406 protein-coding genes, 4 tRNA genes, 4 rRNA genes and 31 pseudogenes (2 of these 445 cut by a window edge) are annotated in these 460,422 nt (G+C 63.5%); 217 read left to right on the top strand and 228 right to left on the bottom strand.

Going from position 1 to position 460,422, the window contains the following annotated elements; genetic code table 11:
- Together K6I40_RS21350 and K6I40_RS21345 are read left to right on the top strand one after the other, a co-directional pair.
- Positions 1-934: the 3' portion of a glucose-6-phosphate isomerase gene (locus K6I40_RS21350; protein WP_222916338.1), read on the top strand. Its footprint begins 362 nt before the window's first position; 934 of the gene's 1,296 nt are visible here — the last part of the coding sequence; the start codon falls outside the window, past its left edge; its stop codon occupies positions 932-934.
- A 103-nt stretch (positions 935-1,037) separates the two neighbouring features.
- Positions 1,038-2,158, top strand: a pseudogene (locus K6I40_RS21345) (CPBP family intramembrane glutamic endopeptidase).
- A gap of 68 nt (positions 2,159-2,226) precedes the next feature.
- Here K6I40_RS21345 and K6I40_RS21340 read toward each other — a convergent pair.
- Positions 2,227-2,685 (bottom strand): NOB1 family endonuclease, encoded by a 459-nt coding sequence (locus K6I40_RS21340; protein WP_222916336.1) that lies wholly within the window; start codon positions 2,683-2,685, stop codon positions 2,227-2,229.
- Between the two features lie 4 nt (positions 2,686-2,689).
- Positions 2,690-2,935 (bottom strand): PRC-barrel domain-containing protein, encoded by a 246-nt coding sequence (locus tag K6I40_RS21335; protein ID WP_222916334.1) that lies wholly within the window; start codon positions 2,933-2,935, stop codon positions 2,690-2,692.
- 355 nt (positions 2,936-3,290) lie between these two features.
- Between K6I40_RS21335 and infB the strand changes: the two genes are divergently transcribed.
- A complete protein-coding gene (infB, locus tag K6I40_RS21330) occupies positions 3,291-5,090 on the top strand; it encodes a translation initiation factor IF-2 (protein ID WP_222916332.1) in 1,800 nt (599 codons plus the stop codon).
- A 41-nt stretch (positions 5,091-5,131) separates the two neighbouring features.
- Here infB and K6I40_RS21325 read toward each other — a convergent pair whose 3' ends face one another.
- Positions 5,132-5,509 (bottom strand): cyclophilin-like family protein, encoded by a 378-nt coding sequence (locus K6I40_RS21325; protein WP_222916330.1) that lies wholly within the window; start codon positions 5,507-5,509, stop codon positions 5,132-5,134.
- Between the two features lie 61 nt (positions 5,510-5,570).
- Positions 5,571-6,497: a PH domain-containing protein gene (locus K6I40_RS21320; protein ID WP_222916328.1), complete on the bottom strand. Its 927-nt coding sequence runs from the start codon at positions 6,495-6,497 to the stop codon at positions 5,571-5,573.
- A gap of 136 nt (positions 6,498-6,633) precedes the next feature.
- On the opposite strand from K6I40_RS21320, the gene K6I40_RS21315 reads away from it, so the two are divergent.
- From K6I40_RS21315 to K6I40_RS21300, 4 genes are all read left to right on the top strand, one after another.
- Entirely contained in the window at positions 6,634-7,056 is a 423-nt protein-coding gene (locus K6I40_RS21315; protein ID WP_222916326.1) for a hypothetical protein, read from the top strand.
- Positions 7,057-7,209: 153 nt separating this feature from the next.
- Positions 7,210-8,895 carry a CTP synthase (glutamine hydrolyzing) gene (gene pyrG, locus K6I40_RS21310; protein WP_222916324.1) on the top strand — a complete coding sequence of 562 codons (1,686 nt, stop codon included), beginning with the start codon at positions 7,210-7,212 and terminating at the stop codon, positions 8,893-8,895.
- Positions 8,895-9,812, top strand: coding sequence for a glutamine-hydrolyzing GMP synthase (gene guaA / locus K6I40_RS21305; protein WP_222916322.1), 918 nt, complete (start codon positions 8,895-8,897; stop codon positions 9,810-9,812). The genes pyrG and guaA overlap by 1 nt, the downstream gene beginning before the upstream one ends.
- Entirely contained in the window at positions 9,809-10,141 is a 333-nt protein-coding gene (locus K6I40_RS21300; protein WP_222916313.1) for a CTP synthetase, read from the top strand. Before guaA ends, K6I40_RS21300 begins: the two co-directional genes overlap by 4 nt.
- 493 nt (positions 10,142-10,634) lie before the next feature.
- On the opposite strand, the gene K6I40_RS21295 is transcribed toward K6I40_RS21300, so the two are convergent.
- The 6 genes and pseudogenes from K6I40_RS21295 to K6I40_RS21270 all read right to left on the bottom strand — a co-directional run bounded on the left by K6I40_RS21295 (position 10,635) and on the right by K6I40_RS21270 (position 14,848).
- Positions 10,635-11,426, bottom strand: coding sequence for a 5-formyltetrahydrofolate cyclo-ligase (locus K6I40_RS21295; RefSeq protein WP_222916311.1), 792 nt, complete (start codon positions 11,424-11,426; stop codon positions 10,635-10,637).
- Entirely contained in the window at positions 11,380-11,946 is a 567-nt protein-coding gene (locus tag K6I40_RS21290) for a molybdopterin-binding protein (protein ID WP_222916309.1), read from the bottom strand. The genes K6I40_RS21295 and K6I40_RS21290 overlap by 47 nt, the downstream gene beginning before the upstream one ends.
- A gap of 144 nt (positions 11,947-12,090) precedes the next feature.
- Positions 12,091-12,378, bottom strand: a pseudogene (locus tag K6I40_RS21285) (transcriptional regulator); the annotation flags it as partial.
- Between the two features lies 1 nt (position 12,379).
- Entirely contained in the window at positions 12,380-12,946 is a 567-nt protein-coding gene (locus tag K6I40_RS21280) for a hypothetical protein (protein ID WP_255682157.1), read from the bottom strand.
- Positions 12,885-13,994, bottom strand: a complete 1,110-nt coding sequence (locus tag K6I40_RS21275; protein WP_255681823.1) for an ABC transporter ATP-binding protein — start codon at positions 13,992-13,994, stop codon at positions 12,885-12,887. The genes K6I40_RS21280 and K6I40_RS21275 overlap by 62 nt, the downstream gene beginning before the upstream one ends.
- Positions 13,991-14,848, bottom strand: a complete 858-nt coding sequence (locus K6I40_RS21270) for an ABC transporter permease (protein WP_222916303.1) — start codon at positions 14,846-14,848, stop codon at positions 13,991-13,993. Before K6I40_RS21270 ends, K6I40_RS21275 begins: the two co-directional genes overlap by 4 nt.
- Before the next feature lie 140 nt (positions 14,849-14,988).
- Here K6I40_RS21270 and K6I40_RS21265 point away from each other — a divergent pair, with 140 nt between their 5' ends.
- Positions 14,989-16,014, top strand: a complete 1,026-nt coding sequence (locus K6I40_RS21265; protein ID WP_222916301.1) for a zinc-binding dehydrogenase — start codon at positions 14,989-14,991, stop codon at positions 16,012-16,014.
- A gap of 94 nt (positions 16,015-16,108) precedes the next feature.
- Positions 16,109-16,440, top strand: a pseudogene (locus K6I40_RS21260) (hypothetical protein).
- A gap of 84 nt (positions 16,441-16,524) precedes the next feature.
- On the opposite strand, the gene K6I40_RS21255 reads toward K6I40_RS21260, so the two are convergent.
- Positions 16,525-16,842 (bottom strand): hypothetical protein, encoded by a 318-nt coding sequence (locus K6I40_RS21255; protein WP_222916299.1) that lies wholly within the window; start codon positions 16,840-16,842, stop codon positions 16,525-16,527.
- Positions 16,843-17,070: 228 nt separating this feature from the next.
- Between K6I40_RS21255 and K6I40_RS29050 the strand changes: the two are divergent.
- Positions 17,071-18,146: pseudogene (locus K6I40_RS29050) on the top strand (hypothetical protein).
- Between the two features lie 13 nt (positions 18,147-18,159).
- Positions 18,160-18,921 (top strand): class I SAM-dependent methyltransferase, encoded by a 762-nt coding sequence (locus K6I40_RS21245; RefSeq protein ID WP_222916297.1) that lies wholly within the window; start codon positions 18,160-18,162, stop codon positions 18,919-18,921.
- 206 nt (positions 18,922-19,127) lie between these two features.
- Here the strand turns inward: K6I40_RS21245 and K6I40_RS21240 are convergent, their stop codons facing one another.
- Entirely contained in the window at positions 19,128-19,517 is a 390-nt protein-coding gene (locus tag K6I40_RS21240) for a PadR family transcriptional regulator (protein WP_222916295.1), read from the bottom strand.
- Between the two features lie 230 nt (positions 19,518-19,747).
- Between K6I40_RS21240 and K6I40_RS21235 the strand changes: the two genes are divergently transcribed.
- Together K6I40_RS21235 and K6I40_RS21230 are read left to right on the top strand one after the other, a co-directional pair.
- The gene (locus tag K6I40_RS21235) at positions 19,748-20,011 is read left to right on the top strand and encodes an ArsR family transcriptional regulator (RefSeq protein ID WP_222916293.1); all 264 of its coding nucleotides are present in this window, start codon (positions 19,748-19,750) and stop codon (positions 20,009-20,011) included.
- A 352-nt stretch (positions 20,012-20,363) separates the two neighbouring features.
- Entirely contained in the window at positions 20,364-20,735 is a 372-nt protein-coding gene (locus K6I40_RS21230; protein ID WP_222916291.1) for a hypothetical protein, read from the top strand.
- A 195-nt stretch (positions 20,736-20,930) separates the two neighbouring features.
- Here the strand turns inward: K6I40_RS21230 and K6I40_RS21225 are convergent, their stop codons facing one another.
- The 5 genes and pseudogenes from K6I40_RS21225 to K6I40_RS21205 all read right to left on the bottom strand — a co-directional run bounded on the left by K6I40_RS21225 (position 20,931) and on the right by K6I40_RS21205 (position 25,937).
- Positions 20,931-21,992: a prenyltransferase gene (locus K6I40_RS21225; RefSeq protein ID WP_222916289.1), complete on the bottom strand. Its 1,062-nt coding sequence runs from the start codon at positions 21,990-21,992 to the stop codon at positions 20,931-20,933.
- Positions 21,989-22,711, bottom strand: coding sequence for a class I SAM-dependent methyltransferase (locus K6I40_RS21220; protein ID WP_222916287.1), 723 nt, complete (start codon positions 22,709-22,711; stop codon positions 21,989-21,991). The genes K6I40_RS21225 and K6I40_RS21220 overlap by 4 nt, the downstream gene beginning before the upstream one ends.
- A 1-nt stretch (position 22,712) precedes the next feature.
- A pseudogene (locus tag K6I40_RS21215) lies at positions 22,713-24,082 on the bottom strand (glycosyltransferase family 4 protein).
- Positions 24,083-24,329: 247 nt separating this feature from the next.
- A complete protein-coding gene (locus K6I40_RS21210; RefSeq protein WP_222916285.1) occupies positions 24,330-24,890 on the bottom strand; it encodes an NUDIX domain-containing protein in 561 nt (186 codons plus the stop codon).
- A gap of 75 nt (positions 24,891-24,965) precedes the next feature.
- Positions 24,966-25,937 (bottom strand): diacylglycerol kinase family protein, encoded by a 972-nt coding sequence (locus K6I40_RS21205; RefSeq protein ID WP_222920425.1) that lies wholly within the window; start codon positions 25,935-25,937, stop codon positions 24,966-24,968.
- A gap of 42 nt (positions 25,938-25,979) precedes the next feature.
- On the opposite strand from K6I40_RS21205, the gene K6I40_RS21200 reads away from it, so the two are divergent.
- On the top strand, positions 25,980-26,738 hold the full coding sequence (locus tag K6I40_RS21200) for a CehA/McbA family metallohydrolase (protein WP_222916283.1): 759 nt from the start codon (positions 25,980-25,982) through the stop codon (positions 26,736-26,738).
- 84 nt (positions 26,739-26,822) lie between these two features.
- On the opposite strand, the gene K6I40_RS21195 is transcribed toward K6I40_RS21200, so the two are convergent.
- Positions 26,823-27,101, bottom strand: coding sequence for a hypothetical protein (locus K6I40_RS21195; protein WP_222916281.1), 279 nt, complete (start codon positions 27,099-27,101; stop codon positions 26,823-26,825).
- A gap of 92 nt (positions 27,102-27,193) precedes the next feature.
- Here K6I40_RS21195 and K6I40_RS21190 point away from each other — a divergent pair, with 92 nt between their 5' ends.
- Positions 27,194-28,705, top strand: a complete 1,512-nt coding sequence (locus tag K6I40_RS21190) for an amidase family protein (RefSeq protein WP_222916279.1) — start codon at positions 27,194-27,196, stop codon at positions 28,703-28,705.
- Between the two features lie 18 nt (positions 28,706-28,723).
- On the opposite strand, the gene K6I40_RS21185 is transcribed toward K6I40_RS21190, so the two are convergent.
- Complete coding sequence (locus K6I40_RS21185) at positions 28,724-29,137, bottom strand: Lrp/AsnC family transcriptional regulator (protein ID WP_006430489.1); 414 nt, start codon at positions 29,135-29,137, stop codon at positions 28,724-28,726.
- Between the two features lie 102 nt (positions 29,138-29,239).
- Here K6I40_RS21185 and carA point away from each other — a divergent pair, with 102 nt between their 5' ends.
- Both carA and K6I40_RS21175 read left to right on the top strand, forming a co-directional pair.
- Positions 29,240-30,316 carry a glutamine-hydrolyzing carbamoyl-phosphate synthase small subunit gene (gene carA, locus K6I40_RS21180; protein WP_222916277.1) on the top strand — a complete coding sequence of 359 codons (1,077 nt, stop codon included), beginning with the start codon at positions 29,240-29,242 and terminating at the stop codon, positions 30,314-30,316.
- A 189-nt stretch (positions 30,317-30,505) separates the two neighbouring features.
- Positions 30,506-30,877 carry a DUF5518 domain-containing protein gene (locus tag K6I40_RS21175; RefSeq protein WP_222920424.1) on the top strand — a complete coding sequence of 124 codons (372 nt, stop codon included), beginning with the start codon at positions 30,506-30,508 and terminating at the stop codon, positions 30,875-30,877.
- A 266-nt stretch (positions 30,878-31,143) separates the two neighbouring features.
- Here the strand turns inward: K6I40_RS21175 and K6I40_RS21170 are convergent, their stop codons facing one another.
- The 3 genes from K6I40_RS21170 to K6I40_RS21160 form a co-directional block, all read right to left on the bottom strand.
- A complete protein-coding gene (locus tag K6I40_RS21170) occupies positions 31,144-32,130 on the bottom strand; it encodes an FAD-dependent monooxygenase (protein ID WP_222916275.1) in 987 nt (328 codons plus the stop codon).
- Between the two features lies 1 nt (position 32,131).
- On the bottom strand, positions 32,132-33,307 hold the full coding sequence (locus K6I40_RS21165; RefSeq protein ID WP_222916273.1) for an ABC transporter substrate-binding protein: 1,176 nt from the start codon (positions 33,305-33,307) through the stop codon (positions 32,132-32,134).
- 137 nt (positions 33,308-33,444) lie between these two features.
- Positions 33,445-34,206, bottom strand: coding sequence for an SIMPL domain-containing protein (locus K6I40_RS21160; protein ID WP_222916271.1), 762 nt, complete (start codon positions 34,204-34,206; stop codon positions 33,445-33,447).
- A gap of 244 nt (positions 34,207-34,450) precedes the next feature.
- Here K6I40_RS21160 and K6I40_RS21155 point away from each other — a divergent pair, with 244 nt between their 5' ends.
- Positions 34,451-34,780, top strand: coding sequence for a hypothetical protein (locus K6I40_RS21155; protein ID WP_222916269.1), 330 nt, complete (start codon positions 34,451-34,453; stop codon positions 34,778-34,780).
- 218 nt (positions 34,781-34,998) lie between these two features.
- On the top strand, positions 34,999-35,313 hold the full coding sequence (locus K6I40_RS21150) for a HalOD1 output domain-containing protein (RefSeq protein WP_222916267.1): 315 nt from the start codon (positions 34,999-35,001) through the stop codon (positions 35,311-35,313).
- A gap of 59 nt (positions 35,314-35,372) precedes the next feature.
- Here K6I40_RS21150 and K6I40_RS21145 read toward each other — a convergent pair whose 3' ends face one another.
- Positions 35,373-36,125, bottom strand: coding sequence for a hypothetical protein (locus tag K6I40_RS21145; RefSeq protein WP_222916265.1), 753 nt, complete (start codon positions 36,123-36,125; stop codon positions 35,373-35,375).
- A gap of 413 nt (positions 36,126-36,538) precedes the next feature.
- Between K6I40_RS21145 and thsB the strand changes: the two genes are divergently transcribed.
- Complete coding sequence (gene thsB / locus K6I40_RS21140; protein WP_222920423.1) at positions 36,539-38,197, top strand: thermosome subunit beta; 1,659 nt, start codon at positions 36,539-36,541, stop codon at positions 38,195-38,197.
- Positions 38,198-38,549: 352 nt separating this feature from the next.
- On the opposite strand, the gene lrp is transcribed toward thsB, so the two are convergent.
- Entirely contained in the window at positions 38,550-38,984 is a 435-nt protein-coding gene (lrp, locus tag K6I40_RS21135) for an HTH-type transcriptional regulator Lrp (protein WP_222916263.1), read from the bottom strand.
- A gap of 155 nt (positions 38,985-39,139) precedes the next feature.
- Here lrp and K6I40_RS21130 point away from each other — a divergent pair, with 155 nt between their 5' ends.
- The gene (locus tag K6I40_RS21130) at positions 39,140-40,495 is read left to right on the top strand and encodes a glutamine synthetase family protein (protein WP_222916261.1); all 1,356 of its coding nucleotides are present in this window, start codon (positions 39,140-39,142) and stop codon (positions 40,493-40,495) included.
- A 48-nt stretch (positions 40,496-40,543) separates the two neighbouring features.
- Here K6I40_RS21130 and K6I40_RS21125 read toward each other — a convergent pair whose 3' ends face one another.
- Positions 40,544-41,188, bottom strand: coding sequence for a metallophosphoesterase (locus K6I40_RS21125; protein ID WP_222916259.1), 645 nt, complete (start codon positions 41,186-41,188; stop codon positions 40,544-40,546).
- A 157-nt stretch (positions 41,189-41,345) separates the two neighbouring features.
- Here K6I40_RS21125 and K6I40_RS21120 point away from each other — a divergent pair, with 157 nt between their 5' ends.
- The gene (locus K6I40_RS21120; RefSeq protein WP_222916257.1) at positions 41,346-41,615 is read left to right on the top strand and encodes a hypothetical protein; all 270 of its coding nucleotides are present in this window, start codon (positions 41,346-41,348) and stop codon (positions 41,613-41,615) included.
- Between the two features lie 110 nt (positions 41,616-41,725).
- On the opposite strand, the gene K6I40_RS21115 is transcribed toward K6I40_RS21120, so the two are convergent.
- The gene (locus K6I40_RS21115) at positions 41,726-42,571 is read right to left on the bottom strand and encodes a helix-hairpin-helix domain-containing protein (protein ID WP_255681822.1); all 846 of its coding nucleotides are present in this window, start codon (positions 42,569-42,571) and stop codon (positions 41,726-41,728) included.
- Positions 42,572-42,767: 196 nt separating this feature from the next.
- On the opposite strand from K6I40_RS21115, the gene K6I40_RS21110 reads away from it, so the two are divergent.
- Entirely contained in the window at positions 42,768-43,286 is a 519-nt protein-coding gene (locus K6I40_RS21110; RefSeq protein WP_222916255.1) for a gamma carbonic anhydrase family protein, read from the top strand.
- Between the two features lie 481 nt (positions 43,287-43,767).
- Here K6I40_RS21110 and K6I40_RS21105 read toward each other — a convergent pair.
- A pseudogene (locus tag K6I40_RS21105) lies at positions 43,768-44,260 on the bottom strand (hypothetical protein).
- A gap of 1,046 nt (positions 44,261-45,306) precedes the next feature.
- On the opposite strand from K6I40_RS21105, the gene K6I40_RS21100 reads away from it, so the two are divergent.
- Positions 45,307-46,122: a helix-turn-helix domain-containing protein gene (locus tag K6I40_RS21100; protein ID WP_222916254.1), complete on the top strand. Its 816-nt coding sequence runs from the start codon at positions 45,307-45,309 to the stop codon at positions 46,120-46,122.
- Between the two features lie 52 nt (positions 46,123-46,174).
- Here K6I40_RS21100 and K6I40_RS21095 read toward each other — a convergent pair whose 3' ends face one another.
- A complete protein-coding gene (locus tag K6I40_RS21095) occupies positions 46,175-47,266 on the bottom strand; it encodes an aminomethyltransferase family protein (protein WP_222916252.1) in 1,092 nt (363 codons plus the stop codon).
- A gap of 39 nt (positions 47,267-47,305) precedes the next feature.
- Positions 47,306-47,602 carry a DUF6432 family protein gene (locus tag K6I40_RS21090; RefSeq protein WP_222920421.1) on the bottom strand — a complete coding sequence of 99 codons (297 nt, stop codon included), beginning with the start codon at positions 47,600-47,602 and terminating at the stop codon, positions 47,306-47,308.
- 212 nt (positions 47,603-47,814) lie between these two features.
- On the opposite strand from K6I40_RS21090, the gene K6I40_RS21085 reads away from it, so the two are divergent.
- The 4 genes from K6I40_RS21085 (at position 47,815) to K6I40_RS21065 (ending at position 51,532) form a co-directional block, all read left to right on the top strand.
- The gene (locus K6I40_RS21085) at positions 47,815-48,891 is read left to right on the top strand and encodes an MSCRAMM family adhesin SdrC (protein WP_222916250.1); all 1,077 of its coding nucleotides are present in this window, start codon (positions 47,815-47,817) and stop codon (positions 48,889-48,891) included.
- Positions 48,892-49,104: 213 nt separating this feature from the next.
- Complete coding sequence (locus K6I40_RS21080; RefSeq protein WP_222916248.1) at positions 49,105-49,488, top strand: DUF5611 family protein; 384 nt, start codon at positions 49,105-49,107, stop codon at positions 49,486-49,488.
- A 415-nt stretch (positions 49,489-49,903) separates the two neighbouring features.
- The gene (locus K6I40_RS21075) at positions 49,904-50,077 is read left to right on the top strand and encodes a hypothetical protein (protein ID WP_222916246.1); all 174 of its coding nucleotides are present in this window, start codon (positions 49,904-49,906) and stop codon (positions 50,075-50,077) included.
- 441 nt (positions 50,078-50,518) lie between these two features.
- Complete coding sequence (locus tag K6I40_RS21065; RefSeq protein WP_255682154.1) at positions 50,519-51,532, top strand: FG-GAP repeat protein; 1,014 nt, start codon at positions 50,519-50,521, stop codon at positions 51,530-51,532.
- Positions 51,533-51,637: 105 nt separating this feature from the next.
- On the opposite strand, the gene K6I40_RS21060 is transcribed toward K6I40_RS21065, so the two are convergent.
- Positions 51,638-53,245, bottom strand: coding sequence for a heme-binding protein (locus K6I40_RS21060; RefSeq protein WP_222916240.1), 1,608 nt, complete (start codon positions 53,243-53,245; stop codon positions 51,638-51,640).
- 177 nt (positions 53,246-53,422) lie between these two features.
- Here K6I40_RS21060 and K6I40_RS21055 point away from each other — a divergent pair, with 177 nt between their 5' ends.
- On the top strand, positions 53,423-53,950 hold the full coding sequence (locus K6I40_RS21055) for a PadR family transcriptional regulator (RefSeq protein ID WP_222916238.1): 528 nt from the start codon (positions 53,423-53,425) through the stop codon (positions 53,948-53,950).
- A gap of 20 nt (positions 53,951-53,970) precedes the next feature.
- Here K6I40_RS21055 and K6I40_RS21050 read toward each other — a convergent pair.
- From K6I40_RS21050 to K6I40_RS21035, 4 genes and pseudogenes are all read right to left on the bottom strand, one after another.
- Positions 53,971-55,808, bottom strand: a pseudogene (locus K6I40_RS21050) (site-2 protease family protein).
- 65 nt (positions 55,809-55,873) lie between these two features.
- On the bottom strand, positions 55,874-57,589 hold the full coding sequence (lysS, locus tag K6I40_RS21045; protein ID WP_222916236.1) for a lysine--tRNA ligase: 1,716 nt from the start codon (positions 57,587-57,589) through the stop codon (positions 55,874-55,876).
- Complete coding sequence (gene pyrH / locus K6I40_RS21040; protein WP_222916234.1) at positions 57,586-58,311, bottom strand: UMP kinase; 726 nt, start codon at positions 58,309-58,311, stop codon at positions 57,586-57,588. The genes lysS and pyrH overlap by 4 nt, the downstream gene beginning before the upstream one ends.
- 121 nt (positions 58,312-58,432) lie before the next feature.
- A complete protein-coding gene (locus tag K6I40_RS21035) occupies positions 58,433-59,473 on the bottom strand; it encodes a CapA family protein (protein ID WP_222916232.1) in 1,041 nt (346 codons plus the stop codon).
- Between the two features lie 350 nt (positions 59,474-59,823).
- Here K6I40_RS21035 and K6I40_RS21030 point away from each other — a divergent pair, with 350 nt between their 5' ends.
- The 3 genes from K6I40_RS21030 (at position 59,824) to K6I40_RS21020 (ending at position 62,671) form a co-directional block, all read left to right on the top strand.
- The gene (locus tag K6I40_RS21030; protein WP_222916230.1) at positions 59,824-60,657 is read left to right on the top strand and encodes a molybdopterin synthase; all 834 of its coding nucleotides are present in this window, start codon (positions 59,824-59,826) and stop codon (positions 60,655-60,657) included.
- A 248-nt stretch (positions 60,658-60,905) separates the two neighbouring features.
- Positions 60,906-61,151, top strand: coding sequence for a hypothetical protein (locus tag K6I40_RS21025; protein WP_222916228.1), 246 nt, complete (start codon positions 60,906-60,908; stop codon positions 61,149-61,151).
- Positions 61,152-61,513: 362 nt separating this feature from the next.
- Complete coding sequence (locus K6I40_RS21020; protein WP_222916226.1) at positions 61,514-62,671, top strand: site-2 protease family protein; 1,158 nt, start codon at positions 61,514-61,516, stop codon at positions 62,669-62,671.
- Between the two features lie 16 nt (positions 62,672-62,687).
- Here K6I40_RS21020 and thiL read toward each other — a convergent pair whose 3' ends face one another.
- On the bottom strand, positions 62,688-63,584 hold the full coding sequence (thiL, locus tag K6I40_RS21015) for a thiamine-phosphate kinase (RefSeq protein WP_222916224.1): 897 nt from the start codon (positions 63,582-63,584) through the stop codon (positions 62,688-62,690).
- A gap of 97 nt (positions 63,585-63,681) precedes the next feature.
- Here thiL and K6I40_RS21010 point away from each other — a divergent pair, with 97 nt between their 5' ends.
- The 4 genes from K6I40_RS21010 (at position 63,682) to hisS (ending at position 66,703) form a co-directional block, all read left to right on the top strand.
- Entirely contained in the window at positions 63,682-64,137 is a 456-nt protein-coding gene (locus K6I40_RS21010) for a 30S ribosomal protein S19e (protein ID WP_222916222.1), read from the top strand.
- A 95-nt stretch (positions 64,138-64,232) separates the two neighbouring features.
- Positions 64,233-64,577, top strand: a complete 345-nt coding sequence (locus K6I40_RS21005; protein ID WP_222916220.1) for a DNA-binding protein — start codon at positions 64,233-64,235, stop codon at positions 64,575-64,577.
- The gene (locus K6I40_RS21000; protein WP_222916218.1) at positions 64,577-65,179 is read left to right on the top strand and encodes an alpha hydrolase; all 603 of its coding nucleotides are present in this window, start codon (positions 64,577-64,579) and stop codon (positions 65,177-65,179) included. Before K6I40_RS21005 ends, K6I40_RS21000 begins: the two co-directional genes overlap by 1 nt.
- A gap of 225 nt (positions 65,180-65,404) precedes the next feature.
- Positions 65,405-66,703 (top strand): histidine--tRNA ligase, encoded by a 1,299-nt coding sequence (hisS, locus tag K6I40_RS20995; protein ID WP_222916216.1) that lies wholly within the window; start codon positions 65,405-65,407, stop codon positions 66,701-66,703.
- A 1-nt stretch (position 66,704) separates the two neighbouring features.
- On the opposite strand, the gene K6I40_RS20990 is transcribed toward hisS, so the two are convergent.
- The gene (locus tag K6I40_RS20990) at positions 66,705-66,935 is read right to left on the bottom strand and encodes a hypothetical protein (protein ID WP_222916214.1); all 231 of its coding nucleotides are present in this window, start codon (positions 66,933-66,935) and stop codon (positions 66,705-66,707) included.
- Between the two features lie 127 nt (positions 66,936-67,062).
- On the opposite strand from K6I40_RS20990, the gene K6I40_RS20985 reads away from it, so the two are divergent.
- A complete protein-coding gene (locus K6I40_RS20985) occupies positions 67,063-68,547 on the top strand; it encodes a sulfatase-like hydrolase/transferase (protein WP_222916212.1) in 1,485 nt (494 codons plus the stop codon).
- Between the two features lie 303 nt (positions 68,548-68,850).
- Here the strand turns inward: K6I40_RS20985 and K6I40_RS20980 are convergent, their stop codons facing one another.
- Genes K6I40_RS20980 through K6I40_RS28665 form a run of 3 tightly spaced genes read right to left on the bottom strand, consistent with a single transcriptional unit; the run spans position 68,851 to position 71,218 of the window.
- Positions 68,851-69,747, bottom strand: coding sequence for a hypothetical protein (locus K6I40_RS20980; protein ID WP_222916203.1), 897 nt, complete (start codon positions 69,745-69,747; stop codon positions 68,851-68,853).
- On the bottom strand, positions 69,747-70,034 hold the full coding sequence (locus tag K6I40_RS20975) for a hypothetical protein (RefSeq protein WP_222916201.1): 288 nt from the start codon (positions 70,032-70,034) through the stop codon (positions 69,747-69,749). Before K6I40_RS20975 ends, K6I40_RS20980 begins: the two co-directional genes overlap by 1 nt.
- Positions 70,010-71,218, bottom strand: a complete 1,209-nt coding sequence (locus tag K6I40_RS28665) for a DUF4157 domain-containing protein (protein ID WP_255681821.1) — start codon at positions 71,216-71,218, stop codon at positions 70,010-70,012. Before K6I40_RS28665 ends, K6I40_RS20975 begins: the two co-directional genes overlap by 25 nt.
- Before the next feature lie 213 nt (positions 71,219-71,431).
- Here K6I40_RS28665 and K6I40_RS20965 point away from each other — a divergent pair, with 213 nt between their 5' ends.
- The 11 genes from K6I40_RS20965 to K6I40_RS20925 all read left to right on the top strand — a co-directional run bounded on the left by K6I40_RS20965 (position 71,432) and on the right by K6I40_RS20925 (position 83,147).
- The gene (locus K6I40_RS20965; protein WP_222916199.1) at positions 71,432-73,882 is read left to right on the top strand and encodes an ATP-binding protein; all 2,451 of its coding nucleotides are present in this window, start codon (positions 71,432-71,434) and stop codon (positions 73,880-73,882) included.
- Positions 73,883-74,006: 124 nt separating this feature from the next.
- Complete coding sequence (locus K6I40_RS20960; RefSeq protein ID WP_222916197.1) at positions 74,007-74,474, top strand: bifunctional nuclease family protein; 468 nt, start codon at positions 74,007-74,009, stop codon at positions 74,472-74,474.
- Positions 74,475-74,759 (top strand): phosphoribosyl-ATP diphosphatase, encoded by a 285-nt coding sequence (hisE, locus tag K6I40_RS20955; protein ID WP_222916196.1) that lies wholly within the window; start codon positions 74,475-74,477, stop codon positions 74,757-74,759.
- Positions 74,760-74,993: 234 nt separating this feature from the next.
- Positions 74,994-76,967, top strand: a complete 1,974-nt coding sequence (locus K6I40_RS20950; protein ID WP_255681820.1) for a hypothetical protein — start codon at positions 74,994-74,996, stop codon at positions 76,965-76,967.
- On the top strand, positions 76,967-77,434 hold the full coding sequence (locus tag K6I40_RS28660) for a DUF4129 domain-containing protein (protein ID WP_255681819.1): 468 nt from the start codon (positions 76,967-76,969) through the stop codon (positions 77,432-77,434). The genes K6I40_RS20950 and K6I40_RS28660 overlap by 1 nt, the downstream gene beginning before the upstream one ends.
- A complete protein-coding gene (locus tag K6I40_RS28655; RefSeq protein ID WP_255681818.1) occupies positions 77,431-77,718 on the top strand; it encodes a hypothetical protein in 288 nt (95 codons plus the stop codon). Before K6I40_RS28660 ends, K6I40_RS28655 begins: the two co-directional genes overlap by 4 nt.
- Positions 77,715-78,302 (top strand): hypothetical protein, encoded by a 588-nt coding sequence (locus K6I40_RS20945; protein ID WP_255681817.1) that lies wholly within the window; start codon positions 77,715-77,717, stop codon positions 78,300-78,302. The genes K6I40_RS28655 and K6I40_RS20945 overlap by 4 nt, the downstream gene beginning before the upstream one ends.
- On the top strand, positions 78,299-79,987 hold the full coding sequence (locus K6I40_RS20940) for a DUF58 domain-containing protein (RefSeq protein ID WP_255681816.1): 1,689 nt from the start codon (positions 78,299-78,301) through the stop codon (positions 79,985-79,987). Before K6I40_RS20945 ends, K6I40_RS20940 begins: the two co-directional genes overlap by 4 nt.
- Complete coding sequence (locus K6I40_RS20935; protein ID WP_222916193.1) at positions 79,897-81,345, top strand: hypothetical protein; 1,449 nt, start codon at positions 79,897-79,899, stop codon at positions 81,343-81,345. The genes K6I40_RS20940 and K6I40_RS20935 overlap by 91 nt, the downstream gene beginning before the upstream one ends.
- Before the next feature lie 83 nt (positions 81,346-81,428).
- Entirely contained in the window at positions 81,429-82,712 is a 1,284-nt protein-coding gene (locus K6I40_RS20930) for an AAA family ATPase (protein ID WP_255681815.1), read from the top strand.
- An 87-nt stretch (positions 82,713-82,799) separates the two neighbouring features.
- A complete protein-coding gene (locus K6I40_RS20925) occupies positions 82,800-83,147 on the top strand; it encodes a four-helix bundle copper-binding protein (protein WP_222916191.1) in 348 nt (115 codons plus the stop codon).
- Positions 83,148-83,309: 162 nt separating this feature from the next.
- Here the strand turns inward: K6I40_RS20925 and K6I40_RS20920 are convergent.
- Both K6I40_RS20920 and K6I40_RS20915 read right to left on the bottom strand, forming a co-directional pair.
- Positions 83,310-83,522 (bottom strand): annotated as a pseudogene (locus K6I40_RS20920) (citrate/2-methylcitrate synthase); the annotation flags it as partial.
- 81 nt (positions 83,523-83,603) lie between these two features.
- Positions 83,604-83,975 (bottom strand): DUF5518 domain-containing protein, encoded by a 372-nt coding sequence (locus K6I40_RS20915; RefSeq protein WP_222916189.1) that lies wholly within the window; start codon positions 83,973-83,975, stop codon positions 83,604-83,606.
- A gap of 149 nt (positions 83,976-84,124) precedes the next feature.
- Here K6I40_RS20915 and K6I40_RS20910 point away from each other — a divergent pair.
- A pseudogene (locus K6I40_RS20910) lies at positions 84,125-85,113 on the top strand (GTPase).
- Between the two features lie 78 nt (positions 85,114-85,191).
- Positions 85,192-85,500, top strand: a complete 309-nt coding sequence (locus K6I40_RS20905) for a hypothetical protein (RefSeq protein ID WP_222916187.1) — start codon at positions 85,192-85,194, stop codon at positions 85,498-85,500.
- A 92-nt stretch (positions 85,501-85,592) separates the two neighbouring features.
- Here K6I40_RS20905 and K6I40_RS20900 read toward each other — a convergent pair whose 3' ends face one another.
- A complete protein-coding gene (locus tag K6I40_RS20900) occupies positions 85,593-86,894 on the bottom strand; it encodes a TIGR00341 family protein (protein ID WP_222916185.1) in 1,302 nt (433 codons plus the stop codon).
- Positions 86,895-87,022: 128 nt separating this feature from the next.
- Here K6I40_RS20900 and K6I40_RS20895 point away from each other — a divergent pair, with 128 nt between their 5' ends.
- The 3 genes from K6I40_RS20895 to K6I40_RS20885 all read left to right on the top strand — a co-directional run bounded on the left by K6I40_RS20895 (position 87,023) and on the right by K6I40_RS20885 (position 89,116).
- The gene (locus K6I40_RS20895; protein WP_222916183.1) at positions 87,023-87,496 is read left to right on the top strand and encodes a hypothetical protein; all 474 of its coding nucleotides are present in this window, start codon (positions 87,023-87,025) and stop codon (positions 87,494-87,496) included.
- A gap of 100 nt (positions 87,497-87,596) precedes the next feature.
- Positions 87,597-88,220 (top strand): GTP-binding protein EngB, encoded by a 624-nt coding sequence (gene engB, locus K6I40_RS20890; RefSeq protein WP_222916181.1) that lies wholly within the window; start codon positions 87,597-87,599, stop codon positions 88,218-88,220.
- A gap of 422 nt (positions 88,221-88,642) precedes the next feature.
- The gene (locus K6I40_RS20885; protein WP_222916179.1) at positions 88,643-89,116 is read left to right on the top strand and encodes an Hsp20/alpha crystallin family protein; all 474 of its coding nucleotides are present in this window, start codon (positions 88,643-88,645) and stop codon (positions 89,114-89,116) included.
- A 1-nt stretch (position 89,117) separates the two neighbouring features.
- On the opposite strand, the gene K6I40_RS20880 is transcribed toward K6I40_RS20885, so the two are convergent.
- Entirely contained in the window at positions 89,118-90,302 is a 1,185-nt protein-coding gene (locus K6I40_RS20880; RefSeq protein ID WP_222916177.1) for an FAD-binding oxidoreductase, read from the bottom strand.
- A gap of 404 nt (positions 90,303-90,706) precedes the next feature.
- Positions 90,707-91,000 carry a hypothetical protein gene (locus K6I40_RS20875; RefSeq protein WP_222916175.1) on the bottom strand — a complete coding sequence of 98 codons (294 nt, stop codon included), beginning with the start codon at positions 90,998-91,000 and terminating at the stop codon, positions 90,707-90,709.
- A gap of 254 nt (positions 91,001-91,254) precedes the next feature.
- On the opposite strand from K6I40_RS20875, the gene K6I40_RS20870 reads away from it, so the two are divergent.
- On the top strand, positions 91,255-91,494 hold the full coding sequence (locus K6I40_RS20870) for a CDGSH iron-sulfur domain-containing protein (protein ID WP_222916173.1): 240 nt from the start codon (positions 91,255-91,257) through the stop codon (positions 91,492-91,494).
- A 161-nt stretch (positions 91,495-91,655) separates the two neighbouring features.
- On the opposite strand, the gene K6I40_RS20865 is transcribed toward K6I40_RS20870, so the two are convergent.
- Both K6I40_RS20865 and K6I40_RS20860 read right to left on the bottom strand, forming a co-directional pair.
- Positions 91,656-92,693, bottom strand: coding sequence for a sugar phosphate nucleotidyltransferase (locus K6I40_RS20865; RefSeq protein WP_222916171.1), 1,038 nt, complete (start codon positions 92,691-92,693; stop codon positions 91,656-91,658).
- Position 92,694: 1 nt separating this feature from the next.
- Positions 92,695-93,006, bottom strand: a complete 312-nt coding sequence (locus K6I40_RS20860; RefSeq protein WP_222916169.1) for a hypothetical protein — start codon at positions 93,004-93,006, stop codon at positions 92,695-92,697.
- Between the two features lie 126 nt (positions 93,007-93,132).
- Here K6I40_RS20860 and K6I40_RS20855 point away from each other — a divergent pair.
- The 3 genes and pseudogenes from K6I40_RS20855 (at position 93,133) to K6I40_RS20845 (ending at position 95,778) form a co-directional block, all read left to right on the top strand.
- A pseudogene (locus K6I40_RS20855) lies at positions 93,133-94,022 on the top strand (dihydrodipicolinate synthase family protein).
- A 180-nt stretch (positions 94,023-94,202) separates the two neighbouring features.
- Positions 94,203-95,132, top strand: coding sequence for a replication factor A (locus K6I40_RS20850; RefSeq protein ID WP_222916167.1), 930 nt, complete (start codon positions 94,203-94,205; stop codon positions 95,130-95,132).
- Between the two features lies 1 nt (position 95,133).
- Entirely contained in the window at positions 95,134-95,778 is a 645-nt protein-coding gene (locus tag K6I40_RS20845; RefSeq protein WP_222916165.1) for a DNA-binding protein, read from the top strand.
- A 70-nt stretch (positions 95,779-95,848) separates the two neighbouring features.
- Here K6I40_RS20845 and K6I40_RS20840 read toward each other — a convergent pair whose 3' ends face one another.
- Both K6I40_RS20840 and K6I40_RS20835 read right to left on the bottom strand, forming a co-directional pair.
- Positions 95,849-96,526 (bottom strand): PHB depolymerase family esterase, encoded by a 678-nt coding sequence (locus K6I40_RS20840; RefSeq protein ID WP_222916163.1) that lies wholly within the window; start codon positions 96,524-96,526, stop codon positions 95,849-95,851.
- Positions 96,523-97,503 carry a VOC family protein gene (locus K6I40_RS20835; protein WP_222916161.1) on the bottom strand — a complete coding sequence of 327 codons (981 nt, stop codon included), beginning with the start codon at positions 97,501-97,503 and terminating at the stop codon, positions 96,523-96,525. The genes K6I40_RS20840 and K6I40_RS20835 overlap by 4 nt, the downstream gene beginning before the upstream one ends.
- Positions 97,504-97,662: 159 nt before the next feature.
- Here K6I40_RS20835 and K6I40_RS20830 point away from each other — a divergent pair, with 159 nt between their 5' ends.
- On the top strand, positions 97,663-98,076 hold the full coding sequence (locus K6I40_RS20830; protein ID WP_222916159.1) for a ribbon-helix-helix protein, CopG family: 414 nt from the start codon (positions 97,663-97,665) through the stop codon (positions 98,074-98,076).
- On the opposite strand, the gene K6I40_RS20825 is transcribed toward K6I40_RS20830, so the two are convergent.
- On the bottom strand, positions 98,061-98,435 hold the full coding sequence (locus K6I40_RS20825) for a hypothetical protein (protein WP_222916157.1): 375 nt from the start codon (positions 98,433-98,435) through the stop codon (positions 98,061-98,063). The two genes, K6I40_RS20830 and K6I40_RS20825, sit on opposite strands and share 16 nt — an antisense overlap.
- Positions 98,436-98,581: 146 nt before the next feature.
- Positions 98,582-99,037 (bottom strand): DUF5814 domain-containing protein, encoded by a 456-nt coding sequence (locus K6I40_RS20820; protein WP_222916155.1) that lies wholly within the window; start codon positions 99,035-99,037, stop codon positions 98,582-98,584.
- 179 nt (positions 99,038-99,216) lie between these two features.
- On the opposite strand from K6I40_RS20820, the gene K6I40_RS20815 reads away from it, so the two are divergent.
- Positions 99,217-99,288 (top strand) — tRNA-His (locus tag K6I40_RS20815).
- Between the two features lie 222 nt (positions 99,289-99,510).
- Complete coding sequence (locus tag K6I40_RS20810) at positions 99,511-99,864, top strand: hypothetical protein (protein WP_222916153.1); 354 nt, start codon at positions 99,511-99,513, stop codon at positions 99,862-99,864.
- Between the two features lie 36 nt (positions 99,865-99,900).
- Here the strand turns inward: K6I40_RS20810 and K6I40_RS20805 are convergent, their stop codons facing one another.
- Positions 99,901-100,749 (bottom strand): alpha/beta hydrolase, encoded by an 849-nt coding sequence (locus K6I40_RS20805; protein WP_222916151.1) that lies wholly within the window; start codon positions 100,747-100,749, stop codon positions 99,901-99,903.
- Between the two features lie 114 nt (positions 100,750-100,863).
- On the opposite strand from K6I40_RS20805, the gene K6I40_RS20800 reads away from it, so the two are divergent.
- On the top strand, positions 100,864-101,031 hold the full coding sequence (locus K6I40_RS20800) for a hypothetical protein (protein ID WP_222916149.1): 168 nt from the start codon (positions 100,864-100,866) through the stop codon (positions 101,029-101,031).
- A gap of 103 nt (positions 101,032-101,134) precedes the next feature.
- Positions 101,135-102,418, top strand: a complete 1,284-nt coding sequence (locus K6I40_RS20795; protein WP_222916147.1) for a hypothetical protein — start codon at positions 101,135-101,137, stop codon at positions 102,416-102,418.
- A gap of 39 nt (positions 102,419-102,457) precedes the next feature.
- On the opposite strand, the gene K6I40_RS20790 is transcribed toward K6I40_RS20795, so the two are convergent.
- From K6I40_RS20790 to K6I40_RS20775, 4 genes and pseudogenes are all read right to left on the bottom strand, one after another.
- Positions 102,458-103,318, bottom strand: a complete 861-nt coding sequence (locus K6I40_RS20790; protein WP_222916145.1) for an aldo/keto reductase — start codon at positions 103,316-103,318, stop codon at positions 102,458-102,460.
- Between the two features lie 190 nt (positions 103,319-103,508).
- Positions 103,509-103,736 (bottom strand): hypothetical protein, encoded by a 228-nt coding sequence (locus K6I40_RS20785; protein WP_222916143.1) that lies wholly within the window; start codon positions 103,734-103,736, stop codon positions 103,509-103,511.
- Positions 103,737-104,222: 486 nt separating this feature from the next.
- A pseudogene (locus K6I40_RS20780) lies at positions 104,223-105,497 on the bottom strand (transposase).
- A gap of 454 nt (positions 105,498-105,951) precedes the next feature.
- A tRNA-Phe gene (locus K6I40_RS20775) sits at positions 105,952-106,025 on the bottom strand.
- Positions 106,026-106,246: 221 nt separating this feature from the next.
- On the opposite strand from K6I40_RS20775, the gene K6I40_RS20770 reads away from it, so the two are divergent.
- Positions 106,247-106,693: a hypothetical protein gene (locus K6I40_RS20770; RefSeq protein ID WP_222916141.1), complete on the top strand. Its 447-nt coding sequence runs from the start codon at positions 106,247-106,249 to the stop codon at positions 106,691-106,693.
- 251 nt (positions 106,694-106,944) lie between these two features.
- On the opposite strand, the gene K6I40_RS20765 is transcribed toward K6I40_RS20770, so the two are convergent.
- Positions 106,945-107,018 (bottom strand) — tRNA-Val (locus K6I40_RS20765).
- 362 nt (positions 107,019-107,380) lie between these two features.
- Here K6I40_RS20765 and K6I40_RS29045 point away from each other — a divergent pair.
- Together K6I40_RS29045 and K6I40_RS20750 are read left to right on the top strand one after the other, a co-directional pair.
- Positions 107,381-107,863, top strand: a pseudogene (locus K6I40_RS29045) (DUF192 domain-containing protein); the annotation flags it as partial.
- A 33-nt stretch (positions 107,864-107,896) separates the two neighbouring features.
- Entirely contained in the window at positions 107,897-109,834 is a 1,938-nt protein-coding gene (locus K6I40_RS20750) for an ABC transporter ATP-binding protein (RefSeq protein WP_222916139.1), read from the top strand.
- 47 nt (positions 109,835-109,881) lie between these two features.
- On the opposite strand, the gene K6I40_RS20745 is transcribed toward K6I40_RS20750, so the two are convergent.
- Positions 109,882-110,226 carry a hypothetical protein gene (locus K6I40_RS20745; protein WP_222916137.1) on the bottom strand — a complete coding sequence of 115 codons (345 nt, stop codon included), beginning with the start codon at positions 110,224-110,226 and terminating at the stop codon, positions 109,882-109,884.
- A gap of 90 nt (positions 110,227-110,316) precedes the next feature.
- Complete coding sequence (locus K6I40_RS20740; RefSeq protein WP_255681812.1) at positions 110,317-111,240, bottom strand: phosphatase PAP2 family protein; 924 nt, start codon at positions 111,238-111,240, stop codon at positions 110,317-110,319.
- A 131-nt stretch (positions 111,241-111,371) separates the two neighbouring features.
- On the opposite strand from K6I40_RS20740, the gene K6I40_RS20735 reads away from it, so the two are divergent.
- Positions 111,372-112,109: a creatininase family protein gene (locus K6I40_RS20735; protein ID WP_222916135.1), complete on the top strand. Its 738-nt coding sequence runs from the start codon at positions 111,372-111,374 to the stop codon at positions 112,107-112,109.
- 40 nt (positions 112,110-112,149) lie between these two features.
- Here K6I40_RS20735 and K6I40_RS20730 read toward each other — a convergent pair whose 3' ends face one another.
- From K6I40_RS20730 to K6I40_RS20720, 3 genes are all read right to left on the bottom strand, one after another.
- The gene (locus tag K6I40_RS20730) at positions 112,150-112,611 is read right to left on the bottom strand and encodes a DUF5790 family protein (protein ID WP_222916133.1); all 462 of its coding nucleotides are present in this window, start codon (positions 112,609-112,611) and stop codon (positions 112,150-112,152) included.
- A gap of 284 nt (positions 112,612-112,895) precedes the next feature.
- Complete coding sequence (locus K6I40_RS20725) at positions 112,896-114,386, bottom strand: aldehyde dehydrogenase family protein (protein WP_222916131.1); 1,491 nt, start codon at positions 114,384-114,386, stop codon at positions 112,896-112,898.
- A gap of 89 nt (positions 114,387-114,475) precedes the next feature.
- Positions 114,476-114,835, bottom strand: coding sequence for a dihydroneopterin aldolase family protein (locus K6I40_RS20720; protein WP_222916129.1), 360 nt, complete (start codon positions 114,833-114,835; stop codon positions 114,476-114,478).
- Positions 114,836-115,148: 313 nt separating this feature from the next.
- On the opposite strand from K6I40_RS20720, the gene azf reads away from it, so the two are divergent.
- Positions 115,149-115,892 carry an NAD-dependent glucose-6-phosphate dehydrogenase Azf gene (azf, locus tag K6I40_RS20715; protein WP_222916127.1) on the top strand — a complete coding sequence of 248 codons (744 nt, stop codon included), beginning with the start codon at positions 115,149-115,151 and terminating at the stop codon, positions 115,890-115,892.
- Positions 115,893-115,993: 101 nt separating this feature from the next.
- Entirely contained in the window at positions 115,994-116,965 is a 972-nt protein-coding gene (locus K6I40_RS20710) for an aldo/keto reductase (RefSeq protein ID WP_222916125.1), read from the top strand.
- Positions 116,966-116,991: 26 nt separating this feature from the next.
- Here K6I40_RS20710 and K6I40_RS20705 read toward each other — a convergent pair whose 3' ends face one another.
- From K6I40_RS20705 to K6I40_RS20690, 4 genes are all read right to left on the bottom strand, one after another.
- Positions 116,992-117,864 (bottom strand): LLM class F420-dependent oxidoreductase, encoded by an 873-nt coding sequence (locus tag K6I40_RS20705; protein WP_222916123.1) that lies wholly within the window; start codon positions 117,862-117,864, stop codon positions 116,992-116,994.
- Between the two features lie 143 nt (positions 117,865-118,007).
- Entirely contained in the window at positions 118,008-118,622 is a 615-nt protein-coding gene (locus K6I40_RS20700) for a DUF309 domain-containing protein (RefSeq protein WP_222916121.1), read from the bottom strand.
- 371 nt (positions 118,623-118,993) lie between these two features.
- Positions 118,994-120,094 carry an aminopeptidase gene (locus K6I40_RS20695; RefSeq protein WP_222916119.1) on the bottom strand — a complete coding sequence of 367 codons (1,101 nt, stop codon included), beginning with the start codon at positions 120,092-120,094 and terminating at the stop codon, positions 118,994-118,996.
- 99 nt (positions 120,095-120,193) lie between these two features.
- Positions 120,194-120,919 carry a queuosine precursor transporter gene (locus K6I40_RS20690; protein WP_222916116.1) on the bottom strand — a complete coding sequence of 242 codons (726 nt, stop codon included), beginning with the start codon at positions 120,917-120,919 and terminating at the stop codon, positions 120,194-120,196.
- A 491-nt stretch (positions 120,920-121,410) separates the two neighbouring features.
- On the opposite strand from K6I40_RS20690, the gene K6I40_RS20685 reads away from it, so the two are divergent.
- From K6I40_RS20685 to K6I40_RS20675, 3 genes are all read left to right on the top strand, one after another.
- Positions 121,411-121,605, top strand: a complete 195-nt coding sequence (locus K6I40_RS20685) for a cold shock domain-containing protein (protein WP_006187181.1) — start codon at positions 121,411-121,413, stop codon at positions 121,603-121,605.
- A 404-nt stretch (positions 121,606-122,009) separates the two neighbouring features.
- On the top strand, positions 122,010-122,285 hold the full coding sequence (locus K6I40_RS20680) for a helix-turn-helix transcriptional regulator (protein WP_222916114.1): 276 nt from the start codon (positions 122,010-122,012) through the stop codon (positions 122,283-122,285).
- Positions 122,286-123,218: 933 nt separating this feature from the next.
- On the top strand, positions 123,219-124,559 hold the full coding sequence (locus K6I40_RS20675; RefSeq protein ID WP_222916112.1) for a ribonuclease J: 1,341 nt from the start codon (positions 123,219-123,221) through the stop codon (positions 124,557-124,559).
- A 120-nt stretch (positions 124,560-124,679) separates the two neighbouring features.
- On the opposite strand, the gene rrf (K6I40_RS20670) is transcribed toward K6I40_RS20675, so the two are convergent.
- From rrf (K6I40_RS20670) to K6I40_RS20645, 6 genes are all read right to left on the bottom strand, one after another.
- Positions 124,680-124,801, bottom strand: a 5S ribosomal RNA gene (gene rrf, locus K6I40_RS20670).
- Positions 124,802-124,872: 71 nt separating this feature from the next.
- Positions 124,873-124,994: ribosomal RNA gene (rrf, locus tag K6I40_RS20665) — 5S ribosomal RNA — on the bottom strand.
- Positions 124,995-125,121: 127 nt separating this feature from the next.
- Positions 125,122-128,042 (bottom strand): 23S ribosomal RNA (locus K6I40_RS20660).
- Between the two features lie 218 nt (positions 128,043-128,260).
- A tRNA-Ala gene (locus K6I40_RS20655) sits at positions 128,261-128,332 on the bottom strand.
- Between the two features lie 142 nt (positions 128,333-128,474).
- A 16S ribosomal RNA gene (locus K6I40_RS20650) occupies positions 128,475-129,948 on the bottom strand.
- Together the 16S, 23S and 5S rRNA genes with 1 tRNA gene alongside form the textbook arrangement of a ribosomal RNA operon.
- A gap of 135 nt (positions 129,949-130,083) precedes the next feature.
- Positions 130,084-130,242, bottom strand: coding sequence for a hypothetical protein (locus tag K6I40_RS20645; RefSeq protein ID WP_222916110.1), 159 nt, complete (start codon positions 130,240-130,242; stop codon positions 130,084-130,086).
- 612 nt (positions 130,243-130,854) lie between these two features.
- Here K6I40_RS20645 and K6I40_RS20640 point away from each other — a divergent pair.
- Together K6I40_RS20640 and K6I40_RS20635 are read left to right on the top strand one after the other, a co-directional pair.
- Positions 130,855-131,232, top strand: a complete 378-nt coding sequence (locus tag K6I40_RS20640; protein ID WP_222916108.1) for a helix-turn-helix domain-containing protein — start codon at positions 130,855-130,857, stop codon at positions 131,230-131,232.
- Positions 131,229-131,525 (top strand): hypothetical protein, encoded by a 297-nt coding sequence (locus K6I40_RS20635; RefSeq protein WP_222916106.1) that lies wholly within the window; start codon positions 131,229-131,231, stop codon positions 131,523-131,525. The genes K6I40_RS20640 and K6I40_RS20635 overlap by 4 nt, the downstream gene beginning before the upstream one ends.
- 575 nt (positions 131,526-132,100) lie before the next feature.
- Here the strand turns inward: K6I40_RS20635 and lpdA are convergent.
- From lpdA to K6I40_RS20590, 9 genes are all read right to left on the bottom strand, one after another.
- Entirely contained in the window at positions 132,101-133,570 is a 1,470-nt protein-coding gene (gene lpdA, locus K6I40_RS20630; protein WP_222916104.1) for a dihydrolipoyl dehydrogenase, read from the bottom strand.
- Between the two features lie 63 nt (positions 133,571-133,633).
- Positions 133,634-135,853, bottom strand: coding sequence for a phage tail protein (locus K6I40_RS20625; protein ID WP_222916102.1), 2,220 nt, complete (start codon positions 135,851-135,853; stop codon positions 133,634-133,636).
- 3 nt (positions 135,854-135,856) lie between these two features.
- Positions 135,857-137,830, bottom strand: coding sequence for a putative baseplate assembly protein (locus K6I40_RS20620; RefSeq protein WP_222916100.1), 1,974 nt, complete (start codon positions 137,828-137,830; stop codon positions 135,857-135,859).
- Between the two features lie 45 nt (positions 137,831-137,875).
- The gene (locus K6I40_RS20615; RefSeq protein WP_222916098.1) at positions 137,876-141,067 is read right to left on the bottom strand and encodes a putative baseplate assembly protein; all 3,192 of its coding nucleotides are present in this window, start codon (positions 141,065-141,067) and stop codon (positions 137,876-137,878) included.
- Complete coding sequence (locus K6I40_RS20610; protein ID WP_222916096.1) at positions 141,064-141,462, bottom strand: GPW/gp25 family protein; 399 nt, start codon at positions 141,460-141,462, stop codon at positions 141,064-141,066. Before K6I40_RS20610 ends, K6I40_RS20615 begins: the two co-directional genes overlap by 4 nt.
- A 3-nt stretch (positions 141,463-141,465) precedes the next feature.
- Positions 141,466-141,756: a PAAR domain-containing protein gene (locus tag K6I40_RS20605; protein WP_222916094.1), complete on the bottom strand. Its 291-nt coding sequence runs from the start codon at positions 141,754-141,756 to the stop codon at positions 141,466-141,468.
- Between the two features lie 11 nt (positions 141,757-141,767).
- Positions 141,768-142,505: a phage baseplate assembly protein V gene (locus tag K6I40_RS20600; RefSeq protein WP_222916092.1), complete on the bottom strand. Its 738-nt coding sequence runs from the start codon at positions 142,503-142,505 to the stop codon at positions 141,768-141,770.
- A complete protein-coding gene (locus K6I40_RS20595) occupies positions 142,502-143,530 on the bottom strand; it encodes a contractile injection system protein, VgrG/Pvc8 family (protein ID WP_222916090.1) in 1,029 nt (342 codons plus the stop codon). Before K6I40_RS20595 ends, K6I40_RS20600 begins: the two co-directional genes overlap by 4 nt.
- A gap of 2 nt (positions 143,531-143,532) precedes the next feature.
- A complete protein-coding gene (locus tag K6I40_RS20590) occupies positions 143,533-144,207 on the bottom strand; it encodes a LysM peptidoglycan-binding domain-containing protein (protein WP_222916088.1) in 675 nt (224 codons plus the stop codon).
- Positions 144,208-146,113: 1,906 nt separating this feature from the next.
- Here K6I40_RS20590 and K6I40_RS20585 point away from each other — a divergent pair.
- The 3 genes from K6I40_RS20585 to K6I40_RS20575 all read left to right on the top strand — a co-directional run bounded on the left by K6I40_RS20585 (position 146,114) and on the right by K6I40_RS20575 (position 148,697).
- The gene (locus K6I40_RS20585) at positions 146,114-146,515 is read left to right on the top strand and encodes a hypothetical protein (protein ID WP_222916086.1); all 402 of its coding nucleotides are present in this window, start codon (positions 146,114-146,116) and stop codon (positions 146,513-146,515) included.
- 1,066 nt (positions 146,516-147,581) lie between these two features.
- Positions 147,582-147,758, top strand: a complete 177-nt coding sequence (locus tag K6I40_RS20580) for a hypothetical protein (RefSeq protein ID WP_222916084.1) — start codon at positions 147,582-147,584, stop codon at positions 147,756-147,758.
- A 789-nt stretch (positions 147,759-148,547) separates the two neighbouring features.
- A complete protein-coding gene (locus K6I40_RS20575) occupies positions 148,548-148,697 on the top strand; it encodes a hypothetical protein (protein WP_222916082.1) in 150 nt (49 codons plus the stop codon).
- 1,114 nt (positions 148,698-149,811) lie between these two features.
- Here the strand turns inward: K6I40_RS20575 and K6I40_RS20570 are convergent.
- The 3 genes from K6I40_RS20570 to K6I40_RS20560 are packed head-to-tail and all read right to left on the bottom strand — an operon-like array spanning position 149,812 to position 152,396.
- A complete protein-coding gene (locus tag K6I40_RS20570; RefSeq protein ID WP_222916080.1) occupies positions 149,812-149,952 on the bottom strand; it encodes a hypothetical protein in 141 nt (46 codons plus the stop codon).
- A gap of 44 nt (positions 149,953-149,996) precedes the next feature.
- Complete coding sequence (locus tag K6I40_RS20565; RefSeq protein WP_222916078.1) at positions 149,997-150,941, bottom strand: hypothetical protein; 945 nt, start codon at positions 150,939-150,941, stop codon at positions 149,997-149,999.
- A 6-nt stretch (positions 150,942-150,947) separates the two neighbouring features.
- Positions 150,948-152,396 (bottom strand): DUF4157 domain-containing protein, encoded by a 1,449-nt coding sequence (locus K6I40_RS20560; protein ID WP_222916076.1) that lies wholly within the window; start codon positions 152,394-152,396, stop codon positions 150,948-150,950.
- Positions 152,397-152,531: 135 nt separating this feature from the next.
- Here K6I40_RS20560 and K6I40_RS20555 point away from each other — a divergent pair, with 135 nt between their 5' ends.
- Both K6I40_RS20555 and K6I40_RS20550 read left to right on the top strand, forming a co-directional pair.
- Positions 152,532-154,655, top strand: a complete 2,124-nt coding sequence (locus K6I40_RS20555) for an ATP-binding protein (RefSeq protein ID WP_222916074.1) — start codon at positions 152,532-152,534, stop codon at positions 154,653-154,655.
- 213 nt (positions 154,656-154,868) lie between these two features.
- On the top strand, positions 154,869-155,480 hold the full coding sequence (locus K6I40_RS20550) for a DUF4255 domain-containing protein (protein WP_255681811.1): 612 nt from the start codon (positions 154,869-154,871) through the stop codon (positions 155,478-155,480).
- Between the two features lie 39 nt (positions 155,481-155,519).
- Here the strand turns inward: K6I40_RS20550 and K6I40_RS20545 are convergent, their stop codons facing one another.
- The 7 genes from K6I40_RS20545 to K6I40_RS20515 all read right to left on the bottom strand — a co-directional run bounded on the left by K6I40_RS20545 (position 155,520) and on the right by K6I40_RS20515 (position 160,707).
- Entirely contained in the window at positions 155,520-156,650 is a 1,131-nt protein-coding gene (locus K6I40_RS20545; protein ID WP_255681810.1) for a hypothetical protein, read from the bottom strand.
- Between the two features lie 331 nt (positions 156,651-156,981).
- Positions 156,982-157,437, bottom strand: a complete 456-nt coding sequence (locus K6I40_RS20540; RefSeq protein ID WP_222916070.1) for a phage tail protein — start codon at positions 157,435-157,437, stop codon at positions 156,982-156,984.
- Between the two features lie 48 nt (positions 157,438-157,485).
- On the bottom strand, positions 157,486-157,743 hold the full coding sequence (locus K6I40_RS20535) for a DUF6760 family protein (RefSeq protein ID WP_255682153.1): 258 nt from the start codon (positions 157,741-157,743) through the stop codon (positions 157,486-157,488).
- On the bottom strand, positions 157,740-158,300 hold the full coding sequence (locus K6I40_RS20530; RefSeq protein WP_222916068.1) for a hypothetical protein: 561 nt from the start codon (positions 158,298-158,300) through the stop codon (positions 157,740-157,742). Before K6I40_RS20530 ends, K6I40_RS20535 begins: the two co-directional genes overlap by 4 nt.
- Positions 158,297-158,461: a hypothetical protein gene (locus K6I40_RS20525; RefSeq protein ID WP_222916066.1), complete on the bottom strand. Its 165-nt coding sequence runs from the start codon at positions 158,459-158,461 to the stop codon at positions 158,297-158,299. Before K6I40_RS20525 ends, K6I40_RS20530 begins: the two co-directional genes overlap by 4 nt.
- Positions 158,458-158,916, bottom strand: a complete 459-nt coding sequence (locus tag K6I40_RS20520) for a phage tail protein (protein WP_222916064.1) — start codon at positions 158,914-158,916, stop codon at positions 158,458-158,460. Before K6I40_RS20520 ends, K6I40_RS20525 begins: the two co-directional genes overlap by 4 nt.
- A gap of 54 nt (positions 158,917-158,970) precedes the next feature.
- Positions 158,971-160,707, bottom strand: a complete 1,737-nt coding sequence (locus K6I40_RS20515) for a phage tail sheath subtilisin-like domain-containing protein (RefSeq protein ID WP_222916062.1) — start codon at positions 160,705-160,707, stop codon at positions 158,971-158,973.
- Between the two features lie 333 nt (positions 160,708-161,040).
- Between K6I40_RS20515 and K6I40_RS20510 the strand changes: the two genes are divergently transcribed.
- Positions 161,041-162,285, top strand: coding sequence for a hypothetical protein (locus tag K6I40_RS20510; RefSeq protein ID WP_222916060.1), 1,245 nt, complete (start codon positions 161,041-161,043; stop codon positions 162,283-162,285).
- Between the two features lie 59 nt (positions 162,286-162,344).
- Here K6I40_RS20510 and K6I40_RS20505 read toward each other — a convergent pair whose 3' ends face one another.
- The 4 genes and pseudogenes from K6I40_RS20505 to lipA form a co-directional block, all read right to left on the bottom strand.
- Positions 162,345-164,024, bottom strand: coding sequence for a dihydrolipoamide acetyltransferase family protein (locus tag K6I40_RS20505; RefSeq protein ID WP_222916057.1), 1,680 nt, complete (start codon positions 164,022-164,024; stop codon positions 162,345-162,347).
- 1 nt (position 164,025) lies between these two features.
- Positions 164,026-165,020: pseudogene (locus K6I40_RS20500) on the bottom strand (alpha-ketoacid dehydrogenase subunit beta).
- Between the two features lie 4 nt (positions 165,021-165,024).
- Positions 165,025-166,131, bottom strand: coding sequence for a pyruvate dehydrogenase (acetyl-transferring) E1 component subunit alpha (gene pdhA / locus K6I40_RS20495; RefSeq protein WP_222916055.1), 1,107 nt, complete (start codon positions 166,129-166,131; stop codon positions 165,025-165,027).
- Positions 166,132-166,434: 303 nt separating this feature from the next.
- A complete protein-coding gene (lipA, locus tag K6I40_RS20490; RefSeq protein ID WP_222916053.1) occupies positions 166,435-167,418 on the bottom strand; it encodes a lipoyl synthase in 984 nt (327 codons plus the stop codon).
- A gap of 165 nt (positions 167,419-167,583) precedes the next feature.
- On the opposite strand from lipA, the gene K6I40_RS20485 reads away from it, so the two are divergent.
- The 3 genes and pseudogenes from K6I40_RS20485 to K6I40_RS20475 all read left to right on the top strand — a co-directional run bounded on the left by K6I40_RS20485 (position 167,584) and on the right by K6I40_RS20475 (position 170,723).
- Entirely contained in the window at positions 167,584-168,099 is a 516-nt protein-coding gene (locus tag K6I40_RS20485; RefSeq protein WP_222916051.1) for a PH domain-containing protein, read from the top strand.
- Positions 168,099-168,293, top strand: a pseudogene (locus K6I40_RS20480) (hypothetical protein); the annotation flags it as partial. The gene K6I40_RS20485 and the pseudogene K6I40_RS20480, both read left to right, overlap by 1 nt.
- Before the next feature lie 51 nt (positions 168,294-168,344).
- Positions 168,345-170,723, top strand: coding sequence for a DEAD/DEAH box helicase (locus K6I40_RS20475; protein WP_222920417.1), 2,379 nt, complete (start codon positions 168,345-168,347; stop codon positions 170,721-170,723).
- 33 nt (positions 170,724-170,756) lie between these two features.
- Here K6I40_RS20475 and K6I40_RS20470 read toward each other — a convergent pair whose 3' ends face one another.
- From K6I40_RS20470 to K6I40_RS20460, 3 genes are all read right to left on the bottom strand, one after another.
- Positions 170,757-170,975: a hypothetical protein gene (locus K6I40_RS20470; protein ID WP_255681809.1), complete on the bottom strand. Its 219-nt coding sequence runs from the start codon at positions 170,973-170,975 to the stop codon at positions 170,757-170,759.
- A gap of 165 nt (positions 170,976-171,140) precedes the next feature.
- Complete coding sequence (locus K6I40_RS20465) at positions 171,141-171,791, bottom strand: HAD family phosphatase (protein WP_222916049.1); 651 nt, start codon at positions 171,789-171,791, stop codon at positions 171,141-171,143.
- 58 nt (positions 171,792-171,849) lie between these two features.
- Entirely contained in the window at positions 171,850-172,443 is a 594-nt protein-coding gene (locus K6I40_RS20460; protein WP_222916047.1) for a DJ-1/PfpI family protein, read from the bottom strand.
- A gap of 307 nt (positions 172,444-172,750) precedes the next feature.
- Between K6I40_RS20460 and K6I40_RS20455 the strand changes: the two genes are divergently transcribed.
- The 9 genes from K6I40_RS20455 to K6I40_RS20415 all read left to right on the top strand — a co-directional run bounded on the left by K6I40_RS20455 (position 172,751) and on the right by K6I40_RS20415 (position 181,106).
- A complete protein-coding gene (locus K6I40_RS20455) occupies positions 172,751-173,299 on the top strand; it encodes a hypothetical protein (protein WP_222916045.1) in 549 nt (182 codons plus the stop codon).
- An 11-nt stretch (positions 173,300-173,310) separates the two neighbouring features.
- The gene (locus K6I40_RS20450) at positions 173,311-173,685 is read left to right on the top strand and encodes a hypothetical protein (RefSeq protein ID WP_222916044.1); all 375 of its coding nucleotides are present in this window, start codon (positions 173,311-173,313) and stop codon (positions 173,683-173,685) included.
- A gap of 288 nt (positions 173,686-173,973) precedes the next feature.
- Positions 173,974-174,324, top strand: a complete 351-nt coding sequence (locus K6I40_RS20445) for a hypothetical protein (protein WP_222916042.1) — start codon at positions 173,974-173,976, stop codon at positions 174,322-174,324.
- A gap of 333 nt (positions 174,325-174,657) precedes the next feature.
- Positions 174,658-175,800, top strand: a complete 1,143-nt coding sequence (locus tag K6I40_RS20440) for a hypothetical protein (RefSeq protein ID WP_222916040.1) — start codon at positions 174,658-174,660, stop codon at positions 175,798-175,800.
- Between the two features lie 180 nt (positions 175,801-175,980).
- Positions 175,981-176,673: a hypothetical protein gene (locus tag K6I40_RS20435; protein WP_222916038.1), complete on the top strand. Its 693-nt coding sequence runs from the start codon at positions 175,981-175,983 to the stop codon at positions 176,671-176,673.
- Between the two features lie 345 nt (positions 176,674-177,018).
- Complete coding sequence (locus tag K6I40_RS20430) at positions 177,019-177,249, top strand: Lrp/AsnC ligand binding domain-containing protein (RefSeq protein WP_222916036.1); 231 nt, start codon at positions 177,019-177,021, stop codon at positions 177,247-177,249.
- Between the two features lie 381 nt (positions 177,250-177,630).
- A complete protein-coding gene (locus K6I40_RS20425) occupies positions 177,631-178,407 on the top strand; it encodes a DUF91 domain-containing protein (RefSeq protein WP_222916034.1) in 777 nt (258 codons plus the stop codon).
- 332 nt (positions 178,408-178,739) lie between these two features.
- On the top strand, positions 178,740-179,816 hold the full coding sequence (endA, locus tag K6I40_RS20420; RefSeq protein ID WP_222916032.1) for a tRNA-intron lyase: 1,077 nt from the start codon (positions 178,740-178,742) through the stop codon (positions 179,814-179,816).
- A gap of 126 nt (positions 179,817-179,942) precedes the next feature.
- Positions 179,943-181,106, top strand: coding sequence for a cell division protein FtsZ (locus tag K6I40_RS20415; RefSeq protein ID WP_222916030.1), 1,164 nt, complete (start codon positions 179,943-179,945; stop codon positions 181,104-181,106).
- Positions 181,107-181,162: 56 nt separating this feature from the next.
- On the opposite strand, the gene K6I40_RS20410 is transcribed toward K6I40_RS20415, so the two are convergent.
- Together K6I40_RS20410 and K6I40_RS20405 are read right to left on the bottom strand one after the other, a co-directional pair.
- On the bottom strand, positions 181,163-182,092 hold the full coding sequence (locus K6I40_RS20410; protein ID WP_222916028.1) for an ornithine cyclodeaminase family protein: 930 nt from the start codon (positions 182,090-182,092) through the stop codon (positions 181,163-181,165).
- A 65-nt stretch (positions 182,093-182,157) separates the two neighbouring features.
- Positions 182,158-182,553, bottom strand: coding sequence for a methylated-DNA--[protein]-cysteine S-methyltransferase (locus K6I40_RS20405; protein WP_222916026.1), 396 nt, complete (start codon positions 182,551-182,553; stop codon positions 182,158-182,160).
- Positions 182,554-182,658: 105 nt separating this feature from the next.
- On the opposite strand from K6I40_RS20405, the gene K6I40_RS20400 reads away from it, so the two are divergent.
- The 4 genes from K6I40_RS20400 (at position 182,659) to pheT (ending at position 189,381) form a co-directional block, all read left to right on the top strand.
- The gene (locus K6I40_RS20400) at positions 182,659-184,239 is read left to right on the top strand and encodes a tryptophan--tRNA ligase (RefSeq protein ID WP_222916024.1); all 1,581 of its coding nucleotides are present in this window, start codon (positions 182,659-182,661) and stop codon (positions 184,237-184,239) included.
- Positions 184,240-184,357: 118 nt separating this feature from the next.
- The gene (locus K6I40_RS20395; RefSeq protein WP_222916022.1) at positions 184,358-185,737 is read left to right on the top strand and encodes a hypothetical protein; all 1,380 of its coding nucleotides are present in this window, start codon (positions 184,358-184,360) and stop codon (positions 185,735-185,737) included.
- Between the two features lie 354 nt (positions 185,738-186,091).
- The gene (locus K6I40_RS20390; RefSeq protein ID WP_222916020.1) at positions 186,092-187,618 is read left to right on the top strand and encodes a phenylalanine--tRNA ligase subunit alpha; all 1,527 of its coding nucleotides are present in this window, start codon (positions 186,092-186,094) and stop codon (positions 187,616-187,618) included.
- Positions 187,618-189,381, top strand: a complete 1,764-nt coding sequence (gene pheT, locus K6I40_RS20385) for a phenylalanine--tRNA ligase subunit beta (protein WP_222916018.1) — start codon at positions 187,618-187,620, stop codon at positions 189,379-189,381. Before K6I40_RS20390 ends, pheT begins: the two co-directional genes overlap by 1 nt.
- 168 nt (positions 189,382-189,549) lie before the next feature.
- Here pheT and K6I40_RS20380 read toward each other — a convergent pair whose 3' ends face one another.
- Together K6I40_RS20380 and K6I40_RS20375 are read right to left on the bottom strand one after the other, a co-directional pair.
- Positions 189,550-192,351, bottom strand: coding sequence for a M14 family metallopeptidase (locus tag K6I40_RS20380; protein ID WP_222916016.1), 2,802 nt, complete (start codon positions 192,349-192,351; stop codon positions 189,550-189,552).
- 269 nt (positions 192,352-192,620) lie between these two features.
- Positions 192,621-192,818 (bottom strand): hypothetical protein, encoded by a 198-nt coding sequence (locus tag K6I40_RS20375; RefSeq protein WP_006185211.1) that lies wholly within the window; start codon positions 192,816-192,818, stop codon positions 192,621-192,623.
- 238 nt (positions 192,819-193,056) lie between these two features.
- Between K6I40_RS20375 and K6I40_RS20370 the strand changes: the two genes are divergently transcribed.
- From K6I40_RS20370 to K6I40_RS20350, 5 genes and pseudogenes are all read left to right on the top strand, one after another.
- Positions 193,057-193,365 carry a non-histone chromosomal MC1 family protein gene (locus K6I40_RS20370; RefSeq protein WP_222916013.1) on the top strand — a complete coding sequence of 103 codons (309 nt, stop codon included), beginning with the start codon at positions 193,057-193,059 and terminating at the stop codon, positions 193,363-193,365.
- A gap of 545 nt (positions 193,366-193,910) precedes the next feature.
- Positions 193,911-195,223: pseudogene (locus tag K6I40_RS20365) on the top strand (MFS transporter).
- Between the two features lie 84 nt (positions 195,224-195,307).
- Positions 195,308-196,120, top strand: coding sequence for a prephenate dehydratase (pheA, locus tag K6I40_RS20360; protein ID WP_222916010.1), 813 nt, complete (start codon positions 195,308-195,310; stop codon positions 196,118-196,120).
- A gap of 321 nt (positions 196,121-196,441) precedes the next feature.
- Positions 196,442-196,897 (top strand): peroxiredoxin, encoded by a 456-nt coding sequence (locus K6I40_RS20355; protein ID WP_222916007.1) that lies wholly within the window; start codon positions 196,442-196,444, stop codon positions 196,895-196,897.
- 62 nt (positions 196,898-196,959) lie between these two features.
- Complete coding sequence (locus tag K6I40_RS20350) at positions 196,960-197,379, top strand: Hsp20/alpha crystallin family protein (RefSeq protein WP_222916003.1); 420 nt, start codon at positions 196,960-196,962, stop codon at positions 197,377-197,379.
- Between the two features lie 49 nt (positions 197,380-197,428).
- Here K6I40_RS20350 and K6I40_RS20345 read toward each other — a convergent pair whose 3' ends face one another.
- Positions 197,429-198,199: an SDR family oxidoreductase gene (locus K6I40_RS20345; RefSeq protein WP_222916001.1), complete on the bottom strand. Its 771-nt coding sequence runs from the start codon at positions 198,197-198,199 to the stop codon at positions 197,429-197,431.
- Positions 198,200-198,281: 82 nt separating this feature from the next.
- On the opposite strand from K6I40_RS20345, the gene K6I40_RS20340 reads away from it, so the two are divergent.
- The 6 genes from K6I40_RS20340 (at position 198,282) to K6I40_RS20315 (ending at position 207,368) form a co-directional block, all read left to right on the top strand.
- A complete protein-coding gene (locus K6I40_RS20340; RefSeq protein ID WP_222915998.1) occupies positions 198,282-198,689 on the top strand; it encodes a hypothetical protein in 408 nt (135 codons plus the stop codon).
- A 179-nt stretch (positions 198,690-198,868) separates the two neighbouring features.
- Entirely contained in the window at positions 198,869-201,571 is a 2,703-nt protein-coding gene (gene leuS / locus K6I40_RS20335; RefSeq protein WP_222915994.1) for a leucine--tRNA ligase, read from the top strand.
- Positions 201,572-201,877: 306 nt separating this feature from the next.
- Complete coding sequence (locus K6I40_RS20330; protein ID WP_222915991.1) at positions 201,878-204,133, top strand: HAMP domain-containing methyl-accepting chemotaxis protein; 2,256 nt, start codon at positions 201,878-201,880, stop codon at positions 204,131-204,133.
- The gene (locus K6I40_RS20325; protein WP_222915987.1) at positions 204,130-204,894 is read left to right on the top strand and encodes a bacteriorhodopsin; all 765 of its coding nucleotides are present in this window, start codon (positions 204,130-204,132) and stop codon (positions 204,892-204,894) included. The genes K6I40_RS20330 and K6I40_RS20325 overlap by 4 nt, the downstream gene beginning before the upstream one ends.
- A 98-nt stretch (positions 204,895-204,992) precedes the next feature.
- Positions 204,993-205,748 (top strand): DUF2071 domain-containing protein, encoded by a 756-nt coding sequence (locus tag K6I40_RS20320; RefSeq protein ID WP_222915977.1) that lies wholly within the window; start codon positions 204,993-204,995, stop codon positions 205,746-205,748.
- A gap of 180 nt (positions 205,749-205,928) precedes the next feature.
- Positions 205,929-207,368: a sugar porter family MFS transporter gene (locus K6I40_RS20315; RefSeq protein WP_222915975.1), complete on the top strand. Its 1,440-nt coding sequence runs from the start codon at positions 205,929-205,931 to the stop codon at positions 207,366-207,368.
- Positions 207,369-207,447: 79 nt separating this feature from the next.
- On the opposite strand, the gene K6I40_RS20310 is transcribed toward K6I40_RS20315, so the two are convergent.
- From K6I40_RS20310 to K6I40_RS28645, 3 genes and pseudogenes are all read right to left on the bottom strand, one after another.
- Positions 207,448-208,440 carry an ornithine cyclodeaminase family protein gene (locus tag K6I40_RS20310; protein WP_222915973.1) on the bottom strand — a complete coding sequence of 331 codons (993 nt, stop codon included), beginning with the start codon at positions 208,438-208,440 and terminating at the stop codon, positions 207,448-207,450.
- 132 nt (positions 208,441-208,572) lie between these two features.
- Positions 208,573-209,070, bottom strand: coding sequence for a class I SAM-dependent methyltransferase (locus tag K6I40_RS28650; protein WP_255681808.1), 498 nt, complete (start codon positions 209,068-209,070; stop codon positions 208,573-208,575).
- 69 nt (positions 209,071-209,139) lie between these two features.
- Positions 209,140-209,198: pseudogene (locus K6I40_RS28645) on the bottom strand (hypothetical protein); the annotation flags it as partial.
- Here K6I40_RS28645 and K6I40_RS28640 point away from each other — a divergent pair.
- Positions 209,178-209,363, top strand: coding sequence for a hypothetical protein (locus K6I40_RS28640; RefSeq protein WP_255682180.1), 186 nt, complete (start codon positions 209,178-209,180; stop codon positions 209,361-209,363). The pseudogene K6I40_RS28645 and the gene K6I40_RS28640 overlap by 21 nt on opposite strands.
- Before the next feature lie 451 nt (positions 209,364-209,814).
- Here the strand turns inward: K6I40_RS28640 and thsA are convergent, their stop codons facing one another.
- Complete coding sequence (gene thsA, locus K6I40_RS20300; RefSeq protein ID WP_222920416.1) at positions 209,815-211,479, bottom strand: thermosome subunit alpha; 1,665 nt, start codon at positions 211,477-211,479, stop codon at positions 209,815-209,817.
- A 94-nt stretch (positions 211,480-211,573) separates the two neighbouring features.
- On the bottom strand, positions 211,574-212,998 hold the full coding sequence (locus K6I40_RS20295) for a HAMP domain-containing sensor histidine kinase (protein ID WP_222915971.1): 1,425 nt from the start codon (positions 212,996-212,998) through the stop codon (positions 211,574-211,576).
- Between the two features lie 185 nt (positions 212,999-213,183).
- Here K6I40_RS20295 and K6I40_RS20290 point away from each other — a divergent pair, with 185 nt between their 5' ends.
- Positions 213,184-214,434: an FIST N-terminal domain-containing protein gene (locus K6I40_RS20290; protein WP_222915969.1), complete on the top strand. Its 1,251-nt coding sequence runs from the start codon at positions 213,184-213,186 to the stop codon at positions 214,432-214,434.
- Positions 214,435-214,477: 43 nt separating this feature from the next.
- On the top strand, positions 214,478-214,777 hold the full coding sequence (locus K6I40_RS20285) for a hypothetical protein (RefSeq protein ID WP_255681807.1): 300 nt from the start codon (positions 214,478-214,480) through the stop codon (positions 214,775-214,777).
- Between the two features lie 95 nt (positions 214,778-214,872).
- On the opposite strand, the gene K6I40_RS20280 is transcribed toward K6I40_RS20285, so the two are convergent.
- Positions 214,873-215,421, bottom strand: a complete 549-nt coding sequence (locus K6I40_RS20280) for a KH domain-containing protein (RefSeq protein ID WP_222915965.1) — start codon at positions 215,419-215,421, stop codon at positions 214,873-214,875.
- A gap of 109 nt (positions 215,422-215,530) precedes the next feature.
- Complete coding sequence (locus K6I40_RS20275; protein WP_222915955.1) at positions 215,531-216,034, bottom strand: metallophosphoesterase; 504 nt, start codon at positions 216,032-216,034, stop codon at positions 215,531-215,533.
- A gap of 233 nt (positions 216,035-216,267) precedes the next feature.
- Here K6I40_RS20275 and K6I40_RS20270 point away from each other — a divergent pair, with 233 nt between their 5' ends.
- Positions 216,268-217,908, top strand: coding sequence for a hypothetical protein (locus K6I40_RS20270; protein WP_222915953.1), 1,641 nt, complete (start codon positions 216,268-216,270; stop codon positions 217,906-217,908).
- A gap of 23 nt (positions 217,909-217,931) precedes the next feature.
- Here the strand turns inward: K6I40_RS20270 and K6I40_RS20265 are convergent, their stop codons facing one another.
- Positions 217,932-219,149, bottom strand: a complete 1,218-nt coding sequence (locus tag K6I40_RS20265; protein WP_222915951.1) for a tryptophan--tRNA ligase — start codon at positions 219,147-219,149, stop codon at positions 217,932-217,934.
- A gap of 388 nt (positions 219,150-219,537) precedes the next feature.
- On the opposite strand from K6I40_RS20265, the gene K6I40_RS20260 reads away from it, so the two are divergent.
- Positions 219,538-221,175: a 5'-nucleotidase C-terminal domain-containing protein gene (locus K6I40_RS20260; protein WP_222915949.1), complete on the top strand. Its 1,638-nt coding sequence runs from the start codon at positions 219,538-219,540 to the stop codon at positions 221,173-221,175.
- A gap of 50 nt (positions 221,176-221,225) precedes the next feature.
- Here the strand turns inward: K6I40_RS20260 and rio1 are convergent, their stop codons facing one another.
- Positions 221,226-222,101 (bottom strand): serine/threonine-protein kinase Rio1, encoded by an 876-nt coding sequence (gene rio1 / locus K6I40_RS20255; protein ID WP_222915947.1) that lies wholly within the window; start codon positions 222,099-222,101, stop codon positions 221,226-221,228.
- Between the two features lie 179 nt (positions 222,102-222,280).
- Here rio1 and K6I40_RS20250 point away from each other — a divergent pair, with 179 nt between their 5' ends.
- From K6I40_RS20250 to ligA, 4 genes and pseudogenes are all read left to right on the top strand, one after another.
- On the top strand, positions 222,281-222,661 hold the full coding sequence (locus K6I40_RS20250; protein ID WP_222915945.1) for a 2Fe-2S iron-sulfur cluster-binding protein: 381 nt from the start codon (positions 222,281-222,283) through the stop codon (positions 222,659-222,661).
- A gap of 75 nt (positions 222,662-222,736) precedes the next feature.
- Positions 222,737-224,151 (top strand): annotated as a pseudogene (locus tag K6I40_RS20245) (selenium-binding protein SBP56-related protein).
- Positions 224,152-224,182: 31 nt separating this feature from the next.
- Complete coding sequence (locus K6I40_RS20240; RefSeq protein ID WP_222915943.1) at positions 224,183-224,560, top strand: 2Fe-2S iron-sulfur cluster-binding protein; 378 nt, start codon at positions 224,183-224,185, stop codon at positions 224,558-224,560.
- Positions 224,561-224,654: 94 nt separating this feature from the next.
- A complete protein-coding gene (ligA, locus tag K6I40_RS20235) occupies positions 224,655-226,739 on the top strand; it encodes an NAD-dependent DNA ligase LigA (RefSeq protein WP_222915941.1) in 2,085 nt (694 codons plus the stop codon).
- Between the two features lie 410 nt (positions 226,740-227,149).
- On the opposite strand, the gene K6I40_RS20230 is transcribed toward ligA, so the two are convergent.
- The 5 genes and pseudogenes from K6I40_RS20230 to K6I40_RS20210 form a co-directional block, all read right to left on the bottom strand.
- On the bottom strand, positions 227,150-227,338 hold the full coding sequence (locus K6I40_RS20230; protein ID WP_222915939.1) for a multidrug transporter: 189 nt from the start codon (positions 227,336-227,338) through the stop codon (positions 227,150-227,152).
- Positions 227,339-227,394: 56 nt separating this feature from the next.
- Positions 227,395-228,371 (bottom strand): annotated as a pseudogene (locus tag K6I40_RS20225) (TRC40/GET3/ArsA family transport-energizing ATPase).
- Between the two features lie 83 nt (positions 228,372-228,454).
- Positions 228,455-229,414 (bottom strand): ABC transporter permease, encoded by a 960-nt coding sequence (locus K6I40_RS20220; protein ID WP_222915937.1) that lies wholly within the window; start codon positions 229,412-229,414, stop codon positions 228,455-228,457.
- Positions 229,411-230,337, bottom strand: a complete 927-nt coding sequence (locus tag K6I40_RS20215; protein ID WP_222915935.1) for an ABC transporter ATP-binding protein — start codon at positions 230,335-230,337, stop codon at positions 229,411-229,413. The genes K6I40_RS20220 and K6I40_RS20215 overlap by 4 nt, the downstream gene beginning before the upstream one ends.
- A 125-nt stretch (positions 230,338-230,462) precedes the next feature.
- Entirely contained in the window at positions 230,463-230,732 is a 270-nt protein-coding gene (locus tag K6I40_RS20210; RefSeq protein WP_222915933.1) for a hypothetical protein, read from the bottom strand.
- A gap of 125 nt (positions 230,733-230,857) precedes the next feature.
- On the opposite strand from K6I40_RS20210, the gene K6I40_RS20205 reads away from it, so the two are divergent.
- The 8 genes and pseudogenes from K6I40_RS20205 (at position 230,858) to K6I40_RS20170 (ending at position 238,610) form a co-directional block, all read left to right on the top strand.
- Entirely contained in the window at positions 230,858-231,550 is a 693-nt protein-coding gene (locus tag K6I40_RS20205) for a hypothetical protein (protein ID WP_255681806.1), read from the top strand.
- A gap of 26 nt (positions 231,551-231,576) precedes the next feature.
- The gene (locus K6I40_RS20200; RefSeq protein WP_222915931.1) at positions 231,577-233,394 is read left to right on the top strand and encodes an excinuclease ABC subunit C; all 1,818 of its coding nucleotides are present in this window, start codon (positions 231,577-231,579) and stop codon (positions 233,392-233,394) included.
- Between the two features lie 105 nt (positions 233,395-233,499).
- On the top strand, positions 233,500-234,099 hold the full coding sequence (locus K6I40_RS20195) for a DUF192 domain-containing protein (RefSeq protein ID WP_222915929.1): 600 nt from the start codon (positions 233,500-233,502) through the stop codon (positions 234,097-234,099).
- A gap of 84 nt (positions 234,100-234,183) precedes the next feature.
- Positions 234,184-234,480: a translation initiation factor gene (locus K6I40_RS20190; RefSeq protein WP_222915927.1), complete on the top strand. Its 297-nt coding sequence runs from the start codon at positions 234,184-234,186 to the stop codon at positions 234,478-234,480.
- A 156-nt stretch (positions 234,481-234,636) separates the two neighbouring features.
- Complete coding sequence (locus K6I40_RS20185) at positions 234,637-235,113, top strand: GNAT family N-acetyltransferase (RefSeq protein ID WP_222915925.1); 477 nt, start codon at positions 234,637-234,639, stop codon at positions 235,111-235,113.
- A gap of 77 nt (positions 235,114-235,190) precedes the next feature.
- The gene (locus K6I40_RS20180; protein WP_222915923.1) at positions 235,191-235,673 is read left to right on the top strand and encodes a GNAT family N-acetyltransferase; all 483 of its coding nucleotides are present in this window, start codon (positions 235,191-235,193) and stop codon (positions 235,671-235,673) included.
- 128 nt (positions 235,674-235,801) lie between these two features.
- The gene (gene nrfD / locus K6I40_RS20175) at positions 235,802-237,118 is read left to right on the top strand and encodes an NrfD/PsrC family molybdoenzyme membrane anchor subunit (RefSeq protein WP_222915921.1); all 1,317 of its coding nucleotides are present in this window, start codon (positions 235,802-235,804) and stop codon (positions 237,116-237,118) included.
- Positions 237,119-237,384: 266 nt separating this feature from the next.
- Positions 237,385-238,610 (top strand): annotated as a pseudogene (locus K6I40_RS20170) (putative manganese transporter).
- Between the two features lie 186 nt (positions 238,611-238,796).
- Here the strand turns inward: K6I40_RS20170 and K6I40_RS20165 are convergent.
- From K6I40_RS20165 to K6I40_RS20155, 3 genes are all read right to left on the bottom strand, one after another.
- A complete protein-coding gene (locus tag K6I40_RS20165) occupies positions 238,797-239,297 on the bottom strand; it encodes a hypothetical protein (RefSeq protein ID WP_222915918.1) in 501 nt (166 codons plus the stop codon).
- A 4-nt stretch (positions 239,298-239,301) separates the two neighbouring features.
- Positions 239,302-240,294, bottom strand: a complete 993-nt coding sequence (locus tag K6I40_RS20160) for a hypothetical protein (protein WP_222915916.1) — start codon at positions 240,292-240,294, stop codon at positions 239,302-239,304.
- Positions 240,295-240,380: 86 nt separating this feature from the next.
- On the bottom strand, positions 240,381-240,686 hold the full coding sequence (locus K6I40_RS20155) for a hypothetical protein (RefSeq protein ID WP_222915914.1): 306 nt from the start codon (positions 240,684-240,686) through the stop codon (positions 240,381-240,383).
- Here K6I40_RS20155 and K6I40_RS20150 point away from each other — a divergent pair.
- Positions 240,660-241,163, top strand: coding sequence for a hypothetical protein (locus K6I40_RS20150; RefSeq protein WP_222915912.1), 504 nt, complete (start codon positions 240,660-240,662; stop codon positions 241,161-241,163). The two genes, K6I40_RS20155 and K6I40_RS20150, sit on opposite strands and share 27 nt — an antisense overlap.
- 948 nt (positions 241,164-242,111) lie before the next feature.
- Here K6I40_RS20150 and uvrB read toward each other — a convergent pair.
- Entirely contained in the window at positions 242,112-244,172 is a 2,061-nt protein-coding gene (uvrB, locus tag K6I40_RS20145) for an excinuclease ABC subunit UvrB (RefSeq protein ID WP_222915910.1), read from the bottom strand.
- Between the two features lie 278 nt (positions 244,173-244,450).
- Here uvrB and K6I40_RS20140 point away from each other — a divergent pair, with 278 nt between their 5' ends.
- Positions 244,451-244,720 (top strand): hypothetical protein, encoded by a 270-nt coding sequence (locus K6I40_RS20140; RefSeq protein ID WP_222915908.1) that lies wholly within the window; start codon positions 244,451-244,453, stop codon positions 244,718-244,720.
- A 20-nt stretch (positions 244,721-244,740) separates the two neighbouring features.
- On the opposite strand, the gene K6I40_RS20135 is transcribed toward K6I40_RS20140, so the two are convergent.
- The 5 genes from K6I40_RS20135 to K6I40_RS20115 form a co-directional block, all read right to left on the bottom strand.
- Positions 244,741-245,157, bottom strand: coding sequence for a DUF2267 domain-containing protein (locus tag K6I40_RS20135; protein ID WP_222915906.1), 417 nt, complete (start codon positions 245,155-245,157; stop codon positions 244,741-244,743).
- A 72-nt stretch (positions 245,158-245,229) separates the two neighbouring features.
- A complete protein-coding gene (locus K6I40_RS20130; RefSeq protein ID WP_222915904.1) occupies positions 245,230-245,628 on the bottom strand; it encodes a DUF2267 domain-containing protein in 399 nt (132 codons plus the stop codon).
- A 91-nt stretch (positions 245,629-245,719) separates the two neighbouring features.
- The gene (locus K6I40_RS20125; protein WP_222915902.1) at positions 245,720-246,496 is read right to left on the bottom strand and encodes a TrkA C-terminal domain-containing protein; all 777 of its coding nucleotides are present in this window, start codon (positions 246,494-246,496) and stop codon (positions 245,720-245,722) included.
- 108 nt (positions 246,497-246,604) lie between these two features.
- A complete protein-coding gene (locus tag K6I40_RS20120) occupies positions 246,605-247,696 on the bottom strand; it encodes a saccharopine dehydrogenase NADP-binding domain-containing protein (RefSeq protein ID WP_222915900.1) in 1,092 nt (363 codons plus the stop codon).
- A 101-nt stretch (positions 247,697-247,797) separates the two neighbouring features.
- Complete coding sequence (locus tag K6I40_RS20115) at positions 247,798-248,928, bottom strand: ORC1-type DNA replication protein (protein WP_222915898.1); 1,131 nt, start codon at positions 248,926-248,928, stop codon at positions 247,798-247,800.
- Positions 248,929-249,059: 131 nt separating this feature from the next.
- On the opposite strand from K6I40_RS20115, the gene K6I40_RS20110 reads away from it, so the two are divergent.
- A complete protein-coding gene (locus tag K6I40_RS20110; protein WP_222915896.1) occupies positions 249,060-249,380 on the top strand; it encodes a hypothetical protein in 321 nt (106 codons plus the stop codon).
- A 309-nt stretch (positions 249,381-249,689) separates the two neighbouring features.
- Here the strand turns inward: K6I40_RS20110 and K6I40_RS20105 are convergent, their stop codons facing one another.
- Both K6I40_RS20105 and K6I40_RS20100 read right to left on the bottom strand, forming a co-directional pair.
- Positions 249,690-249,857 (bottom strand): DUF1059 domain-containing protein, encoded by a 168-nt coding sequence (locus tag K6I40_RS20105; protein WP_222915894.1) that lies wholly within the window; start codon positions 249,855-249,857, stop codon positions 249,690-249,692.
- Positions 249,858-249,940: 83 nt separating this feature from the next.
- Positions 249,941-251,997 (bottom strand): annotated as a pseudogene (locus tag K6I40_RS20100) (endonuclease MutS2).
- A 79-nt stretch (positions 251,998-252,076) separates the two neighbouring features.
- Between K6I40_RS20100 and K6I40_RS20095 the strand changes: the two are divergent.
- The 3 genes from K6I40_RS20095 (at position 252,077) to K6I40_RS20085 (ending at position 255,113) form a co-directional block, all read left to right on the top strand.
- Positions 252,077-253,648 (top strand): SagB family peptide dehydrogenase, encoded by a 1,572-nt coding sequence (locus K6I40_RS20095; protein WP_222915892.1) that lies wholly within the window; start codon positions 252,077-252,079, stop codon positions 253,646-253,648.
- A 192-nt stretch (positions 253,649-253,840) separates the two neighbouring features.
- Complete coding sequence (locus K6I40_RS20090; RefSeq protein ID WP_222915881.1) at positions 253,841-254,800, top strand: DUF368 domain-containing protein; 960 nt, start codon at positions 253,841-253,843, stop codon at positions 254,798-254,800.
- 97 nt (positions 254,801-254,897) lie between these two features.
- Positions 254,898-255,113: a hypothetical protein gene (locus K6I40_RS20085; protein WP_222915874.1), complete on the top strand. Its 216-nt coding sequence runs from the start codon at positions 254,898-254,900 to the stop codon at positions 255,111-255,113.
- Here K6I40_RS20085 and K6I40_RS28635 read toward each other — a convergent pair.
- On the bottom strand, positions 255,110-255,280 hold the full coding sequence (locus tag K6I40_RS28635; protein ID WP_255681805.1) for a hypothetical protein: 171 nt from the start codon (positions 255,278-255,280) through the stop codon (positions 255,110-255,112). The two genes, K6I40_RS20085 and K6I40_RS28635, sit on opposite strands and share 4 nt — an antisense overlap.
- Positions 255,281-255,681: 401 nt before the next feature.
- Here K6I40_RS28635 and K6I40_RS20075 point away from each other — a divergent pair, with 401 nt between their 5' ends.
- Positions 255,682-256,410, top strand: a complete 729-nt coding sequence (locus K6I40_RS20075; RefSeq protein WP_222915872.1) for a YIP1 family protein — start codon at positions 255,682-255,684, stop codon at positions 256,408-256,410.
- 52 nt (positions 256,411-256,462) lie between these two features.
- Here K6I40_RS20075 and K6I40_RS20070 read toward each other — a convergent pair whose 3' ends face one another.
- Positions 256,463-257,452, bottom strand: a complete 990-nt coding sequence (locus tag K6I40_RS20070) for an aldo/keto reductase (RefSeq protein ID WP_222915870.1) — start codon at positions 257,450-257,452, stop codon at positions 256,463-256,465.
- A 200-nt stretch (positions 257,453-257,652) separates the two neighbouring features.
- On the opposite strand from K6I40_RS20070, the gene K6I40_RS20065 reads away from it, so the two are divergent.
- The 4 genes from K6I40_RS20065 (at position 257,653) to K6I40_RS20050 (ending at position 260,757) form a co-directional block, all read left to right on the top strand.
- Positions 257,653-257,982, top strand: coding sequence for a hypothetical protein (locus K6I40_RS20065; RefSeq protein ID WP_222915868.1), 330 nt, complete (start codon positions 257,653-257,655; stop codon positions 257,980-257,982).
- Positions 257,983-258,017: 35 nt separating this feature from the next.
- Positions 258,018-258,605 (top strand): DUF892 family protein, encoded by a 588-nt coding sequence (locus tag K6I40_RS20060; RefSeq protein WP_222915866.1) that lies wholly within the window; start codon positions 258,018-258,020, stop codon positions 258,603-258,605.
- A 16-nt stretch (positions 258,606-258,621) separates the two neighbouring features.
- The gene (locus tag K6I40_RS20055; protein WP_222915864.1) at positions 258,622-259,122 is read left to right on the top strand and encodes a DUF892 family protein; all 501 of its coding nucleotides are present in this window, start codon (positions 258,622-258,624) and stop codon (positions 259,120-259,122) included.
- A 471-nt stretch (positions 259,123-259,593) separates the two neighbouring features.
- Positions 259,594-260,757 carry a glutamate-cysteine ligase family protein gene (locus K6I40_RS20050; RefSeq protein ID WP_222915862.1) on the top strand — a complete coding sequence of 388 codons (1,164 nt, stop codon included), beginning with the start codon at positions 259,594-259,596 and terminating at the stop codon, positions 260,755-260,757.
- Here the strand turns inward: K6I40_RS20050 and K6I40_RS20045 are convergent.
- On the bottom strand, positions 260,754-261,323 hold the full coding sequence (locus K6I40_RS20045) for a DUF6789 family protein (RefSeq protein ID WP_222915860.1): 570 nt from the start codon (positions 261,321-261,323) through the stop codon (positions 260,754-260,756). The genes K6I40_RS20050 and K6I40_RS20045 overlap by 4 nt on opposite strands.
- A 206-nt stretch (positions 261,324-261,529) precedes the next feature.
- On the opposite strand from K6I40_RS20045, the gene K6I40_RS20040 reads away from it, so the two are divergent.
- From K6I40_RS20040 to K6I40_RS20030, 3 genes are all read left to right on the top strand, one after another.
- A complete protein-coding gene (locus tag K6I40_RS20040) occupies positions 261,530-262,498 on the top strand; it encodes a Gfo/Idh/MocA family oxidoreductase (RefSeq protein ID WP_222915858.1) in 969 nt (322 codons plus the stop codon).
- Positions 262,499-262,562: 64 nt separating this feature from the next.
- Positions 262,563-263,417, top strand: a complete 855-nt coding sequence (larE, locus tag K6I40_RS20035) for an ATP-dependent sacrificial sulfur transferase LarE (RefSeq protein WP_222915856.1) — start codon at positions 262,563-262,565, stop codon at positions 263,415-263,417.
- Between the two features lie 674 nt (positions 263,418-264,091).
- Complete coding sequence (locus tag K6I40_RS20030) at positions 264,092-264,448, top strand: hypothetical protein (protein ID WP_222915854.1); 357 nt, start codon at positions 264,092-264,094, stop codon at positions 264,446-264,448.
- A gap of 67 nt (positions 264,449-264,515) precedes the next feature.
- Here K6I40_RS20030 and K6I40_RS20025 read toward each other — a convergent pair whose 3' ends face one another.
- The 5 genes and pseudogenes from K6I40_RS20025 to K6I40_RS20005 form a co-directional block, all read right to left on the bottom strand.
- Positions 264,516-264,800, bottom strand: coding sequence for an amphi-Trp domain-containing protein (locus tag K6I40_RS20025; protein WP_222920415.1), 285 nt, complete (start codon positions 264,798-264,800; stop codon positions 264,516-264,518).
- A 99-nt stretch (positions 264,801-264,899) separates the two neighbouring features.
- Positions 264,900-266,650: pseudogene (locus tag K6I40_RS20020) on the bottom strand (ferredoxin--nitrite reductase); the annotation flags it as partial.
- Between the two features lie 394 nt (positions 266,651-267,044).
- Positions 267,045-268,394, bottom strand: coding sequence for an MFS transporter (locus K6I40_RS20015; RefSeq protein ID WP_222915852.1), 1,350 nt, complete (start codon positions 268,392-268,394; stop codon positions 267,045-267,047).
- Positions 268,395-268,400: 6 nt separating this feature from the next.
- On the bottom strand, positions 268,401-270,527 hold the full coding sequence (gene nasA, locus K6I40_RS20010; protein WP_255682152.1) for an assimilatory nitrate reductase NasA: 2,127 nt from the start codon (positions 270,525-270,527) through the stop codon (positions 268,401-268,403).
- A gap of 352 nt (positions 270,528-270,879) precedes the next feature.
- On the bottom strand, positions 270,880-271,851 hold the full coding sequence (locus K6I40_RS20005) for a twin-arginine translocase subunit TatC (protein WP_222915848.1): 972 nt from the start codon (positions 271,849-271,851) through the stop codon (positions 270,880-270,882).
- 141 nt (positions 271,852-271,992) lie between these two features.
- Here K6I40_RS20005 and K6I40_RS20000 point away from each other — a divergent pair, with 141 nt between their 5' ends.
- Both K6I40_RS20000 and K6I40_RS19995 read left to right on the top strand, forming a co-directional pair.
- Positions 271,993-274,326 (top strand): twin-arginine translocase subunit TatC, encoded by a 2,334-nt coding sequence (locus tag K6I40_RS20000; RefSeq protein ID WP_222915845.1) that lies wholly within the window; start codon positions 271,993-271,995, stop codon positions 274,324-274,326.
- 446 nt (positions 274,327-274,772) lie between these two features.
- Positions 274,773-274,949, top strand: coding sequence for a CopG family transcriptional regulator (locus K6I40_RS19995; RefSeq protein WP_222915843.1), 177 nt, complete (start codon positions 274,773-274,775; stop codon positions 274,947-274,949).
- A gap of 75 nt (positions 274,950-275,024) precedes the next feature.
- Here the strand turns inward: K6I40_RS19995 and K6I40_RS19990 are convergent, their stop codons facing one another.
- Together K6I40_RS19990 and K6I40_RS19985 are read right to left on the bottom strand one after the other, a co-directional pair.
- Positions 275,025-275,798 carry a 23S rRNA (uridine(2552)-2'-O)-methyltransferase gene (locus K6I40_RS19990; RefSeq protein WP_222915841.1) on the bottom strand — a complete coding sequence of 258 codons (774 nt, stop codon included), beginning with the start codon at positions 275,796-275,798 and terminating at the stop codon, positions 275,025-275,027.
- A gap of 184 nt (positions 275,799-275,982) precedes the next feature.
- A complete protein-coding gene (locus tag K6I40_RS19985) occupies positions 275,983-276,144 on the bottom strand; it encodes a hypothetical protein (protein WP_222915839.1) in 162 nt (53 codons plus the stop codon).
- A 194-nt stretch (positions 276,145-276,338) separates the two neighbouring features.
- Between K6I40_RS19985 and K6I40_RS19980 the strand changes: the two genes are divergently transcribed.
- Together K6I40_RS19980 and K6I40_RS19975 are read left to right on the top strand one after the other, a co-directional pair.
- Complete coding sequence (locus tag K6I40_RS19980) at positions 276,339-277,082, top strand: DNA polymerase sliding clamp (protein WP_222915837.1); 744 nt, start codon at positions 276,339-276,341, stop codon at positions 277,080-277,082.
- 80 nt (positions 277,083-277,162) lie between these two features.
- On the top strand, positions 277,163-277,480 hold the full coding sequence (locus K6I40_RS19975) for a HalOD1 output domain-containing protein (RefSeq protein WP_222915835.1): 318 nt from the start codon (positions 277,163-277,165) through the stop codon (positions 277,478-277,480).
- Between the two features lie 87 nt (positions 277,481-277,567).
- Here K6I40_RS19975 and K6I40_RS19970 read toward each other — a convergent pair whose 3' ends face one another.
- Complete coding sequence (locus K6I40_RS19970) at positions 277,568-278,437, bottom strand: alpha/beta hydrolase (protein WP_222920414.1); 870 nt, start codon at positions 278,435-278,437, stop codon at positions 277,568-277,570.
- A gap of 239 nt (positions 278,438-278,676) precedes the next feature.
- Here K6I40_RS19970 and priL point away from each other — a divergent pair, with 239 nt between their 5' ends.
- A complete protein-coding gene (priL, locus tag K6I40_RS19965; RefSeq protein ID WP_222915833.1) occupies positions 278,677-279,759 on the top strand; it encodes a DNA primase regulatory subunit PriL in 1,083 nt (360 codons plus the stop codon).
- A 72-nt stretch (positions 279,760-279,831) separates the two neighbouring features.
- Here priL and K6I40_RS19960 read toward each other — a convergent pair whose 3' ends face one another.
- Complete coding sequence (locus K6I40_RS19960) at positions 279,832-280,104, bottom strand: hypothetical protein (protein ID WP_222915831.1); 273 nt, start codon at positions 280,102-280,104, stop codon at positions 279,832-279,834.
- A 195-nt stretch (positions 280,105-280,299) separates the two neighbouring features.
- Between K6I40_RS19960 and K6I40_RS19955 the strand changes: the two genes are divergently transcribed.
- Entirely contained in the window at positions 280,300-280,932 is a 633-nt protein-coding gene (locus K6I40_RS19955; protein WP_222915829.1) for an SWIM zinc finger family protein, read from the top strand.
- Between the two features lie 39 nt (positions 280,933-280,971).
- Here K6I40_RS19955 and K6I40_RS19950 read toward each other — a convergent pair whose 3' ends face one another.
- The 5 genes and pseudogenes from K6I40_RS19950 to K6I40_RS19930 form a co-directional block, all read right to left on the bottom strand.
- On the bottom strand, positions 280,972-281,139 hold the full coding sequence (locus K6I40_RS19950) for a hypothetical protein (protein ID WP_222915827.1): 168 nt from the start codon (positions 281,137-281,139) through the stop codon (positions 280,972-280,974).
- A gap of 113 nt (positions 281,140-281,252) precedes the next feature.
- Positions 281,253-282,791, bottom strand: a complete 1,539-nt coding sequence (locus tag K6I40_RS19945; protein ID WP_222915825.1) for a M48 family metalloprotease — start codon at positions 282,789-282,791, stop codon at positions 281,253-281,255.
- Positions 282,792-282,902: 111 nt separating this feature from the next.
- A complete protein-coding gene (gene hjc, locus K6I40_RS19940; protein ID WP_222915823.1) occupies positions 282,903-283,421 on the bottom strand; it encodes a Holliday junction resolvase Hjc in 519 nt (172 codons plus the stop codon).
- A 56-nt stretch (positions 283,422-283,477) separates the two neighbouring features.
- Positions 283,478-284,290 (bottom strand): CPBP family intramembrane glutamic endopeptidase, encoded by an 813-nt coding sequence (locus K6I40_RS19935; protein ID WP_222915821.1) that lies wholly within the window; start codon positions 284,288-284,290, stop codon positions 283,478-283,480.
- 82 nt (positions 284,291-284,372) lie between these two features.
- A pseudogene (locus K6I40_RS19930) lies at positions 284,373-288,958 on the bottom strand (PAS domain S-box protein).
- A gap of 270 nt (positions 288,959-289,228) precedes the next feature.
- On the opposite strand from K6I40_RS19930, the gene K6I40_RS19920 reads away from it, so the two are divergent.
- Positions 289,229-289,486 (top strand): HalOD1 output domain-containing protein, encoded by a 258-nt coding sequence (locus K6I40_RS19920; protein WP_222915809.1) that lies wholly within the window; start codon positions 289,229-289,231, stop codon positions 289,484-289,486.
- 120 nt (positions 289,487-289,606) lie between these two features.
- Positions 289,607-290,425: a PAS domain-containing protein gene (locus tag K6I40_RS19915; RefSeq protein ID WP_222915807.1), complete on the top strand. Its 819-nt coding sequence runs from the start codon at positions 289,607-289,609 to the stop codon at positions 290,423-290,425.
- A gap of 102 nt (positions 290,426-290,527) precedes the next feature.
- Here K6I40_RS19915 and K6I40_RS19910 read toward each other — a convergent pair whose 3' ends face one another.
- The 3 genes from K6I40_RS19910 to K6I40_RS19900 all read right to left on the bottom strand — a co-directional run bounded on the left by K6I40_RS19910 (position 290,528) and on the right by K6I40_RS19900 (position 294,683).
- On the bottom strand, positions 290,528-291,817 hold the full coding sequence (locus K6I40_RS19910; RefSeq protein WP_222915805.1) for an adenosylhomocysteinase: 1,290 nt from the start codon (positions 291,815-291,817) through the stop codon (positions 290,528-290,530).
- Between the two features lie 252 nt (positions 291,818-292,069).
- Positions 292,070-293,197, bottom strand: a complete 1,128-nt coding sequence (locus K6I40_RS19905; protein ID WP_255681804.1) for a hypothetical protein — start codon at positions 293,195-293,197, stop codon at positions 292,070-292,072.
- Positions 293,198-293,384: 187 nt separating this feature from the next.
- Positions 293,385-294,683, bottom strand: a complete 1,299-nt coding sequence (locus K6I40_RS19900; protein ID WP_222915801.1) for an amidohydrolase — start codon at positions 294,681-294,683, stop codon at positions 293,385-293,387.
- Positions 294,684-294,783: 100 nt separating this feature from the next.
- Between K6I40_RS19900 and K6I40_RS19895 the strand changes: the two are divergent.
- Positions 294,784-295,454 (top strand): annotated as a pseudogene (locus tag K6I40_RS19895) (stage II sporulation protein M).
- Between the two features lie 116 nt (positions 295,455-295,570).
- Positions 295,571-296,269, top strand: a complete 699-nt coding sequence (locus tag K6I40_RS19890; protein WP_222915799.1) for a DUF4382 domain-containing protein — start codon at positions 295,571-295,573, stop codon at positions 296,267-296,269.
- 649 nt (positions 296,270-296,918) lie between these two features.
- Here the strand turns inward: K6I40_RS19890 and K6I40_RS19885 are convergent.
- The 3 genes and pseudogenes from K6I40_RS19885 to K6I40_RS19875 all read right to left on the bottom strand — a co-directional run bounded on the left by K6I40_RS19885 (position 296,919) and on the right by K6I40_RS19875 (position 300,835).
- Entirely contained in the window at positions 296,919-297,311 is a 393-nt protein-coding gene (locus K6I40_RS19885) for a hypothetical protein (RefSeq protein ID WP_255681803.1), read from the bottom strand.
- Between the two features lie 258 nt (positions 297,312-297,569).
- Positions 297,570-300,160 (bottom strand): annotated as a pseudogene (locus tag K6I40_RS19880) (heavy metal translocating P-type ATPase).
- Positions 300,161-300,244: 84 nt separating this feature from the next.
- The gene (locus tag K6I40_RS19875) at positions 300,245-300,835 is read right to left on the bottom strand and encodes an AsnC family transcriptional regulator (RefSeq protein WP_222915797.1); all 591 of its coding nucleotides are present in this window, start codon (positions 300,833-300,835) and stop codon (positions 300,245-300,247) included.
- Positions 300,836-300,961: 126 nt separating this feature from the next.
- Here K6I40_RS19875 and K6I40_RS19870 point away from each other — a divergent pair, with 126 nt between their 5' ends.
- Positions 300,962-301,159, top strand: a complete 198-nt coding sequence (locus tag K6I40_RS19870) for a heavy metal-associated domain-containing protein (RefSeq protein WP_222915795.1) — start codon at positions 300,962-300,964, stop codon at positions 301,157-301,159.
- A 52-nt stretch (positions 301,160-301,211) separates the two neighbouring features.
- Here K6I40_RS19870 and K6I40_RS19865 read toward each other — a convergent pair whose 3' ends face one another.
- Both K6I40_RS19865 and K6I40_RS19860 read right to left on the bottom strand, forming a co-directional pair.
- Positions 301,212-302,108 carry an ABC transporter permease subunit gene (locus K6I40_RS19865; protein WP_222915793.1) on the bottom strand — a complete coding sequence of 299 codons (897 nt, stop codon included), beginning with the start codon at positions 302,106-302,108 and terminating at the stop codon, positions 301,212-301,214.
- A complete protein-coding gene (locus K6I40_RS19860) occupies positions 302,105-303,061 on the bottom strand; it encodes an ABC transporter ATP-binding protein (RefSeq protein ID WP_222915791.1) in 957 nt (318 codons plus the stop codon). Before K6I40_RS19860 ends, K6I40_RS19865 begins: the two co-directional genes overlap by 4 nt.
- Before the next feature lie 187 nt (positions 303,062-303,248).
- Here K6I40_RS19860 and K6I40_RS19855 point away from each other — a divergent pair, with 187 nt between their 5' ends.
- Positions 303,249-303,866, top strand: coding sequence for a helix-turn-helix domain-containing protein (locus K6I40_RS19855; RefSeq protein WP_345779406.1), 618 nt, complete (start codon positions 303,249-303,251; stop codon positions 303,864-303,866).
- A 42-nt stretch (positions 303,867-303,908) separates the two neighbouring features.
- Here K6I40_RS19855 and merB read toward each other — a convergent pair whose 3' ends face one another.
- Together merB and K6I40_RS19845 are read right to left on the bottom strand one after the other, a co-directional pair.
- A complete protein-coding gene (merB, locus tag K6I40_RS28630) occupies positions 303,909-304,247 on the bottom strand; it encodes an organomercurial lyase (protein WP_255681802.1) in 339 nt (112 codons plus the stop codon).
- Positions 304,248-304,274: 27 nt separating this feature from the next.
- Positions 304,275-306,668, bottom strand: a complete 2,394-nt coding sequence (locus K6I40_RS19845; protein ID WP_255682151.1) for a copper-translocating P-type ATPase — start codon at positions 306,666-306,668, stop codon at positions 304,275-304,277.
- A gap of 411 nt (positions 306,669-307,079) precedes the next feature.
- Here K6I40_RS19845 and hisG point away from each other — a divergent pair, with 411 nt between their 5' ends.
- A complete protein-coding gene (gene hisG, locus K6I40_RS19840) occupies positions 307,080-307,940 on the top strand; it encodes an ATP phosphoribosyltransferase (protein WP_222915787.1) in 861 nt (286 codons plus the stop codon).
- Between the two features lie 106 nt (positions 307,941-308,046).
- Here the strand turns inward: hisG and K6I40_RS19835 are convergent, their stop codons facing one another.
- Entirely contained in the window at positions 308,047-308,466 is a 420-nt protein-coding gene (locus K6I40_RS19835; protein ID WP_222915771.1) for a hypothetical protein, read from the bottom strand.
- Between the two features lie 366 nt (positions 308,467-308,832).
- Positions 308,833-309,392, bottom strand: a pseudogene (locus K6I40_RS19830) (TATA-box-binding protein).
- A 204-nt stretch (positions 309,393-309,596) separates the two neighbouring features.
- On the opposite strand from K6I40_RS19830, the gene K6I40_RS19825 reads away from it, so the two are divergent.
- Positions 309,597-310,712: a methyltransferase domain-containing protein gene (locus K6I40_RS19825; RefSeq protein WP_255681793.1), complete on the top strand. Its 1,116-nt coding sequence runs from the start codon at positions 309,597-309,599 to the stop codon at positions 310,710-310,712.
- 263 nt (positions 310,713-310,975) lie between these two features.
- On the opposite strand, the gene K6I40_RS19820 is transcribed toward K6I40_RS19825, so the two are convergent.
- The 4 genes and pseudogenes from K6I40_RS19820 to K6I40_RS19805 form a co-directional block, all read right to left on the bottom strand.
- A complete protein-coding gene (locus K6I40_RS19820) occupies positions 310,976-311,413 on the bottom strand; it encodes an acyl-CoA thioesterase (protein WP_222915767.1) in 438 nt (145 codons plus the stop codon).
- A 187-nt stretch (positions 311,414-311,600) separates the two neighbouring features.
- Positions 311,601-312,062, bottom strand: a complete 462-nt coding sequence (locus K6I40_RS19815) for a hypothetical protein (RefSeq protein ID WP_222915766.1) — start codon at positions 312,060-312,062, stop codon at positions 311,601-311,603.
- Between the two features lie 30 nt (positions 312,063-312,092).
- Positions 312,093-313,095, bottom strand: a pseudogene (locus K6I40_RS19810) (AAA family ATPase).
- Between the two features lie 39 nt (positions 313,096-313,134).
- The gene (locus K6I40_RS19805) at positions 313,135-314,268 is read right to left on the bottom strand and encodes a CARDB domain-containing protein (RefSeq protein WP_222915764.1); all 1,134 of its coding nucleotides are present in this window, start codon (positions 314,266-314,268) and stop codon (positions 313,135-313,137) included.
- 295 nt (positions 314,269-314,563) lie between these two features.
- Between K6I40_RS19805 and rnz the strand changes: the two genes are divergently transcribed.
- On the top strand, positions 314,564-315,499 hold the full coding sequence (gene rnz / locus K6I40_RS19800) for a ribonuclease Z (protein ID WP_222915762.1): 936 nt from the start codon (positions 314,564-314,566) through the stop codon (positions 315,497-315,499).
- Between the two features lie 111 nt (positions 315,500-315,610).
- Here rnz and K6I40_RS19795 read toward each other — a convergent pair whose 3' ends face one another.
- The 7 genes from K6I40_RS19795 to K6I40_RS19765 form a co-directional block, all read right to left on the bottom strand.
- Complete coding sequence (locus tag K6I40_RS19795; protein WP_222915760.1) at positions 315,611-317,098, bottom strand: cellulase family glycosylhydrolase; 1,488 nt, start codon at positions 317,096-317,098, stop codon at positions 315,611-315,613.
- A 94-nt stretch (positions 317,099-317,192) separates the two neighbouring features.
- On the bottom strand, positions 317,193-318,701 hold the full coding sequence (locus K6I40_RS19790) for a cellulase family glycosylhydrolase (RefSeq protein ID WP_222915758.1): 1,509 nt from the start codon (positions 318,699-318,701) through the stop codon (positions 317,193-317,195).
- 159 nt (positions 318,702-318,860) lie between these two features.
- Positions 318,861-320,399, bottom strand: a complete 1,539-nt coding sequence (locus K6I40_RS19785) for a cellulase family glycosylhydrolase (protein WP_222915756.1) — start codon at positions 320,397-320,399, stop codon at positions 318,861-318,863.
- Between the two features lie 69 nt (positions 320,400-320,468).
- Positions 320,469-322,625 (bottom strand): endo-1,4-beta-xylanase, encoded by a 2,157-nt coding sequence (locus tag K6I40_RS19780; RefSeq protein WP_222915754.1) that lies wholly within the window; start codon positions 322,623-322,625, stop codon positions 320,469-320,471.
- A 182-nt stretch (positions 322,626-322,807) separates the two neighbouring features.
- Entirely contained in the window at positions 322,808-324,922 is a 2,115-nt protein-coding gene (locus K6I40_RS19775) for a cellulase family glycosylhydrolase (RefSeq protein WP_222915751.1), read from the bottom strand.
- 229 nt (positions 324,923-325,151) lie between these two features.
- The gene (locus K6I40_RS19770; RefSeq protein WP_222915749.1) at positions 325,152-327,401 is read right to left on the bottom strand and encodes a fibronectin type III domain-containing protein; all 2,250 of its coding nucleotides are present in this window, start codon (positions 327,399-327,401) and stop codon (positions 325,152-325,154) included.
- A gap of 165 nt (positions 327,402-327,566) precedes the next feature.
- Positions 327,567-329,426: a cellulase family glycosylhydrolase gene (locus tag K6I40_RS19765; RefSeq protein WP_222915747.1), complete on the bottom strand. Its 1,860-nt coding sequence runs from the start codon at positions 329,424-329,426 to the stop codon at positions 327,567-327,569.
- A 641-nt stretch (positions 329,427-330,067) separates the two neighbouring features.
- Between K6I40_RS19765 and K6I40_RS19760 the strand changes: the two genes are divergently transcribed.
- Positions 330,068-332,041 carry a DUF460 domain-containing protein gene (locus K6I40_RS19760; RefSeq protein ID WP_222915745.1) on the top strand — a complete coding sequence of 658 codons (1,974 nt, stop codon included), beginning with the start codon at positions 330,068-330,070 and terminating at the stop codon, positions 332,039-332,041.
- 9 nt (positions 332,042-332,050) lie between these two features.
- On the opposite strand, the gene K6I40_RS19755 is transcribed toward K6I40_RS19760, so the two are convergent.
- Positions 332,051-332,311, bottom strand: a complete 261-nt coding sequence (locus tag K6I40_RS19755) for a hypothetical protein (RefSeq protein WP_222915743.1) — start codon at positions 332,309-332,311, stop codon at positions 332,051-332,053.
- A 65-nt stretch (positions 332,312-332,376) separates the two neighbouring features.
- A complete protein-coding gene (locus tag K6I40_RS19750) occupies positions 332,377-332,556 on the bottom strand; it encodes a hypothetical protein (RefSeq protein WP_222915741.1) in 180 nt (59 codons plus the stop codon).
- Positions 332,557-332,687: 131 nt separating this feature from the next.
- Here K6I40_RS19750 and eif1A point away from each other — a divergent pair, with 131 nt between their 5' ends.
- Positions 332,688-332,978 (top strand): translation initiation factor eIF-1A, encoded by a 291-nt coding sequence (gene eif1A / locus K6I40_RS19745; RefSeq protein ID WP_222915740.1) that lies wholly within the window; start codon positions 332,688-332,690, stop codon positions 332,976-332,978.
- Positions 332,979-333,479: 501 nt separating this feature from the next.
- Here eif1A and K6I40_RS19740 read toward each other — a convergent pair.
- The 3 genes from K6I40_RS19740 to K6I40_RS19730 all read right to left on the bottom strand — a co-directional run bounded on the left by K6I40_RS19740 (position 333,480) and on the right by K6I40_RS19730 (position 336,706).
- On the bottom strand, positions 333,480-334,592 hold the full coding sequence (locus K6I40_RS19740; protein WP_222915738.1) for an alanine--glyoxylate aminotransferase family protein: 1,113 nt from the start codon (positions 334,590-334,592) through the stop codon (positions 333,480-333,482).
- 231 nt (positions 334,593-334,823) lie between these two features.
- Complete coding sequence (locus K6I40_RS19735) at positions 334,824-335,363, bottom strand: plastocyanin/azurin family copper-binding protein (RefSeq protein ID WP_222915736.1); 540 nt, start codon at positions 335,361-335,363, stop codon at positions 334,824-334,826.
- 113 nt (positions 335,364-335,476) lie between these two features.
- Entirely contained in the window at positions 335,477-336,706 is a 1,230-nt protein-coding gene (locus tag K6I40_RS19730; RefSeq protein WP_222920412.1) for an MFS transporter, read from the bottom strand.
- Positions 336,707-336,833: 127 nt separating this feature from the next.
- On the opposite strand from K6I40_RS19730, the gene K6I40_RS19725 reads away from it, so the two are divergent.
- Complete coding sequence (locus K6I40_RS19725) at positions 336,834-337,490, top strand: DUF6517 family protein (protein WP_222915734.1); 657 nt, start codon at positions 336,834-336,836, stop codon at positions 337,488-337,490.
- Positions 337,491-337,841: 351 nt separating this feature from the next.
- Here K6I40_RS19725 and K6I40_RS19720 read toward each other — a convergent pair whose 3' ends face one another.
- Positions 337,842-338,180, bottom strand: a complete 339-nt coding sequence (locus K6I40_RS19720) for a DsrE family protein (RefSeq protein ID WP_222915732.1) — start codon at positions 338,178-338,180, stop codon at positions 337,842-337,844.
- A gap of 168 nt (positions 338,181-338,348) precedes the next feature.
- On the opposite strand from K6I40_RS19720, the gene K6I40_RS19715 reads away from it, so the two are divergent.
- The 3 genes from K6I40_RS19715 (at position 338,349) to K6I40_RS19705 (ending at position 341,845) form a co-directional block, all read left to right on the top strand.
- Complete coding sequence (locus tag K6I40_RS19715) at positions 338,349-339,689, top strand: O-acetylhomoserine aminocarboxypropyltransferase/cysteine synthase family protein (RefSeq protein ID WP_222915730.1); 1,341 nt, start codon at positions 338,349-338,351, stop codon at positions 339,687-339,689.
- A complete protein-coding gene (gene metX / locus K6I40_RS19710; protein WP_222915728.1) occupies positions 339,686-340,891 on the top strand; it encodes a homoserine O-acetyltransferase in 1,206 nt (401 codons plus the stop codon). The genes K6I40_RS19715 and metX overlap by 4 nt, the downstream gene beginning before the upstream one ends.
- 138 nt (positions 340,892-341,029) lie before the next feature.
- Positions 341,030-341,845 carry a hypothetical protein gene (locus K6I40_RS19705; RefSeq protein ID WP_222915726.1) on the top strand — a complete coding sequence of 272 codons (816 nt, stop codon included), beginning with the start codon at positions 341,030-341,032 and terminating at the stop codon, positions 341,843-341,845.
- Positions 341,846-341,957: 112 nt separating this feature from the next.
- Here the strand turns inward: K6I40_RS19705 and K6I40_RS19700 are convergent, their stop codons facing one another.
- Both K6I40_RS19700 and serB read right to left on the bottom strand, forming a co-directional pair.
- A complete protein-coding gene (locus K6I40_RS19700) occupies positions 341,958-342,338 on the bottom strand; it encodes a hypothetical protein (protein ID WP_222915724.1) in 381 nt (126 codons plus the stop codon).
- Between the two features lie 198 nt (positions 342,339-342,536).
- On the bottom strand, positions 342,537-343,181 hold the full coding sequence (serB, locus tag K6I40_RS19695; RefSeq protein ID WP_222915722.1) for a phosphoserine phosphatase SerB: 645 nt from the start codon (positions 343,179-343,181) through the stop codon (positions 342,537-342,539).
- Between the two features lie 153 nt (positions 343,182-343,334).
- Here serB and K6I40_RS19690 point away from each other — a divergent pair, with 153 nt between their 5' ends.
- The gene (locus K6I40_RS19690) at positions 343,335-344,003 is read left to right on the top strand and encodes a hypothetical protein (protein WP_222915720.1); all 669 of its coding nucleotides are present in this window, start codon (positions 343,335-343,337) and stop codon (positions 344,001-344,003) included.
- 48 nt (positions 344,004-344,051) lie between these two features.
- Here K6I40_RS19690 and K6I40_RS19685 read toward each other — a convergent pair whose 3' ends face one another.
- Positions 344,052-344,507, bottom strand: coding sequence for a universal stress protein (locus tag K6I40_RS19685; protein WP_222915718.1), 456 nt, complete (start codon positions 344,505-344,507; stop codon positions 344,052-344,054).
- 308 nt (positions 344,508-344,815) lie between these two features.
- Between K6I40_RS19685 and serA the strand changes: the two genes are divergently transcribed.
- From serA to K6I40_RS19660, 5 genes are all read left to right on the top strand, one after another.
- Complete coding sequence (serA, locus tag K6I40_RS19680) at positions 344,816-346,402, top strand: phosphoglycerate dehydrogenase (RefSeq protein ID WP_222915716.1); 1,587 nt, start codon at positions 344,816-344,818, stop codon at positions 346,400-346,402.
- 173 nt (positions 346,403-346,575) lie between these two features.
- Positions 346,576-346,833, top strand: a complete 258-nt coding sequence (locus tag K6I40_RS19675; protein ID WP_222915714.1) for a hypothetical protein — start codon at positions 346,576-346,578, stop codon at positions 346,831-346,833.
- Between the two features lie 106 nt (positions 346,834-346,939).
- Positions 346,940-347,308 carry a phosphoribosyl-AMP cyclohydrolase gene (hisI, locus tag K6I40_RS19670; RefSeq protein ID WP_222915713.1) on the top strand — a complete coding sequence of 123 codons (369 nt, stop codon included), beginning with the start codon at positions 346,940-346,942 and terminating at the stop codon, positions 347,306-347,308.
- 1 nt (position 347,309) lies between these two features.
- The gene (locus K6I40_RS19665) at positions 347,310-348,491 is read left to right on the top strand and encodes a hypothetical protein (protein WP_222915711.1); all 1,182 of its coding nucleotides are present in this window, start codon (positions 347,310-347,312) and stop codon (positions 348,489-348,491) included.
- A gap of 80 nt (positions 348,492-348,571) precedes the next feature.
- Entirely contained in the window at positions 348,572-348,979 is a 408-nt protein-coding gene (locus tag K6I40_RS19660; protein WP_222915709.1) for a universal stress protein, read from the top strand.
- 377 nt (positions 348,980-349,356) lie between these two features.
- Here the strand turns inward: K6I40_RS19660 and glmM are convergent, their stop codons facing one another.
- On the bottom strand, positions 349,357-350,733 hold the full coding sequence (glmM, locus tag K6I40_RS19655; protein ID WP_222915700.1) for a phosphoglucosamine mutase: 1,377 nt from the start codon (positions 350,731-350,733) through the stop codon (positions 349,357-349,359).
- 104 nt (positions 350,734-350,837) lie between these two features.
- Here glmM and K6I40_RS19650 point away from each other — a divergent pair, with 104 nt between their 5' ends.
- The 4 genes from K6I40_RS19650 (at position 350,838) to K6I40_RS19635 (ending at position 354,072) form a co-directional block, all read left to right on the top strand.
- Complete coding sequence (locus K6I40_RS19650) at positions 350,838-351,725, top strand: hypothetical protein (protein ID WP_222915698.1); 888 nt, start codon at positions 350,838-350,840, stop codon at positions 351,723-351,725.
- A gap of 63 nt (positions 351,726-351,788) precedes the next feature.
- Positions 351,789-352,313, top strand: a complete 525-nt coding sequence (locus K6I40_RS19645; protein WP_222915694.1) for a hypothetical protein — start codon at positions 351,789-351,791, stop codon at positions 352,311-352,313.
- A 258-nt stretch (positions 352,314-352,571) separates the two neighbouring features.
- Positions 352,572-353,429, top strand: a complete 858-nt coding sequence (locus K6I40_RS19640; RefSeq protein ID WP_222915691.1) for a ribose-phosphate diphosphokinase — start codon at positions 352,572-352,574, stop codon at positions 353,427-353,429.
- Positions 353,430-353,532: 103 nt separating this feature from the next.
- The gene (locus tag K6I40_RS19635) at positions 353,533-354,072 is read left to right on the top strand and encodes a heme NO-binding domain-containing protein (RefSeq protein ID WP_222915688.1); all 540 of its coding nucleotides are present in this window, start codon (positions 353,533-353,535) and stop codon (positions 354,070-354,072) included.
- A gap of 82 nt (positions 354,073-354,154) precedes the next feature.
- Here K6I40_RS19635 and K6I40_RS19630 read toward each other — a convergent pair whose 3' ends face one another.
- The 4 genes from K6I40_RS19630 to K6I40_RS19615 all read right to left on the bottom strand — a co-directional run bounded on the left by K6I40_RS19630 (position 354,155) and on the right by K6I40_RS19615 (position 361,363).
- Entirely contained in the window at positions 354,155-354,835 is a 681-nt protein-coding gene (locus K6I40_RS19630) for a class I SAM-dependent methyltransferase (protein WP_222915686.1), read from the bottom strand.
- Positions 354,836-354,957: 122 nt separating this feature from the next.
- Complete coding sequence (locus K6I40_RS19625) at positions 354,958-357,060, bottom strand: hypothetical protein (RefSeq protein WP_222915683.1); 2,103 nt, start codon at positions 357,058-357,060, stop codon at positions 354,958-354,960.
- Between the two features lie 736 nt (positions 357,061-357,796).
- Complete coding sequence (ileS, locus tag K6I40_RS19620) at positions 357,797-361,003, bottom strand: isoleucine--tRNA ligase (protein ID WP_222915679.1); 3,207 nt, start codon at positions 361,001-361,003, stop codon at positions 357,797-357,799.
- A 129-nt stretch (positions 361,004-361,132) separates the two neighbouring features.
- Complete coding sequence (locus K6I40_RS19615; protein WP_222915669.1) at positions 361,133-361,363, bottom strand: hypothetical protein; 231 nt, start codon at positions 361,361-361,363, stop codon at positions 361,133-361,135.
- A 116-nt stretch (positions 361,364-361,479) separates the two neighbouring features.
- On the opposite strand from K6I40_RS19615, the gene K6I40_RS19610 reads away from it, so the two are divergent.
- The gene (locus tag K6I40_RS19610) at positions 361,480-362,178 is read left to right on the top strand and encodes a uracil-DNA glycosylase family protein (protein ID WP_222915667.1); all 699 of its coding nucleotides are present in this window, start codon (positions 361,480-361,482) and stop codon (positions 362,176-362,178) included.
- A gap of 62 nt (positions 362,179-362,240) precedes the next feature.
- On the opposite strand, the gene K6I40_RS19605 is transcribed toward K6I40_RS19610, so the two are convergent.
- The 3 genes from K6I40_RS19605 to K6I40_RS19595 all read right to left on the bottom strand — a co-directional run bounded on the left by K6I40_RS19605 (position 362,241) and on the right by K6I40_RS19595 (position 364,786).
- Entirely contained in the window at positions 362,241-362,942 is a 702-nt protein-coding gene (locus K6I40_RS19605) for a glycerophosphodiester phosphodiesterase (protein ID WP_222915665.1), read from the bottom strand.
- 189 nt (positions 362,943-363,131) lie between these two features.
- Positions 363,132-363,812, bottom strand: coding sequence for an NTP transferase domain-containing protein (locus K6I40_RS19600; protein WP_222915663.1), 681 nt, complete (start codon positions 363,810-363,812; stop codon positions 363,132-363,134).
- Positions 363,800-364,786 (bottom strand): hypothetical protein, encoded by a 987-nt coding sequence (locus K6I40_RS19595; protein WP_222915661.1) that lies wholly within the window; start codon positions 364,784-364,786, stop codon positions 363,800-363,802. The genes K6I40_RS19600 and K6I40_RS19595 overlap by 13 nt, the downstream gene beginning before the upstream one ends.
- A 320-nt stretch (positions 364,787-365,106) precedes the next feature.
- On the opposite strand from K6I40_RS19595, the gene K6I40_RS19590 reads away from it, so the two are divergent.
- Together K6I40_RS19590 and K6I40_RS19585 are read left to right on the top strand one after the other, a co-directional pair.
- Positions 365,107-365,526 carry an HIT family protein gene (locus tag K6I40_RS19590; RefSeq protein ID WP_222915659.1) on the top strand — a complete coding sequence of 140 codons (420 nt, stop codon included), beginning with the start codon at positions 365,107-365,109 and terminating at the stop codon, positions 365,524-365,526.
- A 192-nt stretch (positions 365,527-365,718) separates the two neighbouring features.
- A complete protein-coding gene (locus tag K6I40_RS19585; RefSeq protein ID WP_222915657.1) occupies positions 365,719-365,946 on the top strand; it encodes a hypothetical protein in 228 nt (75 codons plus the stop codon).
- 378 nt (positions 365,947-366,324) lie between these two features.
- Here the strand turns inward: K6I40_RS19585 and K6I40_RS19580 are convergent, their stop codons facing one another.
- On the bottom strand, positions 366,325-367,350 hold the full coding sequence (locus K6I40_RS19580) for an A24 family peptidase (protein ID WP_222915655.1): 1,026 nt from the start codon (positions 367,348-367,350) through the stop codon (positions 366,325-366,327).
- Between the two features lie 186 nt (positions 367,351-367,536).
- Here K6I40_RS19580 and K6I40_RS19575 point away from each other — a divergent pair, with 186 nt between their 5' ends.
- The 3 genes from K6I40_RS19575 (at position 367,537) to K6I40_RS19565 (ending at position 369,934) form a co-directional block, all read left to right on the top strand.
- Entirely contained in the window at positions 367,537-368,043 is a 507-nt protein-coding gene (locus K6I40_RS19575; RefSeq protein WP_222915652.1) for an HPP family protein, read from the top strand.
- 150 nt (positions 368,044-368,193) lie between these two features.
- Complete coding sequence (locus K6I40_RS19570) at positions 368,194-368,616, top strand: universal stress protein (RefSeq protein WP_222915649.1); 423 nt, start codon at positions 368,194-368,196, stop codon at positions 368,614-368,616.
- A 70-nt stretch (positions 368,617-368,686) separates the two neighbouring features.
- On the top strand, positions 368,687-369,934 hold the full coding sequence (locus K6I40_RS19565; RefSeq protein WP_222915647.1) for a chloride channel protein: 1,248 nt from the start codon (positions 368,687-368,689) through the stop codon (positions 369,932-369,934).
- Between the two features lie 91 nt (positions 369,935-370,025).
- Here K6I40_RS19565 and K6I40_RS19560 read toward each other — a convergent pair whose 3' ends face one another.
- The 5 genes from K6I40_RS19560 to K6I40_RS19540 form a co-directional block, all read right to left on the bottom strand.
- Positions 370,026-370,472, bottom strand: coding sequence for a low molecular weight phosphatase family protein (locus K6I40_RS19560; RefSeq protein WP_222915645.1), 447 nt, complete (start codon positions 370,470-370,472; stop codon positions 370,026-370,028).
- A gap of 18 nt (positions 370,473-370,490) precedes the next feature.
- A complete protein-coding gene (gene arsB, locus K6I40_RS19555; RefSeq protein WP_222915643.1) occupies positions 370,491-371,651 on the bottom strand; it encodes an ACR3 family arsenite efflux transporter in 1,161 nt (386 codons plus the stop codon).
- Entirely contained in the window at positions 371,644-372,054 is a 411-nt protein-coding gene (locus tag K6I40_RS19550) for a metalloregulator ArsR/SmtB family transcription factor (RefSeq protein ID WP_222915641.1), read from the bottom strand. Before K6I40_RS19550 ends, arsB begins: the two co-directional genes overlap by 8 nt.
- Before the next feature lie 394 nt (positions 372,055-372,448).
- Entirely contained in the window at positions 372,449-372,838 is a 390-nt protein-coding gene (gene fer, locus K6I40_RS19545) for a ferredoxin Fer (RefSeq protein ID WP_222915639.1), read from the bottom strand.
- A 247-nt stretch (positions 372,839-373,085) separates the two neighbouring features.
- Entirely contained in the window at positions 373,086-373,367 is a 282-nt protein-coding gene (locus tag K6I40_RS19540; protein WP_255681781.1) for a hypothetical protein, read from the bottom strand.
- 168 nt (positions 373,368-373,535) lie between these two features.
- Between K6I40_RS19540 and K6I40_RS19535 the strand changes: the two genes are divergently transcribed.
- Positions 373,536-373,853, top strand: coding sequence for a hypothetical protein (locus K6I40_RS19535; RefSeq protein WP_222915637.1), 318 nt, complete (start codon positions 373,536-373,538; stop codon positions 373,851-373,853).
- A 70-nt stretch (positions 373,854-373,923) separates the two neighbouring features.
- On the opposite strand, the pseudogene K6I40_RS19530 reads toward K6I40_RS19535, so the two are convergent.
- Both K6I40_RS19530 and K6I40_RS19525 read right to left on the bottom strand, forming a co-directional pair.
- Positions 373,924-375,104 (bottom strand): annotated as a pseudogene (locus K6I40_RS19530) (inorganic phosphate transporter).
- Between the two features lie 173 nt (positions 375,105-375,277).
- Positions 375,278-377,137: an SLC13 family permease gene (locus K6I40_RS19525; RefSeq protein WP_222915635.1), complete on the bottom strand. Its 1,860-nt coding sequence runs from the start codon at positions 377,135-377,137 to the stop codon at positions 375,278-375,280.
- 118 nt (positions 377,138-377,255) lie between these two features.
- Between K6I40_RS19525 and hisA the strand changes: the two genes are divergently transcribed.
- Both hisA and K6I40_RS19515 read left to right on the top strand, forming a co-directional pair.
- Complete coding sequence (gene hisA / locus K6I40_RS19520; RefSeq protein ID WP_222915633.1) at positions 377,256-378,008, top strand: 1-(5-phosphoribosyl)-5-[(5-phosphoribosylamino)methylideneamino]imidazole-4-carboxamide isomerase; 753 nt, start codon at positions 377,256-377,258, stop codon at positions 378,006-378,008.
- A 53-nt stretch (positions 378,009-378,061) separates the two neighbouring features.
- A complete protein-coding gene (locus tag K6I40_RS19515) occupies positions 378,062-378,235 on the top strand; it encodes a hypothetical protein (protein WP_222915630.1) in 174 nt (57 codons plus the stop codon).
- 175 nt (positions 378,236-378,410) lie between these two features.
- Here the strand turns inward: K6I40_RS19515 and K6I40_RS28625 are convergent.
- Positions 378,411-378,676: pseudogene (locus K6I40_RS28625) on the bottom strand (hypothetical protein).
- Between the two features lie 275 nt (positions 378,677-378,951).
- Between K6I40_RS28625 and hisB the strand changes: the two are divergent.
- Entirely contained in the window at positions 378,952-379,539 is a 588-nt protein-coding gene (hisB, locus tag K6I40_RS19505; RefSeq protein WP_222915626.1) for an imidazoleglycerol-phosphate dehydratase HisB, read from the top strand.
- Positions 379,540-379,610: 71 nt separating this feature from the next.
- Here the strand turns inward: hisB and K6I40_RS19500 are convergent, their stop codons facing one another.
- Complete coding sequence (locus tag K6I40_RS19500) at positions 379,611-380,441, bottom strand: MSCRAMM family adhesin SdrC (protein WP_222915624.1); 831 nt, start codon at positions 380,439-380,441, stop codon at positions 379,611-379,613.
- 150 nt (positions 380,442-380,591) lie between these two features.
- Between K6I40_RS19500 and K6I40_RS19495 the strand changes: the two genes are divergently transcribed.
- Positions 380,592-381,095 (top strand): amino acid-binding protein, encoded by a 504-nt coding sequence (locus tag K6I40_RS19495; protein WP_222915622.1) that lies wholly within the window; start codon positions 380,592-380,594, stop codon positions 381,093-381,095.
- A 7-nt stretch (positions 381,096-381,102) separates the two neighbouring features.
- Here K6I40_RS19495 and K6I40_RS19490 read toward each other — a convergent pair whose 3' ends face one another.
- A complete protein-coding gene (locus K6I40_RS19490) occupies positions 381,103-381,522 on the bottom strand; it encodes a hypothetical protein (protein WP_222915620.1) in 420 nt (139 codons plus the stop codon).
- Between the two features lie 199 nt (positions 381,523-381,721).
- Between K6I40_RS19490 and K6I40_RS19485 the strand changes: the two genes are divergently transcribed.
- Positions 381,722-382,339: a YigZ family protein gene (locus K6I40_RS19485; RefSeq protein WP_222915618.1), complete on the top strand. Its 618-nt coding sequence runs from the start codon at positions 381,722-381,724 to the stop codon at positions 382,337-382,339.
- Positions 382,340-382,384: 45 nt separating this feature from the next.
- Here K6I40_RS19485 and K6I40_RS19480 read toward each other — a convergent pair whose 3' ends face one another.
- The 4 genes from K6I40_RS19480 to K6I40_RS19465 are packed head-to-tail and all read right to left on the bottom strand — an operon-like array spanning position 382,385 to position 387,555.
- Positions 382,385-383,266, bottom strand: a complete 882-nt coding sequence (locus tag K6I40_RS19480) for a hypothetical protein (protein WP_222915616.1) — start codon at positions 383,264-383,266, stop codon at positions 382,385-382,387.
- Between the two features lie 60 nt (positions 383,267-383,326).
- Positions 383,327-386,032, bottom strand: a complete 2,706-nt coding sequence (locus K6I40_RS19475) for a TRAP transporter fused permease subunit (protein ID WP_222915614.1) — start codon at positions 386,030-386,032, stop codon at positions 383,327-383,329.
- A complete protein-coding gene (locus K6I40_RS19470) occupies positions 386,029-386,580 on the bottom strand; it encodes a DUF1850 domain-containing protein (protein WP_222915612.1) in 552 nt (183 codons plus the stop codon). Before K6I40_RS19470 ends, K6I40_RS19475 begins: the two co-directional genes overlap by 4 nt.
- A gap of 27 nt (positions 386,581-386,607) precedes the next feature.
- Complete coding sequence (locus tag K6I40_RS19465) at positions 386,608-387,555, bottom strand: TAXI family TRAP transporter solute-binding subunit (RefSeq protein ID WP_222915604.1); 948 nt, start codon at positions 387,553-387,555, stop codon at positions 386,608-386,610.
- Positions 387,556-387,790: 235 nt separating this feature from the next.
- Here K6I40_RS19465 and K6I40_RS19460 point away from each other — a divergent pair, with 235 nt between their 5' ends.
- Positions 387,791-387,994: a DUF2892 domain-containing protein gene (locus K6I40_RS19460; protein WP_222920410.1), complete on the top strand. Its 204-nt coding sequence runs from the start codon at positions 387,791-387,793 to the stop codon at positions 387,992-387,994.
- A gap of 70 nt (positions 387,995-388,064) precedes the next feature.
- On the opposite strand, the gene K6I40_RS19455 is transcribed toward K6I40_RS19460, so the two are convergent.
- Together K6I40_RS19455 and upp are read right to left on the bottom strand one after the other, a co-directional pair.
- Complete coding sequence (locus K6I40_RS19455) at positions 388,065-388,439, bottom strand: cupin domain-containing protein (RefSeq protein ID WP_222915603.1); 375 nt, start codon at positions 388,437-388,439, stop codon at positions 388,065-388,067.
- A 76-nt stretch (positions 388,440-388,515) separates the two neighbouring features.
- Entirely contained in the window at positions 388,516-389,193 is a 678-nt protein-coding gene (gene upp, locus K6I40_RS19450; RefSeq protein ID WP_222915601.1) for a uracil phosphoribosyltransferase, read from the bottom strand.
- 478 nt (positions 389,194-389,671) lie between these two features.
- Between upp and K6I40_RS19445 the strand changes: the two genes are divergently transcribed.
- The 5 genes from K6I40_RS19445 (at position 389,672) to K6I40_RS19425 (ending at position 393,803) form a co-directional block, all read left to right on the top strand.
- A complete protein-coding gene (locus K6I40_RS19445) occupies positions 389,672-390,169 on the top strand; it encodes a hypothetical protein (RefSeq protein WP_255681780.1) in 498 nt (165 codons plus the stop codon).
- Positions 390,170-390,327: 158 nt separating this feature from the next.
- Positions 390,328-391,050 carry a DUF5828 family protein gene (locus K6I40_RS19440; protein WP_222915599.1) on the top strand — a complete coding sequence of 241 codons (723 nt, stop codon included), beginning with the start codon at positions 390,328-390,330 and terminating at the stop codon, positions 391,048-391,050.
- A gap of 89 nt (positions 391,051-391,139) precedes the next feature.
- Positions 391,140-391,571, top strand: coding sequence for a hypothetical protein (locus tag K6I40_RS19435; RefSeq protein ID WP_222915597.1), 432 nt, complete (start codon positions 391,140-391,142; stop codon positions 391,569-391,571).
- 176 nt (positions 391,572-391,747) lie between these two features.
- Complete coding sequence (locus K6I40_RS19430) at positions 391,748-392,941, top strand: inorganic phosphate transporter (RefSeq protein ID WP_222915595.1); 1,194 nt, start codon at positions 391,748-391,750, stop codon at positions 392,939-392,941.
- Positions 392,942-392,990: 49 nt separating this feature from the next.
- Positions 392,991-393,803 (top strand): hypothetical protein, encoded by an 813-nt coding sequence (locus tag K6I40_RS19425; RefSeq protein WP_222915593.1) that lies wholly within the window; start codon positions 392,991-392,993, stop codon positions 393,801-393,803.
- 116 nt (positions 393,804-393,919) lie between these two features.
- Here the strand turns inward: K6I40_RS19425 and K6I40_RS19420 are convergent, their stop codons facing one another.
- The gene (locus tag K6I40_RS19420) at positions 393,920-395,335 is read right to left on the bottom strand and encodes a hemolysin family protein (RefSeq protein WP_222915591.1); all 1,416 of its coding nucleotides are present in this window, start codon (positions 395,333-395,335) and stop codon (positions 393,920-393,922) included.
- A gap of 111 nt (positions 395,336-395,446) precedes the next feature.
- On the opposite strand from K6I40_RS19420, the gene K6I40_RS19415 reads away from it, so the two are divergent.
- Genes K6I40_RS19415 through K6I40_RS19405 form a run of 3 tightly spaced genes read left to right on the top strand, consistent with a single transcriptional unit; the run spans position 395,447 to position 396,951 of the window.
- Entirely contained in the window at positions 395,447-395,752 is a 306-nt protein-coding gene (locus K6I40_RS19415; RefSeq protein WP_222915589.1) for a glutathione S-transferase N-terminal domain-containing protein, read from the top strand.
- Complete coding sequence (locus K6I40_RS19410; protein WP_222915587.1) at positions 395,752-396,267, top strand: redoxin domain-containing protein; 516 nt, start codon at positions 395,752-395,754, stop codon at positions 396,265-396,267. Before K6I40_RS19415 ends, K6I40_RS19410 begins: the two co-directional genes overlap by 1 nt.
- A 54-nt stretch (positions 396,268-396,321) precedes the next feature.
- Positions 396,322-396,951: an L-threonylcarbamoyladenylate synthase gene (locus K6I40_RS19405; protein WP_222915585.1), complete on the top strand. Its 630-nt coding sequence runs from the start codon at positions 396,322-396,324 to the stop codon at positions 396,949-396,951.
- 285 nt (positions 396,952-397,236) lie between these two features.
- Here the strand turns inward: K6I40_RS19405 and K6I40_RS19400 are convergent, their stop codons facing one another.
- Both K6I40_RS19400 and K6I40_RS19395 read right to left on the bottom strand, forming a co-directional pair.
- On the bottom strand, positions 397,237-397,926 hold the full coding sequence (locus K6I40_RS19400) for a hypothetical protein (protein ID WP_222915583.1): 690 nt from the start codon (positions 397,924-397,926) through the stop codon (positions 397,237-397,239).
- 136 nt (positions 397,927-398,062) lie between these two features.
- Positions 398,063-398,653, bottom strand: a complete 591-nt coding sequence (locus tag K6I40_RS19395; protein WP_222915581.1) for a conditioned medium-induced protein 4 — start codon at positions 398,651-398,653, stop codon at positions 398,063-398,065.
- A 180-nt stretch (positions 398,654-398,833) separates the two neighbouring features.
- Between K6I40_RS19395 and K6I40_RS19390 the strand changes: the two genes are divergently transcribed.
- On the top strand, positions 398,834-401,020 hold the full coding sequence (locus K6I40_RS19390) for a (Fe-S)-binding protein (protein ID WP_222915579.1): 2,187 nt from the start codon (positions 398,834-398,836) through the stop codon (positions 401,018-401,020).
- Between the two features lie 296 nt (positions 401,021-401,316).
- Here the strand turns inward: K6I40_RS19390 and K6I40_RS19385 are convergent, their stop codons facing one another.
- Both K6I40_RS19385 and K6I40_RS19380 read right to left on the bottom strand, forming a co-directional pair.
- Complete coding sequence (locus K6I40_RS19385) at positions 401,317-402,042, bottom strand: type 1 glutamine amidotransferase (RefSeq protein WP_222915577.1); 726 nt, start codon at positions 402,040-402,042, stop codon at positions 401,317-401,319.
- A gap of 132 nt (positions 402,043-402,174) precedes the next feature.
- Positions 402,175-403,422, bottom strand: a complete 1,248-nt coding sequence (locus tag K6I40_RS19380; protein WP_222915574.1) for a class I adenylate-forming enzyme family protein — start codon at positions 403,420-403,422, stop codon at positions 402,175-402,177.
- 117 nt (positions 403,423-403,539) lie between these two features.
- On the opposite strand from K6I40_RS19380, the pseudogene K6I40_RS19375 reads away from it, so the two are divergent.
- Positions 403,540-404,249: pseudogene (locus K6I40_RS19375) on the top strand (DUF2270 domain-containing protein).
- Between the two features lie 140 nt (positions 404,250-404,389).
- Positions 404,390-406,470 (top strand): annotated as a pseudogene (locus K6I40_RS19370) (cation:proton antiporter).
- A gap of 104 nt (positions 406,471-406,574) precedes the next feature.
- Here the strand turns inward: K6I40_RS19370 and K6I40_RS19365 are convergent.
- Positions 406,575-407,357 carry an alpha/beta hydrolase gene (locus K6I40_RS19365; RefSeq protein WP_222915572.1) on the bottom strand — a complete coding sequence of 261 codons (783 nt, stop codon included), beginning with the start codon at positions 407,355-407,357 and terminating at the stop codon, positions 406,575-406,577.
- Between the two features lie 75 nt (positions 407,358-407,432).
- Positions 407,433-410,210: an alanine--tRNA ligase gene (alaS, locus tag K6I40_RS19360; RefSeq protein ID WP_222915570.1), complete on the bottom strand. Its 2,778-nt coding sequence runs from the start codon at positions 410,208-410,210 to the stop codon at positions 407,433-407,435.
- Between the two features lie 531 nt (positions 410,211-410,741).
- Here alaS and K6I40_RS28620 point away from each other — a divergent pair.
- From K6I40_RS28620 to K6I40_RS19345, 3 genes are all read left to right on the top strand, one after another.
- The gene (locus K6I40_RS28620; protein ID WP_255681779.1) at positions 410,742-411,149 is read left to right on the top strand and encodes a hypothetical protein; all 408 of its coding nucleotides are present in this window, start codon (positions 410,742-410,744) and stop codon (positions 411,147-411,149) included.
- Positions 411,146-411,841 (top strand): hypothetical protein, encoded by a 696-nt coding sequence (locus tag K6I40_RS19350; protein WP_222915568.1) that lies wholly within the window; start codon positions 411,146-411,148, stop codon positions 411,839-411,841. Before K6I40_RS28620 ends, K6I40_RS19350 begins: the two co-directional genes overlap by 4 nt.
- Before the next feature lie 129 nt (positions 411,842-411,970).
- A complete protein-coding gene (locus K6I40_RS19345) occupies positions 411,971-414,115 on the top strand; it encodes a GAF domain-containing protein (protein WP_222915566.1) in 2,145 nt (714 codons plus the stop codon).
- 18 nt (positions 414,116-414,133) lie between these two features.
- Here K6I40_RS19345 and K6I40_RS19340 read toward each other — a convergent pair whose 3' ends face one another.
- Positions 414,134-415,126 (bottom strand): replication factor C small subunit, encoded by a 993-nt coding sequence (locus tag K6I40_RS19340; RefSeq protein ID WP_222915564.1) that lies wholly within the window; start codon positions 415,124-415,126, stop codon positions 414,134-414,136.
- A gap of 195 nt (positions 415,127-415,321) precedes the next feature.
- Between K6I40_RS19340 and K6I40_RS19335 the strand changes: the two genes are divergently transcribed.
- Positions 415,322-416,428: a polymer-forming cytoskeletal protein gene (locus K6I40_RS19335; protein WP_222915562.1), complete on the top strand. Its 1,107-nt coding sequence runs from the start codon at positions 415,322-415,324 to the stop codon at positions 416,426-416,428.
- A gap of 62 nt (positions 416,429-416,490) precedes the next feature.
- Entirely contained in the window at positions 416,491-416,745 is a 255-nt protein-coding gene (locus K6I40_RS19330) for a ubiquitin-like small modifier protein 2 (protein WP_222915560.1), read from the top strand.
- 18 nt (positions 416,746-416,763) lie between these two features.
- Here the strand turns inward: K6I40_RS19330 and K6I40_RS19325 are convergent, their stop codons facing one another.
- The gene (locus K6I40_RS19325) at positions 416,764-417,144 is read right to left on the bottom strand and encodes a Rid family detoxifying hydrolase (protein WP_222915558.1); all 381 of its coding nucleotides are present in this window, start codon (positions 417,142-417,144) and stop codon (positions 416,764-416,766) included.
- A gap of 209 nt (positions 417,145-417,353) precedes the next feature.
- On the opposite strand from K6I40_RS19325, the gene glyA reads away from it, so the two are divergent.
- Entirely contained in the window at positions 417,354-418,598 is a 1,245-nt protein-coding gene (glyA, locus tag K6I40_RS19320) for a serine hydroxymethyltransferase (protein ID WP_222915555.1), read from the top strand.
- A 41-nt stretch (positions 418,599-418,639) separates the two neighbouring features.
- Here the strand turns inward: glyA and K6I40_RS19315 are convergent, their stop codons facing one another.
- The 5 genes from K6I40_RS19315 to K6I40_RS19295 form a co-directional block, all read right to left on the bottom strand.
- Entirely contained in the window at positions 418,640-418,906 is a 267-nt protein-coding gene (locus K6I40_RS19315; RefSeq protein ID WP_222915553.1) for a hypothetical protein, read from the bottom strand.
- 238 nt (positions 418,907-419,144) lie between these two features.
- Positions 419,145-420,770, bottom strand: coding sequence for a BCCT family transporter (locus tag K6I40_RS19310; RefSeq protein WP_222915551.1), 1,626 nt, complete (start codon positions 420,768-420,770; stop codon positions 419,145-419,147).
- Complete coding sequence (locus K6I40_RS19305) at positions 420,763-420,900, bottom strand: hypothetical protein (RefSeq protein ID WP_222915549.1); 138 nt, start codon at positions 420,898-420,900, stop codon at positions 420,763-420,765. Before K6I40_RS19305 ends, K6I40_RS19310 begins: the two co-directional genes overlap by 8 nt.
- Before the next feature lie 113 nt (positions 420,901-421,013).
- Positions 421,014-422,249: a threonine ammonia-lyase gene (gene ilvA, locus K6I40_RS19300; RefSeq protein WP_222915547.1), complete on the bottom strand. Its 1,236-nt coding sequence runs from the start codon at positions 422,247-422,249 to the stop codon at positions 421,014-421,016.
- Positions 422,250-422,254: 5 nt separating this feature from the next.
- Positions 422,255-424,771 (bottom strand): FAD-dependent oxidoreductase, encoded by a 2,517-nt coding sequence (locus K6I40_RS19295; protein ID WP_222915545.1) that lies wholly within the window; start codon positions 424,769-424,771, stop codon positions 422,255-422,257.
- Between the two features lie 337 nt (positions 424,772-425,108).
- Here K6I40_RS19295 and K6I40_RS19290 point away from each other — a divergent pair, with 337 nt between their 5' ends.
- Positions 425,109-426,341 carry a cytochrome P450 gene (locus tag K6I40_RS19290; RefSeq protein ID WP_222915543.1) on the top strand — a complete coding sequence of 411 codons (1,233 nt, stop codon included), beginning with the start codon at positions 425,109-425,111 and terminating at the stop codon, positions 426,339-426,341.
- 135 nt (positions 426,342-426,476) lie between these two features.
- Here K6I40_RS19290 and solA read toward each other — a convergent pair whose 3' ends face one another.
- Positions 426,477-427,622, bottom strand: a complete 1,146-nt coding sequence (solA, locus tag K6I40_RS19285; protein WP_222915542.1) for an N-methyl-L-tryptophan oxidase — start codon at positions 427,620-427,622, stop codon at positions 426,477-426,479.
- Between the two features lie 260 nt (positions 427,623-427,882).
- Between solA and K6I40_RS19280 the strand changes: the two genes are divergently transcribed.
- Together K6I40_RS19280 and K6I40_RS19275 are read left to right on the top strand one after the other, a co-directional pair.
- Positions 427,883-429,022: an SRPBCC family protein gene (locus K6I40_RS19280; RefSeq protein ID WP_222915540.1), complete on the top strand. Its 1,140-nt coding sequence runs from the start codon at positions 427,883-427,885 to the stop codon at positions 429,020-429,022.
- A gap of 27 nt (positions 429,023-429,049) precedes the next feature.
- Positions 429,050-429,406, top strand: a complete 357-nt coding sequence (locus K6I40_RS19275; protein WP_222915538.1) for a hypothetical protein — start codon at positions 429,050-429,052, stop codon at positions 429,404-429,406.
- 47 nt (positions 429,407-429,453) lie between these two features.
- On the opposite strand, the gene K6I40_RS19270 is transcribed toward K6I40_RS19275, so the two are convergent.
- On the bottom strand, positions 429,454-430,098 hold the full coding sequence (locus K6I40_RS19270) for a helix-turn-helix domain-containing protein (protein WP_222915528.1): 645 nt from the start codon (positions 430,096-430,098) through the stop codon (positions 429,454-429,456).
- Positions 430,099-430,412: 314 nt separating this feature from the next.
- Here K6I40_RS19270 and K6I40_RS19265 point away from each other — a divergent pair, with 314 nt between their 5' ends.
- The 3 genes from K6I40_RS19265 to K6I40_RS19255 all read left to right on the top strand — a co-directional run bounded on the left by K6I40_RS19265 (position 430,413) and on the right by K6I40_RS19255 (position 431,847).
- The gene (locus K6I40_RS19265; protein ID WP_222915525.1) at positions 430,413-430,955 is read left to right on the top strand and encodes a redoxin domain-containing protein; all 543 of its coding nucleotides are present in this window, start codon (positions 430,413-430,415) and stop codon (positions 430,953-430,955) included.
- Between the two features lie 3 nt (positions 430,956-430,958).
- Positions 430,959-431,387: a GNAT family N-acetyltransferase gene (locus K6I40_RS19260; protein ID WP_222915523.1), complete on the top strand. Its 429-nt coding sequence runs from the start codon at positions 430,959-430,961 to the stop codon at positions 431,385-431,387.
- Positions 431,388-431,481: 94 nt separating this feature from the next.
- Entirely contained in the window at positions 431,482-431,847 is a 366-nt protein-coding gene (locus K6I40_RS19255) for a hypothetical protein (RefSeq protein WP_222915521.1), read from the top strand.
- Between the two features lie 30 nt (positions 431,848-431,877).
- On the opposite strand, the gene K6I40_RS19250 is transcribed toward K6I40_RS19255, so the two are convergent.
- The 3 genes from K6I40_RS19250 to K6I40_RS19240 all read right to left on the bottom strand — a co-directional run bounded on the left by K6I40_RS19250 (position 431,878) and on the right by K6I40_RS19240 (position 435,392).
- Positions 431,878-433,257: a tryptophanase gene (locus tag K6I40_RS19250; RefSeq protein ID WP_222915519.1), complete on the bottom strand. Its 1,380-nt coding sequence runs from the start codon at positions 433,255-433,257 to the stop codon at positions 431,878-431,880.
- 172 nt (positions 433,258-433,429) lie between these two features.
- Positions 433,430-434,035, bottom strand: a complete 606-nt coding sequence (locus tag K6I40_RS19245) for a hypothetical protein (protein ID WP_222915517.1) — start codon at positions 434,033-434,035, stop codon at positions 433,430-433,432.
- A gap of 178 nt (positions 434,036-434,213) precedes the next feature.
- Positions 434,214-435,392 (bottom strand): aspartate kinase, encoded by a 1,179-nt coding sequence (locus K6I40_RS19240; RefSeq protein ID WP_222915515.1) that lies wholly within the window; start codon positions 435,390-435,392, stop codon positions 434,214-434,216.
- A 219-nt stretch (positions 435,393-435,611) separates the two neighbouring features.
- Here K6I40_RS19240 and K6I40_RS19235 point away from each other — a divergent pair, with 219 nt between their 5' ends.
- Complete coding sequence (locus K6I40_RS19235; protein WP_222915513.1) at positions 435,612-436,049, top strand: hypothetical protein; 438 nt, start codon at positions 435,612-435,614, stop codon at positions 436,047-436,049.
- A gap of 241 nt (positions 436,050-436,290) precedes the next feature.
- The gene (locus tag K6I40_RS19230; RefSeq protein ID WP_222915511.1) at positions 436,291-436,725 is read left to right on the top strand and encodes a hypothetical protein; all 435 of its coding nucleotides are present in this window, start codon (positions 436,291-436,293) and stop codon (positions 436,723-436,725) included.
- Between the two features lie 66 nt (positions 436,726-436,791).
- Here the strand turns inward: K6I40_RS19230 and K6I40_RS19225 are convergent, their stop codons facing one another.
- Positions 436,792-437,709, bottom strand: a complete 918-nt coding sequence (locus K6I40_RS19225; RefSeq protein WP_222915509.1) for an ABC transporter permease — start codon at positions 437,707-437,709, stop codon at positions 436,792-436,794.
- Complete coding sequence (locus K6I40_RS19220; protein WP_222920409.1) at positions 437,706-438,725, bottom strand: ATP-binding cassette domain-containing protein; 1,020 nt, start codon at positions 438,723-438,725, stop codon at positions 437,706-437,708. The genes K6I40_RS19225 and K6I40_RS19220 overlap by 4 nt, the downstream gene beginning before the upstream one ends.
- Before the next feature lie 63 nt (positions 438,726-438,788).
- Between K6I40_RS19220 and K6I40_RS19215 the strand changes: the two genes are divergently transcribed.
- Both K6I40_RS19215 and K6I40_RS19210 read left to right on the top strand, forming a co-directional pair.
- The gene (locus K6I40_RS19215; protein ID WP_222915507.1) at positions 438,789-439,415 is read left to right on the top strand and encodes a TetR/AcrR family transcriptional regulator; all 627 of its coding nucleotides are present in this window, start codon (positions 438,789-438,791) and stop codon (positions 439,413-439,415) included.
- Positions 439,416-439,506: 91 nt separating this feature from the next.
- Positions 439,507-441,189: an AMP-binding protein gene (locus K6I40_RS19210; protein WP_222915505.1), complete on the top strand. Its 1,683-nt coding sequence runs from the start codon at positions 439,507-439,509 to the stop codon at positions 441,187-441,189.
- A gap of 227 nt (positions 441,190-441,416) precedes the next feature.
- On the opposite strand, the gene K6I40_RS19205 is transcribed toward K6I40_RS19210, so the two are convergent.
- Positions 441,417-442,997 carry a DNA-directed DNA polymerase II small subunit gene (locus K6I40_RS19205; RefSeq protein WP_222915503.1) on the bottom strand — a complete coding sequence of 527 codons (1,581 nt, stop codon included), beginning with the start codon at positions 442,995-442,997 and terminating at the stop codon, positions 441,417-441,419.
- A gap of 157 nt (positions 442,998-443,154) precedes the next feature.
- On the opposite strand from K6I40_RS19205, the gene K6I40_RS19200 reads away from it, so the two are divergent.
- Both K6I40_RS19200 and K6I40_RS19195 read left to right on the top strand, forming a co-directional pair.
- Positions 443,155-444,102 (top strand): S26 family signal peptidase, encoded by a 948-nt coding sequence (locus K6I40_RS19200; RefSeq protein WP_222915501.1) that lies wholly within the window; start codon positions 443,155-443,157, stop codon positions 444,100-444,102.
- 67 nt (positions 444,103-444,169) lie between these two features.
- Entirely contained in the window at positions 444,170-445,129 is a 960-nt protein-coding gene (locus tag K6I40_RS19195; RefSeq protein ID WP_222915499.1) for a S26 family signal peptidase, read from the top strand.
- Between the two features lie 252 nt (positions 445,130-445,381).
- Here the strand turns inward: K6I40_RS19195 and K6I40_RS19190 are convergent, their stop codons facing one another.
- A complete protein-coding gene (locus tag K6I40_RS19190) occupies positions 445,382-447,166 on the bottom strand; it encodes an ORC1-type DNA replication protein (protein WP_222915497.1) in 1,785 nt (594 codons plus the stop codon).
- Positions 447,167-448,636: 1,470 nt separating this feature from the next.
- Here K6I40_RS19190 and K6I40_RS19185 point away from each other — a divergent pair.
- The 4 genes and pseudogenes from K6I40_RS19185 (at position 448,637) to K6I40_RS19170 (ending at position 451,956) form a co-directional block, all read left to right on the top strand.
- Complete coding sequence (locus K6I40_RS19185; RefSeq protein ID WP_222915495.1) at positions 448,637-449,275, top strand: Era-like GTP-binding protein; 639 nt, start codon at positions 448,637-448,639, stop codon at positions 449,273-449,275.
- 5 nt (positions 449,276-449,280) lie between these two features.
- Positions 449,281-449,681: pseudogene (locus tag K6I40_RS19180) on the top strand (DUF2073 domain-containing protein).
- Positions 449,681-450,679 (top strand): Zn-ribbon containing protein, encoded by a 999-nt coding sequence (locus K6I40_RS19175; RefSeq protein ID WP_222915493.1) that lies wholly within the window; start codon positions 449,681-449,683, stop codon positions 450,677-450,679. The pseudogene K6I40_RS19180 and the gene K6I40_RS19175 overlap by 1 nt, the downstream one beginning before the upstream one ends.
- A gap of 494 nt (positions 450,680-451,173) precedes the next feature.
- Complete coding sequence (locus K6I40_RS19170; protein WP_222915491.1) at positions 451,174-451,956, top strand: hypothetical protein; 783 nt, start codon at positions 451,174-451,176, stop codon at positions 451,954-451,956.
- Between the two features lie 660 nt (positions 451,957-452,616).
- Here the strand turns inward: K6I40_RS19170 and K6I40_RS19165 are convergent.
- Positions 452,617-453,195, bottom strand: a complete 579-nt coding sequence (locus tag K6I40_RS19165; protein ID WP_222915489.1) for a hypothetical protein — start codon at positions 453,193-453,195, stop codon at positions 452,617-452,619.
- 319 nt (positions 453,196-453,514) lie between these two features.
- On the opposite strand from K6I40_RS19165, the gene K6I40_RS19160 reads away from it, so the two are divergent.
- On the top strand, positions 453,515-454,195 hold the full coding sequence (locus K6I40_RS19160; protein WP_222915487.1) for a class I SAM-dependent methyltransferase: 681 nt from the start codon (positions 453,515-453,517) through the stop codon (positions 454,193-454,195).
- A gap of 295 nt (positions 454,196-454,490) precedes the next feature.
- On the opposite strand, the gene K6I40_RS19155 is transcribed toward K6I40_RS19160, so the two are convergent.
- Positions 454,491-455,066: a DUF1684 domain-containing protein gene (locus K6I40_RS19155; RefSeq protein ID WP_222915486.1), complete on the bottom strand. Its 576-nt coding sequence runs from the start codon at positions 455,064-455,066 to the stop codon at positions 454,491-454,493.
- A 162-nt stretch (positions 455,067-455,228) separates the two neighbouring features.
- Complete coding sequence (locus K6I40_RS19150; RefSeq protein ID WP_222915484.1) at positions 455,229-455,465, bottom strand: hypothetical protein; 237 nt, start codon at positions 455,463-455,465, stop codon at positions 455,229-455,231.
- A 279-nt stretch (positions 455,466-455,744) separates the two neighbouring features.
- Here K6I40_RS19150 and K6I40_RS19145 point away from each other — a divergent pair, with 279 nt between their 5' ends.
- Together K6I40_RS19145 and K6I40_RS19140 are read left to right on the top strand one after the other, a co-directional pair.
- Entirely contained in the window at positions 455,745-458,120 is a 2,376-nt protein-coding gene (locus K6I40_RS19145; RefSeq protein WP_222920408.1) for an ATP-dependent DNA helicase, read from the top strand.
- A gap of 299 nt (positions 458,121-458,419) precedes the next feature.
- The gene (locus K6I40_RS19140) at positions 458,420-460,291 is read left to right on the top strand and encodes an SLC13 family permease (protein WP_222915482.1); all 1,872 of its coding nucleotides are present in this window, start codon (positions 458,420-458,422) and stop codon (positions 460,289-460,291) included.
- Positions 460,292-460,297: 6 nt separating this feature from the next.
- Here K6I40_RS19140 and K6I40_RS19135 read toward each other — a convergent pair whose 3' ends face one another.
- Positions 460,298-460,422, bottom strand: partial view of a hypothetical protein gene (locus tag K6I40_RS19135; protein ID WP_222915480.1) — the 3' portion only. 67 nt of this gene lie beyond the right edge of the window; only the last 125 of its 192 coding nucleotides appear in the window; the start codon falls outside the window, past its right edge; the stop codon is at positions 460,298-460,300.

Genomic DNA, 460,422 nt, shown 5'->3' with positions numbered 1-460,422 from the left:
CACGGCGATCAACGTTGTGTCCCGATCGGGGACGACTGCGGAGACGCTGGCGAACTTCCTCGTCGTCCGCGAGGCCTTTGAGTCGGCCGGCGTCGACTGGACCGAGCGGACGATCGTCACGACCGGCGAGTCCGGCCCGCTCCGAGATCTCGCAAAGCGTCACGACCTGCCGTCGCTGAAAGTTCCCGACGGCGTCCCGGGTCGCTTCTCCGCGCTGTCGGCGGTCGGAATGGTCGCAGCCGCGGTCTGTGGCCACGACCTCGAAGCGCTGCTCGCCGGCGCGGCCGCTGAGCGCGAGACGCTGTCGGGGTCGCTGTTCGACTGTCCAGCCTATGCCTACGGTGCGACGACGTATGCGTTAGATCAGCGGGGTGCTGGGATCAATGCGATGATGCCCTACGCGGAGTCACTCGAGACGTCCGCGGAGTGGTTCGCCCAGCTGTGGGCCGAGAGTCTGGGAAAGGACGACCTCGGCCAGACGCCGGTGCGGGCGCTCGGCGTCACCGACCAGCACTCGCAACTGCAACTCTACCGCGCAGGCCCGCGGGACAAGCTCGTCACCTTCGTCACGACCGAGGAGAGCACGGACCGATCGATTCCTGACACCGATGTCGAGGACCTGGCGTACCTGGGCGACGCGACGCTCGGCGAACTACTCGAGGCCGAGTTCGAGGCCACGGAGGCCAGCCTCGCGGCCGCCGGCCGGCCGAACGTCCGCGTCGAACTCGAGCGCATCGACGAGTACGAACTCGGCGGGCTGCTCTACGGGATGGAGGCCGCTTGCGTGCTCGCGGGGGAACTCTACGGCGTGAACACGTTCGAACAGCCGGCTGTCGAGTGGGCGAAAAAGGCGACGCGCGGCCTGCTTGGTGGCGGCGACTTCGAAGAGGCCGAGGCCGTCGCCGAGAAGACCGAGCTTCGAGTCGAGCGGTAGTCGACGACTGAGCTCCGATCACCCGGCCCGAGTCGGCGCGGTTGGAACGGGTCCCCTCGTCCGGTTGCGGTGTGCCTATGAGTCCGCGCACGAATAGTAGAATATGAGCGAGACTGCACGGGCCGACGACGCCCGCCCGGTCGCGTCCGACGTGGTTCCCGGCATCGGAACCGTCCTCTCGGCAGTCACGATGGCTGCCATGCTCGCCCCCGTTCGCAGCGGCGTCGACAATCCGGTCGTCTGGGCCGGGGTCGGATTCGCCCTCGCCGCCGTCCTCGCGTTTCTGGCCCAGCGTCACGGCGGTCTCGAGGGTCGAATCGCTGGCTCGATCGCCGCCGCCTCGAGCATCGCCGTCGTCCTGCTCGCTGGCTACGCGTTGAATCAGGGGGTCACCGCACCGGCTACGCTGCCGACGAGTTCAGTGTCGATACCGATTGTTTTCGTCGCGTTCGTCACCGGTGGACTCACCGCCGCCGCCGGGGTCGCCGACTACTACGGGATCAGTGGCACAGGGCTCAAGCGACGGAGCCTGCAAGTGGTCGTGCTCTCCGGAGTCGGTCTCGCGGGACTCCTCGTCACGCCCTTCGTCGTCGCCATCCTCGCGATTCCGGTCCGCCCGCTGCTCGAGCCGCTCTCGCAGATCGAGAACACCGTTTTCACCCAGGTCTGCATGGCCATCGGGACGATGCTCGTCGCAGGGGGTATCTCGCGATGACCGACCGAGACCTGTCCTTTATCGATCTCCGATGGCCGACGCTACGAGACATCGGCTGGACCCTCGGGGGACTGCTCGTCCTCTTCGGGGCGCTCTTCGCGATCTCTGCGCTCATGCAGTCGACCGGCGTCGAGAGCGCCGAGCACTCGACGACCCAGCAGGCCCAAGAGAGTCCGCAACTCATGCTCATCTTGGTGCCACTCGCCATCCTGATTATCGGCCCATTCGAGGAACTGCTCTATCGGAACGTCATCCAGAAGTCGCTGTACGACACGTTCTCGCGGTTCGGTGCCGTCGCCGTGGCCAGCGTCATCTTCGCGCTGGTACACGCGCTCGCGTACGCGACTGCGGGTCTGGGCGAAGTGATTGCCAGTCTCGGAACCATCTTCGGACTCGCACTCGTCCTCGGGACGATCTACGAGCGAACCGACAACCTCCTCGTGCCGGCGCTGATCCACGGGCTGTACAATGCGCTCCTCTTCGCGAATCTCTATTACGTCTACGGCTAATCGAGTAATCGACCTCGCCGACGGCTACCGAATCGAACGATCCAACGGAAACAGAACGTGATCGCGAGCTACGAGGGGTTCTTCCGTGCCAGCTCCGACCCGCAGATCGGACACCGGTCTTTCTCCTCGTCGAACTCGCGGCCACAGCCCTGACACTGATACTTCCAGTGGCGCTGTTCGTCGATTCCCTCCCGGGCGATCACCTCAACCGCGACGTTGAGCTTCTCCGCGACGTTTTGCATCGCGTAGTCGTCGGTCACCAAGGTGGCGTCGAGTTCGAAACTCGCCGCGACGAGGCGAACGTCGGTGTCCGAGAGGACCTCGAGGTCGCCGGATTCCCGGGCCGCGCGCTCGACCTTCTCAGTGGTATCGTCGTTGGGAATGTGAATGTGCATCCCGGAGCCTTCCATCGCGTCGTAGCGATAGGCGCTCTCGTCCTTGAGTTCCTCGCGGACGAGTGGGATGGTTGCAGTCTGTTCTGTTGTATGGAAGTCGTGGATAAAAGCGGAGGAGTCGAGAACGTACATACCGTTAGCGCTGGACGACGATGTAGTCTTTCACCGCTTGGACGCGGTTAACGGGAACGAGAAAGTGGCCGGCGTCGTCGAGTTCGAAGTCGACTGCACGCCGCGACAGTTCCTCGTCGGGCTCGATAACGAGATCGTGAAGTTTGCCGGATTTCAGATCCATCGTGATGTTATAGAGCAGTCCGAGCTCGGTGCCGTCAGACCCCATGACGGACTTCCCCGAGAGGTTTTCAGCGAGTATATCGCTCATACATGCCCGTACTTACTAATCGGTATTAAACAATGGGGACCGGGACCGAGCGCGAGGGTAACCGGACCCGGTCGCGACCGCCGAGGCCGGCCGTGGTGGAGGATCGCTACATGAGTCAGAGGAGGACACCGGTATAGTAGCCACTGAAACGAGTAACACGCTGCTCCCACAGCGATCATGCGAGCAGGTGTGCATCAACTGTCACTGGCTACTATCGGAAGGGCAATCCGCCTCGAGTCGGCGATTCAGACCATAGTGACGGTGGCTCTCGCTGTGGCATTCGGAGCGCGGATGACGATGGGTTTAACTACGGTGCTACGGACGAATTAGGTAAGACCTTCTCGGGTGGTTCATCATGTCGGACACGGATACACGCGACCCCACATCTCTCAGAACGCCGATCGTCGCCGTCCTCGGACACGTCGATCACGGCAAGACAAGTCTCCTCGATAAAATCCGCGGCTCCGCGGTCATCGAGGGCGAAGCAGGCGCGATTACCCAGCACATCGGCGCGACCGCCGTCCCGCTGGACATCATCTCCACGATCGCGGGCGAACTCGTCGACCCGGACGACTTCGACCTCCCTGGCCTCCTCTTCATCGACACGCCGGGTCATCACTCCTTTACCACGCTGCGCTCCCGCGGGGGCGCGCTGGCCGACATCGCTATCCTCGTCGTCGACGTCAACGACGGCTTCCAGCCCCAGACGCTCGAGGCCCTGGACATCCTCCGGCGCTCTGAAACCCCGTTCATCGTCGCGGCGAACAAGATTGACACCGTTCCCGGCTGGAACCCCAACGAGGACTCGCCGATCAACGATACGTACGAGTCCCAATCCGAGCGCGTGCGCGAGCGACTCGACGAGAGCCTCTACGAGATCATTGGCAACCTCTCCGATGAGGGCTTCTCCGCCGACCTCTACTGGCGGGTTCAGAACTTCCAGCGCAACGTCGGCGTCGTCCCCGTTTCGGCGATGACTGGCGAGGGGGTCCCTGACCTCCTGACCGTCATGATGGGCCTCTCCCAGCGCTATATGAAAGAGGAGATGGAGATCGACGTCGCCGGCCCCGGCGTCGGCACCGTCCTCGAGGTCAAAGAGGAGAAAGGGTTCGGGACGACGATCGACATGGTCCTCTACGACGGGACGATCCAGTCGGACGATCAGATCGTCGTCGGCGGACAGAACGAGCCCATCGTTACCGACGTGCGCGCGCTGCTCCAGCCGCGTCCGCTGGCCGAAATCCGAACCGAGAGCCGGTTCGAGAAAGTCGACGAAGTATCGGCGGCAACCGGGATCAAGGTCGCCGCGCCCGAGCTCGCCGACGCGATGGCCGGTGCGCCGGTCCGGGTCGTCCGTGACCGCGACGTCGACGAGGTCGTCGAGGAAGTCCAGGCCGAACTCGCAGACATCGCCGTCGACACTGCCGAAGAGGGCGTCGTCGTCAAGGCAGATACGCTGGGCAGTCTTGAGGCGATGGCTGACGCCCTTGGCGACGCCGAGGTGCCGATCGTCCGCGCGGAGGTCGGCGACATTGCACCGCGGGACGTCTCGGTCGCCTCGACAGCCGAGGACGGGAAACAGAAGGCCATTCTCGGATTCAATGTCGACATCCTCGACGACGCCGAGCAGCGCGCGGAGATGGAGGACGTGACGATCTTCGCGGACGAGGTCATCTACCAGCTCATCGAGGAGTACGAGGAGTACGTCGAGGGGATCGAACGGGCCCAGCAGGACACCATCCTCGAGAACATCACGCGACCCGCTCGGTTCCGGATCCTGCCGGATCACACCTTCCGACAGAACGACCCCGCAGTCGTCGGTGTCGAGGTGAACTCAGGGACGATCCAGAACAACGCGAACGTGGTCTCGTTCGAGGGCAACAAGCCCGACCGCGTCGGCCAGGTGAAGGGGATCCAGGAGCAGGGCGAGGACGTCGATGAGGCCCGCGCGGGCAATCGCGTCTCGGTCGCCATCGACGGTCCCACCGTCGGCCGCCAGATCGAGGAGGACGACGAACTCTGGATCGAGATTCCCGAGAAACACGCGAAGATTCTCGAGCAGGAACTGGCGAGCGAGATTCCCGGCGACGAACTCGAGGCGCTAAACATGTACCTCGACAAGCAACGCAGTCGGGACCCCTTCTGGGGCAAGTAGTCGCTACGTCGACTCTGTTTTCTTCTCGATTTCGAGTCGCTTCACTCACCGCTCCGCTCGAGGCGAACCCGTCCCCCGCTCTCGAGATTCTCGAGCGGTTCTCTCTCGGTAACGCGCGCGACGACGGTCACAGGTGCGGCGGCGCGTGGCTCGTCGCCCTCACTGGCCGGCGTCTCGCCCCAGAACAGACACAGTTTCTCTCCGACCGGCCAGTAGGCGATCGCGCCCTCGGGGACGACTTCGCAGGCGTTCTCGGGCGGTGCGTCGAGCGAGAGATCGAAGTAGAGTTCGTCGCCCCAGCGCGTCGACTCTCCCGAGGCGGACAATGCGTCCTCGAGTGCGGCCCTTGTTTCGGGCGCGTTATCGGTCCAGACGGCCTCGAGGTCGCGGTCGTCGACGGTCACGCGTAGCTCGGTCATAGCTGGTGCCACGAACAGGGGACATTTCTCGGTGACGGCCGTGTCGATATCGGCTCGCGCCTCAGTCCGCGGTATCGGCGGACGCCGTCGGATAGGTACCGGCTCGGTTTCGGAGTTGCTCGAGCGTCTCGCGGACGTCCTCGGGGTCCTCGATTCCCGATCGGCTACAACGGATATCGGACCAGCCGCGGACGAGGCCGGACCGGCGGCGCTCGAGGACGAGCGCTTCGTCGGTCACCTGGACGGCTTCGATTTCGTCCCAGGGGATGAACGTTTTCGCGACCGACTTGTCGATGACGAGGCCGGCTTCGTGTGCGTGGATCTGCGGTGGGTTCCACGGGTCGTTCGGGTCGAACGACCAGTCTTCGTCTATGTCGAGATACGTCGAGGCGAGCATGATGATCCCGTACAGCGCCCAGAACACACCGTATATACTTCCCATCCACGCGACCACGAGCCCGGTTACGACTACCAGCCCCATCATCGCGTTCATAACGTGTTCGCTGTTCCGAAGCCCAATCCTGTGCCACGTCCAGATCGCGGCCGGCTCGTCGGCGGTGATCGCATCGACATACCGGTTTTTCGCCATCCGCTCGAGGCCGAACCCTGATACGCCGGCCAGTGCGGCTAGGACGATCGTGACGATGACGAAGCGGCCGGTTACGTCGATCGGAGCGAGTGTGGGGAGGGACAGCGCCGCCGCGAACGCCGCCGCTGGGACGTAACAGGCGAGGCGTCGCCACCGGCTCCGGCCGATTCGCTCGGGGAGTCCCTGCACCCGCTTCGCGAGGATATGGCCGACAATCGCAACGGCCGTCACCATACTCGGAAGGACGCCGAGCAGCGTCGCGGTGGCCACGTCGCCGAGCAGCCCCGCGATCGCCACGATTCCGGTGACGACAATTCCGAGGTAGAACCCGAAGCCGGCCTGAAAGCCGATGTCAGGCTCACTCACCTCGAGGGCCACCTGCCGTTCGTGAGATACCACAGTGTTCCGCTCTTTGGCTTCGGAGTATAAAATAAATGCGGTGATATTACTCCGCTGACACTCGCCGGCGGCTCGAGACGAGGGCCCCAGCGACTTCCGGTGTGAGAGTTAACATGCTGCACGTGGTGATGCCGGTATGCTGGTACAGCTCCGTCAGTATAAACACGAGGAGGTACAGTTCGACGACAACAGAACGACCGGCGAGTCCCAGACCGAAGACACGGTCAACCCGGATTCAGAGGACTACTTCGGCAAAGACATGGACGAACTCGACGTCGAAACATGGGAGACGATCAAGCATGAGGGCGATCCGATCCAGCGCCGCTCCGTCACGATCGGCGGAGTGACTGCCGTGTCCGTCCCAAAGGAACCGACCGAGGAGGACGACCCGGACCTGCCCGGGCAGACGATCCAGTTGCGGATGGGTGGGGGCATCGAGAACCTCGCGCAGGCCGAGATCGTCGAAGTCCAAGACTTGGAAGTCGAGGACCCGGCCGAGGGGAAGGTATCCAAGGAGGACGAACCCCACGGCAAGGCTTCCATGGACGAGGAACCCTAGTCAGCACATTCGCTTCCTGGGACTCCTTTTTTGGCCGAATGTGGACTCGAATCACGTATCCTCGAGCGGGGGCCGCACTGACGAGGGTGACAACCTCTGTCGGAGGCAATGCAGTCCCGAAATCGTTTTCAAGCGGTCGCGCGCACACTCGGTATGCCGACGGAATCGGACACTCATTATGACCCCTCGCTGGGGAACAAGTTCATCTTCGTCACCGGCGGCGTCATGTCGGGGCTCGGCAAGGGGATTACGGCCGCGAGCACCGGCCGTCTCCTGAAAAACGCCGGGTTCGACGTCACCGCGGTGAAGATCGATCCATACCTGAACGTCGACGCAGGAACGATGAACCCCTACCAGCACGGGGAGGTCTACGTCCTCGAGGACGGCGGCGAGGTCGACCTCGATCTCGGGAACTATGAACGGTTCCTCGACATCGATATGACCTCGGATCACAATATTACCACGGGGAAGACCTACCAGCACGTCATCGAGAAGGAACGGGCCGGCGACTATCTGGGCAAGACGGTCCAGATCATCCCGCATATTACTGACGACATCAAGCGCCGCATTCGCGAGGCCGCCGAGGGCACCGACGTCTGTATCATCGAAGTCGGTGGCACCGTGGGGGACATCGAGGGGATGCCCTACCTCGAGGCGCTGCGCCAGTTCGCCCACGAGGAACCCGAAGAGAACGTCCTCTTCACCCACGTCACGCTCGTTCCGTACTCGAAAAACGGCGAGCAGAAGACGAAGCCGACCCAGCACTCGGTCAAGGAGGTCCGTTCGATCGGCCTCCAGCCCGATGTGATCGTCGGCCGCTGCGAGGACCGCCTCGACCCCGAGACCAAGGAGAAGATCGCGCTGTTCTGTGACATTCCCACGGACGCGGTGTTCTCCAATCCCGACGTCGAGGACGTCTATCACGTCCCGCTGATGGTCGAAGACGAAGGACTCGACCAGTACGTTCTCGAGCGCTTCGGGCTGGCCGACGAGGCCCTGCCGGAGGGCGAGCGCGCCAACGAGTGGCGCGAGATCGTCACGACCGAGAAAAACGGCGATATCGACATCGCGCTGGTCGGCAAGTACGACCTCGAGGACGCGTACATGTCGATTCACGAGTCGCTCAAACACGCCGGCTTCGAGGTCGGCAGCGACGTCACCGTCCACTGGGTCGCGGCCGACGAATTGAGCGAGGGCCACGACGGCCAACTCGAGGGAATGGACGGTGTCATCGTCCCCGGTGGCTTCGGGATGCGCGGCTCTGAAGGCAAGATCCAGGCGGTCCGGTACGCCCGCGAGAACGACGTTCCCTTCCTGGGCCTGTGTTTGGGCTTCCAGATGGCCGTCGTCGAGTATGCCCGGAACGTGCTCGATTTCGAGGACGCCCACTCCGCGGAGATGGAAGCGGACACGCCGCATCCGGTCATCGACATCCTGCCCGAACAGTACGAGGTCGAAGACATGGGTGGGACAATGCGATTGGGCGAGCACACGACCGTAATCGAACCCGAGACGTTGGCCTACGAGCTTTACGGTGACACGTCCTGTTCCGAGCGTCACCGCCACCGCTACGAGGTCAACCCCGAGTACTTTGACGAGTTCGCGGACGAACCGCTCGTCTTCTCCGGCACCGCGGGCAACCGGATGGAAATCCTCGAACTCGAGGACCACCCGTTCTTCTTCGGGACGCAGTTCCACCCCGAGTACACGTCCCGACCCGGACAGCCGAGTCCGCCCTTCCTCGGGCTGGTCGAGGCCGTCCTCGAGCGGACCGACGGCGAGGCCGAGAGCGAACCCGACGACGCGGACACCGACACCGAAACGGAGGTAACCCACTGATGGTAGAAACCGAGACGTTTGTCCCCGACGCAGTCGCAGAGATTAACGAGGAAATCGACGATGCGAACGCCGTCATCGCCCTCTCGGGCGGCGTCGACTCCTCGGTCGCCGCCGCCCTGGCCTACGAGGCCATCGGCGACCGACTTACGCCCGTCTACGTCGACACCGGCCTGATGCGGAAAGGCGAGACCGACCAGATCCGCGAGACCTTCGACTACATGGAGTCGCTCCGGATCGTCGACGCGAAGGATCGGTTCCTCGACGCGCTCGAGGGAACCACCGATCCCGAAGAGAAGCGCGAAATTATTGGTGAGCAGTTCATCCGGGAGTTCGAGCGCGAAGCGACGGACGCCGATGCGGACTACCTCGTTCAGGGAACGATCTACCCCGACCGCATCGAGAGCGAGGGCGGGATCAAGTCCCACCACAACGTCGGCGGCCTCCCCGAAGTCGTCGACTTCGAGGGGATCGTCGAACCAGTCCGCGACCTCTACAAGGACGAGGTCCGCGAGGTCGCCCACCACCTCGGCCTCGACGAACTCGTCGCCGAGCGGATGCCGTTCCCCGGCCCGGGCCTCGCCGTGCGGATCATCGGCGAGATCACCGAGGAGAAACTCGAGGTGGCCCGCGAGGCCAACCACGTCGTCGAGGAGGAACTCGAGGAGTACGAGCCCTGGCAGGCGCTCGCGGCCGTCATCGGGAAGGCGACGGGCGTCAAGGGTGATAACCGCGTCCACGGCTGGGTTGTCTCCGTCCGCTCGGTCGAATCGCGCGACGGGATGACCGCTCGCGCCCAGGAGATCGATTGGGAGACGCTCCAGCGCATTCAGTCCCGGATTACGGGCTCTCATGAGAACGTCGCCCGCGTCGTCTATGACGTGACCCACAAACCGCCCGCGACCATCGAGTACGAATGAGTTCCAGCACGACCGCCGTCGTCGCCGGTTCCGACGAGGACGGCATCGCGGCGGCACTCGAGAGTGAAGGCGTCGATGTGACTCGAATCGACGGCGTCATCTCCCGCCCGCAACTCGAGGAGGCGGGTGTCGTTTCGGCCGATCTGTACGTCTTGACGGACGTCGGCCAAGCGACGACGATTCCGATCGTCTGCGATCTGAACGACGACATTCGGACCGTCGTCTACGCCCGCCGAACCGTCCCCGAGTTCGTCAAGGGACAACTCGACATCGCGATCGATCCGCAGTTAATGGACGCGAGCGTCGTCGCTGACGAACTCGTCGACTGATACCCACGGGGCCGCCGCTGGCCGCTCCGAACCGGCGCTTACAGGACCGGTTCGGCCGCCGAAATCGTCTATTCATTCCGTACAGTGACCCAGACGGCTATGGCCGTCGTATGAACTTTCTCGAGGAGATTTCGGCCGAATAAAATCGGATTGAATTCGATGGAATTCGGCGTAAGATCGGTATACCATCACCTCCGTTCAAGTGGCATCGGCCGCTACGTCTCGATGGAGGTCGACGGGCAGACTCCACCGATGGCACCCACCACCTGCTCCCGCGACTTCCAGCAACCCCACCACAGCACCCTTCCCCCACCACTGCCAACCGATTCTCGCTGACGCGGGCCCATCCCACCGGCTCGCGTCACACCCTGCGATTCTGGCATCGGGACGCGGCGTTTTCGCCGCGTTCCGGGGATGGATCCCCTTCTGTCGACGCGTTCCGCTCCCGATAGATCAATCACCAGCGACTGCACCTCGAGCCACAGAGCCCGCGCTATGAATTTCGAAGCCGTTCCAAGACCGGAATCTCTGCGAGCCGCTCGTCCGTGAGCAGGTCCCAGTCGATACCGGTCGGCTGTGCGCTCCTGTCCGGTCGAAACACCCGCTCGGGTGTGACGACGAGCGTCATCGCGACGTCGTGGGCTCCGACGGCGACTGACTCCTCGATCAGCTGTCGCTCGTGGACCGTCGTCGCGACGGGCGTCGCGTCGTCGACGAGGCCGAGATCGCGGAGCACGGCGTACTCGAGGTCGCTGTAGCCCTCTCCCTTTCCGATTCGACCGCCATCCTCGGTGATCCCAACGCTCCCGGAGACGATCAGGTCGATGCGGTCGACCGCTTCCGGGCCGACCCGTTCGCCGTGGTCCGACGAGCCGGAGACGGTGGTCGCCGCGTCGTAGTCCTCGAGCTCGTCCGGATCGAGTTTCAGGAAACACCGCTCATCGGCGAGCCGCGGCACGGCCATGTAGACCGTCTTTCCCTCGCGCAGCGCCCGCCGCCGGACGGGCAGTTGCGGCGCGTCGGGGTTGGCTTTGATCGTCGTCGCCTCCTTCCATTCCGGTTGCTCGGCCAGCCGGTCGGCGGCCTCGCTCGCCCCGGCGAAATTCGGAATCCGCCCGTGTGGCGGGAACGGAAACCGGGCCTCGCCGCTCTCCTCTAAGTCGTCCCAGACGCGCTCGCGGACGGATTCCTTGTCGATGCCGTTGGTATCGTCACCGTCGCCGTCGACGGATCCCACGTCAGGCACCTCCGTCGACCACGTCGGCGCCGGTCGGTTCGCCGTCATCGTCCGGCTCTTCCTCCCGTGCGAGTTCGATGATTTCGGGCGTTTCCGACAGGACGATCTCCGTAAGCGCGAGGCGGACCGCGTCGGCGTTGCCGGGCAAGCAGAAGACCGGCGTTCCGTCGGCGACGCCGGCGAGTGTTCGCGCCGCGACGATTTTCGTCCCGACACGTTCGTACGCCAAGAGGGTGAACAGCTCGCTGAACGCGGTCAGTTCCTTCTCGAGCAATGGCTCGACGGCGTCGATAGTGATGTCGGTCGGTTCGACGCTGGTCGCACCGGCGGTGATCACGACGTCGACGTCGTCGCGGTCGATCAGTCGCGAGACGATCGACTGGACCTTGTCGTGGTCCGCGCCGACGTGTTCTCGCACCGTGATCTCGTTGCCGCCGTCCTCGAGCGCCACGGTGATCGCCTCGCCGGCCTCGTCGGTATTGAGGCTCTGACTCGAGGAGATCGTGACGACGCCGGTACAGAGCGTTCCGTCACCGGACTCGGCGGCGTTCGTATCCGTCTCGTTCATACGTCGCCTTCGAAAGCCGGCGGGTAAAACTACGCACACGCGCTATGCACTGGGGTCCGGCCCCGGACCGAGATCCGAATCAGTGTCGCGGCTCGGGCCCGATCCGGGGTCGTACGCCGGGTCCAGGTCCGACTCCGACGACGAGTCGGTATCGAGGTCGTCGATGAGCGACTCGAGCGTCTCGATGTGATCTTCGAACAGTTCCTCGCCGTGCTCGGTGAGTCGGTACGTCGTCCGGGGCGTTCCGTCTACGAACGCCTTGTCGACGGCGACGCAGTCCGCCGCTTCCATGCGATCGATGTGGCTGGCGAGGTTCCCCTCGGTGACCTCGAGCGTCGACGTGAGTTCGGTAAACCCCGTCGCGCCGTTGGCGTAGAGGTGGGCGAAGATACGAAGTCGCGTGGGCTGGTGAACGAGTTTGTCGAATTCCATCTTAGTAGCGTGAGAGGATAGCGTAGGTTCCAACGTGGTGCAGTGCGATTCCGGCTCCGAGGGCGGCGTACTCCCAGCCCTCGAGGAGGGGGACGTACGGAATCGCCGCGGAGAGGGCCATGATCCATACGCCGCCGCCGATGAACGCGTACTGATCGACGGCCCTGATATCGTAGGCTGCAAGCAACTGGCCCATGAGGACGTAGCCGACGCCGACGACGGCCCCCGCAGAGACGAGCGCCAGGCGAACCGAGTTCGTCGCGTCGAGCGCGTCGAACACTGGCCGGAGTCCGACGATCAGGACGCCGAGACCGGCTAGCACGGCGAGGAACCAGCGCTGCTGGCTCGGCAGCCCCGTGGTCGGCGGCTCGTCGCTCGACTTGAGGCGTCGCTTCGCGAGTTCACCGCAGCCGATCACGCCGGCGAACGCGACGGCGATCCACGGCCGGAACCCCTCGCGGAGCCAGAACTGGACGACGGCGAAGAGGAGCCCGGTACAGATCCCCTCAACGATCCAGAACCGCCACCAGTAGGGATGCTCCGACGCGAGCCCCATCGCTCCCTTGATCGCCGTGAGTTCGGTCTGAAGCGCGTCCGCGTCGACGTCCTCGGATAGTTCTCGACTCATCGTGGATCGGCGGCAGTCGTTGTCGACACACCGTTCGTGTAGTACGTAAGAGGTCGGTGTAGGTCGGTTCGACGATCGAGAGCGCCGTCCGATCGATCCCTGCCGCGTCCGCGAGCGCCTCGAGCGACGGTTCTAGGTCCGTGGCCTCCTCGAGCAATGGGGCCGCGTCTGTGGGAGTCGCGACCGACGGCTCCGTGTCAGCGTCGTCCCCGGTCGCATCCCCGTCTCGCGGCGGGACGAAGCCGCGGACGTTCCCGGCTACTGCGAACGGCTCCCCGGCAACGATGTCGGCGAGCGCGCTCGCGTTCGATGCGCCCGTCTCGAGGACGGGTGGAACCGATGCGAGCAGTTCGTCGGGCGGTCCGGTCGCGACGATCCGGCCGTCCGCGAGGAAGGCGATCCGGTCCGCGATGTCGGCGTTCATCGGTCGGTGGCTGGCGACGACGATCGTCTTCCCTTCCGCCCGTTTCTCGCGGAACAGTTCGTGGACCGTCGGGATCGTTCCGAGATCCAGCGCCGCGGTCGGCTCGTCGAACAGGTACAGCGGAGCGTCGATGCTGGCGGCGATGGCGAGCTCGAGTTTCCGAACCATGCCGCCGGAGTAGTCGGCGACGGATTTCTCGAGGTCGTCAGCGATTCCGAGCCGCTCGACGTGTGCTCGCCAGTCGTCGGTAAACGCCGGATGGAGCCGGCGGTAGAAATCGACGTTCTCGCGGCCAGTGAGGGACTCGAGTGCGAGCGCGTCCTGTAAGAGGAAACTCGTCGTATCGGCGCGGGCCGTCGCCGGCTCGCCGAAGACGTCGACGCTGCCCGCGGAGGGACGCTCGCTGCCGGCGAAACAGGAGAGCAGGACCGACTTCCCGACCCCGTTCGGTCCCATGAGAACCAGCAGTTCACCCTCCTCGACCGTGAGGTCGACACTCTCGAGGACGCCCTCCTCGCCGAAGGACTTGCAGACCCCATCGGCAATCGCGACCGGATCGCTCACGGCGACCACCCCTGATCGTAGAGCGTCCGATTTACGAGTATCGTCCCAGCGAGGACCGCGAGGGCGGCGTAGCCGGCAAGCAATGCGAGGAACGTCGGGTCTGTCGGCATCGCGGGCGGCGCGACGCCGAGTTCGGTCCAGCTCTCGGCCGGAACGAGGTGAGACACGAGCAGCCGCGTCGGGAGCGTGTTCGGGAGGTAGTTCAGCACCGGGCCATCGATCGCCGACTGCGCCGGGACGGCCCCGTTGAGCCCGGTGAGGACGAACGTCATGACGGCGACGAGCGTGGTCGCCAGCGACGCGATCCGTTTGTTCCCGGCGGCAACCACGAACGGGATCGCCACGACCATCCAGAAGAGGCAGGTCAGCACGCCGGCGGCCAGAACGATCGGTACCGATTCGGGACCGCGGAGGCCGTAGGACGCGCCGGTAGCCAGGCCAGCGACGATCGTCACGGCGAACGCGCCCGCCGCGAGGACCAGTCCGGCGGCCATTCGGCCGATCAGATCGGCCGACGACGAGATTGGCATCGAGCGATAGGCTTCGTAGCGTCTGTCCTCGAGATCGGTCGCGAGCTGATTCCCGAAGACGAAGAGACAGACGAGCATCGATCCGAAGATCCCGATTCCGATGGAGACGGTTGCGTCGGACACGGCTGACCCACTGGCCCCCTGTGTCGTCTGGAGCAGGTACATGATCGCCGGGAACGCGATCACCCACGCCAGCATGAGCCGACTGTTTCGAACCTCCTGTAGACTCCGCCGAGTGAACGCACCGGCCTGCTCGAGCCACACCCGCCGCCCGTCACTCGACTCGCGTTCCGCCCCGTACCCCTCCTGTATCTCGGCTGACATCGTCTCGGTCGTCCCGACGAGACGCTAACACATAATAGTTTGTGCTACAAAGTCACTTTCCGTCACAAACCGCTCGCCTCTCGAACGTCGAATGCTGGTAGCCCAACTGTTATGGACGGCGTTTCCGTTGGCCTGCGTATATGCAGGCAGTCCAATTCGCGGAACACGGCGACACGGACGTCATCGAATACGGCGAGTATCCCGATCCCGAGATCGACCGGGACGAGGTACTGGTCGACATCAAGGCGGCCGCGCTCAACCACCTGGACATCTGGACGCGACGGGGAATGCCGGGGATCGACCTCGACATGCCACACATTCCGGGGAGCGACGGTGCCGGTGTCGTCGAAGATGTCGGCGAGGACGTGACTCGCTTCGAGGAAGGCGACCACGTTGCGCTCTCAGCCGGCGTCGGCGACCTGCGGATGGACGACCCGACACTCGACCCGCGCTTCCACATCATCGGCGAGCACGTCACCGGCGTCCACTCCGAGTACGCCGCGATCCCCGAGGACAACCTGATCCCCGTCCCCGAGCACGTCGACTGGGAGGTCGCCGGCTCGAGCTGTCTGGTCTTCCAGACCGCCTGGCGGATGCTCATCGAGCGCGCCGACCTCGAGGCCGGCGAAACGGTGCTCGTGTTGGGCGCAAGCGGTGGGGTCGGCCACGCCGCCCTCCAGATCGCCGACTACGCGGGCGCAGAGGTATACGCGACCGGCAGCACCGAGGAGAAGCTCGACTACGCCGAGGAACACGGCGCGGACCACGTCTGTAACTACGAGGAAGAGGACTTCGCGGACTGGGTCCTCGAGGAGACGGGCGGCCGCGGCGTCGATGTCGTCGTCGAACACGTCGGCGCGCCAACCTGGCAGAACTCCCTGAAGAGTCTGACCAAGGGCGGGCGGCTCGTCACCTGCGGCGGCACCGGCGGCGGCAACCCCGAAACGGACATTCCGCGCATCTTCTGGAACCAGCTCCAGATCATCGGCTCGACGATGGCCACGCCCGGCCAGATCGACGACGTGATGGAACTCGTCTGGGACGGCACCTTCCAGCCCGCGATCCGCGAGGAACTGCCAATGAGTGAGACCGCACGCGCCCACGAAATCATCCAGAACCGGGAAGGATTCGGCAAGGTCGTCGTCCGGCCTGATAGCAAGCTCTGACCGACGGCGAACTCCGAGCGGGCGCGATCGCTCCCGATTGATCGGCCGATCACGGTCGAACCTGTCAGGTCGGCCAACCGTGAGGGCTTTTACGATGCGGGCGAACGATCTGATAGTGAGCTCGAGCGACGACAACGGCTACGTCCACGATCCAGCGGCGTTCGATGCCGATGCGGACAGCGAACAGGGTGGCGAGCCGGTCGTTGAGGGGGACGAACCGCCCCATCCCGCGACGGTCGACCGCGAATTTGACTGGCGCGGCTGGATCCTCATCGGTGTCCTGTGCTTCGCCTTCCTCGTCGCTCCGACCGCGATCTACCTCGTCCCGCCGGGTGCGGAGGGTATCGCTTCGCGCTGTTGATTCTCCCGCTTGCACCCGCACTCTTGCTCGCGATCACCGCCGTCTGGGCGACGACGCGGCCCTGAACGCGGTCGACGGCGAGCCTGATTGGCTGATTGACTGGGCGACGAGAATATCCGGCGAAAACGAAACGGAGAGCGATGCGTAGGCTACGCCTGAGCGTCTTGGACACTCTCAAGTCGCTCGAGGACGACCATGCCGTGGTCGATGTCCCGGTCAGGCGTCTCCTCGTGATCGACGTACGCGGCGAGCGCGTCATAGATACGATTGGCCTGGGAGGCAGTGAATCGATCCGTGTCGCCGTCGGTCTCGAGCGTCTCGACTGCCTTGAGTACCCATTCGGGTGGCCGTTCGTCCGCGTCGAGTGCCTCGTCGAGGCGGTTCGCGAGGACGTGATGGACGACCCATTGTTCGTCTCTAGAGAGCGTGACTTCGTACGTCTCGGTTTCCGGTGGTGAGGAGCTCATTTCGTCAGACGGGACCGGATTTGTCGGTCCTCAGTCAACGCTACGAACACCTGCATAATAAGCCTTGTTACCGCATGGCATAGTTGCTGCCTTCAGTCGATACGTGCCGAGGGTGGGAAACTCGAGTGCTCAATCCGACTCTCCTGTGTCGCTGTTACTGACAGTCCGTTCGGCGATCAAAAGCTACTAACAGAATCGCGACCAGAGAACAGACAGGAGCCGACGCTGATGGACCTCGCGACGTTATCCGGGAAGATCGCGACTGGACGCATCGGATACACGCTCTCACGGCTCGTCCCCGCCACGCCGATCTGGGAGCGCGAGTGGGACGTCTGTTGTATCCTCGACGGCTGCCGGCTCGATCTCATGCGCGAGACGGCCGCGACCGGTCACGAGACGCTTCCCGACCCCGATTCGGTTGGTTCGCTGTGGTCGGTTGGGTCCCAATCCGCCGAGTGGATGGACCGGACCTTCGCCCCCGAGTACCGCGAGGAGATGGCCCGCACCGCCTACGTGACCGGCAACCCCTTCTCTTCGCAGTCCTGCGAACACATCCTTGTCACCTCCGACGAGGTTCTGCCGCTCGAGACCGACGATTTCGGCGTCTTTCACGAAGCCTGGCGGGACGGCTGGGTCGACGACGACATCTCGACGATCCCGCCCGATCCCCTGACCGACGCCGCGATCGCGATCTGGCGCAACCGCCAGGAGTTAGAGATCGACCGCATCGTGGTCCACTACATGCAACCCCACGCCCCGTTCCGGTCGCAGCCCGGCTGGTTCTTCGGCTCGGCAGATATCAAACACTGGGGGCAGTTCACCGACGGAGAGGACGACGACGATGTCGACCTTGAGGACCTCACTCCCGCGGAGCGCGAGGCGCTCGAGGTGTTGGCCGAGGCCGAGGCCGAAGCCGAGAACGACGACGAGACGGACTCAATGAACGATCCCTGGATGCGCCTGCGCGACGGCGACCTCTCCTACGAGGCAGTCTGGACGGCCTACCAGGATAACCTTGAGTGGGTCCTCGACGACGTCGCGCGACTGCTCGCGAACTGCGACGGACGGGTCGCGATGACCAGCGATCACGGCAACGCAATCGGCGAGTTCGGCGTCTGGTCGCACCCGCCCGGAACGCCGGTTCCCGCGCTCCGCCGGGTCCCTGGGCGGTCCGCGAGGGGCGAGACCGAGGGAGCTTCGATCCCGCCCTTCCCGAGGGAATTCGTGAGGATGGGGCGAACGGTGCGGACGACGCGGACAGCGGCGAAATCGAATCGCGCCTCGAGGCGCTGGGCTACCGGTGACGGTGGTCGATTGATGCCGTCCGCGACCCTGCGGGACGCGGTCTACGCTCTACGGAAGGCCCGATTGGGGCTCGAGCGCCGCCGACTCGATTACGGCGCGGAGACCCGCGAGCGGGCCGACCGGCTGGCCGCGGTGCTTCCGGCGTCGGCCGCCGAACTTCGCGAGTACGAGCGGGAGTACGACGACCTCGAGTGGTTTCACGACAGCTACGCCGATCGTGTCGCCGAGATTCACGACGCCGGCGTCGCCACCGACACCACCCACTGGCGCGACGGGGTGACGATCTACGTGGTCTGTCGCGCACTGGGGGTTGAGACGGTTGTGGAGACCGGCGTACTGTTCGGCTCGTTCGACGCGCACATTTTGGCAGCGATGGAGGAGAACGGCGGCGGAACGCTGCACGCGGTAGATCTCCTCGGCGGGCCGCCCGGTCCCTTCGAGTACGGCCACCTGATTCCGGATCGCTGTCGGGACCGCTGGCGGCTTCATCAGGGGGACGCACGGGAGGTGCTTCCGGCCCTGCTCGAGTGCGTCGGTCCGCTCGATCTGTTCTTACACGACTCGGACCACCGGCTGCCCCACATGCGATTCGAGTACGAGACGGCGCTTCCGCGGATCGCGTCGGGTGGTGTCTTGGCGAGTCACGACGTGCGACTCTCGAGGCTATTCGATCAGTTTGCGGAAACCAACGGGCTTCAGTCGTGCGTGGTCTGCGACACGGGGATCGGTCGACTCCCGTCCTCGAGCGCCCGGCGGGACTCGAGACGGTCGTGAGGGCTGGTTGGTCCGAACAGCCACACCCCTACTCGACGACGACCGCGCCTTTCATCCCCTAGCGATGGGGCTCGCAGACGTAGAGGTACGTCCCAGTATCCTCGAACCGGTGTTCGAAGGTAAATCCCTCCTCGCCGTCGAATTGGGTTACTCCGTGCGAGACTCAGGAAATAGATTGCCCTCGCCTCAAACGGCCGTATCGCTCCTTATCGGCCGTGTCGGAGGTCACAGAGGACTGCCAGTCGTTCGGCCCGCTGGATGAGCAGCGCGCGCCCGGCACCTGTGAGACGGTAGGTGGGGACGTGGCCGGCGGGTTCGTCGCGTGTCGTGACGAGACCGCGTCCGACGAGCGCGCGCAGGTTCGGCTCGAGTCGGACCCGGCTGACGCGGGGATAGCGGCGCTCGAGGGTCCACGTGATCCCCGACGGGGAGCAGGGCTTGCCATCGTGCTCGCGCCGGGTGATGGCCTCGAGACAGTCCCGTTGGAATCCGGTGAGTTCGACCCACGCGCGCCGGCCATCTGTTATTGGTTTATTTGGGGGTGATGCATCTGCTCGAGCGGGAGGTTCAAGGTCCCGCGAATCGTCGTCGTGCATGGCTTTCAGTGGATGACGGAAGCCACGCGGGCCGGTGGTTGGGTCACCGGGTCCGCGTTCTCTCGAGGACCAATTCGGGTAGCTATGGGTCCGTCTAGCTTCCGTGCGATGAACTGATGATTGGCTCTGACTTAAAATTTGATCCTATATAGCATCATAAGTTCACTGTTGGAGATCATCATCCAAGAGAGCACCCCCAGTTATAGCGGCACATGGAGATTCGCTACTGAATGCGCCCGCTGGTTTCGTGGATGACGAAATCCGATCCTGCGCTGCTTGAGTTCTTTGAGGAAACGGGGATAGCGATGCCACCAGCGGTGGTCTCGTACAACATCGACGGCGTCTCTCATCCGACAGTGAAACGCCGTCTTCCGATCTTGGAAGAACACGGACTCCTTCGAAAAGTCGACGACGATCGTGGCTATTACCGAATTACGGATTGGGGTCGTGCCTATCTTGAGGGAGAATTAGAGAGCGAAGATCTTGAACCATGATAGCGAGATGAACCGCGCGAGCGACCACTCGTTGCTCCACATACTCCTACTCACGACCACGGAAAATTCTATTTTTCTACATACTGAATCGCCTCTTTCGCGCCATAACCGGCGGAACGTGCCGCCCTTCAGAGAAGAGAGGCGGATCAACCGATAGATAGACTCGCGAGATGTACACGACGAGTCACAGCTTGTGTGCACATACGGGAATCTGATTCCGTTCACGTGCAACCCTATGGGATCTTAGAAAGTCAGAAAGATATAAATAAGGTTGGACATATAATCAATTGTTTAACTATATTCAGGACGATGTCGGGTAACATTTAACAGTGTGGGGGAGTTATTTCTCTTAATGGCTATTACCGAAGTCGTTCTGGGTTCACTTATTGCGATAGTTGTGACGCTAATATTCGATTATAAGAGATTAAGAGATCAACGAAATCGTCTTCGCGAAGCGCTTTTGACCGAAATAGATATAATCGATTCTGATCTCAATTGGATCTGGGACAATGTTCAAATATATAATGATTTTGAGGGATTTATTGAAGGAGATAGAGAGCTAACTTATGAATATTATCCGGAGGGAAAAGAAGACTATATTCAATATTTCTCGGATAATCCTGACCGTATCGAAACCATCCCAGATTTGACTAGGAAGCGCATTGAATCGGTGATGGAAAGTCACCCAATATTCGATAATAATCTATCAGTTATAATATATTAAATAAAGAAGAAATGTCTGTAATTGTCAGGTTTTATCGAACTCTAACCAGATTCAGCGATTCTTCAGATTTTTCAGACATGAGAAATCACCGGGGTTGGATATTAGTGGCTCAAGATCGCTCCAAGGATGCTCAAACAGTATTGTCTTAACTTGAGCCGCCTTTTAGCATATCTGGGCACTCTCACCTAAATCAGTTCATTCGAATAGCGGATCAGTAAACAGATCCGCGGCCCCCGACACCCCTGACAGCGCATCCGCGGCCAGCACCGCCGCACCCGCAGTCCACGTCGGCCGGTCACCCGGCCAGAACGCCTCGTCCTCGAACTGATAGCCCGTCCAGAAGACGCCCTCGTCGTCGGTCCACTGAAAGAGCCACTCGAGGACCTCGCGGGCGCGTTCCGTCCGACCGACCGCGGCCAGCGAGACGACGAGTTCGCATGACTCGGCGACGGTCACCCAGGGTTCGTCCGCGACGCAGCGACAGCCCAGTCCTTCTTCGAGAAAGCGATCCATGCCGGCCTCGAGGCGCTCCCGTGCCGGCCCGCCGGTCACCACGCCACAGAGGACGGGATAGAACCAGTCCATTGCGTACCGAGACTTGCTCTCCCAGGTGCGGTCGAAGCGGTCGGGGCGAGTCCGGATCGCCTCGCCGAGGTGGGTGCGGGCTGCGAGCCAGCGGTCATGCGCGTCGGTATGACCGAGTTCGCCTGCAATCGCTGCGCCACAGGCCAGACTCTTGTAGATTGAGGCACAGCCAGAGATCAGTGCGTCCTCGTAGACCTCGCCGTCCGCGCCGACGGTCCAGTAGATTTCGCCGGACGGAGCCTGCTGGTCGCACGCGAACGCGACGGCGTCCCGGACGGTCGGCCAGAGCTCCTCAAGGAACTCCCGATCGCCGGTACAGAGGTAGTGGTGCCAGGTACCGACGGCAACGTAGGCGCTACGGTGGGTTTCCTTGCGCGGCTCGTCGCCAGCGTGGGCCCCGTCGTTGCCGTCACTGTCGGTCTCGCCGTAGGTCGCCCACAGTGCGCCGTCGTCGTGTTGTGCGTCGGCCACCCAGCGGTACGCGCGGCGAGCGGCCCCGTAGCGGCCGGCGACCGACAACCCCATCGCGCTCTCGACGTGGTCCCAAGGGTCGGCCGGCCCGTCGGGATACCACAGGATGAGCCCGTCCGACCGCTGCACGCGCTCGATATAGTCGACCGCGGGCTCGAGCCCCCAATCCTCCAGTGACTTCCCCGATGAAACGTTACTCACGCTCTTGCCTCCAGCTCGAAGTAGTAGACGACGCTCTTGCCGACGATGGGATCGAGCGCCTCCTCGAGCAGCCGCACTGGCCGGGGCGACTCGAGGACGTCCCACTCGAGGAAGCGGTCGTAGGCCCGCAGCGGAAGCGGCGGCTCGCCCTGCTCGTCGCGGTCCCACCAGAGACACTTGAGCCACCAGTAGGGCGCGTGCAGGGCGTGAGCGAAGTGGCCGTCGACCCGTTCGAATCCGCGTCGTTCGATGGCTGCCTGTAACTCCTCGCGGTCGAAGATACGGACGTGTCCGCCCTCGACGTTGTGATAGTCATCTGACAGCGCCCAGCAGACCCGTTCGGGCCCCGCTCTGGGAACGCTCACCGCGAGCGTGCCGTCGGGCGCACAGACGCGTCGAAGCTCGTCGATGGCCGACTCGTAGTCGGGCAGGTGCTCTAAGACCTCGGTACAGCAGACGACGTCGAACGCGCCGTCCCCGAAGGGAAGCCTGAGCGCGTCCCCCGAGAGAAAGGTGACCGGCACGTCCGACTCCGGGGCGATGTACTCCGCGTGATCATCGCGGGCCGCTTTCAGGTTCTCCCGCTCGAGGTCCAAACCGACGACTTCGGCGACGTTCTCGAGGGCAGCGGCGTGGACGTGACGGCCCTCGCCGCAGCCGACGTCGAGGACGCGCATTCCCGGGGTCAGTGTCAGCCGGTCGAAATCGATCGTCTCCATATCAGGCACCCTGTGACCGCGTTTCGATGGCGTTGCGATACGTGTGCACCGTCTCGCGGGCGGCCCGCTTCCAATCGAACTCCTCGACGATACGCTCCCGTCCCCGCTCGCCGAGTCGACGGCGGCGCTGGTCGTCCGCAAGCAGGTCCCGGACGGCGTCGGCCAGCGCGTTGGCGTCGCCCGGGTCAACGAGGACGCCGGCGTCGCCAACCACTTCGGGGAGCCCCCCGCCGGTTGTGGCCACGACCGGAACGCCACAGGCCAGCGCCTCACCCGCCGGGAGCCCGAATCCCTCGTAGATCGAGGGGACGACCGCGACGTCGGCGGTCCCGTAGAGTTCGACCATTCGCTCGTAGCTGATCTCGCTGTGGGTCTCGATCGCGTCCCCGATTCCCAATGTCGAGATCAATTGATCGCAGTCACCGCCCTCGTCGAACTCGCCGACAACGACGAGTTCGGCGTCGATCTCCTCGCGGACGGCCGCGAACGCCTCGAGCAGATATCGGGTTCCCTTGAGAGGAACATCGGCGCTAACGGTCGTCATCACGCGCGGACGATTGGCGCTCCGATTGACAGGTTCGAACAGGTCCGTGTCGATGCCGTTGTGGACGACGCGGATCGACTCGGGGTCGGCTCCGAAGTCGGTGACAGTGCGGTGTTTGGCCGACTCGGAAACGGTCAGAATGTGGGGAGTTCCTGAACGACCTCGCGTTGCATCCGGAGGAATCGATACCAGCGCCGGATCAACAGCCGCTCCCCCCAGTCGTCGGCCGCCTTGAGCGCGGCGTCGCGGTCGACGGTGATCGGATGGTGAACGGTCGCCACGACCGGGTGGCCCCGCTTGCGGAGGGCACGAAGTCCGTGACAGAGCGACTGGTTGTCGTGGACGACATCATATGCGGGCTGGTGCTCCTCGAAGTAGTCGACGACCTGCCGGCCGAAGACGTAGGGATCCGGAAACCCGCCGGTGAGTGCACTCAGCCATTCGTACAGGGCCAGTGGATCGCGGAGATAGGACGAGTCGAACTGTCCCAGCCGGTCGAGTTCATCGACGATGTTCTCGCCGGGCAGTTTCACGAGCCCGACATCATCGTCGAGTTCGGGATACGGTTTCCCCGAAATGACGTCGACAGAGTGACCGAGGTCGGTCAACGCACGGCTCAGATATTTGACGTAGACGCCCTGTCCCCCAGAATACGGGTTCGATCGATAACTCAATAGACAGATATCGAGCGGCTCGTCGGCAAGCCGCTCCACGCCGGCCGACGGCTCCGACTCCGCCGTCGCTTCCGCGGCGGTCGACCCCCTTACCGACGCGGACGACGTAATCACACTCCCCCGAAGAAGACGTCTGAGCGTACCAATGACCATCGCAGTCTATCCTGCATGTGTGGGCACTCCCCCATAAACCTCCCGCTCGTGTACTGTTTCCGGACAGTGTTCGGTCGCGAGAAGTAGCTCCGTTCGGCGTCGTCTTTCGATCACGAAACCACCGTTCGTACGCTCGAGTGGCCAGCTTCGCCTGGACTCATCTCCGACGAACGCCGTTCTCGAGTCGGGTAGTTTGACCTCGTGTCGAGCGTATTACTGGTTCGGTGTGAGTCGATCTGTCGCCGTCTTACCGGACATCCCGGCGCATGGCGATCTCGAACCACGGGCAGAGTCGCAGCTGTCGGTACCACTCCGGGTTCGAGTGGAGTCGCTCGTAGGGAACCCACAGCAGGCCGGCGACCTCCTCCTCGTCGGGGTCGAGGCTGCGATCGGACAGCGTCACCTGCAGGACGGCACAGACCTCGTGCTCGACGCCCGCGTTCTCGAAGTAGCGCTTGTACTCGAAGCGGTCGGTCACCTCCAGGTCGTCGTATTGGTCGGGCGTGATCCCCAACTCCTCCTCGAGTCGCTGGCGGGTCGCCTCCTTCTGACTCTGGCCCTCGACGGGGTGGGAGGCGACGGTGCCGTCCCAGTGGGTGCCCCACAGGCGCTTATCCGGCGCTCGCTGGGCGAGCAGGACGTTCCCCTCGCCGTCGAAGACGAGCGAGGTGAACGCCCGGTGGCGAATGCCATCGCCCGTGTGAGCGTCGAGACGGTTGACTAACTCGAGTTCGTTGTCGTCAGCGTCGACAGCGATCACGTCCTGTCCTGCGTTCTCGTGTTGCAGGTCCTCTTCCGGCGTGCTCATACCCGCACAATTACGGCGGCTCTTGAAACCAGTATCGTCTCGCCTCGGCTGTTTCGAATCGATAGCGTCGGTGAACTACTGATTCGCAGGCGTCCCGATGGGCCACCGCTCCTCCTCGTCGGGATTCGGCCGATAGCCGTCGCCGACGGGGAGCGTGAGCGCGCCAGGGTCCGTCTCGAGCCGGACAGTTTCGGTCTCGAGCATCTCGCCGTCGAGGCTGTACTCGATCGAGTCCTTGCGGCTCTCGATCACCAGCGACGGCGTTCGGCGGCGGACGATGTGGGTGCTTTCCTGCCCGAACAACCCTTCGAGGGCCGCGCCGCCGAGCAGATCGGTCGCCGCGGCGTCCTCGACGATCGTGACCTCGAGCAGGCCATCCTCAACGTTCGCCTGTGCCGTTCGCACGCCGGTGAACCGTCGGCAGTTCCCGATGAGGACGAATAGGGCCTCGCCCTCCCAGGCCTGGGCCGTCTCGCCGTTCGGACCCGTAGCCGTCTCCACCCGCAGGGGGAGCGAGTCGAACTTGCCGACCGTCTCGACGGTGTTCTTCACGTACGCGAGCACGCCGAGATCCGCCTTGCTCTCCGGAGTCGTCTCGCTGCTCGCCTCGGCGGTGATCCCGCCGACACAGGAGTTGACGAAGATTCGATCGTTCGCTGTCGCGATATCGATCGACCGCCGTCGGCCGTTTTCGATCACCGTAAACGCGTGCTCGAGCCCCTGAATCCCGATGTTGGTCGCGAAGTTGTTCCCCGTTCCCGCGGGGACGACGGCGACGGTCGTCGTCTCGAGGGCGTCCGCGGCGGCGACGCCGTTGACGACGGCGTTGAGGGTGCCGTCGCCGCCGGCCGCGGCGACGAGATCGGCATCGGGTGCAACGTCGTGGGCGAACCGCTTCGCGTCGCCGCCCTCCTCGGTCTTTCGAATCTCGAAGCCGTGGTCGTCCGCGAGTTCGACGACGTCGTCGACGTGATCCCCGCTCCCGCTCACGGGGTTGAGGACGAGAACACGCTCGCTCGCCTCCGCAGGTGTCATACTGCAGTGCATGCCGGCCGCATGCAAAAGGGTCTGCCCGGCGTTTGCTCTCCTATGTACGCGGTCGATCTCCATACGCACACGCGATTCTTCCACGGTCGGCGGTCGCTCGGCGACCGATACGACCCGCTCGGCGTTCGACTGCTCACCGAGATGGCCGAGCGACGTGGTCTCGACGGCGTCGCGACAACTAACCACGATTACTACACGGCGTTCGATCCGTCGCCGGACGTCGAAACGTTGCCGGGGATCGAGATCACGACCGACCGCGGTCACGTCCTCGTCGTCGGGCCCGACCCGCCGGTGGCAACGAAACCCGGCGCACTCTCCCCCAAGGAGGCGGTCGCGCTGGCACACGACCGCGACTGTGCTGCGATCGTCGCCCATCCATTCCGGAACAGTACAGTCCGGGAACTCGAGGACGTCCCCTTCGATGCGATCGAAGTCAACGGCAAACACCCGCGCTCGCAGCCGCTCGTCGAGGAGTTAGCGAACGGGCGTGACCTCCCGCTAGTCGGCGGGAGCGACGCTCACTACCCCTTCGAGGTTGGGCGGGCGTACACGGTCGTCGAGGCTGATCGGCTCACGCCTGCGTCGATCGTCGACGCAATCCGCGATGGCGACGTCAGCGCGCGCGTCTCCCGCACCGGATTCGATCGCTTGCTTCGGCGCGGCTATCGGGCGATCCACAACCGGAAACAGGTGATCGACGCGATCGAACGGCCGACGCCCGGCGTGGGGAGGCCGCCCGGTGAGGAGGAAGCACCGCCCGGTGAGGAGGAAGCACCGCCCGGTGAGAAGGAAGCTGACTGAGAGACCGACGCGTTACAGCCGCCTGATAAACCCCTCTGCGGTGGCGCGCGGCAGTACGCGGGGATTGATGGAGCAACGACGCCGTCACCCGCTGGGTCGCCTGAACGTGTAGACTACGTCGTCAGCGTCGATCGTGAGGGATCCCGCGCCGTGATCCACAACGAGATCGACCTCTCCTTGTTGCTCGAAGTCGTGGAGCGGCATCCCCGTGCTGACGCGTCCGGTCCGCGAGACCTCGAGGTGTGCGGAGCCGAAGTCGATCCGTATCCGATCGTCGCCGGTGGTCACGTCTCCGGTCTCGCCGAACCGGTGCAGTTCGTCGATCACCGTGTCCCAGTCACTGAGCTGGATCCGGTTTGCCATCGGTTTGTAGACGACGACTGCGAACTAATACCGCCGGGCGACAGATTCAGGTCCCTGGTTCGGGACTACCCTGTACGGATTCGAACCATCTCATGTCCACATCGCCTACTGACTCGTTCGATCTCGTCGAGGCGACCATCGCCGACATTCACGCGGCCATGGCAGACGAACGCGTCACCGCCGAAGCGCTCGTCGACCGCTATCTGGCGCGTATCGACGCCTACGACGGCGATCTGAACGCGATTCTGACGATAAACGACGACGCTCGCCGGCGTGCTCGTCGGCTCGATGCGCGGTTCGAGAGCGACGGGTTCGTCGGCCCCCTCCACGGCGTTCCGGTCGTCCTCAAAGACAACCAGAACACCCACGACATGCCGACTACGGCGGGGTCGGCAGCGCTCGCAGAGTCCACGCCGTCACGCGACGCGTTCGCCGTCAAGTGGCTCCGTGACGCCGGCGTCGTCATCATCGCGAAGGCGAACCTGCAGGAGCTGTCGTTCGGCGTCGACACGATCAGCTCGCTCGGCGGTGCGACGCGGAACGCCTACGACCTCGATCGACGGCCGGCGGGGTCCAGCGGCGGCACTGCGGCGGCTATCGCCGCGAATCTCGGCGCTATCGGAACGGGGACCGACACCTGCTCGTCCGTCCGGTCACCGCCCGCATTCAACGATGTCGTCGGTGTCCGCCCGACCAGAGGGTTGGTTAGCCGGACGGGCATCGTCCCGCTGAGCGAGACGCAGGACACGCTGGGTCCCATCACCCGGACCGTCGCGGACGCTGCGCGGCTGCTCGAGGTCGTGGCCGGCTACGACCCCGAAGACCCGGTCACGGCCAGGGGCGCGGGACAGGTTCCGGCGGACGGCTACGTCTCCCACCTCGACGATGGCGGTCTCGACGGTGCACGCATCGGCATCGCCCGGCAGTTCTTCGGTCTCCAGAACGAGGAGAACGCGTCCGCGGCCGACGCCGAGGCGGTCACTACCGTCGTTGAGGATGCTATCGAGGCGATGGAAGCGGCCGGTGCGACGATCGTCGACCCCGTTGAGGTTGTCGACGTCGACCGCCTCGCGAGCGCTCGAGTGCTTCAGTACGAGTTCGCGCGTGACTTCGACGAGTACCTGTCGGAACTCGGGGACGCGACGCCCCACGACTCGTTGACCGAGGTCGTCGACACGGGAACGGTCGCCCCATCGATCGAATCCCGGTTGGGGGAGGCCGGTATCCTCGACGTGGACACCGAGTCGCTGGACAAGAACGTCGGGTACCTCCGGCGACTCCGGCGGCGACGGCGACTCGCGGAGACGACGCTCTCGAGGCTGGTTGAGCACGACCTCGACGCCATCCTGTATCCGCCATCGACGATTCCTCCCGTCGAGATTCCCGAACACCAGCCGTTCGAAGAGATGAACTGCGAGCTGTCCGCGCATACGGGACTGCCCGCTATTGTCGTGCCGGCCGGCTTCACGGACGACGGGCTCCCGGTCGGTATCGAACTGCTCGGCAGGGCGTTCACTGAATCCCGCCTGTTCGAACTGGCGTACGCCTTCGAGCAAGCGACCGACAACCGGCGGCCACCCGATCGGTTCGGGGAACTCGACTAACACGTTTGACCGCTCGTCCTAGCCGAGCTCTTCGTCCAGAATCAGACGCGTTTTCGTGCTCACGACCTCCTCTTGATCGCGCGCTTTCGTGATGAGATCGTTGACCCCGCGTGTGTCCGCGGCGTCGACCACGAGCACGACGTCCTGCTCGCCCGAGACCATCCAGACGAAGTCGACCTCATCCCATTCAGCCATCCGCTCGGAGACACCCTTGGTGTCGACGTCGACTGCGACGCTGATCTCGAGCATCGCCTGGACGTTGCCGGTCCGGGTCGAAATGGTGAAGCGTTCGATGACGTCGTCGTCCATCATCCGCTCGACGCGGTTGCGGACGGTCCCCTCGCTCGTTCCGACCTCGTCGGCGATCTCGGTGTACGGCGTTCGGCTGTCCCGCCGGAGGATATCGAGGATCTGTCGGTCCAGGTCGTCCATGAAGATGCGTACCTACGTGTGACTTGCACTTACCGATTACGAAAATCGTAACTGAGCTTCGAAGACAACACTTATGACGGTCCATCCGATACGTAGATCGTAATGACGGAAGCCTACGTCGCACTGGAAGGCGGCCACGTACTCGAGGGGCGTGGTCGTGCGTCAGGAACGGCTCGCGGTGAAATTGTTTTCACGACAGCATACACCGGCTACGAGGAGAGTCTGACCGACCCCTCCTACGAGGAGCAGATTCTCACGTTCTCGTATCCGCTGATCGGTAACTACGGCGTCCGCGAGGAGCGTTTCGAGGACGAGCGCGTCCACCCCCGCGGCGTCGTCGCGAAGGAACTCACCGAGGACGTCGTCGACTGGCTCGAGAGTGAGGGCGTTCCTGCGGTTGACCACCTTGATACCCGCAACATCGTCACCGATATCCGCGACGGCGGTGCGATGAAGTGCGGCATCGCCGTCGGCGAGGACGTCACCGAGGACGACGCCTTAGAGCAACTCGAGCAGTGCAAGGCCATGAGCGACCACACCGACATCGGCGCGCAGGTCAGCGTCGACGAACCCACGGTCTACGGCGAGGACAACGACGGCGAGACCGTCGCCCTGATCGACTGCGGCGCGAAGGGTTCGATCGTCGACTCACTGGTCGCACGCGACGCGACCGTCCACGTGCTACCCTACGACACGAGCGTCGCCGATGTCGAGGCCGTCGACCCCGACCTCCTGTTCGTCTCGAACGGCCCCGGCGACCCGGTCAACTTCGAGCAGGCAATCACCCTCGTCGAGGAATTCGTTGAGGACACCCCCGTCGCCGGCATCTGTCTCGGCCAGCAGATCGTCGCCGAAGCGCTTGGCGGCACCACCGAGAAGATGACCTTCGGTCACCGCGGTGTCAACCAGCCCGTCCTCGATCTCGAATCCGGGCAGGTCGTCATGACCACCCAGAACCACGGCTATACCGTCGCCGACCCCGGTGAGCACCTCGAGATCACCCAGATCAACGTCAACGACGACACGCCGGAGGGGATCGACGGCATCGAGTACGACGTCATCACCCGCCAGTACCACCCCGAAGCGAACCCCGGTCCCGAAGACACCCTCGACTTCTTCGACGACGTGCTCGCGATGGCCGAATCCCAGACCGAGCAGGCCGTTCCCGCCGACGACTGATCGCCGCACGCGAGTTTCGTCTTCTCTCGTTCCAACCGTCCTCCCGTAGCGACTGCACCGACGCGACCGTGACTCGAGCCGGAACCGTATCGGTCGGTCGCCCGCGGGATAGTAGCACTCGTGTCGCTACACAATAGTTATATTTCCACCAACACTATCGGCACGTATGGCTCGTGATCGCAGTCTCCGATCCCCTTAGCGGACGATAGCTGGCGGTACGCGATCGTCGGCGGTCTCGTTGCGTTCCCGTTTACGACGGTTGCCTACTGGCAGACCGGGAGCGAAATCGGCCTCTGGCCGGTGGTGTTCGGCGGACTCCTCGCCGGCTATCTCTACGAAGGACCGTCGGCCGTCCGCTCTCGAGTCGGTTTTCGGGCCGGGCTCATCGGTGCGCTACCGATGCTGTGGTTCCTGGGTGACGCGCTGTGGCTCGTCCACGTCGAAATCGGCGGGTCGATAGCGTTGCGGTCGTTCCAGACCGCCATCGCGGTCGTGATCGTCGCAGCGATGTTCGCATTCACCGGTCTGGCGGCGATGGTCGGGTCGCGAGTCGGGGACTAGCTGAGCGGGAAAGTCGGGCGCTACCGACCCCCCGTCGTCGCCCGGTAACGACTTGCTGTGAAGAGTCAACCGGCGCACCAGCGCGACCGCTGTGGTCCGCGACGACTCAGAACTCGCCGGTAACGATCTCCGTGACACGCTCGCGGTCGAACAGGGTCGCATCATCGAACGCGTCGGGGAAATCAACTGAAAAGACACGGACTCCGTTGGTAGATCCATCGCAGGCGAGATGGAACCGAAGCCGACGAACTCGGAGCGAAGATTCGCTATTCGGATCGCTCGAGCGCCGCCGCCCGCTCGAGGATCGCCGCGTCGTCGACGGCCTCGAGTAGCACCTCGTCGTCGAGGATGTCCGCGAGCCGCCGCTGGCCGCGCTCGGCTCGCCGCGACGCGGTCTCGGTGTCGATGTAGGTCTCGTCGCGATCGGCGACGTAGGATTCGGCGAGCCGTCTGATCTCGTCGGCGTCGCGGTCATCGGGTGCGGTCGCCGCGAGCCGGTCGACCCACCGCTCGGGATCGGCCCACTCCTCCTGTCGGTCCTCACGGTCCCGACGCCAGTCGTACTGCGTTGCGAACGTCCCCCAGTACCCCTCTCTCTGGCGCAGGTCCCGGAGCAGCGCCCGAGCGACCGTTGCGCCGTGGCCCGCCGTGATGATCGCCTGATCGCCGCACCCGGCCAGCGGGCCGGCGACGTAGAGCCCGTCGACCGGCGTCCGTCCCTCGTCATCGGGATACGCGCGGTCGAACCGCTCGATGCTCCCGTCGGCGCCGTCCTCGGTGACGAACAGCGCCCCGTCGTCGTCCAGTCCGCGAAGGTACTCGCCGTCGTACTTCGTCGCGGCGACGACGAATCGGGCCGTGAGGGGGTCGCCCTCTTGGGGCTCGAGTCGGAACCCCTCGCGCTCCGCCGCGCCCTCGGGTTCGCCGTCGTCCTCTTCGAACTCGTCGTCCGTGAGCGCAGCGACCGATTCCACGAGGTCCTCGCGGAGGCGACACCCTGCCTCTACGGCGTGGGTCTGCGCTAACTCGAGGAATGTCTCGACGTCGATTCCGCAGGGGAAGCCGAGGTAGTTCTCGAGGCAGGCACACCGGCGCAGCGAAGAGGAGCCGCGATCGAAGACGACCGTCTCGAGGCCGTACCGCGCGGTGAAGACGCCGGCCGAGCAGCCCGCCGGGCCGCCGCCAACGATGGCGACATCGGCGTCAAACGCGCGGTCCGCGTCACCGTCGCCGCTGGGGGTCTCGCCCGTCATCTTACGCTCCGTCGGTGACGATCTCTGCGACTCGGTCGCGATCGAACAGTTGCTCGTCGGCCGGAATCTCCGGATACGGGTCGCCCGACGCGTAGCCGGGCCACTCACCGAACTGCTCGGGATAGAGCTGTTTGGCCGTCATCTCGAGCTGGAACAGGTTCATGATCGGCCCTTGGTACCGCATACCGCTGGCGAGGACTCGATCGTTCTGTACCGCGGTCAGTTCGCTGCCGGCAGCGTCGTTTTTCAACCGCTCACGGACGTTCTCGATGGCATACCGCGGCGTGATACCCCAGAGGTGGAGGACGACATCCGGGTCGGCCTCGAGCATCGTTTCGTAGTCGACTTCGCCCCAGTCGCCCGACCACTCGACGTCGGCGAGGGCGTCGTGAGCGCCGAGCGGTCGCGTTTCGGCCTGCCAGAAGCCGGGCGTGTTGAGGTGATACGCATAGAACACGCCGTCTCCCAGCGTGACTCTGGCGACAGTCGGTCGCTCGCTCTCGGGCGGGAGGTTTGACTCGATGTGCGACCGTGTCTCCGCGTAGAGATCGGCGAGCGCCTCGTACCGTTCGCGTTCCTGAAAGACGGCCGCCACTTTTTCGAAGAGTTCCCAGAGGGTGTAGTATTCGTAGCTGTCGGCGTAGGCCGGTGCCGGCTCGCTGTGGACCCCGCTGTGAAAGTTCCCGATCCACGGGCCGATCGTCTCGGCAATATCCGCGATATCGGACGCGGTCCAGTTGTCGTCGGTCTTTACCACGTACGACGGATCGAGAAAGTGGACGTCGCTGTCGAGGGCGTACAACTGCTCCTCACTGAGCCCGTCTTTGAGGGGGTTCTGTAAGCCCTCCCACTCGAAGGAGACGCCCTCGAGTCGCTCATAGAACGCGTTCATCGTTGTCCCGGACATCTCGGGGGCGAAGAGCGTCTCCACCGCGTCACCGTGGCCGAGCGCGACCGCCATGTCCGCGTACTGGGGGAAGGTGACGAACGCCGTCTCGGGGACGTCGTCGAACCCGACTTCGCCCATCGGGGCCATCGTTACGGTATACGAGCCGGTTCCGTTCTCCGAGCCACCGCTGCTCTCGCTGATACAGCCGGCAAACGCCGCGCTCCCGGCCGCGATCCCCGTCGCGACGAACGATCGGCGACTTCGATCAGACTGCCGTGTCGAGCCCATACGGTTTAGGCTCGCCTAATAATTCAAAAGCCGTTCGGTTTTGGGGCAGCCAACGTATTCCGACGGTGAGACGGTCGCCACTTCAGCGCCGGTCGAGACTGGTCGATTCGGTTCAGGCGACACTCGGTCCGGCGGAGTCACTCGGGGAACGAATACGTCACCGTCGCGCTGGCGCTGACGGTGACGGGATCCGCATCGATCTCCGTCGGCGGCGCTGCGCCGCTCGCCGCGTCGTCGGCGGCCATGGTCTCGCGTCGAACCGAATGCACCTGCACGTCACCGGTCGTGACGGCCGTCGTCCCCTCGAGTTCGACCTCGCGGTTGTCGGCGATATGGCTCGCCTCCTCGTCGGCGTTCGCCAGTGCAGCATCGATCGCGTCCTTTCGGAGTTCGGACCGGGTCTCCTCTTGAAGCGTGAAGTTCACCCGGCCGACGGTGTCGGCACCGGCGTCGACCGATGCGTCGATGACCTCGCCGACACGGTCGGTGTCGGTAAGCGTCACTTCGAACGAGTGAACGCCCCGGAATCCCTCGCTTTCGCCGTCGCGTCCGCGTCTCGGGTAGACCCGGTACTGTCCTTCTTCGACGTTCTCATCGGGAATGCCGAGGTCATCGAACGCGGTGCGAAGCTGCTCGGCACCGGTCGAGAGCGCTTCGGTCACTTCGTCGGCGGTCTCGCCGGACGCTTCGACGCCGACGTCGGCGATTGCCTTGTCCGGGGCCGTCTCGACCTCGCCGCTGGCGCTGACCGTGATCTCGCCGTCATTGCTGGCCTCATCAGCTGCCGATCCGGGGTCCGTCGAGTCGGTCTCGTCGCTACTGAGTGGGCTTCCGGTACAGCCCGCGGCCGCTGCCGCGAGTCCGACGCTTGATGCCGCAAGGAACTGTCTTCGATCCATAGGTGATCGATGGGACGGGGGTGAAAAGAACCTACCCCAAGCTCAAATGGGCCTTTGAGTCTCGAGGATCACCGAGTGCCGAAGACGTTCGGGGAACTGGTAGTGCAGTCGTCGCGCATGGCCGAACTAATGGACGGAACTGTCGAATCAGTGGCCGACGGCGACGAACGTTCCCGTCATCCTGACACTCTCCGTCCCAAAAATCAGGGAATACCCAAGTGCCTCGAGAACGTACCACACAGTGATGGAGCTCTGGGGCTGGCTCATCGGCTATATCATGTTGTTCGCCCTGTTACATCTGCTACTGTATTACCTGTATGCCCGCCGTGACGACGGAGACGGTGAGCGCGCGCCGTCGCTCGCCGATCCCAATCGCGCGAGCATGCGGTCCTCACCCGGCCCGGATCGCTACCCTCGTGCGTCCGAGGATATCGGTGATCCTGACCACGTTGACGACGACCGCGAACCCGATTTCGACGGGGAGACGATCCGGTGTCCCCACTGCGGGGCACGAAATGAGGCCGACCAGACGTTTACGTACTGCTGGAACTGTATTTCTGGACTGCGACAGTGACGAGCACTCGAGCGAACGCAGTCGACGACGGAACCGAGCACTCTTGAGTTCCCATCGACTGCGATCGGACTGTTGTTGCCCGCTTCGTCCGACCTGTCTCATACTCAACGAAATTCTCCGAAAATGACCAGTGTCTCTGTTTGATTCGACGGGTTCGCCCAGTAATGAACGATTACGCTTTTGGTCTCCAAACAGAGAGTGGGAAGGGACGAACAGTTATGAACGGATATGCACCCTCCACCTCGCAGTCTCGCTCTCCATCCCTGTATCGCGCCACGCACGACCCGAACGGGCCGGCGGCGCTCAGTACGACCGTCATCCACGCGTTGGCCGACTGCATGGGCGTCGACGTGACTGACAGCCGCATCTCGCTGTACGATACCGTTGATCCGGACGCTCTGAACGAACTCTTTCGACCGCGCCACGACGGCACGCCACGAACCGGCGGCACGCTCACCTTCGTTGTCGACGGCCACCACGTCACGGTCAGAGGCGACGGCGAAATCCAGATCGAACCACCTGCGCGACGCTAACACCGGTCGTTTTCTGTTGGCGCAAGACCGCATCGATCACTACTGAGAACGCATCGATCCTATGCCGAGAGTGCCGTCGCGAGTTGCTCGAGGTGATCGACGCCCACGACGGCGACGACGTCACCCGGCTCTGATCGGATTTTCTCGAGGCGCTCGATCATGCAGTGTTCGCGCGTGTCGTCTCGGTAGTCTAACGCGGAGCCGTCCGTCTCGACGCTGCCGAGCAGCGCCTGCACGCTGGCGACGTGCGAGCGCTCGTGGGCGGCCTGCTGGTCCGGCGCATCGTCCGGCTCGCAGTCGTACTCGACTCGATCGCCGGGGACGACGGTCATCGAGGTCGCGTGGTTCAGCGTCGCGGCGACTCGACACGCCAGTGCCTCACGGGTCGCACCGCCGACACTCGAGAGGACGCGTCGAGCTGTCCCGGGGGAGACGCGGTCGGAGACCAATCGGCGCACGAGTCGCCGGAGAAAGGAGACGTTCGGTGCATCGATGCCGACGGGATCGGCGTCGGGGGTAGCGCGGATCGCCGCGCTCATTTCGCCACCGAACCGCGGCGATGCCGGGCCGTCCGCGTCGCTCTTGTGAGCGTACGCGCGATACAGCGGTAACGCGACGGGCGGTAATTCGAGTGCGAGCGTCTCCGGCTCGACACGCTCGAGGACGCGTTTGACGCGCGCGATACTCGCGGGATGGTCGTGGACGACGCCGAGGAGAACGAGATCGCCAGCAGTGCCGGAGAGCCGATGACAGAACTTGGCGGTGATCCGCGGGTCATCAAACGATTCGGGAAAGGACGGGGACTCGTCCATTGCTCGAATGGTAATACGGGACTACCGGGATAACCCTTCTGTTGTGTTGACTCGGATTCAAGTTATGATTTCTACTACCGCTCAATGCATGACTGAGAACCGTTACAGCCGAGCAAATCGCTCGTTATTGTGCTGTCGGGAGCAGCGCTTCCGCCAACGAGCGCAGCAATGGAGTGCAGCGATGGAGTACTGGCAGAAACTGCCACAACATCCTCATATATAAAAACACCGTCCCGGCGTTCGGCTGACAACGACTGCCGGACGAATTCTGACGGCAGAAACTGCGGTGATGGTCCCGCACTACGGTGGTTTTTGTCCCCAAACCGGACCGAGTACCGCTGCTGCTGTTCGGCCTTATTAGAAAGATTTATGTAGAATCACAATCAATCATCCGCTCGACTATGAGTCAGCGAATGCAGCAGGGGCAGCCGATGATCGTAATGAGCGAGGACTCCCAGCGCGTCAAGGACAAGGACGCCCAGGATTACAACATCAGCGCCGCCCGTGCGGTCGCTGAAGCCGTCCAGTCGACGCTCGGCCCGAAGGGGATGGACAAGATGCTCGTCGACTCCATGGGATCGGTGACGATCACTAACGACGGCGTCACCATCCTCAAGGAGATGGACATCGACAACCCGACGGCCGAGATGATCATCGAGGTCGCCGAAACGCAGGAAGACGAAGCTGGCGACGGCACCACGACGGCCGTCGCGATCGCCGGCGAACTCCTCAAGAACGCCGAGGATCTCCTCGAGCAGGACATCCACCCGACGGCGATCATCAAGGGCTTCCACCTCGCCAGCGAGCAGGCCCGCGAGGAGATCGATGACATCGCAACCGACATCGACACCGACGACGAGGAACTCCTCCGGAAGACCGCCGAGACCTCGATGACCGGCAAGGGCACCGAGGTCAACAAAGAGCACCTCGCCCAGCTGATCGTCGAAGCCATCCGTCAGGTCACCGTCGAGGACGAGAACGGCAACAACGTTGTCGACCTCGAGTTCCTCAACATCGAGACCCAGACCGGTCGCAGTGCCGGCGAATCCGACCTCCTCGAAGGCGGCATCATCGACAAGGACCCCGCCCACGACAACATGCCCCGCTCGGCGGAAGACGCCGACATTCTGCTCCTGAACGAGGCCATCGAGGTCGAGGAGACCGACGTCGACACCGAAGTCTCCGTCACGGATCCGGACCAGCTCCAGAAGTTCCTCGACCGCGAGGAGAAACAGCTCCGCGAGAAGGTCGACAAAATCGCCGACCTCGGTGCTGACGTCGTCTTCTGTCAGAAGGGCATCGACGACCTCGCCCAGCACTACCTCGCCAAGGAAGGCATCCTCGCCGTGCGCCGCGCCAAGAAGTCCGACCTCGAGTTCCTCCAGGAGGTCGTCGGCGCATCGACCGTCTCCGACCTCGAGAACGCGACCGAGGCTAACCTCGGCTTCGGCGACGTGACTCGCGACGAGGAAGACGAGCTGTTCTACGTCGAGGGCGAGGACGCCCACGGCGTTACCCTCCTGCTTCGCGGCTCGACCGACCACGTCGTTGACGAACTCGAACGCGGCGTCAACGATGCGCTCGATGTCGTCGCACAGACCGTTTCCGACGGCCGCGTCCTCGCGGGTGGCGGTGCAATCGAAGTCGAACTCGCCTCCCGACTGCGTGACTTCGCTGACTCCGTCTCCGGCCGCGAGCAACTGGCCGTCGAGGCCTTCGCCGACTCGCTCGAGCTCGTTCCGCGCGTCCTCGCCGGGAACGCGGGTCTCGACTCGATCGACACGCTGGTCGACCTGCGTGCGGCCCACGACGACGGCGACGTCACGGCCGGCCTGAACGTCTTCTCGGGCGACGTCGAGGACACCTTCGAGGCCGGCGTCGTCGAACCGGCCCACGCCAAGGAACAGGCCGTCACCTCCGCTGCCGAAGCGGCCAACCTCGTGCTCAAAATCGACGACATCATCTCCGCCGGCGATCTGTCGACCGACAAGGGCGACGACGAGGCTGGTGGCCCCGGCGGTGCCCCTGGCGGCATGGGCGGCATGGGCGGTGGCATGGGCGGCATGATGTAGGAACGAAGTTTTGCTCTGCGGGTGCGCCGTAGGCGCACCCTCGGCAAAAATTCGATTAAAAGCACTCCTCCCTCCGTTCGGGGGCGCGTTGCGCCCCCTCACATCAGTCGTCGGCCCGAGCGCTGCACGCTCACGGGCTTCGCCCGTTCACGTTCCGCGGTTCGGAGCCCGAAGGGCGAGAACCGCGTTTCGCTCGGTGAACGGCGTCGCTCGGGTTCTTCGAACCACTCGCTCGCCGACATCCGGTCGAGAGGATAATCATCATTCGTTAGCTACTCTTTTTGTTCGCTCCAGTGGTTTGATTGGCGTCGCCACTGCTCGCAATGTATCGTATCCGAAAAGGATCGACCAATTATTCGTTCTCGTCGACCTCGAGCTCGAACTGTTCGTTCTCGCTGACGGCGTTAAGAACGACGCTGGTATTCGAGGCCTTGATATCGGGATCGGTCAGCAGCTGTTTGATCTGGTCGTTCATCCCATCAGTATCTTCGAACTTGCCGATGGCAATCACGTCATAGTCGCCGGTGACCTCGTAGACGCTGGTCATCTGGCGGTGCTCGCGCAGCGTGTCGGTGACATCGGGTAAGGCGTTCCCCTCGACTTGCAGTTGAATCACGGCGGTCACGTCGTAGCCGACCGCATCGTAATCGACTTTTGGCGTATAGCCGTCGATTACGCCCTGCTCCTCGAGATTGGAGAGGTGATTCGAGACGGTCGTGACGGAGACGTCCAGTTCCTCGGCAAGGCTCCGCAGGCTCGCTCGGCCGTCGCCGAGAAGTGAATTCACTAATTTTGCATCGAGATTTCGTACGTCATCACATCTACCCTCGCACTGGGGCCTTTAGAAATTTACGAATATGCAGTTTACCGGTGGAGAGAGAAGATTTGCACGGAACAGTAGGGTTTTAGTAGCAGAGTTACGAGGATAGCACGACGAGAAAAATGACAAGCGGCAACCTTACTGACACTGAACGGGCGGTATTGGACGAAATCGAGGAGCAAGACGTTGACTTCCTCCGACTGCAGTTCACTGACATTCTGGGGACGGTCAAGAACGTTTCCGTGCCGGCCCGGCAGGCTGAGAAGGCATTTACTGAAGGTATCTACTTCGACGGTTCTTCTATCGAAGGTTTCGTTCGCATTCAGGAATCGGACATGCGACTCAAGCCCGACCCGGACACCTTCGCGATTCTCCCGTGGCGCCAGAAGGAGGAGAGCGCCGCCGCCCGAATGATTTGTGACGTCTATGATACCTACACGGGCGAACCCTTCGAGGGCGACCCGCGCCGCGTTCTCAAGAACGCGCTCGAGCGCGCTGACGAGATGGGCTACACCGTCAACGCCGCGCCCGAACCGGAGTTCTTCCTCTTCGAAGAGGACGAGGACGGCCGCGCAACGACCAAGACCAACGACGCCGGTGGCTACTTCGACCTCGCGCCGAAAGACCTCGCGAGTGATGTTCGTCGTGACATCATCTACGGTCTCGAGAACATGGGCTTCGAGGTCGAGGCGAGCCACCACGAGGTCGCCGAAGGCCAACACGAGATCAACTTCACCTATGACGACGCCCTGACGACGGCTGACAACGTCGGCACCTTCCGCACCGTCGTCCGCGCGATCGCCGCACAGCACGACCTCCACGCGACGTTCATGCCGAAACCGATCCCGCGAATCAACGGCTCGGGGATGCACACCCACCTCTCGCTGTTCACCGAAGACGGCGAGAACGCCTTCCACGACGAGGACGACGAGTTCAACCTGAGCGACGAGGCCCACGCCTTTACTGCCGGCATCCTCAAGCACGCGCCGGCAATTACGGCAATCGCGAACCCGACGGTCAACAGCTACAAGCGACTGGTGCCGGGCTACGAGGCGCCGGTCTACGTCGCCTGGTCTGACCGCAACCGCTCGTCACTGATCCGCAAGCCGGCGGCACGCACGCCTGCGGCCTCGCGCGTCGAACTACGCTCGCCGGATCCGTCCTGTAACGCCTACCTCGCACTCGCCGTCATGATCCACGCCGGACTCAACGGCATCGAGAAGGATCTCGACTGTCCCGACCCGGTTCGCGAGAACATCTATGACTTCGACGAGGCAAAGCGCGAGGAGTACGGCATCGACACGCTGCCGTCGAACCTCGGCGAAGCCGTTGACGCGCTCGAGGAAGACGAAGCGATCTACAACGCGCTCGGCGACCACGTCAGCTCCAAGTTCGTCGAGGCCAAGCGCCAGGAGTTCGAGGACTACCTCGTTGACGTCTCCGACTGGGAGCTCGACCGCTACCTCGAGACGTTCTAACGCGGATCCACCGCCGTCTGCGTCAGTTCTTTCTCTCTGCGCCGCTTTTCAGTCGCTCCCCGAGAGGTCGTGTTCGTGACTCTCGAGTGCGAGTGTCTCCGGCTCGAGCGTGTAGTAGCGCTCCCACGCGGGCGCGAGACTGACGACCCTGGTGCCTGCGATCTCGGCCTCGCGGTGGCGATGGTGGTGGCCGACCAGACAGAGCTCGGGCGAGATCGTCTCGAGCAGATCGTCGACGTACTCGCAGCCGGGGTCGTAGCCATAGGATAGCAGACCGTTCGGCGCTTCGTGCGTGAGAAGGACGTCGATGTCCTCGAGTTCGGCGGCCCGCTCGATGTCCTCGCGGGTAAAGTGGCGGCGGCGCTCGCCGACAAGGTCGTCTCGCGATCGATCGTACCGCGTGGGTGCGAAGTTGCCCGAGAGACCGGCCACGCGGAGGCCGTCGACCGTCGCCGCTGTGCTCGCGAGAAGGTGGACGTTGTTCGTTTCTGCGGGGTCGTTGCCCGCCCGCAGCGCCTCGATCACGTCGAAATCCTCGTTGTTGCCCGCGATGAACCACGTCGGTGCCGGGAGGTCGTACCGCTCGAGATCACCGAGTTGGAGCACGCGATCGGGATCGAGGGTTCGATAGAGTTCAAGCAGGGTCGCACACCGGTCGGGGTCTGACGCGTGGGCGTCGCCGAGGACGAGCATGGGAGCACGTAGGAACCCGATTCGGATAGTGTCCGCGCCGAATCCTGCCGGTTCGTGCGGTGTCGATCGCAAGAGGGTATCGCCACTGTATCGGCCGAGACGCGACCGAGGCACATTCAGGGTCGTGATTTAGAGGTACTGCCGTCGAAAATCCCCTATGGCCGACACGCCAGATATCAATAAAGTCGAAACAGAGGACGACTACATTCACGTTCGGTTTCGCGATCCCGATCAGTACGACGAGATACGGACCCCGGACTGGGCGGAGCAGCCGGCAGAGTCGGTTTCCGAAGGCAGCGAGGTCCGGACCGGCAAGGTCGAAGGGGAGGACGACTGGGAGGTCACCAGCGTTCTGATCGACAAGCACGTCGGCGAGGACAAAGCGAAAGAGCAGGCTCGCGAAATCGTCGACAAGATCGAGTCCTGAGCGGCTGTCGGTCGTTTCGATCCCTCGAAATGAACAAAGAAGCGTCGAGCTCCGTGCTCTCGTCCCTCTGATACCGGGAGGGCGACAGTTGCGACTCGCTGTGAGCCGGCTTACGCTTCGGCCTGCTCGATCCAGTCTTCGGCCTGGTCCTCCGAGATATCGGCGGCCTCGGCGACGGCCTCGGGACCGGCGCGCGTGAGGTCGTCGATAGTCGTGATGCCGGCTTCCGAGAGCTGTTCGCGGGTATCCGTGTCGATTCCCTCGACGGACTCGAGGGTATGCTCCGGATCGGTTTCGATCTTCGTGTGGGGCTCGTCAGTCCCCTGTACCGGGATCTCCTGGGTGACCGCCTCGGTCTGCTCCTCGAGTTGCTGCTGGAACTGCTCGACCTGTTCGGCCTGCCGTTCGAGGAGTGCCTCGACATCACCGGTCTGGCGCTCGAGTTGGTCCTCGAGCCGATCCTGAAGCTCCTGGGTCTGGTCGAGTTGCTCGCGGAGCTGTCCCGAGAGTTCGTCGACGTTCTGGACCGTCTGGTCCTCGACGGCCTCCGTGATTTCGAGGAGCTGGTCGGTCTGCTCATCGAGGGCATCGACGAACTCTCCGGAGAGTTCGTCAGCGGAGTCGACGCCTCGTTCGAGTTCGCGCTCGAGCGCCTCGTAAACCTCCGCGTGAGTCGTTTTGAGCTGGTCGAAGGTCTCGTCGATGGTCCGATGGGCCTCAGGGTCGTCGTCGCTCGGTAGCATCGCCGCCGTTGCGCTGAGGTAGCCGTGTGTCGCCGCCTGCGCGAGCTCGAGTTGCTGGCGCTGGAGGGACTCCTGACCTTTGATCCCGGTCAGGGCCATTGTGTCGACGTTTCGTTGGGTGGCCACGCTGTGCTTGAACAGCTGCTGACTTTGTTTGACTGCGGTTCGCTGTGCATCGAACATCGCTCGAATGGGGGAATTTGACTGGGGCATGTGTTCGACTAGTAATCCGACTCGATACGGGATAAGTAGTGGGCTTGCAAACCATTAGATGGTATCTGATGGTTTCAATCGGTCTCGAAATCTGAATGATGCTGACTCCGATTCGGGCCGGCCGACTTCCGCTCGAGCGTGACTGTCACGAGTATCGTGATTCGGTATTATGCACGCATTCGTGGTCCGTTCATGCATGGTCGACAGCAGACGCTACGAGTTCGAGGGGGACCGACCGATGGTTGACGACACGGCACGGGTAAGCCGAGAGGCGATCCTCGTCGGCGACGTCGAGATCGGCGCGGACGCAAGTATCTGGCCCGGCGTCGTCTGCCGCGGTGACATCGGTCCCGTCCACATCGGTCGAGAGACACACGTCGGAGACAACGCTACGATTCATGCGTCGCGACTCGCCGACGAAGTAATGGTCGGCCACGGGGCCGTCCTCAACGAGACGACCGTCGAGGAGCGGGCGCTGATCGGATTCAACGCGACGATCAACACTGACGTAACGATCGGCAGCGGGAGCATCGTTGCCGCCGGGACCGTCGTCCCCGACGAGTACGCTATCCCGCCGGAGTCGTTCGTCCGCGGCGTTCCCGCCGAGATCACGCCGCTCGAGGAGACGGGGATCGATGCGGGGGAAATCCTTGCGGAGTTCTCCGCAGGCGAATATACGAATCTGGCACAGCGCCACGAGGAGTTATTCGAGTGATGGTCCAGGTAGTCACGGGTGGTAGGTAGCGAGACCGGCGGAACGGACTCACGGGGCGTCTCCGCCGTCGGTGAACCTCCCGCCGTCCCATTCCCGGAGTCGGGAGTGGACCAGTGACTCGAGTGGCCACGCGATCGCACGGATGACGGTGAAAGGGAGGAGCCGGTGGGGTGGTGTGGGGTGGGGCTTCGTCGTGGGTGGCCGACGTGAGGGCGGAGTGCGTGACGCCGACCAACAGCGCAACGACGCCGACTGCGGTGGAGACCGGTCGGACGTGAGCGTGAGCGGCGGTCGCTAGCGGGACGAGTCCGAACCCAAACGCGACGACCATGAGTGTGGCGGCTTCGAGAGTCGAGTCGACCACCGGATAGCCGGCAGAGACGAATTGTCGAGCGTTCGCGGCGATTGAGCGCGGAGACGCTGAACTGATTACCACGACCGAACACACTGTCGAACAAAATACCGGTCAGGAGACGACGGCTTACCGATTCGAATCGAACTCGAAGATTTCCCGGTAGAGGCTCTCGGCGAGCCGGTCAATGTTCGCCGCCGCCTCGCTGGCGGCCATCGTATCGCCGATACCCCGCCACTCGACGGATAATTGAGTGATCGGGACCAGCGCGATACCGCCGATGACGATCTCGCCTTCGGGGTGTGGACGCGCCACTCCGTCTGCATCCCGTTCGACGATCGGGTGACGGCCTCGATCTCCCCGCCGGCCGTGCTCCACCGCTCGACGAGGTCGTCGGTGAGTCGCCGGAGTTTCCGTTCGCCGAGCAGGTGGCAGGCGACGCCGCCGCCCGCCAGCAGCGCGAATGCGGCGGCCGCCATCGGGAGGCCACCGTAGGGACGTTTATCGACGCGGCGAGACCGGCCGTCACGACGACCAGCCCGAGGACGCGTGCGTCGACTGCGTTCGGCACCGTGCCGTTCCAGGCTGTCGATGCGCTCTGGGACGGCTGCTCGAGTTGCATATCGACTACACGTCGCGGTGACGACCGGGTAGCCGCTGGCCTGTCCCACTGTCGGCATTATATACTCGTCTCGACGTTTACTCGTCCTCGAGTAACGCGTCGTCGCCGTGGCGCTCCCGCAACTCGGCGAGGGACTCGCGCTGATCCTCGAGTCGCGGAGTCGGCTCGGCATATAGTACCAACTGAACCGATTTACACGCCGATCGCACGACGGTAGCGCGGTTCGGAGCGAGCGACGTGAGCGGGAACCGCGGACTATGCGATCGGCGTGTAAATCGGTTCAGTTGTTACTATAACGGTAGCTCCGGCTGTCGATTCGCAGGCTCAGAGGTGAGCCGACGATGTCTACTACCGTCCACCAGAGCTAACCTCATTCACTCACTTAATCAAAAATTACCTCAGCGTGAAAATGTCTCGACTTCAAGAAGACTGCCGCCCGATTCTACCAGATAAATGTCGAAAGGACAAAATCTCTTATTCGAAGTGTTAGAAGTTGAACAACGGCGGCACATTCTGTTCGCGCTCGTCGACCAAAGTCCACAGAATGAGTCATCAGCCTCCATCGATGTGTCACCGGCTGCGACCGACGGCGATACTGCGGCTCTCATCGAACGGTACCACGTTACCCTCCCCAAATTAGATGATTACGGCTTTATCGACTGGGATCGGCGCACGAATACTGTGAGGCCGGGGGACCGTTTCGCGGAAGTCAGACCGGTCCTGGAACTGCTTCGCGAGCGAGAAGACGATTCCACGGTCGAGTGAGTAGAAGCGACTGCCGTCGCTCGTCGATCGTATTCGCTTGGCGGCGAACCGGGATCGATCGTATCGAAAACAGCGAGCCCCATTGTGGTTGGGCCAAACAGGACTCGCCACTCACTTATACCGAGCCGATACCCAAGTAGCTTGTGTGATAATCTGAGTGAAAAACTCTCCGATAGAGAGGGTCCCGAACGGCTATTTGTGAAAGGGAACGAATACGCGAATCCTTTTCCATCCGCATACCCTATTCTGGATGTTCGGACACCCGAATTCGTGGTTGGGCCATGACAAAGGACGACACTACCAGAGAGGCGATCAGCCTGTTGCAAGACCTCGGGCTACAGGAGTACGAAGCGCGCTGCTTTATGGCGTTGAATAAACTTCCCAGTGGAACGGCAAAGGAGATACACGAAATCTCCGACGTGCCCCGGACGAGAGTATACGATGCCATTCGCGTCCTCGAGTCCCAGGGACTGGTCGAAGTTCAACACACGAGTCCGCAGGTGTATCGCGCCGTCGACATCGACGAGGCGACACAGACCCTTCGACAGAAGTACGACAACCGGATCGAAACGCTCGAGACACATCTCAAGAACACGGAGGTTCAGGACATCGAGGAGAACGAACACGTCCAGGAAGTCTGGTCGCTCACCGGTCACGAAGCGATCGAGTCGCGAACAATCGAACTCATCGACGAGGCGGAGTCCGAGATCGCGTTCCTCGTCGTCGATGAGGACATTCTGTCCGAGACGCTGTTCGACGGCCTGCAGGAGGCGGTCGATCGAGAGCTCTCGATGATTCTGGGCGGGCAGACGGACGCGATCACGGCGGCGCTCGGGACGGAACTGCCTAACACCCGCGTGTTCGAGACCGGCCTCGACTGGCTCACCGGAATCGAGAGCGACGACGAAGTCGCGATCAGTCGGATCCTGCTCGTCGACCGGGAGACGCTGCTGATCGGGTCGTACTATCCGAACGCCGCCGGGGAAAACGCGAACGAGCAAGCGATCTTCGCCCGCGGCCTCGAGAACGGGATCGTCGTGTTGCTCCGTCGATTAGTAACAGCGGGATTACCCGCTATAAAGGATCCCGGGAGCTGACGACGTTTTTCGAGAATCGACTGCAGGAATTGACGACCAATTAATACGTACCCTACTGATATTCCGGAAGTCGATCGGATCGATCCGAACCCTCGACGAAGGGCAGTTCGGTTCGAGTTGCAGCCACCTCCTCGCCACCGACTCGGATCGTTACCTCGTCGCTCTCGAGGTCGTAATCGACGATCGCGAGCGCAATGACGTCTCCGAGCATCGGGCTCTCGCCAGCGCGGGCCACCTCGCCGACCGACGCGTCACCATCGAAGACCGCCGCGCCGGACTCGGGCACGGCCTCGCCCTCGAGCGTGAAGCCGACGAGTCGCCGGCTGGGTTGGCCGCGATTCTCGACGCGGGAGACGACCTCCTGGCCGACGTAACAGCCCTTCTCGAAGTCCAGTGCGTTCCGCAGGCCGAGCACGTTCGGGAGCGTCCCCTTGAGCTCGGTGTGAAAGAGCGGCGATCCGGCCTCGAGTGCGAGGCTCTCGACGGTCTGATAGCCGAAGGGAGCTGCGTTGAGCCCCTGATTGAGCAGCGTGTCGTGGACGGCAGCGGCGTCGTCCGCGGCACAGATCACTTCGTAGCTCTCCTCGCCGGTGAGTGCGTCGGTCCGGATGACGGAGACGCCTTCGTCGCCCATCGTCCCACGAACGAAGGTGTAGCGTTCGTCGGGCGAGCCGGCACCGTTGAGGACGCTCGCGATCTTCTCGGTCGCCTGCGGTCCGTGAATGCCAAAGACGGCGTAGTCATCGGTCGCGACGCGGATGTCGACGTCCTGGATGAATACCTTCTCGGACCATTCCTCGGCGAGCGGCTCAGCGGTCTCGGGTTGGGTAAAGAGTAGCAGCCGCTCGCCCGCGTTGTAAATGTAGAGTTCTACGTCGATCCCGCCCTGCGGATCGAGGACGAGCGCGTAACACCCTTTCCCGTCTTCCGCCGGAACCCGGTTCGAGACGACGTTGTCGACGTACTCGACGCGATCGTCGCCCTCTACGACGATCACACCATAGGCCTGTTCGAGCAGGCCGACGCCGTTGCGAACCGCTCGATGGGTGCGCTCCGGCCGTCCATAGTGTTCGACGATCCGTCGATCGGCGCGCTCGCCGAACGTGGCACCGTGATCCTCGTGGATAGACTCGATGACGGTCATGCGTATCCCCTGGGGCCTGAGCGTATCAGGCGTTTCGATTCAAAAAGGTAGTCGCTCGCGAAGCCAGTCCCCGATCGATTGCTCCTCGTCTTCCTCGGTCGGTTCGTCGGGGACCACGCGCTCGGCGGGCTTGATCACCGTCTCCGAGCCCGAGTCGACGACGATCAGGTTGTCCTCCTTCAGCGTCGAGAGGGCATCCTCGAGTTCGTCGATGTCGACCTCGACGGCCGCGCGGAGCTCGAAGACGGTCATCCCGTCGTCGGCGCGATCGACCAGCGCGTCGAGTACCGCCACCTCCGTCCCCTCACGGTTCCGGTACTCCCGCTTTGCTCTCATCTGTCTATCCATTCGACCACCCGGGATTTGACGTTTGCCGTTCCGTCCACGCTATGCGATCACTGTTCGCTCGAGTACGGCCTCGATATCGACTGGACGGGCTGTCAGCGATTCCTGTTACGACGTCGCCGATCGAACCGCTCGCGTGACTGTCACTAATACGCGACTATCAGGCAGTACGTTTTTGTGTGCTGGGTCGGTACGGTGGGACAATGGCCCTGCGATGTTCGCTGCTCGGACACGACTTCGACGAGTCCGAAGTCGAACGCGAGCGCGAAGAACGGGGGAGCGAAGTCGTCGTTACCGTCCAGGAGTACGAGGAGTGTCTCCGCTGTGGCGAGCGATCCGTCATCAGCGAGAACACCGAAGTAACCAGCCTCACCGCTGGGACGGCCGCCGACTCGGTCCCCGACGAGCCCGATGCCGAACCGCCCGAACCACCACTCGAGTCCGATGCGACCGAGACAGCATCCGCCTCGGATTCCGAATTCGTCGACGCGGACGACATCGTCGAGACGGCCGGCGACGACGACGCCGAACTCATCGATGCCGACGACACCGCGTCGGACGCGCTCGAGACGGAGACGCCGGAGCCGTCCGCGAATCCGACGGCGAGCCCGGCCGGTCCGGAACCGGAGGCGGCGGCCACTGAGACGCCGGCCGGTGTCGACGTCGACGCCACCGGCGACGCGGACGATATTGATCTCCCGACCGACGAGAACGGTGAGCCCGTTACCGACGACGGCGAGATTCTCGACGACGAGCCCTCGAACGACCGAGACCAGGACCGCGACCGCGGCGAATGGCCCGATTCGGACGATGTCGGCCCGCCGGTCGACGCCGAATCCGACCCGAGCGGCTGGCCGGACGACTCAGACGACGGCGAGACCGGCGGCGACCGCAGTGCCGATGGCCCCGATCCGAGCGCGATCGACGACGACGCCGTCCTCCTCGAGAGTGACGGGTCGTCCGACGTCGAGACCGGCGGCGACCACAGTACCGACGGCACGACTACGGCCGCGGCCGACGCCCGCTCGGTGACTGCAGACCCCCCGACCGATGCACGGGGTGAGTCCGAGTCCGACCCCGGTCCGGAGACCGGGATCGAGCGCGCCGCGTCCGCGCCGACGCCCGCCGAGAGCGCCAGCACGTCCGACGACGACGTTCCGACCGAGTTCTACTGTCCACGGTGTGACTACGTCGCCGCCGGCGATCGAGGGTCGCTTCGAACCGGCGACATCTGCCCCGACTGCCGGAAGGGGTATCTCAGCGAGCGCGAGCAACAATAGGAACACCGGTCGGGACGCGATCGACCGATTCTCTGCGTTCATTCTTCGGATTCGCCCGGTCGGCTCGAACGCTCTCCGATAGTCCCACTCCGTTCCGATCGACTCCCGACCGACAGCGGACGATATCGGCGGTCTCCGCGTTCAAGGACGCATCAGACACCCGAAACGTCGGCTATGAAAAGAGGTAAACACTCCGCCGTGTTTTTTCGATCCATGAAGGAGTACAAGATGCGTCGCGGCGAATATCTCGAGGAACGAATCCCGGATATGGAGTCCACCGTCGAGGACTACTTCGGCCCCATCACCACCACACAGGAATACAAGGGAAGTGACCTCTACGTCATCGGCGAGCCCGACAACCCTGTCTTCGAGAAGATCGTCGCTGGAACCATCGAATACTCCGGCAAGAAGGATAAGCTCGGCGTCGAGTTCCACGAGCGCGACCCCACCGAACTCGGTCCCGACGAACTCGAGGCCGCCGGCGACGCCGTCGACGCGAAAAACGACTTCCTGCTCGAGGCGACCGGCCGTGACGCCAAGTCCCGTCGCGAGTCGATGAAGCGCACAGTCGAAGACGATCCGGATCACGACTTCTAGAACCGACCGTTTGCTCTGCAGTCTATCGCGCTGTCGGTAGCATTGCCGCCAGCGCGATGCCCCTCGGCAAACGGTCGATCAAAAGCACCGGAAAACGGTCCTGCTCGCTCTCGCTCGCGGTGTGTCGGGTAACCGTCTGCCCTCCCCCGTTGAGCGGACGCTTTGCGTCCGCGAGGTCGTCGGCGCGAAGTCGTTCGAAACGGCTTCGCCGTTTCGTGATGCCACAAATCTTCGATTTGTGAGCACGCCGACTGCTTGAGGGACCAGAGGTCCCTCGCCGCTCGGAAGTGCTTGCTCTTCTGTCGGGTCAGGCGGCTCACCGCATTCGCTGGGAGCCGCCTTCTCGGCCACGCACTGATGAGGCCGACGAGTAGCTTCGTAACGGCTTTTATCTGGACGCGGAATCACTCGAGTAATGGAAGCACAGGCGTTTCTCGCCGCGACGTTCGTCGCCCACGTCGGCTTCGCAATCTTCGTGACCGTCCACGCGTTCGCGACGGGTCGTGATGCCGGCAAGTGGCCGTTCGTGACGCTCGCGTTCGGACTGGCTGGGATCGTTGCCTATTTCTTCTACGACGAATCGCAATAGCGACTCGCGGCAGTCGCTGGACGTGTTCCTCGAGAGTGTCAGCCGGTAGAAATATCAATGCCGTCTACTCGCTGTATCAAGCGGAGGCTGTATCTCCGCCTTACTCGCTCCCTTCAGTCGCGCCGTGAGGACGGGGACTTAGCCTGCAAGCGTTACAATCGGTGAGCGGATATTCTATCTCAGATATCGCTACGAATGATAATTACATCACAGAACGATACGTCAGCGTATGGCCAACGATACTGACTGTCGGCGGAGATTCCTGTATGAGAGCGGAGCCGCGCTCGCCGTCGGACTGGCCGGCTGTTCGAGCCGTATTCGGAACACGAGCGACGACGCCGCTAAACTCGTCCCTCGCTATGATCCGGACGACGAACATCAACTGATTCGGGTCGCCGTGTCGGAGGAGACCGTCGTCGCGAGTACGATCCCGGAGCCGGAATCGTCCCCGACGGTCCGGGGTCGGCGTACGTCTTCGAGCGGTCGAGCGAAACGTGGGGTCAGGAGGCAGAACTCTCCCTTCCCGAGAACACACCGGAAGACGAGTTCGGGGATCCAGTAGCGATAGACGGCGATACCGTGCTCATCGGAGCGTGGTACGAGGACACGTCGGAAGAATGGCTCTCCGGAACGGCGTACGTCTTCGATCGGTCAGACGACGGAGGGTGGAACCAACGGGCACGACTCGTTCCCGATGTCGACGACTCGGAAGAGAATCCGTCTAGACACGTACACGCAATCGCTATCGACGGTGACACTGCGATTCTGGGGTGTCCAGCCACTTCCGCCAACAGCGGCGAGTGGCAGGGATCGGCGTTCGCGTACCGGCGGACGGACGAGGGCTGGCACCAACAGGCCAAACTCGTCCCCGACGACAGTGACGGCGGGAACGAGTACGGCCACTCGGTGGCACTGGCCGGCGATATCGCGTTGATCGGGGCGCCGACGAGCGACACGGCGGCCGGTGCGAACGCGGGGGCGGTGTCCGCGTTCGAGCGGTCGAACGGCGAGTGGATTCGCCGGGAGAGACTCGTCGCGGACGACGGTACCGCCGGCGACAAGTTCGGCTCCACCGTCGCGCTCTCGGAACGGACTGCTCTCGTCGCCGGTAATGACGATACCGATACCGCGGGATCAGTGTCCGTCTTCGAGCGAGACGGGGACGCGGGCTGGAGCCAGCGGACGACGCTCCTCACCGGCGATGAATTCAGCTGTATCGGGGCGGTCGCCCTAGAGGGAGAGACGGCACTCGTCGGCGATGCCTGTCAGTCTTCGACTGCCGTCTTCGTCCGCTCGGACGACGGTTGGGACCGGCGGGATACGCTCGTCGCACCCAATGGTTCGGGGCAGACCTTCGGAAACGCCGTCTCGTTGTCCGGCGATACCGCCGTCGTGGCGGACTGGCGGCAAGACGTCGATGGTGGTCACGGCGCAGCGTACGTGTTCTCAGTGTAGCGATCGGTCGATTCCGAAGGACAGTTCGCTCGAGTCCCCGTTCTGAACGCAGATGGCCGTCTCAAAAACGGATCCGGACGAAAAAAGACGCGGCGAATCGGACGATCAGGCCAGGAAGACGTGTCGCGGTCGGTCCGCGAGGACGTCCCGACCGAACTCAACGGTCTCCGAGAAGGCGTCACTCCGGAAGAACTGCATGGCGTCCTCACGGGAGTCCCAGCGACTGGCGATGAACATGTCGTTCTCGTCCTCGCGGTTGACTAGGAGGTCGGTCTTGCGGTGGCCGTCCATGTCGGCGAGTATCCCGGCGACGTCCTCGAAGGTCCCGACGAAGTCCCCGCGGCGGTCGGGCTCGACGGTGTAGAACATCCCCATCGTCCCCCAGGAATCGCCGTCGCCGCTCGCGGGGCTGTCGCCCCGCTTCCCATCGGCGTCTGTCGACGCCCGGTCCCCCGCCTGCCGGACGATTTCGGGGAGATCGGCGAGGAATCCGGCGGCCGTGCTCGCGGCGCGCTCGGTGTCCCAGAGGCTGACGACCGCGGTCTCCGCGTCGTCGCCCTCGTGCTCACGGGTTCCCTGCTCGCGCGGCTCGTAGACAGCTGTCTTCACGTGCGTATCGTAGTGGTCGAAGTTGCCTCGCAGCCCATCGACCTCCTCAAACAGCTCGTCGGGGTCGGCCGCGGAGTAGAGGACGACCGCGTGGACGTCCTCGCCGTGGGGCTGACCGGCATAAACGCCGATATCCTCGAGTTCACTTCGCAGGTCCTCGTCGTCATCGTCGTGCGGGCCGCCGGAACCACCCTCGTCGTCGTGGCCGCCCGACTCCGCGTCACCGCCGTGATGATGATCGCCGGAGTCACCGTGATGGTGTCCGTCGGCGTCGCCACCCGCGTGAGCGTGGCCGTGACCGCCGTGTGCCTCGCTCTCTTGGGGAATCGTCTCGCCGGCGAGGAAGGCTCCGAGGTTCTCAGGCGGGAACCGGCGGCCCGAGAGGAACCGGCCGAACTCGGCGAAACGGGAGCTCGAGGGATCGAAGCGCATCTCGTAGAGCAGTTCCTTCACGTCGGTGGGGTCGTCGCCGAACAGCGTTACGCCCCACTCGAAGTCGTCGAGACCGATGCTGCCGGAGATGATCTGGGTGACGCGGCCGGCGTAGTCCCGCCCGATGTCGCCGTGGGAGGACAAGTGCTCTGCGCGCTCGTCGAAGGGTAGGTCGTACCAGTTGTCCTCCGGTCCGCGGCGCTTGTCCATTGGATAGAACGTCACGAACTCGCTGTCCGGAATCTCGGGTTCGAGCCGGGATTCGATGTAACGCGCGAGGCCGGTGTCCTCAACCTCGCTATCCTCGTCGAAGTAGTCCTCAGACATGTAGCCCGAGACCTCCGTCACCGAGAGATAGGAGTCGGCCCGTTCAGTGAACTCGGCGAGCGCGGTGTGCTCGAACTGCCGCTCGAGCGTGTCGATGTCGGCGAGCGTCGGCCGGAGGTGGAGAACGAGCAGGTCGGCCTTGTGGCCCAGTACTGAGAACGTGGCCGACTCGCCCGCGTCGGCGTCGTCGACGGCCTCGGCGGACGCGAGGTAGTCGATACCCTCGTCGATCGCCTGTGAACGGCGTCGCTCGGGTGCGCGTCGCCAGGCGTCCCAGTCGATCGATCGGAAATCGTGCAGGACGTACCAGCCCTCGTCGGTCTGTGGCGGTCGCCGTCGTTCCATAGTTGCGGGTTGGGACGGGGACGCTAAGAAGGGCCGGGTTTCGCCCCGATCCCGGCCACACTGACGGGGTCGACTCGTTGCACGGGGAGTCACCGAACCCGTCTCGTTCGGTTACCAATTCGCCGTTTCGGACGTGACCGAAACCCTTTACCTCTATCCGTTTAACTCACCAGCCGTATGCGGAAAAGTGGGCCGCCGAAAGGACTCATCGCCTACCTCGTCCTCGAACTCCTCGAGGAGAAGCCCCGATACGGCTACGAGATTCTCAAGGAAATCCGCGAGATCAGCGGCGGGCACTGGGAGCCGTCCTACGGTTCGGTCTATCCGATCCTCTACAAGTTCGAGGAGAAGGGATGGGCCGAGCGCATCGAACGGAAGGACGAACCCGACCGGAAGTATTTCGAGCTCACGGACGACGGTCGCGCGGAACTCGAGGAGCGCCGCGAGAGCGGCTCGGAGAAGGCTCGGGACTTCGCGGACGTCATCCTCGGCTTCTTCCACGTCTACGCGGCCTTTTCAACGGACGATCGGTTCGAAATCCCGGAAATGGAGGGGGAGTGGTGTTTCGACGAGGAGTTCAGCCGGTGGGTCGTCGAACAGGTCGTGCGCCACTACGAACACTACTTCGAGACTGAGTTCGAGCGCATCGAGGAGACGCCCGAAGAGTTCGCCGACCGCCACGGGATCGATCCCGACGACTCGTAAGCCGCTGCCGAGGCCAATTCTCAGCCCAGCAGTTGCGGTCCGAACAGCAGGAGGACGAAGCTCACGAGCATCGTCACCCCAATCGCCGTCGTCACCATGCGGACCATTCCGCGGGTCGCGTCGACCGGTAACCGAGAGACGATCGCTTCAGTGCTCGTCCGGAGAATGTGCCCGCCATCGAGTGGGAACGCCGGGATGCAGTTGAAAAAGCCGAGCTGGATGTTGATCCAGCCGGTCCAGAACAACAGGTTCGCGAGGAGGAAGACAGTCCCGTCCCCGAACGCACTGAGCGCCCCCTGAACTTCGTAGAAGTTCTGAACCCCGCCGGTGAAGCCGGCGAAATTGAACGGCATCGCGCCGCTGACACCGATGACCGGCAACATGAGCGCGATCCCGATCTTTCCGAGGAAGCTCTCAGTAATGGAACCGAACCGCGTCTCGCCGTCGCCGCCGAGCAGTCCTAGATACTCGCTCGCGGGATAGAGCTGAACGCCGATATCGTTCACCGCGACGCCAGACATCCCCTGATTGCCCTGAATCCCGAGGAACCCGCTATCAGATCGCGGATGCTCGTCAAGGGTTACGGTGTATGTCTCGCGTTCGTTGCCGAAGTAGCCCACCACATCGACCTGCTGGTCGGGCTCGCTGTTCTCGAGCAGGTCAGCGAGGTCCCCGTAGTTCTGTACCCGTTCGCCGTCGAAGCGGGTGATAACGAAGGTCTCGTCGGTCGGGCCGGTTTCGCTCTCGAGGGCCCGTCAGCGGCGACCGAGACCGCTGCGCCGACCGCCACATCGCGCTCGATCCGGTCGTTGCCGTCTGCGGGCTCGATCGCCAGCGTGACCTGCTCACTGTCGCCGACGGCATTGTAGAAGCCGCGTTCGGTCGCGACGGTCTGGCCGTCGACCGCGCGGATCTTGTCACCGACGTCGAGCCCTGTCGGCCCGTTTTCCAGCGCCGTCGTCACGAGCAGCGACCGATCGACGGGTACCGTCCGCTCGCCGTTGAGTTCGACAGCCACCTGCTCGCCGTCGACGGCCTCGAGCCGGTCCGCGAGGTCGTCATTGCCATCGACTGCAGTGCCGTTGATCGCCGTAATACGATCATTCGGTTCGATCCCGGCGTCGGCGGCGGGGGAATCGGGTGCAACGCCGCCGACGGCTGCTCCAGGCGCGACGCCGATTGCACCGACGACCGGGCCGAACAGGAGGGCGAAGGCTAACAGAGTGATCGCGAAGTTGTTCGTAACGCCGGCGGCGAACATCCGCGTTTGGCCGCCCCGCGAGGCTGACTTGCTGCTCTCCTGGTCGGGTTCGACGAACGCGCCGATGGGAAGGAACGCGAGCATCGCGACACCCATCGAGTCGATATCGATGTCCTCGACGCGACAGAGCAGCCCGTGGCCCCCCTCGTGGACGACGAGTCCGACGAGCAACCCGAAGATGATGCCGGGCGTCGCCGACAGCGGCAGAAAGTCATTGACACCAGGAATGACGAGGACGTTGTGGGGCTGTCTGGCGGGTGAACTCGCCGGTTGCGGTGAGGTAAGCGCGACCATCGCTACGCGAATCAGGACAGCAAACATGCTGACCATCACGACGAGTGCGATCCCGACGCCGAAGTTCGACCACGCCCGCCAGAAGCGCTTCGGTCGTGCGAGTCGATCGAGAAGCACCCGCCCGCGTTTCGTGTGGAACGTGAGAATCGGTCCTTGCGTGCCGATATAGTCGGGGAGATACCCCCCGTTTCGGAGACCGACGACCGCGATCCAGTAGAGAAGAAGGCCAATCAGAACCCACGTGAGGAGTTCCGATCCGTAGATTGCGGGTGGCGAGACGACAGCGAAGGAGCCGTGATCCATCGATACTATCTCCGGGCGGCGTTCTCAAATGACTTTTGTCTATTCGGCCGGCCGTTCGATTCCGCTCAGCGCTCCCGGCGCAGTCGTCCGACAACGAACTCCCGGTCGACCTTCGCGAGGAACGGACCGAGCTTCGGCCCCTGCTCCTCGTCGAAGAACAGCCGGTAGCCCGCCGCGAAGAAGTCGCCGACATCGACGTCATTTCGCTTCGCGGTCTCGTAGATCTCGCCCTGAATCGCCTCGGGGTCGTGACCGTCCTCGATGAAGTCGGCCAGTTCCGCGAGCGCGGCCTCGGTGTCGGCATCGAAGTCGTGATCCGGAATCTCACTGCGTTTGAGTTCGTAATCGAACTCGTTGCCTGTCCGGCGCGCCCAGTTGCGGGCCTGTTCGACCCGCTCTAAGGCACCCTCGACGGCCCACTTGGGCGCATCGTCGGGAATATGTCCCTCGCGGCGCGCGATCTCTTCGCGCAGGTCGGGATCGTCGGTCATCCCGAGCACCGCGGCGAACGTGTAGGGAAGCCGGATCCGATCCGCTCGCGGTTCATCGACGATGAACGGATAGACCCGATCTGCGAACGCCTGCTCGTCCTCGCTTGCCTCGATCTCGCCGAAGTAGGTCGCCTCGAGCCGGTCGAACTCGTCGACCAGTTGATCGAGCCGTTCGATGCTGAAGTCCCGGGCCTTCACAGGGTCCTTCGCGAAGAAGTACCGCAGGACCTCGGGCTCGAGCAGTTCGAGGACATCCGAGACCAGAATCACGTTTCCTTCGGAGGAGGAGAACGGCTCACCCTCGAGGGTGAACCACTCGTAGACCATCGGGACCGGTGGCTCAATCTCGAGGACGTTGCGGGCGACGTCCTGGCCGCTGGGCCAGGAACCCTCGGCGTGGTCCTTCCCGAAGGGTTCGAAGTCGACGCCCAGCAGCTGCCACTGAGCGGGCCACTCGAAGCGCCAGGGGAGTTTCCCCTCGCGCAGCGTCGCGGTGCCCTCGTGACCGCAGCCGTCGATCGTCTGATCGCCGGCATCCATGTCGGTGCACTCGTAGTCGACGGTCGCCGCATCGCCAGCGTCTAAGTCGACGCTCGTCACCGTCTCGGTGATCTTGCCACACTCCTCGCAGATTGGGTTGAACGGCACGTAATCGCCGTTCTTGTCGACCTTGTCCTGATACTGCGAGAGGACCTCGCGTGCGCGCTCTCGGTGCTTGAGGACGAAGCGGGTCACATCCTCGAACTCACCGGACTCGTACAGTTCGGTGTTCGAGACCATGTCGATCGGGACGTCGACCGCGTCGGCGCTGTCCTGGATGATGGTCGAGAAGTGGTCGCCATAGGAGTCACAGCAGCCGAAGGGGTCCGGAATGTCGGTATAGGGCGCGCCGAGGTTGCGACCGAGCGCGCCGGCATCGACCTCGCCGAGATCGACGAGGTTCCCCTCGAGATCACAGAGAGTCCGCGGCAGTTTTCGAAGGGGATCGCGATCGTCGGCGGTGAAGACCTGCCGGACCTCGTATCCGCGGTCGCGAAGGACTTCGGCGACGAAGTAGCCGCGCATGATCTCGTTGACGTTGCCCAGATGGGGGACGCCCGACGGCGAGATGCCGCCCTTGACGACGATTGGCTCCTCGGGATTTCGCTCTGTGACGCGATCTGCGACCGTATCCGCCCAGAACGCGTGTCGCGTTTCGCTCGCTTCCTCGCGCTGGAGGGTGTAAGGGCTGATCGCATCCGACTCCGAGACGTCTTTCGTCTCTTCGTTTGCGTCGCCGTCGGCGCTCATTGCTCGTCGCTCGCCCAGTAGGTCGGTTCTTCGCCGGCACCCTCCGGAACGATGTCCGTCCCTTCGTGATCGCCGAATCGGACCGCTCGCGCGATTCGGTCGGGATCGGTGCCGTCGAGGACGATGGTGCGCATCCCCGAGCGCTCGATGATCTTGGCCGCCAGCAGGTCGACGGGTGCCGAGGCCCCCGCGTTCATTTCGAGGCCGGCGATGGCGTCGACCAGGTCCGCGGCAGAGAGGTGGTCATACTTGGTCGCATCGTCGTCCTTGTTCGGATCAGCGCTGTAGACGCCGGGGACGCTCGTTGCGTAGACAAGCAAGTCGGCGTCGATGTACTCCGCGAGGGCAGCCCCGACTGCGTCGGTCGTCTGCGCCGGCGCGACCCCACCCATGATGCAGATATCGTCCCGGCGGAGCGCCTCGCTGGCCTCCTCGTAATCCAGCGCCGGCGCGGTCACGGACTCCTCGCTCAGCGCGGCGATGAGCAGGCGGGCGTTGAGTCGCGTGACGTCGATGCCCAACTGATCGAGTTCAATTTCGTTCGCCCCGAGATCTCGAGCGGCCCCGATATACTCGCGAGCGACGCCGCCGCCCCCGACGACGGCACCGATCCGACACCCCTCCGCGATGAGGTCTTCAATGACGGCCGCGTGCTCGGCCACCCGATCCGCGCCGGGCTCGGGCACGAGGACGCTTCCGCCGATAGAGACGACCACTTTCATACTACACCGGTGTAGCGGAGTTGCTATCTTAAGGGTTGTCAACTGCCCGGACGGCATGGTGACACACCTCTCGAGCCACTGTCGAGAGCTCGATCCTGCCTCCGCGAAACAGCATCTTCTCTCACTCCTCAAGCGAGAAGACGAGCGCGTCACCGTCACGGTCGAACTCGGTGCCGAACGGCTCGGAGAGATCGCGCATTCGCTTGCGGGACCACGCGGCGGCCTCCGGGTCCGCCCCGTGGACCGCACAGCCGTCGATCTCGGTCGGCTGCAATCGGAGTTCGGTCGGCCGGCCGTCGGGCGTCACTGCAAGGACGAACAGGAAGCTCCGATCGTTGTGCAACTGCTTGTCGACCCGGTAGTCGTCGACGAAGTCACCCGCATCGTAGATAATCGGACTCCCTTTGTGAACCTCGATCCCCTGGAAGACGTGGGCGCTGTGTCCGTGAATCACGTCGACGCCGTCCTCGACCAGCCAGCGGCCAAATTCCTGGAACGACTCTGGCGGCTCGGTGACCATGTTCGGTCCCCAGTGCAGCGAGGCGACCAGCAGATCCGGGTTCGTCTCGCGTGCGTGCTCGAGCGCCTCCCGAACGCGCCGTCTCGTTTCCAAGTCGTCGGTATCGATCTCGATTCGTGCCGTGCCCGGAGAGTCATTATCAGCCGCATACTCCGGCGTGTTGTCCGTCAGCGAGACGACTGCCACGTCGAGTTCGCCGTCGTCGCCCGCGTTCGACCCATCGGCGTCCGCGTCCAAGTCACCGATCGTCCGCACTGCCGGCTCGAGCGCTTCGCCGATCGTCGCTCCCGCACCCGCGTGAGCGATTCCGGCGCCGTCGAGCGCATCGATCGTGTCCCGCAGCGCCACTTCCTCGTAGTCGAGTACGTGGTTGTTCGCCAGCGCACAGACGTCGACGCCGGCTTCCTCGAGGGCGGGTATCGCCCAGTCGGGATCCGCTCGGAAGTGAAACGGCCGGCGGGTGCGCTGCCACTCTCGCCCGCGGGTCGAGAGCACGCACTCGAGGTTGATCACCAGCCCGTCGAGTGCCTGCAGTCGCTCGAGCACGTTCCCCCAGACGGCGTCGACCGACCGGCTGCGCTGGCGGTCGTCGACGAGCCGCCCGAGCATCACATCGCCCGTGAAGCCGATTCGGAGGGACATATGCGAGCGTTCGTGGTGCAACTGCAAAACTCCGGTTCATGGTTTCCGAGCCGCTGCTCCGACAGCGATGGCCGGCCGCCGGCGGAACCGCTTAACAGGACGGATGCACGCAATGCCAGTTGAGATTGGAGGCGCGCGGTGCCGATGAGACTGGAAACATGCGGTGCCAGATGGGGTGGGAAATGTGCGGTGCCAGATGGGGCGGGAGATGTGCGGTGTCGGGTAGGACTGGAGGCGTGCGGTGCCGGGTGGGACTGAAAGGGGCGCGGCCGAGCGGGAGCATCGCGACCGCTCGGTCGCGGGGCTTTCCTGGCGACAGCTACAAAGTCCGACCCGACCATAGCTCGCACATGCACGTACTCGGTGTTCGCGAAGCCGGAGCCGACGACGGCGCGCTCGAGTCGGTCGTCGACCGAGTCGTCGATCAGCTCGCCGAACGGGGACGCGTCGGCGTCGTCAGATACGATGCGACGATCGCAGACGGGACGCACGCGCGCGAATCGATGACGCTCGGGGGCGACGTCACCTACGACCTCGGCGTCGACGGCGACTGGACCGCGTCCGGAACGGGGATGACCGTCGGAAACGCGCTCGATAGTCTGGCGACCGACTGCGAGTACGCGGTCGTTGTCGGCGTACCGTCGCTCCAGTACCCCTCAATCGCCGTCGGATCGGCCGCCGAGGACGAGGCAGGGGAGACGGTCATCGCTGCCGTCGACGGCCCCGGCGACCTCGAGTTCGACGACCTCGTGACGGCCCTCGAGGCGGCCGAGCCCCACCAGAGCCTCGAATCACTGGTGGCTCGCGTCAAACAATCGCCGCGCGCCGACCGGGCCGGCGCGATCGCGACCTTCACCGGCCGGGTGCGCGCGAAGGACAGCGCGGACGACGCGCCCACCCAGCACCTCGAATTCGAGAAGTACGAGGGCGTCGCCGACGAGCGAATGGCGGCCCTGAAAACCGACCTCGAGGCTCGAGACGGCGTATTCGAGGTCGAACTCTACCACCGGACGGGGATCGTCGAAGACGGCGAGGACATCGTCTTCGTCGTCGTGCTCGCGGGCCACCGCGAGGAGGCGTTTCGAACCGTCGAAGACGGGATCAACCGGCTGAAAGATGAGGTCCCGTTATTCAAAAAGGAAGTGACAGTCGATGATGAGTTCTGGGTCCACGAACGATACTGACTGTTACATTCAATTCCACTATTGTCGAAAATATCGAAACAGTCGAGAATGGCAATAGTGTATATACCCTAACTATTTCACCGACAATAATGAATTAGATGGTATTTTAAAACGTCTACGCCCCTCTCAGAGATTTATAAATTATTTTTAATAGAGTATAAAAGATCTATTACCCCCAAATAGCTGAAGACAATCGAAACGCCGCTAATCATCCTCTCTTTATAACAGATAGCCCCTCCAAGGGGTTGATGTCGATGAGCACGACAGCCCAATCCTCCACCGAAAGCAAGGAACGCCGCCTAAAATGCTATCTGCGCGAACGTGCCGAAGACGGTGAGATGTACTTCAAAGGCAAGTTCATCGCGGACGATGTCGGGATGTCTCCCAAAGAGATCGGCGCGATGATGGTCAAACTCTCGGATTCGGTCAGCGACCTCGAGATCGAGAAGTGGTCGTACACAAGCGCGACTACGTGGCGTGTCGCACCCGCCTGATCGCCGTTCGCGGTCACGCGTTGATTCACTCGGACGACAGTCCCCGCTCCCTCCTCGTGCCGGTGCGTCACTGACGCTATCCGGCACGACCGCCCATGGGACGTATCCACACTGACGCTGTTCCGGTTTCAGTTCTTCACTGACAGAGATCGTACCAATTGAACGTCACTGCACATCCGATCGCGGGAGCACGGCGATCGGTGTGTGAATCATTCGGTGTAGGAATCGTTTCAAGTGGTCCGATAGTTCGTCGCTTCCTGGCCGTGAGTTCGTACCGCTGCGTCGCAGTCGCTCGTTCTCGAGAAACGGCCGGCCCTGCCGACGGCAGTCGATTTATACCCGGTGACGGTGAACCTCCGGTGATGGAGGATATCGATCGGTCCGGATTCGGCACGGCGGGACGCGACGGGCCCTTGCTCGAAGACGGGCCGCCGATCGATCGCATCGAATCGGTGTTTGCGGTCTATGAGGTAGAGCGAAAAGACGGCCAGCTGGTGTACTACGGCGACCCGTTGGCCCGCCCGGAGCGGGTGATGCGAGAGCTCTGGTCGACGTTCCACGAGCACGGATACGACGTCGAACTCGAGACGCGCCACGGCGAGTACGTGCTCGTCGCTGAACCGACCAGCATCGGGATCAATAGGATTCCGTGGACGAATCTCGTACTCTTGCTCGCAACGGTGTGTTCGACGCTGTTCGCCGGCGCGTTCTGGTATCAGATCGATCCGTTCGCGGATCCGGCCACGATCTGGCAGGCCTGGCCGTTCACGGCAGCAATTCTGGGCGTCCTCGGCGTCCACGAGATGGGTCACTACGTCATGAGTCGGTATCATCAGGTCGACGCCTCGTTACCCTATTTCATTCCGGTCCCGACGCTCATCGGGACCATGGGTGCTGTTATCAAGATGAAAGGCCGGATGCCCGACCGAAAGGCGCTGTTCGACATCGGCGTCTCCGGGCCGCTAGCCGGCCTCGTCGCGACAGTCGTCGTGACGGTCATCGGGCTCCACCTGCCGCCCGTGACCGTCCCCGAGGCAGTGGTTCAGGATCCCGATGCCATCCGGATCGAGTTGGGATACCCGCTGTTGCTCGAGTTGCTCGCAGCGGGGTTCGATCAGCCGCTGTACCGGAACGATCCAGCCACCGGGGTGAACCCGGTCGTTATCGGGGCCTGGGTCGGCATGTTCGTCACCTTTCTCAACCTGATTCCGGTAGGCCAACTTGACGGGGGTCACATCCTCCGTGCGATGGTCGGCGAGTTTCAGGAGACCATCGCGGCGCTCGTGCCGGGCGCACTGTTCGCGCTGGCCGGCTATCTCTATTACTTTCAGGACTACAGCATCAATACCGTCTTCGTCTGGATTCTCTGGGGGCTGTTGACGACGCTGTTTGCGTCGATGGGAGCGGCGACCCCGGTTCAAGACGACCAGCTGGGTGCCGGCCGGATCCTCCTCGGAATCGTCACGTTCGGGTTCGGCCTGCTCTGTTTCATGCCGGTCCCAGTCATGGTCACCGGCTGACCGCTCGGAATTCGGCTCACGTCGTGCCGTGGCCGTAGCCGTGCGTGTAGCCGCGATCCGCGAGCGCCTCGCCGTCCATCGTTATCCCGTCGTCGGCGTCGCAGACGGACCCGATCACCGCCAGCGACGCGTTGGTCGCGTCTCGAACCGCCGGGAGCGCGTCTTCGGGAAGCGTCGCGACGAGTTCGAAGTCCTCGCCGAAGGTCGTCGCGAGTTCGAGGGCTTCCTCGTCGCTGTCAGCAACGTCACAAACGGCGTCGGCGATCGGGATCCGATTGGATTCGATCGCGAAGCCGCAGTCGCTGGCTTCGGCGAGCTGATGGAGCGAGCGGGCGAGTCCGTCGCTCGAGTCCATCATCGCGCTCGCGCCCTGCGCGAGCGTCCGGCCGGTCGCGATTCGAGGGTCGAATTGAAAGAGATCGTTCGCTCGGTCCGTGTGGCCGTGCTCGAACAGACGGAGCGCGGCTGCGCTCCGCCCAAGCGTCCCGGTCACGCAGACGACATCGCCGGGGCTGGCCCCGCTCCGGCGGACGGGGTCGTCGGTCCGGCCGATCGCGGTCGTCGATACGGTGAACTCGTCGTGCCCGTCGAGGTCGCCGCCGACGTACTCGGTGTCGACGCGGTCACAGACGTCGCTTGCGCCGCGAACGAAGGCGAGCAGTTCGTCGCGGTCGAACGTTGGTGCGGCGTAGGCGGCGACTGCGGCCGTGGCGTCGGCACCCATCGCTGCGACGTCGGAGAGGGACGCACCGACGGCGCGCCAGCCGGCCGTATAGCGGGTCGTTCCATCCGGAAAATCGGTTCGATCGTGGAGCATGTCCGTCGTCACGACCAGTCCGTCGACGACCGCCGCGTCGTCGCCGGCCGCCTCGAGTTCGTCCGACAGGAGCCGCAGGGCGGCGCGTTCGTCCATACCCCCCGTTTCGACTCGAGGGCGAAAAACGGTCCGGGCCGCGGGCGGCTGCCCAGATACGATGGTCTTAAATGCCGCGGACGGAAATCACACGCCAATGGCTACGATGTATGACGTTCCGGCGGACGACCTCATCGAGGCGCTCGCCGACGATCTCGCGGATCGACTCGAGGAACCGGAGTGGGGCGCATTCGCCAAGAGCGGTGTCGCCAACGAACTGCCACCCGAACAGGAGGACTTCTGGGCGACTCGCGCGGCGAGTCTCCTGCGGAAGGTCTCCGACCGCGGCCCCGTCGGCGTCGAGCGACTCTCGACGGAGTACGGCGGCGCGAAGGGCGGCTCCAACCGCTATCAGGTCGCGCCCGACAAACGCGCCGACGGCTCGAAGAACCTGATCCGAACCATCCTCCAGCAACTCGAGGAGGAGGACCTCGTCGAGACCGCCGAGGGTGAAGGTCGTCGGATCACCCCTGAGGGACAGAGCCTGCTCGACGACACTGCCGGCCAGGTGCTCGAAGAGCTCGACCGTCCGGAACTCGAGCGATACGCGTAATTGGGAATCCGTTTTCGTTCCGATTTTACCGCCCAGAGCTATTGCTCTCGTCGTCCGTAATCATTTCCCGCCTGACGGACAAGTATGGGACAACTATGAGTGGCTCACCGGACGAGGAAAAACTCGAGGAGCTCCGACAGCAGAAAATGGAGCAGCTACAGGATCGCGCCGAGTCTCAGGGCGAGGGCGGACAGGAAGCGGCCCAGCAGGCCGAGGCCCAAAAGAAGGCCGTGTTGCGCCAGCACCTGACCGACGACGCCCGCAAGCGACTCAACACGGTCAAGATGAGCAAGCCCCAGTTCGGCGAGCAGGTCGAGCGGCAGGTCGTCAGTCTCGCCCGCAGCGGCCGCATTCAGGGCAAAATCGACGACGACAAGATGAAACAGCTTCTCAAGGAGCTGAAACCCGACTCCCAGAGCTTCGATATCCAGCGCCGGTAATGGAGCTCGGACTGCTCTATAGCGGTGGCAAGGACTCGACGCTCGCCGCGCTCTTGCTCGAGGAGTTTTACGATGTGACGCTGCTGACGGCCCACTTCGGCGTCAGTGACGACTGGAAACACGCCCGCGAGACCGCAGAAGCGGCCGGCTTCGCGTTCGAACGCCTCGAGTGTGATCTCGACGTCGCCCGCGAGGCTGTCGACCGGATTCGCGAGGACGGCTACCCGCGAAACGGTATTCAGCTGGTCCACCAGCACGCTCTCGAACGGCTCGCGGCCGGAGAGTTCGATGCCATCGCCGACGGTACGCGGCGCGGCGACCGCGTGCCGACGGTCTCACGGGCGCAAGCGCAGAGTCTCGAGGATCGCCACAACGTGGATTATATCGCGCCGCTGTCGGGCTTCGGCCGGTCGGCCGTTGATCGGCTGGTCGAGGCGCGGCTGGACGTGACCGTCGGGCCGAGTGAGGAGATTGACAGGGCCGATTACGAGGCGGAGCTCCGCGCGCTCATCGCTGACGAAGAGGGACCGGCGGCGATCGCGGACTACTTCCCCGATCACGATCAGACGTACGTGACGAACGTCCGTTATAGTAACAACTGAAACTATTTACACGCCGATCGTACGATAGCTGTGCGATCGGGTGTGCAGTAACTTTCAGTGGCTACTACAGCACGCGACTCGGTAGCAACTCACGGGACGGTCTCCGGGCCAGTGCCGTCGAACCACGACTGTGAACTGAGCACCCTCCGACACACGGGGTCGAGCGGCCGCACCGACCGCCCTCGAACGGAAGGATAGAAGTTCGCCGTCCCCGAACGAGTTTCCATGTACGACCGGATCAAGGGCTTTCGTGACTTCTACCCCGGCGAGATGTCCGCCAGGCGGGCCACTATCGACGTCGTAGAGGACACGGCCCGTGAGTACGGGTTCCGCGAGATCGGAACGCCGGCGCTGGAGCGCGCCGAGATGTGGACCGACAAGAGCGGCGACGACATCGTCGACGAACTCTACTCCTTCGAGGACCAGAGCGGTCGCCACGTCACGCTGACGCCCGAACTGACGCCGACCGTCGCACGGATGGTCGTCGCGAAACAACAGGAGCTCTCGAAGCCGATCAAGTGGGTCTCCACGCGCCCGTTCTGGCGCTACGAGCAGGTCCAGCAGGGCCGCTACCGCGAGTTCTATCAGACTAACGTCGATATCTTCGGCTCCTCGGAGCCCGAGGCCGACGCCGAGATCCTGGCGTGGGCAGCCGACGCCCTCACGGGGCTCGGTCTCACCGGCGAGCACTTTGAATTCCGGATCTCCCACCGGGATATCCTCGGAGGCGTCCTCGAGAGCTACGACACCGACGTCGACACGGAGGCCGCGATCCGCGCGGTCGACAAGTCAGACAAGATTTCCCAGGCCGAGTACCACGATCTGCTCATCGAGGCTGGCCTGTCGGCCGAGCAGGCCGCCGAGTTCGATGACCTCATCGCCGCCGGCGATCTCGACGAAGTCGAGGCGTTCGCCGACACCGAGCGCGTGACGGCTGCCGTCACAAATCTCCAAAACGTGCTCGCCGCCGCCGAAGACTTCGGTGCCCGCGAGTACTGTACCATCTCGCTCGAGACGGCCCGCGGACTAGACTACTACACCGGCGTCGTCTTCGAATGTTTCGACTCGACCGGCGAGGTCTCCCGGTCGATCTTCGGCGGCGGTCGCTACGACGACCTCATCGAGAGCTTTGGCGGCCAGCCGACGCCCGCGGTCGGCGTCGCGCCGGGACACGCGACGCTGTCGCTCCTCTGCCAGCGGGCGGGCGTCTGGCCCGACGAAGAGGTGACGACGGACTACTACGTCCTGCAGATCGGTGACACGCGAGCGGACGCGGCCCGGATCGTGCAGGAACTGCGCGACCAGGGTCACGTCGTCGAGACCGACATCGCCGGCCGTTCCTTCGGCGCACAGCTCGATTACGCCGATTCGATCAACGCCGAGACGGTCGTCATCGTCGGCGAACAGGACCTCGCGAACGACGAGGTCACGATCAAGGACATGGACTCGGGCGACCAGACGCAGGTACCGGTCGACGAGTTCCCGGGCGACCTCGAGCGGCCGACGTTTGACGATGTCGCCTGAGTCACTCGAAGCTCAGATCCGAGTCCGCCACCGACTCCGGTAGCCGCTCCGACCGCTCTTCTGACGCCCGCTCGTCATCACGTTTCTCGAGGTGATCGTCCGCGTCGCACCGCTCGACCGGCGAGTGACCGGTCTCGACGAAGTGATCGATCATCGCGCGGCTGAGTTCGCTCGCGTCGTCCCCGTCGGCTCGGTACTGCCACTCACACTCACCACAGTACGCACTCGGCACGGGTGAACTGTCGAACGGGTGTCTAATGAACGGTGGGGTTTACACGGGGGTGTCCTCTGTATCCGCAGGAACGGCACTCCCGAGTGCAGGTCCTATCATTAACTACGACGGCGATGTACCTCGCCCGATGGCCGACGATGACGCCGACACTCGTCCGAACGTCCTCTTCGTGCTCACTGATCAGGAGCGATACGACTGCAGTGCACCCGACGGACCGCCGGTCGAGACGCCCGCGACCGATCGCCTCTCGAGCGAGGGGATGCGCTTCGAACGGGCGTTCACGCCGATCAGTATCTGCTCGAGCGCCCGCGCCTCGCTGCTGACCGGGCAGTTCCCTCACGGCCACGGGATGCTGAACAACTGCCACGAACCGGACGCGATTCGGGTAAATCTTCCCGATGACCTGCCGACGTTCTCGGAGGAACTCGTCGCGGCGGGCTACGACCTCACCTACACGGGCAAGTGGCACGCCGGCCGCGACCAGACCCCCGCCGATTTCGGTTTCTCGTATCTCGGCGGTAGCGACAAACATCACGATGACATCGACGAAGCGTTCCGCGAGTACCGCAAGGAGCGCGGCGTCCCCGTCGGCGAGGCAGACCTTGAGGAGGTGATCTACACGGGCGACGATCCGAGAGACGGCTCCGAGGGAACCTTTGTCGCGGCGAAGACGTCCGTCGACATCGAGGACACGCGGGCGTACTTCCTCGCAGAGCGAACGATCGACGCCATCGAGGGCCACGCCGACGGCGACCGAGACGGTCCCTTCTTCCACCGAGCGGATTTCTACGGGCCGCATCATCCATACGTCGTCCCGGAACCGTACGCCTCGATGTACGACCCCGACGAGATCGACCCGCCGCCGAGCTACGCAGAGACCTACGACGGGAAACCGCAGGTCCACGCAAACTACCTCGCCTACCGCGGCGTCACCGGCTTCGACTGGGACCTCTGGGCCGAAGCGATCGCGAAGTACTGGGGATTCGTCACGCTGATCGACCACCAACTCGAGCGGATCCTCGAGACCCTCGAGGAGCAGGGACTGGCCGCGGAGACGGCTGTGATCCACGCCTCAGATCACGGCGACTTTGCTGGGAGTCACCGCCAGTTCAACAAGGGGCCGCTGATGTACGACGATACCTACCACATCCCGCTGCACGTTCGCTGGCCGGGCGTGGCTGATGGCGGTTCGACCTGTGAAACCCCAGTTCACCTTCACGACCTTGCGGCAACCTTCCTCGAGATGGCGGACGTCCCCGCCCCCGATAGTTTCGATTCGCGGAGTCTAGTGCCACTCCTCGAGAACGGCGGCGATGTCCCCGACGACGGCGACTGGCGCGACTCGACGTTCGCCCAGTATCACGGCGACGAGTTCGGCCTCTACAGCCAGCGAATGGTCCGTACGAATCGCTACAAGTACGTCTACAACGGCCCTGATATCGACGAACTGTACGATCTCGAGGCGGACCCAGCGGAACTGCACAACCTGATCGACCACCCCGAATACGACGAGGTACGACGAGACATGCGGGACCGACTGGTCGAATGGATGCACGAGACGGACGATCCGAATCGCGCGTGGGTGACGGAGGTACTCGAGAACGCGTCATAGATCCCGCGTCTCGCCCGCGGTAACGAGTATGGAAGTAGTTTCACCGAATATCTTCGCGCAGACATAGCCGATCGACACGGCGGCAGCACTGGACGATCCGGCGTTCCAATCCGTCCGCTGCACAGGTCACCCAGCGTTGGCCATCTGCTAGATCCCTCATTCGTCGCCATTCATTACCCCTAGGTGGTTTCCTCAGCTCAGTGCTCTAACCGCGGATCGAGATCGAGCTCGAGACCGAGATCACCTGATGACACAAATTTCGATCTCAGCTGAATCAGGCTGGCATCTATTGATGAGCGCAAGTCAGGATGGGTCCCACGAGGTGATCGTCGCTTCACTGGACCAGTACTCGTCGTACAGCGAGCAGAACTTCTGGCACTGAAACCCTTCATAAGTTCCCCAACCTTGTGCGCGGAAGGGGACCGGCGGTTTCACGCCCATCACCAGGAACCGATCCCGAATCTGATAGGCCAGATGCGAAACGACGTACTGCTGGAACGAGTCAACGGACGCCGGATCGAACGCCATCAATTCGACTCGCACGTCGGGTTCGCGATCGAGTGGCTGCTCGCCGTGGTCGATCTGTTCGGTCCCTTGCCCGTCATTGTGGAGGGTATGAATCTCCGAGACAGCCTCGATCTTGAACCTGAGGTCGTCCATCTCCTCGAGCGGAATATCGCCGTCGTCCAGCGCTGGTGAATCCGCATCGCCTTCAAATCGCCCGAGGAACTGCTCGAGGACCGGCGGCTCGAAGTCGACCGGGTCGGGCTCGAGATACACATCTTTCTGGTAGATTATCGCGTCGTCCGGATCGGCGTCTGGGAACGGCAGGTTGACGGGTGCGTTGTCGTAGTGACGCTCAAGATGCTCCTCGAGATTTCCGAAGTGCTCCTCAAATGCCGTCTTTGACAGCGTGGCGATGCCGAGGAGTGCCGCCAACAGTCGATCGGGGTTCTCCGTTGGCGGGACCGTGTCGTATCCTCGCTCGCGGTAGACGTGCCAGCGGGCGTAGCGGCGAGCCTGATCGACGTGTTCGCACTCTTCGCGTATTCGTAGAGCAGGATTGTCAGCATACTCCTCGCATTGATGATGCTTTATTTCTCCATCAAATTCCATTTCAATAACGTGCTCGGCATCGTCATTATCGAGGAGGTTAACCCCAACACGTTCATCATTTTCGCCAGTGATGACAGCTTTCATTATTTCACCTCACCCGCTTTACCGACACCCTTCGAGTCCTCCTCAAGCCAAGAACTGTCACGAATCTCCTGTTCGATCTGCTCAGCACGCTCCTCAAGAGTCCCGTTAGTCTGTCGCCAGATGTTCTTTAGGTCGTCAAGGCTCTTGATGTCACCCCGGCGCAATTGACCGATCGTCTGTTTCCCTCGTTTATCAACATCGATTCCGGCTGCTTTGGGGCCTTTTGTGGCTAGCGCGACGAGTTGGGGAGCCGTGGTGATCTTCAGGATTTCTTGATGGTTCCCCAAGCGACCTTATCCCAAGTATTGAGTTCAATGTTGCCGTTCAACAGACGTCGCTGATCATCAGTTAAAGCGACATCGTCGAGATCCGCGTCGATGCTCGATTTGAGATCTTCGATATCGGACTTGAGGGACGCCTCCGAGGGGAATCCCTTTGCTGTTTCCCTCGCACCAGGTGAATTCGATGTCTGCAGTTCCTGTTTCGTACTCAGACTTGCCTGCTTGTCTTGCTTTTCAATGGCTTCGTTTGCAACATCGTGGAGGTGGGCCAACCGGTTTGCGTTCTGTTGCTCGCGGAACTCACTGGCCTCACCGCTCTCATTTTCAGCCTCGAATAGCGCAATCGCCTCGAAGAGTTTGTCCTCCGGGAGCCGCTGAACATGTACCTCCGTCCCGCCCATCCGCTGAATTCCCAGTTCTCCGCCCTGCATCACGCGCTGAGCAGTTTCCTCGGCCTCCCGCTCTAACTGTGGATCCGGATCGATCTCGAGGCCAAGCTCCTCCTGAGGCAGCATCGACACTGCACCGCCAGTCTGTTGACGAACGTGCGCTAACTCGTGGGCTAATACGTGCTGACCTTCCGGCGACGACGGATCGTACTCGCCGGAATTAAACGCGACGTGATTCCCGACCGTGAACGCTCGAGCATTGATTTGCTCACACGCCTGCGCAGCTTTTGGCCCAGTGTGAATCCGCACGTCACCCAGCGAATCACTCATCCGGTCTTCCACCGCCCGCTGGATCGACGTATCCAGCGACCGGCCGGGTGAGGAGATGACGTCCCGAACGCCCTCCGGGACCTGTGTCTCACCGGCCGCGCCGCTCTGAGCCCCGCCTTCCGCACTGCGCTGGAGTGCGCCCGAGACACTGCGACTCGATTGGGTGCCGAGACGGGGACCGCTGGCTGTCCGAGACGGCCCCGTTCCGGACGTTTCTTTGATTCGCTGAACGCGCTCGGCAGCGCCCAACCCGCTAGTCGACTTCGGCCCGAGACTCGAGTCCGTCCGTTGTTTCGCGCGCTGGAGGCGTGCCGCAGCATCCAGTGCGCCGATCGAGTCCGAAGCGGTCTCCGATTGCGACGAGTCGGTGTGTTCTTTCAGTCGCTGCACTCGCTCTGCCGTCGACCCGAGCGAGCCCAACGACGCGGGCATCTCTGCCGAGTCCGCCGTTGTCGTCCCCTCGTCACTCATTCGGTGTACTGATACGCTCGAGTCAGTGGACTGTTGTCGCTGAACCGAGGACGAGGAGTCGGTCTCCTCATCGGACGAGCGCCCCGAACGCGAAGAATATCGTCCCATCGCTGTGATACTCCAGTTGTTTCGGTTCCGCAGTAATAGTATTTACTGTTACACCATAGGCTAAATTTTATCGGAACGGACTGTGTTGAGTCAGCCATCAGCCGAATGTCTTACGAGACCACACGCGCTCATTTGCTGGCCGAACTCGATCGGATCGGGGACCTCCTCGAGACGTATGGGATGACGACCGACCCGATCCCGTCGAGTAGTGATCCGGCCCCGGTCGGCGAGGTCGAACTGGCACGCGACCCGACGACCCTTTCCCTCGGACTTCCCACCGACGCAACGCAGCGCTTTGCCGACCGCGCGGCGCAAATCGACGAGCGCTGTCAGGACACGTCCGCAGAAGTCCCGCTCCGACTACGGATCCTGACCGATCGATTCGATCTCTCTCGAGCCCATCTCGACGTGTTCTTGCTCTCACTCGCCCCTGAGGTCGACGCGGATTATCAAGACTTCTTCCGTGAATTGCACGGTGATACGGTAACACATCCAACTGTCGGTCTGATCACCGAACTCTTCTCTCGAACCGAGGAGGAAGGCCTAGCTGCTACGGCACTCATCGGCCCCAGTTCACTCCTTCGTCAGCACGATCTAGTGAGACTTTCTGACCCAGTAGAACCGAGTCGCTCCCGCCAACACCGCCTCGTGACCGTCGATCAGCGACTGGTGTCGTATCTCGAGGGCCACGTCGACCTCGACCCCGCGCTCGAGCACGTGGCCGCCCTCTCCACGCCCGATCGAACCCTCGAGGACCTCCCGCTCGAGTCGGCCCTCCGCGACCGGCTCGAGCGCGTCGACGCCGACTCGAGCGGCCGCTACTATTTCTACGGACCGGACGACGACGAACGCGAGGCGGCGATCAACGCGCTGGCGGACGATCGATTGCTCCGCGCCTCGCTGCCGGCCGTGCTCGAGGCCGACGCCGTCGAGCGCCTCCACCGGGAAGCGCTCCTACAAGACTGTCCGGTACATCTCACCGACGCCGACGTGCTCAGCGAGCGCGAGAGCGACCGCACGCTCGAGGAGATTTTCGATCGGTTTTCCGACCTCCACTGCGACCTGTTCGTGACCGGGACCGAGGCGTGGCGGCCGACGGGGACGACCGTCGGCGTCGACGCTATCCTCGAGTTTCCCCGCCCCTCGATCGAGACACGACGGGCGTTCTGGGAGGACCGGGCGGACGAGCTCCCGGCGGACCTCGAGCCCGCGGTGCTCGCAGGTACCTTCGAACTCACGCGAGGGCAACTCGAGGCGGCGCTGGCGACGGCGCGGTCGCTGGCGAGCGGCGACGACCTCACGGCCGACGATATCTACGAGGGGTGTCGCGCCCAGTCGGCCGGCGGGCTGGGCGAGCTCGCCCAGCGGATCGAGCCCGCCAGCGACTGGGACGACATCCAGCTCCGGGAGAAGACCAACCGCGAACTCCGGCTGATCCGGGACCACATCGCGAACCGGGCCCGCGTCTACAGGGAGTGGGGCTTCGCGGAGGAGTTCGCCCGCGGGACCGGCGTCGTCGCCCTCTTCAAGGGGAAATCGGGGACGGGCAAGACGATGGCCGCGGAGGTGCTGGCCGACGACGTCGGGATGGCCCTCTACAAGATCGACCTCTCCTCGGTCGTCTCGAAGTACATCGGCGAGACCGAGGAGAACTTAGAGAGGATCTTTCGGGCGGCGAACCACTCCAACGCCATCCTGCTGTTCGACGAGGCCGACTCGATCTTCGGCGACCGCGCGGAGGTGTCCGACGCGACCGACCGCTACGCCAACGTCGAGGTCAACTACCTCCTCCAGCGCATCGAGAGCTACGACGGCGTCGTCGTGCTCACCACCAACCACGCGTCGAACATCGACTCCGCGTTCGAGCGCCGGATCGACCATACAGTGACGTTCACGCGTCCGAAGGGACCCGTCCGCGAGGCGATCTGGGCGGGCGTCTTCCCCGACGACGCGCCGCTCGGCGACCTCGACTACGAGTTCCTCTCATCGCTGGATCTCACCGGCGGCCAGATCAGGAAGATCGGCCAGACGGCCGCGATCCTCGCGGCCGGCGACGACCGGCGCATCGAAATGCGCCATGTCGTCCGCGCGCTCGAGCAGGAGTTCGGCGCACGGGGACAGCTCCTGCGCTCGATCGACTTCGGCGAACACCGTCGCCACCTCCGGAGCGTGGACGATGACGGCCAGACGGGGACCGACGGACGGTCGGCCGACGCTGATGAGGAGGCGGTCGGCCGCTCGCCGGAGGCCGTCATCCGTCGGTTTTTCGAACTGTTGGACGCCGGCAAGGGCGATCACGCCCGCGAACTGTATCACTCCCGGACCCTCGCCGAGGAATTCTCGCGGAAGGAACTGGCGATGATTGCCCACGGCGACCTCTCGGTCGCCGGTGAGATCGACCGCGTCCGAGACGATCACGACCGCGTCATTCTCGAGTTCGATCGCGAACTGAACGGCGATCGAACGCCGCGGTCCTACGAGTTACGCCCGGAAGACGATGTTTGGCGGATCTTCAACGTCGAACGCGTCCGCGAGAACGACGTGGTAGTGAATTGATGAGGGCGACGCTGGCATCTCCCGGCCCTCACCCGAGCCGAGCCGGTCAGAACCGTCAGCCAGTCCCGCCGTGCATGCATTCGCGACCGGACATGTTTTCTCCCTTCCCCCCGACGGTGTGGCTATGCAGGCATCCATCGACGCCGTTCGCGTCGCGGGGACCCCCGAGGGACCGGTCCCAGTCGTCGTCCTCGCCATCGAGGACGAAAGCGACGTCGTGCCGATCTTCATCGGCTTCAGCGAGGCGACCAGTATCGCTCGCGGTCTCGAGGCCGAAGACATCGGGCGGCCGCTAACCCACGACCTCCTGCTCGACGTCATGGAGGAACTGGGCAGCCGGATTGACCACATCGTCGTCAACGAGATCGAGAAGCGCGGCGACGGTCAGGGTGGCACCTACATTGCCGACATCCACCTCGAGACGCCCCGCGGCGAGACGGTCATCGATGCCCGACCGAGCGATTCGCTCGCGCTTGCCGCCCGGACGAACGCCGCGATCGAGATCACGGAGGACGTTTTCGAGGACAGCCGAGACGACAGCGAAAAGTTTGACGAACTCGAAGACATCCGCAACGTGTCGGGTGAGATCTAGATGGATGAGACGCTGGAAGAACTGTTCGCCGTCATCGAAGACCGGAAGGAAACGTTGCCCGAGGACTCCTACACCGCCTCGCTGTTCACCCACGAGAAAGGCGAGAACGAGGTGTTAGAGAAGCTCGGCGAGGAGACGACCGAACTCGTGCTGGCCGCGAAAGACAACGATCACGAGGAGATCGCCCACGAGAGTGCCGACATCGTCTACCATCTGCTCGTCCTGCTCGCGATGAAGGACATGGAGCTGTCGGACCTCGAGGCCGAACTCGAGGCGCGGCGCTGACGGTAACCGCGGTTCGCGGCGGTATCGAGGCGGCGATTCCGAACGAGACCCGGCGCTGACGGTAACCGCGGTTCGCGGCGGTATCGAGGCGGCGATTCCGAACGAGACCCGGCGGACCAAGGGATCGAGAGTCGGTCACGAACGTGTACCTTCATTGTGGGGTAGGTTCCATACACACTCATTGTGATATCGACAGGTCGGTCGCCGCGCCGACCGCGAACGGAGTGAGTCCACGTGTCCGACGCCACACCTGACGAATCAGATGACGCCGCGGACGGCGGAGCCGATTACCGGCAGGTCTCGTTCATCGTGCTGGCAGGACTCGCACTCGTGCTGGCGGCCGCGTTCGCGCCCGGAATGACCGGCAGCAGCGAGAGCGACTCGAGCCCCGGGTTCGACGTCGACTGGGACGGAATCTTGCCGGATATCGATTTCGACCCAGATACCGATAGGGACACCGACGTCAACAGGCCCGAGGACGGCGGCGACAGCGACGGCGAGCCCGGCGACGGGCCGGGCGGTGACTTTGACTGGCGACGATTGCTCGAGTGGCTCAACCTCGATCGCGGCGACGGTGATATCGAGCCGCCGAGGGAGACCGAGGGGGAGCCACAGTGCGTCATCATGCTGGATCGCGATCCGGTCCCCGGCAGCCAGCTCACGGCGACGATCCGGTACGAGGGCGAACCGCTCACCGAGACGCCGGTGTGGTTCGGCGAGCAACGGGTCGGGGAGACGGACGAAATGGGACGGGTGACCGGCGAGGTACCGTACGTCGAGGAACTGGTCATCCGCGTCGGAGCGGGGACCGACGCGACGTGTCGCGCCGGGACGTCGACGTCGCTGACGTCGTCCATGACGACCGAGGCTGCGAGTCACCAGTCCGACGACGTTCGGCAGTCCGATGTCGACGGTCGGCAGTCAGGCGAATCGGAAACCGGAATCGGAGCAACACCGAGTGTGAGCCACGGTGTACCGGCGGCGACCGCGACGGGACCCGCGGCGTCGGTGTCACCGTCGGTTTCGAACGCTCCCGTCCTCGCATCATCGGTCGCACCTGTGGCGAGCATACAGGATGGGGCGTCGGGGAACGCTACCGGGACTTACGCGGTCGACGGCGAGGTCGAAATCGACGTCGACGGCGACCCCTACCCCGGCAAGACGATCACCGTCGAGGCGACGATCGAGGACGTACCGATGCGCGAGGCGACCGTCTCCGTCGACGGCACCGCGGTCGGGGAGACGGACGGCGAGGGACGGGCCACGGTGACGGTGCCCGATGACGGCACCGACGCGCTCGAGATCGAGGTCGCCCGCGGCGACTTCGCGGGGACGACGACGGTCGACGTCCTGTTGCTCGAGACGGCATTTTCCCCCGACGGCATCGCACCGGTTCCGGGCAGTCCCGGTGCCATCGAAGCCACGATCAACGGCGAGCCGGTCGAGGGTGCCGCGGTGACCGTCGACGGCAAGGAGGTCGGGACGACGGACGCCGACGGTCGACTGGCGACCGGACTGCCGCTCGATCCGACCACGACGGTGACGGTCAGCACGGAGCGCCAGACCGCGAGTGTCTCGCTCGTCGGTTCCTACGGCGGGCCCGCGCTCCTGCTCTCGAGTCTCATCGCCGGACTGGCAGCACTCTCCTATCGCCGGTACGGCCGACGTGGGCCGATCGCCGTTCTCGGTGGGACAGCGGCACTAACCGCAGTGCTCGTCACCGAGGCGTTCTACGGGCAGTGGGCCGGGCTCGCCGTACTCGGCGGCGTCTGTCTGCTCGGACTCGGCGTCGGTCTATCGCGGTCCGGTCGGGGCCCGCCCAGCCCCAGCGTCCGCGACCGTCCCTCGTCCCGCGACTGGCTGGACCGATTCACGTCCCGACTCGTCGCTCTCGCAATAGGTGTCGTCGACCGACTCGAGGTGCTCCTCGAGTGGATGCATGCGCTGGCCGGAACCGCCCGTGAGTGGCTCCGGTCGCTGCCCCGGTCCGGACGGGAGCTGTGGACGCATTTCGCTGCCTGGCTGAGGACGCTTCCGGGACGCATACGGTCCGAGTTCGAGACGGCGCTCGCGACCGCTCGAACGCTGCCACTGCGGGCGGCTGCAGCGGGAATCGGGGCACTGCCGCTGATCGCGGGCGGCTACGTTGTCGACGGTGTCCGGGGGCAATTCTCGTCACCGTTGCGCTCGCCGTTGTCGGCGTGGTGATGTTCCGATCCGACGAGGACGCGTCCGAAACGGCAGTTGCGGACGACGACACGGAGGCAGCCATGGACCCGGCGGCGACGGGAGAAACGAGTTCCGCGGCGGACGAAACGCTCTCGTTCCGCGAGCTGTGGCGGGCGTTCGCACGCCGGGTCGCGCCGGGACGCTGGCGAACGCGCACTCCCGGCGAGATCGAACGCCGCGCGCTCTCGAAGGGGTATCCCCGCGAGCCGGTTCGCAAACTGACGACGCTCTTCCGCGAGGTGGAGTACGGTGGTCGGCCCCGCTCGCGAAGCCATCGCGAACGAGCGGCCGAGGCCTACGACGCGGTCGAACACGCTCGAGCGGCCGAGACGGAAGCAACCGCGGACGAGAAAGAGGCGGCTGAACGAGATGGCGACGAGGGCCGGTCGGCGTCCCCGACGGAACGGACTCGCGAAATGGAGTCCGATACGGAGGGAGAGTCATGAGACGGCGTCGCCAGATCGTCATCGTCCTGTGCGGGCTGGCGTTCGTCGCGATCGGGACGATCGTCGGTCTCAGCGGCTCCGGTGGATCGGACGGCACTGGTGGCCTCGTCGTCCTGCTCGCGCTCGTCGCGCTCGGCCTCAGCCTCTGGAAGGTCCGCGGCTCGCTCGATACGACGGCGGACGCGCCGGCAGTGCCCTGGGCGGCCGACGAACCGTTGCGAATCCGGCCCCCGAGCGAACCGACCGCGACCCCGCCCTCTCGAGTGACGCGCTGGCCGGCGTGATCGAGACGGCCGGCGAAACGGCCCGTGATTCGGGCACTATCGACGACGGCCTCGAAGTTGTTCGGCCGCCGCTCCGGACGGCGTTGCTCGACGCCCTCGAGCAGGGCGGCCGGTCGCGATCGGATGCGGAGGCGGCGCTCGCGGACGGAACCTGGACCGACGATCCGGTCGCCGCCAGCGTCCTCGCGGCGGAGATCGAGCCGCCGATCCGGCCGCTCCGCGAGCGTGTTCGCGCGTGGCTGTACCCTGAACGCGTCGTGCGCCGGCGGGCCCGCCAGGCGACGAATGCGGTCGCCGAGGTGGCCGACGACGCCCTGCCGACGGTGCCGGGCCAGACTGCCCCACGGACCGTCCCGGTGCTCCAGCCGCGTCTCGAGGACCTCCAGCGCGGAGCGGACGGCCGCCTGCAGCGGGCCGTCGAGCCGCGGGCGACCGCTCGCGGACCGCAACCGGTTCGGCCTCGAATCGGGACCGAATCCGAGCGGGGAGACGAGGAACGAAACGATGGAAATCGAGCTGATGATGATGGTGATGAACGAGCCGACGATACCCGAGACGGAGACCGAGAGGTGACCGACGCGTGATCGACCGACGGGTGCGTTGGCGCGGAGCCATCGCGGCGACGGTTGCACTCGCCGTCGCCGGAATCGCCGACGGAAACCCCGTCCTCCTGCTCGGAGCAGTCATCCCGCTCGTCTTCGTCGCCTACGGCTCGCTGTCCCGCGTTCGAGTGCCCGACGAACTCGTCGCGACCAGGACCGTGACGCCGACGCCCGCACCGCCGGGCCAGCCCGTCACCGTCACCCTCGAGGTGACCAACGGTTCCGACCGGACGATCACGGACATCCGGGTCGCCGACGGCGTCCCCGCGGCGATCGCCGTCCTCGAGGGATCGCCCCGCGCCGGCACGACGCTCGAGCCCGGCGACAGCCTCACGCTGGAGTACGTCGTGGTGGCCCGCCACGGCGAGTACGACTTCGAGCCGCCCCAGTGTCGCGTCCGCGGGCTCGGCGTGAGCGCGACGGCGACGACGGCGCTGTCGACATCCGGCGATCGCTCGATCGTCTGTCGGCTCGACGCCGACGCGCCGCCGATCGAGGAGACCGGATCGAAGCGTGTCGGACAGCTCACGACCGACAACCCCGGCGAGGGAATCTCGTTTCACTCGATCCGGGAGTACCACCCCGACGACCCCGCTGACCGCATCGACTGGCGACACTACGCGAAACGCGGGACGCTTGCGACGGTCAACTACGAGCGACAGGTCTCGGCGACCGTCGTCCTAGTCGTTGACGCGCGACCGGCGAACCGCGTCGTCGCCGGCCGGGGTCAGCCGACCGCCATCGAATACGGAGCCTACGCCGCGACCCGTGCGCTGTCGGACCTGCTTGATCACGGCCACGACGTCGGTGTCGCCGTCATCGGGATGGACGGCCCCGGCCCGGCCGGCTGCCACTGGCTCGAGCCCGCGAGCGGACCGGCACAGCGAACGCGCGCGCTCGAACTCCTCCGGCAAGTAGCGGACGAGGCGGCGGCCGACCGCGGCTCGAGCACGCATCGATCCGCTGTCGGCGGACGGGGCCGGACGACGCGCCAGGTCCGGAAGGTGCTTGAGCTCGCATCGACGAACGCACAGCTCGCGCTATTCTCGCCCGTCCTCGACGAGCCGCCCGTGGACGCGGTCGAGACGTGGCGGGGTGCGGGGCTGCCGGTCATCCTCCTCTCACCGGATGTCGTCCCGGAGAATACCATCAGCGGCCAGTACGAGCAGACGCGACGGCGGACCCGGCTGGCCCGCTGTCAGGCCGCCGGCGCGCGCACGGTCGACTGGCGGCGCGGCACGCCGCTGCCACTGATCATCGAGCATGCCTTCGCCGCCGATGCGCGACTCTCGAGTAGTCGGTTAACCGGGGGCAGTGCCGGCACCTCGAGCGGTGAGAGCGGTGGGAGCGGGGGAGTAGAGGGAGCGAGGGGGGCAGTTGGAGCGGCGTCTCGAGCAACGAGAGCGACGGGTGGGGCGGCAAACGTGACTCGAGCACGACCGGTCGCACTGAGAACGCGAACGGCCCGCCGCGCGCGGATCGAAATGAGGCGGAGATCGAGACGGACGGTGGACCGGACGACCGGCCCGGGTCGAACCCGACCGCGGACTCGAAGCGATGGGGAGGTGACGAGTAGATGTCCCTCGCCGGACCGCGCCTCGATCGGCCGTCCGCGATCGGCGACGAGGGGCGAGCGCGGGCGGCGAGCCTCTGGATCGCCAGCCTGATCGTCGTCGCAATCGTCGCCGTCGTCGGTTTCGAAATCGGCGAGTCATCGCTGTTGCCGACACTCGGTCTAATTGTTGGGCTGACCGTCGCGGGCGTGGGCCTGCTCGAGCGCGACGGGTTCGTCAGTCTGGTCGTGGCCCACGCGTTCCTGCTGACGTTCGGGACGGCGTTCGCGCTGCTCGTGCTCGCAGCCCCGTTCGTCACTCGGGTCGGAATCGCTACAAGTGGCTGTGCGCTTGCGCTCGCCGGGATCGCAGCCGCCTGGGCCGATATCGGTGGTGACGGGCTGGGATCCGCCGCAGCGGGCAGTGTGATCAGCTACGCCTCGATGCTGTGCTCGACCGTGCTGGGAACGTTCCTGGCGGCCGTCGTCTATTTCGGCTGGACGGTCCTGACCAGCATAATCGGATTTTCGACGCCGGTCGCGTCCGCTACCGGCTTCCTTCTAGTCGTCGTCGGGTCCGCCGGCGTCGTTCGGCTGTCGTTGCGGTGGCTCCCGATTCGGCAGTTGGCACCACGGGACCGCCGCCCAGCAGTCGAGCGTCGACTCGCCGTCTTCCGGCGACGCTTGCTGTACACGGTCATCGGGTCGATCGGCGCACTCGTCGGTATCGGCGCCCTCGCGCTGGCGGGCGTCCACACCGCGGTGACGAGCGTCCCATTATTCGCGGGGGTGCTCGCGTCGCTGTCCTCGCCGCTGTTTGTCTGGCCGATCGTCGCCGTCGGCGCGGTGAGTATCCTCGCCGGCGCGGTCGCGTTCCTGCTTCGACGGACAACCCGCGACGTCACCGCCCGGACGACGCGGCGGACCGCCGCGGTCGTCGTCGGCGTCGTCCTCTCCCTGCCGTTCCTGCTCGGGCTTGCGCTCATCGTCGCGGGTGCCGGGATCGTCATCGGTCCCATCCTGATCGGGATGGCCCTCGTCGTCGCTCTGGCACTGGGACCGCTCGCGTTCCTGGTCATGGTCGGGAGCGGTGCCATCGGTGTCGAACTTGGCCTGCTCCCCGCACGGGCCACCGGGCCGGCGATCGCTGCGACGGGACTCGTCGTGACCGCCATCGGCATGGGTCGCGCCAACCCGCTCATCGTCTTCGCCTGCATCGCCGGAGCGATCCTCGTCTGGGACAGCGCGACGTTCGGCCTCGGGCTGACGGCCGAACTCGGGCACCTCCCCGAGACCCGCCGGATCGAACTCTTCCACGGTGCCGTCGCCGTCGGCGTCGCGCTCGGTGCCGTCGCCGTCGTCATCAGCCTCGAGGTGCTCCGCGCCGGCCTCTTCGCGGGCGGCGGCGCGGCCGGCGGTGCGGTCGTCGTCGCGCTTGGCGCGTTGCTCCTGTTGCTCCCGTTGCGCGGCTAGGGACCGAACCCGGGCCGACCGCAGACGACTCCGGGCCGAACTCGATGGGGAGGGTTCTTGGGTATCTAGACTCACTGTCGTGTATGGACGAGACGAACGTGACGCCCGACGACGCCGCACGAACCGTCCGGCGCGTCGTCGAACGCATCGAAGAAGCCGCGGTCGTCGACCGCGAAGTCCTCCACGCAATGCTGTCGGCGACGCTGGCCCGCGGTCACGTCCTGCTCGAGGACGTGCCGGGGACCGGGAAAACGGTCACCGCCCGCGTGATCGCCGAGGCAATGGGTCTCGAGTTCACGCGGATTCAGTTCACGCCGGACCTGTTGCCCTCGGACGTGACCGGGTCGACGATCTACGACGACCAGACCGGCGAGTTCGAGTTCGCGGCGGGACCAGTCTTTACGAACGTCGTCCTCGCCGACGAGATCAACCGCGCGCCGCCGAAGACCCAGGCCGCCCTGCTCGAGGCCATGGAGGAGGGGCAGGTCAGCGTCGACGGCACGACCTACGACCTGCCGGAGCCGTTCCTGGTCGTCGCGACCCAGAACCCGATCGAACAGGAGGGGACCTTCCGGCTGCCCGAGGCCCAGCGTGACCGCTTCAGCGTCAAGACCTCGCTGGGTTACCCCGATTTCGAGGGCGAAATGGGGTTGCTCGAGCGCCGGGCGAACCGGCGATCGCTCTCGCCGAGTGTCGACCCGGTCGCCAGTCGAGACACGGTTCGACTCCTGCAGACGCTGACGGAGGAGGTTACCGTCGACGAGAAGATTCGCCGCTACATTGTCGAGATCGCGCGGAAGACGCGGGCGGACCAGCGAGCCGAGATCGGCGTCTCGCCCCGCGGCGTCCAGCGCGTCTTCGAGGCGGCCCGCGCCGCGGCGCTGATCGACGGCCGGTCGTACGTGACACCGGACGACATCAAACGACTCGCACAGCCGACGATGGCCCACCGGATCGTACTCACGACCGAAGCGACTGTCGAGGGAGTTGACGGGAGCGCCGTCGTTCGCCACGCGGTGAACGCGGTCGACGTGCCCGCGGTCGCACCGGGGACGGACGAACCCACACCGGCGACCGATCCCGGGACCGAATCGGCGGAACCGAACGGGGACGATCCCGACACCGCGTCCGATACCGAATCGGCGGAACCACGAAGCGACAACCCCGATACCGAAGTAGCGGACCAGCGAAGCGACGACGCCGAGACTGAATGGGCGGAACCGCGAAGCGACAGTCCGGATTCCACAGCGAGTCCCGAACCGGATAGCGCACACGACGATTCCGCCGACAGCGACTCTACCGCCGACCCCGATTCTGACTCGAGTCACACTCACGACCGACAGGAGGATCCGTGGAGCGACGATTGAGCCGCCCGCTACGAACGCGTCGACTGCACGGTGCTTGCAGCCGCCCGTATTAGGTTGATACCGCCCGGTAATGACACGAGGCATGTCATGGCACTACAACAGCTCGAGCACGCGGACGACCACATGCAGGAGTGTATCGACAACTGCCTCGAGGCCACCCAGGTCTGCGAGTGGTGTGCGGATGCCTGTGCGGGCGAGGGCGAAGAGATGGCTCGCTGTATCCGGCTCTGCCGGGACGTAGCTGATATCGCCTCGCTGCACGCGCGATTCATGGCCCGCAACTCGGGCTACCATCAGGAACTGGGCGAACTCTGTGCGGACCTCTGCGAGGAGTGCGCCGAGGAGTGCGAACAGCACGATCACGACCACTGTCAGGCCTGCGCGGAGATCCTGCCGAAGTGCGCCGAAAGCTGTCGGGAGATGGCCTCTGCCTGAACGCGGTCGCCATCCTATAGTAGCCACTGAAAGTCAATGCACACCTGATCGCATGACGGCTGTGCAATCAGTGTGTGAATCGTTTCAGCGGCTACTATATTTCTTCGCGGTGACATCAAATCTCGGTCCAGAGAAGCAAGTCCCCGACCCACCAACTCCGTGCTATCGGTCCACCACGGGCGTCCACGTCCGATCCGTCTCGCCAACATACCGCGAGACGGGCCGCACCAGTCGGTTATCCGCGCGTTGCTCGAGGCAGTGGGCCATCCAGCCGGCGACCCGCGCGACGCCGAAGGTCGCCGTGAACAGCTCCTGCGGGACCCCAACGCCGTCGAGCAACGCGGCGGTGTAGAACTCGACGTTCGTCTCGAGTCGTGGGTCGAAAACCGAGGGTGTCACGTCGGCTAACTGATCGGCCCGGTTCGTTGTACTGGTTCCATACTAATAGAACAGGTCTCAGTTGCTGACCGCCGCGCCGACGATACCGGCGACCGCGCTCTCCAGCGCCATGATCAGTGAGACGGCGACGACGAGCGCGAAGATACCGATCCCCGCGGCACCGGAGACTGCACCCCCGAGAGGACCGAGCGCGAGGCCGGCGACGCCGACCGCTACGCCGATGAGGAGTCCGCTGATGATCCCGCCGAGCGAGCCCGCGAGCAGTCCGTGCCAGAAGCCGCTACCGAGGCCACCGCCGGCCATGTAGCCCGCGACGAAACCGCCGACCAACCCCGCTGCGATCTGGCCGATCCCTGGCAGGACGAGACCGACAATCCCGAGAACGGTTGCGACGACGAAGCCGATGAAGACGGCATGCCAGTTTGTCATGCGAGATCGTACGCTAGCGGCGAGGATAAGGTCGCGGCGGACACCTGCTGTCCGAGGCAAACGCGACTCGCGCCGCGGCGACGACGAAATCGCACACTGACCCAGCCCATAACGAACGCCCTTTATGATCGGGGACTCTAGTCTTGGACATGATTTTCGAAGATCTTCCGACGACGCCCACGTCGGAAGAGCTGATCGACAAGGCGTTTCGCGGGCAGCACGGGCCGGCAAGGCCAAGGGCGGCCTCGAGGCCCAGCAGTCGATGCTCCAGACGGCAGCCAACATCATCTCAGACAATCTCGAGAACGTGGTCACGGCGTGGCCGGACTTCGAGTACGAGGACGACGTCCATCCGTTCTACTACGAGCTGGCCGATGCAATCGTCGACGTGGACAAGCTCCGACAGGCGCTGTCGGAGGTCATGTGGGCCAGCCGGAAGGCTCGCGAGATCCACGAAGAGTACCAGCCGCGGCTGCGAAAGACCGACGTGGACACGGCGCGCAAGCACCGCAAACAGGCCTTCGCCCGGCTTGCGGACATCGTCGAGCAGGTCGATGACCACCTGCTGTACATCAACAAGTCGCGCAACGATCTGCGCGACCTGCCCGAGATCAATCCCGACGAGCCGACGATCGTCGTCGCCGGCTACCCCAACGTTGGCAAGTCATCGTTCGTCAACGACATTACCAACGCCCGCGGCGAGACCGCCTCCTATCCCTTCACGACGAAGGGGATCGGCGTCGGCCACTTCAAGCGCGATCACATCCGCTACCAGATCGTCGACACGCCCGGCCTGCTCGACCGCCCGCCGCAGGATCGCAACGAGATCGAATCCCAGGCGGTCAGCGCCATCGAGCACCTCGCCGACTGCATGCTCGTCATGGTCGACCCCACTGGCGACTGTGGCTATCCGATCGGCTCGCAACTCGAGCTTCGGGACTCGATTTCGGCCCAGTTCGAGGACATCCCCGTGTATACGATCGCGAACAAGGAAGACCGCTTCGAGGACGGTGACCTGACGGAGGCCGTCGCGGCCGACTACACCATGAGCATCGAGACCGGTGCGAACGTCGAGACGGTACTCGATGCCGCAGTCGAAGCGATCGATTACGAGCCCGAGTTGCCGTTCGACGGCTAGCGGACCGATGTGGCACAGTAGCCGCCACAGCGGACTCGACGCCAGCCACGACCGAACGCGAGGCCCACTATCAAGTCGATGAGAGGCCCCGGTCTCCTCTGGTTGCTCCAGACCGCCGCGGGGATTTCGATGTCGGGGCCGATATTTGTCGTCGGCGTCGAATTTCTCCGGACGGGGCGGGTCATCGGTGGCGTTGGCTTTCTGGCGCTCGCCGCGGCCACCCTCTACTTCCCAACCTATCTCGTTAACCGGATCGGCGGACCGAGAGCGTGGCTTCGACGGCTTGCTCGTCTCGTGACCGACGCCCTTAGCAGTGATTCGGTGCCCGATTCCGACTCTGATTCCGAATCCCGTCGCTCGAGCATTCGCGATCGATTTCGTCGATAGAGACGACTATTCTCGAGAACGAGAGCGACATCCCGAAACAACCACGGGTGGCCGGTGTACTGACGGGACGAGTACCGCTCCACCCCTCGCCCCTATTGGGCGCCGCGTTCAACGACTTCGACGTATCTGACTTCGACGCTAACGGTTCCGTCGGAGTGGTCGTTGATCCGCTCGTGGAGTGTATCGGCCAGTTCGGGTGCCGACTCACCGGGTGGGCCGCCGATCGTCACGATCACCCGTTCCGGGTTCCGGAACGGGTAGTTGTTGTCCATTACGACTTCGAACTCGAGGAGCTGATAGTCTTCGTACTGATCCTGTGCGAGGACCGTCTCTACTTCGTCACGGGCGTCCTGTTCGAAGTTGCCCGCCTCGTAGGAAGCGTAGGTGATCCCGCCGAGAAACACCGTGAAGACGAAGACCACGACGACGAGGCCGATGATCCGCTGTCGAAGGCGCTGTTCCGTCTCACCGAGCGAGAACAGGTTCTCCGGCCGATAGCCGGCGTACCACAGCGTCAGCAGGCCGGCGAGGTTGACCGACAGGAGGTTGACCAGCACCAACACCGTCGCACCGATCGCGGATGTCGGTTGGCCCCAGGCGAGCGCGATTCCCGCGACGCCAGCGGGCGGAATCAACGCCGCCGCGATCATCACGCCGACGAGCGCGACGGAGGTTCCCGTCGCAATACTCACAACCCCCGCGACCCCTGCGCCGAGCGCAATCGCGAGCGATAGCAGGTCCGGCGCGAGCCGCTCGGAAATCTCGCCGACACTCGAGAGAACGAGATCCGGCGGCACGATGTTCAGCGATCGAACTAACAGCGCGAACAGCGCTGCCGCCCCGATCGCGACGACGACGCCGATGATCTGATAGGTGACGCTCTCGACGAACAGTTCCTCGTCGTCGATCACCGTGCCGACGCTGGCTCCCAGCGCCGGCCCAATCAGCGGCGCGATCACCATCGAGCCGACGACGACCGCCGGCGAGTCCAATAAGAGCCCCGCGGTCGCGACGATGGCGCTGATAACCGTCATCACCACGTAGACGGGGAAGCTCGGCGTCAGATCGTCGGCCTCCGCCTGCAGTTCCTGGCGCGAAATTCGGTCGGATCCGACGTCATTGCCCTCGTACTCCTCGCGCAGCGCCTGAAACCGGCGGGAAACGACCGTCTCTGCGTCGACGACAACTGTGTAGGCGTCCTCGTCGATCCCCGCTTCCTGAAGTTCGTCGAGGACCGGTTCGACGGCCGCGTCCGGCAGCGGGAAGTAGACGACCGACGTGTACTGCCGACTCCTGGTTTCGTCGGTCACGACGTAGTCGATCTCTCGCCCGTCGAGCACCGAGAAGATCGTCTCCTGCTCGCCGGTCGGGACCGTCAGCTGTACAAGCCGCACGTGTCGGTGTGAGACACCCCTAGATCATAACTCCGGGGCATTCGCTTCCACGCAATTAGTCCGTCTCGGCTCGAGCGACGTGTCGTCTCCCACGCCACCTTCTTATATCAAGAATATAATAGATATATATGAAACGACGGAGCGCCTCGCTGTTGGGCGTCGTCATGCTGGGACTGGTCATTGCGTATCTCGCCGCCTTCGGTCCGAGCGTGCTCGCCGGTCCGCTCGACGGTGCGTTCCTCGCCAGCTTCGCCCTCTCGGCGATTCTACTGATCGTTGGCGGACTCATCGACTCGATTACGGTCGGCGGGCGACGCCTCGAGTGGAACGTCCTCGTCGGAATCGGGGACGTCATCCTCGCGGCCATCGTCACGCTCTCGGCAGTCCGGTCCGCGCTCGTCACCGACGACACGACGTCGTGGGTTGTCGCCGCGGTGATGCTCGTCGGCTGCACGTCCCTTGCCTGGTTGGGCGTCCAAATCGCCCGTGACAGCCGCCACGTCGATCTCGAGGCAACTCCCTCGAGCCGTCGGCTCGTCGCCATCAGCCTGCTCGTCGCGGCCTCGTTTGGAATCGGGGTGTTCGTCGTGACGAGCGTATAGCATCACAGTGCCACCACCCGACGCCCGACTCGAGTGGCTACCCACCGACAGCTGACAACTGTTACAGTGCGTATAAAGGTCGGTCGGCCATACACCGTATATGATCGATTTCGATACGCGGCCCAATCGAGACGCCGAAGTGGCCCTCGTCGGCCGCTCGAACGTAGGCAAGTCCACGCTCATGCGGGAGCTGACCGGCCACAGCTTCGACACCGGGGGCAAGCCCGGCGTCACCCGCTCGCCGAATCACTACGACTGGGCACCGGAAGACTTCGTCATCACCGATCTCCCCGGCTTTGGCTTCATGAGCGGCGTCGATGAGGATCTCCGCGAGGAGATCAAGACCGAAATCGTCCACTATCTCGAGGAGTACGCCGACAACATCCTCGTCGCCGTCCTCGTCGTCGACGGCAAGAGTGTCATCGACATCATCGACCGCCACTCCGGTCCCGACGAAATCCCCTACGACGTCGAGATGTTTCACTTCCTGCGGGACCTCGACATTCCGACGGTCGTCGCCGTCAACAAGATGGACAAGGTCGACGACGAAGACGAGCGACTCGACGCCCTCTGTGACCGCCTCGGACTCTACCCGCCGTGGAAGCAGTGGCAAGAAACCATCGCCCCGATCAGCGCGAAGAAGGGACAACTCGACCCGCTGAACGAGGCCATCCGGAGTCACCTCCATGAACAAAGTCGAGACGATTTATTCAAATTCTTTTAGGCAGATAACTGTCGTGGGTGAAGCCAATATTGATTAGTTCGGCCCTCCAAGGGCCGATATGCCTCCGACGGAAGAAATAGTCTGTACTGCCGAGGACTGTTTCTCGATATCTTCGAGAACCACTACACCTACGACGTGCCGGACGACTTCGACGTCTCGGAACTGTCGTGTCCGGTCTGTGGTGGCACCGACTGCCTCGAGCGGGTCGAACTCTGAGCGGTGTCCGTACGGTGCCCCATCCTGGCGGGACCGGTCCGGAGACAGGCGACCCCGTCAGACCTTTCTTTTGAACCCAGCGAAAGGGATATGAACATGGCTGTCATAGTCATCGGTACGGTCATGTCTGCCATGCACTCCCAGACCTTTCTCTCGGTCCCCGCGACCGCCGCCAGCGCCGTCCACACCGCTCGAGGTGAACCCCCGTGAGCCTCAAAAACCTCGGTAAATCGGTCGGAAACGCGCTCTACCGACAAGTCGGCCGGGCAAACGGACGCGTCCAGAACCACCGATCGCTCCCCGTCGACATCCTCGAGAACGAGACGTCGTACCGCGTCGTCTTCGATGCACCCGGAGCCGAACCGGACGACGTTCAGGTCCGGTACCTCGATGGAAACATCAAGATTCGTATCGATCGGTTTCGGCAGTTCCACGAGGGCTATGAGACGCGGTTCCCCGGCCGCGGAATGTCGCTGAACGGCGAAGCCGAGTTGCCGACCGACGCCGTCGTCGATCCGGATGCCGGTACGGCGCGACTCAGCGAAACTGGAACGCTGAGCGTCGAAATCCCGAAGGGGTCGTCGGTCGGAGACAGCGAAGAGACCGGCGGTGCCGAGGTCGAATCGGACCGCGAGCGGAATGCGGATACCGAAACGGAACCGGTCGCAATCGACGACTGACTTAGTTCCCGTCGAGTGCCATTCCCTCGATGACGTCGAACGCCTCGTCCCCGTCGAACCGGGTCGGATCGAAGGCCTCGACCCCCGACCCACCGAGTATTTCTTCCGCGACCCGCTCTCCGATCGCTGGCGCGCGCATGAAGCCGTGGCCTTGGAACCCGGTCGCGACGTAGAGTCCGCCGTCGACCTGTCCGACCAGCGGATCGCGGTCCGGTGTCGCCGTACAGAGGCCAGCCCACGCCCGATCGAGGTCGCCATCCGCGATGCCGGGTACCCGATGTGCGACCTGCTCTCTGAGGTCGGCGGCGAAGTTCGGATCGGCGTCGCGATCGTACGCGTCAGGGTCGGCCTCGCGTTCTTCGGTGCCGTCGCCTGCGAGGAAGCCGTCGGCGTGAGGTCGCAGGTAGAAGTCACCGGTCGCGTCGTAACACATTGGTTCCGCGAGGTCTCCGTTCGCGATGAGCGCCTGCACGCGATAGGGTTTCATGGCGAGGGAGATGCCCGCGTTCGCGAGCAGTTGCTTCGTTCGTGCGCCGGCGGCCACCAGGACCGCATCAACCTCATGGACCGCGCCGTCGGGCCGAACGACTCGCGGGGGATCGGCCCGCACGTCGACCGGCGTGTCGGTCTCGAGGGTTGCGCCAGCGCCGGTGGCCGCGGCCGCGAGACAGGCCGTATACCGGGCCGGATCGGTGTAGCCCGCCGCGCCGGCGATCCCCGCGACTGCAACGTCGTCCGTTCGCAGGGTGGGGAAGCGATCCGCGAGCGCGTCACCGTCCATTTCGAAGGCGACGATGTCGTTGTCCTGCATGCGACGCACCTGCTCGCGGATCGCGTCGGCCCCGTCCGCGTCGTCCTCACGGGCGAGCCAGACGTAGGGGCACTCGACGAACGGAAAGGTGTCGTCTCCCGAGAATGCACGGAACCGTTCGATTGCGTCGCTCGCGATGTCAGCGTCGAGCCCGTCCGCGAAGGCATCGTAGCAGATTCCCGCCGCCCGCCCGGTCGCGTCGCTTGCGACGGAGTCACGATCATAGAGAGTCACGTCCGCGCCCTCGGTCGCGAGGTCGTAGGCTGCGGTCGCACCGACGGCTCCCGCGCCGACGACCGCTACCTCGAGGCCCACGCCCTGCTCGGTGAACGCGTCCACACCGATGGCCAGTTCGGGGTCATCGGTCCCGCTCATGGTCGATCACTCGCGGGTGTGATTCGGTAGCGTCGACTCGAACCGCGCTCGCCGGGTGCAATTGCGCAGTCGGGATCGGCTTGCATAGCCCCCACTCGAGTCGGGACTCACTTACCTCTGGGTGATTGAAATGCAGTTTCGCCACCGCCGTCGCTCGAGTCGGACGGACTGGGTACTCGATCAGAAGGCTCGCCGCGGCTGAGACGGGAGAAAGGGGGTACGACGGCAGGTCGAGCTCCATGGTTCAGTGCCGTCTCTCCTGCCGTAGTCCAGTATTCACGGCATCATACATACGAGTGGCTCCAAAATGATTTGGTATCCGAAGGATACGAACCGTGGATTGCTGGCAGTTCGGAGTAGCTATGGCGCGATGTTCACCGCCGTTCGGACGCGCCTCATACTTCTCAGGAGACATACAGAGAGCGTGCGATGACGAGGAACCCGGCCAGTACGAGTAGGCTCTCGAGCAGGATCCCAGTCATCAGCGCCACGTTGAGGAGTTCGTACAGCATTCCGGCGAGGACCAGACCGAGAGTGACGAGACCGAATCCGAGCGAGAGATAGCGAAGCGCCGGCTGACGGGTTCGCCGGTAGGCCTTGTACGCGAAGAACGTGATAACGCCGCCGACGATGAGGACGAGCGTCTTAACGACCGCGAGCGCGATCGCAATCGGCGTTGCCGCGGCGGAAGACGACATACTGTTCTCGTTTCGATATTCAAGACCTGTACCAAGAACCTTGCCGTTCCCGGAGGCCATGGGTCGTGGCAGCCACTCTCGTGATTGGTCACTGACGGACACAGTTAAAACGAGTGATCAGTAGCGATCATCTCTAGGCCTCTTCCGTTTGACGGTCCATTCACGTGACAGGGTGAGTAACCGAACCGACGGAGAGTGACGATCCGACGAACACGAACAAAGCGTTTTGGAGCCGGCAATCCGAGATCCGTTCGATGACACGACTCGTCGAACTCGAGGAGACGGGGCCGCGAAAACTCGAGCCGTCGGATATCGACACCGAAAAGGGAGACATCGCGGTCTGTCAGTGCGGGCTTTCGGAGTCGTTTCCCTTCTGTGACGGGAGCCACCGACGGACGCACGACGAAGACGACGGCACGACCTACGTCTACGAGGACGGAGAGCGCCGGGAAGTCGAACGGGTCGTGACGGCTGACGACGGCGACGGCACGTAAGCAGTCCGTCGGTCGGCTCGTAGCAGTTGCCTCCTCTAGATCGATCGCACCGAGTTACAGACGCAGCGATTCCTTCAGTGATCCAACCGCGAGAGGCACGCGCTCACCGGGACCCTCGTCCTCACGATCGTGATCCATGCGATGTGGCTATGAGACAGGGCTCAGAACGCGTCGCGCTCGCGGAGCCGGTCGACGACGTCGCGCACACGCTGTGAGGCGTCTCGCGGGGCGACGAGAATCCGATCGTCGAACGCGGCGACAATCAGGTCGTCGACCGCGAGCAGGGAAACGTGCGACTCGGGCGCGGCGACAACGTTGTTTGCGGCATCAATCGAGAGGATATCTCCCGCAACGGATTCGTTTTCCGCGTCGTCGGCAGTATCGGCCTCGAGCATCCGCCCGACGGCGTCCCACGTCCCGAGATCGTCCCACTCGGTCGACAGCGGCGTTACGAAGACGTCCGTCGCGCGCTCCATGATCGCGTAATCCACACTGACAGCGTCGATGGCGGCGAACCCTCGGTCCGGATCGCCGTCCTCGAGTGCGTCAACCAGCGGTGCGAGCGGGGAGTCACGCGCCTCCCGCAACAGTGCGCTGGGCGTCCAGGCGAAGATACCGGCGTTCCAGTACGCGCCGGCCTCGACGAGTTGTGTCGCGGTCTTGCGGTCCGGTTTCTCGGTGAAGCGATCGACGGCCGCGTAGCCTGCCTCCTCGAGTCCGGTCTCGCCGCGTTCAGGGACGATATAGCCGTAGCCCGTCGCTGGCCGCGTCGGCTGGACGCCCAGCGTGACGAGTCCGTCCGTTTCGACCGCGATTTCGGCGGCGCGCTCGAGCCGTCCCGCAAACGCCGCGTCATCGTTGACGTGGTGGTCGCTCGGTAAACAGACCAGCACCGGCTCCCGATCGAAGCGCTCGCGAAGCCGCCAAGCGGCGTAGACCAGCGCCGGGCCGGTGTCCTTGCCATCGGGTTCGATCAGGACGCCCGCCTCGGGCGCATGATCATGAATCTCGTCTGCGAACGAGTCGCGGGTCAGCACGTAGCGTTCGTCGGCGAAGGCCGTTCGATCCATCGTCCGAGAAAGCAGCGAGCGCTCGCCGCCGAGCGGGAGGAACTGTTTCGGGCGATCGCTCCGGCTTGCGGGGTAGAGACGACTCCCCGTTCCGCCGGCGAGGACACAGGCGACGATAGGGCGATCCATCTTACCAGGTCTCGATCCGTCCGTCGCGGACGTCCTCCGCACACCCTTCGCAGTCGGGATGGCCCGCCTCGTAACAGGCCGGTCGGTACTCCTCGTCGAGCTTCGCCGCCCGCTGTTCGGCGTAGCGCCGACAGACTATCTTCGCCCGGCCAGCCTCGTCCGTAGGAAGCCCGCGCGCGTTCTTCGCGACCTCGTAGGAGTCACGTGCCTCCTCGAGTTGGTCATCGGTCGATTTCCGGAGTTCCTCGAACTGCTCGCCCGCCTCCTGAAGCGTCGAGCGGAGGAACCGCTCGAGCTGACGCCGATCCGGCATTGGCCCATCGTTCGATGGCGGGGCACATAGGCTCGTCGCCCGTGGCGCACCGGCGAGGGACGATCGACACGGCGTCCAACGAGCGACAATGGTAACGGCTTTCACGGAACCGACGAACCCACGAACATGGCTCTTCGCGATGCGCTTCAGGGAATTACCTGTCCGATGGTGACGCCGTTCGACGATGGATCGATCGACGAAGCGGCGCTCGCCGACCTGCTCGAGCACCTCCACGAGGAGGGATCAACGCGGTCTTCCCCTGCGGAACGACCGGCGAATTTCCGGCGCTGACGGCAGATGAGCAACAGCGCGTTGTCGAGGCGACCGTCGAAGGTGCCAAAGTTCCCGTCGTCGCCGGGGCTGCGGCGACGAGCGTCGACGACACGATCACAGCGATCGACCGCGCCGCTACGGCCGGTGCCGACGCCGCCGCGATCGTCGCGCCCTACTTCACCACCGCGAACGCGCCCGACGGTAATCGGCAGTTCTTCGAGGCCGTCCTCGACGAGGCCTCGATTCCGGTCCTGCTGTACAACATCCCGCAGTGTGCAGGCCAGCGAATCGAGCCCGAAACCGTCGCCGCCGTCGCCGAACACGCGGACGCAATCGGGATCAAGGACTCGAGTGGCGACCTCGAATACTTCCTGTCCGTACTCCGGAAGACCCCCGACGAATTCCTGTGTCTACAGGGGTACGACGCGCTACTGGTCCCCGCCCTACGGATGGGTGCCGACGGCGGGATCAACGCGCTGTCGAACGTCGTCCCCGAAGTTCTGGGCGAGGCGTTCGAGAGAGCCGACGATGAACGCGGTCGAGAACTACAGCGCGACGCGATCTCCCCGCTGTTCGAGGCGTGTACGACCCACGGCTTCGCGCCGGCGGCGAAAACGGCACTGACCGAACGTGGCGTCATTCCGTCCGACGAAGTCCGCCCGCCGCTGGTCGCCGTCGACGACGCGGGCACCGAGACGATCGGCGACGCCCTCGAGACCGCACTCGCGGTCAGCGAGCAGTAGCAGCGGACCGATCATCCCGGCACCAATTGCCGCACTGAGTACACCCTCCCCCACCCCTCGACGCCGTCTTGCGGTTTCTTTCGGCTGCTTTCACTTCCGCTCCGGTGGCGGTAGTTTAAATACTATTGGGCGCGAACGGACGTATGCCTCCCAGTGAAACCAAAGAGGAGGCGAGACACAATGAGCGACGTACGACAACACGCGGACGACATACACGAGCAGTTTTCGGACCACCTCGACGTTGACGTTGAGGACGTCGAAGAGCGCCTAACCACGCTCGTCGACGAGTACAAAGTGCCGATGGACGAGGCACGCCGGAGCGTCACCAACCACTACCTCGAGGAGGCCGGTCTCGAGCGCGAGGACATCTCGAGTGGCGACAGCGAGGAGGCCACCGTCGAGGACGTCGACGAGCCCGAGGAGTGGATCGACCTCACCGCGAAGGTCATCGAACTCTGGGATCCCCGCAGCGACTCGGTCGCGCAGGTCGGCCTGCTGGGCGATCCGACGGGGACGATCAAGTTCACCAAGTGGGCCAAATCCGATCTCCCCGCGCTCGAGGAAGGGAGCGTCTACGAGCTTCGCAACGTCGTCACCGACGAGTACCAGGGCCGGTACTCGGTCAAACTCAACTCGACGACGGTGATCGAGGAGCTCGACGAGGACCTAGAAGTCGGCAACGACACCAGCGAGGTCGAGGGCGCACTGGTCGACATGCAAAGCGGCAGCGGGCTGATCAAGCGCTGCCCGGAGGAAGGCTGTACCCGCGTCCTCCAGAACGGCCGCTGTAACGAACACGGCGAGGGCGAAGGTGAGTTCGACCTCCGCATCAAGGCCGTCGTCGACGACGGCATCGATGCCCACGAGGTTATCTTCGACAAGGACGCAACCGAGGATCTGACGGGCCTGAGCTTGGAGGAGGCCAAGGACATGGCGATGGACGCGCTCGATACGACCGTCGTCGCCGACGAGATCAGGGACGACATCGTTGGCACCTACTACCGCATTGAGGGGCCCACCTTCGGCCGATACGTTCTGGCCGACGACGTCGAAGAACTCGACGGGCCAGCGGATCCCGAGGAACTGCTGATCAAAGCGAGGTCGATGTAACATGAGCCAGTCCGAACTCACCCGCGAAGTCGCCCGCCGCGTCTTCGCATCCGAATTCAACGATTCGACGTACGCATTCAAAGAGAGCGACGACGAGCGAGCACCCAACTACGCCTTGCTCCCGACGGGCGACCGCGCCAACCGCGTGTTCGTGGTCGGTACCCTCACCGAAACTGAGGACGTCGGCGACGAAAGCGAGTACTGGCGCGGCCGGGTCGTCGACCCGACCGGGACGTTCTTCGTCTACGCCGGTCAGTACCAGCCCGAGGCCGCATCGGTGCTCCGGGACACGGAGCCGCCGGAATACGTCTCCATCGTCGGCAAACCGCGCACCTACGAGACCGACGACGGGACCGTCAACGTCTCTCTACGACCGGAGTCAATCGCGGTCGTCGACGACGACACCCGCGACCGCTGGGTCGTCGAAACCGCCGACCTCACCCTCGACCGCATCGAAGCCTTCGAGGAGTGGGAAGCCGAACAGGAAGCGCCCGAAAGCGGCTCGACGGCACCGACCAACGAGTACGCCGAGATGGCCCGCGAACGGTACGACTCCCCCGTCGTCAACTACCGCAACAACGTGATTCAGGCGCTCGAGAGCCTCGATAACGTCGAGGAGAACGACGACGCGGAAGCGACGGTCTAAGCGCAACCGAACGATTCTTTCTTTTTCAGCTAGATAGCGACCGCCATCTTGATCGACTGATCTACTGCAGTCAGGAATTCAGTATCGCCTCGAGCATCGCGCCGATCACGTCGAACTCGTCGTCGGTGACTTCGTGGCCCGTCCCAGGGTAACATCGTTCGTCGACCGCGGCGTCCGCCCCCTCGAACAGTCGGATCGTTTGAACGACGCGCTCGGGATCGACGGACGGGTCGTCCTCGCCGTAGCCGACGAGCACCGGCGTTCCCTCGAGCGAGCCCGCTATCGGGGTCGAACTGAGCTCGCCGACCGAACCGGGGAGCAGTCCCGAGAGGACGGCGAGGCCACCGTAGCGGGTCGGATTGCGGCGGCCGAACTCCGCGGTGACGCAGGCACCCTGCGAGAAGCCAGCGATAACGGTCCGCTCGGGTGGGACGTCGATCGATCGCGCGTTCTCGAGTGCGGCTCCGACGCAGTCGATGCTCGAGGAGAGCCACGGTTCGTTGTCGGCTCGCGGTGCGGTCGACGGCTTCGGGTACCAGCGGCTTCGCTCGGCTTGGGGCGCGAGGACGGCGACGCCGTGTCGGGTGGCCAGCTCCATGAGATTGATCACGCCCTGTGCCGTCGCGCCGCGGCCGTGGCAGAGTACGAGGGCCGCGTCCGCGGCCAACGCTGGCGCACCGGCTGTGAGCAGCGGCTGGCCGGCGTGGGGTCCCGAAACGGCGTCCATCGAGCGGCTCGATTCCGTCATCGGTCCTCATCATCCGTGCCTGTCTCGCCGTCCGATCCCTCCGTCGGAACCGTCAGCGCCGGCAGCTGACTCTCGATCAGGTCGCGATCGTCCTCGAACCACTCGGGCAGGTACAGCGACTCGCCGGGATCCGTCCCGTCCTTGCTGGCCGCAACGCCGTCGGTCTCGGTGGCCAGTTCGAAGAGGATGCCGCCCGGCTCGCGGACGTACAGCGAGTGGAAGACGTGGCGGTCCTTGACGCGAGAGACGTCGTAGCCGCGGTCGTCGAAGAGCTCGCGCCACTCGTGGAGGTCGTCTTCGTCCTCGACGCGGACCGCGACGTGGTGGAGCGTTCCCTGTCCTTCGCGGCCGAAGGGCGCGTCGCGGTCGAGCACGTCCACGACGGTAGCTCGCGATCCGGACGCGCGATACCGAATCCGATCGCCGTCTTCGGCGTCGTGTTCGAAGCCGAGCGTCTCGAGCATGCCCGCGGTCGCGTAGGGATTGACCGACAGCGTCGCGACGCCGTGGAGTCCACGGATCGCGTGCGCGGTCGGGATCGGGCCCGCGGCCCAGGGCTCGATATCGGTCGGGAGCGACGGGCCCGCGATGAGTTCAACCTGCGTGCCCGCGGGATCCTCGAACCGGAAGACCTGTTCGTCGAACCGCTTGATCGGCCCCTTAACGGCGATCTCGTGATTCTCGAGGCGAGTCTCCCAATACTCGAGGGAGTCGGTCGGGACGACAAACGAAACGGACTCGATCTGGGGTTTTCCGGGCCGACCGGAATCGCCATGCGGGTCCGGAAAGTGAGTCAGGACCGTTCCCGGTGTCCCCGTCGCATCGCCGAAATAGAGGTGATGTTGCAGGATGTCCTCGAAGTTGACTGTCTGCGTGACAAGTCGAACGCCGAGCACGCCAACGTAGAAGTCGATCGCTGCCTGGGCGTCCCCAACGATCCCCGTCACGTGGTGGAGTCCCGGCGTGTCGGACAGCATAGAGCGGAATTAGGCCTCCAGACGAATAGCCTGCCGGGTCATCGCCGGTCCACGGGTTCGCCGCCGTCCGCTCGAGCGCTCGAGCGAACGAGCAACGCTCCGATCGCACACGCTGTCTGACAAATGGTTAAGTGGCGTGAACGACGATTAGGGGTATCGATGGGGAACAAGAACAAGACCATCTCGTTCCGGGTCAACGAGGACGCGTTCGAGGCGCTCCAGGCGATCGCCGAGGAGCGCGACATCTCGCTGTCCGCCGTCTTCCGGAATTACGTCGACCAGCTCGTCGAACACGACGGCCGGGTCGAAGTCGTCCCCGAGGACGACCTCGAGGCCCGCACCGGCGGAGAGGGAGACGGTGAGGATATCTCGTTCCCGCCGACCGTCGAAGTCCCGAAGCGCTTCATCCGCGAACACGAACGGCTCGAGCTCGAGGCTGAACACCTCCGGGAGCAACTCGACGAGTACAAGGGTTACGTTAACGACCTGCAGGACCGACTCGAGGACGAGGAGGATGAGGTTCTGTTGCTTGACGAGTTAGACGAGGAAGACGAATCCTACCAGCTGCGGTAGCCGGCTCTACGACAGCGTTCCATTCGAACTGCCTTTTCAGACCGAGAGGGGACCTGACATCGATCGTTAGTGAGCGCTGGCGGGTGTAACACCGTCCCTATACTGCCAAAAGGGGACGTGAACGTGGTCTTCTCGCCGTTCGGAACGACCGTCCCTCGGACTCGGACGACGCCCGGCGATCGCACGTCCGCGGCTTCGGACCGGGGCGTCTCGCCGACCAAGAGCGCTTTCCGGCGCTGTTTCCAGCCCACGTACGCGGAGAGTACGCTGGCGAGCAAGAGGAGAGCGCCGACCCACAACGCGAGTTCCTGAAGGACGCTGGCGAACCAGCTCCCAACGAACAACACCGATTGTAACACGGATAGTGATAGTTACGGAGCGGTGATATGTGTACTCCATCACTCTCAGAGAACCTGCAAAACGGATCTCTCGTCGGAGACTGCAGAACCGGTCCCCGATCGGAGGCGATTGGGGACGGCAAGCACCCGGTGCTCGAGAAACGGCGTTATCGCTCGAGTTCCCGTTTCGCCTGCCGGATCTGGTCGTATTTCTCGTCTGCGCCTTCGACGCGAGCGAGTCCCTCCGCGGCCTCGAGCGTGCGGACGCCGTTGTCGAGGAAGGAGAGCACGTCGCCGGAATAGGCGTAGACCATGTAGTCGTCGGTCATCACGTCGACGATCGCGTCCGGGCCCAGCCCCTGCGCGCGCAACTCGAGGAGGTACTGGATGAACTTCCGCTCCGGGCAGCCACAGTAGGGGTTGTTGTCGCAACCGCAGTCGAGGAAGTCCTGCGTGAAATCGAGCACCCGGTCGCGGGTCGCATCGTCCAACTTCTCGAGGCCGCTGCCCTGAAAGAGCATGTCAAGCGTCGCACCCTTGAACGCTCCCTTGGGGATGTTCGTCTCGAGCTGGGAGCTGAGTTGCCGGTGGTTCTTGATGTAGATCTTGTCGGTGATGGCCACGCTTGTAGGCTCTACCCGCCGTATACCGAAAAACGTCTCGGTCGCGAACGGGCTTGTGTGCCTCGAGCTACCAGTGGTCACTCACGACGTCCGAGATCGCGCGGTACGGAGTCCCACACCGTATCGCAGAGTCGTAACGTATTTTAGTCCAACCGGCTGTAGGATAACGTGTAAGCGTGTCCGGGTTGGGGTAGTGGTTATCCTTCAGCCTTGTGGAGGCTGAGACGCGGGTTCGATTCTCGCACCCGGACTTTTTCGCGACGAGTAAAACGAGGAGCGGAAAAGCCGGAAGGCGAGAATCGAATCAGGGAGTGACGCGAACGCAGTGAGCGGAACGACCGTGGTTCGATTCTCGCACCCAGACGTTCTTCGCTGAATGGAGTTCAGTCGGTCAAATAACGATACATGCTCGAGAGAAACCGAGGTTCTCTCGAAGCGCAACTTTTTGTCGCGCCGTTCCAACAGTAGATGGCATGACCAATGGGTTGGAGCCGACCGAGGAGTACGACGGCTCCATCGTCGTCCGTCTCTTGGACGATCAGACGGGGAGAGAGGTGATCCGGTGTGCGTCATACGAAGACGCGATCAGCGTCGTTAAAGAAAACCACCGCTCGGTCACGGTCGCAAAGATCGTGGGTCGAGATGGCGCCGTCGTGTTCACCTCGTCCGAGATGGACATCGACGACTGGGAAACGGAGTGGGAGCACGCGAAGCGCCGCCTGTCCGTTGATGTCGACGAATACGAGTGTCCGTACGACAACATCGCCTGTTTCGCCGACGATCTCTGCATAGACTGCCAGATCGACAGGGTCAAAGAGCAGTACTGAACTCGAGAGACACCCCTGTCTCGCGTCTCCGTTGATTCACGCCGCGTCCGCGAGGAATCTCGTCAGTCGATCGACGAAGTACGCCGGCCGTTCCTCGGGGATCCAGTGGCCAGCGCGGTCGATAACTTCACCCTCGACGTCAGTCGCGACCGCCTTCATGTCCCTGATCGGGAGGTCCCGGAAGGACGCCGCGCCGCCGAGAGCGAGGACGGGCATCTCGAGGGGCTCCTCGGCGTGGTCTCGATTGTGCTCGGCGTCGGTGTCGTAGGCACGGTAGTACTCAAACCCGCCCCGCAGTCCGCCGGCCTGCGAGTAACAGCGGACGTACTCCTCGCGAGCGTCGTCGTCGATCGCTGAGGGATCGTACGCCCCCTCTCCGTAGAACCAGTCGAGATAGAGCCGCTCTCGGCCGGCGACCAGCCGCTCCGGGAGGTCGCGCACGCTGTGAAAGCGCGTGTGCCAGAGCTTGCGTTTCTCGTCCTCATTGATTCCCGGCAGTCCGGCCTCGAGCACGCAGAGCGCGCGTACGTCGTCGCGGTACTGGGCGGCGTAGGCGTAGGCCGTCGGCATCCCCCAGTCGTGGCCGACGAGCGCGATCGGTTCGTCGCCGTGGCCGAGGTGGTCGAGGAGTTCTCGAATGTCGGTCGCGACGGTGTCCTTGTCGTACCCCGAGACCGGTGTCTCGGAGTCGCCCAGCCCCCGGAGGTCGGGTGCGATGACGGTGTACTCGTCGGCCAACGCTGGAATGACATCCCGCCACTCGTACCACGTCTGTGGCCAGCCGTGGAGCAACACCAGCGGCGGTCCGTCGCCGGCGGTCACGTAGTGGAGTTTCGTTTCGTTGACGCGGGCCTGTCCGTGCTCGAGGTCGTCACGTGAGACCATACAACAATAGTACGAGACTGAATTATCAGTCTTCGGTCGAAACGGAGCGGACGTGAGCCGCCGCGATCGACGCTGTCCACAGATCAAAGCGCGTGCGGACCGTCCCCTCGATCGATGGCCGAGACGGACGACAGCTTCGAGTGTGGTTCTTGCGGGGAGACCGTCCCGTTCAACGAGGCCCGCCGGACGAAGACGATGGGCGGACTGGATCCAACGACGTGGCAGACGCTCTGCTGTCCGTCTTGTGGATCGCGACTGAAGACCGTCTTCGTCGGCAAGTGAAGTGAACGCGACCGTCAAGGCGTCACCGCTCGAGCGCACAGCCGACCGTTCGATGGCTCTCTCATGCTCTCGCGTTTAGGGGCGTCGTCCCCTAGGGAGGTGTATGGCGGACGCTCGATTCGGTGGATTGTTCGACGAGACACAGCGAAACGCGGCGCTCGCCTGGGCGGTCACGATCGCGCTCGTCACCCTTGCGATCAATTATGGCCTCGCCAACTCGTATCGCTGGTTTGCGTTTACCGGGTTCGCGGTCGCGATCGTCCTGCTGCCGGCCGCCGCGTTTCGGGATCCCCTCGTGATGCCACCCTGGGAACTGCTGGTCCTGATCTTGCTCCCCGTCGTCGACGCGACGGTGCTCGGTGAGTCGTTCCTGACGTCGATCGCCGTCTACGTTGCCGTCGCCGCGGTCGCACTCGTCGCGTGCGTCGAGATCGATCGGTTTACCGCAGTGCAGATGAACCACGCGTTCGCGGTCGTGTTAGTCGTACTCACGACGCTGGCCGTTGCCGGCACGTGGAACGTCGCCCAGTGGCTAGCAGATGTGACTCTCGAGACCAACTACATCCTGAACGGTCGGTCGCAGGATGCTGCTAATCACGCACTGATGATCAACTTCGGCTACGCGGCGGTCGCCGGCCTGTTCGCGGGTATCATCTTCGGTCGCTACTTCCAGTCGTACGGTGGAGACGATCTCGAGGCCCAGCGCACGCCGACGCCGCGGGAACCCTCGCCCGATGAGGAACCGGATCCCGTCCCGTCCCTGATCCGCGATCAGCTTGACGCCCCCGACGAGATCGTCAGGCGACTCTCTCGCGTCATGCAGGCGGCCCTCGCTGTCCTCCTGCTGTATGGCATCGCCAGCCGCGACCTGGCGACGGTCTCGAACGCTGCCATCGCGCTTGCGATCACCTTCCTCCCCGCCGTCCTTGAGCGAGACGCCAAACTGCCACTCGAACCGGGGCTCGTGTTCTGGCTCACGGCGGCCGTGTTTCTCCACGTCCTCGGCTCGGCAGGGTTGTACGCACTGATCGGCCCATGGGATAGCCTAACGCACACGATCTCGGCGTCGATCGTCGCCGCGGCGGGGTACGCGGTCGTCCGGGCAATCGATCTCCACACCGACGAGATCTACGTCCCGCCCGCGATGTTGTTTGCGTTCATCCTCGTGTTCGTCCTGGCCTTCGGCGTCGTCTGGGAGCTCATGGAGTTCGCGATCGACTGGAGCGCACAGCGGCTCGGGCTCGACGCGATCCTCGCCCAGCACGGCCTGAATGACACGATCGTCGACCTCGTCTACGACGTCGTCGGGGCCGTCGTCGCCGCGATTTGGGGTTCGTTTTACCTTACCGATCTCTCTCAGCGCATCGCCGGTCGACTCCAAGGGTGACAGTTCGCTCGAGTGGAAAATCAGCGAATGTGCGGATCCTCAGTCGGCGGCCTCGGTCAGTCGCTGGACCTCGTCATCGCTCAGCGAGAGCTGCGAGGCCGCGACGTTCGACTCGAGGTGGTCGGGATCGGACGTGCCCGGGATGGGCAACATGACGTCGGCGCGCTCGAGGAGCCAGGCCAGCCCGACCTGTCGTCGCGTCGCGTCGTGGTTCTCAGCGATTTCGTCGAGGAGGTCGCCGTGTTCGGCCAGATCGTCGCCGTTGATCGGGGCCCACGGGATGAAGCCGATGCCCTCGTCCTCACAGATTTCAAGCACCTCTTGGCTCCCGCGGTCGTTCAGGTTGTACCGATTCTGGACGGTTTCGACTTCGACCTGTTCGCGGGCCTGATCGAGGAGTTCCGCGGAGACGTTACTGACGCCGACCGCGTCGACGAACCCCTCGTCTTTGAGTTCCGCGAAGGTCGCGACGGAGTCCTCGAAGTCGGTGTCATCGTCGGGCCGATGGAACTGGTAGAGATCGATCGTGTCCGTCTGGAGCCGGTCGAGCGATGTGAGGACCTGATTACGGATGTAGTCTGGATCGCCGTGAGCGATCCAGTCGCCCTCGCTATTGCGCAACAGACCGGCCTTAGTCGCGACCAGAACATCGTCGGGGTCGCCGATCGACTCGCCGATGAGTCGCTCGCTCACTGCAGGGCCGTAGGAGTCGGCCGTGTCGATGAGGTCGACGCCGCAGTCGACCGCGTGCCGGACGACCTCGCGTGCGGTTTCTTCGTCCTCTGGCGCGCCGATAATATCCTTACCAGTGATCCGCATCGCACCGAAACCCAGCCGGTGGACGGTCGAACCGCCGATCTCGAACGTGTCGCTCTCGTTTGTAATTGAGTTGTCGCTCACGGGCGTACTGACAGCCTCGTGCCTCTTGAGGAGTTGGCTTCCCCGTGCAGAATGCCGGTTATCGAGCGGGACTAGCCGCCTCGCGTCTCGAGGCGCCCCCATCGTCTCGATGTCGCTTCCGTTGACATCCGCCGCTCGAAGTCGAACGCCGCGACTACCGCTGCTTGCGATCCCGCGGCTGAGACGTCGGTTATCTGGCGACGAGCCAGAGGAGAAGTCCGATCAACCCGATGGCAGCACCAACGGAGAAGTACGTCGTTTGGTGGGCCGAGAACATCTTAAGGTAGTGCATCGCGAAACCGACCCCTGCGTGCAGTCCGATACCGACGAAGAGGATTGACAGGTTCAGTACTCGCGCCACTCTGCTCGACTGCGTCGTTGCCGTCTTCGCCCCCGCTGATTCTGATACGTTAGACATCCAGATCTACATCGATACTGACCTGTATTAATCCTTTCCTGTCCCCGACGGGTGTCCCAACCTCGAATCGAAGCGAATTCATGCTTCGATCACCGGGAAAACGGACTCTCGCAGACCGACACTTCTCAACGGCAGTTGCGCGGGGAACGCTGACTACCGCTGCTGTGCCGTCGAAATATCGCCGCCCTCGTCCCCCCGCTCGCCTGCATGGCACCCGATTCACTCGCCGATTCGACAGTTGTCGGTAGAGATCACGACCGGTCGCTTCTTCCGCCGTCTCCTCGACACCTTCTGCCACTGCCTCCTCGGCTCCGCCGGAGATGTACCCCTCGACCATCTTCGAGACTATCTCGAGTAGGTTCATGGCTGTCGGTTCAGCGAGAGGCCGTCGCGGTGAGTCAGTCCTCGGCACTCAGCGCGTGCAACGGTCCGTTTGGTTCGGTCAACTACCTCACCCTACTTCGCTCACCCTGACGGGTTTGCTCGTTAAGGGTGGGGCTTGTCCATGAACTCGGCCTCGAACCCATCCGGGTAGGCGGTAAATCCGCCGCTCGGCGTCACCGTTCCAGACTTCAGGGCAAGCTGACTGTTGCCCGTCCGCCGAGACGACTGTTGGCCCCGACGGACATACCGCATCCCGATGTTCTTCGCCGTCGCAAAGTCGCTATGCGACTTTGCTGCCCGACGGACGTAGTCCAGCGACCGCGTTGTAATCCGCGTTCGCTTCCGACCCGCACTCCACACACCGGAAGTCGTTGCGAGTCGGGCGATTCTCGCCCGCCGTGAATCCACACTCGGCGCACCGCTTGGATGTGTACGCCGACCCGACTTGGTTCACCGAGACACCGACCGATTCGGCTTTGTACTCCACCTGTTCGTAGAGTGTTCGGAACGCCCACTTGTGCCCCCACGACGCGCCTGTTCGGTCGCGGATGTGGGTTAAGTCCTCGAACGCAATCACGTCACACTCGTATCGGAGTGCTTCCGCGACGATAGCGTTCGACGCCCGGTGAAGTACATCGCGGACGTAGCGAAGTTCGCGGTCACTCGACTGTTCGAGCGTTCGGTGAGCGCTTCGCGTCCCGGTCTGTTGGAGTCCGGCGCGTACCTTCTCAAACTCGCGGAGATTGTGGGTTAACTCCCGCCCGCTGAAGAAGTAGGCGGTACTTGTGACCGGGAGATTTTCGATACCAAGGTCAACCCCGAGGACCGTTCCGTCCTCAGCGGTGTTCCTCTCAGTATCGTTCTTGTGTCGGCGGAAGCCGATGTGCAAGAAGAACTCGCCATCGCGGCCGGTGAGCGTACTTTCTGTAACGTTCCATTCCTCCGAGTTGAGGTACTGATTCTGGTAGCCATCATCGGCTTCAAGAAGGTCAAGTGGACACCGGACCCGACTCTCAGTTGTAGAGAGGGAGACGGTATCGTCATCGTCCGCGTATCGTACTTCACCGTGGGTTCGGTGAACGTCGGCTTGCTGACCTTCTTACCCGTCGACTGGCGTTCGATACAGCCGGTAATGGCTTGGGCGGCTTGGTGGGTGGCGAGAATCGCGTGCTGACTACCAAGCTCGGTGTGTTCGCGCACATCGTCGTAGGCGAGGGGCTGTACGTCGCTTTTGGCGTTGCACTTCCCCCACGCCATGTCGGTGGCGATTTGGCAACCACGCTTCCACTCGGAGATAGTCTCTTCGAGAAGGTCGCGTTGCTCGTCCGTGACTTCAAGACGAGTGATTGCCGTCCGACGCACGTAGTCGTCTGCCACAGTTTCAATGTAGGTGGGTGGTTACTTACAGATTAGTGGTTGTGTTCTATACGAACGCGCTCCTCCCCTCCCTACACACTCACTTCGCTCGTTCCTTGAGGAAGGGGACTCCGCGCTACCGCTTCAGTTAATCCGGCTGTCGCACGCGAAGAACGAATCGAGACCATACTCAGCGAAGAGATAGTGGGCCGCGAACTCGTGGGGCGCGGTCTCGATCAGTTGCACCCGCGCTCACCCCCGTGACGAGAAGCGACGAATAGACCCCTGAGTAGGGAAGTTGTTGTTCCGGCGTGTAAACCGAGAAGGTCATGCTGCCTCCCGGATTTGAACCGAAGGAAGACATACTCACTCGCTTTGCTCGTTGCGCGTGACTCCCAGGGTTCAAATCCGTCCGGATCGATTTCTGGTGTTCACGGACGATTCGCTACGCTCGCCGTATTGTTCGTCGCAAAAATGCCGCCTCCCGGATTTGAACCGGGGACAGCTCGATCTTCAGTCGAGTGCTCTCCCAGTCTGAGCTAAGGCGGCCTACTCCATCCTCCGTCCAGGGTATAAAAAAGGATTTCGAATCGATATCGGTTTTCCACACCGCTTACAGGATACCCGATGACGTTCCGACGACTCGAGTAAGTATTCGGAAAACGAGTAACGTAGACAATACGGGGATATCTATGCGTGATTACCCGCTGTCTGTTGGAATTTCGGATATTCAAGACACCCTTTTCAGCACTGGGGGGTAATATCGTGTTATGGCAGCCCTTACCTCGAGTCAGGAGGCGAAAGAGCTCGACGCTGACACCATTCTCGAGTTGCTGGCGAACCGCCGCCGGCGGTATCTCCTTTACGCGTTGCGCGGTCAGGAAGATCCCATCGAACTTTCAACGCTGGCGGAGACAGTCGCGGGCTGGGAACACGACGTGCCGCCCGACGAAGTCGCGAAAAACGAGTACAAGAGCGTCTACGTCTCATCGGTCCAGTGCCACGTCCCGAAACTGGACGACGCCGGCGTCGTCGACCACAACGAGGACAACCACACCGTCGTCCTCGCGGATAGCTTCGAGCAACTCGAGCCATACCTCCAGATCGTCGTCGAGGACGAACCGGAGAACTCGACGCTGTATGCCGCCCTCCAGACCGAGTCCGGAGACGGCCTCCTCGGCCAGATCCGGGAGAACGTCGCGCGACTCAAGCAGTGATCACTCTCGGTGCGTGCTCGGACGGGAGCAACTGAGTAGTCCGACTTGCGGGTTCAATCGCGCTCGGTCCTCGTCGGGCGAGATGACTACTATCCTGCCCCCGCTCGAACGGTTTTCGATAGAGACGCTGCTCGAGGTTCGAAAGTGAGAGTGCTCGGGCGGGTTCGAACCACGGTCGCAGCTTCGCTGCTCCCTGATTCGAACCCGCCCTCGCATACATGTCTCTGGCTCACTGTCGTTCGCCAGAGAAATGGGCTCGGGCGGGTTCGAACCACCGGCCTCGGCCTTGTAAAGGCCGCGTCATAACCAGCTAGACCACGAGCCCGTATCCGAGACGAGTAGGTCCGTCCGAATAACCTTTACTCTCTCGCGGTGCAGGTATCCTGCATGGCACTCGAGTACGTATGGAAGGGGCTACTCGTGATTGCTGCTCTTTCCATCGTCGGCGTCGTTCTCGTTCAGTCTGGACTCGTCTCAGCGCCGTGGGGTCCTGACGAGGGCGAGGTCCGCGTTTTCGATGACGGGGCCGACGAGGAGTCTATTGCGGAAGCCGACAACGAAACGAGTGCCGATGCCGCCACCGGCGGCGACGGCGGCTCCGGCGATGGGGGGTCCACGGACGGAACCGAGGATGGCGATGGGTCTGCAGACGAAGCCAACGGTAGCGGTGATTCGACGGGCGAAACCGACGGCAACCGCGACGCCAAGGCCGTCGTCGACGTAGCGGTCGCGGACGACGCCTCCGAACGCTATACCGGGCTGAGCGATCACGACTCCCTCGAGTCGGGTAACGGAATGTTGTTCGTCCACGACGAAGAACAGGATCTGACCTACGTGATGCGCGAGATGGACTTCGATATCGACATCATCTTCATCAATGCGGATCGCGAGATCACGACGATCCACCACGCCCGCGCGCCCGGCCCCGACGAGGACGGGGAGGAACTCCGATACTCCGGCCGCGGGAAGTGGGTCCTTGAGGTGCCACGCGGCTACGCGAACGAGACGGGGATCGAGGTCGGCGACGAAGTCGAGATCGACCTCGAGTCGAACCGGACGATTATTACCAGTAGTGGCCTCGAGACGCTTGAGCGATCCGCCGCGATAGCGGAGCGCGAGCCGACTGCACCAGCAGCGGTCGACGCCGAACGTATTTCGGCTCGTCGATAATCCTTATTGCTGGCGGACCCTGAGCACTGGCCAATGAGTACCGCCGAGCCGGACGAGGACGATCCTTTCGAGGAACAGCGCGAAGAGGTCGAGAATCCGATGAAGCGGCTGTTCTTCGAGTACGGGTCGAACTACACGGGTGCTGCGGTCATCGGCGTCATCGCGAGTTTCTTCGCCAGAATCCTGGACCTGCTCCCGGCGCTCATGCTAGGGGTTGCAATCGACGCCGTGATCCGGCAGGACATCCCGTACGCCGAGGCGTTCCCGGTCGGCGGAGGGCTCGTCGCTCCCTACGTCCCCGAGGGACGGCTGGCGCAGTTCTGGCTGACGATCGGAATCATCACGGGCGCCTTTCTCCTCTCGGCCGGCTTCCACTGGACCCGAAACTGGGGGTTCAACACCTTCGCCCAGAACGTCCAGCACGACATCCGGACCGACACCTACGACGAGATGCAGCGCCTGGACATGGGCTTTTTCGCCGACAAACAGACCGGCGAGATGATGTCGATCCTCTCGAACGATGTCAACCGCCTCGAGAAATTTCTCAACGACGGGATGAACTCCCTCTTTCGGCTGCTCGTGATGGTGCTCGGAATCGGCGGCCTGCTGCTCGCGATCAACTGGCAGCTCGCGCTGGTCGCCCTGCTTCCAGTGCCGTTAATCGCCGTCTTCACTTACCTGTTCATCCAGACCATCCAGCCCAAGTACGCCCAGGTCCGCTCGACCGTCGGGAAGGTCAACTCCCGCCTCGAGAACAACCTCGGTGGCATTCAGGTCATCAAGTCCAGTACAACCGAGTCCTACGAGTCCGACCGGGTCGAGGACGTCTCCAAGGAGTACTTCGACGCCAATTGGGGGGCGATTCGCACGCGGATCAAGTTCTTCCCCGGCCTGCGCGTGCTCGCGGGGATCGGCTTCGTCATCACCTTCCTCGTCGGCGGACTCTGGGTCATCGATGGGGCGCCGGGTCCGTTCTCGGGCGGACTCAGTACCGGGATGTTCGTCGTCTTCATCCTCTACACGCAGCGTTTTATCTGGCCCATGGCGCAGTTCGGGCAGATCATCAACATGTACCAGCGGGCCCGCGCCTCGAGCGCCCGCATCTTCGGGCTAATGGACGAACCCAACCGGGTCGGCGAGGAGCCCGACGCCCCCGAGCTCGAGGTGACCGAGGGCCGCGTCGAATACGACGACGTGACGTTCGGATACGACGAGGAGACGATCCTCGAGGGGATCGACTTCACCGTCGAGGGCGGTGAGACGCTCGCACTGGTCGGGCCCACCGGTGCGGGTAAGTCGACGGTCCTCAAGCTCCTCTTGCGGATGTACGACGTCGACGAGGGTGAGATCCGCGTCGACGGCCAGCAGGTCCAAGACGTGACCCTCCGGAGCCTGCGCGAGTCGCTTGGCTACGTCAGTCAGGACACCTTCCTTTTCTATGGCAGCGTCGAGGAGAACATCAAGTACGGCACGTTCGATGCCGACCGCGAGGACGTGATCGAAGCTGCGAAGATGGCCGAAGCCCACGAGTTCATCCGGAACCTGCCCGAGGGGTACGACACCGAGGTCGGCGAGCGCGGCGTCAAGCTCTCGGGCGGCCAGCGCCAGCGGATCTCCATCGCCCGCGCGATTCTCAAGGATCCCGCCATCCTCGTCTTGGACGAGGCGACCAGCGACGTCGACACCGAGACGGAGATGCTCATCCAGCGCTCGATCGACGACCTCGCCGAGGATCGCACCACGTTCGCCATCGCCCACCGGCTCTCGACGATCAAGGACGCCGATCAGGTCCTCGTCCTCGAGGGCGGCGAGATCGTCGAACGAGGGACACACGACGAACTGCTCGCAAACGGCGGGCTCTACTCGCACCTCTGGGGTGTCCAGGCCGGCGAGATCGACGAGCTTCCCGAGGAGTTCATCGAACGCGCTCAACGCAGACAAGCGCGGACCGAAGTCGGCGACGACGACTGACATTGAAACGGTCGCATCTGCGACCGGCTGACGTTCCGACTATCGGTCTAGAACGACTCCTGATCCTCCTGACCGCCCTGACCCGGTCCCCCTTCGTCCTGCCGGTCCTCGCCCGCCGCGGGCGGCGTGCGGTCGCTGTAGTTCTTCCGCCCGATCGCCTCGTCGCCGACCATATTCATGATCGATTGCTCAACCTCGCCGTAATCTTGATACTCGTCCTCGCCCAGTGGCCCGATGAGGTCCTCGAGCGTCGTCGTATTGCCACTCATCTCGATCGTTTCATCGCCGTGTTTCTCGAGTAACTCGTCGTGGCCGATCGGATACTCCAGGTTCTCCAGCGTCTCCTGTAGATCGCCGAGTTCGACGCCAAGCTCGCGGCTATCTTCGGGCATACGTACGGGAAGGATTCAGCGACCCAAACGGGTTGGGCCTGCGTTCGCCGTGGCACCGCTGCGGTCACCGTGACATCGGATCGTCCGTCGTCAAGCGCGGCAAGACGAGCGCTGGCAGTACCGACAGGAAACCGAGAAGGGCAGCCGAGACGACCAATTTGGCGGACCGCTCAAGACACCGAAGCCGCCGACGACAGCGAGGGGAACGAACGCGACCAGCAGCGACAGCTGCTCTACTCGGCGTCGTTCGACGGCCGTCGGCTCGAGCGGCGATGTCGCGTTCTCGAGGGTCCAGCCAGTGAGCGCGCCGGCCGCGAGCGCCGTGTACGCGACGGCGCTGTCCGCACGGCCGCTGGCGACCATCGCCACGCCGGCAAGCCCCAGTGTGAGTGTGAACGCGGTAAGCGTTCGGTCGAACGGCGACCGCTCGAGAAGCTGCCACGTGACGGCGAGATAACAGCCCCCGACGACGACCCCCGCGACGACATCGAGCGGGTAGTGAACGCCGAGGACGAGTCGAGTGAAACAGACGGCGGCGATGATCATCGAGGCGACCGCGAGACGGAGTCGACGTGTTCCCGCCTCGAGTACCAGCGCGAATAGCCCGTAGGTGACGGTCGCCCCGACCGCATGACCGCTCGGAAACCCGTAGCCGCCGGCGTTCACGATCGACCGGTACCACGGCCGAGTCGACGATGGGAGGACGGCCGGCTCGAGCGTCGCGAGTTCGGGGCGCGGTAACGCGAAGAGATGTTTCAGCGCCGTCATCACCGCCAGCCCGCCGATGATGACGGCGAGGATCCAAGGCCCGTCCGGCCGCCGGGAGGGACGATCGGTCCCGAACTGGCGACCGCGGTGGACCGTCCGTCGCCACGCAACCGCCCACGACGCGCCGATCCCGAGCACGAGCACCAACCAACCGTCGCCGAGCTGGGTTACGGCCGCGGCGAGGGCCGCACCCCACTCCGGGACGAGTTCGCGAATGGCCTCGAGAACGCCAGCGCCGCGGTTCATACGGCCCCTCTTCCACGGTGGTGTGGATAATGTTCGGGCGGGAACATGCAGGGTCTGCCCACCTTGAGTGTCGAGTCTGGGTAGTGTCGGCCACCGCGGGTTTCATGTCTACACGGTCGGCATACTCCGGCATGGACCTCACAACGGCGACATGGACGGACGTTCGGGACCTCGAGGCGGACCTTGCGGTCGTCCCCATCGGGAGCACGGAACAGCACGGCCCCCACGCGCCCCTCGGGACGGACGTGCTGACCGCCGAAGCAATCGCTGACGCCGGGATCGAGCGGGTCGACCGCGAGGTCGTCCGCACGCCGGCGATTCCGGTCGGGATCGCCGAGGAACACCGCCAGTTCCCCGGGACGATGTGGGTCTCCGAGGACACCTTCCGTGACTACGTCGGTGAGGCCGTCGCAAGCCTCGCTCATCACGGGTTCGACCGTGTCGTCATCGTCAACGGCCACGGCGGCAACGTCGACGCCCTCCGGGAGGTCGGCGGCCGCCTCACGCGAGACGGCGACGCCTACGTCGTCCCGTTCACCTGGTTCGAAGGCGTCGGCGAGCATACCGCTGATATGGGCCACGGTGGCCCCCTCGAGACAGGACTCTTGCGCCACCTCGAGCCGGAACTGATCCGCGAAGACCGGATCGACGAGGCACAGGTTGGCGCTGCCGACGGCTGGGGCGACTGGACGAGTTACGCGAATCTGGCCTACGACGCGGCGGAGTTTACGGAAAACGGCGTGGTCGGCGATCCGGACGAGGGCGACGCTCAGCGGGGCGAGGAACTGTACGAGCTAGCCGCCGACGCGCTGGTTCGGCTGCTCGAGACGGTTGCCGAGCGCGACATCTTACGGCCCGAACGGCGGTAGGTTCGCGGTGGTCAATCGACGTTCGATAGCCGGTGATCGATTACTCCTCGTTTTCGTTTTCGTCTTCGTCCTCGTCCGCGGCGTCCGCTTCCTCGTCGTCGGTCTCCGCGGGACCGGTGTCCTGAAGCGACCCGCGGAGCGCCGGAATCGTCGACGTGAGTTCGCTGACTTGTTCGCCGGCCTCCGAGATATCCGTAATGGCCTCCTCGAGGTCTTCGATCTCCGCCTCGAGGTCGTCAGCGTCGTCGAAGGCGTCGGCGCGTTGTCCCATCGTGAACCACTTCTTCGCGTCGCGAAGGTTATCCTCGGCGTCACCAGCCTCGAGCGACGAGTTGAGTCCGTTGAGCACGCCCAGCACGTTGTCGGCGTCGGTCTCCCAGATGTCGTCGGCGTCGGGCAACGCCGCCCAGGCGTCCGCGAGCGAGGATTCGACGTCCTCGCGCATCTCGTTGGCCGCTTCCCCGAACAGTTCCTCGTCGTCGCCGAGCGTGGCTTGGCTCATGTCATCGTCTTTGCGGGCACCATGGTTAAAAGATAGCCCGAAAGTGAAAGTGAAATCGGTCGGGAGCGGATCGATATCGGTCGAACAGGAGCAGGATTTCGAAAGGAAAGTCGTCAGATGTAGCCCGCCATCGGATTGTCAGCAGGCGTCACACCTTGAGCCGTCGGTCGATTCGGGAGGGAGCTATCGTCACGGAGGCTCTTGACCGGGTCTCGGTCTCGGTCTCGGAGACCCGGTCGCCGTGACGACTATACAGCCGGGCGACTGCGCGACCAGCCGACCGATCAGAAGGGATACTCCCGCTGATCGTGCTGGACGGAGATCCACTTCTTTTCGGTGACCTGATCCATGATGTCGGTGCTGTTGTAGCCGCCGACGCCCGAGGCTTTCGTGCCGCTGAAGGGGACGTGGGCCTCATCGTTGACCGGTTGGTCGTTGACGTGGACCATGCCGGTATCTAACCGTTCCGCGATCTGCATTCCGGTACCGACATCGCCTGCGTGAACCGACCCGGAGAGGCCGTACTCGGTATCGTCGTGGAGTTCGATCGCTTCCTTGACATCCGAAAACGGAACGACCGGTGCGATCGGACCGAAGTGCTCGTTGCACGCGGCGGCCATGTCGTTGGTTGCATCCGAGAGCACCGTCGGTGCGACGACCAGCGAGTCGTCGACACCGTCTAGCTCAACCGTCTCGCCGCCCGTCTCGAGCGTTGCGCCGTCGTCAACGGTCTCCTCGACGTAGCCGAGCATCTCGTCGCGCTGGCTCTCGTCGATAATGGGGCCGACGACCGTGTCCGGATCGTGGGCGCTCCCGACCGGGAGCGACGCCGCGCGATCCGTGAGTAAGTCGACATACTCGTCGTAGACGTCTTCGTGGACGAGGTGGCGGTTGATGGAGATACAGACCTGCCCCTGGTGGACGAACGATCCGAACGCGGCGGAGTCGACCGCCGCCTCAACGTCGGCGTCGGCGGTGACGATGTGGGCGTTGTTGCCACCGAGTTCCATTGCCGCCACAGAGAGGTTTTCGCCGGCTTTCGCGGCGACTCCCCGTCCCACTGGCGTCGAGCCGGTAAAGGCGACGACATCGCTCTCTGGATGTTCGACGACTGGGTCACCGATGTCCGAGCCGTGACCGGGGACGACGTTGATCAGGCCGTCGGGAATGCCCGCTTCCTCGTACAGTTTCGCCATCAGGAGGCCGCCTGTAATCGGCGTATTCGAGGCGGGCTTAACGACGACTGCGTTCCCAGTCGCGATGGCCGGCGCGATTGCCCGCCCCGAGAGGTTGAGCGGAAAGTTCCACGGGGAGATGACGGTGACCACGCCCTGGGGCTCTCGGCGGACAAAGTTCTCCTTGCCAGGGACGTTGGAGTCGACCTGCTCGCCCTTCATTCGACGGGGGAGCGTCGCAGCCTCGTTGGCCTGATCAGTCGTGATCCCGACCGATGTCTCGCCCATGATCTGTGAGCCGCCCGCCTCGTGAGCGAGCAACTCGACGATCTCGTCTTCGTACTCCTGGAGCGTTCTCGCGAACCCCTGCGCGACCCGCTCGCGTTCGGCCGGTGGCGCGTTCTTCCACTCTTTTTGTGCGTCAGCGGCAGCCTCGTAAGCGATGTCTACGTCCGACTCGACGGCGGCCGGCACGCGTGCGACCTCCTCGCGTGTCGAGGGGTCCTCGACGGCGATCTCCTCGTCACCGTCCGAGGGCGTCCACTCGCCGTCGATGTAGAGGTTGTTCCAATCGGCGTCGATCGAGAGTTCCGGTCCCATTGATTGATCTACGCGAGTCCGATTGAAAAACCGATGGCGGGCACTCACAAGCGCTCGGTGGACGCCCCAACTGGCACTCGGCACCCTCGTTACGATCGAACCGACTCGAGTCGCATCAGCGGATAGCCGTCCTCCATTTCCATGTGGGTGACGACCTCGCAGTCCTCGTAGCCGATGACGATTTCGACCTCGAGGAAGCGGCCCGTCAGCTCGGTGTAATCAGCCGTCGACTCGGCGAGCGCGGCCTCGAGTTCGTCGAGACGGACGTCGACGGTGACCTCGCGGCAGTGGGGCTGGTTCTCGATCGATTCCTCCATCGCCGTCTCGAGGCTCGGCGCGCTGTCGGGCGAGACCGGCGTGCCGGCGAATTGGTGGTAGAGCGAGCCGAACTTGATACCGGCCTCGAAACAGGCGGCTTCGGCGTCAGTCGGCGTTTCGTCCGATGACATGCGTGAGTGCTCGGGTGCGGTCGGGAAGGCAGTTGTGATGCGTGCGGGTTTCTTGGCCGATACGGTAATATTGTGACGACGAGCGTTCTGCTATCGTGGCAGCACGGAAAGTCCACGCCCTCCCCAGCCGATTGCGGACCTCGGTCCCACCGGTCACTGCGGTCCTCATCCCTCCGCATGTTTGCGTCGCGGTTCGCTCGGCTTACGGCGCGAAGCGCCGTTCGCTCACCGCTACGGGAGACGCGTGCCACCACCGACCGCACTCCCGGCGAACCGCATGGTACTTATCGACGCTGTCCCTCACACCGAACGAATGGCACAGTCAGTCCTGCTCACGGGGGCTGCGGGGCGGGTCGGAAAGGCCATCCTTGGTGGCCTCGCTGAGGAACACGAGTGGCGGTTACTGGATCGAGATCCGCCGACTGAGGACCAACCGGGCGAGTTCGTCGTCGCGGACATTACTGACGGCGACGCCGTCCGCGAGGCGATGGACGGAATCGACGTCGTGATCCACCTCGCCGGTGACCCGCGCCCCGAAGCGCCGTGGGATAGCGTGCTGACCAACAACATCGACGGCGCGCAGACGGTCTTCGAGGCCGCCGTCGACACAGGCGTCGAGACGGTCGTCTTCGCTTCCTCGAACCACGCCGTCGGAAACTACGAGACCGACGAGCGAACGCCCGATCTGTACCGCGAGCACGACGACTATCTGCTCGACGGCAGCGAACTCCCTCGACCGAGCAACCTCTACGGCGTCTCGAAGGCCGCCGGCGAAACCCTCGGTCGGTACTATCACGACGAACACGACCTCTCGGTCGTCTGCGTCCGCATCGGGAACCTCACCGAGGGCCACCCGCCGATCGACTACGAGCGCGGACAGGCGATGTGGCTCTCCTATCGGGACTGTGCACACCTCTTCGATCGCTGCATCCGCGCCGACTACGGCTACGAGATCGTCTACGGCATCTCCGACAACGACCGCAAGTACTACTCGCTCAAGCGCGCTCGCGAGGTGCTGGGCTACGATCCCCAGGATAACTCGGCGACCCACGACTGACGGGCAGCGGGACTGACGGCAGGTCGCTCGCCACTCGCAGAGAGCCGGCAACCGACTCGGCCGAGCCACGATATTTGTCGCCGGCCGTCCCAACACCGTCCATGGAATACACCACGCTCGGATCGACGGGGATGACAGTCAGCCGCATCTGTCTGGGCTGTATGAGTTTCGGCACCGGTCGGGAGTGGATGCTCGAGCCCGAGGAAAGCAAAGAACTCATCGACCGCGCGATCGACCTCGGAATCAACTTCTTCGACACCGCGAACGTCTACTCCACGGGCGAGTCCGAGGAGATCCTGGGCGACGCCCTCGCGGGCTACGACCGCGATTCGCAGGTCGTCGCGACGAAGGTCTTCGCCGAGATGGACTCCGATAACCCGAACGCGAGCGGACTCTCCCGCAAAGCCATCGAGCAGGAACTCGAGGCGAGTCTCGATCGGTTAGGGATGGACACGATCGATCTCTATCAGACCCACCGATGGGATTACGACACGCCGATCGACGAGACCCTGCGCGCCCTCGACGACGCGGTCCGGCGCGGACAGGTGCGATACGTCGGCACCTCGTCGATGTGGGCCCATCAGTTCGCAGAGGCCCTCCATACCAGCGACGCACTGGGCCTCGAACGGTTTGCGACGATGCAGAACCACTACAACGTCCTCTACCGCGAGGAGGAGCGAGAGATGTTACCCCAGTGCGACAAGGAGGACGTTGGGGTCATTCCGTGGTCGCCGCTAGCCCGCGGCGTCGCGACCCGCCCCCACGAGGAGATCGAGTCGACGACACGGGGTCAGACCGACCAGTACCTCGAGCAGATGTCGTACCTCCAGGGCGGCGGCAAGGAAATCAACGAACGGATCCAGGAACTCGCCGCCGACAGGGGCGTCTCGATGGGCCAGATCTCCCTCGCCTGGCTACTCCACAAGGACTGGGTCGACGCGCCGATCGTCGGGACGACCAGCGTCGAACACTTAGAGGATGCCGTCGAAGCCCTCGAGATCGACCTCTCGGACTCCGATATGGACTATCTCGAGGAGCCCTACGAGCCGCTGCCGGTGGCGGGCCACGAGTGAAGAGCGGAGCTCGCAGCTGTCCCCCGCTACAATAGGTCGACGTCGTCCAGTACCTCCGCAACCCGTTCAACGTGGGCCGTGTGTTCCTCGCCCTCGAGGCCCTGATACATCGTCGTGATCGAGAGGTAGTCGGCGTCGAGGTCCTGCCAGGCCTGAGCGCGCTCGATCCACTCGTCTTCCTCGCCGGGAACGGCGTACATCCGGCCACCGAGGCCGATATCGTCGGGGTCGCGGCCGGCTTCCTCGGCGTAGTCGTAGAGATCCGCGAGGTGTTCCTCGGCCTCGTCGCCGGGCTGGAACTGGGGCAGCCAGCCGTCGGCGATTCGGGCGACGCGGCGCTTGACTGGATCGGCCATGCCACCCATCCAGAGCGGAATCGGTTGCTGGACCGGGAGCGGACGGATGCCAGCGTCCGGGATCTCGTGAAATTCGCCCTCAAAGTCGACGAGTTCGTCCGTCCAGAGTCGGCGGAGCACCTCGATCTGTTCCTCGATTCGTCGCCCTCGCCTCGAGAAATCCTCGCCGAGCGCGACGTATTCAGGTTCGTTCCAGCCGACGCCGACTCCCATGCGAAACCGACCGTCGGTAAAGCGATCCAGCTGTGCGGCCTGCTTCGCCACGAGCGAGGTCTGGCGCTGCGGTAAGACGAGAATTCCGGTCATGAACGCCAGCTCGTCGGTCTGGCCCGCCAGATAGGAGTACGTGGTCAGCGGCTCGTGGAACGTGCTCTCGTAGTCGTAGGGGCCGTCCCAGTCCCCCCGATCGGGATTGACGCCGAGGACGTGATCGTACGCCAGCACGTGTTCGTACCCCGACGCCTCGACGCGCTGTGCATAGTCGGCGATCGTCCGCGGGTCGTGCCCGATCTCGAGTTGCGGGAGCACGGTACCGATTTCCATACCCTCGCGTTCGACCGGACCGGACTTGAAACTCTAGTCGTGGGGGTGGCGACTTCCTGCAGCCAGTACGAACAGAACCCTGCCACTCCGTTACTGCTGGACATCTCGAGGTGATCCGATCTGATACTCTCGGTGTCGACCGGTCAGAACAGCCCTTTCACGTCCTCTTCGCGCGCCTGCCGCCTGCCGACGTGGTCGGTGAGTCGCTGGTAGATGATCCCGCGATTCTCGTCTTCGCGGACGAAATCGAACAGCAGCGTGATGAATTTGCTGCCGTCCTCGCCGGCCTCGAGGTCCCGTTGTGCGTACGTGCGAGCCCGATCGGCCGGTTCCTCGTCGTAGCCGAACTCCTCGGCGAGGACGACCGCCGCAATCGCCGTGGGCTCAAAGTCGAGTTCCGAGAGCGTCGGGGCAGTTCCCTCGTGTTCGAGTTCAACCGGGGGTCGACGCTCGATGCATTCGGGGTCAGCCGCGAGTTGCGCGAGGAATGACCGGATCGGCTCGAGTCGAAGGTCGCGGTAGTCGGCCGGCAGGCCCACGAAATACTCGCCGCCACTCTCGGCGAGCCCGACGGCTCCCTCCCAGTTGCGCTCGCGAGCGTGGTAGACCGCGCCGCTGTACTGAATCAGGCCGTGGAGTAGTCGCTCGTCGTCGCTCCCTGACTCGAGCTCAAGCCAGCGATCCTCCCAGGCGTCGTGGGCGGCGTGGTAGTAACCATCGTTGAAGATGGCGACGCCCGCCCGAAGCCAATCGCGCATAGTAGACAGTAGGGCTCGAGACTCGAGAACGTGACGAAAACGGTGACCGCCGGATATCACGCCGCCCGCAGCGACCGGGTCTCACTGGGAGTGAGCGATACCGGTCGCCGGCAGGCGACGGCACGTGTTCCGCCTCCGGCAGGGCGAGCAGACAACTGTGGACGGGTTGACATCGGGATCGACGAGTCCCAACCGGTTACTGGCCGCCACCGGTCTGGCGGTACTCGATATGAGTGACCGCATACAGATTAGTATGCAACGACTTCCACGTTTCGAGACCGCGTTCGCCCCTCGTAAGAAGTTCTTACCGCACTCGATCCCCAGCTATTGTCTTCTACCATACAGTATGCTGCTGCCGTCGCTCCGCAGCGTCACTGCGTTTCGAATCCGTCCTCGAATCGGAAGACGCCATTGCGCTGGATTACCTCACCGTCGACCTCAAGGCGGGAGTCCTCGCTCACATCAGTAATCAAATCGACGTGGATAGCCGACTCGTTACCGGACTCGCCGTCGGGAAGACAAGCGTCGTATGCCCGGCCGAGTGCCAGATGGACGGTCTCACCCATCTTCTCGTCGAAGAGGATATTATCCGTGTAGCGGTCGATCCCGCGATTCATCCCGATCCCGAGTTCGCCCAGTCGGCGCGCACCCTCGTCCGTCTCGAGAATCTCACCGATCACCGTTCCTCCCTGGTCGGCCTCGTAGTCGACAACCTCGCCATCGTCGAACTCGAGGCGGACGTCCCGGACGGACTCGCCCCGCAGCGTCATTGGCACGTCGAAGGTCACCTCACCCTCGGTCGCAGCGGGTGCAGTGAAGACCTCGCCGCTGGGGAGGTTGTGCGAGTCGTAGGCCACCGAAGCGGCGCTATTGACTGCCGTCCGACCCTCGATTTCCATGGTGAGGTCGGTGTCACTCGAGACGAGTCGCACCTCGGAGCCGGCATCGAGGCAGTCCTTCAACTGGGCCATCTCGTCGGCCAGCGACTCCCAGTCTCGCAGGATCGCCTCGTAGGCGAACTCCTGATACTCCTCGTAGGCCATGTTTGCCTGCTGGGCGAGCGAGCGCGTCGGATGGACCGTCGAAACCCAGCGGGTCCCCAGTCGAGTCTCTCGAATCTCGCTTCGAGCGTCGTTGTAGGCTCGCCGCTGCTCGCCGGGGATATCGGCCGTCGCACTCGTGTTCCGACCACCGCCGAGCGAGAGGTAGACGTCGGCGTTCTCGACCAGCGCGAGTTCGTGAGCCGGATTCTCGTCGAAGTCCCCGTCGTGTGCTCGAAGATAGGCTCGCGTAATCTCACCCGAGCCGTAGGTCGCAAGGAGGTTCGCACCTCGGTCGCCGAGTTTCTCAGCGACGGCGACCGCCAGCTCGTGAGCGTCCGGGCCAACCGAGAGGACGACATCATCGCCCGCCTCGACGCGAGCGCTCCAGTCGACCAGCACGTCGGCATGTTCGCGTACGCGTTCGTCCATATCCTACCCTCTCGAGCGGGCTACTAAACGCTCCCCGTTCGGAGCGCGGACGCGAAAACGTGCGATATCGTCACGACGATAGACGCAAAAGGCGACGGATCAGGCGATGTGGGTATCTTCACCAACGAGCCCCTCTCGCGAGCGCACGACGGAGACGATAGCGTAGACAACCGGCGTGTCGAGGACGGCAATCGCGAGTTTCAGTAGGTATTGACCCACCATCAACGAGAGGATGATGTTCGTCGGCGGAACGGCACCGACACCGAGGATGGCAGGTGCGATAGCGAACGCGACCGAGACGAAGATGACGGTATCGATCGCCTGACTGCTCGCCGTCGATGCGATATTCCGGAGCCAAAGCTTCTCTGAGCCGGTATGCTCCCGAATGCGGTGGAAGACGAGCACGTCCCAATTCTGGCTGACGATGTACGCTAACAGGCTCCCGAGGACGACGTTCGTAGACGCGCCGAGGGCCGTCTCGAACGCCGCGGGATCGACGCTCGAGGAAGCGGCCGGCGCGGCAATCGTCGACCAGACGAGTGCGAGAACGACGAAGTTCAGAACGAATCCGACGTTGACGACGATCTGGCCCGCACGACGGCCATACAGCTCGGTATAGCAGTCACTCGCGAGGAATGTCAGTGCGTACGCGAGTGCTGCTCCGGGCAACACGAGTTGCACGCCCGTAATCGGGAGCGCGAATGGCAGTTCGAACGCGAGTACTTTCGATGCAGTCAACTGTGCAGTCACGAGTGCCGTCACGAAGAGCCCGATCAGCGCAACCTGTGCGATCGTCGGCCCACCGTGGCTCTGTGTCTCGCTCATAGAGCCGCGTACCTATCGAATCCACCTAAACGGTGCTATTCATGGATTACTCGAGTATGCACGACAATGGACTCGAGTCTGCTCGAGCGATGTCTCCGATCGACCACTCGAACCCCTGTCAAACGGTTACAGCGAACCCCTGCCAAATGGCCACAGTGAACGCCTGTCAAACATACACAGTGGGTCTGAACCCGACTCTGGACGAACAGTCGGTTCGGGTTGCAACGAACTGAATGCAATCGGCTGCAGTTCGTCAGTACCACTCCTCAGTAGAGAGTCCACCAACTGGACTAACGTGATTGTTCCCACTCAGAGACTGCCTCCTGATCGGTCCGTTTGAGACCGATTCGTCAGCCAGCGGTGAAAACCGTTGCCCCAATTTCTGCGACTTACATCAATTGATCGTCGGATTCCGTTCCGAATTGTTTTTGTTTCGATATACGAGCCATAACACAACTGTTATACGTATCCCGGGCCTCGATTGAATTGCAATGGCGAAAGGAAACGTTGATTTCTTCAACGACACAGGCGGCTACGGTTTCATTGAGACGGACGACGCAGACGATGACGTTTTCTTCCACATGGAAGACGTTGGCGGTCCGGACCTCGAAGAAGGTACAGACATCGAATTCGATATTGAACAGGCCCCCAAGGGCCCCCGCGCCACCAACGTCACCCGCCTGTAACACGGCTTTTTACGTTCGGTAACGGGTTTCACATTTCAACTATCATTTTTCGGCACGCTACTCGACACACAGCGGACGCTGTTCCATATCGACGGCGCGGACCGAAACCGCTGTCTCTGTAGTGGCGATGCTCAACCACCAGTCATCGTCGCTCGAAGACGAGGCCGACACCGGTACAGGCCGGCATCGGTACAGGCCCTAGTGTTCTTTGTATGTTATTTATCTATTAGAGATATTGAGGCGGCTGAAACTGGGTCGAACGACCGAATGTAGGGTGCTATTACTAGACGAAATGACAGACAGTACCACTAATGACTCAGTTAGCTCCGTTGAACGTACTGGAAACGGTTGATACGAAATCGATAACAAATAGTCGGGTACCCGTCCGTCCACCTGAGTACAAAATGGACGATCTGACAGGGTTTCAACGTGACCTGCTGTACGTGATTGCAGGAGCCGATCAACCGTCGGGCCAAGACGTAAAAGACGAGATCGAGACGTATTACAACAGTGAAATTAATCACGGGCGATTATACCCCAATCTCGATACACTCGTCAATAAGGATCTCGTCGAGAAAGGACAACTCGATCGGCGAACCAACTACTACGAGATCAGCGATCGCGGCCAACAGGCTATCGAAGAGCGCCGGAAGTGGGAACAACAGTATATCGACGAGTAATTCATCCCCACCTGTCTGCGATACCCGCCCGACAGCAACGTCACGTGCATCTACCAGGAACACGGACAAGTCTCCGGTATGAGTCCACCTGCGCCCATGACAACCGCCCCTTCTAACCGAACAGACGATATGGAGGTCCGCTGATCCGAGTGTCAACAATAGAGTCGTTTGGCGAGCTGGCCGACAGCTATCGGCCACTTACCTGTGATGCCATGAACGAGAGCCGAATCATGATTACTCAGCGATCGTGTCGCAACGCGACCCCGAGAGAAACCGGTGTGTCCGTGCGACAGTCATCAATCAGCGACGACGATCTCTCACGTGATTCTCATCCCTCGTTGAAACACGGATGCCGAACTCGTCAAAGCAACAGATCTCCCATGTTTCGACCTGCACGCGACACCAGTAGTCGACATCTATAGTCGCCACTGAAACGGTTACACGCTGATCGAGCAGCTGTCGTGCGAGCAAGTATGCAATGACTTTCAGCGGCTACGATAGCGAGCATTCCTCGGTGACCGCTGAAGCGGTCATGCGTACTTATCAGTACAGTCTTCGTCGAACCCGAGCACGCTACCGTTCCTACCCACCGATTTCGAGCCGGTTCACAACTCAATCCCGGATAGTGCAGAACCGAAACCAGGTTCATAGATTGTTCGCTGCACCGATCACTAACGTGACCAATGTTCCACTCGAAATAGTTCTTCAAGCCCATCTCGTTTCTTTGTAGCCCTGAAACCCAGAACTACTTACGTCGGGAGAGCCGTTGATTCACTAACCGAAATAGGCGCTGTCCCTGGCACGGTTGGGACTGAGCCTTCGATTCGACCCAGCGAGGACGTGATCGAAGCCGGCTCACGTTGCAGGACGCCACTCCCAGCAGCCATTCCGGCTGCACGACTGTCCACGGGACTGCTATGATCGGCCCTACCAATGGAAATTGAAATTGCGACAATCGGCGGTTATGAGGAAGTCGGCCGACAGATGACGGCTGTCCGCGCCGGTGACGACATCGTGATCTTCGACATGGGGCTCAACCTGTCGAAGGTCCTTATTCACGACAACATCCGTACCGAAGGCATGCACAGTCTCGACCTGATCGACATGGGTGCCATTCCCGACGACCGAGTCATGAGCGACCTCGAGGGCGATGTCAAAGCGATCGTCCCCACCCACGGCCACCTCGACCACATCGGTGCGATCAGCAAACTCGCACACCGGTACGACGCACCCATCGTCGCGACGCCGTTCACGCTCGAACTGGTCAAAGGCGAACTCGAGGAGGAAGGGAAGTTCAATACCGAGAACGAACTCGTCAAAATGGACGCCGGCGAAACGATGTCGATCGGCGACTCCGGGGCAGTCGAATTGGAGTTCGTCAACGTCACCCACTCGATCGTCCAAGCGATCAACCCCGTCCTCCACACGCCCGAAGGCGCAGTCGTCTACGGGCTCGACAAACGGATGGACCACACGCCCGTCATCGGCGACCCGATCGACATGGAGCGCTTCCGTGAGATCGGTCGCGAGGGCGTCCTCTGTTATATCGAGGACTGTACGAACGCGAACAAGAAGGGGCGAACGCCCTCCGAGAACGTTGCGCGCGAACACCTTCGGGACGTCCTCTACAGCATGGAGGACTACGACGGCGGTATCGTCGCCACCACCTTCTCGAGCCACATCGCCCGCGTGAAATCACTCATCGAATTCGCTCGAGACATTGGTCGCCAGCCGATTCTCCTCGGGCGTTCGATGGAAACCTACTCCGGGACCGCGAAACAGATCGGGATCGACTTCCCCTCCGACGTCGAGATGGTCGGCTACCGCCAGTCCATCGAGCAGACGTTCGAACGCATCATGAACGAAGGCAAGGAGAACTTCCTGCCCGTCGTCACCGGCCATCAAGGCGAGCCTCGCGCAACGCTCACACGAATGGGGCGCGGCGAAACGCCGTATGAACTGGAGGACGGTGACAAAGTCGTCTTCTCCGCTCGAGTGATTCCAGAGCCGACGAACGAAGGCCAGCGCTATCAGGCTGAAAAGCTACTCCGCATGCAGGGTGCACGCATCTACGACGACATTCACGTGTCCGGCCACCTCTGTCAAGAGGGCCACTACGAGATGCTCGATGCGCTGCAACCCGAAAACATCATTCCCGCCCATCAGGACATGAGCGGCTTCTCGGGATACGTTGACCTCGCCTCCAATCGCGGATACAAGCTCGGACGCGATCTCCACGTTACCTCGAACGGGAACGTCGTCCAACTGGTCTAAGCGACCGCTTCTGCGGCTATTTTCTTTCTTTGCAGATTTCGAATAGCGAGTAACGGCGTCGTCGTGTTTACATAAAGCAAAAAACCCACACAGCAGTTGCTGTGTGGGTGTTGATATGAATGGGAGCGGCGAATCGAATTTCCCAGAGGGTCGCCCACTCCAGTACTCACCGAAACGTAGGCGAGCTTATCTTCCGTGTTCGGGATGGGTACGGGAGGTACCTCGCCACTGTGGCCGCTGTAATGCCGATCGGCGGAATCGAACCGCCGTCAGACCACGATCGGTGAAGTTCGACCGTATTGGTCGATATGAGTGGAGGCGGCGAAACGAATTTCCCAGAGGCTCGCGCACTCCAGTACTCACCGTAACGCTGGCGAGCTTATCTTCCGTGTTCGGGATGGGTACGGGAGGTACCTCGCCGCTGTGGCCGCCCTAATGCCGATCAACGGGATCGAACCGTTGTCATGCCAATATCGGTGGTGTGTCTAACCGTGTGTACGTGTAGTCCAGTTTACGTCCGGACCCGTTCTCGCGTCACGGATCCAATGCGATGTAATGTATGAATGTGTGGCTTGATCGATTAGTGCTCGCGGGCTCAACACCTCGTTGCCTTGGTGCGTACACCCCGAGTCTATCGAACTCGTCTTCTACGAGTGATCTCAATGGTATCTCTTTTCCAGGTGGGTTTCGAGCTTAGATGCGTTCAGCTCTTACCCCGTGGTGCGTCGCTGCCCAGCACGTGCCCTTCCGGACAGCTGGTACACGAGTGGCACCCATTCGTAGTTCCTCTCGTACTATACGAACGTTCCCGTCAGATACCGTAACACCCCCAATAGATAGCAGCCGACCTGTCTCACGACGGTCTAAACCCAGCTCACGACCTCCTTTAATAGGCGAACAACCTCACCCTTGCCCGCTTCTGCACGGGCAGGATGGAGGGAACCGACATCGAGGTAGCAAGCCACCCGGTCGATATGTGCTCTTGCGGGTGACGACTCTGTTATCCCTAAGGTAGCTTTTCTGTCAGCAATTGGCCGCATCAAGCAGCCTAATTGGTTCGCTAGACCACGCTTTCGCGTCAGCGTCGATCGTTGTGTTCGACACTGTCAGACTTCCTTTTGCTCTTGCGCTCTTCCCCGAGTCTCCGACTCGGGTGAGGAAATCTTGGGGCGCGCTCGATATCTTTTCAAGCGCGTACCGCCCCAGTCAAACTGCCCGGCTACCAGTGTCCTCCGCCAGGAGTGAGAGTCGCAGTCACCATCGGGTAGTATTTCAATGCTGGCTCGGTGAGCCGCTAGCGCGGCTACCTGTGTAATGCCTCCTACCTATGCTGCACAATGGCGACCACGTCTCAGTGACAGCCTGCAGTAAAGCTCTATAGGGTCTTCGCTTCCCCTTGGGGGTCTCCAGACTCCGCACTGGAACGTACAGTTCACCGGGCCCAACGTTGGGACAGTGGCGCTCTCGTTGATCCATTCATGCAAGCCGCTACTGAAGCGGCAAGGTACTACGCTACCTTAAGAGGGTCATAGTTACCCCCGCCGTTAACAGGTCCTTCGTCCCCTTGTACGGGGTGTTCAGATACCTGCACTGGGCAGGATTCAGTGACCGTACGAGTCCTTGCGGATTTGCGGTCACCTATGTTGTTACTAGACAGTCGGAGCGCCCGAGTCACTGCGACCTGCCTCTTCGCGAGGCAGGCATCCCTTATTGCGAACGTACGGGACTAACTTGCCGAATTCCCTAACGTCGGTTGATCCCGACAGACCTTGGCTTTCGCTGCCATGAGTACCTGTGTCGGATCTCGGTACGAACAGTGTGCTCGCCTTTTCACGGGCTCTAGGTTGGCCTGACTTGCGCTATCTTGCCATTCGTTCGCTTCGTGCCATTACGGCTTCCACGAATTTCGACAATTAGACTGGGCGAAGGCCCAGCTCAGGCGGCCCCAAAGCGTCGGCTTTGAGTGCACACTGGCATAGGAATATTAACCTATTTCCCTGTTGTCAGCTTCGACTTACGGGCTGACTTAGGACCGGCTAACCCTCAGCTGATAAGCATTGCTGAGGAACCCTTACTCGTTCGGCCGTCGGGGTTCTAACCCGACTAACGCTGCTACTATGACCAGGATTTTCGTTACTGAACGGTCCACACGAGTTCTCACCCGTGCTTCCACCCGAACAGAACGCCAACCTACAAGATTGCGGTTTGATCCGCACTGCTAGGTCTCGGTGGTAGACTTGAGCCCCGATCATTTTGGGCGCCTCAAACCTCGGCCGGTAAGCTGTTACGCTTTTCTTGGAGGGTAGCTGCTTCTAAGCTCACCTCCCGGCTGTCTAGGGCTTGAGACCACCTTCGATCGCACTTAGTCTACACTTGGGGACCTTAACCCAGCTCTGGGTTGTCTCCCTCACGGTACACAGGCTTACCCCGTGCACCGGACTCCCTGCGTCAAACGGCGTTTGTAGGTTCGGAGTTGGACAGGGGGGCGCACTCCTCTCGGAGTGCGGTCCCCCAATCCGTCGCTCTACCCCACAAACTACCTCGGCAGAGGTCATGCTTCGACATGTTTCGGTTGGAACCAGCTGTTTCCGGACTCGATGGGCCTTTCACCCCTAGACGTAAGTCACGAGAGGGTATTGTAGGACACCAACTCTAACAGACTTCCACGTGCCTTTCGGCACGCTTCATCTTGCTCACGCCTAGATCGTCCGGTTTCGGGTCGTGCCCGTTTGACTCCCCGCGCTTGAACACGGTGGCCCTGGTGCAAAGCACTGCGGCCATATCGGTTTCCCTACGCCTTCCTCGATAAGCGAGTTAGACTCGTCAAACAGGCACACTCCCTGGTTCGTTTTTCAAAACGTACGACAGAACACCGGCTTCCCAAACTTCCTACTAGCAGTTCGCACTGCGATCGTTTTGTCCGGGACCTTGTATGCCCTGTCGCTCCATCGCCAACTGATTTCACGCCCTATTGCACCTCCCTTCGTGGGGTGCTTTTCAGCGTTCGCTCACGCTACTTGTTCGCTATCGGTCTTGAGGAGTGTTTAGTCTTCGCGGTCGATGCCCGCGATATTCACGAGGGATATCCAACCCCCGATACTCTGGGACTGACGCACAGCGTACTCGTCGACGGTACGGGACTGTCACCCTGTTTCGTGCTCTATTCCAAGAGACTTCGCGTCGAATTTCTGCTGCTGAGAGTCAGCCCGAACACCACATTGCCCGTGAAGGCTTCGGTTTGGACTGTGTCGCGTTTATTCGCCATTACTAACGACATCGCGTTTGCTTTCTTTTCCTGTCGATACTAAGATGTTTCAATTCTCGACGTTCCCCATTGCGCGAAGCAATTGCGGTGGGGATTCCCATTCGGAAATCCTGAGTTCTTCGCCTCCGTGCGGCTCCCTCAGGCTTATCGCAGCTTGGCACGTCCTTCATCAGCTCTCAAGCCGAGCGATCCACCAGCTGGCACAGTAGCCACGTTCATCGGATCGGCGGTTGCAAAGCAACCACGTAGTGACCCGGGAACGGGTCCAGTGGACGCCTGGACTACACGTACACACGGTCTCATCTGCACGCCGTAGACGCGGCATGCATTAACCCTTCCCACCCGCGTTTACACGGGGTGGTGCATCGGTTTCTTCGGATTAGACCAGAATCGTCTGCCCCACTTAAGGGGCACGATTCGGTCGTCTTCCGAGACATGGACCCACAGGGATTCGAACCCTGGGCATCCTCCTTGCAAAGGAGGCACTCTACCACTGAGCTATGGGCCCACGTCCGCCCACGAAGGGCGGACAAAGCGTATCACGTTAGCCTCGGTAGTTCAAAGGTGCCCGATCGGCCATACGGTGGTCGATCGAACGTGGAACCGCAATCCGCTAAGGTGGGTCGGGGCGACGCCCCGATCCCGATCTGTGGAGGTGATCCAGCCGCAGATTCCCCTACGGCTACCTTGTTACGACTTAAGCCCCCTTGCGGAGCCCAGATTCGACCAGCGTTGCGCTGGCCTCATCCGGACCCCACTCGGGTGCTTTGACGGGCGGTGTGTGCAAGGAGCAGGGACGTATTCACCGCGCCCTTCTGAGGCGCGATTACTACCGAATCCAGCTTCATGAGGGCGAGTTTCAGCCCTCAATCCGAACTACGACCAAGTTTCGGAGATTAGCGCCCCCTTTCGGGGTTGCATCCCACTGTCTTGGCCATTGTAGCCCGCGTGTCGCCCAGCACATTCGGGGCATACTGACCTACCGTTGCCCGTTCCTTCCTCCAGTTTGGCACTGGCAGTCCTCTTAATGTACCCAGCCACCACAAGGGTGCTGCTGGCAATTAAGGGTGCGGGTCTCGCTCGTTGCCTGACTTAACAGGACGCCTCACGGTACGAGCTGACGGCGGCCATGCACCTCCTCTCAATGGCTCCAGTAAGATCATCAATCTGACCTTCACTGCACATTGTCGATGCTGGTGAGATGTCCGGCGTTGAGTCCAATTAAACCGCAGGCTCCTCCGGTTGTAGTGCTCCCCCGCCAATTCCTTTAAGTTTCATCCTTGCGGACGTACTTCCCAGGCGGTCTGCTTCACGGCTTCCCTACGACACAGCACAGGCTCGTAGCCTGTGCCACATCTAGCAGACATCGTTTACAGCTCGGACTACCCGGGTATCTAATCCGGTTCGTGACCCGAGCTTTCGTCCCTCACCGTCGGATCCGTCTTCCAGAGGCGCTTTCGCCACCGGTGGTCCGTCCAGGATTACGGGATTTCACTCCTACCCCGGACGTACCCCTCTGGTCTTCCGGTCCCAAGCTACACAGTTTCCACCGGACGCCTGCGCGTTAAGCGCGCAGATTTCCCGATAGACTTGCGTGGCCAGCTACGGACGCTTTAGGCCCAATAATAGCGGTCATCACTCGTGCTGCCGGTATTACCGCGGCGGCTGGCACCGGTCTTGCCCAGCACTTATTCTACTACCACCTTACGGTAGTGAAAAGCGAGGACTATATGCCCTCGCACTCGGAGTCCCCTTATCGCACTCGCGTGCAGTGTAAAGGTTTCGCGCCTGCTGCGCCCCGTAGGGCCCGGTATCTTGTCTCAGATACCGTCTCCGGGCTCTTGCTCTCACAACCCGTACCGATTATAGGCACGGTGGGCCGTTACCCCACCGTCTACCTAATCGGCCGCAGCCACATCCTATGGCGCCGTAACGTTTCAGGTTCACACCACTCCAGGTAGTGAACCCTATTCTGAATTAGCCTCAGTTTCCCGAGGTTATTCGGATCCATAGGGTAGTTTGGCCACGTGTTACTGAGCTATCTGCTACGAGTCTGAACTCGTGCAACTAGCATGGCTAAATCGGACTCCAATAGCAATGACCTCCGGCAGGATCAACCGGAATGCTATATATGTACTCCCATAGTGGGGAGGGTCTGTTGGCGGTGAATGTTGCAAACACACTCACACATAAATGGTCCACGTTCGATGACACTGGTCGAATGACCAAACGGGCGTCACCGAACTACCAAGGCTAACATCAGATCCCATCTGTACGGCGGACCGCAGGGGTAGGATCCTCATCTCCGTCGGATGTATTCGTACTCCCTCCGGGGTACATAACCCCATCGGAGACGAACCATCCGAGATAACGGAGCGAGTTGAACGCCCCGTCAATCACGTCTTCTTTCGCGTTCATATCCAACTGCCCTCGTACATATAAGGGCATCGGATCGCCCCACCCCCCGCGCCGGAAATCGCATCCGGCGAGGGTGTGTGCGATCGCAACTGAACGCCCAGACACGTATAAGGAACCCGGATCGTCGCAACCGGGAATACCGGTCGCGAACACATCCATAGTGGATCCCCAAGTACGGATAAGACCGTCGGAACGAACCGACGATATGTCCGAGGGCGGATATGATTCCTACCTCCGTGCCGGGTCGCGGCCGGAGGGAACGTGGCGGTGTGCGCCACGTCGTTCGCATTACTATCGAATGCCGGGTACACATATAACACCGTCGGACGAAGTCGGCACCGGAACCCGATACCATGGCATGATTTTCCACAAGAACATCGGGATGATGATAGTAATAAATGCAACAGCTGCTGAGCGACTACAGTCAGTGATTCGAGAATGTTACGCGGGCGGAGGTCGGCCGGTCATTCCGCCCTGGTAGGGAGTCGGACCGAATGATACCCGCGTGCTCGCACTCGAGCGTGCACGCGCAAGAAAGCTTCGTGTCGCGGGCCGAGAGCGGGGACGGCGCATCGATGCCGATAAACCACGCGCGTTGCAAGGGGAAGACGAATGGTCCGGGACCCGTTCGCTTCGGAATCGACGCCATCCGCGGAGGAGATCTGTTCTGCGCTGGACGATCCCGACTGCCGCGAGATCATTCGCAATCTCGAGGAACCAATGACCGCGTCGGAGCTATCGAAGCGGTGTGAGATTCCGCAGTCGACGCTGTACCGGAAACTCGAGTTATTGACCGAAGCGACGCTGCTCGAGGAGTCGACCGAAATTCGACAGGACGGCCATCACGCGAGCAAGTACTCGGTCGCGTTCGACGAGATTACGCTTGGGCTGGACGAGGAGCGGTCGCTGACGGTCCAAATCGACCGGCCGGCGCGGACGGCAGACGAACGGCTTGCGGAGCTGTGGTCGGAGGTGCGAAAGGAAACATGAATCCATTTCCCGCCGGCTCGGCCGAGACGATGCTCGCGCTGGCCGTCGTCAAGACGCTCGTACTCGTGGTTGGAGGTATCATTACGTACTTCGCGTTCAAGGCGTATCGTCGAACGCGACAGCCCGCACTGGGCTATCTCACGGCAGGGTTTGGCCTCGTCACGCTCGGCCTGGTACTCGCCGGGATGTTGTACGAACTGCTTGGTGTCGGGCTCGCGACGGGAATCTTGCTCGAGAGTCTGCTCGTGTTGGCTGGCTTTCTCGTGATCGCATACTCGATGTACGTGCAGTGAGGATACAGAGGGGAGCGGATCCAAGAGTAGATCTGAGCAGTGCGAATTTGGTTTCATCCGCTCGAGAGTGAGCGCTCCTGCTCGCGTGAAACAGGAAAAACCACGCCTTCCTCAGCCGATTTCCGCATAGGCACTGCGGGACAGTTTCACCGTCGTCTCCGGGTGCGTCGCACCCGTTCGACTGCTCGCGGAACCTCTGGTTCCGCGCTCGTCCCGACAGTCGCAGCGCGTTACGCCGCGCACTGCCCGTCTACTCACGGCGGCGCTGCCGCCGTTCGCATGGTCTGCGAGACCGCCGGTCTCGCATTAGTCGAATGTTTCGCGGGACCACCGGTCCCGCGCTAACGCTTCTTCCTTTCAATCAGTCGCTCATCCACCGGAAGACGCAGTGGTCTTCCGAGCAGTCGCTCACGAGTTTTCGACGATCTTGCACGGGATCGTGCCACTTCGCCAATAGCTCACCATGGTCCAGCGTGCGCCACGGCACATGGTTCGGACGAGATACCGACACGCCTCAGAAGCAGTAGTACTGAGAAAGTAATTCAGGAATAGTCTTCCACCGTTCAGTGATCGGGTTACCGATTGAGCGTGTGAATCGCGTGTCCGAGCGCATTTTCGGCGGCTTCCATCACTGCCTCCGAGAGCGTCGGATGGGTGTGGACCGTCGAGGCGACGTCCTCGAGGGTGGCACCGAGTTCGATCGCGAGGCCGAGTTCGGCGATCAGTTCCGAGGCCTCGGGGCCGACGATTGAGGCACCGAGGACATAGCCGTCTCCGTCGTCGGCAACGATTTTGACGAAGCCGTCGGAGTCGCCGGTCGTCAGCGCACGGCCGCTGGCGCGGAACGGGAACTGACCGGTGACGGTCTCGAACCCGGCTTCCTCGGCCTCGGATTCGGTCATCCCGACGGTGGCGATTTCGGGGTCGGTGAAGACAACCGCGGGCATGGCCTGATGGTCGAGGGCCGCGGGCTCGCCGGCGATCACTTCGGCGGCGACCTGCCCCTCCGCGCTGCCCTTGTGAGCGAGCATCGGTTCGCCGGCGACATCGCCCACGGCGAAGATATGGTCGATGTTCGTGCATGCGCGCGAGTCGGTTTGGATGAACCCGCTGTCGTCGGTCTCGACGCCGGCTTCTACGAGGTCGAGCGTGTCCGAGACCGGCTGGCGGCCGACGGCCACGAGTACCTTCTCGGTGTCGAGTTCGAGGCGTTCGTCCTCGACGGCCTCGGCGCTCCCACCGTCGGCAGTGACCTGTTCGGCCGGCTCGGCGACGACGCGAATCTCATCCCCGTCCTCGAGGTCGTTCCAATCCGACGCAGTATAGCCGAGCTCGAAGTCGATTCCCAGATTCGTCGCCCGTTGCTTCACTGGGCGTTTGAGATCGTCGTCGTATCCCGGGAGGATCGAGTCGAGCATCTCGATGACGGTTACGTCGGTCCCCAGTTTGGCGAAGACGCTCGCGAGTTCCATGCCGATGTAGCCGGCCCCGACGACGACCAGCGAGTCGGGGACGGACTCGAGCGCGAGTGCCTGCTTCGAGTCCAACACGGGCTCGTCACCGAACTCGAAGTTCGGGATCTGGATGGGGCGCGAGCCGGTCGCGATGATCGCGTGTTCGAACTCGAGGCTCTCCGAGCCCTGGCCCTCGCCGCTGTGGGAGACGCGGACGGTGTTCTCGTCCGCAAAGCGGGCGGTGCCTTCGAGCAGGTTGACCTGATTCGCCTTGCAGAGCTTTTCGACGCCGCTCGTGAGCTGATCGACGACGCCGTCCTTCCAGTCCATCATCCCGGCGAGATCGATTGCAGGGTCAGCATGGATGCCCATCTCCTCGGCGGCAGCGGCCTCATGGGCGACATCAGTCGCGGTGATCAGTGCCTTGGATGGGATACAGCCGTAGTTCAGGCAGGTTCCTCCGTAGGCGTCTTTCTCGACGAGCGTGACATCTAGATCGAGTTGGCCGGCGCGAATCGCGGCCACATAGCCGGCGGGGCCTGCGCCGACGACCAGTACGTCCGTGCCAGTGGTAACATCTCCAACGACCATTGCTCGAACAGACGGCCCGAAGGATAGTGTAGGTATTCCTTGGCAACGAAAAAGGAGGCGTCGTTACTTCGACTCACTCCGGTCGATCAGCACCGTGTTCTCACCGAGCGTCGTCTCACCGAGCGAGAACTCCCGTTCGGTCAATCGACTGTTTATTCCCAGGAACGAGTCACCGTCGAGGCGCAGGTCCTCGTCGATTTCGATGACATTCGCGCCGACATGGGCCGGTTTGCCCGAGGTAACGATCGTCTCGATCGCGGCCCGCTCATCGTCGGTTTTGAACGGGCCACAGAACACGGCGAAGGACTGCGGGCCGGACGCGGAAAGAGGATATTGGCGGCGAACCGAATCGCGGTCGATACACGCGAGGTCGTCGCCGTCGATGAAGAACAGCCGGTGGCCCGACGGCGTATCCCCGACGGTTCCGTCGCCGCCGTCGGCCGTCGCTGTCGGTGCCGTCGGCCCGCCCGCATCGGCGGACATCCCATCGCCGTCAGAGCCGTCGTCGCCCGGAGAGGATGCTGACGAAAGCGTCACAGACGCCGATCCGGCATGGCGGAGATAGAGTTCGAGCATCGACTGAAGCCCCGCTTTCGTGCCGCGTCGTTTGTACAGCTCCGGTGCCCGTGAGAGCAGTTCCCGCCGCGCGTCCTCGGACCAGTTCTCGTCGGTCTCGACCGCGAGCCACTGCTCGAGCCACGAGAGTGCCTCGCTCGGAACGGCGTCGGGATCGAAGTAACGGCTGATCCCGTCGATCTCCGCCTCGATATCGGTGAAGACGGACTCGAACACGGAGAGGTACTGTTCTAAGAACGCGGCCGAACGATCGTCCTCTTGATAGAGTTCTGGGAGGTATCGGAGGTATGACTGGCGCGGACAGAACGCCGTGACGGAGTCGACGCGCGGCGACGATTGCGGACTCCCGTCGAGTTCGAGCGCGACGAACAGGTATCGACCAACGGCGTCCCGCAAGAGGACATCGTTCGGGTTCAGCGAGTCGACGGTCGTCCAGTCGGCGTCGGCGTGTGCCGCCAGTGCGTCGATCGCTGCTGTCTGCCAAGCGTCGATGTCCGACCGTGAACGGCCTGACAGGCCTGATGTGAGATGGGCACCGTCACGACAGGCGAGATCCCACACGGAGGTCACGCCAAGATCACGGAGGGAGTCGACCGCGTCGACCGGCACAGTATCAAGATCTTCGAGTTCTGTTTCGCTAGGCATCGGTCGGTTCGTGGCGATATAGCGAACACGGACCTGCGTGCTCGCAGTCAACTGGGAGAGTTCGAGCGCGAGGCGATGCCACTCGGTCTCGTCCGCCCCAGAGTCGTATCGGTGGAACGCGTCGCCGACGTGGCGCTCCCGTCGCGGATGGCGTGCGTGGCGTTGTCGCTCCCGGAGCAGTTTGCTGGGTCCGTTCGGACCGGTGACGGCGTACAGTTCCCGCCGATCGTCGGGTGCGGTGGGTCGAGCGGCAAGGGTTCGACACGGATGATCGAACCGATGGCGTTCGCGGAACGATCCCGATTCGGGGTCTCGCTCGAGCAGTGCCGGCGTCCCGGTCCCGTCCTCGAGTCGGCCGGCGACGAAGAGTGTGTCGTCAACCACCGAGAGAGCGGTCGGGGAGAATTCGCCGTCCCCCGCGGCAAATTCGGCGTCCGTGATCGGGAACTGGTCGTCAGCAGCGTTGTCACCCTCGAACGACCGGATGACCGGGTTGCCGTCGTTGCGGTCGAGCACATAGCCGCGGCCGTCAGCACCGACAGCGAGGTCGGTCGGATCGACGAGCCACCAGTCGATAGTCAACTCAGGGCCGCCGTCCCGTCCGACGGTCCGGACGTGACCGACATCGTCGAGAAGATAGAGGATCCCGCCGGCGTGAGCGATGCAGATCGGATCGATCGTGTCGGTCTCGATGGTCCCGATCGTCCGCTGGAGCCGGGGTGCGACGACGGTGATCGAGCCGTCGGTGCCGTCCACGATGAAGGCCCGATCGTCGTCGACACAGAGCGCACGCGGATCGTCGACCTCACCGTCGGAGCGGGTCCACAGGCGTTGCGTGATGTCCGCCATCGGGTCGTGTCGATACAGCGCTCCCGATGAGCGAAGCGTGTACAGGTCGCCGTTCGAATCCATCGCCACGTCGACGGCGTCGTCCTCGATCGTCGACCGTTCGATGGTGACTGTCGTCGCCAGTCCGATCCCTTCTTCGCGGACATTGACGTTCCGGCCGACCCACTCCCGCCAGTCTGCGGTACTCGTCGTCGTCGCGTACGAAAAGTCCATAAATCAAGCACCCCCATCGGTCGAATCGGTTCGGATCGAGAGGTCCGTTGTCACGTCTTCGACGGCGAACAACGAGGTGTCGTCGATACGGACGGTACCATCGTCGGTCGTCGCACCGCCGTGAGCCACGATTGTGACCTCACTGACCCGGTCGATCACGTCCAACTCCGCGATCCGATCGACCAGGTCGGAGCGATGTAACACCGTGCCGAACGGCCACCCATCTCCCCCGTCACCCGTCAAGGGATGGACGTACTCCTCGATCGCCGTTCGGACGGCGACGTCGTGGCCGCCGCCGGCGTATCGAGCCCTAGCACGACCGGTGACCGAAATCTCGAGGCCGACGTACTGGGCACCCATCACGCGGACCTGATCACTCAGCAGTTTCCGTTCACCGACGTGCTGACGGACGGCACGCAGGAATCCCTCGCTCGGTTCGGGCGTTCCCACGTCGGGCGGCGCGAAGGGGACGACGACGACGGTGATCTCGCCGTCCTCGACGAGCACGTTCGTCCGGGCGATCCTGAGCCCGGGCGTGTGCGCGGCGACGTACTGGTAGTCGTCGGCAGTGATGGCCCGATAGGAGATCCGACGGTCGCGTCGCACGCGGTCGAGCGCGTCGTCAATCGTCTCGCCAGCAGTGCCGCCGGTCGCGGCGGCCGTCGATTCTGCCTCAATGTCGGTACCGTCGACCGGGCCCTCGATCGAGACGTCGGGATCGGCGAGGTGCCAGACCGTCGCGGCCGGAACGTTCCCCGCCTCGCCGCCGCCGGTGACGTAGTCGGCGATGACGGTGCCATCGGCAGGTGGAACACGACCCCTCGTATTATCGCCAAAGGTGACGGTTCCCGCCTCCCGGTCGAGGACGACGTGTCTATCGTCGGGCCCGGAGGCGTCGAAATCGGGGACCGATTGCCACCGTTGTCCGTCGACGAACACCGTCACAGAGAGCACCGGCGACCGCTCGAAGGCGTACGTCTGGCTGTCGAGCGCCGGTGCCTCCTCGAGGCGGCCGACCTGCGTGAGTTTCTCGTCGCTCACCGATACCCGGTGGCTGACCGACACGACGTTCGGCTCGATGGCGTCGAACTGCGGCGGGATTTCGTGGCCGGCTGTCTCGAGGCGACACCGGAGCCACGTTCGCTCCGAGGACTGGACGGAAGCCGGTGAGTCGGGGGCGTCCACGCTGCTCGCAGCCGTCGGTCGGTCGTCGGGCAGAGCCAGCGTGATCGACCCGTCCCGATAGAACGCGTTCGTTCTGTCGCCCTCGACTGCGAGCCGCCGCCACGCGGTATCGTCCCCGTGACGGTACTCCCAGACGGGTTCGACGGAGGGGTCGAACGACGGTGCGAGCGACCCGTGGGTCGCCGGCTCCGGGAGGTTGTCATCGTGATAGCTGACGGTCAGGGTCAGCGTCCGAGCGTGGGCAAACGGGTCGGCGTCGAACCCCAGGTAGAACGCGTCCCCGGCGGCAGCGTCGTCGCCGAACGCGCGATAGAACATTCCATCGGTTCGGTTCGCATGTGTATTGTCGGTTCGGCCGCTGTTGGTCACCGTGAGCACGCGCTCGAGGGTCGCCGCGGTCAGCGTGACCGCGTGGTCGGTCTCGAACCGGTAGCTCGTATCAGCGTCATCAGTATCGGTGACCGAGAACTGCGTCCCGGCAGGGACGCGCGCCCACGCGGCGTCGGCCGGCAGGGACAGCCGCAGGCGTGTCGACGCCGGCGTCGGCGGCCGTCGGCGCTCGCCCATCAGGGCGAGATACTTCTCGCGATGATCGTCGGTGACCCTGTCGAGTTGATAGACGTACGTTTCCGTTAGCCAGGCCAACACCTCGAGAATCGTGATGCCAGGATCGTGTGGGTTAGCGTCGGTCCACTCGTCGGCATAGGCGGGAATGAGTTTCGTCGCTTCGGACATGATCTCCTCGTAGGTTCTGTCGTCGAGCTCCGGAACGTCAATTCCCACGTCGATCACCTCCGTCCGTTCGACGGGTGCGACATCTGGGCCGGGTCACATCGATCACGAGCGATCCGCCCCCATCGTGACGGTCACGTCGTGACCGCCGCTGCAGACGAGCACGTCCGACGGAAGGGGTGGCGCCGTCTCGCGCCCGGACAGGGACAGCTGCTCACCCCCAACGTCGATCGTTGCGCCCAATTCGATCACGTCGGCGACGTGGTCCGCTCCGTCGACGATTTCGGCCAGCGCGTCCACTGAGGGTGCCTCACCAAAGGACCACCCCTCATCCCCGTTCCCGTTGAGGGGATGCAGGAACTCGTCGAGTCGTCGTTCGACGGTACCTTTGAGCAGCGAGACGCCCGTACTGTCGGCCGTGTAGACCGTGACCGAGACCGACACCTCGGCGTAACTCGGCCCGCGGACGACGATCCGGGACGTCTCGGACTCGACGAGCGAGGCGGGTGCACGTTCGCGTACCGTCTCACGAACGCGTTGCTTGAGCTCCATCGACGGGACCGGTTTCTCCCGCCGTGCATGGGGAACGATCAGGAGAGTAACGCCACCGGCGTCGTCAGTCCCGTTCGGGTTACACTTGACTTTCGACAGTTCGCGAAACGCCGCGTTTGCCACTCGCTCGTAGTCGGTCGGCGTGACCGCACGACCGCGATGTTTGAGCTGGTTCGTCGTACGTTCGACGAGTGCGTCCATGGATTCGGCGTCAGCGCCGCCGTCAGCAGGCTTCGGATTCGAGACGTCATCGGCCAGCGATATCGAACTCTGCAGGTCGGTAATCGTGTTGGCTGCGACGTTTCCGTCGCGCCCACCGCCGGTCGTGTACGTGACCGTGATATTCCCCTGTCCAGCCGGGGGGATCCGACCCCGGTTTCCGTCACCGAAGCTGACGGTCCCGTCGATCCTGTCGACGACGTAGTGGCGGTCCGTCGACGCCGACTCCAAGAAGTCCGAGACCTGTCGCCACCGGATCCAACACTCCGTCACGTCGCCGCTCGCGTCGGTGACGCGCCGAACGTCGTCGGGCCGCTCCGCGATCAGGTCGCGCCGTTCGCTGGTAGACAACGTCTCGGATTCATCGATCCACACGCCGACGTCGATGACCGGCGCGTGGGCACACGCGAACGATTGCTCGTGCGACCCGTCGCTCGAGCCGAGGACTTCGTCCTCGATCGTCCGGGTGTTGTAGGCCCACTGCGTGTTCGGGTACAGTCCGTCGAGAGTCGGCGGTGCCGTCGTTCGGTCTCGAGACTGATCGATCTCGGTGGTCGACCGCGCCGACCGCGAGTCCATGTCCGATTGCCGGTCAAACTCGTCCTGTGTAACCCGAACTCGGATCCAATGACGTCGCCGACCGAAGCGGTCGAACGCGGTCGTCGACTCGGGAAAGGTCAACTTGACGATGCCACGCTCAGTCAATCCGCCGGTCCGATCCTGAACGGTGAGCTTCGACCACTCGTCGGTGTCGGGATCCGTACAGTACTCCCAGCGCATTCCGGGATCGAACGGCCGCGGATAGGTGACGTCCTTGATCGGGACGAAGAACGTGAGCGGACCGTTTCGGAGCGTCCCGTCAAATCCGAGATACAGCGCCTGCGTGTCCTCGGGGAGCTCGTCGAACGGCGAAATGGGCGATTCCCGCTCCGTGAGGTCGCCGCTGATAGCGGCGTTGTTCCGCGTCCGAATCGTCTCGAACGGTTGCATCCCGCGGTCGTAGTGGATCGATACGTCGCCAAAGCGCGGCGGGTCGGGCGAATTGACGATCGAACCCCGCGTGCCGGCGTCGGTGACGCCGAACGACGGCTGCCCGTAGTTCCCACTGACTAACCGGGCCCGGACCCAGACGTTTTCGTGGCCGGACACCGCCGTCAGTTCGATGTCCTCGGGAACGGTAAAGCGGACGTGGCCAGCCCGCCGCAGTGTGTTCGTCTCGTCCTCGAGGACGGTCAGTCGATTCCAGCCACTGCCCGTCCAGTACTCCCAGGAGAGCTCCGGTGGCCCGCCGAGCACGCCGACACCATCGGCTGTCGACGTGTCCGCGCCATCGTCGCCGGCGTCGACGTCGACTTCCTCGAGCGTATCGGCGTCGGTCGCGGCGTCGATTTCGTCCGCATCCGCGTCCATGTCGGGTTCGGTCGGCGGATCGAACCGCACCTCGACGATCCCACCTCGCTTGGTAAAGGCCTCTTCGGAGGCGATATAGAACGTCGCCGGCGGTTGCGGCAGCCGACCGAGCGGCCGAACGTCCCCCTCGCCCTCCGTCGAGAGCGGGACGTCGTTCGAAAGCAGCGAGTCAGGGGAGAGACCGTCCTCGCTCGGATCGCGGCTGACGCTGGCCGAGATCGAACTCAGACGCAGTGAGAACGACTCGGGATCGGGTTTGTCGCCGTCGATCCGACACCGGAGCCATCGACTCTCGACGCCGTCAACCGCGTGTTCAACCGGCGTTCCGGGCAGTCGAAATCGCAACTCGAGCCGATCGCCATCGCCGGGTCGCGAAGCGGGAGACTGGAGACGTTCCTGAAGAAGGTCGAGTCCGATGTCGTCGTCGGCCGACTCGTCGTCGGCCCACTCCTCGAGTCGGTGCCATCCCTCCGTCCCGTCTTCCTTGCCATAGTACTCCCAGATGGCGTCAGTTTCGAGGACAGTGTTGTCAGTGGCCGTTTCGGCCGTTATCGTGATTGGCGATCCCGCCTCGAGAGTCAGCAAGTTACCGTGGGCCAGATAGAGGACGTGCTCCTGGACGTTCTCGCCGGTGAACAGTTCGACTGACTCATCGACGGCACGAACGGTACCGTGGTCGACGATCCGATCGGCTACGGGATCGACGGTAATGACGTCCATCAGCGACGCGCCGGTCGCTTCGAACCCATTGTCCTGTGGAATTTCAAATATCTGATCGGATCCGTCGCTCGGTTCCGCGACGGCCTGTGTTCCGCCGGGAATCGCGACGTTGCGATCGATATCGGCCGACACCTGAAACGTCAACGGGAGCCGTGCGGCCTGTGGCGGTCGTCTGTCGAATCCGAGTGCGTCAAGGAACGCGATCCGGTGTTTCGCGGGGACGTCGTTCAGCCGCCGGATGACGTCGGCACCGAGCTGGGAAAAGATTCGCAACAGGACGGTGGCGTTGTCGTCCGTCGACGGGTCCCACGACTCGGTGTACTGATCCGCGAAAGTCCGTAACTCGTCATACAGCCTCTCTCGATCCCTGTCGTCGACGGTCGGCCGCTGACTCATCCGTCACCCTCCGTGATGTAGAATGGATACACCATGTTCGAGAGGCTATTCGTCGTTCGAACCCGGTACTCGATCTCGATGATGACTTTGTTCGGCGCTTCGTCGTCCGTTCGCGCATCGACATCCTCGATATCGATCCGAGGTTCCCACTGGACGAGCGCCTCGCGAACGCTGCTCTCAATGAGGTTCAGGGTCGCCGGCGTGGCGGCCGAAAACACATGATCGTGGATCTCACAGCCGAATTCGGGTCGCATCACCCGTTCTCCCTTGGCGGTTCCGAGGATGATCCGGATCGACTCCCGAATATCGTCCTTGGCCTCGGACGTTCGGACCGATCCACGAGTATCGGTTTCTACCGGAAACGCCCAGCCGGTTCCGAGGAACTCGTCGGACATGGTTCAGCCGATCATGACCGTCGAACACCCGCTCGCGATCGTGTTCGGCGGGCCGCTCTCGACGATAGTATCGCCCATTCTCGCAGCGGGCATTTTGTTGATTAAGACGCTCGTACTCCCCTTGGTCACGGTGCCGCCGACGTGTGGAACGGTCCCGGTGACGAGCGGACACGTATGGACATCCGCCAGCGCTCGCCACGCGGGTCGCTTCCCGATCAGGACGTTCGGACTGCCGGTCCCGGTAAGCGGCGTTCCGTGTGCCGTCTGGTCGCCGAGTCTTGCTGCTGGTTGCATCTGTCTCTCTCTTAATTCAAGGTAATTAGCTTCCCTTTAACTTTTACCATCCCGGTCCCATTAACATCGACCACCGATCCGGAGAGCGCGAGCTTCGCCTTGCTATCGACGTTGATCGGGCCGTTCCCCTTTATTTTGACTCCACTCTTGCCCGTGATCTCCACCGAGTTTCCGTCGAGAGAGATCGTTGACGCCGAGAGTTTGATTTCGGACGCTGCGTCGATCGCGACCGCGCCGCTGGCGGAATCGAGCGTAATACTGTTATCGTTCGACTCGTCGCGGAGCTTGATCGTCTCCGAACTTCCCGAGTCATCGATCACGATCTCGTTGCCACCAGTCGTCTGAATCGTAATACTGCCATCGTCGGCGTCGTCGAACGCGATCACGTGATCGCTCCGGGATCGTACCTCGCGAACGTCGTTGTTCCCATCGCCGTTCGTCTGGGGTGGTTTCTGTTCGCCGTTCCACAGCGACCCAATGACGAATGGCTTGTGAATGTCACCATTCTCGAACGCGACCAGCACCTCGTCATCGATCTCCGGCAGGAAGTACGTCCCGTACTCGCTGCCCGCCATCTCGGTCGCGATCCGCGCCCAGTGACTCTCGTCGTCGGCATCGCGCCACGGGAACCGGAGCTTTACCCGACCGAGATCCTTCGGATCCTCGTTGTCCGTCACGATACCGACGGCGACACCGCGGATACCGCCATCGTCCGTGCCGCCGTCGTCGATGAACCCGGAGGGCCTCACGTAGACACCTCCGTTACCTCGAAGGAAGTCCGATAGCCGGCACTTCCCATCCGGTGGGTCGCTTCGGTGACGTAGTAATCCGCGGAGAATCGGCTCCCCAGTTCCTCGAGTCGGATGACGCTGCCGGCCCTGATTTCTGGGGTCCCATCGGCTTCACCGTGGCCGGAGATGACGCCGTCGGAGAATCGGTTCAACTTCGTTTCGGCGACCCGTTTCGCTTCGTCCCGTGACATGGCTTGTACTCTGAAAACCTCCTTGTATTTCGCGTTCGTACTGCCGGCGGTGGCGACGATTTCGGATTTGTTCTGTTCGTCCCAACTCCGGACTTCGACCTCGTCAACTTGTTTCCGTTGTGTGATCTCCGCGTAGAAATCGTGGAGCGCCTCGCCATACCACAGTTCGGCGACCGGGCCGTCGCCGTCTCCTTTCGCAGAGCGCGGGCGAAAGCGGACGGTGTCTCGCTCGGCATAGAACTCGAACCCGTAGGTCTCAGCCAACTGCTGGAGGAACCGGTAGTCACTCTGCCCGTCCTGAATCAGCTTTTCGCGTTTGATCGATGCGTCCGAGACGTCGACCGTCGAAAACGGGTACGACGACAGCACATCCTCAACGGCCGTCCCGACCGTCTTCTCCGCCCACGAGTCCGATCGGGTTCCCTGCATGAGTTCCCAGAGCAGGCCGTAGCCCGAAATCGTGACCGATGGCCCCCGATCAGTCGTGAACTCGGCGTTTATCGACCGAATCGACCCGGTCAACAGCGGCGTCAGCGTCCCGTCACCGCCGTACCCCATCGCGATTTTGACGTCCGTCCCGACCGCGAAATCGTCCCAAGTCAGACCGGTGAACTCGCCGAGTTCCTCATCGAACGGGAAGTTCAGGGTGAACGAAAACCGATCCGCGCCGTCGAGGGTCGTCTCGACGACAAGATCGGCGATCCGGCCGCCCGGCTCCTGGAACTTCGTGTCACCGATATCGACTTTGAACCGCGGCGAGTAGCGCGGCTGAATGTTCGTTCCGGTACTCATAGCTATAGCGGGGGCAACTCGAGTTTGTCGCCCGCCTCAATCGCACGGGGGTCCTCAATGTCGTTGTGATCAGCGATGGTCCGCCAGTGCGACGAGTCACCGTACTCCTCGGCGGCGATCAGCCAGAGGGTGTCCCCATCGGTGACCGTCCAGACTTTCGTCTTGTCCGTCGACTCCGGCGACACCTCCGATTTGTGGTAATCGGCTGTCTTGTACTCCATGAACACGACGTTCACCCGGGCGCGGATAGGGACGCCGCTGGGTAGGAACTTCGTGAACTGCTTGTTCGCACGCTGGACCAGGGCGGTGAAGTCGATTCCATCACCCCAGACGAACCGACAGACTGGCGGCGCGTGTAACTCGCCGTCAACCGACAGCAGCGTATCAATGTGTTTCGTGTATCGTTCGCGGACGTCGACCCGCTCCGCGTCGGGCGACCCGTTCGAATCCAGTTCGTCGCTCGTATCGAAAAACAGCTCCATCGACAGCGTCTCCGCGTTCCCGTCGACGAACTGCATGATCGAGGCCCCCGATCCGGTCGCCTTCAGTTCACCATAATTGACACTCTTCTCGAGCGTGTAGGCGTTCGGGTTGAACTTGCAGCCGATCGTCTCCCCCTTCTGTTTCCCGTTCAGGATCATGATTTGGGCTTTCTCGAGTTTGCCGCTGCCGCTCATCTACAGACCCCTCCGGTCGCGCTCGACTCTGATTTTCCGCTCGAGTTTGCGGTAGAGTTCCTGAACGGCGCGATCAACGTCAGCGTCGAACCGCGGGTCCGTGCCAGATGACAGGTCAACGCTGTCGAAACGGTTCCGGCTGTGGTGGCCCAAACCGGGCCGACCCCGTGACGGCTCCGACCGCCGCTCCGACGGCTGCTCGGGTCGATCGATCGACGATCGCTGCCGATCGTTCGGTCCCGATCCCACGTCGTCGTGACCAACTGGCGACCCACGCAGGGGCGGTTCCGAGCTACTCTCCGAACCGAATCCGGATAGCGCCCGGTTACCGTCTGTCTCCCCTTGATCCGATGGTCGGCGTCGCTCACGACCGGAATCGTGCGTCGATATCGCACGGTTCGAGGTCGATTCTCGAGACGCCCCTCTCGATGCAGTCGTTGAGTCCCGTGACTCTGCGTTCGATTGGTTCGGTCCACCCCGGTCGACGGTCGGCACGTCCGTCGCCGACGAACGTCGGTATGTCAGCGACGGTCGTTCTGACACTGCGCTCGTTTGCATCCCGTTCACACCCGTACCATCATCTGTTGATTCAATAGTATTAGTTGTTGGTTTATTTCGTTGGTCGACGTTTGCTACTCGAGATCGTCCCGGTGACGCCGACGCGTCCGTCTGATTACCCTGATCGGGGAGCGTAAGCGACGGGGAATCAATCCGACCGCGACTGTTCTCCGTTCCGTCCGGCGACCTGTCAGTCGCGGAACGCCCCGTCGATAGTCGTCGACCTGTTTGGAAAGATGACTCGAACTGCCGGTTCCCACTGACAGCCGCGTCCGTGACCGACGGACGGATCGACGAGGTGGAGATCGACTCGATACCGCCGGTATCGTCACCGCTCCCATCAATGGAGGCTGCGACACGACCTCGCCTCGAGTCGGCAGCACCACCGTGATCTCGGCCTCGATGCGCCGGTGACGCGTCGGCCCGCTCCGTCGGTGACCTCGAACGGACGACGACGGTCGGCGGTCGCGCCGGCCGTTGATCGGATGGGGAGACGACCCCATCTGACGCACTCGCGGCGTCGAACCCAGTGTGGACTGACTGACGATCCGTGTGGGACTGACTCGAAGAACGGGACGCCGTCGTTCGCAGAACTGAGAGTGGCGTACGTCGGTCCGTCCGTGATCCCTGGGACATCGCCACCCCGGTCGCCTCGGCTGCTACAGTCGCGTCCGATTTGGTTATCGGGTTCGCGTCCGACTCGGTTATCGGGTTCGCGTCCGACTCGGTTATCGGGTTCGCGTCCGGTTCGACGGCCCTTCGAGACGATCGGGGACGTGACGGAGCGAGTGACGGGGCGGTATCGCTTCTCCGACCCCTCGAGAGACGGTGAATCGAGATCGGATCGGTCGCCGCCTGCGAATCGAACTCCGTCGATCCCGTGGCCGTCCCGGTACTGAGCTGGCCCCGTGAGCGGTCACGCGAAGCGGACTCAGCACTGTTCTGTCCAGAAATCGATCGATCGGTGTGAGTGCGGTGACCGTCGGCGATCGACGGACGAGATCGCAGATTCGTCTCCGCCAGCGACGCATGGGAGGTGCCACTGTGGTCGAATGCAGTGACCGGCGAGTTGTCGTCTCGCGGCGGCAGCAGGCGAGAAGCGGTCGAATCGGTCACCGCGGGCGATCGGTACCGGAGATCCACTGAACGCCCGTCGAACATTGATCCGAATTCGGCTCCGGATCCGGCCATAATCGGTTCCGAACGAGCCGTCCGTCGAGGATCCGCAGTGACTCGAGACGGCGACACAGCAGTGATCGTCGAGGGCGCTTGCGTCTTTCCGTCCGTCGTCTCCCGGACATGACTGTCGACAGTCGACTGGTCACCGCGTTCGGCTTGCGTTCTCAGCGTGCTTACCGACGGTTCCGAGGGTGGCGCACCCGTCGACGGTGTCGATATCGAGTTCGTGGCTGAACCGGCCGTCGGCTCAGCCGACGGTCCGGACCCCCGGAACGGGGGATTCCACGTCTCCCTCGCCTGCTCGCGTTGCGTCCGAGACGAGTCACTCGTCCTGGCTGTCGCTTCAGTTGGTCGGGAGTGCGACCGACCGTCCCCGTTCCGGTCGCCACGAGCCGGCTCGTGCATGTGGCTCGAGGAGACCGACGACGGTCTCGTGGCCGGTCTCGACGCTACGACGCCAACTGTCGCGTTCGGATTCGGTCGTCCTGAACGGAGTGTCGAGTGCGACGGACCTGGTCTCGAGGATTCCGATGGAGTCGTCCGATCGGTTCGGTTGGGAGATGATCGATGATCGGAGACCATTCGGAGTACCGGCATCCGGTTGCTCGAGCCGGTATTCGAATCCGTCCGGTCGCGTTGTGCTGTGGGCAGCTTGGATCGACGCGGCCCGGACGCGGCAGTCATCGCTCCGGAGGCTGCAACCGCGTGGCCGCGCTCGAGAGATCGAGCCCTCGTCTGCCCGTCGCTGAATCGCGTCCGAGCGACCACATTGGGGGAGTCCGCAGTCACGTGATCACGTTGTGACGAGCGGACCGATCCCACGGATATTTCGGGGTGAGCTACGGCCTCACTCCCCTGTCTCGAACGGTGGGAACGTCCCGATCCGTGGGTCGCTGGCCGCGTTCTTCGTGGCTCCGTCGACCCCTGCTCCGAGAGACGAGCGGTCTCGATTCTGTCGGCCTCTCGTTCAGTCGGTCTTGTAGCCGCGATAGACCGAAGCGAATCGATACGCGTGAGCGCTTGCGGTGAGCGCAAATCGTCGCGTCGTGACGACCGCGACGCTGCTGAGCGAGAGGCAGATCCGAGTGGGAGGGTGTCGGTTCCGGCGGATATTGATTCCCGTCGATCTGACCCGCCACTGTTGGTGCGAGCCGCAGTCGCCAGGGGCGAAGCGGAGTTATCATTCGATGGCCGAACGCGAGTCAGCTGGACCGATTCGGCGGTACGCTGATCAACCACGAGTTCCGAACGTCGCTGACCTGACTGCATGCCGGTCGCAAGTGGCTCCGAACGACGGTCGTTGGAGGAGACGCGCCCGGTACCCGTCATTCCATCCCCCCGATCAAGGCTTCGTGACGACGAGACAGGAGATTGTCGTCCGGTTCGTGATTGGAGTGTGTGAGTCTCGGTGAGAGCAATGTCGTTCCCGGTATCGAGGGTAGTGCGCCGGTCGCCGGCCGACTGGCTGCTCGAGAATTCATGAATAGCTGATGCCGCGGCTCTCACACGTCCGGAAGACGTGACGCCGATACTGAGCGCGGCCGGGCTATCACCGAACGGACGGATGGATCCCGCACTCGACGATGGCGACGACGAAGTGTCGGACGTAGGGGTGGGGTCCGTCTCGAGACCCTGTTGTGACCGAGGGGACGGCTGGCCGGCGATCGAACCCTGATACGCAGTGGATCGATGATCGGTCGCTGACGACCGCGGCTGACCGCTGGCCGCTTGCGTGCCACGAGCGTCAGTCGACAATTCCAGCGGTGGGAGACGTTGCGGTACTGCTCGGGTCGGGGCCGCTGCGGGAGGAGTAGCGGTCGGCGGGGCGATCCCTCGAGCCGCCGGCTCGCGACTCGTTCGATCGTTCCGGGTCGACGCGCGTGACTCTCGAGACGCGAACTCAGGACGGGGAGGCTCCATGGTGACTTTCCCATCGTGGATCCCACTCGATGCGGTCGACGCCACCCGCAACCGTCGTGGAATTCGATCGGTACCCGTCGTAATCGGCGTCGACCAGTGGCGGCGTGATCGATGCGACTGGACCGTGACCGCTCGATTTCGGTCGGAGCCGGACGGTCGGCGGTCCATACTAGCGCTGGCCGACTCGGCCGCCCCCGGTTCGGTCGACTGCGACCGACTGCTCGCGGAATCGTACCCGACCCTCTCGTCGAATCGAGCCCGCGATGAGATACGTGCGCGGACCTCGGCTAAGACAGCCGACGGAGCGGTGGTGTCACCGCTCCACTTGAGGCGGTCGCTCGAGTTCGTTTCGGTAAGACGGCAGCTCCCGTTCGGCTCTACCGTCGGACCGATCGTGGTATCGGATCGCACAGCGTTCGGTCTCGAGGCCGCTCGAATTGGAGACGACCCAGTGTTTGCAGTTCCTGTCTCTGTTCGATGACGCGAGGGCGTAGACGAGGAATCGCTATCACGGCCGCTCGTCGCAGTCTGGGTCCGGGATCGCGTGTCCGTTCGGGTCCACGACTGCTGTAACGACTTGCTCGCGCCCGTCTCGGCGCTGGCGGCCGTCGAGGTCCGGGTATCGGCTGGGTGGCTGATTCCGGACTCGGCACTGTCTCGATCCGGCCGTAGATCACGGATCGATGAATCGTCGGCCGCCGGCACCGGACGGGAGTCGATTGACGATGACGGACGGCGACCAACCGAATCAGGGCGGCGGACTGGGCGTTGCCCAGTATCGGGCGAGTCGGACGGCGGAACCGCAGGGTCAGCCGACGGAGCGGTTCGAGTGACGAGCGCCGGTGATGACCCGGATTTGCCGCGGGCGAGGTCCGGCTGTGCAGCCGCTGTCACGCCCGGTTTCGCCTGCTCGACCGATCGCTTCGAGACGAGTCGCGACGGCGTCTCGCGCTCGAGCGACTCACTGCGACTCGAGGGGGCTGTATCTGAACTGGTCGCCGGGCGGCGACTGTCGAAAGCACTGGAGTCGGGAGCGCTCCTCCCAGTGATCGCGTCCGCCCACGTTACCCGTGTTGCAACCGTTCGCGATCGTCGGTCCTGTTGCCGTGATCGGTCCCTGACATTCCGTTGGTGTGTCCGGTCTTCGTCGACCGATCCCGATCGGTCGGGCGTCCGTCCTGAGGCTACCCTTGAGACGCTCGGTGTGTCAGCGTCCGAGCGAGCAACGCCCGTCGGCTCGTCATTGCCTCGGCGGCGAGTTCCGCCCCATCGCGAGAGGGCGTCTCGCCTGCGGGACGCTGGCTGGTCGAGTCTCGGAGACTGTGACTGACGGGGATGAGATCGCCGATCGGACCGAAACATCCGCTCTGCCGTCGCCTGAGTAGCTGATCCGGATTCCACCCCGACCGACTCGACGGACTGGGCGGCACGGTCCGATCGGCTGGGCACAGTGAGATACGTGAACGCATCATCGCGATCATCCAGTCGCGCGAACGGTGACGGCGACACGATTGATAGCTCCGGGTCGTCCACCGGCTCGTCATCGAAAGGAGCCACGGCGGGCGAGAGAAACGATAGGTCGATCGGACTCCGTTTCCACGCAATCCTGACACCGAATCCACCCGCCAGTCGGCCGGGTGTCAGCGTTGCAATAGACGTGACGCTGGGCCGGAGTCCAGCGACCGTCGACTGGTCGGCCGGCTCATCCGCCGTCGACGATGCGTTCGCGCCCGTCGACCAGCTAGTCACGCTGATCTCCCGCAACGCCGTCTCACACTCGATATCGTCGATATTCCCAATCACGGCTCGTCGAGTTGCCGGTCGCACTCATCGATGGCCGATCCGTTGCTCCCTCCCACCTCGATACCGGGGTACACGCTCTTGGTGAGATATTATAAGTATATTACTTAATAGTTTTGAACTAATTTGGTGAAAAATTAGAGGCCATCATATTGCATGGGTGAGAGTCGTTTCTTCGGCCTCGCGCTTGAGTTGTGGACTGGGATCGATTTCCAACCCGCTATCTCCCTGGGGCATCATGCTAATATCGGCTCCAGTCTGCTGATGGACCCAGGTAAGATCAATCATGATGAGTGATTCGAATGAGACCGAAATAGTGCCCACGTGGGGCACTAATGGAACGCCTTAGCATTGGGATTGTGGAATTCGGGATAGAAGTCGATGTAGTCATAGCCGCGGGCAGCCATGAATCGCCCCATCCCGATCACCTGAAACTCCTCGGGTGGATGAACACCCATTTCAACGAACGAATCCCGAATCTGACAGCGCAGGTAATGATCCATGAAGGACTTGAAATACTCCAAGTCCTGTGGATCGATCGGCAGCAATTCGATAATAGTGTCCGAATTGCGTGCGGCCGGAGCGAGGTGGTCGTCGGCGATCGCCAATTGTGCACCGTTGGGATACTTGACGTAGAGATCCGACATCTCGTCAATATAGGCAGCCTCACTGAGATCGAGTCCGGAATTAGTGGCCTGCGCAGCGAACTCACCGGAGAACTCGCCCCACGACTCGAGTTCCGACTGGGAAACGTCGGTGAGGTCAATTTCAGCAGCCGACTGCGTAACGTCGAGATCATGTTTCGACGCGAGCTGGGTCCCGAGGTCGGTTTCCGTCGGGTCTATGCCGAGATAGATGTTCTTGCAGTAGATACAGGGATCGGTCGCGTTCGGCGGAATGGTCATCGCGGGCGAGGTCCCACTTCCGTCCTCGAAGTCGAGTTGCTGGTAGAGGTCGCCGAATAGATCCTCGAACTCGGCACGATCCATCGCGTTAATCGCTTGACGGACGGCGTCGATTCGAACCGGATTCTCGGAGGCTGGAACCGTGTCGTAGCCACGTTCGATGAAGACGTGGTAGCGAGCGAAAGATCGTGCCTGTCGAATACGCTCGCTTTCTTCGTCAGTCTGATTGGCCGGCTCATCGGGGTACCCATCTTGGTCATGGTACTTAATCTCACCGTCAAATTCCATCTCAATCACGTGCTCAACATCATCGTTATCGATGATGCTCAGACCAACACGTTCGCCGTTTTCGCCTGTAATTAGTCCATCCATATTTGGTTATCTCCGGCTTGCACCAACACCATGTGAACCATTCTCACCAGTCAAGGTATCGTCTGCCTTTTTCAACTTTTTGACATCATCCTCGAGTTTCTTATATTTCTGATGAAGATCTGCAACGGACGCAGCGTGTTCGTTTGGCAGCGTATAATCAGTTACCTGTTTAGTCATGTCGCTGGCGGCCCCGCCGAGGAGTTCGCCGCCGAGGGTTTCGCCGACCTGATAGCCAGTGGCAACGCCTGCACCGGTCCCAATCGGCCCGGCGAGACTACCCACGGCACCCCCGAGGACCGCACCAAGACTGCCACCACCAGCCTTTCCCGCGAGTTTCCCACCTGCACCAGCGAGCGATCCGATTGCACCCTTTGTCATCGCCTGGGAAAGATCACCTCCGACCGATTTAGTGTTCTCGAAGGCCTCCTTCATCTTTCCAAAGAATCCACTGCTCTCAGCCGAGTTGCCTGACTGCTCGAGCGAACCGCGCGCGGTGTCGCGTTCGGGACCAGCCGTAGTCGGATCGGATTCGGCCTGCTCCTCGACGTGACCGCGGTAGTAGTTATCGACGATCTCGAGGACTTCGTCCTTGGTGACGTACTCGGCCTCGCATTTGGCCGACCGCTGGATATGCATCTCTGCACCCATCCGGTTGATCGTCACCGGCCCGTCCGCCAGCGCCTGCTGGGCCGCGTCCTCGGCCTCGCGCTCGAGACTTAGATCAGGATCGATTTCCAACCCGCTATCATCTTGAGGCATCATGCTGATATCAGCCCCAGTCTGCTGGCGAACGTGGGCTAACTCGTGGGCGAGGATGTGTTGACCCTCCGGCGATTTGGGATCGTACTCACCGTGATTGAACGCGATGTGGCTATCAACGGTGAATGCCCGCGCGTTAATCTCCTCACAAGCTTTGGCAGCGGTTGCGTCGGCGTGGACCCGAACGTCGCCGAACGAATCGTCCATTCGCTCTTCCATCGCCCGCTGGATACCGTCATCCAGCGGCTGGCCTTTCGACTGCATTACGTCCCGGACCGGATCGGGAACACTCGCATCGCCGGCCGGACCCGTGTCGCTGGCAGCTTTCCCGCTCCGCTGAAGCGAGCGTTTGTTCCGTCGTTCGATGTCATCGGGCACTTCCTTGGGCCGCTCTACCTGTCGTTCCCGAAACGCATCGATCGTTTGCGGAACGCCCATGTCCTCGACGGTCATCCCCTCGTCGATCCACTCATGGACCTCGATTGGGTTTCCCGCCTCGAGCCGTTGCAACTCGAACAGCGTCTCTTCGTCGGAAATCGACATCCCATACTGTTCCTCTGCCTCCTCGAGCGGCATCCGTTGGAAGCAGTCCGACGACTCCGACTCGTGGTCGGGAGACGACTGGACGTCGGGAATCCGCTGGGATTGCCGGTCATCACCGGTCGTCTTGGCTTCTCTCGCTGATCGAAACCCCATGTGATACTCTTGGTGCGGTATTTTTCTCATCAGACAATAAAAGTTCCCAATGAGTATACTTAAATAAAATAAGAGGGGAAGATACGTTCTGACGGATATGAGCCCCAATCTTCCCGGCTTGTCAGTGTCACAGTCATGAGTTACGCCACGACACAGGAACACCTCCTCGAGGAATTCGATCGGCTCAACGTCGTTCTCGAAGCCGCGGAAGCGGCCGAGAATGCAATCAAGAGAGACGAGGAGTCTGCGACCGATACGGCAACGCTCGCGACCGAACCGCGCAAGTTACCGCTTGCGCTTCCGAAAGAAGCGCACGATCGGATCCGTGAACTGACGGCTGAGATCGAGCGCAAATGCGACACGACCGATGATGTCACGCTTCGGCTACGTGTGCTCGCAGATCAGTTCGATCTCTCGCAGCGTCACCTCGATACCCTCTTGCTTGCGCTCGCGCCACGATTCGATCGCTCCTACGGCGAGCAGTACAAACGACTGCAGGAGAGTACGGCCCTCTCGAGGCTGACGGTCGTCCTCCTCGAGCGACTGTTCAGCCGGACGCCCGAGGAGCGGCTCGCCGCGGGCGCGCTGGTGGCCAGCGACTCCCCGCTCCGGCGACACGGCCTGCTCGAGGATGTCTCGCCGCCTGACGGCGTCGCCACCGAACGCGGCCGGCAGTACGTCGTCGACGACCGCATTGTCGACTACCTCAAGGGCTACGACGGCCTCGATCCCGCACTCGAGACAACGCTTGACCGGCACGCGGCCGGCGACGCGGCGGCGCTCGAGGAGCACGAGATCGACCCGACGCTCGGCGTCGACAACCTCGCGATCGGCGAGGACCTCGCTGATCGGCTCACGTCGCTGCCGGCCGACGACGGCACGGGCCGGCGGTTCTACTTCGCCGGCCCCGACGGGACCGAGAAGCGCCGCGCCCTCGAGGCCGTCAGCTCTGCCGATGAGTACCTCCGGGCCGACCTCAAGGCGGTCCTCGACGCCGGCGCGCTCGACGCGCTCGTCCGGGAAGCGAAACTGCTCGGGAAACCGCTGCAGTTGACCGCGGCCGGAGCGGCCACGTTCGACGCCCGCGAACACGAGCGCTCGCTCGAGGCCGTGTTCGACCGCTTCGCGGCCGTCGCGACCGACCTCTTCGTCACCGGCGCGGACGCCTGGACGCCCTCGACAGTCATGGACACGGACATCGACGCCATCCTCGAGTTCCCTCGGTCATCGCTGGCGATCCGCCGGCAGTTCTGGACCGCCCACGCCGACGACCTGCCCGACGCCCTCGAGCCCGAAGTGCTGGCGGGGACGTTCGAACTCACCCACGGCCAACTCGAGGCGGCGCTGTCGACGGCCCAATCGCTGGCCGGCGGCGGCGAGGTCACCGCTGATGATGTCTACGAAGGCTGCCGTGCTCAGTCCGCCGACGGACTGGGGGACCTCGCCCAGCAACTCGAGCCCGACAGCGACTGGACGGATATCCAGTTGCGAGACGACACCATGCGCAAACTCGAGTTGGTATGCGACCACGTCCGCCATCAGGGCCGGATCTACGGCGACTGGGGCTTCGAGGAACAGTTCAGCCGTGGCACGGGCGTCGTCGCCCTGTTCAAGGGCGATTCGGGCACGGGCAAGACGATGGCTGCCGAGATTCTGGCAAACGATGTCGGGATGGACCTCTACAAGATCGACCTCTCCTCGGTCGTCTCGAAGTACATCGGCGAGACCGAGGAGAACTTAGAGCGAATTTTCGAGGAGGCCGAACACTCCAACGCCATCCTGCTGTTCGACGAGGCCGACGCCGTCTTCGGTGACCGCTCGCAGGTCTCGAGCGCGACCGATCGCTATGCCAACGTGGAGGTCAACTATCTGCTCCAGCGCGTCGAGGCCTACGACGGCATAATTCTCATGACCACCAACTACGCCTCGAACATCGACTCGGCGTTCACCCGCCGAATCGACCACACCGTCACCTTCGAGATGCCCCGCGAAGCGACCCGCGAACGCATCTGGAAGCACGTCTTCCCCGACGACGCGCCCACGCGCGACATCGATTACGAGTTCCTCTCGTCGTTCGAGTTTACCGGCGGCCGCATCAAGACAATCGGCCAGACGGCCGCGATCCTCGCGGCCGGCGACGACGATTGGATCGCGATGTCCCACGTCGTCCGCGCAGTGCAACTCGAGTACGAGAAGACCGGGCGCTTGCTCCAGCCCCCGCAGTTCGAACCGTACGACGAACACCTCGTCTTGGACTGACCAGACCATGCTCACAGCGTACCCAACCCTGACCGATCTGACAGCACCGCTCCGTTCGACAGCGAACGCCGATACGTCTCGAACACTGCTCGCGAACCGAACGCGACACCGATTTCGTACCGATGACGGCCACGAAGCGTTCGGGTCACAAGTACAGTACCGGCCGCACCGTCCTCTCGATGAACCGACAGTGGCGGTCGCGAGGTGGTGGTCGTGACCTTCACCGCTGTCGCTGCGGTCAGCGAGACCTTGTTGGAACTGCTCCAGGAACAGATCGAACAGCGCCGAAACATTTCGTTTTCCCGTAGCGACGTGGCACTGACCTCGCCCGACGCGGTCGATGCCGATTCGGGTGTCCGACTCGGGCTGTTTCTGTATCGCGTCACGCGCGACGAGAAGGCCGGAGCCGCTGCGCCCGAAATCGCCCAATCGACGAAACGCAATCCGCCGCTCCCGCTCTCCCTGCAGTACCTGCTGACTGCCTATCCGATGGACGACGAGGGCGAACAGGCCACGGGAACGCTCGCCCAACAGCGGACGCTCGGGTTGGCTATCCAGCTCCTTCACGACAACTCGCGGCTCGAGCCCGCGGAGTGTGCGGCTGGACTCGATCAAGACAGCAATCTATCGGTCCGGGTAACGTCCGAACCACTCGACCAGTTCACGAACCTCTGGGCCCGGTTCGGCGACACGACCTACCATCCCTCGGCGACGTTCGAGGTCAGTCCGGTACTGATCCAGTCGACGAACGAGGAATCGTTTACGCGCATCGACGAACGCAAAACCGATATTTCACGACGACCGGACGAGCCCGACACGCTGTAATCGGATGCAGCGAGCGACACGTTCCGCCGACCCTATCGACTACTCGTGTGGCGTCGGGTCGGCGCTCAGCCCAATCGGTGACGGGGTCGAGGATCGGGCCGGATCGCGGTCCAGCGCATCACTGCCCCCTTGCAGGACGAACTGCTCGCCGGTCCGCGTGTAGACGATCGGGTGTTCCCCACCTTGTTTGAGCGTGTATCCGAGTGGGAGATCCATCGCCGCCTCGTTGGACTCAAGCAGAAACGCTTCCGGAACCTCGAATGGACGGCGCTCACCGGGCTCGAGTGACATCCCCACGTCGAATTGATAGAGGTCACGTTTCGTATCGCGGATCTTCGCTTGCGTCAGTTCGACGGGGACGACGCCATCGTTTTTGATCGTCAGTTCGCGGCCGGGACGGGACTCCGGATTCGAGACCGCGACGATCCGAAGGTCGGTCCGGTCACTGATCGTGGATTCGTAGCGGTTATAGACGAGTACCGTCGCGACTACCCACAGGAAGGCAGCGAGGAGAACGGTCTGGAGATGCGTGAGCGTCCCATCGAACCACGGGAGCCACGAGATCAACGCGCGGATTCCGAGGCTGCCGAGGACGGCACCAGCGAAGCCGACAATACCGGCCAGTGTACGCGTTTGAAGGAGTTTGACCTGGGCGTAGCCGGCTTTGATGAGTAGCGACTGGAACGCGGACGGTGAGTCGTCGTCCGTGGCGGGTTCGCGGCGCTGACGGAGCACGAGTACGGTTGCGACCGGCCACGCGATCAGCGATCCGGCGAGGATGAACGAAAGCGGAATCGGGCCGGCGACGACGGCGACACCGAGTCCGACCGCGACGAGCGCTCCACAGATCCCGCCAGCGATCGTCGCCTGCGCCCAGATCGACAGCCGTTCCCACTGGTCCCTGATCGCGTCCTCGTAATTCCGATACAGGATATAGCCGGCACAGATGATCGCAACGAGCACGAATACCGTCACCAACAGGACGACCCGCGGTGAAATCGCCCATCCTGTTACGGGAACCGACGACTGGGGAACGTATTCAACGAGCCCTGTTATGACGGCCACGGCAGTTACGAGCAAGGCGACGATCAGCGCCGCCATCAATGGCCGAATGACCGGTGATAGTTGTTTTCTGACCGTCTTTGTTACCTTCGATGCAATACGTTTCATCTCATCGAGTCACCCCGTTTATGCCGTTGGCGGCCGACAGTTGGCCGTCCGAGATCGGACCGTGTTCTATCCGCTCGGCCGGTTTCATTCCCGTTCGATTACGCATATTCTCTCGAATGATGTTTGTCGAGTCCTATTAAAACATACTGGTGATAGTGGAGAAACAAGGGCCGGTATTCAGGAGTGTCACTCCCGACAGATGGATCTCGAGACTGGCCGGATTATGACCGGAACTCGTCACGGGCACGATACTCGGAGCGTCAACCCGAAGGGTCGAACCGCCGAGTACCGGTTACGGTCGGCGGTTATCGTGCGTTCGCGGTCGCGAGCATCACTCTGGCATTCCCGACATCTTCGAGAACTGTTCGTATGCCAACTCGATGGATTCGATCGCCATCCCTCGTTCGTTGCTCGCCAGGTCCGGCCCCGACCACTTCGTCGGATACGCGTTCACGAACTCCCATCCCCACTGGCTCTCACCCTGAAAACCGTCCTTCACCTTGACGACGATGTTTTTTCGGGAGATCGTCCCGCTCATTACCGTCTGGATCCAGTCCCAGAAGGCCGTGTCCGTCGTCAACCCGCGTTGGAGGACGAGGTTCGCATGCGCGAACTGGCCGGGTAACTGGTGGACGTGATCGTTGACACCGCCCTCGCGATACTGGACGGTTTCTAACTCCATGGTTATCCCGGCGACCTCGGCGAAGCCGGCGACGGTCTCGCCGTCCACCTCGACTTCGAAGTTGTACTGTGCGTAGGGATCGTCTTCCGTTGTGTATGGTGCCATCGTCTCAGTACTGCGGTCGTAGCGGCATCTGAGTGCCAGATGCCGTAGTTACTCGGAATCCGGCGGATTTCGGAGTACGATACCGCCGCCGGCGTCGTCACGCCCCCGGCCGCGACCGCGACGGCGGTCACGAGGTCGATCGGACGGCGAGTCGTTCATTCGGTCGTTGATCCCGCTAATCTCCGTACACCAGCGCTGCCGTTCCCAGTGGGGCATGTTCAATACCTCGTCGTGGCTCCAGCCGAAATGGTAGGCCACGAACGCGACCTCCTCGTAGAGGCGGTCCGGCTCGTACAACCGGACTATTCCGCTGGGTTTCCCGACTCGGACTCCTCGTTCTCGTTCGATTCGGTGCCGGCTGCGCGCATATCGGCGGTCTCGAACCCAGGCGATTCGGTCGCACCGACGCTACCGATGTCACTGCCTGTACTGACGGAACCAGCTTCGACACCAGCGGAACCCATACCACTGGTGGCGCTATCGATCGTCACGTGAGCGCCGTTCTCTGCGTTAATTTCGAATGGCTCACCACACTCGGGACAGGCCGTCTCGACGGCGTTTACCCCCTGGTTGTTGATCCGCTCGTACAGGGCCTGCAGGTACTCGAGGTCCGTGACGAACAGATTCTCGATGATGCTCGCGTCGATCGTCTCGAGGTCGCCGAGTTCGGTGACGACCCGCGAAAGCAAGACGATGGTCAGATACGAGGAGTTCGACTGGACGCGGGGGTTTTGTAGCGGCTTGATCTCGTCGGCCGCGGTGGCGAGTCGCATTCGGCCCTCCTTGTGGAGCGTTCCCTCGTCGTCGACGTACCCCTGGGGGAGAGTGAACTCGAACTCGGTCTGGAGCGTTCCGCCGGTCATGATCGACGCCCTCCGCTGTCACAGGTGACGACGACGCGATCGGTAAACGGGGCGGAATCACCGGTGTGAAGGACGCCCTCGTCGTCGACACGCCAATCGTCACCGAACCGATGACGCGGAACGGTAAACGCGTCCGGAGACGAACTCGACGATCGTGTCATACGTTCTTCCGTTCCATCTCATCGAAGGTGACGACGTACTCTTCGGTGGCGAGGTTGCCCTGACCGCCACCGCCGTGGGAGTTGAGCGTCGGCGGTCGGTACTCCTTGATCCACGCCTTCGTGAACTCGAAGCGAAGCACTGAGTCGCCGATCTCGTTCATGATGATGACGGCGATGTTCTTCCGGCCGCCGTCGTCCATCTTCCCCTCGTCGACGGATTTCCGCCAGTTGTAGAGTTCCTCGTTTTTCTCGTTTGCACCCCGAACGAGGATGAGGTCGTCATACTGGGTGTCGCCCCAGAGTTTTCGGTTGTGCGATGGATCGTTGCCTTCGCGGTATTCGACCTGTTCGGTTCGCATCGCTGGCAGTTCGACCTCGACGAATCCGGGGATGCCGACGCCGTCGAGTTCGACCTTGAATTCGGTTTGTCTGAGTGGTCCGTGTGAGTCTGGCATTATCGTATCGATTGCGTAGAGATTGGTTGATCGTCAGATACGGTGTGGGCGGTGTTACTCGCCGGTGTCCTGGCTAATTCGGAAGACGACGAACTCGGCCGGCTTGACCGGCGCGACACCGATCTCGACGATGAGTCGGCCGTTGTCGATGTCGTCCTGTGTCATCGTCTCCTCGCCGCACTTGACGTAGAACGCCTCGTCGGCGGTGCTCCCCTGGAGACCGCCGTCTCGCCACACCGTCGTCAGGAAGTTCTCAGCCGACTGGCGCACGCGAGCCCACAGATCCTCGTCGTTCGGTTCGAAAACCGCCCACTGAGTGCCCTCATCGATCGACTGCTCGATGTAGAGGAACAGTCGACGCACGTTCACGTACTTCCAAGACGGATCGCTGGAGGCTGTCCGCGCGCCCCATAGGCGGATGCCCCGACCTTGGAAGCTCCGGATACAGTTGACCCCCTTCGGATTGAGGACATCCTGTTCACCTTTCGTGATGTTGTGCTGGATGCCGAGAATACCCCGGACAACTTCGTTCGCGGGTGCCTTGTGAACGCCGTGTTCCGCGTCGCTTCGCGCGAAGATGCCGGTGATGTGGCCGCCCGGCGGAACGAGTTTCTTCCGGTTAGTGAGTGGGTCCTTTGTCTCGACCCACGGGTAGTAGTAGGCGGCGTACGAGGAATCGACAGGCGTCTCGATATCCGAAATCGCACCCGCGTTCTGCGGTGCCTGCAGGATCGCGAACCGCTCGCCCATGTTCTCACAGTGGGCGACGAGTGACTCGGTCAGTCCCTCGATATCGTTCTGATCAGGGATACACATCAGCGAGACGCCGTCGAGTTCCCTGAACGCCGCGAGGCCCGTTCGCATTCCGGGCTTATTGATTCCCTCGTAATCGCTGAGGGTAACGTCCTCGCTCTCCGGCTTTGCTGACAGATCCGAGACGACGTCCACGTCGACTTCCTTCTCGCCGGACTGAATCTCCTCGAGCTCCGACTGGAGGTCCTCTCGAGCCTGCGAGGCGTCGATATCGAACGGTTCGGCGATCCCCTGTAGTTCGTTGTACTCCCGATCCTCGAGATCATCCGGAACGTAGGCAGCGGTCTTCGATTCGGCATCGAGTTGAATCAGTCCGCCGTCGGAGTACTCCTGGGGAACCTCTCGCGACAACCAGGAGAGTCCCTGGGCGGGTCGTCCCGCATCCAACTGCTCGAGGTCGACAAGCACGGAGCCCGGGATCTGTTTCTCGTAGAACTGGCTGGATTCGGGATCTGCCGACATGTCATCGTAGGTTTCTTCGATGTCGGGAGCCGGGTCGGGCTGATCGGAGGCGGGCTTGCTGACCTCCTCGATATCGCACGACCAGTATCGCAGCGTCAGCTTGAAGTAATCGTTCTCCCCCTCCTCGTACAGCGGTCCGTCCTCGACGATCGCGGCGATGGAACTTCCCCACCCGCCCGGACCGGTCGCTTCGACGGAGATGACGTCGGTTCGATTCTCGTCGACAAGGGTCGTCGTCGCGACATCCGTCGCTTCGGCGGCTGCAACACGGCCGACGTAACAGCGGCTCCCCCCGTTTTTGAAGAATCCGTCCACGGCCACGTCCAAGTCCGAGGACTGTGGACTCGAGCCGAACGTTCGTTTGAATTCGGAAAAGCTCGTAACGAGCTTCGGTTCGACGGGACCCCGTTCCGTTTCACCGAGAAAGCCGGCAGTGCTAGTGCTGACTCCTTCGACGGATTTGGTTCCGCTGTCGACCTCTTCGACGTAAACGCCTGGTGATAGGTACTCTGGCATTGATTTCGCTCCTCCAATTGCCGATGTAGCACTCCTGTATTTATAGACAAATAGTATAAACTTATTCATTCACTAAATTCGTAATTACATCTAGCTCGAAATATTATCTGATTTTCTAGATTGTTTCTGCTATAGCCGATTCTAAATTCCCGCCCGTTAAGCACTTCATAACGCCAAATAGTGTAGTGCTGTATGAACGAGAATGGCACGAAGACAGTCGCAAACGACGGTCAATCACGAGCGCATCACCAATAGTGCCCATACGGAGTCCGATCCCGCTAAATAGACATAATTAAATGGAATAGTGGCGCAATAAAGAACACTCACTACGCCATGGCCCAGGATCCGGACCACAGTGACGGGGAGCGGGGAGGTCTATCGCAGTTCCGGAAGAATCGGTTCTTCAGCGGGAAACTGATGACACCCCGCGATATGAAAGCGGACCAGGAGTATCATGCCGATCGACTGCACACGCTCGCCCGGTTCGTGGTCGGGAGCGGAATCGTCCACGGACTCGAGGTGCGATCGATCAGCGAAAGCGACGACGGACTGGAGGTGACGATCGAGCCGGGGTTGGCGCTGGACGGACGCGGTCGTCCCATCATCGTCGAACAGGTGACGACGAAGTCGCTTCCCCGTCCCTCAGCGGACGAAATATCGCTCTCAATCCAATACGACGAGGTCTCGCTGGAAACCGTCCCCGTCCCGAACACCGACGATGCCATCGATGAGGAGTCGACGTCGAACCGTATCGTCGAGGTCTTCGAGCTAGCGTATCAAGAGGCGATGGGGGACGGGCGGGAACAGCCCCCCGGCGTCGAAATTCCGACCGTCGAGACGGATACGAATGCGGAAACGGTACGAAAACGGCTCCTAGAGGGGTATCACGACCAGCATCGATCGTCGGCCCCGTTCGACGCGGATACAGCAGTATTTCTCGGTTCCTTCGAACGCACGCCCGACGGCGTCTGGGCGGCGGCGGACGACCCCGCGCCGCGAGAGTTCGTCTACGACCACGAGTTGCTCTTCGAGACGATCATCAACCACGTCACGGATACCGACAACCCACACCGGACGCCGGTCGAACGGGAGCCGCCTGATATCCCGGACGATATCGGGGCGATTACCGATCGGCTCGACGCCCTCGAGACTGAACTGGGCGGACTCAAACAGGACCAGACGGCACTGACCCGGTATATCATGCGCAAGACGCTCAAGGATCGGGCGCGGTTCTTCGACGAGTTAGCCGATCAACTTGAACAGCAGACGAGCGAGGGCAGTCGACTCGCCCGCGAGATCGCCGCGACAGCCAGTGTGGACGGCGAGCGGATCTACGAGAACGAGGAGGCGTACCGTCGCCACGTACAGCAGGTCCTCGAGCATCTGATCGCGCTCGGCGACGATCTCGAAAGTGCAACGACCGAAGCGAGTCTCGAACGCTACCTCAAGTCCGTCTCCGAGCTACAGGCGGCCCTCGAGGACGACGAACCCATCCTCGAGTTGGCCGAGGCCCAGGACCGAGTATGTGAGGCCGCAGACTCGCTCGAGGTACTCGTCAACATCGTGCCAGACGAGTAGCGGATCGGTCGATGAGACCACCCCCAGTCCTTGGGAGGGGACCGGACGGTTCGCTCGGGCTACTCGAGCAAGAGGAGGCTAGGATTCTCGAGGGACTCCATCACGGTGTTCGTAAACTGGGCACCTACGGCCCCGTCGATCAACCGGTGATCGAACGACAGCGAAAGGGTGAGCACTGAACGAGGTTCAATCGATTCCGCACCGTTCTCATCGGTCACCACGCGCGGTTTGCGCTTGATCTCGCCGATCGCGAGGATCCCTGCCTCGGGGTAGTTGATGATCGGCGTCGCGTACTCGCCGCCGATACCGCCGACGTTGGTGATCGTAAACGTCGATCCACGCAGTTCGCCGGGACTGATTGTTCGGTCGCGAGCCTTCTGGACGACCTCGTTCATCTCCGAGGAGAGTTGGAGCAGTCCCTTCCGGTCGGCATCCTCGACGACCGGGACCATCAGCCCGACATCGGTCGCGGTCGCGACCCCGATGTTGTAGTAATCGCGGTAGACGACTTCCTCGTTCTCCTCGTCGATGACCGCGTTCATTTCGGGATGTTCCTTTAGCGCCGCCACGACGGCCTTCATGATAAACGGCATATAGGTCAGCCGGATGCCCCGCTCCTCAGCGCGCGGTTTGAGTTCCTCGCGAGCCTCAACGAGTTCGGTCACGTCAACCTCGTCGTGGTGGGTGACGTGGGGCGCGCTGTACTTCGACTCAACCATCGCCTCGGCGATCCGCTTGCGGACGCCACGGAACGGTTCGCGGCGTTCGCGCTCGCCCTCAGCGAACTGAGTCCCCTTCGTTCCGACCGATTCGCCGGCTTCGACCGCCACCCTATCGGCCTCCTGGGCCTGCTGCTGGGCCTCGGCATATTCCTGAACCGCTTCGGGGGTAACGAACGCCTCGCCGTCGCGCTCCTCGGTCGCTGGGACGGCGTCGATATCGACGTCTTCCTCCTCGGCTATTCGTCGGGTAGCCGGCGCGGCAAGCGTCTTCTCACGGTCGGCGGACTCGACCTGCGTCGGCGTCTCGGTTCGCTGGTCGCTCGAGGTCGTAGGCGTGCCCTCGGTGGCCGTTTCCGCGGCGGTAGCGACACCTGCACTCGCGTCGCTCGAGTCAGTCGGTGCAGATTCCGCCTCGCTGGACGCCGTCTCGGCCGTCTGTCCGGTTCCGCCGCCCGTTGCTGCCTGCACGTCGGCCGCAGTGATCCGACCGCCGGGACCGCTCCCCTGGATCCCCGAGAGGTCGATCCCCTGCTCGCGAGCCATGCGACGCACGCGCGGCGGCGCGAAGACGCGGTCATCGGGCGGTGCGACCGCCTCGGTGTCGGCCCCGGTCGCGCCGGGGTCGCCAGCGGCGTCGCCGCCTTCCTCTCGTTGCTCGCTCGGTTCGCCGACGCCGGCGGGTTCGCTCGTCTGCTCTCGTTCCGATTCGGTCGGCTCTTCGGCTGCTTCGCCCTCGCTCGCGGCGTCGCCGCTCGCTTCCGAGGCGCGTGGTGCCTCGCCCGCAACGTCGAACGAAATGATGACGGTCCCAACCGGGACGACCTCGCCCTCCTCGACATGTAACTCGCGGACGGTCCCGTTGACCGGTGCGGGGACCTCTACGAGCGCCTTGTCCGTCTCGACCTCCGCGACCGGCTGGTCCTCGGAAACCTCATCGCCCGCCTCGACCAGCCAGGAGACCAGTTCGCCCTCCGCGACTCCCTCGCCGACGTCCGGTAGCTCGAACTCTCTGACCATGTTAGAACTCCACGGCGTCTCGAACCCCGTCCTCGATGCGCGCCGGTTCGGGCAGGTAGTAGTCCTCGAGCGCGTACAGCGGGAACGGCGTGTCGAAACCCGTGATGCGCTCCACCGGCGCTTCCTGATACAGTAGTGCTTCCTCCTGCAGGGTCGCGGTGATTTCAGCACCCAGCCCGCCCGTCTTCGGAGCCTCATGGACGACCGCTGCGCGGCCGGTCTTCTCGAACGATTCAACGATCGTCTCCTCGTCCAGCGGCGACACCGTTCGCAGGTCGACGACCTCGGCGTCGATCCCTCGTCGGCGAGGTTCTCCGCAGCCTCGAGCGTCGGTCGGGTCATCGCACCCCACGTGTAAACCGAAATGTCGCTTCCCTCGCGACGGACGGCCGCCTCGCCGATCGGCACCTCGTATGATTCGTTGGGGACTTCCTCGCGGAAGGCTCGGTAGATGAGCTTTGGCTCGAGGAATATCACTGGATCCGGACTCCGGATCGCGCTGGTCAACAGCCCCTTGGTGTCGTATGGAGTCGACGGGATGACGACCTTGAGCCCAGGCTGGTGGGCGAACATCGCCTCGGTTGACTCAGAGTGGTGTTCTGGCGCGCGGATACCGCCGCCGTAGGGGGCTCGGATGACCATCGGGCAGGTGTATCGTCCGCGCGAGCGCGTCCGCAAGCGCGCTGCGTGAGAGACAATCTGGTCGAATCCAGGGTAGATAAAGCCCATGAACTGGATCTCCGGGACCGGCCGCATCCCGTAGGCAGCCATCCCAATCGCCGTCCCGATGATTCCCGACTCCGCAAGCGGGGTGTCGACGACCCGGTTCTCCCCGAACTCGTCGTAGAGGCCTTCGGTCGCGCGGAAGACGCCGCCGTTCTTCCCGACGTCCTCGCCCATGACGATGACATCGTCGTCGCGGTCCATTTCGGTGTGCAATCCGTCCCGTACCGCCTGTACCAGCGTAAGGTTCGCCGATCCTGATTCTGCTGCCATGGTATCACTCCAGAAGCGCGTCGTCGCCGTGTTCGTCGCGAATCGATTCGAAGTACTCAAGCTGGCGTTGTAACCGTCGGGGCATCCCCTCGTAGACGTGCGCGAAGATTTCCTCAGGGTCGGGCCGTTCGACCGATTCAGCCGAGTCGATGGCGTCGGCTACCGCCTCCTCGATCCGCGACTCGATCGTGTCGACCCGTTCGTCGTCGAGGATCCCGTTCGATCGCAGGTACGTCTCGAGGCGCGGGATGGGGTCCTTCTGCTTCCAGCGTTCGACTTCCTCGTCGCTCCGGTAGACCGACGGATCGTCGGCGGTAGTATGAGCCCCGAACCGGTACTGGACCGCCTCGATCAACGTCGGCCGCAGTTCGTCCTCGTCGGGGTTTTTCGCCTTTTCGACGGCGTCTTTCGTGACCTTGTACACAGCCAACGGGTCCATTCCGTCGACCTGGACCCCCTCGAAGCCGTAGGCGGTGGCCTTCTGGGCTAGCGTGGCGCTGGCCGTCTGGCGCTCGCGGGGCACCGAGATGGCCCACTGGTTGTTGTTACAGAAGAAGACGTTCGGCGTGTCGAAGACTCCAGCGAAGTTCAGCCCCTCGTGGAAGTCGCCCTCCGAGGTCGCACCGTCGCCGAAGTAACAGATGAACGCCTTCTCCTCGTCTCGCAGTTTTGAGGCCCAGGCCGCGCCGGTCGCATGGGGGATCTGGGTCGCGATGGGGACGGCGACCGAGAAGATGTTGACATCCTCGGGGACGTAGTTGCCCTGTTCGTGGCCCATCCAGTACAGCAGGGTTCGCTCGAGGGACAGTCCCCGAACCAGCCCGACGCCGTGTTCGCGGTAGCTGGGAAAAACCCAGTCCTCCTCGGCCAGCGCGTGGGCGCTCCCGATCTGAGCACCCTCTTGGCCTGATAGCGGCGGATAGGTCCCCATCCGCCCCTGGCGCTGAAGGCTGACAGCCCGCTCGTCGAAGCGACGCACGAGCCGCATCTGCTCGTACATCTCGACGAGTTCGTCCTCGGTGAGGTCCGGCACGTCGGCACCCTCTCGGACCCGGCCCGCTTCGTCGAGTATCTGTACTCGCTCGCGGGGATCGCGCTGTAACGTACTCACAGGAAGACCCACCTGTACATACCCGTATAAACTATCGCTCAGGATAAAGGAGTTTCCCAAAATAGTTTATTATTGGTGATATTCTTGCCACTCTCAGCGGGTGAGCGTGGACATTGTTGTACAGTTCTGGCCAGCAATGCTGGACGAGTAGCGGTCTCTCTGGCGACTGATCCCTGGCGCGCGACGGACGCGTCGTGGATCACGCCACGTCCCCGGTTCGAATATTGAGAATAGTAGACTAGTCCGCAAAGAATACTACAAGTGCAATAGCCGAGTTACCACTCCGTCGAGAGCCAATTATGGCTAGCTGTTCGACTGCGAACGCGATGTCGACCGTGCAAAACCGCGCGCTTCCTCGACACTCTTGCCCTCCCGAAGCACGGCGTCGACGAACAGTTCGCCGGCCTTGTACGACGACCGCACCATCGGTCCACTCGCACAATAGAGGAAGCCTAACTCCTCCTCGGCGACGCGTCGCCACGTCTTGTACTTGACGGGGTGATCGTAGCGCTGAACCTCGAGGTGATCTCTCGAGGGCCGCAGATACTGCCCCAGCGTGACGATGTCGACGCCGCGCTCGCGCAGGTCCGCTAAGGTCTGGTAGACCTCGTGGTCGTACTCGCCGTGGCCGAGCATGATCGAGGTCTTTGTGTAGATATCGGATTCGCGCTCGACTTGCTCGAGGACCGACAGGGACTGCTTGTAGCCGGCGCGGCGATCGCGAACGGGGAACTGCAGGCGCTCGACGGTCTCGACGTTGTGGGCGATCACGTCGGGTTCGGCGTCGATGATCTTTCGGACGAGCCGGTCCTCGCCCTGGAAGTCCGGAATCAGTACTTCGACGAGAATGCCGGGGTGGCGGGCCTTGATCTCGCGGATCGTCTCGGCGAAGTGGCCCGCGCCCTGATCCGGGAGGTCGTCGCGGTCGACGCTCGTGAGGACGACGTAGTCGAGGCCGATTTCGGCGACGGCATCAGCCACGTTTTCGGGTTCGTCGGGATCGAGCGCCTCCATTCCACCCGTCTCGACGTCACAGAAGTTGCAGGCTCGAGAGCAGCGGTCACCCATCAACATGAAGGTGGCCGTCCCGCCACCACCGCTGTCTCCCGGCCCATCGCTCCCGTCAGGACCGGCTCGACCCGACCAACACTCGCCCAGGTTCGGGCAGTTGGCCTCCTCGCAGACGGTGTGCAGGTCGTACTCCCGCAGCGTCTCCCGAATGCCGGCGAACTCCTGGCCCGACGGCGGGCGGCTCTTCAGCCAGTCGGGCTTACGTGCGCGGCTCATATCCTATCATTGGGTCACGAAGTGAAAAACCGTGGTGGTCGTTCGGACGTCCGCGACGCTGCGCTCGCAGTACGATCCGTCAAAACACCCGAACATCCGCGCCACCGGAGTTAATCGCTCCGTTCCCCGATAGCTTTACGGACAGGTACGGAATAGGCGGGGCCGATGGCCTTCGGCTCGACACCCGACTGGTTCCATATCAGCGATGACGAGGATATCGTCTGGGAGAGCCGTCCCCATCCGATCACGATGGGATCGAAACTGCCGGTCGGGATCGGGCTCGCGCTCGCCGGCTTCCTCGTCGCTGGCTGGAGCGGGGCCGATGGCGTCGGCCTGTTAACGATTCTCGGCATCCTCATGACGGTCGTCGGCGCTATCATGGCGTTCGCCCGCTACCTCGTCTGGACGAACACCCGCTACGTCATCACCTCCACGGAACTCTACAAGAAACAGGGGATCGTTTCGAGAGACGTCACCCAGTTCCGCCTCGAGCGCGTCCAGAACATTAGTCTGCGCCAGTCCGGGATCGGCCGCCTGCTGGGCTACGGCGACCTAACCGTCTACACCGCCGGCTCCGGCGAACCGGAGCTAGTCTTCGAACGCGTTCCCAAGCCCGACCGGGCCAGCAGTCGACTCAGCGACCAACTCGAGACCGTCGCGACCGATGAATCGACCGTCTGATCGGCGGCTCCGTGATCCTCAGTCTCGGCGCGGTCATCGCCGAGGCGAACACGGAAGCGTCCGTGCTGGGAATCGAGGCGACCAGTTCGATCGGCCCGGTTCTCCTGCCCGCGATCGTGCTCGGCGGGATCCTCTATCCGCTGGTGTTCGCCACTGTCGGAGCTGTGATTGCCGCTGCGGTTGCCGACCGATAGATCGCGCCTCGAAGGAAACGCCTTTGCCCTGCCGCTTCCCGTTTTCGTATGATGGAGGTCGCCGAGGTTCTCCCCGAATTCGCCGACGCTTTTGCCTTCGAGGAGTTCAACCGCATGCAACGCGAGGCACTGCCCGCACTGCTCGAGTCCGAGGCGAACGTGGTCGCGAGCGCGCCGACCGCCTCGGGGAAGACGGCGCTCGCAGAGCTGGCGATCTGTAAGTCGCTCGCCGACGGCGGCACGGCCCTATTTATCGCCCCGATGCGAGCGCTGACCAACGAGAAGGAAGACGACTGGGATCGATTCGAGGACCTGGACTACTCGGTGTACGTCGTCACCGGCGAGCGCGATCTGAACCCGCGCCGCGCGCGCCGCGCGGACATCCTCGTGATGACCCCCGAGAAGCTCGATTCGGCGACCCGCAAACACGACTCGCGACGGTACGACTTCGTCACCGATATCGACGTCTGCGTCATCGACGAGGTCCACTTGCTTGACGCCGACCGCCGAGGCTCGGTGCTCGAGGTGACGATCTCTCGCCTGCGTCGGCTCTGTGATCCTCGAATTGTCGCGCTCTCAGCGACGATGCCCAACATCGACGACGTGGCGGCGTGGCTAGACGCCCCCGAAGAGACGACCTTCGAGTTCGGCGAGGAGTACCGGCCCGTCGAACTCAACGCCGGCGTCAAGACCTATACCCACGGCGACAACTCCTTCGCCGACAAGTACCGCCGTCTCTACCGGGCGCTGGACCTCGCGGAACCACACCTCCGGGAGGACGGGCAGTCGCTGGTCTTCGTCTCCTCCCGGCAGGACACCGTTCAGGCCGCCAAGAAGGCCAGGGACGAAATCGCCGAGCGCGACATCCCGATGGGCGCTCGTGGCGACTACGATTTCCACACTAAATCGAAAGAAGAGATCGAGGACTCTACGCTCCGTAAATCGGTGCTCGACGGCGTCGCCTTCCACCACGCGGGGCTCTCGAAGAACGATCGCGACCTCGTCGAGGAGTGGTTCAAAGAAGGCCACATCGAACTGCTCTTTTCCACCTCGACGCTGGCCTGGGGCGTCAACCTGCCCGCTCGCTGCGTCGTAATCCGGGACACGAAACATCACGATCCCCTCGAGGGCGAAGTCGACATGAGTCCCCTCGACGTGCTCCAGATGCTCGGCCGCGCCGGCCGACCGGGCTACGACGACGTCGGCTACGGCTGGGTGATCTCCGATTCGGCCGAGGCAGACAAGTACCGGCGGCTGCTCCGCGACGGCAAGGAGATCGAGTCTCGACTGGCAGAGAGCCTCGAGACCCACCTTAACGCCGAGATCGCGATGGGGACGATCACCGATCTCGAGGACGTAATGGACTGGCTCGAGACGACCTTCTACTACGTCCGCGGTCAGTCCAAGCCCGACGATTACGACTTCCCGAACCTCCGACAGCGGGTCCGGGACTGTCTCGAGGGGCTCGTCGAGCAAGGCTTCGTCGAGACCGGCGAGGATCTCTCGATCGAAGCCACGCCGCGGGGCGTGTTGACCTCAAAGTACTACCTCAGGCTCGATACCGCGGCCCGCTTCGCGGCGCTGTGTGACCGCGTCAGTGGCGTTGGCGACGGGGCCGACGGGGGCGACGAGTTGACGACCGGAGACATTCTCGAGGTGGTCGCGACCGCCGCGGAGTTCGACTCGGTTTCGGCCCGACAGGACGAACGCGACGCGATCGACGCCGTGCTGGTCGGCGAGGAGACCGAGGACCTCGAGGCGGGCCAACGGAAGGTGTTCGCGATCCTCCGCAGTGCGGCAAGTGGCACGACGCCGTCGGAACTCCGCAGCGACGCGTGGGTCATCCGGCGCAACGCGACACGGCTCGTCTCGGCATTCGGGGCCTTCCTCGATCGCTTCATTGGGCCACACGCCGCGAACCTTGCGCGCCGGGTCGAGGCCCGTATCGAGAACGGCGTCGCCGAGGACGCGGTCGGGCTGACTGCCATCGACGGCGTCGCGTCGGGTCGCGCGAGTAAACTCGCAAAAGAGGGGCTCTCGACCCCCGGCGACGTCGTTGACGCGGGTGTCGAGGGACTCGTCGACGCCGGACTCTCCGAGGGCGTCGCCGAGCGGGTCTACGAGGGGGCCCAATCGCTCCCCGCGATCGAAATCGAGTGGGGCCAGTTCCCCGAGACCGTCGCAACGGGCGAGAACGACGTCTGCGAGGTCACGGTCCGAAACGTCGGCGAACCCAGCCGGGCCGGCATCCAGGTGACCGTCAACGGCGTGGAGATGACGAGGACGAACACCTACCTCCGCGATTCGGAAACCCTGCCGGTCGGTGTCTTCGGTGCCGACGCCGAGGAACTCGAGTTTACGGTCAGCGTCGCTTTCCCCGAGGAACCGCTGATTCCGATCGAAGCGAGTCGAACGGTCGACGTTCTGTAGTGAAACGGGAGTGGTCGACGGCCGCTCGAGCCGTTACACGATCCCCTCGCCCGTTCGTTCGTCGAAGTGCGTCTCACAGAGAACCTGGAAGATGGTCCCGTCAGTTACTGCGTCCCCACGGGCGATTTTCTTCAACAGTGCGATGCCGTACGCCACCGCCGAATCACAGTCGATACACGTGCTCCGCTCGCCGTAGGGTCCCTCGCCTTGTGTCCCTGCATTCGTATTTCGACACAGTCGCGGCAGAGTCACCACTTGTTCTCCGGGTTCGATAACTCGAAGATCCGATGTCCATCTTGTGCTGGTTGAACTAGACGGGTGACTCACAGAAGGCACAGTCCATACCCGCTCTCGTCGCGAGCAGTCGGATAACAGTTCGTCACGAATTGTCATAGATCGGATTCGATACCGCTACGCTCACTCCGTCAATGCAAGTATCCGCTCCCGAAGCTCTGCCGGCGAGTCCACGATCTCGTCGGCTGGCGAGCGGTTGATATCCCCGTGAGCGTCAATCCGATACGCGATCACGTTCGCCCCCGCTCGAGCGGCCGCCTCGATACCATTTGCCGAGTCTTCGACGACGACACACTCCGCGGCGGGGACGCCGATTTCGTCGGCGGCGTACTCGAAGACATCGGGGGCCGGCTTGCTCGCCGCGTCGATATCGTCGGCACTGATGACGCGATCGAACTCGCCCTCGAGGTCGAAGCGCTCCGTGACCATGCCGATCCAGTCGTGGGGCGAGGATGAGACGAGCGCCGTCGGGATGCCGCGGTCGTCGAGTTCGGCAAGGAGGTCATGGAGCCCGTCGAGCAGTTCGGCACGCTCGGTGTAGATCTCCTCTGCGGCCTCGGTGAACCGCTGGATGAACTCCTCGCGGGAGATGGCCGCACCGTACTCCTCGTCGAGGTAGTCGTAGATCTCGCGGAAGTTCATCCCGCTCGTTTCGGCGACGGCGACGTCTTCATCGGGGACGGTCGCCGGAAGAATATCCTCGCGCTGGAACACGACCCAGTAGTCTTCACTGTTGACCAACACACCGTCCATATCGAACAAGACAGCAGTCATGTACATCCGGCTATTCGATCGTCCCGTATAGCCGTTTGGCAGGCGTCGGGCCGAGTGATCAGCGGACGACCTCGCCGCGCCGTTCGTGTTCCATCTCCGTTTCGACCGTCTCGGCGATTGCCGCGCCGAACTCGCGCTCGAGCAACCACAGCGCCAGATCGATCCCCGCGGTCACGCCGCCGGCGGTGAGCACGTCATCGTCGTCTACCACGCGCGCGTCGAGAACGTCGGCAGCGTACGCTTCGAGGTCGTCCGTCGCGACGGCGTGGGTCGTCGCGGGCCGGCCCTCAAGGACGTCCGCTTCGGCCAGCACCATCGCGCCGGTACAGACCGACGCGATCGTCGAACCGGTCGCGGCTCGTTCGCCGACGGCCGCGGAGAGCGCCCCGTCCTCGACGACAGCCCGGACACCGCCCTCAGTGGTCCAGCCGCCGCCGGGAATGAGCAGGATATCCGGGTCCCTAAGCGTCCCGTCGGGCTCGACGCGCAGCCCGTGACTCGCCGTCACGAGATCGGTCTCCTCGAGCGTCACCAGCCGCGTCTCGAGGGATGCGCCGGCCTGAGCCCCGTTCTCGAGGACTTCATAGGGCCCGATCGCGTCGAGTTCGTCGAAGCCATCGAACAGCACGATTTCAGCGGTAATATCGGCCATATCCGATGATCGGTAGCGCCGCTGAAGTCTGTTGTGTAGACACGGTATATGACTCGTATAGCGCTAGACCGCGAGAGCGACCGATATCATTCCCAGCGCGTCGCTGGCGAGTGCGCACCGTCCCCGTTCGCTCCTCTCGGTCACCGCATTCCCGACTCACCGACCGTCGTCGTCGCAACCATATTCGATCGGCGTTGAACGGCCCACAAACCGACGAAAACGTCCAGAAAATGGCTCCAAACACTCGAAAACCCAGTTCACGGCGACCCCCTTCAAGTCGATCGACCCACCGAGAGTCGGATGCACTATGAAACGAACGACGCTCATCGCAGTCATCTGTGCAGTACTGATCGCGGCAACCGGCTTCGCTGCTGCAGCACCCGGAAACGCGCCCGTCTCCGTGGACACGAGTGCGGACGAGACGGACGACCAGCACGCGAACGAACACGCCTCGGACGACCGGCACGCGGATGACCACACGAACGGAAACGAGGACCGAAGCGAGAACGGAGCCGCGGCCGGCAGCGACTCGGATAACGGGAACGGACAGGGGCCGAACGCCGACCTCCCCGCGCAGGTTCCCGAGCACGTCTCCGCGATCCACGACCGGGTTTCGTCGTTCCTAAACAGTGACTTCGACGGCTCGCTCGGCGACGCGATCAGCGACGTGACGCCGGACGACGAGAATGCAGGCGAAGATGACAACGCTGACGACGTAGATGAAGGCGACGAGGCTGACAATGCCGATGAAGGAGACGATACCGACGCGGACGACTCGCAAGCCGACGAAGACGACAACGAGCAGACCGACGAGCGGACCGAGTCGAACGATAGCGACGAACAGACTGACGCGTAACTGATACCCCCATGCCCACACCAGCTCTGCCGACGGCGATCGGTCTCGAGGATCGGCTGCTGACGTTCGTCGTCAGCCTGCTGGTCGGCGGCGTGGCCCTCCACGCCAGCACCCACGTCCTCGCCGATGCTCAAGACTACGCCCACGCGGTGTTGACCGCGTTGCTCGGCGCGCTGGCCTGGGCCCTTCTCGAGCCGATACCGTTGATCGGCGGCGCGCTGGCAATCGTCACCTGGGTCGCGATCGTCAAGCGACGCTACCGGCTCGGCTGGCTCCAAACCGCCGGCGTCGGCGTCGTCACTTGGACGGCCGCAGTGGTCGTCCTCGCAGCCCTCGAGTTGATCGGAATCAGCTCGGTCTCGGCACTCGGCGTGCCGGGTATCTGAACCGCTCCCCGCTGGCGCTCCCTCCACCGACGCAGTCCCGCTGACGGCCCTCTATCCGGCTCCCCGCTGATGCTCCCCCTCCACCACATCCGCACCCCCACCCCCACCCTCACCCTGCCCCCGCTGACGCTTCCGAACGTCCGATTTCTTTGCCCGGATCCGATTACAGCTGCGCCGACAACGAAGTCAATCGCGGTCACGGGGCTCGAGCGGCTCCGTTCGTATTGACACAGGAGTGGCGATAGCTAATGGCATCGTTATAATTGGTCGGCCGTGGAAGTGGGTTCTATGGTCGCTGTCATCGGATCGGTCGTTGCCTTCCTGGTCGCACTGCTCGTCGGCGGACTGGCGATCTTCGCCAGCGCGCGGTTCATCGTCGACGTCGACGACTACTCGCACGCAGTCGTTACAGCCCTCCTCGGCGCAATCGCGTGGGCACTGACCTCATGGGTACCGCTGCTCGGCCCGATACTCGCGCTGATCGCCTGGGTCTGGGTGATCAACTGGCGGTACCCTGGCGGCTGGGGGACGGCCGCGGCCATCGGCTTTATCGCCTGGCTCGCCGCGCTCGCCATCCTCTTCGTGCTCAACGCCATCTTCCGACTCGGTGTCGGTGCGTTCGGCGTTCCCGGTGCATAACGGCCTCGAGCGGCCGAATATTGTCCGTCATCGGCACGGGTCGAGGGACGGCCGATCGACGGTCTCCGAACGACCTTCCGGATCCGGTCTCGGAGTTCGACTCCGGCGTACTCGAGGCGATAACCGAGTCCGTCAGCGGTGCCGTCGAGTCGCTCAGCGAAGTCGTTCGGAGCCTTACCCCGGTGGTGACGCGGCCGGACCGAACGAGGCCATCTGGTGATAGGTCACTGACCAGTTCCGAACCGTATCCGGCGTTCAGTGTTGGAAGCGTGTCACTCGAGCCGTTTCTACGACTTCCATATGTTTTAACCGAAGTGGCAAGTACCGACTCGTATGAACGTTCGCGTCGGCGTGACAGCCGTGGTCATCGCGGTGCTTCTCGTCGCAGCGGGCCCGGTCGTCGCCGTCACCGAAGCCACGACCAGCGGGCGGTCACAATCGAACCCGTTCGCAGTCCAGCAAGACCGGATCGATGCGGACGAGGTCCGGATGGATGTCGCGCTCCGGCCGAACGGCACCGCCGAGTGGACCCTCGAGTTCTGGGTTCGGCTCGACGACAATGAGAGCACGACGGCGTTTGAATCGCTGCAGGATGACATTCGGGACGACCCCGAAACCCACACGCAGTCGTTCGCCGATCGACTGAACGAGACGGTTGCGACGGCGAACAACGCGACGGGCCGCGAGATGGCTGCCGACGGGTTCGACGTGACGACCGCGCGCCAGTCGCTCGCACGCGAGTACGGCGTCGTTAGGTACACCTTCCGCTGGGACGGGTTCGCGGCCGTCGACGGCAACGAACTCCGCGCCGGCGACGCGATCGAGGGGCTCTACCTTGATGACGGGACGCGATTGCTGGTCGAGTGGCCAGACGGCTACGAGCGCACGTCGGTCACGCCAGGTCCGGACGACGAGCGCGAGCAGGCTGTGATCTGGCGGGGCGGCGAGACCGACTTCGTCTCCGGAGAACCACAGGTCGTCGTGAGCGCCGCCGGATCTGAGCCGAGCACGGCCGCGATGGCAGTCGCTGCGGTCGTCGTCGGTGGACTCGCCGTCGCTGGCGCGTGGTGGTACCGCACCCGCGAGTCGGCGACAGCGCAGACGACCGGCGGGGACGACGCTCCCAGTTCGGATTCCGATTCCGGACCCGAGCCGATCGCCAGTTCGGGGACCGCGCCGGCGTCGGCGACGGCTGACGACTCGGCGGGTATGAGCGCGAGCGGCGCGCCCGACATGGAACTTCTCAGCAACGAGGAACAGGTCCTCCGACTCGTCAAGGAGCGGGGCGGTCGGATGAAACAGCAGGCGGTCGTCGAGGAACTCGGCTGGACCGACGCGAAGACCAGCAAGGTCGTCAGCGGCCTCCGCGAGGACGGGAAACTCGAGTCGTTCCGCCTCGGTCGTGAGAACGTGCTCTCCCTTCCCGACGCGGGCGACGGGGAAGCAGACGGGACGGGTGGTGACGGAGCGAAATGACTCGAAATAGACCATCCGACGGATCGAATCCGGCTGTGGGACCGAATCCGGAGAAACCGGCGAAATCGGCGAAACCGATGGACGGCAACGGATCGAAAACGGCGTTAAATCGGGGAAACCGTCGATGAACCCAAGTCACCGCCTCGAGTGTTTATTACCGAACGAACCAATCACTCACCAATGAATCGAACCACATCGATCACGCTGGCAGCGATACTCGTCGTCGCGACGGTTGCAGTCCCCCTCGCCGCGGCGAGCGTTGTCTCGAGCGGTGGGGCGCAAGCGGAGACCGACTCCGACGCGGGCAATGAGTCGATCAGACCGGGCGAGCAATTCGCCGCCGCCGTCGGCGTACAGAACGCCGAGATCGAGGGCAATGTCTCGGAACGGGCCTTCGGTGCCAGGATCGCGAACGCCGAGTCGAACCGGACGAAAGCCGCCGTCGTCGCCACGGGAGTCAACGAGACCGAGGCGCGCATGACGGACCTCGAGGAGAAACTCGTGGACCTCAACGAGTCCCGCGAGGCCGGCGAGATTAGCGAGGGGCGCTATCGCGCCGAAGTCGCGAAAACCGTTGCCGAGATGCGGAGCCTCGAGCGACGGGCCACAACGGCGGAGGCCGCCGCAGCCGGACTCCCACCCGGAGCTCTCGCGGACCGTGGCGTCGATGCGGAGTCGATTCGCACGCTGCGGGAGCGAGCCGGCGACCGCGGCGGGCCCGAAACCGCAGCAATCGCTCGCTCAATCGCTGGCGACGGCGTCGACAGATCGGCCGGGAACGAGCGCGACCCCAGCGGTCCGAGCGAGGCCAGCGAGAATCGATCCGACGACAGCCGCGGCGGCGGGCCGGGGAACGCAAACGGAACGAGGTAGCGCGAACCGTCCACTGTCGAGCAGTTTGGTCCGCGTCTTTCTCATCCGAAGCGATCTCCGAACCGGGAAACCGACCGTCGGAGAGATCGCGGCGGTCGCCTTCTTCGATCGATACGCCTCGCGCGGGAACGGTCCGCCTGCTCGACAGGTCTCGACAGCAGTCCGTTTGATCGACGCCCATGAGCGGGCCTGGTGAGACGGTTTGCCGACAGCGGTTTCGCTCCGGTCGCAGTCGAGACAGTTGCAAACGGCACAGTGACCGCTGCAGCAGTATCGAACGAAGACTGCCCGACGACCACCGTTGCACTCTCGTTTTTTGAGGCCTGCCGACGTAGATCGGTGGAAATGGTCGACGCATATGCGATGATCGACGCCGCGACTGGAATGTCCGAAGAGGTGTGCGAGACTCTCCGCGATACCGAGGGCATCGTCGCGGCGCACGTCATCACGGGTGACTTCGACGTGATGGTCGAATTAACGGGCGACGAACCCCACGACCTCCTCGAGACGGTTACGACCACCATTCGGCCGCTCGAGGGAGTCGGCACGACCCGAACGTACGTCTGTATCGACTAATCGCTGCACGCAACCGGGTCGGTCGCTGGTCATAGTAGTCACGGGACGGAGAACAGTGGCCAGAAACGCGGAGGCGACCATGGAACCGCCGGATCCGTCGGATAGGGGCCAGAACACCATGTGAGAGATGATCTAATCGAGTTCGTACCGCGTCACCGCAGCGTCGGTGGCCGCGGCGAGTCGCTCATCGGCCCCCGTTATAGTATCAACTGACACGATGTATACATCGATCGTACAGCTGTCGTGTGATCGAGTGTGCAGTGACTTTCAGTGGCTACGATACCTCGAGGCCCAGCGCCATCCGAATCGCCGCTACGAGGCGGTCCTCGGCGCTGCAGATCCGTCCGCGAATTTAAGTAGGAAACCGCGGCCAACCGTCCTATGATCGACGACGCAATCCGTGTGCTCGCGGGCGACTGTACCGTCATCGCCGAGGACGCCGACCGGGAGGAGTACCGCGGCCGAGTGACGACGATCGTCAAACCGGACAACACCGTGCTGGTCCACGGTATCGACGGCTACCAGCCCGTCGCGTGGCTGACGCGTGCCGACAGCGTCTCGAGCGATCGCACCGGCGGCTTCACCCTCGTCGCGAAGAAGGACAACCAGACGCTGCGGATCGCCGCCCACGAACAGGACGGGTTCGCTCACTACCCGGCCTCCGCGGCCGGGACGCCCATCGGAGAGTGTCCCGACTGCGGCGCGGCGTTAGTGCGCTCGAGTGGCGTCCACTGCGTCGGCTGTGGCGACCGCTACGGCGTGCCGGCGGACGCGACGGTCCGCGACGAACAGTGCGATTGCGACTGCGGGCTCCCCAAGATGCGTGTCGAGCGCGGTCTCGCGTTCAACGTCTGCCTCGATCGCGGCTGTGAGTCCCTCGACGCGGCGGTGAAAGAAGCGTTCGACCGCGAGTGGGGGTGTCCGAAATCGGACTGCGACGGCGACCTCCGAATCCTCCGGCGCGGCGGGCTCATCGCCGGCTGTGAGCACTACCCCGACTGCGACACCGGCTTCGCCGTCCCCGCCGGCGTCGTCGACGGCGAGTGCGACTGCGGGCTCCCAACCTTCGAGACTGCCAGCGGCATCCGGTGTCTCGACGCAACCTGTGATCGCGCACTCGAGAGCCCGCTCGAGGCCGACTCCCCCGCCGACGACTAACTCCTAACGTGTCGTCTCCCACCGCGCTACAGCCGAAAGACCAGCCGGCGCTGCGGTGGGCGGGATTGAAAGGGGCTGGTGCGCTGAGCGGACGCCCCGCGTCCGCGATGCTCGGGAGAGCAACGCTCTCCCGTTGCTCGACGAAACCCGACGATGCAAGGACCGGAAGGAGCGAGCGGAGCGAGCAACTGAGGACCGCAGCGAGGCGCGGGAGTCGAGCGCACCAGGGGCTTTCAGCGTGTTCGATTCGGACGCGATTCCTCAAAAACGATAGTGACGACGAATAGGGATCGATCCGCAGCCACTTAGTGCCGGCCGGCGAAACCCCGGCTATGTCACTCGAGGGGCGGTTTGACGTGGACGAGGGGGTCGTCCACGTAGGCGGCGACGCACGCCAACGGTATCACGACTCGCGAGGCTACGGCTACCCGCTCGAGGGGAACGAAATCGCTCTCGCACCCGTGGAAGCGGCTCATCTTCTGTATCGGGGCGACCTCGAGGCGGTCGTGAATACCGCGAGCGGCGAACGGCTGGGATTCCGGGAGTTCATCGCCCGCGAGCCCGGCGACGATTTCGGCGTTCGATTTCTCGTCTACGCGGATCTGCGATCGCGGGGCTTCTACCTCTCGCCGGCCGCGAAGCCGTGGGTGTCGGACCCGCCCGGCGGCGAGGCCGACTTCGCAGTGTTCCCGCGGGGGAAGGGGCCCGGCGACGGCGAAATCGCCTACGGCTTGCGGATCATCGGCGAACGAACCGATATTCCCGCCGCCGAGCTCCGAGAGGGAGTCCTAGCTGTCGTCGACGAGGAGAGCGAAATTACCTATTTCGAGGTCGGCCGCCGCGATCCGACGGGCACCTCGGACTCCGACGCCGCACTGCCCGAGGGCTGTGCGGCCGACCTGCTTGCCGACCGGGTCGTCGTCTGGGAGCCGCCGCTCAATCTCTACGAGCAGACGTTCTACGGCCAGCCACTCGAGGGTCGGGAGTACGATGAGCCGACACTGCAGTGTTCCCTGCTTGAGGCGGCCTACCTCGCCGAACGGGGCGCGATCAGCCTTGAGCCCGACACGGTCCGCGATCGGGGCCGCGAGGTCGAGGGCGAGCGCTTCGATCGGCGACTGACCGTCTACACGGCGCTCCGGGAACGCGGTGTCGTCCCCAAGACAGGATACAAGTTCGGCGCTGACTTTCGGACCTACGCCGACGTGGAGTCCGTCGAGGACCTCGGCCACTCTGAGTTTCTCGTTCGCGTCCATCCCGCCGAGTACGTCTTCGAGCCACGGGATCTGGCGCTGGACGTTCGGCTCGCACACGGCGTTCGGAAGACGATGGTCTTCGCGCTGGTGGGTGAGGGATCCGACGGACGCGCAGAAATCAAGTGGTGGTCGCTCGAGCGGCTGACGCCCTGATCCGGCCGCCAAGCGGCACATCGACGTCATTACGCCGACGACACACCGGAAATCCATGCCGACCCGTGCCGAACAACGGTCCGCGCGAGCGGAATCCTGAAACCCCCGACGGACGAGGATCGCACTATGCAACTCGAGGTGATCGGCGTCGGCGGCGCGGGCTGTCGGATCGCCGACGCGATCCGGGCCGCGGAGCCGACCGACCACTCGTTTCTCACCGACATCGTCGCGTTCGATACCGATGAGAACGATCTGAACAGGACCGTTATCCCCGAATCGAACCGGTCTCGGTACGGCCCCGATAACATCGACGGCGGCCTTGAGGGCGATCTCGAGCGGGGTCGGACCGTCGGCCGGGACCACGCCGACGACCTCCTCGAGAGCGTGGACCGACCCACATCGGGGGCGGCCGACGGGATTCTCGTCGCGGTCGGCCTCGGCGGGGCGACCGGCGGCGGAGCGGTCCCTGCGCTCGTCTCAACGCTCCAGCAGCGGTCCGACGCGCCGGTCTACGTCCTCGCGACGCTGCCGGCCGACCGCGAGTTCGACGCCGCGGCAGACGCGTCGGGAGGCGGACCTCGTGCGAGCGATTCGATCGCTCCCGACGACGCGCCGCCGCGACCGAATGCGGCGGCGAACGCCGTCGCCACCCTCGAGCGACTCGACGGGGTCGCGAGCGCGATCATCACGTTCGACAACGAGGACTGGCTCCGCCCCGGCGAAGCGCTCGCCGACGGTCGCGACCGCTGTAACCGCGAACTGGCGACGCGCATCGCGGCCATTTTTGCCGGCGGTGGCGGTTCGGCGGGATCGGTCGCCCAGACCGTCATCGACGCAAGCGACATCCGCCGAATCGCGGGCGACCAGTCGGCCGTCATCACACTCGGCTACGGCGACCAGACGGTCGAGACGAGCGGCTCGCGATTTGGCCTCGGGCTCCTCTCGGCAGAGCCGGACGTCGACACGAGCGAGGCGGTCAGCGCCATCGAGACCGTGGTCCGAAAGGGAATCCGCGGAAAACTTACCCTCGAGTGCGACCCCGAAACGGCCGAGCGCGGACTGCTGATCGTCGGCGGGCCGCCGGCGTGGCTCAACCGACGGGCGATCGCCGAGGGCCGGCGAACCCTCGAGTCGGCCATCGACGGCTCGGGCATCCTCGGCGGCGACGCGCCCCGGCCCGACGGCGACCGCGTCTTCGCGGCGGTCGTCCTCGCCGGCGTCGAATCGGATCGGATCGCGGAGTTGCGGACAGTGGTCGACCGGGCTGACCGAGCCGACCAAGCCGACTAACGTCGACTTCGGCTCCCAGTAGCTCACAGAATCGCTCCGCCAGTTCGTCGCCCGAGCTACGCGAATCTCTCGAGGAACCGCGTCCCCAAGATGACTTCCGTCCCCGCCAATCCGACCGAGCAAAAGAGTGTGACGTCGTCCTCACGCTGCCGTCCGAGTCCCGGGTCCTCGAGCGCGTCCGCGAGTTCGACCAGCCGCTCGCGGTCCTCGCCCGCGACGATGTACGGCCGATCGTAGTCTTCGACCTGCGGCAGTGAATCGGTCGCGATGACGTCGGCGCGATCGACGACCCCGAGCGGGAGTTCGTGGGCGTCGTCGAACCGCGGGCCGATCGTCGTCACGTGGGTGCCGGACTCGAGCCAGTCGGCGTCGAAGACCGGTTTCTCGCTGTTCGTCGCACAGACGAGCGCGTCGGCCTCGCAGACGACCGGTTCGGGGTCATCGACCGCGCGAACGGGTGGTTCGACTTCGCCGTCGGCCGTCTTAGCGAAGGACTCGCGGCTCTCATCGCTCGGACTGTAGACTAGAACCTCCTCGAAGTCCCGAACCGCACACGCCGCGCCGACCTGCGCTCGAGCCTGGAAGCCCGACCCGAGAACTCCGAGCGTCTCGCTCTCCCCGCGAGCGAGGCAGTCGATCGCGACGCCGCCGATGCCCCCGGTGCGGAGGCCACCGATCGCGTGGCCGACGATCAGGCCCGCGAACGCGCCGGTCGTCGCGTCGAAGACCGCCACCAGTTCCGTGTGCCCGTCGCCGGATTCGGGATGAGTTTCGTAGACTCGGAAACCGGCGGCGTTAGCGGAACCAGTTGCGGCACCCGCAGTGAAGACGAGTTCTCCCTCGCCGGCGTCGACGTGCCAGCGCGGCGGGGCCTCGAGCGTGCCGGCGGCTCGTTCCGCGAACGCGTCGCGAATGGCGTCGACGACCCCCTCGTAGTCGAACTGCGAGTAGATATCGCCGTCCGTCAGGATCGGAAAGTCGGTCACGATCGACGTATCAGTCGGAGATCCCATAACAGGTGCGGCGCGGGAATCGTTCGAGAACCGAACCGCTACGGGTCGCCCGGTATCGCGGCCCCCTCGTGCTCGAGCAACTGCCGTTTCAACTCCAGTCCGCCCGCGTAGCCGGTGAGCGAGTCCGCGCCGACGATCCGGTGACAGGGCACGATCACGGGAACCGGATTGCGGCCGCAGGCCTGCCCGACGGCGATCGGTGCGCTGTCGAGTTCCGACGCGATCTCCCCGTACGTTCGAGTTTCGCCGGCCGGAATCGCCGTCATCGTCCGCATGACGGTTCCCGTGAAGTCGTCGGGAAACTCGATCTCGAGGTCGAACACCATCCGCTCGCCGGCCTCGTACTCCCGCATCTGCTCGCGGATCGCCTCCGGCTTCGCGTCGATCGTCGACCCGTCGATCTCCTGCTCGCGCCCGAATAGCTGAATCTGCATCGGTGATCGACGTTCGGGGCGCACCGACATTACTCTCGGTGACCGAATATTTCGGCGGCGCCGAAGCCGAAGGCTTTTGCGCGCTGGCGCGCCAAAACGCACCTAATGACCGGAGACGACCCACTCGAGGAGTCCGAGTCAGGGGAACCGATGACCGACGGCGGCGCTGCAGGTGCAGACGACGTCGCGCTGGACCCCTGGGGTTCCTCGAGCGTCTCCGACTACCGGAACCTGTTCGAGGAGTTCGGTATCGAGGAGTTCGATGACCTCTTGGGAGAAGTCCCGAATCCGCACTACCTGATGCGCCGGGGCGTCATCTTCGGCCACCGCGACTACCGACCGGTCGCGGAGGCCTTACAGAACGACGAGCCGGCGGCCGTCCTCTCCGGGTTCATGCCCACCGGTGATCCCCATATCGGCCACAAGCTGGTCTTCGACGAAATCATCTGGCACCAACAACAGGGAGCCGACGCTTACGGGCTGATCGCCGACCTCGAGGCCAACTCCGCCCGCGGGATGAGCTGGGAGGAGATCGACGAGCACGCGCGTAACTACTTGTTGTCCCTGCTCGCACTCGGCTTCGACCCCGAGGAGGGCGAACTCTACCGCCAGTCGACCAACCGCGAGGTCCAGGATCTGGCCTTCGATCTCGGCGCGGAAGCCAACTTCTCGGAGTTTCAGGCGATCTACGGCTTCGACGGCGAGACCGACGTTTCTCACATGCAGTCCGTTGTCACCCAGATGGCCGACATCCTCTACCCGCAACTCGAGGAGCCCAAACCGACCGTGATTCCGGTCGGCCCGGACCAGGATCCCCACGTCCGACTGGCCCGGGACCTCGCTGAACGGATGCGCTTCTTCAAGGTCAGCGAGGCCTACGCTAGCTTCGAACTTGACCCCGAGGAACGCGCGCTGGTCGCCGGGTTCTATGAGCGACTCGAGCCCGCCGACTTCGACGACGACGACCTCCGTTGTGTCCACGTCGCCGAGACGATCGAAGAGACGCCGCTGTCGGAGCTCGACGTCAGCGCCGACACGCTGAGTTCAGTGTTGACGAAGCTCGAGGAGGCGGGGATGGAACCGGTCCGACCACGAACCCGGTTTTTCGACCGGCGGGCGACCGACGAGGCCTTTGACGCGCTGATCGACGCCATCGACGGCGAAAAGCGGGTCTACGAGAGCCACATCGATGCCTTCGAGATTGACCGCGCCGCGGCCGAGGAACTCGCCCGCGAGGTCGAGGTCGACAACGGCGGCTACGGGTTCCAGCCGCCCTCGTCGATCTACCACCGGTTCATGACCGGGCTCACCGGCGGCAAGATGTCCTCCTCAATCCCGGCGAGTCACATCTCGCTGCTGGACGACCCTGAGGACGGCTACAGTAAGGTGAAGTCGGCCACGACCGGCGGCCGCGAAACCGCCGAAGAACAGCGCGAGAAGGGCGGGAAAGCCGATGAGTGTCCCGTCTACGAGCTCTACGCCTACCTACTGGCCGGTGACGACGACGAGTTCGCCAAGCGTGTCTACGACGAGTGTGTCGGCGGCGAGCGCCTCTGTGGCGACTGCAAGGAACAGGCCGCCCAACTCATGAAGGACTTCCTCGAAGAACATCAGGAGAAACGCGAGGAAGTCAAGGGACTACTCGAGGACGCGGATATCGAACTCGAGTCGCCGCGGCGTCGCTAACGCGGAGCATACCGGCCGCTTCCGTGACGGCTTTCGCGGATCGGTTCGGCAGGGGACAGACATACATTTTGGCGTCTGACGAAGATATATACGGGCAGTCGTGGAACCGTGAGCCACGATGGCCCCGTACCGCCGTGCGTCCACCGACGACCGACTGGTCTGTGCCGATATCCTCGGCGCGTTCGGCGTCACGGCAACGGACGTTCGACGGAACACGTCCGGTGACGACACTCTCGAGGCGGCGCTGGCCAACACGCTCGCGACGGGCGTCGATCGGACAACGGTGCTCCGCCGGACGATTGCACAGAGCGACCGCGGCCTCGCGTGTGCGGCCCGATACTCGCGGGCCGACCTCGAGTCCGAACTCGTGGCTGTCTTCGAGGCGATCGGCTGGTCGCTCGAGGTCTCGGCTACGCGAGACGGGCTGGCACTGACTGCGACGGATCCCCGCAGCCGAGTACGGGAGGCGACGATCACCTCTCCCGAGACGCCGCTCGGGACCGACAACCTCCCGGCCGTCCTCCGGACGATCGACGACGCGATCCTTTCGGGAACCGACGCGCGGTTCGTCCTCCTTTCGTCGGGCGTTGACCGCTGGCGCGCTGCACTGGTCGAACGGAGCGAACTCGAGCGACTCCGCGATCGCTACGGCCAGCGAATCGAGGTCGTCGATCGACCCTTGCTTCCGGAGCACGGACTCGCAGCGTACGTCCCCACTGCCGGCGACGAATCGGACGGGCAGATCGACATCGGAGCCGGCACTGATGCCGACGATCCGTGGCCGCCGTGGGCGCTCGAGGGGCACACGCGTCGACCGAGCGAACCGACATCCGACATCGGCACACTCATCGACGAAGCTGAACCGTCCGCGCGACCGGAATCAGAATCAGATTCGACGGCATCGTCCGCGGAGTTCTCGAGCGACGCGACGACCGGCTCGGCGTCGACGGCCACCTCGGAACGATCGACCACGACAGCGCCCGCGAGCGAGATCAACGGATTCGAACTTCGGGGTTCGCCTGACGTGTCGCGGCGTCACAATGAGGATTCAGACCGCTCCGCAGAGCGCGACTCCGCAACGGGTGACCGCGGCGACTCGGGACCGGCGGACGACTCGAGTCGCGAGGATCGAGCGACGAGCGCGGACGAAGACGAGACGAATTCGGATGGGTTCGGGACACTCTCGGGGACCAGCCAAAGAGCACGGGTCAGCAACGACTCGTTCGGTACGGACCTCGACCCACAGGCCGACGACGACCGGTACCGCGCGCTCGGCGCGGCGCTCGACGCAGGCGGGACCGTCTCCGTCCGCGGGCTACTCGAGGACGACGACTTCCTTCCGGAACTGCCGGCCACCGAGTCCGCGGAGACGCGCATCGAGTTCGCCGACGGGTGTGCGCCCGTGGAGGTCCCCGAGACGACCGCGACCGCCGAACAGTCCGGCTTCGAGTGGGTCGATAGCGGCTCGCTCGAGACGACGCGGGTGTCCGAGGGATAGGCGGCGGTCGTCGGTAGTGGTGTGGTGAGACGTATCACAACGTTTTTAGTCGACTCGCGAGTGCCACCGAGTATGGCACCCGAATCCCACGTCCGTGCCAGTGTCGATACTCAGCCACAGCGCCAGCGGTCGGGATTCGGCTTCTTCTTCGCCCGGTGAGTCCGGGCCGGTGGACCCGGGAGCGACCGATTCGGTCGCTCGCGGCGAAACCGTCCGTGCAGTATCGTCGGCTCGAGAGCCGTCCGCGTTCGGTTCGCGGACATCGTGACGCCCAGTCGCGGAGATAGTCGAGAGTCGACGTCGACCGGAGTCGGAACCGCTAACTGACCGACCCACGGCAATGCAGATAAGCGAATGCAACTTCCAGCACAACAGGTCGCGGTCGTAGAGGCCGCGAATGCGGACGAGGCAACGTCCGTCGACGCCCTCGCCGCGGCGACCGACCTCCCGCCCGAAACCGTCACTGGGGCCGTCTTCGAGCTCGAGGACAAGGGGCTGGTCGCCGTCAGCGAACGTGTCGATGAAACGGTCGCGCTCACCGACGAGGGGCGTGACTACGTTGCGGAGAGACTACCCGAGATTCGGCTCTACGAGGCCGCTCTCGAGGCCGGTGCCGACGCCGACCCCGTTTCGATGGGGCAGGTCATCGGCGCGTCGGGACTCGAAGGCGGTGCGGTCGACATCGCGCTCTCGAACTACGCGCGCAAGGGCTACGGCGTGATCGATAGCGGCGAGATCACAGCCGATCCGGACGCGGACCCGGATGCCGACGCGGAGGCGAACGCGCTCGAGGCGCTTGCCGACGTCGACGACGCACCGGTCGACAGCGTCGACGTGGACGCGGAGACGCTCGAGTCCCTCGAGCGCCGCGGACTCCTCGACCGACACGAGTCGACGGTCCGCGAGGTGACGCTGACCGAGCGCGCCGTCACAGAACTGATGGCAGGCATCGAGACCGCCGAGACTGTCGGCGAGGTCACGCCCGAACTGCTCACGAGCGGCGAGTGGGAAGACGTCGAATTCGCGGAGTACAACGTCGAGGCCGATGCAGAACAGTTCGAGGGCGGCAAGGTCCATATCCTGCGCCAGACTGCCGAGCGCGTCAAAGATACCCTCGTCGGGATGGGGTTCCAGGAGATGGACGGCCCCCACGTCGACGCGGACTTCTGGATCAACGACTGCCTGTTCATGCCTCAGGACCATCCCGCGCGGACGCACTGGGACCGGTTCGCCCTCGAGCAGCCGACCCACATCGACGAACTCCCCGAGGACCTTGTCGACCGCGTCGAGCGCGCTCACCGCGAGGGCGTCGGCGAGGACGGCGAAGGCTATCACTCCCCGTGGGACGAGGACTTCGCCAGGGCGCTCGCGCTGCGCGGGCACACCACCTCGCTATCGACGCGCTACCTCTCGGGCGAGGAAGTCGGTGACCTCGAGCCGCCACAGCGGTACTTCAGCGTCGAAAAGGTCTACCGCAACGACACGCTCGATCCGACGCACCTGCTCGAGTTCTTCCAGATCGAGGGCTGGGTGATGGCCGAGGACCTCTCGGTGCGCGATCTGATGGGCACCTTCGAGGAGTTCTACGCCCAGTTCGGGATCACGGACATCCAGTTCAAGCCCCACTACAACCCCTACACGGAGCCGAGTTTCGAGCTGTTCGGCACCCACCCAACGACCGGCGAGCTCGTCGAGATTGGCAATTCGGGCATCTTCCGCGAGGAGATGCTCGAGCCCCTCGGCGTGGAGTGCGACGTGATGGCCTGGGGACTGGCCTTAGAGCGACTGCTCATGCTGATGTATGGCTTCGAGGACATTCGAGACATCCACGGGACGTTGTGTGACCTCGACCTGCTGCGCGAAACGGAGGTGACCTACTGATGCCCACTGTCGATATCGATCCCGACGAACTGCGAGATCTGACCGGTCACGATGAGAAGAGCGACGAAGAGCTACAGGAGGACCTGTTCGGGCTCGGCCTCGAGTTCGAGGGGCGCACCGAGGACGGCGCGTTCGAACTCGAGTTCGCACCGGACCGGCTCGACCGGCTCTCCGTCGAGGGCGTCGCCCGCTCGATGCGGTATCAGTACGGCGACGCACGGGGCGTCCACGTTCCCTCACCGAACTCTCCCGAGTGGACCATCGAGGTCGACGAGTCAGTTCCGGACGAGCGGCCGTACGTCACGGGCGCGGTCGTCCGCGACGTGGATCTGGACGAGGAGAGTCTCGAGTCGATCATCCAGTTACAGGAGAAGCTCCACGCGACGATGGGTCGCAAGCGCGCGAAGGGCGCGATCGGGATTCACGACCTGACAATGCTGAAGGGGACTGCTGTAACGGAGGGCAACCCGACGATCCAGTACGTCGGCGTCGAACCCGACGAGGACCGGTTCGTCCCCCTCGATTCCGATCAGGAGATGACGCCGGCCGACGTGCTCGAGGACCACCAGACGGGCCAAACCTACGCGGACCTCGTCAGCGAGTACGAACGGTATCCGTCGATCTACGACAGTATCGGACTGTTCTCGTTCCCGCCTGTCATTAATGGCCGGCGGACCGAGGTCTCGACGGACTCGAGAGACCTGTTCGTCGAGATGACCGGCACCGACCAGTGGACGATCGACAAGATGCTAAACATCGTCTGCTATGCGCTGTCGGCCCGCGGAGCCACGATCGAGGAGGTGCGGGTCGAATACCCGGATAGCGAGTCCGCGAACGTGGACTTGGACGGGAGCCGGACGCAGCTCGGCGGACACGAACTCATCCGGCCCGACCTCTCGATGAAGACGAAGACGGTCGCCCACGACCGCATCGAGACCATCCTCGGGATCGGGCTCGACCCCGACGAGGTACTCGACCTCGCGGAGCGATCGGGGCTCGCGGCCGAAAAGGAGGAGAACGAGGACGGAAACTTGGTCTACGAGGTGACGATCCCGCCCTACCGCGTCGACGTACTCCACCCGTTGGACGTCATCGACGATCTCGGGCGAGCGTACGGCTTCAACGAACTTGAGCCGCGCTACCCCGACGTGGGGACCGTCGGTGGCCGCCACGAGCGCTCTCGACTCGAGAACGCCGCCCGCACGCAACTCGTCGGGCTGGGCTTCGAGGACCTGCTGAACTTCCACATGATCAGCGAGGGGGAGAACTACGACCGCCTCAACGTGTCCCCCGGTGACGATGTCTACGGGGCCGGCGAGCCGGCGACCATCAAAGAGCCCTACAGCGAGGACTTTACCATGCTGCGGACCTGGCTCATGCCCTCGCTGCTGATGGTCCTCGAGCGGAACACTCACCGATCGTATCCCCAGAACCTCGCCGAAATTGGCTTCGCGGCCGAGGTCGATGAGTCGGAGAACACCGGCGTCGCGGAGGGCCGCCGCGTCGGAGCCGTCCTCGCCCACCACGAGGCCGGCTACGAGGACGCCAAAGCGCGGCTACAGACACTCACTCGCAACTTCGACGTCGATATCGAGACGCCGCCGACCGACCACCCGACCTTCATTTCGGGTCGAACCGCGGCGATCGTCATTGACGGCGAGGAAGTCGGTGTCATCGGCGAGGTCCATCCGAAAGTGCTCGTCGAACACGACCTCGAGGTGCCGGTGTCGGCCTTCGAGTTCGACCTCGAGGCGCTCCGGTAGGGCCGCGAGCGAAGCGAGCGGTTCTTTTTTGGTCCAGATTTTTTGCGTGAGTGGTGGCGAGCATCGCAAGCCACCCGAACGGAAAAAGGTGGGTGTGCGGTCTTCGAGTTCGACCTCGGGGCACTCCAGTAGGGCCGCGAGCGAAGCGAGCGGCTTTTTCGCCCGGAGTTACCGGATCTCGCCGTAGGTCCGGATGAGTTCTCCCTCGCGATAGCGCCGCTGCTCGAATCCGAGGGCGTTGCATACGAGCGTATGTCCCATGAACGAGAGGGAGTAGTCGGCCATGCCGAACGGATGCAGGACCGTCTGTTGTGCGGGCGGTAGAATCGATCCGAGAACGTTGATCTCGGCATCGCCTGCCATGAGGGTCCCGGCGCTGACGCCGCCGCCGGTCGTTCCGGCGGCGCGACCGCCGGCCGCGTCGAACGCGTCGCCGTCGATGATCGTTGCCGGCTGGTCGACCCCGGTGGTGTACCCGAGTTGCGAGCCCTTCCACATCTCCTGCTGTCGCGGGCGGACGCCATCGAGTAGCGGATGATCGAAGTCTCTGTCCTCGAGGTTCGCGAACTGGACCGCGACGGTCTCGAGGTCGTCAGGATCGATCGTCGCCGCGTCGCTGACGTCGAGCGCGCCGAGCAAGTTCACACCCGTATCGGTCAGCACGAGGTCGCCGCCGGCCTCGACGAACGACTCGATCTCCGCGGCGTACTTCGGGTCGTCGAGACCCGCGTCGTGGGAGATGACCAGTTTATCGTAGCGGCGCTTCCCGGAGTTACCGCGGAGCAATAGACCGTTTCGGACGTCGTGGACCCGGAACCCGTCCATGCTGCCGTCCTCGAGATGATCGGAGAGATCAGCGAAGAACTGCATCGGGTTGACCGTGTACTCGCGTTGCTCGTAGCCGAGTACCTCTCGCGGATCGGGGTACTCGTCGTCGGTGTCCAGAACGGTCATATCGACCTCGACATCGGCATCGCTCTCGACCTCGACGTCCCACCGGCCGGCGTCAGGTCGATGGCGGAACCATCCCTCGAAGTCGTGGGACCGAGGCGTCGAGGTGTCAGGGTCAGCCTTCGCCGCGAGATCGATTTCGTGAACGATCGTTCCGGCGGGGTTGGTGATGTGGATGTGACCGTCGGTCGCGTCGCCGACGCCGGTAAATTGGACCGACAGAGAGTGGGATGATGCGGTCGTCTCGGTGTCGACGGTCCCGCGATTGGCGGGGCCGGGCCGGACGACTTCGTGACGATGGCGGACCTCAGTCGCGCGGCCCCGGCCGGGCCCGCGGCCCTTGCCTGGGTGTTCGTCGGTGTACGGGAGATCGGCGGATGAGCGCGTGAGTTCGTCCGTCGTCACGTATGCGGTGTCCTGACCGCCGGTCGCGACGGTCGCATCGGTGTCCGTCGCGGTCATCTCGGCGTACTCGCGCATCGAGATCCGGTAGGCAGTGACCAGATGGCGTTCGATGTAGGGTTTCCACTGGATCCGGGCGTCCGGAGAGTGGTTCGCAAAGATGATCTCGGGGACGACCGTGATTGCTCCGAGCCCGCCGAACTCCTCCGGCTGGCCGGCCCACCCGAGGAGCGAGCCGGTCACCTGATAGGCGAGGGAATCGTAAACCGTGCCGTAATCGAACAAGCCATTGGGAACGTAGTCCGAGACACCGTACTGCTCCTCGCACGCGCGTTCGATATCGTCCGCGATCGCCTCGATGCCGTCCCAGTGGGCTTCCATCCCCTCGCCGATGCGGACGTTGACCTCGTCAAGGTCGTGGGTCCCGTCGTGATCGAACGGGGCGTTCGTCTCGAGGTTGAACACCATGTGGTCAGCGGTGTACATCCCGTGGTAGTCACAGAGGTACGTCACGTTCTCGTACTCGCGGAAGTGGTCGACGACCGCCAGCGAGTCCGGGACGACGTCGTAATACTCGTCGGGTGCGCCGTCGGGTTCGGCGGGCCAGAACGCCGGATCGACCCACCCCATCGTCGGGTACTGCCGGTTGGTATCGACGCCGGCAGCGTTCCCGCGCCGGAAGTTGAGCCTGGTCTCCCCTCGCGGAATGTCGAACTCGGGGTCGCGAGCCACCCAGCCGTCGGGGTTCGTGAACACGAAGACGAACGCGATGTCGTCGAGTAGGTCCTCGAAACCGTCGGCCTCGCCTCGAGCGAGATCCTCGAGAAGCCGAGCGCCGGTCTCGGCGCCCGCGCGCTCGTCGCCGTGGATCGAGAGGGAGTAGACCACCTTCTCTTTCTCAGCGAACGATGTCTCGTCCCGGACGCCGTTCGTGACGTCGACGACGTAGATGTCCTGTGGATCGGGGTTCTCTCCAGTGTCCCGGTTCGGCCAGCCCGGCGATTCTTCGAGCGTGTGAACGCGGACGCGGTCCGGAAACGTCGCTTCAAGGTGGGCAAGTCCCCGCCCAGTCTCGCGATAGGAGACGAACTCCCGGGCCTCCTCGACTGGCGGGAAGATGCCGTCGGCGTAGGGCTCCTCGAGTTTCCACCAAGGGTTCGCGCCAGGGGAGAAGTCCATCAGTTCGATCCCGTCCCGCTCGAGTACGTCCGTGACCTCATCGGCGGTGAGATGCGCGTGTGCCGCTGGCGTCGGTGAGTCTCGGGTTACTGCCTTCGGTGCACGGGATAGGTTTGGATTGGGGGTCTCCTCGTATTCGGCTGCAAAGGCCTCGAGTGCCGCTCGGTCAGCGAACTCGATGACGGTCGCCGCCTCGTACTCCTCGGGGGTGTGATTGACGACGAACTCGTACTCGTCGGTCATCGGTTTGCCGTGGACGTCCGCGGTAGCGGAGCCGGGAAGCGTGAGTGCGGCTCCCGTCGCCGCGGAGAGGGAAAGGAACGTCCGTCGGTCGATGGCACTGTCCACGAACGCGTCGTCCGAACCGCGGCCGGCAGCATCGTCAGTCGGACGATCGGCGGATCGTTGTGATTGCGTATAGTATGGTCCTTTCGACATTACCGATCGTGGGAGCTATCCCACAATCACAACTCACACTGATGTGAAACAAATACAGTAACGAACAAGTGAATGTCTCTGAGAAGCGTATATTTATGAAGTCGAACGTGGTGCGGGCAGAAATAGCAGAAATGATATCGAAGGCTAGCAGAACGGGCACTGATAGCCCCAGAACTGCCGAATGACGCTCAGCGAGCGCGAAAGGCTGTACATGACAGTAATGAAATGGCTATGGACTATGCGAGACGTCGAGAGAAGAAGTTCCTATCCTAGAACTCGTGTTCCACGTCGTCTTCGTCGGCTTTCTGGATGATTATTTTCCCGTCCCGGACTCGGACGAAGACCTCGTCGCCGATATCCATGCCCGCGACCTCGAGTTCGTCCTCGTGGAGGTTGAGGTGGACGTTGTGGTAGTTACCGTCGTCGTCTTTCGCACCGCTTGGACTCAGCTTCTTTTTCCGTACCATCGCGGGATTCTATTCCGAACTTCGCCGTAGGATATACTTAAGTGTTTTCGACGACCCAACGAATGACCTGCATACACACTCGTTGTCACGACAATCACGAGACGGCGACGAGCGCAGACCGTAGATAGTGCGGGGGAAATGGCGTGCGCGATTTACTTAAAGATACCGCCGCAGTCGGTCGATTTGTGGGGATATCTTTATGTCGGATCGTGTGCTGAATTGACACGGAGGCGAAATCATGGTACGCGAAGACGGGAAACGAAACTTTGCACTGCGCGAATCGGGCGGTGACGAGTCGAGCGTCTTCTCGGGCAACACGCCCCGGCAGGCGGCGCTCAAGGCGGCTCGCCGGCTCGAGCCGGGCTCGAGCGAGGACGAGGCGGAACGGGTTGAACTGCAGCTCCGAGAGAAGGGGACGGACAAGGTCCACATCTACGACGGGTGGGCGTGGGAGGAGACGGCTCCCGACGACAAGCCCGACTGGATGCCCGGCGAGATCACGGAGGCGAACGTCTCGAAGAAAGGGATCGAACACCTCGAGGAGTAAGTCGTCAACCCGGTAGATTTCTCCGGGGCGAGTTCGTCCGCGAGCAGTACCGTCGCCCGTCTCGAGATGTATGTCTGTCGAAGAGTATCCCCTCGAAAGTCGTTCGGTAGGCGGACGCTCAGCTAGCGAAATCGCCTCGCCTCCGACGGAGAGAGCCGATGAGCCCGCTTCCCCCGGATTAGGACACGGTCAGTGGGTCGACGTAAATTCGAATAGATGTCAACATCAGCGACAGCTAAATTTGAATTCTTGCCATAATAGCTGAGAGTGCCACGTTTGTCCGAAGGATAAATGGGATAATACTGGGCATCCTTATTGGGTCAGTGCCCAATAGTTGGAAGGACACTAATAAGTAGGTTTATACGACAGTCGCCAGTTAACCCGAGCGAATATGTGGATGTACGTCGAGGAAAGTGAGAAATAAGGAGTGGTAGATGGTGTCTTTTCGGATAGTATCCAAACGACTGTTGCGATAACGCCGAAATAGTAGGGGAAGAGGAACAGGACATTTCCGGTGCAATCGGGGGTGAAGAGCCGTGATCGAGATGACCAAGTGGCGGACGCTCATGCTGGCGACGATCGGGTTCAACTTCTCGTTCCTGATCTGGTTTTCCTTCGCTCCCTTCACGGGACCGATGGCCGAAGAGTTCGGCCTTTCGGTGGCCGAAATCGGGATCCTGGCGAGTGCAGCGATCTGGCTCGCGCCGTTCGGGCGAATTCTGACCGGGTGGCTCTCGGATCGCTGGGGCGCACCGACGTGTTTGCCATTGTGTTGGCCTACGTGGGTGTGTTCTCGATGGCGTCGGCGTTCGCCCAATCGTACGCCGTCTTCTTCGTCGAGCGACTGATCGTCGCGACGGCGGGGATTACCTTCGTCATCGGCATCCAGCACGTCTCCGAGTGGTTCGAGGAAGAAGAGCTGGGCACCGCCGAGGGGATCTACGCCGGCGTCGGGAACGCTGGCGCGGCGGGCGGGGCGCTCATCCTCCCGCGCGTGTTCAGCGAGGGCTGGAGCGGTCCCCTTTTCGAGAGCAACTGGCGGGCCACCTTCTTCTACACCGGGATCGTCTCGATTCTGCTGGCGATCGTCTACTACTCCATCGGCGAGGCCGCCAAATCCGAGGAACGCCGTCAGGCAACCGCCGAAAGCGCGACGCTCAAACAATGGCTTCACACCGCAACCCGCTACGGAATCGTCGTGCTCGCGCTGGCGTACGTGATGAGCTTCGGCCTCGAGCTGTCGATGAACGGCTGGCTGGCCACCTACTACCGTGAGGGCTTCAACACGGACAACCTCGTGCTCGCGAGCACGTTCGCTGCGACGTTCTCCGTCGCTGCGGGCCTACTGCGGCCGATCGGCGGCTACGTCAGCGACCTGCTCGCACGCAAAGAGAAGAACATTCTACCGGTCTTTACCGGCCGCTACCGCGAGCAGTGGACGTTCGTCTCGCTGTGTTTCATCGTCGTCGCGATGGTCGGGATGACGCTGGCGGGCCTGACCGGGCAGGTACTGCTGGCCGTCGCGGCCGGCTTCGTTGTTGGGATGGGCTGTGCGTTCGCCGAGGGAGCCATCTTCGCGCAGGTGCCGGCCATGTTCCCGGACAGTTCGGGCAGCGTCGCCGGCGTCGTCGGCGGCGTCGGCGGCGTCGGGACCGTCGGTGGGATCGTCTACCCGCTGGTCTATGCCGCACCGATGATGCCGAGCCTGCACACCGGCTACGCCGTCGTCGCGGCCACGATGATCCCTATCGTCGTGCTGTGCGCGTGGGTCTTCCAGCCCCACGTCGCGGCTCGCGCGACCGACGACGGCTTCGTGGCCTCGAGCGAGAGCCCGTCTCGCGCACCGATCGACGACTGACTCTCGTCCGACGCTGGCCGACCGCGGGCCGAAAGTCCGCGAAACCCGACGGTCTTTTGACCCGTTCGCTCCTATCGGGAGGTAATGGCTGCAGTCACGCTCGGACCCGAAGGGACCTACTCTCACAGAGCGGCGAGTGCGATCGCCGATGACGACGAGATCGACTTCCGACAGTCGGTGACCGCAATCGTCGACGCCGTCGCGAGCGGCGAGTACGACCGCGGTGTGATCCCGATCGAGAACAGTATCGAGGGCTCCGTCACGGAGAGTTTAGACGCTGTCGCCGACTACGACGTCGCCGTTGTCCGCGAAATCGTCACCCCGATCAGACACGCCTTGCTCGCTCAGGGTCCAGCGTTCGACACCGTCGCCAGCCACTCCCAGGCGCTGGCCCAGTGTCGGACCTACCTCGAGCGGGAGTACCCCGAGGCCACCGTAGAGGCCGTCGCGAGTACGGCACAGGGCGTCGAGTTCGCCCGCGACGATCCCTCGGTGGCGGGTATCGGCCACCCAGCACTCGGCGGCGACGAACTCACAGTGCTCGCCGAGGACATTCAGGATCAGGACTCGAACGCGACGCGCTTCTTCGCGATTGCGCCCGCCGCGGAGCGTTCGAACGGCGGCGGCAAGTCCTCGTTAGTGGTCTATCCGAGCGCGAACTACCCCGGCCTGTTGCTCGAGTTGCTCGAGCCGTTCGCGGACCGGGATATCAACCTGACCCGCGTCGAGTCGCGGCCAAGCGGCCAGCGACTGGGGGACTACGTCTTCCATATCGACGTCGAGGCCGGACTGTACGAGTCGCGAACGGCGGAAGCGATCGAAGAACTCGAGGCCCTCGCCGAAGACGGCTGGGTCCGCCGGCTCGGCTCGTACGATACCGAGCACGTCGTCGAGTAGAGTTGTTGCCCCTCGAGACGGTGTGGCGACGAGCGGCAGTACGAACGAACGTCAGGACAGCGCGAAAGTCCGGGTGCGAGAATCGAACTACGCGTCTCAGCCTGCACAGGCTGAAGGATGGCCACTACCCCAACCCGGACACGAGCACAGTGCACCCGGGGCTACCACGGCCGACCTATAATACGCTCGGAGAGTCCTCATTGCCTGTGAATCACGGAGAAAGACGTGACGGAAAAGGGCGACCGACGGCATACGGTCGGGGATGGGCGAGTCGATCACCGTACCGCAAACTGTTTCTCTGCGTCCAACGGTACCACGTGTATGCCGCTCGATGCAGGCGACGACGCGCCAACCGTGACTGCACCGAACCAGGACGGCGAGGACGTCAGCCTCGCGTTCGAGGAGCCGACGGTCCTCTACTTCTATCCGAAAGACGACACGCCCGGCTGTACGATCGAGGCGAACCAGTTCCAGCGAGAGCACGAGACCTACCGGGATGCCGGCGTCGACGTCTATGGCGTCTCGACCGACGACGTGGATTCTCATCGGTCGTTCTGTGACTCCGAGGGCCTCGAGTTCGACTTGCTCGCGGATCCCGACGCGGAGATAGCCGAGGCCTTCGACGTCGAACTGCGGGACGGCACGACTGCGCGGACTACGTTCCTGATAGCCGACGGCGAAGTCAAAGCCGCCTATGAGGGCGTCGACCCGGACGGCCACGCCCGCGAGGTCCTACTCGATGCGCTCGACGACGGGCTCGTGACCCTCCCCGAGTAGTCGCTCCTTCTGTCGTCGTTCTGCGGGCAGAATTTATCCCCGTCGGGACCCTACTACAATACATGCGAGGAAACCCGTTCAACGAAATCGAGGAAATGCTCGATCGCGTCAGCCGACAGGTCGAGGAGGGTATGACCGCTGGCGGACTGCAAGTACCGGGCTCAGTGCCCGTCGATGTCGCTGACACGGACGAGGAGTACGTCGTCACGGCCGACCTGCCCGGCTACGAGACCGACGACATCGAACTGACTCTCTCGGACGGCACGCTCCGCCTCGAGGCCAACCGGATGGACGACGAGGCCGACGCCGAGGGAACGTATCTCCGGCGCGAGCGGACCAAAACATCGGCGAGTCGTCGGATCCGACTGCCAGAGCCAGTCGATGAGGAATCGGTGGCCGCCGGGTTCGAGAATGGCGTACTGACGGTCCGACTGCCGAAGGTGTCGGGCGGCGAGGACTCGAAGCAGATCGACATCGAGTAGCTCGCTCGCCGATAGACCGTCGCTCGAGCCGCCGATTCGAGCCGACTTTTCAGTACCACGCTCCGCCCGAGGAGACGTTGATATCCTGCCCCGTGACGTGCCGTGAGTCCGAACTCGCGAGGTGAACGGCCATGTCGGCGACCTCCGCGGGCGGGACCAGATCGTCGATCATGAGGCTCTCAAGGATTTCGTCTTCGACGACCTCGGCGGAAACCCCCTGTTTCTCGGCCTGCCGTTCGAAGACGTTGCGAATGCGATCGCCCTCGACTGGCCCAGGACAGATCGCGTTGACCGTCACGCCGTCGTCGCCGAACTCCGCCGCCAGCGCGCGGGTCAGCCCGATCACGCCCATCTTCGAGGCGGCGTAAGGCGTCCGATTCGCGTACGGTCGCTTGCCGCCGATCGAGGAGATGTTAATGACGCTCCCCTGTGCCGACTCGCGGAGGTGAGGAGCCGCCGCCCTCGTGACGCGAGCGATTCCGATGACGTTGACGTCCAGAGTCTCGAGCCACTCGTCGTCGGTCGTCTCCTCGACCGGCGCGGTGGGGCCGGCGATGCCGGCGTTGTTCACGAGGCAGTCCAAGCCGCCGAAGGCCTCGACGGTCTCGTCGACGGCGTTGGCGACCGACTCGAAATCGGTCACGTCGGTCTCGACGGCCAGCGTTCGATCGGGCGCGTCGATCAGCGCTGCAGTCTCGTCGATCCCGTCGCTCCGGGCCGCGAGGGCGACGTTCGCGCCCTCGTCGGCGAACGCGACAGCGATTTCGCGGCCGAGTCCCTGACTCGCTCCCGTGACGAACACAGTGGTGTCTGCTACCATGACTCGAGATGAACCGGGACGAGGATAAAACGTCCCGCTTCCCGGAACCGCCAACGGCCGGTCGTCCGGGCTACGATTCAAGGTGCCCTGCAATCGCCTCGACGGCGGCGTCGACGGCCGCGGGAAGCGTCTCTGGTCGGTCGCCGCCCCGCTTGGGCGGATTAAGGGGCAGTTCGACGGGGTAGTACGCGAACCGCTCGATGGCCGCGGACGCGGTCGAGCCAACGAACTCGGCATTCTCCCGCTTCGAGGAGACGCCGCCCGAGGCGAGATCGTAATATCCGGTAAAGCAGTGACAGACAATGATCGATGCGAACTCGTCGAGAAGCCCCGCCTCGAGGTGGCGAAACAGCTTTGCTGCGTTGTCCGCTGGGTCGGCCCGCCGCCACTCGAGTTCGATCAGAACCAGCCGCGAGTCACCGATTCCCGCGACGTCGACGGGCGTGCCGGCGAGCCGGTGTTCGACCTGCCACTCGAGGCCGGGATGTGATCGGCAAGCGCATCGCGGATCCGTTCCTGCGTCTCGCGTGCGAGTTCGCCCACGAGCTCGAGCTGACAGCGGGTCACCGTAAACGTTGTTCTCGAGGACGGTCGCCGGAGACCGCGGGAGAGCGGGCTAGTGTATGGAAAGGTATAGGGCAGCGTCCCATCCTAGAGGTATATAAGCAAATGAGCGACGCGGGATACGACCACGCGACGGTCGAACGGCGCTGGCAAGAAGCGTGGGACGACGCGGACGTCTATCGGACGCCCGACGACGTTGAGGATCCGACGTACGTCCTCGGAATGTACCCGTATCCGTCCGGCAAGCTCCACATGGGCCACGTCCGCAACTACACGATTACGGACGCGTACGCTCGTTACCGCCGGATGCGCGGCGACGATGTCCTCCATCCGATGGGCTGGGACGCGTTCGGCCTCCCCGCGGAGAACGCGGCCAAAGAGCGCGACACGAACCCCCGCGACTGGACGTTCGACTGCATCGACACGATGCGCGACCAGATGACCGCGATGGGCTTTGGCTACGACTGGGACCGGGAGATCGCCACCTGTACGCCCGACTACTACAAGTGGAACCAGTGGCTGTTCGCCCGGTTCCACGAGGAAGGCCTGATCGAGCGCCGCGACGCTGAAGTCAACTGGTGTCCCCACTGCGAGACCGTCCTCGCCGACGAGCAAGTCGAAGGCGAGGCCGAACTCTGCTGGCGCTGTGACACGCCCGTCGAACAGCGCGAACTCGAGCAGTGGTTCCTGCAGATCACCGAGTACGCCGACGACCTGCTCGAGGCAATCGACGACTTAGAGGGGTGGCCGAACTCGGTCCGGCAGATGCAGCGCAACTGGATCGGCCGCCAGTTCGGGACCGAGCTGGACTTCGAAATCGAGGGGAGCGAGGCGCGTAGCGCCTCGAACGGACGCGGCGAGGGTACCGAGCCGCGGGAGTACGGACCGGTTGAAGCGTTCACCACTCGCGTCGACACGATCCACGGAGCGACCTTCTTCGCGCTCGCGCCGGATCACCCGATCAGCGAGGAGTTGGCCGAGGAAGACGACGAGATCCACGAGTTCGTCGAGCACGAGGCTGATCCCGAGGGCGACGAACCAAACGGCGTTGAGACGGGCCTGACCGCAACGAATCCCGCCACCGGCGAGGAGATTCCGGTCTACGTCGCCGACTTCGTCCTCTCGGACGTCGGGACGGGCGCGCTGATGGCCGTGCCGGCCCACGACGAGCGCGACCACGTCTTCGCCGAGAAGATGGGGATCGACATCCGGCCGGTCATCGCCCCCGAGCCAGAGGGCGACGAGGAGCCGACCGCGCCCGACGTGGACGACGAAGCCTACACCGAAGACGGCGTCCTGATCAACTCCGGCGAGTACAGCGGGCTGGACAGCGAAACGGCCCGCGAGCGGCTCACCGAGGATATCGACAGCGCCGAGGAAGCCACGCAGTACCAGCTGCGCGACTGGGGGATCTCCCGCCAGCGCTACTGGGGGACGCCGATCCCGGTCATCCACTGTGACGACTGCGGCCCCGTGATGGTTCCCGAGGAGGACCTGCCCGTCGAGTTGCCGGAATTCATCAACACGACCGGCAATCCGCTGGACGCTGCTGAGGAGTGGAAGCAGACGACCTGTCCCGACTGCGGTGGGGAAGCAGTTCGCGAGACCGACACGATGGACACCTTCGTCGACTCCTCGTGGTACTTCCTGCGGTACATCTCCCCCGACCTCGAGGACGCGCCCTTCGATCGCGAGCAAGCCAACGACTGGATGCCCGTCGACCAGTACGTCGGCGGCATCGAACACGCCGTAATGCACCTGCTCTACTCGCGATTCTTCACGAAGGTGCTGGCCGACCACGAAGGCCTCGAACACCGGGAGCCCTTCACCAATCTGCTGGCACAGGGGATGGTCCAACTCGAGGGCGAGAAGATGTCCAAATCGAAGGGGAACGTCGTCTCGCCCCAGCGGATCGTCGAGGAGTACGGCGCGGACACCGCGCGCCTGTTCATGATGCAGGCCGCCCAGCCCGAACGCGACTTCGACTGGAGCGAGGAGGGCGTCCAGTCGACGTACGCCTTCCTCGAGCGGCTGCAAGGGATGATCGAGGGATACGTTGCCGAGGAACCCGACGGCGACGACGACGCCATCGCGAGCTATGTCGACGCAGAGATCGATGCGACGATCGCCATCGCTAGCGACGAGTACGACGACCTGACGTTCAACAAGGCGCTGCGCGAAACACAAGATCTCGTTCGAACGCTGCGCCAGTATTCCGACTCTACCGAACCCCACGCCGAAACGTACGAGCGCGGACTGTCGGCGGTCGTTCGACTGCTCTCGCCGGTCGTGCCCCATATCGCCGAAGAACTGCACGAGACGTTGGGCGGCGACGGGTTCGTCGCGAACGCCGAGTGGCCAACCGCCGAGGTCGACCGCGACTACGTTGCCAAGCGCCGCCGACTGGTCGAAAACACTCGCGAGGACATCCGCGATATCGTCGAGGTCGCCGGGATCGAGGACCCCACCGGGATCGACGTCGTCATCGCGCCCGAGTGGAAGTACGACGCCCTCGAGATCGCGATCGAGAGCGATGCTGACAACCTGATCGGCGAACTCATGGGCGAGTCACACATCCGCGAGCAGGGCGACGCCGCGGCCGATTACGGCCAGGATCTGCAGGCCGAGCGGGAAGCGCTCTCGATGACGCTCGATCCGGACGACGAGTACGCGGCCCTCGAGTCCGCGGCGTGGCTGATCGAACGCGAGTTCGACGCGCCAGTTAGCGTCGTTCACGCCGACGACGCCAACGACGACGTTCTCACGAACGCCGAACCCGGCCGGCCGGCGATCGAAATCGACGACTGAGCGATCTCCACGTCTCGCCATCGAACGCCGAGTCGACGACCCGTAGCGATGGCCCGTCTCTCACTTGTCTATCGAATCCGCCAGCGCTAGCTGTTACCATCGTAGTAAAACGCAATTGGCATTTATTTGATGGGTTTGGACGCAGGAGTACACCCCGGTATCACTGTCTGTACTCATCGTAGATACAGGATAGTGAATATCTATCATTCAAGATAATTAGTTCTACCGATACATTCAATTAGAACGGGTGAGCAGTAGAGACGAAGGCAGCAATCAGTACCGCGCTACACTCACCCATTTGACATTATGGCACTCGAGGACTATCTCCCTGATCGGTTCAGAGAAACGTACAGTGTAAAGATCGGCTTGATTTTCTTGTTGGTCGTTGTGATGACGATCGCTGTCTCGGCGCTCTTTTTCGGTCACGTCTCCGGCACGGTCGGCCCGGCGGCGGAAGAGCACTTCAGCGATCGAACCGACGACCGCAGCGACGTCGCGGCGGCCTGGCTCGATACCACCGCCGAAACGACGGACGGGCTCACCGCAGATGTGACCGTCCGAACAGGAACGAACGACGAGATCAGTGACCGACTCGCGACGGCTCAGTCCGCGCGCGAGGACCGAGTCACGGAGATTCACTATCTCGACGGCGACGGGGACGTCCTCGCGAGCAGTGCGGACGCTGCCGTCGGGGAGAACGTCTTCGAGGCGGCCGGCGTGCAGGGTGGCACCGACGGACCCAGCGCCACTCACGAGGCGATAACGAGCAACGAGTCCGTGTTCTCGTTCATCTCGAGCGTCGAGGGTAATGACGAACGGTACGTGGCCGTCTCCGCCTCGACCGCCGCGTTCGCATCGGTCCTCGAGACCGAGGGAGACTCGCGTCGTACGGTCGTCACGAACGCCAACGGGGAGACGATCGCGACGATCGGCCAGGAGGCGTCGGTCGGTGACGAGGCGGTCCTCGCCGCGGTCTCGCCGAGCGACGACGGCGTCGCGACCGACGTCCCCGACGGCTCCGAGACGGAGTTCGCGGCGACGGCGGCGACGATCGACACCGGCGGCGAATCGCTGACGGTGATGACCTACGATACCGCAGCAGCCGTCTATGGACCACAGCAAACGGCGACATCGTCGCTACTCGCAGTTCTGTTGCTCTTCGTCCTCCATCTCGGACTTGTCGGGGTCGTCCTCGGCGGCAACATCTCTCTGTATCTCCGCCGACTCGCGAACAAGACCGAACGGATGGGCGACGGCGACCTCACGGTCGACCTCGAGACCAACCGGGTCGACGAGGTCGGGACCCTCTACGGTTCGTTCGCGTCGATGCGGGACTCGTTGCGGGAAACACTCTCCGATCTCGAGGACCAGCACGAACGCGCTCGCGAGGCCAAACACCAGACTGAAGAGCGCAACCGCGAACTCGAGGCCGAGGCCGAACGCTACAGCGATGTCATGGCGGCGTGTGCCGACGGCAACTTAGAGCAGCGCCTCGAGCCCGAAACGGACCACGAGGCGATGGTGTCGATCGCCGAGGCGTTCAACGAGATGATCGTCGACCTGGAGACCGCGATTGCACAGGTCAAGACGATCTCGGCGGAGGTCGCCCGGACGAGTACCGAAGTCCAGACCAGTTCCGACGAGATCAGTCGGGCCAGCCAGGAAGTCAGCACGTCGGTCCAGGAGATCTCGGACGGGTCCTCGAAGCAGGCCGAGGACCTTTCGGTGGCAACGACCGAAGTCAAGGAGATGTCCGCGACCGTCGAGGAGGTCGCTGCTGCGACGAGTAACATCGCCGAGCAGTCGAGTCAGGTTGACGATCTGGCCACGGACGGTCAGCAGGCGGCGACGGAGACGACCGCGGAGATGCACGCGGCCAGCGACCGGACGGAAGCCGTCGCACAGACGATCCGATCGCTGGACGAAGAGGCCGAACAGATTCAGGAAATCGTCGAGGTGATCGACGAAATCGCCGGCCAGACCAACATGCTCGCGCTGAACGCGGCCATCGAGTCCGCGCGATCGGAAAGTGCCTCGAGCGAAAGCGGCGGGTTCCAGGCTGTCGCCGATGAGGTCAAGGAACTCGCAGAGCAGACCCAGACGGCAGTCGAGGACGTCGAAATCATGATCGAATCGATACAACAGCGAGCGACCGAGAGCGCGACACAGATCGAGGAAGCCGAGTCGACGATCGGGTCGGCGACCGAACGGGTGGACTCGCTCTCGACCAAACTCGACCGGATCGCGACGGAGATCGAACAGGTGACGTCTGGCGTCCAAGAGATCGATCAGGCAACGGACGAACAGGCCAGTTCCGCCGAAGAGCTGGCGACGATCGTCCAGGACGTCGCAAGTGTCGCGAACGAAACGACGTCGCAGGCCGAACAGGCCGCGGCGGCCGCCGAAGAGACGACGGCGACGATTACTGACGTCTCCGATGAGGCGACCCGCTTGGACGAGCGAGCCGCGGATCTCGCTGACGCCGTCGACGAGTTCACCGTCTCGTCATCGCCGGCCGGTTCGACTGTGGCCCCTGCGGGACAGGGAGGTGAGTCCCAATGATACCCGAAGTCCAACTCTATCAGTTCGCGTTCTACGCGATGACGGCGGCGACCCTCGGCTTCCTCGTGTGGATCGCCCGGATGCCCGCGGGAAAGCGGCGGTACTACCTCCCCGTACCGATCATGTGCGGGACGCTCGCACTCTCGAACTTCGGCATGTCGATCGAATTGTTCCGCATCACGACGGCGGGCGGCCAGCCGATCCCGCTGACCCGGTACGTCGACTACGTGATCGCGACGCCGATCATGGTCTTCGTCGCCGGGCTGATCGCCGGGGCGACCAGACGGCAACTGGCCGTCGCGATCGTCCTGAGCGTGGCGTGGGTCGGATCGACAGCCGTTCGCTACCTCCTCGATCCTCCCTTGAACACCGTCGCCGGGATCGTAACGATCGTCTCCCTCGTGGCGATCGTCGTCCTGATGATCTGGCCGATCACGAAACGCTCCGGCCAGCAAAATGGTGAGCGAGTCCTCCTCTACGGCAAGCTCCGGAACCTGCTGCTCTTGCTCTGGGTGTTCTACCTCGTCATGGGGTTCGTCTCGCGGCAGGGACTGGGGCTACTCGACGCGTTCGGCGGTATCTTCGTCGCCTCGTATCTCGACATCCTCGCCCGAATCGGGTTCGGTGTCCTGGTGTTACGGGCGACCGACGCGACCGATCAGGTGATCGCCGGACTCAAATCGACCGATGGAGGCGACGACGGCTCGGACGGCGTCACCCTCGAGAAGTCCGAGGAGTCCGCGGTCGAGCCGGCCGACTGACAGCGACTCGACCGAACCGCCATCGGAACTGACAGCAAGCTATCTATTTTATACACAGGTCCGTCGTAGAGTCGGGACAGCATCCGTTGGATTCGAGGATGAACGCACAACGTACGGACCCCTTTCGATGGACATTCGCAGATGGGTCGTCGCCGAAAGCACCACACGTCGTCTCGATGACCTGGCGTGACGGATTGTTCGTCCACTGGCCAGTCGATCCGGACGCCCTTCGCCCGCACGTGCCCAGCCGGTTGACGCTCGAGACGCGGGATGGTCACGCCTGGGTGAGCGTCCTCCCGTTCGTGCTCACGAACGTGGGACTTCGTGGGGCGCCGTCGATCACTCGGCTGGCCTTCGCTGAACTCAATGTCCGGACATACGTTCGGTATCGGGGCGATCCCGGTCTGTTTTTCTTCAGCATCGACGTTGGAAACGCGTTCGTCGCCGCGACTGTCGGGCGGACGACGAGATTGCCCGTCTATCACGCCCGAACACGGGTCGGGGCCACTGAGAACCACGTGGCCTTCGAAAGCGAACGCCGGGAGACGACGGGCGGCGTTCCCGCCAGATTCGCCGCGACCTACCGACCCGACGGCGACGTCTTCACCACCGAACCGGATACGCTCGAGCACTGGCTTACGGCGCGTCGTCGGTTCTACGCCCCGGACGCCGACGGGGTCCTGACCGGCGAGATCGCACACGATCCGTGGCCGCTCCAGCCGGCCGTGGTGACGATCCGCGAGAACACGATGCTCGAGGCCAACGGATTACCGATGCCGATTGGCGATCCGATCGTCCACTACGCCGACGAACTATCGATGACGGGCTCGATTCCGCGGCGGATCAAAAGCTGACTGAGTCTCAGTGAGGATCCGTTGGTACCTAATTCGAGTCAGAGCCACAGAGCTGCCTTTAGAACACCGATACTGACCCGTATGGCGCGCTGAATACGACCGCTACACCTCTTCCCTGTGTGGACGCGTATCGTTAGGTTTGTTAACTACGGTATGAAACAATATTTCTACATAGTACCGATGTCAACGACACGCACAGGAGCGACCGGCAACGAGCGAAACTCGTTTATCTACGTCGTCGCGGCGTTGGCCGCGCTCAACGGACTACTGTTCGGGTTTGACACTGGCGTCATCTCCGGCGCGATGTTGTACATTCGAAATACGTTCGAACTGGCGACCGTCTTCGGGTATTCGATAAACGCCTCCTTGATCGAGGGGATCATCGTCAGCGGGGCGATGATCGGCGCGATCATCGGGGCGGCGCTGGGCGGTCGGCTCGCGGATCGGCTCGGTCGACGACGCCTCATACTCGTCGGAGCCGTCGTCTTCTTCGTCGGATCGTTCATCATGGCGATCGCGCCGACCGTCGAGGTACTGATCGTCGGTCGAATCGTCGACGGGATCGGCGTTGGCTTCGCCTCAGTCGTCGGTCCACTGTACATTTCGGAGATCTCACCGCCGGAAATACGCGGGTCGCTGGTCTCGCTGAATCAGCTGACGATCACCAGCGGTATCCTCATCGCGTACCTCGTAAACTTCGCGTTCTCCAATGGCGGCGAGTGGCGCTGGATGCTTGGCCTCGGCATGGTCCCTGCCGCAGTTCTGTTCGTTGGAATGCTGTTCATGCCCGAGAGCCCCCGCTGGCTCTACGAGCACGGTCGTGAGAGCGACGCTCGCGAGGTACTCGCCAGTACCCGCGTCGAGCAGCAAGTCGAGGACGAACTCCACGAGATCAAAAAGACGGTCCGAACCGAGTCCGGAACGCTCCGTGACCTGCTCGAGGCGTGGGTGCGGCCAATGTTGATCGTCGGCGTCGGGCTGGCAGCATTCCAGCAGGTCACCGGCGTCAATACGGTCATGTACTACGCACCGACGATCCTCGAGTCGACCGGCTTCGCGGACACCGCCTCGATCCTCGCGACCGTCGGTATCGGCGTCGTCAACGTCGTTATGACCATCGTTGCGGTGCTGTTGATCGACCGCACCGGCCGCCGACCGCTCTTACTCACAGGACTCGGCGGAATGACCCTCATGCTCGCCGTCCTCGGAATCGCGTTCTACCTGCCCGGCCTCTCGGGCGCGATCGGCTGGATTGCAACCGGGAGCCTGATGCTGTACGTCGCGTTCTTCGCGATTGGGCTCGGACCGGTCTTCTGGCTCATGATCTCTGAGATCTACCCGATGGAGGTTCGCGGCACGGCGATGGGCGTCGTTACCGTCGTCAACTGGGCCGGCAACCTGCTCGTCTCGCTGACCTTCCTCCGGCTGGTCGACGGCATTGGCCAGACCGGAACGTTCTGGCTGTACGGCGCGCTCTCCTTGCTCGCGCTGGTCTTCTGTTATCGGCTCGTCCCCGAGACGAAGGGACGGTCGCTCGAGGAAATCGAAGCTGATCTCCGTGAAACAGCGTTTGGAGCCGACGCCGGCGAGAAGCCCCGCGTGACGGAGTCGGACGACTAACGGTCGATACGCACAGCATTCCGGTCAAGAACTGACGCGCGGGTCGCATCGTCTGTTCGTCGGCCGGCGAACGGACCGCCTACTGACCGGTATCGATCATCCCGAACCCGTAACCGGCGTCGTTCTCCCGGGCGGTCTCGTAAACAACTCGAGCGGCCGCAACGTCTTGAATCGCGAGCCCGGTCGAATCAAAAACCGTGATACCGGTCTCTTCGGTCCGCCCGTCCGTCGCACCGACGACGAGTTCGCCGATCTCGCCGTGGATGTCCGCATCGGTCAGGATCCCCTCGCCGTAGGGGACGTTGATCTCACCCGAGTGAGTACACTGCTCGTGGTCGTCGATCACGATCCGGGCTGCCCCCAACAGTTCGTCGTGCAGTTCGTGTTTCCCTGCCGCGTCGGCTCCGATGGCGTTGATGTGCGTGTGCTCGCCGATATCCTCGAGTCCCACGATCGGATCCTCGACGGGCGTCACGGTCGAGAGCACGTCGCAGTGACCCGCCTCTGAAATCGAGCCTCCGCGGATGTCGAACCGGTCCTCGAAGGTATCGACGAACCGCTGGACGCGCTCCTCGTCGGGGTCCGAGACGACGACTTCCGCAATCGGACGGACCTCGCTGATCGCCTCGAGTTGGGTGTACGACTGGACGCCGGCCCCGACGAGACCGAGGCTCGAGGCGTCCTCGACGGCGAGGTAGTCAGTGGCGACGGCCGCGGCGGCCCCTGTCCGCTTCATCGTCAGCGTCGTCCCGTCCATAATCGCCAGCGGGAACGCGGTCTCGGGATCGGAGTAGATCATCGTCCCCAGCACCGTCGGCAGGTCGTGGTCCGCGGGGTTGTCGGGGTGGACGTTGACCCACTTCAGCCCGGCGGCGTCCCACTCGCCCGTGTCGAGATAGGCGGGCATCGACCGGAAGTCGCCGTTGTACTGCGGGAGGTCGATATAGGACTTGGCGGGCATCTGGGTGGTCCCCCGCTCGAACGCTCCGAAGGCTTGTTCGACCGCGTCGATGACATCGGACAGTCGCGCGAGCTCGTCGACGTCGTCGCTGTCCAGCAAAAGCGTGTTCATATGCCCGAATATCATGGGCCGCTACTTAGTTCGTCAGTATCAGCCGGCAGGAGGTGAAACGGGTCGGGCCACCTCGGAACGCGGTTGTCTCTCGAACCGATACTGGACTTGATCGGACACCGCAGACGGCCGTCAGCCCCGTGCTCGAAACAGTACGACGCCGGCTCGATACGATTCCAGTCGCCGCCCGTCGCCGTCGTCGACGTACTGGAACTCGAACGCCTCCTCGAGGGCGACCGGCGCATCCGACAGCAGCGATTTGATCTGGCGACGGTTGTCCACCGGCACGTCCATCCGGTCGAGCCAGGCGTCGACCTCGAGCCGACGGCTCGTCTCGTGGACGGTTTCGACCGTCAGCCCCGTCTCCGCGAGCCAGTCAAGCCACTGTTCTCGGGAGTAGGTCTCGACGTGACCCGAATCCCGAAGCCGTTCGATCCGATTCACGTACGCCGTAAGATCGTGATCGGCCGGGACGCAGAGGTCCTCGAGCGCGAACACGCCGCCCGGCGCGAGGACGCGTTCGACTTCCGCGAGGAACGCCTCGGGATCCGGGAAGTGATGCGCGACGAACCGACAGGAGACCGCATCGAACCGATCCGTCGCGAAGGGCAGTCGCTCGGCGTCGAACACGACCCCTCGAGGCCGCCGTACTCGGTCGTCGCCGTCGCGACCATCTCTGGCGAGAGATCCGCCGCGACGACTCTCGAAACGTCCGTTTCGGCGAGCGCGCCGGCGACGTGTCCCGCGCCCGTCGCCACGTCGAGTGCACGCGTCGCGTCGCGACACCAGTCAACGAGGCGCTTGAGGTCGGCGCCCTCCTTGAGGACGTCACCATCCCGATAGCCGTCCGCGGCGTCCCCGAAGGCCGTCGCTACGTCGCACTTTCTGTCGGCGTCGTTCGTCACGGCCGACTCTTGTGGTGAAAATACATGAAGGTTGTGTGAGGGCGGCTCTCGAGGGGGACGAGACTCGACGGTGGATTCGACGGATCGACTCGAGGGATATCGATCGCGGATCGAATCGCGAGAATTGGGATTCGGGAGCGGTGACGAAATATCGAGAAGTGGGCCGACTCGACGAAATCGAGATGGGCTATTCGGAACGGCGGTTCGAGGCGAGTGGCGTCCTCCGTTTCTCACCGCGAGGGCCGCAGCCCGATGGACGAAGTGCCGGTGACGCGTCCCACGGGTCTTCTATCGGCGAGTGAGCGGTTCGGAGAACCCGAACGACGCCGTTCACCGCGAGCGCATCGGCGCTCGCGGGCCGACGACCGATGTGGAGGGACGCGAAGCATCCCGAAACGGAGGGAGGAGTGCTTTTATACTAAATTTTGCCGAGGGCCGCCTTCGGCGGCCCGCAGAGCAAAATTTAGTTTTACATCATGCCGCCCATGCCGCCGCCCATACCGCCCATGCCGCCGCCCATGCCACCGGGGCCGCCGGCGGGCATGTCTTCGTCGTCGTCATCGTGGGAGACTGCGAGGTCGCCCGCGGCGATGACGTCGTCGATGCGAAGCAGCATGACGGCCGCCTCGGTGGCGGACTCGATAGCCTGGGTCTTCACGCGGAGCGGCTCGTAGACGCCCTCGGCATCCATGTCGATGGTGTCGCCGGTGTAGGCGTCGAGACCGGCAGCGGTGTCGCCGCCGTCGTGAGCGCTGCGAAGCTCGACCAGCGAGTCGATGGGATCGAGTCCTGCGTTCTCGGCCAGCGTGCGCGGGATGACTTCGAGTGCGTCCGCGAAGGCCTCGACGGCCAGCTGTTCGCGGCCGCCGACGGAGTCGGCGTAGTCGCGCAGCGAGAGCGAAATGTCGATCTCGGGTGCGCCACCGCCGGCGAGCACCTTGCCATCCTCGATGGTCGTCCGGACGACGCCCAGCGAGTCCTCGACAGCGCGGTCGATCTCGTCGATGACGTGCTCGGTGCCACCGCGGAGGATCAGGGTGACGGCGCGCGCGTCGTCGACATCCTCGACGAAGATGCGCTGATCGCCAGCGATCTCCTTCTGTGCAACGCTACCGGCAGCGCCGAGGTCGTCCTCGGTCAGGTCGTCGACGCTCGAGACCGGCGAGGCACCGGTCGCGCGAGCGAGCTGGGCCTGGTCGCTGGACTTGACGCGACGGACGGCGATGATGCCCTCCTGTGCGAGGTAGTGCTGGGCCATGTCGTCAATGCCGCCGTCGACGAAGACAACGTCAGCGCCGACATCGGCGACTTGCTCGGCCATCTCGCGCAGCTGAGCCTCTTCCTGCTCGAGGAACTGCTCGAGCTGGTCGGGGTCGGTGACGTTGACCTCGGCGTCGATCTCGGTCTCCTTGATCTCGAGGTCGCCGTTGATGATTGCGACATCGGCGTCCTCGGCGAAGTACGGCATGTTCTCGGAGACGCGCTCCTTGTCGATGATGACGCCCTCGACGAGCTCGGAGTTCTCGACCGAACCGCCGACGACCTTCTCGACTTTGATGTTGTCCGTGTCAACGCCGTCGTCGTCGGCGACCGCGCGAACGGCCTCGACGATGAGCCCCGAAAGGAGGCCCTTGGCGTTCTCCGCGCCCTTGCCGGTCATCGCCGTCGCGGCGATCTGTTCGAGGATCTCGGTGTCGTCCTCGTCAACGTCGATGGCGATCTCCTCGAGGGCCGCGGTGGCCTCTTCGGCGGCCTCTCGGTACCCTTGGGCGAGGGTGGTTGCGTGGATGTCCTGGTCCAGCAGGTCCTCGGCCTGGCTGAGGAGTTCGCCAGCGACGACGACGGCACTCGTCGTGCCGTCACCGACCTCCTCCTCCTGCGTCTCGGCGACTTCAACGATCATGTCAGCCGCGGGATGATCGATCTCCATCTCCGAGAGCAGGGTGACGCCGTCGTTCGTGACGATGACGTTGCCCGAGGAGTCGACGAGCATCTTGTCCATCCCCTTCGGGCCAAGCGTCGTCCGAACCGATTCGGCGACGGCCTTCCCGGCCTGCACGTTCATCGACTGCGCGTCCTCCCCGGAGGTTCGCTGGCTGTCCTCCGAGAGTACGATAAGGGGCTGGTTGCCCATCTGCTGTTGAGCCATAGTCAAGGGAACGATTGTTTGTTGTTCTATATAAATCTTTTGTTTGTGTGATGGACGATCCCCGTTCCGTACGGGGTTTTCATACGCCGTCGACCTCGAATCGAGCACCGCCGTGATCGCCGTCGGTCACGGAAATATTCCAGCGGTGGGCGTCGACGATCTCGCGGACGATGTGGAGCCCGAAGCCGGTCCCGTCGTCGCTGTCGGTGTACCCGCGCTCGAAGATTCGGGACCGCTCCGGGACCGGAATGCCGGGGCCGTCGTCGGCGATAAAGAAACCGTCTCCGTCACCGATCGTGCCAACTGTAACGACGACCCCTTCGTCCACTCTACTCCATTCACTGTCATCGTCAACCGTCAGCTGACTGTCCGTCGAACCGTGCTCTACGGCGTCGTCAGCGCGGGAACCGAGCTGACTGCTTGTGGAGCCATGCTCCACACTGTTCCGAAAGAGGTTCTCGAACAACTGTCGGAGCCGATCCGGATCAGCATCGAACGTCGTCGAGTCCACGACGCAGAGCGTCGCATCGTGCGTCTCGACGGTTCCCCAGGCCTGTCGGGCGACCGACTCGAGCTCGACCGGTTCCGCGTCGTCGATCCCCTGGCCCTGCCGAGCCAGGGTCAGCGTGTGCTCGATGATCCGATCAATGCGCTCGTGTGCATCTTTGACCTCCTGGACGTGCTCCTCGTCGCCGGTCTCGACAGCCATCTCGAGGTATCCCTCCGCGACGGATAGCGGGTTCCGCAGGTCGTGCGAGACGATGTTCGCGAAGTCTTGGAGGTCCTCGTTTTTCCCTTTGAGTTCGGCGCGGTCGTCCTCGAGCGACCGGATTCGGCGGCGGCGCTCGATCGCGCCGACGGCCGCCGTCGCGATCGGTCGGAACGTCCGGACGTCGATCTCGCTCACTGCGTCGGTGTCGACGTCGCCGAGTCGGACGATCCCCAGTGTCTCGGACGGAACGACGAGTTCGGTAGACGCCACGGTGGTCGGTTCGTCCGATCGGAACGCTGACCACAACGGGTCCACACCGTCGTCGATCGATTCGATCTCGAAGCGGGCTTCGGCGTCGGGCGTAACGACCTCGGGGACGAGTTCGGATCGGAGACCGTCGTACCGGTAGACGGCGACCGCGGTCGTATCGAAGAACTCGTCCGCGACATCGGTCATCGGCTCCGTAATCCCCTCAATCGTTTCCGACTTGACGAACGATCGGACAGCGGCGTCGACGATCTCGAATCGAGACTGATCGACGACATCGTCGCCACCGTGGTCAACACCGTCGTCACTGTCGTCCGTCCCCGTCGGCGGATCGTCGATGTCGAGGGTCTCGACCCATTGATCGACGGCGTCGATCGAAAGCCCGGTGAGCGCGGCGATCTCCGCTGTCGAACGGCCCCGACGAGACGCCAGTGCTACCAGCAGGCCGTCCTGAGTCGCCGGCGATTCATCGGCCAGTACGGCCTCGACGGCGTCAGTGTCCGACAGCGGGTCGAGATCGGACATTGGCTTGCAGATAGTAACGAAACGGCATAGTCATTGTGGGCCGTCGAGACTGCTCGCGGGCGGACCGCGTTCGAATCCGTCCGTCTCCTCGCTCTTCGTCGTCTCGAGCCGGAGTATACGCCGCTGGCGCGGCGGGACGACAGTATGTTTATATGAGTGTGCTCCCATCCTTGGCAGTAGTATCGATGAGCGAAATTCTCGCCGGAGTCGGCCACGTGACCGACGATGACCCGACAACGGCTGGCCGACGCGCAGCCCGTGCCGCACGAGACGACCTCGGTGACGAGGAACGGCTCGCATACGCGTTCGGCTCAAGCGAGTACGACCAGGCTGCGTTGCTTGGTGGTATCGAGGACCAACTCGACTGTCCGGTCGTCGGTTGTTCGACGGCCGGCGAAATCGCCCACGCCCAGTCGTACACGGAGAGCGTCGTCGTGCTCGCGCTCGCGGGCAACGGCGTTCGTCCCGGTATCGGTTCCGCACCGGGATTTGCTGAGCACCCGAGACGGGCGGGAATGGAGGCGGCTTCGGCGGCCATGGACGACCTTGGCGATGGTGCCGTCCCCACGGCGGTGTCGACGCCCGAGTCGGGCCGCCGGCGCTGGTACCCGAAACTGCTCGTGAACGCGTTCGGACCTGGCCTGACGGGTAGCAAGGAGTGGGCGCTGATCGGCGTCCAGGACGCACTGGGTTGGGCGCACGTCTCCGGTGGGTTCGCGGGGGACGACTGGAAACTCGATTCGACGTGGGTCTACCGGGACGGCGAACCGGTCGAGGACTCGATGACAGTCACTGCGATGGACGTCGACGTCAAGACCGGTATCGGCGTCGCCAACGGCCTGCGCGAGACCGAACACACGTTCACCGTGACGAGAGCCGAGGACAACCGCCTCTACGAACTCGACGGAAAACCCGCACTGGAGGCCTACCGCGACCGCTACGGTGACCGGGTGACCCAGGAACACTTCCTGATGACCCATCCGCTCGGAACGGACGACGACGGGGACGAGACCCACATCGCAATGCTCACCCAGGTCGACGAGGCGGAGGGGTCGATGATCGTCGGCGAGAAACCGCTCGAGGAGGGCCAGGAACTCACCGTCATGGATACGTCGGCCGATGCGGTCCTCGACGGCGTCGAAACCGCGGTCGATCGGGCGTTGACGGCCGCCGGCGGTCCGGAGGATATCGCGGCCGTACTGGTGTTCGATTGCAACTGCCGGTGGTTCCACCTGTCGGACGAGGAGACTCGAAACGCCGAACTCGACATCGTCAGAGAGCGCGTCGGACCGGACGTTCCCGTCGCCGGGTTCTACAGCTATGGGGAGATCGCGACGCCGAACCCGCTGTGGAATGACGATCCGCGGTCACTCATGCGTCAGGACGTCCACCACCAGAGCATCGCCATCGAGATCATCACTAATGAGTCGCTGTAACCTCCCGCCCGACGCGGCGATCGAGAGCGCGTAATCCATGCCCATGACGAACGAACCTCCCGGCTATACCGCACTGATCCAGGCTGCAATCGACCGGGAGACGGACATTCTGGGACCGGACGACGCGATCGAGTGTGCCGACTCGGTCGACGGACTCGTCGTCGATGGTGACGGGACCGTCATTGATGTCGAACGCGACGAGAAAGCCGTCCTCAGCGACCTCGTCGACGCGTACGTGGCGACAGCGGGCGACGTGGCCGCGTTCCTCATCGCCCGCCGCCTCGAGAATATGTGTGACCCGGAGTCCGTCGAACTCCCCGATAACCTCGCGAAACACATGTAACTCGCGGTGGAACACTCGATGCCGGAACGGCCGTCAGTCACAACTCGCCGTCCGAGAACGACCGCGGGACAGCGATCGATGATAGCGGCTCGCGATCAGCCGGAGAACCGGTGGTACTCCATCCCCTTGTGTTTCATCTCGTTGTGTTTCTCCTCAAGGAAGGAGTAGACTGCGCCGTGTGGCGCGCCGTCTAAGAGCATCTCAGCGGCGCTGCGGACGGCGTCGACCTCCTGTGGCGCGCCGATGATACCCAACGTCGAGCCATAGATGACGACGTCGGCACCGGTCAGCTCCTCCATCAGTTCGCGGGTCCGGCCGCCCTCACCGATGAGCCGGCCCTTTTTGCGTTTCATATCGTTTTTGTTGCGCGTGGCGGCGTCGATATCAACGACGTCGAACAACATCATGTCGTCCTCGAGCAGTCGCAGGGCGTCCTCGGGCGCGAATCCGCGGCCGATCGCACGAACGATCTCGGGACCCTTGAGGCCGAGCACAGGGTCGCCGACCGTCTCGACGGCGACGGAGCCGTTCTCCGAGTCGATGTCGAGTCGCACTTCGGCCTCCGCCTCAATCTCGCGCATCGTCTCGCCGCCTTCGCCGATGAGAACGCCGATGCGGTCCTGCGGAATCTTCACGTGCTGCATACGGTCTGCTACTGGCTGGGTGAGGTTAAGCGCTTGGTCCGCGAGCACCGGGTGGGTCGTGGCACCGACGCACGTGACTATCTCGAGTCACGCGGCGGTCGAATCCGGTCTAGTCGAGCACCGATCGGAACCGCACCGACTCCGAGCGCGTGTCGAGGATCGCCACGGTTCGGTCGTCCTCGGACTTCGTCAGAAAATGGGCACCCGGGTTGAGAACGGTCGTCTGGCCCTTTTCGGAGCGTTCGCGCTCGTGGTGGTGGCCGTAACAGACGAAATCGTACGTCTCGCCGGCCGCGATCGCTTCGACCTCGGCTTTGCTCTCGCCGTGGAGGACCGCAAACGAGAGACCGTCGAACTCGAGGTCTGCGAACCGACCGTGAAGCTGGCTCTCGCCGCCCAGCGAGTCGAAGGCGGCCTGCAGGTTGGCGACGTCGCCGTCGTTGTTCCCGAGGACGCCGTGGAGTTCGAACTCGTCGAAGTAGGGGACGATCAGCGGGGCGATGAAGTCGCCGCAGTGGATGACGATCTCGACGCCCTCCTCGTCGAAGATCCCGGTCGCCCGTTCGATCGCCGCGACGTTGTCGTGGGTGTCGGAGATGATCCCGATATTCATTATCGAATCACGCACGCGCGAGCCACTAATGCGTTCGGAGACCCGGCTTCTCGCTCCGTCGCGTGCCACGCGGCTGAAGCGGACCGCCGCGGCCGGTTCGGGCGTTCGCTAGCAGCGACAGGCGCGATCGGTGCGAGTTGTGTGGCTTCCTGTGGTGCGGACCAACTCCTTTAATATCCCACATTATAATAGACATATTTTGTCGAATAGTGGCGTTATTATCGATAATAGAAATGGCCGCTCCTCGATCGCTGCGCCGCAGCGTCCGAATCGCCCGTATCGAAATGTTGTGTACGCGACGGAAACGGGACCGCTCGCGAGGCCTGCGTCTCGTTCTCGGTATCGCATTGATCGCGCTCTCGATCGGCTGTGGCGTCGGTGCGTACGGTCTCGGCGCGGCCGTCTCCCGAGAACAGTTCACATTCTCACTCGGGACCGTACGAATGGGAGCGACCGTTGGATTTCTCACCGCGATCGTCGTCTTCGCACAGGCGACGTCGCGGCGACTCGAGCGTACCGAAACCGACCTGTTGCTCACGACGGTCACCACCCGCGAGTTCGTGGTCGGGATCGGCCTCGCCGTCTATAGCCGCGTGGTGCTGCCATGGCTGGTCCCCGTCTGCAGCGGGGCCGTCGGGTTCGCCGCCGGCGTTCGATCACCGGCGACTGCCGTGACCATCGCCGTCGCGGTCGGCGGTGCCCTCACGCTCGCGGCGGTGACCGGTGCCGTGGGCGTGTTCGCCAGAGACCTCGTTCCCGCTCGCATTACCGGTGTCTTTCGGCAGGGGTCCGTCCTGCGGTACGCGTTGATCGGCGTCGGCTGGCTGGTCGCGTCCGTCGTCGTCGTCGTGCTCCCGCGCGATCGGGTGACGGAGATCGCTCGCCGAGCGCCGAGCGCGTGGATCGTCGATCTCGGGTTGCTCGCCGTCCCGGAGATCGACACCGCCTCGGTCCGCGGCCTCGGTGCACTGGTGATTCTCACCGTCGGCATTCCGGGTGGCGTGATCGCCGCGGTCACGATCGCTGACCGAGTCCTCGGCGAGGGACCGGGCCGTATCGAATCGACGTCCCGATCGCGGTCGCTCGTCGGCGACGGGCTCTCGAGGCGACTGTTCGGACGCCGCGTCTCGCGACCCGCCCTGACCGTCGCCCGGAAGCGATGGGTTCAGGAGTCGCGTGTGTCGAGAGCGTTCTTTATGGCTATCTGCCTCCCATTGTTCGGTCTGAGCGGAATCATTCTCTACGCGGTCTCGGTGAGAGACATCCCTCCGATCGCGCTGGTGTCCACCGCGCTCATCTGTGCGATCGGCGTCGGACAGGGGTTCGGTGTCGAGGTGATCAGCGTCGAGTACCCCGTCTTACCGATGACGCTCACGTCGGTCTCCGGACGGGAGTTCGTCCGGGGGACCGTCCTCGCCGGCGTCGCCGCCGGCGCACCCCCGACCGCGCTACTCACGCTGGGCGCCGGACTGGTCGGTTCGGTCGGCGTCCTCGAGGCCGTACTGATCACCGTCGCGAGCGTCGCGTGGTGTTGCTGTAGCGCCGCCGTCGCGACGGCGCTCGGAATGGACGTCCGGTATCGGGATATCTACCCGATGCCGTATCCGTTTACCAGTGCGATGATCTACGGGGAGATCGGGCGGACGTCGTTCATCCGACTCGGACTTGTCGTTGTGCCGCTCGGAGTCGTCTGCCTGCCGGCAGTCGTCGCGTCCGTCCCGGCGGTCACCGAGGCGGCGACGGCGGTACTCGGCGTTCCGGCGTCAGTCGTTCGAAGCGCCGCCGTCCTCCTGACGATCGGTATCGCGCTGGCCGTCTCGAGGGCGGCCATCGACCGCGCCGTGGAGTCGTACGCGGAGTACACGCTTCGATGACCCGAGGAAACGGTGATTCGTCTCTACATCTCGAGGCCCGTCGGTACGCCCGCCCGCTCGAGCGCCCGTTGCCGCTCCCGTTCGGTCAGCCGGTAGGGCTCGAGTTCGGCCTCGAGCGATCCCAGTTCCGCGCGCCGGCGCTGGTGGTCGGCGAGGAACTCGGTAATTCGCTCGATCACGATTTCCTTTAGTTCGCCACTGAGCAGGGTACCCGATCGATAGTCGGCCGCGATGTGCTCGAGTTCGGCGTCGTCGGGTTCGAAGAAGTATCGGAGGTACTGGAAGGGAACATCGACGGTTGGATCACCGCCGTTCTCTCGGTGGTCCTCGATGGTCGCCCGGCCACCGGTGTAGGCGTGCGTCCGGATCGTCTCGGCGACCGTTTCGGAATCGGCAGTGAGTTCGATCGAGGGCGCATCGCCGGAAGAACTCATTTTTCCCGGCCCCTCAAGGCTCGGGAGGAACCGGCCGAGCAGTGCACCCGGCTTTTTCACTGGAAGCGCTTCCTTTGCGGCGATATCGCGACAGACGCGGACATGAGGGTCCTGATCAATGGCGATGGGAACGAGGGTCGGCTGCCGTCCGTCGACGAGTTGCGGGAGCAGGAGGTGGGCCGCCTGCACGGCGGGATAAAACTGCAGGCCGACGGTGTCCTGATCGCCGTAGACGGCTTCGATCGTGGCCGGCGTGAGGTGCTTCGCGAGGCGAACCGCGATCGGGTAAATCACGTCCGCGTCGGCGGTGTCAACGACGATTCGCGTCCGTTCGGGATCGAACCCTACGGCGAGGATGTCTCGCAGGTTGTCCCGCGTGTGCTCGCCGATGGCGTCGAACGACTGGTCCTTCGCGAGGAACTTCTCGTCGTCGGAGAGCGGGATATACACCGTCGCTTCCGTTTCCCGTTGGAACCGTTTGGCGAGATACAGCGGGAGGACATGGCCGAGGTGCATCGGTCCCGACGGCCCTCGCCCGGTGACGATCGCGTGTGGCGCACCGGAGTCGGCGGCCTCGAGGTAGTCGTCGACGTCGCGTCCCGCGTAGAACGTCCGGCGACGGAGCAGCGGGTGATCGGGGAAGCGAGCGATCTGCTCGTCGGTGAGCGGCTCGGCTCCGAACTGCTCGAGGAGTTTCTCGTAGTCGATCTCGCCCTCGACGGCATACGGGGTGACGGTGAACTCGTCGGCGGTCGAAGTGGATTCGGTACTGGCAGTGCTGTTAGCGGTTTCGTTCGGCTCTGTCATTCGTGTTGTGGGGTGGCTGCAGCGGCTGGAAGACGATGCGGATCAAAAACGAGTGGAGGGAGCGTCCGCCGCCGCAGCCGCCGGGTTAGGCCGCGTCGCCCGCCGCGACGACACTGTTCACTCTCGAAAGGACGTGCCAACGCCATTGCCACCCGAGAGCGGACATTATTGCAAAACAGTTTCTGCTGGACGATAAAGAGGGTTTCGGCGCAGTTGCCGTAAGTACCGACGCGACGCCGCCCGGCTATCGCCACCGCTTACGGACGGCACCGTCTCAGAATCGAGACAGCGTCTCAGTCAGTCGTCTCTATGGGGATACGTTTCAGTATTGTTGGTCCAATATATGTATTACAGTAGACATATTATGAGACCGGCGAGATAGCCGGGCATGCCATTGGAACGGCCAGTCGAAATCGACAGGCGACGACTGCTGGAATACACTGGATCCGCGGGCGTCGTCGCGCTTGCAGGATGCATGTTCGACGACGAAACGGCAGACAACGAGGAGCCGACCGAGACGGTGGACTCCGACGACAAAGAATCAACTGACTCGAGCGAAACCGAGTCCGAGCGAACGACCGTTCGGCTCCTCCACGATACCCACTTCCACGGATCGATGGGAGAGCCAAACGAACCGCTCAACGTCGCGAACTACTTCGGGCTCATGGCAGACCGAGCAGCGGACGCGCCCGACGGCAACGCGCTCGTCGTCGGCAACGGCGACGACCTGCACACGTCCGTCGAGTCGTCGGTCTTCGACGGAGCGCACATGGTTTCGCTGCTCGACGCGAGTCCGCTTGCCTACGACACCTTCGGCAACCACGAGTTCGACAACGGACCGACGAGCCTCCGGAAAAACGTCGCCGACAGCGAGTTTACCTGGGTGAGCGCGAACGTCCGCGACGACCGGACCGACGACGTGTTCGCGGCCGACGAGGGAGCAACACGATACGCCCTCAAAGAAATCGACGGCGTCACGTTCGGAATCACCGGCCTCGCGCCAGCGGACACACCCGACGTGACCTCGGTCGGTGAGCACGTCACGGTACTCGAGCCGGCGTCAGCCGCCGAGTCGGTCGTTGGCGAGTTGCAGGACGAGGGAGCGGAGGTGATCGTCCTGCTCTCCCACCTCGCCAGTCCCGTCGCGGAGGACCTCGTCGCGGCGGTCGACGGCATCGACGTCGCTGTCGGTGACCACGCCGCGATGGTGTACGACGAGCCCAGAGACGTAAACGACACCGTCGTCTCGGTCGTCGGCGACGAGTTCGAGTATGTCGGCCAACTGGACATTGAGGTCGGAAGCGACGGCCTCGATGACTACTCGTTCCAGCGGTACGACCTCGCGGAACAGGTCGAGAGCGGCGCGGTAGAACCACACGGTGACGTCTTGTCCCGCCTCGAGAACTACGAGAGTGACCTCGAGGCGGAACTCGACGTGGTGATCGGCGAGACGGCGGTCCCGCTGGATGCGCGGACCGAGACGGTCCGGAGCGAAGAGTCGAACCTCGGAAACTGGCTGGCGGATATCGTCCGGGACGACGTCGACGCCGAGATCGCGCTCCAGAACGCCGGCGGCATCCGTAGCGATCGGCTGTACGAGAAGGGTGAACTCACCCGACGGATGATCGTCGACATCTTACCGTTCCCGAACCGCACGGTGAAACTCGAGGTGTCGGGCGCGACTCTCCGCGAGGCGATCGAACTCGGTGTCAGTACGGTCGAAAACGGCCACGGCCGCTTCCCGCAGGTCAGCGGGATGAGCTATGCCTACGATCCGGACGCATCGGCGGGCGATCGCGTCGCGGAGATCACGGTCGGCGGCGAACCGGTCGCGGACGACGCGACGTACGAACTCGCCACGAACGACTTCGTTGCGGGCGGCGGCGACGGGTACGAGATGCTCGCGGACGGCGAGGTGCTCGTCCACGGGGACGAAGGGACGCTCCTGTCCACGCTCGCGATCGACGCCATTCGAGAGCAAGATGTTATCGCACCCGAAACGGAGGGGCGCATCAAAACGGTCTGAGACGAACGGCAGTAAGTACTATCGGTCGGTCTCGGTCGAGATTGGCGCGGTCAGTCCCGCGAGGGATCCGGCTCAGGATTCGTGACAAACTCGAGTAAGTCGTCCTCGGTCACCGCGAGACCCTGTCGCGAAAAGAACCCTGCCACGTTCCGGCAGTCGCGCTCCAAGAACTTGCGGCTGTTGGGGTGGTGGACGGTGACGGCCTGTCCGAGGTCGATGAACACGAGTTGGCCCTCGGTCTCGTCGAAGACGACATTGTACTCGCTGAGATCGCCGTGGATCAGCCCGGCCGAGTAGAGCCGGCGCATGTACTCGCGCATGACCTCGTAGGCGGTTTGGGGGTTCTCGATCTGGACCTCGCCGAGCCGTTTCGCGCGGCCGTCCTCGGTGCCGATATACTCCATAACCAGGACGTTGCGCTCGGTGGCGATCGGCTCTGGAACCCGCACCCCGGCCGCCTGCGCTCGCCGGAGGTTCGCCAGTTCCTTTTTCGTCCACGCGAGGACGACGTCTTTCTTCTTGCCGCCTAAGCCCTCGAAACGGGGGTCGCCCTCGAGGTAGTCGCGCATCTGTGTGAAGTTCGAGGCGTTGATCCGGTAGATCTTGACCGCGACCTCGCGGTCGTCTCCCAGCGCGTGGTAGACGTTCGCCTCCTTGCCAGTCGAGAGCGGCCCGCCGAAGGCCTCGACGTAGCCGTCCTGGACGAGCTTGTACAGCGCCGCGAAGGTGGCATCGTCGAACACCGACTGCTCGACCTTGAACTGCTCGGCGTCCTTAATGCGCTCCTCGAACTGCTCGAACTCGCGGTCGCGCTTGCGAGCGATCCGATCGGCCTCGGTCTCCGAGACGTCGATCTCCTCCCATTCGTCGCCCGGGGTGTCGGCTTCCTCGAGGTCGACCAGTCCGAATTCCGTTCCCTGTCCCATCTGTTCGGCTCTACGTGCCGAGTGTGGGTAAATACTGGGACTCGCTCGAGCGGCCCCGATCCGACCCACGCTGGCATCGACGACGGTCACACGACCACCTCAGCTACACTTTTTGCGCTGTCCGTAGTAGCACCGACTGTGAATAGATCGACTGAGCGCCGCCCCGTGGGGATCGAACGGTGACGCGATACGACGTGACGCTCGAGTGGGCCAACGGCCCGAACCGGACGATCAAGGTCGCCGACGACGAGGCGGTACTCGAGGCGGCCCAGCGGGCCGGCATCCGGCTGCCATACGACTGCCGGAAAGGGACCTGCATCACCTGTGTCGGTCGGCTGCTCGCGATCGAGGGCGGCGAGACCGAGTCCGACGCGGACGGGACGGAGCGGCCGCGCGACGCCGCCGACGCGTTCACCTATCGGCGGCCGCCGCAGGCGCTGACCGACGACGAACGGGCGGACGGCTACGTCCTGCTCTGTATCGCGTCCCCGCGAGCCGACTGTCGCATTGAGGTCGGTCCGCGGGTCCGCGCCGAAGTCGGCGACAGTCCCTGGGCGTAGCTCCTGCTCCGTCACGGCCCCTTCCCTCCCCCCTCCCCGACCAGATTTATCTTCGTGCTTGTGGTGGAGTGTCCCATGAGTGATAGCCCCACACAACAAGACGCAACGGCGGAGCACGACCACGATCACGACCACCACGAGGGACCCGGCTACGCAACGCCACAGGCCGCCATCGAGGAGGGTGATCGAGAGGAATTAGCCTACGTCATGAGCCTCTACGTCGGGACGGACGTCGACGCGTCGGACTTCGTGGCGGTCGTCGACCTCAATCCCGACTCGGACACGTACTGCGAAATCGTCGACCGAATCGAACTGCCGAATCGCGGGGACGAACTCCACCATTTCGGGTGGAACGCCTGCTCGTCGTCATGTCACGTCGAGGGACTCGAGCGGCGACACCTGATCGTCCCCGGCCAGCGCTCCTCACGGATCCACGTGATCGACGCGCAAGACCGGCGGAATCCCGAATTGGAGACCGTAATCGAACCCGAGGAGGTCTTCGAGTACGACCTCTCGGCCCCACACACCGTCCACTGCATCCCGGACGGGGAGATCCTGATCAGCATGCTCGGCGACGCCGATGGGGAGCTTCCGGGCGGATTCCTCGAGTTAAACGAGGACTTCGAGATCGAGGGGCGGTGGGAGCCCCGGGTGAGATCGAGATGAACTACGACTACTGGTACCAGCCACGCCAGAACGTGATGGTTTCAAGCGAGTGGGCCGCGCCGAAGACCTACTATCCGGGATTCGACCTCGACGACGTCGAAGCGGGAAACTACGGGCAGAAACTCCACTTCTGGGACTGGGAGGCTGGCACCGTCGAGCAGACCATCGATCTCGGCGAGGAGGGACTGATCCCGCTCGAGGTGCGATTCCTCCACACGCCCGAATCGACGCACGGGTTCGTCGGTGCCGCGCTCTCGTCGAACGTCTTCCACTTCTGGCGCGACGAGAGCGCGGGCGACGGGCGGGGAGAGTACCGCGCCGAGAAGGTGATCGACTTCGAGAGCCGGGAGCACGACGATTGGGATATGCCGGTCCCCGCATTGCCGACGGATATCCTCATCTCGATGGACGATCGCTACCTGTTCGGCTCGAACTGGCTCCACGGAGACGTCTGGATGTACGACATCTCGGATCCGTCGAACCCGCGGCGGGCCGACTCGCTCTCGGTCGGTGGCACCTTCGGCGAGGTACAGGAAGTCCAGGGCCGCGAACTGGCCGCCGGCCCGCAGATGATCCAGCTCTCGCTCGACGGGGAGCGCCTCTACTGGACCACCTCGCTGTTCTCCTCGTGGGACAACCAGTTCTACCCCGAGGAGGCCGAACGCGGCTCAGTGATGCTGAAAGCCGACGTTGACCCCCGGAACGGCACGCTCGAGCTCGACGAGGACTTCCTCGTCGATTGGGGCGAGTGCCCCGAGGGGCCGGCCCGCGCCCACGAAATCAGGTGGCCTGACGGCGACTGCACGAGCGACGTCTGGCAGTGATCAGCCGCGAAACCGGTACTCGGTCGAGCAGATGACGAGCCACGACGTGACCCTCGAGTGGCCTGATGGCCGAACACGGACGATCGAGGTTCGCGAAGACGAGACGGTCCTCGAGGCCGCCGAACGGGCAGATATCGGACTCCCGTACGGCTGTCGTACCGGGGCCTGCGGGACCTGTACGGGTCGGCTACTCGAGACCGACGCGACGGAACCGGGAGACAGCGACGGCGACACGGGAGGTGACTATATCGAGGCCGCATTCGCGTATCGTCGGCCGCCCCGAGCCCTGAAGGATCGACACCGGGACGACGGCTACATGCTGTTGTGTATCGCTACACCGCGGGCCGATTGTCGGATCGCGGTCGGCTCGAGGGTCCAGGCCGAACTGGTGGACAACCCGTGGAAGTAACGCGTTTCGACCCGACTCGAGCCGATACCGACGCGAAACGGCCGACACGTAGTCAGTACTGTTAACGGGGGCGAACGGCTACCTTCGAGCAAGAATGCCAGTCGCCGACGAGGACGCGGACGAAGACAACCCCTATCTCCGGACTCCACCGACCGACTTCGCACCGGTCGAGGAACTCTCGGAGGCCGAAGCCGAGCGCCAGGTCGAACTGCTCCGGGAGGCCATCCGCGAACACGACCGCCGATACTACGTCGAGAGCGAGCCGCTCATCGCCGATCGGACCTACGATGCGCTCTTCGCTCGGTTGCGCGACCTCGAGGAAGCGTTCGATCTCTCCCATCCCGACAGCCCGACGCGGAGCGTCGGCGGCGAGCCGATCGAGGAGTTCGAGACGGTCGAACACGTTGCGCCAATGCTCTCGATCGACCAGAGCGGCGAGGTCGAAGACGTCCGCGAGTTCGCCGACCGGGTGCAGAGAGAAGTCGGGGATGTCCAGTATGTCTGCGAACCCAAGTTCGACGGCGTCTCCATGGAGTTCGTCTACGAAGAGGGCAGCCTCGAGCGCGCGGTCACCCGCGGGGACGGCCGCGAGGGCGACGACGTGACGCGGAACGCCCGCACCATCGGCTCCGTCCCGCAGCAACTCCACGGCGATTATCCCGACTTCCTCGCGGTCCGAGGCGAGGTCTACATGCCCAAGGACGCCTTTCAGGCGCACAACCGCGAGCGCATCGAGCGCGGCGAAGAGCCCTTCGCCAACCCTCGGAACGCCACCGCCGGTACTATCCGCCAGCTCGATCCCGCGGTCGTCGCCAAGCGCCCGCTCGCGGTCTTCTACTTCGACGTGCTCGCGGCCAGCGACCTTGAAGACTCCCATCGCGCTGAACTCGAGCGGTTCCCCGAATGGGGGCTGCGGGTTACCGACCACGTCGAACTCGCAGCCGACATCGACGAGGCCATCGACTACCGTGACCGGCTGCTCGAGGCCCGCGACGACCTAGACTACGAGATCGACGGCACCGTCATCAAGGTCGACGACCGCGAGGCCCGCGAGGAACTCGGCCGCACGGCTCGTCACGACCGCTACGCCTTCGCCTACAAGTTCCCGGCCCGCGCGGAGGTGACGCCCATCGTCGACGTCGCGGTCCAGGTCGGCCGAACGGGACGACTGACGCCCGTTGCCCTGCTCGAGCCGGTCGACGTCGGCGGCGTCACCGTCTCGCGAGCGAGCCTGCACAACCCGGAGGAGATCGCCGAGAAGGACGTCAATATCGGCGACACGGTCCGCGTCCAGCGCGCGGGCGACGTCATCCCCTATGTCGAGGAGGTCGTCGAGAAGGGCAGCGAGGGGCACTACGAGATGCCCAACACCTGTCCCGTCTGCGGGAGCCCCGTCGAGCGCGATGGTCCCATGGCCTTCTGTACCGGCGGACTGGGTTGTGATGCCCAACTCCGGCGCTCGATCGAGTACTACGCCAGCGACGACGGCCTCGACCTCGAGGGGCTCGGCGAGCAGAGCGTCCGCCAGCTCGTCAATGCGGGCCTACTCGAATCCGTCGCGGACCTCTACGAACTCGACGGCGAGGACCTGCTGGCCCTGGAGGGGTGGGGCGAGACCAGCGCCGAGAACCTGCTCGCAGAGATCGAAGCTAGCCGCGAACCGCCGCTGGCGGACTTCCTCTCCGCGCTGGGCATCCCCCACGTCGGTCCGACGACGGCCCGCGAACTCGCCCGCGAGTTCGGTACCTTCGAGGCGTTTCGCGAGGTCGCCGAAACCAAGCCCGAGCGACTTGAGGGCGTCGACGACGTCGGCGACACCGTCGCTGAGACGATCCACGAGTTCTTCACCAGCGAGGCGAACGCCGAGGTCGTCGACGGGGTGCTCGAGTATATCTCGCCCCAGGAGGTCGACATCGAGACCGGTGGCGACGAACTCGAGGGGGTCACGTTCGTCTTCACCGGCTCGCTCGAGGGGATGACCAGGGGCGACGCACAGGACCTCGTCGAGACTCACGGCGCAAACGCGACGGGGAGCGTTTCGGGCAATACGGACTACCTCGTCGCCGGCGACGATCCGGGCGCGACGAAACAGGACGACGCCCAAGATAACGACGTGCCGATCCTCGACGAGACCGAGTTCCGCGCGCTACTCGAGGAGAAGGGTCTCAGCCTCGAGTAAGCGTTATTCGACCCGAACGAGCCGAAATCAGAGATCGAACGGCCTGTTGAAGCGGCGCGGGCTATTTGATTCGGACGAGTCATTCGTTCCAATACTCCAGACAGGTCAGGTCGTCTCGGTGAACTCGTACGTACACTCGCAGTTCGAGCATCGATAGATCCGCTGTTCCGTTTTCGTCCGATACAGCCGTTTCAAGTACGTCTCGATACGGCTCATGTGGATCAGTAGCGTGCCAGCTACGGAGTCGAGCAGTCAGTGCCCGAGTAAAGCTTCGTAGATAGTATAGTTTATATTACAATATCAACGGAGATAATATGGCGATATTCGGACGGTCGATACCCGAATCGAAGCGACGAATGATGAAGTCACTCTCGCCGATCCCGCCACGAGAAGTGACGACGAAAACGGGATCACCTGCGACGGCTGAGAAACACGACAACGGCGATACCGGCAGCGACGACGCCGATCAACGTTGGGACGAGCCGTCCGGAGCCCCACTCCCAGCCGAGGACCTGCGTGCCGACGATCGCGACGAGCGCGACGGCAACGCCGATCGCCGTGACCAGTGAGGAGGAGGTTCGACCGAGTGAGAGTGCCATGATATATTGTCGTTCGTCCAACATAATAATTCGGGCGTCAGTTGCTCGGCGAACGCTCAGTCCGCCAGTCGACCGGCGATCACCGCGAGCGACTCGCGTCCCTGCACCTCCCCTCGAGGTCCGGCAGCGTCACGACCTCGAGGTCCGGAAACGTCGCCCGAACCTCCGCGAGCCGTTCCTCGTGGCGTTCCTGCCGTGACCGACAGCGCGGACAGCCCTCGTGGGGGTCCTCGAGCATGCGGTTCACGAGTAACCGTTCGACCGGCACGCCAGCCTCGCGAAGCCGCTCGACGAGCCGCCGGGTCTCCGAAATCGCCATCGATTCCGGGATGAGAACCACGCGAAACTCGGTCCGCTCGGGATCGACGAGTATCTCCCGAGCGCGCTCGAGACGTGCTTGAAATACCGCGAGGCTCTCCTCCTCGTCGCCATCATTGCCGGTCATCATCGACATCGGGCCGAGCATCGCCGTCTTGGCCGCGTTCCCGATCCGCTTGGCCTGTCCGCGAAGCGATCGGGCCGTCTCGAGTGCCAAGCCCATCACCTCGGGCATGTCGAACAGCCGCAGGGTGTGGCCCGTCGGCGCGGTGTCGAAGACGACGGTATCCCACTCCCCCGAGTCGACGTACTCGACCAGTAAATCGAGTGCTGCAATCTCGTCGCTGCCGGCCGGCGCACCCGTCGCGAAGAGCCGTTCGACCTCCTCATCGGACAGACGGATACCGGCACTCCGGAGGTCCGCGGCCAGCGCCCGCGCCAGTTTCTCGTAGCGCTCCCGCTGTGTCTCGGGGTCGATCTCGACGGCCCACAGGCTCCCCGCACGCTCCGATTCGTTTCCGAGTAGCTCGGCCCCCTCGAGTTCGGTCGGTTCCGATCCGATATCGGCCTCGAGCGAGTCTGACAGCGAGTGGGCTGGGTCGGTCGAGACGACGAGTGTCTCTCGACCGGCGGCGGCCAGCGAGAGGCCGGTCGCGACCGCACAGGTTGTCTTCCCGACACCGCCCTTGCCGCCGTAAAAGATGCAGTCGGTCACGGGCACGTCTACCACGGCTGGTGCGATAAAACGAGTTCCCGATCGAACGCCGCTTGCAGCAGTCGAACCGGAACGGTCCGCGATCAGATGTCGACGCGGTCGAATCGATAGAGGGCGATGGCGATCGGCACGGTGATCCAGAACAGCAGGATGACGAGGGAGAACCAGTCTTGCAGATAGAACGGGAGTCCGTTGGGGAAAGCGGCCTCGTTGAACGTCGTCCCGATGTTCTCGCCCGAGAGGCCACTGAACAGCGTGATGGTGTTCTGATACGCGTTCCCCGGATCGATCATATCGATGAAGAGGGCCCAGTCGGGCAATCGTTCCGGTTCGACTTGCTGTCCGGCGAAGTTCGTTGTCGTGTAGGAGACGCCCTCGATGTGTCCCCTGTTCATCAGGATGGTGAGCCCGCGCCGAAGCGAGTTCCAGACGATATAGAAGAGGACGAAGACGCCGAACATCGCCGCACCGGCCATCGTCGTCGATCGCGTCACCGAGGAGAGCGAAACGGCGATGGCCATGTACGCGAGTCCGTAGACGATCGTCATCGCCAGGAAGGCGATGTACGCGGGGAAGGAGAACTCGGTGACGGCGAACGCGACGGCGAACATCCCGATGAGGAAGCCGATGCCGAGCGACAGCGAGAGCACGGCCGTCCGGCCCAGCAGCTTGCCCACGAGGACGTCCTTCCGGGAGTGGGGCAGCGACAGTAAGACTTTGATGCTCCCCGTCTCGCGCTCGCCGGCGATGGACTTCCAGCCGAGTATGAGCGCGATCAGCGGGATGACGAGCTTACATACCTGACTGACGAGGGAGATGAAGCTGATCGTCGTGAATTCGTTCGGACTCGCCCACGAGAGAAAGCCCGCCAGCATCGCCATCAGCGTGAAGAAGAACACGCTCAGTCCCCAGAACAGCCACGACCTGATCGAGTCCTGAAAGTCCTTCTTCGCGACCGCACGCACGCTCTCGAGATTGATCGAACTCGACGCCGAGCCGCTCGCAGCCGTCGCGTCGGTGCCGGTTCCGGTCTCGGAGCTCATCGCGCGTGCACCTCCGCGTCCGTCGTGTACGACTGGAAGACGTCATCGAGCGACGCCTCGGTGGTGGAGAAGTCCTGCACCTCGATGCCGTGGTCCTCGAGTGCAGAGAGAACGGCGGTCTTCGAGCCGTCGACCGTGACGATGATCGTCGGCGGGTTCTGATCCTCGACGGTGGCGTCGCTGACGTCGGGCAGCGAGCGGATCGCCTGCATGGCGTCGTCGTCGATCCGGTCGACAGTGACGCGCAGCGTTGTGCCGCCCTCAACGGAGTCGCGCAGCCCTTCGACGGAGTCAACGGCGACCATCTCGCCGTCGCGCAGAATGCCGACGCGGTCACAGACCGCCTCGACCTGCTCCATGATGTGACTCGAGAAGAAGACGGTCGCGCCGCGTTCGTTCTCCTCGCGGACGATGTCGCGCATCTCGCGGGCCCCGTTGGGGTCGAGGCCGGTGGAGGGCTCGTCTAAGATCAGCAGGTCGGGTTCGCCGACTAGCGACATCGCGAGCATGAGTCGCTGGGCCATCCCCTTCGAGTAGCCGCCGGCTTTCTTGTCGATCGCGTCGACGAGGCCGACTCGCTCGAGCAGCCGTTCGGGGTCAGCGTCGGCGTGTTTGGACTCGATGGCGAACTCGAGGTGTTGGCGGGCGGTCAGGCGGTCGTACAGTTGCACGCCTTCGGGGAGGACGCCAGTTCGTTGCCGTATCGCTCGGCTGTGTTGCTGGGCGTCCATTCCGAGGACGCTGACCTCGCCCGCCGTCGGACGGGCGAAATCGAGAACGATGTTGATCGTCGTCGACTTGCCAGCACCGTTGGGACCAAGGAAGCCGAACACTTCGCCCTCTTCGACCTGAAAGGAGAGGTCGTCGAGCGCGAGGGTCTGACCGAAGGATTTGGTCAGATTGTCGACTGTGATAGCAGGCATAGCTGTGTGGTCGCAGCGTTGCCCGAAAAGGTTTGTGACATCACCGCTATAGGCGAGGGCACCGAAATACCCCGTTTCGACGCCGGAGGATCGTTATTTCCCTCTTATAGATTGTGGATAAAAGCCTATATCGGATCGTCAGGGTCATACCGTTCGGCGGTCCGGTCGACTTCCTGGGCGTAGCGCTCCCGGGTCTCCTCGTCGGAGACTGGCTCGAGTTCGTCGTCGGGAATCTCGGTGGCTGCGGTGACTGCGGCACCGGTTTGCAGCGACGTCGAGGATCGTTCCCGTTGCTGGTAGCGCGAGCCGTCGGGCGTCGCGTAGACGATCGTCACGAGGTTGCGGTCGTCGAACGTTCGTTCGGCTAGCCAGCACTGGACCGTCGAGTCACTCATACGCAGCGTGTTGGCGGTCGAGCACCGAGAAGGTACCGAGTCAATTCCGCGAGAAGGCGGCCCTTACTCGCTCGAACGAGCCCCGACGTACTTGGGGGCTGGCGTCGGAGGTGTGACGACTACCGATGGCCAAAACCCGACGCGAGCGTGTCGAGCAGTGGCGCGACCACGTCGACGAACTGTGCCACGACGGGGAACGCGTCGAACACCGTACGGACCTCGAGGACGCGACCGTCGCCGTCACGAACCAGCGCGTTCTGGCGCTGACAGCCGGCTCGAGCGACGGGAACTTTCGCTGTGTCGACCGGCCGAATGTCGGGACCGTTACCATCGAGACGAGCGAGCGATTGAGCCACCTCTGTGCGGGGATCGCCGCCGCGTTCGTCAGCGTCGTTGTCCTCGAGGTAGCGACGGACGTCAGCGTCGCGACGCTGGTCCCGGGCGTCGACCTCGAGGGCATCAGTTCGGTTCCGGGGGCGGACGTCCTGACGCGCCTCTCTGAAATCACGCTCGGGGTCGTCGAGACCGCCCTCGTGCTGGTCGAGTGGGGCGTGCTCCTGATCGGCGTCGCCGCGCTCGCGATCGCCGCCGCCCTCGTCGGCTCCTATCTGCGATCGCGCTCGCGGCGGCTCGTGCTCCGGGTGAGCGGTGGAAACGACCTCGTGCTTCCGATCGGCGACGCCGACCTAGATGATGGGACGGTCGCCGATCTCGAGCAGGCGATTCGACCGGGATCGGCCACGGTGATCGCGGAGACGACCGAGAGCGACAGTAACGGACCGACCGCTGAACGGGCCGGGGCCGAGGAGTCAGGCTGAAACCTCCTGACTCCGTAGGTCGGTCGATGAACGCCGATGGGGTTCGTGAGCGTGGCGGGTCGTTGCCTCGCGAGCCGGGGATCTACCAGTTTCGCGAGGGAGATACCACCCTTTACGTCGGAAAAGCGGTCGAGCTGCGTGACCGTGTTCGGTCCTATGCCGATCCGCGCAGTGCGCGGATTCGCCGGATGGTCGATCGCGCCGACGATATCGAGATCGCCGTCACCGACACTGAGACACAGGCGCTGTTGCTCGAGGCGAACCTGATCAAGCGCCACCAGCCCCGCTACAACGTCCGGCTCAAGGACGACAAGTCGTATCCGATGGTGCAGCTGACGGCCCACGACGCCCCGCGGATCGAGATCACGCGGGATCCGGACGGCGAGGTGCAAGGTGACTCGACTGCGAGTAGCGCGGAACGACGTTCCGCGGACCATTCGAGCGGGCCGACTGTCTTCGGCCCCTATACCAGCAAGACACAGGTCGAAACCGTCGTGAAGGCGCTCCGGGAGACGTACGGCGTCCGGGGCTGTTCGGACCACAAGTACGCGGGCCGCGACCGGCCGTGTCTGGACTACGAGATGGGGCTCTGTACCGCGCCCTGTACCCGCGAGATCGACCTCGAGAGCTACGGCGAGGACGTTACCGCGGTCGAGCGCTTCCTCGAGGGCGAGACCGGTATCCTCGCCGATCCGCTGCGACGTGAGATGGAGGCCGCAGCCGAGGAGCAGAACTTCGAGCGCGCGGCGAACCTGCGGGACCGCCTCGAGACCGTCGAGGCCTTCCACGGCGAGGGCGGCGAGGCGGTCCAGTCGATCGGCGACGAGCGGGGCGTCGACGTCCTCGGTGTCGCCATCGAGGGCGAGGACGCGACCGTCGCCCGGCTGCGTGCGGAGGACGGCAAACTGGTCGACCGGGACCGACACACGCTCGAGGCACCCGGCTCCGCGGGGGACGGCATCGCCGGCGAGACGGACGGCGTCCCCAGCGTCCTCGCCGCCTTCATCGTCCAGTACTACGCCGAACGCGACCTCCCCGACGCCCTCCTGTTACCTGAACGCCACGGCGGCGAAGAGGTCGCCGCCTGGCTCGAGGCCGAGGGCGTCTCCGTCCGCGTCCCGGGCGCGGGTCGGGAAGCCAAACTCGTCGAACTCGCCCTGAAGAACGCCCGGCGCAACGTCGGTCGGCGCGACGAGTGTGGCATGCTCGCCGACGCCCTCGAGATCGAGTCGGCCCGGCGGATCGAGGGATTCGACGTGAGCCACGCGCAGGGGAAAGCAGCAGTCGGCAGCGATGTCACCTTCGTTGACGGCAGCGCCGAGAAAGCAGACTATCGGCGGAAAAAGCTCACCGACCAGAACGACGACTACGACAACATGCGGGCCTTACTCGAGTGGCGCGCGCGCCGCGCCGTCGAAGATCGAGACGACCGGCCCAACCCTGATCTGTTGCTGATCGACGGTGGCGAGGGCCAACTCGAGGCCGCCCGCGACGCGCTGTCCGCGGTCGGCTGGGACGTGCCGGCGGTCGCGCTGGCGAAGGCTGAGGAGCGCGTGGTCACGCCCGACCGGACGTTCTCGTGGCCCAGTGATGCGCCGCACTTGCATCTCCTCCAACGCGTGCGCGACGAGGCCCACCGTTTTGCGGTGCAGTACCACCAGACCGTCCGCGATGAGGTTAAGACGGTGTTAGACGACGTACAGGGGATCGGCCCCGAGACGCGAAAGCGACTGCTTGGCCGCTTCGGCAGCGTCACGAACGTCCGCGAGGCGAGCCTCGAGGACCTCCGGAGCATCGAGGGGATCGGCGAGAAGACGGCGGAGACGATCAAATCACGACTCTAACGCGTTTTCGATGGCGACACAGACGTCGACCGTTACTTCCATCCGAACGGCTCATTCACTCGAGCGTACAGAAGTGACTTATTCTACATCGTTGGTGGCACAGATATGAACGACGAGTTAACCCGGAGACATCTTCTCGGCGCCTCCGGCGCGGTCGCAATCGCTGGCTGTCTCGACGCGGACGATTCGGGCGAGGCGAACAGCCAGGGGCAGGTCGAACCGACCGACGAGACGACGGGCGACGACGCGGAGACGACGAACGAGTCGACCGCGAACGAGACGGACGCCGTCGCGGAAACGGTTCACGAGGACTACGAGACGACCGAGGTCCGGGCCGTGACGACGGACGGCGACGAACTTGGGACGGTGACGGCGGCGATTGCCGACACGGACGACCTCCGGTATCTCGGACTCAGTGACACTGATGAACTGCCGTCCGACCGCGGTATGTTGTTCGTCTACGAGTCGGTCGAGGAGCGCACCTTCGTCATGCGGGAGATGGACTTCGGCATCGACATCGTGTACGCCGACGGAGACGGAACGGTCACCGGCATCCATCACGCGCCGGCACCGGGTCCGGACGAGGACGGAGACGATCAGCGCTACCCCGGTCGGGGACAGTACGTGCTCGAGGTCGGTTACGAGTGGACGAGCGATCACGGCGTCAGCGAGGGGGACGTCCTGGATTTCGATCTCGAGGAGTGACCGATACCGCCGGCGGGACGTCGTATTCCGACCGTTGCGAAAGCAAGGACAGGGCTATCCCTCGTACCGATCCTATGTTACGGCATGTCAAACGACGACGACCTCGACGACCTGCTCGACGAACTCGACAGCCAGGGCGACCTCGAGACCTCCCAACAAGTCCTGTCGGTCCGGACGGAGAGTCGTCGGTACGACAAGCCGGTGACGATCGTCGAGGGCTTCGACCTCGAGTCGGACGAGATCAAATCGATTGCGTCTGACCTCAAGAGTTCGATGGGAACGGGCGGGACCGTCGACGAGGGCCGGATCGAACTGCAGGGCGACCACCGGGATCGGGTGCCTGACCTCCTTCGCGAGCGGGGATTCGACGTTCGGGAGTGAACGAGGGTCCGATGTTCGCGAGGGGAGGGGTCGAGGGACCCAACTTCGGGGCCGCTCCGGACGACCCGCTCGCCCGGCCGCTCGAATACCGCTCGCCGTCGGATTCCTCGACCTCGTGTCAGCGAGTTATTTATGCATCACGTTCAATAATGAGGTATGAACGTTCGATCTGCGACAGCCGACGACTTCAAGGCGATCACGGCCGTCGCTCGCGCCACCTGGCACGACACCTACAATGAACTCGAGGCAGCCGTGATCGACCGGACCGTCGACAACTGGTACACCGACGACTCGATGCCGCTCGAGGCCCCCGGGACCATCGTCCTCGTCGCCGAGGATGAGGGGACGGTCGTCGGCTTCACACACGCGGTCGCGCAGGGCGAGACCGCCGACATTCTCCGGATGTACGTCCACCCCGAACAGCAGGGCGAGGGGATCGGTTCGGCGCTCCACGGGCGGCTGATGGCGGAACTCGAGGCGGCCAACGCCGAGCGCGTCCGCTCGTTCGACTTCGCGTTCAACGACGCCAGCCGCGCCTTCTACGAAGGGCTGGGCTTCGAGCAGACCGACGAGGGCGAGGTCGAGATCGACGGTGAGTACTACCCCGAAGCGGTCTATACGCTCGAACTGTAGGCCGCGCCTACCGGAGACCGGCCGGGCCTCACTGAGACGGTGGAAAAGCTTTGTTACTCGCTATCGTAGCTTGCGGTATGGAGATCAGACCGGCTACCCTCGAGGACCGCGAGCGCATCAGGACCGTCGCCCGCGAGACGTGGCACGACACCTACGACGAGCTCGACGCTGAGACCATCGACCGGACGATCGACGAGTGGTACGGCGACGAAGCCCTCGAGACGGCGCTGTCGAAACCGGGAACCGCCTTCCTCGTCGCGGAGCGCGACGGCGAAATCGTCGGCTTCACCCACGGCGTCGTCGCCGAAGACGAGGGCGACGTGCTCCGCATGTCCGTCCACCCCGACCACCAGGGCGAGGGGATCGGGACGGCACTATACGAGCACTTACGCGAGGACCTGCAGGACTTCAACATGGAGCGGATGCGTGCGATCGACCTCGCGTCGAACGACGGCGGTCGGGAGTTCTATGAGGGCCACGGGTTCGAACCGACCGACGAGGACGACGTCGAGATCGGCGGCGAGCAGCGACGGGAAGTGGTCTACACGCTCGAGTTGTGACCCGACACGCCACTGCTCGGTGAAAGTCGGTATACTCGAGTGCAAGCGATCGACCGTCGAACGACCTTGACCTTGCAAATTCATAGCGCGGACGCAAGTTGACGGCCGGTGAGTTGCACTGTAGCACGATGGGGACGAAAACGCCGAGTGAGGCCGACATCTTGCGGCCGATCGGAGCAGTGTCGAAAACGTACTTCATCCTGGTTGGGGTGGCAGGGTTGGCGTTCGTCGCCTTCCTGATCGGCTGGGCCTACCAACTGCAGCAAGGGTTAGCCGTTACTGCCCTCGGTGACTGGGGCAGCGGCGGCGGCGCGACCTGGGGCGTGTACATCGGTGCGTTCATCTGGTGGGTGGGTATCGCCCACGGCGGGATCATCCTCTCAGCGGCGGTCAGACTCCTCGGGATGGACCGGTACATGCCCGTGGCGCGACTCGCCGAGTTGCTGACCATCGGCGGACTCTCCGCGGCGGGCTTTTACATCATCGTCCACCTCGGGCGGCCGGATCGGATGGTCACGAGCGTCATCAGCCACTATCACGTCACGGTTCACGCCTCGCCGCTGGTGTGGGACGTGACCGTCATCACGGCCTACTTCGTGCTGACGGCGACCTACCTCTCACTGACGCTGCGCTATGACATCAGCCGACTGCGCGATCAGTTACCGGACCGCCTCGGTCCGCTGTACAGCGCCATGACGATCGGCTACACCGAGACGGAGGACCGCGTCGTCGAGCGGATGGTCTGGTGGCTTGCGCTGGCGATCATCATCATGGCTCCACTGTTGCTCCACGGCGGGGTCATTCCGTGGCTGTTTTCGGTGCTCCCGACGATGCCGACCTGGTTCGGCGGCGTCCAGGGGCCGCAGTTCCTCACCATCGCGCTCACCTCGGCTATCAGCGGCGTGATCATCCTCGCCTATTCGTTCCGGCACGCCTACGACTGGGACCACATCTTCACCGACGACATCTTCCGCGGGTTGCTCCTATGGCTGGGCTTCTTCTGTCTACTCTTCCTGTGGCTACAGCTCCAGCAGAACATCACCGGGCTGTTCGTGGCCCCAGTCGACCTGACCCACGCCGCCGTCGCCAGAGCCACCAACCCGATCTACCTCACCTCGATGTCGCTGGTCTTCCTGACGCTGTCGTACATCTTCGCCCAGTCGATCCGGCCGACCCTGTTCACCAAGAAGCGGGCCGTCGTCTCCGGCCTCGCTGTCCTCACTGCGACGATCATGGAGAAGGTGCTGTTCGTCGTCGAGGGGTTCCTTCACCCTACCTTCGACATCTACCACGCGACGCCTGGCCGCTACGTCCCGAGTCTGATCGAACTCCTGTCGATCATCGGGACCATCGGGATGGTGACGCTCCTCTTCCTCACCGTGGCCAAGATCTTCCCGGTGGTCGAACTTCACGCGATCGAACACCTGCGAGACGATCACGAGTAGCGACGGGCGGACCTCCGCTTTGCGACGATTCCGGCTCGAGCGAGCCCGCGGAGGACCTGCTCAGTCCGTTTTGCTCGAGCCCCCTGCCGTCGGGACTGTAGTGTCAGGACTCGGTCTCCCGCTTACGGTTCCCTTCGGACGACCGCTCTGCCCCGATTCGGTTCCAGATTGTCGCCACCAGCAGATATTTACCCAATGGTGCTAATCCTATTTTTAGAGATGTCTAATCTTCGGTTCGGCCGGTCCCAATCCCCGGGTGACGCCCCTTGAACGAACTCTTCACGGTCCTCCTCGAGTCGCTGCGAGACGGCTACGTACAGGTGAGCGCGTTCGTCGCCGTCACGGTACTGGCGTTCGGACTGCTCCAGTACTGGACCGACGGTGCGGTAATCGGGGCGATCGAGGGCAACGAGCGTCTGCAGGTACTATTCGGCGGCCTGCTCGGGCTGACGCCCGGCTGTGGCGGTGCGATCGTGGTGATGCCGCTGTACGTCCGCGGCACGGTCAGTTTCGGGACCGTGGTCGCGACACTGGGTGCAACCGCCGGCGATTCGGCCTTCGTCATCCTCGCGCTCGCGCCCGAAGCCGCGCTGTATGCTTACGCCATCGCCTTCGCAGCCTCGGTCGCGACCGGCTACCTCGTCGACTCGGTCGGGCTGGGTGTCTCCCGCGTCGACGCCGCCGTCGCGCAGCTCTCGCCCGCCGCGACGCCCGACGGCGGCACTGTCGTCAACGGCGGGGTCGGGCCGAACCCGGCCCACGACTACGGCGGCCCGGCTCCGACACACGCTCACGAGACCGGCCCGGATCACCACTCTCGAGTGCTCACCCCGCTCTCGCACCTCGCACACGTTGTGTGGTGGGTCACCGCCGTCGCAGGACTTGTCCTCGGCAGCCTCTACCTGCTCCGCGGCGGCCCCGAGGTCGCGCTGGCCGCTGACCTCGGCTTCGACGGGCTGTTTACGATCACCGGCATCGTCGGCGCGGTGCTATCGCTGTACCTCTACGCGGTCGGCCGTCACTACGTCGGCGAGGGGAGATCGCCCGCGCTCGAGACTCCTTCGGATCGGTGTACGATACGCTCACCCACGCGGCGATGGAGACCAGTTTCGTCACCGTCTGGGTGCTCGTGGCTTTTCTCGTCTACGAGTACGTCGTCCTCCTCAGCGGGGTGAACGTCGCGACCCTCGCGGCAACAGCGGGCGTACTCGCCCCGATCGGCGGCGCGGTCGTCGGCCTGATCCCCGGCTGTGGCCCCCAGATCCTGCTGGCAAGCGTCTACGCCGAGGGCGGCCTGCCCTTTTCGGCGCTGTCGGCCAACGCGATCGCCCAGGATGGCGACGCCCTGTTCCCGCTGCTGGCCGTCGACGCCAAGGCGGCGATCGTCGCGACGATCTACAACTTCCTGCCCGCCGTCGTCGTCGGCGTCGCGCTCCACTTCCTGTGGGGCCCGGTCTTCGGGATGGCGGAGTTCGGGTTCGGCGTGCTGTGATATCCCGTCGATTTCAATTATTCTCGTATCTCGAGCCACTTGCAATAGTTTCCGTCCCGTCCCAAGTAGCGAGACGTGCTTCAAGCCGGAAGGCTTCAAAAGCCATATTGGGTACCTCTCTCGGGAGAGAAACGTCTCACACGACAGTGGACTCACTCCCAACGACCAGCTAGCGGACGCTGGAGGTTATCGAATCCCCTCCTCCTCCTCGAGGACCCGTTCAGCTTCTGTGAGTGCCGCATCGATCTCCTGGAACCACTCGGTGTCCGTCAAATCGTCGTTGACTGACAGCGCCTCGTCGACCCACCATCGAATGGTCGTGTAGATTTCCTCGACGAGAGCAGTGCGGTCGACGAGATCCGGCGAATCATCTCGGCTCTCTCGCGGCACCCCATCAATGTGGAAGTACACGCCGACGGCGTCGTTCCCCGGAACCGGTGTGAACTCGAGTTCCCCCATATCGAACGCTGCAGCACACTCCTCGTTCTCGAGAATCGCAACCATACATCGGAGGAGATCAGGGAACACTTCGTTCGGAAGGCTCGCATCGTGCCAGACCCGGTCCTCTCCTCCTTCAATTCCACCGGGGTGTATTCGAAGGCTGGTAGATGGCATCTGCGCTTTCTTTAGGTCATCGGTCCCCGGAGATTGCATTTCGAGTTCGATCTGACTATATTTGTCTCCCATGATTTCACCCCTGATGTCTCCAGCCAACGTCGTTCTGACTGATGTACTTCCAGACTGCTGGCCCCTTTTTCGGATATGCAGTCCGGACGTTACCGTTTCTAATTATGACTTCAATATCTGAAACGCCTGTTCTATCGACGAAACTTTGATCGAAGTCGCTGTATCTGAACGAGTCCTGTGGAGTCGTTTCTGTGTCTTCAAGAGCTTTGTAGATGGCTTCACTGATGTCTTTTTCCGACATCGAGTTCGGGATTGGCTGCGTTTTTGAGTCGAAATCCTGACCCATCGGCCAGAACGTAGTTGCATCTTTCTTCTCCATCAACTTACCATCGATATGACGTGCTTCCAGATAGGTCCACCCATAGTCTGTTCCGCCAGTATTCGGGTCGAAGACACCTCGCTCGAGCCAACGGATATTCCCATCGTCATCGGTGACGGCGAGTCGAGTTGTGCTCAGATCGTAACCTTGTTCCGGGATTTCGAGGAGATTATTTGCTTGAATGGTGTCCTCGATTAATGGATTATCGGCTTTCGTTTCGAGCACCCCCATCATCCGCTGGGCGTCGGCCTGGTCCATGTCGCCGCTGTCCAGCAGTTCGTTCATTCGGCGGAGATGATCGGCCTCGAGGTCGCCCTCACCGTAGCGGACGAGCATCCGAGTAGCGGTCGCATCGTCGACCGTCCCGAGCGCCTGCCGGCTGTCGGCGTCGGTGTCCTTGAGGAACTGATTGGCATCGAATGAGTCGCTGCGGCTGTCGACGGCTGTCAGTTGCTCGCGGAGGTCTTCGCCGATATCGCCGCACCCGCCCGCCGGTCCGACGCCGGCCCCGACGGGCATCGACAGCGACTGGCGGCGACACGGCGTCCCCAGGAAGTCGTCGCGCACCTCGGGATCGAGGTCGTCGACCAACCTCGCCCCGTCGTCACCGGTCCGCGCGAGGTACTCGCCTAACCGCTGCTGCCGTGCCTCGGGCATCGCGTCGACGTCGGCGTCCATCGCACGTTGATGACGCCAGAGCCGGAACGCACTACCAGCGGTATCGGCTTGGCTCAGTAGCGGTTCGGCAGCGTCACCGTCGACAGTCAGTAGAATGCGGGCGGTCGCACGGCCTTTCGCGCCTTTTTGGCATCGCTGACGCGCGAGAGGGCTCGAAGCGCTTTCGTGTCCGAGAGTTTCGAGCCGACTTTCTGCGCCGTCTTCGTGCTCTTGATCGTGTTCTTGGCGCTGCTCGAGGCCCCGCCGCCGAGCGCCGCCTTTGCGAGGAAGCCCGCTGCGTACCCCTCGTACCAGTTCCGTTCGAACGTGTTGTACAGCCGTGGATGATCTTTCTCCTCGAGTGAGCCGTAGGGGTTGTTCAACGCTTGCTTCTGCTCGACGCTCTGGACCATCACGTCGACCAGCGTTTTCGCGGCTCCGAGTCGCTCCTCTTTGACCAGCTCAAGGAGCATTTCGATCCCTTCGACGACGGCAGCGGGGTCGTCGATGAACTGGGAGACGTCTTGGAAAGCGACACCCAGACTCGAAGAGAACCCCGAGACCGTACCGAACTCGCTGGCTACCGCGTAATCGAAGATCGTGTCCGTGTAAAGCCCGTCGGCGACTTAGCTGTAGAAGTTCTTTCGTTGAACGCCGACGACCCGTTGGCTATTTCCGTTGGTATCACTCGATTTGACGTGGACCGTTGTCCCTGCGACGGTATCACCGATGCTCTCGCTGACACTCCCGACCGTTTCTGTAGTCTTCTTGAAGGCGGAGACGAACGTCGACTTCTTGCTGCTCGTATCGAGTTCGGTCTCCGACTCGGCGAACTCCTCGGTGAACTTGAGAGAGTCATAGACGGTATCGTCACCGTCGTAGGTCTCTGATGTCTCTTCGTTCCCGTCTTTTATCAGTGCGGCTCGATCGACACCCGTTGGGCTATCGATACGAACGCTGACCCAGTACGTAGTGTCGAGGCTCGTCTCTGGGATATGATATCCCGAACTCCGGACATCGATCTTCGGCGGTCGCGTGTCGAACAGCGTCGGATCGCCCTCGCCTTCGGCTTCCTCACGATCGAAAATCCCATCACGATCGGTGTCACTCCCGGTCGGATCCGTCGCGAGTTCGCGTTCGCGGGTGTCGTTAAGTCCGTCACCATCCGTATCGACGCTCCACGGGTTGCTGGTCGTGTTGTACGTCTCGTAGGCGTTCGACAGGGTATCGATATCCGCTCCCTCAAGGGCGCGTTCAGCCTCGCTAGCGCTGGTCGTCTTAACGACTGTACTCCCCTCGACTCGTTCAGTCTGATCGTCAAGTTCGTCGTTGTCGGAGTCTCCCTCCGTCGGGTCACTCGCGATGTTGAGGTAGACGCCTCTGGTCGAGTTCGTATCGTATGCGTATCCGAGAGATCTGTTATGAGCTGTCTGCTAAAGTAGCGTCCCAGACGGTGAATACCCAGTTTCTCGTTAATTGTTCCTAGATGAGAACGGCCGCATGAATCATCCGCTTAAAATCAATACTATGGTTTCTCAGTAGACGCTCACACCACCGTTTCGACGAAAAGAGGAAGCGAAAATGGCCGTCGTACGACATAGATTCGATTTCTTGATACTCGCTGCAGTCGATGAACTCATCGAGCAATGACGGATATATCTCATTCGTTTCGGTGATCCGATCTGTGATCGATACTCGGACGACCTGCTGTCTCGGGATCTCACCTCGGGCCGTCGAAGCTCCGTGAAAGCGCTACCGTATTATCAACGACCGGACGCTCCAATAAGATCGTGAATTCTCGACGAGCGGCGCCGATTCTCGTGGAGGGTCGGTCCCGCTCAGAACTCCTCGGTCGGCGGCGCGATCCCCTCGTCACTTCCCTCGAGTTCGAACTCCTCTCTCACCGTCCGAATGCGATCTCGAATATCGGCTGCCAGTTCGAACTCGAGGTTGCTCGCGGCTTCTTCCATCTGGGTTTCGAGTTCGTCGATGTAGCGGGCAGCGTCGTCCTCGTCTTCGATCTCCCGGCCGGAAACCTCGCTGGTGTCGGTCTTGCTGCCCGGCAGGTTGGTCTCGCCGATTTCCTTCTGGATCGTGGTGGGTTCGAGGCCGTGTTCCTCGTTGTACGCCCGTTGAATCCGGCGACGGCGCTTGGTTTCCTCGATCGCGGACTCCATGGCGTTCGAGGGCTCGTCGGCGTAGAGGACGACCTCGCCGTTGACGTTCCGGGCTGCCCGCCCCATTGTCTGGACGAGCGTCGTTTCGCTCCGGAGGAACCCCTCCTGATCGGCGTCCAAGATGGCCACCAGCGAGACCTCGGGGATGTCGAGCCCCTCCCGCAGGAGGTTGATCCCGACGAGGACGTCGATTTCACCCAATCGGAGCGAGCGGATGATTTCGTGGCGCTCGAGGGTGTCCGTCTCGTCGTGCATGTAGGCCACGTCAACACCGGCCTCCTCGAGAAACTCGGTCAAGTCCTCGGCCATGCGCTTCGTGAGGGTGGTGACAAGGGTGCGCTCCTCGCGCTCGATGCGCTCGTCGATGCGGTCCATCAGATCGTCGACCTGCCCCGTCGCGTCCGAGACCTCGATCGACGGGTCGATGAGGTGGGTGGGCCGAACGATCTGCTCGACGATCTGCTCGCTCTCCTCGCGCTCGTGGTCGCTCGGCGTCGCGCTCACGTACAGCGTCTGATCGGTCTTCTCCTCGAACTCCTCGAACGTGAGCGGCCGATTGTCGTAGGCCGTCGGCAACCGGAACCCGTTCTCGACCAGCGAGTCCTTCCGGGACTTGTCGCCGGCGTACTGGCCCCGAATCTGAGGCAGGGTCACGTGGGACTCGTCGACCACGGTCAGGAAGTCATCGGGGAAGTAGTCCATGAGGGTGTAGGGAGCCTCGCCCGACTCGCGGTCGGAGAGGTACAGCGAGTAGTTCTCGATCCCTGAACAGTAGCCCGTCTCCTGCATCATCTCGAGGTCGAAGGTGGTCCGCTCCTCGATACGCTGGGCCGCGATCATGTCGCCCGTGCGTTCGAAGTACGAGATCCGGGAGTCCAGATCGTCCCGGATTTCGTCCATCGCCTCCTCGAGCGTGGTCTCGGGAATCGAGTAGTGCTCCGCGGGGTGGACGAGCACCGCTTGCTGGTCGCCCTGCGTTTTACCCTCGAGTGGGTCGACCTTGACCATACGATCGATCTCGTCGCCCCAGAGTTCGACGCGGACGGCATAGCGGCCGTACATCGGGTAGATCTCGATGGTATCGCCCCGCACCCGAAACGTTCCCTGCGTGAAGTCGACGTCGTTGCGCTCGTAGTTCAGGTCCACGAGCCGGGCCAGTAGCTCGTCGCGGCCGATCTCCTCGCCGACCTCGAGGCGCAGGGACATGTCGATGTAGTTGCGCGGATCACCGAGGCCGTAAATTGCGGACACGCTCGCAACGACGATGACGTCCTCGCGGGTCAACAACGACCGTGTCGCGGAGTGGCGCAAGCGGTCGATCTCGTCGTTGACCGAGGCATCCTTGTCGATATAGGTGTCGCTCTGCTCGACGTAGGCTTCGGGCTGGTAGTAGTCGTAGTAGGAGACGAAGTACTCGACGGCGTTCTCCGGGAACAGGCTCCGGAACTCCTCGTAGAGTTGGGCCGCCAGCGTCTTGTTGTGGGCGATCACCAGCGTCGGTTTCTGGATCTCATCGGTGACCCAGGAGACGGTGTTGGTCTTGCCCGAGCCGGTCACGCCGAGCAAGGTCTGCTTGTCCATCCCTGACTGGAAGCCGTCGACTAACTGCTCGATTGCCTCGGGTTGGTCGCCCGCAGGCTCGAAGGGCGCGTCGACGTCGAACGGTCGGTCGACATCCGGCCGGTCCGGCTGGAGGGGACCGCGAGAATCGGAGTCACTCATTATCGAGTTCAGGGTATCAAGGTACTTTACGCGCTCGCATTAGGTAAATTCACGTTCAGATGCACTGTCGTGATCGCTGTGATACTTATGACCACCATGAAAGTCCACCTGTTCCGGCTGGTCAATCGAGCCACCGCGGGGGGGACTGAAAGGGGCTGACGCTCTCGTGGTGATCTCAATCGTATTGATTCAGGGATGATCCGAACAGCGCCGGATCACATCCGAACGTGGCCACTGCTCGCCAAATCATTATGGGCCGACTCGTGGTGGTGTGGGATATGACGGAGCAACTCCAGCAGGCCCGCGACGACCTCGAGGAGGCAGCGAAGTCGGCCGATAGCGACGATATCCGCGAGGACATCCGCGAAACGACGGACGCGTTTGCCGACTACGTGATGAGCGATACCGCGCCCGATCACGCCATCCTCGACGAGCGACTCAACACGCTCCGGCAGGTTCAACAGCGGGCGGACGGCAACACCGAGGAGAAGGTCGGATCGGCAATCGAAACGGTCGAAGACTACCGCGAGAGCCTCGATCAGGCATAGAAGCGGCGTCGGTGCGACGGTCAGTATTCTCCTGGCGTTCGATCACCCACGTCGACGTCCGCGTCCGTCTCCGCGAGCAACTCCTCGAAGCCGTAGTGTTCGAACTGGTCGACGACCGCCGCGCGCTCGCTCTCGTCGACCGCCTCGAGGACCGTCCCCAGAACAGTCGTCGCCGCCTCCTGTCCGGGAACGTCGACGGTGTCCATGCGCTGGTCGACCCGAGAGACGAACTCTTCCTCGGAGAAGCGCTGGCCCGATTCGCCCTCGGTGAGGTGCTGGCTCAGCTCTCCCGGCAACTGTGCAGCCAGATCCTCGGCCTCGTCCTCACTCAATCGTTCGCCGAGCGTCTCGAGGACCGCCCGCGTGACGTCGGCTGCCGATTGTTCATCAGCGGCGGTCCGGTCGCTCACTCGCTCGAGCAGTTCCGCTCGTTCCATAGCCGAGGCCACGGCGATGAAGCCCCTCACGGTTCGGGCGGCAACTGCCGGGTTCGCGCCGCCGTCGAGTCGTTAGCGTTCGGCACCCGGGCCGGACTCGGGGACGATTTCGTCGTAGCCGAACTCCTCGAGTCGCTCGCGCAGCCCGTCGGCTTCGTCCTCGTCGACGTGCTCGAGCAGCGCCCCGATGACGGCTCGCGAGAGCTGGTCCGGATCGCGCCCGTCGGTGCGGTCGGTTCGCTCCGCGACGCGCGAGCGGAACTCGTCGGCGGAGAGTGCTCGGCCCGACGGCCCCTCGGCGAGGTGGTCGCCGATCTCAGCGGGCAGGTCGCCGTCGAGACGCTGCGAACGGGTGTCGTCCAGCCGCTCGCCGAGGGCAGACAGCACCGCCTGCGTCGCGTCTCGAGCGTCGGCTTCGTCTCCGAGATTCGCCTGCTGTTCGACGGATTGGTAGAAATCGTTGCGCTCCATACCGGCCGTTGAACGGAGCCTACCCTTGGGACTTGGCCGGCGACTGCCGGCAGCGGAGACGGGCCGACCGCGACAGCGAGGCAGCGACGGGTCACTCTCGAATCGCGGACAGTGGCCGCTTCGGATCGATGTCACGCTCGCGGTCGAGCTGGCGGTCGTGGGATCGCTTGGCCGCCTCGTGAGCCGCGTCGTCGCCCTCGCCGCGATCGGCCAGCTCCCGCAGCCGTTCTTCCTGCCCGTACGCGATGACCCGATCGCCGGCGTGAATTCTGTGTTCGCCGGACGGCGCGCCGATGTACGTGCCGTCCTCGCGCTCGATGCCGAGAACCGTCACTCCCTCCGACGAGCGCAACTCGAGGTCGCCGAGGCGCTCGCCGGCCACCCACTCGCCCTCGTCGACGGCGAAATCGCCGACGCAGTACTCCCGGTCGAGGTTCAGGAGACCGGTGTAGTCGCGGAGCTGGAACCGCGCGGACTGGGACAGCCCTAGTTTGATGACGGGCGTGAGCAGGTCGTTGAACCACGTGCTGCGAGCAAGCGCGAGCAGAAGGAGACAGACGACGACGAGAATACCCAATCGTCGGAGCCGCGTCACCGGATCGGCGAAGGAGATGACCAGCGAGGCGATCGTCGTGACGAGGCCGACGTTGCCCAGCCGCATGAGCATCTTGACCGTTCGGCGGCGGCTGGGATACTCGGTGATCTCCTCGGCCTCGTCGGTCGTGAACCCGGCCCCCGAGTAGGCCGACAGCGACTGGAAGGAGGCGACCTCCGTCGAGAGCCCGGTCATCGTCAGCGCGACGGTGCCCACTCGAACGACGAGCATCGACAGCGAGATGATGATGATCAGGGAGACGAGTGCGTACATTCGTCTCCGGGAAGTAGGGGGGAACGGTCGTTTGTATCCAGTGCTGGCTTACTCAAGCCAGTCAACGAGAGCGTCCCAAATCCGATCTCGAGGATCGAATGCCACTCCTCACTGGAGCAGCGGACTCACCGGCGATGTCTCGTCCGGCGTCGACTCGTCGAAAAAGCCCGCCACATCGTCGAGTTCGAAGACGAACTCGGGGCCGAACGCGCCGGCGGGCGTCTGGAACCCGTTCTCGACGCCGCCCTCGAGCACTCGTTCGGCGACCGTCACGGCCGCGTCGGTGGTGACGACGTACGGATCCGGCGTCCGTAGTCTGGAGACGACGCGCTCACCGTCACCGGTCCTGGCCTCGCCCCAGACGTACGCCGAGCCGCGTTGGCGAGCCCGCTTCGACGGCCCCTCGCGGATCCCGGCCAATCGCTTCAGCGCCCATCGGATCGGCATCGACTCGAACAGCGGCGCGAGGTAGCGATGCGATTTCAATGCCAGTCGTGCGGGCTGGGGCATCACCGCGTACATCTCGACGTTCGGAATTCCGGTCGTGTAGTGGGCGGTTGAGATATCGCCCATCGGCATCGTGACGGCTGGCCGGGTCCCGCGACCGAAGTCGATTTCGCGGGTTCGCCACGCCGTCGGCACGCCCTCGATGCGGCCGTCGCGACGGACGGCCCCGCCGGTATCAGCACCCTCGAGCACCGTCCGCACTGTGCCGACTGACGGCACTCGGAACGAGTCGACGCCCAGCGCGAGGTGGGTCGCCGCCGGGAGCCGCTCGGCGAGGTGTGCGGCGAGGCAGTCCATCGGTACCGTCGAGAGCGCGGCGGCCGGTAGGAGCGTGATACCGGCCTCGGTCGCCTCGTCGTCCCGATCTTCGATCGACTCGATGACGGGGATCTCGCCTGTGATGTCGACGTAATCCGTCCCGCTCCGCAGACAGCCCTCGACGAGCGGCGCTGCAGTGTTCGAGAACGGGCCGGCACAATTCAGGACGCAGTCGATGTCCTCGAGTGCGTCCGCGACGATTTCGGGGTCCTCGAGGGCGAACCGACGGCCCGGTTGCTCGAGGTCGTCGACCTGCTCGCGGAGCTGATCACCGTCACGGCCGGCGAGAATCGGATCCAGTCCGCGGTCGGTCGCCTCGCGAGCAATCAGGTCCCCGACGAAGCCGTACGAGCCGTAAATGAGGAGCGACGGCATATGCTGCGTACGATTCGTCGGCGGATAAGCAACGGGCCAGATAGCCATCGGCAGCGGACCGTCGAGGCTCGAGAACAGCCGTTCGACGTCTCAGCGGTCCGTCACTCGAGGCGCTCGAGCACTGCGTCTTTCTCGTAGGACAGCGTGAGCGACCGCGAGCGGCCGCGGCCATCGACCTCGGCGTAGTCAGCGTCGATCAGCCCGAGCTGGTCGAGTTTGTTGACGATTTCGGAGTAGCGCGTATAGCCGAGGTCGGTCCGGTCGTGAAAGACCTCGTAGACCTCGCCGGCCTGCTCGCCGTCGTGTTCGGCGATGACCTCGAGTAGCGCCTGCTCGGTGTCGGTGAGCCCGGAGAGGCTCCGCGAGAGGTTGATGTACTTGGATTTCTCGTAGGCGTCCTCGACATCCTGGCGCTCGACGGTGCGGCTGGCCCGCATCTCCGCGTTCAGTCCGGCCCGACGCAACAGGTCGATCCCGACCCGCAGATCGCCGCTTTCGGCGGTGAGTTCGGCGACGTACTCCAGCGTGTCCCGGTCGATGACATCCTCGTGGAAGCCGCGGTTCACGCGTTCCTCGAGGATATCGACGATCTCGGGCTGGTCGTAGACCGGAAAGTAGACGTCCTCCGGCCGAAAGACGCTCTGGACCCGAGAGTCGAGTTCGTCGATCACGTCGAGTGCGGGGTCCGAAGAGACGACGGCGACGCCGATCTTCGCACCAGGATACTCCTCGTGGGCCCGCAAAAGCGAGTAGAGCGTGTCCGAGGCCTCGTTCTCGTAGAAGAGGTAGTTGATGTCGTCTAAGGCGACGACCAGTACCTTGTCCTCCTCGACGAGTTTCTCGGCGATCTGACCGAACAGCTTCTTGAACGAGATGCCCGACGAGGGCGGCTCGTAGTCGAAGGTTCCCTCGAAGAGCCGAGAGAACACCGAGTAGCGGGTCGCGTTGACCTGGCAGTTGACCCGAATCGTCCGGACCTCACTCGTCTGGGCTCCCACCTCGTCGAACAGCTTTTGGATCGCCGTTGTTTTCCCGGTTCCGGGCGGCCCCCGAACCACGACGTTCAGCGGCCGTGACCCCCGCACCGCCGGGCGCAGCGCATACGTCAGGCTCTGGGTCTGGCCCTCGCGGTGCTTGAACGTCTCGGGAACATAGTCGATTTCGAAGACGTGCTCGTTTCTGAACACGGATTCGTCCCACGACAACATCCCCTCTTCGGGGTCGTCTCCCATCACTTTCACCCTGCTTCCGCAGCGTCTTAACGCTTCGGTGGCACGTTCCAGCGTCGGCTTGGCGTGTCTCCTGTTACTGTATCACACAGTCACAAGAATTAATATTCATACTATCAATTGAAGGGACAACAATGACGCCACCGGAGCCACCGGGCGAAATCCCTGACTTCCTGCTCGAGCAGTTCGACGACCTCTCCCCGGAGACGCTGCGGGGAGTCAGCGACTACGCTCTCGAGGAAACGTACGTGGCACCCGACGGAATGCCCGATGCGATGAGCGAATCGTTCGCGCTTCAGGACGACGACACGCTCGAGGCCATCGCGTCCTACGCCGATTCGATCGCCGAATTTCTTGACGAGAACGAAGCCGAATCCCTCGTGGATCTCACCGGCGACCAGGGCGGCGAGGAGGAGGCGTGGGGACGCAAGCGGATCCTGGAGTGGCACGAGTAACGACGACGAATTCGGTGGCCCCGCCGAGCCCGCTCAGGCGGGCTCCATCCGCTCGAGCCGACACCTGCGACTACACGAAGGAACACGGTTCCGGGTTGCCAATCTGGCACGATCGTTCTAGACGACCGGGGCTGGGAGTACCGCACCAGCGGCCGTCGCGCCTATCACGCCCTCGAGATTATGGGGCGTTCGAACGGCTCAAACCGGGGGACAGGGGGGACATGTGTTCTCGAGAGAAACTTCGAGTGACCAGCGTCGCTCCTGCGAGAGTTTTCTGGCTATTTGCCCTCTCGCTTCTTGAATGTCGATTTACGCGAGTTCGATCCGATCCGTGCCCCGCTTGAGGTCCGTCGAATCGATCCGGCCGTTGTGAACCATCCGGACGTGTGCGCGGACGAGTCGCTCTACCTCGTCAGAACTGCTCGAGCGGAGCAGAAACTGACAGCTCCCTTCCGAACACTCGTATTGATAGGTCATACCATGACAATGGATGCGTCAGCGTGTAGGCGTATTACTTGCATGTGTCGGCAACTGACTACCCTAATTCCGATCGCGTAGCATCAATCGAACTTCTCGAGGAGTCGATCGTAGAATCCTGGATCGGACTCGCCCGCTGGTTCCCGTCCGCCGTTGGTCACGGCCGCGTCGCCATCGTTCTCGGTGGCCAGTTTCTCGACGATCAACTCCGGTGTCGACCGCGCCAGATGATCCTTGACCGGCGAGCGGTTTACCTCGAGTTCGCCGTCGACCAGCCCGACCGCTTCGATCCCGTCGACGGTCACGTCGAATTCGGCCATCTCGCGGATCTCATCGGCCAGATGCGAGACGAACACCGCCGTTGCCCCGTTCTCGGAGAGCGCCTCGAGGATCCCAGCGATGATCTTCGCCGACGCGCCGGGTTCGGTGATGCTCTCGAGTTCGTCGACTAACACGAGCGATCCCTCGCCGCCCTCTGCGAGATCCGCGAACTCTCGGACGGTGGACTCGAACGCGCCCGCGTCGAGCGTCCCTGGGTCTTGGCGTGATAGTGGAGATCGTCGAACCGCCGCAGCCGAACGCGCCCGGCAGGGACGGGCAGCCCCATGTGTGCCAGAATGACCACGCTCGCAACGAGATCCAGTGTCGAGGTCTTTCCACCGCTGTTGACCCCCGAGAGCAGGGCCACCCCCGAAACTTCGTAGTCGACGGGGTCGATTCGCTCGAGTGGTTCGTCGAGCAGGGGCGAACGGCCGCCCTCGATCGCGAAGCCGACGGCCTCGTCGGTCCCATCCGCGACATTGTCCGGCTCGACGAACGTCGGCATCGTACACGCGAAGTCGTCGGCGAATCGGGCGATTGCGAGTTCGACGTCCAGTTCCAGGGCGTCACGGACGAGCTGGCGAGCCCCCTCGCGCTGGTCGGCGAGATCGGCCGCGAGCTCGCGTTTGAGTCTGCCAGCGCGCTGTTCCTTGGCCGCCGTCAGCTCCTTGCGCAGTCGGCTGACGACGTCCTCGTCGCGCTCGACCGGAAACGCCGGCTCGTCGCTGAACGCGCGGCGCGCGATCTCGCTCTCTCCCTGTTCGAGATCGAGCGCGTCGACGAGGTGATCGCGGGCCGCTTCGACCGCTCGAGCATACTCGTCCGCGAGTTCGCGGGATAGCAGCGAGTCGACGCCAGCCCCGCGTTCGACCAGCGACAGCAGGTCCGAGCCCTCGATCGTCACGTCCTGCTCGCGGATCGCCTCCCGGAGGTGGTCATTGGCGGCGCTCTCGGCCGCGCCCGTCGCCGTATCGAGGTCGTTAATCGCCGTCGTCAGCCGGTCGAGTTCCCCGTCGCCCGCGACCGTGCCATCCTCGGTCAACCGCGAGAGGCCGTCCTCGAGCGCCGCAAGCTCACAGGGAGCCTTGAGGCCGGCGGTCCGATGGACCTCGATCGCTGCCTGCAGGCGATCTCGATTGCGCGCGAAGAAGGAGAGTGGCCGCTCGGGGACCACCTCGGCCGGGTTCTCGAGGGCGTCGGGTCGGACCTGTACATCGCCCTCGAGGGTGACGCCGGCGAAAGACTCGTCGAGGGCGATCACGGTCGAGTACCCACGTGCGAGTTCGGCCAGTCCCTGCGCGTCCTCGACGATCTCGACGGAGAGCTCTGGGATCGCCTCGCGGGCCGCTGAGTAGCGCTCGGCGTCGGTCGTCGCCAGACAGCGCTCGCGGACCCGCACGTCGCCGGGCTCCCGGAGGGGTTCGACCCCCTCGAGAGCCTCGAGTACCGCGGGGTCGGGGTCACGCTCGAGCGCGTCGCCCGCAAACGCCTGCACTTCCTCGATGCGCGAGTGCCGCTGGCTCGGATAAATCGTCTCGAGTCGCTGGGCGGCGTAGTCAGTGACCGTCCGTTCCTCGAGCAGTCCGAGGACCTCGTGGTAGACCTCGCGGGCCCGGTCAGTCGCCAGAAACCCGCCGGGATCGTCGTGCTCAAGCCGGATCGCGCCGCGCGCGATCCGGGCGGCCCGACCCTGAGAGATTTCCGGCGCGGCTGCGATCGCTCCCACGTCACCTGTCCGCAGCGCGCGCTCGGGATCGTCGAGTTCGGACAGCGCTCGGGCCGTCTTCTCGCCGACGCCCGGAATCGACTCGAGGTCCATGTTCTCGAGGTGCGTATCAAACCGGAGCGAGAAAAACCCCCCGCCCGGGCTTTTGGTGACCGATGTGGTAGCTCAGAGCATGCCGATCGGAACAGCCGACTACCACGAACAGACGAAACACTCGCCCAGAAGTGTCCGTGAGGGCGGTCACGGGCTGGATTTCGACAACAAGCCGCGGCCGTACAAGGAGTACACGGACCTGCCTGCAGTTCCGATCGCCGAACGGATTCGACCGCCACAGCAGCCGGCGCTGTCGACGATCACCGAGTCGACACCCGACGGTGACTCGAGGCGAGGGCGGAGTCCCGACCTCGAGACCGTCGCGACCCTGTGCTACTACGCCGCGGGCATCACGAAGCGGATCGACAAACAAGGACACTCCCTCCGCTTCCGCGCCGCGGCGACCACCGGTGCGCTCTACCACGTCGATCTGTATGTCGTCTGTGGCGATCTCGCGGGCGACGACGAAGCCGACGCCTCAACGGCCGATCTCGAGGCCGGCGTCTACCACTTCGACCCGCGGACGCTGTCGCTGGATGTCCTCCGCGAGGGGGACTACCGCGGCGTCCTCGCGAACGCTAGCGGCGACACAGGCGTCGCCGACGCGCCGCTATCGGTCGTCGCGACCTCGACGTGGTGGCGAAACGCTTGGAAGTACGGTGATCGGACGTTCCGCCACGCCTTCTGGGACTCCGGGACGACGCTCGCGAACCTGCTGGCGGTGGCCCACGCGCTCGACCACCGCGCCGACATCGTCACCGGCTTCGCCGATCGACCCATCGTCGACCTGCTCGGCCTCGAGCCCGAGCGCGAAGCGCCCCTCGAGATCGTGCCGATCGGCGCGGGCGACACTGTTCCCAAGTCCGATTCCGATCCCGCCGATATCGAGTCGATCAACCCCGATACCGAACCGCTCTCGCCGACCGAGAAGTCGTTCCCGCTGATCCACGACGCGTGGGCGGCCGGTACCCTCGAGAGCGGTGCCGCGGCGGACTCCTGGCGATCCGGGCGGCCGGCGGGATCGATCGGGACCCGTGATCCGGGCGACGGCGAACGGATCGCGCTCGAGCCGGTCGATGCCGAGACGGCCTCGAGTCGGCCGCTCCATCGAACGATCCGTCGCCGCGGCTCTTGTCGCGAGTACGCACGCGAGTCGATCAGTTTCCGCAAACTCTCGACCGTGCTCGACCGGGCCGTCCGCGGCGTGCCGATGGACGTCGGCCGGCAGGGGGACCCGCCGCTCTCGTTCGTCGACCCCTATCTGATCGTCAACGGCGTCGACGGACTCGAATCGGGGACGTATCAGTATCACCCGGCCGCGGGCGAACTCGAGCGACTTCGGACCGGCGAGTGTCGCAGCGAGGCGGGCCACCTCGCACTGGACCAGCGACTGGCCGCCGACGCCGCGGTCTGCATTTATTTCCTGACCGACCTCGCGGAACTCGTCGACGCGCTCGGTGATCGTGGCTACCGGGCGGCACAGCTCGAGGCGTCGTTGACGGCCGGCCGGCTGTATCTGGGGACCTATGCACATCGGACTCTCGGCGGGACCGGACTGACGTTCTACGACGACATCGTCACGGATTTCTTCGAGCCCCGAGCCGGGGGACAGACGCCGATGTTTCTGTATACGATGGGCCGGCCGGTGTGAGATTCGGCCCTCGGAGCGGGAGACCATGTCCGGAGACCAACACGCGCTGACGGTGTTGTCGCAGTTTTATACGGCCGCGCATCGCCCACTCGAGCATGCAGCCGAAACGGCAGCCCGGTCCGGCGGGCTCGAGACGGTGGCGTCGAGCACAACGCGTCCGTAACTCGAGGCGGAGACTGCAGGAGCGAACGCATGGAGTATGAGCAACCCGAGGTCGCCGACGACCGCATCGAACTGCTGCGGGCCTACGGCTACGGGCTCTGCATGGGTGCGGCCGACGCCCTGCCCGGCGTCTCTGGCGGGACCGTCGCGCTCCTGCTCGGCTTCTACGGTCGGCTGATCGCCGCAGTCACCGCGCTCACGCCCCGCCGAGCGATCGCCGTGCTGCGGGCCTATCGACCCGAGCGCCGGGCTCGAGCGCGGGAAGCGCTCCTCGAGATGGACCTGCAGTTCCTCGTGCCGCTGGGCGTCGGCATGGTCACCTCGGTCGTCCTCATCGCGGAGATCGTCTCGTCGCTCGCGGAATCCCACCCGATCGCAGTATTCGGCTTTTTCACCGGGCTGATCGCTGCTTCGGCGATCACGCTCGGCCGGAGTCTCGAGTTTTCCTCGCCGGCGCACGTCGGCGCTGCAGTCGTGGGTGCGACGCTCGCGCTGCTGGTCGCCGCCGATATCGTCCAGTTACCCGGCGGCGGGCCGGTCGTGATCGTCGTCGCCGGCGCGATCGCGGTCAGCGCGATGATCCTGCCGGGAATCTCCGGCTCGCTGATCCTGATCCTGCTCGGCCAGTACATCTTCCTCTCCGACGAACTGAGCGAATTCGTCCGCGCCGGCGCGGACCTGCTCGGCGGCGGCTCGCTCGCGGCCGTCGTCGATCCGGGAACGACCGTGGTGCTGTTCGTCGCCGGCGGGGTCGTCGGCCTCGTCACCATCGCTCGCGTCGTGCGCGCCGCGCTGGCCCGCAACCGCGAGTTGACCCTCGTCTTCCTAGTCAGCCTCATCGCCGGCTCGGTTCCGGCCCCGCTGCACAACATCGCCGAGGAGCACGCGTGGACCACCGAAACGATCGCGCTGACGGCCGCGTGGGCCGCAGTGGGCGCGGTCGCACTGTTCGCCCTCGAGTATCTCGTCGGCGGGTTCGATCCGGAGTGAACGCAACGAACGCGACGAGGCGGGTGGCAATCCAACGCACGCCTTTCCCTTACATGCTCCGGGACGGCGTTATATCGGCGGCGCTGCGAAAGCACGTATGCCAATCACGGCCCTCTTCGGAACGAAACCGACGCGGGCGGTGTCGGTCCGTTCGGTGATTTCGGCGGCGGTGCGAGAGTTCGACGGCGGGAACTGGACGCGCGGGCTCGTACTCTGTAGTATCCTCGTCCTTGTCTGGACGGGAGCGGTCGTCGACCTGACTGCACGTCGACTCGTCGGTGCGCGACACCGCGATCGGCGGCCGGCCGCTTAGTCGCCGAACTCGGCGTCTTCGAACTGCTCGTTCGCGAGATTGTCGATCAGCTCCTCGATGTCGTCCCGCTTGTCGTCGTCGAGGTCTTCGACCGCGCCGACGCCGTGGCCGCCGCTTTTTGCCGTCTGCAGGGCGTTCTTGTTGAGATTGCCGTCCGGATCGACCACGGGAAGCTTGAGGTCCGTGAAGTTCTCCGGCGGGAACCCCGACGACGAGAGAAGGAAGTGGTCCGCGACCTCCCTAAGTCGTCGGTATCGAAGTCCTCGAGTTGCGGCTCATTCCACTCCTCGGTCGTCGTGTCCGAGAACTCGGGCTCGTGCAGTGCGTAGTCGGTCATACGTGCTTCGACGCGGACCAACAGAATCGACGTGGTCCCTGCACTATCAGCCCGTTCGAACGCCTATTCGAGTGGCGACCCGGCCGGCCCGGTCGGTCCGATCAGTCTGATCAGTTCAATCAACCCGAATCGGACCGGAATCGAGCCGCGTCTCGGTTGCCACGGCCCGCCCGCGACTTTCTATTCAATTTATCGATAGTGTTATTGACCACATGTTAGTATCATGGAACGATGGTTCGATCCGCCCTGCGATCGCTCTCCCTGCTCCTCTGCGATCCGGCCGCGTTCTTCGAGGACCACGATTCGGCGGCGACGCTTCCGATCGCCGCGATCCTCGTAATTGGCCTGGCCGTCGCACTCGGGCTGTCGACTCTCGCGGTGGGGTCGATGCTCGCCGAATCGATGGACGCGACAGTGATGATGGACAACCCCAATCGGCCACCAGAGTGGGTCTGCGAACAGCACAGTTCCGACATGATGGCCGACAACTGCGACGAACCCGCGAAGATCGAGCGTGACGCCGGCACGCTCGTCTCTGAGGCGGTGACCGATTACCTCGGGCACGTGGTGATCATGCCGTTCATCCTCTGGGCCCTCGGAAGCGTCGTCCTGTTCGGTGCCGCGCGACTCGCGGGTGGAACGCCGTCCGTCGGCGGGACGATCGCGCTGGCCGGCTGGGCCGCCCTCCCGGAGTTCTTCCGACTGGGCGTCGGACTCCTCGCGTTACGCCTCGCCCTCGCGGACGTGACGATCACCAATCCCGAACGTGGCGTAGCGGTCCTCGAGTCGGCACTCGCACCCGTCGAGCCGTTCATAGCGGTCGCAACCGTCCTCACCGTGCTCTGGCAGTGGTACCTGCTCACCGGCGGGCTCGAACGAGAGGCAAACCTCTCTCGAGGGGCCGCCGCGACGGCGGTCGGCGTTCCACTGGGGCTCTGGCTTGGTATGGCACTCATTTGAGGAGTCGCGATGGCAGCCACCGAGATGCCATCCCGAAGCGTTGCCAACCGCGCTACCAGCGATGGTGGACGTGCTCGAACACGGACTCCTCGTAGACGTCCCGGACGGCGCCGTGAACCCGATTCGAGAGAGGTTTCAGCTCCGAGGCGGCCGCGTTGCTTCGGACGTGGTCCGGCGAGGTCGTCCCCGGAATGACCGTCGAGACCGCCTCGTGGTCGAGAATCCACCGGAGCGTTAGATCCGCCAGCGACAGTCCCTCGGGGACGTACGGCTCGAGCGCGTCGACGGCGTCGTGGCCCGTCTCGTAGGGGACGCCGGCGAACGTCTCGCCGACGTCGAAGGCCTCGCCCTCGCGATTGAAGTTCCGGTGATCGTCTTCCGGGAACGACTGCTCGCGCTCGAGTGCGCCCGTCAACAGCCCCGACGCGTACGGCACGCGGACGATCACGCCGATGTCTTCCCTTCGGGCCCGCTCGAAGAACAGCTCCGCCGGTCGCTGGCGGAAGGGATTGAAGACGAGCTGGACGGTCTCGACGACGTCGTACTCGATGGCCTTGAGCGCCTCCTCGACTTTCTCGACGCTGACACCGGCGTGAGCGATTTTGGCCTCGTCTTTCAGCCGCTCGAGTGCCTCGAACGTCGACGGCTGGTAGTACGCCTCGGTCGGTGGACAGTGCAACTGGAGGAGGTCGAGCGTCTCCTCGCGGAGGTTCTCGCGGCTCCGGTCGACGAACGCAGCGAGGGTATCGTAGTCGTAGCGGTCGGCCTCGTGGGGGTCGAGCCGCCGCCCCGCTTTCGTCGCAATGAACACGTCGTCGTGGGCGTCGCGCTCGTCGAGGACGTGACCGATGTGGCGCTCGCTGCGGCCATCGCCGTACACGTCGGCGGTGTCGATGAAGTCGATATCCGCGTCGATAGCAGCGCGGACGACATCGCGGCCGGTCTCGTCGTCGACATCGCCCCAGTCGCCGCCGATGTTCCAGGTCCCGAGGCCGACCTCGGAGATCGCACGTCCGGTCGAACCGAGTCGTCGATAGTTCACGTGTGGCCGTTTTCGCGGACCGGCCTATGGGTTGGGCTGGCGGCAAGCCGTTATGGTGTCGCTCGGCGGAATCACACCGAGAGCGGTGAATCGGAGAAGCGGATAGCAAAGGGATACAACCGGCGATTAGAGCGTCTCTGGGTTTCGGTCGTCGTCTGCAGGCTATAGTACTTTGCCACCAATCGGGATAGAAGCGGTCGATGAGCCACATCGACGACGGCGCGGACGAGATCAGATCGCTGGAAGTCGGTGAGATCAGCCAACTGTTCGGTGACGCGACGTTCCCGATGACGACCGACGAGGTGCTCGCGGAATACGCCGACGTCGAAATTACCTACCCTCGGGAGTCGGATTCACTGCGGACGATTCTCGAGACGTCCGGCCACGAGACCTACGAAACGAGAGACGACCTCGAACTGGCGATCATGAACGGCGTCGGGCGAAACGCCGTGGGCCGACCGCGGTACAGCGACCGTGGCGACAGTCCCAACGACACTGACGATCACATGCGACCGCGACAGTCGTTCTGAACACCCGACGCACCCGACCACCGGACACGCGAGCCATGAGCACGACAACGATTACACCCCACGACGCACTCACGACCGAGCTGGAACGCCTCTACTACGTCGAACGGGAACTCTGCGACGAACTCGAGACACTGGCGGCCGACGTCTCGATCGACGTGTTAGACGATGGCCGCGTCACGGAGTGTCGAGAGCGACTGCGAGAGACCATCGACGACCACTGCGACGAGACCCAGCGACACTGCGAGCGCATCGAGGACGCCTTCGACACGCTCGGCGAGGAGCCCGCAACCAGGCAGGTCCCGGAGTTCGACGGCCTACTCGCCGACAAGGAGAAATTCAATAACGTCATCTTGAACGACGAACTCCGGCCACTGTACTACATCGAGACCGCCCTGAAACTCGAGGCCATCGAATGTACGGTCTACGAGACGGCGATGGCGCTCGCGAACTCGCTCGAGAGTGAGGACGGCGAGAACATCGTCGACGCGCTGCGGCCGAACTACGACGATGAACGGGCAATGCGAACCGAACTCGAGTCGCTGTCGGACAGCGACGCCGTCGAGACGTTGCTCGCGGCGAGCCCGGTCGGCAACGCTAGCCGCGGCTCACTCGACCGACGATAACTGCTCCGATCACACCATGAATATCGAAACGCTCGAGGACCTGTTCGGCTCTCAGTTACAGCACGCCTACTACGTCGAACGCACCCATGTCGAACTGCTCGCGGAGATGGCGGCCGACGCCACGAACGACGACCTCGCGGACCGGTTCGCGACCCACCGCGACGAAACCGAACAACAGGTCGAGCGGCTCGAGGACGTCTTCGAGGCGCTCGGTCGGCAGCCACGTGCGAGTCGGTCGCGGACGGCCGACGGCCTCGCTGAGTCGCGACAGGCTCGCAGGGCCGACGACGAGTCGCCGCCTGAGTACGTCGACCTCGAGATCGGCCTCGCGGCGGAGCGCCTCGAGATCCGGTCCTATGAGGGACTGGTCACGCTGGCGGGTCGACTCGCCTACGCGACCGATATCGTTGAACCGCTCGAGGAGACGCTCGAGGAAGAGCGGGCGATGCTGCAGCGACTCGAGGATCTCGAGACCGAGATCTCAGTCGTCGACTCGCTGGAAACGGGGCGCGCGTAGCGAGCGGACGGCGTGACGGCCCGCACCTCCCTGACCGCGATCCGTTCGCTGGTCCCGGATTCGCAATCGCGGCGGTGGTCGACTCCGTCATCGTTTCCCGCTACGGATCCGCGTCTCGTGTATCGTGGCAACGCTCATACTGTCGTTCGGCTGACTTCACCGTCCGGCAAAGAGCGATCGTTCAGATATCGCTGAACATCACGTCGGTGGACGCGAAACAGAGGGGTCGAACGGTCCGCTCGAGACCGACACACGGACCGTCACGCCGATACCGGCAGCGACCGCGAGCAGGAGAAATACGGCAGGCGGCTGCAGGCACGGCCCCTTCGGGAAAACACGTTGATCGTGAACACACCGAGAAACCGAACTCGAGCCGGCCGAACGACCCGAATCGCGTCTTCTGTGGAAGCGAGTACAGCCGAGCCGAACCAACCGACTGGCTGACCGACGAGCGCGGACGCCATCCCGACAATGAAAACGAGCATCGAAGTCGAGTACTGGGTCATCGACAGCAACGGGAACCTCACCGAACCGGGCCCACTCGCGGACGGTTCGGATCGAACCGATCAGGAGTTCGTCGAGCCGTTGGTCGAACTGAAGACGCCGCCCTGCGAGTCGGTCTCGGAACTCCGGACTGCGCTCGTCGATGACCTCGAGAACGCCCTCTCGAGGGCGGCGGAGCTAGACAAGCGCCTCGTCCCACTGGGGACGCCGATCAACGGCGACGTGATCGACCACCGCCCCAGCGAACGAGGTCGTATCCGAGAGGCAGTGTTCGGCAAGAACTCCGACTATGCGACGCACTGCGCCGGAACGCACATCCGCGTCGAGAAGCGAACCATCACCGACCAGCTCAACGCCCTCATCGCCCTCGATCCGGCGCTCGCGCTGGTCAACTCCTCACCGTACTATCGGGGCGAACGAATCGCGAACGGGGCCCGTTCCCACTGCTACCGAAAGCGAAGCACCGAGACGCACCCGAAACACGGCCAGCTCTGGCGCTACGTGGAAAACATCGGCGAGTGGCACCGGCGGCTCGAGCAGTGCTACGAGGAGTTCAAAGCGGCGGCCGTCGAGGCGGGCGTCGACGCGGCGGCGGTCGAGGAGCACGTCTCATCGGACGACGTGATCTGGACGCCCGTGCGGCTGCGCGATTCGAGGCCGACCATCGAGTGGCGCTCACCCGACGCCGCCTTGCCCAGCCAGTTGCTCCGGCTGACCGCCGACCTCGAGACGGTGATGGAGCGGCTCCACCACACCAACGTGCGGATCGGCACCGAGGGCGACGGCGGCGGCACGCGCAGGGAGAGCGACGGCAGCGGCGTCGGCCTCGGTTACGGTGGCAGTGGCGGTCCGACCGCTCGCCCCGGTCATGTCACGAACGAGGGGGTCGCCCTTCCCGCGTTCGAAACGGTCCGCGACCTCGCCGACTCGGCGATCCGCAACGGGCTCGCGTCGGCGGCCGTCGCGGGCTACCTCGAGCGGATGGGGTTTACCGTCGGCGACTATCACCCGATCGCAACGCGGATCGACGGCCGTCAGTACGTAACGAAAGCCGACGCTTGCGACCTGCGACTCGAGTATGCAAGTCGACTCGAGGAAGACGTCGACAAGTTGAGCGGGGCCGACGGTTAGTTGCCGTTGTCGTACTCGTACTCCCGTTCCGGATCCTCGACGCCCTCGGTCCGGGAGCCGACCCAGGCTCCAAGCGAGAGACCGTAGACGAGGTGGCCGGCGTGAAAGAGCGCGAGTTCGTCCGCCTCGAGGCGGATATCGAGCAGTTCCTGCAGCATGACCTGCGCACCGAAAGCCGACAGGACCATCCCGTAGATCGAGCCCCAGACGAGCCCGCGCTGTTCGGGCTCGATGGACTGGCCGGCGGTGTACAGGGAGAACAGCCCGCCGAAGATCGCGCCCGAACTGACGCCGTAGACCAGGTGCAGGACGAGGCCAGCGAGCGGGTGGTCGTCGGGATCGCCGTCGGCGATGTACTGCGACCAGAAGTTCGCCGACGGTGGCAGCGATCGCAGGAGCGGCAGCCGGAAGGCGGTCATGATCAGCGTCGCGACGAATCCACCCTGAATTCCGCGAGCCACCGCGTCGACGAGATGTTTCTCGCGGGAGTGTTCGTCGACATCGCTGGTGTGTCCCTCGGTTTCGGTGATCGAACGCAGTCGTCGCAGTCGATCTGATACAGCCATAATGGTCCGGATAGCGATCCTACCACGGACATCGCCTTAACCGTCCGGCGCGCTGTTTACTGGTCTCCCTGTTGGGGCCGTGAATGAGTCGGATCGACGGCGGTGGTTCGGTGGCGATAGTTCGGCGGCAGTGGTTCGATGGCCGCGGCGGTCACGCTCATCGGCGACTGCTGGAATATTTATACGCGTTCGCGAAACACACGGGCATGGATTTCGGCGTCCTCAGTACGGCGGGCATCGCACAGAAGGCGTTCCTCCCGGGAATCGAAGCCAGCGACCACGACGTAACGGCAATCGCGTCCCGAGACGAATCCGACGCGCGCGCCGTTGCGGCGGACTACGGGATCGAGGAGTACTACGGCGATTACGACGCACTCATTGCGAACGCCGATGTCGACGCCCTCTATATCCCGCTACCGAACGCCCTGCATGCGGAGTGGACGAAACGCGCGGCCGACGCCGGACTCGACGTCCTCTGTGAGAAGCCGCTTGCGGTCGACGCCGGGGAAGCGCGCGACGTCGTCGACTACTGTGCAGATCAGGGCGTGACCCTGATGGAGGCGTTCATGTACCAGTATCATCCGCGGACCGAGCGCGCGATCGCCTTGGCACGCGACGAGCTCGAAGACGTACACTCGGTGACGGCGACGTTCAAGTACCGACTCGACCGGACGGAGGACATCCGCCTCTCATCCGAGCTGTCAGGCGGGAGCCTGATGGACGTCGGCTGCTACGCCGTCTCTCTGGTCCGTCAGGTCCTCGGCGAACCGGAGCAGGCGTACGCGACCACGGCCGACACCCGCGACGCCGGCGTCGATACGGAGCTGACCGGAATCCTTGAGTACGCGGACGGGGCGACCGGTCGGGTCTCCTCGAGCTTCGACACGCAGACCGTCCAGCGCTACCGAATTGAGGGAGCCAACGGCTGGGTCGAGGTCGAGAACGCGTTCGACGTGCCCGACGGCGAGCTGGAACTCGAATACCGGATCGACGGCCGCCGCGGCGTCGAGACGTTCGATCCTGTCGACCAGTTCCGGCTCGAGATCGATCACTTCGCCGACTGCGTCGCCGCCGACCGGTCCCCGCGGACGGACGGCGACGAGGCGATCGCCACCATGCGGGTACTCGACGCGCTGTTGGAAAGCGACGAGCGCGATCGTCCTGTCGAGGTCTGACGAACCCGCCACGTGAGCCGCGGACGACAACGTCCTTTTGCCCGTTCGGCTCGAACCCGAGTCCATGACACCGGTCGAGGCGAAACTCGAGGCCGCCCGCGACGACCTCACGAGCCGCGACGGCGTCGTCGTCGCCTTCTCCGGCGGCGTCGACTCGAGCGTGGTGGCTGCCCTCGCCCACGACGCCCTCGGCGACGACGCGGTCGCCTGCACCGCGAAGAGTGAGACCCTCCCTGAGGCAGAGCTCGAGGACGCCAAGCGGGTCGCGAGCGAGATCGGCATCCGCCACGAGATCGTCTCCTTCTCCGAACTCGAGAGCGACGCATTTGTCGAAAATGATGACGACCGCTGCTATCACTGTCGGACGATGCGACTCGGCGAGATGCTCGAGACCGCACGCGAACTCGGCGTGGGGACGGTCTGTGACGGGACGAACGCGGACGATCCGGGCGCGGGCCACCGGCCCGGACTGCAGGCAGTCGATGAGTTAGACGTTCACTCGCCGCTGTTGGCCCACGAGATCACGAAAGCGGAGGTCCGCGAGATCGCCGACCGCTATGACCTCTCGGTCGCCGACAAACCCTCGATGGCCTGTCTCTCCTCGCGGATCCCCACCGGGCTAGACGTCACCGAAGACCGGCTCACGCGGATCGAGCGGGCCGAAGCACTGTTGCGACAGTGGGGCTTCGACCAGTTCCGCGTCCGCGACCACGACGGCCTCGCCCGCATCGAGGTCGCACCCGACGAACTCGAGCGGGCGCTGGACCGCGAGTTCGTCGAGACAGTCCGGACGGAGCTCTCGAAGCTCGGCTTCGACCACGTCACGCTCGATCTCCACGGCTACCGGACCGGGAGCGTCAGTCCCGAAACCGATGACGAAGAGTCCGTCGTCGAGGCGGGGTCCTCGAGCGACGACTAGAAACGAAATTTTGCGCTGCGGGCAGGCAGAGCTAGCCCTCGACAAAATTTCGATTAGAAGCACTCCTCCCTTCGTTCCGAACGCATAGCGTTCTCCCCATCGGTCGTCGGCTCGCTCGCTCAGCCTTCGACTTCGCTCGCGGCGAGTCTCGGGCGAGCGCCTGCCCTTCCCCGTTGAGCGGAAGCTTCGCTTCCGCGAGGTCGTCGGCGCGAAGTCGTTCGAAACGGCGAAGCCGTTTCGTGATGCCACAAATCGAAGATTTGTGAGCACGCCGACTGCTCGAGGGACCAGCGGTCCCTCGCCGCTCGGAAGAGCTTGCTCTTCCGTAGGGTCACGCGGCTCTCGCATCCGCTCGAGCCCCGTTCCTGGCCAGCACAGCCGTTCGTGCCGAGCGCTCACAGAGACATCGACGGCGAATCCTCGAGCGGCGGGCGTGGACGACGGCCATCGGCTGCGATCCGCCTGCCGGCCGCGGGATTCGTACGAGGAACCGACTGTGAGAGCGTGGAAAGATTCGTCGATCGGTCAGGTAATGGCCGCTAATATAGACGAATACCCAGAATATAATCGTGTTTCGATCAGAGAACCCACCATTGTCGAAGGTTATGGACTATCGTTCGATAATATTGCTCATTGCGGTACGAACGTAGCACTAGGGTCGGTATCAGTGATCGATGGAAGCCGACGTGCCGCTCGAGTGGAACACAGAAGAGTGTCGGACCTATACCCCGGCCGACACGGACCGGGAAATGCAGTATCGGACGTACCTCCACGAATCAGGTGATCTGCGGCTGAAGGTCGCGCCCGCCTCGCTTGACGGCGAAGACCACCCCGGCTACGCGCTGACGGCGACGAGCTACCCGGGGCTCGATCTCTCCGAGACGACGCGGGTCAGAACCGTCCTGACGTTCGAACGGTGCAACCGGATCGCCAGCGATTTCATGGACCTGTTCTCGGCCAGCTATGACGGCCCCGGCTCGCTCGAGGACGCACTGGACTACGCCTACGAGCGAACGCGTGAGCATCGCTAACCGTGCGGTCCGGACGCGGCGACGAATAGTCGGGTGAATACCTCGGGCGTTCGGTCGGGCAGCGATGTCACTCGATTTCTAACTGGCCGCCGCTGCCGTCCTCGCCGTCGGTCTCGTCCCACTCGAGTTCGAACTCGACGCTCAACTCGCCGGGACTGTCCGCCGGTCCCTCGCGTTCGGCTTTCACCTCGAAGGTAGGCCGGGCAGGTGGCTCGAGCGTCACGGACTCTGAGCCGGCCGTGAGCGTGATCGAGTCGCCATCGTCCAGATTGTCCGCGACGCGACGGAGCAGCGATGCGATCTCCGCTCGGCTCTGCTCGGTCTCCGACTTAAAGAGCACTTCTTCGGGCATACGCGACGGTACGATCCGTGAACTGATAAATACGCGCTCGAAAATCGGTTCGATCCGCCGGTGAACAGCGGTCGGCTCCACCTCAGTCGTCCGAGGGGCCGCGGACTCGTCGGCCGCTGCGGCCGCCGCGGACTCGCTCTCCGCGAAGGGGTACCACGACTGCTTGGCGTCGGCCATGTACGGCGCCTCGAAGTCCGTCTCCTCGGGCTCGCAGAACTCCACGAGCTGTTCCTCGGCCGTCGCCTCGACCCACTCGCGGAACGTCTGGCCGTCCGAACGGTGGGCCGCGTACGCCTCGAGCAGGTTCCGGATCGCGCCGGGGGCCTCGTCGGCGGGCACGCGCTGTTGAACCCAGTCGATGAAGGAGGGGTCCTCGCCGACGCCGCCACCGACGCCGATGTCGAAGGCCTCGACCATTTCGCCGTTCTTCCGGGCTCGCATTCCCTGCAGGCCGATGTCGGCGGTCATCGCCTGGCCGCAGTCGGCGGTACAGCCGGAGTAGTGCATCTTGATCTTGCCGACGTCGTCGGGCAACTCGACGTTCCGGTTGAACCAGCGCAGCATGCGAGCCATCCGCCCTTCGTCTCGGTCAGCGCGATCGAGCAGAACTCGGTGCCGGTACAGGCCATCGCACCGCGCTCGAAGGGACTCGGCTCGGCGGGGTACTCGGAGAGCAGCGGTTCGGCGAGCAGGTCCTCGAGGTCCTCGTCGGCGACATCGACGATAACGGGGTTCTGGCGGCGGGTCAGACGGACCTCACCGGATCCGTACTCGTCGGCCAGATCGGCCAGTTCGATGGCGTCCTCGGCCGGCAGGCGGCCGACGGGGACACTCAGGCCGACGTAGTTCTGACCGTCCGTCTGGTCGCCGACGCCGACGTGGTCGTGCTGGCCGTCCTCGACGGGGCGACCGGCGTTGTAGGTGTACTCCTCGCGAAAGTCCTCGCCCGCCGTGTGCATTTCGAACTCGACGTACTCGTCCTGGAGCGTCTCGCGGATCTTTTCCATGCCCCAGTCTTCGGCGAAGAACCGGGCCCGGTTCTTCGAGCGGTTCTGGCGGTTGCCGTAGTCGTGGTAGAGTTCGACGAAGCCGCGGCCGACCTCGTAGGCGTTCTCGGGGCGGACGAAGACATCCAGCGGCGTCGCGGCGCGGGGTTGGCGACCGCCGAGTCCGCCGCCAATGCACACGTTGAATCCCTTCACGGCCTCACCCTCGACCTCCTTGGTCGCCGGCTCAAACCCGATATCGTTGAGCGAGTCCTGCGCACAGCCGACCGTACAGCCCGACGCGCTGATGTTGAACTTCCGGGGCATGTTCGCGAGTGCATCGTCCTTGCGGAGGTCCTCCTCGAAGCGCTCGAGCAGGGGGCCAGCCTCGACGAACTCCTCGGCCTTGCCGTGGAGCGGGCAGCCAGAGATGTTGCGCATCGTGTCGCCGCCCGCCGAGCGGGAGTGGACGCCGGCCGACTCGAGTTTCTCCCAGATCTCAGGGACGTCCTCGAGTTGGAGCCAGTGCAGTTGGACCGACTGGCGGGTCGTCAGATCGATCCAGCCGTTGCCGAACTCAGGGTTTTCAACGGGGCCCGTCGCGTAGTCGCGGGCGACCTCGCCGATCGCCTGGAGCTGGCCGGGCTCTAAGATGCCGCTGGCGTTGGTCAGACGCATCATAAAGTACGATTCCTGTCCGTCGCGCTGGTGGAACAGGCCCCAGAACTTGAAGCGAGTAAACCACTTCTCGTGTTCGTCTTCGGGGATCGCCTCGTAGCCGCCGTTTTCCGCGAACTCGAGAATGTGCTCGCGGACCTCGTCACCGTAACAGCCGTCCTTGAGCGCTTCTTTCTTATGCGCCATCGGAGCTCACCTCACCGACCGAACGATCGGAGTCGAAATCGCGAAGTTCCTCTCCAAACATGTCGTAATTCACGCTTTGGTGTCATGGTCCTAAACTATATAACAGTAATCGTTTACAAAACGCTATTTTCAATGCGCATTCAGTGCCGGACGTGGTATCTGAAATGGGATATAGTCTGTATAAGGACGTATATCACGAGCGACCGGGGCGGAGAATGGGCGATTTCAAACGTAATTGACGCGATTCGACCTCGTCTCGGGGGACGGGAGTCGACGTTCCCTTTCGGACCGCGCTGTTTCGCACGCGACGCACGAAACGGCCGTCGCCGACGCCATTTGGGGGGTGATTCGAACTAGACAAATGGGCAAAACGAAGCGCGAAACGTGGACGGATTCAATCGTCGGTCGGAACCGGTCCGTCGGGGGCCGGCTCCACTCGAGTGCGGTACAGTCCACCGGACAGGCCGATCGAGACGATCGCGAGGACGAGGAAGACGACGTAGCCGTTGGCATAGCCGGCGTTCCCCTGCAGATCGACGAAAAGGCCGAGCACGGGCGGGATGACGAAGCCGCCGAACGCGCCGAGGCCGCCGACCAGCCCCGACGCACCGCCGACGGCCTCGGGAACGTACGTCGGAACGAGGCCGAACACCGCCGCGTTCGCGACGCCGATTCCGATCCCGAGTAGGACCGTCGCGCCGATCGCGACCGGAACCGTTCGAGCCGTCATGAGACCGACTGCAGCGATGCCGACTATGACGAAACTCGCGATCGCCGTCCGTTCGCCGCCGACCCGGTCGCTGATAACGCCGCCCGGAACCCGAATGAGCGCCGCGAGCAGCGTGAACGCGACTGCCGTGAGGGCACCGGCACGCTGCAAGTCGAGATTGTGGACGGCCGTCCAGTACGACGGGAACCAGGTCGTCAAGGCAAGAAAGCCGCCGAACGAGGTGAAAAACAGGGCGACGAGCACCCACGTCCGCGGAATGCTGGCCGCCTCGCGGATCGAGGTCATCGCGTCGCCACCGGGGAACAGGTCCTGGCCCTGCGCTCGAGCCGCTCGTTTCGCGTCGTCGGCCTCGAGCCCCCGCTTCCGAAGCTGGAACGACGGTGGGTCGACGGCGACGATGCCGTAGACGAACGTCCCGCAGACAAGAAAGCCAAACCACGCGAGGTACGCGCCTGTTAGGCCGAGCACCGCGAGTGCGATCGGAACGAGCAGCGTGAAGATCCCCGGCGAACTGTTACCCAACCCCGCATACACCGCGAGCATCGTCCCCTGTCGGTCCTCCGGCGACCAGTAGGATGTCTGGGCGGCCCCGACGGAAAACGTCGCGATCCCGCAGCCAGAAAGCGCGCCGAACAGGAACACGAGCGGGTAGTGAGCCATCGTCAGCCCCTCGGTCCCGAGGGTCACGAGAATCGTCGAGAGGCCGGCCATCCCGACGACGGCACAGCTCAACAGGACCAGGAACGGTTTCGCTGCTCCCACATCCTCGACCCACGCACCGAAGGGGACCCGAAGCAGCGAGCCGGTCAACTGCGGCGCGGCGACCAGCAGGCCGAGCGCGAGCCCCGATAAGCCCATCGCTCCCTCGAGTTCGGTCGCAACGGGACCGTAGAGGACGACGCCAGCGAAGCCGACGAAGAACCCGAGCGTCGCGGACGCGACGCCTCGTCGCGGGGTCCCTCGGATTGCGGGCGCGCCATCGCTGGCCGATTCAGTAGTCGATTTCGTCGTCATTGGCGCTCAGGCGCTCGCTTCCGCGACCGCTCTGACGTCTCGTTCCCGCGGTGGCTCGAGGCGCACCGCACACTGCTTGAAGTTGGGCTCGTTCGAGCGCGGGTCGACGTCGGACAGCGTGAGATCGTTCACGTCGGGGTGGTGGATCGGCAGCCAGACGACGCCGTCAGGAATCGCTTCGTCAGTCTCGACGCCCACCGTGATCGACGCCCGCCGGGAGACGACGCGAGCGTACCGCTCGTCATCGCCGTCCTCGTGTCCGTCGGCCGTCGCCTCGAGTTCGTCCGCGAAGGCGGCGGCGGTCGCCGGGCTGACCCGGGCTGTCGGCGGTTCGTCCTCGCGGGTCCGAACGCCGGTGTTGTACGCGTCCGGACGACGTGCGGTCGTCAGCGTGAACGGGTAGGATTCGTCCGTCGGTTCGGGAAGCGGGCGGGCTTCGCCGGTCGAGAACCGCGCACGGCCGGACTGAGTGTAGAACGACCAGGATTCGTCCGTCGGTTCGGGGGCGGAGTCGTCCGCGTCGTCCTCGCCACCGTCTTCGGCCTCGTAGTACCGGTAGCCGCCCGATACGTCCGGTGCCGGTGCCGGCCAGCGGACCGCGGTCTCGGCCTCGAGGCGCTCGTAGCTGATCCCCGAGAGATCGGCCGGGGTTCCCTCGGTCAGCGCGGCGAGTTCGTCGAAGACCGCATCGGGTTCCGGCTTCTCGTCAAACAGGCCAGGGACGAGGCGATCGGCGAGCTGGCCGATCAGCGTGAGGTCCGTCCGGATCCCGCCGGGCGTCTCGGTCGCGGCACGCACTCGGGAAACGGTCCGTTCCATGTTGGTCGTCGTCCCCTCGGACTCGCCCCAGGTCGCCGCGGGCAAGACGACATCAGCGTAGTCGACCGTCTCACTGTGGAATGCGTCCTGCACGACGAGGAACGAATCCTCGAGTTTCTCGCGGACGCGCGTAGTGTCGGGCATGCCCGCGACGGGGTTGGTCGCGACCGTGTAGACAGCATCGACATCGTCGCCGACAGCGTCGACAATGCCGACCGGCCCCGGGCCGGGGTCGTCGGGGAACCGGGAGACAGGCACGTCCCACGTTTCGGCGACCGCCCGGCGATGATCCGGATCCGCGAACGGGCGGTGACCAGGCCAGGACCCCTTTGAGGAACAGACGCGAGTTCCCATCGAGTTGGCCTGCCCGGTCAGCGAGAACGGTCCCGAGCCCGGCCGAAGGTTGCCGGTCGCGAGACACAGATCGATCAGCGCGCCCGCGGCCGCGGTCCCGTTGACGCTCTGATTGATTCCCATCCCCCAGTACAGCAGGGACGGGTCCGCGAGCGCGTCCGCGATGCGGTCGACGTCAGCCATCGAGACGCCCGCCATCTCGGCGGCCGCGGCCGCGTCGGGGAGTTCCTCACGAAGTTCCTCAAAGCCGACCGTCGCCTCGTCGACGAATTCCTCGTCGATGCCGTCCGTCTCGGTCACTCGAGCGAGGACGGCGCGAGCGAGCGCGAGGTCGCCGCCTGGCTCGAGAGGGACATGGTGGTCGGCGACCTCAGCAGTCTCGCTGTGGACGGGATCGACCACGATCAGTTCGGAGTCGACCTCGCCCGCGGATTGACGAATCCAGCGGAACATGACCGGATGGGCAGCCGCCGGATTCGCGCCCCAGACGACGTGGCTCTGGGCCTCGGGGATGTCGTCGTAGGTCGGCGGCGGCGCGTCGCTGCCGAAGGCGTCGTAGTAGGCCGTCACCGCGGAGGCCATACACAGCGTCGTGTTGGCGTCGTAGTACCGGGTCCCGAAGCCGCCGCGGGCGAGTTTGCCCAGGGCGTAGGCGGCCTCGTTGGTCTGCTGGCCGCTGCCCAGCACGGCGACGCTATTGCTGCCCTCGGCGAGCGCTGTACCGAGCCCTTCTGCCGCGTGCTGAAGCGCCGACTCCCAGGTGGTCGGGACGAGTTCGCTGTCCTCGCGAACGAGCGGCCGGGTCAGCCACTCGCCGTCCGGATCGGCGGTCTCGCTGACACCACGCTGACACGCCAGACCCTGATTGACCGGGTGACTGGGGTCGCCGCGGACGGTCTCGAGCCCGTACCCCCGCTCGGGAGTCTGCTGGACGTGACCGCAGCCGACCGCACACCGCATACACGTGGTCGGTACGAGGTCGGTCACGGCATCCACCCCGCCGTATCGGGCCAAATGGAACTATATGATTTACAATCACGCCCATCCGAGAGCGATTGGCACAACATCATTCAAATGTTCACAGAATAGGAGAACATATGAACCCACTAAACGGTAATCGTTTACGAACCGTGTATTTTCCACCCGGAAGGGCGGAGAGTCCACAATATGCGAACGGATAGAAACAATATAAGGCCATTATATGACGGGCTCCCCCACTATCGGGCGGACGAATGTCCACGAAATTTCGGACGCTGTGACTGATTAACACGGTCCGATTCAGATAAGCAAACAGCGACGGACTCGAGCGAGGTTACTCCCGCCCGACCCACTTGAGGACGAACAGCGTCCCCTCGAACAGCAGGATCATCGTGACGGCGACGAGGATTGGAGCCATCATCGTCGGGTCCATCGTAAACATGAACGAAAGCCCCGCGAAGGCCGCCCAGAAGTACAGCCGCTTCTGGGCCAGCCAGCGACGGGTCGTCACGCCCATCATGATCGCCAGCATGATGAACAGCGGAATCTGGAAGACGATCGCAAGGAAGCCCGTCAGCGTGATAATCAGGTCGAACGTCTCGCCGAGCGCGTACGCGATTTCCGCGCTGCCCTCGGCGTAGTAGGTGAAGTACTCGAAGAGGATTGGGAGGACGAGCACGTACGAGAACACCATCCCGCCCGCCGCCAGCACGACGCTCGTCGGCACGGCCGCAAGGTAGTACTTTCGCTCGTTAGGGTACAGTCCCGGCCGCATGAATAGGTAACACTCGTAGACGAACGCCGGTAGCGCGAGCATGATCCCCAACAGCGAGGAGATCTTGATCCGGGTCAGCCACAACTCGAGCGGATGGTAGACGTGTGGCGGCGGCACCTCGCTGATCTCGTAGGGGAAGACGTTGAACCAGACGAACTCGATGGCCTGGGAGGCCCACAGCAGGCCGATCGCCGTCCCGCCGGCTCCGAACAGGAGGACGACCGCCAGCCTGAGGACCATCTCCTCGATGTGGTCCGCCAGCGGCATCTCCTCGTCGTCCGGCGGCGTCGAGATCCCGCCGATATCGTCGTCGGACTCGGGATAGGTCGGCTCGGGGTTGTGCCGATCACCGACGACACCTTCGCCGTCGGTCTCGAGACTGGGTCCGTCCGCGTCGTTGCCCTCGGCCGACCCGTCTCCGGGATCGGGGTCGGGGTCGGACGCGTCGGCGACTGGCCGTCGCTCGTCAGGGTCGCCCCCTGACTCTCGGGGGCCCTCGACATCGCGGTCGTCGCCCGGCTCGTCCGACATCTACAGGGTACTGATAGGGCACTGGTTATAGGCCTTTTTCTTACGGACCCCCTGTCGAAAGAGAGAGGGCCGCTCGAGCGGCCCTCGAAGCGCGTACCCACACGAAAGGTTGATAACTGGATGTCAGTTACCGTCTACCCAATGAGTTCTGCCGTCGACGAGGACACTGCCAAGGCCCTCAATACCGGCCGGGAGACGATCGGCGCACTACTCTCGGGTGCGCAACAGCACCTCCAGAAGGTATTTATCGTCTTTCTCTTGGGCTTCGTCGGTTCCTTCTACGCGCTGCGCGTGGTCGTCTGGGACTTCCTCAAGGCGACCGCGAAGGGCAAGATGGGCCAGGAAGTCGCTGGCTCGACCGATGTCATTACCCGAACACCGTTCGAGGTGATCCTACTTCAGGCGAAGATCGGCATGGTTGCGGGGATCATCGTCGCGATCCCGGCCTTGCTCTTTTTCTCTCGGAAAGCGCTCCGCCGTCGCGGCTACACCAGCGCCATCCCGATCTCAAAGGGCTACATCGCCGGGTTCGTCGTGATGTCACTGTCGTTGTTCATGGCAGGTGTCATCTACGCCTACAGTATCTTCTTCCCGTACGCCTTCGGATTCCTCGCGGGGAACGCCGTCAGCGCCGGCGTCAAACCCAGTTACGGGATTACCGAGTTCACCGAGTTCATGGCGCTGCTGACGCTATCGTTCGGACTCGCCGCCCAGCTTCCGCTGTTGATGGGCGTGTTGTCCTACACCGAGATCATTCCCTACGAGACCTTCCGCGACAAGTGGCGACACGCCGTCGTCGGAATCGTCATCTTCGGGGCCCTGTTCTCGCCGCCGGATCCGTTCACGCAGGTCATGTGGGCGATACCGATGGTCGTCCTCTACGTCTTCAGCCTCGGGCTGGCTAAGGTCGTCACCAACGTCCGACGGCGCGGCGCGGCGAAATCCGCTGGGACGGGGACGGCCCACGTCAAGCGTCGTCTCCTCCAGTTCGGTGGCGTCCTCGCCATCGTCGCTATCGGGATCACTACCGCCGTCAATCAGGGCGGCTTCGGCTACCTCCGCGAGTCGGTCTATCCAACGTTCCCGTCGTGGCTGCGACCCAGCGGAACGACCGGTCTCGAGGCGATGGCGATCGAACACGGCCTCCTCGGTGAGGTCGCGGTCGGTCTGTTCGTCGCCGCTGCTGTCGGCTTCGTCGTCCTGCTGGGCTACACGATTCACGTGCTCCAGCAGCCCGTCTACCCGCGACAGGACAACATTCGACGGGCCGATTCCCACGAAGACGTCGACTTCGAGACGCTCGAGACCGAGGACATCGACGACGTTCCGACGGGAGTCTTCCGGACCATGAGCGAGGAACAGGCCCTCGAATACTCCCGGCAGGCCATGTACGACGACGACCGGATGAAGGCCGAGAAAATCCTCGATCGCTTCGATACAGTCCAAGAGGCGATGGATGGCGAGGACGAGACGGCGGACGCGGGAGATGCGGCCACAACGGGTGGGGCCGGTGCGGATGGAGATGACGAGAGTCTCTTCGCGAGCACCGCGGCCGGCATGCTTGACCCGTTTACCGAGGAGGAGACGGACGAAGACGACATCGGCGGCTACGCCTACGACATCGCCTTCATCTTCAACAGTCTCACCTCGAAGGTGTTCCGCATCGTCGGGCTCTTCATGGTCGTCATGGGCGGGACCTTCTTCTGGCTCTACTCGGGCGGTCTCGGAGACGTCCTCAGGCTCTTCCTCGATCGGGTTCCCCGTCACGTGCTCGAGGAGGTCGTCGAGGAGGGCGCCGATCCGAGCACGATGAGCCTCGGCGAACTCATCGAGGCGATGGACATCGTCATCGCCTTGAATCCGGTCGAAGTGCTCATCTTCGAGGCAAAGGTAAGTGCCCTTGCCGGCATTATCGCCGCGTTGCCGCTACTACTGTTCTACGCTTGGCCGCCCGCCAAGGAGCGCGGTCTGGTCTACGGCGACCGTCGCACGTTCGTCGTCTGGGGCGGCGGTCTACTGGCCGGCTTCGCCGTTGGGACCTATCTCGGATTCTTCTGGATCGCGCCGACGATCATTTCGTATCTGGTCTCGGACGCGATCAGCAACGGAATGGTCATCTCCTACCGGATCAAGAGCTTCTTCTGGCTCGTGATCTTCACCACCGTTGGGATCGGCTTCCTGCTGAACATCATCGTTACGATGGCGCTGTTCCATGTCGGTGGCATCGTCAGCTACCACTCAATGCTCGAGCGCTGGCGGCCGCTCGTCGTCGGCATCTTCGTCATCGCCGCCTTCTTCAGCCCGAAGGGGATCCTCATGATGCTCATGTTCGCGATCCCGATCTCGGCCACGTACCTGCTCGGCCTCGCCGTCCTCTACGTCCTCACCGGCGGCGGCCGGCTGTTCGGCGGTGGCGGTGACGGCTCGGCGGCCGAACCCGACGCTGAAGACGCCGGTGCGGCCGTCACGGAGTAATGACCTTCTCCGTACGTCGGTGAAAATCGTTCTCGAGATGCGGCTCGATTGGGAATAGCTGTTCAGTATAGATAACCGACATATTACCCCAGACCGGCCAACCGACGGCGGTGGCGCGTACTGGCGGTCGGCCGAACGCCAGTGAGGGCGGCCGCCGATACTGCGCGTGGTCTTCGTGAACACAGTGAACGAAGGCTTTGTCAGAGCTTGCTCTGACAGTGGATGAGCGAGCGACGCTGGAGCGAGCGAATCGGTTGGGGAGGGAGCGGCGATTCCCTGTTGCCACGGTAGCAGGACGCTTTGGCTCACTCAGTCTCCTCAGAATCCACTGCTCCGTTCACACCGTACCGAACGAGCGAGGAATCGAGCGCCGTCTCGAGGGGAACGCCGGATCTGTGCAATCAACTACTGTTAAGTCGGCGACTTGCGAACGTCTAGCCAGACTGATGCCCAAGATCAGCGTCGAAATCCCACAGGAACTCCTCAACGATTTGGACGACCACGTCGGTGAGGACGGCAAGTTCGTCAACCGTAGCGACGCGATCCGATCGTCGATCCGGAAGAATCTAGATATCTTAGACGAGATCGACAAACGCCACGACCGCCTCGAGGACCAGGAATAGCGGACCGGTCGGTGGAAAAGCAGAACGGGCGGTCCAGAACGCAGCGCGATCGGCGCAGACCGGCGAGATGCAGATTCAGTCCTGGTCGATCCGCTGGGCGAACCCGAAGTTCGGCTTGACATCCTCGACGCGGACAGTGACGGTCTCGCCCTCTTCAGTGTCAGGGACGAATAGTCGGTAGCCGTCGACTGAGGCCATACCGTCGCCCTCGTTCCCGACGCTTTCGATCTCGACCTCGAGTTCGTCGCCCGGCCGCACGGTCGCGGTGAGCCGGCCCTTTCCGATGAAGTAGATCTCGGAGGATTCGTCGCGGCTGGCCTTCGGCGAGGTTGCGCGGACGTACTGGAACTTCTCCTCGACATCGGCCCGGAAGTCGTCGACATCCGGCCCTTCGAAGACCTTCACGATGAAGTCCCCGCCGCTATCGAGGAGGTCGGCGGCGGTCTCGAAGGCCTGTCGCGCGAGGTGCAGCGAGCGGGCCTGATCGAGCGAGTATTCTCCGGACATGTTGGGTGCCATGTCCGAAATCACGACGTCGACAGGGCCGCCGGCGGCGTCGATAACCCGATCGCGGGTCTTGTCCTCGGTCATGTCCCCGCGGAGCGTCTCGACGTTATCGTGATCGTCGAAGTCTTTGATCCGCTGGAAGTCGACACCGATGACGTTCCCCTCGGGGCCGACTTCCTCGGCGGCGACCTCGAGCCAACCGCCGGGGGCTGCGCCCAGGTCGACGACCGTGTCGCCGCGGTCGATAACGTTCTCGAGGTCGGCGAGCTGTTTGAGCTTGTAGGCCGCTCGAGAGCGATAGCCTTCCTGTTTCGCCTTGTTGTAGTAGTGGTCTTTTGCCATGAGTCGTTCCTCACGTGGTCGCAGTCTCGTGTGATTCGGAGCGGAGACTGCCGACGACCCGATCCGGGTGCCGTCGCCGTCACTCGGGACGGTCGTCGTATTCGTACCACGGGTACGGACCAGAAGCGGAAAGACCTGCTGAAAACGATTCGCGGCGCAACACCGCCTGCTCTGGACACTCCCGTCATCTGACATCCTCTTTGGGATCGATTTCGGACACCGGGTCGCCGTCCGCCACATTGTCCGGGTCGACGTCGTCGCGATCCGTCGAGTCGCGGTCGTCGCCGGTGGTTTCGTCGTCGCGGGAGCCCGTGTCCGGTGCCTCCGTCTCGTCCGGCGATTCCATCTCGTCGGCCGGAACGACGCGATCGGCGAGATTACTGACAACGAGATCCGGTTACGCGACGAATACTGAGTGATGGTGAGAACCCGACCCACTGTCAAACGACCGAACGAAACAGCTCGCAATCTGCCGACTACGAGCCCCCGCCCGCGCGTAAAGGGTGGCTTTTTATGTCGACCGTCCGTACGCCGAGCTATATGTTCAAGGCCATCGTGAGCGCCGAAACGCTCACCAGCGCGCTCGATTCAGTGAGCGTCCTGGTCGACGAGTGCAAGATCCACCTCGAGGAAGACGGGCTGGAAATCCGGGCCGTCGACCCCGCGAACGTCGGGATGGTCGACCTCTCGCTCGATGCGGCTGCGTTCGAGTCCTACGAAGCGGACGGCGGGCTGATCGGCGTCGACCTCTCGCGGCTCGAGGATATCGCTGGCATGGCCGACTCCGGCCAGCTCATCCAGCTCGAACTCGATGAGGAGACCCGAAAGCTCCACATCCAGATCGACGGACTCGAATACACGCTCGCGCTCATCGATCCCGACTCCATTCGACAGGAGCCCGACATTCCGGATCTCGATTTGCCTGCGGAGGTCGTCCTCGAGGGTAACGACGTCAACCGCTCGGTGACCGCAGCCGACATGGTCTCCGACCACATCGCGCTCGGCGTCGACGAGACTGAGGAATACTTCTACGTCGACGCAGAGGGCGACACCGACGACGTCCACCTCGAACTCACCCAGGAGGATCTGATCGATATCCAGATCGGTCCCGCTCACTCGCTGTTCTCGCTGGACTATCTCAAGGACATGAACAAGGCGATTCCCAAGGACACGGAGGTCACGCTGGATCTCGGCGAGGAGTTCCCCGTCAAGATCTACTTCGGCTTCGGTGAAGGACAGGGACAGGTCACCTACATGCTCGCGCCGCGCATCCAGAGCGAGTAACGCCGACCGCTGCCGGCGATCACTTAATACGTTAATATAGGAAGGGGAGTGGCTACTGGGCTACTCGCGGACGTCAGCGTATGCCTACTACGAATGATTCGACGGACGAATCGGAGCCAGCAGATGTCAGGTTCGTCTCGACGTTCGATCCCGATGGCGACCGGCCGAGCGAGACCATCGTCACTGCCGTCGCGACGCTGTGCGGATCGGATCCGACCGAACTCGCGCCGCTGTACGAGGTCGTCGATCCGGACGCACTCGACTCCTTCGTCGAGCACGCCCAGCGGGCCGCCGACGTCGACACCCACCGGGTGCGGTTTACTTACGAAGAGTTCGACATCGGCGTCCGGACTGACGGCGAAATTCGGATTCGGGATACTACCGCGACGGCCAGTTGAGACAGCGGCCAGTTCTCACTCCCGGCCGCTGCATTCGGTTCGTCTCCTCAGTTCCCGTCGAAACCGTCCGTCTCGTTCGCGTCCAGTCTAGTCCTGCTCCTCGAGAAACTCGAGCAGCATCTCGTTCACTCGATCGGCGTCCTCGATAAAGAAGAGGTGTGAGCCACCTTCGACGAGTTCGAGACGGCTGTCCGTGATCTTCTCCCTGAGCAGTCGCGCGTTCTCCACGGGGACGACCTGATCGGCCGTCCCGTGGAGGATCAGCGTCGGGGTCCGAAGCCCGTCGAGGCGGCCACTGACATCGAAGTTTTGGACGGCGGCGGCCTGAGCCTCGCGGGCGGGATCGTCGGCGTCCTGCTCGAGTCGCCACTCGAGGATCCGATCGATGAGATGCGGGTTCCGGTTGGTGAACCGCTCGTTGAACGCGGGCCGCATCCGGTGGCGGAGCGTCTCTCGCTCGCTCGCCCCGTCGGGCGTGTCGAACATGTGTTCTTGCGTCTCGTCGGGGACCGGTGCCGCGTCGGGGCCGCCGTGGGACGTACAACACAGTGTGAGCGACTTCGCCCGGGAGTACTCGATCGCGTAGCGCTGGGCGATCATCCCGCCCATGCTCGCGCCAACGATGTGGGCGTCGTAAATCCCTACATCGTCGAGGACGGCCTCGAGGTCGGCCGCCAGCCCACCAATTGAGTAGCCAGCCAGTTTAAGGAGGACCAGGCCGCGAAGTGTCCCGGGAAGCCGCGGAACGAGCGGCGGGAGGCCAGTGTCCGAGCGGCCGGTGCCCCGATTGTCGGGGGCAATAATGTCGTACTCGTTGGCGACGGCCTCGCGTTGCCAGCGCCACATCCACCGACCGAACCCGAGTCCCTGCACGAACACGACCGGTGCCCGGCCGTCTCCATCGCTCTGATCGTACTCGTAGTAGATCGACACGCCATCTCTCGTCGCCTGTGGCATACTCGAGACGACGTGTCGAACACCCTTGAAATCGATCCTCGAGTGGGGAGCGATGAGACCGTCGGTCGCTGGCGACATCGATCGACCGTCCGCGCCGGTAATACAATTTTACCACCGGTGTGATGGCCGGCTATCGGTGACGATTGACGCCGGTATCGGAGCGACGAGACGAACGGCCTGATAAAGAACGATTGGGATAATCAGCGCGTTTATCCCGCGGGAGTAATATTCTTTTACCGATGCAGCGACTCCACGCCCGGTACCCGTTTCTCGAGGCGGCCCGCGAGGCCGTCGCGACGGAGGCGGTCGATCTGGCGACCGTCGTCGAGCAAGATCGGGCGGTCGTCAACCGCGCGCGCCAACGTGTTATTACCGCAATCGAAGCGGGGTCGACCGGTGAGACACACCGCGACGCCCGCATCGAGTTGCTCTCCTACCCGGTCGCACGGGTGCTCGTCTCGATGGTCGGCGAACGCGTGCTCGTGCGCAAGTACGCTCGCGCCGAGGCCGCGACGGCCTACGAGCGGTTTACGGCCGACATGGCCGATACGACCGAACTGAAGAGCATCGAGTCGACGGGGCTGGCACTCGAGGACTTACTCGCCGAGTTCGACTTGCGAGACGACATCCGTGAATCGAGCGACAGCTACCGGATCGACGTTGGTACCTACCTGCCGCTGGCCGAAGACCTGTGGGACGACGGGTGGCAACTCGTGAATCAGCCATTGGACGCGGGCAACGTTCCCGTCGACGAGGACGAACTTCTTACGCTCCTGCGGGAGGCGATCCGAGGCCGCATCGAGGATGGGCTACCGTTCGAGGTCCCCGAGACCATCGCGACCGGACTCGAAGACGACGCCGATGAGATCCGCGAGGTGCTGGCCGATCTCGATCTCACTCAGGACATCGACACCGTCGTTCCGGACCTGTTCCCGCCGTGTATGAAGGCGCTGCTCGATCAGATCCAGAAGGGCGAACACCTCTCCCATCACTCTCGCTTCGCGATCACTGCCTTCCTCACGAGTATCGGGATGAACACCGACCAGATCGTCGACCTCTATCGGGTCAACTCGTCGTTCGGCGAGGAGATGACTCGCTATCAGACTGACCATATCCGCGGGGACAGTTCGCCGACGGAGTACTCCGCACCCTCCTGTGCGACCATGCAGTCCTACGGCGACTGCGTGAACAAGGACGATCTCTGTGAGCGCATTCCCCACCCGATGGCGTACTACGAGCAGCGGATCGACGACGCCGACGACGAAGAACTCGAGGACTGGCGAGAAGTTGAGGACGACGGCCAGTCCGCGAGCGGGGACTGACCTGATTAACGGAGTCGGACCGTCGAGCAGACGTGACGTCAGCCGACGACGGATGAAAACGTACTGTCGGTCTCAGACCGTTCCCTGCGCGTCTCCGTTGTCGTCATCGTCGGTCGCGTCGAGACCGTCCTCGGCGTCGTTCAGGACGTAGGCTAGCCCGATGCCGACCGCAGTCATTAGGAAGATAAAGCCGATGATCACGCCGACAAGCATCTGCGCACCTTCGGGCGAGAGCGTGCTGTTCTCGGCTCCGTAGGAGGACCCGATGGCGACCATGGATGCCAGCATTACGGCGACGGCAGCGACGGCCGCGACGATTTCGATGACCTGTTCGCGTTCGACCATTGACTGATCGCTTTCTCCGGCCCGGTGAAAAGCGCTTCGAAGGGGGCCTCGAGCAGTCATCAGGAGCGATCGTTCCTCGGTGGTCGCTATCGTATAAACGGCGCACTTGCTGTTGCAGGCGAGGTCGTTATTGCCCTCGATACCCTAACAACATCGAATAGCCAGCCGACTAGCGATTTCCCCGTCGACGCACCCATGAAAACAACAGCGTCACCGAAAGCACCGCTGCCAGTACCGTCGCCAGACCACCTCACGAAGCGATCGCGCCGAGCGCGCACCGAGCCGATGTCGGTGCTCCCGCTGGGTGACGGCCTCTATGAGGTCGAGTCCGCGAGCGACCACACCTATCTCGTCGATCTCGAGGCGGGCAGATGTACCTGTCCGGATCACGTCTTCCGCAAGGCTCGCTGCAAGCACGTTCGCCGGGTCGCGATCGAGATCACGGAAGGGCGCACCCCGCCGCCGGGCGAGATCGCCGTCACGTGTCACGACTGCGACGAGACGATGTTCGTCGACGAAGACGCGACCGCGCCGTTCTACTGCGACGAACACACGCTCATTCCGGGTGACACCGTCGTCGACCGCGAGACGGGCGACCGCCTCACCGTCGTTGACGTTTCGGAACTGCGGGCCGACGCCGTCGAACTCAAGGCGGCCGACTGTACCGTCGCCGAATACGGGACGAACGAGGCCTATAAACCGGATGTCCCCGTCGTCGGCGCGGTATACCATCATGCCACCGTGGCCAGAAACGGCGTTGTCCCCTCGTCGCTGAAGGTCTACGTCTTCCCGCGGACGCGGCTGCGACAAGTCACCGACTCGAGGTAATTGTCAACACACAACGCGATTTCTTCATCGCCGTATTTACTACGATTGGACCAACGCCCAGACCAGCGCAGCGAGAAGAGCAAAAAAGAGGACGACAACCCCGTAAAACAGCAGTATCGGTAGGAGTGGCCATAGCAATAGTACGATGATGAGCGCCAGGAGCACGATGATGAGATTCAGGCGGCCGACGATAGCTGATTCGTTCATACAGTGTCAGAATAGAATAATGAACGTAAGTGTTGTCTTCGAGCGCGAGCTCCGTCGGAAGCCGAGACGGGTCTTCTTCAGGGGGTTCCAACTCGCCGTCATCGATCGACCGGTCAGCGGCGCTCCCGCTCGAGGGCCTCGAGTTCGGCGAGTCGCTGCTCGGTCGGCGGATGCGACCGGAACAACCGGACGCGAAGCCGGTGGAGCCGATTTCGAGCCCTCCCGAGGACTGAATCGGGGTCGCCCGGGTCGGTCGCCATCGGCTCGAGGGGTAGGATCGACAGCGAGGAGACGCTCGCGACCTCGCGGAGATCGCGGGTCGGCATCTGCGTGATGCGGTCGTCGAGTGCCCGGAGTGCGCCAGCGAGGGCGGCCGGCGATCCGGTCACCTCGACGGCGGTGCGATCTGCGGCTGTCTCCCTGGCCCGCGAGAGGACGGCAGTAATCGCTCGGCTGATGAGCCACGCCACGGTCGCGATGATGAAGAGGACTAAACTGAGGAGCCAGCCGTCGCTCTCGTTCGCGTTGTCATCGTCGTCTGAATTCGGCGAAAGAGTCATCGCTCGCCACTCGTCGTCGGGGCCGAAGATTTCGTCGTCACCCCACTCTCCGTCCGGATCGGGCGTCTCCGCGGGCGGCTTCCACTCGTCTTCGTCCCACTCCCGACCGCCGTGTAGTAACAGGTCGTCGCGCACCCGCGCTCGCAGGCCGTCGGCGAGGACGACCGGTGCCGAGACGGCAGTCATCACCATCGCATCCCTGTTCGCCACGTGGGCGAGTTCGTGAGCGATGACCGCCTCGAGTTCGGCGTCGGTGAGCGCCGTGACGGCACCATAGGAAAGGATAAGGTGCGTGTCGCTCGGTCGGAACCCGACGACCATCGCCTCGGGGGCGTGCGTTTCGGAGATAGCAATCGTCGGCATCGGGACGCCGAGCTGGGTGGCGACCTTCGTCGTCGTCGCGTGGATTCCAGGTAGGTCGGCGGCGGACGTCGGCGTCGCGTCCGCCCGCTGCTCGATGGACTCGACCTGCGTGTACTCGTGGTAGCCGAGGACGACTGTCGCGAGGACGGTGATCCCGCCAGCCACGTACACCCCGAGGACCGGCCCGACGAGGAGGGTAGACAGGACGAACGCGACGAGCCAGATCGCGGCGAGAAAGCCGATCGTGATGAGGACGAGCAGGAGTATCGCGACGGCCATTCGGAACACGAGCGTCCAATCCGTCGACTTCCCGACCGCGGTGACCGCCGCCACCGAGACCGCCGCGACGGCGGCCGCCAACGCGAGCGTGACGAGCCCCGCCGCGGTCGCTGCGGTATCGAACCCGAGCGGGATCACGACGAACAGAAACACCGTCGCCCAGACGGCCGCGAGGAAAGCGGCCGCCGCACCCGCGAGACAGATTACATAGGCGGCCATCGACAGTGTGGGGCTCCCCTCCATCGAGACTGCGACGTAGCCGAGCGCGAGCACGGGAACGACGGCGATCGCGGTCGCCGCGGCCAGCGCGGAATCGGGACCGATCGCGATCCCCCACAGGAAAACTGTCACGAACCAGCCGATCGCAGCCACCCCGATCGTCGTCAGTGCGTACGCCGCGACCGAAACGACGTTGACGACCGGAGACCCCCATCCGGTTTCCGTCGACATACGTAGGAATTCCAACTACCGCCAATAAATTAACCGGTTAGAAGACGGGAACGACCGGCTCGAGCGCGGGCGAGGTTATTTCTGCGCTACACTGGACCGCGTCGCGCGGCCTCACTCGAGCAGGGCCGCGGCTTCGTCAATCTCCATGACGCCTTGCTCGACCGCATTCAGGACTCGAACGATCTCTTCGTCAGGGCCGTCGTCGCCGTCGCCGACGTCCGCTAACGTGACCTTCTCGGAGCGGCCGGTGAACTCGGGGAAGTCGGTCCCGTCTGCCAGCGCCGTTTCCTTCTTAACACGGTAGTTACCGCCGTCGGTGACGTAGAGGTCGCCGGGATGGAAGAAGTACCAGTCCTCGCGGTCGAAGCGGACGCCGATCCGGGGTTTCGCGCCGAAGTTTCGGGCGAAGAAGGTCAGCGCCTCGACTTCCTCGCCGGTGAGGTAGATCGGATCGCCCGAACTCGATTTCGCCTCGATCGCGTAGAACTGCTCGCCGTCGCCGGCGAGCACGTCGGGGAGTTCGCGTTCAGTCGCGGAGCCGCTCGCGGGCGCGCGCATCACCGCGAAGCCGGCCTCGTCGAGTTCGTTGACGAGTTCCCGCTCGCGGCGGTCGCCCTTCGCCTGGGACATATCACTCCCTCACAGTCCGGCGATATTAAAGGATCGGACCCGATTCCAGTGTGCGATTACAGGAGGGCGGTCCCGACGAAGTCAACCAGCAGCGACGTGGCGGCCTCCGGCTCCTCGATATCGTACTGCAGTGCGATGTAGAGCAGGCCAAACTGGAGGGCGTTGAACGCGGCGTGAGCGGCGATCGGAACAAAGAGGTTGTCCGTTTTGGCATAGAGATAGCCGAAGATGATCGCGCCACCGAAGATGACGACGATGGGGACGACAGTTGCGAGCAGTGACCCGGACACTAGGGCATACGATAGCAGGTGGACGAGTGCGAAGATTGCACTGGCGATGATGATCGCGTTCGACCGGCTGAAGGCGTCGTAGAGGCGCTTCTGGACGACGTTCCGGAAGAGGAACTCCTCGGCCGGCGCATTGAAGAAGAAGACGATGCCGATCATGATCAGCACCATCTGTGGGTCGTTGTCGATAAGCGACATGACCTGATTGTCCGCTGACGGCAGGGAGAGCGACTGAACGACGAGATTGACGAGGATGTAGAACACGATGGTGCCGACGATACCACCGAAGACATACGTCCACCCCCGTTTCGTCGGGGCCCGCAGGTCGACGTACGACCAGCCGCGGTCGGTCACGGCGAGATAGAGCCCGCCAGCGAGGGCGAATCCGAGGAAGTTCAGGATCATGAACACCGTTCGGGCGGTAATCGACGCGTCCGCCGGCGACTCGATCAGCGACGGATCGAGCGCGAAGGCCGGAAGCGTAGCCATATTCGCGGCGAGAAGGCCGAAAGCCGTCAACCCGACGGCGACGAGTGTCGATCGAAGTGGCCCGTCCTGACGCTGCCGGTCGGATGTTTCCATGGACGGGGATACGACCACCGGCCCCTTGGGCGTTCCTCTCTCCGAAACGGGTCGGGCGACAGCAGACCCGTCTCGAACGGCCTCACTCCGTGGTCGACGGCATCTCGTCCTCGAACAGCTGTGCCAGCAGCCGCTGCTGGCCGATCCGCAAGTGTCGGTTGACCGTCGGCTGCGTCACGTCGAGCATGGCGGCGATTTCCTCGCCGGTGCTCTCCCGGGGCCAGTCGAAGAAGCCCGCGAAGTAGGCAGTCCGCAACACCTCGAGTTGCCGGTCGGTGAGGACGTCGAACAGTGATGTCACGAGTTCGCTTCGGGTCTCCATCGAGCGCTCGACGTGGCGGCGGGCCTGCAGTTCGACGGTTGCGTACTGGTCCTGAAGCGTCTCGATAAACTCGCGAACGTCGGTTCCCGTGGGAACGTCGACGGTGACCTCCATGCCGTCGCTGGTGGCGTGCATCGAGCGCGGGCTGGCACCGTGACGGACCAGCTGTGAGGCGACGACGTCGCCGGCGACGGTCGCCTCGAAGCGACAGGTTCCGTCCGTCTCGCTGAGGAGGCGGTACTCGGTGATCGAGACGAGATCCGCGAGGACCGCCCGTACGTCGGCGGCCGGGACGCCGCTGGTTTCGAAGAACAGCAGCGCCTCATCGGCGGAGTGAGAGCCGAGCCCACCGTACTCAACGCGGGCCCCCGTCGCCGTCGCGATTCGGGAGAAGAGGTCATCCATGTCCTCGATTTGGAGCGTGAGTTCGAGCAGCGTCTCGGCGTGCAGCGCTTCTCGGGTTTTCACCGCAGTGACCGCGTTCGCGATTCCCTCGCCGAGTTCCGTCATCACCGTCCGCTCGAGGTCGCCGAACGCGTCCGGTTCGTCGGCGTACACGGTGAGAACGCCGTAGGTGTACTCCGCGTAGGAAAGCGGGACGCTGATGACCGACTGGAACCCGGAATCCAGTGCGTGTCGCCGCCACCCCTCGCCCTGCAACCCCTCGACGACGTTCGAGACGACCGTTGTCGTTTCGCTCCGCACAGTCCGGACGGCCGGCTCTGCGGATGCGTCGTACGCGAGCGACACGTCGTCCAGATACGCCTGTTGCTGCCCGGCCCAAGCACGGGGCTCGAGTTGCGTGCCGCTGGCGTCGAGCGCACCGATCCACGCGAACGCGACGTTCTCGGCCTCGAGTAGCCGTTCGGGGACGGTTCGCTCGATTTCCTCGCGGCTGTCGGCTCCGATGAGCAACTGGTCGATCCGTCTGATGAGTTCCGTACTCTCGATCTGGCGGTTGAGCCGCCGGTTCCGTTCCTCGAGTTCCGCTTCCCGCTCGCGAAGACTGGCCTCACTCTCGAGGCGGTCAAACGCGGCCTCGGTCGTGGCGACGAGCGTCTCGATCAGTCGCCGAGCGTCGGCGTCGATCGACTTCTCACCCGACGCGACCACGAAGACGCCGTGGTCGCCGATCGGAACGACGATTCCGCTCTCGACGGTCGGACCGAAGACCTGCGACCGATCGAACGACGCCGGCTCGTCGACCACGGTCCCCGTCCCTGTCACGTAGGCGTTCCAGAGGATGGAGTCGCTGTCACCGACGGCGACTGACGGCGCACCGTCACAGAGCGTCGCAAAGCCGTCCGTGTATGCGATGGGATCGAGTCGGTTCACGTCGGGATCGAGATGATAGACGGCTGCGCCCGATGCCTCGAGCACCTCGTTTGCCGTCTCGACGACCAGCTCCGCCACCTCCTGTTCGGTGTCGTTCCCGAGCAAATCGCGTGCCGCGTCGTGGAGCGACTCGAGTGCCAGTTCGCGCTCCTTGTGGTCGGTGATATCCTGAATCGTCCCGCGGACGCCAATGATGTCGTCATCGGATTGCGACCGGCTGCCAGCGGGACGGTGTCCCTCGCCGTCCGACCAAACGGGTTCGCCGATAGAGTGGACCCACCGTTCGTTTCCCTCGGCCGTCCGCATACGGTGTTCCATCTCGTAGCTCTCGCCGGTCTCGAGGGCCGTGTCGACGGTTTCGAGGACGGCCGCTCGATCGTTCGGGTGGGGAAAAGAAGACGCCAGGTCGGGATCGACCGGCACGTCCAGTGGGAGATCGTACAGGCGACGGAGACCGTCCGTCAGGGTCACCTCCCGCGAATCGTCGCTGATATTGAGCTCCCACCCGCCGATTCTGGCGATCCGTTCGGCCTGCTTGAGCAGTTCCGTCGTCCGCTCGAGTTCGCGTTCGCGCTCCTTACGCCCGCTAATGTCACGGATGACGCCCGCAGTCCCGGCGAATTCGCCGTCCGACATCGGCAACAGCGCCATATGGTTCTCCGCGTCGATCACGTCGCCGTCGACGGTCTCGAGTCCCATATCGAACGTTCGGGACGGCTCGTCGGCGCGGAGCAATTCCCGGATCTGGTCCTGTGCGATCTCGAGATCGGCGGGAACCATCACCGTCGAGACGTGCTCGCCGATCAGGTCCTCGGGATCGTAGCCGACGATAGCGGCGCTCGCATCGTTGAGAAAGCGGAAGTTTCCCTCCGCGTCGAGCGTGTACACCAGTTCATCGAGTGCCTGAATGATTGTCTCGGTGCGCTCGAGTTCGCGTTCGCGCTGCTTGCGGTCGGTGATGTCCTGAAACGAGCCTCGGATTTTGATTAGGTCGCCGTTTTCTTCGACGGGTTTGCCGATGGTGCGAATCCATCGCAGGTCGTCCTCGTCCGAGAGTAAGCGAGCCTCCATGTCGTACGATTCGCCGTCTTCGATCGCGCGCTCGATCGCCTCCTCGATCCGCGGGCGATCCGCCGGATGGTAGAACTCGAGTGCCCGTTCCAGATCGATCTCCTCATCGGGCGACAAGCCATGGATTCGGTTGATCTCGTCGGTCCACCGGGGCTCGTACGGCGTCTCGGTCACGTCGAGTTCCCAGGCACCGACGTCTGCCAGCCGCTGGGACTGCTCGAGCAACCGCGTGGTTCGTTCGAGGCGGGCCTCGCGCTCGCGAAGCCGGCGTTCCGTTTCCGTACGGTCGGTGATATCCCGACCGATCCCGACCTCGACCGGATTTCCGTCGGGGTCCTCGAGTACCGACGCGATGAACTCGTAGGGGATCTGCTCGCCCGATTTCGTTCGTAATTCGGCCTCGGCGCGCGTCTCACCCGTCTCGAACGCCTCCTCGATCGAGTTCCGGATCACCGGCCGGTTCGTGTCATCAAAGAGCTCCAGGGCGTGCATCGCTTCGATTTCGTCATCCGAGTAGCCCGTTACCTCGACCAGCGTCTCGTTCCAACGCCGGAGATCCCCGTCCTCGTCGAGGATGTAAAACACGTCGTCTAATGCGTCCCAAACGTCGTTCATGAAGGTCTTCTGGCGCTCGAGCCGTCGCTCCTTTTCCTTTCGGTCGCTGATGTCGCGACCGACGCCGGTGAGGACCGTCTCGCCCGCCGGATCCTCGAGCGGCGAGGCAACGAACTCGTAGGGAATCAGCTCGCCTGACTTCGTCCGGAGCGCCGCTTCGGTTCGGGTGTCAGCCGTCTCGATCGAATTCGCGATGGCGTTCGAGATCAGTTGATGATCGGATTCATCGAAGAACTCCGCTGCGTGCATCTCGCTGATCTCGTCGTCCGAGTAGCCCGTCACCTCACAGAGGCTCTTGTTCCAGCGCTGTATCTTGCCGTCGTCGCCGAGGAGATAGACGACATCGTCGACGGCATCGAGCATCTCGTCGGTGAACGCCCGTGCCTGCTCGAGGCGGCGTTCCCGCTCCTGGATCGTCCGAACGGATGCCTGCCGTTCGAACGATCGGCTGATCCAGCGGCGTATCAGATCGACGAACGACTTTTCGGCCGGCGTGAACGGCCGCTCCCGGGAATCGCGGCTCAGGAAGCAGACCGTCCCGTAGAGTTCTCCGTCGACCTCGAGCTTTCCGCCGACGTAGCAACTGACGCCGAGTTCGGTGTCGGCTGGGCGACTCTCCCCTCCGTCGTCGCCGCGTCGTAGATCCCCAGCACGTCGTCCGACGTGATAGTGGTCCGGCAGTAGCTCGTCGACAGATCGAGTTCCGTTCCCTCCAGGTCGCTCTCGTGACCGACCGCCATCTCGATCTCGTACCGGTCGGCCGACTCGTCGATCCGGGAGACAAGTCCCGTCTCGACACCCAGCCGTTCGCGGCCGATCTCGAGCAGTCGGCGAATCTTCGCCTCGTCCTGAAGGTCCGGGTCCGATGTGATCCGGTATAGCTCCTGACGGTAGCGTTCGCTCTCCGCGCGTTGGCGCTCCCGTTCGCGCACTGTCGCCGCCAGTTCGTCGACGACCTCGGACAACTGGCCGATCTCGTCGTCCCGGTCGATAGTGAAGTCGACGGGCTCGTCGACATCCGCGGCTCCGTCACCGGTTTCGTCGGCGAACGACGCGGGCGCGTCGCCGTCGATTCGCGAAACGAACTGACGGAGTTCGTCGGTCAGCCGTTCGATATCGTTCGGCCGATCGGAGCTGCTCCGTGCGGCGAGTCCGAGAACGAACAGTCCGGGTTCCAGCCCCAGTCCAGGCCCGACCGTCGCGAGGTCAGGGAGCCCTACTCCGCTCATGATACTTCCTAGCATGCCGATCGCCCCGAGCGCTACTGCGACCGTCTCCCGTGTAGCACCTGCGAACATTCCAGTGTGGACCGAGGCAACGACCATGTCCCACCTATGGAACGACTACCAATGATACGCGCGGTTACTTCCGATTTGATTCGGTAGAAATATAGTTCATTCCCATCGGTGAAGCTACTCGTCGCCGCGCGGCCCCAACGGGGTCGACCACTGTCGCTCATATCGCCGAGTCTGCAGGGATCAAACGCGATGTCCCGGCGATTCACCCCGACACTATACACGTAGTGTCGCGTCCGACTTGAAATAACGTGTATAACGAGCAAGCGGATACCGGTCGGTCACGTTTCTCTACTCAAGATGACTGGAACCACACTAGATTACCACAGCGATTCGATCAGTCTGCGAGTCGTCGAGGCGCTCGCGGACGAGACCAACACCGATGCACACGAACTCGAGCCGCTGTACAACGCGGTGGATCCCGAGGCGCTGGATCAGCTCTTCCAGCCAGACTCGACTGCCGATATCAGCGTCGAATTCGAGTACGACGGCTTGCTCGTCGGAGTTCGAAGCGACGGCACCGTCACAGTTGACGGGACAGTCCATGACAGTCGATAGTCGGCGGCTTCAGACGACTACGACGACAGCCAGTGGCGACTCGAGCGGACGGATCGTCGTCTCCAGTCGCCACGAGCAACGACAGTCTCGCCGGTTGACTACCGAACGGAGGCGCTATTGATGTTAGCACCCACCACCGCAGTTGCCGAGCCGACCGTTCGAACGCGGCCGACACGGCTGACCGTCCTGGCCGTCGGCGGGGACGGAACACGCGACCGCATCGAGCGAGCGTTCACCGACGACGAGGCCGATCTCACCGTCGAGACGGTTTCGACGCTCGCGGACACTGTAGAGCGGCACAAGACCGACGAAATCGACTGTCTCGTCGTTTCGTTGCCACGGACGGCAGCAAGTGCAGAGACGCCAGCGCGGAACGGCACCGACATCGAAACGCTGGACGACCGCCTCGAGACGATTAGGGCTACTGCGCCGGATCTACCGATCGTCGTCCTCGCGGGCGAACGGACGCCCGAACTCGCGAACACAGTCCGGTCGTACGACTGGACCGCGGTGATCGAACGGGAGGAGACGCGCACTCGGCTCGCCGACCGCGTCCACGACCTCCTCGAGCGCCACCGGCTGACCGCCCTCTCGCGACGGTCACTGGCGAGCATCGAGTTCGCCGGGGACGCCATCGCCATCGTCGATTCCGACGACATCCAGTTTGCAAGCCGCGCATTCGCGATGCAGTTCGGCTACGAGCACGACGCCATCGCCGGCACACCCTGGCAGGAACTGTTCACCGATGACGCCGTCGAGAACCTCGAGTCGACCGCGATTCCGACCGTCGTGGAGGGATGGCGGTGGACCGGGAGCTGTACCGGTCAGCGAAAAACAGGGACGACGTTCGCGGCGCGGGTTCGCCTCGGCGGGCTCGAGGACGGGAGCCTCGTGTTCGCGATCGAGGAGGTCAATGGGAGCGACGACACCGGGAACTGAATCGTGAGTGGGGGCCAGCTGTCGACGATCCGCAGAAACTGATTCGGATTGGTAGTCTATTACTGCTACCGACCGATTCGACGGGAAGACCGCTGTGAGTGCCTATGTACCGTGGTCCCAGGAGTCCATGTACTCGCGTTGGGTCTCGGTCAGTGAATCGAAGTCGACGCCCTCGGCCTCGAGTTTGATCTCAGCGATCTCCTTGTCGAGGTCATCGGGGACGTCGTGGACGCCGGCGTCGTAGGCGTCACCGTTCTCGAGCATTTCGCGCACGCAGACGGCCTGCACGCCGAAGCTCTGGTCCATCACTTCGACGGGGTGGCCCAGCGAGACGGGCGCGGCGAGGTTGACGAGTCGGCCCTCGGCGATGACGTTCAGCTTGCGGTCGTCGGCCATCTCGTAGGCCTCGACGCCGTCCCGTGCTTCGTAGCGGTCGACTGCGAGATCGTCGAGCGCCTCGAGGTCGATCTCGATGTCGAAGTGGCCCGCGTTGGCGAGCAAGACACCGTCTTGCATCTTTTCGAAGTGTTCCTCGACGATGACGTCCCGGTTGCCGGTCGTCGTCAGGAAGACGTCGCCCACTTCGGCGGCCTCGGCCATTGGCATGACCTCGTATCCCTCCATGTGGGCCTCGAGGGCGCGGCGTGGCTCGACTTCGGTGACGATGACGTTCGCGTTCTGGCCCGACGCCTTCTGTACGACGCCCTTGCCGCAGTAGCCGTAGCCCGCGACGACGACGTTCTTGCCGGCCCATGAGAGGTTCGTGGTCATCGCGATGGAGGCCAGCGAAGACTCGCCGGTCCCGTGGACGTTGTCGAAGAGGCGCTTCATTGGCGTGTCGTTGACCGCGAAGACGGGATAGTCGAGCGCGCCGTCAGCGTCCATGGCACGCAGGCGGTGAACGCCGGTAGTCGTCTCCTCCGCGCCGCCGACGATGCCGTCGATCAGTTCGGGGTAGTCCTCGTGAATCGCAGCGACGAGATCCATCCCGTCGTCGACAGTGATCGTCGGTTCGTGGGCGATGACGGCCTCGATCGCGGCGTAGTACTCCTCGTCGTCGACACCGCGTTTGGCGTAGCTGGTGATGTTTTCGTGTGTATCGAGCGCCGCCGACACGTCGTCGTGGGTCGAGAGCGGATTACAACCGGTAACGGCCACTTCAGCGCCGCCCTCCGCGAGCGTCTCGACGAGGATCGCCGTCTTTGCTTCGACGTGCATCGCCATCCCGATGCGTTCGCCCGCGAAGGGCTGCTCTGCGACGAACTCCTTCCGAACGTGCTCGCAGATCGGCATGTGTTGGGCGGCCCAGTCCATCTTCCGGCGTCCCTCCTCGCGAGCGGCCTCGAGGTCGTCCAGCTGCTCGCTGATCGGGGGGTACTCGGTTTCGGTCATGGGTCGACTGAGTGCGAGCGTGGCAAAAACGCTACCGAAGCGTCGCGCCACGGTGAAAGCGAAAGTGGTGAACGGAAAGAACAGTCGAATCCACGTCGGTCACTGGTACGGGCGTCGGCTCGTTGCCGATCGTCGCGTTGTGACCGTTTCCCGACGCCGCCGAAGACCGTGCCTCTGACAACACAATGTCATTGGGCGGCGTCTCTCGGACGCGGATCGGCTCCGTTCGAAACGGATCAGGTGCGGTCGCCGTTATTTCGGTCCGGCGTGGGACGGCGGACCGCCGCCGTTGCCGCGGTTATCGTTGCCATCGTCGTCTTCTTCGTCTTCGCTGTCGTCAGCGTCGCCGTCGTCATCACCGGACTGTCCGGCATGTTCAGGCGGGCCTCGTTCGTCGTCACTCGGCGGGCCAGCGTGTTCGGGTGGACCTCGTTCGTCGCTGTCGTCCTCGTCGTCGCTATCGTCCTCGTCATCGGCGTCGTCATCGCTCGGCGGACCGGCGTGGGCCGGCGGACCGCCAGCGGACTCGTCATCGCTATCGTCGGTCTCGTTGTCGTCAGCGTCGTCTTCGGTCTCGTTGTTCTCGAGGTCGTCCTCGGACTCGGTTTCGTTGTCCTCGATATCGGTCTCGTTGTCGTCGAGGTCGTCCTCGGTTTCGTCACCATCGCTCGGCGGACCGGCGTGGGCCGGCGGTCCGGCGTGGTCGGGTGCGTTGCCCGGGTTGTTCGCGACGACGAAGGTCGCGACGGAGATGCCGGTCGGTCCGTCGGACTCGTTGTCCGCGTCCTCGACGAACTCCGAGACGAGCGCACCGAAGTTCGATGCGTTGCCGTCGGTCTCGTTCTCATCGAGGTCGTCCTCGGTTTCGTTGTCGACGGTCTCGTTCTCGTCGAGGTCGTCCTCGGTTTCGTTGTCGACAGTCTCGTTCTCGTCGAGTTCGTCTTCGGTTTCGTTGTCGACGGTCTCGTTCTCTGCGGTCTCGTTGTCCGCGAGTTCGTCCTCAGTCTCCTCTTCGGTAGACTCTGTTTCCTCGACCGAGTCCTCGTCGATCGTGACCGTCGCGTCGGTCGAGTCGCCGTCGGTCTCATTCCCGTCGTCGGTCGACGCGGTAATCGTGATGTTAACCGAGTCCTCAGGAGCCGGGAGAACGACGGTTCCGTTCTCGTCGGTCGTGTACTCGTCCTCGCCCGCGTACGACTCGTTGTCGAACGCCGTTACGTCGACAGTCGCGTTTTCGACGCTTTCGTTCGCGTCGACCGTGACGACGATCTCCTCGCCCTCGTAGTCGACGTCCATCTCGAGGTCGCCGTCGTCCGTCTGCGCTGCCGCCGTTCCCAGCGGTGCAAGCGCGGACAGGAGCATCGCGGCAACCAATGCCATCGTAAGTAGTCGGTGACTCTTCATCCAGTCGGGACATTCTCAGATTCCTGAATAAACCCCGTCGGACGTTCTCGCCGTTCGCGCCCCGATGAAACGGATTAAGAATTGTTTTGAGCGTTTATCAGTGGTTTTGAACGTTTATCTCGGCCTCCTCACCTCGACTCGTTCGTTCAGTCAGACGGATTGGCTAGGCGTCGACCCGTTCGCTCAGCGATTCCGCCGACTCGATCGCTCGCTCTCGAACGGCCGCCTCCTCGAGCGTCAGTACCTCGCGGTCGCGCATGAGCACCCGGCCGTCGCAGACGGTGTGGCGAACGTCGGCCGCTGCGGCCGCGTAGGCGAGGTGACTCACGAGATCGTGTGGCGGCGTCAAGTGGGGTTGCTCGAGGTCAATCACCGCGAGATCGGCCGGCGCGCCTGCTTCGATCCGGCCGGACTCGAGGCCGATCGCGTCGGCGCTGCCCCGGGTCATCATCTCGACGACCGCCTCGGCGGGCACCGCGCTGGCGTCATCGGCCGCGAGCTTGCCTAGCATGGCCGCGTCGCGGGCCTCGTCGAGCATCGAGAGGTCGTTGTTCGAGGCCGCGCCGTCCGTTCCGAGACCGACGGTGACGCCCGCCTTGCGCAACCGCTCGACCGGGGCCATCCCGCTTGCGAGTTTCATGTTCGACGCGGGACAGTGGATCACACCGGTGCCGACCTCGGCGAGCAGGTCGATCTCGGTCTCGTCGACGTGAACGCCGTGTGCGACGAAGTCCTCGGGCTCGAGGAGGCCGCGATCAGCGGCGTACTCGAGCGGCCGGATCCCGTGCTCGTCGACGATCGGTGCGACCTCGTCTGCGGTTTCGTTGGCGTGGTAGTGGATCGGAACGCCCGTTTCTCGCGCTTTGGGAACGAATTCCTCGAGGTACTCACTCCCGACGGTCGTCAGCGAGTGGGGCATGAACGCCGTCGAGATTCGGCCGTCAGCCGCGCCGTCGTACTCGCGGGCGATCTCGAGGCCCGTAGCCGCGTCCTCGCGAGCGACCTCGCCGTCCTTGCCGACGGTGACGATGCCGTGACCGAGACGGGCACGGAGGCCAGCCGTCTCGACCGCGGCAGCGACCTTGGGCACGTGGAAGTACATGTCCGCGAACGCGGTGACGCCCGATTTGATTAGCTCGAGCAGTCCCAGCTCGGCACCGATGCGGACGTCTTCGGCCGTCAGTTCTCCCTCGGCGGGCCAGATGTCCTCCTGTAGCCACGCCTCGAGCGGTTTGTCGTCGGCGTACCCCCGCAGGAGCGTCATTGCGACGTGACAGTGGCCGTTAACAAACCCCGGCGTGACCAGCGAGTTCGCCGCGTCGAGCGTCTCGTCAGCCTCCGCCGCGAGATTGTGACCGATCTCGCGGATCTCGCCGCTGTCCTGGTCGATCAGTACGTCCGCGGTCGTCACCGTCAGATCGGGGCGGAGCACCTGGCCGTCGATGATCGCAAGCGTCGTCATTGGCTCAGGATTCTTCTCAGGCGGCCTTATACTGTCGATACACTGGCCAGTGTACGAGACGAGTCGCCGGGTTTATGTTTTCTTCCGAAGACGTATCGATATGGATGCAGGCCTGCAGAACGACGATATGCGTCAGGACAGCGGGTATCCGCCCCGCGAGGCGCTCGCGGACGCCTGGACCGAGCACAGCCGCTACGTCGGGTTCGCCGCCGGCCTGTTTGCGTTCGGGATCGTCGTCGGCGTCCTCCTCATGCTTGCGGGCTACAACCTCCTCGAGATAATCGAGGAGATGGTCGGAGAACCGCTGTTCCCGGAGGTAGACGGCGGCGGAATCGATCTAGCGCGCTTTTTACTCGTGAACAACACCCGCGCATTCCTGCTGTCGATAGTCGGCGCGCTGAGCCTCGGCCTCTTGACTGCCTGGGCGATGGTGTTCAACGGAGTTATCGTCGGGAACGTCGGCGCGTACGTCACCAGGGACGTCGGCCTCGATTACATCCTCGTGGGGCTGCTCCCCACGGGATCTTCGAGCTTCCGGCGCTGTTTATCGCCGCCGGCATCGGTTTCCGACTCCTCTATCGGATCGGCCAGCGAGTTCGTGGCTCTCGCGACGCGATCTTTACGAAACCCTACCTCTACCGGACAGCAATGCTCATTCTCGCTGGCTGGCTATTGCTGGTCGTCGCCGCCCTGGTCGAGGCTTTCGTCACGCCCATCCTCCTCGAGACCTTCTTCGCCGAGCGACTCGAGGGAATGAGTACCGCCGCCTAACCGTCACTCCGCCCGGCGGTTGACACCCCGTTTCGGCCAGTTTTGCGGGAGATGAACGGTCGTAAACGGAACCAATCGTCGTCGGCCTTTTCTCCATGAGCGGACAGTCACCGTACATGAACAGACGTGTGGTCCGACTGGTACTCGTCGCAGCCCTCGTCGCCGTCGCCGGGTGTACCGGTGGCATAGGTGGGGACATCGGCACCGACGGATCGACTGACGGCTCCTCGAGCGAGGGGACGGGAACGGCCGCGTTCTACGTCAGTGACGAGCCGAACGCGATCGACGACTTCGAACACCTCAACGTGACGATCACGACGGTCGGCTTCAAGCGAACCGGTGACGTGAGCGACGGTGACGCGAACGAGACCGCCGACGGGAACGACGGAGACGGCAGCGACGAACGGTGGATCGAGTACGACGTCGACGAACGCACGGTCGACCTCACCGAACTGAAAGGCGCGAACGCGTCCGTGGTCGACGAGTTCGAGTTGCCGGCCGGCGACTACGAGAAAGTCTTCATCTACGTCAGCGACACCGAAGGAGTGCTGGCCGACGGCAGTACGACGCGGGTGAAACTGCCGAGCAACAAACTCCAGATCAACTCGAAATTTACCATCGGCGATGGTGAGCGGGTCGACTTCGTCTACGACATTGCACCTCACAAGGCCGGTAACAGCGGAAAGTACATTCTCAAGCCGGTGATCAGTCAGAGCGGCACCGGTGACGATGTCGAAATTCGCAACGTCGACCAGGAGAAAGGCGACGAGGAAGGCGACAAACAGCGCGGCAACGGGAACGCCGGCGAGAAGTGAGCCGAAGCGGCGTAAAATCGAGCGCCATCCGGTCAGCCGCTAACTTATGCGCAGTTTGCGGGGCTGATCGGCCGACCGGTAGAACTCGATTCAGTTATCGGTCGTACCCACCTCGTTTTCCGTATTTCTCGTAGAGCGATTCAGGACGACGCCGACGCCGCGGCTCGGACCTGCTTGATCCGAAGGCGATCGGGTACGAGCGCTGTGCGTGTCGTGCGAGACTTTTATGTCTCGTGAGACAGTATGGAATCATGCTTCGAAACCTTGGCGGTTTGGAAGCGCGTCTCGGGTGTTCCAAGCACCCGGGACTTTCGTGTAGTCCCCGTGGAGGGCGCTTCCGAATTATTGTACATACATAATACACTTATAGTTATTGGAATATTGCCGGATAGATGTTATTCGATCCGGCTCCGTTTGCGTGCGAGAAGCGACTTGACGGCCGTCTACAACCGGTTCGTCGTCACTCCCGAACGGGATCCGTCAGCCGCGGTGAAGACTCGATTATCAGTAGATGATACCACGGTTTCGTTATCCAGACGAGGTGTGAAACTGAAACGGCGGATATGGCAAGCAGGTGTACGTACTGATCAGCCGATCTCTGTTACAGAAGCTCTCCAAATTCCGATCAATTCTGCAGTTAATTACCAAATCAATCATCGATTTGATGGGGGATTCCACGGTGACCACTTTGGCGAACGAGGCTCTGGACAATAACCGCAATAGCGAGGAGAGTTCCGCTGATGAGCGTAAAGAACCCACCCCAAAAGAGACCGACTGCCGTATCGGCGTACAGCGAGTACAGACTCATCGCTGCTATCCACAGCGTCAGTACACCGAGAACTCCGACAACGATTGAGCCGATAGCAATCCCCTCACGGATCATAACGAGAATAGTGACGATACCGAGTAGTCCCGGAATGATGAGTTCCGGATCAACCGGTACTGGCCCGACAGTCGGCCAAGCTGGATACGGCTGGGAAAGGCCGAAGAACTCGATGGCAGCGTTCAGGAGGACAAGCGTAGCGAGGGACAACTCAATCACTCGGAGACGCAATCCCATTCTGATTAAAATGTCATCCATATCATGGTAAGTCTTCGCACAGCCAGATTTCTTTCGCTGCTATCGAAATCGGATCGGTATCTATGTGGCCTGTACTGAGCGATGTGCACTTGTCCTGTACTTACCGCAGGTTTCACAAAATTTCTGAATGAAGAAACCGTGCTATTATCGATTGGTTCGGACTTTGAACCGTCCGTTTCGGCTCGAGCAGAAAGCAACCCCTCGAGGTCGGAGCGCCGCTCAGCGCCGAAGTCGCCCGAACAGCTCGTAGTCGCGGTCGGGCGTGTATCGACGGAACAGCAGGCTGTTCGAGAGGACCGACACCGACGACAGCGCCATCGCGCCGGCCGCCAGCACCGGCTGCAGCAGACCCAGCGAGGCGAGCGGGATCATCGCGGTGTTGTATCCCAGTGCCCAGACGAGGTTCTGCTTGATCTTCGCCAGCGTGGCCTCGGAGATGCGGATCGCCTTCACCACGTCGAACGGATCGTCCCGCATCAGCGTCACGTCCGCGGCCTCGATGGCCACGTCCGTCCCGGAGCCGATGGCGGTGCCAACGTGGGCGACGGCCAGCGCCGGCGCGTCGTTGACCCCGTCGCCGACCATCATCGCCTTCTGGCCCGTTGACTGAATGTCATCGACGGCATCGGCCTTGTCCTCGGGGAGGACGCCGGCGCGGATGTTGTCAGGGTCGATCCCGACCTGCTCGGCAACAGCGCGGGCGGTGCGTTCGTTGTCGCCGGTGATCAGCATCACGTCGAGATCGCGCTCTCGCAGGGCTGCGACCGCCGCAGCCGAACCGTCTTTGACTGTGTCGGCGTCCGCGACGACACCGACGACCTCGCCGTCGGCCGCGACCAGCATCGCCGTCTTGCCCTCGCGCTCGAGCCGTTCCATCTCGTCGGCGGCAGGCGACGGATCGACGCCGGTGGACTCGAGCAGCCGCCGGTTGCCGACCAGCACCTCGCGGTCCTCGACGGTCGCCCGGACGCCCTGCCCGGGGACGTTCTCGAACTCCTCAGCATCAGTTACCTCGAGGCCGCGCTCCTCGGCACCCTCGACGATCGCCTGCGCGAGCGGGTGTTCGCTGTTGCGCTCGGCGCTTGCGGCGAGGCGGAGTACCTCATCTTCGTCGAGCGCTTCGCGGGTCGCCACTACGCCCCCATCAGCGGCCGCATTGCCGCCGTCTGCCGCAGTCGGCTCTCCCTCGATCGCGACCACGTCGGTCAGCGTCATCTCGCCGGTCGTCAGCGTGCCGGTCTGTCAAAGACGACGGTGTCGACGTCTCGCGCGCGCTCTAAGATGTCGCCGCCCTTGAACAGGACGCCGTTTTGTGCGCCCAATGTGGAGCCGACCATCGTCGCGGCGGGCGTCGCCAGCCCGAGCGCGCAGGGGCAGGCGATCAGTACGGACGAGGCGAAGACGACGACGGCGAACTCGAACGTCGAGAGGGCGGCCGGACCGCCGCCGACCAGTCCCAGCACCGGGACAGCGCTGACGACGCCGGCCAGCGCCTCGGGGAAGAGGAACCAGACCAGTCCCCAAACCGTCGCGTTCAGGATGACCGCGGGGACGAAGTACGCCGAGATACGATCCGCGAGGTTCTGGATTTCCGGCTGGCGGGACTGGGCTTCCTTGACGGTCTGGACAATCCCCTGTAGGGCCGTATCTTCGCCGACCTTGGTGGCCTCGACGACCAGCACGCCGTTCTCGTTGATCGTCGAGCCAATCACCTCGTCGCCCGACCCCTTTTCGACGGGGACGGACTCACCAGTCACCATCGACTCGTCGACCGCAGACTGGCCGTCCACGACGACGCTGTCGGTTGGAATTTTCTCGCCCGGCCGGACCTTCATTCGATCGCCGACGTCGATGTCCTCGAGGGGAACCTCGGTCTCGTTCCCATCATCGTCGACCAGCGTGGCCGTCTCGGCCTCCATCTCGAGCAGTTTCCGCAGCGCGTCGCCGGCTTGGCCCTTCGAGCGGGCCTCGAGGTAGTTGCCTAGCGTGATGAACACGAGGATCATCGCGGCGGTGTCGAAGTAAAGATTCCCCGCGAGCAGGCCCAGCAGGACGACGAGGCTGTAAAAATACGCCGTCGACGATCCCAGGGCGATCAGCACGTCCATGTTGGCGGTGCGGTTCCGGGCGAGCGCGGTATACGAATTCTCGAGAAACTCGCGGCCCAGCAGGACGTAGACCGGCGTCGCGAGCAGGAACTCGACCCAGCCGAATTTGACGCCGAAAACCGTCTCCGGCAGGTACGCGCCCTCGAGCAGGAACATGTCTGCGAGGAAGAACAGGAACGGGGCCGACAGGATCGCGCCGAAGATCGTCAACCGACGCTGTTTGCGGATCTCGGCCTGTCGGGCCGCGTCGCGCCGGTCCTGATCCGACTCCTCACTGCCGTCGTCGCGGACAGGCGTGTAGCCGACGTCCTCGATCGCCTCGTAGAGCACCTCGAGCGAGACATCGTCCGGGTTGTACGCGACTGTGGCCTCGTCGGTCGCGTAGTTGACCTCTGCGTCGATGACACCGGGCACAGACTCGAGGGCCGACTCGTTGGTCTCGGCGCAGTTCGCACAGCTCATGTCCGTGATCCCGATTGATCGGCTCGAGTGGTCGGCCTCGTAGCCGGCGTCCTCGATCGCCGCATAAATATCGCCGAGTGATACGTCTTCGGGGTCGTACTCGACAGTCCCCTCGTCGGTGGCGAAGTTCGCGTTCGCTTCCGCCACGCCGTCGAGGGACTCCAGGGCATCACTGATCGTCTGCGAACAGTTCGCACAGCTCATGCCCCGGATATCCAGGTGTGCGGTCCGGGTACTCATTAGTGACTCATAGGAACTCCCCGCTTACCCCCTTTACTGGTCACAAGTCGAAGTTCAGCGTGGCGGTTTCTTTGGAATCGAAACTCAGACTCCCTCCTCGAGTCGATCGTATCGGTTCTCGAACCGACCCTGACACGACGGACAGCAGAAGTGGTAGACCTCGCCCTCGATGCGAGTCGATTCCCCCTCGCTGTCGACGGTGTTGCCACACTCCGCACAGGTGAGGGCGAACTGCGTCCCGTCGAGCGACGGCGTCCACTCCGCGTCGTCCATCAGCGTCACGTCGTAGTCGACACCGTCCGCCTCGGGGAGTAGGCCCTCGAGCCACTCTCGGACGCGCTGGACCTGTGCCCGGGCGTAGAACCACAACTCGCCGTCGGCGGTGACGAACACGTGCTCGACGGCGTCGGCATCCGCGATCGCCGCCTTGCAGTCGTCAACGGTCCCCGACGGAACGATCGCCCGTACGAACACTGGCACCCCTGCCCGAAGCTGTGACTGGTCCACATCGACGGTGAAGCGGTTGATGACGCCCGCCTCCTCGAGGCGCTGGACGCGGTCGGAGACGGCCGGCCCGGAGAGCCCCACTCGCTCGGCGATCTCGCTGTAGGGCCGCCGGGCGTCCTCACCTAGCAGCCGCAGGATTGCCATGTCGGTTTCGTCGAGGTCGCGCATACGTCCCGTTCGGGCTCGAGCGCAAAGAGCGTGCTGACAGTCACTTTGGAATCCGAACTCACGCCCCCGTTCGACCTAGAATCGAAAGTAGAAACGCACAACGTTCAGCGGCCCCTCTATTCTCATATGAGTCAGACCATCACCGTCGAAGGCATGTCCTGTGAGCACTGCGAACAGACCGTCGAAGACGCGCTCGAGGGAGTGGAGGGCGTCGAATCGGTCGACGTCGATCGCGACGCGAAACGAGCCACCGTCGAGGGGGCTGCAGAGACCCAGGCACTTGTCAGCGCGGTCGACATCGCCGGCTACAACGCGAGCGCGTGATCGCCGTCGCAGTCAGCGTCCGCGCCTCGATTTCTCGTTCGGTCCGTTCGAATCACCCGAGGTCCGCGTCCTCGAAACGTCGGTAGCCCACGATAACGGGAACGAGCCCCCACGCGAGCAACACGACCACCGAGAACCAGTCTGCGAGGTAGAACGGGACCTCGCCCGCGAGCCGGTTCGAGAGCTCGAGCGTTTCGGGCGAGGCGGTGGCAGGGACGTCCTCGAGTGGGAACTCGGGGACCGCGTCGACCCGCTCGTCGAGGACGGCACCCGCGAGGACGCGGTAGGCCTCGAGCGGGTTGAGCCGCTTCAGGAGGAAGTACCACGACTCGGCTCGAATCCCCGGGAGCGAGACCGTAACCGCGTAGTAGATCCCGACGACGACTGGTTTCCAGAAGAACACCATCCCCACGAACGAGCCGATGGTGAGCGTCCGCGCCCGTCCCTGGGTCGAGGCGGCGGCCGAGCCGCCGACCGCGAGGGCCGTGAACGTCAGCCCGAGCAGGACGCCGGTCGCCACGAACCCGGCGAACGTCAGCGCGTCGGGGACGCCGTACAGCGCCACGACGAGGACGCTGGCCACGGCGAATCCGACGGTCAGCGCCGTCCCGGTAACGAGCAGCCGACCGGCGAGTTTGCCGGTGACCACGTCCCTCCTAGAGAACGGGTAGCTCAACAGCACCCGCAGGCTCCCGGACCGACGCTCGCCGACCACTGACATGTAGCCAGCGACCAGCGCGATGCCCGGGACGAACAGTTGCGCGAGCATCGCGACGCCCGAAAGTGCCATCGCGGCGTCGACGGTCACGGGCTCCGGGAAGAGCTGTTCGGCCGAGAGCAGCGACATCACCAGGAAGGCGACGAAGACGGCGATGAGCCCCCAGAGCAGCCGCGATCGCGCCGCGTCCTCGAAGTCCTTCCGGGCGACATCCCGCCAGGTGACCGTCATGGGACCACCTCCTTGCGCACGGCGACGTCCGCCGTCTCCGATTCGGGACCGCCGTTATCGGTCGTGTACGCCGTGAACACGTCCTCGAGCGACGCCTCTTCGGAGTCGACGTCGAGAATATCGACGCCGGCGTTCGTCAGCCGAGTCACGACTCGCGCTTTCGCACGCGAATCCGAGCACGCGACCCGGAGAATACCGTCCGTCAACCGTACCGAGTCGACACCGTCGATATCGGTGAGCGTGACGTCGATATCACCGATCACGCGCAGACAGAGTTCGGAGCCGGCCCCGACGGTTCTCCGCAACCCTTCAACGGTGTCGACGGCGACTAACTCGCCCGCGGACAGGATACCGACGCGGTCACAGACTGCCTCAACCTGGCCGAGAATGTGGCTCGAGAAGAACACCGTCGTCCCGTTCGCGGCTTCCTCGCGGACCAGTTCCCGCATTCGGCGAATCCCGTGCGGATCGAGCCCCGAGGAGGGCTCGTCGAGGATGAGCAGGTCGGGATTACCGACCAGTGCCATCCCCAACGCGAGCCGCTGTTGCATGCCCTTTGAGTACTCGCCGACCGACCGGGTCGCGTCACGTTCGTCTAATCCGATGCGGTCAAGTATCGCGTTGGGGTCGTCATCGGCGTCTGCCCACTCGATCGCGAACTCGAGGTGGCGGCGTCCAGTCAGGCGGTCATAGAGACTCATTCCCTCGGGAAGCACACCGATGCGTTCCCGAATCGCCTCCGACTCCTCGCGGGCATCCGCGCCGAGTACCCTCGCGGTTCCCTCGGTCGGGCGCACGTAGTCCAACAGCATATCGATGGTCGTGGACTTCCCGGCCCCGTTCGGGCCGAGGAAGCCGAACACTTTTCCCTCCCGGACGTGCAGGTCGAGGCCGTCGACAGCCACGACGTCGCCGAAGCGCTTGGTCAGGTCGTCTGTCTGGATCGCAGTCATCACCCGCCTGTACCGGCGCGGACCGCATGGGCCATGCTCCGAGTATACTGGGACGGTTTATATCCCCCGTCGGGCGATCGGTGACCCGCAGTTCGAGGCCGACCGAGACTGGTCGGAAAAGTGGACGGTGGACAACACTTTATCGAATGCTGGTCTGGTCGTCGCTAGGCGCATGCGAGAAGCCCACGTGACACTCAGCGACCCGGCGTTCGATCGGATGGGAATTGCGGAGCTCGTCTCGATCAGTCGCGATGCGGGGGTTCTGGAGTTCGAAGAACTCGCGTGTCACGGGACCGGTGCCATCGGACAGGTCGCGGTCGAGACGCCGATCGACGAGGACCGGCTGTCCGACCTCGAGTACGTCGACTGGTGGGAGCGGGTCGCCGACTCGGAGGGGGAGTACCGGTACGTGATCGCGTTTACCGCACCGGCGCTCCCAGAGGGGCTCGCGGACCGGTCGGACGAACTGATCGGGACCTGTGAGCCAGACGTGACCGACCAAGGTGCCACCCTGTCGCTGGTCGGCTCTCAGGAGACGATTTCGGGGACCGTCGACGAGTACGAACGGGCGGGAATTTCGCCGGACCTGCGAAAGCTCGGGACGTACGACGGTCACGACCATCCGCTGGACGAACTGACCAACCGCCAGCGCGAGGCAGTTCAAACCGCCTACGAGATGGGGTACTACGAGGTGCCGCGAACGGTGACGACCGAGGACGTCGCCGCCGAACTCGACGTCGATCCATCGACGATCGCCGAGCATCTCCAGCGGGCCGAGCGGAACCTGTTGGGTCAGCACCTGTAACGAGTGCACATTGAGATCGGTGCTGCTCGTTCAAGTGGTCGGTCACGCGACGAGTGCAGCCGCGATCTCCGTCGTCCCCGCGAGCGGCATCGCGACGGTCGCTGCCGGGACGGTGTCCGCCCACCGTTCGTACGCCTCGTGGCCTGGGAACGCCCTGACGTACGGACAGACCGCGGTATAGATGTCTGCGTGCGACGGCTCGCCGTCCGGCGGCGCGACGGTATCATCAACACCGAACGAAACCACCGCTCCGTCGGGCGAGACCGTCGACACAGTGGTTCCCACGGCGCGCGCTTCGAGTATCGTTCCGTCCGGGCTTTCGGTTCGAATCGCGACCGGCCGCTCCGCGAACGCTGACAGGAGCACCGCGTCGTAAAACACTGGAAGTAGTACCGCTCTCCATCGATCTCACCCCAGTGAGCCGTCGCCTCGTCGGCATGGCACAGATCGTCGACCGCGATCGATCCGCCGCCGGTTCGGCGACGAATTTCGGTGATCCACTCCTCGAGCGTTTCGACCGATTCCTCGCCGAGGAGTCGTCCCAACGCTGTCTGCACGTCGACGGAAAGCGGTGCCTCGAGAACCGGGAAGTCGGATAGCCATCGATCGGTAGTCGAGTCGGATTCGCGCTCCTGGTCGCCAGTGGTACTGCCGCATGGACACGAGTCGTCTGCCATACTGGGAGATCGAGCGGCCACGGCTATCGGCGTACTTCCCAATTTGCTGGGGTCGTTTACAGTACCAAGAATCGGGACGGGAAGGAGGTCGAACCGAGCCGATCAGCAGATCAGTCAGCCGGCCGCGGTTCCCGCGGCGCGGAGACCCCGGAAGACTCGGGACCGAGAGATCCACGCGCCGGAGGAACTGCGCGTTGATCGCGACGATCACCGTACTGAGCGACATGAGCAGCGCCCCGACGGCCGGCGAGAGGAGGATGCCGATCGGTGCGAGGATCCCGGCTGCAAGCGGAAGCGCGAACACGTTGTACCCCGCGGCCCAGACGAGGTTCTGTTGCATCTTCCGGTAGCTCGCCCGGCTCAGTGTGACGAGCCGGACCACGTCCATCGGGTTGTTTGTGACGAGGATGATGTCCGCCGACTGAACGGCGACATCCGTCCCGCTCCCGATTGCGATCCCGATATCGGCTCTCGTGAGCGCCGGCGCATCGTTGACCCCGTCGCCGACCATCGCGACGGACTTGCCCTGCTCCTGTAGCTCCGTGATCTTCTCGTCCTTGTCCTCGGGCAGTACCTCGGCGAAGACCGTCTCGACCCCGAGGTCGGCCGCGACCGAGCGAGCCACGTCTTCGGAGTCACCGGTCAACATCGCCACCTCGAGCCCCAGTTCGTGGAGCGCGTCGACGACGCGGTAGCTCTCCTCGCGAATCACGTCCGCGAGCGCGAACGCGGCGACTGGTTTCTCTTCGCGGAAGAGGTAGACGACGGTTTGCGCGTTCTCCCCAGCCTGATCAGCGAACTGCTCGAGTTCCGCTGGCACGCCATCCTCGAGTTCTGAAAGGAGATTCGGGCCGCCCACGTGAATTCGTTCGCCGTCTACCGTCGCGCGGACACCCTTGCCTTTCAGCGCCTCGAAATCGGTGGCGGTCCGCCTCGTAACACCACGTTCGTCGGCTGCCTCGCGGACGGCCTGAGCGATCATGTGTTCCGAATCGCCCTCAACGGTCGCAGCGAGCGCGAGTGCTGTCTCCTCGGAAACGCCGTCGACGGTCGCGATATCGACGACTCCCTGTTCGCCCTCGGTGAGCGTCCCGGTCTTGTCGAAGACGACGGTGTCGAGCGTTCGGGCCTGCTCCATCGCGATGCGGTCTCGGACGAGCATCCCGTTGCGCGCGGCCAGCGAGGTGTTGATCGCGACGACCAGCGGAATCGCCAACCCGAGCGCGTGCGGACAGGCGATGACGAGGACGGTGACCACGCGTTCAATCACCGCCGAATCGAACCCCGTCGCGATCGTCCACGCGATAGCCGTGACGACGGCCGCACCGAGCGCGACGTAGAACAGCCAGCCCGCGGCGCGATCCGCCAGCGCCTGCGTTTTCGATTCGCTCGATTGGGCTTCCTCGACCAGGCGCATGATGCCCGCCAGCGTCGTCTCTTCTCCCGTCGCGCTGATCCGCACCCGGAGACTGCCGTCACCGTTGACCGTCCCGCCGACGACCTCGTCGCCCGATTCCTTTGAGACGGGCATCGACTCGCCGGTGATCATCGATTCGTCGACGTCCGAGTCGCCCGTTTCGATGACGCCGTCAGCGGGCACGCTCGCGCCCGGCCTGACGAGCACGAGATCGCCCTCCTCGAGGTTGCTCGCGGGAACCTCCTCAGTCTCACCGTCGTCGGTAATCAGTTCCGCCGTGTCGGGCATGAGCTTCGCCAGTTCATCCAGTGCGCTCGAGGCCCGCCGGACGCTCCGCATCTCGATCCAATGGCCCAACAGCATGATGTCGATCAGGGTCACGAGCTCCCAGAAGAACTCAGATTGGGTCGGTGCGACGACGCTCGCGAGGCTGTAGACGAACGCGACGGTGATCGCCATCGAGATGAGCGTCATCATCCCCGGCGCACGCTCTTGCAGTTCTGGGACGGCCATTCGGAGGAAGGGGACACCCCCGTAGGCGAAGACGATCACCGCAAAGACAGGCGTGATCCACTCGCTTCCCGGAAAGACCGGGGCCGAAAAGCCGATCCACGCCTGGAGCATCTCGCTGTAGAGGAGGACGGGAATCGAGAGCAACGTTGAGACGAAAAACCGCCGCCGGAACATGGTTTCGTGACCGGCGTGCATCCTGCCTCCGCCGCCGTGGTCGCCGTGCTCGTGGCCGCCGTGAGCCTCGCCAGTGTCGTGGCTGTTACCGTGATCCCCGCCGTGGCCGCGCTCACTGTGCCCAGCGTGGGCGCTGTCGCGCTCCTGTCGATCCCGAATCTCCGCTCGTCCCCGTTCGGCGTCGTCGGCCTCGTCCTCGAGCAGCGATCGTTCGACCCGATCCGATCGCTCGCCGTCGTCTCGAGCGCTGTCGGCCGGCTCCGGATCGTCCTCGGTTCGGCGGTCGTGATCGTCCACGAGTCAGTCCTCGAGCATTCGAAACGTGCTCATGAACCAAGGAACTGAGGCCGGCTACTCCCAGGAAGCGGAGCGAGGGCGCGTATTCGGCCGGATGAAAAGACAATTCCCGCCCCGCCGCCAATACGCCAGCATATGCGAATCGCCGTTCCCAACAAGGGCCGCCTGCACGAGCCGACGATCGACCTCTTAGAGCGGGCGGGGCTCCACCTCGAGAACGGGGCCGACCGGAAACTCTACGCTGACACCGTCGATCCCGACGTGACGGTACTGTTCGCCCGCGCAGCCGATATCCCGGAGTACGTCTCCGACGGCGCGGCCGATCTCGGCATCACGGGCTTCGATCAGGTTCAGGAGGCCCGCGTCGACGATGTCTCGGAACTGCTCGACCTCGAGTTCGGGCGCTGCCGGCTCGTTCTGGCCGCCCCCGAGGACGGAGAGATAGACGGGGTCGAGGATCTGGCGGGCAAGACCGTCGCGACCGAGTTTCCGAACATCACGGAAGACTTCTTTGCGGACACCGGCGTCGACCCCGACATTGTCGAGGTCTCGGGCGCGACAGAGCTCACGCCCCACGTCGAGATGGCCGACGCCATCGTCGACATCACGAGTACCGGGACGACGCTGAAGATGAACCGGCTGGCCGTCGTCGACGAGGTCCTCGCGAGTTCCGTCCGACTGTTCGGTCGGGAGGACGTCCTCGAGGACTCCAAGGTCGGTGAAGTCAGGACCGCCCTCTCTTCGGTAAAACGCGCCGAGGGCAAGCGCTACCTGATGATGAATGTGCCCCAAGACCGACTCGAGGCCGTTCGCGACGTCATCCCGGGCCTCGGTGGGCCGACGATAATGGACATCGCCGACGAGGAAGACGAGAAAGCGAAGGTCGCCGTCCACGCGGTCGTCAACGAGCGAGACGTCTTCGAAACGATCACCGAAGTCAAAGCGGCCGGTGCGAGCGATATCTTAGTGACCGAAATCGAGCGACTCGTCGAGTAATCGGGTCGATCGGGCTCGAGGGCTCGCGTCAAGCGGAGGTCAGGGTACTCGCGTTGGGCGGAGGTCGGAGGTCAGGGCCGGACTACTCGAGCCGGTCGGGTTCGAATTACTCGAGTCGGCTGGCGATCGGGCACTTGAGCGAGTCGAACTCGAGGAGGGATTCGAACGCGGCGCAGTTCGCCGCCGGGGCGACGAGGCTTTGTACCCGATCGTAGCGGACGATATCGTGTTTTTCGAGCAGCGGGAGATGCGTTTCACAGAGGGACGTATGGATCCGCTGGCGCAGTTGGTGGATCGTCGTCCCGACCGTCGGATCGTGCTCGGCGTCGGCGAGTCGGCTGACCAACGTTCGCACTGCGATCGGATCGACAGCGGCGAGTACGCAGCGAACGACTTCGTGCCGGCGGTCGCTGTCGAGGACGTGACGGATCGTCTCTTGCGGGAGCGGGCGACGGCCGATCGCGCCGGCAGTACCGGGGTGAAACCGATCCGAGGCGGGCGGCGTTCGATCTGGGTGGATCGTCATAGGCACGTGAGAGTCAGGGACGGATACCCGGATAAACGCGAACGTTCGTTTCGATGAGTCAGCATCGATTCAGGCGATTCGGGCTCGCTGGGGCGGGATTGAACGATCGATAATTCGGTGAAAGCGACCAGAGTGCGATCGACTATTGACGGAATAAGAGACGGATCGAAAACGAAGGCGGATCTGCGGGCGAGTAAGCAGTTACTAACAGCGCACTACCAGTGGGTGATGGAAAAACGAGTTCCACACTCCCGGCAGAGACACGTCGATCGGCCGACCATCCACGACGCGTCCGGTCGCGGACATGGGCACGCTGGTGACGTCGGCACCGCTCGAGTCGATCGAACGACAGAGAACGGCGGTGCGTTACTCGAGCAGGCCGAGGTCCTCGAGTCGGGAGACGATCTTGTCGACGGCGTGTTCGGCGTCGACAGGCTTTTCCCGCCGGTGATGACGAGTTTCCCGGACCCGAAGAGCAGTGCGACGACTTCCGGTTCGTCGAGTCGGTAGACGAGGCCGGGGAACTGCTCGGGCTCATACTCGATGTTCTCGAGACCGAGGCCGATGGCGATCGCGTTCAGGTTGAGGTTGCGGCCCAGATCGGCCGAGGTGACGATGTTCTGGACGACGATCTCGGGGTCTTCGTTGACCTGGATCTGGAGTTCACGGAGTTTGTCGAAGACGATACGTAGGCTCTCGTGGACATCGTCAGTGCTTTTTGCGCCGGTACAGACGATCTTCCCCGACCGGAAGATCAGGGCTGCGGATTTTGGATTCTGGGTTCGGTAGACGAGACCGGGGAACTGCTCGGGGTCGTAGTCGGCCCCCTCGAGGTCCATCGCGACACTCTGGAGGTCGAGTTCTTGCCCGATGCCGGTCGACGCCACCACGTTTTCGATGTTGATGGTGTCCTTCGGATCCGTCATTAGTCGCTTAAAAGGACGTATTTAAGATTTATAAAGGTTAGTACCGCCACCTGATATATCCGGTTTATACGCTCCGTGGCATATTCATGGATCGCCAATTTCCGGGTGCTCGACAGGCCAGAGATGTGATATTTGGTATCGTGCATAGTCGGCCGGTTCACGGAAAGCGGTAGGCTCATGGCCGCGCCGACGCGACAGTCGGCCGTGTATCTGCTCGAGCTCGGCGGCGAGGACGACGCGTTTGCGGCCCGCGAGGCGGCCAGCGCGGCGGCCGGAATCCGCCGAATTGCGCCCGGGCTCGTCGTCGCAGGGAGAATCGTCCCCGAGCGCGTCCGTGGACTCGCCTACACCCACCGTGCGAGCGAACTCCTCGGCCGGGGCGACGCCGACCTCGCGAGCGCCCGCGCCGTGCTCGAGGCCGCCGCAATCGACCGAGAGGGATCGGTCGCGGTGCGGGCGACGGACGTCCACGGCTCGAGCGATGTGAGTACCGAGCGCGCGGAACGCGAACTGGGACAGGTACTGGTCGATCGCGGGTTTTCCGTGGATCTCGAGGACCCCGACCACCTCCTTCGGGTCGCGTTTTCGGCGGGGAAACTCGAGGGCGATGCGGAGGGGAATGCGCTCAAGCGTACCGAGAACGAACTCGAGCGCGTCGCAGGCGACGGTCGCGAGGAGTCGACGGGCGAACGCGTCTCCGTCTGCGCGCTCGGCTGGCTCGAGGCCGAGAGCGTCCGCGATTTCGGAACTCGGGCACCGACGGATAAACCGTTCTTCCAGCCCGGCAGCATGGATCCCTTACTCGCGCGCGCCGTGGCGAACCTCGCAGGCGCTCAGGAGGGCGCGACGATTCTGGATCCGATGTGTGGCACCGGCGGCGTGCTCGTCGAGGCGGGGCTGGTCGGTGCGGACGTGATCGGTACCGACGCGCAGGCGAAGATGGCCCAGGGGGCGCGGGAGAATTTGGCACACTTCCTCGAGCGCGAGGAGCCCTCGCCGACCGGCGCACGTCGGGGCTCATGGCACGTCGGCCGCGGTGACGCGATGCGTCTGCCGCTGGCAGACGACGCCGTCGACGGCGTCGTCTTCGACGCACCCTACGGCCGCCAGTCGAAGATCGACACGCATCGGCTCGAGGACCTCGTTGCGGGCGCGCTCGCCGAGGCTCATCGGGTGGCTCCGCGAGCGGTCATGATCGCCGATCGGTCGTGGGCGAGCGAGGCGCGCGCAGCCGGCTGGGAACTCGAGTCGGCGTTCGAACGGCGCGTGCATCGGTCGCTGACGCGGTACGTGATGGTGCTCGAGCGGCGGTCGCCGTAGCTTCCGTTCGTTCCGAAGCGAGTAGTTGGGTGACTGACCCGACGAGTACGCTACTATCGTGGTAACACGGAGTTGCCACCCCCTCCCCAACCGATTTCGTCTCACGGGTGCGGCGCACCCGTTCGACTGTTCGCGGAACCTGCGATTCCGCGCTAACACTCACTCCCGCTGGTCGTTCGTTCATCCCTCGCACAGCGTTGCGTCGCGGTTCGTCGACGATGAACCGCGCCCCAGCGCGTGCCACCGCATAAAACGAGAGACCGTTAGTCTTCGATCTCGTGGACGCGATCGCGAAGCCGCGCTCCCTTCTCGGTCTCGACCGAGAGATCGGGAACGGGAACCTTCTCACCGTTCTCGTCGATCGCGACGAACGTGAACGTGGACTCGGTCGTCTTCTCGGTCTCGCCGCTTCGGGGCTCCTCGCGCCAGGCTCGTAGCGCGACGTGGACGCTCGTCCGACCCGAATCGTAGACGTAGGCCTCGACGAGGGCCGTGTCGCCGATCTGGATCGGACGTTCGAAGTCGAGTTCGTTCACACGGGCGGTGACGCAGGTCTCGCCGGCGAATCGCATCGCCGACATCGCGCTTACCTCGTCGAGCCACTTCATCAGATTCCCGCCGTGGAGCGTGTCGTTGTTGTTCGCGTGGTTTGGCTGTACGCGAAACCGATTCTCTATATGCGTCTCGAGAAGCGTTGGCATACCTGACCTTCGTCCGGCGATCGGATAACGGTCTGTACCGAACCCATATTAGCCGGAGAATCCGACGATTTCGTGACTGTCGCCTCTGAACCGGGGACATGGTCGGTCTCACGCTGTCGATAGCGTCGATCCGGAGCCGACTCTCGAGAAGGCTGCCGTCGACTGAGCCGTCGTCCGGACGACGTCGTCAACCGAGTTCCGCCCGCTCGAACCGGTGAACGGTGACGACGGCGCTGACGATGAGGAGTCCGGTCCCGATCACCGCATCGGGAGGGGACGAGCCGGTAGCGACGACCCATACGACGAGCGCGCCGATAGCAATCAGGAATGCGTCGAAAAAGCCCTCCCAGAGCGCAGACGCGATGGCCGGCCCGAATCCGCGAAGCAAACACTCGGCGACGACGACGCCGCCGACCAGCGACGCGAGGAACACTGATCTCCCCATCGGAGATTCGCCGATGGTGGGCGCGACGATGAGCAGAACCCGAACCTGCGGGATGAGAGCGAAAGCGGCCCAGAAACGAGCCGCCAGTGAGATTGGGTCCGACTCGTCGCCCGAGCTAGTCGATTCTTCGAGCGACGAGGAAGCCTGAGACGACGCTTCCGACTCGAGACCGGCGAGCCGTTCGTCGAGAGAATCGTCCGTCATTAGAATGGTCTCCGATGCTGAGTATGGTCGTCAGGCGTCTCGGCCGAGTTCTGCCAGCAGATGTGAGACGTGAACCCGATCGCTCGTCCCTCGTGCATCTCGAAGTCGATATCAGCTGCGAGCCGATGAGTCTTGGCGAGTTGGTCGCCCTGATAGCGTTTGCGAGCGATGCGGAGGATGGCCTCGAGGACCTCGTTGCCGTCTAACCCTCGTCGACGAGTAGGTCGTCGAGCGTCGATCGGGCGTCAGTGAACTCGCCGGCCTCGGCGTCGTCGAGCATCGACTCGATCTCCTCGTCCAGACCGACCTCGCCAATCGTCTCGTAGGCCGCGCTCATCGTGAGTTCGCCCTCATCTTCGACGGTTGTCTGGGCTGCCAGGATCGCCTGCCGGAGGTTGCCGTTCGCGTAGCCCGCGACGAACTCGAGGCCGTCGTCGTCGTAGTCGACACCCTCCTCCTCGACGATGCGCTCGAGGACGGTGACGATCTCCTCGCTGGTGGGCGAGGGCAGGGAGACGGGGAAACACCGCGAGCGGATCGGCGGGATGAGCTTGGTGGGCTGGCGCGTCGCGACGATAAACTGCGTCGTCCGGTGGTGTTGCTCCATGATCCGGCGCAGGGCCTGCTGGAAGTCTTCGCGGACGTCCTCTGCGTTGTCGAGCAGGATTGTGGTATAGCCGCCCGAGACGGGCGCGTAGCTCGCGGACTCCTTGAGGACGTGGTTGATCATGTCCCGCTTTGACATCGAGGAGCGCCCGACGAGGAAGTGCTTGAAGCGGGGGTCGTTCTTGATTTCGGTCTTGGTCCGGCCGAAGAAGTCGGCGACGTTGATCTCGACGAAATCGTTGTCCGGATCGTCATGTGCCTCGCGGGCCAGTGCGCGCGCTGCGGCCGTCTTCCCGCTCCCGGGGGGCCCCTGGAGGAGGAGGTTGATCGGCTCCTCGACGGCCCGCTCTAAGTACTCGCGGGCGTCGTCCTGTGGCAACTCGGCCAGCTCCGGGGCGTGGGTTTCGGTCCACAGCGGCGCGTCCATCAGCAGCAGATAGGTGCGGGGCGGGTAAGAATCGGTCGGTTACTCGTTGGCCGATTCGGCCGCCGAGTCGTTGGCATCGGACTCGTTGCCGCTCTCCGTGTCGGCCACGTCACCGATCGTGAACGTCGTTTGTACCGGTTCGTCCTCGAACTCGATCGGCGACGCCGAATCGACATCGTCGGGACTGCCCGCATAGAGCGTCGCCATCAGCTCGTCACTCTCGTTGATCGAGGCGTTCTCCGAGAGATCGACGGTGACGTTTTCGTGTTCGCCGGGTTCGAGTTGGCCGCTCGTGCTGACCACCGATCCGTTGTGCTCGATGGCGACAAATCCCTGCTCGGGAATCGCAGTGGCGACCGTCACGTTCTCGGTGGTAGCATCGTCGACCGTCACGCTCGGGTCGGTGTGGAACTCGAGGTCGATCTCCGTGACCGCGCCGTCACCGTCGGTATAGACGCCGATTGTCCGATTACCCGGCGGTGCACCGCTCGTGTCCGTCTCGAAGGTCACGGTCCGGGACTCGCCGCCCTCGAGTTCCAGCACCCGTTGCTCGAAGACGGTACCGTCGATGCGGACCGTGATAGACTGTTGGGTCTGGAATTCGGTCGGGTTACGGATCGTCGCGTTCACCTGAATCGTCTCGTTGGTCGTCGCCGTTGCGGGCGCGTCGATCGATTCGACGGCGAACGAATCGCCGAGCGCGTTCTCATCGGTCGTCGTCACTGTCGCAGTGTCGCTGACCGGGAACCCGTCCTCGAGATAGGGCTGGTCCTCCTCGCCGTCGGTCTCGTAATAGGCGAACGAGTCGTCGCCGGTGTCCCGGTGGACCGTCGCCGTCAACTGTCCGACGAGTTCGCGGGTCGCGTCGTCCTCGCGCTCGATGGTCACGTTCTCGTGCGTACCGGCCTCGAGGTGCTCGGAGACAGCCAGCGGTTCGTCGCCGCCGTCGGTGAGCACGATGTAGCCGCCGTCGGAGAGGGAGACCTCCTGAATCGTGACGGTCGTCCCGTTGCCCTGCTTGTCTTCGAACGTGATCGACGCCTCGGGGTCCTCCTCGACGCCGAAGATGGCGGGGGCCTGCCCGACAACGATACCGGCGGCGAGCACGATCGCGATCGCGATCAGGATCGCGACGATCCGCTTGAGCGTGCCGAACGTCAGTCTCGAACTCATTGGGGGTGTCGTCGTCGTCCTCTTGGAACTCGACCGACGTAAAATGCGTAGTCTGTTCGCACGATGGCGAACCGTTCCGAGACGGTTTATCCCTGCCCGATAGCGGTTTCCGGCGGGGGGCGGTGGGTTTGGCACTCCCTACCATGGTTCTGGGACGAGAGAGCGAACCCTCAAACGGTCCCAGTGACGGACCCGAACACCAGCGGGGGTCCCGCGTGCGGTTCGGAACCGAGATCGGCATGCGGGCTCGAGCGATCCGAAGCCGGTTTAGTCGCGGCCCGCCGAGGGGCTACCGATGCCACTGCGCGTGACGTTTCTAGGGACGGCCGGGGCGATTCCGACGACCGAGCGGAATCCGAGCAGCATCTTCGTCGCCCGCGAGGGCGAGGGGTTGCTGTTCGATGCCGGCGAGGGAACTCAGCGCCAGATGATGCGGTTCGGGACGGGGTTTTCCGTCTCACACTTGTTCGTCACGCACCTTCACGGCGACCACGTCCTCGGGATTCCGGGCCTGCTTCAGACGATGGCCTTCAACGACCGCGAGGAGCCGCTGGCGATCCACACGCCCCACGGCACGCGCCGTCAGCTCAAGTCGCTGGTGAACGCCCTCGGCAACCAGCCCTCGTTTCCCGTCCGAATCAGTGAGGTCGGCGGCGGCGACGTCGCCTACCGCGCCGAGGAGTACGAGGTCCGCACGTTCGACACCGACCACGACACGCGCTCGGTCGGCTACGCGCTCGTCGAAGACGACCGGAAGGGCCGATTCGACCGCGAACGCGCCGAGGAACTCGGCGTCCCCGTCGGCCCCGAGTTCTCGCGGCTCCACGAGGGCAAGTCCGTCGAACTCGAGGACGGTACCGTCGTCGACCCCGAGCAGGTAGTCGGCGAGCCCCGTCCCGGTCGTTCGATCGTCTACACCGGTGACACCCGCCCTACCGAGGCGGCGATCGAGGCCGCTGACGAGCCCGACCTGCTGATCCACGACGCGACCTTCGCCGACGACCGCGCCGAGCGCGCTGCCGATACCGCCCACTCGACGGCCCGCCAAGCCGCCGAAATCGCGAATCGAGCCGGCACGGATCGACTCGCGCTGCTGCATCTCTCCTCGCGCTACGCCGGGCAGACGGACGCCCACCTCGAGCAGGCCCGCGAGGTCTTCGCGGGCGATGAGACGAACGTGTTCGTCCCCGACGACGGGCAGAGTCTCGAGATCGCGTATCCGGACGGCTGATCGACGCGTCTCGCGATCGTCTCCGAGACGCTCCGCCGATGGGTTCCCCGTTGCTCGAGTGTGATACCGCGGGTCGATCGGTTCGAAATCAGTAGCCGCGTGATCGATGACTCAGACTTGCCGAAGGAGTTCGAGGACGTCGGAAAACCCGATTCGACCGTTCTCATCGAAGTCGAACTGCTCGGGATTGTCCTGAACGCCGGCGGACTCGATGTGTTCGAAGAAGCTGTCGACGTCCTCGTGAGTGGTTTCCCCATCGCCGGTGACGTCGTTGTAGCGCCCGTCGCCGGTCGTGTCTCTGGCTTCGTACTCGCCGACCGGGATCGTCTCTGGGTCGGAATTGTCCTCACCGCCGCTCTTCTCCGCGACGACCGCCGCGTACTCCTCGATGAGATGCCCGGATTCGCTCGCGTACAGCTGGAATCCGTCGTGGTCCTCGGTGTCCTCGAGGACGACCTGCCACGGGAGGACGGCGTTGCAGTCATACTCGTCGGCGACGTCGTACCACTCGTCGAGGAACTCGGTTCTGGTCTCGAGCCCGTGTTGCTGTGTATCGACGTTGAATTCACCGAGATAGGCGGGCTTGCCGATCTCCTCGTGGGCGTCGACGACACGGTCTCGGATGTACGCCGCCCCGTCCTCGAGCGGGAAGTCCCAGTGGTCGGGATACAGGTGGAACGAACAGGCGTCGATCGTGTCGATCGAGTGGTGGCCGACGTAGTCCTGGCCATCCCAATCGTCGTTCGGGTAGTCGTCCTCCCAGGTTCCGTAGTAGTGGCCCTCCGACCCCGTCGAGACGAGGTGGTTGCCGTCGAGGTCCTTGATGTATTCTGATATGTCGGCGAACCAGTCGCCGAGGGTTTCGCGATGTTCGGGCGGTTCGAGGTTATCCATCTCCGCGGGCACATCGCTTTGCTCGAGACGCGGTTCGTTGGCCAGTTCCCACAGCGCGATCGTCGGATCCTCGCGCCACTCGATTCCGCTGTAGGTATTCTCCCGAGTGAGGATCGTCTCGACGTGGTCGCGGTACATACCGCGCGTCTCGTCCATCGTGTAGAACTCATAGCGGGACTCGGCACCCGCCCACTCGGCGTACTGGAGCATCCCGCCTTCGTGGTCCCAGTTGTCCACGAGCGTCGCGATGAGCCTGATGCCGCGCTCTCTGGCCGCCTCGATCAGGTAATCGAGGTTCTCGAGGGCGTCCTCGTTGTATTCGCCGGGTTCCGGCTGGAGTGAGAGGGGGCCGTCTTTGCCCTCGCCGTGGGCCCAGAACCGCACGAGATCGATGCCCAGGTCCTGAAAGAGATCGAAAACGTCGTCGACGCACTGCTTCGTTCCTTCGTAATTATCTGTTATCCAGAAGTTGTTCGCCCCGTTGAAGTAGACCGGCTCGCCGTCGACGACGAACTCGGTCCCGTCCGTCTCGACGTATGCGAGGTCGTCGGGGTCGGTCGTCGGTTCCGTCGCGGCCGCCGCCGTACTGGCGGCGAAAGGGGCAACCATCGCGCCCGCACCGATCGCTTTCACGAAGCGGCGCCGCGTCGATCCGTTCTGTCGATCGATTCCGTACTCGTCTGTCGTGCGTTTGTCCGAAGTCATGTGTTCAGGTCCTCGTCGGTCGTTCAGTGGTCATGTGGCTCGCTCACCGGCCGGGTCGTGATCTGTAGACTCTTCGAAGTCCTCGATGGGCACCTCAGGTCCGCCGGAGCAGTTCGAGAACGTCCGCGAATCCGGTTTGACCATTCTCATCGAAATCGAACTCCTCGGGGTTGTCCTGAACGCCGCCGGACTCGAGGTTCTCGAAGAACGCGTCGACGTCTTCGTGGGTCGTCTCCCCGTCTCCATCGACATCGTTGTACAGCCCGTCGTCGTCCGTATCCCGCGCCTCGTAGTCGCCGACCGCGATCGTGTCGCTCCCGTCGTTGCCACCGCCGACGATCACGTCGTCTTTCCTCTCCTCGAGCCACTCGCGGATGAACCAGCCCATCTGTTCGTCTCCGTCTTTCAGTTCCCAAGGTTCACCGGCCCCATCACCGGGCGAGTCGAAGAACGTTGGTGCCCACGTGTCGTCGAAACACCAGGCGATCCAGCCCATGTTCTCGTAGGACTCTAGCCACTCGCGGACGGGTTCGCCCCACCCGCTCGTCGTGCCGAATTCGACGCTTTCTCGGAAGTCTTCGTCGGGATCCCAGCCGAATTCGGTAATGATAACGGGGACCTCCTCGGCGGGCGCACCGTACTCGGGATCGAACGGACCCACCTCGTACGTATCACCTTCGTCTCCCCGCTCGAGCGTGTCATGTGGGAGGCCGTTGTCCGGGTATATGTGGCCGGAATAGATCAGATTCTCCCCGTCGAAGGGGTACTCGGCGGCGAATTTCGTTCGGGAGGTCCAGTCGGGTGAGCCGATGATGATCGGCGTCTCGGGTGCCTCGTCCCGGATCGAGTCGACCCACGACTGGGCGGTGTCGCGCCAGAGCATCCACTCGTCTTCCCTCGTCTGGACCGCCGAACCGTGTTCCCCGTAGGTCGACCACGTGACGGGGAGCGTCGGTTCGTTGAACAGTTCAAAGAGGACGTTTTCGTCGTCGGCGAACGCCGGAGCCACTGCGCTCCAGAACTCCGTCAACAGGTCGTCGGTGCCGACGTGGGGATCGAAGCCGAGGTCATCAAGGCTGTCCGCCCAGCCGTCCTCGACCATTCCTTCCCCGTGACTCAGGGCCTCCACGTACGGTCGAATGAGATGGAAGTCGATCATCGCGTAGACGCCCCGATCGGCGAGCACGTCGACGGCCGGCCGCAGGAGTTCATCGACGACGTACTGCATCCCTTGCTCGTGGACCGCGTCTTCCACGACCGGCAGTCGGACCGTGTTCGGGTGCCACTCCGTTCCGTTGGTCGCGTGCTCGAGGATCTCCTGCTGACTCTTGGGGTGTATCGACTCGAGGTAATCCAGCGACGCCGGCGAGACTCCACGGGGTTTCACCCGCTGTCCGTCACCGGTAACAATCCATTTCCCGTCGGTTTGTAGGCGCGGTGTCGGATTATCGACCGCCGCTGCGGATCCACCCATCCCACCGAGTGCGAGGCCAGCCGTCCCGACGCCCGCCGCTTTCACGAACGCCCGTCGCGTTGGTCGCAGTGATCGCTGGTCCACTCGTTCGGTTGGCCGCTTCTCGCCCGCACGATTATCGGAACTCATAGTATACTAACTACTTCAACTTATTTCCAAGTGAAACCTTCCCCAAATAAAATGTCTCTGAGAACGGTCGGTCTGTGGCAATCAATCCGTCGAAACGGGTACCCGATCGCAGCCGGGTCGACGGATCGAGATATCGATCAGAGACTAGTCCGTCTGGACCTAGACGTTCCGAAGCAGTTCGATGACGTCCGAGAACCCGGTTCGGCCGTTCCCATCGAAGTCGAAGGCATCGGGGTTGGTCTGGACGCCGTCGGACTCGAGGTTCTCGAAGAAGGCGTCGACGTCCTCGTGGGTCGTCTCCCCGTCACCGGTGATATCCTCATAGCGTCCGTCTCCGTCCGTGTCCCGGGCCTCGTAGTCGCCGACCGCAATCGAATCCGAACCGCCGTTCGTCTCGGGGAGGTCGTCGGTGCGTCGATCGGCCAGATACGTCTGCCACCACTCTCCCTGGTAGTCCTCGCCGCCGAGGAGGTCCCACTTCTGGGTATCGTCGGCGGAATCGAACATGATCGGCTGCCAGGCCGGGTCGAAACACCAGATTTGGGGGTGAACGGTGTCGTACTCATCGAAGAACGCCTCGAACGCCGCGCCGTCTTCGGATGTCGTTCCCGTGAGGGGGGTCCCAGCGTCGCCCTGATAGCCGAACTCCGTGAGGAACACTGGGACCTGCTCGGACGGCTCGCCGAAGTAGTCCCCGAGCGGCCGCAGCCCGTCGTGGCCGGCATACACGTGGCCCGCGTACGCGAGATTTTCTCCGTTGAACTCGTGGTGTGGTGCCCAGTAGGTGTACTGGCTCCACCGCGGTGAGCCGATGATGACGACGTTGCGCTCGGCGTGGTCCCGAATGGTGTCGACCCATGGCTGGGCGGTCTCGCGCCACTCGAGCCAGGTCTGCTCGGCGTCAGCACCGTGAACGTCGTACTCCTCGCCCGGCTCCTGGCCGGCGTAGGGACCGATCGGCTCGTTGTACACCTCATAGAGAACGTGAGAGTCGTCGGCGAATTCGGGAGCGACGGTGTTCCAGAACAGCCGGACCTCCTCGTCGAGGTCGGGATCGGTGTACTCGAGACTCGTGTCTGAGTGGCGATGGTAGTCGACGATGCAGTAGACGCCGACCTCCGTACAGTACTCCACGACCGGTCGGAGGTGATGCTCGATGTAGGCCTCGAGCTGTGCCTTGGTGAACGTTCCCGGATCGACTTCGTTCTGGGGCTCACCGCTCACGCTGCCATCGTCCGTGTCGACGGAGACGATGTCTCCGGTCTGGACTGGGATACGGATAATCCGCGCATACCAGTTCCTGTTGGGGTCGGTCGCGTGATCAATCGTCGCCGAGAGTGGCCGACGCCACGACCGTGCCGTGCGCGCGGGGTCGATCACGTTGACACCGCGGAGCACGACCTCGTTTCCAGTCGGATCGCGGAGCACGTTCCCGTCGCGCTCGAGCCACGGGGTTTCGATTCCTCGGTCGGCCGTGCCGTCAGCGGCGCGTGCGGGGTCAGCCAGCACACTGGCCGCTACGCCGGCCGTGCCGACGCCGGCCATCGCGAGAAAGCCCCGTCGGGAGTGGCGTGTGCGACTCGATTCAGGGCTGCTCACCGCGTCGGAGTCGGTTGCGTTTGGTGGCGATCGATCGCCGCGGGTCGTTGGTTCGTCGCTGTTCCGTTCTCGTCGTATCTCGTGTTCGTTCATGGTCATGGTCGTGTGCTGTCTCGCTGTTGTCGCTGTGATTGCTGTCTCGGTCGCTCGTCGCTGCTCGGTCGCCAGTCAGACATCCCGAAGGAGTGCGAGGACATCCGCAAAGCCGACGCGGCCGTTCTCGTCGAAGTCGAAGGCGTCAGGGTTGGTCTGGACGCCATCGGACTCGAGGTTCTCGAAGAACGCGGTGACGTCCTCGTGGGTGGTCTCCCCGTCACCGGTGACATCGTCGTAGCGACCGTCGCCAGTCGTGTCCTGGGGCTCGTACTTGCCGACCTCGATCGTGTCGGTAGCCCTATCGATATCGACCGTCAGCTCGGCGGTGTCGTCGGGAGCTGTGAGGGAGACGGATTCGGTCGTTTGCGCCTCGCCGACCGTCACCGTCACCTCGTGGTCGCCCAGATACGCATCGGTCGTGTACTTCCCGTCGGCGTCGGTCGATCCGGCCTCGTCCGTCCACCACTCCTCGAAGACGAGCTCCCGATAGATCTCGCCGTGTGCACGGAGCGTCCAGTCCTCGTCGTACAGCGCCGCCGACGGCCGCCAGTGCTGATTCGCCCAGAATCCCCAGTGGAGGACGCTCTCGAGGGCCTCGTGACTGTAGGCCGCGATGAGGAGATCGCGCATGTAGTCACGACGGGCCGCGATCTGGTCTTCGTCCATCGAGTCGTTGAGGGTAATGTCCAACTCGGTGATCTTCAGCGGGACGTCGAACGCGGCGAACTCGTCGAAGAGTTCGAGGAGGTCCGCTGGCGGGCGCAGGTAATCCACGCCGAAGTGGCCCATGAACCCGATACCGCCAATATCGGCCTCGATGCCCTCGAGCCACTCGAGGTACTCGTGGTACGGCTCGCGGTTGCCGTTGCGTGCCGAGAGGACTCGACCTTCATTGACCCACATGGGCGTCTCAGGAGCCTCGTCGATCGCCGCCGACCACCAGTCGACGACCCGCTCTCGCCCGAGGTCGTCGGTGATCTCGGGATACATCACCGGATGGTTGTGCATGTCCCACTCCAGCAGTTGCCCGTCCATCGCCGCGGCACGCTCGCGGATCGCGCTCTCGATCTCCGCGACGATTTCTGACTCGGACTGGCCCGTATCGACGCCCATGGCGTCGTACGTCCCCCACAGGAGCGTGTGCCCTCGAGTCGGGACATCGTGCTGATTGAGCCAATCGACCGCGGCCGTCGTATTCTCGGGGCCCAAGCTCGAGCCGAACTCGCCGTCCCACGCGCCCCGCTTGAGGCCGTTCTCCGTGACTGCCTCGTTGAAGTTCTCGAGGAAGACGTCCTGGTACTGCTCGTTCGAGGGCAGTTCATCGACGGCGACGGCGCTGCCGAAGCCGAACTCGTGCTCCTGCATCTCCACCTCGACCTCGGCGTCGGGGATCGGCTCGCCGTTCTCGTCGGTGGCCGTGACGGTGAGCGGTGCCCGACGAATCTCGTTGATCCGCTCGCGGGCCGTTTGCCGCCAAGCTGCATCCTCAGCGCGGCCGTCGTAGCCGAAATCGATATCGGAGTCGGGTAGGTCGTCGGTCGAAACCGATCCCCCGAACTGCAACAGGGCCAGGCCGCCGACATCGACTGTCTGCGAATCGTATCCCAGGAAGAACTCCGTCCACCAGTCGCCGGGATCACTCGTGTAGTCGAACTCGATTCGGAAGAAGAACCGACGCCACTCGCGAGGGAGCGAGGGGGTAGCAGCATTGACCACCTCGCTGGTTTCGGTGTTGTCCTCGTCCTTGGCGGTGTACTGAACGACGCCCTCGGTTGCACTCGCTGGCCCCTCCCGAAGATATGCGACGCCCAACAAGACGTCGCCCGCTTCCACACCGCGGTCCTCGACCGTCGCGTTCAGGATTGCGTCCCACGGATCGGAGACGTCGTCGCTGACTTCGAGGCGCATCGCCTCGTTGAACGGGAGATCATCCGGGGCCTCAATCGCCGTCGCCTCGACATCTCCGATGACGTCGTAGGCGTCCATCGTCTCGGCCTCGCTGTCACCGTAGCAGAACTCCCCTTGCGGGAGTCCGCGTGCTGCGAGGTCATCCGCGAGGGTCGCGTAGTACGGATCGTCGATGTCCGACCACGATTGGGCCGCTGCCGTCGACGCGACGACGTAGCCTGTTCCGAGTGCCGCAATCGATCCCAGTACGGACCGGCGACCGAGAGTCCGCCTCGGCGTGTCCGAACCGTTCTTATTGAAGTGCAAGTGAGTTTCTTTCATACCTTTTAATTCCAACGTGTCAATTTGGATTTGTTTTCGTATAGTTCGTTCAAATGGTGTGCAGACAGAACGCTTGCTCACGGACCGGAAGGCCCGTGAGCGTCCCCGGGTCCCCAACAGCTGGTTCCCCGACGCGAACGCGTTCCGACTCCGTCACCAGTCCGCCACTCACTGAGTGACGCTCAGATCTTCCGCAGCAACTCGATGACGTCCGCAAAGCTGACCCGTCCACTCTTGTCGAAGTCGAACTGTCCGGGGTTGTCCTGGACGCCGTCGGACTCGAGGTTCTCGAAGAAGGCGTCGACGTCCTCGTGGGTCGTCTCCCCGTCGCCGGTGACGTCTTCGTACAGGCCGTCGTCGTCCGTGTCTTGGGCCTCGTGGCTGCCGACCGAGATCGTCTCGTCGCCGTCGGGATCTTCAGGGTCGCCGACGGTCCTCGTGTCGAACGGCACCGTATCGTCCTTGTGCTCCCCGAGCATCTGCTTGAGGTACACGCCACTGTCCTCGCCACCGATCAGGGTCCACTCACAGGGTGGGTCTTCGCAACCGACCGGAATGTCCTCAAATGACGTGTCGTAGAAGTTGTCGTTGACGAGGTCGAGTTCGCCCTCTTCGGTCTCCCACGGAACCTCGAACATTTTCGGCAGCCAGCGGACGTCAGCACACCAGCCGACCCAGCTGATTCGGTCGTCCTGCTCGACCTGATCGAGGAAGGGAACGCCGTATTCGGGGAGCGTGCCCTGACCGGTGGTCGTTCCGCGCAGCCAATGGGAGACGTCCGCGTTGTTGATCCAGCCGAATTCGGTGATAGCGACGGGGTGATGGTCCATCGCGTTCTGAAGCCCGGCCGCCTCATAGGCCTCCCAGCCGTAGCATGCTGGCTCGTAGGGGTCGTCGTCCACCGGGAGGTACGGGCTCTCGAGTTCCTCCCCGGTTTCGGCCTCGACAGCCTCGGGGCTCTGGTAGTCCGTGTCGTTGAACCAGTTGTTCATCTGGCTAACGTCGTGGCCCGCGTAGTTGTGCCAGGTGACGGCGATGTTGTCGTAGCCCGCGTCGTTGAAGTTCCGCCAGTGGAGCGCCTGGACCGACTGACACCAGCCGGGGACGCCGACCAGCAGAACGCGGTCGGACTGGTACTCTCGGATCTTCTCAATGATCGGGCCCATGAAGTCGTCGAGGAACGTGTCCCAGAGGGGCTTCTGTTTGAATGCTCCACAGCCGTCGACGGGACCCCAGATACCCGGTGCGGTCGGCTCGTTGTACGGTTCGAAGATCACATGAGGCTCGTCGGCGTACCGCTCGGCTACCTCGTCCCAGAACATGAGGACCTCGTCGAGCAACTCCTGGTTGACCGTCCAGTTCTCGTACGCGTACGGCGTTCCCTCGAGGTTGCCCTCGTTGAGACCCTCGACGTAATCGTCGCCAGGGGTGTTCTCGATGTACGTCTGATCGACGTACCCCCAGGAACCCGGTTCGTCCTCGCCGAACATCTCGTGGCTGTTGTACGCCCAGTAGTTCGTGTAGTCGCTGTTGTACGGCAAGTGGTTCTCGGCGTACGAGGGCTGCTCGATGCCCGGTGGCTGCTCGTGCCAGTGCCGGTGATAGTCGATGATGCAGTAGACGCCACGCTCCTTGCAGCGCTCGACGATCGGTTCGTAGTAGTTGTCGAGATAGTCCTCGAGTTCCGCCTGCGTGAACGCCGACGGCTGCGCCGGCCGTTGCTTCCGCCGGTCGCTGTCGACCGCCTGCGGAGACTCGAGTTCGCCGTATTCGTACTCGGGCCCGGTGTGACCCATCGGATGTTCGCCGATGTCCTGTGGTTGGGCGGGAACGCGGATGACCCGCGGGTGCCAGCCCGCCTCGTTGTTCGTCACCATATCGAGGAGCTGTTCCGGCGTCTTCCCGCGAAGGTTCCGCGTCCGGTGGAGTCGCTTCGGATCGGGAATGCTGAGCCCCCGCATCTTGAACGTCTCGCCGTCCTCGTTGACGATCCGGTTATCGCTGCTGACCGTCAGGTTCTGGAACTCGTCGATCCCTCCGGCTGCCGCAGTACCGGCGAAGCCGGCGCTCAGTCCGAGGCCGGCAACGCCCGCGGCAGCAGTCGTTCGCATCACGTTGCGCCGAGTGAGAGTGATCGGCGACGTTCCGTCGGTCTCCGCTTGCGCAAGGACGCTCCGGCGCGTGTTCTCGTTCGTTGCTGTCGATTCGTCCGTCTGCTGTGTGGTATCGTGCGATTGCATTGGTGTTTCCTCACTGATTCGCGTGTCTTCGTCCGCAGTGTCTGCGATTCGCCGCATATTGGTACTCTATAATATTGAAATTAACTAAATATCTAGTTATTTTATTTTAATCCGAGAACATGACCGAACTCACAGAACGGCCATCGTCAGCGCAACCGGGACAGGTTGCGGACGTCTGTGAACTGATTCGGTCGTTTCCGGTGACATCGTCGGGGTCTCCTCGAAGGCCGTCAGATTCGAAAGACGGCCCGCGACGATAGTCCCCGACCGATGTCGGAAAGCGTGATCAGGCGACCGTGATCTCGACCTCGTGGGTGGTCTCGCGTCCCCGCTGGTCCGTCGCAGTGAGCGTCACCGTGTAGGCCCCACTGGAATCAAAGGAATGGCCGGCGTGCCAGCCGCTGGCAGTCGTTCCGTCATCGAAGTCCCACTGAAGTCCGTCAATCCAGATATCGTCGGGGGTGTTGTCCGTCGCCCGGACGTCGATGCGCTCGCCGGCGTCGACATCTGTAGCGCTCGGATCGATCGTCGCCAAGTGGTCTACCTCGAGCGGAATCTCGCCGTCGACCGGTTCCCACGCGTAGAGGTCCTCGTAGCGGGGCTCTTTGTCCTTGTTCGTCCACTGTGCGACCCAGTTCTCACCGTTCCAGTGGACGTGGTCGCCTTCCTGATAGAGCGTGTTAGTGTCCCACTCGGGGTAGTCGCCGTCATTTCCGTCGCCATCGTCCGTGTCCGCGGTCGTGGCAGTAACCGTCGCGGCGTCGGTCTCCGTGCCGTCTTCACCGACGGCGCTGACACCGATCTCGTAGGTGGTACCGGACTCGAGGTCGGTGACAGTGGTACTGGTCGAACTCAGGGTAGTTTCTTGCTCGCCGTCAACCCAGACGTTGTACTCGACGGCGTTCGGATCGGAACTCCATGCAACCTCGACCGATGTCTCGGTCTCGTCGACGACCTCGAGTCCCTCGGGCGTGCTCGGCGGCGTATTGGCTTCTGCGATCGTGGCAGTAACCGTCGCGGCGTCGGTCTCCGTGTCGTCCGCACCGACGGCGCTGACACCGATCTCGTAGGTGGTACCGGACTCGAGGTCAGTGACGGTGGCGCTGCTCGCGGTCGTGGTTGTTTCCTGCTCGCCATCAACCGAGACGTTGTACTCGATGGCGTTCGGATCGGTGCTCCACGCGACCTCGACCGACGTTTCAGTCTCGGCGACGACCTCAAGATCCTCGGGGACGCTCGGCGGTTTGCTGTCCGGCTCGCCGTCACCGACGGTGAGCATCGCCTCTTCGACCGTCGGTTCGATAGCAACGTTGTCAACATTGTCCTCGAGTCGGATAATGTCGACATCGACGACGGTTTCGCCGTCTGCCACACCCTCGAGGTCGATCCGACCGAACTCGATGTCAGTGGTCCCAGCGTCGACGGGATCGAGCGCCTTGAGTTTCGCGTAGTCGTCTTCGACCTCGACGGTCTTGAACATCTCCTGAGCGTCAACAAACAGTTCGCCGAGTTCGGCATCGGCGAAGGTCGCAACGTCTGGATCGATACCGACCTCAATAGTGAATCCGACCACACCGTCCGGCGCTTCGCTCAGGCCGAGGTCGACGGCCGTCGTCTCGCCCGGATCGATCACCGCATCGTCGAGGTTGACCGTGAGCGTGGGCGTCTCCGGCTCCGCACCGGTGACCGTCGTCGCCTGAACCGTCACCGTCTCGGACATCGTGTCGCCCTCGCCGAGAGCGCTGACACCGATCTCGTAGGTGGTGTCTGCCTCGAGTCCAGTGATAGTTGCGCTACTCGAGGTCGTCGTGGATTCCTGCTCGCCATCGACTGAGACGGCATATTCGACAGCGTTCGACACGGGGCTCCACGCGACCTCGACCGATGTCTCGTTCTCGGCGACGACCTCGAGGTCCGACGGCATTGCGGGCGTGACGGGCTCATCGATGACGTCACCGACGGTCAGTGTCGATGCATCGTAGTTGGCGCCGTAGATATTGTCTCCGTCGGGAATGGTCAGCATGATATCCACGAGCTCGATCTCAGTGGTGCCCTCACCCTGAGCCTCGAGGTGGTAGGTCGCCACCTCGTACCCGGTCTCGTTGATTCCATCCGGCGCGTACGGCTGGACACGGAGTTGCGAGACGGAGCCACCCGCCTCTTCGATATCCTCGTTGACGCTCTCCTCTAAATCGAGGGGGCTCTCCGGGAAGTAGTCACCACCTTCTACTTCGGTGATCTGGGCGACGTCCGGATCGAGCGCGATTTCGACGGCAGAGCCGATCGAACCGACAGGGGAGTTCTCGAGCCGGACCGTCGCAGTCGTCGTCTCACCGGATTGAATCTGTTCGTCGGCGATGTCGACCGTCACCGTCGGGCTGTCTGCTTGGGCCGCGACCGTCGACGTCCCGAGTGCGAGTGCACCCGCACTGGCACCGGCGGCCCGCATGAAGGTGCGTCGTGATGTGGACGTGTCCGTCGGGCGATCGGTTTCGGCGAACTGTTCCTCGTCGTGCGTATCGATGTCGTCGTTCATTGATATCTCTCCGTATCGGTTACTATCGTTACCTGTGCTGCCTGCTCGCGCCTCGAGGCCGATCCGAGACGGTTGTTCGTGGGAGTCGACCCGAGAGGGATTTCAGATGTTTCATAATAAATTTTTCATAGTAGCTTGGTTTAATAATATCTATCCCGTTGTTGGTTAGGTTCGACGAAGCAAATCGAGAACGTCCGAGAAGCCGATTTGACCGTTCTCGTCGAAGTCGAAGGCGTCAGGGTTGTTCTGGACGCCGTTGGACTCGAGGTTCTCGAAGAAGGCGTTGACGTCTTCGTGTGTCGTCTCTCCATCTCCGTCGACGTCGTTGTACAGACCGTCGTCGTTCGTATCCCGTGCCTCGTGGTCGCCGACCGAGATCGTCTCGTCACCGTCGATCGGACCGGGACCGACGTGCTTGTCGTTCTTCCCGTTGTCGGCGTCCGGGTACGGGTCCTCGCCGGGCGCGAAGGTGTCGCGGTCGCCGGCTAGTTCCTGGTTCAGTTCGTGCCACCAGACGCCGGGCGTCTCGTCGTTCAGGTAGTTCATCCAGTCGTCGGCACCCTTCGCGCCGTCGTTCGCTCCCGGCGTCCCGTGCTCGAACATATTCGGCTCATAGGTGTGGTCGAACGACCACGCCAGCGGGTGGACGTCGTAGTTCTTGATGAACTCCTCGTACTCCTGAATATAGGGCTCACAGTCGCCACCGTGTTCGCCGCTACAGTCCATCCAGGGCGTATCGACGTGCTTGCCGCCGCCTTCGATCCACCCGAACTCACTGAAGAAGACCGGGACGTGTTCGGACGGTTCGCCGAAGTACTTCGTGAGCGGCCGCAGGCCGTCCTGCGTGTAGACATGGCCGGTATAACACATGTTCTCGGCATCGAACTCGTTGTACGGTGCCCAGTAGGTGTACTGGCTCCACCGTGGACTCCCGATCGTAATCAGGTGACCGGGCGCGTTGTTCTCGACCGTGTCAACCCACGGCTGGGCGCGATCGACCCACAGGTCGTACCAGGCTTTCATGTCCTCGTGAGCGGCGTCGTAATCGTTCGCATCTCCCTCGCCGGGAGCTACCGCCGGATCGGAGAGTTCGCCCGCCTGTCGCTGTGGGCCGCCCCAGTCGCCGCCGTATGGGCCGGTCGGCTCGTTGTAGACGTCGAAGATCACGTGGTCGTCCTCGGCGTATCGGTCGGCGACGACCTCCCAGAACAGGTGTAACTCCTCGTCGAGCGCGTTCGTAATCTCCGGGGGCTCGAGATAGATGTCGTCTTCCTCGAGGTCGAACGCCTCGAGAATGTTCTGTTCGTCGATCAAGTTCCAGATCTCGTCGACCTGGTCCTCACCGTGCCAGAGTACGCCGCGCTCGCCACAGACCTCCGGATTTCGCCAGTCTTCGCCCCCGTCGGACGAACACTGCCAGACGTTCCCATCGACACCGTGGTTCTTGTGGTCCTCCTGATGGAAGATCGGGTAGTGACGGTGGTAGTCGATCATCACATAGGCGCCGCGCTGGGCACCGAGTTCGACGAGATCGTCGAGATAGGTCTGACAGTACCACCTGACGTCGGTTCTATCGAACTGTCCCGGCAGGGCCGGACCCCAGTCGTCGCCGTGGGGCATCTCGTGCGGTGCGGGGGCGCGCGTCCCGGCCGCGAGGAACGAAGGCATTACCGGTACCCGGACGATGTTGGTATGCCACCCCTGGCTCTCGTCGGTGGCTAGTTCGAACGTCTCGGGAGCGGTCTGACCCCGCCACTGCCGGCTCTGTTCGCCCGGATCGGCGATGTTCACTCCCCGAAGGATGACTTCGTTTCCGCTCGGATCGACGATCTTGTTTCCGTCTCGGGCTAACGGCGGGAGGGTGGCTTCTTGGGCCACTGCAGAGCCCGCGATGCTACCGAGACCGCCGACTGCGAGCACGCTCGTCCCCGTGGCCTGCAGTATCGTTCGGCGTGACGTCGAGCTGTCCCGACTGGCGCTATTCGACTGTGCCTCTGAATCGGTTGGGTTCGTATTCTCTGACATGGTGTGATTCTCGCTCCCAGCGAACGAGACTGTACTCCGTCCACTTGGAACGCCGAGGAGTTCGACCCCCTCTCGCACTACAATCCGACCAGAAGGTTATAAAATTTGTGACTTTTGTGGTGGATATTACATCCACGGGGTGCAAAAATAATTCTTATGACAGTCGATACACGCTCAGTTATCTGGATAATAGCGATTCTGTTTTCAGGGCTATCGGGCTAGTCAAAGCGATAGTAGAGCGTTGAAACGGCTATATAAGGTGGTTTTTCCCAACAAAGGAAGACTGGTTCGATAGGGGACGCACACATAGTATATATTATATTTATAGGATTACTAAATAATAGTTCAGAAGTAGCCATATGATGGCATGAAAATTACACCTTTGCGGTGTGGGTTTCGAGACGGAGACGGGTTCCGAGAGTGCAATCGAGAACATCGCGTTTCTCGGGCGATCCGGCCCGGAATGAGAGTCCCCGGTTCACAGGACCGAGACGACGGGAACCGGCGGTCTCACGGTCGTCCACGTCCGCCGTCAGTGATCGACGACCGAAACCGGCCGCTCGAGACGGGGGTGGTCACGACGCGACTCTCCCACTGAGAGGCCGCGCCGGATTTATAGCTATCTCGTTCCTATGGCCCCTGTGAGTACGCGAACGAGTGCGCTCGATGCAGTCGTCTTCGGTGTCGACATCCAGAGTGGTGACGTGCGTGGCGATGCACCGTCGTACGCACTGGCCGTCTACGACGGCGACGACGTCAGTCGGGACGTCGTCACCCACCGAAAACTCAGGCGACTGATCGACGACGAGGAGCCGGCGATCATCGCAACCGACAATATGTACGAGCTGGCCGCCGACAAGGACCAGCTCATCCACTTCCTCGGCTCGCTGCCCGCCGGGACCCGGCTCGTCCAAGTGACGGGTGCCGAACAGCCTGAGCCCCTCTCCCGCGTTGCAAACCGCCACAACGTCCCTTACGGGAAGGATCCGATGCAGGAGGCCGAGGCCGCCGCCCGACTGGCCGCCCACAACGTCGGCCACGAAGTGTCGGCCTTCACCGATACGACCGAGGTCAAGGTCGCACGCGGCCGCTCGACCGGCAGCGGCGGGTGGAGTGAAGACCGCTACACCCGCCGCATCCACGGCTCCGTCAGGAAACGAGCCCGCGAGGTCGAGTCCGAACTCGAGGAGGCCAACCTCGAGTACGAGCGAGAGGTTCGGGAGGCCTACGGCGGCTTCGCCAACGCCGTCTTCACCGTCGAGGCACGCCCGAGCGACATCCCCGTCTCGCGAAATCGGTCGGGCGATGTCCGCGTCGAGATCGAACGCCAGCGCCGCGATGGCATCGAGTTCGAGCCGCTGGTCAAGCGCCGGGACCACGTCATCGTCGGCATCGACCCCGGGACGACGACCGCCGTCGCCATCGTCGGTCTCGAGGGAGAGGTCCTCGACGTCTGGAGTTCGCGAACCAGCGACACCGCCGATGTGATCGAGTGGATCGTCGAGCGGGGCCGCCCGGTCGTCGTCGCGGCCGACGTGACGCCGATACCCGAAACCGTCGAGAAGTTCCGCCGCAGCTTCGACGCCGCGGGCTGGACCCCCGAGAGCGACCTCCCAATCGACGAGAAGCAACACCGTACGCGCGAGCACCCCTACGACGACGACCACCAGCGCGACGCGATGGCCGCCGCGCTGTACGCGCTCGACGCCCACAAAGACCAGTTCGAGCGGATCGCCGACAAACTCCCGCCAGGAATCGACCGCGGCGAGGTCACCGCCCGCGTCGTCGCCGGCGAGGAGAGCGTCGAGGCCGTCCTGCGGGACCTCAACGACGACGAAGAGCCCGAAGAGGAATCCACCGAGCACGAGCCCCGCGAACTGAGCGAGGAAGAGAAACGGATCAAGGACCTCGAGCGACAGGTCGACCGCCTCCAGTCACACGTCGAGCGACTCGAGGGCCGCGTCGGAGACCGCGACGACCGGATCGACGAGCTCGAGACCGAACTCGGCGTCGCCCGCCGCGAGGAACGCAAGGAAGTCCGCCGGGATCGGGAAGTCAGCCGCCTCGAGCGGAAGGCCAACCGACTCGAGCGCGAGCGTGACGAGGCCCGCGAGGAAGTCGAAACGCTCGAGAAGAAGGTCGATCGCATGAAGGCCCTCTGGAAGCTCGATCACTCGAACTTTAGCGACGTCTCCGCGGAGAAGGAAGGGCTGGTCCCCGTCAAGGTCGTCGAGAAGTTCACCAAGGGAGCGATCCGCGAGGCCAACGAGCAGTATGGCATCGCGAGCGGCGACATCGTCTACATCCGGGACGCCAGCGGTGCGGGCCGCTCGACGGCCGAACTACTCGCGGAGTTCGACCCTCGCGTCATCCTCAAGGACGGCGGCCTCTCCGATATCGCCGACAAGCTACTCTTCGAGGCCGAGATTCCAGTCGGTCCCGCCGACGACGTCGCCATGCAGGAGGTCGACGAACTCGCCGTCGCCCGGGAAGACGACGTCGAAGCTGCCATCAACGACTGGCACGAACGCGCCGCGGATCGACGGCGGAATCGCAAAGCTGCAATGGTCGACCAACTCATCAGCGAACACCGAGCGGGCGATAACGAAGTGTGAATCAGTCGATTACGTTTCGGAACCGGATCCCAACGGCGACAGTACGTTGGGGACCTCCTCGAGATCGACCTCCTCGCTCAGATCCTTGGTCTCGTCGACCGGACCGTTGACGAACAGCGCGTGGCCGATAAAAGCGATCGCGACGAGTCCGAGGACGATGATGGCAGCCGGGAGCGGGACCGGCGTTGCGTAGCCGATGACGGCACCGGTCCCGAGACTCGCCGCGATACAGACCAACACGAGGTCGTAGTAGTGGAGCGAATATCCCATACAAAAACGACGTGATCGAAGCGCAAAACGCTTGAGCCTCAGTATACCGGTTCTCCCAAAGGAAATCAGAACATTCCGAAATTCTGCAGCATTCCTGAGATCAGGGATTTGACGACCAATCCGAGGCCGGCGACGATGAGAGCCATTCCCACAGCGATCAGATAATTCTGGGATGCGATGAGACCGATGCCGGCGAGCAGGATCACGATACCAGCGATGCCAAGCGCGCCGAGATTTCGCAACATACGCAGGATTGCAGAGCCGAGTGAAATAAACGGCGTGGTTCCCCGTTCGCGATACGACAGCCGGCAGCGTTCGGTGCTCCGACCAGACAAAACGATAAAGGGTTAAACCGATCGAACGCGAATCCGCGGCCATGAGCGACGACGGAGACGGCGGTCGGAAGAACCTCCGGATGCCCGAGGATGACGAGGTCTTTGCGACCGTCACGGACATGCTCGGGGCGAATCGGGTCAAAGTACGCTGTGCCGACGGGACGGAGCGAACCGCGCGCATCCCCGGCAAGATGCAAAAGCGCATCTGGATCCGCGAAGACGACGTCGTGCTCGTCGACCCCTGGGACTGGCAGGATGAGAAGGCCGATATCACCTGGCGCTACGAGAAGAGCGAAGCCGACCAGCTCCGCGAGGAAGGCCATATTCAGTAAACCGAAATTTTGCTCTGCGGTCTGCGACGGCAACGGCAGCTACGCTGCCGCCGCCGTCGCGTCCCTCGGCAAAATTTCGATCAAAAGCACTCCTCCCTCTGTTTCGTGACGCTTCGCGTCACTCCACATCAGTCGTCGGCCCGCTCGCAGCCTGACGGCTGCTCGCGGTCAACGGCGTCGCTCGGGTTTTCAAACCACTCGCTCGCCGAGAGTACACCGTGGTCGATTTCACTCAGCGATGCATGCCAACTGCGCTGGACTTCATGTGACGAGTATACCGCACCGCACACGTATCCGAAGCACCTGCCCTCCCCCGGATCGTACGCCCCTCGCAGTGCTCAGGGCGTACTCGCGGCCGACGGACGTCTAACCGAACCGCCGATACTACTGGAGTAGCTCGCCACCGCTACTTTTCACACTCTTCTTCACGCTCTGCGTGTTCTCGAACGAGAAAGAATAGAAAGGGATGACAACGTTCGATTAGCGTCCTCGAGCGTCAACTCAGAGATCGGCGACGTCTTCGATGGCGTCGGTCAGTTCCCGGATGGACTCGAGGTCGTGTTCACCCATATGGCCGATGCGGAAGGTCTCCTCGCCGAGTGCAGATCCGTAGCCGTTCGAGAAGACGAAGTCGTACTCCTCCGAGACGGCGTCGATGGTCGCGGCGACGTCGATGTCCTGCGTGTTCTCGATACAGCTCACGGTCTGGGATTCGTACCCCTCCTCGGGGAACATGTCGAAGTGCTCGTGGGCCCACTCGCGGGTGTACTCAGCCATCTCGCGGTGGCGCTGGTCGCGCGCATTGTGGCCCTCCTCGAGCATGTGTTTCATCTGCTCGCGGTAGGCTAGCATGACCGGAATCGCCGGCGTGGAGTGGGTCTGGCCCTTCCGGTCGTAGTAGTCGAGCGAGCGCTGGAAACCGCCGTACCACGACGCCGAGTCCTTTTCGAGTTCGCGCTCGTAGGCGTCGTCGCTGACGACGCAGACGGCGAGGCCGGGCGGCATGGCGAAGGCCTTCTGGACCGATGTGAAGATGACGTCGATGTTGTGGTCGTCGATCTCGACGAGGTCGCCGCCCAGCGCGGAGACGGCGTCGACGACGAAGTAGGTGTCCGGATACTCGGCGACAACATCGCCGATCTCCTCGATGGGGTTGCGGACGCCGGTCGAACTCTCGTTCATCACACAGGTGACGACGTCGTAGTCGGTGTCGCTCTCCTCGAGCCGCTCGCGGACGTCCTCGGGTTTGACCGCCTGTCCCCACTCGTACTCGAGCGTGTCGACGGACTTGCCGAGGCGTTCGGCGACGTTGGCCTGTCGCTCGCTGAAACTGCCACAGGTCGTGACGAGGACGTCCTCATCGACGAGGTTGAGGAGCGAGCTCTCCATGAACTCGGTCCCGGAGCCCGTCAAGATGATGACGTCGTTGTCGGTGCCGAGGAACTCCTTCGTGTCCTCGACGATGGTCGTGTAGAGGTCCGTCATCCGATCCATGCGGTGACCGAACATCGGTTCGGCCATCGCATCGATGACGTCCTCGCGCACCTCGGTCGGACCCGGGATATACAGCGTCTTGTCGGGATAGTCGTCCTTGTATTCGCGTTTCTTGGTCACGGAAACCACCTGAGTAAGGCTCACTGCGTAACGAAACGGTATGGTACTTTTGATGCAGCACTAAGACGGACGACTCGAGCCGTCACTTGTCGGCAGTCGCGTGTGCAGCTACCGAACGGAGGCACGTCGTCGATGGACAACGCTGCTGGATCGCGGATGCGTCTGCTATGGTGGTCGCCAGCGGACGATACAAAACGGGAGAAGAACTGCGGAGAGCGGAACGAGTACTGATTACTCGCTAGACTCGTTGGACTCGTTGTCGCTGCTGCCGTCGCTACTACCATCGCTGCTACCGCTCGTGACCTCGATGGTGCCTTTCATGCCGTTATCGACGTGGGGAACACAGACGTATTCGTCGATGTCTGTGTGAGCCGTGAAGTCGAGTGACTGGCCCTCGCCGGTGCTGCTGACGACCGACGTCTTCTTGTCCTTGTAAGTCTCCCCGTCGTTGTAGAGAGCGATGTTGTGACCGGCCTCGTTCTGTTCCCAGCCGATCGTGTACGACGCACCTTCGGTGAGCTTGAGCGTCGGGCTTTCCACGTCTGCGATTTGGGACGGTTCAACGCCGATCCACGACTGGCCGTTGGCTTTCAGCATGATATCCGTATCGGCCTCAATCTCGAAAGTTTCATCGCTTTCACCGTTACCATTGCCGTTCCCGTTACCGTCGCCGTTGCCACCGCTGCTACAACCGGCGACGAGCGCCGTCGACGCTGCCGCACCAGTCAGCTTCAACGCTGTCCGCCGTGAAACCGGGTTATCTCGTGCCATCAACGGAGGTTAGGTTTGACCACATAAAAATTGATACCTTCTCCCCATACAACGTTATGCGACTCCATACCACAAGATAGAACTGTCAAATCTGTCGCCCCGGTTCCCGGTGATCAGGCGTTTTCGCCACCCGATCGAAACCGGTCGGTCGACTCGAGCGAGAGCCGCAGGAAGACGGGTACCGTGATGACGGCGATCGCGATCTCGAGGCCGCCAACGACGAGGAAGGCCAAGTCATAGCCGTAGGTGCTGGCGACGGTGCCACCGATGAGGAACCCGCCGAGGAAGCCGAGGCTCCCAGCGATGTTGAACCCGGCCATGGCGACGCCGCGCTCGCTCTCGGCGGCGAGGTCAGTGACCAGCGCCATCGTCGCGGGGGCGACGAGCGCACCAAGGACGCCGACGCCGGCCATCGCGATCGCAGCAGTGGGAACCGAGGGAGAGGCCCCGACAAGGAGGATTCCGCCGCCGTAACACACCGAGCCGACGACGATCGGAACCGTCCGACCGATTCGGTCCGAGAGGGCACCCATGGGATACTGCAAGATGGCGAAGGGCGCGAAAAAGCACGCTAGCAGGAGTCCAGTCGTCCCCGCGTCGAGGCCGAACGTCTCCTGAAAGTAGAGGGTCCCCACGAGCGCGAAAAAGCCCGCCGTGAGCCGATCGACGAAGCCGAAGGCATACGGGATCGACAGCGTCGGCCGACGGCGAATTCCATCGACGAGCGCTCGAGCGGTTCGGCGTTCGTCGGGAGAGCGATCCCCGACGAGCGAGACGAGGACGCCGACACAGACCAGTAGGCCGGCGGCGACGACCAGCGGCGCGATCGGGTCGAACGCCGTGAGCTGGCCGCCAATGGGGGCGCCGAGGGCAGCCCCGAGGCCGATGGCGATCCCCGCTGCACCCATGTTTCGGCCGTGACCGCCCTCGAGATCCATTAGCATGGTCATCGTCAGTGAGAACGCGCCGATGGTCATCGATCCCTGCAGGACCCGCAGGAGGAGCACTCCCTCGAAGGAGATCGATCCGATAGTCGGAACGGCGGCGAGAGCGGCATAGCCGACCGCACCGGCGAGTGCGCCGATGACAATAAAGGGCGTGCGCCGACCGATCATATCGCTTGCAACGCCCCAAACGCCGACGAACGTGACGTAGGCGGCGAACTCGGCGACCAGAAACCACATGCTCGCATCGAGCGGGGTCGCCGCGAACGCCGACGCCGTCGCGTCGGCACCCAGCGTCTCGACGAGCGTCGCAACGCCCGGATAGAGCAGCACTTGCGAGAACAACACCGCAAAGACCAGGGCGGCGAGGACGACCCGATCGCGGTCACTCGAGTGCACGACCGGCTCTTGGCGCTCCGAGAGTATCAAGTCGTTCGTCTCGGAACGAACCGATCCGCTCATTGTCACGCACGTTGACACGCCCAGAACCGATACGTTTTCGATCGCTGTCGACGTCTCACACTCGATGACAGTCACGCGTCGGCAACTGCTTGCCGGAGGAGCGACCGCCGGAACAGGGATCGTCGCCGGCTGTACCGGTTTCGTGCGAGAGTCGCTTTCGTCGACACCGGGAACCGTCTCGAGGACGGCACTCGAGGAAACCGGCTACGAGGAACATACCGTCGAGGAAGTCGTCGTCGAGCGAACCGTCGGCCGATTCGGGATCGAGCGCTCGATCGAGGCCAAGAACTGGTACGCCGAGTACGATCGGGCGATCGCGCTCGACTCGGTCGGCCTGACGCGCGTTCAGGCGGCGGTCGTCTCCGTCCTTACGACGCCGCAAGTGTCCGTCCTCGGAAAAACGTTCAACCCCGTCGGCGAGTACTCGACAGACGAACTGGTTGCACTGATCCAAGAGCGGTACGACCGACTTGAGGACGTCCAGTCCGTCGACGAAGACTCGGTTTCGATCCTGGGTACTGAAACAACGCTCGCCCGGTATGAGGCGCGTGCACGGTTGATTTCGGTCGGAACCACGCTTGATGTCTACCTAGAGGTCAGCGACCCCATCGAACACGGTGATGATTTCGTGATTTGTGTCGCGGTCTATCCGCAACTGCGGGGTCTCGAGACCGAGTCCGGGTCCGTTCGGACGATGCTCGGGGCGCTCGAGCACGAGTGAACGGGAGGGCAGTGAATGAAACGATTTGATCTGAGATCGGATCCGACGACAGCGAGCATCCTTCTATTGTGGCGGCAGGGGATTGCCACGCCCTCCTCAGCCGATTTCTGCTCACGGGTGCGAAGCACACGTTTGGATGGTTCGCAGGATCGTCGGTCCTGCGTTAACGCTCAGTCACTTCGTTCCTCTGCTCATCCCTCGCACGACATCGGCGGCCGCCCTCACTATCGTTCGGACGGCCGACAGCGCGCGCCGCCGCATGGCAGGTGATTGATCGGACCGATACGTAGACCAGCGATATCGAACAGCGGTAGCAGAGATTGCGGAAAAACGAGGCGATGTTCGTGACTGCTACGGTCGAATGTAGGCGTATCCCTCACTCTGCAGGCGAGTGAGTTCGCCGCCGCCTGAGGGGACGGTCTCGACGCCGTCGACGAGATCGGATTCCGCGAGGTCCTTCAGGTCGAGCGTGTTTCCGCAGGCCTTGACCGCGATACCCGTCTCGAGCAGTGACTCGACCATATCGCTGCCGTCGCCGCCGGCCGTCAGCGGCTCGATGCCCTCGGCCTGCGCGACGATAGCGACGTCGTCGATCTCGACGGAGTCGTCCTTCGTGAGGTTCTCGGCGATAGTGAGCGCGGTCTCTCGCTGTGCTGGGTCGTCGGCGATGAGGTGGAAGACTGTCTGCACATGTCGACCGAACAGCCCCTCCAGCGATAGCAGTTGACCCTGCAAGCGAAGTGCTCCGGTTGAGCCGACAATTTGAGTTGCCAACCCGTTCATGCGAGAGATTCTCTAGCCCGCGGTTTTTGCCGTTACTGCGATGCATATGAACGTGGAGTAGTATGCATACTAAACATGAGCGACGACGCCAGCGACGAGGCCGACGCCGAGCGTGGCGAGCACGGACTTGGCACGCGCAGCGTCCACGCAGGCCAGTCTCCGGATCCGGAGACCGGCGCAATGGCACCGCCGATCTATCAGACGACCTCCTACGTCTTCGAGGACGCCGACACCGCCGCCGACCGCTACGCCCTCGAGGACGACGGCTACATCTACTCTCGCATCGCGAACCCGACCGTCAGCACGCTCGAGGATCGCCTCGCCGACCTCGAGGGCGGCGCGGGCGCGGTCGCAACGGGCAGTGGCATGGCCGCACTGGACTCCGCAGTCCTGATCCTCGCTGAAGCGGGGGACAACGTGGTCTGCTCGACCGACACCTACGGCGGGACGACCGCCTACTTCTCGAAGACGGCGACCCGCAGGGACATCGAACCGAAATTTGTCCCCACCCTCGAGTACGACGCCTACGAGGACGCCATCGACGAGGACACCGCATTCGTCCACGTCGAGACCATCGGCAATCCATCGCTGGTGACGCCCGACTTCGAGCGGATTGCCGAGATCGCCCACGACAACGGCGTTCCTCTCGTGGTGGACAACACCTTCGCGACGCCGGCGCTGTGCCGGCCGCTCGAGCACGGGGCCGACGTCGTCTGGGAGTCGACAACGAAGTGGCTCCACGGCTCCGGGACGACCGTCGGCGGGGTCCTCGTCGACGGCGGATCCTTCCCGTGGGGCGAGCACGGCTACGACGAGATCGCGGGCCCGAATCACGCCTACCATGACGTCGACTTCTCGCGGGACTTCCCCGAAGCACCCTTCGCGGCCGCGGCCAGATTCCGGTCGCTGCGCAGTCTGGGCAACCAGCAGTCCCCCTTCGACGCCTGGCAGACGCTACAGGGACTCGAGTCGATGCCCCTGCGTGTCGAAAAGCACTGCGAGAACGCCGCCATCGTCGCGGAGTATCTGGCGGACCACGACGATGTCGCCTGGGTCACACACCCGGGGCTCGAGGACCACCCCACTCACGACAACGCAACGCGGTATCTCGAGGACTACGGCGGGATGGTCGCGTTCGGACTTGAGGAAGGATTCGAAGCCGGCAAGGCCTTCTGTGAGAACGTCGAGGTCGCCCAGTTCCTGGCGAACATCGGCGACGCGAAGACGCTCGTCATTCATCCGGCGAGCACGACGCACGGCCAGCTCTCGCCCGAAGAGCGCGAGGAAGCGGGCGTGACGGATGATCTGATCCGGATGTCGGTCGGGATCGAGGATCCCGAAGATATTCTGGCGGACCTCGAGCAAGCGATCGCGGCGGCGACACGAGCCTGTCGAGGGGCTGGTGAGACACCGTGACGACGAAGAGCACGGCCGAGCTGGGCGAGTTCCAGTTCGAGTCCGGCGAATCGATTCCGAACCTCGAGGTGGCCTACGAGACCTACGGCGACTTCACCGGCGATAACGCGGTCCTCGTCTGTCACGCGCTGACCGGCAGTGCCCATGTCGCCCGTCGTCCGGACGCCGGCGGCGAGACAGCAGGTCAGGCTCGCGCCTGGTGGGGCGATGTCGTCGGCCCCGGAAAAGCGATAGACACGACGGAGTACTACGTCATCTGTGCGAACACGCCGGGCTCGTGTTACGGGACGACCGGCCCCGCGAGCGAGAACCCCGAGACGGGCGAGCCCTACGGCACCGACTTCCCGCCGGTCACGGTCGGCGACTGGACCCGCGCCCAGCGCGAACTGCTAGACGAACTCGGCGTCGGCCGGCTCCACGCCGTCGTCGGCGGCAGCGTCGGCGGAATGAACGTCTTAGACTGGCTGCGACGCTTCCCCGATGACGTCGAGCGCGCCGGTGCGGTCGCGACTGCCGCCCGACTCGATGCGCAGTGTCTCGCACTCGATACCGTCGCTAAGCGAGCGATCACGTCCGATCCTGACTGGAACGACGGCCATTACTACGGCGGCCCCGGACCCGAAGCGGGGCTCGCTCGAGCGCGCCAGATCGGCCACATCATGTACCTCTCGAAGGCCTCGATGGGCCGCAAGTTCGGCCGGCGGTCGGCGGGCCGGGAGGCGGTCCGCGAGGAACCGACGGACCCCGCGGCTGCCTTCTTCCCCTACCGGGAGGTCGAGTCCTATCTGGACTATCAGGCCGACAAGTTCACCGACCGGTTCGACGCCAACAGCTATCTCTACATGACCCGCTCGATGGACGACTTCGACCTGTCGGCGGGCTACGAGTCCGACGCCGACGCGCTCGCGGCCTTCGAGGGTGAACTCCTCCTCCTCTCGTTTACCGGCGACTGGCACTTTACCGTCGAACAGGCGGAGGCGCTGGCCGAGGCCTGTCGCGAGGCCAACGTCGACGTCGCCCACCACGTCGTCGAGTCTGACCACGGCCACGACGCCTTCCTCGTCGAACCCGAAAAGGTCGGGCCGCCGCTGTCGGAGTTGCTCGAGGAGGGACTCGCCGGTCGGGCGATCACAGACACGGCTCCAGAACCTGACGAGTCCAGTGAGTTCGCCCCGGTCCACACAAGTCTCTTTTCTGAGTGATCTGTTCGTATTGGCTATTTTCAGTGGTGATTCAAATTTGGGAGAGAGTGGCCTGAGCACCTGTTCCGCGAGTTTTGATTGCAATTCGAAGAAAACAGTGTCGAAAGTTATAATATATCTCTGTCTGATGAATTAGTGATGTCAGACGGGAAGCAAATGGATTACGAGGAGGAATCGACGGAGCAACAGCAGAATCAGCCAGCGCAGCGGCAGGTTCCACAGGATGAGGGAAGTGATTTTCCGATCAAAGAGGGGGCAGTAACCGGGGCAATCGCGGTGATCGCCACGTATCTCACGCACCTGTTCTTGACGGCGATTGTGACAGCACAGGTACGCCCCGAAGCCGAATCTGTCGGGGTTGGTGACGATGCAACGTTGGTCATCACGGAGATGGTCAGCTCATGGAAGGCCGCGGGCTGGAGTTATCTCAGCGTCTTCGGTACCGGATTCGAAGCTGAAGGGGAGACCGCGTTTCTCAGTGACGCACCGAACCACGGTGCCGCGTTCGCAGGCAGTCTAGGCAATGCGTTCACACTGTCAACGCTGTTCCTGTTCATCGTGACGGTTGGTGGCATCGTCACTGCTGGGTACGCTGTGGCTAAATATACCGATGCTGACGACGCCGTCGATGCCGCGAAGGCAGGCGTAACCGTCGCCGTCCCCTACCTCGCATTTGCCGCGATCGCGGCGGTCGTGATGACGCATACGTTCTCCGAGGTACCAACTGTCGTGGATCTCATCGGGAGCGAGGCCGTCGGTGTCTACGGACTCGAGTCGACCGAGTATCTCAACGATGCAGGGGATCAGGTTGTCTCCGATGTCGAGTTCGGTCCGTCAACCACTGATGCGATCCTCTTTGCCGGAATCATCGTCCCGGCGATCCTCGGAGCCGTCGGCGGCGTGCTCACGCAGCGCCGTGATGCCTTCGAGACCGTGATGGCGAAAGTGCAGTAACGGACAGGAGGGGACCTGGCTGGTCCGGACGAGCCGATTTTTATTCGCGATCGACTCGAGCGCGAGAAGACAGAAACGTGGGGCGTGAGCAATTTAGAAGAGAGGCCGGTACTCAGTATCGTTGTTCGTGGGCGTCTACATCGAACGAGACGTACTGGTCGGGGTACGAGTCGTCAGACCGGTACCGGGCGAGCCAGTACTGTAGGTCGGAGACGAACAGCGCGAGGTTTTCGCGGGCGAACAGTTTCATCGAAACGCCCTGCGGTGAGCGGATCAGGGCGATCAATGACCACATCGAGCCGGCAGCGAACGCGCCCGTGGCGGAGAAGGTCATCCCCAGCGTGAAGAAGGTCATGCTGTAGACGAACCCGATCCCCATTGAGGGCAAACTCGTGCCGAGGGGAACCCGCGCGCTCGAGTCGCGCAGTGTCGGCGCGAGAAAGACGATCGAAAGGCTGCTCCCGATCATGAATACGAGGTCTTGCCACATCATCAAGATCACTTACTCGATTACGAGTTAAAACTCTCTCGGTCAGGAAATAGGCAGTTAGAGCGGATATTCACGGTTTCACGACTGTCCGAGCAAACTAGTGATAGGCGGCGAGCAGAGACGCTCAGTCACAACTCGAGTGCAGAATTCGGGAGTTCAACAACGCATTATGAGCGACAAGTCAGTAGTAGTCCCGGCGAATTAGCCCTCGGCGAGAACGGCATCCTCGACGAGCGTTTCGCGGGCCTCGGCCATCGACGTGACGACGACATCGCAGTGGGGTTCGACCGCCGGTTTCGGTTCGAAGCCGATTGCGAGGCCGGCGACCTCGAGCATCGGCAGGTCGTTGGCCCCGTCACCGATCGCTACAGTGTCCGCGAGGTCAACGCCGACGTCGTTGGCGAGGTTCTCGAGCGCGTCGTCTTTGGTGCCCTCAATCAGCGGCCCATCGACTGCACCCGTGAGTTCGCCCGCTTTCATCGGAAGCCGGTTGGAGACGATGTGATCCACGGAGACGCCCTCTCGCTCGAGAGCCGCTGCGACGCCGCGTTCGAACCCGCCCGTGAGGATGGCGGTCGTGACGCCGGCCGCGTTCAGTTCCTCGATGAGGTCGGCAGCGCCCTCGCGGAGAACGACCTCGTCGAAGGCGGCGTCGGCCTCGGCCTCGGGCAGGCCCTCGAGGAGGGCCGCGCGCTTGCGGAGGCTCTCGGCGTAGCCAATTTCGTCGTTCATCGCGCGTTCGGTGATGTCGGCCATGTCCTCGGCGACGCTGCGGCGGTCGCCGAGCAGTACGGTCATTTCCGAGTCCGAAAGCGTTCCGTCGAAGTCGAAAGCGACGACTGTCATTGTGCCCCGATTGTCGGTCCCCGGATAAACCAGTTCAGGTTTCGGTTCCGCGACGGCTCGCCGTCGAGACCGCGGACGGTCGCTCGAGTCGGCGCTGATTCCACGCGTCGAACGACCGAAACGTATTCCCCAGCATCGTTCGTTGTCACACACATGTCATCGAATCAGCAGTACGAGACGGGGCCCTCGCTTGAGGACGAGCGAGAGTTCGACGAGAGCGAGGACGGCGGGGACGGCGACGATCCGACCGACGTTCTGCGCCGCAGGCGGCGAAAACTGGCCGTCTCGCCGTGGAAAGCCGGGCTCGCGTCTGGCGCGAGCGCCCTCGCGGTCGTCTACGCGGTGGCCTACCACCTCGTGAGCGTACTGATCGCAACGTCGGGAACGGGAGCGGAGGACGAGCCGAGCCGGTGGATCCTCGCGGGGCTCGTGACACTGGGGAGCCACGGTGCACCGATCGAACAGGGCGGCGAACCGATCGGCTTCGCATTTAGAATGGATCAAGGCTTCATCAGTCACGTTACCGCGCTCGTTCCGGTCGTCGTGTTGCTGGTCGCCGGCTATCTGCTCGTTCGCTCCGTTCGCCTCGAGACGCGTACGGACGCCGGCCTCGCGCTCGGCTCGTTCGGACTGAGCTACCTCGCGGTCGCGATCGCCCTCTCGCTGATCGCCACGTGGACGCCCGAGGGGACCGATCCAGAGCCGATCACCGTCCCGACCGACGCGTCCCTGCTCCTGACGATTGGCGGGACCGTCGTTTTCTTCGTCGCGATCGGAGCCGCCGTCGCCGCCGTCCCGCGACTGCTGGCCGATGACCGCTAAGGCCGGTGGTCAGCTGAGATGGCCGCTCGAGAACCCGTGCTGAAACGACTATGCACTTTCGTCGATCGGGGTCTTGACGATCGTCACCGGCCGGGAGGCGAGCCGGGCGACGCGGTCGGTGACGCTCCCGAGGAGCTGCCGGTACTCGCCGGGCCGTTCCGTGGATCCCATGACGAGCAGGTCGACGTCCGCCTCGTCGGCGTAGGCGAGGATCTCCTCGTGCGGTCTACCGCGCCTGACAACCGTCGTCGGCTCGAGTCCCGCCTCACGGGCCGCCTCAGCGGCCGTTCCGAGGGCGTCTTCACCGATCTGCTCGAGGGCGGCCTCGAGTCCCTCGAACTCGTGGACGTACTCGTCGCCGCTGTAGGAGTCGTAGACGTCGCTGTCGACGACGTACAGCAGGTGCAGCTCCGCGCCGGTGTGTTCCGCGACGGCGATGGCGTGTTCGGTTGCGAGTTCCGTTCCCGCTTCGGCGTCGGTCGGCAGCAGGATTCGATCGTACATACCTGAGAAGAGGGGATATCGATTGATAACCCTAGCAAGAGATTCCCGCTCACTGGGAGGACGATCCGTGACGCCCGATCGACAGCGACGGGATCACCCGCTGGCACACGGCTCCGAACTGCCCGGCGATCGCAGTCGGCTCGAGCACGGACCGACTTCTCGTGTCAGCAGCACGAGACGGGCGACGCCGGTACGGAACGGCACGGAGCCGTCAGTCCGGGAAAACCGACACGCCGTCGACCGCGGTATTTTTTGCCACCTCCGACCACAACGGAAGGGTTTACATGCTCCACACGGTTGTCTCGCGCATGAAGGTTCTCGTCACGGATCCCATCGCCGATGCGGGTCTGGACGTACTCAGAGATGCCGGCCACGAAGTCGAGACGGGCTACGAACTCGAGGGCGACGACCTCCTCGAGGCGGTCTCCGACGCGAACGGACTGATCGTTCGCTCGGGGACCGAGGTCACTGACGAGGTGCTCGACACCGCTGAGGATCTGGTCATCGTCGGGCGAGCCGGGATCGGTGTCGACAACATCGACATCGACGCCGCGAAAGATCACGGTGTCATCGTCGCCAATGCCCCCGAAGGGAACGTTCGCGCGGCCGCCGAACACACCGTCGCGATGACGTTCGCGACCGCGCGCTCGATCCCGCAGGCCCACATCCGCCTGAAAAACGGCGAGTGGGCCAAAAGCGACTACCTCGGGACCGAACTCAACGGCAAGACCCTGGGCGTCGTCGGCCTCGGCCGCGTCGGTCAGGAGGTCGCCAAGAAGCTCGACTCGCTGGGCATGGACATCGTCGCCTACGACCCCTACATCAGCGAGGAGCGCGCCGAGCGCATCGGTGCCGAACTCGTCGAGTTCGAGCCGTGTCTCGAGGCCGCCGACTTCGTGACCGTCCACACGCCACTGACTCCCGAAACGGAGGGGCTGATCAGCGAGGACGAACTGGACCTGCTGGACGACGGCTACCTGGTCAACTGCGCCCGCGGCGGCGTCGTTGACGAGGATGCACTCGCCGCCAAAGTCGAGGACGGCACCCTCGCCGGCGCGGCGATCGACGTCTTCGCCGAGGAACCGCTCTCGGCGGACTCGCCGCTGCTCGAGCACGACGAGATTATCGTGACACCCCACCTCGGTGCCTCGACGGAGGCTGCCCAGGAGAACGTCGCGACCTCGACCGCCAAACAGGTCAACGCCGCGCTGATCGGGGAACCCGTCGCGAACGCACTGAACGCTCCCTCGATCGACGAGAGCGCGTTCCCCCGCGTCGAGCCCTATATCGATCTCGCCGAAACCGCCGGCAAGGTTGCCGCGCAACTGCTCGAGGGCCGCATCGAGAACGTCGAAGTCACGTACGAAGGCGACATCGCCGACGAGGACGTCGAATTCGTCACAGCGAGCGCGCTCAAGGGCGTCTTCCAGCCCCTCGAGTGGCAGGTTAACGCGGTCAACGCGCCCCAGATCGCCGAGGATCGGGGCGTTGACGTCACCGAATCCAAGACCCGCCAGGCCGAGGACTTCCAGAGCCTGGTCTCCGTAACCGTCAGCAACGACGGCGACGAAGTCTCGGTCGACGGCACCCTCTTCGCGGGTGACGACCCGCGTATCGTCCGCATCGACGGCTACCGTGTCGACGCCATCCCCCACGGTCGGATGGTCGTCGCGCGCAACACGGACGAACCCGGCGTCATCGGCCATATCGGCTCGGTGATGGGCGGGTACGACGTCAACATCGCCGGCATGTTCAACGCCCGCGAGACCATCGGCGGCGAGGCCCTGACCGTCTACAACGTCGACAGCGAGGTCCCCGACGCGGCCAAGGAGGAACTCGAGTCCGACGAACGGATCATCGGGATCAACGACATCACGCTGAACGGCCATAACTGACCGCTCGAGACCGCCGCTACTGCCGTCACTGATTTTCGATTCGGTTCGAGGGAGTCGCTCCGAATTCGACGTCCACTCGAGCGAACCCGAACCCCTCCTGATCGGACAGTCAGTCCGTTCGTGAGCGCGCTTTATGACCGTAGGGAGCCTCTCTCCTGTAGGAGGCGAACGACATGACAATTCCAGAACGCGGTACAGTACAGCAGCCGACCGATAGCGCCCGCGAGGACGCTGTAGACACGAAGTGGGGGATTCGAGAGGGTATCGGCCTCTCGCTCGTCTCGATCTTCGGGTTGCTGTTGCTGGTGGTCGGACTGATGCTGGCCCCGGGACTCGCCGCGGCGGCGTCGACGGTCGCCATCACGGTTGGCCTGCTGGCGTTCGCGGTCGCGCTGGTCGTCGTCGGTCGCTGGAGTTGGAACGGCCGGTAACAGCAGCATTAGTCGCTTTTTCGACGATCTGGTTCTCAAGCGTCCGGCTTCCACGCGAGTCGCTCGCGGCAAAAGACCTATCGCTCGGACGAACGATACCGCGAGTATGGACGACGACGTAGCGGTCGACTTCGGGGAAGACGGCCTCGTCCCCGCCGTGGCACAGGACGCCGACACCGGCGAGGTACTGATGCTCGCGTACGTCTCGCCGGAGGCCTTAGAGCGGACCCGCGAGACCGGCCGCGCCCACTACTACTCCCGAAGTCGGGAGGAACTCTGGGAGAAGGGCGCGACGAGCGGTCACGTACAAGCGGTCGAAGAGGTCCGGGTGGACTGCGACGCCGATACCCTCCTCTATTTGGTCGACCAGGAGGGCGGCGCGTGCCACACCGGTCACCGCTCGTGTTTCTACCGGACGATCGAAGGCGAGAACGTCGGCGAGCAAGTGTTCGACCCTGACGCTGTCTACGAGTAAGATGAGCGAACGCGTCCACCCCTCCGACGCCCGCTCGAACGACGATGCCGGCAGCGACGGCGGCGAACCGACCCCCCTCGAAGCGCTCGAGGCGGCCCGGAAGCGCCTCGAGACGGTCGAGACGCGGATCGAAGACCACGGGACGGAGACCGTCGAGGAGGTCGCGACGGCCTACCGGACGGCGTCGACCCTGCTCGAGGACTACGTCGACCGCGCGACCGGGACCGGCAAGGAGAACTTTCAGGCCTATATCGAACTCGAGGGGAAATTCGACGGACTCGTCTCGGGCCTCTCGGACGGTCTCCCTGAGTACGAGGCCTTCGAGGAGGCCCTCGAAGCGATCGACAAGCGCCGGCTCAGCGAATCCGACTTCGAACAGGCCCGCGACGCCCTCGAGCCGGCCGCCGAGTACGCTGACCTGCTCGAGGAACGCGAGGCCGCCCGCGAAGACCTCGCCGAGGCCCGTACGGCTGCAACCACGCGCCTGCGAGCCATCGACGATGAGATCGGCGAGCACGAACGACTACTCGAGCTGGCGAACGCGGATCTCGACGCCCCGGTCGAGCGACTCCGGGAACCGATCGAGACGTACAACGACGCGATCCGCGAGGCTGTCCAAGAGTATCGGCTCGAGGCCAGCGCGCGCGAGGTGTTCGACCTGCTCGGGCGGAGCCAGTGGTATCCGTTCGTGAGCTACGAGCAACCGCCCGACGATCTGAAAGCGTACGTCCGTGAGAACCCAGCGGGCGAGTACACGATTCCCGAGTTGCTCGAGTATGCCGACTACTCCCGGTCGAAGCTCTCCCACTACGTCGACAGCGCAGACGAGCTCAAGCGCAGCGTTGCCACACAGCGGACGTATCTCGACGGGATCGACGCCGAGGCGCTGACGATCGACTGGCCTCCCGAGCCGGCCGGCGCACTGCGCCGCCGGGCGCGGGAGTATCGCCCGTTCGTTGCTCGGATCGCCGACGAAGACGTGGTCACAGCCCTGCGTGAGGTCCGCCTGCTCTCGACCGACCCCGACTACGACCGTCTGCAGACTGCCGCGCAGGCAGTCACGCAGCTCACTCCCGCCGAACGCGAGCGGCTGACCGATGGTCGCGTCGCGGACGAACTCGAGGCCCTGCGGACCGAACGAGAGGAACTCGAGGACACGCTCGACATCGACGACACGGTCTGATCGGCTGACTCCCACGGTCGAATCCGCAGTTGCTCGAGGACGGCCCCGAACTTTAGCCGATGCCACTCGAAGGATCGTCCATGACCAGACACGTTCTCGTCCCGATGGACGACTCCGCGCCGGCGCGAGCGGCCCTCGAGCACGCCCTCGAGTGGGTGCCCGCCGATCGAGTGACGGCCGTCTTCGCGATCGACGACCTCGAGGCGGACTATGGCAGCGTCGTCTCGGGGGACGACGAGCCCGAGTTCTTCGCCGACGTCCGGGAAACCGCCGCCGAGTATGATAGATCGGTCGAGACGACCGTTGTCGAAGGGAGCGGGGCAGCGGACGCGATCCTCGAGTACGCGGCCAAGACGGACGTCGACGCGATCGTCATGGGAAGCGAAGGGAAGTCCGGCGTTTCGAGGATGTTGCTCGGGAGCGTCGCGGAGGCGGTCACGCGGCGTGCAGAGATTCCCGTGACGATCGTTCCGAGACACTTCTCATGACGATTGCTCGGTGGCAGATCGTGACTGTTCGATAGAGACATGAATGGGACGACTGAGTGGAACTTGGCATCGAAGAACGCAGCGCGTTCTGCTATCATAGCGGCAGGGAATCGCCACGCCCTCCCCAGCCGATTTCTGCTCACGGGCGCGTAGCGCCCGTTCGCATGGTTCGCGGAACCTTCGGTTCCGCGCTAACGCTCACGCCTACCGGCGTTCGCTCATCCCTCGCACGGCATTATCGGCCGCCCTCGTTGTTACTCGGACGGCCCACAGCGCGCGCCACCGCATGCCAAGTGATCAATTCGGAATGTTACGCGGACACCCTCAACTGAGCGTTCGTGACCTGCGATCGATCGAGCGGTTCGCAGAAACCGGCCTCAGGCGTCGGCTTTCGCGGCTGCCAGCGCGTCGTACATGTCGCCGGCGAGTTCCTCGGCGCGGTCACCGTCGCGGGCCTCCGCGTAAATCCGGACGAGCGGCTCGGTCCCGGAGGGGCGGGCGAGCACCCACGCGTCGCCGTAATCCAGCCGGTAACCGTCTCGAGTGTTGAGTTCCGCGTCGGCGGCTTGGGCTTGGTTGGCCGCCGCGTCGAGCATTGCGTCGCGTTCGGCCGTCGACTCGTACTCGACGTTGTGGCGTACATTGACGTAGCCGTCATAGGGCGCGACGATCTCGCTGACGGGCCGTTCGGCGACCAACTCGAGGAATCGCGCGGCCGTGAAGGCTCCGTCTCGCGAGAGTCGGTAGTCGGGGAAGAAGATCCCGCCGTTGCCCTCGCCCGCCACGGGCACCCGCTCGCCGTTGGCCGTGAGTTCCTCGATTCGGGTGATAATGTTCGTCGAGCCGATCGGGGTCAACTCGAGTTCGGCCCCGACCTCGGTGACGACATCGACGAGTCGCTGAGAGACGTTGACCGCCGAGACGGTGGTGTCGCCGGCCTCGAGTTCGGCGGCAGCGAGCGCGGCAAGGGTGGCGTCGCCCTCAACGTACTCGCCGTTCTCGTCGAAGAAGATGGCGCGGTCGGCGTCGCCATCGTGAGCGATGCCAACGTCGGCGTCGGTCGCGCGGACGAGTCGGCCGAGATCGGCGAGGTTGTCGGGGACCGGCTCGGGGTCCCGACCCGGAAAGTGGCCGTCGGGCTGGGCGTTGACCGTGACCACTCGACAGCCGAGTTTCCGGAAGAATTCGGGGCTGGTCAGCGATCCCGCGCCGTGGCCCGGATCGAGCGCGACGGTGAGGTCGGCGTCGGCGAACGACTCCCGATCGGCAGCTGCGAGCAGTTCGTCGACGTACGCCCGGCCCACGCCCTCGATGTCGCGAACGCGGCCTGTCTCGTCCCAGGAGGCGACGGTGAACGATTCGGCGAGCAGCGTCTCCTCGATGGACTCGAGTTCGGCGATAGAGAGTTCCACGCCGCCGTCACCGATGAGTTTGACGCCGTTGTACGGCGGCGGATTGTGCGAGGCCGTGATGACCATGACCGGCACCCCTTCCCGTTCGGCGTACGCCTGTGCCCCCGGCGTGGGGAGGATTCCGAGACGGTCGACATCGGTTCCGGTACTCGCTAGCCCGCTGGCGGCCGCATCGGCCAACATCCGCCCGGTGTGGCGAGTGTCACGGGCGATGGCAACTCGGTCCCCACCGCGACCGTCGCCCCAGGTCGTCCCCGCCGCTTTCGCGACGCGCAGGACGAACGCGGGCGTCAACTCCTCGTTGGCGACGCCCCGCGTCCCGCTCGATCCGAAGACTTGCATCATGCCCTAGTCTGACCGGACTCCCCAAAGGGATTCCGCAAACCGACCGGTTCGATGGCCGCTCGTGACGGAACGTTTTCGGCCCGTCCCCGCCACGGTCCCGTATGGACTCGATTGAGGAAAAACGCGTCTACGGCGACCGTGAAGGTGCGATCACGGCCTACGTCGCGAGCAGGATCGGCGTTGTCCGTGTCAGCGTCGCCGGCGACACTGTCGGCGAATTCGGGCTCTGCGAGCGCTGTAACGCACGAGACGTTGCAGCGACCCGCGGGGCCGTCGCCATCGCGACCGACGGAGACGTTCGCGTACTCGCGCTCGAGGAGGGAGTCGGAATCGAGACCAGCGACGACGGCACCGACGCGGCCGCCACTGACGAGACGTTCGTCGGAACGGGGTTCGGCCCAGCGGTCGCCGTCGGCTACGATGACGGTGATCTGATCGCGGCCGATTCGGACGGCCGCGTCGCGCGTCGAGCGGCCGGGACCGACGAGTGGTCCACGCTCGAGGAGGAGATCGTGGCCACGGTGCGGGCAATCGACGGCGACCTCGTCGGTACCGACAGCGGCGTCTACCGCGTCCATGAGAGTGGGCTCGATCACGCGGGGCTGACGGACGTCCGGGACGTCTCGGCCGCCGGCGTCCCGCTCGCTGCGACCGCCGACGGGCTCTACAAGCTCGGCAACGGCTGGATGGAAATCCTCACGGGATCGTTCGACACCGTCGCGGCGGATCCCCGCTCGGAGCCCGGACGGCTCTCACGCGCACACGCGGTCGCGAACGACGTGCTCTACGAGTACGCGGCCGACGACGAGTGGGCGAAGAGCGATCGCTCGAGCGACGCGATCGTCGGATTCGGCTACGGAGACACGGTCTACGCCGTCACGGACCACGGGACCTTTCTCTCGGCGAGCGAGGGGGAGTGGCGGACGCGAATGCTCGGTGTCAATGAGGTTACAGGAATCGCCGTACCGCCGCGAGGGGAAGAGCGCTGAACCCGTGAGTGCGGCCGGTGTCTGACGTATATTTAACTACGGCGGATTACTCACGTTCGATACATGAGTGAGCTACCACGACGGCGGCTACTGGCTGCGACCGGCACTGCGCTCACCGGCACGGTCGCCGGCTGTATGGGCAGCGATTGGAACGGGGACGAGAGCGGCGAGAGCGAGAAAACGGAACCCGACACCACGGAGCCGGAACCCAAGAACGAGACCGACGAGGCACCCACCGGCACCCTCCTCGGGAAAATTTCCCTTGAAAATTTGGACGACGAGACGCACACCATCGACGCCATTGTCGAGTTCGACGACGGTCCCGAACACTGGTCGACTCACGAACTGTCGGGCGACAACGGGGTGGAACTCGAGCGAAACTGGCCGTCCGACCCCGGAGATTTTCGGGTGATGTTCCGACTCGACGGGGGCGAGCCCACGCAGGTCACGCCGGCGGGGTTGGGCAAATCGAGTTGCGTCAACATCTTCGCTCTGATCGATCGCAACGGCGGACTGAAGGTTCTGAGCGACACCGACGGCGGCCCGTGCGGCGACGGTGACGCGGCGTTAGACGATGCCGAGGAGTGATCGAACCGCCGCGATGAACCACCGACCGCGTTCGCTGACCCATCTCGAATCGGGACGAGTCCCTGTTTAAGTACCTCTCGTCACAAGGTGGTGCTATGAAGGGCTTTTTGCGGAAGGTCACGCCGCTCACCGTAGCGAGCGGTGGCTATCGGTTGACTCAGTATCGCCGGTCAGCGGAGTGCTGAAACAAGCCTGTCGACCGAATACGGGCCGGTCGAGAACGAAAGCTGGTTTATCCCCCGGGCTGTCTCACCGACTATGATCATCAGCGGATCCGCGTCGCAGGCTCTCGCCGCGGCGCTCGCACGCGAACTCGAGGAACCGCTCGCCGCCGTCGAGTACGACCGCTTTCCCGACGGCGAACTGCTCGCGGCCGTCCCCGGCGTCGCCGAGGCCGAGCCCGACCGAGCGGTGATCGTCGCCTCGACCGTCTCGAGCGATGCCCATCTCGAGCTACTCCAGTTGCAGGACGCCGCCCGCGAGGCCGGCGTCGAGGAGGTTGTCACCGTCCTGCCGTACATGGGCTACGGCCGGCAGGACGCGGCCTTCGAGTCGGGTCATCCCGTCTCCGCCCGGGCAGTCGCCCGTGCAATTTCGACCGGAACGGACCGCGTGCTAACCGTCAATCCCCACGAAGAAACGGTCTGTGACTTTTTCGAGCCGACGGCGACCGCCATCGACGCGGCCGGGCGGCTGGCCGAGCCCCTACCCAACGACCTGACGGATCCAGTCTTCCTCTCACCCGACGCAGGGGCGATCGACCTCGCCGAGACGGCTCGAGAGGCCTACGGCGCGGGTGAGACTGACTACTTCGAAAAGACCCGCCACTCCGGCACCAAGGTCGAAATTTCGCCGAGCGACGTCGAGGTCGCCGGCCGCGACGTCGTCGTCGTCGACGACATCATCGCGACCGGATCGACGATGAGCGAGGCCGTCGCCGTCCTCGAGGACCGAAACGTCGATCGGGTCTTCGTCACCTGCGTCCACCCGCTGCTCGCTCGCAACGCCGTCACGAAACTCTCGCGGGCCGGCGTGGAAGCGATTTACGGCACCGACACCATCGAGCGAGGCGTTGGTACCGTCTCCGTTGCACCGACGCTCGCGGCACACCTGTAAGTAAACGGTTAAGTATTCCCCAGACGATAGTTTAGTTGTTAGCGCGTGGCACGAGACGGACTCGGCCATCGAGACGTCACGGAAAAGCGGTCAGATCGGCTAGATGCACGGAATCGTCCACAAGACCCTCAAGGAATACGTCGTCGAGCGGACCGACGACGGTACCTGGGACACGATCGTCGAGCAGTCCGGCCTCGAGCCGAAGCTTTATCTTCCCGTTTCTCACTACGACGACGGGGAAATCGATGCCATCCTCGACACGCTCTCGACGATGGCCACGCAGGATCGACAGGCGATCGAGCGCGACTTCGGCACGACGCTCGCCCCGGAACTGCTCTCGACGTTCAGCGCCCACGTTCATCGCGACTGGGAACTGCCGGAACTGCTCGGCTCACTCGAGGACGTCTCCGACGATATCGAAACTGCTACGGAGGACACCTCGCTTCCCGAACTCACCTGCACGCGGGAAGCCGGTCACGCGACTGTCACATACGATACCCACCGTGACCAGCAATACTGCAAGCTCGCCCACGGGATCCTCGAGGGCTTCGTCGCCGCGTTCGACGCGGATGCAACAGTGACGAAAACGGCGTGCGTCAACGACGAGGCCGAAACCTGTCAGTTCCGCGTCGACTTCGAATAAATCGCGACGTGAGTGGTCAGAGACGGACCGCCCAGTCCGGACCAGACGTATTTTGACTAACGGGTCTCCGACACGTCTCGACTCAACGGGGCACCGTACCGGCCATGAGATAGTACTCGTGGTGCGGTTCCCGCCCCCACAGCACTGGATCGAGTAGCGGTTCGTGCTCGATTTTTCGGAGGCCATGCCGTGCGAGAACCGCGCGCAGTTCGTCGGGCGGTCGGCCGTCGTACATCGGCAGGTCGTCGTGGATTTCCTCGTACTCGTCCCACGGTTCGGCGTGGTCCCAATAGCCCTCGATTACGAGAATCCGACCGCCCGGTTCGACAACTCGCTGCCATTCCGCGATCGCTTGCTCGGGGTTCGGAAGCGTCCAGACGAGGTGGCGAGCCGTGACCAGTTCGACGGCGTCGTCAGTAACCGCGAGGGCCTCCGCGTCTCCCCGGTAAAACTCGATCGACCGATCCGCCCGTGTCGCTTTCGCTCGGGCACGCTCGAGCATCTGCGGCGCGACATCGACACCCGTGACGGCGTGGCCCAGGTCCGCCAACAGCAGTGAAAGAACTCCTGTTCCACACCCGATATCGAGCACCTGAAGCGGTTCGTCACCGGTCCACTCGCGGAGAATCGACGACCACCGTTCGTGCTGTTCATCGGTGTGGATCCCGTGGTGGCTTGCGTCGTCGAACGTCGTTGCGCGGTCGTTCCAGTGCTGTTGGACGAGTTCCTTGACAGCATTGCCGGTCTGTTCCGGTTTCGTCATACGGGAATGTCGCTCACGTGTACTGTACTTGCCCTAGTTTTATCAAAAACATGGGTGATCGAGAAGGATCCCATCGCCTGATTCAGATGGTTCCCGACGGCGGACAAACGAGCACGCTCTCGCTAACTGCGACGACGGGCCACTGCTGTCCCGATAAGCGCCATCACAATAGCCATCAGCGCCGCCGAGACGCCGAAGCCGGGGATATCCTCGACCGACGCGGCCGGACCGCCGCCATCGCCGACGTCGATCATCGTCGTCCGATCGCTGACCGCGATCTCGTACCGCCCGTCCTCGTCGAACCAGAGCGTGGTGTCAGCCGTCGCCGTCTCACCGGGCCGGAGCGCCACCGGTCGTTCGGCGACGACGCCGTCGACCGTCCGGAACGCGATGACGGCCGCGGCCGGTCGATCGTCGGCAGCCTCGACCGTCGCGGTCGCAGTCACCGACTCGCCGGGCTCGATGTCATCGGGCGCGACCTGCAGGTCCGTCACGGTCACGCTCGGAGACGACCGGACGACCGCGGTCAGTCGCTCCGAGCCGACGCGGATATCGTACTCCCCGGGCTCGGACGGCGTCCACGAGAGGGCGTGACTCGCTTCCTCGCTGGATGCGAGCGTCCCCCGTCGGTGATCGACGACCCGGCCATCGACCTGCAGGGTCGCGTCGTAGGTTCCCTTGCGCTCACCGGCGTTCGTGACCGTACTCGGGATCGTCACTGACTCGTCGACCGGTACCGCGATCACGTCGCGGTTCTCCCTGTCGGTATTGCCGGTCTCCGACGCCGACCAGCGCGGCCACTCCCGGTCCGCGACTTCGACCGGCTCGGACCCCAGTCCGTACTCGAAGGCCGCGACTGACTGCTCGAAGGCGGCCTCGTGCTCGCTCCGACTCCACATCTCGGGTGTCGCCTCGGTCCGCGTATACCGCTCCGCGACCGCACGGACTGCTGGCCCGCCTTCGTCCTCGAGCGTGTCCAAGAAATCCGACTCGGTCACGGGCTCCTCCCGGGCGTTCAGCGTCCGGAACACGTCCTCGAGCGTCCGGTCACCGTCCGTCGCGAGCCGGAGCCGACGGTCGATCTCGCCGGCAACGAGCGCGCCCTTCACGTAGTGGGTCTCCGGATCGTCCCAGGTCGACCGGTCGACGAGAACGCCGTCGGCATACGGCTCGCGCTCGCCGCGCTCGAGGAGCGACCGGAAGTCGGCGAAGTCAGTCGCGCCGCTCTCGAGGGCGAGCAGGCCAGCGTAGTAGTCTGCCTGTCCCTCGGTAACCCATTCCATCGCAGGGTCGGTATCGGTCTCGCTAGCGAAATCCTGCCGGACGTGGACGTACTCGTGGAGCCAGACCGGGTTCCGCTCGTCAAGTGCAGCGTCGTCAACGACCCATGCATCCGACTCGCCGTACTGAATCCCGCGCTTCGACCCCCAGTCGATCTCGTTGGGTACCGCGACCACGAACGTCTCGTCGCTTCGAGCGCCGACCGCGAGATCGGCGCGCGCCTCCGCGAGCGTGGCCAGTACTGCGTCTGGCGGCTCCTCGAGGGTCGCCGCGTCGGGGACGACCAGCCTGATCGTTCCACCATCGACGGCTCGCTCGTGCTCCGTCACGTCGCCGAAGACGGCGATATCGCCACCGGTCGCGCCCGGGCCATCGACGCGGACTGTCTCCGCGGTGCCGACGGACGCGGTCCGCCGGTAGAAAAGCGAGACGTCGGGAACCGGCACGACGCCCCAGTCACCGGTATCAACGAACGTATACCCGTCTCCTGAGCCGTCGACACCCTGTCGTTGGCTCCCACGCCGATCGGCCGGCATCGTGTACCGAATCGTCGCCTCGTCAGTGTCCTCGGTCCACTGGACGGTCCGCTCGTCTGTTCGATCGAACCCCGCAATCTCCTCAACGGTCGCGCCCCGCTCGAGTTCGACCTCGAGTTCCGTCACGGAGTCGGGGATGTGGAACGTCATCTCCACCTCGAAGACGTCGGAGTTGTCCTGTCGGTGGCGGAGGACAGTCGTCCGGTGGAGCACGTCGTCGGAGTCGCTGGTCGTCGCCGCCGATCCGGCGCTTGTCCCCACCGAGGCGAGCGACTCGCCGGCGACGGAGCCAGCGCCGGCAGTTGCGGCGGAGTCCGTCGGCCCTACCGGCTCGAGGGCACCGACACCGGCCGGCAGACTTCCGACGAGCAAGACGGCAAACACGAGAATGACGACCCGAGATGTCACTACTCGTTTCTGGTGAGTCAGCGTTCAAGACGTTTATGACACCGATACTATCACCAGCAGATGACTAACGTTCGACGTGACTGCTCGCGAGTCACCAGCGACTCGAGCGGGAACGCCGATCCGAAACAATCAGACCATCGGGTCGGGGACTTTCCCCACGGGAGGTCGTTGAACGGTCCTCAGTTGTGTCCTCTCTGTCGGGTCGAACAGGACAGGAGATCGCTGGATCACTTCGGACTGTGCAACCGGTATGCGGTGGCGCGCGCTGGTGGCCGGCTGAGCGAGAGCGAAGGCGGCCGGCGAAGCCGTGCGAGGGATGAGCGATCGACCGAAGGGAGAGAGTGAATCGGCTGGGGAGGGCGTGGCGATTCCCTGCCGCCACGGTACAGAATAGACCGCGTCCTTCTGTAGAGAGTTTTGCTCAGTTATTCCGTCCACACAGTCGCATATCGGATGGATCTCCGAACGGCAGGTGAAACCAGGCCACAGAAACAGGTCAGCGATACCGCCATTCGGTCTGCGAAACGCTTCGAACGACTCGATGTCCGGACTCGATGGCCGCTAGTCCGACGCTTCCGCAGCCGCCAGCGGCTCGATCGCGATCTCGGCATCCACCTTTTTCTCGTCGGATTCGCTCGTATACTCGCTCATCCCTCCTCGAAAAATCTGGACCAAAAAGCAGAACGGTCGGCTTCGCCTCCCGTTCTGAGAATTCCCTTGCAACGCCCGGCGGCAACTAGTCTGACACTTCCGCAGCCGCCAGCGGCTCGATCGCAATCTCCACCGTCACGCCTTCGACCTCCCACTCCTTGCGGTGGCCGTCCTCGACAGCACGGCGTTCGTCAGCGCGAACCTCCTCGCTGATCAGATCCTCGTGATCCGCGACGAGGTCGGCGATGCGATCGTCGTCGATCGCGAACTCGAGCGCGATCCGCTCTTCGACGTCGAGCTCGAGGTCCTTGCGCATCTCCTGGACCCGACGGATGACCTCGCGAGCGTAGCCCTCGCTCTCGATATCGTCGGTCAGCGAGGCGTCGACGTAAGCCACGCCGCGGTCGTCACCATCGGTGCTAAACGCGGTGCCGGCGACGCTGTCGGGCGTCTGGGTCACGAAGGAAACCATCTCGTCGGTGATCTCCTCGCCGTCCTCGAGCACGTCCGAAACGGCGTCCTCGATCGACTCGAGGCTCGGCTCGTCGATCCGGGCCTCGTTGAGCGCGTTCATGACCTGGCCGGCGCGGTCGCCAAAGGTCGGGCCGAGTTCGCTCATGTCGGCCTCGGCGCTGTACCGCAGTTCGCCCCAGCGCTCGTCGGGCGAGACGAGTTCGATCTCCCGGGCGTTGAGCCGGTCCTCGAGCAGTTCGGTGTGGCGGGAAACAGCGTCGACGACCCGCTGATCGTCGGCGGCGACGACGACCCGCGAGACGGGCCAGCGCAGCTTTCGGCCGGCCTGCTGACGGGCGTTCGCGCCGGCTTCCTCGATCGCGCGGAGGAGGGCGACGTCGACCTCAAGCTGTTCGTCCTCCCAGTACTCGTCGACGACGGGCCAGTCCTCCATGTGAACCGTGGGATGGCCCTCATCTCCGGTCAGCGTGCCGTAGATCTCCTCGCTGATGAACGGCGCGTAGGGCGCGAGCAGGGTGACGCTCTCCCGGAGCACGTGATAGATCGTCGCGTAGGCTGCGCTCTTGGAGCCGCTGTCCTCTTCGGCCCACATACGTTCGCGGACCGCCTGCACGTAGAACCGCGAGACGTCCTCGACGATAAACTCGATGAGCGCGTCGATCGCCTTGTCCTGCCGGCGCTCCTCGAACTGGGCGGTCATCTCAGCCTTCGTGGACTGCAAGCGGGCAAGGGCCCACTCGTCGATGAGTTCGAGGTCCGAATCAACCTCGTCCAGCGTGGCCTCTTGTGGATCAAATTCGTCCAGCCGCATATACGGCAGCGGGAACCGGAAGACGTTCCACAGCGTCCGGAGGTGGTTCTCCATCGTCTGCATCCCGTCCCAGTCGAAGCGCATGTCCTCACCTTGCGGGTTGTTCGAGAGGAGGAACATGCGCATCACGTCCCGGCCGTGGCGGTCGATGGCCTCGTGGGGATCGATCAGGATGTCCTTGGACTTGCTCATTGCACGGCCGTCGGGCATGAGCGCGTGGCCGTGCATCAGGACCTCCTGGTACGGGCTCTCGCCGAGCGCGGCAGTGCCCATGCCCAGCTGGGACCAGAACCAGCCCCGGGTCTGATCGTGGGCCTCGAGGATGAAGTCGGCGGGCCAGAGCTCGTCGAACCGGCTGTCGTCCGAGGGGTAATCGAGGGTGCCCCATGACGCGACGGAGGAGTCGAGCCAGACGTCGAACACGTCGGGAACGCGAGTGTAGGTAGTGTCCCCGTCGGTGATCGTCAGGTCGTCGACGGTGTCCTTGTGCAGGTCGACTGCGTCGGGATCGATATCCTGATCGACGCGCTCGGCGAGCTCCTCGCGGTCACTGATGACGATCCGGTCTTCGTCGTCGTCCCGGTCTTCGGGCGTCCAGATCGGCAGCGGAATGCCCCAGTAGCGCTGGCGGGAGACGTTCCAGTCCGGTGCCTCCTCGACGAAGTCGCGGAAGCGGTTGTCCCGTGCCCATTCGGGGTGCCACTCGCTGTCTTCGATGTTTGCGAGGAGTTCGTCCTTGACGTCGGTGATCGTGATGAACCACTGGTCGGTGACGATCTGGAGGATCCCTGTATCACAGCGCCAGCAGTGACCGTAGCTGTGATTGACGGTCCCGGACGCGAGCAGTGCGCCGTTGTCCTCGAGGTCGGCCATGATCTCATCGTCGGCGTCCTTGACGAACTGGCCCTCGTACTTGCCGGCCTCCTCGGTGTAGACGCCGTCGCCGCCGACCGGACAGAAGATCGAGAACCCGAGTTCGCGACCGCGCTCGAAGTCCACTTCACCGTGGCCGGGCGCGGAGTGGACGAGCCCGGTGCCGTCGCCGTCAGTGTCGACGTAGTCGGCAGCGTAGACCTCGAACACTCCCTCGGCGTCGACGTGGTCGGGCACCTCTTCAGCTAGGGGGTGCTCGTAGGACCAGCCGAGCAGTTCCTCACCCGTTCGTTCCTCGACGACCTCGTAGTCGTCGTAGCGGCCCTCCCGCAGGACGTCCTCGTGTTTCGCGTCGGCGATGTAGAGCAGTTCCTCCTCGCCGTCTTTCTCCGCGCGAACGCCGACGTAGTCGCCCTCCTCGTCGACGGCGACAAAGGTGTTGGCTGGAACCGTCCACGGGGTCGTCGTCCAGATGACGAGCTTGCCGTCCCGATCTTCGAGGTCGAACGTGACGTAAATGGAGGGGTCCTCAACGTCCTCGTACTCGACCTCGTTGTTCGCGATGGCAGTCTCACAGCGCGGACACTGCGAGATGGAGCGATGTCCCTTCTCGACGAGCCCGCGACCGGCGGCCTTCGAAAAGCCCCACCAGGCGGCCTCCATGTACTCCGGTTCGACCGTCCGGTAGGGGTCGTCCCAGTCCATCCAGACGCCGAAGTCCTGGAAGTCGGACTGAAGCCCCTCGAGTTGCTCATCGGCGTAGTCCTTACACTCCTGGATGAAGTTCTCCTCGCCGAACTCCTCGATGTCCTGTTTGTTCTCGAAGCCCAGCCGTTCCTCGACGCGGGTCTCGATAGGGAGCCCGTGCATGTCGTAGCCCGGCCGGTCGGTGACGTCGTACCCCTGCATCCGCAGGAAGCGCAGATAGACGTCTTTCAGCGACTTGTTCCAGGTGGTTCCCATGTGCGCCGATCCCGACGTGTACGGCGGGCCGTCGACGAAGAAGTAGGACTCACCGTCCGATCGGTGCTCGACCGTCTGCTCGTAGGCGTCGACGTCGTCCCAGTACTCGAAGACCCGCTGCTCGAGTTCGTGTGGGTCGTACTGGTCGTCGACCTCGCCGAACCTGCTCATACCCGACCTAATCGCCTCCGACAGTAAAGAGGAATCGATATTGTGGATCACCCCGCAGTCGCCACCGCTCGCGGGCGGCGGATGGGTATCCGAAAGCTATCCGAGAAACCGAGTCGGTATCGCGGCCGATCAGACGTACTGCGAGAGGACCTTTTTGTAGCCCAGTCCGTACGCACCGGCGTAGAGCATGACGCCGCCGAGCGCGGCCAACCACAGCGCGATCATCGTCTCGCCGGTTCCGAGGTGCTGGACGCTCGCTTGTTCGACGAGCACGCCGCCGACCGTCAGCACGCCGGCGACAGCGGTGTAAACAATCAATTGGAGTGATTCCGCGAGTAGTTCCGGACCGATCGATGTCATTAGAACGCTGTTATCCGCCCGTCCAAGGTAAACCTGTCCCCTCGCGTGCGACGCGGTCGCATGGCTCGAGAACACCGAACCGACTGGCATAACCCGTCGCGGACGTATCCGTGAATGTGCCAGCGTCCGACCCTGACATCGACGCCGAATCCGATTCGGCAACCACTGACGATCCCGCCTATCCGAGCGATCGTAACGTCCTCGAGCCTGACTGCGCACGCTGTCCGGCCCTCACTGAGAACCGCGAATGCATCTCGTGGGGAACCGGCGATCTCGACGCCGACGTCGTGGTTGTTGGCGAGGCTCCCGGTCACGGCAACCCCGACGCCGACCCTTGGCAGGGCGGCAACTGGACCGGCAAGGCCTACACCTCGCGCCACTCCGGTCGGCGCATCCGCCAAATAGTCGAAGGGATTGGCTACGGCGACGACGCCTACTATACGAATGCGGTGAAATGCTTTCCAGCCGATCCTGACGATCCCACCACGAACCGCGAACCCACCCCCGAAGAGCGCGCGAACTGCCGGACCCACCTGCTGACCGAACTCGAGGAGGTAGATCCGGCGGTCGTGCTCGCGACGGGGAAGCACGCGACGAAGACTGTACTTGCGGCCGAAGATCGGACACTCGAGGGGTTTATCGACAGCGTGCTCGAGCCGGTGTGGTGTGAACAGCTCGACGTCTGGCTCGTTCCGATTCTGCATCCATCGTATCAGGACGTCTGGATCGGCCGGCTGGGATACGACCCCGAGGAGTACCTCGAGGCAATTGGAGAGACGCTTGACGAACACTGTGGAAGCGGCGTTGGTGGATAGGCACCACGATTGGGGTGTGTCAGACCGGGTATCGCACGAACTGCTTACCACACGGCATGTCGCTACAACTGCCGTGATTCGGCGGCCATCTCGAGCGAGGGCGGGGCAACGTCCCATCGATCCGCGGTGACGCCGTCAACGTTGGCCTCGGACAGGGCGCGCACGTCGTCGACCGTTCGCGCCGCCTTCCAGGCGATGACATCGAGCCCGTGATCTCGTGCGGCGGAGACGACGTCGGTGTCGACACAGAGGTCGTAGTGGGGGAACACGTGCGTACACGCGAGGTCGACGGCCCGCGAGAGGTTGGCGTCCGGTTCATCCCCGAAGAGGAGACCGTTCGGAACGTCTAGACAACTTGCTTCGACTTCCGCGAGCGCCTCGGGGAGGAACGACGTGACGCGGATGTCGGTACCGGCCGCCATCGCGAGTTGCATCGCGTCCGCGGCGATGCCGCGCTCTTTCAACTCGAGTTGTACGGTCGTCCCGTCCGGAACAGCCTGCAATACCGTCTCGAGGCGTGGAATCGATTCGCCGGAGTCGAAGACAGTTAATTCACGGAGGGCGGCCCACACTGTCTCCGAGACGCGTCCGTCCGTGTCGGTGACGCGCTCGAGGGTGGCGTCGTGAAACACCACTAGTTCGCCCGACTTACAGCGTCGAACGTCGATCTCGACTGCGGGCAGTCGTCGGGCGGCTTCACGGATTGCGAGGAGGGTGTTCTCTGGATTCTGATCTGCACAGCCACGATGGCCAATAATCTCCATCTATCGGGTTCCGATCAGCCAGCAGCTATCAATATTTTGCTTTTCTCCCAATATTTGTCCAATTAGGCAGAGTGTACTCGAGTTCGGAATGAGAGGGTAGCGAATACGTCTCGACAGGTGAATGACGCCCGTCGCGGTCCGACGTCGACACTGCTTCGCCGCGACTTCCCCGCGTCGTTTGGTCGTCGGTCATGCGCACTGAATCCGTTCGGACGCGAGCCACGCGTGAGCCCGCTCGAGGTCGCACGGTCGATTGATCTCGAGATGTCGGTCTGCTGGGATCAGCAGCGGATGGGTCGGTGTCCGTGGGTACACGCAGGGGTACCAGTCGTGGAGCCGCTCTCGCAGGATTCGGATCGCCGCTGCCCGGTGGTCGCTGCTCACGATCCCGAACCCGGCGTGCTGATGGCCCTCGATGAGACCGTAGGCCGTCACGCGTCCCGAGTCGTCCCAGCGAATCGCCGTCTCCGTGTCCTGTACCCCGGGAATACAGCCGACGTGGTTGAGATGACCGTCGTGGGCGTCGAACGCTCCCACGAGCCGCCCAATCTCGCGTTCATCGACGAGTACGTCGCCGTTTATGACCAGCAGGTCATCGTCGATACGTCTGAGCGCGAGGAGCAGCGATGCGGCGTTCTCGTATCGGTCCCAGCCCCCGAGAACGATCGGATCCGCGGGATCGTACCTGTCGAGGACGGTCTCGTGGCGATAGCCCAGCACGACGCTTGTTCCGTCCACGTGTGGCTCGAGCAGGGCGTGCTGGCGATCGTACAGCGTTCGGCCGTCGAACTCGAGGAAGGCTTTCGGAACGTCGTCGGTGTAGTGACCCATCCGTCCGCCCCGGCCCGCGGCGAGGATCACGCCACGCATCGGCACACCTCGCTGGCGGCGCGCTCGCCGGCCCGTCCGTCCATCGGGATGCCGAGACGCTCGAGCCACGACGCCCGGCGGCGCGTCACGGCGTCGGACTCGCCGTTGCGGTACAACTCGTCGACGAGTGCGAGGTCGATGGCGTCTGCCGTGACGCCGATCCGAGGGACCTCGCGGTCCGGTGCGTCGATGTCAGTCAGCTGGATGAGCGGCCGGCCGGTGTGGAGCCACTCGGCGATCGAGCCGGAGTAATCCGAGACGAGCACGTCCGATCGACGCATGCTCTCGGTGGACGTCGTCGCCGTATCGAAGACGACGTTCGGGATCTCGGCGATCCGATCCTGGCACGCTCGAGTGATGGCTAGCCCCGGCCCTTCGCGTCTGTCGGTTGGGTGGGGCCGAAAGAGCAGTTCGTACTCCGTGTCAGCGAAGCACTCGACGACCGAGCGAGCAGTGTTCGCGTACGCGCCGCGGCCGACCAGATAGTTGGTCGGCGCGTACAGCACCCGGCGTTCGCGGGGCGGCGGCGCGCCGACCAGCGTGTCGGCTTCTGGGATTCCGACGACGGCGACCCGCACGTCAGGCGGTGCAGCGGCTCGGTACGCCCGCGCCCAGCGTTCTCCGGGCGCGAGCGCGGCGGCGACGTGCTCAAGGATCGTCTCCGTCGTAACCTTGATCTCGCCGCGACCAATCGACGCGCCATGGCGGACGTGAACGAGCGGGTACTCCTCGTAGAACGTGAACCGATCGATGCCGAACCGGTGGTTGTAGACGACGACACCGGGATCGATTGCCCGTACGTTTTCGTCGACCGCCTCGGGGTCGCGAACCTCGATCTCGTCAATGCGGTCGCTACAGCCCCGCGCGTCCGCTCGGACCGGGACGAACGCGGACTCGACGTCCACGTGACGGTCGATCGCTTCGAACGTCTTTCGCATGAACGGCCGCTCGATCGCATACAGTACTGCTACCATGCTGTGAATCACCGAAGAGCGCACCCGTGGGCGCTGTTGGCCGGTCGATGTGATCCAACAGTTCGCTGAACCTCATCGAGCAAACCAACCGATAATAAGACTACGCCGGCCAGTCCAATAACGTTTTCAGTACTGTTCGGCCGAATAAATTTATTTGTTAAATAACATTCCCAGATAGAGTTACAATTCCCAATGGGGAGAGACAGTCGTCTACGCGATGGGGCTCTCGGGTTCGCGCCGCCCCGGTCGGAAACCCACCGGCCAGCTGAGACGCACCGCGGCGAGTAAGCTTCTTACAGCGGGCCAACACACACTCGCACATGAGTACAATCTTCAGTCAGATCATCGAGGGGGAGATCCCCGCGCGGATCGTGTACGAAGACGAGACGACGATGGCCTTCCTCGACGCCAACCCGCTGGCCCAGGGTCATACGCTGGTGATCCCCAAAGACGAGTACGAGCGGCTGAACGATGTCCCCGAGGACATTGCAGCGGATCTCTACGCCACCGTCCATCGCATGGTACCGGCCGTCGAGGAAAGCGTCGACGCCGACGCGACGACCGTCGCGTTCAACAACGGCGAGGAAGCCGGACAAGAGGTCCCGCACGTCCACTGCCACATCGTCCCCCGTTTCGAAGGCGACGGTGGCGGCCCCATTCACGCCATGTTCGGCGGTCCGGCCGACCTTGAAGACGACGAACTCGACGAGATCGCCGCCGATATCGAGTCTCGAGCCTGACCCGACAATGGGCGGTCTCGACCTCGCTTCTCAACTTCGAGCGCGACTCGAGCGCCGCTCGCGACCAAGGCCAGAGACACGCGCTCGAGCGTGTGCTATCGGCGATCCACGACTATGTTCGCGGCGACATCCTTGCGCCGTCGGCGGCCGGATTGTCGTGACGTTTTTGCCGTCCGCGTGCGAGCCTCGCGTATGGCTCTCGCCGGCATCGTTGCTCAGGTTCGCGCCCACCCCGTCGCCACGGTCCTCGAGCTCGGCAGCGTCCTCGTCTGCTGTCTGCTGTTCGCCGGCACCTTCGTCCTCCTCGCGACGGGTGCCCCGACCGGCAGGGGCGATCCGTGGCTCGCGCTGATTAGCGTCGGCGTTGCATTCGTGCTCTTTTGGACGGTGCTCGTCCCGCTGTACGAGCGGACGCTGTAGGGGGTTCTCGATAGCAGCAGTTGAGACGTTGCTTTCGGTCTCTGGAACGCCTGCAGTCGAGTCGGCGGGCTGGAACATGCAATTTACACTGACCGACAAAATCGATAGGAATGATATCAGAATGTAGTGTTCTCCTATCGTAGCAACAGGGAATCGCCCTGTCCGCGAAGCCGACGGCTTCGCTTGATGACGAGAGACCGAAAATCTCTCGGACCACATTCGTCTGCTTGTCCCTCGCGCAAGTTCGAGCCACAGTTCGTCAGCGACTTCACCGCGGCACAGCGCGCGCCACCCACATCGAGTGATCAGTCGGAGTGATACGCGGTTCACTGATACTCACTACGGGTATTGAAAAATGAGAGCGTGTCGCCCCTACTATTAGAACAGCGTTCCGAGCAACAGATCGCCGTACACCAGCGCGATCACCAGTCCGACGAAGATCGGGACGAGAAACGGCGTCCCCGGCGAGATCCAGACCGTCTCTTCAGTCGCGAGGACCTCGAGACCGTCACGAAGCGTTTCGGGTGTCGTGCCGTAGGCCGAGCCGTCGATGTCGTCCAGGAACGCCTCGGCACCCCAGGGATCGCCGTACTCGGGGGCGGTCTCCGAACCCTGCTCAAGCCCCGTCTCGTCGGCGTCCGACTCGAGTGCGCCGCCGTCTCCACGAACGGTCACGTCCGCGGTCACCGCGCCGTCGGTCGGCGGGTTCGGCTCGGCGGGCAGGGTCGCCGGGTTCCGGTATGGCTCGGGTCGCTCGCGCAACTCGGCCAGCGAGAGCCCCCGCCAGCGGAGGTACATCCGCAGCGCGTCGAGGTCGAGGCCGCCGCGGGAAAGGCCCGCCGGCGTCTCGAGCAGGCGGCCGTGGGTCTCCGGAATCCGCTCCCAAGAGATCGGCCAACCGACAAACATGACCGGCGCGATCCGGCCCGCGGCGGCGTTGCGAACGGCGAGGACGAGCGGGAGCACAACGCCCACGAGGACGGCGTTCGTCAGGATCGTAAACGAGAACGTGCCGATCGTCGGCGGCGACTCGAGTGGGAGCGTCCACGAGCCGAGCGCATACTCTGGAAACGTCGGGAAGAGGACCGCGAGGACGAGCAAGGCCTTTGCGTCGGCCCCGCCGAAGCCGCCGAACCACCAGAACAGGTAGGCGATGGGGACGACCAATCCGAGACTGATCGCCGTCGGGATCAGGAACTCGTAGGTCCAAGCGGTCCCGCCGGCGCTCCAGGCTAGCCAGCCATCCCAGACCAGCAACGCAGTTCCCAGCAGCGTGAGGGGGATCCAGACGGTGCTCGAGACCCGTCTGGTCTCGATGTCGCGGTAGGCAGTCCAGGCGAAGACGGGGATGGCGACAAGTCGGAGGAGATCCGGACCCGTCGCAACGGCACCAGCAAGCGTCACGACCATTCCTCCGAAGCCCGGTCTCCTTACGTTTTCGGCAGGGCTCTCGCAGTGGATCGGCGGATGACTCCGCCAGCAGGGCTACGTTGACGGACGCTAACGCGACCCTAGAGTGAACAGCGTATCGTCGAGAGTACCAATGTTAGGTGAACACCTATCTGTGCGTACTGCCAATAGGATACCGTAATGAGGGAAGGAATAGCATTTTCGACCCTGTATTCCGGCGTACTTCTCACGATTCTGGGCGTGCTTGCCTGGGTCACTGGACGGACCCTCATCTTTCCGAGCCTCGGCCCCTCCGCCTTCCTGTTAGCCACAGTTCGGGACAGCGAGGTGACCACGTCCCGACGGGTTGTCGGCGGTCATCTCATCGGCGTCGTGGCCGGGTTGATAGCATATCACTCAGTTGCGGCTGGCCTCGGCGTCACGACGGCCAGACCGATGCTCGCGACCGCGCAGTTACGACTCGCCGCCAGTGGTGTCTTCGCCGTGATGCTCACGTCGGGCGGGATGCTCGCGACCGACACCGTCCACCCGCCGGCCTGTGCGACGACGCTAATCGTCTCGCTCGGATTTCTCTCGTCACTCGCTGACGGCGCGTTCATCATGCTCGCCATCGTCGTCCTCGTCACAATCCACAAACTGGTACTCCACGAGTGGTCGTTCGGTGAATACGTCCCGATCAGCCGTTGAATCGGTCGGTCAGTTGTTGGATTACCCTGAACACCGACACGGAGTCGTCATTCGTCGTGAACTCGTGTCTGGACGAGACGGTGTCGCTGCTCCGAAGATAGGGGGCGATCCTCGACAGCATATTAGTCGGTCCCCGGTGTTAGTTGGTGTATGTACGACGCAGTGCTCGTTCCGACTGACGGAAGCGAGGCGGCGATACACGCGGCGAACCACGCTTACAGCCTCGGGGAACGGTACGACGCGACCGTCCATGTCCTGACGGTCGTCGAAAAGAGCGAAAGCACCACCATTGTCGGTCAGGGCGACGAGAAACTGGAAACGCTCCGCGACGAAGGGAACGATTCGACGCAACGTATCGTCGAGGAGGCGCTGTCGCGCGATATCCATGCGGTCGGTACAGTCGAAATGGGCGACCCGGCCCGGACGATCCTGACGTACGCAGAAGATCACGATATCGATCTCATCGTGATGAGTACCCACGGCCGCTCTGGTGTCGGCCGATTTCTCATGGGAAGCGTCACTGAACGCGTCCTTCGGGACGGAGACGTTCCCGTTCTCGCGGTCCAGCGATGAGAGGTGAGTGAACCAATGGATCGACTAGAGAACGTAAATATAGTGACCCCGCCAGCGCTACTGACGCGTAATGGATAGCATCCGATTGAACGAGCGCGATTTCCATCATATGCTCATCGTCGCCGCCATCCTGGGCGTCGGCGTCGGGCTCGTTGCGACGGCGTTTCGCGTCGTCTGGCTCTTCCTAAAACATCATCTCTGGGAACTCTTCGCTGCGACGTACTGGCGCATTCCCGTGAGCATCGGTGCGGGAATTCTCATCGGCGGGATTCTTTACAGTACGTTCTATCCGGGAGCGCTCGCCGCGCTCGTCCAGCAGTTCCACACTGAGGGTCGGGTCGACCTCGAGGACAACATCCCGATTCTCCCCGTCGGCCTGATCGGGCTAATCGCCGGACAGAATGCAGGTCCCGAAGGCGTCATGTCGGTCGTTGGCGGCTCGTTCGGGACGTACATCTCGGATATAGTTGGCTTCGAAAACTCCACGAAACTGCTGACCCTCGCCGGCATGGGTGCAGGATTCGGGACGATCCTAGGCGCGCCGATCGGCGGCGCACTCCTCTGGCTCGAGTTACCACATAGGCGCGGCCTCGAGTATTACGAAGCGATTATTCCGACGTTCGTTGCCTCGTTTGCCGGCTATCTGACCGAGGCCACGTTCGGCGGGATGCACCTGTTTCCCGTCTGGGAAACGGCATCGCTCGTTCCGGTGACGATTCCACAGTTGGGGTGGGCCACTGCCGTCGGTGTCGTCTGTATTCCGTTCGGTCTCGTGTACTCGCAGCTGTTCTCTCGAATTGGGAATTCATTTCGCGGCCTCTCACCCGCCGTGTACGTCAAAACGACGGTCGCGGGCGCAGTGATCGGCGTCCTCGGGTGGCTCGTGCCACTGTCATACTTCTACGGCGGCTCGAAGATGAACGTCCTTCTGGAGGGAAGTTTCTCGCTCGGGACGCTACTGGTGACCCTCGGTGCAGTCATGATCGCCGCCGCGTTTACGATTCATGGCAATTGGATCGGTGGACTCATCATTCCACACATGTTCATGGGCGCGCTCGTCGGTCAGGCGACCGCACTCGTCGTTCCCGGTCTTCCACCGGGGTTAGCGATGCTCGCGGGGATGGCGGCGTTCAACTCCGTCGTTACCGGGACCCCGCTCTCCTCCGCGCTTATCGCGATCGCGCTGACGGACGGTGCGAGTATCACCCCGGTATTCCTCGCCTCGCTCATGGCATTCGTTGCCAGTCCATCGGTGCGGTTTCTCGAAGAAGCAGCACCACGCTCCGAATCGCCGAACTTCCACATCACCAACGACTGATCCGCGGATGTGGTGCATCGACGCTGGGTTGAACCACTCGTGCGGCGACGACGACTTCACAAACGGCGATGCTCTCATAACGGTCCCGTTCTCATTCGAGTGAACTAAACTCGTCGAACAGCGCAGCGACCCGCTGCTCGATCTCGGCGCGGATCTCGCGGACCGCCTCGAGATCGCAACCATCCGGATCGTCGAGCGCCCAGTCGCGGATATCGACGTCTTCGCCCACGTCGCCGACCTCAAGCGTTGAACAGCCCATCGTCGCCACAGTGTCACACGAGCGGAGTTCGTCGAGAGTGATCTCCCGCGGTGTTCGGTCGGACAGGTCGACGCCGACCTCGTCCATCACGTCGATTACGCCCTCGTGAACGCTGTCGGCGGGATGAGTTCCCCCGGTCAGAATTTCGACGCGGTCCGCGAGGCCACGACGGTCGCGCTCACGTTCGGCAAACGCGGTGGACATCTGGGAGCGGCCAGCGTTCTGGACGCACATGAAGGCGATGCGAATCGGGTCGTCGGAATCGGCGTTGGAAGACATGCTGTGGTTCTGTAATGGTTAGTCGTCGGTGGCCACTTCGGACGGTGTCTCGTCGAGGCTGCCGGTATCGAGTCCGCGCCAGTCGAATTTCCGCTGGAAGTACAGCGCGACGTGGACCAGCGCGAGCAAGACGGGCACCTCGATGAGCGGGCCGACAACGGTCGCGAAGGCGACACTCGAGCCGACGCCGAAGACGGCGACGGCGACGGCGATGGCCAGTTCGAAGTTGTTCGAGGCCGCGGTGAAGCCGATCGCGGTCGTCGTCGAGTAGTCGGCACCGATGCCGCGACCCATGCCGAAGCTCACGAGGAACATGACGACGAAGTAGATCGTCAGCGGGACGGCGATCAGGAGGACATCGCCCGGTGCGGCGACGATATGTTCTCCCTGCGTGGCGAACATCACGACGATGGTAAACAGCAGTGCGACCAGCGTCAGGGGGTCGATCTTCGGGACGAACTCCTCGTCGTACCACTCCTCACCCTTGGTCCGAGTGCCGACGTAGCGGGTAAGAATCCCGCCCGCAAAGGGGATACCGAGAAAGACGACGATGGCGAAGAACACCTGCTCAGGCGAGACGTTGAACGTCGTGATCCCGGCCACGAGCGTCTCCATCCCCAGTAGCGGGGGGAGGACCAGGCCGAAGAACCAGACGTACACGCCGTAGGTGACGATCTGAAAGAGGCTGTTGAACGCGACCAGCCCGGTCACGTACTCGGTTGAGCCCTCCGCAAGCTCGTTCCAGACGAGCACCATCGCGATACACCGGGCCATTCCGATGAAGACGAGTCCGAGGAAGTACTCGGGACGGGCCGGCAGACCGGGCACGAGCCCGCTAAAGAAAAACACCGCCAGCCCGAACATCAGCGTCGGCCCGATGAGCCAGTTCTGAACGAGGCTCAGGCCGAGCACCCGCCAGTTGCTGAACACTGTCGGGAGCCGCGAGTAGTCCGCCTTCGCCAGCGGTGGGTACATCATCACCACCAGCCCGATCTCCACGAAGTGGAGGTCACGAATCGGTGCAGTCACCGACGGCGCGACGTAGCCAAGCCCGACGCCGACGGCCATCGCCGCGAAGATCCACACGGTCAGATACTTGTCCAGAAAGTCCATCGACTGCGGATCGCCACAGCTCTCACAGCCGCAGTTCGGCCCGTGCTCGTGGGTCACGTTACTCATCGGTCCCGTCCCCCGTGACGCTTCCCCCGAGGACGGTTACGAGAGCCACCGCTCGATTGGTCGCTCGATACTTCTTCCAGCGGCCGTCCTTCCGGCCATCGGCCAAGCCCGCATCGACGAGCCGCGAGAGCGCGTGACTGAGCCCGCTCTCGGTCACGTCGACGACCGCGTGAAGCTCGCAAACGCAGAGTTCCTCTCGAGCCGCGACGAGGACCCGGACCAGCCGATATCGCGTCTCGTTCCCCAGTGCCGAGAGCACGTCGAGTTCGGCCGATACCCGCTCCGGGCCGAGGGCCGCCTCGAGCGCTTCGAGTTCGTCGACACGTCGATCGACGTCCTCGTCTCGGCATGCCTCGAGTTCGTCCTCGAGATACCGTTGTAACCGTTCCGTCGCTTGTGCCATCGGCAGTGAGTTGCAGAACTATTCAATTAATAGTTGCGGTAGGAATCTATATAGGCCCGATAGAGCGATATAGGACAATTAGATCGGAGATCTAGCAGTAATTGCGATATGATACTTGAAGAGATTTTCAAGTATAAAGATGAGGTGAACGACGGAACCGTCACGTTCGGCAAGCGGTATGCGGACCGACGTGACTACGCGAATCGATCGCTACTCGCTGGCGAGCCGGCGCTCCAAACCGGTCCGGGACACTTGCGGGGAAATCGATTCGGAAGTCGCGAATCCGAACGCAGAGAGGCCGCACTGCTCGAGTACTGCGACTCGTCGGAAGGAGTGAAAATTCGACCCCGGAAACGGGGTCCGATAATTTCGCGTCGAAACGCTGTCTGTCAGTTTAAATGACGCGGTTCTGCAGGTAGTCGAGGTGCTTGGCGTTGTAGACGATCTTGACCTCGTCGGTTTCGGCCGATCCGATACAGGTCAGGCGGACGTCTTTCTCCTCGACTTCCTCGTCGGAGAGGATCTGCTGCATGTCCATGTCGATCTCGCCCTCGAAGACAATCGCGGCGCAGTTCGCACAGGCACCGGCGCGACACGAGAAGGGCCAGTCGTAGCCCTGCGCCTCGGCCGCCTCAAGGATGTATTCGCCCTCGGCAACATCGAGCGTGCCGTAGTCCTCGTCGTCGAGGCCGGCGTCGGCGGCCTCCGCGAAGAGGTCGTCGTCGTCCATCTCCCAGCCCTGATCGTCCAGTACTTCGTAGTTGAGGTATTCTACCGTGGGCATCACTCGGCGATTCGAGTCCCGCACTGGTATAGCTTGCTGTTCAGTCCTAAATTGTCTTTGAGTCAGAATTGACCAATTCGGAGGAAAGAATGCCCTTGTTCGTTACAAGATCGGTGATCAAATGGAAGAGGAAAAAGAAATGTCCGAACGTATTCGCAGGACTGGTGCGTTTGTTGCCGGAGCCAAAATCAACGGCATCGTCCCGCCAGCGGTGTCCCTACTCCGAGAGGTCGATGCCGGACGGTCGTCACAGCGGCACGACGAGAAAGAACACATACGCCAGTCCGGCCGATGCGGACGGCCCGATGATCCAAAATGTAACGAACCACGCGACAGCGTCCGGTCTGACTAGGTCATTCGACTCGAGGATGTCCTCGGGCTCTTCCCCGCCAATCTTGGGAACCTGTTCGGGCGTCTCCTGGGTGAGGACGTTCGTCGAGAGCTCGAGCGTGAGCAGGGGGCCACTAGACTGGCGGATCTCGAAGTGTCGATCGAGGTATGGATAGAAGTAGCGACCACGGTGATACAATTTCCTGGGACACTGAACCGAGGGTCGCATCTGGTACCGAAGGAGAGTGAAAAGACAGTAGTATGAGACCAGTCAGAGAGGACCGTTCGACCAGAATTGTAGCTCTCTATCCAAGAATATGATAGCGTAATCAAAATAGTTTTAAACTGTATTTTAGATTATGAAATAGTGGGTGGTGCAAAATCAATACGACGCGAAGGGTGGCCAGTGGTTTTCATATTCCTAGTAGTAACAATAGTAGTCGGATTCGTTTGGTTTAAAAAAGGTCTATACGTAAGCTGGATCGCCATTATTTTCGGTTTCGGATTAGGTACAGCATTGTATTTGGTCGATACGATGTCACTAAGACCGCTAATTGAGTTACCGTTAGTGCTAGTATACAGCGTTATAACTACCACATTGATTATCGAGAAAACATTAATTTCCGGAGCTGTTGCTGCATGCGTAGCCGTAACTGCAGCAAAGGCATATGACGTATATATGTAACTCCCTGATTCGGGGGCCGCCAACCGGACGACAGAGACGGCTGTTATCCAGTCAAACACTGCCCGTCCAATCAGAACCCGAAAATCGGGATGAACCGGAACGTGAGATAGGCACCGACCGTCGAGATGGCCGGCACGACGTTCTGCATGAGGATCACGCGGGCCGTCGTCGAGGGGTCGAACAGGTCCGACGCCTTCGGGATGTCTTCGGGTTCCTCCTCGCCGATCTCGGGGATTGTTCGCCCTCCTCCTCGGCGGTCAGCGCGCCGACCGAAACGCGGGTCTCCTCGCCGGCCCTGACGCCCGACAGCGTCGTCGTCCGAGTCGCCCGTCCCCAGCCGAGACCGATAATGCTCATCGTCGCCACCACGACGAAACTCGCGGGGATACCGATCGCCGACAGCGAGATCACGATCGTCGACGCGACGACGGCGACGACGATCGCCGCGGTCAGCGGGAGATTCGTGATGTCGTTGCCGAGCGTGTCGAGCGTTCGGCGAGCGATGGTGAAACAGCCGACGGTAACCGCCACCGACCCAATGAGGATGAGCGGGATCATGTCGACGTCGCCGGTGCCGTAGATCGGCGCGATGGCGTTGGCAATGTTACTCGTCCCCGAGGAGAACGCCATCAGACAGCCGATCCCGACGACGGCGAACGCGCCGGTAATCTCTCGTCGCGTCGAATTCTCCCCGAACTGGAACTGCGGAACGATACCCGAGTAGTCGATACGGATCATCTGTTGGCCGCCCCGGTTCCCCTCGATCGCGATCCACGCGTTGATTCGTGGGTAGAAGTATCGGCCGACGACGCCCGCCACCCAGAAGCCGATGATCGGCGCGACGATCCACCAGACGACGATCTCGCCCATCACCGCCCAGTTGAGTTCGCCGGTCGCGAGCCCGAGCGCGGCGATAGCACCGACCGCGGTCATCGACGTCGAAGCGGGGACGCCGGCATAGTTACCGATGAACAGCGCGCCGCCGATGAAGAAGAGAACGGCGACGTTCGACCGCATGGTGAAGATGCTGGTATCCTGTACCAGTTCTCGTCCGAGCGTGTCGACGACCTGCGGGCCGATCGTGATCGCTCCGAGGAAGAAGAAAATCGACATTAGCGCCGCCGCCATCAGTTTCGTGATCACGTTGGCACCGACGGCCGGCCCGAACGCGGGTCCCGTCGTCGAGCCGCCGATGTTGAACCCGACGAAGATGGCGACGACGATCCCTACGATAAGCAGTACTTCCGGCACATTCAGAAGTCACGTGAGCCGACCCTAAAAAGAACGCTGTTCAGGAACCGGCCGAGAAGCGCTAGTCAGGAGCAGGGTGTCACTCGAGACGGCGATCGAAACGAAGGAAGAGACGGGTATCACGCCCTCGAATACACGGACACGGACGGCTCGTCCCCGAGCCGACGGGCGGTTCACACGCTCCAAAAGACAGCGATCCCGAGCACGGTGACGACCGACAGAATCAGTTGCAGGGGCGCGCCGATCCGAGCGTAGTCGGTAAAGCGGTAGCCACCGGGGCCGTAGACGAACAGGTTCGTCTGATAGCCGATCGGGCCCAGGAAGGCAGTGCTCGCGGCGAAGGTCACTGCCAGCACGAACGCGAACGGGTTCGCGTCAATCCCCGCCGCTGCGGCCGCCGCCACCGGAATCAGCAGGACGACGCTGGCGTTGTTACTGATGACGTTGGTCAGAAGCGCAGTGAGAAGGTAGAAGAGCCAAAGGACCACGATCGTGGGAAGCGCTCCCGCAGTCTCGACGACCGCGAACGCGAGCAGCGTCGCCGCACCGGTTCGCTCGAGCGCGATCCCCAGCGGGATTACCCCCGCGAGCAGGAAGATGATGTCCCACTCGACGGCGTCGTAGAGTTCGTTGGGATCGAGCACACCCGTGAGTACCATCGCGACGACGCCCGCGAGCGCGGCTATCAGGATCGGATAGATCTCGAGGGCGGCCACGGCGACGACGCCGAGCATGATGGCAACGGCGATCGGTGCCTTGTCCGTCCGGTAGTCCGGCCGGTGCGGCTCGCGGGCGACGATCACGTCGTCGCTACGGGCGAGCTGGTCGAGCGTATCTGGCAGCGCCTGAACGAGCAACGTGTCGCCGACGCTGAGGCGTCTGCCGACGATGCGCTCGTCCATGAGTTCGCCCCGGCTTCGCAACCCGAGCACGGCGGCGTCGAACTCCTCGCGAAACGACTCGGGATCGAGGCGCTCGCCGACGAGCCGCGAGTCCAGCGAGACGACCAGTTCCGTGAGTACGCCGTCAGTCGATTCCGAGAGTGTGGCGACTCTACCCGGACGGCCGACCGGTTCGACCCCAACGGCGTCCTCGAAGGCTGTTATCGCGTGACGGCCCGTCCGAACCACGAGGATGTCACCCTCTCCGAGGGTCGTCCCCTGCCGCGGGGCGACCGACCGCTCCCCGCCGTGAACCACCTGAACCACGTCGATATCGGGCCCGAGCGCCGCGGTCGCGTCGCGGACCGTTTCGCCGACGAGCGGCGAACCGGGAACGACGGCGACGTCGGCGATGTAATCCCCCACGTCGTACTCCTCGAGGTAGTCCGCACGCGGCGGGACCCGCTCGGGAAGGAGGTAGTGACCGACGAAGATAAGGTAGAGAGAGCCGACAACGACGACGATTGCACCCAGTTTCGTAAATTCGAACATCGAGAACCGGTGGAGTTCGGGATACTCGGAGCCGAGGCGGGCGCTGACGTCGCTCGCGAGGATGTTCGTCGAGGTGCCGATGAGCGTGAGCATCCCGCCCAGTTGCGACGCGTACGAGAGGGGGATCAACAGCTTCGACGGCGACGTGTTCCCCCGGTTCGCCACGTCGGTGACGACCGGCACCAGCAACGCGACGACCGGCGTGTTGTTCAGGAAGCCGGAGACGGGGGCGGTCGCGGCGACGGTCGCGAACACCTGTTTGCGTGTGCTTTCGCCCGCGAAGTCGGCCATTCGTCGTCCCAGCTCTTGAACGATTCCGGTCCGGCTGATCCCGCCGCTGAGAATCAACATCGCCAGCACGGTGATCGTCGCCTCGTTCGCGAAGCCCGAGATACCGGTCTCGGGATCGATGCCCGTCCACGGCTCGAGCACGACCAACACGACGATCAACAGGATCGCGGTCACGTCGATCGGCAGGCGTTCGGTGAGAAAAAGAACGAGCGCGAGGGCAACGACGCCGAAGACAACGAGTATGTCCGTCGTGACATCGGGTCGAGTTACAGTTGCTTGTGCGAGGAAATCGCACGCCGACAGCGGCATGGAACGACCCACACCGACCACACATGTAACGATTCTGTTGAGAAAGGGAATAGTGTCGCGGCGATGGTCGTTCGGTGAAACCGTCGCCTTTACTCGCGCCGGCCTCGCGCACTCGAGTATGACCGACGACGCGAGCGGCGGATTCGACGAGTTCGAGGTAATTCCGGCGGTCGACATCCAGAACGGCGAGGTCGTCCAGCTCGTCCAAGGGGAACGCGGCACCGAAAAGACCTACGGCGACCCCATCGAGGCTGCCCAGCGGTGGATCGACGCGGGTGCGGAAACGCTGCACCTCATCGACCTCGACGGCGCGTTCGAGGGCGAACGGGGGAACGCAGGGGCCATCGATGCGGTGATCGACGCCGTCGACGTGCCGACGCAACTAGGTGGCGGGATCCGCACCGCCGAGGACGCGACCGACCTCCTCGAGCGCGGCGTCGATCGGGTCATCCTCGGCACTGCAGCGGTCGAGAACCCCGACATTGTGGCCGAGATTAGCGACGATCATCCCGACAGCGTCGTCGTCAGCCTCGACGCGAAAGACGGCGAAGTCGTCGTCGAGGGGTGGACCGAAGGCGCGGGGATCAGCCCCGTCGAGGCCGCCCAGCGGTACGAGGACCTCGGGGCTGCCGCGATCCTCTTTACGAACGTCGACGTCGAGGGCCGACTCGAGGGCGTCGCGACCGAGCCCGTACAGGAACTGGTCGATGCGACCGATATCCCTGTGATCGCCAGCGGCGGCGTCGCGACGCTCGAGGATGTGCGGGACCTCGAAGACGCAGGCGCGGCCGCGGTCGTCGTCGGGAGCGCGCTGTACGAGGGCAACTTCACACTCGCGCAAGCACAGGCTACGGTCGACGCCGGCGAGTAGTCCGCTCGAGCGACGGCCGGGATTGAAGGTGTCGGCCGTCAAACCAGACGCCAATGGCTGACCACGACTACCATTGGACAGATCACGTCCGGATGGCCGCCGTCTTCGCCCTCCTGCCAGCGATGGCGTTCATCGGACCGCTCACCGCGATTCTCGGGCTCGCAATCGTGCTCTTCGCCCTTCCCGAGGACGAGTCAAGCAACGGTAATCCAACCGGAACGGCGTAAGCGATCAAGAGCAGACCATTTCGGTGGCCAAGAGCACGGCTCGAGCGCTAATTAACCGAATCAGCGTCAAATACCCGTAATGTAGCGGGAGGACGAAATACCGGTTCGGACGGGAGACGCAACGATATCGAGAGAGTAAGAGACCGACGTGGGACTCAACGGGGAATCAGCGAACTTAGCTGTTGTAGCCGTGACCGACGTAGAGGGCGAAGGCGTTGGCCACCAACAGGAAGACGAACGTCAGCGTGACGGCCGAATCGCCGAGTCCCTGTGCGAGGAGGGGAGATGCACGAAGGGCAAGGCGATGGCAATCCAGAACGATAGGAACTGGACGGGACCTTTGAGCGAACGGACGAACTGCTCGTAGTAGTCGTGGCTCGGCTCCGCGTCAGGGCTCGACGGAGCGATCGATTCGTTCGAAACGGGGGAGGGATTGGACATCGGAACGGGACACCTCTTCTCAACTATAACATTCACCCACTGCATCATATAATCGGCTGAAGATTGGCGCCGTTTCGGTCCGTTTCACCCCAGTAATGAGAGATGAACGACGTTTGATACGCCCTCATAACTACGTAGACATTTTATAACTCTTTCTCAATAGATATTCCAGAATTGGAATGGGACGCGTGAGATCGGATCGGTCGACCCCGGTCGACGGTTCGCCGACGGCGACGAGCGGAATCTCCTTGTATCGGGGGCGGCATGACTCTCCTATGAGCGAGCGAACGGCGACTGTCACCCGTGCGACGGCCGAGACGACAATCGAGTGTACGCTCGAGATAGACGGGAGCGGAACGGCCGCAGTCGACACCGGTATCGGCTTCTTCGACCACATGCTGACGTCGTTCGCCAAACACGGCCTGTTCGACCTCGAGATCGACTGTGACGGCGACCTCGAGATTGACGATCACCACACAGTCGAGGACGTCGCGATCGTGCTCGGCGAGGCCATCGACGAGGCGCTGGGCGACCGGTCGGGGATCGTCCGCTACGCCGACCGACGGGTCCCGCTGGACGAGGCCGTCGCAGGGACCGTCATCGACGTGAGCGGGCGGCCACGATTCTATTTCGACGGCAGCTTCTCGCAAGCACAGATTGGCGAATTCACCAGCGACATGGCCCGACACTTCGGGGAATCACTGGCGATGAATGCCGGACTGACGCTCCACCTCGAGGTCGACGGTGAGAACGCTCACCACGAGGTCGAGGCGCTGTTCAAGGCGCTCGCCCGAAGCCTCGACGACGCGACACGGCTTGACGAGCGACGGGAGGGGACGCCGAGTACGAAAGGCACGCTATAGCCGTCGACCGATACAGCACGACGCCAAGAGGCAGATCGACGCGAGACTCGAGGGCGTTTTCACGCGTCGTCTTACGAGCGACGGAGTTTGTCTCCCTCTTCGATGAACTCGCCGTCTGCGACGGCGTAGTCGACGATCGCCTCGACCTCGTGGCTCTCGAGGTCGTAGGCACCCGCAGCCAATTCTTCGACGGCGCTCCGTTTCATGGGGAATTCGCGGTTTCGAAGGAGTCGGATGGCCTTGTTGTAGGCCGACGGCGGGCGGGTCGGTGACTCTGTTGGGGCGTCCGCATCGTTCGGTGACTCGGCGTCCGAAGTCTGCTCCGGCTGATCAGTCGAGTCGTCGACGGCCGCCGTCTCGGGCTCGGTCCTTGCGTCTTCTGACCCGGCCGCGTCTGTTCCCTCGGTCGCATCGCTGCCCGCTTTCTCGTCGCTGCCCGCTTTCTCATTGCGCTCGAAGGTGATTCCGTCCTCGAGAACCGAGTCGGATGCCGATTCCAACTGCGATCCGGATTCAGAGCCAGGATTGGCCTCAGTCCTCTCGTCGTCTCGAGCGGTCACCCGCTCGTCGGGCTCCGTCGGCGCATCCGAGACGGTCGCGTTCGGGCTGGTGGTCCGCCGTCGCTTCTCCGTCGATTCGTCGGCGCTGGCGACGACGGCTCCCGATCCGTCGGGTTCGTCGTCGGCAGTCGCGTCCTGATCCCGATCCGCAACGTCGGTTCTGTGCTCGGCACCGGCACGGGCGAGCAGCGGTTCGAGCAGCGTCTCGAGTCGCTCCTTGCAGTCGCGACAGGGAACGACGCGGCGCTGTTCGGTCTCGGTCGGCTCGAGTTCGGGCGGGACGATCTCGAACGCGCCGATCGACTCGGCACCACAGAAATCACAGCTCCGGAGTTCGCGCATAGTGTCGGCCTGCACGGGGACAGTGAAAAATCATCCGTCAGACGGCGTTCCGGGCAGGCGACTACTTCCGACCGCGAGTGAGTCGGCGGTGACGCCCAACGAGACCGATCACCGGACATTATACCGGGGCGGCCGTACACTCGACACCGAATGTTCGACGAGATTATGGAGAAATTCGAGGGATCGCCGAGCCAGCAGGCGGTAATCCGGCTGCTACTCGAGCGAGGGTTTTCCGTCAACGACGACGGCCGAGTCGTCTCCGGCGGGATCGAAATTCCGAACACGGGGATCGCCCGCGAGATCGGCGTCGACCGACGTGTCGTTGACTCGACGACCGATGTCATCCTTGAGGATCCCGAGCTACGACGGATCTTCCAGAACATCTCGCAGGTGCCGAGCCTGATGGATCTGGCACCGGTTTTGGATCTGACGGTGCTCTCCGTCGAAGTGACCAACGCCGAACAGGAGGGAATCGTCTCCGAAGTCACGGGGACGCTGGCAGCAAACGGGATCTCGATTCGTCAGACGATCAGTGAGGATCCTGAGTTCACCGACGAGCCGCGACTCTACCTGATCACCGATGAGGAGCTATCGGGGGAAGTAATCACTGCGATCCGCGATCTCTCGTTCGTCCGGAAAATCGAGATCCAGTAACCGACGGTCAGTCGTCACTCTCGCTCTCGACATCGACATCAACGGTGTCTGCGAAGTCGTCGAGCACCGACTCGAGCGCGCTGGTGAGTTCCTCGAAGCGCTCCATCGACATGTCGTCGGTCGTCACCCAGACGCCGTGTGGCCCACGAATGACCCGCGAGAGGTAGCCGTTCTCGAACATGCGGATCGTCGCCTGGTACTCGCCGAGTTGCGTATTCCGGTAGGCCGACTGCGAGCGAAAGCCCAGTCGCTCGTGTTCGGCGAAACCGATCAGATCGGCGGTCTGTTCCAAATCAGACCGGAGGTAGAGCTGCTCGACGTCGTCTTCGGTGAAGTAGGTAATACTGCGCAGTTCGTCTCCTACTGTCGTCCGGCAGACACTGTATATCTCGTCCGCCAGTTCAGAGTCGATGGTTTCGCCGTCCATGTGTGCACACTACGCACGGAGGAGTAATAGCGTAAGGGTCCGGGCGAAACGGACACTGGCGGCCGGACCACGCTCTGTACGTGGATAGAGGGGACCGACGGGCTCTTTTCGCGGCCCGACGTATCGCCGCTATGGCCTGCGTCGAGACGCCACACCCACGGCGATACGTCCAGCGGCAATCCAAGGGAAAGGGATGGCCGTGAGCCAGGCATATCGCACCGTTACGGAGCCGGCCACCGCCGAGTTCGTCATCCAGGGCTCGGAGTTCATCGGACACGTCCGGCCCGTCGAATCCGTCGACGCGGCCGAGACGTTCGTCGACGCCGTCCGCGAGGAGTACGCCGACGCGACCCACAACGTCCCCGCCTATCGAGTCCGAACTGGCGACGAGGAGACGGACGGCCACTTTCTCCGGGAGTACTCGAGCGACGACGGCGAGCCCTCCAGTTCGGCCGGAAAACCGGCGCTAAACGTCCTGACTCAGCAGGACCTCGAGAACTGTGCGGTCGTCGTGACCCGTTACTACGGCGGCACGAACCTCGGCGTCGGCGGCCTCGTCAGGGCGTACTCCCGCGCGGTGAAAGAGGCGGTCGAGAAAGCCGGTATCGTCGAGGAGCAGCCTCACGAGCGGCTGGATATTACTGTCAAATACGACGACTCGGGGACCGTTCGCTCGATTCTGGAGAGCGAGGGCTACGAATTCGAGGCCGACTACGAGGCCGCGGTCAGCTTCGACGTTCGCGTCCCGCTCGCGGAGGGCGAGGCGTTACGGGACCGGATTCGGAGCGCGACGAGCGACCGGGCCGATCTCGAGTGACCGTCGGAGAACGACGGGAACCCAGTGGCCGCCGCCAGCAGCTTGTTACTGAGTGGAAACGAGAGACGCATCGTTCGGCAGACGGCGCTCGATTTCCGTCAGGGCGTCCTCGAGGTCCGCGAGTTCATCGCGGTCGAAGCGAACGTCGAAGAGGCCGCGATCCAACACGAGTTCGTTCTCGCGCAGCCGAACGTGCGAGACGTCGGTCCACAGGACGATCGAGCGCGTGTACGGCCGTTGCATGACGAGACCGGCGTCGTGAACGCGGACTTCGGGCGTGTCGCCGAGCGGTCCTACGCGCCATCGGCCCTCGGCGAGGCCGCTGCACGCCCAGAGTATCGCCAGCCCGATCCACACGATCGACGCCGTCCAGTCACCGGCGGAGGCGTTTCCCGCACTCAACAGGAGCCACAGAGCGAGAACGACCGCGTCCAGTATCGGGGTGCTCGGCGGGTCCCACCGCCATGCAGTCACGGGCTCGTCGCCCGTGATCGCGTCGACGTACCGGGTCTGGGCCGACCACCCCAGCAGCGAGCCGGTGACGGCGACGGCGACCGTCGAGATGAGTGCAACGAGCACGAATCGCGACTCGAGGGGCACCAGCAGCGATGCGATGACCGCTGTCCCGAACGGAGCGGCCAGCAGGACGACCGCCGCCCGGCGGCGACGGGTTCGGCCGCTCCGAACCGCGAGTCCGCGGACGCGTCCCGCGAGCGCGATACCGACGAGACAGCCGCTCGAGAACCCGGCAGCGACCGTGCCAAGAATGGCGACTGAAGACGCGTCAGTGAGCGCGGCGACGACCGCCACGAAGCTCGCGACGAGAGCGCCAACGTAGCCGCCGAACGCGAGTCGAAATGGCGTGTCCGGCGGCTCATCGGTGTAGCCAGTAGTGTCGCTCGAGTCGGCCGAATTTCGGTCGGGCACGAGCAAACGTTCACCCGGTTGTGTTAAAATTGTAACTGAATCGCGGGGATCGAGAACGAATTACGCGTCGCTCGGAGTCGGAGCGGACACGTCCATCTCGGACCCCGACAACCGGGAGCGATTGCGCTGGGACAGCGCGACGAGGATCACCAGTCCGACGGCCCGCAACAGGAGCGTTACCGCGAGGCCAGTAAGGCCGACGGACGCGCCGGCAAGCGAGAACACCGCCTCGACGATGAGCAGAGGAATCTCGGGGACCATCAGCAGGATCGACGCGATCGCGTACAGCGTGCGATTGCCGGAGTCGACCGGCGAATACTGGCACCCGATGATCGTCACGCCGAGGGCGTACACCCCGAGAAACATCCCGAGGACCGGGACTACGACTTCGGGGAGGAAGAAGCCGAGATCCGAGACGTCGGCCCAGCCGATAACGCTCCACACGTCGCCCGTTTCCCGGACGAGCAGGATGCCCGGCGAGAAGACGAAGGCGAAGGGGACGAGGATCTTGTTCAGCGAGAGGAGGAACGCGCTGATCGCAGTCTTGAGCTCGTCAGCCTTAGCGATACCTGCACCGGCGAAGGCGGCAACGGCGACGGGCGGCGTAACGTCCGCCATGAGTCCGAAGTAGAGCACGAAGAGGTGGGCAGCGAGTACCGCGCCGACGGCTTCTTCGATCGGTCCGCCGAGCATCGCGATCAGGATGATATACATCGCGGTCGTGGGCATCCCCATTCCGAAGATGATCGACGCGATCCCCGTCAGGACGAGCAGGAGCAGTATCGAACCGCCGCTGACGGCCGAGATGAGTGCGGCGAGGTTCGGCCCCAGTCCAGAGACGCTGATGACTCCGGGTACGACACCCGCCGCAGCGACCGCGATGACGACCGTCGTGGCGGTTCGCGCACCGGACTCCATCGATTTCAGCACAAACGCACCGAGTCGATACCCGGTGTGATCGGCGAGTGACGGCCGGTTGATCGCCGCCGCGGCCCGGCGTGCGGAATCGTCGGCCGCTTCGTCTAACTCGAGCAACGGCGAGTCCGAGTGCGGTCGAGCGAACAGGAAGGCCACGCTGACGAGGATCGCGATCATCCCCAGGTCCGACACTGCGGCGGACGCTGCGGCACCGAGCGAGTAGGGGTTCGCTGCCGTCTCGAGGCCGAACGCGACCTGTATCGCGCTCCCGAGTCCGACCCCGTAGCTTGCGAGGGCCGTGGTCTGAGCGACGAAGAGCGCGGCGATCGATCCCAGCAGGGGGACGCCAGTCCGCTCGTTATAGGCGGCAACGACTGCGATCAACGCGACGATGGCGATGATCGTGTACCAGCCGGCGCGACCGATCGAGAGGCGAGCGAAGACCAGGAAGTAGATCAGAAGTGCGATCGGAACCAGATAGAACCAGCCGGTCCGGAGCGCATCGAGGGCGTCCGGCAGTTCCGCACGCGGCAGTCCACCGATACCACCGCGGACGGCTTCGAAGTGGACCATCACCCACATCCCGAAGAAGAAGGCGATGGCGGGCAGGGTCGCGGCCACGATCACGTCCGGGTACGGCGTCCCGGTGTACTCGACGATGAGGAACGCGGCCGCCCCCATCACCGGGGGCAGGATCTGTCCGCCCGACGAGGCGGAGGACTCCACGGCACCGGAGAATTCGGGCGAGTAGCCGGACCGCTTCATCAGCGGGATCGTGAACGCGCCCGTCGTCACCGTGTTCGCGATCGACGAGCCGCTGAGCATCCCCATGAACCCACTCGAGACGACACTCGCCTTCGCCGGACCGCCCTTTCGGGTCCCGGTCGCCGAGTAGGCGAGGTCGATGAACCACTTGCCGGCACCGCTCATCTCGAGGAACGCGCCGAAGAGGACGAAGATGTAGATGTACCTGACACTGACGGTGACCGGGACGCTGAAGATGCCCGCGTTGACCGTGTACCAGAGGTTATAGACGATGCCGCCCCATGTTTCGGGGAGGACCGAGAGCGCACCGATCGGCGAATCGCTCGGGATGATGTAGCCCCATCGGGCGTAGACGATGAACAGACCGACCAGCGACATGAGGTGCACACCGAGGGTCCGTCTGGTCGCCTCGAGTACCAGCAGGATGCCGAGCGCTCCGAGGAGGAACGCGTACGAGACACTGTCGAGTGGAATGCCGACCATCGTGACGGCCGTGACCAGCGGCTCGAGCGCGGGATACATCTCGTGTATCGGGCGGGCACCGTGGATCCCGAGGACCGCGAGCTCCTGAATCTCATCGATCTCAGTGACGATGTAGTACGTGGGAAGGATCGAGAGGACGACGAGCGCGATGTCCACCGGCGTGATCCGATCCATCTCGGGATCGACGGCGGCCCAGCGCGCCCCGTCCGCGAGTCGCGTCGCCGCCCTCGAGAGCGGGTGGTCCGGCCCGAATATCGATCGGGCGGCGGGCGGGATCCGACCGAGCCGTCTGGCGACGAACCCGTCTCCCCGGCTCCCCGGGAAGAGCAGGAACGCGAGGATCAACGCGAACGTGACGTGGATCGCGTTGACCTGTAGCTGCTGGAGCGAACCGAGAGTGAATTCGCCGACGACCGGCAGCGTCGCGCCGAACTCACGGCTGCGTGCGGCGAGCCACAGTTGAAACGCCGAAAACAGGATGCCGACCAGCGCGACGGCGACGACCGCGGGGCCCTGAAGGGTGCGGCGGCGCTCGACTTCCTGCATGATCTCTTCTTGCTCTTCCTCCGAAACCGCGTCCGTATTCGTATCAATGCTCATAGCGAGTCAGAATATTGTGCGTTGTCGGATTCCAAATCGGCCGCAGCGGATCGGTCCGTCAGGAGCGGGGTGCCAAACAATCGGTCGTCGACGGAGATGGCGACGGGACCGTCGGATCGCTCGACCAGATCGTACCGCTCGCCGTTGATCACAAGTTCGTGGCCGGCGATCGAGCCGGGAACGACCGGAACCGCCTCGTATGTATCGTTGCGCGTCACGACGAGTCCCTCGTCGGTCCGTTCCATCGGTTCGGCGGCCGGGAGCCCCGCACCGTGGGAATGGAACACCATCCGGTCCATCCGCAGTTCGGCACCGTCCACGACGTACACGTCCTCGACCGGTGTCTTCTCGACACTGTGCGTGTACGCAAGCGTCACCTCGTCACCGTCGTCGACGGGAACCTCGAGCAGGCGCTCGCCCGAATCGGCGTCGGCGACGACAAGCGTCTGTCCGCCCGAGGTCGACGCTACAACGGCTGCCGATCCGAGGAGGGCGGCAAACACCACGAGCGCGGCGATAGCGACGGACCGTCTGGTCGGTCGTTGCATATGAATTATCGAAGGTGAATCGATCCGTTATCCGAAGTACGCTTTGGCTCCGGGGTGGAGGTCGATCGGCATCCCGTCCTGGGCCGAGTCGGCGCTGATGAAGTCCGTCTTGTAGTCGAGATCGTCAGTATGATCGAAGATCGCCGCCGTTATCGCTTCGACGACTTCGTCCTCGACGCCGTCGTGGGTCGCGATCATCGCTTGGACGGAGACGGTCTCGACATCGGAGTCGATTCCGTCGTAGGTACCGGCCGGAACGGTATCGTTGGCGAACCACTCGGCCTCGGCTCGGATATCGTCTCGGAGGTCGCCCGAGATTTCGACCAGACTGATGTCGTTGGTCGTCGCGAGGTCCTCGATGGAACCGGCCGGCCAGCCGGCGACGACGAACGCCGCGTCGATGTCGCCGTCTCGGATCTGGTCGGCCGCTGTCTCGAAGTCGGCGTTTTGCTCGTTGAAGTCGTCTTCCGTGATCCCGGCGGTCTCGAGGATCTGGAGGGCGTTGACCTGCGTCCCGCTACCGGGAGCACCGGTGTTGACCGTCGCGTCGCCGAGGTCCTCGACGGACTCGATCCCCGAATCGGCCTGCGTGATGACGTGGATCGTCTCGGGGTACAGCGTCGCGACGCCGCGGATGTTATCCATTCCCTCACCCTGAAGTTGCTCGATACCGGTTCCGTTCACCGCGAAGTATGCGATGTCGTTCTGGATCAGCGCGAAGTCAGCCTCCTCTCGGTTGAGGTTACTGACGTTCTCGACGCTGGCCCCGGTCGACTCTACCTGCAGGGAGTAGTCCGTGTTTTCCTCGGCGATGGTCTTGAAATTCCCCGAGAGCGGGTAATACGTCCCACCGGTGCCGCCGGCGTGCCACGAGAGGGTGTTACCTCCTTCGCCACCGAGACAGCCGGCGAGACCGGCAATACCAGTAATACCTGCCGCCTTCACGAAAGATCGTCGGTTGAAATCGTATGACATACTCCGAGGCGTAGTAACGGAGTCATATATAGATTTTTAATTGTTAATTAGAATCCGGATAACACTCCGGAGACACGTACAATCAGATTTTATTATCAGGTGTTCGTTCACTAATAAATCTGTTTTCATATCCTTGTACCCTTAAATATGTATTATGATCATACAACGGACCGAACGCGATCAGAAACAAGAGTTCGGGACCAGATATACTTGCATCGAGGTCGTCCCGCCGCTCGTGGACAGAAACGTCGGCGGACTCGACCGTCTCGGCCGGTTCGTCCTGGCAGCGATACTCCTCGTCGTCGGCTACCGGAACCGAAATCGAACGCTCGGCGCGCTGGCGTTCATCGCTGGAAGCGACATCCTCGCAACCGCGTTCATCCAGCGATGTCCGGTGAACGCGTTGCTGGGAATCGACACTTGTAGGACTGATCAGTAGCGGTACCCGGAACGATACGAGCGAGGCACTCGAGGCGTTACGAGAGGATCGCTCGAGAACGGTCGGCCGATTACTCCTCGGGATCGTACGGCGCGACGTCGTCAACCGATGGGGCACCGATCGCGACGACCGAGACCGATTCGTCGGCGTCGTCGGGATTGTATGCTCGGTGCGGAGAGTTCGGCTGCGCCGCGAACATCGACCCGTCCGGGACGACGAGTTCGCCCTCGGGCGTCTCGACGTGGAGGGTACCCGAGAGGACGAGGAACGCCTCCTCCTGGGTATCGTGGACGTGATAGGCCAGCGGCAGCTGCTCGCCCGGCTCCGCGTCGAACCGGTTGATCGCGACGTTGTCCATCCCGGCGGCCTCGCTTAGTTGGCGAAGATCGCAGGGTCGATCATCGACTCGTTCGAGGTCGTCCGGATCGACGACGCTGTAGTCCATAGACGGTTGACTCGTGGGGATCCGCAAAAGTCCGTCGGCACCCGTTTCCGTCCTGACAGCCGGCTGGAGCGAGTGGTTATGTCGTCCGGAACGCCCGGTCGCCGGCGTCGCCGAGGCCGGGCACGATGAAGCCATCCTCGTCGAGGCGGTCGTCGATCGAGACCGTCAGCAGGTCGGCCACGTCGAACTCCTCATTGACCCGGAGCAGCCCCTCCGGTGCCGACACCGCAGAGAGGACGATCAGGTTCTCCGGTTGGACCGCGTTCTCGACGACGTGCTCGAGGACGGTACACATCGTACTCCCCGTCGCGAGCATCGGATCGGCGATGATGACCGTGTCCTCCTCGTGGATCTCGGGCAGTTTCACGTAGTCGACCGAGATGGGGAACGAACCGTCCTCGGCACGGCCGGCTTCCTCGTCTCGGCTCGCGCTGATGACTCCCTGACGCGCTCGCGGGAAGGCCTTCAACAGTCCCTCGACGAACGGCGTCGCCGCGCGCAAGACGTTGATGATGACCACGTCGTCGAGTCCGCGGACGCGCTCGCCCATCGTCGGTTCTAAAGGCGTCTCGATCTCGACATACTCGGTCTCCATCCGGCCGTCAATGATCTCGTAGCCACAGATCCGACCGAGTTTGACCAGCCCCTTACGGAAGCTGACCTGCTCGGTCTCGACGTCGCGTAGGCGCGAGAGCGTGTCCTTCGCCAATGCATGCGTAATGAGATAGGCGTTGTCCCGGTCTTCGATCGGCATATCCCTACAGCCACTCGCCGGGTAGTTCACAGTGTCGATCAGCGGCGACCCGCTCGTCGGCTCGCGATTTGAACTGGCGGCAACTCGCGAAATCCGGTCTTGAGATCGCTAACTCGAGGTTACCGGATCGTGAGGGGAGAGACGGGTCGAACTCGAGTGTCGTCGCGGCGAAGTGAAACACTGCTTGGCTACCGGAACGGTCGTAACAGTGGACTCGGTTTAATCGATCGATCAGCGTAGCTCTCGACTCCCCATCGCGGGCGATAAGTTCCAATGAGTCACCAGTATAACCAACAGCCGCGGCAGGAACGAACCGGACAGCAGCCGACACGGATGTCTGGCGAGCAGTCGATGGGTGGTGGACAGCAATCGATGAGCGGCGGTCAACAGGGGAATCCGCAGCAAATATAGTAGCCACTGAAACGATTTACACACTGATCGCACAGCTGTCATGCGATCAGGTGTACATTGACTTTCAGTGGCTACTATAGGCAGTCAACAGCCGTCCGGCCAAGGGATGGCCGGACAGGGAATTCAGGGCCGGCAGTCATTCGAGAATCACCTCACCAACGAACTGCGGATCGCGCTCGAGGACTTCACCGAACTGTCCCACATCGCCGAGTGGTGTGCGAAGATGTGCGCATCGGAGGGACCACAGCTCGCGACGTGTGCGGCGATCTGTCGCGACATTGCGGAACTGGCCGAGTTCAACGAGAAGCTGATCGCGCGCGACTCGATGTTCGGCCCCGAGATTGTGGACACGTTCGTCCGGATCGCCGAGGAGAGCCTGCCCGAACTCCAGCAGTTCCAGCAACACCCCCACGTCGCCGAGACGATTTCGGCAATCGACCGCACCATCGACTCCAGTCTGACGCTGCTCGAGATGGTCGGCGACGGCCAGGGAGCGGGCGGGCACAAATGGGTGGCCAGCAGATGGGAGCACAACAGCCCAGCGACCGGATGGGACCGGGGATGACCGGCGGTCAGCAGATGGAAAGTCAACAGATGAGCGGTCAGCAGATGGGTGGCCAGGGAACGAGCGGGCAGCGCTAGTTCCCCGCCGACCACCCCCGTCCAAGCGGACGACGGCAGAGAAGTTTATACCTATCCGCACGCTATCACTCGGCCAGCCGAATGGAAGAGAGCATCTCGGGGTTCAAAGTTCGCGGTGACTGGGGCGACATCGTTGAACACGGCGAGCGCATCACGCGCGCGCTTCGAGACGTCGACGTTCACGATCCTGACCAGAAGCATGGCGCTCGCTTCGCGCGCGCCTTCGAGGAGTGGGACGAGTGGCGTCCCAAGGCCCACGAAACCCTCGATTCTGACGTCAGCGAAAAGACCGCAGACCAGGCCAGCGTCGAAGAAGGCAAGGGCGAGAAAGCGGGCAAAGAGCCCGACGAGGACATCAAAACCGCCGGCGAGAAACTCTCGGAGTCATACGAGCAACTCGAGGAAGACGATGCCGAGGCCGCGGTCGACAACTGGAAGGAGTCGATCGATTACGTCGCGCGGGCGGCCGACTCCGCGAGCCGCAAGGCACTGCGCCGCGTCGAGGACACGGTCTATCAGAACGTGATGACTCAACTCGCGCCCTACTACTTCGACAACGAACTCGTCAGCGCCAATATCCAGCAGTCGACGCGCAACGGTGGCAACGGCGAGCAGTTCGTCTTCGAGGTCAACGTCAACGACGACGTCCTCAAGGAGAACGTCTCCGACCGACTCGACGACTACGAGGACGAGGTTGACCGCTGGCACGTCGAAGTCGAGAAGGACACTGATGCGGCCGAGGCCATCGAGGGCGCGGAGCCGCCGCCGGAACCCGACGACAACTCCAGATCGACGACGAACTGAGACAGCCCTTCGAGTCGCCGCCCACTCGCTTCCGGAGCGATCCGCTCGAGAATAGCTGAAATTATATGTTCAAATGACAGAACTATCGTATGGAGCGCGACGGACGCGCGACCGCGAAATGGCTCCTCGAGCCGACCGACGATGGGGCACCGCTCAGAGTCGGAATATTGGGGTGGCTGGTCCTCATAAACGGGATCCGGATCGGTATTCAATGCATTAGTGGGGAGACCTCTCTCGGGATGTGGCCATCAATCGTCTTCGGTGGGTGTACGGTCGCTATCGGATGGGCGATCATCACCGGTCGGCCGATCGGCCTCGCCGGCGGGTTCCTTGCTTGGAGTGTCCACATTATATCGGGATTTTTGGGGATTCTCAACTCAGGTACTGTCGAAGATGATGTCGATCTACTACTGGGTATCGGAGCTGCCACAACGCTCTGGCTGACCGGACTATGGATCCTGTACAGACGCAGTGATTTCTTTCTCGAGCACGCCGCGACCGATTCCGAGCCAGTCGAATAATGTGGGCGAGTTTCCGACGGGACGGAAAACGGATACGGTGATCAGGAAGATACTCACGGATCTACTCACCACATAGATTCGACCGTGCCCTGTGCGATTGCGATATCCACGCCATCCGTCGTTAGCAGTTGCAGGTCGGCACACACTTGTAGGGGCCGCTAATAGGAAGCGAGTAGATGGTCGATGTCGCCACGCTCGGGACCTTCGCTGTGGCCGCAGTCGCGAGTCTCTTCATGGCCTGGGCAATCGGGGCCGGCTCGAGCGGTTCGACGCCGTTCGCGCCGGCCGTCGGCGCGAACGCGATTTCGGTGATGCGAGCCGGTTTTCTCGTCGGGCTGCTCGGCTTCGCCGGCGCGGTGCTTCAGGGCGCGAACGTCTCTGAGGCGGTCGGGACCGGACTGATCGGCGGCGTGACGCTGTCGTCGCTCGCTGCCACGATCGCCCTGCTCATCGCGGCCGGGTTGGTGGCGATCGGCATCTTCACGGGGTATCCGATCGCGACGGCGTTTACAGTCACGGGAGCGGTAATCGGAACCGGTCTCGCGATGGGCGGCGACCCGGCGTGGGCGAAGTACACCGAGATCGCCACACTGTGGGTGCTGACGCCGTTCGTCGGCGGCGGCATCGCCTACGCGGTCGCCCGCACGCTCCGCGCCGAGGTGGTCGCCGAGGAGTATCTCATCATCGTCTTAGCCGCGATCGTCGGCGCGATCGTCGGTAACATCGAGTTCGCGATTCTCGGCCCAGCAGACGCCGGCGGGGCGTCGATCGCGCAGGCCTCGAGCAGCTGGATCCCTGGCCCCGCAATCGCGGGTACTGTCGCCGCGACGGTCGTGATCGCGATGGCCTGGGCTGGGGCAATCGCACTGGATCTCAGGAATGGAACCGAACGAGGCGAGCGGCATTTCTTGCTCATCCTCGGCGGACTCGTCGCGTTCTCCGCTGGCGGTAGCCAAGTCGGGCTGGCGATCGGCCCGCTGATCCCGCTGTCGGGTGAACTCGACCTACCGCTGATTGCGATGCTCGTCGGCGGCGGGTTCGGTCTCCTGATCGGATCCTGGACCGGCGCACCGCGAATGATCAAGGCCATTTCACAGGACTACTCCTCGCTGGGGCCGCGCCGGTCGATCGCCGCGCTTATCCCCTCATTCATCATCGCGCAGACCGCCGTCCTCTACGGCATTCCGGTCTCGTTCAACGAGATCATCGTCAGTGCGATCATCGGGAGCGGTTACGCCGCAGCCGGCGCCGGTGGCGGCGTCAGCGCGCGGAAGATGGGCTTTACCGTGCTCGCGTGGGTCGGCTCGCTGGCCGGCGCGATTATCATCTCCTTTATCGGCTACATTGCCGTCGCCGCGATCCTGCTCTGAGCCGGGCGACATCGAACAGTCTTTACACGAGAGGTCGTGAGTTTGACGCATGGACGAGGACGCCGTCGACGTCACCGACCCCTCCGACGAGACGATCCAGTGGCGGCGAGACGCCAGTACCTCACGCACCGTACGACTCTTGTGGGCGTTCGGCGTCGGCACCTTCTTTGCTGCGATCGGTACCGTCATCTGCTGGCGACTGTACAGGATCGCCGGCTCGGCCGTGGGTGGCCCCGGCCGGACCGTCGTTCTCGCACTCATCGCGGCATTCGCTGCGACCGTCCTCGCGCTCGCCGCCTCGAGCAACACCGAGGCACACCTCGCACGGGTCGCCAGTGCGCTTCCCATCGACGCACCGACGGGAACGAGCCTGGACCGAGCGATGGACGCCGCCGTCGGCGCGATCGTCATGGGGATCGTCATCGGGGCACTGATGGGCGTCGGTCGGTACGTCTCGCACAACGAACTGCTGGCCGTCGGTGCCGGTCCGTTTACCGGGCTGGCCACCCTGTTGATTCCGATCGCGCTCGTCGCGCTCATCCTCGCCTCGTTCCTGCAGTCGGTCGGTGCGTTCGACCGCGAGGAGGAAACGCTCTACTTCTACGATCCCGAACAGGCGGTCGATCTTTCGTTGATCAACGCCGTGTCCAGTCGGCAATTTGGCGATACGACCATCATGACCTTCGAGTACAAACAGCCCGACGGCCAATACGTTGCGGGACCGCGTCGAATCGCCGTGCCACCCGAGATCGCCGGCGAGATTCGAGCGATCATCGACGCGCGTCGGGTCAGGTTCTCCGAGAGAGTCAAACAGCGGATACGGAGCGTCGGACGCCGGCTTCGGAGCGTCGTGAGACGGTGAGTTGCCGGCACCGTGTGTCGGCATGTAGCGGTTACAGCGATTCCGTTTCGGCTCGTCGGAAGATGGTCGCCGTGAGAAGATCCGTTGTGAGGTCGTCGTGAAAAGGCCACCGTGAACTACTCGAGCGGACTATCTGTCACGTCGCCAGCATCGGGTTCTTCTTCAAGCGACTCGTCCTCGTCGGACTCGGTCGCTTCCGCCTCGAGTTTCGTCAACCGGGCCATCATGATCCGGGTGTTTTCGACGTCTTCGACGGTGATGCGGACACCGTCGTAGGTAATCTCTTCGCCCTCTTCGACGAGGCGGCCCGCGCGGTTGAAGATGAAGCCGGCGATGGTCTCGAACTCCTGACCCTCGGGTAGATCGATGTCGAGGGCCTCGTTGACGTCCTCGATGTTGACCTCGCCGCGGACGAGGACGGTTTCGTCATCGATCTCCTCGATCGGCTGTTCCTCGCCGCCCTCTAAGATTTCGCCGATGATCTCCTCGATCATGTCTTCCATCGTCACCAGCCCCTCGGTGGTGCCGAACTCGTCGATGACGATCGCCATGTGCATCCGGTTTTCCCGCATTTCCGTTAGCAGTTCGTCAACGTTCTTGGACTCGGGGACGTGCAGCGTCGGCTGGATGAGGTCCGCGAGCTCGAGTTCGTCGTTGCCGGTTTCACCGTAGTTGAGATCACGCACGAGGTCACGAATGTGGACAACCCCCTGAACGTTGTCGAGGCTGCCCTCGTAGACCGGAATCCGGGCGTGGCCGCTCTGGATACAGGTCTCGATCGCTTCGTCGATATCGGCGTCTTTCGGAACCGCCGTCATGTCGAGTCGCGGCGTCATCACCTCCTTGACGATGGTGTTGTTAAAGCGGAAGATACGCGTGAGCATCTCGTGTTCCTCCTCCTCTAAGACGCCCTCGCGCTCGCCGGACTCGATCATCTCCTGAATCTCGTCGCGAGTGACGTACGGCGACTCAATCGCTCCCGTCGATCCGATGAGCCTGTTGATCTGTCGTGTGAGGTAATCGAAGAGGACGATCAACGGAAAGAGGAGATACTCCGTGGCCTTCAGCGGCCTCGCGATACGAATCGACCATGTCTCCGCGTTCTCGACGGCGTAGGACTTGGGGACGCTCTCGCCGAACAGGAGGACGAGCGCAGTGATCCCGAACGTCGCCAGCAAGACGCCGACCAGCCCCCCGAAGTGGATCGACAGAATCGCCGTTGCGATCGATGACATCGCGATGTTGACGATGTTGTTGCCGACCAGAATCGTCACGAGAAGCCGGTGAGGATCGTCCTTAAGCCCTTTGACCAGGTCAGCGCCGGGGATATCGTCTTCGATCATCCCCTCGAGGCGGTGTTTCGGCAGGTTGAACATCGCAATCTCGGACGAGGAGAAAAACGCCGAGAGCCCGATGAGGACGGCAATTGCGAGCACACCGAGGGTCGTCACTATGGACTGGTCGAACCCGATACCCACAACTGGAACCTCGTAGGCAGCCAACGGAACGGCGAACAGCGGAGACAACGCCATTGATGGCAGCATTATAGCTGGATCGGTTAACCGTTTCCCATTTTACACCGGATCACGGTCATCACCGCCGGCGACGACACGTTTACCCGATCGTTTCCCGTACGTCCGTCCATGAGCGAGACCGCCGAACCACCGATCACGTTCTATCGGCTCCAGGGCTGTCCGTACTGCGAGCGGGTCACCCGGCTGTTGAACGAGTACGACCTCGCATACCGATCGCGGTTCGTCGAACCGATGCACTCCGAACGCGACATCGTCAAACGCGTCGCCGGCGTCCGGACCGTTCCCGTCATCGTCGACGAGAACACTGGCGTCACGATGGCGGAAAGCGCCAACATCGTAGGCTATCTCGAGTCAACCTACGGCGAGGGCGACCGTCCCGACGCGGCCGCCGCGGGCGCGGGAGGTGACGACTGATGCCGGACTTCGAGGTCGTCGAACTCGGTCCGACGGACCACCCCGAACCCGGCGAAGAGGCACCCGAGTTCACCCGACCGCTCGTCACCGACGAGTTCTGGGAGGACCGAACCCTCTCGGAACTCGTCAGCGAGGCCGACAGCCGAACGATCCTCGTCTTCACCCCGATGACAGGTTCCTTCCTCGCCAAGTACGTCTGGGACGAACTCGCGGACCGAAACTGGGACGACCGCGCAGGGCAGGTCGTCGGCGTCACGGCCTCGACCCCCTACAGCGTCAAACGATTCCTCGACGACAACGACTATCCGTTCGCGTTTGTCTCTGATCCGAGCAACAGGGTCGCGGAGTCCTACGGCGTCGACCACGATCTCGACGGGATGACCGGTATCAGCGAACCACGCGTCGCCTTCTTCGCGCTCGACGACGATCGCACAGTCGAGGGCGCGTGGGTCGCCACCGACTGGCCCGACTTCCCCGACTACGACGACCTCGAGGCGGAACTCGGCCTCGAGTGAAGTTTCGGACCCGAACGATACCTTTTTGCTCGACATCCGTCGATTTCGAACCGAATGAGCGAACTCGACCGCGCGGCCGACGCGATCGAATCGGGGGCCCTCGTCGTCTATCCCACCGAGACCGTCTACGGCCTCGCCGCAGCGGCGCTCGAGCCCAACGCCGTCGAACGCGTCTTCGAGGTGAAGGGCCGCGACCGCTCGAAACCGCTCTCCCTCGCGGTACCCTCGGTCCCGTCGGCGCTGCAGTACGTCCGCGCGACCGAGCGGGAGCGGCGGTTCATGGCGACGTTTCTCCCTGGCCCCGTAACAGTCCTCTGTCGGCGGCGTGAGGCCGTCCCGGACGAACTCACGGCGGGCCGCGACCGCGTCGGCGTCCGCGTGCCGGATCACGACCTCGCGCTTGCACTCTGTGAGCGGGCCGGCACACCGATCACCGCGACGAGCGCGAACGTCAGCGGCCGGGAGAGTGCCCGGCGGCTCGCAGATCTGGACCCCGAAATCCGCGAGGCGGCCGCGGTCGTCCTCGACGGCGGCGACGAGCAGGGCTCGTCGGCCCGTCAGACGGGGTCTGACGACTGCGAAACGGACGGCACCGAAAGCACCGTCGTCAACGTCTCGAGCGAGACGATCCACCGACGCGGGGCGCAGGCCGCCGAGATCGAGGCCTGGCTCGAGGACTCGTAACAGGGGGAATGGGGCCAGTAAAAGGGGGCCAATATCTCACTTCGGACTGGTCACCCGGCATGCGGTGGCGCGCGCTGGGCCGCGGTTCACCGCGGCGCAATATCGTGCGAGGGATGAGTGAACGCTAGTGAGCGAATCGGCTGGGGAGGGCGTGGCGAGTCCCTGTTGCCACGGTAGCAGGACGCGTTGTCTTACTCATTTCCACCGGAACCCCCTGCTCTATTCAGACACCTATCGAACGGTCCTCATTACCGAGCCGGTTTCAACGTTCGAAATCGCGCTACGTCACTGTCCGAACCCCAGCAACGACCGCAGGGTCCGCGTCTTCACCCCACACTCCGCGGCGAACTCACAGGATTCACACTTCGAGCGGTTGTTCGTCCGCGCCGGTGGACCATCTAACTCGCGGACCGCCCGGAGCGCGCTCCGATACTGTGCCTTCCGTCGCGTCGTCATATCGATCGATCGGATCACGCCGTCGGCCGGATACTCGAGCCAAGCCCGGTCGACCGACTCCTGGTGCTCCCAGGCAAGTGCCTTCGCGGCCGCGACCGCGTGGACCGACTGGGACTCCCAGACGCCGTTTTCGGGCGGTTTCCCCGACGAAATCAGCGACGGCTCGAGCGGGTCTTCGAGCACTTTGTGGACGATGCCCCGACAGTGTCGCCCGGTCGCGAACACCTCCCGATCGGCAGGTTCGGAGAGGCGGTCCCACTGGCCCGCGTCCGCGAGTCGATCACGGGCCGCGCCCAGTCGATCACGGTAGCGAACGGCCGGGACGGCGATCGGCTCGGACTCGAGGGCTCCCGGCGAGGCCTCGAGCAGCTCGTCGTACCGAGTCGCGAGCGCTCGAATCGACTCGACCTCGGGCGGCGGCTCACGATCCTCGTCGGCCTGTCTGCGTTGGTAGTAACACTTCCGCGGGCAGTAAGCCGCGGTCCGCAGATCGCTAAACGAGACGGGAGTGCGGGTCACGAAACGTCTGGCCGCGTCTTCTCGTAAAAAGCCTCGTCCGAACGCCGACCGTGACGTGCGAATGGGCCTTCGGCTCGTTATACAGACGGGGTTCGAGCGAGCACAGCGAGCGAGGATCCCGTAAAAAGTTCGGTGCTTAGAAGTCTACCTCAGTCTCCATCCCCTCCGTCGCGTCCTCGAGGCCGTCCTCGCGGAGATCGGATGTCATCCGCTCGGAGAGGTCGGCATCGGCGAGGATACTGTTGAACTCGTCGCGGTACCGGTCGTTCGCCGCTCGAGACTGGTCTTTTGCTTCGGCAACGCGTCGATAGCGGCGGATCCGGGCCTCGGTGACGTCGTACTCCTCGGCCAGCGTCGTATTGTCTTCCTCGCGGTCGCGGATCGCCGCGAGGTCGACCTCGTCGGCATCGCCCTCGGCCGCGAGATGCAGCGACAGTCGGGCCTCGAAGACCTCGTCGGTGTCGACGTTCAGTTCATCAGCGATTTCTTCGTCACTCCGGTCGTCGTAGAAGCCTCTGGCGACCGTGAGCAACTCCTCGTCCGAGAGGGCTGTCTCGAACTCGTACCGCTCGCGCATCTGTTGGACGACGCTCTCGAGGCGTTCCTCGTCCGATCGCTCGTCTCGCTCGATGGAACCACGGGTATTTTCCTGTGATTCGGTGACGGTCTCCTCGCCGTCGGTGACGTCAGTGAAGATATCCCGGAGCTCCTCGGTTTTGTCGTTCATGGGTGGACACTCCAGACGGGAGTCTATTTAAGCCTGTTGCCAGATCACGTTGGACCAGCAAATAGAACATGGTCGACAATTATAAACTTGAAATAGTAGAGAAATTTTCGCAAGACAGCGTCGGGGTTGTCTTCCGGACGGTGTGGCAAGAATTAAGTTACAGCCCACCCCTCATTGGACATGAACGTCTTAGCACAGTCAGACGTGGCCAGGGAGACGTACTGGGGGATTTCCAGCGTCGAATACGCGGTGTTTTACCTCCTCGCGTTTACCGCTATCGCCGTCTTCACGTACGGCGTCTATCAGCGGTTCTCCCGCTATGCTGAGGGGGACGACGACTCGTTCCCGCGGCTCAACGACCTGCAGAACCGTATCGTGAGCGCGACCAAGATCGCACTTTCGAACGAGAAACAGTTCAACAGGGATCTCTACGGTGGTCTGATGCATTCCTTTATTCTGTGGGGATTCCTGACGCTATTCGTCGCGACACTTATCCTGATGGCCGAAGAGTACGCCGCGGAGAAGATTCTCCATATGTCGTTTTGGAATGGTGATTTCTATCTCGCCTACCAGTTCATGGTCGACGCACTGGGGCTCCTCTTCGTCGTCGGCATCGGGATGGCGATGTACCGACGCTACTGGGTCCGCAACCATCGCCTCTGGGATCGACACACCTCCACCGAGGATGACGCCTTCATCTGGATCCTGTTCGCGCTCGGCGTCGGTGGCTTCCTCCTCGAGGGGCTGCGCGTCTACAGCGCCGGGATTCCGGACCACGAGATCGTCAGCTTCGTCTCCTACGGCATGGCACTTGGTTTCGACGCGATCGGGCTCCCGACACTGGGTGCCCAGGAGGCCGGGCTCAACGGTGGCGGCCTGAACGTCGAGAACCTCCACTGGCTCGCGTGGTGGTCCCACTCGCTGCTTGCCTTCTTCTTCATCGCCTGGATTCCCTACGCTAAGCCGTTCCATATGATCTCCTCGTTCGCGAACGTTGTCACGCGCGACGAGAAAGCGGGACAGCGCCTGCCCAACGTCCCGTCGGATCTGGATGCAACCAACGCCGAATCCATCGACGACTTCACCTGGAAGGAAATCCTGGACCAGGACGCCTGTACCAAGTGCGGCCGTTGTTCCTCCGTCTGTCCGGCCAAGTCCTCCGACCGCCCGCTGGACCCGCGGAACGTCATCCTCGACTTGAAGTCCTACCGCGAGGATCTCGATGCCGGCGGCGAGGAGCAACCCATCATCGCCGACGGCGGCACGAGCGTCATCAACTCGGAGACCATGGAGTCCTGCATGGCCTGTATGGCCTGTATGGACGCCTGCCCCGTCGAGATCGAGCATCTCAAGAGCTTTACCCGACTCAACCGACAGATGACCGATCAGGGCGACGTCGACTCCAACATGCAGGACGTCTTCCAGAACGTCATGCAAAACGGCAACACGTTCGGCAACTCGCCGCGCAACCGCGGCGACTGGGCCGACGAACTCGAGTTCGACGTCACCGACGCCCGCGAGGAGGAAGTCGACTACCTCTGGTACGTCGGCGACTTCCCGAGCTACGACGAGCGCAACAAGCAGGTCGCCCGTTCGCTGGCGACCATCCTCAAGGAGGCCGACGTCAGCTTCGGTATCCTCTTCGACGACGAGAAGTTCGACGGCAACGACATCCGCCGCGTCGGCGAGGAGTTGCTCTACGTCGAACTCGCTGGTCACCACGTCGAAACGTGGGAGGACTGCGAGTTCGATAAAATCGTCTGCACTGACCCCCACTCCTACAACACGTTCAAGAACGAGTATCCGGAGGTCAACTTCGACGAGTTCGCCGACGACCCGATGATGCCCTTCGAGTACGAAGACCAGTGGAACGAAGACGGCGAGATCGACGTGCTCCACTGGACTCAGGCCGTCGAAGAGCTCGTCGACGACGGCACCCTCGATCTGGACGGAACCGAACTCGATTACACGGTCACCTACCACGATCCGTGTCACCTCGGCCGGTATAACGACGAGTACGAGGCCCCGCGCGAACTCATCAAAGCGACAGGCTGTACGTTAGACGAGATGCCCCGCAACCGCAGCAACTCCTTCTGTTGTGGCGGCGGCGGTGGCGGCCTCTGGATGGACTTCGAGGAAGAGCCCAAACCCAGTGAGGAGCGCATTCGAGAAGCGCTCGAGGACACCGATGCCGGCAGCGGCATCGAGAAGTTCGTCGTCGCCTGTCCGATGTGCATGACGATGTACGAGGACGGCCGCAAGACCGGCGACTACGAGGACGAGATCGAGATTGTCGACGTCGCCGAACTCATCGTCGAGGCCATCGGCAAGGAAGACGAAGCGCAGGTCGAAGTCGCTGCTGACTGATCGGATCAATCTCGACGAGTTGGAGGTTTTCTCCGTCCTGAGTACCGAACCGATTGATATCGAGACCGTGTGTTCGCCGTCCAGCTACGGCGTAGAATCATCTCGAACAGCTCGATTACCGCGTCTGTTGACTCGTAAGCGTCTCGAATGATCCGCTCGAGCCATCTCCGTGCTCTCGACCGACGGGCGCGTATGTGCGTATTCCAACCACTCTCGGAAAACCGTTTCCGCTGATTTTCTTGCTGAAGAGCCAGTAGCCGTCAAAAGACGAACGAGCCGAATTACTATCTCGGTAGCTAGTCAGAACGCCCGACCGAAGCCGACGCGTCGGCAGCGGTATCGACCCGCTTCACGTTACGAACGAACTCAAGGAAGTTGTCGAAGACGAGTTTCGCCTCGCAGGCCTCGCGGTAGTTCGCCTCGGTGATCTCGCCGAGGATCGACTCGAGGCGTTCGTCGGAGAGTTCCTTGCGGTGGACGAGTTCGCGGGCGGTTCGCATGTCATACTCAGGGTGAAACTGGACGCCGAAGACCCGATCCTTGCGGAAGCCGTGGTTGGAGTAGTCGTTCTCCGCGAGAGGCTCGGCACCGGACGGAAGAGCAGCGACTGCGTCGGAGTGGCTGGTGAAGGCGGTAAAGGTGTCGTCGATGCCGTCGAACAGCCGCGAGTCGGCGGTCTGCTCGATCTCGCTGTAGCCAACCTCATAGGCGCCCATGTCGGCGACGGTGCCGCCGAGGACGTCGGCCAGTAGCTGGTGGCCCCAACAGACGCCGAGGAAGGGGATTCCGCGATCGATTGCGTCACCGACCCACTTCTTGACCGGTGCCATCCAGTCGTCGTCCCAGTAGACCGACGACCGGGAGCCGGTGACGACGGCTCCATCGTAGTCGAAGTCGTCCGGTACCGTGCCGTCGGTGGCGTCGAACTCCGCCAGCGAGGCGTCGAGTTCGCGCCGGAAGTTCCGTGTCGTGTTCTCGTCCCGGTGAGCCGCGTTTAGGACGGCGACTCGGAGTTGATCCATTGCACCATAGTGGCGACTCGATGAAAATAGGCCTTCCGCCCGGTGCCGTGGTTGCCGCAATCGCGGACGGATCGCTCGTTGCCGACGCGCGGGGCGAAGACATCGAAATCGGTCACGATTGTCCACTGTGTCTCACCGGCGGTAATAGACTCCCGCCTCGTCCCGGCGGAACTGGTCACCTGTATCGAACCAGTCGTCCGTGAATCGACCGCGGTCCTCGGTCTCGTCGTCGTCGGCGCTCTCGAGTTCGGCCGGTTCGTACCAGTTCTCGTCGTCAGTACCGGCACCGCTGACGTAGCCGTCGGCGACCATTGGCCCCGAAAGCCGGAGTCGGCCGTCCGCTTGGCCCTCGAGAACGGTGCCGTCCTCGTCGACTAATCGGGTGCGACAGCCTGGAACCGGTCGGCCGACACTGGTTCCGTCAGTGTTGGCTCCGGTCGAATCGGCGTCGGTCTCGAACTCCTGACTCAGGGCGGTCGGACACTCGAGGCGGCCATAGACCTGCGTGACTGGGACATCGCGGTCCCGGTACGCTGCGATCACGTCGTCTTCGACCGGGGCCTCACAGATTGCCCGCTCGATCGAATCGGCGGCCGCGTCGAAGTCGGACTCGGCCGCAATATCGCGGAGGACAGTCTCTCGGCCAAACAGGAGCGTCGCTTCCTCCTCAACGATCGCGGTCGTGGCGTCGCCGGGGTCGAACGCCCGATCGAGCAGGAGCGTTCCCCCGACGTACAGCACCGACAGCGCAACCCGAACGAGACCGTCCACGGCCGACAGTCGCGTGGTAAGCGGAACGGTATCGTTCGCGGCGAGCCCCCACACCGAGACACCCGTTTCGCAGTTGCGTTCGATAGTATCGGCCGAGTAGCCGGTGATCGGGCGGCCCGAATCGCCGTGGATGGCCAGCACCGGATTCGCTCCTGACGGCTGCCCGTCGACGTTGATATCGGCGCGGTCCGCGTCAGCCAATTCCTCGAGCGTCACTGCCCGGTCGAAGGGGATCGATCGTACCAGATCGCGCTGGGCCGCCTCCGAGACGACGATATCAGGCTCGAGGACGTCGAAGGGGCGCTCGACGGACGCCGGCGTCAGCAGGTGCGAGATCGGCGCGAACGTCGCACCGAGCCGCCGACAGGCGAAAAACAATGCGAGCGCGGCGACCCGGTTTCGCGTAACGAGACAGACAGTGTCCCCGGGACCGATGTCCAGCGCCGCGAGTCGCTCTGCCGTCCGCGTCGCGATCGTCGACAGTTCGTCGTAGGAGACTCGATCCTCGTGAATCGTCTCCGCGGGCGCGTACAGCCGCTGCTCGGAGATATCGACGACCGCCGTCCGATCCGGGAACTGTTCGGCCCGTCGAGCCAACGAGAGGGTCACAATTGGAGACTCCCACGCTCGAGTACGTAGTAGATAGGGGGTCAGTCGCAAGCACGGAACCCGATACCCTGCAGTGTAGGCGCGCTCGTTATGCCGTCATCGGTTCTTCTTGTCGTAATGACTCGGGATGAACACGAATTCGACCCGGAGGCTCCCGAACAGCGGGAGATCGGTCGAGAAATGGTCGACCAGAGCACGGGTCTCGGGTCGGTCGCTGCACACCTCTACCGCGGCGAGGTCGAGCGCGTCACCACCTGGCGCGACCGCCTCGACCGGACAACCGACTGGGCGGTCACCCTCATGGCCGCGATTCTCGTCTACGCGTTCTCGAGCGACGGAACCTCTCACGCGATTTGCTCATCGGAATGCTCGTGATCGCTGTATTTCTCGGGATCGAGGCGCGTCGGTACCAGAGTTACGACGTGTGGCGCTCGCGTGCGCGGCTCCTGCAGGAGAACCTGTTCGCGAACGCGCTCGATCCGTCGGCCGGCGTCGAACGGCCGCGCTGGCGCGCCGAGTTGAGCGAAGACTACCGCAATCCGGCGATAAAGTTACCGTATCACGAAGCCGTCGCCCGTCGGCTCCGGCGAGTGTATCTCCCGCTGCTGACCGTCATGCTGGTTAGCTGGCTCTTTCGAATCGTGGCGTACTACCCCGGGCAGACGTGGCGGGAAGCCGCGTCGCTACCCGGGATTCCGGGCTCAGTCGTGATCGGCGTCGTCGTCCTGTGTTACGGACTCACCGTTGGAATCGCGATCTGGCCGCGCGAGCGACAGGCCAAAGGCGAGGTCGACGAGACCAAGTTCGGCGAGTGGAAGGAGACATGATCGAGCGACGAACCACTGGTTGAAGCGTACCGGTGCGGATCGACGGGTCGTCAGTAGGTGGACGGCACCCAGTGCCCCTCCAGACAACGTGATACGGAAACGATCGCTACAGTAAAATGAACCTGATTTTCAGGGGAGGCATGCAGACCGAGTGGATAGATGGCCCGCTAGTCGCCCTCGTCACTATTCCGAAACTCCCGCTCGAGGAACCGGTTCTCGTGTTTACCCTCGCGCTGACCGTCTTTCTGGTCGGACCGCTACTGGTCAGGAGACTCGGTCAGCCGGGTATCATCGGCATCGTCTTGTTCGGGGCGATACTCGGACCGGGTGCCACTGGTCTCGTCGCACACAGCGACGCGATCGTCCTGCTGGGCGACGTCGGACTGATCTATCTCCTGTTCACCGTCGGTCTCGAACTCGATCTCCGCCGGTTCTCCGAGGATCCCGGTAGCGCGGCCCTGTTCGGCCTCGTCAGCTTTGGCTTACCGTTTCTCGTCGGAACCGTCGTCGTGACGACTGTCCTCGGACTGGATCTGTTCGCCTCGTTGCTTCTGGCCGCCGTGTTCGCCTCGCACACGTTGCTCGCGTATCCGATCGTCAATCAGTACGATATCACGCAGAATCGAGCGGTGACGGCCGTCTTCGGTGGCATTCTGTTCACGGATACGCTGGCGCTGTTGGTCCTCGCACTGGTTCGGAGCGCGGCCGAAGGCGGATTGACCGTCTTCGTCGTTCTCGAGAAAATCATCGCGTTGGTCGTACTGATCGCTGGAATCTGGTTCGTCGCGCCTCCAATTGCACGTCGGTTCTTCCAGAACTTTAGCGAGGAGAGCTATTTCGAATTTCTCTTCGTCACGGTGGTCTTCTTCGGCGCGGCCAGCATCGCGACGCTTCTCGATATCGCACCGATCCTCGGCGCGTTCGTCGCCGGTCTCGCACTCAACCGGCTGATCCCAGCGGGCGGCACGCTACTCTCCCGCGTCGAGTTCGCGGGCAACGTCTTTTTATCCCGTTCTTTCTGCTCCACGTCGGTATGCTCGTGGACGTGACGGTCGTCCTCGATGGCGTTCGGACGCTCGAGGTCGCAGTCGTCATCGTCGGCGTCATGATCGCGCTGAAGTGGCTCGCGGCGTGGCTCGTCGCTCGGCTGCAAGGATACGACGCCGACGAACGCGGCGTGATCTTCGGGCTCTCGATCGGGCAGGCCGCGGCCGCGCTCGCGATCACGCTGATCGGGTACGACGCGGGGTTGTTCGACGCCGCGATTCTCAACGCAGTCGTGCTCATGCTCCTCGTGACTGCAGTTCTCAGTCCCTGGCTGACGAAACGCGCCGGGCGTCGGCTCGCGCTGGCCGAGGACGTCGAACCGGGTTCCAATACCTCGACCGATCCCCGGATCCTGCTCCCGGTTACCCGAAGTGCCACTCGACAACGTCGACTCCTCGAGCTCGCGTTGCTTCTCAAAGACGAGGAACGAAGCCGGCCGATCCACACGCTCACCGTCGTCCAGCCTGATCGGGCTGGCGAGACTGAACGGAGAGTTGACGAGGCCTACGACGATCTCGAGGCGCTCACCGCCGTCGGGAGCGAAGCCGACGCTCCCGTCGATGCCGAGATTCGCGTCAATCACAATCCGGCTTCGGGGATCGTCAGCAGTGCGGTCGAGGTGCGAGCCGACATGCTCTTGCTCGGGTGGGACGCCGAGCAATCGATCGGACGGCGGCTGTTCGGGAGCATCATCGACCAGGTGTTGAGACGGACGACCGATCCAGTGCTCGTCGCTCGACTCGGATATCCGGTCAACACCACCGATCGGCTCTTCGTCGTGCTTCCGCAGGGAATCGATCACCACGAAGGGTTCTTCGAGAGCGTCTCCCTGCTCAAACGGCTCGCGGAGCGACTCGGCGCCCCACTCACGGTCCTCGCAGTCGAGGGATCGGCTCACCAGTACGAACGGCTCTTCGGTCTCGTCGAGCCGGAGCTCGACGCGGAGTTCCGCGAACTGCCCTCGTGGAACGCGTTGTACTCACAGTTAGAACGGGACGCGACGGCGGACGATCTGATCACCGTCGTCTCCTCGCAGGAGGGCAGCGTGGGCTGGCACGAAGCGCTCGCGGAACTTCCGTACCGACTGGCGGCACTCCCACCGGAATCGTTCGTCTTGGTGCACCCGCGAGAGGACGATCCGGAGTACGATCGGCAGTTCCTGCGGTTCAAGTAGCGGCCACGGGCCCGCTCGGTCGCCGCTCCCCACCCGATCGACCGCACGCCGAACCCGGTCGCCCGACAGCGGGGTGCGGCTACTGACTTCAGCACGCCGTTCTCTCACTCGTCGTCGATGTGGGCCTCGAGAAAGCCGAGCAACCGATCGTTGACGGTCCGCGAGCGTTCGACGAAACAGAGATGCCCCGCTCCCTCGAGCACTTCGAACTCCCCGCGGGGGAGCCCCCGTGCCAACGTCTCCCCAGCCGCCGGTGACACCAGCTCGTCTGAACCGCCGTGAATCACCCGCGTCGGCTGGGTCACCTCGACCAGCCACTCGGTCGCGTCGAAGCCCTCGAGCGCCGCGACCTGTGCCTCCCACCCCTCCCGATCCGCGTCGCCGTCGGCCCGCCAATCGACGATCCCCTCCAGCACGTCGGGCTGGGCCTCGAGAAAGTCCGCGGAAAACCCCGCCTCGAGCGACTGGCGAAGCGCGTTCGGATCGTCCGGCGGCGCGAAGAGCGGCTCGAGGTCGAACGCCTCGCCCTGAGCGGCGGTGCCGAACAGCGTCAGCGTCTCGACACGACTCGAGGTCCGGGCCGCCGCGAGTGCGATCACACCGCCGAGTCCACAGCCCACGAGGTGGGCATTGCGGAAGTCACAGTCGGCGAGGACCGCCTCGAGGTCGGCGACGAGCGTCTCGAGGTCGGAGGGGCCGGATGGTGCGTCGGAGCGACCCGTCCCCCGGAGGTCCCAGACGACAGCCTCGTGGGGACCGGCAACGGCGGCGTGTTGCCACCCCCACAGCCAGCCGCCGAGGCCGGCTTCGGGGACGAAGACGACGGGGTCGCCCTCGCCTGCGCGGTCGTAGTACAGCGAGACCGATCCGTTCGATGCAGTCGGCATGGGTGACTCGACGGGACGGTGGTGAAAGAAGGGGATGGTTTCGACTCGAGCGACGGAGACAGCGTTTCTCGGGGATCAGGCGTTCAGTACCTGGCGCAACACATCGGGGGCGTCCTCGAGCGCGTCGTCTAAGTCGTCAACATTGGGGCCGCCACCCTGTGCGAAGTCCGGCGGACCGCCACCGCCGCCGCCGACCTTGGCGGCGAGTTCGCCGACGACCTCGCCGGCATTGACGCCGACACCGTCGGGGACGGCGACGACGAACTGGGCACCGCTCTCGCCGCTGCCTAGCACGGCGATTTTGCCGTCCTCGGCGAGGGCGTTGGCGGTCGCTCGCAGTTCGCCCATGTCAGCGTCGAGGCGCTGGACGATGGCCGTAGTGTCGCCAACATCGACTTCCTCCCCGCCGCCACCGCCACCGGCGCGGGCCTCGGCGAGTTGTTCTTTCAGGTCCTCGATCTGTTTGCCGCGGCCCTTCCACTCTTCGAAGAACCGTTCGGCGGTCTCGGGCACGTCTTCGGGTGAGACGTCGAGGATTTCGGCAGCCTCGTAGAGCGCGTCCTCTTTGACCTGGGTCGCCTCGATGGCGGCCTCGCCGGCCGCGAAGGTGATCCGTTCGACGCCGTCCTGGACGCGCTCGGTGTTCAGCACCTTGATCGTGCCGATATCGCCGGTTCGGGCGACGTGGGTGCCACCACAGGCCTGGGTGTCATCGGCGACGTGGATCAGCCGGATCTGCTCGCCTGGCGGGATCCCGCCCTGGTAGAGATCGAAGCCGTGTTCTGCCTCGGCGTCGTGGCGGTCGGGCCACTCCTGGGAGACCGAGGTGTTGTCCATCACGATCTCGTTCGCGCGGTCCTCGATCCGCTTGACGTCCTCGCGGCCGATTCGGTCGTAGTGGCGAACGTCGATCCGCGAACTCTTGACTCCCTTCTGGGCACCGGCCTGGCGGATGTGCTCGCCGAGGACCTGCCGTGCGGCATGGATGACGATGTGGGTCGCCGTGTGGTGGCGCATGAGCTGTCGCCGGCGGCCGCCGTCGACCTGCCCGTTGACCAGTTCGCCCTTGCCGGGGTCCTCATCGGTCCGATGGAGGATAACGCCGTCCTCGATCTGGACGTCCGCGACTTCGACGGTTGCGTCGTCGGTCGAGAGCGTCCCCGTGTCCGCGGGCTGGCCACCGCCCTCGGGGTAGAACATCGTCTGGTCTAAGACGACATCATAGCCGTCCTCGCGCTCGAAGACATCCAAGACGACTGCCTCGAACTGCGTTCGCTGCTGGTCGTCATAGTAGAGTTTCTCCGTCTCCGGGAGATCCTCGAAGCGCTCGTCCTCGTCCTCCTCGGCCTCCGCGACCGCCTCGGGCGTGTCGTGGCGCTTTGCGACGAGGCTGTAGAAGTCGTCGGGAACCTCGACGTCTGCGCCGGTCTCCTCGGCGATCTCAGCGACCATATCGGGCTGAATGCCGTGAGAGTCGTAGAGCTCGATCAATTCGTCGGTCGGGATCGGTTCGCCCTTCTTCGCGTACTCCTCGGCCAGGGTCTCGACCCGTCGACCGCCCCGCTCTAAGGTCTCGCGGTACTTCTCGACCTCGGTGCGGACGATGTCGCGGATGGTGTCGCGATTCTCGTACTCGAGGCGCTCAGCCTGCATGTCGACGAGTTCGTCCAGCGGTGCGTCGACGCCGATCGTGTCACAGAGCCGCTTGGTTCGGCGAAGGACCATCCGTGCGAGATAGCCCGTGCCGACGTTCGAGGGGACGATGCCGTCGCCGAGCATGTAGGCGAGCGTGCGGCAGTGGTCCGCGATCGCATAGATGTCCTCGAGGGGCTCCATGAGTTCCTCGAGTTCCGCAGCGTCGACATCGAGTTCGCCGGCAATCTCGCCGCGGGCGGTTTCCATGTCCTCGGCCTCGTCGATATCCATGTGGCCCGCGAGCTTGGCGGCCCGGTGGATGAGTGCCTCCTGCTCGTCGGTGTGCTCGAGCCCCGCGTTCTCTTTGAGGAACGCAATCATGTCGGGGTAGACCGCCTCGTAGACCGTCGGGGTGCCCTGGGAGACCCAGGTCCACCGCTCGAGCCCGTAGCCCGTGTCGACGATATAGGTGTCCATCGGGCTGTAGCGGTTCCCGTCTTTCATCTCGTACTCGCCGTCCGAGTCCTGCTCCATCGACATGAAGACGAGCGTAGCGAGTTCGACGCCCCGATAGATGACCTCGATTGCCGGACCGGCGTTCCCGCCGCCGACCCATGGGTCCTCGATGTAGATGACTTCCTCGAGATCGACGCCCATCGACTCGAAGAAGCCGTCGCAGAGTTCGACGGTCTGGTCCTTCCAATACACCTCGCCGTAGTAGGCGTACTCGTCTTTCTCGACATCCTCACGCGTGTTGAACGCGTGGTGGGCCATCATCTCGAAGGCCATGGTGTGTCGACCCGTCTTGCCGACGTTGTCGATGTCCTGCATCCGAATACAGGGTTGGGAGACCGTCAGCGGGTTCGCTGGTGGGGGTGTCTCGCCGCTGGTCACCAGCGGCTGGAAGTCATAGATCGACGCCTGCGTCAACAGGACGTCGTCGCGCCAGCGGTTGGCCGCGACGGGGTAGGGATCGATTCGCTCGTGCTCGTTGGCCTCGAAGTAAGAGAGAAAGGCCTCGCGCATCTCCGTCAGGTCGTACGACTCGTCGAATCCAGAATTGTCGATGAAGTCGTACTCCGCGCAGGGGGGCTCACCGCAGGTCTCCCTATCCTGATCGCGCGTCCAGAAGTAAGCGCCACACTCCGGGCACTCCTTGCGCTCGAATCCTTCCTCCTCGAAGTACTCGAGGCGGTACTCCTCCTCTAGTTCGCTCATTACGCGTGTATTGGCCCTGCAGCGCGTAAACAGTTCCGCAACTGGCGTCGCAAAACGATCGTCCGACGCGAACGTGATCGGCCGTAGCGCACCGGGAGACCGTGTTTGCCGGAGAAAACCATAGGAAAATGATAAATAGTCCGAGGTAAAATACATCGATAATGGTGGGAATAGAACGACAGCAGATGGGTGCACAGGTGACACGATCCAGCGGGAGGGATCAGTCGATCGCGAATCGCCCCGCGGACGGTCACGGGCAGGGGAACGAGGGCGAACGCTGACGATGTCGACGCGACGGTCTGTGCTCCGAAAGGCCGGGCTGACCGGTCTCGGAACGACTATCGGCATCACCCTCCTCCCGTCGCCGCCCGATGCGACGGATCCAAGCGGCACGGTCGAGGCCGCAGCTCCCCCGAGGAAATCGCCGACTGGCTCGACGAGCCGATTACCGAGGAAACTGACTCGCCGATCGGCCGCTACCACTACGACTCAACGAGCAACGGCTACCGTGCGACCGCGCCGTTCAACGTCGTGCTCCTCCCCGACGCCGACGGCGAACGCGGCCTCGAGCGGGTCATGTCCGTCCTCGTGGACGAAGGGTGGGTCCGCAATCCCGAGGAGTACACCCGGTTCGCCTGGGATCGAACCGACGAGGAATACGTCCGCCAGCAGGCGACGGCCGCGCAAACGTACTATGGGACCAACGGCCGGCGACACGTTCGCTGTTGGTCGTTCGAAAGCGTCGTCTCGATGCAGGCTCACGAGGACACGAGCGCTCGCCCGAAACACGGTATCGCCTCCTATCAGCGCGGGCGGGACACCATCGAGGCGATCTTCGCCGCGGACGGCTGGGGGATCACCCCCAGTGCGATCGACCTGCAAAACGAGAAGGGGCCCGACCACGACGGGTTCGCAACGGTCATCGCCGAAACGTCATGAGTTCCGACACGGACGACCGCCAATCGATCGGCGTACAAGCGGCCGTCGGTGCCATCCTCGAGCACCCGCTGCTCGGCCTCGAGCGTCAACGGACGGCGCTCACGGTAGCCTCTTTACTGGGACTGATCGCAACGCTTCTCGCCAGCCATCTCGGAACGAGGGTCCCAATCGCCGACGCCCTTCGCAGTACGGTGACGACGGGGTTGGACGCGCTCAGCATGGTTTTCATCGCGCTGGTGACGCCGACGATCCTGCTCGTCCCGTTCTGCTATGCGGCCTGGAACGGCGGCCCGGGGCTCTCGTTCGTTCTCCCGCTCGTCCCGGTCGGCATCGGGGACGCCGTCGCCGGCGCGTATGTGTTCGATCTCGACATTGCGATCGCGCTGACCATCGGCGCGGCCGCGGCCGCAGTCGCGCTCGTCTCCGCCGACGTCCGGCGAGCGGGTTCGCTTCGATTCTGGCGGACCGGAACCGTCGACGAGAATCAGTTGCTGTTCGTTACGGGGTGTGCGATTACCGCCGCCGTCGGCGTCGGCCGGTTCGTCGACACCGCACCCGGCTACATGCTCGAGTGGTACGCACCGGTGGGTAGCGTCTGGCTCGTGACCGGTGCTGTCGTCGGCTGCTACTGGCTCGCCGTGATCCGTTCGGCGTGGCACACCAGTGACGATCACGCGACTGTGGATCCGTAGCTCGAGCGGTCGCCGATCGGCAGACAGTCATCCTTTTCGACCCTGAATCCATCGATCGACGCGGACGGCTCAGCGGTCGATACAGACGGCAAAGTTTTATCGTGGAAGACAGTCACCCCATATAGACAATTGAACGGCGACGGAACGACAGACGCGCCGGCGGATCAGCGACCACGAACGGTGCTCTATGTGGCTGACTCGGAGACGGATGCCAGCGACGGCGCTGCCGCTCTCGAGGGGGTCCGATCGGGCCCCGAACGGTCGGTCCATGCCATCACGACCGTCGATCGCGTCCGTAACTGGGCCCCCGAGGCCGACTGCGTCGTCTTCGCTGAGACGCCGACGACGGCGGCGGGTGCCGCCCTGCTCGAGGTCGTCGAGGCCTGTGGCTCCACACCGGTGATCCTCTTTACCGACGCGTCGTTCGCGCCGACCGCAGCGCGGTCAACCGACGGTATCGACGGCTACGTCCGCCGGGACACCGATGACGCCGTTTCCCACCTCGCGGACGAAATCGAGTGGGTCTGTCGCGGCGTCGAGAGCGCAGAAGACACCGAACACGCGGCGTCGCCTGGGCCCGCCGATCGCTTCCTTGAGTCGGTCCCCGAACTGGCGGCCTGCCGCGACCGAGACCAAGTCTTCGAGTTGCTGGTCGAGACCGCAGCCGATTCCCTCGCGTGCGAGTACTGCTGGCTGTCGACGGTTCACTTCGGGGAGTTCACACCCCGGGCGACCGCGCCGGGAGTCCCGGAAGACGAGCTCGAGTCAATCCCGCGTGACGGGGCCCTCGACGAGGCCCTCCGGACGGGCGAAGCGCTTCGCATCGACGATATCGCGACCGACGACCGGCTGGCAGCCCCTCTCGAGGGGGTCACATCGCTGTGCAGTCTCCCGGTCGGCGATATCGGCATCCTTCAGGTCGCCGCCGAGGAGGCGGCAGCGTTCGACGAGCGCGACTGCGATCCCCTCGTCGAGTGGTGCCGATTCGCTGCTGCGATCCTCGAGCGAATCGACGCCGATGCGAGCCAGAGCACGGCCCGCGAGCAGCTGCGTCAGGAACGCGACCGACTGCAAACGGAGCGAGACCGGCTGGCAACCGAACGCGACGAGCTAGCGGCCGAGCGCGACCGCCTTGCCGAGGAACGCGATCGCTTCCGGGCCCTGTTCGCGAATATCCCGGAACCGGCGGTCCGCTACGAGATCGACGACGGGCGACCGATCGTCCGGGACAGCAACGACACCTTCAGCGAGGTCTTCGGCACCGATCCCGAGTCGATCGTCGGCGAGCCCGTCGACGAGGACACCGTCCCACCGGGACTCGAGCAACGGCGGACGACGCTGCTCGAGTCGCTCCGATCGGGCAAGCGCCGCCAACTCGTCAGTCGTCGGGAGACCGTCGACGGTGTCCGCGAGTTCCTGCTGACGCTGGTGCCGGTCGACGCGGGCGCAAGCGACGACGAGGCTACTAGCGCTGGCGGGGAGCGGGGCGACCACAATCCCGAAGGGTTGATCGTATACAGCGACGTGACCGAGGCGAACCGCCGCGAGCGGGAGTTAGCCGCCGTCGAAGCGCGACTCGAGACGATCGCGGAGCTAGTCGACGAGGACGTGCGGACGCCGCTGAACGTCGCCCGCGGCTACCTCGAACTCGCCAACGAGACCGGCGACGCCGAACACTTCGCGGAGGTCGACGACGCACAGGAGCGGTTACGGGAACTCGTCGATCAGCTCGTCGCGATCGCTCGGCAGGACGGCGTACTCGTCGAGACCGAACCCATCGCCATCCACGACGTCGCGCGGCGGGCCTGGGTCGCCGTCGAGACCGGCGATGCACGGCTCGTGACTCAGGCCTCCGATGACCGCGTGCTCGAGGCGGACAAAGCGCGGCTGCAGGAACTGTTCGAGCATCTGTTGGGAGCTGTGGTCGACGAGGCGAGCGATGGCGAGTCCGGAGACGAGAGTGGCGACGAGACGGCCGGCGCGGGTGACGAGACGCCGAGCACGACCGACGAAACGACAGTGGTCACCGTCGGTGCGACTGACGACGGCTTCTACATCGCTCGACGTGACCCCGAAACCGACGCCCCGGACGCTGACAGCGGGATCGCGACGGATCCCGTTCCCGGTCAGTTGGCCGCGGCCGACGGCACTGGCTTCGAGCTCGGCACCGTCGAACGTATTGCCGACGCCCACGGCTGGAACGTCGGTGTCGCGGAGAACGACGGTCGCATCGCCTTCGCGTTCCGCGGCGTCGACGCAAGCGACGGCGAATAAAAGGGAACTGACCGACAGTCAGTCATCCGCGTCGAGCGCCAGCGACGCGAGCATTGCCTCGAGTTGCAGCCGCTCGTTCGCGCCCTCAGTGATTCGGTAGTCCACTTCGCCGAGTCGCTCGAGGAGGCGGACCGTCGCCCCCTCTGAGATGTCGAACTCCCAGGCCGACCGATGCAGTTGGTCGATGACGTCACCGCCGGCGAGCCCGCGCTCGGTCAAGAGATCCTCCAAGGCGGCGCGGGCTGCGGTGAAGTCGCCGTCGATAGCGTGCTCGACCATCGCCTCGACCTCCTCGGGACGGGCGGTGGCAGTGATCGCGAAGACGGTCTCCTCATCGACGGTCTCGCCCATCACGGCGGCAGCCTGCAGGGCGTTGATCGCCTTCCGCATGTCGCCGTCGGCCGCATAGACCAGGGCGTCGACGCCGTCGTCGGTCACCTCGATATCCTCGGTGGCGGCGATTTCCCGAACCTGTGCCTCGATGGCACTCTCGGTGAGTTCGGTGAATCGGAAGACTGCACACCGCGACTGGATGGGGTCGATGATCTGGCTCGAGTAGTTACACGAGAGGATAAACCGAGTGTTGTTCGAGAACTGCTCCATCGTTCGGCGCAGCGCGGACTGGGCGTCGGAGGTCAGCGCGTCGGCCTCGTCCAGAAAGATGATGCGGTGGTCGTAGCCACCAAAGCTCGAGCGCGCGAAGTCCTTGATCCGGTCGCGGACGACATCGATCCCGCGCTGGTCGGAGGCGTTGAGCTCGAGGAAGTTCTCCCGCCAGTCGTCGTTGTAGACTTCTCGAGCAATGCTCTTCGCTGCTGTCGTCTTTCCTGTGCCTGCTGGGCCTGCGAAAAGGAGGTGGGGGAGATCGTCTTGCTCGACGTAGTTCTCGAGCCGAGGAATGATATCTTCGTGGCCCTTGATATCGTCGAGCCGCTCCGGGCGGTACTTCTCGATCCAGACTTCGGTCTTGCCGGGTGTTGGCTCCGCCGCCTCGGCGTCGGCCTCGCTCATACCGGTCGAAGGTGGGGCCGCAAGATAAAACGACCGAAGGTCGTTCTCGAGTTCCGTCGATGCCACCGGAATCCGCGGAGGTACCGACGACGACACGCGACGGCTCATCACGGAGAGTAATGTACCCGTCCGAACCGGTCCGGGACTTGATACCTGAGTAACAATTTTTACTCCCTGCTCGCGGAAGCGAAATCCATGCTGTTCGGAACCGACTCACTGTCACGATTCGCTGTTGCACTGCTGATCGCCCTCGTTGTCGTCACCGGCACCGTCCCGGTGACGGTCGCCGCCCAGACCGACGGCCAGACCGGCGGGACGGTCGTCGTCGAGGAGGGCGAGACGGTCGACAGTCTCGATGCGTTCGGCGGGAGCGTCGTCGTCCGCGGGACTGTCACCAGCGATGTTAGCGCCGTCGGCGGGGACGTGCGGATCGAGCGCACCGGCGAGGTCGGCGGCGACCTCGAGGCCGCCGGCGGGAGTGTGACCATCGCCGGGACCGCCGGCGGTGACGTCAACGTCGGCGCAGGGAGCCTCACCATCACCGAGACCGGCACCGTCGGCAACACTCTCACGGCCGGCGTCGGGAGCGCGACGATCGACGGCACGGTCGAGGGCGACGCCGAAATCGGAGCCGAGACGATCCGGCTGGGGGAGAGCGCCTCGATTGCGGGCGATCTGCGGTACGACGGCGATCTCGAGGGCAACACCGACGCAGTCGCGGGCGACATCGTAGAGGATTCCTCGCTCGGTATCGACGTCGCACCGACGATCCAGCCCTTCGCGTCGTGGCTGTTCACGGCCTATGTTCTGGCGGTGAACCTGCTGCTCGGAGCCGTGTTGCTCGCGCTATTCCCGCGGTTCTCCGACGGGGTTGCCGACCGCGTCGCGTCGGGCCCCCTGCGCTCCGGGCTGGTCGGGCTGCTCGTGTTCGTGGGGATTCCGATCCTCCTGATCGCGCTCGCGATCACCGTCGTCGGGATTCCGCTGTCGTTCGTTGGCGGCTTCGTGTTCGCCCTGTTGCTCTGGATCGGCATCATCTACGGTCGCTTCGCTGTCGCCATGTGGATCCTCTCGCTGGTCGGCCTCGGTAACCGTTGGCTCGCACTCGTCGTCGGGCTGGTTGCCGGTGCCGCCCTGTCTCGGCTTCCCGTCCCCATCGTCGGCGAGGCAATCAACCTGCTCGTCCTCCTGCTGGGACTCGGCGCGCTCGTTCGCGGTCTCTACGGCCACTGGCGTACCGCCCGAAACCGTGATCGCGAACAGCGAGTCGGCCCCGGCCCCGACGAACCGACCGCGGACTGATCGGACACCTCGAAGCGACCCTCGAGCGACGCGCTCAAGGCCAGTCCCTCGTAACTGGCGGTATGAACGTCACCGTCGACGTCAAAGGCGAAGACACCTACGAACTCGATCTCGAGGTGGTGGCAGGGACCGCGGCCGACGCCGACGCAATTGGCGCTTCCGCTGCCGACGCGACGCCGACCTACGCGGACCTGCTCCGCGAGGTCGAGTTGAGTCCCCACGAGGTGAGCGTCCTCGTCGACGGGCGTCCGGTTCCCGAGGATCAGCCGGTCGAGACCGACCACGTGACGGTGTTGCGACTTATCAAGGGTGGGTAATTCGTCCGACTCGAAGGGCTACTCGACCGTCGCAATAGCCTCAACCTCGAGGGCGGCACCCTTTGGGACGTGACCGACCTCGACGGCGCTTCTCGCCGGCGGCGATTCCTCGAAGTAGTCGGCGTAGGTCTCGTTCATCGCCTCGAAATCGTCGATATCGTTCAGGAAGATGGTAATCTTCAGGACGTTCTCGAGGCTCGCGCCCTCCGCCTCGAGGATCGCCGCGACGTTGTTGAGACACTGGCGAGTCTGGTCGGCGACCGACGCATCGTCGAGTAGTTCGCCGTCAGCGGTGAGTGGGAGCTGCCCGGCGGTGAACAGGAAGTCGTCGGTGGCGGTCACCTGACTATACGCGCCGACTGCCGCGGGCGCACCGTCCGTACTGATACTGCGCTTCATGCGAGCTTCTCGCACACGAACGGGTGTAAAACACGATCTGCGACAATACAGATACTGAAGTCAACGAGCGGTGCGATCTCGACGCCGACAGTCGCGGATTTCGACGGCCGTAGCGGAACGCGATGCCTGCTCGAGGCGTGTCGACTACTCTTGAACGGGTCTATCACCTGCGATCAAGATACTTGGACGGATTCCCCGATTAGTGTGGTATGTCGGACCACCTCAAAGAGGGCGATCCGGCGGTCGCCGACGCCGTCGAACGCGAACGCGAGCGCCAGGAGTCGACGCTAGGAATGATCGCCTCGGAGAACCACGTTTCCGAAGCCGTTCTCGCCGCGCAGGGAACCGCGCTGACCAACAAGTACGCGGAGGGGTATCCCGGTTCGCGCTACTACGGCGGCTGCGAACACGTCGACGAGGTCGAACGGTTGGCGATCGAGCGAGCGACGTCGCTGTGGGGAGCCGATCACGTCAACGTCCAGCCCCACTCGGGCACCCAGGCGAACATGGGCGTCTACTTCGCCGCCCTCGAGCCGGGCGAGACGATCCTCTCGTTGGATCTCACCCACGGCGGGCACCTCAGCCACGGCCACCACGTCAACTTCTCCGGGCAGCTCTACGAGGTCGAGCAGTACGAAGTCGACCCGGAAACGGGGTACATCGACTACGACGCACTCGCCGACCAGGCTCGCGCGGTCGACCCGGCGATGATTGTTAGCGGCTCCTCGGCGTATCCGCGCGAGTTCGACTGGGAGCGCATCGGAGAGATCGCTGACACCGTCGACGCGTTCCACCTCGCCGATATCGCCCACATCACCGGGCTCGTCGCGGCCGGCGTTCACTCGAGTCCGATCGAGCACGCCGACTTCGTCACCGGCAGCACGCACAAAACCATCCGATCCGGCCGGGGCGGGATCATCATGTGCGACGAGGGGTACGCCGACGATGTCGACAGCGCGGTCTTCCCCGGGAGTCAGGGTGGGCCGCTCATGCACAACATCGCCGGCAAGGCCGTCGGTTTCGGGGAAGCCCTCCAGCCCGAGTTCGAGGATTACGCCTCCCGGACCGTCGAAAACGCATCGGCGCTCGCGGACGTCCTCCGTGATCGGGGGCTGTCGCTGGTCTCCGGCGGCACCGACAAGCACCTCGTACTCGTCGACCTCCGGGATTCGCATCCCGACCTCACCGGCGACGACGCCGAAGCGGCCCTCTCGGAAGTCGGCATCGTCCTCAACAAGAACACCGTCCCGGGGGAGACCCGGTCACCGTTCGTCACCAGTGGGATCCGGATCGGCACGCCCGCGCTGACGACCCGCGGGTTCGGTCCCGAGGAAATCGAGACGGTCGCCCACCACATCGCCGACGTGCTCGACGCGCCCGGGGACGACGCGACGCTCGAGCGAGTGTCCGAGTCGGTCGACGAGCTTTGTGAAACGTTCCCCGTGTACGAATAACGCTGTCGGAGCTGCGCTTGCTCCGCTTCCAGCCGTCTCGCTTACTCTTTCGTGCTCAGTACGTCGAGCCCCTCGTCCGTCACGCGGACGTAGAGGAGGGCATCGTCCGGATCCGGCGCGATCACGTCGTCGAGTTCGGGGGCACAACCCATCATTCCGATGTCGTTGAAGCCACACGCCTCGCAGACCGCCGCATCGGACAGCGGATCGTACTCGCCGTCGCGTTCGGTGGCCGGGAGGTAGCCCGTGTCCTCGATCTCCTCACCGCACTCCGCACAGTACAGCGTCGGTGTCGAGACGAATTCCATACGTGGTCTCTAGCGGACCGACCACATAGAATTGCGTGATGAGAACCGTCTCCGAACTGCCCGACGGTTTCATCGTCCGGACCAGTGACTGAGTCGAGTCGCCAAGACTGTGTCCCGGCAGGGTTCGTAACCGTCGGCTCGAGCCGTCCATCCCCTCATACGGACTACTGTAAGTCAGTTCCGGCGCATTCGCGACCCGCCATGCGGGTGCGCCGGTACACAGTTACAGCAGACCGTCTCAGTCGTCGTCGGAGGTGGCCGGCCCGGTCGGGGTGGTGGAACGATCTTCTTCGCGTAAGAAGACCGCCCGACGGCTGCCGAAGACCCAGATCATGACGCCGACGGCGATCAAGGTGATGATCGCGAAGGGGCCGCCAGCGATGATCGCAGCCTGTTGCAGCGCCGAGGTGCCACCGGCGACCATCAACAGCGAGGCCAGCGAGCCCATGAGACCGCCCCAGATGACGCGGTTGATCGTCGACGGCTTCTGCTTTCCGCCGGTGGTGAGCATCCCCAGCGCGAGCGTTGAGGAGTCCGCCGACGTGACGAAGAACGTCGTCACCAGCACCAAGAAGAGCACGGTGAGCAACTCGCCGGCCGGCAGCGCCTCGAACAGCGGGTAGCCGGCGACGGCCTCGTTGAACCCCCAGGCCTCGAGCGTGCCGAGGATGTCGGCCTGGCCGTTCGACTGCATGAAGATGGACGTCCCACCCATCGTCGCGAACCAGGGGATCGTGATGGCCGTGGACGCGACGACGCCGGTCGCGGCGACCTGTCGAACGGTCCGGCCGCGAGAAATACGGGCGATGAACAGGCCGACGAACGGTGCCCAGGAGAACCACCACGCCCAGTAGAAGACGGTCCAGGCGCCAACGAAACCGGCGTCGGCTCCCTGCCCGCCGGTTTCACCCGCGCCCATGAAGAAGCTCATCGAGACGAACTCGTTGATGTACGCCCCCAGCGCCTGGGTCCCGACGGTCATGATGTACACCGTCGGTCCGAGGATGAACGCCGCAACCGTCAGGACGACGAACAGCGCCATGTTGAAGTACGAGATGCGGCGGATCCCGCGTTCGACGCCGAGCGCGACCGAGATGGTAAATGCCACGGTTAGTCCCGTAATCACGAGGATGGTCCCCGCGTCGCCGAACTCGACGCCACCGGCGTACTCGAGGCCGACGAGGAACTGGTTCCCGACCAGACCGAGCGTCGTCGCGATGCCACCGATGGTGGCGAAGACGGCGAGGATGTCCACGAGCTTCGCCCAAGGACTGTCGAGATTGTCGAATCCGATGATCGGACCGATGATCGTCGAGATCCGCATCGGCGCGTCCCTGCGGTAGGCGAAGTAGGCGATCGGAATCGCGACGATCACGTACGCCGACCACGCCGAGAGCCCCCAGTGGAAGAACGTGTACTGGAGCGCGCTGACGGCGGCACCCGTCGACTCCGCTTCAACCCCCGAGAAGGGCGAGGGCGTCGAGTAGTGGAAGATCGCTTCCGCCGGGCCCCAGAAGACGATGCCGGCCGCGATCCCCGCGGAGTACAGCATCGCGAAGTACGCGAGGAAGCTGAACTCCGGATCCTCGTCCTCCGTCCCCAGCTTGATGTTGCCCCACGGGCCGAAGATCAGGTACAAGACGAACGCCACGAGGGCGAACATCGAGACGAGATACGCCCAGCCGAGACTCGTCCACAGGAATTCGTTGGTCCCCTCCATGATCTCGAGCGTTCGGCTCTCGCGGAAGAGAAACGCCGCGACGACCAGGATGGCAACGATGAACCCGATCCCAAAGACGGTGGGATCGAGTTCGTCGAGGAAGGTTTCGACCGCCCCATCCCCCTCTCGTTCGCGATCACTCATCGCGGATCACACGCCATCGGCGTCCGGTTGCTCCCTCGCTCGTTCGGTTCGTCTCGAGTTCGCTCACGGGCGAATCGACGAACGCACCCTCGTTCCGCACCAGCACAGGTTTTGCGCCATTACGAGCCATGATCTCATGCACCGTGGTGAAGAATAACAAGTGACTCAATCAAGATTTATCTTAATAACCGGCGTCGCTTTTATACCGTTGCCCGAATCGGTTAGCGAGCGAGGCGAAGGTGGTCACGCGTTGACGTGCCGGACCTCGTAGCCGTGATCCCGGATCGACCGGACGATCGTCCGCGATTGGCCCGATCCGCTGGTTTCGATCTCGAAGACCAGGTACGCTTCACCCACGTCGAGTTCGGGTGCTGAGCGGTCATGGCGGACGGTCTGGATGTTGGCGCCATGTTCAGCGATGATTCCTGAAACGTCCTCCATCTTGCCGGGTTGGTCGTCGATCCGGACGCGCAACCGCAACAGTTGCTCGCGGTCGGTCAGCGCGTGAACGAGTACGGTCTGTAACATCGTCATATCGAGGTTTCCGCCGCCCAGCAGCGGCATGACCGTCTCGCCGTGCACGTCGAGTCCGTCGCTGATGATCGCGGCGACCGACGCCGCGCCGGCACCCTCGACGACCTGTTTGGCGCGCTCAAGCAGGAGGAGCACCGCCCGGGCGATCTCGCCGTCGGTAACGGTAACGACTTCGTCGACGTGTTCATTGATCAGCGAGAGCGTCAACTCCGAGATGCCGCCGGTCGCGATGCCGTCCGCGATCGTGTCCACGGAGTCGAGGGCGACAGGCGTTCCCTTCCGAAGGCTCTCGGAAACGGTCGCCGCGCCGCTCGCCTGCACGCCGACGATGCGCGTCTCCGGCGAGCGCTCGGCGAAGGCCGTCGCGATCCCCGAGATGAGGCCGCCGCCGCCGATCGGGACGACGATGGTCTCCACCGACGGGAGGTCATCGACCATCTCGAGGCCGAGCGTCCCCTGTCCGGCGACGATCGCGGGGTCGTCGTAGGCGTGAACGAACGCCGTCCGTTCGTCGTCGACAAGCCCCTGGGCGTGTGTCATCGCCTCGCGAAAGTCGCTGCCGACGAGTTCGACATCAGCACCGTAGCTCCGGGTGGCGTCGACTTTCGCTTGGGGTGCCCCTTTGGGCATCACGATCGTCGAGTCGACGCCGAGTTTCGTCGCCGCGAGCGCGACGCCCTGTGCGTGATTGCCGGCGCTGGCCGCGACGACCCGCTCCGTCCCGCCCTCGGCGACGCACTGTGCGATCTTGTTGTACGCGCCACGGGTCTTGAACGAGCCCGTCCACTGGAGGTGCTCCATCTTGAGGTGGACCTCGCCGCCGGTCAGTTCGTCAAGGGACGTGCTCCGTTCGACCGGTGTGTGTTTGACGACCGACTCGTCGTCGAGCCGGTCGCGGGCCGCTTCGATATCGGCGAACTCGACGGTTCGTTCCTCCTGATTCATGGCTGTCAACGGATCATCTTCTCGCGGTCGGGATCGAACAGCGGTTCGTCTCGGACCGTCGCGGGGTGGCGTTCGTTCTCGTAGCTGATCTCGACGTCGCGGCCCGCCTCGGCGTCGGCCGCCGGCAGATAGGCATACGCGATCCCAGCGTCGATCGTGTAGCCGTAATCCGCGCGGGCAACGTCACCGAGCACCTTGCCGCTGTCGGGGTCGAGCACCGGATGCCCGGCGTCGACGACCATACCCGGCTCGTCGAGCGTGATCGGGGCAATTTTTCGGTCGATCCCGCCGTCGCGAGCCTCGAGCAGCGCCTCCTTGCCGACGAAATCGGTCTCGAGATCGACCGCAAATCCGATCCCCGCCTCGTAGGGATTGTATTCGGGAGTGACGTCGGTCCCCCACAGCCGGAACCCCTTCTCCATGCTCGTCGAATCGAGGGCTTCCCAGCCCATCGGGACGATGCCGTACTCCTCGCCGGCGTCTTCGATTCGTTCCCAGAGTTGCGCGCCGTACTCCATCGGCGTGTACAGTTCCCAGCCCAACTCCCCGGCGTAGGAGAGCCGGAGCATCGTGACGGGGAGGCTCTCGAGGTAGCTCTCCTGGGCGGTGTAGAACGGGAACGCGTCGTTCGAGAGGTCCGCCTCGACGAGCGACGACAGGACGTTCCGCGCCTCGGGACCGAAGACGCCGATCCCGCACATGCTCGAGTCGTGGGTCGTTATCGACACGGAGCCGTCGTTGGGCGCGTGCTCGCGGATCCATCGGGAGTGTAGCGTCGCGGAGTTGCCCCCGCCAGTAAACACCACATATCGATCGTCCGCGAACCGGGCGACCGTCACGTCCGCGAGGATCCCGCCGTCCTCATTGCACATCGCCGCGTAGCGGATCCGGCCCGGCGAGACGTCGATATCGTTCGTCAGAAGCCCCTGAAGGAGCTCCGTCGCACCGTCGCCGGTCACCTCGATCCCGGTGTAGGTGGTCATGTCGACCATCCCGACGCGGTCGCGGACCGCCTGATGCTCGACGCCCTGCGCTTTCGACCAGTTGCGATCGAGCCAGTCGGGCCTGTCCGGAACGTCGTATTCCTCGAGCAGGGATTCGTTGCTCTCGTACCACTGCGGCGTCTCCCAGCCGCCCGAATCATAGAACTCAGCGCCGAGTTCCGCCTGCCGCTGGTAGAAGGGACTTCGCCGGAGGCCGCGCTGGCCCTGGGGCTGTTCGCGCGAGTGAACCAGCTGGTAGACCTCCTGATACTGCTGTGCGCCGCGACCTCGGGTGTACTCCCGCGAGCCGGCGTGGGGTTGGAACCGCGAGATGTGTGCCCCCGTGGCGTCGACGCGCTCGCCGTCGAGGCGGGGGACGCCGTCTTCCATCCAGTGGGCGACGATACTCCCGGCACCGCCCGACTGGGTGACCCAGATCGCGAGCGCCCACCAGAGCCCGTCGATTTCCGCCGTCGGGCCGAGGATCGGCATCCCATCGGGGGTGAAACAGAACATGCCGTTGATCCCAGACTCGAACTCGGCGTCCTGCAGCGACGGGACGAGTTCGCAGGCCGCGTCGTAGGCCGTCTGCTCGTGATCGGGGTGGGTGTTCTCGTAGAAGTGCTCCGCGGTGAACTCCCGCAGCGAGGGGTACTCGAGGCCCAGATCCTCGAGTTTCTCCGGGCCGTAGATGTCCGCGGGGTCGACCAGCAGCGGTTCGTGGTTGTACGAACCGACGCCGTAGCGCTCGCCGTGCTGGCGGAAGTACAGCGACCGGTCCTGGTGGCGGAGCAACGGCTGTTCGATCTCGCGGTTTGCGCCCGCAAGTTCCTCGAGATCGTCCGAGACGAGATACTGGTGGGCACAGGGAATCAGTGGGATATCGACGTCGACCATGTCGCCGAACAGCGGGCCCCAGATGTTCGTCGCGAGGAGCACCTCGTCGGCCTCGATGCGCCCGCGGTTGGTGACGACTGCCCGGATTTCGCCGTCCTCGACCTCGAGATCGGTCACCGTCGTCTCGCCGTAGAACTCGGTACCCGCCGCTCGAGCCTTCTCGGCCATCGTCGCCGAGGCGTCGACGGCGTGGGCCTTCCCGTCCGTCGGGACGTAGTAGCCGCCGTGGATGACCGACTCGTCGATCTGCGGGACGTGGTCGGCGACTTCGGCGGGCGAGAGGAGTTCACCGCCGTCGATGCCGTAGGCCTGGCCCCGTTCGCGCTTTCGTTTCAGGTAGTCCCAGCGGTCCTCGGTGTACGCGACCTCGATGCCGCCGCTCGTCCGGAAGCTCTCGAGGTCCTCGTACAGTTCGCGCGTGTACGACGCCATCCGCGTCATCAGCTTGCTGCCGCCTGTCTGGAACACTAGCCCGGGGGCGTGAGAGGTAGAGCCGCCGGTCTCGAACAGTGGCCCTCGATCGACGACTACCACGTCCTCGCGGCCGAGGCGGGTGAGGTGGTACGCGGCGCTACAGCCGACGCAGCCGGCACCGACAATAACGGCTCCCGCGTCGTCGGGAAGTGTGGTCCCTGCACTCATGTGTCATGGATACTGCCAGACGGCCGGGCATAGCTATCCGGGTGGATAATCTGTGGCATATAACAACCGGTGGGCTTTGGTTTGATTCAGAAATTCGATCGAGTGAGGCTCTATTTCACCCCCTTTTCAGGCCTGCTCAGTGTGGAACGCTCGGTCAGTAGATGGCTCTATAGCAGCCACTGAAAGTCATTGCACACCTAATCGCGTGACAGCTATGCAATCAGTGTGTAAATCGTTTCAGTGACTACTATAGTCAGCAGTCCGACTGACTCGCTGGTCATCCGATTCGACGGTGGTACCCCCGAACGTTTTTCTCTCTATCTGGCGTTCAATTAATATGAGCTCGACAGATCCACAGGGCCTGCAGGTACTCCCTGACGAACTCGCGTCTCGAGAGGCGTGGCTCGAGCCATTCGACTGGTACCGTGAGATGCGTGCGGATGCACCGGTCCGATATGATCCGGCTCGTCGTACCTGGGACGTTTTTCGGTACGAAGACGTCAAGCGGATCCTTGCCGACGACGATACATTCTCCGTCAATCCACGATTGGCCGACGAGTTCCAGGAGCCCGATCGGCCTGAGGAAGGGCTGCTCTTCGAGACGATGTTGTTCCAGGATTCGCCGCGCCACGACGAGCTTCGTGGCGTCGTTAACGACGCATTCGAACCGCGAGCCCTCAGGGAACTCGAACCCGAGATCCGCGACTTCGCAACCGATCTTCTCTCTGAGGCGGTCACGGGCGAGGACGGAACGATGGATCTCGTCGAGACGTTTGCGTATCCGCTTCCAGTTGTCGTCATCGCCGAACTTCTCGGGGTCCCAGCCGAGGACCGCGATCGGTTCAAACGCTGGTCTAACACGCTCGTCGAGGCCGCGAGCACCGACGAGGACACTAAGGAATTCACCGAACGCCAGCAGGCTGCCCAGATGGAAATGGCCAGCTACTTCTTCGAGATGATCAAGGATCGTCGCGAGACACCGCGGGACGACCTCATGACCCAGCTCGTCACGCGTGAACGCGCGGACGGATCGCGACTCTCGGAGGAGGAAGCGCTCGGAACAAGTATTCTATTACTTGTCGCCGGCAATATTACAACAACGAACCTCATCACAAACGCAGTCCGGTGCTTCAGCAATCACGATCTATTCGAGGAACTTCGCGGCGACGCCGACTTACAGACGGCGATCGAAGAAGTATTGCGATACCGATCACCGGTCCAAGCGATGACCCGAGTTGCGACCGAGGACGTGACGATGCAGGATGAGACGATCGAAGCAGGCGATCGTATCATCGTCTGGCTCGGGTCGGCGAACCGTGACGAACGACAATTCGACGACCCCGGTACGTTTGTCCCCGACAGAACACCGAACCAGCATCTCGGCTTCGGGTATGGGACCCACTATTGTCTCGGCGCACCGCTCGCTCGCCTCGAGGCTGCAGTCGCTTTCGAAGAACTCCTCGAGCGAACGGCGACCATCGAGCTGGTCGACACCGAACTACAGCCGACCCGGAGTTCACTTATCTACGGCGTCGAATCGTTGCCAGTTACGTATGAGACAGCTGAGTAACGTCATCACACCGATCGATTCGTTTCAGTCGGCGGGATAGACCGGCCGACAGCAGTCCGAACCCATTGGCGGTAGCTATGGTCTCGAGCGGGCCGAATCCCTCACCATCCAATCGGAGAACGGGCGGCAAGAGAACTAGTCGTCAAATCGACCCAATCGAAACATGTCGGTCTGGCGATCGGTGTCGCCGTCGACCGCGAGGTCGGCGAGAATCTCGCCGATGACGCTGGCGAACTTGAAGCCGTGGCCCGAAAAACCCGCGCCGACGGCCACCTGCGGGTGGTCGGGGAGGGTGTCGAGGATGAAGTGCTCGTCGGGGGAGTTCGTGAACATGCAGGTCGCGAGCCGCATCGTCGGGCCGGCCGCTTCAGGGAAGTAGTTCGCCGTGACCTCCCGGAGCAAGCGCTCGTCCTCGAGTCCGGGTTCGGTGTCGTAGTCGTCCGGATCGACCTGCTCGTCGCGGTGGTGGTACTTGCCGACCTTGAATCCCGGCACGTCGTAGATCGGCAGCCCGTAGAAACGGCCCTCGGGAACTTTGAGGTTCCAGACGGGGAAGTTGTCGGGTTCGAACGTCGACGGTTGCTCGGGCTGGAACCAGCCGAGCACCTGCCGTTCGGGGACCGCGAGCCCCTCGAGTGCGTCTGCGAACTTGCGGTTCCAGGCACCGGCGGCGAGCACCATGTTCTCGGCGTCGTACGTTCCTCGGTCGGTCTCGACGCGGACGCCGCCGTCGGGCGTCGGCTCCCACTCGAGGACCTGTTCACGGGCGCGCACCTCGGCACCCGCCGCCTGTGCCGCCTCGACGTGGCCGACGATCGCCTGTTCGGGGACGACGAACCCCCCGTCGGGCTGGTAGAGGGCTTTGTACCCCGCCGGAAGATCGTAGCCGGGGAACCGTTCGGTGACCTCCTCGCTCGTGAGCACCTCGTGGGGAATGTCGTGTTCCTCGCAGGAACGCAGCGATCCCTCGAAGACGATGTTGTCCTCCGGGCTGGCGTCGATCGACCCCGTCCGGTGAATCACCTCGCGACTGGTTTCGTCCGCGAGGTCGTCCCAGAGGTCGTAGGCCCGTTCGATGAGTGGGATATAGGAGGGGTGCTCGTAGTACGCGCGACGAATGATCCGCGTGATACCGTGTGACGACCCCCTCGTATGGGGCACGTCGTAGCGCTCGAGTCCTAGCACGTCGAGACCGCGGTCAGCGAGGTGGAAGGCCGTCGCACTGCCCATCCCACCGACACCGATCACGACGACGTCGTATCGGTCTCCTGCCGGAGGCATACTGCCGACCGATTCGACGACGCGCCCCTTGATTGTTAGTCCGTCTCACATCATCCCTTTTTGAAGCGTCGGTGAGCGATCGGCGTCGGGACCGCCGGCCGACCGGCATCGTGATTAAGTCCCGACTGTTCAGTCCCGTCTATTCGGTCGGCCGCCGCTCGAGGCCCTCGGCGACGGGCTCTGCGGCCGTCATCACTTATACGTACGAACTACCTGCGATCAAGTCTTATTGAACGATGAGACATGGGATAGCACACAGCATGACCCGGTGGAACAACGGACGCGACGAGGTCGAACCGGTCAGCCCCGATATCACCGACGAGACGAACGCCTTGCCGGCGCGGTACTTCACCGATCCGGACGTCCACGAGATGGAGAAAGAGAACGTGTTCGGTCGATACTGGGTGTACGCGGGACACGCGAACTGCATTCCGGAGCCAGGGGATCACTTCACCCGATCCATCGGCGATCGGGAGATCATCATCGTTCGGACCCAGGATGGCGATATCGAGGCGTTCTACAACGTCTGCGCGCATCGCGGGTCGGCGATGGTCGAGGAGACGCCGATGACCGACCCGGGCAACGCGAGCCGAATCCAGTGTCCGTACCACCTCTGGACGTACGATCTCGAGGGGGAACTCGCGAGCACGCCGAAGAGTTTCGAGGACGCGCGACTGAACCCCGACCTCGAGGACGAGGACGTCTCCCCGGTCGACCCCGAGGAGAACAGCCTCATGTCGGTCCACACCGATCGTATCGGCCCGTTCGTCTTCGTCAACTTCGACGAGGAGCCGATGAGCCTCGCGGAGCAGGCCGGGACCATGAAGACCGAACTCGAGTCGCTCCCGCTCGAGGAGTACCACCTCTCCCGGCGCATCGTCTCGGAGGTGGCGTGTAACTGGAAGGTCTTCGCTGGCAACTACTCCGAGTGCGACCACTGCCAGACCAACCATCAGGACTGGGTCAAAGACCTCGAACTCCTCGACTCCGAACTCGAGGTCAACGACTACCACTGGATCCTCCACTACAAACACAGGGAGGACGTCGAGGATGAGATGCGCATCCACGACGAACACGAGGCGAAGTTCTACTACTTCTGGCCGAACTTCACGGTCAACATGTACGGGACCGCCGACGGCTACGGGACCTACATCATCGACCCCATCGACGAGGGGCGCTTCCAGCTCGTCGCGGACTACTACTTCAGGGATCCTGACCTGACTGAAGAGGAGGAGACGTTCATCCGAACGAGCAGGCAGCTCCAGGAGGAGGACATCGAACTCGTCGAGCGCCAGCAACGCGGCCTCAATTCGGGCGCGATCGCACAGGCTCGGCTCGGTCCGAACGAACACACCGTCCACAGGCTCCACCGGCTCGCACAGGAGGCCTACGAGGCCTGATCGCCCCGCTCAAATGCCTTCCCGCTCATGACTCACCACCAACAGTCCGCGTTTACGGTCGCGTGTCAGGAGTGCAGCGTCGACATGGAACCCGACTCGGCGAACGAGGTCGTCGACTTCTACCGCCGACACCGTCGTCAGACGGGCCACGACGTGGTTCTCACGCGTGCCGACCTCGAGTTCGAGCCCCCAACTGCCGACGACCTCGTGACAGTCATCGCCGACCTCGAGAACCGCTACGAGAACGGCGTCCCGATCGGCATCGTCGCCGCGACGATGAGCGAGCGGGGGTTCTCCGTCGGTGAAACGCTCGACGAGATCTACGAGGTGCGAATGACCGGCGCGCTCTACGAACCCCGCGACGATCACCTCGCCGCGTTCTGAGACGACCGCACCGTCCGGCTCACCCGGTTTTGCCCTGACCTCGCGAGTCACTCCTCGAGGAGCGTCGTCTCGACGAGTTGCCCGGTCCCGCGACGAATGCGTCCGCCGACGGCCGTCGGAGAGATATCGAGGCGTTCGGCGAGTTCCTCGAGCGAGGTTTCGCGGGGCTCCTCGAAGTAGCCTTCCTCGTGGGCGCGTACCAGCGCGACGCGCTGTTCGTCGGTCAACTCCGGAACCGTCTCGCTGGTCCACTCGTCCTGCCGAAACATCCGGTGTAGTTCGAACGAGATGTCCGTCTCCTCACAGCGTTCCCAGAGTGCGGCGAGCGCTTCCCGATCGGGAAGGTGAAGGCGATTGGTCCAACCCCGATCGTTGGTCTCTGCCTTCAACAGCAGCCCGCCGAGTTCGGTCGCCATCGGTGAGATAAGCACGGCGTCCTCGGTGTGCTGGAGCCGATAGACGCGCGTCGAGCCGTGATCGTCGATGAGCATCCAGTCTGCGACCGTGTGATCGCGCTCGAGTACGTCCTCGAACGTGTCGTCCGCGCCCTCGACGAGGTAGAAGAACAGGCCGGTCTCCGGATCCGTCGTGGAGTGAGGGACAACCTCGATGGATGCGGCCGGGCAATCACGGATCGTCGGCGTCAGCGCGAGATCCGGGTGCGAAATATCGAGAATTGCAATCAGGCTCACGGCTGTTCACATCGACGGCTGTCGTCTCGCTGTTCAGTTCGGGAATCGTCTCCCGATCGGGTATTTTTCGACCGTCTGTCAACGGGAATGCCGTATTCGTACCCCATCTTGATAGTAGTTACCACACACCATCACTTAATCGTTCCCTCACACACGGAACGAGAATTGTAATCGGTAACAGTTGATTGTGGATCCTCAGAGTACGCGAACCGCGTCTCGCGAGAACGCATCGACCGGTAAGACGATGCATTCGATGGCAGCCACTCGGTCAATGAAAGCCTAGCCGCTTTCCCGGCTGACGTGGTACGCCGCGTATGACCGAAACTGCGCTCGAGGTGACCCTGCCGAACGTCGGTCCGGGGCCGGATTCGCTCGCACTCGCGGATCTGACAGACCCGATTGCACCGGCGGATCCGACGACCGCCGAGGCGGCGGCTCCCGCCTACGAGGCCATCGTCCTGTTGCTCCACCGGGATCACCACGCCGGGCAGTGTCGCCGACAGGTCCGGGCCGTCGCCGACCGCTACGACGAGTTCCGTGATCGGGGCTGTGCAGTCGTCTCGGTCGTCCCGGAGCCACGCGAGCGCGTCCGAGAGTGGCAAGAGCGGTACGACCTTCCCTATCCCATCTGTGCGGACCCGAACGCGATCCTCGGGGACGCATTCGATCAGCCCGTTCGCCTCGGAGCACTCGGCCGCCACTTCGACCTCGTCGGCCGCATGCCCGCTGCGATCGTCCTCGACGTACGAGACGCCGATGCCGACGAGCTGGCGGTCGCCGCGGCCGACCGCGGCCGGACGATCTTCGACCGACCCGAAATCGACGCGTTGTTGGCCCACGCCGGCCGACAGTCCTGACGAATGTTCGTCCGCACCGCCACCGCCGACGACACCCTCGAGGTCCGGCGGATCCTCGACGCCGCGTTGCTCGAGCCGGGCGACGTCGAGCGCCGAATCGGTGACAGCGACGTCTTCGTTGCGGGTGATCGACGGGGCGGCTCGGAGCCGACTGGCGACGCCGGCGGGAGCGAACGGATCCTCGGCACGGCCGTCCTCGAGCCCCTCGAGAGCGAGCCGGGGGCCCACGTCGGGGCGATCGGCGTCCGCCGTCGCCACCGGGGTCAGGGGATCGGCTCGGCACTGATCGACCGCGCGCTCGAGCGAGAGGGGCGGCTCACGGTCCGGTTCGATGACGGCGTCAGGCCGTTCTATGAACGGCTGGGGTTTTCGATCGAGCCGATCGATGACCAGCGCCACCGCGGCGTGGCGGTGACGGTCGGACGGCGCTAACCGCCACACTCAGGGAACTGACGGGCCCCACTCATGGGGACCCGTCGCCTGCCAGCGTAGTTTTATCCGACGTGAACGTGGTACGTGTCGTCGCATGGCGCTCCAACGGATGCTCAGCGGCGATCCGTCGAAGAGTTCGAAGGTCTATCTGGCGATCGGACTTCTTTCGCTGGTGAAAGCGATCGCGGTCCGCAACGACCGGGACCGGTTCCGACACGAGTTAGTCGACGCCGGGCTGTTCCTCGGCGTCGGATTCGCACTCCACCGGTTCAGCAAGATGAAGGCACAGAAACGACAGGAACTCGAGTCTCAGGTTCCCGACTGGGCGGCCGACATGATAACCTCCGAATCCGCCTCTCGAGGGCTGGAAGCGCTCGCGAAGCGGCGGCTCGGGAGTCAGTCCGAACCCGAACCGGAAACGGTTCGAGACCGGGCTCGCAGTGTCTTCTCGAACCGGTAACCCTCACCGGCCGTCGGTCGCGCCCTTCTCTCACTCGGATCCTCCGTCAGCAGCGGTCGCAACCTCGGTCGAAAGCGGCTCGAGCGTCGCCGAAAAGTGACGCAGCTCCGGGACCGCGGGCTCGGAAACGATCTCGAGGCCGGACACCTCGTGGCGCTTCTCGAGGACGGCTTCGGCCGTCTCGACGACGTGCTCGAAGTGCTCCCGGTGGTAGGTCCGGCGCGGGACCGCGAGTCGAACCAGTTCCGGCCGGTCGGACTCGGGGAACGCGAAGCTCCCGAGTTCGACGCCTCTGACGCCGCCTTCTCGATACAGTTCGCAGACCAGCACCTGTCCCGGAAATTCGTCGGCCGGAATCTCCGGAAACATCGCCCCCGCGTCGAGGTAGACCGCGTGTCCGCCGATCGGCGTGTATACCGGGATACCGGCCTCCTCGAGCATCGCGCCGAACTCACGGACCTGTTCGATCCGATCCTCGATGTACGACTCCTCGACGGCCTCTCGCAGGCCGACCGCCATCGCGGCGACGTCTCGACCGGCCATACCGCCGTACGTGGGAAACCCCTCGTAGAGGATCGCGCGCTGTTTACACCGCTCGAAGAGGGCCTCGTCGTCGGTCGCGACGAAGCCGCCGACGTTCGCTAACCCGTCTTTCTTGCCGCTCATGACGAGCGCGTCGGCGTAGCCGAGCTGCTCGCGTGCCACCTCGGCGACCGTCGCGTCCGCGAACTCGTCTTCGCGCCGGGTCACGAAGGAGGCGTTCTCCGCGAACCGACAGGCATCGATCACGAACGTGGCGTCGATCTCGTCGGCGAACGCCCGAACGCGACGGGTGTTCTCGACGCTGACCGGCTGGCCCGCCGTCGAGTTGTTCGTGATCGTCAGGATCACCAGCGGGACGCGCTCCGCCCCAACTTCGTCGACGACCGCACGGGCCTGCTCGAGCGAAAAATCGCCCTTGAATGGCTCGGTCGTCTCTGGGTCGTGAGCGCCCGACACGGGACAGTCGACCGGATCGGCACCCTGATTCGAGACGTGCGCTCGCGTCGTATCGAAATGGGTGTTGTTGAGCGCGACATCGCCCTCGGAGAGCAAGGTGCCGTAGAGAACGTTCTCAGCGCCGCGGCCCTGATGGGCCGGCACCACGTGTTCGAACCCCATCACGTCCGCGACCGCGGACTCGAGGCGGTCGAAGCTCGACGAGCCGGCGTACGCCTCATCCCCCTGAAGCAGCGCGGCCCACTGGTCGTCGCTCATCGCGCCCGTCCCGCTGTCCGTCAAGAGGTCGATGAAGACATCGTCTGCATCGAGATTAAACACGTTGTACCCGGCCTCTTCCAGTGCTTGTGCTCGCTGCTCTCTCGAGGGGAGGCGAATTCGCTCGACTACTTTCGATTTGTAGGCGACCATACTGGCTCGACGCCGCGCCGCGTGTTCAGTCTAGTTGACGGCTTCTGACCGTCGATGGCTCGAGACGCCCCTCTCCGGACGGATCGGCGCATCGATGGACGGAATCGGCGGGCTCGTCGCGGACGTGATCGACGGTGCAGCAGTACAGTCGGATCCGATCGCGTCCACTGACTCAGTGAGCGTCGATTCCGTCACTGCCGAAGGTATCGTCGGTAATCCGCGTCGGCGTCGGCTCGGGACCGACGAGTTCCAGATCGTCGGTGTTGCTCTCGCGAATGGTGAGCGTACCGGACGAGGCGGCACCATTGGTCGAGCTGGTATCGGGAGACGCAGCGGGTTCGACGTCGCCATCGGGGTCGCCGGGGTTAGTCGACTCAGTGGAGACGGGATCGGTCGGGTCGGTCGCGGTGAGTGCACCGAGTTCCGCCGCCGTGGCGTCGATCACGTCGCCGTCGTCCCGGACAATCACGTCCGAATCACCGATAAATTCGAACTCGAGGTCCGCGTGCGTCGCGGCGCTGCCATCGGCCTCGTCGGGTTGGCACGTCTCGTCGGAATCGGCGCCCATGGAGGTCGCGTCCGCCGTCTCGACGTCCGCAAGGTCGGCGAACAGTTCGGTCGCCGTCGTGTCAACGGTGTCGTCGTCCGGCATCGGATCGTGGTCGCCACCGGCGTCGACGAGGTCGGCGGGGGAGTCCACGCCGAACGCCGCGAGGATCGCGTCCGGATCGGCCTCGACCTCCTCGAAGACCTCCGTCGCTGTCGGATCGGTGCTCATACTCCCGTCTGCACCGGTCATCCCCTTCGTTACGATGTCATTACCGCTGTATTACCCACTCAATACTTCGGTGACTATGAAATAGCAGCCTCTTACCATCGGGATCGGTTCGAGTTCGGCGGATCGAAACGGATCGATTACCGCGCATCCTCGAAACGAATCGAACGGGGCGCTCGAGCTAGAACAGGTCCTGGGTCAACTCGAGGGTCTCCTCGCGGTCGTCCCAGTTGACGAAGAGGGCGACGCTGGTCGCGCTGGTGATGATGTCTTGGAGGTGAATCCGGGACTCGGCGAGTGGGTTGACGATTTCGCTGATAATCCCCGGCTGGTTGGGGAGTTCGCCGCCGGTCACGCGGATGACGGCGGTCGGTGAGTCGACAGTGACACTCGAGAGTTCGTCGCGGGCGATGACCTCGCGGTGGAGGATGTTCTCGGCGCGTTCGGCCTCTTCCTCGTCGATGTAGAACGTGATGGTGTCCATCCCGCTCGCGACGGCGTCGATATTGACGTCGCTCTCGGCGAGGGATTCCGAGAGATGGTTGAAGATGCCCGGCTGATTGCGGATCGCGCGGCCGGCGACGGTGAGGCAGGCCAGCGGCCGCTCGCGCAGGTCGACGAGGTTCTTAAACTCGCCTTCGATGCTCGTCCCGCCCGACAGGAGGTCGCCGTGCTGGTAGTGAACGACGCGAACGTCGAGGTTCCCGTCCTTGTACGACAGCGCGGAGGGGGCGACGACCTCTGCCCCGCGGAAGGAGAGGTTCCGGAGTTCATCGACCGAAATCTCGCCGACGTTGCGGGCCCCTTCGACGACGTGTGGGTCGCCAGTCATGACGCCCTCGACGTCGGTGACGATGACGACCTCGTCGGCGTCCATGTACTTGCCCATCATGACCGCCGTGGTGTCGCTGCCGCCCCGACCCAGCGTCGTGATCGAACCGTCCGGCCCCTCTGCGAGGAAGCCGGTGATGACCGGAACCGTGCCGTCCAGATCCGCGGCGACCTCTTTGGCGCGTTTCTGGGTCTCCTCGACGTTGACCTCGCCGTACTCGTCGGTAACGACGGGCCATCGATCGCTGCCCGGCTCGAGGAAGAGCGAGTCGAGGCCGCGAGCCGACAGTGCGGCCTTGAGCATGCGGACCGACGTCCGCTCGCCCATGCTGACGATCTGAGCGCGGTCGGCCTCGTCGGTCTCGAAGGAGATCTCGTCGAGCAGTTCGTCCGTGGTCGATCCCATCGCGCTGGCGACAACGGCGATCTCGTGGCCGTCCTCGACGGCCGCAGCAATCGAATCTGCGGCGCGGTTGATCCGATCCCCGCTTCCGAGACTCGTCCCGCCGAACTTGGCTACGACGCGCATACCGACACCTCACGGGCCGCGTGCGTTACGGTAGTGTGACTCATATTCGGTCCGTAACCAGAGCGGGCAGATAACTGTGTCCCATCGTCTGCATTTTTACCAGTTCGCCCAGCGGGAGCGAATCCGCCTCGAGCGCGCGGCGAGTCGCTGGGTGTCGGACCGCTCGGAAGCCAAGTCGCGACAGGGATTTATTGTCGTGCACCGCATTACCATATGTCGATGAACGTACGGGACGCACTCGAGGCCGACGCCGACGCGCTCGCGTCGATTGCCGACTCTCCAACGGACGTGATGCGCAATCTCGTCCACGACCGAACGGTACGCGTCGCCGAGGATGGGAGCAATGATCCGAACGCGGACGTGGCGGACTCGCAGTACAGTGGCTCCGATCCGGAGGACCTGCTCGGATTCATTAGCTTCGATGCGCGCGAGGATACCGTCCACGTCACCCAACTCGACGGAACGTGCGAGGCGTGCAAACGGCTACTGGCCGAACCCGTCCGATTCGCTGAGCGCGAGTCGATGGCCGTCGAAGTGCTGTCGGCACAGAATGCCGATTCCATCGAGACGGCCGCCGAGGATCTCGGCTTCGAACGACGCGGCCGCGGCCCGCGGTTCAACGGCTCTCCGACGGTTCGGTTTCGACTCGAGCCCTAAACTCGAGCTCTGATCGACGGCGACCGGAATCACAGTCGCGTCAGCCGACGTGACTTGAGCGCCGTCTCGTCGGTCGTCGTGCCGGTATCGGGCGTCGCCTTGAGTCCGTTTCCGCGTTCGGTACACAGTCCGTACGAGGGTCACAACCGCTCCAGTCCCTGACGAGAACTGCGTGCCGAATACAGCGGTGGAGGACGCTCTCGTCGGAAATATTATAGAAAACCGCGCCAGAAAACAGGATATGGGAATGCAGTCGGTTCTCTCGATATTTGGACGGGACCTATCCGAAGACTTGGTCCGTTCGAACTGGCCGGATAGGTATCCAAACGCGATACTGGCGCTCTACGGTACGGAAACGGACCCCGGAGGCGGAATCTATGCCCACATCGAATCGACGTACGACAGAGAACACGAAACATTTCTCCCGGCCCTGCTTCGGTCGATACCCGGTGCAACGCTCGTCGTCCTCACACAGATGAACGATACGACAGATAGCGGGGCTGCCTGGGGATATCGAAAACACGGTGAGGAGGTCGACTACCTCGGAAAAGTGCGCGGTGAAGAGAGAGGATTCGGTCGAGACGTCGTCGATCACTACGAGACGGAGTACGACGTCCGAATCTGGACACTGTGGGAGGCGTTCGATTACCGGTTCGCACGCAATACCGAGGAGTGAACGCGAACGCAACGTCGCCATTCGATTGCGTATGACGGTGAGAGCGGTATCGCGCCGATTCGACACTTACTGCACGTCCGAACTCGAGGCGCTGTTGAGGAAATACACAGCGACGGCCCCCAAAACGATGTCGAGCGTCGCCAGCACCACCAGCGCAGGGACGAGCGTGTTCCACATGCCGCCGAAGGCCGACACCTCGAGCACCGTCATGACGTCCTGGCCGAACATCAGGGCGCGGGCGGCGTCGACGCCGTAGGTGATCGGGTTGAGCGCGGCGACGGTCTGGACCCACCCCGGGAGCACTTCGATCGGGAGGAAGGCACTTGAGAGGAAGAGCAGCGGGAACTGCAGCAGGTTGACCGCAATGATGGTCGACTCTTGGTCGCGGGTGATCAGTGCCACGACGTTCGAGAGCGCGGTGAACCAGATCGAGAACACGATGGCGACGGCGACGATTCCGAACGCGCCGAGCACTCCCGTGGCCACGTACTCGTCGATCGACGCGCCCGTATCTAGGTAGAGGAGGATGTAACCGAGCACGAGGATGATCGTGATCTGGACGACAATGCGGATGACCTCGGAGAGTGACTTCCCGAGAAAGATCGCCCCGCGGTGCATCGGGGAGACGAGGACCTTCTCGAACATCCCGTTCTCGATGTCCTCGACGAGGCCGATCCCGGAGGTCGTCGCGGCGATCAATGCCGTCTGGATCACGATCGCTGGCACCAGGAAGGTCACGTAGCTCGCCTCCGTACCGAGGCTCTGGCTGACCGCACCCGACGTGATCTGGCCGAACACCTCCGTGAAAAGGACGAGAAAGATGATCGGGTTCAGCAGCGAGACGGTCATCACGAACGGGTTGCGAGTGGTCTTTATCAGCCACCGTTTCAGGTTGATCCACGTGTCTCCGACGAAGCTATTGCCCGCGGTCGTTCGTCCGATCCCCGTGTCGGTCCCGGTTTCGGTCTCGGCGTCAGCGCTCATCGTCCCACCTCCGCGGTCGTATCCGAGTCGCCCGTCCCGGACGCTGGGTCGGTCACCGTCTCCTCCTCATCGAGTCCCTCACCAGTGATCGCGAGGAAGACGTCGTCGAGCGTCGGATCGCGGACGTTGAACCCGGTGACGGGCACATCGGCCTCCTTCAGCGCGACGAGCAGTTCCGGACCGCGCTGGCGGGCCGCCGTCGACCGTACGCTGAGCCCCTCATCGGTGACCTCGATCGACGTCTCGTCGAATAGATCCGCCTCGAGGGCGACTCGTCTGGCCCGCTGTCTGGTCTCTGCGTCGGGGTCGGCGATTTCGACCTCGAGGACGGCACCGCCGACCCGATCCTTGAGTTCGGCAGGCGAGCCGGAGGCGACGATCGAGCCGTTTCGAATGACGCCGATCCGGTCGCAGAGCTGGTCGGCCTCCTCCAAGTACTGAGTCGTCAGGAAGACCGTCGTCCCGCGGTCGTTGATGCGCTCGAAGTAGTCCCAGAGCCGGTTACGGGCCTTCGGGTCGAGCCCGGTGGTCGGCTCGTCGAGGAAGACGATCGGCGGTTCGTGGACCAGCGCGGTCGCGGCGTCGAGGCGCTTTTGCATCCCACCGGAGAAGTCCTTGGCCTGTTTGTCCGCGACGTCAACCAAATCGACGAGCTCGAGCAGGTCGGCGATCCGCTCGGCGCGGTCGGCGGCCGGAACGCCGTAGGCCTCGCAGGCGAAGCGGATGTTCTCGCGGGCCGTGAGTTCGGGGTCGACGCTCGTCTCTTGGGCCATGTAGCCGATCGACTCGCGGACCTCGCGCGGCTCTGCCTCGACATCGTAGCCGTTGACCGTGACCGTGCCACCAGTCGGTTTCAGCAGCGTCGCGAGAATCTTGATCGTCGTCGTCTTCCCAGCACCGTTCGCGCCGAGAAAGCCGAAGAACTCGCCCTCGGGTATCTCGAGCACGAGGTCGGTGACGGCCTCCGTCCCATCCGCGTACGTCAGTTCGACGTGTCGGGCGTCGATTGCGTTCATCTCGCTCACACTTGGTCGGACGAAGTGGGAAGGCATATAGCTTGTGAATGAATATTCATTCATATGGACGGACCCGGCCCCTTCGAGTCCTCATCGGACGACACGCACGCCGAGATGATGCGGGCGACTTACGACGCGCTCCAGAAACACGGCTACTCGGAACTGACGATCCAGCGCATCGGCGACGAGTTTCCCAAGAGCAAGTCGCTCATCTACCAGCACTACGACGGCAAGGACGACTTGCTCGTCGCCTTTCTCGAGTTTCTCCTCGAGCGATTCAAGGCGGACGTGCCAACCGACGACGACTTCGAGGACGCCCGCGACCAGTTACTGACGCTCGTCGACCATCCCCTGACGGACTCGAGTGACGACGAACACGCGGCCTTCATCGGCGCGATGACCGCGCTCCGCGGGCAGGCACCGTACGATAAGGCCTATCGCAAGCAGTTCGCGGACACCGACGCGTTCTTTCGCGAGCACATCGCCAATGTCGTCCGCGACGGGATCGAGCAGGGCGTCTTTCGGGAGGTCGATCCGGAGCGAACGGCCGCGTTCATTACGGCGACGATTGATGGGGCACAGTCACAGTGCGTGACGACGGGGAACGACGAGCCGATTGACGCCGTGCGCCGCGAACTCACCGAATACGTCCGGATGCGGCTGGTCGTCGACGACGAGGATAGACGATAACGGGAGCCCACACTGCAGTCAATTTTTATCGTCCCTCTTGAGCCCGTAACCATCCGTAGCAATTATTGCCGAAAGCGATGGGTTCCGAGGTATGGTATCAAGCCACAATATGCCCGACTACGAACAGGAACGGGACGGCTTCAAGTGGGAGGACATCGACGAGGCAGCCGGCTGGGACGCGCCAGCGGAACTGAACATCGCCCACGAGGTCTGCGACCGCCACGCCAAGAACAAGGAAAAAGTTGCGCTCTATCAGGTGAGCAAGGACGGCGAACTGACCACAACGACCTTCTGGGAACTCGCCGAAGCGACGAATCGGTTCGCGAACGTCCTCGAGGACCTCAGCATCGAGCAGGGTGACCGCGTCTTCTCGTACATGCCGCGGATCCCCGAACACTACGTCGCACTGATCGGGACGCTCAAGCGCGGCGCTGTCTTCGGCGGCATCAACGAACGGTTCGGTCCCGACGGCATCTCGTATCGGCTCTCCGACTGCGACGCGAAGGCAATCATCACCACCGCTTCGAATCGCAACACTGTCACCGACGCGCTCGAGGACGCGCCCTCCGTCGAACACGTCATTGTCGTCAGCGACGACGGAACCGGAATCCAGCGCGGCGACGTCAGCTACCGCAGCGAAATGGCGACCGCGAGTCGTGAGTACGAGTCGGCCGATACTGGCGGTGAGGACGATGCACTGCTGTACTACACCAGCGGGACGACCGGACCGGCGAAGGGTGTCCTGCACAAACACCGGTGGGTCCTTGGCGTCGCGGCCACCCAGAAGTACGCCGTCGACCTTCAGAAGGGCGATCTGTACTGGTCGACGGCAGATCTGGGCTGGCTGACCGGACCGATCAACACGCTCGGTGCCTGGTTCTGGGGAACCGCGCTGTTCACCTATGAGGGCGAGTTCGACCCCGAGGCGTGGGCCGACCTCCTCGATACCTATCCGATCACCGTCCTGTTCTCCGTGCCGACGGCCTACCGCATGCTCCGGGAACACGAGGACGTCCTCGATGACGTCTCCTTGGACCTACGCCACGCCCTCTCGATCGGCGAACCGCTCTCGGCTGGCGTCGTCGAGTGGGGCGAGGAGACACTCGGCGTCACCGTCCACGATACCTACGGCCAGACGGAGACGGGGAACATGATCATCAACAACTACCCGACGATGGCGGTTCGACCGGGTTCGATGGGCAAGCCACTTCCCGGGATCGAAGCCGCCGTCGTCGACCCCGAGACCGGCGAGGTGCTCGAGCCCGGCGAGACGGGGGAGATCGCCCAGCGCGGGGATTACCCCTGCTTCTTCGCCGAATACTGGGAGAAACCCGAGCAGACCGCGGACTGCTTCGTCGACGGTCCCGAAGGTGAATGGTATCTCTCGGGCGATCTGGCTCACATGGACGAGGACAGCTACTTCTGGTTCGAGGGCCGCGCCGACGACGTCATCCTCTCCTCGGGCTATCGGATCGGTCCCTTCGAGGTCGAGAGTTCGCTGGGCGAACACGAGGCCGTCGCCGAGGCCGCCGTCGTCCCAAAACCCCACCGGGAGCGAGGCAACATCGTGAAGGCCTATATCGTCCCTAGCGAGGGGGTAACGCCGTCCGAGGGGCTCGAGGAAGAGATCAGCGATCACGTGCGAGACGAACTCTCGGCCCACGAGTACCCACGCGAGATCGAGTTCCGGGAGGAACTCCCGAAAACGGTCACCGGGAAAATTCGACGGACAGAACTCCAAGACGACGCCGCGGCGGACGGTGAGGCATCGTAACGACCGCCGTCACACCTGTTGGTTATAGTAGTCACTGAAAGTCACTGCACATCCGATCGCACGACGGTAGCGCGGTTCGGAGCGAGCTACGTGAGCGAGAACCGCGGACTATGCGATCGGCGTGTAAATCGTTTCAGTTGGTACTAGAGGAGAGAACCATCCCGGTCATCGATCGCCGACGCGACCGCGGTCACTGGCAGTAGCGCTGTCAGCGATCGATGCGGCGTTCAACTGAACTTCTGGACCGTTACATCGAGCGTATCCAGATCGACGATGGGGGCGAAACCGGCGTCGGGATCGATGTTGACGCTCTTTTGGAAGTCCGTCTGGGCCTGCCAGCAGCCGGAGTTGATCGCGAGCACGTCGTGGTACTTGCCGAAGCCGAGCTTGTGGACGTGACCGGTATGGAAGATGTCAGGCACCTCGTCGATGATGAGGTAGTCCTTCTCCTCGGGAGCCAGTCGAGTATGGCCGCCGAACTGCGGCGCGACGTGGCGCTTCTTGAGAAGGTGGTACATCGCCTTGTGGGGATCGTCGTAATTGGCCTTCGCCTCGGGGAGTTCCGCGATGACCTCGTCCAGTGAGACGCCGTGATACATCAGGACGGAGACACCCTCGAGAGTCACCATCGACGGGTTGCTCACGATCTGTGGGTCATGTGCGGACATGATCTCCCGGAGTTCCTCGTCGAATCCGGGCTGGGGCTCGGCGAGGCGGACCGCGTCGTGGTTCCCCGGAATCATGACGATCTCGATGTCTCCGGGGATCTTCTTCAGGTGCTCGCTGAACGCCTCGTACTGCTCGTAGATGTCGACGATGTCGAGTTCATCGTCCTGATCGGGGTAGACGCCGACGCCTTCGACCATGTCGCCCGCGAGCAGCAGGTACTCGACGTGTTGGGCCTCCGGGGTGTGCAGCCAGTCGGCGAAGGCGTTCCACGCGTCGGCCATGAACTCCTGACTGCCGACGTGGACGTCGCTGATCAGCGCCGCCTGCACGTGGCGATCCGCCGTTGACGGCTCGTGGGTGCGGGGAACGTCCGGAAAATGCATCGAATCGACGAATGCGATCCCCGAATCGTCCGCCAGCGTCCCCTCCATCGCCAGCACCTCGTCGCAGAGCAGTTCCTCGACCAGGTCGGCATAGTCCCTGTCTTTCATCACCAGCCAGGGGAAGGTTCCAGTCGCGTCCTCGAGTTCGATCAGCCAGTGACCACTGGCGGTCGATCGGATATCGTTGACCAGTCCGACCATCGCCACCTCGCTGCCGCCCGGCATGTCTTGGATAGCCGTCGCCGGGCGGTGATTGATCCGGCTCCGCAGTTTCGCTCCCAGTCGATCGAGCCGATCGCGGAAGACGGAGACGAAATCGCTGTACTCGCCCGTCCCCGTACTCTGGCCCGTCATATCCCCGACGATCTCGAGCGATCGCTGGGCGGGATCAGCGGACCGGTCGGCTGATGAAGACCCCCCCGCTTCAACTGGAGATCGGCCAGCCGGTTTGCCTTCCTGTGACATCTCGGCTCCAGTCGAAACAGAGGAGGTTGAGTCGGCCGGCGAGGGCTCGTCCCCAGTGGCAGCGACAGGGACAGTCCCGGCCCCCGTCGAACCCGTATCGGCCATCGGTAAAGCCGTCTCCACGTGTTCGGTACGGACGACCAGCGTGTCGTCGGAAATTTTCTCGAGGACGCGCTCGAGCGCCGCAGTCGGGTCCTCGGCCGCGGCGAGCCGCGTCACCGCCTCGCGTTCAGCGTTGTACCCGCGGCTCGTGAGTTCGCCGACGATCCGAGCGGAGGCCTCGAGTGGCACACCTCTCGCATTCGTGAGCGAGGGCAAAAGGGTAGCGGATCCCCCGTTCGCGACGGGCGGTTCCACGGTGGTGGAATCGACAGGGATCGCGAACTCCCTGTCACAAACTCAAGGTGCGCCGGAAAGTTGATACCGAGGACGGAGAAACCGATCCCCAATGGACGGTCCTGACGGCGGCGAGCAGGACGACAACCGATCTGGAACCCGCGACGAACGCTCGGGGCCGGAGCCGTCTCGGCGAGACGAACCCGGGAGCCGCGCGCCCGAATCGCGTGACCGCGTGCCCGAACGTGACGACCGGGCATCTAACCCCGGAACGCGAGACCGAGTGAGCGGTGACGATCACAAGCGCGCAACCCGCAACGACGGTGAGCCGGCGATCGAGGACGGCGTCGGCCGCTGGCTGCTCGAGACCGACGACTGGCGAGTCACTGCGTGTCGAGATACCGTGATGTGTCTCGGAGTCATCACAGTCGTCGGACTCCTCCTATTCGGCGTCAGCGGGACGTGGCCGCCGTTCGTCGCCGTCGAGAGCGGTAGCATGGAGCCGAACATCCGGGAGGGGGACCTCGTCTTCGTCGTCGATGACGATCGGTTCGCCGGCGAGAATGCCGTCGCCGAAACCGGCATCGCCACCCTCGAAAGCGGGCGAGCAAGCGGCCACGAGAAATTCGCCAGTTCCGGCGACGTCATCGTCTTCGTGCCGAACGGCGATCCGACGAAGACGCCGACGATTCATCGGGCCCACTTCTGGGTCGAAAAAGGCGAACGATGGGTCGAGACCAAAGCCGATCCCGGTTCGCTGAATGGCGCGACCTGCAACGATATTGTCACCTGCCCGGCACCCCACGACGGATTCGTCACGAAAGGCGACGCCAATTCCGGCTACGACCAACTGCCGCGTTCGGGGGCGGACACGACGATCGTCAGCCCCAACTGGGTTACCGGGAAAGCGATGATTCGGGCTCCGATGGTCGGAGGGGTTCGACTGGCGGTCGGTTCGGCGGGCGCAGCGACTGGGGTGGGACCGACAGTTACCTTCGTCGCGACAGGCGTAATCGCGCTCGTGCTGTTCGGAATGGCCGCCGGGGAACGCGGCCCGTGAGACGATCGGAGAGAACGCTCCCCAGCGAACAGAAAGTTGATTGCGCGGCCCGGCAAAATGAGTGACGATGAGCGGTTCTAGCGCCGGGAAACCCCCGGACGATTCCGGCGACGACGATCGTACGCAGGATCGAAGCGCCGGCAGTTCACGAACGCCGCCTGCATCCGAGACACCATCCCGGGACGCCCCCGATTCCGACGCCGACGGCGTGACGATCGACGACGACGGGGTCCTCCGCTGGTTCCTCAGAACCGACGACGAGACCGTCATGGTGGCGCGGGATATCCTGAGTAGCGTCGCCATCGTCGCCGTCGTTGGCCTCCTCCTGTTCGGCGTCAGCGGTATCTGGCCCCCACTCGTCGCCGTCGAGAGCGGCAGCATGGAACCGAACATGCACAAAGGAGATCTGATCTTCGTCGCAGACGAGGGCCGATTCGCCGGTGACAACGCCGTCGCCGGAACCGGTGTCGTCACTCTCGAGAACGGCCAGGAGAGCAGCTACGAGAAGTTCGGCAATCCCGGCGACGTGATAATCTACCGACCAAACGGCAATCCAGCGGAAACACCGGTGATCCATCGCGCCCACTTCTGGGTCGAAGAAGGTGAACACTGGGTCGATACCAAAGCCAGCGAGGAAATCGTCGGCGACGCGACCTGCAACGAGGTCGCGACCTGTCCCGCAGAGCACGCCGGGTTCGTTACGAAGGGAGACGCCAACGGCGGATACGATCAGTACGGAAACGGCATTAGCGACATCGTCAAACCCGAGTGGGTCACGGGCAAAGCCATGTTCCGGATCCCGTGGCTCGGCCACGTGCGCCTGACATTCGACAAGATCCTCGGCGGGATGCTCGCTCCGACGTCACCCTCGAGCGCGTCGCTGCAGGGACCGACACCGGCAACGACACCGACGCCCGCCGGTCCAGACACCGCTGGTCCCGGACTGGACGGTGAGCTCGCCGGCATCGTCGGTATCGCCAGTGCCGGAGCCGGGGCCACGGTCGCGATTGGCCGGTATCGAAACTGAATCCTGAATCAACCGCTGCATTCCTCTCTCCTCGGATATCCGTCGCGACTCGAGACGCAGAGTGTTCGCATCTCGTAGCTCTTTCGCGATCTGCAAGCGGACTCGAGTCGAAACAAGGGGGTCCGAACGCGACGCTGGGAAGCCGACAAGCCGAATCGGACGAACGGTCCCGACGAATCGTTCCGAAAAGCGAGGCTGAGGTGTGTGCAGCCAAAACGCAGAGAAGTCGAAGGAGCGGACGTGAGCCGCCGGTCAGTTCTCGAACCGCGCCTGGACGAACGGCTGGACGTCGTCGATGTCGCTCAGTCTGGAGTCGCTCAGTAAGACCGCTTCCGTCTCTTCGAGTGGAACGGAAAGGCTGATTTCCTTGGTCCGGCCGTACCGTCCCTTCGAGACGACGACGGCGTTGACGATCCCGAGCATATCGAGTTCGCTGATCAGATCGGTCACGCGCCGCTGGGTCAGCACGTCCGCGTCGATCTCCTCGCAGAGGCGCTTGTAGATGTTGAACACCTCGCCCGTGTTGATGCTGTGGACGCCGTTTTTCTCGAGGAGGATGATCGCGAAGAGGACGAGTTTGCTCTGGGTAGGCAGTGTGCGGACGACCTCGACGACGCGATCGAGTTCAATTTTGTCCTGGGCCTGACGCACGTGTTCCTCGACGATCGTTTCGGCCTGGGACCGTTCGGCCAGTTCGCCTGCGGTCCGCAGGAGATCCAGCGCACGTCGCGCGTCGCCGTGTTCCTGTGCGGCGAAGGCCGCACACAACGGGATCACGTCATCGGAGAGCGCGTTGCCCTTGAACGCAACCTCCGAGCGGTGTTTGAGGATGTCCCGCAGCTGATTCGCGTCGTAGGGCGGGAAGACGATTTCCTCTTCACCCAGCGAGGACTTGACCCGCGGATCGAGGAAATCGGTGAACTTCAGATCGTTCGAAATACCGATGATTGACACCCGCGAGTTCTCCAGCTCGGAGTTCATCCGCGAGAGGTTATAGAGCGTGTCGTCGCCGCTCTTCTCGACGAGTTTGTCGATCTCGTCCAACATGATGACGACGACACGCTCGTCGTAATCGACGGCGTCGAAGAAGACGCTGTAGACCCGATCCGTCGGCCACCCGGTCATTGGTACCTCTTCGAACGAGTCCTTGTCGTCCTCGAGTTCGGTGATTCGGTCGTCGACCTCGGCACGGGTCTCGAACGCCGTCGACTCGAGAGGATGGTCCGGTGGGGGCGCAGTCGGATCGGTCGTCGCATCGTCGTGATCGGTGCCGTTAACGTCCGCCAGTCCAGTCTCCTCGGCGGACGGCGATGGGTCGGCGGAATCCGCTGGCCCGCCAGAAGACCCCCCTTCTTCGAGTGGAGAACCGCCCGACATAGCACCGGTATCGGTTCCAGTCGAAATATCTGTGTCCGGCTCCGTCTCCTCGCTCGAGGCGAAATCGAAGGGGTCCGACGCCGTTTGGTCGTCCGCTTCAGTACTGGACTCGATTACGTCGGTACTGCGACGCGCCGCGTCGGCGTCGTACTCGTCGAGATCGTCCAGCAGCGACTCGAGTTCCGCGACGCGGTCGTCGATCCGTGCTTTGTTCTTCTCGATGAACTTGTTCGCGAGTTGTGCGAGTACGCGGTACTGGGTATCAGTGACCTCACAGTTGATGTACTCGACGTCACACGGAACGGAGTACTTCTGGGAGGTGCTCTCGAGTTCCTTACTGACGAACTTGGCGCTCGCAGTCTTGCCGGTCCCGGTTTTCCCGTAGATGAGAATGTTTGACGGCGTTTCACCGCGGAGCGCAGCGACGAGGATCGTCGCCATCTTGTTGATCTGATCGCTCCGGTGGGGGAGTTCGTGTGGCGTATAGGACGGGCGGAGGACTTCCTTGTTCTCGAAGATCGGTTCGCCGCTGAGCAGGTCGTCGAACAGTCCCTGATTCGACTCTTCGTCGCCGAGATCGGCGTTCTCGAAGTTCGTCGAGAATCCGCTCGTTCCATCGACCTCGTCCGAACCAGTGATCTCTGAGTTATCGTCTGACATCCGTCGTACAGCACCCCCTTATTTCGAGTGGAACGCCGAACCAGGGAGCGGGAATATAGCGGTGTGATCGCCTCCGTGGAGGGATCCACCATTCCAGATACCCGATTCGGGTCCAGTTGATGCAAACGAAACAGAGGAAAACCACGGTAATAAAGCCTTCCCTTCCCCCTCGTTTTAGAACGGAAACGGCGTTCAGTGTGGAGCCAATTGTCTTCTCACGATCGGGTTCTACTCTCTCTTTCTCCCGGTGAATCGTTGTCAGCTGATTGGATCCGCTCGAGAAAAAGCCGACACTCGAACTAATGGGGTAGTTGCAGCGTCGTAGCGTAGACTAGTATCGATTGGGTCCACGCGTTGCACAAAACAATACTAGTTAGTAACATAGTAGTAGATTGTCAGCGAGTGTTATACCAGCAAAGAGACCGTGACATCTGATGATCGGCTATCGCGGGATGAACGATTGAGATGCTCAATCGAAAGATAACGATAGGCTGACAAAACAGTATCTCATGACGTAGTCTCGAGTTCGTCCCGTTCTATTACTGACGTCTTTCTGATGGTTTTGCGGGGACATGGTAATAGATTGGAAAATTGAATAAATAGGGACGAATCTCCCCTACGTATTTCCGTGATATTACGTCTCTCCATGGTGTCTCCGTGATGCGTGACCGGGATGGGTCATCGGGACGCGTGTCGTCTCAGTTCCGAGACGATGAGAAGACCGGCTCGAGGATTGATTATGGAAATGTGGTATGGGATACCATCTGACGGATCGTCGAATCCCCCCACCCCTTCGTTTCGGGTGGAACGAGTCAAAAGGGTGGGTGGGGGGTTCGACAGCAATTTATCACGGGAAGATTTATTTGGGTAGACTAGAAACAGTAACCGTAGCACTAGCAAAACAGCTAGTCTTACTAGAGCTGAGATTGTATTTACTAGTTCCTGCTAGAATCATCACTTGGAGACGTCTATCTTGCTAGATAGCCTTCTGAGTTACTAGAAACGTCTCTATCGACGAATTCAGCCTCACAGTTGGCCTGAGAACCGTCTCGAGTCGAAATACGGGGCAAACTTCCTCCCGACATCGGTCCGCCAGTTCGTGTTCCCACCCGTGCCCTCGACAATCTCCACTCGAAACGAAGGGGTGGGGGTCTCCAGACCTCTCGATTTGTCCCTCATGTGTCCATATGGTATATATTATCATACCATTGGATACAAACAAGTATCACTGGTTACAGTTCACGTTGCCCATTGTGCTCAGCTCTCCCTATTCGTCTGACCCGGACTCACAATTGCTCTTTCGGCCGGGTTTTCCCTCAGTATTCGTTGCAAACGCGTATCGGTCTCGATTACAATCTCGGCTCGCACTAACTCAATTTCATCGAATTGTCTACACGTCTGACGTAGGCTTAAGTGAGTTCAGTTTGTAGTACGCGCAGATGCACCCCGCGGTGCTGGAGGCCTCTACAGATGGGACTGTTCACAGAACTCAAAGATAGTATTTCCCGGGCTACGGACCGCCTGTTTTCGGAACAGGAGCCCAAACGAATCGGTATTTACGGTCCGCCGAATGCTGGCAAGACGACGCTCGCGAACCGTATCGCGCGTGACTGGACTGGTGACGCGGTCGGGGCGGAGAGTCACGTCCCGCACGAGACACGTCGCGCACGCAGAAAAGAAAATGTCGAGATCGAACGGGACGGCAAGACGGTGACCATCGACATCGTCGACACACCGGGTGTGACGACGAAGGTCGACTACGAAGAGTTCACCGACGAAATGGACGAAGATGACGCCATTCGCCGCTCCCGTGAAGCTACCGAGGGCGTCGCCGAAGCGATGCACTGGCTGCGAGAGGATGTCGACGGCGTCATCTACGTTCTGGATAGCGCAGAGGATCCGATCACGCAGGTCAACACGATGCTGATCGGTATCGTCGAGTCTCGCGATCTTCCCGTTCTGATCTTCGCGAACAAGACCGACCTCGAGGAATCAAGCGTCAAGCGGATCGAGGACGCCTTCCCACAGCACAAGACCGTTCCGCTGTCCGCAAAGGAGGGCGACAACATGGACGAAGTGTACGACAACATCGCCGAATACTTCGGGTGATTACGATGCCAAAAGCAACTAACGCTGACGATTCGGACGCACCCGACGGTGTACAGATCGATCTGATCAGCGGCGAGCGCATGGACGGTATGGCGACGATGGAGAAGATCAGGATGATCTTGGACGGCGTCCACGACGGCAACATCGTCATCCTGGAGGAGGGGCTGACGCCCGACGAGGAGAGCCGACTCATCGAGGTGACGATGGCCGAGATCAGCCCCGACGAGTTCAATGGGATCGAGATTGAGACCTATCCCAAGTCCGAGACCCGCGACTCGTCGCTGCTCGGTCGTATCATGGGGGTGACGAGACAGAAGCAAAGCTGACGGTAATCGGACCGGCAAACCAGATCGAGACGCTCCACAAGGACGAAACGCTCATCAGCGCGCTCGTGTCCCGTAACTAATGCCACACCAGTGTACGAACTGCGGCCGGACGTTCGCCGACGGCTCCAAGGAGATGCTGTCGGGGTGTCCAGACTGCGGCGGGAACAAGTTTCAGTTTGCGCCGACCACGACGGCCACAGCCCAATCGTCCGGTGGAACTGATGCCGACGGTTCGGGGTCGGTCGATGCTGCGAGTGCTTCCGCGGACGCTCAGTCGCCCGAATCGGACAGCGTCGCGACACGCGCCGCGGAAACCGTTCGCGGCTGGGTATCCGCTGGGTCCGCCGACGAACCGGATGCGGAGTCCGCCGAGCAGTCGGAGCCGAACGGATCGACGGCAGCTACGGGGTCGGACGGCTCCTGGCCCTCGAGCGATGACTCCGACAGTAGTGATTCGAGCTCGCCGTCGGACGGTGAGTTCGAAGAGTGGCCCGAGACGGCGCGACGGCCCGAGGATCGGTCCGGATCGCCGGCCGAGGCGGCTGCCGAGTCGTCAACTGAGACGGGCTCCGACGAGCGGGCTCCATCTCAGGACCTGTCGGACCGACAATCGAGCGGCCCGACTGCGACGATGGCGGACGACGAGAATTCGGCACAGGCCGACGCCCGCAGCGAAGTCGTTCCCTCGGACGATCTCCCGCCTCACTCCGGAAATCCGGATGGAGACGGATCGGGACCTGACAGCGACGCGGGCGGTGTCGTCGGTCCGCAGAGCGAAGCCAAAACCGGGACCGGATTAGAGACTGGGGCTGGGGTCGGCCCCGATGCCGATGACCAGCCCCCGGAACACGGTCGCGTCGTCAGCGAACCGAGCGGGCAGCGCCCGTCGATCGAGGAGCTCCGGGCGGAGCTCAATGACCAGTTCGAGAGCATCAAGATCGTCCGGCCGGGACAGTACGAACTCAACCTGATGGAGCTCTACAACCGGGACGAATACATAATCTCCCTGCAGGAAGACGGGCGGTACGTCATTGACGTGCCGGATTCGTGGCACGACGACGACGAGGACGACGACTGAGGTTCGTCCGTCGATATCTCACTTTCCGCCTCCCAGCACAGCGTTGTTTCGACTGCAGCCTGCCGGTTCTCGAGGAATGACGCCTCCCACTATCTGGTCCGTGTTCCATACGAAATCGTCGGTTGTATTGAAATGCATACTGTGATGAAGACGGTCGTCTGCGTTCCGATCGTTCAGGTCGTCGGTGCCTCCTATTCTGGGCGTGGCTACGGTGTCCTTCAGGTGCGAAGGGACGGAGCCGAGACGGTCGCGAGAACGTGAACGGAAACCGGCGCTGACGGACGACTGAAACCGGCGCTGACGGACGATTGAAACGGACGTTGACAGACGGAAATCGAACCGGTGACGGAGAGAACACGAATGGAGACAGATGGATTTAAGCGACGCGGATACGACGCTACGGACATGAGCACTGCCACCAAGGTCGTTCTTGCCACGGTCGCCGCATCGGCGCTGCTGTCGATCCTGCTCGTCTTCCAGAACGCGTTCGCCTGATGTTCGAGGCTCGTACACTCTCGGATCGAGTCGAGGCTGTCCACGAGGCCCACGCATCCCACGTGCAGGTCCTCGACTGCGAACGCGACTTCGAGACGCTGAATCCAGCGGTCGCCGAGGACCTCGGCTTGATCGTCGATGCGCTCGAGCCCGCAAGCTATCCCACAGCCTGGCTACCGGAGGATGCGCCGGCTTTGCTTGCCCGCTACGTGAGTTCGGATCTCACCATCGGGATGCCCGGCGATGGCAGCGTCGTCTGGACTCGCCAGACCGAACCGCCGATCGTTCTCGTCAAGCCGCGTGTCGAGGGCTCGCCAGAGGCGTTCGTCGACTTCTTGATCGCCGAGGCGCTCGTTCAGGTTGACCTCGAGGTGCCCGAGCACTTCATTGGCTTCTTCGAGGAGACGTATCCCGACCTCGATCAGGCGGTCGCGCTCGATCCGAACGACACCTATCAGGTCGCTGCAGCGCTGTACGACGGCTGGGTCGGCCTGCAGACCCGTGACGTCTTCGCTGACTGGCACGACGATCATCCGGAACTCGCCGACGCTTGGCAGGACGCCGGGACACGACTCGAGGACCGCGTCGCCGGGCTCCCGCGTGCGGTCGCACGCGGTGAGACCGATTTCGCTGATGCGACGGAACTGGCATGTGCCGCGATCAAACACGCGATTGAACTGCCTGCTCCCTTCGCCGCGCTCGATACCGAGGCGTATCTGGATCACGGGCCGGAGTATGCGATCCAGTGGGCCGAGAAAACGTTCGATTCCCTCGAGGACTAAGCGACGTCGCCCCATTGTTTCGGCTGGCGTTACGTAGTCCCGTGACAGTGTTCGGGACGACACGAGTGACTTTGGCTCGAGTCGCCGTGACTTTGAATTTCAGTGGCCTCGAATCTCCGTCACTTGACTCGGTGTTCGTGCGTCGTAGATTGCATGAAGAAAAACGGTAAGCGTCCTGCTCGGGCTGTCACTGGGGGATTTCCACGTCTACCCAGCCGATTCGTTCGCTACTCGAGGGGGTCACGTTGTTCACCCCTCTCGGCGCTCACTTATCCACTGGAAGACGCTTTGCGCCTTCCAAACCTTCGCTCACCGAGTTCGCGAAGACCTCGCGTGTGTTCGAACGATAGTTCGCCATCGGCTCGCAGTTCCCTGCGGTCACCGCTCGTTTCCGTCGGCCTTCACTTCGTTCGTGCCTCCTTGTGGCTCACTGTCGATCAGCACGTTCCATCGCATCGGTAGCATGCGCCACCGCATACGGTCGATCAGCACGTTCCATCGCATCGGTAGCATGCGCCACCGCATACGGTCGATCAGCACGCGCCATCGCATCGGTCGATCAGCACGCGCTACTGTCGGTAGTTCCCGTTAGCGGTGCTCTGTAGAATATCCCCTAGCGTTCTCCGTGGCAAAACCGAAAATCGTGCTGCTGGCTGCCGCTCAGAACTCGGCGTCGACGCTGCCGTCCTCGTCGAGGTCGATGATCCCATCAAATAGCCCGCGGAACTCTTCGACGAGCGCCTCGTCGTGGGGCTCCTCCGAGAGGTGGAAGAGACCAACTGCGTCGTGGTCCTCGAGCAGTTCGAGGATTCGTTTGACCGCCTCGAGGGCCTGGTCGTCGCCAGCGTAGTAAGCGAGCTCGGTTACGGAGTCGAAGCTGATGCGGAGTTTGCCGTCGTGGTCGTCGAGGAAGCCGTCGATGTGATCGACGATGCCATCGACATCGTCGGGGGCGGCGACGTAGTGGACGGTATCCGAAGAGCGCCGCGAGTAGCCGCGTTCGATGCTTAGCGTATCCAGAATCTCAGCACACTCCTCGTCGACGTCGTAGTGCTCGAGTTTCTGTCTAACTTCGCGAGCGGTGGTTCGCGTGGAGATGACGAGGAAGTTATCGGTGTCGGTTTTAAGGAAATCGGTGTCGATGCGGTCGGTTTCGCCGGTGCTCGGATGCAAGAGGAGTACACCGGTTCCGCCCGGTACCGTCTCCGGCGTCCCGTCTATCTCAAGCGTATACTCCATAGTGGCGTGAACAACTTTGGGAACGCCCTTAAGCGTGCGGATGTATCTCTCGTCGGGGAGTCAGCGTCGGAAACGGAGGAAGGGCCTGAAAAACTGGCGAGGTTTGGGACAGTGCAACTCACCGAGCGTCGAAACGAAATCCGGATGCCCACGGATTTCGGTCACCGACGACCCTTCACTTCCTATGTTTTAGGCCAGCCTAAAGAATCTATCGGTGGTTTTCATCGCAGTGAGAACGGTAGGGGGAGTCGTTTATGGGACAGCCCGTTCCTCTGCCGATGCGAACGCGTTTAGGCCCACGGCACCCAAACTTGCGCATATGAGCGTTCGCGAGGAGTTCGACGATTGGGCGGCGAGCGGTCGGGACAAGGGGATGGAGGAGCGCCACTGGCACACTGCAAAGCATGCGCTCGCACGGATACCGATCGAAGCCGGCGACACCGTCCTCGATCTCGGCTGTGGGAGCGGCTACGCCGGACGCGCGCTCCGCGATACCAAGGGTGCCGGCCGGGTCTACGGACTCGACGGCTCGCCCGAAATGGCACGCAACGCAGCGGGGTACACCGATGACCCGGCCGTCGGCTATCTCGTCGGTGACTTCGACGCCCTCCCTTTCGCCGATGACTCGATCGACCACATCTGGAGTATGGAAGCCTTCTATTACGCGGCAGATCCCCATCACACGCTCGAGGAGGTCGCCCGCGTCCTCCGTCCCGGTGGCACCTTCTACTGTGCGGTGAACTACTACGAGGAAAACGTCCACTCCCACGAGTGGCAGGAGTTCATCGCTATCGAGATGACCCGTTGGGACCGCGAGCAGTACCGCGAGGCCTTCCGCGACGCGGGACTCGCCGTCGCCGAGCAAGACACCATTCCCGATCGCGAGATCACGATTCCCGACGCGGCCGAGTTCCCCACGGAAGACTGGGACACTCGCGAGAACATGGTCGAACGCTACCGCGAGTTCGGGACGCTGCTCACCGTCGGCGTCGCTCCCTGACTTTCCCCTATTCGTTCACCCTCTCCTCCGTAGTCATCCACTGATAGCAACCTGTCAGCGAAAACCCCCTGGTTTCCACTCGAGATCGAAATATCTGGGATACAGGCCGTCAGACCGCCGACATCTCGAGTCGAAACACACCTCTTTCATCGGTGACCGATTGTCGCTCGACTATCGTATCGACTCAAGTGTAAGTACGATCATCAGGATAGTCACGCTTTCTCTCCTAATCGCTTCAACGGACGCGACTACTCTATGGTATATACTGACTGCGTCGGAAAATGTGAGAGGCCGACTATTCGTAGCGCTCACCGGCCGGAATCGTCACCTCGAGCCAGTTCTCTTCCGGGGGTAGCGGACAGTCGAAGGTCTCGCTGTAGGCACAGAACGGCGAGTACGCGAGGTTGAAGTCCACGACGAGTTCGTCGCCGTCCTCGAGATCTCGATCCGGCTCGAGTTCCATGTACCGACCGCCTTGGTAGGTCTGCTGGCCTGTCGTCTTGTCACGGAACGGCACGAACAGCGGCTGCTCGTTCGGGCTCTCCTGTTTGTAGGCCGCGAGTTCGAACGTCCCGTCCTGCAGGTCCTCGTCCTCACGGTTGAGTTCGAACTCAAGGGTTACGACGCGGAGATAGCGCATCTCCTGGCCCGCGGTGGTGTCCATCAGGACGACCTCGGGGTCGTCGTGGACCGCCGCGGTCGCAGTCACGCGGTAGGTCGGGTCCGGTTCGAAATAGTCGAGTCCCTCGAAGTCGTCCCGTTCCTCGGGCGGGATCGGTGACTGGGGATGGTCGGCGAAGAACTCGTCTTTCTCGGCGCGTTTCGACTCGAGTTCGTCGCGCCAGCGCTCGACGTCGATGGAATCGCTCATAGCCGGAGTAGTCGGCGGACCGGGGAAGGCGTTGCGCTTCCGGTCAGTCTCCGACCGGTCCGGACCGGTCTCACCCGCGTCGTAAACGCACTCGAAACCGCCAAAACAGGGGTTGAACCGGTCCGATCGTTCGTCGCCGCGGTTGCTGCTTCGAGTCCGGCGCTACTCTTTGATCGTGAGCACGCCGTGGCGCGCGGAGACGTCGCTCGCCTCGGGCGGCAGTTCGAACTCGAACTGCTCGCTGTCCGCGAGGATGATCGCAGTCGAGCCGACGACATCGACCGAAATGTCAGCGGCCGAAGTGCCGAAATCAACCGCAATAACGCTGCTGTCGTCGTATTCGAACGTGCGGACGACTGCATCTCGGTCGACGTCTTTCAGAGATTGGGGGACCTTCACACGCGACTGTAGGGACTCGGGTAATTAAAGGGTCACGCTGGCAGCAACCGGGTAGACGACGATCCGAATGCACGAACACGGATTGCTATCCACACTGAACCGGACTGTCTGGGAACAGTAATCAGTAAACCAGACTGTGTAGAAAAATATAGTTTCTGTAAGCGCACTTCGGCTCGAGTCACTCGATTGGTCCCGCAACCGTTCCCGACATTTATCCCACATGACGCGGCCAATCCAGTCCGTCAACGCTATGGACGACCGACGATGAGTACGGAGAGAATGACGAATTGGCGGACGGTGTTCGGCCACACCCAGCCCTACGAGCCGCAAGTCGACGGTATCGAGACAGCCATCGACACCGGGCAGGAAGGCGGGTATACCGTCATCGAAGGGGCCTGTGGCACCGGAAAGACGATGATTGCGCTCACCGCGGGGATCGACCTTGTGCGCGATCCGGACACCGACTACGACCGCGTGCTCGTGCTCACGAGCGTCAAACAGCAACTGCGCCAGTTCGAGGCCGACCTCGAGACGATCAACGAGAACCTGCCGACCGACTGGGACCCGATTTCGGGGCTCACACTCGTCGGGAAGGCCGATGTCTGTCCGTATAACCGCGAGAACGCGGCGGGGATTGACGACGGCAACGTCTACGATCGGTGCGAGACCTTGCGGGATCGCACTCGCGACCTCACCGGTGAGGGCGGCGACGCGACGGCCAAAAACCTGGCCGCCCGCGCCCGAAGCCAGCAGATCGGGCTGGCCGACAGCGGCAGCCAGTCGAAGAATACGTTTCTCGGGACTGCAGGCGAACCGACGCCCTATCCGCCTGATCTCCCCGAGTACGGCGATGGCGGTCCCGTGGGGGCCGAGACCGAGTACTGTCCGTTCTACGCGCAGTACTTAGAGGACCTGCCGGACGACGAGGAGGACGGATCGGCCGCGGAAGCGGTTCCCTACGACTTTACCGACGCCGGAATGGTCACGCCAGAAGAACTGGTCGCCCGCTCGGTGAAACACGGCACCTGTCCCCACTCCGTAATGGGGGCCGCCCTCGGCGAGGTCGAGGTCGTGATGGGAAACTACTACCACGCCTTCGACCCCCAGACGGTCGGCTCCTTCACCGGCGCGCTACTCGACGAGTCAACGTTCGTCGTCTGCGACGAGGCCCACATGCTCGAGCCACGCGTTCGCGATCTGGTCAGCGAGGGCGTCGCTGACTCCACGCTCCGGGACGCCGAAACCGAACTCTCTCGGGTCGTCCAGCCGATCAAGTTCGAGCGCGAGGGCCGGCAGGCCGAGGGCGGTTCCAAGACCGCCGATGCCGACCTCGTCCGCGGGGAACTCGCGGACAGCGACATCTCCTACGAGGAACTCAATCGGACCCTCGAGTTCGTCCGGGACCTCCGAGAGGAACTCGATCGCCGGGTCACGGCCCATCTCGACCGGAACTATCGCGGCTGGCAGTCGAACCTGAACGATCTCCATGATGAGGAGATCCCGCTCCGCAATCCGGGCGAGCCCGCCGAGGACGAACTCAGTGAGTGGGCGAGCGAGGCGGGCTACGGCGATGCTGACTGGGTCCGCGCCGAAGCCGTCGGTGCGATTGTCGAGCGAGTACTGAACGAAGCAGAGGACGAGGATCGGACCCGCGCCGCGCCCGCCGTCGGCCGCGTCCTCGGCGAGTGGTACCGCCGCGGCCACACCGACTACTTCCGGGAGATCGAACTCGAGCGCACCTGGGACGATACCGAACCCGCGGACTCGTGGCGACGGGCATACAACGCCCGGCTGTCCCTGCACAACTGTGTCCCCAGTGACGCCATCGGCGACCGGCTCGGCAACTTCGGCGGCGGGATTCTGATGAGCGCGACGCTCGAGCCGATGGAGGCGTTCACCGAGGTGACGGGACTCCAGTACCTCGCGCGCGAGGAAGACCGACCAGTCGTCGAGCGCCGGTACGGGCTCCACTTCCCCGCGGAGAACCGGGAGAGTTTCGCCGTCGCCGCACCGAAGTACACCTACGATAATCGCGGCAGCCCGGGAGCAGACAATCCGACGCGGCGGTCCTACACCAACGCCATCGCGAAAGTCGCTTGCCTCTCCGGTAACGTCCTCGTCGGGATGCCCAGTTACGCCGAAGCCGAGTGGGTCGCCGGGCAGCTCGAGGACCGGGTCGACAAGCCAGTCCTGCTCGACGCCGCGAGCGACGACGAGACGACCCAGTCGCTCAAAGACGAGTTCTTCGCGGGCGAGGGGAAGGTGCTCGTTACGAGTCTTCGGGGTACGCTGACCGAGGGCGTCGACTACAGCGGCGATCGCCTCGCCGCGGCCGTCGTCTGTGGCGTTCCGATCGTCAACACTTCGAGCCCCCGAACGAAGGCCGTGCGCCGGGCCTACGACGACGAGTTCGGTGACGGATTCACCTACGCGCTGACCATTCCCGCAGTCCGGAAGGCCCGGCAGGCAATCGGCCGTGTCATCCGCAGTCCCGAGGACGTCGGCGTTCGGGTCCTGCTCGACGAGCGCTACGCCCGCGATAGTTGGGACTCGGTCAGATCATACCTGCCCGATGACGGCGAGTTCCAACCCGTCAGTCCCGACATGCTCGATGTCGGTCTCGAGCGGTTCGGATCCCGGCTGTCCTCGGAGTAGCAGCCGACCGTCTTCCTTAGTCGTCGGCAGTGGCCGCTATAGTAGCCACTGACAGTCACTGCACACCTGCTCGCATGACAGCTGTGCAATCAGCGTATCACTCGTTTTAGTGGCTACGATAGCTCGACGGCCGATCGGCGACGCGGCGCTGTGCTGGGTCGCGGACTCGTATCGAACCGGGGCCTTCAAGCGGGACGGTCCGAATATTCGTACTGTTAACTGTGTCTGGATGTTTCCTCTCAGACATTGGGGCTACGCCGCTGGCCGCCGACTCCGGTAGCCTTGCCGTGACTCCGCAGATGCTGGTCGTGTTCGGAATCATCGCCATTGCGCTGGTGCTTTTCATCACCGAACTGCTGCCCATCGACGTCACTGCCATCTTGATTATGGTGTTGTTGATGGTGTTGGGTGCCGACGGCGTGGCGAACTTCACCGAAATATCGACTGCGGAGGGGACATCCGGCTTCTCCAATTCGGCGACGATCACTGTGCTGGCAATGCTGATTCTCAGTTCGGGGATCAGCCAGACGGGAGTCGTTCAGATCATCGGTCGCAAGATGTCCGCGTTCGCCGGCGACGACCTCGACAAACAGCTGCTCGCGACGATCGGTGTCAGCGGTCCGATCTCCGGCTTTATCAACAACACGCCGGTCGTCGCCATCCTCGTTCCCGTCATCTCGGACATCGCCCACAAGGGGAAGACCTCCCCGTCGAAGCTCCTGATCCCGCTGTCCTACGCTTCGATGTTCGGCGGGATGCTCACGCTCATCGGCACCTCGACGAACATCCTCGCGAGCGACGTCTCCGCGCGCCTGCTCGGCCAGCCGTTCTCGATGTTCGAGTTCACCAAGCTTGGAATCATCGTCCTCCTCGTCGGCAGCCTCTATCTCATGACCATCGGCCACCGACTGCTGCCCGAGCGTGTCCCCGTCGACGAGGACTACGTCCAGGAGTACGCGATCGAGGAGTATCTGACCGAAGCCGTCGTTAACGAAGACTCGCCGATCGTCGGCGCGACCGTCGCCGAGGCCATCGACCACGTCGAGTTCGACGCCGACATCCTCCAGGTCGTCCGCGACGACGAGGAGTTCATCGAACCGATCAGTCAGAAAACGATTCGAGAGGGAGACCTGCTGCGGCTGCGCGCCGATCGCGACACCGTCCAGCAATTCGTCGATCGAGGAACGCTCACGCTCGCGGGCAACCCGCAGACGGTCGAGGACTTAGAGCCCGACGAGGTACCCGACCGAACGCTGGTCGAGGTCGTCGTCCCACGGGGCTCCTTTCTCGTCGGCGAATCGCTCGAGAGCTCGACCTTTCGCCAGCGCTACGACGCGACCGTGCTGGCGTTCCGCAGCCGCGGGGAGACGGTCCGCGATCACATGGACGAGCGCCGAATCCGCGTCGGTGACACGCTGTTGGTCCAGGCGGCTCCGGACAGCATCGACCGGCTCTCGCAGAACGACGACTTCATCGTCGCACACGAGCCCGAGGAGCCGGACTACCGGACCGAGAAGATTCCCCACGCGGCGGCGATCATGGCGGGTGTCGTCGGCTTCGTCGCCGTGCCGTGGGGGGCGGTCGGCTCCGCCCTCGCCGGTATGACGGGCGTTGGCGCGTTCGAAGCAATGTCCGCGCTCTCCCTACCGATTCTCGTGACTGCGCTCGCTGGCGTCGTCGCGATGGTCGCGACGGGCGTCCTCAAGCCGACGGAGATCTATGACGCCGTCGAGTGGGACGTGATCTTCTTGCTCGCCGGCATCATCCCGCTGGGAATCGCCTTAGAGCAGACTGGCGGGGCGGATCTGCTGGGCTCACTCGTCGCCTCGACCGGTGCCTATCTCCCCATCATCGGCGTATTGTGGGTGTTCTATCTCGCGACAGGGCTCATCACGGGCGTGATTTCGAACAACGCGAGCGTCGTGTTGATGCTCCCAGTGGCCGTCGAGACCGCGGCGCAGATCAACGCGAACCCCTTCGCGTTCGTGCTCGCGGTGACGTTCGCGGCCTCGACCGCGTTCCTGACGCCCGTCGGCTACCAGACGAACCTATTCGTCTACGGCCCCGGCGGCTACAAGTTCATGGACTTCGTCCGGGTCGGCGCACCGCTCCAGTTGCTGCTCTCCGTCGTGACCGTCTTCGGCATCGCGTTCTTCTGGGGCGTTACGTAACGACTCCTACTCCTCCGTTTTCGGGCTCTCTTCGTCCCGATCGTCCCCGTCAGAGTCGGATTCTGCCTCACTCGTCTCCTCGTCGAGCGGCGGTTCGTCCTCATCATCTCGCTCGAGCGCCTCCGAAACCT

Source organism: Natrinema sp. SYSU A 869 (assembly GCF_019879105.1).
In the GTDB taxonomy this organism is placed as follows: domain Archaea; phylum Halobacteriota; class Halobacteria; order Halobacteriales; family Natrialbaceae; genus Natrinema.
Note: the sequence above shows the minus strand (reverse complement) of the source record. Positions and strands in the feature narration are given on the sequence as shown.

Excerpts from the sequence above, each read along its gene's own strand:
- K6I40_RS21340 (WP_222916336.1), bottom strand. The coding sequence starts at position 2,685 with ATGTACGTTCTCGACTCCTCCGCTTTTATCCACGACTTCCATACAACA.
- K6I40_RS21335 (WP_222916334.1), bottom strand. The coding sequence starts at position 2,935 with ATGAGCGATATACTCGCTGAAAACCTCTCGGGGAAGTCCGTCATGGGG.
- infB (WP_222916332.1), top strand. The coding sequence starts at position 3,291 with ATGTCGGACACGGATACACGCGACCCCACATCTCTCAGAACGCCGATC.
- K6I40_RS21325 (WP_222916330.1), bottom strand. The coding sequence starts at position 5,509 with ATGACCGAGCTACGCGTGACCGTCGACGACCGCGACCTCGAGGCCGTC.
- K6I40_RS21315 (WP_222916326.1), top strand. The coding sequence starts at position 6,634 with ATGCTGGTACAGCTCCGTCAGTATAAACACGAGGAGGTACAGTTCGAC.
- pyrG (WP_222916324.1), top strand. The coding sequence starts at position 7,210 with ATGCCGACGGAATCGGACACTCATTATGACCCCTCGCTGGGGAACAAG.
- guaA (WP_222916322.1), top strand. The coding sequence starts at position 8,895 with ATGGTAGAAACCGAGACGTTTGTCCCCGACGCAGTCGCAGAGATTAAC.
- K6I40_RS21300 (WP_222916313.1), top strand. The coding sequence starts at position 9,809 with ATGAGTTCCAGCACGACCGCCGTCGTCGCCGGTTCCGACGAGGACGGC.
- K6I40_RS21295 (WP_222916311.1), bottom strand. The coding sequence starts at position 11,426 with ATGACGGCGAACCGACCGGCGCCGACGTGGTCGACGGAGGTGCCTGAC.
- K6I40_RS21290 (WP_222916309.1), bottom strand. The coding sequence starts at position 11,946 with ATGAACGAGACGGATACGAACGCCGCCGAGTCCGGTGACGGAACGCTC.
- K6I40_RS21270 (WP_222916303.1), bottom strand. The coding sequence starts at position 14,848 with ATGTCAGCCGAGATACAGGAGGGGTACGGGGCGGAACGCGAGTCGAGT.
- K6I40_RS21265 (WP_222916301.1), top strand. The coding sequence starts at position 14,989 with ATGCAGGCAGTCCAATTCGCGGAACACGGCGACACGGACGTCATCGAA.
- K6I40_RS21255 (WP_222916299.1), bottom strand. The coding sequence starts at position 16,842 with ATGAGCTCCTCACCACCGGAAACCGAGACGTACGAAGTCACGCTCTCT.
- K6I40_RS21245 (WP_222916297.1), top strand. The coding sequence starts at position 18,160 with ATGCCGTCCGCGACCCTGCGGGACGCGGTCTACGCTCTACGGAAGGCC.
- K6I40_RS21240 (WP_222916295.1), bottom strand. The coding sequence starts at position 19,517 with ATGCACGACGACGATTCGCGGGACCTTGAACCTCCCGCTCGAGCAGAT.
- K6I40_RS21235 (WP_222916293.1), top strand. The coding sequence starts at position 19,748 with ATGCGCCCGCTGGTTTCGTGGATGACGAAATCCGATCCTGCGCTGCTT.
- K6I40_RS21230 (WP_222916291.1), top strand. The coding sequence starts at position 20,364 with ATGGCTATTACCGAAGTCGTTCTGGGTTCACTTATTGCGATAGTTGTG.
- K6I40_RS21220 (WP_222916287.1), bottom strand. The coding sequence starts at position 22,711 with ATGGAGACGATCGATTTCGACCGGCTGACACTGACCCCGGGAATGCGC.
- K6I40_RS21210 (WP_222916285.1), bottom strand. The coding sequence starts at position 24,890 with ATGAGCACGCCGGAAGAGGACCTGCAACACGAGAACGCAGGACAGGAC.
- K6I40_RS21205 (WP_222920425.1), bottom strand. The coding sequence starts at position 25,937 with ATGCACTGCAGTATGACACCTGCGGAGGCGAGCGAGCGTGTTCTCGTC.
- K6I40_RS21200 (WP_222916283.1), top strand. The coding sequence starts at position 25,980 with ATGTACGCGGTCGATCTCCATACGCACACGCGATTCTTCCACGGTCGG.
- K6I40_RS21195 (WP_222916281.1), bottom strand. The coding sequence starts at position 27,101 with ATGGCAAACCGGATCCAGCTCAGTGACTGGGACACGGTGATCGACGAA.
- K6I40_RS21190 (WP_222916279.1), top strand. The coding sequence starts at position 27,194 with ATGTCCACATCGCCTACTGACTCGTTCGATCTCGTCGAGGCGACCATC.
- K6I40_RS21185 (WP_006430489.1), bottom strand. The coding sequence starts at position 29,137 with ATGGACGACCTGGACCGACAGATCCTCGATATCCTCCGGCGGGACAGC.
- carA (WP_222916277.1), top strand. The coding sequence starts at position 29,240 with ATGACGGAAGCCTACGTCGCACTGGAAGGCGGCCACGTACTCGAGGGG.
- K6I40_RS21170 (WP_222916275.1), bottom strand. The coding sequence starts at position 32,130 with ATGACGGGCGAGACCCCCAGCGGCGACGGTGACGCGGACCGCGCGTTT.
- K6I40_RS21165 (WP_222916273.1), bottom strand. The coding sequence starts at position 33,307 with ATGGGCTCGACACGGCAGTCTGATCGAAGTCGCCGATCGTTCGTCGCG.
- K6I40_RS21160 (WP_222916271.1), bottom strand. The coding sequence starts at position 34,206 with ATGGATCGAAGACAGTTCCTTGCGGCATCAAGCGTCGGACTCGCGGCA.
- K6I40_RS21155 (WP_222916269.1), top strand. The coding sequence starts at position 34,451 with ATGGAGCTCTGGGGCTGGCTCATCGGCTATATCATGTTGTTCGCCCTG.
- K6I40_RS21150 (WP_222916267.1), top strand. The coding sequence starts at position 34,999 with ATGAACGGATATGCACCCTCCACCTCGCAGTCTCGCTCTCCATCCCTG.
- K6I40_RS21145 (WP_222916265.1), bottom strand. The coding sequence starts at position 36,125 with ATGGACGAGTCCCCGTCCTTTCCCGAATCGTTTGATGACCCGCGGATC.
- thsB (WP_222920423.1), top strand. The coding sequence starts at position 36,539 with ATGCAGCAGGGGCAGCCGATGATCGTAATGAGCGAGGACTCCCAGCGC.
- K6I40_RS21130 (WP_222916261.1), top strand. The coding sequence starts at position 39,140 with ATGACAAGCGGCAACCTTACTGACACTGAACGGGCGGTATTGGACGAA.
- K6I40_RS21125 (WP_222916259.1), bottom strand. The coding sequence starts at position 41,188 with ATGCTCGTCCTCGGCGACGCCCACGCGTCAGACCCCGACCGGTGTGCG.
- K6I40_RS21120 (WP_222916257.1), top strand. The coding sequence starts at position 41,346 with ATGGCCGACACGCCAGATATCAATAAAGTCGAAACAGAGGACGACTAC.
- K6I40_RS21115 (WP_255681822.1), bottom strand. The coding sequence starts at position 42,571 with ATGCCCCAGTCAAATTCCCCCATTCGAGCGATGTTCGATGCACAGCGA.
- K6I40_RS21110 (WP_222916255.1), top strand. The coding sequence starts at position 42,768 with ATGGTCGACAGCAGACGCTACGAGTTCGAGGGGGACCGACCGATGGTT.
- K6I40_RS21100 (WP_222916254.1), top strand. The coding sequence starts at position 45,307 with ATGACAAAGGACGACACTACCAGAGAGGCGATCAGCCTGTTGCAAGAC.
- K6I40_RS21095 (WP_222916252.1), bottom strand. The coding sequence starts at position 47,266 with ATGACCGTCATCGAGTCTATCCACGAGGATCACGGTGCCACGTTCGGC.
- K6I40_RS21090 (WP_222920421.1), bottom strand. The coding sequence starts at position 47,602 with ATGAGAGCAAAGCGGGAGTACCGGAACCGTGAGGGGACGGAGGTGGCG.
- K6I40_RS21085 (WP_222916250.1), top strand. The coding sequence starts at position 47,815 with ATGGCCCTGCGATGTTCGCTGCTCGGACACGACTTCGACGAGTCCGAA.
- K6I40_RS21080 (WP_222916248.1), top strand. The coding sequence starts at position 49,105 with ATGAAGGAGTACAAGATGCGTCGCGGCGAATATCTCGAGGAACGAATC.
- K6I40_RS21075 (WP_222916246.1), top strand. The coding sequence starts at position 49,904 with ATGGAAGCACAGGCGTTTCTCGCCGCGACGTTCGTCGCCCACGTCGGC.
- K6I40_RS21060 (WP_222916240.1), bottom strand. The coding sequence starts at position 53,245 with ATGGAACGACGGCGACCGCCACAGACCGACGAGGGCTGGTACGTCCTG.
- K6I40_RS21055 (WP_222916238.1), top strand. The coding sequence starts at position 53,423 with ATGCGGAAAAGTGGGCCGCCGAAAGGACTCATCGCCTACCTCGTCCTC.
- lysS (WP_222916236.1), bottom strand. The coding sequence starts at position 57,589 with ATGAGCGCCGACGGCGACGCAAACGAAGAGACGAAAGACGTCTCGGAG.
- pyrH (WP_222916234.1), bottom strand. The coding sequence starts at position 58,311 with ATGAAAGTGGTCGTCTCTATCGGCGGAAGCGTCCTCGTGCCCGAGCCC.
- K6I40_RS21035 (WP_222916232.1), bottom strand. The coding sequence starts at position 59,473 with ATGTCCCTCCGAATCGGCTTCACGGGCGATGTGATGCTCGGGCGGCTC.
- K6I40_RS21030 (WP_222916230.1), top strand. The coding sequence starts at position 59,824 with ATGCACGTACTCGGTGTTCGCGAAGCCGGAGCCGACGACGGCGCGCTC.
- K6I40_RS21025 (WP_222916228.1), top strand. The coding sequence starts at position 60,906 with ATGTCGATGAGCACGACAGCCCAATCCTCCACCGAAAGCAAGGAACGC.
- K6I40_RS21020 (WP_222916226.1), top strand. The coding sequence starts at position 61,514 with ATGGAGGATATCGATCGGTCCGGATTCGGCACGGCGGGACGCGACGGG.
- thiL (WP_222916224.1), bottom strand. The coding sequence starts at position 63,584 with ATGGACGAACGCGCCGCCCTGCGGCTCCTGTCGGACGAACTCGAGGCG.
- K6I40_RS21010 (WP_222916222.1), top strand. The coding sequence starts at position 63,682 with ATGGCTACGATGTATGACGTTCCGGCGGACGACCTCATCGAGGCGCTC.
- K6I40_RS21005 (WP_222916220.1), top strand. The coding sequence starts at position 64,233 with ATGAGTGGCTCACCGGACGAGGAAAAACTCGAGGAGCTCCGACAGCAG.
- K6I40_RS21000 (WP_222916218.1), top strand. The coding sequence starts at position 64,577 with ATGGAGCTCGGACTGCTCTATAGCGGTGGCAAGGACTCGACGCTCGCC.
- hisS (WP_222916216.1), top strand. The coding sequence starts at position 65,405 with ATGTACGACCGGATCAAGGGCTTTCGTGACTTCTACCCCGGCGAGATG.
- K6I40_RS20985 (WP_222916212.1), top strand. The coding sequence starts at position 67,063 with ATGGCCGACGATGACGCCGACACTCGTCCGAACGTCCTCTTCGTGCTC.
- K6I40_RS20980 (WP_222916203.1), bottom strand. The coding sequence starts at position 69,747 with ATGAAAGCTGTCATCACTGGCGAAAATGATGAACGTGTTGGGGTTAAC.
- K6I40_RS28665 (WP_255681821.1), bottom strand. The coding sequence starts at position 71,218 with ATGAGTGACGAGGGGACGACAACGGCGGACTCGGCAGAGATGCCCGCG.
- K6I40_RS20965 (WP_222916199.1), top strand. The coding sequence starts at position 71,432 with ATGTCTTACGAGACCACACGCGCTCATTTGCTGGCCGAACTCGATCGG.
- K6I40_RS20960 (WP_222916197.1), top strand. The coding sequence starts at position 74,007 with ATGCAGGCATCCATCGACGCCGTTCGCGTCGCGGGGACCCCCGAGGGA.
- hisE (WP_222916196.1), top strand. The coding sequence starts at position 74,475 with ATGGATGAGACGCTGGAAGAACTGTTCGCCGTCATCGAAGACCGGAAG.
- K6I40_RS28660 (WP_255681819.1), top strand. The coding sequence starts at position 76,967 with ATGTTCCGATCCGACGAGGACGCGTCCGAAACGGCAGTTGCGGACGAC.
- K6I40_RS28655 (WP_255681818.1), top strand. The coding sequence starts at position 77,431 with ATGAGACGGCGTCGCCAGATCGTCATCGTCCTGTGCGGGCTGGCGTTC.
- K6I40_RS20935 (WP_222916193.1), top strand. The coding sequence starts at position 79,897 with ATGTCCCTCGCCGGACCGCGCCTCGATCGGCCGTCCGCGATCGGCGAC.
- K6I40_RS20930 (WP_255681815.1), top strand. The coding sequence starts at position 81,429 with ATGGACGAGACGAACGTGACGCCCGACGACGCCGCACGAACCGTCCGG.
- K6I40_RS20925 (WP_222916191.1), top strand. The coding sequence starts at position 82,800 with ATGGCACTACAACAGCTCGAGCACGCGGACGACCACATGCAGGAGTGT.
- K6I40_RS20915 (WP_222916189.1), bottom strand. The coding sequence starts at position 83,975 with ATGACAAACTGGCATGCCGTCTTCATCGGCTTCGTCGTCGCAACCGTT.
- K6I40_RS20905 (WP_222916187.1), top strand. The coding sequence starts at position 85,192 with ATGAGAGGCCCCGGTCTCCTCTGGTTGCTCCAGACCGCCGCGGGGATT.
- K6I40_RS20895 (WP_222916183.1), top strand. The coding sequence starts at position 87,023 with ATGAAACGACGGAGCGCCTCGCTGTTGGGCGTCGTCATGCTGGGACTG.
- engB (WP_222916181.1), top strand. The coding sequence starts at position 87,597 with ATGATCGATTTCGATACGCGGCCCAATCGAGACGCCGAAGTGGCCCTC.
- K6I40_RS20880 (WP_222916177.1), bottom strand. The coding sequence starts at position 90,302 with ATGAGCGGGACCGATGACCCCGAACTGGCCATCGGTGTGGACGCGTTC.
- K6I40_RS20875 (WP_222916175.1), bottom strand. The coding sequence starts at position 91,000 with ATGTCGTCTTCCGCCGCGGCAACGCCGATTGCGATCGCGCTCGCGGTC.
- K6I40_RS20870 (WP_222916173.1), top strand. The coding sequence starts at position 91,255 with ATGACACGACTCGTCGAACTCGAGGAGACGGGGCCGCGAAAACTCGAG.
- K6I40_RS20865 (WP_222916171.1), bottom strand. The coding sequence starts at position 92,693 with ATGGATCGCCCTATCGTCGCCTGTGTCCTCGCCGGCGGAACGGGGAGT.
- K6I40_RS20860 (WP_222916169.1), bottom strand. The coding sequence starts at position 93,006 with ATGCCGGATCGGCGTCAGCTCGAGCGGTTCCTCCGCTCGACGCTTCAG.
- K6I40_RS20850 (WP_222916167.1), top strand. The coding sequence starts at position 94,203 with ATGAGCGACGTACGACAACACGCGGACGACATACACGAGCAGTTTTCG.
- K6I40_RS20845 (WP_222916165.1), top strand. The coding sequence starts at position 95,134 with ATGAGCCAGTCCGAACTCACCCGCGAAGTCGCCCGCCGCGTCTTCGCA.
- K6I40_RS20840 (WP_222916163.1), bottom strand. The coding sequence starts at position 96,526 with ATGACGGAATCGAGCCGCTCGATGGACGCCGTTTCGGGACCCCACGCC.
- K6I40_RS20835 (WP_222916161.1), bottom strand. The coding sequence starts at position 97,503 with ATGCTGTCCGACACGCCGGGACTCCACCACGTGACGGGGATCGTTGGG.
- K6I40_RS20830 (WP_222916159.1), top strand. The coding sequence starts at position 97,663 with ATGGGGAACAAGAACAAGACCATCTCGTTCCGGGTCAACGAGGACGCG.
- K6I40_RS20810 (WP_222916153.1), top strand. The coding sequence starts at position 99,511 with ATGACCAATGGGTTGGAGCCGACCGAGGAGTACGACGGCTCCATCGTC.
- K6I40_RS20805 (WP_222916151.1), bottom strand. The coding sequence starts at position 100,749 with ATGGTCTCACGTGACGACCTCGAGCACGGACAGGCCCGCGTCAACGAA.
- K6I40_RS20800 (WP_222916149.1), top strand. The coding sequence starts at position 100,864 with ATGGCCGAGACGGACGACAGCTTCGAGTGTGGTTCTTGCGGGGAGACC.
- K6I40_RS20795 (WP_222916147.1), top strand. The coding sequence starts at position 101,135 with ATGGCGGACGCTCGATTCGGTGGATTGTTCGACGAGACACAGCGAAAC.
- K6I40_RS20785 (WP_222916143.1), bottom strand. The coding sequence starts at position 103,736 with ATGTCTAACGTATCAGAATCAGCGGGGGCGAAGACGGCAACGACGCAG.
- K6I40_RS20770 (WP_222916141.1), top strand. The coding sequence starts at position 106,247 with ATGGCAGCCCTTACCTCGAGTCAGGAGGCGAAAGAGCTCGACGCTGAC.
- K6I40_RS20750 (WP_222916139.1), top strand. The coding sequence starts at position 107,897 with ATGAGTACCGCCGAGCCGGACGAGGACGATCCTTTCGAGGAACAGCGC.
- K6I40_RS20745 (WP_222916137.1), bottom strand. The coding sequence starts at position 110,226 with ATGCCCGAAGATAGCCGCGAGCTTGGCGTCGAACTCGGCGATCTACAG.
- K6I40_RS20740 (WP_255681812.1), bottom strand. The coding sequence starts at position 111,240 with ATGAACCGCGGCGCTGGCGTTCTCGAGGCCATTCGCGAACTCGTCCCG.
- K6I40_RS20735 (WP_222916135.1), top strand. The coding sequence starts at position 111,372 with ATGGACCTCACAACGGCGACATGGACGGACGTTCGGGACCTCGAGGCG.
- K6I40_RS20730 (WP_222916133.1), bottom strand. The coding sequence starts at position 112,611 with ATGAGCCAAGCCACGCTCGGCGACGACGAGGAACTGTTCGGGGAAGCG.
- K6I40_RS20725 (WP_222916131.1), bottom strand. The coding sequence starts at position 114,386 with ATGGGACCGGAACTCTCGATCGACGCCGATTGGAACAACCTCTACATC.
- K6I40_RS20720 (WP_222916129.1), bottom strand. The coding sequence starts at position 114,835 with ATGTCATCGGACGAAACGCCGACTGACGCCGAAGCCGCCTGTTTCGAG.
- azf (WP_222916127.1), top strand. The coding sequence starts at position 115,149 with ATGGCACAGTCAGTCCTGCTCACGGGGGCTGCGGGGCGGGTCGGAAAG.
- K6I40_RS20710 (WP_222916125.1), top strand. The coding sequence starts at position 115,994 with ATGGAATACACCACGCTCGGATCGACGGGGATGACAGTCAGCCGCATC.
- K6I40_RS20705 (WP_222916123.1), bottom strand. The coding sequence starts at position 117,864 with ATGGAAATCGGTACCGTGCTCCCGCAACTCGAGATCGGGCACGACCCG.
- K6I40_RS20700 (WP_222916121.1), bottom strand. The coding sequence starts at position 118,622 with ATGCGCGATTGGCTTCGGGCGGGCGTCGCCATCTTCAACGATGGTTAC.
- K6I40_RS20695 (WP_222916119.1), bottom strand. The coding sequence starts at position 120,094 with ATGGACGAACGCGTACGCGAACATGCCGACGTGCTGGTCGACTGGAGC.
- K6I40_RS20690 (WP_222916116.1), bottom strand. The coding sequence starts at position 120,919 with ATGAGCGAGACACAGAGCCACGGTGGGCCGACGATCGCACAGGTTGCG.
- K6I40_RS20685 (WP_006187181.1), top strand. The coding sequence starts at position 121,411 with ATGGCGAAAGGAAACGTTGATTTCTTCAACGACACAGGCGGCTACGGT.
- K6I40_RS20680 (WP_222916114.1), top strand. The coding sequence starts at position 122,010 with ATGGACGATCTGACAGGGTTTCAACGTGACCTGCTGTACGTGATTGCA.
- K6I40_RS20675 (WP_222916112.1), top strand. The coding sequence starts at position 123,219 with ATGGAAATTGAAATTGCGACAATCGGCGGTTATGAGGAAGTCGGCCGA.
- K6I40_RS20645 (WP_222916110.1), bottom strand. The coding sequence starts at position 130,242 with ATGAACGCGAAAGAAGACGTGATTGACGGGGCGTTCAACTCGCTCCGT.
- K6I40_RS20640 (WP_222916108.1), top strand. The coding sequence starts at position 130,855 with ATGGTCCGGGACCCGTTCGCTTCGGAATCGACGCCATCCGCGGAGGAG.
- K6I40_RS20635 (WP_222916106.1), top strand. The coding sequence starts at position 131,229 with ATGAATCCATTTCCCGCCGGCTCGGCCGAGACGATGCTCGCGCTGGCC.
- lpdA (WP_222916104.1), bottom strand. The coding sequence starts at position 133,570 with ATGGTCGTTGGAGATGTTACCACTGGCACGGACGTACTGGTCGTCGGC.
- K6I40_RS20625 (WP_222916102.1), bottom strand. The coding sequence starts at position 135,853 with ATGGACTTTTCGTACGCGACGACGACGAGTACCGCAGACTGGCGGGAG.
- K6I40_RS20615 (WP_222916098.1), bottom strand. The coding sequence starts at position 141,067 with ATGAGTCAGCGGCCGACCGTCGACGACAGGGATCGAGAGAGGCTGTAT.
- K6I40_RS20610 (WP_222916096.1), bottom strand. The coding sequence starts at position 141,462 with ATGTCCGACGAGTTCCTCGGAACCGGCTGGGCGTTTCCGGTAGAAACC.
- K6I40_RS20605 (WP_222916094.1), bottom strand. The coding sequence starts at position 141,756 with ATGCAACCAGCAGCAAGACTCGGCGACCAGACGGCACACGGAACGCCG.
- K6I40_RS20595 (WP_222916090.1), bottom strand. The coding sequence starts at position 143,530 with ATGAGTACCGGAACGAACATTCAGCCGCGCTACTCGCCGCGGTTCAAA.
- K6I40_RS20590 (WP_222916088.1), bottom strand. The coding sequence starts at position 144,207 with ATGAGCGGCAGCGGCAAACTCGAGAAAGCCCAAATCATGATCCTGAAC.
- K6I40_RS20575 (WP_222916082.1), top strand. The coding sequence starts at position 148,548 with ATGAATCGTCGGCCGCCGGCACCGGACGGGAGTCGATTGACGATGACG.
- K6I40_RS20570 (WP_222916080.1), bottom strand. The coding sequence starts at position 149,952 with ATGATTGATCTTACCTGGGTCCATCAGCAGACTGGAGCCGATATTAGC.
- K6I40_RS20565 (WP_222916078.1), bottom strand. The coding sequence starts at position 150,941 with ATGGATGGACTAATTACAGGCGAAAACGGCGAACGTGTTGGTCTGAGC.
- K6I40_RS20560 (WP_222916076.1), bottom strand. The coding sequence starts at position 152,396 with ATGGGGTTTCGATCAGCGAGAGAAGCCAAGACGACCGGTGATGACCGG.
- K6I40_RS20555 (WP_222916074.1), top strand. The coding sequence starts at position 152,532 with ATGAGTTACGCCACGACACAGGAACACCTCCTCGAGGAATTCGATCGG.
- K6I40_RS20545 (WP_255681810.1), bottom strand. The coding sequence starts at position 156,650 with ATGAAACGTATTGCATCGAAGGTAACAAAGACGGTCAGAAAACAACTA.
- K6I40_RS20540 (WP_222916070.1), bottom strand. The coding sequence starts at position 157,437 with ATGGCACCATACACAACGGAAGACGATCCCTACGCACAGTACAACTTC.
- K6I40_RS20530 (WP_222916068.1), bottom strand. The coding sequence starts at position 158,300 with ATGACCGGCGGAACGCTCCAGACCGAGTTCGAGTTCACTCTCCCCCAG.
- K6I40_RS20525 (WP_222916066.1), bottom strand. The coding sequence starts at position 158,461 with ATGACACGATCGTCGAGTTCGTCTCCGGACGCGTTTACCGTTCCGCGT.
- K6I40_RS20520 (WP_222916064.1), bottom strand. The coding sequence starts at position 158,916 with ATGCCAGACTCACACGGACCACTCAGACAAACCGAATTCAAGGTCGAA.
- K6I40_RS20515 (WP_222916062.1), bottom strand. The coding sequence starts at position 160,707 with ATGCCAGAGTACCTATCACCAGGCGTTTACGTCGAAGAGGTCGACAGC.
- K6I40_RS20510 (WP_222916060.1), top strand. The coding sequence starts at position 161,041 with ATGGCCCAGGATCCGGACCACAGTGACGGGGAGCGGGGAGGTCTATCG.
- K6I40_RS20505 (WP_222916057.1), bottom strand. The coding sequence starts at position 164,024 with ATGGTCAGAGAGTTCGAGCTACCGGACGTCGGCGAGGGAGTCGCGGAG.
- lipA (WP_222916053.1), bottom strand. The coding sequence starts at position 167,418 with ATGAGCCGCGCACGTAAGCCCGACTGGCTGAAGAGCCGCCCGCCGTCG.
- K6I40_RS20485 (WP_222916051.1), top strand. The coding sequence starts at position 167,584 with ATGGCCTTCGGCTCGACACCCGACTGGTTCCATATCAGCGATGACGAG.
- K6I40_RS20475 (WP_222920417.1), top strand. The coding sequence starts at position 168,345 with ATGGAGGTCGCCGAGGTTCTCCCCGAATTCGCCGACGCTTTTGCCTTC.
- K6I40_RS20465 (WP_222916049.1), bottom strand. The coding sequence starts at position 171,791 with ATGACTGCTGTCTTGTTCGATATGGACGGTGTGTTGGTCAACAGTGAA.
- K6I40_RS20460 (WP_222916047.1), bottom strand. The coding sequence starts at position 172,443 with ATGGCCGATATTACCGCTGAAATCGTGCTGTTCGATGGCTTCGACGAA.
- K6I40_RS20455 (WP_222916045.1), top strand. The coding sequence starts at position 172,751 with ATGAAACGAACGACGCTCATCGCAGTCATCTGTGCAGTACTGATCGCG.
- K6I40_RS20450 (WP_222916044.1), top strand. The coding sequence starts at position 173,311 with ATGCCCACACCAGCTCTGCCGACGGCGATCGGTCTCGAGGATCGGCTG.
- K6I40_RS20445 (WP_222916042.1), top strand. The coding sequence starts at position 173,974 with ATGGTCGCTGTCATCGGATCGGTCGTTGCCTTCCTGGTCGCACTGCTC.
- K6I40_RS20440 (WP_222916040.1), top strand. The coding sequence starts at position 174,658 with ATGAACGTTCGCGTCGGCGTGACAGCCGTGGTCATCGCGGTGCTTCTC.
- K6I40_RS20435 (WP_222916038.1), top strand. The coding sequence starts at position 175,981 with ATGAATCGAACCACATCGATCACGCTGGCAGCGATACTCGTCGTCGCG.
- K6I40_RS20430 (WP_222916036.1), top strand. The coding sequence starts at position 177,019 with ATGGTCGACGCATATGCGATGATCGACGCCGCGACTGGAATGTCCGAA.
- K6I40_RS20425 (WP_222916034.1), top strand. The coding sequence starts at position 177,631 with ATGATCGACGACGCAATCCGTGTGCTCGCGGGCGACTGTACCGTCATC.
- endA (WP_222916032.1), top strand. The coding sequence starts at position 178,740 with ATGTCACTCGAGGGGCGGTTTGACGTGGACGAGGGGGTCGTCCACGTA.
- K6I40_RS20415 (WP_222916030.1), top strand. The coding sequence starts at position 179,943 with ATGCAACTCGAGGTGATCGGCGTCGGCGGCGCGGGCTGTCGGATCGCC.
- K6I40_RS20405 (WP_222916026.1), bottom strand. The coding sequence starts at position 182,553 with ATGCAGATTCAGCTATTCGGGCGCGAGCAGGAGATCGACGGGTCGACG.
- K6I40_RS20400 (WP_222916024.1), top strand. The coding sequence starts at position 182,659 with ATGACCGGAGACGACCCACTCGAGGAGTCCGAGTCAGGGGAACCGATG.
- K6I40_RS20395 (WP_222916022.1), top strand. The coding sequence starts at position 184,358 with ATGGCCCCGTACCGCCGTGCGTCCACCGACGACCGACTGGTCTGTGCC.
- K6I40_RS20390 (WP_222916020.1), top strand. The coding sequence starts at position 186,092 with ATGCAACTTCCAGCACAACAGGTCGCGGTCGTAGAGGCCGCGAATGCG.
- pheT (WP_222916018.1), top strand. The coding sequence starts at position 187,618 with ATGCCCACTGTCGATATCGATCCCGACGAACTGCGAGATCTGACCGGT.
- K6I40_RS20380 (WP_222916016.1), bottom strand. The coding sequence starts at position 192,351 with ATGTCGAAAGGACCATACTATACGCAATCACAACGATCCGCCGATCGT.
- K6I40_RS20375 (WP_006185211.1), bottom strand. The coding sequence starts at position 192,818 with ATGGTACGGAAAAAGAAGCTGAGTCCAAGCGGTGCGAAAGACGACGAC.
- K6I40_RS20370 (WP_222916013.1), top strand. The coding sequence starts at position 193,057 with ATGGTACGCGAAGACGGGAAACGAAACTTTGCACTGCGCGAATCGGGC.
- pheA (WP_222916010.1), top strand. The coding sequence starts at position 195,308 with ATGGCTGCAGTCACGCTCGGACCCGAAGGGACCTACTCTCACAGAGCG.
- K6I40_RS20355 (WP_222916007.1), top strand. The coding sequence starts at position 196,442 with ATGCCGCTCGATGCAGGCGACGACGCGCCAACCGTGACTGCACCGAAC.
- K6I40_RS20350 (WP_222916003.1), top strand. The coding sequence starts at position 196,960 with ATGCGAGGAAACCCGTTCAACGAAATCGAGGAAATGCTCGATCGCGTC.
- K6I40_RS20345 (WP_222916001.1), bottom strand. The coding sequence starts at position 198,199 with ATGGTAGCAGACACCACTGTGTTCGTCACGGGAGCGAGTCAGGGACTC.
- leuS (WP_222915994.1), top strand. The coding sequence starts at position 198,869 with ATGAGCGACGCGGGATACGACCACGCGACGGTCGAACGGCGCTGGCAA.
- K6I40_RS20330 (WP_222915991.1), top strand. The coding sequence starts at position 201,878 with ATGGCACTCGAGGACTATCTCCCTGATCGGTTCAGAGAAACGTACAGT.
- K6I40_RS20325 (WP_222915987.1), top strand. The coding sequence starts at position 204,130 with ATGATACCCGAAGTCCAACTCTATCAGTTCGCGTTCTACGCGATGACG.
- K6I40_RS20320 (WP_222915977.1), top strand. The coding sequence starts at position 204,993 with ATGAACGCACAACGTACGGACCCCTTTCGATGGACATTCGCAGATGGG.
- K6I40_RS20315 (WP_222915975.1), top strand. The coding sequence starts at position 205,929 with ATGTCAACGACACGCACAGGAGCGACCGGCAACGAGCGAAACTCGTTT.
- K6I40_RS20310 (WP_222915973.1), bottom strand. The coding sequence starts at position 208,440 with ATGAACACGCTTTTGCTGGACAGCGACGACGTCGACGAGCTCGCGCGA.
- thsA (WP_222920416.1), bottom strand. The coding sequence starts at position 211,479 with ATGGGCAACCAGCCCCTTATCGTACTCTCGGAGGACAGCCAGCGAACC.
- K6I40_RS20295 (WP_222915971.1), bottom strand. The coding sequence starts at position 212,998 with ATGTCCGATCTCGACCCGCTGTCGGACACTGACGCCGTCGAGGCCGTA.
- K6I40_RS20290 (WP_222915969.1), top strand. The coding sequence starts at position 213,184 with ATGAGCGAAATTCTCGCCGGAGTCGGCCACGTGACCGACGATGACCCG.
- K6I40_RS20285 (WP_255681807.1), top strand. The coding sequence starts at position 214,478 with ATGACGAACGAACCTCCCGGCTATACCGCACTGATCCAGGCTGCAATC.
- K6I40_RS20280 (WP_222915965.1), bottom strand. The coding sequence starts at position 215,421 with ATGCAGCACGTGAAGATTCCGCAGGACCGCATCGGCGTTCTCATCGGC.
- K6I40_RS20275 (WP_222915955.1), bottom strand. The coding sequence starts at position 216,034 with ATGAATATCGGGATCATCTCCGACACCCACGACAACGTCGCGGCGATC.
- K6I40_RS20270 (WP_222915953.1), top strand. The coding sequence starts at position 216,268 with ATGGCCGCTCCTCGATCGCTGCGCCGCAGCGTCCGAATCGCCCGTATC.
- K6I40_RS20265 (WP_222915951.1), bottom strand. The coding sequence starts at position 219,149 with ATGACAGAGCCGAACGAAACCGCTAACAGCACTGCCAGTACCGAATCC.
- K6I40_RS20260 (WP_222915949.1), top strand. The coding sequence starts at position 219,538 with ATGCCATTGGAACGGCCAGTCGAAATCGACAGGCGACGACTGCTGGAA.
- rio1 (WP_222915947.1), bottom strand. The coding sequence starts at position 222,101 with ATGGGACAGGGAACGGAATTCGGACTGGTCGACCTCGAGGAAGCCGAC.
- K6I40_RS20240 (WP_222915943.1), top strand. The coding sequence starts at position 224,183 with ATGACGAGCCACGACGTGACCCTCGAGTGGCCTGATGGCCGAACACGG.
- ligA (WP_222915941.1), top strand. The coding sequence starts at position 224,655 with ATGCCAGTCGCCGACGAGGACGCGGACGAAGACAACCCCTATCTCCGG.
- K6I40_RS20230 (WP_222915939.1), bottom strand. The coding sequence starts at position 227,338 with ATGGCACTCTCACTCGGTCGAACCTCCTCCTCACTGGTCACGGCGATC.
- K6I40_RS20220 (WP_222915937.1), bottom strand. The coding sequence starts at position 229,414 with ATGAGCTCCGAGACCGGAACCGGCACCGACGCGACGGCTGCGAGCGGC.
- K6I40_RS20215 (WP_222915935.1), bottom strand. The coding sequence starts at position 230,337 with ATGCCTGCTATCACAGTCGACAATCTGACCAAATCCTTCGGTCAGACC.
- K6I40_RS20210 (WP_222915933.1), bottom strand. The coding sequence starts at position 230,732 with ATGAGTGACTCGACGGTCCAGTGCTGGCTAGCCGAACGAACGTTCGAC.
- K6I40_RS20205 (WP_255681806.1), top strand. The coding sequence starts at position 230,858 with ATGGCCAAAACCCGACGCGAGCGTGTCGAGCAGTGGCGCGACCACGTC.
- K6I40_RS20200 (WP_222915931.1), top strand. The coding sequence starts at position 231,577 with ATGAACGCCGATGGGGTTCGTGAGCGTGGCGGGTCGTTGCCTCGCGAG.
- K6I40_RS20195 (WP_222915929.1), top strand. The coding sequence starts at position 233,500 with ATGAACGACGAGTTAACCCGGAGACATCTTCTCGGCGCCTCCGGCGCG.
- K6I40_RS20190 (WP_222915927.1), top strand. The coding sequence starts at position 234,184 with ATGTCAAACGACGACGACCTCGACGACCTGCTCGACGAACTCGACAGC.
- K6I40_RS20185 (WP_222915925.1), top strand. The coding sequence starts at position 234,637 with ATGAACGTTCGATCTGCGACAGCCGACGACTTCAAGGCGATCACGGCC.
- K6I40_RS20180 (WP_222915923.1), top strand. The coding sequence starts at position 235,191 with ATGGAGATCAGACCGGCTACCCTCGAGGACCGCGAGCGCATCAGGACC.
- nrfD (WP_222915921.1), top strand. The coding sequence starts at position 235,802 with ATGGGGACGAAAACGCCGAGTGAGGCCGACATCTTGCGGCCGATCGGA.
- K6I40_RS20165 (WP_222915918.1), bottom strand. The coding sequence starts at position 239,297 with ATGGGAGACAAATATAGTCAGATCGAACTCGAAATGCAATCTCCGGGG.
- K6I40_RS20160 (WP_222915916.1), bottom strand. The coding sequence starts at position 240,294 with ATGGACGCCGACGTCGACGCGATGCCCGAGGCACGGCAGCAGCGGTTA.
- K6I40_RS20155 (WP_222915914.1), bottom strand. The coding sequence starts at position 240,686 with ATGGTCCAGAGCGTCGAGCAGAAGCAAGCGTTGAACAACCCCTACGGC.
- uvrB (WP_222915910.1), bottom strand. The coding sequence starts at position 244,172 with ATGAGTGACTCCGATTCTCGCGGTCCCCTCCAGCCGGACCGGCCGGAT.
- K6I40_RS20140 (WP_222915908.1), top strand. The coding sequence starts at position 244,451 with ATGACGGAGCAACTCCAGCAGGCCCGCGACGACCTCGAGGAGGCAGCG.
- K6I40_RS20135 (WP_222915906.1), bottom strand. The coding sequence starts at position 245,157 with ATGGAACGAGCGGAACTGCTCGAGCGAGTGAGCGACCGGACCGCCGCT.
- K6I40_RS20130 (WP_222915904.1), bottom strand. The coding sequence starts at position 245,628 with ATGGAGCGCAACGATTTCTACCAATCCGTCGAACAGCAGGCGAATCTC.
- K6I40_RS20125 (WP_222915902.1), bottom strand. The coding sequence starts at position 246,496 with ATGTACGCACTCGTCTCCCTGATCATCATCATCTCGCTGTCGATGCTC.
- K6I40_RS20120 (WP_222915900.1), bottom strand. The coding sequence starts at position 247,696 with ATGCCGTCGCTCCTCATTTACGGCTCGTACGGCTTCGTCGGGGACCTG.
- K6I40_RS20115 (WP_222915898.1), bottom strand. The coding sequence starts at position 248,928 with ATGGGAGACGACCCCGAAGAGGGGATGTTGTCGTGGGACGAATCCGTG.
- K6I40_RS20110 (WP_222915896.1), top strand. The coding sequence starts at position 249,060 with ATGACGCCACCGGAGCCACCGGGCGAAATCCCTGACTTCCTGCTCGAG.
- K6I40_RS20105 (WP_222915894.1), bottom strand. The coding sequence starts at position 249,857 with ATGACCTATCAATACGAGTGTTCGGAAGGGAGCTGTCAGTTTCTGCTC.
- K6I40_RS20095 (WP_222915892.1), top strand. The coding sequence starts at position 252,077 with ATGCCGATCGGAACAGCCGACTACCACGAACAGACGAAACACTCGCCC.
- K6I40_RS20090 (WP_222915881.1), top strand. The coding sequence starts at position 253,841 with ATGGAGTATGAGCAACCCGAGGTCGCCGACGACCGCATCGAACTGCTG.
- K6I40_RS20085 (WP_222915874.1), top strand. The coding sequence starts at position 254,898 with ATGCCAATCACGGCCCTCTTCGGAACGAAACCGACGCGGGCGGTGTCG.
- K6I40_RS20075 (WP_222915872.1), top strand. The coding sequence starts at position 255,682 with ATGGTTCGATCCGCCCTGCGATCGCTCTCCCTGCTCCTCTGCGATCCG.
- K6I40_RS20065 (WP_222915868.1), top strand. The coding sequence starts at position 257,653 with ATGAGCCACATCGACGACGGCGCGGACGAGATCAGATCGCTGGAAGTC.
- K6I40_RS20060 (WP_222915866.1), top strand. The coding sequence starts at position 258,018 with ATGAGCACGACAACGATTACACCCCACGACGCACTCACGACCGAGCTG.
- K6I40_RS20055 (WP_222915864.1), top strand. The coding sequence starts at position 258,622 with ATGAATATCGAAACGCTCGAGGACCTGTTCGGCTCTCAGTTACAGCAC.
- K6I40_RS20050 (WP_222915862.1), top strand. The coding sequence starts at position 259,594 with ATGAAAACGAGCATCGAAGTCGAGTACTGGGTCATCGACAGCAACGGG.
- K6I40_RS20045 (WP_222915860.1), bottom strand. The coding sequence starts at position 261,323 with ATGGCTGTATCAGATCGACTGCGACGACTGCGTTCGATCACCGAAACC.
- K6I40_RS20040 (WP_222915858.1), top strand. The coding sequence starts at position 261,530 with ATGGATTTCGGCGTCCTCAGTACGGCGGGCATCGCACAGAAGGCGTTC.
- larE (WP_222915856.1), top strand. The coding sequence starts at position 262,563 with ATGACACCGGTCGAGGCGAAACTCGAGGCCGCCCGCGACGACCTCACG.
- K6I40_RS20030 (WP_222915854.1), top strand. The coding sequence starts at position 264,092 with ATGGAAGCCGACGTGCCGCTCGAGTGGAACACAGAAGAGTGTCGGACC.
- K6I40_RS20025 (WP_222920415.1), bottom strand. The coding sequence starts at position 264,800 with ATGCCCGAAGAAGTGCTCTTTAAGTCGGAGACCGAGCAGAGCCGAGCG.
- K6I40_RS20015 (WP_222915852.1), bottom strand. The coding sequence starts at position 268,394 with ATGACGACGAAATCGACTACTGAATCGGCCAGCGATGGCGCGCCCGCA.
- nasA (WP_255682152.1), bottom strand. The coding sequence starts at position 270,527 with ATGCGGTGTGCGGTCGGCTGCGGTCACGTCCAGCAGACTCCCGAGCGG.
- K6I40_RS20005 (WP_222915848.1), bottom strand. The coding sequence starts at position 271,851 with ATGTCGGACGAGCCGGGCGACGACCGCGATGTCGAGGGCCCCCGAGAG.
- K6I40_RS20000 (WP_222915845.1), top strand. The coding sequence starts at position 271,993 with ATGAGTTCTGCCGTCGACGAGGACACTGCCAAGGCCCTCAATACCGGC.
- K6I40_RS19995 (WP_222915843.1), top strand. The coding sequence starts at position 274,773 with ATGCCCAAGATCAGCGTCGAAATCCCACAGGAACTCCTCAACGATTTG.
- K6I40_RS19990 (WP_222915841.1), bottom strand. The coding sequence starts at position 275,798 with ATGGCAAAAGACCACTACTACAACAAGGCGAAACAGGAAGGCTATCGC.
- K6I40_RS19985 (WP_222915839.1), bottom strand. The coding sequence starts at position 276,144 with ATGGAATCGCCGGACGAGACGGAGGCACCGGACACGGGCTCCCGCGAC.
- K6I40_RS19980 (WP_222915837.1), top strand. The coding sequence starts at position 276,339 with ATGTTCAAGGCCATCGTGAGCGCCGAAACGCTCACCAGCGCGCTCGAT.
- K6I40_RS19975 (WP_222915835.1), top strand. The coding sequence starts at position 277,163 with ATGCCTACTACGAATGATTCGACGGACGAATCGGAGCCAGCAGATGTC.
- K6I40_RS19970 (WP_222920414.1), bottom strand. The coding sequence starts at position 278,437 with ATGCCACAGGCGACGAGAGATGGCGTGTCGATCTACTACGAGTACGAT.
- priL (WP_222915833.1), top strand. The coding sequence starts at position 278,677 with ATGCAGCGACTCCACGCCCGGTACCCGTTTCTCGAGGCGGCCCGCGAG.
- K6I40_RS19960 (WP_222915831.1), bottom strand. The coding sequence starts at position 280,104 with ATGGTCGAACGCGAACAGGTCATCGAAATCGTCGCGGCCGTCGCTGCC.
- K6I40_RS19955 (WP_222915829.1), top strand. The coding sequence starts at position 280,300 with ATGAAAACAACAGCGTCACCGAAAGCACCGCTGCCAGTACCGTCGCCA.
- K6I40_RS19950 (WP_222915827.1), bottom strand. The coding sequence starts at position 281,139 with ATGAACGAATCAGCTATCGTCGGCCGCCTGAATCTCATCATCGTGCTC.
- K6I40_RS19945 (WP_222915825.1), bottom strand. The coding sequence starts at position 282,791 with ATGTCGACGGAAACCGGATGGGGGTCTCCGGTCGTCAACGTCGTTTCG.
- hjc (WP_222915823.1), bottom strand. The coding sequence starts at position 283,421 with ATGTCCCAGGCGAAGGGCGACCGCCGCGAGCGGGAACTCGTCAACGAA.
- K6I40_RS19935 (WP_222915821.1), bottom strand. The coding sequence starts at position 284,290 with ATGGAAACATCCGACCGGCAGCGTCAGGACGGGCCACTTCGATCGACA.
- K6I40_RS19920 (WP_222915809.1), top strand. The coding sequence starts at position 289,229 with ATGACTGGAACCACACTAGATTACCACAGCGATTCGATCAGTCTGCGA.
- K6I40_RS19915 (WP_222915807.1), top strand. The coding sequence starts at position 289,607 with ATGTTAGCACCCACCACCGCAGTTGCCGAGCCGACCGTTCGAACGCGG.
- K6I40_RS19910 (WP_222915805.1), bottom strand. The coding sequence starts at position 291,817 with ATGACCGAAACCGAGTACCCCCCGATCAGCGAGCAGCTGGACGACCTC.
- K6I40_RS19905 (WP_255681804.1), bottom strand. The coding sequence starts at position 293,197 with ATGGCATTGGTTGCCGCGATGCTCCTGTCCGCGCTTGCACCGCTGGGA.
- K6I40_RS19900 (WP_222915801.1), bottom strand. The coding sequence starts at position 294,683 with ATGACGACGCTTGCGATCATCGACGGCCAGGTGCTCCGCCCCGATCTG.
- K6I40_RS19890 (WP_222915799.1), top strand. The coding sequence starts at position 295,571 with ATGAACAGACGTGTGGTCCGACTGGTACTCGTCGCAGCCCTCGTCGCC.
- K6I40_RS19875 (WP_222915797.1), bottom strand. The coding sequence starts at position 300,835 with ATGCGCGACCTCGACGAAACCGACATGGCAATCCTGCGGCTGCTAGGT.
- K6I40_RS19870 (WP_222915795.1), top strand. The coding sequence starts at position 300,962 with ATGAGTCAGACCATCACCGTCGAAGGCATGTCCTGTGAGCACTGCGAA.
- K6I40_RS19865 (WP_222915793.1), bottom strand. The coding sequence starts at position 302,108 with ATGACGGTCACCTGGCGGGATGTCGCCCGGAAGGACTTCGAGGACGCG.
- K6I40_RS19860 (WP_222915791.1), bottom strand. The coding sequence starts at position 303,061 with ATGACTGCGATCCAGACAGACGACCTGACCAAGCGCTTCGGCGACGTC.
- K6I40_RS19845 (WP_255682151.1), bottom strand. The coding sequence starts at position 306,668 with ATGCACGCCGGTCACGAAACCATGTTCCGGCGGCGGTTTTTCGTCTCA.
- hisG (WP_222915787.1), top strand. The coding sequence starts at position 307,080 with ATGCGAATCGCCGTTCCCAACAAGGGCCGCCTGCACGAGCCGACGATC.
- K6I40_RS19835 (WP_222915771.1), bottom strand. The coding sequence starts at position 308,466 with ATGACGATCCACCCAGATCGAACGCCGCCCGCCTCGGATCGGTTTCAC.
- K6I40_RS19820 (WP_222915767.1), bottom strand. The coding sequence starts at position 311,413 with ATGCCAACGCTTCTCGAGACGCATATAGAGAATCGGTTTCGCGTACAG.
- K6I40_RS19815 (WP_222915766.1), bottom strand. The coding sequence starts at position 312,062 with ATGACGGACGATTCTCTCGACGAACGGCTCGCCGGTCTCGAGTCGGAA.
- K6I40_RS19805 (WP_222915764.1), bottom strand. The coding sequence starts at position 314,268 with ATGAGTTCGAGACTGACGTTCGGCACGCTCAAGCGGATCGTCGCGATC.
- rnz (WP_222915762.1), top strand. The coding sequence starts at position 314,564 with ATGCCACTGCGCGTGACGTTTCTAGGGACGGCCGGGGCGATTCCGACG.
- K6I40_RS19795 (WP_222915760.1), bottom strand. The coding sequence starts at position 317,098 with ATGACTTCGGACAAACGCACGACAGACGAGTACGGAATCGATCGACAG.
- K6I40_RS19790 (WP_222915758.1), bottom strand. The coding sequence starts at position 318,701 with ATGAGTTCCGATAATCGTGCGGGCGAGAAGCGGCCAACCGAACGAGTG.
- K6I40_RS19785 (WP_222915756.1), bottom strand. The coding sequence starts at position 320,399 with ATGACCATGAACGAACACGAGATACGACGAGAACGGAACAGCGACGAA.
- K6I40_RS19780 (WP_222915754.1), bottom strand. The coding sequence starts at position 322,625 with ATGAAAGAAACTCACTTGCACTTCAATAAGAACGGTTCGGACACGCCG.
- K6I40_RS19775 (WP_222915751.1), bottom strand. The coding sequence starts at position 324,922 with ATGCGGCGAATCGCAGACACTGCGGACGAAGACACGCGAATCAGTGAG.
- K6I40_RS19770 (WP_222915749.1), bottom strand. The coding sequence starts at position 327,401 with ATGAACGACGACATCGATACGCACGACGAGGAACAGTTCGCCGAAACC.
- K6I40_RS19765 (WP_222915747.1), bottom strand. The coding sequence starts at position 329,426 with ATGTCAGAGAATACGAACCCAACCGATTCAGAGGCACAGTCGAATAGC.
- K6I40_RS19755 (WP_222915743.1), bottom strand. The coding sequence starts at position 332,311 with ATGGGATATTCGCTCCACTACTACGACCTCGTGTTGGTCTGTATCGCG.
- K6I40_RS19750 (WP_222915741.1), bottom strand. The coding sequence starts at position 332,556 with ATGTTGCGAAATCTCGGCGCGCTTGGCATCGCTGGTATCGTGATCCTG.
- eif1A (WP_222915740.1), top strand. The coding sequence starts at position 332,688 with ATGAGCGACGACGGAGACGGCGGTCGGAAGAACCTCCGGATGCCCGAG.
- K6I40_RS19735 (WP_222915736.1), bottom strand. The coding sequence starts at position 335,363 with ATGGCACGAGATAACCCGGTTTCACGGCGGACAGCGTTGAAGCTGACT.
- K6I40_RS19725 (WP_222915734.1), top strand. The coding sequence starts at position 336,834 with ATGACAGTCACGCGTCGGCAACTGCTTGCCGGAGGAGCGACCGCCGGA.
- K6I40_RS19715 (WP_222915730.1), top strand. The coding sequence starts at position 338,349 with ATGAGCGACGACGCCAGCGACGAGGCCGACGCCGAGCGTGGCGAGCAC.
- K6I40_RS19705 (WP_222915726.1), top strand. The coding sequence starts at position 341,030 with ATGTCAGACGGGAAGCAAATGGATTACGAGGAGGAATCGACGGAGCAA.
- K6I40_RS19700 (WP_222915724.1), bottom strand. The coding sequence starts at position 342,338 with ATGATGTGGCAAGACCTCGTATTCATGATCGGGAGCAGCCTTTCGATC.
- serB (WP_222915722.1), bottom strand. The coding sequence starts at position 343,181 with ATGACAGTCGTCGCTTTCGACTTCGACGGAACGCTTTCGGACTCGGAA.
- K6I40_RS19690 (WP_222915720.1), top strand. The coding sequence starts at position 343,335 with ATGTCATCGAATCAGCAGTACGAGACGGGGCCCTCGCTTGAGGACGAG.
- K6I40_RS19685 (WP_222915718.1), bottom strand. The coding sequence starts at position 344,507 with ATGTACGATCGAATCCTGCTGCCGACCGACGCCGAAGCGGGAACGGAA.
- serA (WP_222915716.1), top strand. The coding sequence starts at position 344,816 with ATGAAGGTTCTCGTCACGGATCCCATCGCCGATGCGGGTCTGGACGTA.
- K6I40_RS19675 (WP_222915714.1), top strand. The coding sequence starts at position 346,576 with ATGACAATTCCAGAACGCGGTACAGTACAGCAGCCGACCGATAGCGCC.
- hisI (WP_222915713.1), top strand. The coding sequence starts at position 346,940 with ATGGACGACGACGTAGCGGTCGACTTCGGGGAAGACGGCCTCGTCCCC.
- K6I40_RS19665 (WP_222915711.1), top strand. The coding sequence starts at position 347,310 with ATGAGCGAACGCGTCCACCCCTCCGACGCCCGCTCGAACGACGATGCC.
- K6I40_RS19660 (WP_222915709.1), top strand. The coding sequence starts at position 348,572 with ATGACCAGACACGTTCTCGTCCCGATGGACGACTCCGCGCCGGCGCGA.
- glmM (WP_222915700.1), bottom strand. The coding sequence starts at position 350,733 with ATGCAAGTCTTCGGATCGAGCGGGACGCGGGGCGTCGCCAACGAGGAG.
- K6I40_RS19650 (WP_222915698.1), top strand. The coding sequence starts at position 350,838 with ATGGACTCGATTGAGGAAAAACGCGTCTACGGCGACCGTGAAGGTGCG.
- K6I40_RS19645 (WP_222915694.1), top strand. The coding sequence starts at position 351,789 with ATGAGTGAGCTACCACGACGGCGGCTACTGGCTGCGACCGGCACTGCG.
- K6I40_RS19640 (WP_222915691.1), top strand. The coding sequence starts at position 352,572 with ATGATCATCAGCGGATCCGCGTCGCAGGCTCTCGCCGCGGCGCTCGCA.
- K6I40_RS19635 (WP_222915688.1), top strand. The coding sequence starts at position 353,533 with ATGCACGGAATCGTCCACAAGACCCTCAAGGAATACGTCGTCGAGCGG.
- K6I40_RS19630 (WP_222915686.1), bottom strand. The coding sequence starts at position 354,835 with ATGACGAAACCGGAACAGACCGGCAATGCTGTCAAGGAACTCGTCCAA.
- ileS (WP_222915679.1), bottom strand. The coding sequence starts at position 361,003 with ATGAGCAGGTTCGGCGAGGTCGACGACCAGTACGACCCACACGAACTC.
- K6I40_RS19615 (WP_222915669.1), bottom strand. The coding sequence starts at position 361,363 with ATGACATCGATCGGTCCGGAACTACTCGCGGAATCACTCCAATTGATT.
- K6I40_RS19605 (WP_222915665.1), bottom strand. The coding sequence starts at position 362,942 with ATGGAGATTATTGGCCATCGTGGCTGTGCAGATCAGAATCCAGAGAAC.
- K6I40_RS19600 (WP_222915663.1), bottom strand. The coding sequence starts at position 363,812 with ATGCGTGGCGTGATCCTCGCCGCGGGCCGGGGCGGACGGATGGGTCAC.
- K6I40_RS19595 (WP_222915661.1), bottom strand. The coding sequence starts at position 364,786 with ATGGTAGCAGTACTGTATGCGATCGAGCGGCCGTTCATGCGAAAGACG.
- K6I40_RS19590 (WP_222915659.1), top strand. The coding sequence starts at position 365,107 with ATGAGTACAATCTTCAGTCAGATCATCGAGGGGGAGATCCCCGCGCGG.
- K6I40_RS19585 (WP_222915657.1), top strand. The coding sequence starts at position 365,719 with ATGGCTCTCGCCGGCATCGTTGCTCAGGTTCGCGCCCACCCCGTCGCC.
- K6I40_RS19575 (WP_222915652.1), top strand. The coding sequence starts at position 367,537 with ATGAGGGAAGGAATAGCATTTTCGACCCTGTATTCCGGCGTACTTCTC.
- K6I40_RS19570 (WP_222915649.1), top strand. The coding sequence starts at position 368,194 with ATGTACGACGCAGTGCTCGTTCCGACTGACGGAAGCGAGGCGGCGATA.
- K6I40_RS19565 (WP_222915647.1), top strand. The coding sequence starts at position 368,687 with ATGGATAGCATCCGATTGAACGAGCGCGATTTCCATCATATGCTCATC.
- K6I40_RS19560 (WP_222915645.1), bottom strand. The coding sequence starts at position 370,472 with ATGTCTTCCAACGCCGATTCCGACGACCCGATTCGCATCGCCTTCATG.
- arsB (WP_222915643.1), bottom strand. The coding sequence starts at position 371,651 with ATGAGTAACGTGACCCACGAGCACGGGCCGAACTGCGGCTGTGAGAGC.
- K6I40_RS19550 (WP_222915641.1), bottom strand. The coding sequence starts at position 372,054 with ATGGCACAAGCGACGGAACGGTTACAACGGTATCTCGAGGACGAACTC.
- fer (WP_222915639.1), bottom strand. The coding sequence starts at position 372,838 with ATGCCCACGGTAGAATACCTCAACTACGAAGTACTGGACGATCAGGGC.
- K6I40_RS19525 (WP_222915635.1), bottom strand. The coding sequence starts at position 377,137 with ATGCCGCTGTCGGCGTGCGATTTCCTCGCACAAGCAACTGTAACTCGA.
- hisA (WP_222915633.1), top strand. The coding sequence starts at position 377,256 with ATGACCGACGACGCGAGCGGCGGATTCGACGAGTTCGAGGTAATTCCG.
- K6I40_RS19515 (WP_222915630.1), top strand. The coding sequence starts at position 378,062 with ATGGCTGACCACGACTACCATTGGACAGATCACGTCCGGATGGCCGCC.
- hisB (WP_222915626.1), top strand. The coding sequence starts at position 378,952 with ATGAGCGAGCGAACGGCGACTGTCACCCGTGCGACGGCCGAGACGACA.
- K6I40_RS19500 (WP_222915624.1), bottom strand. The coding sequence starts at position 380,441 with ATGCGCGAACTCCGGAGCTGTGATTTCTGTGGTGCCGAGTCGATCGGC.
- K6I40_RS19495 (WP_222915622.1), top strand. The coding sequence starts at position 380,592 with ATGTTCGACGAGATTATGGAGAAATTCGAGGGATCGCCGAGCCAGCAG.
- K6I40_RS19490 (WP_222915620.1), bottom strand. The coding sequence starts at position 381,522 with ATGGACGGCGAAACCATCGACTCTGAACTGGCGGACGAGATATACAGT.
- K6I40_RS19475 (WP_222915614.1), bottom strand. The coding sequence starts at position 386,032 with ATGAGCATTGATACGAATACGGACGCGGTTTCGGAGGAAGAGCAAGAA.
- K6I40_RS19470 (WP_222915612.1), bottom strand. The coding sequence starts at position 386,580 with ATGCAACGACCGACCAGACGGTCCGTCGCTATCGCCGCGCTCGTGGTG.
- K6I40_RS19465 (WP_222915604.1), bottom strand. The coding sequence starts at position 387,555 with ATGTCATACGATTTCAACCGACGATCTTTCGTGAAGGCGGCAGGTATT.
- K6I40_RS19455 (WP_222915603.1), bottom strand. The coding sequence starts at position 388,439 with ATGGACTACAGCGTCGTCGATCCGGACGACCTCGAACGAGTCGATGAT.
- upp (WP_222915601.1), bottom strand. The coding sequence starts at position 389,193 with ATGCCGATCGAAGACCGGGACAACGCCTATCTCATTACGCATGCATTG.
- K6I40_RS19440 (WP_222915599.1), top strand. The coding sequence starts at position 390,328 with ATGGAAGAGAGCATCTCGGGGTTCAAAGTTCGCGGTGACTGGGGCGAC.
- K6I40_RS19435 (WP_222915597.1), top strand. The coding sequence starts at position 391,140 with ATGGAGCGCGACGGACGCGCGACCGCGAAATGGCTCCTCGAGCCGACC.
- K6I40_RS19430 (WP_222915595.1), top strand. The coding sequence starts at position 391,748 with ATGGTCGATGTCGCCACGCTCGGGACCTTCGCTGTGGCCGCAGTCGCG.
- K6I40_RS19425 (WP_222915593.1), top strand. The coding sequence starts at position 392,991 with ATGGACGAGGACGCCGTCGACGTCACCGACCCCTCCGACGAGACGATC.
- K6I40_RS19420 (WP_222915591.1), bottom strand. The coding sequence starts at position 395,335 with ATGGCGTTGTCTCCGCTGTTCGCCGTTCCGTTGGCTGCCTACGAGGTT.
- K6I40_RS19415 (WP_222915589.1), top strand. The coding sequence starts at position 395,447 with ATGAGCGAGACCGCCGAACCACCGATCACGTTCTATCGGCTCCAGGGC.
- K6I40_RS19410 (WP_222915587.1), top strand. The coding sequence starts at position 395,752 with ATGCCGGACTTCGAGGTCGTCGAACTCGGTCCGACGGACCACCCCGAA.
- K6I40_RS19405 (WP_222915585.1), top strand. The coding sequence starts at position 396,322 with ATGAGCGAACTCGACCGCGCGGCCGACGCGATCGAATCGGGGGCCCTC.
- K6I40_RS19395 (WP_222915581.1), bottom strand. The coding sequence starts at position 398,653 with ATGAACGACAAAACCGAGGAGCTCCGGGATATCTTCACTGACGTCACC.
- K6I40_RS19390 (WP_222915579.1), top strand. The coding sequence starts at position 398,834 with ATGAACGTCTTAGCACAGTCAGACGTGGCCAGGGAGACGTACTGGGGG.
- K6I40_RS19385 (WP_222915577.1), bottom strand. The coding sequence starts at position 402,042 with ATGGATCAACTCCGAGTCGCCGTCCTAAACGCGGCTCACCGGGACGAG.
- K6I40_RS19365 (WP_222915572.1), bottom strand. The coding sequence starts at position 407,357 with ATGCCGACTGCATCGAACGGATCGGTCTCGCTGTACTACGACCGCGCA.
- alaS (WP_222915570.1), bottom strand. The coding sequence starts at position 410,210 with ATGAGCGAACTAGAGGAGGAGTACCGCCTCGAGTACTTCGAGGAGGAA.
- K6I40_RS19350 (WP_222915568.1), top strand. The coding sequence starts at position 411,146 with ATGAGTTCCGACACGGACGACCGCCAATCGATCGGCGTACAAGCGGCC.
- K6I40_RS19340 (WP_222915564.1), bottom strand. The coding sequence starts at position 415,126 with ATGAGCGAGGCCGACGCCGAGGCGGCGGAGCCAACACCCGGCAAGACC.
- K6I40_RS19335 (WP_222915562.1), top strand. The coding sequence starts at position 415,322 with ATGCTGTTCGGAACCGACTCACTGTCACGATTCGCTGTTGCACTGCTG.
- K6I40_RS19330 (WP_222915560.1), top strand. The coding sequence starts at position 416,491 with ATGAACGTCACCGTCGACGTCAAAGGCGAAGACACCTACGAACTCGAT.
- K6I40_RS19325 (WP_222915558.1), bottom strand. The coding sequence starts at position 417,144 with ATGAAGCGCAGTATCAGTACGGACGGTGCGCCCGCGGCAGTCGGCGCG.
- glyA (WP_222915555.1), top strand. The coding sequence starts at position 417,354 with ATGTCGGACCACCTCAAAGAGGGCGATCCGGCGGTCGCCGACGCCGTC.
- K6I40_RS19315 (WP_222915553.1), bottom strand. The coding sequence starts at position 418,906 with ATGGAATTCGTCTCGACACCGACGCTGTACTGTGCGGAGTGCGGTGAG.
- K6I40_RS19310 (WP_222915551.1), bottom strand. The coding sequence starts at position 420,770 with ATGAGTGATCGCGAACGAGAGGGGGATGGGGCGGTCGAAACCTTCCTC.
- K6I40_RS19305 (WP_222915549.1), bottom strand. The coding sequence starts at position 420,900 with ATGGCTCGTAATGGCGCAAAACCTGTGCTGGTGCGGAACGAGGGTGCG.
- ilvA (WP_222915547.1), bottom strand. The coding sequence starts at position 422,249 with ATGAATCAGGAGGAACGAACCGTCGAGTTCGCCGATATCGAAGCGGCC.
- K6I40_RS19295 (WP_222915545.1), bottom strand. The coding sequence starts at position 424,771 with ATGAGTGCAGGGACCACACTTCCCGACGACGCGGGAGCCGTTATTGTC.
- K6I40_RS19290 (WP_222915543.1), top strand. The coding sequence starts at position 425,109 with ATGAGCTCGACAGATCCACAGGGCCTGCAGGTACTCCCTGACGAACTC.
- solA (WP_222915542.1), bottom strand. The coding sequence starts at position 427,622 with ATGCCTCCGGCAGGAGACCGATACGACGTCGTCGTGATCGGTGTCGGT.
- K6I40_RS19280 (WP_222915540.1), top strand. The coding sequence starts at position 427,883 with ATGACCCGGTGGAACAACGGACGCGACGAGGTCGAACCGGTCAGCCCC.
- K6I40_RS19275 (WP_222915538.1), top strand. The coding sequence starts at position 429,050 with ATGACTCACCACCAACAGTCCGCGTTTACGGTCGCGTGTCAGGAGTGC.
- K6I40_RS19265 (WP_222915525.1), top strand. The coding sequence starts at position 430,413 with ATGACCGAAACTGCGCTCGAGGTGACCCTGCCGAACGTCGGTCCGGGG.
- K6I40_RS19260 (WP_222915523.1), top strand. The coding sequence starts at position 430,959 with ATGTTCGTCCGCACCGCCACCGCCGACGACACCCTCGAGGTCCGGCGG.
- K6I40_RS19255 (WP_222915521.1), top strand. The coding sequence starts at position 431,482 with ATGGCGCTCCAACGGATGCTCAGCGGCGATCCGTCGAAGAGTTCGAAG.
- K6I40_RS19250 (WP_222915519.1), bottom strand. The coding sequence starts at position 433,257 with ATGGTCGCCTACAAATCGAAAGTAGTCGAGCGAATTCGCCTCCCCTCG.
- K6I40_RS19245 (WP_222915517.1), bottom strand. The coding sequence starts at position 434,035 with ATGAGCACCGATCCGACAGCGACGGAGGTCTTCGAGGAGGTCGAGGCC.
- K6I40_RS19240 (WP_222915515.1), bottom strand. The coding sequence starts at position 435,392 with ATGCGCGTCGTAGCCAAGTTCGGCGGGACGAGTCTCGGAAGCGGGGAT.
- K6I40_RS19235 (WP_222915513.1), top strand. The coding sequence starts at position 435,612 with ATGAACGTACGGGACGCACTCGAGGCCGACGCCGACGCGCTCGCGTCG.
- K6I40_RS19230 (WP_222915511.1), top strand. The coding sequence starts at position 436,291 with ATGGGAATGCAGTCGGTTCTCTCGATATTTGGACGGGACCTATCCGAA.
- K6I40_RS19225 (WP_222915509.1), bottom strand. The coding sequence starts at position 437,709 with ATGAGCGCTGACGCCGAGACCGAAACCGGGACCGACACGGGGATCGGA.
- K6I40_RS19220 (WP_222920409.1), bottom strand. The coding sequence starts at position 438,725 with ATGAACGCAATCGACGCCCGACACGTCGAACTGACGTACGCGGATGGG.
- K6I40_RS19215 (WP_222915507.1), top strand. The coding sequence starts at position 438,789 with ATGGACGGACCCGGCCCCTTCGAGTCCTCATCGGACGACACGCACGCC.
- K6I40_RS19210 (WP_222915505.1), top strand. The coding sequence starts at position 439,507 with ATGGTATCAAGCCACAATATGCCCGACTACGAACAGGAACGGGACGGC.
- K6I40_RS19200 (WP_222915501.1), top strand. The coding sequence starts at position 443,155 with ATGGACGGTCCTGACGGCGGCGAGCAGGACGACAACCGATCTGGAACC.
- K6I40_RS19195 (WP_222915499.1), top strand. The coding sequence starts at position 444,170 with ATGAGCGGTTCTAGCGCCGGGAAACCCCCGGACGATTCCGGCGACGAC.
- K6I40_RS19190 (WP_222915497.1), bottom strand. The coding sequence starts at position 447,166 with ATGTCAGACGATAACTCAGAGATCACTGGTTCGGACGAGGTCGATGGA.
- K6I40_RS19185 (WP_222915495.1), top strand. The coding sequence starts at position 448,637 with ATGGGACTGTTCACAGAACTCAAAGATAGTATTTCCCGGGCTACGGAC.
- K6I40_RS19175 (WP_222915493.1), top strand. The coding sequence starts at position 449,681 with ATGCCACACCAGTGTACGAACTGCGGCCGGACGTTCGCCGACGGCTCC.
- K6I40_RS19170 (WP_222915491.1), top strand. The coding sequence starts at position 451,174 with ATGTTCGAGGCTCGTACACTCTCGGATCGAGTCGAGGCTGTCCACGAG.
- K6I40_RS19165 (WP_222915489.1), bottom strand. The coding sequence starts at position 453,195 with ATGGAGTATACGCTTGAGATAGACGGGACGCCGGAGACGGTACCGGGC.
- K6I40_RS19160 (WP_222915487.1), top strand. The coding sequence starts at position 453,515 with ATGAGCGTTCGCGAGGAGTTCGACGATTGGGCGGCGAGCGGTCGGGAC.
- K6I40_RS19155 (WP_222915486.1), bottom strand. The coding sequence starts at position 455,066 with ATGAGCGATTCCATCGACGTCGAGCGCTGGCGCGACGAACTCGAGTCG.
- K6I40_RS19145 (WP_222920408.1), top strand. The coding sequence starts at position 455,745 with ATGACGAATTGGCGGACGGTGTTCGGCCACACCCAGCCCTACGAGCCG.
- K6I40_RS19140 (WP_222915482.1), top strand. The coding sequence starts at position 458,420 with ATGCTGGTCGTGTTCGGAATCATCGCCATTGCGCTGGTGCTTTTCATC.